Annotated in this window: 424 protein-coding genes, 2 tRNA genes and 22 pseudogenes (1 of these 448 only partly in view); 226 read left to right on the top strand and 222 right to left on the bottom strand. The window is 71.5% G+C overall.

Going from position 1 to position 454218, the window contains the following annotated elements:
• A protein-coding gene (locus tag IE295_RS16205) for an SMI1/KNR4 family protein (protein WP_190064307.1) crosses the window boundary here: on the bottom strand, nt 1–1444 show its 5' portion. It extends 125 nt beyond the left edge of the window; the window shows 1444 of its 1569 coding nt (coding positions 1–1444); its start codon is at nt 1442–1444; the stop codon falls past the left edge of the window.
• Nucleotides 1445–1908: 464 nt separating this feature from the next.
• Between IE295_RS16205 and otr(A) the strand changes: the two genes are divergently transcribed.
• Nucleotides 1909–3861, top strand: coding sequence for a tetracycline resistance ribosomal protection protein Otr(A) (gene otr(A), locus IE295_RS16200; RefSeq protein WP_190064306.1), 1953 nt, complete (start codon nt 1909–1911; stop codon nt 3859–3861).
• Between the two features lie 90 nt (nt 3862–3951).
• Here otr(A) and IE295_RS16195 read toward each other — a convergent pair whose 3' ends face one another.
• Nucleotides 3952–4425 carry a carboxymuconolactone decarboxylase family protein gene (locus IE295_RS16195; RefSeq protein WP_190064305.1) on the bottom strand — a complete coding sequence of 158 codons (474 nt, stop codon included), beginning with the start codon at nt 4423–4425 and terminating at the stop codon, nt 3952–3954.
• A gap of 233 nt (nt 4426–4658) precedes the next feature.
• Here IE295_RS16195 and IE295_RS16190 point away from each other — a divergent pair, with 233 nt between their 5' ends.
• Both IE295_RS16190 and IE295_RS16185 read left to right on the top strand, forming a co-directional pair.
• A complete protein-coding gene (locus IE295_RS16190) occupies nt 4659–5834 on the top strand; it encodes a serine hydrolase domain-containing protein (RefSeq protein WP_190064304.1) in 1176 nt (391 codons plus the stop codon).
• Between the two features lie 125 nt (nt 5835–5959).
• Nucleotides 5960–6799 carry an arylamine N-acetyltransferase family protein gene (locus IE295_RS16185; protein ID WP_190064303.1) on the top strand — a complete coding sequence of 280 codons (840 nt, stop codon included), beginning with the start codon at nt 5960–5962 and terminating at the stop codon, nt 6797–6799.
• 31 nt (nt 6800–6830) lie between these two features.
• Here the strand turns inward: IE295_RS16185 and IE295_RS16180 are convergent, their stop codons facing one another.
• Together IE295_RS16180 and IE295_RS16175 are read right to left on the bottom strand one after the other, a co-directional pair.
• Complete coding sequence (locus IE295_RS16180; protein ID WP_224323408.1) at nt 6831–7025, bottom strand: hypothetical protein; 195 nt, start codon at nt 7023–7025, stop codon at nt 6831–6833.
• Complete coding sequence (locus IE295_RS16175; protein ID WP_229922972.1) at nt 7022–7459, bottom strand: helix-turn-helix domain-containing protein; 438 nt, start codon at nt 7457–7459, stop codon at nt 7022–7024. Before IE295_RS16175 ends, IE295_RS16180 begins: the two co-directional genes overlap by 4 nt.
• 286 nt (nt 7460–7745) lie before the next feature.
• Here IE295_RS16175 and IE295_RS16170 point away from each other — a divergent pair, with 286 nt between their 5' ends.
• Nucleotides 7746–8765, top strand: coding sequence for an NADAR family protein (locus tag IE295_RS16170; RefSeq protein ID WP_190064302.1), 1020 nt, complete (start codon nt 7746–7748; stop codon nt 8763–8765).
• 22 nt (nt 8766–8787) lie between these two features.
• Here IE295_RS16170 and IE295_RS16165 read toward each other — a convergent pair whose 3' ends face one another.
• From IE295_RS16165 to IE295_RS33555, 3 genes and pseudogenes are all read right to left on the bottom strand, one after another.
• Nucleotides 8788–9099: a hypothetical protein gene (locus tag IE295_RS16165; protein ID WP_190064301.1), complete on the bottom strand. Its 312-nt coding sequence runs from the start codon at nt 9097–9099 to the stop codon at nt 8788–8790.
• A 47-nt stretch (nt 9100–9146) separates the two neighbouring features.
• Nucleotides 9147–9330 (bottom strand): annotated as a pseudogene (locus IE295_RS33560) (OmpA family protein); the annotation flags it as partial.
• Between the two features lie 66 nt (nt 9331–9396).
• Complete coding sequence (locus tag IE295_RS33555) at nt 9397–9567, bottom strand: hypothetical protein (RefSeq protein ID WP_224323410.1); 171 nt, start codon at nt 9565–9567, stop codon at nt 9397–9399.
• Nucleotides 9568–9688: 121 nt separating this feature from the next.
• On the opposite strand from IE295_RS33555, the pseudogene IE295_RS34435 reads away from it, so the two are divergent.
• From IE295_RS34435 to IE295_RS16155, 3 genes and pseudogenes are all read left to right on the top strand, one after another.
• Nucleotides 9689–9890 (top strand): annotated as a pseudogene (locus IE295_RS34435) (IS5/IS1182 family transposase); the annotation flags it as partial.
• Nucleotides 9891–10154: 264 nt separating this feature from the next.
• Nucleotides 10155–10379 carry a hypothetical protein gene (locus tag IE295_RS16160; RefSeq protein ID WP_190064300.1) on the top strand — a complete coding sequence of 75 codons (225 nt, stop codon included), beginning with the start codon at nt 10155–10157 and terminating at the stop codon, nt 10377–10379.
• A gap of 45 nt (nt 10380–10424) precedes the next feature.
• Nucleotides 10425–10790: a hypothetical protein gene (locus IE295_RS16155; protein ID WP_190064299.1), complete on the top strand. Its 366-nt coding sequence runs from the start codon at nt 10425–10427 to the stop codon at nt 10788–10790.
• 580 nt (nt 10791–11370) lie between these two features.
• On the opposite strand, the gene IE295_RS16150 is transcribed toward IE295_RS16155, so the two are convergent.
• Complete coding sequence (locus IE295_RS16150; RefSeq protein ID WP_190064298.1) at nt 11371–11928, bottom strand: DUF3291 domain-containing protein; 558 nt, start codon at nt 11926–11928, stop codon at nt 11371–11373.
• Nucleotides 11929–12290: 362 nt separating this feature from the next.
• Between IE295_RS16150 and IE295_RS33545 the strand changes: the two genes are divergently transcribed.
• Both IE295_RS33545 and IE295_RS16140 read left to right on the top strand, forming a co-directional pair.
• Nucleotides 12291–12731 (top strand): hypothetical protein, encoded by a 441-nt coding sequence (locus IE295_RS33545; RefSeq protein WP_224323411.1) that lies wholly within the window; start codon nt 12291–12293, stop codon nt 12729–12731.
• Nucleotides 12732–13090: 359 nt separating this feature from the next.
• Nucleotides 13091–13984, top strand: coding sequence for a methyltransferase domain-containing protein (locus tag IE295_RS16140; RefSeq protein WP_190064411.1), 894 nt, complete (start codon nt 13091–13093; stop codon nt 13982–13984).
• 245 nt (nt 13985–14229) lie between these two features.
• Here IE295_RS16140 and IE295_RS33540 read toward each other — a convergent pair whose 3' ends face one another.
• From IE295_RS33540 to IE295_RS16105, 8 genes and pseudogenes are all read right to left on the bottom strand, one after another.
• Nucleotides 14230–14448 (bottom strand): recombinase family protein, encoded by a 219-nt coding sequence (locus IE295_RS33540; RefSeq protein WP_229922971.1) that lies wholly within the window; start codon nt 14446–14448, stop codon nt 14230–14232.
• Between the two features lie 59 nt (nt 14449–14507).
• Nucleotides 14508–14672: pseudogene (locus tag IE295_RS16130) on the bottom strand (cupin domain-containing protein); the annotation flags it as partial.
• A 295-nt stretch (nt 14673–14967) separates the two neighbouring features.
• Nucleotides 14968–15801, bottom strand: coding sequence for an NAD(P)H-binding protein (locus tag IE295_RS16125; protein ID WP_190064297.1), 834 nt, complete (start codon nt 15799–15801; stop codon nt 14968–14970).
• A gap of 684 nt (nt 15802–16485) precedes the next feature.
• Nucleotides 16486–16611, bottom strand: coding sequence for a hypothetical protein (locus IE295_RS34135; protein ID WP_263453933.1), 126 nt, complete (start codon nt 16609–16611; stop codon nt 16486–16488).
• Nucleotides 16612–16803 carry a hypothetical protein gene (locus IE295_RS16120; RefSeq protein WP_190064423.1) on the bottom strand — a complete coding sequence of 64 codons (192 nt, stop codon included), beginning with the start codon at nt 16801–16803 and terminating at the stop codon, nt 16612–16614.
• 271 nt (nt 16804–17074) lie between these two features.
• Nucleotides 17075–17278 (bottom strand): annotated as a pseudogene (locus tag IE295_RS16115) (IS5/IS1182 family transposase); the annotation flags it as partial.
• Nucleotides 17279–17380: 102 nt separating this feature from the next.
• The gene (locus IE295_RS16110) at nt 17381–17788 is read right to left on the bottom strand and encodes a DUF6193 family natural product biosynthesis protein (RefSeq protein ID WP_224323412.1); all 408 of its coding nucleotides are present in this window, start codon (nt 17786–17788) and stop codon (nt 17381–17383) included.
• Nucleotides 17789–18363: 575 nt separating this feature from the next.
• A complete protein-coding gene (locus IE295_RS16105; RefSeq protein ID WP_224323413.1) occupies nt 18364–18912 on the bottom strand; it encodes a hypothetical protein in 549 nt (182 codons plus the stop codon).
• Between IE295_RS16105 and IE295_RS16100 the strand changes: the two are divergent.
• The 3 genes and pseudogenes from IE295_RS16100 to IE295_RS16085 all read left to right on the top strand — a co-directional run.
• Nucleotides 18891–19134 (top strand): annotated as a pseudogene (locus IE295_RS16100) (transposase); the annotation flags it as partial. The gene IE295_RS16105 and the pseudogene IE295_RS16100 sit on opposite strands and share 22 nt — an antisense overlap.
• 822 nt (nt 19135–19956) lie before the next feature.
• The gene (locus IE295_RS34630; protein WP_443732315.1) at nt 19957–21468 is read left to right on the top strand and encodes a DUF6192 family protein; all 1512 of its coding nucleotides are present in this window, start codon (nt 19957–19959) and stop codon (nt 21466–21468) included.
• A 97-nt stretch (nt 21469–21565) separates the two neighbouring features.
• Nucleotides 21566–22445: pseudogene (locus tag IE295_RS16085) on the top strand (IS5 family transposase); the annotation flags it as partial.
• A gap of 209 nt (nt 22446–22654) precedes the next feature.
• Here the strand turns inward: IE295_RS16085 and IE295_RS16080 are convergent.
• On the bottom strand, nt 22655–22888 hold the full coding sequence (locus tag IE295_RS16080; RefSeq protein WP_190064294.1) for a hypothetical protein: 234 nt from the start codon (nt 22886–22888) through the stop codon (nt 22655–22657).
• 602 nt (nt 22889–23490) lie between these two features.
• Between IE295_RS16080 and IE295_RS34130 the strand changes: the two genes are divergently transcribed.
• The 3 genes from IE295_RS34130 to IE295_RS16065 all read left to right on the top strand — a co-directional run bounded on the left by IE295_RS34130 (nt 23491) and on the right by IE295_RS16065 (nt 25469).
• Nucleotides 23491–23928 carry a hypothetical protein gene (locus tag IE295_RS34130; protein WP_190064293.1) on the top strand — a complete coding sequence of 146 codons (438 nt, stop codon included), beginning with the start codon at nt 23491–23493 and terminating at the stop codon, nt 23926–23928.
• Between the two features lie 182 nt (nt 23929–24110).
• Entirely contained in the window at nt 24111–24497 is a 387-nt protein-coding gene (locus IE295_RS16070; protein WP_190064292.1) for a hypothetical protein, read from the top strand.
• Between the two features lie 708 nt (nt 24498–25205).
• A complete protein-coding gene (locus tag IE295_RS16065; protein WP_190064291.1) occupies nt 25206–25469 on the top strand; it encodes a hypothetical protein in 264 nt (87 codons plus the stop codon).
• Nucleotides 25470–25654: 185 nt separating this feature from the next.
• On the opposite strand, the gene IE295_RS16060 is transcribed toward IE295_RS16065, so the two are convergent.
• From IE295_RS16060 to IE295_RS16035, 6 genes and pseudogenes are all read right to left on the bottom strand, one after another.
• Nucleotides 25655–25957, bottom strand: coding sequence for a hypothetical protein (locus IE295_RS16060; protein ID WP_190064290.1), 303 nt, complete (start codon nt 25955–25957; stop codon nt 25655–25657).
• A 9-nt stretch (nt 25958–25966) separates the two neighbouring features.
• Nucleotides 25967–26146 (bottom strand): hypothetical protein, encoded by a 180-nt coding sequence (locus IE295_RS16055; protein ID WP_190064289.1) that lies wholly within the window; start codon nt 26144–26146, stop codon nt 25967–25969.
• Nucleotides 26147–26491: 345 nt separating this feature from the next.
• The gene (locus tag IE295_RS16050) at nt 26492–27709 is read right to left on the bottom strand and encodes an RICIN domain-containing protein (RefSeq protein WP_224323414.1); all 1218 of its coding nucleotides are present in this window, start codon (nt 27707–27709) and stop codon (nt 26492–26494) included.
• Nucleotides 27710–28344: 635 nt separating this feature from the next.
• Nucleotides 28345–28533: pseudogene (locus IE295_RS34625) on the bottom strand (SAM-dependent methyltransferase); the annotation flags it as partial.
• A gap of 5 nt (nt 28534–28538) precedes the next feature.
• Nucleotides 28539–29273: a hypothetical protein gene (locus IE295_RS16040; protein WP_190064286.1), complete on the bottom strand. Its 735-nt coding sequence runs from the start codon at nt 29271–29273 to the stop codon at nt 28539–28541.
• 193 nt (nt 29274–29466) lie between these two features.
• Nucleotides 29467–29814 carry a hypothetical protein gene (locus IE295_RS16035; RefSeq protein WP_190064285.1) on the bottom strand — a complete coding sequence of 116 codons (348 nt, stop codon included), beginning with the start codon at nt 29812–29814 and terminating at the stop codon, nt 29467–29469.
• A 1305-nt stretch (nt 29815–31119) separates the two neighbouring features.
• Here IE295_RS16035 and IE295_RS16030 point away from each other — a divergent pair.
• The 3 genes and pseudogenes from IE295_RS16030 (at nt 31120) to IE295_RS34425 (ending at nt 32760) form a co-directional block, all read left to right on the top strand.
• Entirely contained in the window at nt 31120–31344 is a 225-nt protein-coding gene (locus IE295_RS16030) for a hypothetical protein (protein WP_190064284.1), read from the top strand.
• A 317-nt stretch (nt 31345–31661) separates the two neighbouring features.
• The gene (locus IE295_RS33525) at nt 31662–32159 is read left to right on the top strand and encodes a DUF5954 family protein (RefSeq protein WP_308437402.1); all 498 of its coding nucleotides are present in this window, start codon (nt 31662–31664) and stop codon (nt 32157–32159) included.
• Nucleotides 32044–32760, top strand: a pseudogene (locus IE295_RS34425) (DUF5954 family protein). The gene IE295_RS33525 and the pseudogene IE295_RS34425 overlap by 116 nt, the downstream one beginning before the upstream one ends.
• A gap of 116 nt (nt 32761–32876) precedes the next feature.
• Here the strand turns inward: IE295_RS34425 and IE295_RS16020 are convergent.
• The 3 genes from IE295_RS16020 to IE295_RS16010 all read right to left on the bottom strand — a co-directional run bounded on the left by IE295_RS16020 (nt 32877) and on the right by IE295_RS16010 (nt 34801).
• On the bottom strand, nt 32877–33146 hold the full coding sequence (locus IE295_RS16020) for a hypothetical protein (protein WP_190064283.1): 270 nt from the start codon (nt 33144–33146) through the stop codon (nt 32877–32879).
• Nucleotides 33147–33298: 152 nt separating this feature from the next.
• Nucleotides 33299–33658, bottom strand: a complete 360-nt coding sequence (locus tag IE295_RS16015; protein WP_190064282.1) for a hypothetical protein — start codon at nt 33656–33658, stop codon at nt 33299–33301.
• A gap of 279 nt (nt 33659–33937) precedes the next feature.
• The gene (locus IE295_RS16010) at nt 33938–34801 is read right to left on the bottom strand and encodes a hypothetical protein (protein WP_190064281.1); all 864 of its coding nucleotides are present in this window, start codon (nt 34799–34801) and stop codon (nt 33938–33940) included.
• A 39-nt stretch (nt 34802–34840) separates the two neighbouring features.
• Here IE295_RS16010 and IE295_RS16005 point away from each other — a divergent pair, with 39 nt between their 5' ends.
• Together IE295_RS16005 and IE295_RS16000 are read left to right on the top strand one after the other, a co-directional pair.
• On the top strand, nt 34841–35002 hold the full coding sequence (locus IE295_RS16005; RefSeq protein WP_190064280.1) for a hypothetical protein: 162 nt from the start codon (nt 34841–34843) through the stop codon (nt 35000–35002).
• A 636-nt stretch (nt 35003–35638) separates the two neighbouring features.
• Nucleotides 35639–36940, top strand: coding sequence for a GNAT family N-acetyltransferase (locus IE295_RS16000; protein ID WP_190064279.1), 1302 nt, complete (start codon nt 35639–35641; stop codon nt 36938–36940).
• A gap of 513 nt (nt 36941–37453) precedes the next feature.
• Here IE295_RS16000 and IE295_RS15995 read toward each other — a convergent pair.
• Together IE295_RS15995 and IE295_RS15990 are read right to left on the bottom strand one after the other, a co-directional pair.
• Nucleotides 37454–38047 carry a hypothetical protein gene (locus IE295_RS15995; RefSeq protein ID WP_190064422.1) on the bottom strand — a complete coding sequence of 198 codons (594 nt, stop codon included), beginning with the start codon at nt 38045–38047 and terminating at the stop codon, nt 37454–37456.
• Nucleotides 38048–38140: 93 nt separating this feature from the next.
• Entirely contained in the window at nt 38141–38572 is a 432-nt protein-coding gene (locus IE295_RS15990; RefSeq protein WP_190064278.1) for a winged helix-turn-helix transcriptional regulator, read from the bottom strand.
• Nucleotides 38573–38643: 71 nt separating this feature from the next.
• Between IE295_RS15990 and IE295_RS15985 the strand changes: the two genes are divergently transcribed.
• The 3 genes from IE295_RS15985 to IE295_RS15975 all read left to right on the top strand — a co-directional run bounded on the left by IE295_RS15985 (nt 38644) and on the right by IE295_RS15975 (nt 41730).
• Nucleotides 38644–39477, top strand: coding sequence for an NAD(P)H-binding protein (locus IE295_RS15985; protein WP_190064277.1), 834 nt, complete (start codon nt 38644–38646; stop codon nt 39475–39477).
• Between the two features lie 494 nt (nt 39478–39971).
• Nucleotides 39972–40199: a hypothetical protein gene (locus tag IE295_RS15980; protein ID WP_190064276.1), complete on the top strand. Its 228-nt coding sequence runs from the start codon at nt 39972–39974 to the stop codon at nt 40197–40199.
• A gap of 655 nt (nt 40200–40854) precedes the next feature.
• A complete protein-coding gene (locus IE295_RS15975; RefSeq protein WP_190064275.1) occupies nt 40855–41730 on the top strand; it encodes a hypothetical protein in 876 nt (291 codons plus the stop codon).
• A 218-nt stretch (nt 41731–41948) separates the two neighbouring features.
• Here the strand turns inward: IE295_RS15975 and IE295_RS15970 are convergent.
• From IE295_RS15970 to IE295_RS15960, 3 genes and pseudogenes are all read right to left on the bottom strand, one after another.
• Nucleotides 41949–42023 (bottom strand) — tRNA-Trp (locus tag IE295_RS15970).
• A 247-nt stretch (nt 42024–42270) separates the two neighbouring features.
• Nucleotides 42271–42630: pseudogene (locus IE295_RS34260) on the bottom strand (transposase); the annotation flags it as partial.
• Nucleotides 42631–42664: 34 nt separating this feature from the next.
• Entirely contained in the window at nt 42665–43264 is a 600-nt protein-coding gene (locus IE295_RS15960; RefSeq protein ID WP_190064274.1) for an ALF repeat-containing protein, read from the bottom strand.
• 375 nt (nt 43265–43639) lie between these two features.
• Here IE295_RS15960 and IE295_RS15955 point away from each other — a divergent pair, with 375 nt between their 5' ends.
• From IE295_RS15955 to IE295_RS34255, 4 genes are all read left to right on the top strand, one after another.
• Nucleotides 43640–44074 (top strand): hypothetical protein, encoded by a 435-nt coding sequence (locus IE295_RS15955; protein ID WP_190064273.1) that lies wholly within the window; start codon nt 43640–43642, stop codon nt 44072–44074.
• A gap of 88 nt (nt 44075–44162) precedes the next feature.
• Nucleotides 44163–44636 (top strand): hypothetical protein, encoded by a 474-nt coding sequence (locus IE295_RS15950; RefSeq protein ID WP_190064272.1) that lies wholly within the window; start codon nt 44163–44165, stop codon nt 44634–44636.
• A gap of 17 nt (nt 44637–44653) precedes the next feature.
• On the top strand, nt 44654–45661 hold the full coding sequence (locus IE295_RS15945; RefSeq protein WP_190064271.1) for a bifunctional 5,10-methylenetetrahydrofolate dehydrogenase/5,10-methenyltetrahydrofolate cyclohydrolase: 1008 nt from the start codon (nt 44654–44656) through the stop codon (nt 45659–45661).
• A 13-nt stretch (nt 45662–45674) separates the two neighbouring features.
• Nucleotides 45675–46907 (top strand): amidase family protein, encoded by a 1233-nt coding sequence (locus tag IE295_RS34255; RefSeq protein WP_308013147.1) that lies wholly within the window; start codon nt 45675–45677, stop codon nt 46905–46907.
• A 156-nt stretch (nt 46908–47063) separates the two neighbouring features.
• On the opposite strand, the gene IE295_RS15935 is transcribed toward IE295_RS34255, so the two are convergent.
• The gene (locus tag IE295_RS15935) at nt 47064–47969 is read right to left on the bottom strand and encodes a LysR family transcriptional regulator (RefSeq protein ID WP_190064270.1); all 906 of its coding nucleotides are present in this window, start codon (nt 47967–47969) and stop codon (nt 47064–47066) included.
• A gap of 137 nt (nt 47970–48106) precedes the next feature.
• Between IE295_RS15935 and IE295_RS15930 the strand changes: the two genes are divergently transcribed.
• From IE295_RS15930 to IE295_RS34415, 11 genes and pseudogenes are all read left to right on the top strand, one after another.
• Complete coding sequence (locus tag IE295_RS15930) at nt 48107–48925, top strand: 3'(2'),5'-bisphosphate nucleotidase CysQ (protein ID WP_190064269.1); 819 nt, start codon at nt 48107–48109, stop codon at nt 48923–48925.
• A gap of 41 nt (nt 48926–48966) precedes the next feature.
• Nucleotides 48967–49563: an NADPH-dependent F420 reductase gene (locus IE295_RS15925; RefSeq protein WP_190064268.1), complete on the top strand. Its 597-nt coding sequence runs from the start codon at nt 48967–48969 to the stop codon at nt 49561–49563.
• Between the two features lie 475 nt (nt 49564–50038).
• Nucleotides 50039–50350, top strand: coding sequence for a hypothetical protein (locus IE295_RS15920; protein WP_263453913.1), 312 nt, complete (start codon nt 50039–50041; stop codon nt 50348–50350).
• 681 nt (nt 50351–51031) lie between these two features.
• Complete coding sequence (locus IE295_RS15915; RefSeq protein ID WP_224323415.1) at nt 51032–51907, top strand: endo alpha-1,4 polygalactosaminidase; 876 nt, start codon at nt 51032–51034, stop codon at nt 51905–51907.
• Between the two features lie 536 nt (nt 51908–52443).
• Nucleotides 52444–53121: a hypothetical protein gene (locus IE295_RS15910; protein WP_190064267.1), complete on the top strand. Its 678-nt coding sequence runs from the start codon at nt 52444–52446 to the stop codon at nt 53119–53121.
• Entirely contained in the window at nt 53076–53354 is a 279-nt protein-coding gene (locus tag IE295_RS15905; RefSeq protein WP_190064266.1) for a hypothetical protein, read from the top strand. The genes IE295_RS15910 and IE295_RS15905 overlap by 46 nt, the downstream gene beginning before the upstream one ends.
• Nucleotides 53351–53533 carry a hypothetical protein gene (locus IE295_RS15900; protein WP_190064421.1) on the top strand — a complete coding sequence of 61 codons (183 nt, stop codon included), beginning with the start codon at nt 53351–53353 and terminating at the stop codon, nt 53531–53533. Before IE295_RS15905 ends, IE295_RS15900 begins: the two co-directional genes overlap by 4 nt.
• A 363-nt stretch (nt 53534–53896) precedes the next feature.
• Nucleotides 53897–54567 (top strand): annotated as a pseudogene (locus IE295_RS15895) (DUF4097 family beta strand repeat-containing protein).
• Nucleotides 54568–54708: 141 nt separating this feature from the next.
• Entirely contained in the window at nt 54709–55224 is a 516-nt protein-coding gene (locus IE295_RS15890) for a GtrA domain-containing protein (RefSeq protein ID WP_190064265.1), read from the top strand.
• Between the two features lie 754 nt (nt 55225–55978).
• A pseudogene (locus IE295_RS34420) lies at nt 55979–56215 on the top strand (pentapeptide repeat-containing protein); the annotation flags it as partial.
• A 32-nt stretch (nt 56216–56247) separates the two neighbouring features.
• Nucleotides 56248–56370, top strand: coding sequence for a pentapeptide repeat-containing protein (locus tag IE295_RS34415; RefSeq protein ID WP_373314163.1), 123 nt, complete (start codon nt 56248–56250; stop codon nt 56368–56370).
• Between the two features lie 304 nt (nt 56371–56674).
• Here IE295_RS34415 and IE295_RS34125 read toward each other — a convergent pair whose 3' ends face one another.
• The 4 genes from IE295_RS34125 to IE295_RS15865 all read right to left on the bottom strand — a co-directional run bounded on the left by IE295_RS34125 (nt 56675) and on the right by IE295_RS15865 (nt 58310).
• Nucleotides 56675–56806 carry a hypothetical protein gene (locus IE295_RS34125; protein WP_263453914.1) on the bottom strand — a complete coding sequence of 44 codons (132 nt, stop codon included), beginning with the start codon at nt 56804–56806 and terminating at the stop codon, nt 56675–56677.
• Nucleotides 56807–56926: 120 nt separating this feature from the next.
• Entirely contained in the window at nt 56927–57223 is a 297-nt protein-coding gene (locus IE295_RS15875) for a hypothetical protein (protein WP_190064264.1), read from the bottom strand.
• Between the two features lie 234 nt (nt 57224–57457).
• Nucleotides 57458–57664: a hypothetical protein gene (locus IE295_RS33495; protein ID WP_224323417.1), complete on the bottom strand. Its 207-nt coding sequence runs from the start codon at nt 57662–57664 to the stop codon at nt 57458–57460.
• A 16-nt stretch (nt 57665–57680) separates the two neighbouring features.
• The gene (locus IE295_RS15865; RefSeq protein ID WP_190064263.1) at nt 57681–58310 is read right to left on the bottom strand and encodes a hypothetical protein; all 630 of its coding nucleotides are present in this window, start codon (nt 58308–58310) and stop codon (nt 57681–57683) included.
• Nucleotides 58311–59279: 969 nt separating this feature from the next.
• Between IE295_RS15865 and IE295_RS15860 the strand changes: the two genes are divergently transcribed.
• Nucleotides 59280–59639: a hypothetical protein gene (locus IE295_RS15860; protein ID WP_190064262.1), complete on the top strand. Its 360-nt coding sequence runs from the start codon at nt 59280–59282 to the stop codon at nt 59637–59639.
• 364 nt (nt 59640–60003) lie between these two features.
• Here IE295_RS15860 and dnaB read toward each other — a convergent pair whose 3' ends face one another.
• The 3 genes from dnaB to IE295_RS15845 all read right to left on the bottom strand — a co-directional run bounded on the left by dnaB (nt 60004) and on the right by IE295_RS15845 (nt 63550).
• The gene (dnaB, locus tag IE295_RS15855) at nt 60004–61434 is read right to left on the bottom strand and encodes a replicative DNA helicase (RefSeq protein WP_372479398.1); all 1431 of its coding nucleotides are present in this window, start codon (nt 61432–61434) and stop codon (nt 60004–60006) included.
• A gap of 62 nt (nt 61435–61496) precedes the next feature.
• Complete coding sequence (locus IE295_RS34410) at nt 61497–62339, bottom strand: DciA family protein (RefSeq protein WP_190064261.1); 843 nt, start codon at nt 62337–62339, stop codon at nt 61497–61499.
• Nucleotides 62340–62929: 590 nt separating this feature from the next.
• Complete coding sequence (locus tag IE295_RS15845; protein WP_190064260.1) at nt 62930–63550, bottom strand: DUF7691 family protein; 621 nt, start codon at nt 63548–63550, stop codon at nt 62930–62932.
• Nucleotides 63551–63803: 253 nt separating this feature from the next.
• Here IE295_RS15845 and IE295_RS15840 point away from each other — a divergent pair.
• Both IE295_RS15840 and IE295_RS15835 read left to right on the top strand, forming a co-directional pair.
• Nucleotides 63804–63953 (top strand): annotated as a pseudogene (locus tag IE295_RS15840) (DUF4158 domain-containing protein); the annotation flags it as partial.
• 216 nt (nt 63954–64169) lie between these two features.
• Nucleotides 64170–64628, top strand: a complete 459-nt coding sequence (locus IE295_RS15835) for a hypothetical protein (protein WP_190064259.1) — start codon at nt 64170–64172, stop codon at nt 64626–64628.
• A gap of 487 nt (nt 64629–65115) precedes the next feature.
• Here the strand turns inward: IE295_RS15835 and IE295_RS33490 are convergent, their stop codons facing one another.
• Nucleotides 65116–65451: a GNAT family N-acetyltransferase gene (locus IE295_RS33490; RefSeq protein WP_224323418.1), complete on the bottom strand. Its 336-nt coding sequence runs from the start codon at nt 65449–65451 to the stop codon at nt 65116–65118.
• 386 nt (nt 65452–65837) lie between these two features.
• Entirely contained in the window at nt 65838–66200 is a 363-nt protein-coding gene (locus tag IE295_RS15825; RefSeq protein ID WP_190064258.1) for a DUF6166 domain-containing protein, read from the bottom strand.
• Between the two features lie 286 nt (nt 66201–66486).
• On the opposite strand from IE295_RS15825, the gene IE295_RS15820 reads away from it, so the two are divergent.
• Nucleotides 66487–66711, top strand: coding sequence for a hypothetical protein (locus tag IE295_RS15820; RefSeq protein ID WP_190064257.1), 225 nt, complete (start codon nt 66487–66489; stop codon nt 66709–66711).
• Nucleotides 66712–66918: 207 nt separating this feature from the next.
• Here IE295_RS15820 and IE295_RS15815 read toward each other — a convergent pair whose 3' ends face one another.
• Nucleotides 66919–67581 (bottom strand): response regulator, encoded by a 663-nt coding sequence (locus tag IE295_RS15815; RefSeq protein WP_190064256.1) that lies wholly within the window; start codon nt 67579–67581, stop codon nt 66919–66921.
• A complete protein-coding gene (locus IE295_RS15810) occupies nt 67578–68702 on the bottom strand; it encodes a sensor histidine kinase (RefSeq protein ID WP_190064255.1) in 1125 nt (374 codons plus the stop codon). The genes IE295_RS15815 and IE295_RS15810 overlap by 4 nt, the downstream gene beginning before the upstream one ends.
• Nucleotides 68703–68961: 259 nt before the next feature.
• Between IE295_RS15810 and IE295_RS15805 the strand changes: the two genes are divergently transcribed.
• Together IE295_RS15805 and IE295_RS15800 are read left to right on the top strand one after the other, a co-directional pair.
• Nucleotides 68962–69882: an ATP-binding cassette domain-containing protein gene (locus tag IE295_RS15805; protein ID WP_190064254.1), complete on the top strand. Its 921-nt coding sequence runs from the start codon at nt 68962–68964 to the stop codon at nt 69880–69882.
• Complete coding sequence (locus tag IE295_RS15800) at nt 69879–70703, top strand: ABC transporter permease (RefSeq protein WP_190064253.1); 825 nt, start codon at nt 69879–69881, stop codon at nt 70701–70703. Before IE295_RS15805 ends, IE295_RS15800 begins: the two co-directional genes overlap by 4 nt.
• Before the next feature lie 272 nt (nt 70704–70975).
• On the opposite strand, the gene IE295_RS15795 is transcribed toward IE295_RS15800, so the two are convergent.
• The 3 genes from IE295_RS15795 to IE295_RS15785 all read right to left on the bottom strand — a co-directional run bounded on the left by IE295_RS15795 (nt 70976) and on the right by IE295_RS15785 (nt 72407).
• Nucleotides 70976–71419, bottom strand: a complete 444-nt coding sequence (locus tag IE295_RS15795; RefSeq protein WP_190064252.1) for a DUF2267 domain-containing protein — start codon at nt 71417–71419, stop codon at nt 70976–70978.
• A gap of 58 nt (nt 71420–71477) precedes the next feature.
• The gene (locus IE295_RS15790; RefSeq protein ID WP_190064251.1) at nt 71478–71873 is read right to left on the bottom strand and encodes a DUF2267 domain-containing protein; all 396 of its coding nucleotides are present in this window, start codon (nt 71871–71873) and stop codon (nt 71478–71480) included.
• Between the two features lie 102 nt (nt 71874–71975).
• Nucleotides 71976–72407 (bottom strand): Hsp20/alpha crystallin family protein, encoded by a 432-nt coding sequence (locus IE295_RS15785; protein ID WP_190064250.1) that lies wholly within the window; start codon nt 72405–72407, stop codon nt 71976–71978.
• 128 nt (nt 72408–72535) lie between these two features.
• On the opposite strand from IE295_RS15785, the gene IE295_RS15780 reads away from it, so the two are divergent.
• Complete coding sequence (locus IE295_RS15780; RefSeq protein ID WP_190064249.1) at nt 72536–73168, top strand: type III effector protein; 633 nt, start codon at nt 72536–72538, stop codon at nt 73166–73168.
• 209 nt (nt 73169–73377) lie between these two features.
• Here IE295_RS15780 and IE295_RS15775 read toward each other — a convergent pair whose 3' ends face one another.
• Both IE295_RS15775 and IE295_RS15770 read right to left on the bottom strand, forming a co-directional pair.
• Entirely contained in the window at nt 73378–73542 is a 165-nt protein-coding gene (locus tag IE295_RS15775; protein ID WP_190064248.1) for a hypothetical protein, read from the bottom strand.
• Between the two features lie 212 nt (nt 73543–73754).
• Entirely contained in the window at nt 73755–75272 is a 1518-nt protein-coding gene (locus tag IE295_RS15770) for a serine/threonine-protein kinase (protein WP_190064247.1), read from the bottom strand.
• Between the two features lie 420 nt (nt 75273–75692).
• Here IE295_RS15770 and IE295_RS15765 point away from each other — a divergent pair, with 420 nt between their 5' ends.
• From IE295_RS15765 to IE295_RS15745, 5 genes are all read left to right on the top strand, one after another.
• Nucleotides 75693–76034: a hypothetical protein gene (locus IE295_RS15765; RefSeq protein WP_190064246.1), complete on the top strand. Its 342-nt coding sequence runs from the start codon at nt 75693–75695 to the stop codon at nt 76032–76034.
• A gap of 386 nt (nt 76035–76420) precedes the next feature.
• Nucleotides 76421–77413, top strand: coding sequence for a methyltransferase domain-containing protein (locus IE295_RS15760; protein WP_224323236.1), 993 nt, complete (start codon nt 76421–76423; stop codon nt 77411–77413).
• A gap of 183 nt (nt 77414–77596) precedes the next feature.
• A complete protein-coding gene (locus IE295_RS15755) occupies nt 77597–77836 on the top strand; it encodes a hypothetical protein (RefSeq protein ID WP_190064420.1) in 240 nt (79 codons plus the stop codon).
• A gap of 926 nt (nt 77837–78762) precedes the next feature.
• Nucleotides 78763–79833, top strand: coding sequence for a pentapeptide repeat-containing protein (locus IE295_RS15750; RefSeq protein ID WP_190064244.1), 1071 nt, complete (start codon nt 78763–78765; stop codon nt 79831–79833).
• A gap of 593 nt (nt 79834–80426) precedes the next feature.
• The gene (locus IE295_RS15745; protein ID WP_224323237.1) at nt 80427–80573 is read left to right on the top strand and encodes a hypothetical protein; all 147 of its coding nucleotides are present in this window, start codon (nt 80427–80429) and stop codon (nt 80571–80573) included.
• 686 nt (nt 80574–81259) lie between these two features.
• Here IE295_RS15745 and IE295_RS15740 read toward each other — a convergent pair.
• The 3 genes and pseudogenes from IE295_RS15740 to IE295_RS15730 form a co-directional block, all read right to left on the bottom strand.
• Nucleotides 81260–82050, bottom strand: a pseudogene (locus IE295_RS15740) (IS5 family transposase); the annotation flags it as partial.
• Nucleotides 82051–82507: 457 nt separating this feature from the next.
• Nucleotides 82508–82921 carry a nuclear transport factor 2-like protein gene (locus tag IE295_RS15735; protein ID WP_190064242.1) on the bottom strand — a complete coding sequence of 138 codons (414 nt, stop codon included), beginning with the start codon at nt 82919–82921 and terminating at the stop codon, nt 82508–82510.
• A gap of 22 nt (nt 82922–82943) precedes the next feature.
• Nucleotides 82944–83519: a MarR family winged helix-turn-helix transcriptional regulator gene (locus IE295_RS15730; protein WP_190064241.1), complete on the bottom strand. Its 576-nt coding sequence runs from the start codon at nt 83517–83519 to the stop codon at nt 82944–82946.
• Nucleotides 83520–83827: 308 nt separating this feature from the next.
• Between IE295_RS15730 and IE295_RS34405 the strand changes: the two genes are divergently transcribed.
• On the top strand, nt 83828–84139 hold the full coding sequence (locus IE295_RS34405) for a DUF6372 family protein (protein WP_373314156.1): 312 nt from the start codon (nt 83828–83830) through the stop codon (nt 84137–84139).
• Between the two features lie 35 nt (nt 84140–84174).
• Here IE295_RS34405 and IE295_RS15725 read toward each other — a convergent pair whose 3' ends face one another.
• The 5 genes and pseudogenes from IE295_RS15725 to IE295_RS15705 all read right to left on the bottom strand — a co-directional run.
• Entirely contained in the window at nt 84175–85395 is a 1221-nt protein-coding gene (locus tag IE295_RS15725; protein ID WP_190064240.1) for an MFS transporter, read from the bottom strand.
• Nucleotides 85396–85455: 60 nt separating this feature from the next.
• A complete protein-coding gene (locus tag IE295_RS15720; protein ID WP_190064239.1) occupies nt 85456–85986 on the bottom strand; it encodes a MaoC family dehydratase in 531 nt (176 codons plus the stop codon).
• Between the two features lie 20 nt (nt 85987–86006).
• Nucleotides 86007–87248 carry an 8-amino-7-oxononanoate synthase family protein gene (locus IE295_RS15715; protein WP_224323238.1) on the bottom strand — a complete coding sequence of 414 codons (1242 nt, stop codon included), beginning with the start codon at nt 87246–87248 and terminating at the stop codon, nt 86007–86009.
• On the bottom strand, nt 87245–88126 hold the full coding sequence (locus IE295_RS15710) for an HpcH/HpaI aldolase/citrate lyase family protein (protein ID WP_190064238.1): 882 nt from the start codon (nt 88124–88126) through the stop codon (nt 87245–87247). The genes IE295_RS15715 and IE295_RS15710 overlap by 4 nt, the downstream gene beginning before the upstream one ends.
• A gap of 349 nt (nt 88127–88475) precedes the next feature.
• Nucleotides 88476–88605 (bottom strand): annotated as a pseudogene (locus IE295_RS15705) (IS5/IS1182 family transposase); the annotation flags it as partial.
• Nucleotides 88606–88837: 232 nt separating this feature from the next.
• On the opposite strand from IE295_RS15705, the gene IE295_RS15700 reads away from it, so the two are divergent.
• Nucleotides 88838–89500 (top strand): DUF4232 domain-containing protein, encoded by a 663-nt coding sequence (locus tag IE295_RS15700; RefSeq protein WP_190064237.1) that lies wholly within the window; start codon nt 88838–88840, stop codon nt 89498–89500.
• A 326-nt stretch (nt 89501–89826) separates the two neighbouring features.
• Here the strand turns inward: IE295_RS15700 and IE295_RS15695 are convergent, their stop codons facing one another.
• Nucleotides 89827–92607: an AfsR/SARP family transcriptional regulator gene (locus IE295_RS15695; protein WP_190064404.1), complete on the bottom strand. Its 2781-nt coding sequence runs from the start codon at nt 92605–92607 to the stop codon at nt 89827–89829.
• 130 nt (nt 92608–92737) lie between these two features.
• On the opposite strand from IE295_RS15695, the gene IE295_RS15690 reads away from it, so the two are divergent.
• A complete protein-coding gene (locus tag IE295_RS15690) occupies nt 92738–93280 on the top strand; it encodes a GNAT family N-acetyltransferase (protein WP_190064236.1) in 543 nt (180 codons plus the stop codon).
• Here the strand turns inward: IE295_RS15690 and IE295_RS15685 are convergent.
• The 5 genes from IE295_RS15685 to IE295_RS15665 form a co-directional block, all read right to left on the bottom strand.
• Entirely contained in the window at nt 93264–94685 is a 1422-nt protein-coding gene (locus IE295_RS15685) for a tetratricopeptide repeat protein (RefSeq protein WP_224323239.1), read from the bottom strand. The two genes, IE295_RS15690 and IE295_RS15685, sit on opposite strands and share 17 nt — an antisense overlap.
• Nucleotides 94686–94770: 85 nt before the next feature.
• Entirely contained in the window at nt 94771–95301 is a 531-nt protein-coding gene (locus IE295_RS15680; RefSeq protein WP_190064235.1) for a GNAT family N-acetyltransferase, read from the bottom strand.
• A gap of 89 nt (nt 95302–95390) precedes the next feature.
• The gene (proP, locus tag IE295_RS15675; protein WP_224323283.1) at nt 95391–96896 is read right to left on the bottom strand and encodes a glycine betaine/L-proline transporter ProP; all 1506 of its coding nucleotides are present in this window, start codon (nt 96894–96896) and stop codon (nt 95391–95393) included.
• A gap of 282 nt (nt 96897–97178) precedes the next feature.
• On the bottom strand, nt 97179–100094 hold the full coding sequence (locus IE295_RS15670) for a hypothetical protein (protein WP_190064233.1): 2916 nt from the start codon (nt 100092–100094) through the stop codon (nt 97179–97181).
• A 361-nt stretch (nt 100095–100455) separates the two neighbouring features.
• Nucleotides 100456–100529: transfer RNA gene (locus IE295_RS15665), tRNA-Met, on the bottom strand.
• A 200-nt stretch (nt 100530–100729) separates the two neighbouring features.
• Between IE295_RS15665 and IE295_RS15660 the strand changes: the two genes are divergently transcribed.
• Entirely contained in the window at nt 100730–101038 is a 309-nt protein-coding gene (locus tag IE295_RS15660) for a hypothetical protein (RefSeq protein WP_190064232.1), read from the top strand.
• A gap of 173 nt (nt 101039–101211) precedes the next feature.
• Here IE295_RS15660 and IE295_RS15655 read toward each other — a convergent pair whose 3' ends face one another.
• Complete coding sequence (locus tag IE295_RS15655; protein ID WP_190064231.1) at nt 101212–101628, bottom strand: hypothetical protein; 417 nt, start codon at nt 101626–101628, stop codon at nt 101212–101214.
• A 434-nt stretch (nt 101629–102062) separates the two neighbouring features.
• Here IE295_RS15655 and IE295_RS15650 point away from each other — a divergent pair, with 434 nt between their 5' ends.
• The 4 genes from IE295_RS15650 to IE295_RS33485 all read left to right on the top strand — a co-directional run bounded on the left by IE295_RS15650 (nt 102063) and on the right by IE295_RS33485 (nt 104942).
• Nucleotides 102063–102779 carry a hypothetical protein gene (locus IE295_RS15650; RefSeq protein ID WP_190064230.1) on the top strand — a complete coding sequence of 239 codons (717 nt, stop codon included), beginning with the start codon at nt 102063–102065 and terminating at the stop codon, nt 102777–102779.
• 326 nt (nt 102780–103105) lie between these two features.
• Nucleotides 103106–103783 (top strand): DUF4232 domain-containing protein, encoded by a 678-nt coding sequence (locus IE295_RS15645; RefSeq protein ID WP_190064229.1) that lies wholly within the window; start codon nt 103106–103108, stop codon nt 103781–103783.
• 320 nt (nt 103784–104103) lie between these two features.
• Nucleotides 104104–104592 carry a hypothetical protein gene (locus IE295_RS15640; RefSeq protein WP_190064228.1) on the top strand — a complete coding sequence of 163 codons (489 nt, stop codon included), beginning with the start codon at nt 104104–104106 and terminating at the stop codon, nt 104590–104592.
• Between the two features lie 140 nt (nt 104593–104732).
• Nucleotides 104733–104942, top strand: a complete 210-nt coding sequence (locus IE295_RS33485; RefSeq protein WP_224323240.1) for a hypothetical protein — start codon at nt 104733–104735, stop codon at nt 104940–104942.
• A 172-nt stretch (nt 104943–105114) separates the two neighbouring features.
• On the opposite strand, the gene IE295_RS15630 is transcribed toward IE295_RS33485, so the two are convergent.
• The gene (locus tag IE295_RS15630) at nt 105115–106146 is read right to left on the bottom strand and encodes a hypothetical protein (protein ID WP_190064226.1); all 1032 of its coding nucleotides are present in this window, start codon (nt 106144–106146) and stop codon (nt 105115–105117) included.
• 169 nt (nt 106147–106315) lie between these two features.
• On the opposite strand from IE295_RS15630, the gene IE295_RS15625 reads away from it, so the two are divergent.
• A complete protein-coding gene (locus IE295_RS15625) occupies nt 106316–107353 on the top strand; it encodes a DUF4232 domain-containing protein (RefSeq protein WP_190064225.1) in 1038 nt (345 codons plus the stop codon).
• A 157-nt stretch (nt 107354–107510) separates the two neighbouring features.
• Here IE295_RS15625 and IE295_RS15620 read toward each other — a convergent pair.
• Both IE295_RS15620 and IE295_RS33480 read right to left on the bottom strand, forming a co-directional pair.
• Nucleotides 107511–107978, bottom strand: a pseudogene (locus IE295_RS15620) (DinB family protein); the annotation flags it as partial.
• An 89-nt stretch (nt 107979–108067) separates the two neighbouring features.
• Nucleotides 108068–108739: a hypothetical protein gene (locus tag IE295_RS33480; protein WP_224323241.1), complete on the bottom strand. Its 672-nt coding sequence runs from the start codon at nt 108737–108739 to the stop codon at nt 108068–108070.
• Between the two features lie 279 nt (nt 108740–109018).
• On the opposite strand from IE295_RS33480, the gene IE295_RS15610 reads away from it, so the two are divergent.
• Entirely contained in the window at nt 109019–109606 is a 588-nt protein-coding gene (locus IE295_RS15610; protein WP_190064224.1) for a hypothetical protein, read from the top strand.
• Between the two features lie 151 nt (nt 109607–109757).
• Here the strand turns inward: IE295_RS15610 and IE295_RS15605 are convergent, their stop codons facing one another.
• The gene (locus IE295_RS15605) at nt 109758–110216 is read right to left on the bottom strand and encodes an Lrp/AsnC family transcriptional regulator (protein ID WP_190064223.1); all 459 of its coding nucleotides are present in this window, start codon (nt 110214–110216) and stop codon (nt 109758–109760) included.
• Between the two features lie 167 nt (nt 110217–110383).
• Here IE295_RS15605 and IE295_RS15600 point away from each other — a divergent pair, with 167 nt between their 5' ends.
• The gene (locus IE295_RS15600) at nt 110384–111028 is read left to right on the top strand and encodes an AzlC family ABC transporter permease (RefSeq protein WP_224323284.1); all 645 of its coding nucleotides are present in this window, start codon (nt 110384–110386) and stop codon (nt 111026–111028) included.
• Nucleotides 111021–111350 (top strand): branched-chain amino acid transporter permease, encoded by a 330-nt coding sequence (locus IE295_RS15595; RefSeq protein WP_190064221.1) that lies wholly within the window; start codon nt 111021–111023, stop codon nt 111348–111350. Before IE295_RS15600 ends, IE295_RS15595 begins: the two co-directional genes overlap by 8 nt.
• Here the strand turns inward: IE295_RS15595 and IE295_RS15590 are convergent.
• Complete coding sequence (locus tag IE295_RS15590; protein ID WP_190064220.1) at nt 111313–112515, bottom strand: AAA family ATPase; 1203 nt, start codon at nt 112513–112515, stop codon at nt 111313–111315. The genes IE295_RS15595 and IE295_RS15590 overlap by 38 nt on opposite strands.
• 319 nt (nt 112516–112834) lie before the next feature.
• Here IE295_RS15590 and IE295_RS15585 point away from each other — a divergent pair, with 319 nt between their 5' ends.
• On the top strand, nt 112835–113074 hold the full coding sequence (locus IE295_RS15585) for a hypothetical protein (protein ID WP_190064219.1): 240 nt from the start codon (nt 112835–112837) through the stop codon (nt 113072–113074).
• A gap of 137 nt (nt 113075–113211) precedes the next feature.
• On the opposite strand, the gene IE295_RS15580 is transcribed toward IE295_RS15585, so the two are convergent.
• The gene (locus IE295_RS15580; RefSeq protein ID WP_190064218.1) at nt 113212–113844 is read right to left on the bottom strand and encodes a Holliday junction resolvase-like protein; all 633 of its coding nucleotides are present in this window, start codon (nt 113842–113844) and stop codon (nt 113212–113214) included.
• Nucleotides 113845–114196: 352 nt separating this feature from the next.
• Here IE295_RS15580 and IE295_RS15575 point away from each other — a divergent pair, with 352 nt between their 5' ends.
• The 4 genes from IE295_RS15575 (at nt 114197) to IE295_RS15565 (ending at nt 116553) form a co-directional block, all read left to right on the top strand.
• Nucleotides 114197–114508, top strand: coding sequence for an alpha/beta hydrolase family protein (locus tag IE295_RS15575; RefSeq protein WP_224323242.1), 312 nt, complete (start codon nt 114197–114199; stop codon nt 114506–114508).
• A complete protein-coding gene (locus IE295_RS34120; RefSeq protein ID WP_263453714.1) occupies nt 114505–114630 on the top strand; it encodes a hypothetical protein in 126 nt (41 codons plus the stop codon). Before IE295_RS15575 ends, IE295_RS34120 begins: the two co-directional genes overlap by 4 nt.
• Before the next feature lie 457 nt (nt 114631–115087).
• Nucleotides 115088–115915, top strand: coding sequence for a PLL family lectin (locus IE295_RS15570; RefSeq protein WP_190064217.1), 828 nt, complete (start codon nt 115088–115090; stop codon nt 115913–115915).
• 143 nt (nt 115916–116058) lie between these two features.
• Nucleotides 116059–116553, top strand: a complete 495-nt coding sequence (locus tag IE295_RS15565) for a hypothetical protein (protein WP_190064216.1) — start codon at nt 116059–116061, stop codon at nt 116551–116553.
• A gap of 232 nt (nt 116554–116785) precedes the next feature.
• On the opposite strand, the gene IE295_RS15560 is transcribed toward IE295_RS15565, so the two are convergent.
• The 5 genes from IE295_RS15560 to IE295_RS15540 form a co-directional block, all read right to left on the bottom strand.
• A complete protein-coding gene (locus tag IE295_RS15560; RefSeq protein WP_190064215.1) occupies nt 116786–117751 on the bottom strand; it encodes a LysR family transcriptional regulator in 966 nt (321 codons plus the stop codon).
• 223 nt (nt 117752–117974) lie between these two features.
• Nucleotides 117975–118535: a hypothetical protein gene (locus IE295_RS15555; protein WP_190064214.1), complete on the bottom strand. Its 561-nt coding sequence runs from the start codon at nt 118533–118535 to the stop codon at nt 117975–117977.
• A gap of 99 nt (nt 118536–118634) precedes the next feature.
• Nucleotides 118635–119723, bottom strand: coding sequence for a NucA/NucB deoxyribonuclease domain-containing protein (locus tag IE295_RS15550; protein ID WP_190064213.1), 1089 nt, complete (start codon nt 119721–119723; stop codon nt 118635–118637).
• 290 nt (nt 119724–120013) lie between these two features.
• Nucleotides 120014–120490 (bottom strand): P-loop NTPase family protein, encoded by a 477-nt coding sequence (locus tag IE295_RS15545; RefSeq protein ID WP_190064212.1) that lies wholly within the window; start codon nt 120488–120490, stop codon nt 120014–120016.
• 758 nt (nt 120491–121248) lie between these two features.
• Nucleotides 121249–122853: a serine hydrolase domain-containing protein gene (locus IE295_RS15540; RefSeq protein WP_190064211.1), complete on the bottom strand. Its 1605-nt coding sequence runs from the start codon at nt 122851–122853 to the stop codon at nt 121249–121251.
• A gap of 177 nt (nt 122854–123030) precedes the next feature.
• On the opposite strand from IE295_RS15540, the gene IE295_RS15535 reads away from it, so the two are divergent.
• The 7 genes from IE295_RS15535 (at nt 123031) to IE295_RS15510 (ending at nt 127486) form a co-directional block, all read left to right on the top strand.
• Complete coding sequence (locus tag IE295_RS15535; protein WP_190064210.1) at nt 123031–124266, top strand: sensor histidine kinase; 1236 nt, start codon at nt 123031–123033, stop codon at nt 124264–124266.
• A gap of 32 nt (nt 124267–124298) precedes the next feature.
• On the top strand, nt 124299–124946 hold the full coding sequence (locus IE295_RS15530; RefSeq protein ID WP_229922975.1) for a response regulator: 648 nt from the start codon (nt 124299–124301) through the stop codon (nt 124944–124946).
• 168 nt (nt 124947–125114) lie between these two features.
• Nucleotides 125115–125399, top strand: a complete 285-nt coding sequence (locus tag IE295_RS15525; protein WP_190064208.1) for a hypothetical protein — start codon at nt 125115–125117, stop codon at nt 125397–125399.
• The gene (locus tag IE295_RS15520) at nt 125396–125989 is read left to right on the top strand and encodes a hypothetical protein (protein WP_190064207.1); all 594 of its coding nucleotides are present in this window, start codon (nt 125396–125398) and stop codon (nt 125987–125989) included. Before IE295_RS15525 ends, IE295_RS15520 begins: the two co-directional genes overlap by 4 nt.
• A gap of 357 nt (nt 125990–126346) precedes the next feature.
• Nucleotides 126347–126646 (top strand): isoprenoid biosynthesis enzyme family protein, encoded by a 300-nt coding sequence (locus IE295_RS15515; protein WP_190064206.1) that lies wholly within the window; start codon nt 126347–126349, stop codon nt 126644–126646.
• A 235-nt stretch (nt 126647–126881) separates the two neighbouring features.
• Nucleotides 126882–127004 carry a hypothetical protein gene (locus IE295_RS34115; protein ID WP_263453716.1) on the top strand — a complete coding sequence of 41 codons (123 nt, stop codon included), beginning with the start codon at nt 126882–126884 and terminating at the stop codon, nt 127002–127004.
• Nucleotides 127001–127486 (top strand): B-box zinc finger protein, encoded by a 486-nt coding sequence (locus IE295_RS15510; RefSeq protein WP_190064205.1) that lies wholly within the window; start codon nt 127001–127003, stop codon nt 127484–127486. The genes IE295_RS34115 and IE295_RS15510 overlap by 4 nt, the downstream gene beginning before the upstream one ends.
• 252 nt (nt 127487–127738) lie before the next feature.
• Here the strand turns inward: IE295_RS15510 and IE295_RS15505 are convergent, their stop codons facing one another.
• Entirely contained in the window at nt 127739–128191 is a 453-nt protein-coding gene (locus IE295_RS15505) for a winged helix-turn-helix transcriptional regulator (RefSeq protein WP_190064204.1), read from the bottom strand.
• 174 nt (nt 128192–128365) lie between these two features.
• Between IE295_RS15505 and IE295_RS15500 the strand changes: the two are divergent.
• Nucleotides 128366–129265, top strand: a pseudogene (locus IE295_RS15500) (MFS transporter); the annotation flags it as partial.
• 47 nt (nt 129266–129312) lie between these two features.
• A complete protein-coding gene (locus IE295_RS15495; protein WP_190064419.1) occupies nt 129313–129825 on the top strand; it encodes an LLM class oxidoreductase in 513 nt (170 codons plus the stop codon).
• A gap of 210 nt (nt 129826–130035) precedes the next feature.
• Here the strand turns inward: IE295_RS15495 and IE295_RS15490 are convergent, their stop codons facing one another.
• The 3 genes from IE295_RS15490 to IE295_RS15480 form a co-directional block, all read right to left on the bottom strand.
• Nucleotides 130036–130428 (bottom strand): VOC family protein, encoded by a 393-nt coding sequence (locus IE295_RS15490; RefSeq protein ID WP_224323245.1) that lies wholly within the window; start codon nt 130426–130428, stop codon nt 130036–130038.
• Nucleotides 130429–130645: 217 nt separating this feature from the next.
• Nucleotides 130646–131716 (bottom strand): hypothetical protein, encoded by a 1071-nt coding sequence (locus tag IE295_RS15485; RefSeq protein ID WP_190064202.1) that lies wholly within the window; start codon nt 131714–131716, stop codon nt 130646–130648.
• A 208-nt stretch (nt 131717–131924) separates the two neighbouring features.
• Nucleotides 131925–133961: a S8 family serine peptidase gene (locus tag IE295_RS15480; RefSeq protein ID WP_190064201.1), complete on the bottom strand. Its 2037-nt coding sequence runs from the start codon at nt 133959–133961 to the stop codon at nt 131925–131927.
• Between the two features lie 280 nt (nt 133962–134241).
• Here IE295_RS15480 and IE295_RS15475 point away from each other — a divergent pair, with 280 nt between their 5' ends.
• The 3 genes from IE295_RS15475 to IE295_RS15465 all read left to right on the top strand — a co-directional run bounded on the left by IE295_RS15475 (nt 134242) and on the right by IE295_RS15465 (nt 135815).
• The gene (locus IE295_RS15475; protein ID WP_190064200.1) at nt 134242–134886 is read left to right on the top strand and encodes a GNAT family N-acetyltransferase; all 645 of its coding nucleotides are present in this window, start codon (nt 134242–134244) and stop codon (nt 134884–134886) included.
• A gap of 35 nt (nt 134887–134921) precedes the next feature.
• Nucleotides 134922–135236 carry a hypothetical protein gene (locus IE295_RS15470; RefSeq protein WP_224323246.1) on the top strand — a complete coding sequence of 105 codons (315 nt, stop codon included), beginning with the start codon at nt 134922–134924 and terminating at the stop codon, nt 135234–135236.
• A gap of 258 nt (nt 135237–135494) precedes the next feature.
• Nucleotides 135495–135815 carry a hypothetical protein gene (locus tag IE295_RS15465; RefSeq protein WP_190064400.1) on the top strand — a complete coding sequence of 107 codons (321 nt, stop codon included), beginning with the start codon at nt 135495–135497 and terminating at the stop codon, nt 135813–135815.
• A 182-nt stretch (nt 135816–135997) separates the two neighbouring features.
• Here IE295_RS15465 and IE295_RS15460 read toward each other — a convergent pair whose 3' ends face one another.
• Nucleotides 135998–136411 (bottom strand): hypothetical protein, encoded by a 414-nt coding sequence (locus IE295_RS15460; protein ID WP_190064199.1) that lies wholly within the window; start codon nt 136409–136411, stop codon nt 135998–136000.
• 61 nt (nt 136412–136472) lie between these two features.
• Entirely contained in the window at nt 136473–136790 is a 318-nt protein-coding gene (locus IE295_RS15455; protein ID WP_190064198.1) for an ArsR/SmtB family transcription factor, read from the bottom strand.
• Between the two features lie 101 nt (nt 136791–136891).
• On the opposite strand from IE295_RS15455, the gene IE295_RS15450 reads away from it, so the two are divergent.
• From IE295_RS15450 to IE295_RS15435, 4 genes and pseudogenes are all read left to right on the top strand, one after another.
• Entirely contained in the window at nt 136892–137218 is a 327-nt protein-coding gene (locus IE295_RS15450; protein ID WP_190064197.1) for a putative quinol monooxygenase, read from the top strand.
• A 13-nt stretch (nt 137219–137231) separates the two neighbouring features.
• Nucleotides 137232–137530 (top strand): annotated as a pseudogene (locus IE295_RS15445) (cytochrome P450); the annotation flags it as partial.
• Between the two features lie 12 nt (nt 137531–137542).
• Nucleotides 137543–140998 (top strand): LodA/GoxA family CTQ-dependent oxidase, encoded by a 3456-nt coding sequence (locus IE295_RS15440; RefSeq protein WP_190064196.1) that lies wholly within the window; start codon nt 137543–137545, stop codon nt 140996–140998.
• A gap of 51 nt (nt 140999–141049) precedes the next feature.
• Nucleotides 141050–142138 carry an NAD(P)/FAD-dependent oxidoreductase gene (locus tag IE295_RS15435; protein ID WP_190064195.1) on the top strand — a complete coding sequence of 363 codons (1089 nt, stop codon included), beginning with the start codon at nt 141050–141052 and terminating at the stop codon, nt 142136–142138.
• Here IE295_RS15435 and IE295_RS15430 read toward each other — a convergent pair.
• Nucleotides 142087–143061 (bottom strand): LysR family transcriptional regulator, encoded by a 975-nt coding sequence (locus IE295_RS15430; RefSeq protein ID WP_190064194.1) that lies wholly within the window; start codon nt 143059–143061, stop codon nt 142087–142089. The two genes, IE295_RS15435 and IE295_RS15430, sit on opposite strands and share 52 nt — an antisense overlap.
• 71 nt (nt 143062–143132) lie before the next feature.
• On the opposite strand from IE295_RS15430, the gene IE295_RS15425 reads away from it, so the two are divergent.
• Both IE295_RS15425 and IE295_RS15420 read left to right on the top strand, forming a co-directional pair.
• On the top strand, nt 143133–143795 hold the full coding sequence (locus tag IE295_RS15425) for a maleylpyruvate isomerase family mycothiol-dependent enzyme (RefSeq protein ID WP_190064193.1): 663 nt from the start codon (nt 143133–143135) through the stop codon (nt 143793–143795).
• A gap of 5 nt (nt 143796–143800) precedes the next feature.
• The gene (locus IE295_RS15420) at nt 143801–144361 is read left to right on the top strand and encodes an anthrone oxygenase family protein (protein ID WP_190064192.1); all 561 of its coding nucleotides are present in this window, start codon (nt 143801–143803) and stop codon (nt 144359–144361) included.
• Nucleotides 144362–144432: 71 nt separating this feature from the next.
• On the opposite strand, the gene IE295_RS15415 is transcribed toward IE295_RS15420, so the two are convergent.
• Nucleotides 144433–144822: an SH3 domain-containing protein gene (locus IE295_RS15415; protein ID WP_190064191.1), complete on the bottom strand. Its 390-nt coding sequence runs from the start codon at nt 144820–144822 to the stop codon at nt 144433–144435.
• A gap of 389 nt (nt 144823–145211) precedes the next feature.
• Here IE295_RS15415 and IE295_RS15410 point away from each other — a divergent pair, with 389 nt between their 5' ends.
• Nucleotides 145212–146069, top strand: a complete 858-nt coding sequence (locus IE295_RS15410) for a GbsR/MarR family transcriptional regulator (protein WP_190064190.1) — start codon at nt 145212–145214, stop codon at nt 146067–146069.
• A 127-nt stretch (nt 146070–146196) separates the two neighbouring features.
• Nucleotides 146197–147306: a hypothetical protein gene (locus IE295_RS15405; RefSeq protein WP_224323247.1), complete on the top strand. Its 1110-nt coding sequence runs from the start codon at nt 146197–146199 to the stop codon at nt 147304–147306.
• 377 nt (nt 147307–147683) lie between these two features.
• On the opposite strand, the gene IE295_RS15400 is transcribed toward IE295_RS15405, so the two are convergent.
• On the bottom strand, nt 147684–148916 hold the full coding sequence (locus IE295_RS15400) for a GNAT family N-acetyltransferase (protein ID WP_190064188.1): 1233 nt from the start codon (nt 148914–148916) through the stop codon (nt 147684–147686).
• A gap of 243 nt (nt 148917–149159) precedes the next feature.
• A complete protein-coding gene (def, locus tag IE295_RS15395; protein WP_190064187.1) occupies nt 149160–149822 on the bottom strand; it encodes a peptide deformylase in 663 nt (220 codons plus the stop codon).
• A 110-nt stretch (nt 149823–149932) separates the two neighbouring features.
• Here def and IE295_RS15390 point away from each other — a divergent pair, with 110 nt between their 5' ends.
• The 3 genes and pseudogenes from IE295_RS15390 to IE295_RS33475 all read left to right on the top strand — a co-directional run.
• Nucleotides 149933–150511: a helix-turn-helix domain-containing protein gene (locus tag IE295_RS15390; protein WP_190064186.1), complete on the top strand. Its 579-nt coding sequence runs from the start codon at nt 149933–149935 to the stop codon at nt 150509–150511.
• Nucleotides 150512–150638: 127 nt separating this feature from the next.
• A complete protein-coding gene (locus tag IE295_RS15385; RefSeq protein ID WP_190064185.1) occupies nt 150639–151055 on the top strand; it encodes a hypothetical protein in 417 nt (138 codons plus the stop codon).
• Between the two features lie 22 nt (nt 151056–151077).
• Nucleotides 151078–151372, top strand: a pseudogene (locus IE295_RS33475) (SAM-dependent methyltransferase); the annotation flags it as partial.
• A 57-nt stretch (nt 151373–151429) separates the two neighbouring features.
• Here IE295_RS33475 and IE295_RS15380 read toward each other — a convergent pair.
• A pseudogene (locus IE295_RS15380) lies at nt 151430–152361 on the bottom strand (IS5 family transposase).
• Nucleotides 152362–153075: 714 nt separating this feature from the next.
• Here IE295_RS15380 and IE295_RS15375 point away from each other — a divergent pair.
• The 4 genes from IE295_RS15375 to IE295_RS15360 all read left to right on the top strand — a co-directional run bounded on the left by IE295_RS15375 (nt 153076) and on the right by IE295_RS15360 (nt 154840).
• Nucleotides 153076–153309, top strand: coding sequence for a hypothetical protein (locus IE295_RS15375; RefSeq protein ID WP_190064184.1), 234 nt, complete (start codon nt 153076–153078; stop codon nt 153307–153309).
• A 41-nt stretch (nt 153310–153350) separates the two neighbouring features.
• Complete coding sequence (locus IE295_RS15370; protein WP_190064399.1) at nt 153351–153656, top strand: DUF6247 family protein; 306 nt, start codon at nt 153351–153353, stop codon at nt 153654–153656.
• Nucleotides 153653–153952, top strand: a complete 300-nt coding sequence (locus IE295_RS15365) for a hypothetical protein (RefSeq protein ID WP_190064183.1) — start codon at nt 153653–153655, stop codon at nt 153950–153952. Before IE295_RS15370 ends, IE295_RS15365 begins: the two co-directional genes overlap by 4 nt.
• Nucleotides 153953–154438: 486 nt before the next feature.
• Nucleotides 154439–154840 carry a hypothetical protein gene (locus IE295_RS15360; protein ID WP_190064398.1) on the top strand — a complete coding sequence of 134 codons (402 nt, stop codon included), beginning with the start codon at nt 154439–154441 and terminating at the stop codon, nt 154838–154840.
• Between the two features lie 398 nt (nt 154841–155238).
• Here IE295_RS15360 and IE295_RS15355 read toward each other — a convergent pair whose 3' ends face one another.
• Nucleotides 155239–155649, bottom strand: coding sequence for a S1 RNA-binding domain-containing protein (locus IE295_RS15355; protein WP_190064397.1), 411 nt, complete (start codon nt 155647–155649; stop codon nt 155239–155241).
• A 628-nt stretch (nt 155650–156277) separates the two neighbouring features.
• On the opposite strand from IE295_RS15355, the gene IE295_RS15350 reads away from it, so the two are divergent.
• The gene (locus tag IE295_RS15350; RefSeq protein ID WP_190064182.1) at nt 156278–156544 is read left to right on the top strand and encodes a YxzC family protein; all 267 of its coding nucleotides are present in this window, start codon (nt 156278–156280) and stop codon (nt 156542–156544) included.
• Nucleotides 156545–156592: 48 nt separating this feature from the next.
• Nucleotides 156593–157713: pseudogene (locus IE295_RS34250) on the top strand (IS630 family transposase).
• 306 nt (nt 157714–158019) lie between these two features.
• Here IE295_RS34250 and IE295_RS15340 read toward each other — a convergent pair.
• The 5 genes from IE295_RS15340 to IE295_RS15320 all read right to left on the bottom strand — a co-directional run bounded on the left by IE295_RS15340 (nt 158020) and on the right by IE295_RS15320 (nt 164243).
• Entirely contained in the window at nt 158020–158397 is a 378-nt protein-coding gene (locus IE295_RS15340) for a hypothetical protein (protein WP_190064181.1), read from the bottom strand.
• A 633-nt stretch (nt 158398–159030) separates the two neighbouring features.
• A complete protein-coding gene (locus IE295_RS15335) occupies nt 159031–160140 on the bottom strand; it encodes a serine hydrolase domain-containing protein (RefSeq protein WP_190064180.1) in 1110 nt (369 codons plus the stop codon).
• 187 nt (nt 160141–160327) lie between these two features.
• Nucleotides 160328–160489, bottom strand: a complete 162-nt coding sequence (locus IE295_RS15330) for a hypothetical protein (RefSeq protein ID WP_190064179.1) — start codon at nt 160487–160489, stop codon at nt 160328–160330.
• A gap of 996 nt (nt 160490–161485) precedes the next feature.
• A complete protein-coding gene (locus IE295_RS33460; RefSeq protein WP_224323249.1) occupies nt 161486–162484 on the bottom strand; it encodes a helix-turn-helix transcriptional regulator in 999 nt (332 codons plus the stop codon).
• 52 nt (nt 162485–162536) lie between these two features.
• The gene (locus IE295_RS15320) at nt 162537–164243 is read right to left on the bottom strand and encodes an amidohydrolase (RefSeq protein WP_190064178.1); all 1707 of its coding nucleotides are present in this window, start codon (nt 164241–164243) and stop codon (nt 162537–162539) included.
• 369 nt (nt 164244–164612) lie between these two features.
• Here IE295_RS15320 and IE295_RS15315 point away from each other — a divergent pair, with 369 nt between their 5' ends.
• Together IE295_RS15315 and IE295_RS15310 are read left to right on the top strand one after the other, a co-directional pair.
• Nucleotides 164613–165380 (top strand): MerR family transcriptional regulator, encoded by a 768-nt coding sequence (locus IE295_RS15315; protein ID WP_224323250.1) that lies wholly within the window; start codon nt 164613–164615, stop codon nt 165378–165380.
• Nucleotides 165381–165436: 56 nt separating this feature from the next.
• Nucleotides 165437–165652, top strand: a complete 216-nt coding sequence (locus IE295_RS15310) for a hypothetical protein (protein ID WP_190064177.1) — start codon at nt 165437–165439, stop codon at nt 165650–165652.
• Between the two features lie 162 nt (nt 165653–165814).
• Here the strand turns inward: IE295_RS15310 and IE295_RS15305 are convergent, their stop codons facing one another.
• Entirely contained in the window at nt 165815–166489 is a 675-nt protein-coding gene (locus IE295_RS15305; RefSeq protein WP_190064176.1) for a hypothetical protein, read from the bottom strand.
• A gap of 204 nt (nt 166490–166693) precedes the next feature.
• Between IE295_RS15305 and IE295_RS15300 the strand changes: the two genes are divergently transcribed.
• Nucleotides 166694–167416 carry a hypothetical protein gene (locus IE295_RS15300; RefSeq protein WP_190064175.1) on the top strand — a complete coding sequence of 241 codons (723 nt, stop codon included), beginning with the start codon at nt 166694–166696 and terminating at the stop codon, nt 167414–167416.
• A 175-nt stretch (nt 167417–167591) separates the two neighbouring features.
• On the opposite strand, the gene IE295_RS15295 is transcribed toward IE295_RS15300, so the two are convergent.
• Nucleotides 167592–168158, bottom strand: coding sequence for a hypothetical protein (locus IE295_RS15295; protein WP_190064174.1), 567 nt, complete (start codon nt 168156–168158; stop codon nt 167592–167594).
• Between the two features lie 305 nt (nt 168159–168463).
• Nucleotides 168464–169117: an HAD-IA family hydrolase gene (locus tag IE295_RS15290; RefSeq protein ID WP_190064173.1), complete on the bottom strand. Its 654-nt coding sequence runs from the start codon at nt 169115–169117 to the stop codon at nt 168464–168466.
• Nucleotides 169118–169317: 200 nt separating this feature from the next.
• On the opposite strand from IE295_RS15290, the gene IE295_RS15285 reads away from it, so the two are divergent.
• On the top strand, nt 169318–169755 hold the full coding sequence (locus tag IE295_RS15285; protein ID WP_224323251.1) for a hypothetical protein: 438 nt from the start codon (nt 169318–169320) through the stop codon (nt 169753–169755).
• Between the two features lie 108 nt (nt 169756–169863).
• On the opposite strand, the gene IE295_RS15280 is transcribed toward IE295_RS15285, so the two are convergent.
• The 4 genes from IE295_RS15280 to IE295_RS15265 all read right to left on the bottom strand — a co-directional run bounded on the left by IE295_RS15280 (nt 169864) and on the right by IE295_RS15265 (nt 173058).
• Nucleotides 169864–170304 (bottom strand): hypothetical protein, encoded by a 441-nt coding sequence (locus IE295_RS15280; protein WP_190064171.1) that lies wholly within the window; start codon nt 170302–170304, stop codon nt 169864–169866.
• 64 nt (nt 170305–170368) lie between these two features.
• Nucleotides 170369–171355: a hypothetical protein gene (locus tag IE295_RS15275; protein WP_190064170.1), complete on the bottom strand. Its 987-nt coding sequence runs from the start codon at nt 171353–171355 to the stop codon at nt 170369–170371.
• Nucleotides 171356–171441: 86 nt separating this feature from the next.
• Nucleotides 171442–171810: a peptidase inhibitor family I36 protein gene (locus IE295_RS15270; RefSeq protein ID WP_190064169.1), complete on the bottom strand. Its 369-nt coding sequence runs from the start codon at nt 171808–171810 to the stop codon at nt 171442–171444.
• 252 nt (nt 171811–172062) lie between these two features.
• Nucleotides 172063–173058 carry an ArsR/SmtB family transcription factor gene (locus IE295_RS15265; protein WP_190064168.1) on the bottom strand — a complete coding sequence of 332 codons (996 nt, stop codon included), beginning with the start codon at nt 173056–173058 and terminating at the stop codon, nt 172063–172065.
• 56 nt (nt 173059–173114) lie between these two features.
• Here IE295_RS15265 and IE295_RS15260 point away from each other — a divergent pair, with 56 nt between their 5' ends.
• Nucleotides 173115–174443 carry an MFS transporter gene (locus IE295_RS15260; protein WP_190064167.1) on the top strand — a complete coding sequence of 443 codons (1329 nt, stop codon included), beginning with the start codon at nt 173115–173117 and terminating at the stop codon, nt 174441–174443.
• Nucleotides 174444–174583: 140 nt separating this feature from the next.
• On the opposite strand, the gene IE295_RS15255 is transcribed toward IE295_RS15260, so the two are convergent.
• Nucleotides 174584–174997: an organic hydroperoxide resistance protein gene (locus IE295_RS15255; RefSeq protein WP_190064166.1), complete on the bottom strand. Its 414-nt coding sequence runs from the start codon at nt 174995–174997 to the stop codon at nt 174584–174586.
• A 117-nt stretch (nt 174998–175114) separates the two neighbouring features.
• Here IE295_RS15255 and IE295_RS15250 point away from each other — a divergent pair, with 117 nt between their 5' ends.
• Complete coding sequence (locus IE295_RS15250) at nt 175115–175642, top strand: MarR family winged helix-turn-helix transcriptional regulator (protein ID WP_190064165.1); 528 nt, start codon at nt 175115–175117, stop codon at nt 175640–175642.
• Between the two features lie 60 nt (nt 175643–175702).
• On the opposite strand, the gene IE295_RS15245 is transcribed toward IE295_RS15250, so the two are convergent.
• Both IE295_RS15245 and IE295_RS15240 read right to left on the bottom strand, forming a co-directional pair.
• Nucleotides 175703–177100, bottom strand: coding sequence for an alpha-amylase family protein (locus IE295_RS15245; protein ID WP_190064164.1), 1398 nt, complete (start codon nt 177098–177100; stop codon nt 175703–175705).
• A gap of 171 nt (nt 177101–177271) precedes the next feature.
• Nucleotides 177272–178816: a neocarzinostatin apoprotein domain-containing protein gene (locus IE295_RS15240; protein ID WP_190064163.1), complete on the bottom strand. Its 1545-nt coding sequence runs from the start codon at nt 178814–178816 to the stop codon at nt 177272–177274.
• Nucleotides 178817–179335: 519 nt separating this feature from the next.
• On the opposite strand from IE295_RS15240, the gene IE295_RS15235 reads away from it, so the two are divergent.
• Nucleotides 179336–182209 (top strand): M4 family metallopeptidase, encoded by a 2874-nt coding sequence (locus IE295_RS15235; RefSeq protein WP_190064162.1) that lies wholly within the window; start codon nt 179336–179338, stop codon nt 182207–182209.
• A 105-nt stretch (nt 182210–182314) separates the two neighbouring features.
• Here the strand turns inward: IE295_RS15235 and IE295_RS15230 are convergent, their stop codons facing one another.
• Together IE295_RS15230 and IE295_RS15225 are read right to left on the bottom strand one after the other, a co-directional pair.
• A complete protein-coding gene (locus IE295_RS15230; protein ID WP_190064161.1) occupies nt 182315–183772 on the bottom strand; it encodes an L-lactate permease in 1458 nt (485 codons plus the stop codon).
• Nucleotides 183773–183888: 116 nt separating this feature from the next.
• A complete protein-coding gene (locus IE295_RS15225; RefSeq protein ID WP_190064160.1) occupies nt 183889–184710 on the bottom strand; it encodes an AraC family transcriptional regulator in 822 nt (273 codons plus the stop codon).
• Nucleotides 184711–185758: 1048 nt separating this feature from the next.
• On the opposite strand from IE295_RS15225, the gene IE295_RS33455 reads away from it, so the two are divergent.
• From IE295_RS33455 to IE295_RS15210, 3 genes are all read left to right on the top strand, one after another.
• Nucleotides 185759–186589 carry a CAP domain-containing protein gene (locus IE295_RS33455; RefSeq protein WP_229922967.1) on the top strand — a complete coding sequence of 277 codons (831 nt, stop codon included), beginning with the start codon at nt 185759–185761 and terminating at the stop codon, nt 186587–186589.
• 208 nt (nt 186590–186797) lie between these two features.
• Entirely contained in the window at nt 186798–187019 is a 222-nt protein-coding gene (locus tag IE295_RS15215; RefSeq protein ID WP_190064394.1) for a bacteriocin immunity protein, read from the top strand.
• A 235-nt stretch (nt 187020–187254) separates the two neighbouring features.
• Nucleotides 187255–187866, top strand: coding sequence for a MepB family protein (locus tag IE295_RS15210; protein ID WP_308013130.1), 612 nt, complete (start codon nt 187255–187257; stop codon nt 187864–187866).
• Nucleotides 187867–187993: 127 nt separating this feature from the next.
• On the opposite strand, the gene IE295_RS15205 is transcribed toward IE295_RS15210, so the two are convergent.
• From IE295_RS15205 to IE295_RS15190, 4 genes are all read right to left on the bottom strand, one after another.
• Complete coding sequence (locus tag IE295_RS15205; RefSeq protein WP_190064159.1) at nt 187994–188212, bottom strand: hypothetical protein; 219 nt, start codon at nt 188210–188212, stop codon at nt 187994–187996.
• 146 nt (nt 188213–188358) lie between these two features.
• Entirely contained in the window at nt 188359–189003 is a 645-nt protein-coding gene (locus IE295_RS15200) for a hypothetical protein (protein ID WP_190064158.1), read from the bottom strand.
• A 233-nt stretch (nt 189004–189236) separates the two neighbouring features.
• On the bottom strand, nt 189237–190085 hold the full coding sequence (locus IE295_RS15195) for an SDR family oxidoreductase (RefSeq protein ID WP_190064157.1): 849 nt from the start codon (nt 190083–190085) through the stop codon (nt 189237–189239).
• A 93-nt stretch (nt 190086–190178) separates the two neighbouring features.
• On the bottom strand, nt 190179–191723 hold the full coding sequence (locus IE295_RS15190; RefSeq protein WP_190064156.1) for an MDR family MFS transporter: 1545 nt from the start codon (nt 191721–191723) through the stop codon (nt 190179–190181).
• 605 nt (nt 191724–192328) lie between these two features.
• On the opposite strand from IE295_RS15190, the gene IE295_RS15185 reads away from it, so the two are divergent.
• The 4 genes from IE295_RS15185 to IE295_RS15170 all read left to right on the top strand — a co-directional run bounded on the left by IE295_RS15185 (nt 192329) and on the right by IE295_RS15170 (nt 195772).
• Nucleotides 192329–193831: a carboxylesterase/lipase family protein gene (locus IE295_RS15185; RefSeq protein ID WP_190064155.1), complete on the top strand. Its 1503-nt coding sequence runs from the start codon at nt 192329–192331 to the stop codon at nt 193829–193831.
• 318 nt (nt 193832–194149) lie between these two features.
• On the top strand, nt 194150–194818 hold the full coding sequence (locus tag IE295_RS15180) for a L,D-transpeptidase family protein (RefSeq protein WP_190064154.1): 669 nt from the start codon (nt 194150–194152) through the stop codon (nt 194816–194818).
• Between the two features lie 78 nt (nt 194819–194896).
• Entirely contained in the window at nt 194897–195304 is a 408-nt protein-coding gene (locus IE295_RS15175; RefSeq protein ID WP_190064153.1) for a hypothetical protein, read from the top strand.
• A 120-nt stretch (nt 195305–195424) separates the two neighbouring features.
• On the top strand, nt 195425–195772 hold the full coding sequence (locus IE295_RS15170; protein WP_224323253.1) for a peptidoglycan-binding domain-containing protein: 348 nt from the start codon (nt 195425–195427) through the stop codon (nt 195770–195772).
• Between the two features lie 30 nt (nt 195773–195802).
• On the opposite strand, the gene IE295_RS15165 is transcribed toward IE295_RS15170, so the two are convergent.
• Nucleotides 195803–196444: a response regulator transcription factor gene (locus IE295_RS15165; RefSeq protein ID WP_190064392.1), complete on the bottom strand. Its 642-nt coding sequence runs from the start codon at nt 196442–196444 to the stop codon at nt 195803–195805.
• Complete coding sequence (locus IE295_RS15160; RefSeq protein WP_224323254.1) at nt 196441–198207, bottom strand: ATP-binding protein; 1767 nt, start codon at nt 198205–198207, stop codon at nt 196441–196443. Before IE295_RS15160 ends, IE295_RS15165 begins: the two co-directional genes overlap by 4 nt.
• Nucleotides 198208–198490: 283 nt before the next feature.
• On the opposite strand from IE295_RS15160, the gene IE295_RS15155 reads away from it, so the two are divergent.
• Nucleotides 198491–198802, top strand: a complete 312-nt coding sequence (locus tag IE295_RS15155; RefSeq protein ID WP_190064150.1) for a YkvA family protein — start codon at nt 198491–198493, stop codon at nt 198800–198802.
• Between the two features lie 79 nt (nt 198803–198881).
• Here IE295_RS15155 and IE295_RS15150 read toward each other — a convergent pair whose 3' ends face one another.
• On the bottom strand, nt 198882–199259 hold the full coding sequence (locus IE295_RS15150) for a hypothetical protein (RefSeq protein WP_190064149.1): 378 nt from the start codon (nt 199257–199259) through the stop codon (nt 198882–198884).
• Between the two features lie 235 nt (nt 199260–199494).
• Here IE295_RS15150 and IE295_RS15145 point away from each other — a divergent pair, with 235 nt between their 5' ends.
• On the top strand, nt 199495–200040 hold the full coding sequence (locus tag IE295_RS15145) for a hypothetical protein (RefSeq protein WP_190064148.1): 546 nt from the start codon (nt 199495–199497) through the stop codon (nt 200038–200040).
• Nucleotides 200041–200078: 38 nt separating this feature from the next.
• Here the strand turns inward: IE295_RS15145 and IE295_RS15140 are convergent, their stop codons facing one another.
• Nucleotides 200079–200603, bottom strand: a complete 525-nt coding sequence (locus tag IE295_RS15140) for a hypothetical protein (RefSeq protein WP_190064147.1) — start codon at nt 200601–200603, stop codon at nt 200079–200081.
• 309 nt (nt 200604–200912) lie between these two features.
• On the opposite strand from IE295_RS15140, the gene IE295_RS15135 reads away from it, so the two are divergent.
• A complete protein-coding gene (locus IE295_RS15135; RefSeq protein ID WP_190064146.1) occupies nt 200913–201689 on the top strand; it encodes a hypothetical protein in 777 nt (258 codons plus the stop codon).
• 83 nt (nt 201690–201772) lie between these two features.
• Complete coding sequence (locus IE295_RS15130) at nt 201773–202708, top strand: NAD-dependent epimerase/dehydratase family protein (RefSeq protein ID WP_190064145.1); 936 nt, start codon at nt 201773–201775, stop codon at nt 202706–202708.
• Nucleotides 202709–202795: 87 nt separating this feature from the next.
• Here the strand turns inward: IE295_RS15130 and IE295_RS15125 are convergent, their stop codons facing one another.
• The 3 genes from IE295_RS15125 to IE295_RS15115 all read right to left on the bottom strand — a co-directional run bounded on the left by IE295_RS15125 (nt 202796) and on the right by IE295_RS15115 (nt 205957).
• The gene (locus IE295_RS15125; protein ID WP_190064144.1) at nt 202796–203887 is read right to left on the bottom strand and encodes a diaminopropionate ammonia-lyase; all 1092 of its coding nucleotides are present in this window, start codon (nt 203885–203887) and stop codon (nt 202796–202798) included.
• A 60-nt stretch (nt 203888–203947) separates the two neighbouring features.
• Nucleotides 203948–204925, bottom strand: coding sequence for a LysR family transcriptional regulator (locus IE295_RS15120; RefSeq protein ID WP_190064143.1), 978 nt, complete (start codon nt 204923–204925; stop codon nt 203948–203950).
• A 276-nt stretch (nt 204926–205201) separates the two neighbouring features.
• Complete coding sequence (locus tag IE295_RS15115) at nt 205202–205957, bottom strand: dienelactone hydrolase family protein (protein ID WP_190064142.1); 756 nt, start codon at nt 205955–205957, stop codon at nt 205202–205204.
• Between the two features lie 191 nt (nt 205958–206148).
• On the opposite strand from IE295_RS15115, the gene IE295_RS33450 reads away from it, so the two are divergent.
• Nucleotides 206149–206430, top strand: coding sequence for a hypothetical protein (locus IE295_RS33450; RefSeq protein WP_224323255.1), 282 nt, complete (start codon nt 206149–206151; stop codon nt 206428–206430).
• 434 nt (nt 206431–206864) lie between these two features.
• A complete protein-coding gene (locus IE295_RS15105; protein WP_190064141.1) occupies nt 206865–209012 on the top strand; it encodes a hemopexin repeat-containing protein in 2148 nt (715 codons plus the stop codon).
• Nucleotides 209013–209407: 395 nt separating this feature from the next.
• On the opposite strand, the gene IE295_RS15100 is transcribed toward IE295_RS15105, so the two are convergent.
• Together IE295_RS15100 and IE295_RS15095 are read right to left on the bottom strand one after the other, a co-directional pair.
• Nucleotides 209408–210661 carry a M20 metallopeptidase family protein gene (locus IE295_RS15100; protein ID WP_190064140.1) on the bottom strand — a complete coding sequence of 418 codons (1254 nt, stop codon included), beginning with the start codon at nt 210659–210661 and terminating at the stop codon, nt 209408–209410.
• A gap of 470 nt (nt 210662–211131) precedes the next feature.
• Nucleotides 211132–211602, bottom strand: a complete 471-nt coding sequence (locus IE295_RS15095; RefSeq protein WP_190064139.1) for a DIP1984 family protein — start codon at nt 211600–211602, stop codon at nt 211132–211134.
• 152 nt (nt 211603–211754) lie between these two features.
• Between IE295_RS15095 and IE295_RS15090 the strand changes: the two genes are divergently transcribed.
• From IE295_RS15090 to IE295_RS15075, 4 genes are all read left to right on the top strand, one after another.
• Nucleotides 211755–212204: a 2-thiouracil desulfurase family protein gene (locus tag IE295_RS15090; RefSeq protein ID WP_190064138.1), complete on the top strand. Its 450-nt coding sequence runs from the start codon at nt 211755–211757 to the stop codon at nt 212202–212204.
• 55 nt (nt 212205–212259) lie between these two features.
• Nucleotides 212260–212943, top strand: a complete 684-nt coding sequence (locus tag IE295_RS15085) for a hypothetical protein (protein ID WP_190064137.1) — start codon at nt 212260–212262, stop codon at nt 212941–212943.
• An 18-nt stretch (nt 212944–212961) separates the two neighbouring features.
• A complete protein-coding gene (locus tag IE295_RS15080) occupies nt 212962–213348 on the top strand; it encodes a lasso peptide biosynthesis B2 protein (protein ID WP_190064136.1) in 387 nt (128 codons plus the stop codon).
• Between the two features lie 114 nt (nt 213349–213462).
• Complete coding sequence (locus tag IE295_RS15075) at nt 213463–214212, top strand: nucleotidyltransferase domain-containing protein (RefSeq protein ID WP_190064135.1); 750 nt, start codon at nt 213463–213465, stop codon at nt 214210–214212.
• Between the two features lie 64 nt (nt 214213–214276).
• Here IE295_RS15075 and IE295_RS15070 read toward each other — a convergent pair whose 3' ends face one another.
• Nucleotides 214277–214687: a MerR family transcriptional regulator gene (locus IE295_RS15070; RefSeq protein ID WP_190064134.1), complete on the bottom strand. Its 411-nt coding sequence runs from the start codon at nt 214685–214687 to the stop codon at nt 214277–214279.
• A gap of 82 nt (nt 214688–214769) precedes the next feature.
• Here IE295_RS15070 and IE295_RS15065 point away from each other — a divergent pair, with 82 nt between their 5' ends.
• Nucleotides 214770–215894, top strand: coding sequence for an alkene reductase (locus IE295_RS15065; RefSeq protein WP_190064133.1), 1125 nt, complete (start codon nt 214770–214772; stop codon nt 215892–215894).
• Nucleotides 215895–215949: 55 nt separating this feature from the next.
• On the opposite strand, the gene IE295_RS15060 is transcribed toward IE295_RS15065, so the two are convergent.
• A complete protein-coding gene (locus IE295_RS15060; protein WP_190064132.1) occupies nt 215950–216867 on the bottom strand; it encodes a DUF6891 domain-containing protein in 918 nt (305 codons plus the stop codon).
• Nucleotides 216868–216959: 92 nt separating this feature from the next.
• Here IE295_RS15060 and IE295_RS15055 point away from each other — a divergent pair, with 92 nt between their 5' ends.
• Both IE295_RS15055 and IE295_RS15050 read left to right on the top strand, forming a co-directional pair.
• A complete protein-coding gene (locus tag IE295_RS15055) occupies nt 216960–217607 on the top strand; it encodes a hypothetical protein (protein WP_190064131.1) in 648 nt (215 codons plus the stop codon).
• 53 nt (nt 217608–217660) lie between these two features.
• Nucleotides 217661–218110, top strand: coding sequence for a hypothetical protein (locus tag IE295_RS15050; RefSeq protein ID WP_224323256.1), 450 nt, complete (start codon nt 217661–217663; stop codon nt 218108–218110).
• 111 nt (nt 218111–218221) lie between these two features.
• Here the strand turns inward: IE295_RS15050 and IE295_RS15045 are convergent, their stop codons facing one another.
• Nucleotides 218222–218698 carry an RICIN domain-containing protein gene (locus IE295_RS15045; RefSeq protein ID WP_190064130.1) on the bottom strand — a complete coding sequence of 159 codons (477 nt, stop codon included), beginning with the start codon at nt 218696–218698 and terminating at the stop codon, nt 218222–218224.
• Between the two features lie 127 nt (nt 218699–218825).
• Here IE295_RS15045 and IE295_RS15040 point away from each other — a divergent pair, with 127 nt between their 5' ends.
• Nucleotides 218826–219830 (top strand): helix-turn-helix transcriptional regulator, encoded by a 1005-nt coding sequence (locus IE295_RS15040; protein WP_190064129.1) that lies wholly within the window; start codon nt 218826–218828, stop codon nt 219828–219830.
• Between the two features lie 43 nt (nt 219831–219873).
• Here the strand turns inward: IE295_RS15040 and IE295_RS15035 are convergent, their stop codons facing one another.
• Nucleotides 219874–220707 (bottom strand): MerR family transcriptional regulator, encoded by an 834-nt coding sequence (locus tag IE295_RS15035; protein WP_190064128.1) that lies wholly within the window; start codon nt 220705–220707, stop codon nt 219874–219876.
• 101 nt (nt 220708–220808) lie between these two features.
• Here IE295_RS15035 and IE295_RS15030 point away from each other — a divergent pair, with 101 nt between their 5' ends.
• The gene (locus tag IE295_RS15030) at nt 220809–222320 is read left to right on the top strand and encodes a hypothetical protein (protein WP_190064127.1); all 1512 of its coding nucleotides are present in this window, start codon (nt 220809–220811) and stop codon (nt 222318–222320) included.
• Between the two features lie 15 nt (nt 222321–222335).
• Here the strand turns inward: IE295_RS15030 and IE295_RS15025 are convergent, their stop codons facing one another.
• The 10 genes from IE295_RS15025 to IE295_RS14980 all read right to left on the bottom strand — a co-directional run bounded on the left by IE295_RS15025 (nt 222336) and on the right by IE295_RS14980 (nt 233715).
• On the bottom strand, nt 222336–223988 hold the full coding sequence (locus IE295_RS15025; protein ID WP_190064126.1) for a carboxylesterase/lipase family protein: 1653 nt from the start codon (nt 223986–223988) through the stop codon (nt 222336–222338).
• 81 nt (nt 223989–224069) lie between these two features.
• Complete coding sequence (locus IE295_RS15020; RefSeq protein ID WP_190064125.1) at nt 224070–226097, bottom strand: GAF domain-containing sensor histidine kinase; 2028 nt, start codon at nt 226095–226097, stop codon at nt 224070–224072.
• A gap of 14 nt (nt 226098–226111) precedes the next feature.
• Nucleotides 226112–226771, bottom strand: a complete 660-nt coding sequence (locus tag IE295_RS15015; protein ID WP_190064390.1) for a response regulator — start codon at nt 226769–226771, stop codon at nt 226112–226114.
• Nucleotides 226772–226950: 179 nt separating this feature from the next.
• A complete protein-coding gene (locus IE295_RS15010; RefSeq protein ID WP_190064124.1) occupies nt 226951–227874 on the bottom strand; it encodes a VOC family protein in 924 nt (307 codons plus the stop codon).
• A gap of 38 nt (nt 227875–227912) precedes the next feature.
• The gene (locus tag IE295_RS15005) at nt 227913–229469 is read right to left on the bottom strand and encodes a GMC oxidoreductase (protein WP_190064123.1); all 1557 of its coding nucleotides are present in this window, start codon (nt 229467–229469) and stop codon (nt 227913–227915) included.
• Nucleotides 229466–230122 (bottom strand): VOC family protein, encoded by a 657-nt coding sequence (locus tag IE295_RS15000; protein WP_190064122.1) that lies wholly within the window; start codon nt 230120–230122, stop codon nt 229466–229468. The genes IE295_RS15005 and IE295_RS15000 overlap by 4 nt, the downstream gene beginning before the upstream one ends.
• Nucleotides 230119–230520, bottom strand: a complete 402-nt coding sequence (locus IE295_RS14995; protein ID WP_190064121.1) for a cupin domain-containing protein — start codon at nt 230518–230520, stop codon at nt 230119–230121. The genes IE295_RS15000 and IE295_RS14995 overlap by 4 nt, the downstream gene beginning before the upstream one ends.
• A complete protein-coding gene (locus IE295_RS14990; protein ID WP_190064120.1) occupies nt 230517–231245 on the bottom strand; it encodes a cupin domain-containing protein in 729 nt (242 codons plus the stop codon). The genes IE295_RS14995 and IE295_RS14990 overlap by 4 nt, the downstream gene beginning before the upstream one ends.
• The gene (locus tag IE295_RS14985; RefSeq protein ID WP_224323257.1) at nt 231238–232452 is read right to left on the bottom strand and encodes a sedoheptulose 7-phosphate cyclase; all 1215 of its coding nucleotides are present in this window, start codon (nt 232450–232452) and stop codon (nt 231238–231240) included. Before IE295_RS14985 ends, IE295_RS14990 begins: the two co-directional genes overlap by 8 nt.
• A 57-nt stretch (nt 232453–232509) precedes the next feature.
• A complete protein-coding gene (locus IE295_RS14980) occupies nt 232510–233715 on the bottom strand; it encodes a 3-dehydroquinate synthase family protein (RefSeq protein ID WP_190064119.1) in 1206 nt (401 codons plus the stop codon).
• Nucleotides 233716–233963: 248 nt separating this feature from the next.
• Between IE295_RS14980 and IE295_RS14975 the strand changes: the two genes are divergently transcribed.
• Together IE295_RS14975 and IE295_RS14970 are read left to right on the top strand one after the other, a co-directional pair.
• Complete coding sequence (locus IE295_RS14975) at nt 233964–235208, top strand: MFS transporter (RefSeq protein WP_190064118.1); 1245 nt, start codon at nt 233964–233966, stop codon at nt 235206–235208.
• A gap of 90 nt (nt 235209–235298) precedes the next feature.
• On the top strand, nt 235299–235832 hold the full coding sequence (locus tag IE295_RS14970) for a secondary thiamine-phosphate synthase enzyme YjbQ (protein ID WP_190064117.1): 534 nt from the start codon (nt 235299–235301) through the stop codon (nt 235830–235832).
• A 75-nt stretch (nt 235833–235907) separates the two neighbouring features.
• Here the strand turns inward: IE295_RS14970 and IE295_RS14965 are convergent, their stop codons facing one another.
• Together IE295_RS14965 and IE295_RS14960 are read right to left on the bottom strand one after the other, a co-directional pair.
• Complete coding sequence (locus tag IE295_RS14965; protein ID WP_190064388.1) at nt 235908–236633, bottom strand: response regulator; 726 nt, start codon at nt 236631–236633, stop codon at nt 235908–235910.
• A gap of 8 nt (nt 236634–236641) precedes the next feature.
• Nucleotides 236642–237805 carry a sensor histidine kinase gene (locus IE295_RS14960; protein WP_224323259.1) on the bottom strand — a complete coding sequence of 388 codons (1164 nt, stop codon included), beginning with the start codon at nt 237803–237805 and terminating at the stop codon, nt 236642–236644.
• A gap of 360 nt (nt 237806–238165) precedes the next feature.
• On the opposite strand from IE295_RS14960, the gene IE295_RS14955 reads away from it, so the two are divergent.
• On the top strand, nt 238166–240382 hold the full coding sequence (locus IE295_RS14955) for an MMPL family transporter (RefSeq protein WP_190064115.1): 2217 nt from the start codon (nt 238166–238168) through the stop codon (nt 240380–240382).
• An 80-nt stretch (nt 240383–240462) separates the two neighbouring features.
• On the opposite strand, the gene IE295_RS14950 is transcribed toward IE295_RS14955, so the two are convergent.
• Nucleotides 240463–241761, bottom strand: a complete 1299-nt coding sequence (locus IE295_RS14950) for an MFS transporter (protein ID WP_372479047.1) — start codon at nt 241759–241761, stop codon at nt 240463–240465.
• 223 nt (nt 241762–241984) lie between these two features.
• Between IE295_RS14950 and IE295_RS14945 the strand changes: the two genes are divergently transcribed.
• On the top strand, nt 241985–242830 hold the full coding sequence (locus tag IE295_RS14945; RefSeq protein WP_190064114.1) for a YwqG family protein: 846 nt from the start codon (nt 241985–241987) through the stop codon (nt 242828–242830).
• Nucleotides 242831–243011: 181 nt separating this feature from the next.
• Complete coding sequence (locus IE295_RS14940) at nt 243012–243548, top strand: hypothetical protein (RefSeq protein WP_224323260.1); 537 nt, start codon at nt 243012–243014, stop codon at nt 243546–243548.
• 41 nt (nt 243549–243589) lie between these two features.
• On the opposite strand, the gene IE295_RS14935 is transcribed toward IE295_RS14940, so the two are convergent.
• Nucleotides 243590–244618, bottom strand: a complete 1029-nt coding sequence (locus IE295_RS14935) for a 3-oxoacyl-ACP synthase III family protein (RefSeq protein ID WP_224323261.1) — start codon at nt 244616–244618, stop codon at nt 243590–243592.
• Between the two features lie 232 nt (nt 244619–244850).
• Here IE295_RS14935 and IE295_RS14930 point away from each other — a divergent pair, with 232 nt between their 5' ends.
• Nucleotides 244851–252311, top strand: coding sequence for a type I polyketide synthase (locus IE295_RS14930; RefSeq protein WP_190064113.1), 7461 nt, complete (start codon nt 244851–244853; stop codon nt 252309–252311).
• Nucleotides 252312–252357: 46 nt separating this feature from the next.
• Here IE295_RS14930 and IE295_RS14925 read toward each other — a convergent pair whose 3' ends face one another.
• Nucleotides 252358–253209 (bottom strand): YwqG family protein, encoded by an 852-nt coding sequence (locus IE295_RS14925; RefSeq protein ID WP_190064112.1) that lies wholly within the window; start codon nt 253207–253209, stop codon nt 252358–252360.
• Between the two features lie 430 nt (nt 253210–253639).
• On the opposite strand from IE295_RS14925, the gene IE295_RS14920 reads away from it, so the two are divergent.
• Entirely contained in the window at nt 253640–255706 is a 2067-nt protein-coding gene (locus IE295_RS14920) for an ABC transporter ATP-binding protein (protein ID WP_190064111.1), read from the top strand.
• Nucleotides 255707–255847: 141 nt separating this feature from the next.
• Here the strand turns inward: IE295_RS14920 and IE295_RS14915 are convergent, their stop codons facing one another.
• Entirely contained in the window at nt 255848–257458 is a 1611-nt protein-coding gene (locus tag IE295_RS14915) for an AMP-binding protein (RefSeq protein ID WP_190064110.1), read from the bottom strand.
• Nucleotides 257459–257669: 211 nt separating this feature from the next.
• Between IE295_RS14915 and IE295_RS14910 the strand changes: the two genes are divergently transcribed.
• The 3 genes from IE295_RS14910 to IE295_RS14900 all read left to right on the top strand — a co-directional run bounded on the left by IE295_RS14910 (nt 257670) and on the right by IE295_RS14900 (nt 261693).
• Complete coding sequence (locus IE295_RS14910; protein ID WP_190064109.1) at nt 257670–258626, top strand: alpha/beta fold hydrolase; 957 nt, start codon at nt 257670–257672, stop codon at nt 258624–258626.
• On the top strand, nt 258623–259597 hold the full coding sequence (locus IE295_RS14905; RefSeq protein ID WP_190064108.1) for an NAD-dependent epimerase/dehydratase family protein: 975 nt from the start codon (nt 258623–258625) through the stop codon (nt 259595–259597). Before IE295_RS14910 ends, IE295_RS14905 begins: the two co-directional genes overlap by 4 nt.
• Before the next feature lie 110 nt (nt 259598–259707).
• A complete protein-coding gene (locus IE295_RS14900; protein ID WP_190064107.1) occupies nt 259708–261693 on the top strand; it encodes a SpoIIE family protein phosphatase in 1986 nt (661 codons plus the stop codon).
• Between the two features lie 38 nt (nt 261694–261731).
• On the opposite strand, the gene IE295_RS14895 is transcribed toward IE295_RS14900, so the two are convergent.
• Nucleotides 261732–262316, bottom strand: a complete 585-nt coding sequence (locus IE295_RS14895; protein ID WP_190064106.1) for a TetR/AcrR family transcriptional regulator — start codon at nt 262314–262316, stop codon at nt 261732–261734.
• 71 nt (nt 262317–262387) lie between these two features.
• Between IE295_RS14895 and IE295_RS14890 the strand changes: the two genes are divergently transcribed.
• The 5 genes from IE295_RS14890 (at nt 262388) to IE295_RS14870 (ending at nt 268822) form a co-directional block, all read left to right on the top strand.
• Nucleotides 262388–263242: a class I SAM-dependent methyltransferase gene (locus IE295_RS14890; protein WP_190064105.1), complete on the top strand. Its 855-nt coding sequence runs from the start codon at nt 262388–262390 to the stop codon at nt 263240–263242.
• 104 nt (nt 263243–263346) lie between these two features.
• A complete protein-coding gene (locus tag IE295_RS14885; RefSeq protein ID WP_190064104.1) occupies nt 263347–266349 on the top strand; it encodes a LodA/GoxA family CTQ-dependent oxidase in 3003 nt (1000 codons plus the stop codon).
• Nucleotides 266346–267482: an NAD(P)/FAD-dependent oxidoreductase gene (locus tag IE295_RS14880; RefSeq protein WP_224323262.1), complete on the top strand. Its 1137-nt coding sequence runs from the start codon at nt 266346–266348 to the stop codon at nt 267480–267482. The genes IE295_RS14885 and IE295_RS14880 overlap by 4 nt, the downstream gene beginning before the upstream one ends.
• A gap of 116 nt (nt 267483–267598) precedes the next feature.
• Nucleotides 267599–268030, top strand: coding sequence for a cupin domain-containing protein (locus IE295_RS14875; RefSeq protein WP_190064103.1), 432 nt, complete (start codon nt 267599–267601; stop codon nt 268028–268030).
• Between the two features lie 336 nt (nt 268031–268366).
• Entirely contained in the window at nt 268367–268822 is a 456-nt protein-coding gene (locus IE295_RS14870) for an LppU/SCO3897 family protein (protein ID WP_190064102.1), read from the top strand.
• A gap of 15 nt (nt 268823–268837) precedes the next feature.
• Here IE295_RS14870 and IE295_RS14865 read toward each other — a convergent pair whose 3' ends face one another.
• A complete protein-coding gene (locus IE295_RS14865; RefSeq protein ID WP_190064101.1) occupies nt 268838–271012 on the bottom strand; it encodes a hypothetical protein in 2175 nt (724 codons plus the stop codon).
• 909 nt (nt 271013–271921) lie between these two features.
• Between IE295_RS14865 and IE295_RS14860 the strand changes: the two genes are divergently transcribed.
• Nucleotides 271922–272356, top strand: a complete 435-nt coding sequence (locus IE295_RS14860) for a hypothetical protein (protein ID WP_190064100.1) — start codon at nt 271922–271924, stop codon at nt 272354–272356.
• On the top strand, nt 272353–272847 hold the full coding sequence (locus tag IE295_RS14855) for a hypothetical protein (RefSeq protein ID WP_190064099.1): 495 nt from the start codon (nt 272353–272355) through the stop codon (nt 272845–272847). The genes IE295_RS14860 and IE295_RS14855 overlap by 4 nt, the downstream gene beginning before the upstream one ends.
• A gap of 134 nt (nt 272848–272981) precedes the next feature.
• On the opposite strand, the gene IE295_RS14850 is transcribed toward IE295_RS14855, so the two are convergent.
• Nucleotides 272982–274991 (bottom strand): prolyl oligopeptidase family serine peptidase, encoded by a 2010-nt coding sequence (locus IE295_RS14850; protein ID WP_190064098.1) that lies wholly within the window; start codon nt 274989–274991, stop codon nt 272982–272984.
• Between the two features lie 140 nt (nt 274992–275131).
• The gene (locus IE295_RS14845; RefSeq protein WP_190064383.1) at nt 275132–275638 is read right to left on the bottom strand and encodes a hypothetical protein; all 507 of its coding nucleotides are present in this window, start codon (nt 275636–275638) and stop codon (nt 275132–275134) included.
• Nucleotides 275639–275872: 234 nt separating this feature from the next.
• On the opposite strand from IE295_RS14845, the gene IE295_RS14840 reads away from it, so the two are divergent.
• Nucleotides 275873–276430, top strand: a complete 558-nt coding sequence (locus IE295_RS14840; RefSeq protein ID WP_190064097.1) for a hypothetical protein — start codon at nt 275873–275875, stop codon at nt 276428–276430.
• An 80-nt stretch (nt 276431–276510) separates the two neighbouring features.
• Here IE295_RS14840 and IE295_RS14835 read toward each other — a convergent pair whose 3' ends face one another.
• Nucleotides 276511–277173: a maltokinase N-terminal cap-like domain-containing protein gene (locus IE295_RS14835; protein ID WP_190064096.1), complete on the bottom strand. Its 663-nt coding sequence runs from the start codon at nt 277171–277173 to the stop codon at nt 276511–276513.
• 572 nt (nt 277174–277745) lie between these two features.
• Between IE295_RS14835 and IE295_RS14830 the strand changes: the two genes are divergently transcribed.
• From IE295_RS14830 to IE295_RS14790, 9 genes are all read left to right on the top strand, one after another.
• Nucleotides 277746–281882 carry an amino acid adenylation domain-containing protein gene (locus IE295_RS14830; protein ID WP_224323263.1) on the top strand — a complete coding sequence of 1379 codons (4137 nt, stop codon included), beginning with the start codon at nt 277746–277748 and terminating at the stop codon, nt 281880–281882.
• A 36-nt stretch (nt 281883–281918) separates the two neighbouring features.
• Nucleotides 281919–282893: a pseudouridine-5'-phosphate glycosidase gene (locus IE295_RS14825; protein WP_190064095.1), complete on the top strand. Its 975-nt coding sequence runs from the start codon at nt 281919–281921 to the stop codon at nt 282891–282893.
• On the top strand, nt 282890–283561 hold the full coding sequence (locus IE295_RS14820) for an HAD family hydrolase (protein ID WP_190064094.1): 672 nt from the start codon (nt 282890–282892) through the stop codon (nt 283559–283561). Before IE295_RS14825 ends, IE295_RS14820 begins: the two co-directional genes overlap by 4 nt.
• Before the next feature lie 10 nt (nt 283562–283571).
• Complete coding sequence (locus tag IE295_RS14815) at nt 283572–284054, top strand: DMT family transporter (protein WP_224323264.1); 483 nt, start codon at nt 283572–283574, stop codon at nt 284052–284054.
• Nucleotides 284051–284491, top strand: coding sequence for a DMT family transporter (locus tag IE295_RS14810; protein WP_224323265.1), 441 nt, complete (start codon nt 284051–284053; stop codon nt 284489–284491). The genes IE295_RS14815 and IE295_RS14810 overlap by 4 nt, the downstream gene beginning before the upstream one ends.
• Nucleotides 284488–285735: a questin oxidase family protein gene (locus IE295_RS14805; protein WP_224323266.1), complete on the top strand. Its 1248-nt coding sequence runs from the start codon at nt 284488–284490 to the stop codon at nt 285733–285735. Before IE295_RS14810 ends, IE295_RS14805 begins: the two co-directional genes overlap by 4 nt.
• Before the next feature lie 109 nt (nt 285736–285844).
• Nucleotides 285845–286486, top strand: coding sequence for a uracil phosphoribosyltransferase (gene upp, locus IE295_RS14800; RefSeq protein ID WP_224323290.1), 642 nt, complete (start codon nt 285845–285847; stop codon nt 286484–286486).
• The gene (locus IE295_RS14795; RefSeq protein WP_190064092.1) at nt 286483–286872 is read left to right on the top strand and encodes an NUDIX hydrolase; all 390 of its coding nucleotides are present in this window, start codon (nt 286483–286485) and stop codon (nt 286870–286872) included. Before upp ends, IE295_RS14795 begins: the two co-directional genes overlap by 4 nt.
• An 82-nt stretch (nt 286873–286954) precedes the next feature.
• The gene (locus IE295_RS14790) at nt 286955–287917 is read left to right on the top strand and encodes a hypothetical protein (protein WP_190064091.1); all 963 of its coding nucleotides are present in this window, start codon (nt 286955–286957) and stop codon (nt 287915–287917) included.
• 14 nt (nt 287918–287931) lie between these two features.
• Here IE295_RS14790 and IE295_RS14785 read toward each other — a convergent pair whose 3' ends face one another.
• Nucleotides 287932–288894, bottom strand: a complete 963-nt coding sequence (locus IE295_RS14785; RefSeq protein ID WP_224323267.1) for a helix-turn-helix domain-containing protein — start codon at nt 288892–288894, stop codon at nt 287932–287934.
• Between the two features lie 525 nt (nt 288895–289419).
• On the opposite strand from IE295_RS14785, the gene IE295_RS14780 reads away from it, so the two are divergent.
• The 7 genes from IE295_RS14780 (at nt 289420) to IE295_RS14750 (ending at nt 299352) form a co-directional block, all read left to right on the top strand.
• Nucleotides 289420–289614, top strand: a complete 195-nt coding sequence (locus IE295_RS14780; RefSeq protein WP_190064089.1) for a thiazolylpeptide-type bacteriocin — start codon at nt 289420–289422, stop codon at nt 289612–289614.
• A gap of 84 nt (nt 289615–289698) precedes the next feature.
• The gene (locus tag IE295_RS14775) at nt 289699–289878 is read left to right on the top strand and encodes a thiazolylpeptide-type bacteriocin (RefSeq protein WP_190064088.1); all 180 of its coding nucleotides are present in this window, start codon (nt 289699–289701) and stop codon (nt 289876–289878) included.
• 129 nt (nt 289879–290007) lie between these two features.
• The gene (locus IE295_RS14770; protein ID WP_190064087.1) at nt 290008–292749 is read left to right on the top strand and encodes a lantibiotic dehydratase; all 2742 of its coding nucleotides are present in this window, start codon (nt 290008–290010) and stop codon (nt 292747–292749) included.
• A 29-nt stretch (nt 292750–292778) separates the two neighbouring features.
• Complete coding sequence (locus tag IE295_RS14765) at nt 292779–293927, top strand: lantibiotic dehydratase C-terminal domain-containing protein (protein WP_190064086.1); 1149 nt, start codon at nt 292779–292781, stop codon at nt 293925–293927.
• Nucleotides 293927–295717: a hypothetical protein gene (locus IE295_RS14760; protein ID WP_229922966.1), complete on the top strand. Its 1791-nt coding sequence runs from the start codon at nt 293927–293929 to the stop codon at nt 295715–295717. The genes IE295_RS14765 and IE295_RS14760 overlap by 1 nt, the downstream gene beginning before the upstream one ends.
• Nucleotides 295714–297630, top strand: coding sequence for a TOMM precursor leader peptide-binding protein (locus tag IE295_RS14755; RefSeq protein WP_190064084.1), 1917 nt, complete (start codon nt 295714–295716; stop codon nt 297628–297630). Before IE295_RS14760 ends, IE295_RS14755 begins: the two co-directional genes overlap by 4 nt.
• Before the next feature lie 48 nt (nt 297631–297678).
• Nucleotides 297679–299352, top strand: coding sequence for a thiopeptide-type bacteriocin biosynthesis protein (locus IE295_RS14750; protein WP_190064083.1), 1674 nt, complete (start codon nt 297679–297681; stop codon nt 299350–299352).
• A gap of 131 nt (nt 299353–299483) precedes the next feature.
• On the opposite strand, the gene IE295_RS14745 is transcribed toward IE295_RS14750, so the two are convergent.
• Nucleotides 299484–299876 carry a hypothetical protein gene (locus IE295_RS14745; protein WP_190064082.1) on the bottom strand — a complete coding sequence of 131 codons (393 nt, stop codon included), beginning with the start codon at nt 299874–299876 and terminating at the stop codon, nt 299484–299486.
• Between the two features lie 255 nt (nt 299877–300131).
• On the opposite strand from IE295_RS14745, the gene IE295_RS14740 reads away from it, so the two are divergent.
• Complete coding sequence (locus tag IE295_RS14740; protein WP_190064081.1) at nt 300132–300542, top strand: ATP-binding protein; 411 nt, start codon at nt 300132–300134, stop codon at nt 300540–300542.
• A 15-nt stretch (nt 300543–300557) separates the two neighbouring features.
• Here IE295_RS14740 and IE295_RS14735 read toward each other — a convergent pair whose 3' ends face one another.
• Together IE295_RS14735 and IE295_RS14730 are read right to left on the bottom strand one after the other, a co-directional pair.
• A complete protein-coding gene (locus IE295_RS14735) occupies nt 300558–301658 on the bottom strand; it encodes a tetratricopeptide repeat protein (protein WP_190064080.1) in 1101 nt (366 codons plus the stop codon).
• Complete coding sequence (locus IE295_RS14730) at nt 301655–303001, bottom strand: ATP-binding protein (protein ID WP_190064079.1); 1347 nt, start codon at nt 302999–303001, stop codon at nt 301655–301657. Before IE295_RS14730 ends, IE295_RS14735 begins: the two co-directional genes overlap by 4 nt.
• A gap of 263 nt (nt 303002–303264) precedes the next feature.
• Between IE295_RS14730 and IE295_RS14725 the strand changes: the two genes are divergently transcribed.
• Nucleotides 303265–304194, top strand: a complete 930-nt coding sequence (locus IE295_RS14725) for a zinc metalloprotease (RefSeq protein ID WP_224323269.1) — start codon at nt 303265–303267, stop codon at nt 304192–304194.
• Between the two features lie 52 nt (nt 304195–304246).
• On the opposite strand, the gene IE295_RS14720 is transcribed toward IE295_RS14725, so the two are convergent.
• Nucleotides 304247–304819 carry a TetR/AcrR family transcriptional regulator gene (locus IE295_RS14720; protein WP_190064078.1) on the bottom strand — a complete coding sequence of 191 codons (573 nt, stop codon included), beginning with the start codon at nt 304817–304819 and terminating at the stop codon, nt 304247–304249.
• 173 nt (nt 304820–304992) lie between these two features.
• On the opposite strand from IE295_RS14720, the gene IE295_RS14715 reads away from it, so the two are divergent.
• From IE295_RS14715 to IE295_RS14705, 3 genes are all read left to right on the top strand, one after another.
• Complete coding sequence (locus IE295_RS14715; RefSeq protein ID WP_190064077.1) at nt 304993–306183, top strand: cytochrome P450; 1191 nt, start codon at nt 304993–304995, stop codon at nt 306181–306183.
• Nucleotides 306184–306198: 15 nt separating this feature from the next.
• On the top strand, nt 306199–306402 hold the full coding sequence (locus tag IE295_RS14710) for a ferredoxin (protein ID WP_224323270.1): 204 nt from the start codon (nt 306199–306201) through the stop codon (nt 306400–306402).
• Between the two features lie 197 nt (nt 306403–306599).
• Nucleotides 306600–307016: a hypothetical protein gene (locus IE295_RS14705; protein WP_190064075.1), complete on the top strand. Its 417-nt coding sequence runs from the start codon at nt 306600–306602 to the stop codon at nt 307014–307016.
• A gap of 15 nt (nt 307017–307031) precedes the next feature.
• On the opposite strand, the gene yczR is transcribed toward IE295_RS14705, so the two are convergent.
• Complete coding sequence (yczR, locus tag IE295_RS14700) at nt 307032–308525, bottom strand: MocR-like transcription factor YczR (RefSeq protein ID WP_190064074.1); 1494 nt, start codon at nt 308523–308525, stop codon at nt 307032–307034.
• A gap of 103 nt (nt 308526–308628) precedes the next feature.
• Between yczR and yczE the strand changes: the two genes are divergently transcribed.
• Complete coding sequence (yczE, locus tag IE295_RS14695) at nt 308629–309345, top strand: membrane protein YczE (RefSeq protein WP_224323271.1); 717 nt, start codon at nt 308629–308631, stop codon at nt 309343–309345.
• On the opposite strand, the gene IE295_RS14690 is transcribed toward yczE, so the two are convergent.
• From IE295_RS14690 to IE295_RS14680, 3 genes are all read right to left on the bottom strand, one after another.
• On the bottom strand, nt 309266–310084 hold the full coding sequence (locus tag IE295_RS14690; protein ID WP_190064073.1) for an alpha/beta fold hydrolase: 819 nt from the start codon (nt 310082–310084) through the stop codon (nt 309266–309268). The two genes, yczE and IE295_RS14690, sit on opposite strands and share 80 nt — an antisense overlap.
• Nucleotides 310085–310161: 77 nt before the next feature.
• Nucleotides 310162–311130 (bottom strand): alpha/beta hydrolase, encoded by a 969-nt coding sequence (locus IE295_RS14685; RefSeq protein WP_190064072.1) that lies wholly within the window; start codon nt 311128–311130, stop codon nt 310162–310164.
• Between the two features lie 184 nt (nt 311131–311314).
• The gene (locus IE295_RS14680; protein WP_224323272.1) at nt 311315–312280 is read right to left on the bottom strand and encodes an alpha/beta hydrolase; all 966 of its coding nucleotides are present in this window, start codon (nt 312278–312280) and stop codon (nt 311315–311317) included.
• A 312-nt stretch (nt 312281–312592) separates the two neighbouring features.
• Here IE295_RS14680 and IE295_RS14675 point away from each other — a divergent pair, with 312 nt between their 5' ends.
• Nucleotides 312593–313630, top strand: coding sequence for an AraC-like ligand-binding domain-containing protein (locus tag IE295_RS14675; protein ID WP_224323273.1), 1038 nt, complete (start codon nt 312593–312595; stop codon nt 313628–313630).
• On the opposite strand, the gene IE295_RS14670 is transcribed toward IE295_RS14675, so the two are convergent.
• Nucleotides 313558–314541: a helix-turn-helix domain-containing protein gene (locus IE295_RS14670; RefSeq protein ID WP_190064069.1), complete on the bottom strand. Its 984-nt coding sequence runs from the start codon at nt 314539–314541 to the stop codon at nt 313558–313560. The genes IE295_RS14675 and IE295_RS14670 overlap by 73 nt on opposite strands.
• A gap of 373 nt (nt 314542–314914) precedes the next feature.
• Between IE295_RS14670 and IE295_RS34110 the strand changes: the two genes are divergently transcribed.
• Nucleotides 314915–317650 (top strand): BREX system ATP-binding domain-containing protein, encoded by a 2736-nt coding sequence (locus IE295_RS34110; RefSeq protein ID WP_308437401.1) that lies wholly within the window; start codon nt 314915–314917, stop codon nt 317648–317650.
• Between the two features lie 70 nt (nt 317651–317720).
• On the opposite strand, the gene IE295_RS14660 is transcribed toward IE295_RS34110, so the two are convergent.
• A complete protein-coding gene (locus tag IE295_RS14660) occupies nt 317721–318509 on the bottom strand; it encodes a hypothetical protein (RefSeq protein ID WP_190064068.1) in 789 nt (262 codons plus the stop codon).
• A 543-nt stretch (nt 318510–319052) separates the two neighbouring features.
• On the opposite strand from IE295_RS14660, the gene IE295_RS14655 reads away from it, so the two are divergent.
• Entirely contained in the window at nt 319053–319712 is a 660-nt protein-coding gene (locus IE295_RS14655; protein ID WP_190064067.1) for an NADPH-dependent FMN reductase, read from the top strand.
• A gap of 99 nt (nt 319713–319811) precedes the next feature.
• On the opposite strand, the gene IE295_RS14650 is transcribed toward IE295_RS14655, so the two are convergent.
• Complete coding sequence (locus tag IE295_RS14650; protein ID WP_190064066.1) at nt 319812–320201, bottom strand: DUF5997 family protein; 390 nt, start codon at nt 320199–320201, stop codon at nt 319812–319814.
• A gap of 59 nt (nt 320202–320260) precedes the next feature.
• Between IE295_RS14650 and IE295_RS14645 the strand changes: the two genes are divergently transcribed.
• The 4 genes from IE295_RS14645 to IE295_RS14630 all read left to right on the top strand — a co-directional run bounded on the left by IE295_RS14645 (nt 320261) and on the right by IE295_RS14630 (nt 325250).
• The gene (locus tag IE295_RS14645) at nt 320261–321055 is read left to right on the top strand and encodes a LysR family substrate-binding domain-containing protein (protein ID WP_190064065.1); all 795 of its coding nucleotides are present in this window, start codon (nt 320261–320263) and stop codon (nt 321053–321055) included.
• A gap of 141 nt (nt 321056–321196) precedes the next feature.
• Nucleotides 321197–322048 carry an arylamine N-acetyltransferase family protein gene (locus tag IE295_RS14640; RefSeq protein WP_190064064.1) on the top strand — a complete coding sequence of 284 codons (852 nt, stop codon included), beginning with the start codon at nt 321197–321199 and terminating at the stop codon, nt 322046–322048.
• Nucleotides 322049–322210: 162 nt separating this feature from the next.
• Nucleotides 322211–322597, top strand: coding sequence for a hypothetical protein (locus tag IE295_RS14635; RefSeq protein ID WP_190064063.1), 387 nt, complete (start codon nt 322211–322213; stop codon nt 322595–322597).
• A gap of 64 nt (nt 322598–322661) precedes the next feature.
• On the top strand, nt 322662–325250 hold the full coding sequence (locus tag IE295_RS14630; protein WP_190064062.1) for a DUF6185 family protein: 2589 nt from the start codon (nt 322662–322664) through the stop codon (nt 325248–325250).
• Between the two features lie 13 nt (nt 325251–325263).
• On the opposite strand, the gene IE295_RS14625 is transcribed toward IE295_RS14630, so the two are convergent.
• The gene (locus IE295_RS14625) at nt 325264–326145 is read right to left on the bottom strand and encodes a hypothetical protein (RefSeq protein WP_190064061.1); all 882 of its coding nucleotides are present in this window, start codon (nt 326143–326145) and stop codon (nt 325264–325266) included.
• A gap of 5 nt (nt 326146–326150) precedes the next feature.
• Complete coding sequence (locus tag IE295_RS14620; RefSeq protein ID WP_224323274.1) at nt 326151–326666, bottom strand: RNA polymerase sigma factor; 516 nt, start codon at nt 326664–326666, stop codon at nt 326151–326153.
• Nucleotides 326667–327110: 444 nt separating this feature from the next.
• On the opposite strand from IE295_RS14620, the gene IE295_RS14615 reads away from it, so the two are divergent.
• Complete coding sequence (locus IE295_RS14615; RefSeq protein WP_190064059.1) at nt 327111–329300, top strand: endonuclease; 2190 nt, start codon at nt 327111–327113, stop codon at nt 329298–329300.
• Nucleotides 329301–329333: 33 nt separating this feature from the next.
• On the opposite strand, the gene IE295_RS14610 is transcribed toward IE295_RS14615, so the two are convergent.
• Together IE295_RS14610 and IE295_RS14605 are read right to left on the bottom strand one after the other, a co-directional pair.
• Complete coding sequence (locus IE295_RS14610; protein ID WP_190064058.1) at nt 329334–330293, bottom strand: D-2-hydroxyacid dehydrogenase family protein; 960 nt, start codon at nt 330291–330293, stop codon at nt 329334–329336.
• 94 nt (nt 330294–330387) lie between these two features.
• Nucleotides 330388–331896, bottom strand: a complete 1509-nt coding sequence (locus IE295_RS14605) for an SDR family oxidoreductase (protein WP_190064057.1) — start codon at nt 331894–331896, stop codon at nt 330388–330390.
• A gap of 153 nt (nt 331897–332049) precedes the next feature.
• On the opposite strand from IE295_RS14605, the gene IE295_RS14600 reads away from it, so the two are divergent.
• The gene (locus tag IE295_RS14600; protein WP_190064056.1) at nt 332050–332544 is read left to right on the top strand and encodes a peptidylprolyl isomerase; all 495 of its coding nucleotides are present in this window, start codon (nt 332050–332052) and stop codon (nt 332542–332544) included.
• A gap of 63 nt (nt 332545–332607) precedes the next feature.
• Here the strand turns inward: IE295_RS14600 and IE295_RS14595 are convergent, their stop codons facing one another.
• A complete protein-coding gene (locus tag IE295_RS14595; protein ID WP_190064055.1) occupies nt 332608–334218 on the bottom strand; it encodes a trypsin-like peptidase domain-containing protein in 1611 nt (536 codons plus the stop codon).
• Nucleotides 334219–334618: 400 nt separating this feature from the next.
• Between IE295_RS14595 and IE295_RS14590 the strand changes: the two genes are divergently transcribed.
• The 9 genes from IE295_RS14590 to IE295_RS14550 all read left to right on the top strand — a co-directional run bounded on the left by IE295_RS14590 (nt 334619) and on the right by IE295_RS14550 (nt 343908).
• Nucleotides 334619–335890, top strand: a complete 1272-nt coding sequence (locus IE295_RS14590) for a cytochrome P450 family protein (RefSeq protein ID WP_190064054.1) — start codon at nt 334619–334621, stop codon at nt 335888–335890.
• Between the two features lie 82 nt (nt 335891–335972).
• Nucleotides 335973–336872 carry an SDR family oxidoreductase gene (locus tag IE295_RS14585; RefSeq protein ID WP_190064053.1) on the top strand — a complete coding sequence of 300 codons (900 nt, stop codon included), beginning with the start codon at nt 335973–335975 and terminating at the stop codon, nt 336870–336872.
• A 133-nt stretch (nt 336873–337005) separates the two neighbouring features.
• Nucleotides 337006–337206 (top strand): hypothetical protein, encoded by a 201-nt coding sequence (locus IE295_RS14580; RefSeq protein ID WP_190064052.1) that lies wholly within the window; start codon nt 337006–337008, stop codon nt 337204–337206.
• Nucleotides 337207–337343: 137 nt separating this feature from the next.
• Nucleotides 337344–337970, top strand: a complete 627-nt coding sequence (locus IE295_RS14575; RefSeq protein WP_190064051.1) for a hypothetical protein — start codon at nt 337344–337346, stop codon at nt 337968–337970.
• Between the two features lie 128 nt (nt 337971–338098).
• A complete protein-coding gene (locus tag IE295_RS14570; protein ID WP_190064050.1) occupies nt 338099–339268 on the top strand; it encodes an aminotransferase class I/II-fold pyridoxal phosphate-dependent enzyme in 1170 nt (389 codons plus the stop codon).
• A gap of 936 nt (nt 339269–340204) precedes the next feature.
• Nucleotides 340205–341563, top strand: a complete 1359-nt coding sequence (locus IE295_RS14565) for a hypothetical protein (protein ID WP_190064049.1) — start codon at nt 340205–340207, stop codon at nt 341561–341563.
• 104 nt (nt 341564–341667) lie between these two features.
• A complete protein-coding gene (locus IE295_RS14560) occupies nt 341668–342771 on the top strand; it encodes a glycosyltransferase family 2 protein (RefSeq protein WP_224323275.1) in 1104 nt (367 codons plus the stop codon).
• Nucleotides 342768–343034 (top strand): hypothetical protein, encoded by a 267-nt coding sequence (locus IE295_RS14555; protein WP_190064048.1) that lies wholly within the window; start codon nt 342768–342770, stop codon nt 343032–343034. Before IE295_RS14560 ends, IE295_RS14555 begins: the two co-directional genes overlap by 4 nt.
• 322 nt (nt 343035–343356) lie before the next feature.
• Nucleotides 343357–343908 carry an LppU/SCO3897 family protein gene (locus IE295_RS14550; protein WP_224323276.1) on the top strand — a complete coding sequence of 184 codons (552 nt, stop codon included), beginning with the start codon at nt 343357–343359 and terminating at the stop codon, nt 343906–343908.
• Between the two features lie 18 nt (nt 343909–343926).
• Here the strand turns inward: IE295_RS14550 and IE295_RS14545 are convergent, their stop codons facing one another.
• From IE295_RS14545 to IE295_RS14535, 3 genes are all read right to left on the bottom strand, one after another.
• On the bottom strand, nt 343927–345417 hold the full coding sequence (locus IE295_RS14545) for a serine/threonine-protein kinase (protein ID WP_229922965.1): 1491 nt from the start codon (nt 345415–345417) through the stop codon (nt 343927–343929).
• 184 nt (nt 345418–345601) lie between these two features.
• Complete coding sequence (locus tag IE295_RS14540) at nt 345602–348592, bottom strand: patatin-like protein (protein ID WP_190064045.1); 2991 nt, start codon at nt 348590–348592, stop codon at nt 345602–345604.
• 147 nt (nt 348593–348739) lie between these two features.
• Nucleotides 348740–349723 carry a helix-turn-helix domain-containing protein gene (locus IE295_RS14535; protein WP_190064044.1) on the bottom strand — a complete coding sequence of 328 codons (984 nt, stop codon included), beginning with the start codon at nt 349721–349723 and terminating at the stop codon, nt 348740–348742.
• Nucleotides 349724–349776: 53 nt separating this feature from the next.
• On the opposite strand from IE295_RS14535, the gene IE295_RS14530 reads away from it, so the two are divergent.
• On the top strand, nt 349777–350169 hold the full coding sequence (locus tag IE295_RS14530) for a cupin domain-containing protein (RefSeq protein ID WP_190064043.1): 393 nt from the start codon (nt 349777–349779) through the stop codon (nt 350167–350169).
• 21 nt (nt 350170–350190) lie between these two features.
• Here the strand turns inward: IE295_RS14530 and IE295_RS14525 are convergent, their stop codons facing one another.
• The 3 genes from IE295_RS14525 to IE295_RS14515 all read right to left on the bottom strand — a co-directional run bounded on the left by IE295_RS14525 (nt 350191) and on the right by IE295_RS14515 (nt 353725).
• Nucleotides 350191–352374, bottom strand: coding sequence for a tetratricopeptide repeat protein (locus tag IE295_RS14525; RefSeq protein WP_190064042.1), 2184 nt, complete (start codon nt 352372–352374; stop codon nt 350191–350193).
• A gap of 173 nt (nt 352375–352547) precedes the next feature.
• Nucleotides 352548–353021 (bottom strand): hypothetical protein, encoded by a 474-nt coding sequence (locus IE295_RS14520; RefSeq protein ID WP_190064041.1) that lies wholly within the window; start codon nt 353019–353021, stop codon nt 352548–352550.
• A 239-nt stretch (nt 353022–353260) separates the two neighbouring features.
• Complete coding sequence (locus IE295_RS14515; protein ID WP_190064040.1) at nt 353261–353725, bottom strand: hypothetical protein; 465 nt, start codon at nt 353723–353725, stop codon at nt 353261–353263.
• Between the two features lie 367 nt (nt 353726–354092).
• Here IE295_RS14515 and IE295_RS14510 point away from each other — a divergent pair, with 367 nt between their 5' ends.
• Both IE295_RS14510 and IE295_RS14505 read left to right on the top strand, forming a co-directional pair.
• Nucleotides 354093–355466 (top strand): TrkH family potassium uptake protein, encoded by a 1374-nt coding sequence (locus tag IE295_RS14510; protein ID WP_224323277.1) that lies wholly within the window; start codon nt 354093–354095, stop codon nt 355464–355466.
• Nucleotides 355459–356181, top strand: a complete 723-nt coding sequence (locus IE295_RS14505; protein WP_224323278.1) for a potassium channel family protein — start codon at nt 355459–355461, stop codon at nt 356179–356181. Before IE295_RS14510 ends, IE295_RS14505 begins: the two co-directional genes overlap by 8 nt.
• Nucleotides 356182–356248: 67 nt before the next feature.
• On the opposite strand, the gene IE295_RS14500 is transcribed toward IE295_RS14505, so the two are convergent.
• Nucleotides 356249–356440 carry a DUF5133 domain-containing protein gene (locus IE295_RS14500; RefSeq protein ID WP_190064039.1) on the bottom strand — a complete coding sequence of 64 codons (192 nt, stop codon included), beginning with the start codon at nt 356438–356440 and terminating at the stop codon, nt 356249–356251.
• A gap of 133 nt (nt 356441–356573) precedes the next feature.
• On the opposite strand from IE295_RS14500, the gene IE295_RS14495 reads away from it, so the two are divergent.
• Nucleotides 356574–356945 (top strand): arsenate reductase family protein, encoded by a 372-nt coding sequence (locus IE295_RS14495; RefSeq protein WP_190064038.1) that lies wholly within the window; start codon nt 356574–356576, stop codon nt 356943–356945.
• Between the two features lie 138 nt (nt 356946–357083).
• Here the strand turns inward: IE295_RS14495 and IE295_RS14490 are convergent, their stop codons facing one another.
• Entirely contained in the window at nt 357084–357524 is a 441-nt protein-coding gene (locus IE295_RS14490; RefSeq protein ID WP_190064037.1) for an enediyne antibiotic chromoprotein, read from the bottom strand.
• Nucleotides 357525–357740: 216 nt separating this feature from the next.
• Between IE295_RS14490 and IE295_RS14485 the strand changes: the two genes are divergently transcribed.
• Nucleotides 357741–358517, top strand: a complete 777-nt coding sequence (locus tag IE295_RS14485; protein WP_190064036.1) for a hypothetical protein — start codon at nt 357741–357743, stop codon at nt 358515–358517.
• Nucleotides 358518–358595: 78 nt separating this feature from the next.
• On the opposite strand, the gene IE295_RS14480 is transcribed toward IE295_RS14485, so the two are convergent.
• Nucleotides 358596–359366 (bottom strand): hypothetical protein, encoded by a 771-nt coding sequence (locus tag IE295_RS14480; protein WP_190064035.1) that lies wholly within the window; start codon nt 359364–359366, stop codon nt 358596–358598.
• A gap of 166 nt (nt 359367–359532) precedes the next feature.
• Nucleotides 359533–360126, bottom strand: coding sequence for a hypothetical protein (locus tag IE295_RS14475; protein WP_190064034.1), 594 nt, complete (start codon nt 360124–360126; stop codon nt 359533–359535).
• 182 nt (nt 360127–360308) lie between these two features.
• Here IE295_RS14475 and IE295_RS14470 point away from each other — a divergent pair, with 182 nt between their 5' ends.
• Nucleotides 360309–360671, top strand: a complete 363-nt coding sequence (locus tag IE295_RS14470; protein WP_190064033.1) for a cupin domain-containing protein — start codon at nt 360309–360311, stop codon at nt 360669–360671.
• Between the two features lie 171 nt (nt 360672–360842).
• Here IE295_RS14470 and IE295_RS14465 read toward each other — a convergent pair whose 3' ends face one another.
• Complete coding sequence (locus IE295_RS14465) at nt 360843–361274, bottom strand: phosphatase domain-containing protein (RefSeq protein WP_190064032.1); 432 nt, start codon at nt 361272–361274, stop codon at nt 360843–360845.
• A gap of 184 nt (nt 361275–361458) precedes the next feature.
• Between IE295_RS14465 and IE295_RS14460 the strand changes: the two genes are divergently transcribed.
• Entirely contained in the window at nt 361459–362526 is a 1068-nt protein-coding gene (locus IE295_RS14460; protein ID WP_308013131.1) for a PP2C family protein-serine/threonine phosphatase, read from the top strand.
• Nucleotides 362527–362669: 143 nt separating this feature from the next.
• Entirely contained in the window at nt 362670–362903 is a 234-nt protein-coding gene (locus IE295_RS14455; protein WP_190064371.1) for a metallothionein, read from the top strand.
• On the opposite strand, the gene IE295_RS14450 is transcribed toward IE295_RS14455, so the two are convergent.
• Nucleotides 362887–363477 (bottom strand): hypothetical protein, encoded by a 591-nt coding sequence (locus IE295_RS14450; RefSeq protein ID WP_190064372.1) that lies wholly within the window; start codon nt 363475–363477, stop codon nt 362887–362889. The two genes, IE295_RS14455 and IE295_RS14450, sit on opposite strands and share 17 nt — an antisense overlap.
• 169 nt (nt 363478–363646) lie before the next feature.
• On the opposite strand from IE295_RS14450, the gene IE295_RS14445 reads away from it, so the two are divergent.
• Nucleotides 363647–363946, top strand: coding sequence for a hypothetical protein (locus IE295_RS14445; RefSeq protein ID WP_190064030.1), 300 nt, complete (start codon nt 363647–363649; stop codon nt 363944–363946).
• 27 nt (nt 363947–363973) lie between these two features.
• On the opposite strand, the gene IE295_RS14440 is transcribed toward IE295_RS14445, so the two are convergent.
• The 4 genes from IE295_RS14440 to IE295_RS14425 all read right to left on the bottom strand — a co-directional run bounded on the left by IE295_RS14440 (nt 363974) and on the right by IE295_RS14425 (nt 366175).
• Complete coding sequence (locus tag IE295_RS14440) at nt 363974–364921, bottom strand: glycosyltransferase (protein WP_190064029.1); 948 nt, start codon at nt 364919–364921, stop codon at nt 363974–363976.
• A 204-nt stretch (nt 364922–365125) separates the two neighbouring features.
• A complete protein-coding gene (locus tag IE295_RS14435; protein WP_190064028.1) occupies nt 365126–365557 on the bottom strand; it encodes a GNAT family N-acetyltransferase in 432 nt (143 codons plus the stop codon).
• 62 nt (nt 365558–365619) lie between these two features.
• The gene (locus IE295_RS14430; protein WP_190064027.1) at nt 365620–365973 is read right to left on the bottom strand and encodes a DUF4190 domain-containing protein; all 354 of its coding nucleotides are present in this window, start codon (nt 365971–365973) and stop codon (nt 365620–365622) included.
• Between the two features lie 37 nt (nt 365974–366010).
• Complete coding sequence (locus tag IE295_RS14425) at nt 366011–366175, bottom strand: hypothetical protein (protein WP_190064026.1); 165 nt, start codon at nt 366173–366175, stop codon at nt 366011–366013.
• A gap of 179 nt (nt 366176–366354) precedes the next feature.
• Between IE295_RS14425 and IE295_RS14420 the strand changes: the two genes are divergently transcribed.
• The 5 genes from IE295_RS14420 (at nt 366355) to IE295_RS14400 (ending at nt 371371) form a co-directional block, all read left to right on the top strand.
• Nucleotides 366355–366804 carry an SRPBCC family protein gene (locus IE295_RS14420; protein ID WP_190064025.1) on the top strand — a complete coding sequence of 150 codons (450 nt, stop codon included), beginning with the start codon at nt 366355–366357 and terminating at the stop codon, nt 366802–366804.
• A 272-nt stretch (nt 366805–367076) separates the two neighbouring features.
• The gene (locus tag IE295_RS14415) at nt 367077–367967 is read left to right on the top strand and encodes an RNA polymerase sigma factor SigF (RefSeq protein ID WP_190064024.1); all 891 of its coding nucleotides are present in this window, start codon (nt 367077–367079) and stop codon (nt 367965–367967) included.
• A 128-nt stretch (nt 367968–368095) separates the two neighbouring features.
• A complete protein-coding gene (locus IE295_RS14410; RefSeq protein WP_229922964.1) occupies nt 368096–369034 on the top strand; it encodes an anti-sigma factor RsbA family regulatory protein in 939 nt (312 codons plus the stop codon).
• A gap of 185 nt (nt 369035–369219) precedes the next feature.
• Entirely contained in the window at nt 369220–370650 is a 1431-nt protein-coding gene (locus tag IE295_RS14405; protein ID WP_190064023.1) for an amino acid permease, read from the top strand.
• Nucleotides 370651–371104: 454 nt separating this feature from the next.
• A complete protein-coding gene (locus IE295_RS14400; RefSeq protein ID WP_190064022.1) occupies nt 371105–371371 on the top strand; it encodes a hypothetical protein in 267 nt (88 codons plus the stop codon).
• A gap of 44 nt (nt 371372–371415) precedes the next feature.
• Here IE295_RS14400 and IE295_RS14395 read toward each other — a convergent pair whose 3' ends face one another.
• From IE295_RS14395 to IE295_RS14365, 7 genes are all read right to left on the bottom strand, one after another.
• Nucleotides 371416–371907, bottom strand: a complete 492-nt coding sequence (locus IE295_RS14395; RefSeq protein WP_190064021.1) for an RICIN domain-containing protein — start codon at nt 371905–371907, stop codon at nt 371416–371418.
• Nucleotides 371908–372346: 439 nt separating this feature from the next.
• On the bottom strand, nt 372347–372562 hold the full coding sequence (locus tag IE295_RS14390) for a hypothetical protein (protein WP_190064020.1): 216 nt from the start codon (nt 372560–372562) through the stop codon (nt 372347–372349).
• Nucleotides 372563–372741: 179 nt separating this feature from the next.
• Entirely contained in the window at nt 372742–373578 is an 837-nt protein-coding gene (locus IE295_RS14385; RefSeq protein WP_190064019.1) for a hypothetical protein, read from the bottom strand.
• 45 nt (nt 373579–373623) lie between these two features.
• A complete protein-coding gene (locus IE295_RS14380) occupies nt 373624–374574 on the bottom strand; it encodes an alpha/beta fold hydrolase (protein ID WP_224323279.1) in 951 nt (316 codons plus the stop codon).
• A 158-nt stretch (nt 374575–374732) separates the two neighbouring features.
• Nucleotides 374733–377624: a helix-turn-helix transcriptional regulator gene (locus IE295_RS14375; protein WP_190064018.1), complete on the bottom strand. Its 2892-nt coding sequence runs from the start codon at nt 377622–377624 to the stop codon at nt 374733–374735.
• 128 nt (nt 377625–377752) lie between these two features.
• Nucleotides 377753–378256 (bottom strand): NUDIX domain-containing protein, encoded by a 504-nt coding sequence (locus IE295_RS14370; protein ID WP_190064017.1) that lies wholly within the window; start codon nt 378254–378256, stop codon nt 377753–377755.
• 167 nt (nt 378257–378423) lie between these two features.
• Complete coding sequence (locus IE295_RS14365; RefSeq protein ID WP_190064016.1) at nt 378424–379149, bottom strand: transglycosylase SLT domain-containing protein; 726 nt, start codon at nt 379147–379149, stop codon at nt 378424–378426.
• A gap of 351 nt (nt 379150–379500) precedes the next feature.
• On the opposite strand from IE295_RS14365, the gene IE295_RS14360 reads away from it, so the two are divergent.
• Together IE295_RS14360 and IE295_RS14355 are read left to right on the top strand one after the other, a co-directional pair.
• Nucleotides 379501–380013, top strand: a complete 513-nt coding sequence (locus IE295_RS14360) for a helix-turn-helix domain-containing protein (RefSeq protein WP_190064368.1) — start codon at nt 379501–379503, stop codon at nt 380011–380013.
• Entirely contained in the window at nt 380010–381098 is a 1089-nt protein-coding gene (locus IE295_RS14355) for an MFS transporter (RefSeq protein WP_190064015.1), read from the top strand. The genes IE295_RS14360 and IE295_RS14355 overlap by 4 nt, the downstream gene beginning before the upstream one ends.
• A gap of 111 nt (nt 381099–381209) precedes the next feature.
• Here the strand turns inward: IE295_RS14355 and IE295_RS14350 are convergent, their stop codons facing one another.
• Nucleotides 381210–382772, bottom strand: coding sequence for an MFS transporter (locus tag IE295_RS14350; RefSeq protein ID WP_224323586.1), 1563 nt, complete (start codon nt 382770–382772; stop codon nt 381210–381212).
• 212 nt (nt 382773–382984) lie between these two features.
• On the opposite strand from IE295_RS14350, the gene IE295_RS14345 reads away from it, so the two are divergent.
• Nucleotides 382985–384019: an Lrp/AsnC family transcriptional regulator gene (locus tag IE295_RS14345; RefSeq protein WP_372479893.1), complete on the top strand. Its 1035-nt coding sequence runs from the start codon at nt 382985–382987 to the stop codon at nt 384017–384019.
• 41 nt (nt 384020–384060) lie between these two features.
• Nucleotides 384061–384507 carry a GNAT family N-acetyltransferase gene (locus IE295_RS14340; protein ID WP_190064012.1) on the top strand — a complete coding sequence of 149 codons (447 nt, stop codon included), beginning with the start codon at nt 384061–384063 and terminating at the stop codon, nt 384505–384507.
• 35 nt (nt 384508–384542) lie between these two features.
• On the opposite strand, the gene IE295_RS14335 is transcribed toward IE295_RS14340, so the two are convergent.
• Nucleotides 384543–384917: an MmcQ/YjbR family DNA-binding protein gene (locus IE295_RS14335; RefSeq protein ID WP_190064011.1), complete on the bottom strand. Its 375-nt coding sequence runs from the start codon at nt 384915–384917 to the stop codon at nt 384543–384545.
• A 95-nt stretch (nt 384918–385012) separates the two neighbouring features.
• Here IE295_RS14335 and IE295_RS14330 point away from each other — a divergent pair, with 95 nt between their 5' ends.
• Entirely contained in the window at nt 385013–385594 is a 582-nt protein-coding gene (locus IE295_RS14330; protein WP_190064010.1) for an NUDIX domain-containing protein, read from the top strand.
• On the opposite strand, the gene IE295_RS14325 is transcribed toward IE295_RS14330, so the two are convergent.
• Nucleotides 385566–386024: a pyridoxamine 5'-phosphate oxidase family protein gene (locus IE295_RS14325; RefSeq protein WP_190064009.1), complete on the bottom strand. Its 459-nt coding sequence runs from the start codon at nt 386022–386024 to the stop codon at nt 385566–385568. The genes IE295_RS14330 and IE295_RS14325 overlap by 29 nt on opposite strands.
• A 90-nt stretch (nt 386025–386114) precedes the next feature.
• Between IE295_RS14325 and IE295_RS14320 the strand changes: the two genes are divergently transcribed.
• Complete coding sequence (locus tag IE295_RS14320; protein WP_190064008.1) at nt 386115–386843, top strand: hypothetical protein; 729 nt, start codon at nt 386115–386117, stop codon at nt 386841–386843.
• Nucleotides 386844–386853: 10 nt separating this feature from the next.
• Here IE295_RS14320 and IE295_RS14315 read toward each other — a convergent pair whose 3' ends face one another.
• From IE295_RS14315 to IE295_RS14225, 19 genes are all read right to left on the bottom strand, one after another.
• Nucleotides 386854–387924, bottom strand: a complete 1071-nt coding sequence (locus IE295_RS14315) for a chitinase (protein ID WP_190064007.1) — start codon at nt 387922–387924, stop codon at nt 386854–386856.
• A gap of 100 nt (nt 387925–388024) precedes the next feature.
• The gene (locus IE295_RS14310) at nt 388025–389380 is read right to left on the bottom strand and encodes a wax ester/triacylglycerol synthase domain-containing protein (RefSeq protein ID WP_263454168.1); all 1356 of its coding nucleotides are present in this window, start codon (nt 389378–389380) and stop codon (nt 388025–388027) included.
• A 46-nt stretch (nt 389381–389426) separates the two neighbouring features.
• Nucleotides 389427–390143 (bottom strand): DUF6766 family protein, encoded by a 717-nt coding sequence (locus IE295_RS14305; RefSeq protein WP_190064005.1) that lies wholly within the window; start codon nt 390141–390143, stop codon nt 389427–389429.
• 87 nt (nt 390144–390230) lie between these two features.
• Complete coding sequence (locus IE295_RS14300; RefSeq protein WP_190064004.1) at nt 390231–390632, bottom strand: hypothetical protein; 402 nt, start codon at nt 390630–390632, stop codon at nt 390231–390233.
• A gap of 131 nt (nt 390633–390763) precedes the next feature.
• Nucleotides 390764–391372, bottom strand: a complete 609-nt coding sequence (locus tag IE295_RS14295) for an antibiotic biosynthesis monooxygenase (protein ID WP_190064003.1) — start codon at nt 391370–391372, stop codon at nt 390764–390766.
• 55 nt (nt 391373–391427) lie between these two features.
• A complete protein-coding gene (fxsT, locus tag IE295_RS14290) occupies nt 391428–395306 on the bottom strand; it encodes an FxSxx-COOH system tetratricopeptide repeat protein (protein WP_224323588.1) in 3879 nt (1292 codons plus the stop codon).
• On the bottom strand, nt 395303–396265 hold the full coding sequence (locus tag IE295_RS14285; protein ID WP_190064002.1) for a hypothetical protein: 963 nt from the start codon (nt 396263–396265) through the stop codon (nt 395303–395305). Before IE295_RS14285 ends, fxsT begins: the two co-directional genes overlap by 4 nt.
• Nucleotides 396262–397278 carry an AAA family ATPase gene (locus tag IE295_RS14280; RefSeq protein ID WP_190064001.1) on the bottom strand — a complete coding sequence of 339 codons (1017 nt, stop codon included), beginning with the start codon at nt 397276–397278 and terminating at the stop codon, nt 396262–396264. The genes IE295_RS14285 and IE295_RS14280 overlap by 4 nt, the downstream gene beginning before the upstream one ends.
• Nucleotides 397275–398576, bottom strand: coding sequence for a toll/interleukin-1 receptor domain-containing protein (locus tag IE295_RS14275; RefSeq protein ID WP_190064000.1), 1302 nt, complete (start codon nt 398574–398576; stop codon nt 397275–397277). Before IE295_RS14275 ends, IE295_RS14280 begins: the two co-directional genes overlap by 4 nt.
• Nucleotides 398577–398693: 117 nt before the next feature.
• Nucleotides 398694–399350 carry a DUF4360 domain-containing protein gene (locus IE295_RS14270; protein ID WP_190063999.1) on the bottom strand — a complete coding sequence of 219 codons (657 nt, stop codon included), beginning with the start codon at nt 399348–399350 and terminating at the stop codon, nt 398694–398696.
• A gap of 75 nt (nt 399351–399425) precedes the next feature.
• The gene (locus tag IE295_RS14265) at nt 399426–400073 is read right to left on the bottom strand and encodes a DUF4360 domain-containing protein (protein WP_190063998.1); all 648 of its coding nucleotides are present in this window, start codon (nt 400071–400073) and stop codon (nt 399426–399428) included.
• A gap of 347 nt (nt 400074–400420) precedes the next feature.
• Entirely contained in the window at nt 400421–401305 is an 885-nt protein-coding gene (locus IE295_RS14260; RefSeq protein ID WP_190063997.1) for a DODA-type extradiol aromatic ring-opening family dioxygenase, read from the bottom strand.
• Nucleotides 401306–401329: 24 nt separating this feature from the next.
• Nucleotides 401330–402301 carry a quinone oxidoreductase family protein gene (locus IE295_RS14255; protein WP_190063996.1) on the bottom strand — a complete coding sequence of 324 codons (972 nt, stop codon included), beginning with the start codon at nt 402299–402301 and terminating at the stop codon, nt 401330–401332.
• Nucleotides 402301–404169 carry an asparagine synthase (glutamine-hydrolyzing) gene (gene asnB / locus IE295_RS14250; protein WP_190063995.1) on the bottom strand — a complete coding sequence of 623 codons (1869 nt, stop codon included), beginning with the start codon at nt 404167–404169 and terminating at the stop codon, nt 402301–402303. The genes IE295_RS14255 and asnB overlap by 1 nt, the downstream gene beginning before the upstream one ends.
• A gap of 38 nt (nt 404170–404207) precedes the next feature.
• The gene (locus IE295_RS14245; RefSeq protein ID WP_190063994.1) at nt 404208–405722 is read right to left on the bottom strand and encodes a 4-hydroxyphenylacetate 3-hydroxylase family protein; all 1515 of its coding nucleotides are present in this window, start codon (nt 405720–405722) and stop codon (nt 404208–404210) included.
• Entirely contained in the window at nt 405719–406579 is an 861-nt protein-coding gene (locus IE295_RS14240) for a TauD/TfdA dioxygenase family protein (RefSeq protein WP_190063993.1), read from the bottom strand. Before IE295_RS14240 ends, IE295_RS14245 begins: the two co-directional genes overlap by 4 nt.
• A 74-nt stretch (nt 406580–406653) precedes the next feature.
• Nucleotides 406654–407667, bottom strand: a complete 1014-nt coding sequence (locus IE295_RS14235) for an L-tyrosine/L-tryptophan isonitrile synthase family protein (RefSeq protein WP_224323589.1) — start codon at nt 407665–407667, stop codon at nt 406654–406656.
• Between the two features lie 77 nt (nt 407668–407744).
• Nucleotides 407745–410783, bottom strand: a complete 3039-nt coding sequence (locus IE295_RS14230) for an AfsR/SARP family transcriptional regulator (RefSeq protein WP_190063992.1) — start codon at nt 410781–410783, stop codon at nt 407745–407747.
• Nucleotides 410784–411061: 278 nt separating this feature from the next.
• Entirely contained in the window at nt 411062–411559 is a 498-nt protein-coding gene (locus IE295_RS14225) for a MarR family winged helix-turn-helix transcriptional regulator (RefSeq protein WP_190063991.1), read from the bottom strand.
• Between the two features lie 89 nt (nt 411560–411648).
• Here IE295_RS14225 and IE295_RS14220 point away from each other — a divergent pair, with 89 nt between their 5' ends.
• The 4 genes from IE295_RS14220 to IE295_RS14205 all read left to right on the top strand — a co-directional run bounded on the left by IE295_RS14220 (nt 411649) and on the right by IE295_RS14205 (nt 415625).
• Nucleotides 411649–412626 carry an EamA family transporter gene (locus tag IE295_RS14220; protein ID WP_190063990.1) on the top strand — a complete coding sequence of 326 codons (978 nt, stop codon included), beginning with the start codon at nt 411649–411651 and terminating at the stop codon, nt 412624–412626.
• A 6-nt stretch (nt 412627–412632) separates the two neighbouring features.
• Nucleotides 412633–413271 (top strand): NAD(P)-dependent oxidoreductase, encoded by a 639-nt coding sequence (locus tag IE295_RS14215; protein WP_190063989.1) that lies wholly within the window; start codon nt 412633–412635, stop codon nt 413269–413271.
• Nucleotides 413272–413428: 157 nt separating this feature from the next.
• Nucleotides 413429–415048 carry an FAD-binding oxidoreductase gene (locus tag IE295_RS14210; protein WP_190063988.1) on the top strand — a complete coding sequence of 540 codons (1620 nt, stop codon included), beginning with the start codon at nt 413429–413431 and terminating at the stop codon, nt 415046–415048.
• Nucleotides 415049–415238: 190 nt separating this feature from the next.
• Nucleotides 415239–415625 (top strand): cupredoxin domain-containing protein, encoded by a 387-nt coding sequence (locus IE295_RS14205; protein WP_224323590.1) that lies wholly within the window; start codon nt 415239–415241, stop codon nt 415623–415625.
• 88 nt (nt 415626–415713) lie between these two features.
• On the opposite strand, the gene IE295_RS14200 is transcribed toward IE295_RS14205, so the two are convergent.
• Together IE295_RS14200 and IE295_RS14195 are read right to left on the bottom strand one after the other, a co-directional pair.
• Nucleotides 415714–416376, bottom strand: a complete 663-nt coding sequence (locus IE295_RS14200; RefSeq protein ID WP_190063987.1) for a transglycosylase SLT domain-containing protein — start codon at nt 416374–416376, stop codon at nt 415714–415716.
• Nucleotides 416377–416685: 309 nt separating this feature from the next.
• Nucleotides 416686–417072: a VOC family protein gene (locus IE295_RS14195; protein WP_190063986.1), complete on the bottom strand. Its 387-nt coding sequence runs from the start codon at nt 417070–417072 to the stop codon at nt 416686–416688.
• A gap of 242 nt (nt 417073–417314) precedes the next feature.
• Here IE295_RS14195 and IE295_RS14190 point away from each other — a divergent pair, with 242 nt between their 5' ends.
• Nucleotides 417315–418196, top strand: coding sequence for an alpha/beta fold hydrolase (locus tag IE295_RS14190; protein WP_190063985.1), 882 nt, complete (start codon nt 417315–417317; stop codon nt 418194–418196).
• Nucleotides 418197–418251: 55 nt separating this feature from the next.
• Here the strand turns inward: IE295_RS14190 and IE295_RS14185 are convergent, their stop codons facing one another.
• Nucleotides 418252–419571, bottom strand: a complete 1320-nt coding sequence (locus IE295_RS14185; RefSeq protein WP_190063984.1) for an aminotransferase class I/II-fold pyridoxal phosphate-dependent enzyme — start codon at nt 419569–419571, stop codon at nt 418252–418254.
• 81 nt (nt 419572–419652) lie between these two features.
• Between IE295_RS14185 and IE295_RS14180 the strand changes: the two genes are divergently transcribed.
• Together IE295_RS14180 and IE295_RS14175 are read left to right on the top strand one after the other, a co-directional pair.
• The gene (locus IE295_RS14180) at nt 419653–420963 is read left to right on the top strand and encodes an MFS transporter (RefSeq protein WP_308013209.1); all 1311 of its coding nucleotides are present in this window, start codon (nt 419653–419655) and stop codon (nt 420961–420963) included.
• 52 nt (nt 420964–421015) lie between these two features.
• Nucleotides 421016–421486, top strand: coding sequence for a VOC family protein (locus IE295_RS14175; protein WP_190063983.1), 471 nt, complete (start codon nt 421016–421018; stop codon nt 421484–421486).
• Between the two features lie 25 nt (nt 421487–421511).
• Here IE295_RS14175 and IE295_RS14170 read toward each other — a convergent pair whose 3' ends face one another.
• Nucleotides 421512–422312 carry a maleylpyruvate isomerase family mycothiol-dependent enzyme gene (locus IE295_RS14170; RefSeq protein ID WP_190063982.1) on the bottom strand — a complete coding sequence of 267 codons (801 nt, stop codon included), beginning with the start codon at nt 422310–422312 and terminating at the stop codon, nt 421512–421514.
• Nucleotides 422313–422422: 110 nt separating this feature from the next.
• Nucleotides 422423–423004 carry a DUF6328 family protein gene (locus IE295_RS14165; protein ID WP_224323591.1) on the bottom strand — a complete coding sequence of 194 codons (582 nt, stop codon included), beginning with the start codon at nt 423002–423004 and terminating at the stop codon, nt 422423–422425.
• Between the two features lie 121 nt (nt 423005–423125).
• Here IE295_RS14165 and IE295_RS14160 point away from each other — a divergent pair, with 121 nt between their 5' ends.
• Nucleotides 423126–425879, top strand: coding sequence for a SpoIIE family protein phosphatase (locus IE295_RS14160; protein WP_190063981.1), 2754 nt, complete (start codon nt 423126–423128; stop codon nt 425877–425879).
• Nucleotides 425880–425909: 30 nt separating this feature from the next.
• Here IE295_RS14160 and IE295_RS14155 read toward each other — a convergent pair whose 3' ends face one another.
• Nucleotides 425910–426356, bottom strand: a complete 447-nt coding sequence (locus tag IE295_RS14155) for a MarR family winged helix-turn-helix transcriptional regulator (RefSeq protein ID WP_190063980.1) — start codon at nt 426354–426356, stop codon at nt 425910–425912.
• Between the two features lie 58 nt (nt 426357–426414).
• Here IE295_RS14155 and IE295_RS14150 point away from each other — a divergent pair, with 58 nt between their 5' ends.
• The 6 genes from IE295_RS14150 (at nt 426415) to IE295_RS14125 (ending at nt 432583) form a co-directional block, all read left to right on the top strand.
• The gene (locus IE295_RS14150) at nt 426415–426822 is read left to right on the top strand and encodes a VOC family protein (RefSeq protein WP_190063979.1); all 408 of its coding nucleotides are present in this window, start codon (nt 426415–426417) and stop codon (nt 426820–426822) included.
• 140 nt (nt 426823–426962) lie between these two features.
• Nucleotides 426963–427781, top strand: coding sequence for a lipase family protein (locus IE295_RS14145; RefSeq protein WP_190063978.1), 819 nt, complete (start codon nt 426963–426965; stop codon nt 427779–427781).
• 128 nt (nt 427782–427909) lie between these two features.
• Complete coding sequence (locus IE295_RS14140) at nt 427910–428899, top strand: hypothetical protein (protein ID WP_190063977.1); 990 nt, start codon at nt 427910–427912, stop codon at nt 428897–428899.
• A gap of 67 nt (nt 428900–428966) precedes the next feature.
• The gene (locus tag IE295_RS14135; protein ID WP_190063976.1) at nt 428967–429509 is read left to right on the top strand and encodes an RNA 2'-phosphotransferase; all 543 of its coding nucleotides are present in this window, start codon (nt 428967–428969) and stop codon (nt 429507–429509) included.
• Between the two features lie 168 nt (nt 429510–429677).
• Nucleotides 429678–431108 carry a glycoside hydrolase family 47 protein gene (locus IE295_RS14130; RefSeq protein WP_190063975.1) on the top strand — a complete coding sequence of 477 codons (1431 nt, stop codon included), beginning with the start codon at nt 429678–429680 and terminating at the stop codon, nt 431106–431108.
• Nucleotides 431109–431224: 116 nt separating this feature from the next.
• Nucleotides 431225–432583, top strand: coding sequence for a cytochrome P450 (locus IE295_RS14125; protein WP_224323593.1), 1359 nt, complete (start codon nt 431225–431227; stop codon nt 432581–432583).
• Nucleotides 432584–432604: 21 nt separating this feature from the next.
• Here the strand turns inward: IE295_RS14125 and IE295_RS14120 are convergent, their stop codons facing one another.
• The gene (locus IE295_RS14120) at nt 432605–433105 is read right to left on the bottom strand and encodes a GNAT family N-acetyltransferase (protein ID WP_190063973.1); all 501 of its coding nucleotides are present in this window, start codon (nt 433103–433105) and stop codon (nt 432605–432607) included.
• Between the two features lie 166 nt (nt 433106–433271).
• Here IE295_RS14120 and IE295_RS14115 point away from each other — a divergent pair, with 166 nt between their 5' ends.
• A complete protein-coding gene (locus IE295_RS14115) occupies nt 433272–434447 on the top strand; it encodes an alginate lyase family protein (RefSeq protein WP_190064363.1) in 1176 nt (391 codons plus the stop codon).
• A 61-nt stretch (nt 434448–434508) separates the two neighbouring features.
• Here IE295_RS14115 and IE295_RS14110 read toward each other — a convergent pair whose 3' ends face one another.
• Nucleotides 434509–435657 carry a baeRF3 domain-containing protein gene (locus IE295_RS14110; protein ID WP_190063972.1) on the bottom strand — a complete coding sequence of 383 codons (1149 nt, stop codon included), beginning with the start codon at nt 435655–435657 and terminating at the stop codon, nt 434509–434511.
• A 212-nt stretch (nt 435658–435869) separates the two neighbouring features.
• Here IE295_RS14110 and IE295_RS14105 point away from each other — a divergent pair, with 212 nt between their 5' ends.
• Nucleotides 435870–436499 carry an HAD-IA family hydrolase gene (locus IE295_RS14105; RefSeq protein ID WP_190063971.1) on the top strand — a complete coding sequence of 210 codons (630 nt, stop codon included), beginning with the start codon at nt 435870–435872 and terminating at the stop codon, nt 436497–436499.
• 3 nt (nt 436500–436502) lie between these two features.
• Here the strand turns inward: IE295_RS14105 and IE295_RS14100 are convergent, their stop codons facing one another.
• Entirely contained in the window at nt 436503–437771 is a 1269-nt protein-coding gene (locus IE295_RS14100) for an MFS transporter (RefSeq protein ID WP_190063970.1), read from the bottom strand.
• 132 nt (nt 437772–437903) lie between these two features.
• Nucleotides 437904–438380: a hypothetical protein gene (locus tag IE295_RS14095; protein WP_190063969.1), complete on the bottom strand. Its 477-nt coding sequence runs from the start codon at nt 438378–438380 to the stop codon at nt 437904–437906.
• A gap of 179 nt (nt 438381–438559) precedes the next feature.
• On the opposite strand from IE295_RS14095, the gene IE295_RS14090 reads away from it, so the two are divergent.
• Both IE295_RS14090 and IE295_RS14085 read left to right on the top strand, forming a co-directional pair.
• Nucleotides 438560–439486: a LysR family transcriptional regulator gene (locus IE295_RS14090; protein WP_190063968.1), complete on the top strand. Its 927-nt coding sequence runs from the start codon at nt 438560–438562 to the stop codon at nt 439484–439486.
• Nucleotides 439487–439614: 128 nt separating this feature from the next.
• Nucleotides 439615–441939 carry a family 2 encapsulin nanocompartment cargo protein terpene cyclase gene (locus IE295_RS14085; protein WP_224323595.1) on the top strand — a complete coding sequence of 775 codons (2325 nt, stop codon included), beginning with the start codon at nt 439615–439617 and terminating at the stop codon, nt 441937–441939.
• Here IE295_RS14085 and IE295_RS14080 read toward each other — a convergent pair.
• Nucleotides 441864–442649 carry a hypothetical protein gene (locus IE295_RS14080; protein ID WP_190063967.1) on the bottom strand — a complete coding sequence of 262 codons (786 nt, stop codon included), beginning with the start codon at nt 442647–442649 and terminating at the stop codon, nt 441864–441866. The two genes, IE295_RS14085 and IE295_RS14080, sit on opposite strands and share 76 nt — an antisense overlap.
• A gap of 211 nt (nt 442650–442860) precedes the next feature.
• Between IE295_RS14080 and IE295_RS14075 the strand changes: the two genes are divergently transcribed.
• Both IE295_RS14075 and IE295_RS14070 read left to right on the top strand, forming a co-directional pair.
• Entirely contained in the window at nt 442861–443391 is a 531-nt protein-coding gene (locus IE295_RS14075; RefSeq protein WP_190063966.1) for a TerD family protein, read from the top strand.
• Nucleotides 443392–443514: 123 nt separating this feature from the next.
• A complete protein-coding gene (locus tag IE295_RS14070; protein WP_224323596.1) occupies nt 443515–444222 on the top strand; it encodes a UdgX family uracil-DNA binding protein in 708 nt (235 codons plus the stop codon).
• Between the two features lie 27 nt (nt 444223–444249).
• Here IE295_RS14070 and IE295_RS14065 read toward each other — a convergent pair whose 3' ends face one another.
• Both IE295_RS14065 and IE295_RS14060 read right to left on the bottom strand, forming a co-directional pair.
• A complete protein-coding gene (locus IE295_RS14065) occupies nt 444250–445215 on the bottom strand; it encodes an LLM class F420-dependent oxidoreductase (protein WP_190063965.1) in 966 nt (321 codons plus the stop codon).
• A 38-nt stretch (nt 445216–445253) separates the two neighbouring features.
• Nucleotides 445254–445700, bottom strand: coding sequence for a RidA family protein (locus IE295_RS14060; RefSeq protein WP_224323597.1), 447 nt, complete (start codon nt 445698–445700; stop codon nt 445254–445256).
• Nucleotides 445701–445843: 143 nt separating this feature from the next.
• Between IE295_RS14060 and IE295_RS14055 the strand changes: the two genes are divergently transcribed.
• Nucleotides 445844–447388, top strand: coding sequence for an AMP-binding protein (locus tag IE295_RS14055; protein WP_190063964.1), 1545 nt, complete (start codon nt 445844–445846; stop codon nt 447386–447388).
• A 158-nt stretch (nt 447389–447546) separates the two neighbouring features.
• Here the strand turns inward: IE295_RS14055 and IE295_RS14050 are convergent.
• The 5 genes and pseudogenes from IE295_RS14050 to IE295_RS14030 all read right to left on the bottom strand — a co-directional run.
• A pseudogene (locus IE295_RS14050) lies at nt 447547–448443 on the bottom strand (endonuclease/exonuclease/phosphatase family protein); the annotation flags it as partial.
• Between the two features lie 69 nt (nt 448444–448512).
• Complete coding sequence (locus IE295_RS14045; protein WP_190063962.1) at nt 448513–450192, bottom strand: bifunctional 3'-5' exonuclease/DNA polymerase; 1680 nt, start codon at nt 450190–450192, stop codon at nt 448513–448515.
• A gap of 92 nt (nt 450193–450284) precedes the next feature.
• Entirely contained in the window at nt 450285–450656 is a 372-nt protein-coding gene (locus tag IE295_RS14040; protein ID WP_190063961.1) for a VOC family protein, read from the bottom strand.
• A gap of 98 nt (nt 450657–450754) precedes the next feature.
• A complete protein-coding gene (locus IE295_RS14035; RefSeq protein WP_190063960.1) occupies nt 450755–451675 on the bottom strand; it encodes a DMT family transporter in 921 nt (306 codons plus the stop codon).
• Between the two features lie 222 nt (nt 451676–451897).
• Nucleotides 451898–452290, bottom strand: a complete 393-nt coding sequence (locus IE295_RS14030; protein WP_190063959.1) for a VOC family protein — start codon at nt 452288–452290, stop codon at nt 451898–451900.
• A gap of 388 nt (nt 452291–452678) precedes the next feature.
• On the opposite strand from IE295_RS14030, the gene IE295_RS14025 reads away from it, so the two are divergent.
• Nucleotides 452679–453062 carry a hypothetical protein gene (locus IE295_RS14025; protein ID WP_190063958.1) on the top strand — a complete coding sequence of 128 codons (384 nt, stop codon included), beginning with the start codon at nt 452679–452681 and terminating at the stop codon, nt 453060–453062.
• Between the two features lie 64 nt (nt 453063–453126).
• Nucleotides 453127–453686: pseudogene (locus tag IE295_RS14020) on the top strand (IS5 family transposase); the annotation flags it as partial.
• Between the two features lie 27 nt (nt 453687–453713).
• Here the strand turns inward: IE295_RS14020 and IE295_RS14015 are convergent.
• The gene (locus tag IE295_RS14015; protein ID WP_190063957.1) at nt 453714–453920 is read right to left on the bottom strand and encodes a hypothetical protein; all 207 of its coding nucleotides are present in this window, start codon (nt 453918–453920) and stop codon (nt 453714–453716) included.
• Nucleotides 453921–454218 lie beyond the last annotated feature (298 nt).

Here is a 454218-nt window from a genome sequence, read left to right as displayed (position 1 = left end):
TGAGGGCGGGGGGCACTCCGCCCTTGTCGAGCAGGGCGGTCCACTGGCGTCCGGTCAGGGAGAGGTAGCGGAGGTCCGTCAGGTCGGCCAGAACGGCCGGATCGAGGACGGCGGCCCGGGAGAGGTCGAGACCGCGCAGGTGGGGGACGGTGCGCAACGGGGTGAGGTCGGCCGGGACGGTGGTGGTCAGATCGAGGGAGGCGAGGTGGGGGTGGCCGGCGAGCGGGGTCAGATCGCCGGTGCCGAGGGTGACGCGCAGGGATTCGACGGGCAGGTCGCGTACCGGCGTCAGGTCGGTGGTGGCGGAGCGGTTGAGGTGCAGTCGGCGAAGGCGGGGGGCCGCGGTGAGCGGGGCGAGGTCGACGTGGCCGGGGGCGTCGTTGATGTGGATCGCCTGGAGGGTGGCCGGGACCTCATCGGGGATCTCGCTGATGATCTCCCGGGGGGCGTGGTCGCAGGCGGGTTCGAGCAGGGCGATGTGGTCGCCGCGCTTCTCGTACGCGCCCTGGTCCAGCAGTTCCAGGTAGTGGCCCAGGAGTGAGGTGACCGAGTCGGCGACATGGCCGGGGCCGTCGTCGTAGTCGCGGCCGGTACGGATGATCTGCCCGGGACGGCCGTCGCGGGCCGGGGCCGTGTCGACGGCCAGGTAGTTGCCGTCCTCGCTGGTGGCGAAGCGCAGCCAGCCGGCGTGGCCTCCGCAGCGGCGGACGGTATCGGCGGGGGTGGCGTCGAGGACGACGGCGTCCCATTCGAGGTCCCAGCCGTACCAGGGCCGTTCGCCCGCGCTCTCGGCGTGCTCGGCGACGAGGCTCTCCAGCGACAGCCAGGCGTTGCCCTGGAACAGATAGCGGTGCTCGTGGTCGACACCGTCACCGTCGGCGATCGTGTAGAGCGCCCGCAGGTCGGGGGGCAGCCGGCGGCCGAGGCGGCGTTCGGCTTCGTCGATCGCGGCGGCGGTGGCGGGCGGGGGCAGTTCCTCGGGGTGTCCGAGGATCGCGGCGCGCCGCTCGAGGAAGGCGCGGAAGCGGGTCCTGGCCAGCTCGGGGTCACCGGCCGGCGCCGCGGTGCCGGGCTCCTGCAGCAGGCCGGGCTGGGGCAGCCGGTGGTCGGGGTCGAGGACCGCTTGGAAGCCGCTGCCCGTCCCGGTCACCCGGCTGATGGCGTCGTTGAAGGCGACGAGCCGGTACTCGCCGGACGGCCGGCACTGGATCTCGAGGCTGACGGGCTCCCAGCCGCGGTCTTCGCGCAGTGCCTCGGCCAGTGCCATGAGTTCCCTGTACGGATTGGGCAAGCCGCTGTTCCAGCGGTCCTTTCGCGGGGAGTAGCCGCCGGTCGCCGAGGTGCCGCCCCGCCCTGCCCGGCTGTGCAGCACCGCGTGCGTCCAACCGCTCGGCGCGCTCGCGGCGATCGCCTCGACTATCGGCCGTAGGGTCCGGTCCACCATGCTCTGCTCCCGTGCTGTCGCTGTTGCCAGGGCATCATGGCAGCGACCACTGACACACGGAGAACCCCGGACCCTCGGGCGCGCAACCGGAGAGGGGCCGGGAAGGGCATCCCCGTCGCATGCCGTTCCCGGCCTTCGGTGCCCGGCGGGGCCGCTCGGCCCCGCCTCGTACCCCGGCGGCCGCGAGCAGCAGGAGGCGCAGGCCGGCGAGCGGCAGCCGACGGCGCCGTCCGCGTCTCTTGTCCCATGCCCCCATCGCGGGTTCCTCCCGCCCCGTCGCCCAAGGTACGAGGCGTCTTCGGGCGCGGGAACCCGGCGGGCGCGCGGAAAACCGGTTGTCCGCGGGGGTGGCCGGTGCGCAAGCTGAAGGGCACTCGATCACCGATGGGAGCATGCGATGCGCCGATTCCTCGAAACACCCCAACGCCCTTACCGGACAGTGGATTTCGAGGACTTCGTCACCCATGCAGATCCAGCACACCCTGAACATCGGCATCGTCGCGCACGTGGACGCGGGTAAGACCAGCCTGACCGAGCGCCTGCTGTTCGACACCGGCACGATCGACCGGCTCGGCAGCGTCGACGGCGGGAGCACGCGGACGGACACCGGGTCCGTCGAGCGACGGCGCGGCACCACCGTCCGCTCCGCGGTCGTCTCCTTCGCCGTCGGCACGACGCAGGTCAATCTCATCGACACCCCCGGGCACGCCGATTTCGTGGCCGAGGTCGAGCGGGCCCTCGAGGTGCTCGACGGCGCGGTCCTGGTGCTCTCGGCCGTCGAGGGTGTCCAGGCACACACCCGCGTCCTGATGCGGACCCTGCGCGACATGGGGTTGCCGGTGCTCGTCTTCGTCAACAAGATCGACCGGCCGGGTGCCCGGCGGGACGGTCTGCTGACGGACATCCGGCGGAAGCTGACGCCGCATGTCCTCCCCATGACGGCGGTGCGCGACCTCGGTACGCGCGCCGCTCGCGCACTGCCCGAGTCGTTCGACGACCCGGACTTCCGTACGCGCACGGGCGAGGCGCTCGCCGAGACGGACGACGTGCTGCTCGCCCGGATCGTGGACGGTCCGCCGCCCTCCCGTGAGGAGCTGAGGGCCGCGCTCCGCGACCGCACGGCACGGGGGCTGGTGCACCCCGTGTACTTCGGTTCCGCGCTGAGCGGGCAGGGCGTCGGCGCTCTCGTCGAGGGGATCACAGGCCTGCTCCGGCCCCCGCGCGCCGACACCGCCGACACGGCACCGGCGGAGGCGGCCGCGCCGACGGGCACGGTCTTCGCGGTCGACCGCGATCCGTCCGGCCGGAAGACCGCTTACCTGCGGCTGTCCACCGGGGCGCTGACCGCGCGCCGGCGGGTCACGCTCCACCGCCGCGGACCGGACGGCACGCACGACGCGTACACCGGCCGGATCACCTCGCTCGACGTGGTCGGCCGCGCCGGCGACGGCGACGGCACGAGCCGTCTGACGGCGGGGAACATCGGGAAGCTCACCGGCCTGACCGAGGTCCGGGTGGGCGACCTGCTGGGAGAGCCCGACGGGCGGGCCGGCGGTCCGCGCCGCCCACGCTTCCCCGCGCCCACGCTGCGGACCGTCGTCCGGCCGCGCGACGCGGCGCCCGGGGCGGCGGCGCGCCTGCGCGCGGCCCTGCGGAGCCTCGCCGAGCAGGATCCGCTGATCCACGCGAGTGCCGAGCCCGACGGCGCCACGTCGGTGCTGCTGTACGGCGAGATCCAGAAGGAAATCATCGCGGCCGCTCTCACGGAGGAGTTCGGTATCGAGGCCGTCTTCGAACCCAGCCGCACCGCATGCGTCGAACGCCCCGTCGGCACCGGCGAGGCGTACGAGGAGATGGGGCGGCGCGCCCCGTCCCCCAGCGGCTTCTGGGCCACCGTCGGGCTGCGCGTCGAGCCGGCGGAGCGGGACACCGGTGTCGCCTTCCGGTACGAGACCGAGCTGGGTGCCCTCCCCCACGCCTTCCACTGCGCCGTCGAGGAGAGCGTGCACGCCGCGCTGCGACGGGGCCCGCACGGCTGGGCGGTCACCGACTGCACGGTCACCCTCGTCCGCTCGGGCTTCGCGGGCCCGGTCAGCACGGCCGGCGACTTCCGCGGGCTGACACCGGTGGTGCTGGGCAGGGCCCTGGAGCGCGCCGGCACACGGGTGTTCGAGCCCTGCCACCGCTTCGAGGCGGACATTCCCCCGGACGCGCTCGCGGCGGTCACCGGGTGTCTCGCCGAACTGGGCGCGGACATCGGCGAAACGGCGGGCGGCACGGAGTCGTGGCTCCTCAGGGGCCTGGTGCCGGCCCGCCGGGTCCGCGCCGTCGAACAGGGGCTCCCGGGCCTGACGCGCGGCGAGGGCGTGTGGTGGTCGCGACCGTGCGGCGACGGACCGCTGATCGGCTCGCCGTGATCGTCGCGGCACCGGCCACGCCCTCTTCCCGCCGGGCGGACGAACGGGTCCGGGGTGGACCCGTTCACGTCAGGCGCACGGCGCGCACGGTCATCCGAACTGACCGGGCTGGTAGTCGCCGGCGGGCATCCGGAGCATCACGTTCGCGCGGTTGAAGGCGTTGATGAGGGTGATGACGCCCACCAGGGCGCCGAGCTGCTCCTCGTCGTAGTGCTTGGCGGCGTTCGCCCACACCTCGTCCGGGACGCCGCCAGCCGCGTCGGCGATGCGGGTGGCCTCCTCCGCCAGCTCCAGCGCGGCGCGCTCTGCCTCGGTGAAGACCGTGGCCTCGCGCCAGACCGCGACCAGGTTGAGGCGCTCGGCGGACTCCCCGGCGTGTACGGCGTCCTTGAAGTGCATGTCGGTGCAGAAGCCGCAGCCGTTGATCTGGCTGGCGCGGAGCTTCACCAGCTCCTGCGTCGAGGCCGGCAGGGTCGAGTCCTCGAGCACCTTGCCCGCGGCGATGACGTGCTTGAAGACCTTGCCCAGGACCGGGTTGGTGAAGGCGTTGAGACGTGCTTCCATGATGCGCTCCATGCCGTTGTCCGACGGTTACACAACTTTGACGAGACAGCTCGGCGCGTTGTGACATGACCGCCTGTGACGTGCGTCTCGCCCGTCGCGCCGCGACGTCAGGATCCCGCGCCGACCTGGGCGGTCGGTCTTCGCCGGACACCCGCCCCCCCTGGGGAACGACCGCCCGCACAGGATGGTTGTGATCTTCGAACAGCATGTGATCGACAACGGGGGAACAGAGCATGGCGCACGACGACGACCAGGTGCACGGGACTGTGGCGGAGGGGTTCGAGGCCGTACGGGAGGCATTCGCCGCGGTGCTCGAGGAGGCACGGGACGCGCCCGAGGCGCAGCTCGTGGTCCATGTGGACGGCCGCCGGGTGGTCGACCTGTGGGGCGGCCCCGGCACGGCGGCGGACACGCTGACCGGCCTCTACTCCATCACCAAGGGTGCCGCCCACCTCGTGGTCGCGCTCCTGGTGCAGGACGGCGTCCTCGACCTGAACCGCGAAGTGGCAGCGTACTGGCCGGAGTTCGCGGCGGAGGGCAAGGACCGGCTCACCCTGCGCGAGCTGCTCGCGCACCGTTCCGGAGTCGTCGGCGTCGACGGCGGGTTCACCACCGGGGAGTTGGCCGACGACCGGCTGATGGCCGCGCGGCTCGCCGGGCAGCTGCCGTTCTGGGAGCCGGGAACGGCCTATGGCTACCACGGGTTCGTGATCGGCGCCCTGACGGGCGAGGTCGTGCGGCGGGTCACCGGCCGCTCGATCCAGGAGATCCACGAGGAGCGGATCCGGGCGCCGTACGGGCTCGACTTCCACCTGGGCCTGCCCGAGGCCCTCGAAGCGCGCTATGCCGACGTGCTGCCGATGCTGCCCACGCCGGAGGAGGCCAGGCGGCTCGCCGCCAGGGCGGCGGCCCCGGGCAGCGTCAGGAGCATCGCCTTCAACCAGAACGCGACCCCGCCGACCGACCTGGTGGCCCTCGCCAACACCCGTGCCGTCCGGGCACTCGGCCCCACATCGTCCGGCGGGATCGGCACCGCGCGGGGCGTGGCGGGCATGTACGCCGCGGCGATCAGCGAGGTGGACGGCCGGGCTCCGCTGCTGAAGCCGGAGACCGTCACCGAGTTCGCCCACGTCCACTACCGCGGGACCGACCTGGTCACCGGCAACAACGACGTCTTCGGGCTGGGCTTCGAGGAACTGAGCGGCCGCTACCCCTTCCTCGGCCCGGACGCCTTCGGCCACAGCGGCGCGACCGGCTCGCTCGGCTTCGCAGACCCCGACAGCGGCGTGGCCTACGCGTACACACGCCGCCGCTTCGGCTTCCCGTCGGGGTACGGCGCGGGCCCCGAGAACCACCGGCTGGCCGAGGCCGCGGTGCGGGCGGCCGCCGCCGGACGCCAGGCGTACTGATCGCGAGCGTCGCGGCCGGGGCGAGGCCCGGACCAACTCGTCGAGGAATGAGGAGATTTCTGACGCTGCCGGGCGGCGATACCGGTGACTATGCTGATCATCCGTTCGGACAGCGAGGGGGCAGCATGATCAACGTCGACGGATATCTGGCCGTATTAGGGGTGGCCCAGCCGGCGGCCCCGACCGCCGAGGCGCTGCGGGCACTGCACCGGGCGCAGGTGGAACGGGTCGCCTACGAGAACCTCGACATCCACCTGGGGAGACCGACCAGCATCGACGCCGCGGAATCCGTGGCCCGGATCATGCGCGGGCGCGGCGGCTACTGCTTCCACCTCAACGGGGCCTTCAGCGCGCTGCTGACGGCCCTGGGCTATGACGTCACCCTGCACCGGGCCGGCGTGCAGTCCACCCCCGAGGACCCCGCGGGCGCGACCGGCAACCACCTCGCGCTCACCGTACGGCTCGACGGCGAGCGGTGGCTGGTCGACACCGGGCTCGCCGACGCGATGCACGAGCCGCTGCCGCTGCGCGAAGGCAGCTACACCCAGGGGCCGTTCACCTGCGCTCTGACCTCGTCGGTGGCGGAGCCCGGCGGCTGGCGGCTCACCCATGACCCCCGCGGCGCGTTCACGGCGATGGACTTCGCCCCGGACCCCGTGGAGCTGTCCTCCTTCGCCACGGACCACACCTGGCTGTCCACCTCCCCCGAGTCCCCCTTCGTCCGGGTCTTCACCGCCTTTCTCCGCGACGCCAAGGGCGTGGACATGCTGCGGGGCTGTGTGCTGCAACGGATCGACGCCGGGGGCACGGACGAGCGGACCATCGACTCGGCCGACGACTGGTACGACGTACTGACCGACGTGTTCCGGCTGGACCTGACCGACATCGACGCCCCCGCGCGGGCAGAGCTGTGGCACCGCGTCCACACCGGGCACCAGGAGTGGGAGGCCGCGGGACGGCGGTGAGGGGTGCCCCCTGTCGGAATCTCCCCGCCCCTCACCAGCGGACCGACGTCATGGTGACCGTACGCCCGTCACGCACGCGCAGGGCCCCGTAGACCCAGGTTTTGTCAGGCCCGCGGCCGTAGTCGACCTCGGACTTGATGCGGTGCCCGTCCGGCGACCGGCCCGGCGCCGGCGGGAAGGTACGCGGGATCACCGGTCCCAGTTCGTCGGCGCACAGCACGGTCACGCCGTCCGGCGGGTTGGTGCAGAGACCGATGATCCGCGTCCTTTTGGGGCGAAGTCCGGATCCTTCGAGCGGGTCCAGGAGCGGGTCCAGGAGCGGGTGCGGCGCCATCGCACGCCTTCGGCCAGCAGGGTCCAGCGAACCTGACTGCGGCCCGCCACGACGCCCGCCCGGCGGGCCACTGCGGCCAGGCAGTCCGGCGTCCACTCCGGCGGACCGGCCTCATCCTCGGCTTCCAGCTCTCCGCAGGGCTGCCACGACAGCCTGCCCGGCGGCACCAACCTGACCAGCGCGACGATGCGGGACCGTTCTTCCTCAGTGATCCGCCGCTGGCGGCCCTGCCCGCCCAGGTCCTCGAGCCCTTCCAAACCCGAGCGGTTGAACCGGTGCAGCCAGCACCGCACCGTCTTCTGACTGCAGCCCACCTCGGCGACCATCGCCGGCACCCGCAGTCCGCACCAGCTCAGTCCGACCATCCGGGCCCGCATCACAGCATCCCGCGGTGCTTCCGAGCCTGTGCCAGCCTGTGGATCAGTGCCTGCTCGATCTCGTCACGGCCAGACCTTGCCAGCAACACCATCCCCCAACACCCGCCCCAGGCGCCCATAACCTCCCCGCCACCAGGACATCTACCCAGCGGAAGAGGAATCGAGCACTAGCGGAGTGGGTCCCGGAGCGCACACGCGCTTCGGGGATTCCCCGTGCCCGGCCTAGACTCCCCGCGTGAGCAAGCAGCCGACCTTCCGGATCGTCGACGGCGAGCGGATACCGGGGCTGTCCCGGCCCGCGTTCGTGCGCAACGGCGACCACCACTACCTCGTACAGCTCGGGATCTACGCCGACGGACTGATCGACTGCTGGGGGCTGCTCACGCTCGAGGAGTTCGCCGCCGACCTGCGCCGGGGCAGGATTGCGACCCGGTTCGAGGAGGGGGCGCGGGCGGCGGTCCACGAGACGGTCGAGTGGGAGTTCGGCAAGGTCAACGGCCACCTCACGCCGGAGTCGCTGTACGCCGAGATCCGCGACGACATCGACGACCTGAACGGTCGGCCCGACTCCACCGCCCGGGCCTGGCGCGCCCTGCACGAGTTCCGCGCAGACCCCACCGAGGAGCGGCGGGCCGTCCTGCGCGCCGCGTACGAGGAGATCCCCGAGCACGAGCGGCACGCGGCGCTCGCGGATCACTCTGTGGGGGACGGCCCTCTGTACGACCTGGCCGTGGGCCCGGGCGGAGACGTGACCCCGGAGGAGTACCAGGAGTCGCTGGACTACTTCGACGAGGAGTGGGGCGATCCGCTGGAGTGGCTCACCCGGCAGGACCAGGAGCCGGAGCCGGAGCCTGCGGACGAGACCGTCGTGCTCCACGAGTGGCACGTGCCGGAAGACTGGCCCGAGGACGCGAGCCCGTCGGCGGTGCTCCGCAACGAGTACCCGGCCCCGGTCCGCATCGGCGACGTCACCTACCGGAACGTTCACGAGGCGTGGCTGGCCGTCGATCCGGCCCCGGAGGCCCGGACCGCGGTGATGGCCGCGCTCCTACGGGCCAAGTACGACCAGCACCCCGCACTCGCCGACGTCCTGACCGGCACGGGACCGGCCCGCATCCTCTACCGGGCGAACTCCTTCGCCCTCTCCGAAATCGCCTTCTGGGGTCACGAGGGTGAGGGCCGCAACTGGATGGGACGCCTCCTGGAAGCGACCCGAGCCGAACTCCACGCCCGCCGCCTGGGCCTGCCGCACTGACCGGAACCACCAGGCCCCGCCCTCAGACGAGAGCAGTCACCTGAAGCGCGAGGCCGACGTGCAGCAGCAGGCACGTACCCCACCCCTTGGCGCCCCGCCGGCCATGGCGGACCACACTCACCCACCCCGCGACCGTCAGCACGGCGACGAGCGCCAGCAGAATCCACGCCGTGACCAGCCACGGCGTGGAGAGGTCGCTCAGGTACCTGATCAGCGGCACCGGTATGAGGAGGACCAGGGGCACGCCCCACGTACCCTCGCTCGCCTTGCCGTCGGAGGCAGGTTCAGGTGCCGGTTCAGGGACCGGCGCATCGGTTCTCGTGTCGTTGTCCACCCACAGAGCCTGCCCTCCCGACCACCCCCACGGGAAGGGCCCGCCCCCTACCTCCTCGAGAAACTGACCTCCACCCGGCGGTTCTTCCTGCGCCCGTCCTCCGTTCCGTTGTCGGAGATCGGGTACTGCTCGCCGTATCCGCGGATCCCATAGCGGATACGGCGACGAGCCCAGGTCCTTCGCGAGCTGCCTCTGCACCACGTTGGCGCGCTCCCTGGAGAGGGCCACGCCGACCAGGCCTTCGCGCAACTGTTCCTTTCGTGGGCGCAGGTGCAGCAAAAGCGCCACCCGGTTTGCCTACGTCCGGAAGGTCTCTACCGCCAACACCTGCGGACCCTGTGCGAGGCCACCGTCACCGCCGACCTCCAGCGCCTGCGCGCCTTCCTCGTCAGCTGCATCCCCGAGCCCGACGGAGCCATGGTCCTCGGCTGCGTCCTCCACTTCGCCGACCGCATCCGAGATGCTCACCACCCCAGCCCCCAACTGACCAGGCTCCTCCCACCGCCCCGGCCAGGGCCGAACCCGGCCCCGGACCCGGCCAGAGCCGGGCACGCGGCTCGAAGGCGATCCGCGACCGGCACCGCCAACGGGGATCACCCACGCCATTCCCGAGCGGGCTGACCAGGCTCGCACCGGCTCAGGTGCGACAGCTGCGGCGGCCGGCCGCCGACCTTCGACCGCGAGGTCTACAAGCAGCACACGTGGTGGAAAGCTGCTTCAACCGCCTTAAACAGTGGCGCGGCATCGCCGCCCGCTACGACAAGACCGCTCAGTCCTACGAAGCAGCAGTTGCCACGTGCCGAGGGCTCTCAGTTCAGCGGCGGCGCCGAGGTGGCCGACGGTGCTGAGGATGCCGGGCTGGGCGCCGCCCCTTGCCGGGCGCGTTCCATGTGCCGGTGGCGAGCAGCGGGACCTCGGTCCAGTAGGAGCGGATGGTGCCGATTCCGTCGGGTGCGATGAACGAGGATCACAGCGAGCCGTAGCGCGAACCGCACGCCAGCCTCGCCCTCTGCCTCGAGACGCTGCGGGCCCGGCTGCCGGAACAGCACTTCAACATGCTGGCCGACGCCGTACGCGAGACGGCGGCGGCGCCGCCGGCGGACGGCCGCGAAGGCATCATCGACGCCGGCGAGGAACTGCATCCGGACCTGCACCAGGAGTTCACCACGGTCCTGACCATCCTGGCCAACGACCGCATGGACCACCACAGGGTGGAGGTGGCCGAAAATGCTCTCCTCAAGCCCTTCACACAGGCCATTGAATGCCGTGACCAACACTGATCATCCATCAGCATCAGTGCACTCTTCACGCTTGGGAGACACCCCATGAGACGACTCCGCACCGCGGGTCTGGCACTTCTCGGCGCGACGCTCGTCGCCTCCGTCACGGCGAGCCCGGCCCAGGCCTCGCCGGGCGAGACCCGCACGGTGTGCGCCGACTCGATGACCCCGGACGGCTGGGTCGACGTGAACTGGGGCACCAGCGCCTCGTGCCGCGTGATGGGCGGCTCGAACATCAAGATGATCAAGCAACTGGACGGCCTCCCCGTCGGCACCCAGGTCAATGCCTGCGCCAGCGCGCTCCCGCCGAAGGGCTGGACCAAGGTCCAGACCTACTACAGTGGCGGCTGCGTGGTCTTCGTCAACTCCTCCTTCACGCCGAACGCTTGGCTGCTGCAGAAGACCTCCTGACCGGAGGTCGGCGAGGGTGTGGCACTCAGCCAAGCGGCCGTCACCGACGAGCTCACCTGATCCGGGGACGGGCGTGCGACCTGGCCGTACGGGACGGAGCGGATACGGGGCGCGCAGCACATCGTCTGGCGGTGCATCGGCGGGCACGACATCTTCACCGGCCCGTGACGCACCCACGAACGGCGACGGCCGGACCCCCGGGTGGGGTCCGGCCGTCGCTCGTCAGCCTGGGAAGTTCCGAGCCACTCCGCCTTCGGAAGGCTGAGCACCAAAACCCTGTCGAGGCTTAGTAGTCGGCTCCGTAAATCCTTCGAGGGTTGGCTGTGGAGCCTGTGTTGTGTGTGGTGCGGGGTCAGATGCTGGGGTCGGTGAGGTAGATGCCGCAGGCACAGTCGAGGGCGTCTTCGGGGGTGCCGGCGAAGCCGCTGGTGGGCAGGATGGCGTCTTAATACTCATCGGTGCTCGCGAGGTAGAGGGCGAAGCCCCAGATACTGGCGGATCCGCCGTAGCGCAGACGCATCTGTTCGCCGTCATTCAATCGCGGCGTTTGACAGCGAACCCAGTCGTTCAGGCTTCCTTGTCAGCGAGCCTGGCCGCTCTTCGGCCTGATGCCTTTGATGCTGCTCGGGGTTCCGTCCGGGGCGAACGAGTGGTGGAAGGTGAAGGCGTGCTGCGCGGAGCCGTGGTTGTGGAGGTGTTCCAGCCTGGAAACCCCGTCCTGCCAGGTGGGTATCACACCGTCGGAGACCCACCAGCACACGTAACTCGGGTGTCCTGTCCTCTCGAACCAGTCGTAACGCCTGTTCAGCGCCTCACGGTGCAGACCGGTGTAGATGGCGTCGAAGGCGGGGCTCAGGTCGGTCCACAGTGAGAGGGTCGCGTCCAGGGCGGCGGTTTCCACAGTGCGGCCCTTGCCGTACCAGGTCGGTACGGCGAACTCGCCCCATGCACCCCAGTCCAAGTCGAAATGTGTGCCCCGGCCGCGGTCTGCCGCTTCAGCACGAGCGAGGTATCCGGGGTGCTTGCTGATTTTCCCGTAGATGGCCTTGCCGCTGTCGTGGAGTTCGCGTGTGAGAGGTGTGGGATCGGCGAGAGGTGACTTCAGGACGCCGAATGTGTACAGCGCAAGTTGGGGCATGCGTCTCTTCCTGCTTGGGGGTGCCTGGTGTGGACCCGGTTCGGTGGCTTGGGCATGGGGGCGGGCGAGGGTTCGTGGGGCGTGACCGACTCATCCCGTCGCGGGTGGCTCAGCCTGAAGGAACTCCTGCGCGACCGTGGGTGATCGCCGGAGACCAGGTGAAGGTAGCTGCCTCTGCGGCCCATGTCGAAGTTGCGTTTTCCCTGTCCAAGTGGCCTCTTGTACCGGTCATTGCGGGGGCTGGGGCGGTGACGGGCGGGGCAGGCTGCGGGGTACGAGTGATCCACTTCGGCCGGTCGGCTCGCCCGCCATGCCCGTCCGCCCCCTGTCCGACAGCCCCGAGTGCCGCCGAGCGCGTGCGGTTGAAGAAGATGGCCTACGGCCACAGGACCGAGCACCGGCTGAGGGTGCGTGCACAGGTGGTGCTGGACGCCGCGCGTGGACACTCCAGTGCATGCATCGCCCGGGAGACGGGTCTGCATTTGGACACCGTGCGTCGCCGGCCAGCCCAGGAGGCGCTCAAGCACTGGCAACACCGCTCCTGGATCTTCATCACCAGCCTCGGCTTCCGGCTGAAGGCCGCCCGGGTGCTGGACCTGTACGCCCGCACCTGGCAGGGCGAACAGCTCGGCGATGACGAGTACGTGATCAGCGCGGACGAGAAGACCTCCATCCAGGCCCGGTGCCGCTGCCACCCCACCCTCGCCGCCCGGCAAGGCCAGGGCGATGCGCGTCAATCACACCTACGGACGCGGCGGTGCCCTGGCCTGCCTCGCCGCCTACGACGTCCACGCCGCGCGTAACAGCACTGCGACGTCGCCACCGGCGCCAAGCCCTGCGAGTGGCGCGCCCCGGATCCCGAACTGGAGAAGAGGTACCACCCGTCATGAACGGGGACGTGCATCTGCTGGATCCGCCGGCCCCGACCTCACGTCGTGATCGAGGGCGTCCAGTACGACGTCGAACCGGCCGTAGCCGACAGTCCGGTCAGCGCGCTGTCCCGCGCCTGGTGCGCTGACTGTGAGGGCCGAATACATGTACCCCTCCTGGCGCGTCACGGTGCAGAACCGTGCTGTAGGACGTACGGGGTTCGCTGGCTGTGTGAGACATCCCTCTCCCGTCGTCGTGGCGCTGGTGGCCTGGGACGGTTGACCATGTAGTCATGACCTCCTCGCCCCGCCCACCCCACGTCGGTAGCCGACCGGATCCGATAGACGGGACCACCGCGCTCGATGGAGAGTCCGCTCCCGCCCGCGGGTACCTGCTGGACAACGCGCGCGCCGAGGCGGGCGAGCGATTCGTTTGGCTGGCCGAGCTGTTCGACGGCGTGACACGCGGGCACTTCGATCGACTGGGGGTCAGGGCCGGCTCGCGCTGCTGGGAAGTGGGGGCCGGTGGCCCCGGTATCCCGGAGGCGCTCGCGGCGGCCGTCGGTCCGACCGGGCACGTGCTGGCCACGGACATCGACCCGTCGTGGCTGAAGACAGGCGACGGGTACGAGGTGCGCCGGCACGACGTCGCCGCTGACCCGCCCCCGGAGCCGGGGACGTTCGATCTGGTGCACGCCCGCCTCGTGCTGGTCCATGTACCCGACCGGGCCCGGGCGTTGGCCACGATGGTGGCAGCACTACGGCCCGGCGGCTGGCTGCTGGTCGAGGACGCCGATACCGCTCTGCAGCCACTGGCATGCCTGGACGACAGCGGCCCTGCGCAGCGGCGGGCCAACCGGCTGCGTGACGCGGTCCGGGAGCTGCTGACGCGCCGCGGCGCGGACCTGCGCTACGGCCGGACACTGCCGCGGGCATTGCGTGAGGCCGGCTTGGTAGACGTCGCCGCAGCGGGCGCTTTCCCGGTCGGCGGGCTGGCCTGCGACCGGCTGGAGGCGGCGACCATCCGGCACGTGCGCGGCGAGTTGCTCGCGGCCGGCCTGGCCGACGACGCCGAGATCGACGCGCACCTGGCCGCCATCCACGCGGGCGAACTCGACCTGACACTCGCGCCGCTGATCTCGGCCTGGGGACGCCGTCCAGCCGAGCACCCGCCGGCACTCGGTTAGGTGCGGATCCAGGCGTTGTCCGACCTGCCCGCAGCGCTGTTCGTCGAGGAAATTTTCGGGCCGCAGGAGTAGCCCCTTACTCCATGGTTGAACGCTGAGGATCGGGGCTATCCGGGTGCCTTCAGCGGCTGTGGCCGTCTGTTCGTCGTGCTCACGCAACATCCGCATGACGGTGGCGGGTGAGGCGTGCTGGCCCTTTTTCTTGCCGGTGGTGATGACGAGCCGCTTGGCGATGTCGCGCAGGCTCATCTCCTGCTCGAGCAGGTGGAGGGCCATGGACAGCATGGACTCGTCAATGACGCCCGCGCCGCCGATCGTCTCGCCGGGCCTGCGGGCGGACTCGTGGCCTTCAGGGTGCGGTCGCGGATGTACTCGCGTTCCATGCCAGACAGGGCGCCCAACACGGTAAACACGACTCCGGAGGGGTCGTGTGAGCCCTGGAGCTCACCGTCGAGGAACTCCAAGCCGACGTCGCTCGCCTTCAGTTCCTCGGCCAGAGTCGCCAGTTCGATGCCGGGCCGAGCCGCTTGTGCTCGAAGCGCTCCACCCCGGGCGTGATGATGACGAGCATGTCCGCAATCTCGCCGGGCGCGGCGGCAAAGGCATGCTGTGTGCCGGGCGGTACGACGACCATGTCTCCGCGCTCCGCGGTGACTACTTGATCGCCCGACAGCGTACGTCGTGTGCCAGGTTGAAGGCCCCGGAGGCTTCTGCCGGACAGTGATCGCCAGCCGGGCGGTCAGGACAGCACACCCCGGTTTCCCTAGCCGACAGCGCCATGAGTCCGAGGCCCGGAACGCTCAGGACGGAGGTCGGTGAGCTGCTGGCCCGCAAGCCGAAGATGACTCTCTCGGTCGAGAAGACCCGCATCACCCACATCGACGACAGCTTCGTCTTCCGGGGATTCCACATTCAGCGAAGGCCCTGGCCTCGACGGCCGCCCCGTCGTCGGGGCACGATGAACATGCTCGGAATCAGGCGGCTCAGTGGAAGGCGGCGGCATTCTCCGAGGCCCATTGCTGAAACGTCCTGGCCGGGTCACCGGTGATCTGGGAAGCAGTGTCGCGCACCGTGAGCAGCTCGTCGTTGACGTCGCCTCCTGTCACGTCGAGCACTGCGTCCGCGGCTTCGTCGCCCAGGAAGACGGCCATCTGACGATGGGCTTCCTGCCGGCTGATCTCGGCGAACGGCACTTCTCGCCCCAGTACCGCCGCGATGGTCCTGACCTGCTGCCGGGCCGTGATCCGCTCCGGACCGGTCAGCGCATATGTCTGCTGTTGGTGGCCGGACTCGGTCAGTGCCACCCGGGCCACCGATGCGATGTCTGCGGGATGGATCGTGGGAAGGCCAATGTCCGCATAAGGTACACGGACCGTTTCGCGCTCGCGGATCGTTCCCGCCCACCACAGGGCATTCGAGGCGAACTGTGTCGGCCGCAGGATCGTCCACGCCATGCCACTGTCCTTGAGCAGCTGCTCGACAGCCAGGTTCTCGCCGGCGGGGCCCAAGTGCGGATGGGTCTGGACGGTAATGGACGACACCAGCACTACGTGCTCCACGTCTGCCCGCCGAGCCGCCTCGATGATCTCGGCGTCCGGACCCATGCGTGACACAAGAAACAGCGATCGCACACCCTCCAACGCGGGCTTCAGCGAGGCTGTCCGAGCGAAGTCACCCGCAACGGCTTCGACCCCTTCCGGGAACGCGGCCCGCGCAATGTCACGAGTGAGCCCCCTCAGCGGCCCGGCGCCGAACGCCTGGAGCTCTCGCAGGAGGGCGCTTCCTATATTTCCCGTGGCTCCGGTTACAAGGATCATGAGGACTTCTCCTGTCATCAGGCGGTGATCAACATGCCATGACGTTAGGACCTCAACCAAACTTCAGGTCAAGAAGACTCAGCAGGCGCCATGAGCTGGGCACGTCAGCCAAGACGGCCTCGGCCCGGAAGAAAGAGCCACCTGGCGGCGGGCCAGGAACGACCGGTCCCCGCACCCAGACCGGCCGCACCCGCGGCAACCACCGCCGCCGGCCGGCTACCCATGAGAAGGCCGAAACCGGCTCCGCCCACCACCGCGCCCTCGACAAACGCGACAGCAGCACCGGGTTCCGCTCCGGCGAGCATGAACGCACCAAGGAGCGTGACAGTCTCCAGGACACCATCGTTGAACGACACAGCGGCGGCCGCCTCCGTGCGAACCCCGGGTCCACACGCACAGGACCCAGCCGCCGCACCCCGGAGCCCCAGCCGGTCTCATGCCTCCCGGCCGGCCCCCTCATCCGAACTCGCGCTGCGAACCCGGCGTTACGCGACTCCGGGCGGGACAGCCAGTGGCTGTCACCAGTACCCGGCAGGCCCAACGACGAGGCGAGCGTCTGGGTGATCGTCCGGCGTATGCGGCGGAGGTCCGAGGGTGCCCTCGTCGACCGTTGCTCGACCCGTCGCCGGTCCGGGCGGTGGGGCACTCAAAGTTCACGTACCGGTTCCGCAGCCCGGCGCTCGTCTAGAAGGCGTTGACGCTGAACCACGCCGTCGGCGGCTTCCACAGCATCAGCTCGATCGCCTGCCACGCCGCAGCCGCCAGCTCCCACACGCCGGTCACCATCGCGTCGAACGCCTCCGTGCGCACTCACCGGTCGTCGTCGACGCGGGCCTTGACTGACGTACAGGGCGGGCCAGCGGACCTCGGCTCCTGGCGGGCAGGCGCCCACCAGGCCTCGCTGGTGTCGGCGACGACGCGCAGCGCGTGCTCGCTCCACACGCGGCCGGAACGGTGCACGTCGCGCTGTACGAGCGTCTGTCCCGTCTCGAAGCTGCGCACCCGTTCCTCCTTCGCTGTGACCGGGCCGTTCGGCTCGCGGCCTCCAGCCCAGCGCCGACCAGGCGGCCTGGGCAAGCTCCCGTTGGGGGGAGCTTGCCCAGGCTCCCCCCACATGCTTGCCCAGCAGATCAGGCCGGCTCCCGCAGCGAGCGGGCAAGCCCGGTGCCGTCGCAGTGGAAACACCGGCTGCCCCCTGGTGCGCTGCGGGGGCCGATGGTGCTGGCGGCGCTCTGGAAGAGCCGGTGAGGCCGGCGGCATGGGCCGTGTGGATCGTATGCAGTACGTACAGGATCCCGCATAGCACCTGCCGGTCCGGCAACGGCTTGCGGCCCGGATGCCGGAACCGACGCTCCTTGCACAGCAGCAGCGGTCCGAGCCGTTCCCACAGCTCATCCGACACGACCCACGGCGATGCCCGCGCAGCGGAGCGAACGCTCAACTCCCGCTCCGGACACGGCCACCAGGACCCATCCACCTCATCGTGTTAGCCGTTGTAAGAGGGCATCTGATCTAGGGTCCCTTCTTCAAAGTCTCTTACGGTCCTGGATTCTGCTTCCGCCAAGCCATGATCCCGCTCTTATCTTCTGTCTCGCGCCTTCTCGTAAGCGGCCAGTTCCTCCGCACTGCCGATGAAGGCCGGCCCACAGAGTGGCGGAAGGCGATCGACAACCATCGCTACTGCGACCTGTGCGCTGACCGTCTCGGCGATCCGCGGGCTGCTCCGACCCGGTCCTTCGACGTAGTACCGGCCACCTCCCAGCGTGCCGATGTAGGGGATGTCCCACGTGTGGCGGATCTCCGTGCACCTGCTGAAGTGCAGCTCCCACATGCCAGTCCAGGGGTAGAGCTGACGAAGCAGCGGCTCGGCATGCGCCACCCGCACCAGCTCGGCAAACGGTTCCAGAAGCGGTGATCCTTCCGGCCCAGAAGGTTCACCCGTAGTGGCCAGGATCTTGTGCCAGGCTGCTTCAACGATGTCGGTCATACCGTGATTGTGCGGGAACCATTGTCCCGTCACCAAAGATCACCTGCTGACGGTCCTGGCCGGATGCACAGACATGAACTCACCGACCGGGAATTGGATTTACTCGCTCCGCTCATACCCTGGTGTGTCTGGGGTGATCTCGAAGACGAGGGTGGGGGTGTGCGGTTTTGTCTCCAAGATGTAGGTGCCGAGGTTGTGCGGGCGTAAGCCCGTGCTGAGGCCGAGCGGTGCCGCAGAATCACGGCCTGGATACCGCAACCGGACCCTACGATGCTGGGCCTTTACCACCACTCGATCAGCGAGCGCGTGGGCTGGGCAACGGAGCAGGGCACCCACAAGATGCACGAGTCCAATTCGAGCTTCGCAACGCTGGGGCCTCACGGCTGAGGAGCCCTTGGCGCTCGACGCCTTGGACAGGTCGACAACCAGGACCAGGACCAGGATCTGTCTGACAATTCGAGTCGGATCAGGCCAGGCTGTTCGGTGCGTGCGCCAAGAGAACCCCTCTTGTCTGACGGGGGCAAGGAGGGCTCATGCCAGGCGGCCCAGCCGCGGCGGGGATTGTCAGGCAGACCCTAATCCCAGCGGCTCGGATCGTGGACGGCCCGGGTCCACTGGGCCTCGAACTCTTCTTGGCCGATCACGAACGGCACCCACGCAGGGTCGTAGCGGTCCACCCACGGCGGGTTGAAGGGCCAGTCCTCCGGGGTGCTCCGGTAGGCCATCCCGTCCTCGGTCAGCTCGACCTGGCGGAGCCGACGGCCGTCAGGGCCGACCTCCATCAGGTAGACCATCGGATCGTCGTCCTCGTCCCAACGGCGGCTCAGGTACAGCAGGTCCCGGCCGGCCAAAGCGCCGAAGCCCGGCATGCCGCGCTGGGCGTCCCGTTCGGCTCTGGCCTCGGCCAAGCCGGGCGGTGTGGTCGGTCCGTCGACGTCGGCCTCGTCAAGCCCCCACGTCTCGGCCTCTGCGCGGGTGGCCTCGGTGTGCACGACCTCCACTTCGGCGAAGGTCTCCAGCACCTCCTGTTCGGACCGGGCGTGGACCCACCACCAGGTGCCGCCCATGCCGTAGTCGTGCAGGACCAGAAAACGTGTCTTCGATGCCGTGTCAGACGGGGCCACCCGTACACCCTAAGGCGTGCCTAGCACCCCTGTTGCCGCAGGTGAACGGGCGTGGCCGTCAGTGGCGGGACCACCGTCAGGTGGTCAACGGCGTGCTGCGTCATCTGCGGACCGGGGCTCCATGGCGTGACCTGCCTGAGCGATACGGGCCCTGGCAGACGGCGTACAAGCGGTTCTGCCAATGGGAATCGGACGGCACTTGGGCCCACCTGCTCGAACACATTGTGATCGATGCCTCCAGCATCAAGTTGCTGACCATCACTGTGGGTACGGCGGCGCGGGTGGCGGCGGAGGCCGGAAAGGCGGCATCGGCGGAGACGGCGCCGCGGGTGGTGCGGGCGCACGCGCCGGCGGTGTGACCAGGATCCAGGCTCCGGACGGAAGCGAGCTGGCTACCGCCGTCACCGGCGGTGTCGGCGGGGGCGGCAGCGGAGGCGCCCCAGGCGGCAACAGCACAGGGGGCGATGGTGGTGGCGCCGCCGCCGGTGCCGGTGCCGGCAGTCCGGGAACGAGCGGCGCTTCAGTGCCTGTTTCTCAACCTCCGGTATGGATCTTTGGGTGGGTCTAATCTGGTTTGGTGGCCGGGGGTGACGGGCCTGTACGCGGACGTCGTTGTCCGGGCTGCGGTGACTGGCTGAGGCCGGATGCCGGGCCCCGGGCGGTGTTCTGCTCGGGGGTGTGCCGGTCCAGGCAGTGGCGCCGGCTGCGGCGGGTGAGGCTGCGGGCGGCGGCGCTGGAGCGGGACGAGGGCCGGCGGGTCTGCCCGGTGTGCGGGGCGGTCTGGGTGGCCGGGTTGGATCACCGCAGCAACGCGGTGTACTGCTCGGCGAAGTGCCGTCGGAGGGCATGGGTAGCGCGGAAGGAACTGTTCGCCCAAGCGTCCAAATAAACGCTTCCGCGAACGGTTCATGTGTCCGATTTGTTTTCGAATGGTCAGTTGCTGTCATTGCCGGTGTTCGATCTCGAAACGGATTGACGCTGGCGGGAGTTGGGCCGGGGTGTCCTCTCCGGTGGTCCGGTCTGCCGGGCCCTTGCCCCTTGAGGATGGTGAGGCGTCATGCCCACCGCCGTGATCGGCCATATCACCCGCGACGCTACGAGGAGTTCATCGGCGCCGACCGGGAACTGGTCGAGCAGATGCAGCGCATCCAGTTCACCATCGGGGACCACGCGCTGGAGATCGAGCCGATGCAGCAGGTCGGCGGCGCACATCCGGCCCCCAGCGAGGATCTGTTCGGCGTCGATGCCTCGTTGCAGATCTATGCCGACGACCTGGGGCTGTCGCTGAGTACGGTCCGCAACTACCGGTTCGCCGCCCACCGCTGGCCCGAAGAGCAGCGTCGTCACGGCGTCTCCCACAAGGTCCACTACATCCTCGCGAGCATCGGGGACGACACCGAGCGCTTCGAGACGATCGGGGCGCCTCCGCTGGACGAGCGCGCCGGGGTACGGCGCTGGACGACGGGCCTGGCCAAGAAGCATGTCGGGCAGCGCCCGGACCGGCCCGAGACGGTGCCGCAGAAGGTGGCGGCCATCCATCGTCTGGCCGGCGACGACGAGGTCGCGGCCCAGGTGGCCGCGGACGTGCTGCGCCGTCCGGCGGTGGCGGCCAAAGTGGTCGCGGATGACACCGCCCGGCACATGGTCAACAAAGCGCAGACCACGCAGCACAAGACGGAGGTTGTGCACGACCTGATCGAGGATGACACGGTCGCGGCGCAGGTCGCCTCCGATGTGCTGCGCCGTCCGGAGGTCGCGGCCCGGGTGGTCGCCGACGACACCGCCCGGCACGCGGTCAACCGGGCTCAGACCGACAGTTCGCAGCAGCAGGCGGACACCTTCCGCCGCCAGACGCCGGCCGGGCGGGCGGGCGGGCGGGCGGGCGGGCGGGCGGGCGGTGAGGAAGATCGAGCGGACCGCCGAGTTCCTGGACCTGGTCGGCGCCTGCCATCATTTCGTGGCCGCCTGCGGGAAGACGGTGCCCCAGCTGCGCGGCCGGCAGCTGTCGGACGACGAACGGGCCGTCCTGGCGCAGAACGTCGCGCGCTGCCGGGCCGTTCTGGACTGGATCGAGACTGCCGCCGAGACCGGCGACGTCGACGTGGACGAGGAACTCGCCCGCCTTCTGCGGGGAGAGTAGCCGTGGCCAAGCGCTCTCCGGCCTCGGAGCGCCACGCCGACTTGATCCGCACTGCCTTGTTCGAGGTCGCGCCCGCTGGGATGGTGCTCATTCGGCTGATGGGCTCGTGCGAGCTCAGCCGCTGGCAGACCAGGCGGGGGCTGGCCACGCTGCGCGATCTGTGTGCCGAACGCGGCTGGCCGCCGGTGACCTGGACGCGTGACCTGGGCTATCACTTCTGTGCGAGCGAGGCCGAGCTGGAGGAGTGGGAGCGGGCCTGGCTCAGCGAGAAGCTCACCCAGTTCCGCCGGGTGATCACGGGCACGATCGGCCCGCACCTGGCCCTGTTCCCGAAGAGCACGTGGGCGGGCTACCTCAGCGACCAGATGAAGGCGATCGAGTCGAACCTCACGATGGCCGCCCGGCCACCGCACTGACGCCGACGCGGCCGGGGCGCTCGCCGAGAGATCAGGAGACCGGGGTCCGGTCCACGCGTCCGCCGTACTCCCCACACGGGCCGGGCCTCGTCCCCTGATGCGCGAGCCCCGCTACCCCTCCGACATGACCGACGCTGAATGGCACCTGATCGAGCCGCTTCTGCCCGTCCCGGCCTGCCAGAAACCGACCGGCGGGCACCCCGAAGCCCACCCCCGGCGGGAGATCATCGACGGCATCCGCTATCTGGTCGACAACGGCATCAAGTGGCGCGCCATGCCCGCCGACTTCGCGCCCTGGCGCACGATCTACGGGTTCGCGCGGCGCTGGGCCGCCGCCGGGGTCATCGGTGTCATCCGCGACCAGCTCCGCCGCAAGGTCCGTCTCGCCAGCGGGAAGACACCCCGCGCGGCCTCGGCGATCGTCGACTCCCAGAGCATCAAGGCCTCCGAGACGGTCGGCAAGGACACGAGGGGATGGGACGAAGCCAAGAAGATCAACGGGAGGAAAAGGCACCTGATCTGCGATAGCAGGGGCCTGGTGCTGCTGGTGATGGTCACCGCGGCCAACGTGACCGACCGTGACGCGGCCAAGGAGCTGTTATTCCGCCTCGCGCTCATTCACCCTGAGATCGCCATCGTCTGGGCCGACTCCGCATACGCCGGAAAGCTGGTGACCTGGGCCAGGACCTACCTCGACATCACCATCAAAACGGTACGGCGCCCGCCGGACGCGAAGGGCTTCGTCGTCCTCCCGCGCAGGTGGGTAGTCGAGCGATCATGGTCGTGGATCATGCGGGCCCGACGGCATTGCCGGGACCACGAACGGCTCCCCGAGAGCGAATCGTTGATCACCTGGGCGGCCATCACCCTGATGACGAGGCGCCTGACCCGCCGCAGGGCCCAGCCCGCCACCCGACGCGACGTCACCCCGTACTACCTGGCACAGGCCGCCTGATCACCCGGCGGACTCGGGGCCGTCACCCTTCCCGAATCACTGATGCCAGCGCAGGACCCCGAGGTTCTCTGTCACAGGACACCAAGCTCACTCTGCCCTGGACTGAGTCCGGTCTCGATCGCCCGGCCGATCTTGCCCGCCCACAGCTCTGCATCGACGAACGGCCGCCGTTTGTATTGCTCGACCAGCTCGCCCGGAAGGCATCCCTGGCGCCGGGGTGATCGGGCCGGATCAGCGATCGAACCCTGGGATCAGCGCGGCCAGGTCGAACTCGAGCTCTCCGACCTTGGCGATCAGGTCCCAGTCGGCGGCCTTGGTGCTGGAGCTGAGGGGCGCCTCGCCGGAGTCGCCGTCCGCCCATGCCGAAGGCGAGGCAAGCAGAGCGGCGGAGGCGGCAATGACGATGAAGGTGGCGGCGCGCGCCTTGGTAATCTTCACATCTGTCACAACGTAGTTCCGCTCCATCGGTTACGTTTCCCCGCGCCGTCCCACTCAGCGCGGCGCATCAGCGTCGCTTCTCAGACAGATCTACAGCGGCAGCCCACTTCGTCTTCACCGACCAGGCAGCCTGATCTTTGTGCTTAATCCCCTGGTCTGTGACGCTCGGTGAGCGCAGGCGGGGTTGCTCTGGAGGGACATGCGTGCGCTGAGGCGCTCGTCGAGAGCGCACTGGATCGCGTCACGGCGGTCAGAAGCAGTCATATCTCTTCGTAGTGGGGCTTGATCCTGTGAAAGCCTCGTTGACGCGAGGCCTGGCCTCCTGGAGTGCGTACGGGCCTGTCCGGCAGGTCGGGTGCCCTGTCCACCGAGCCGGCTGCGGCGGACCAGTCACCCATGGTCATCGACCGGCGCGCTCCGGTTTGCTGACGGTCGAACGCGGTGCCCAACGTGTTTGGGGGTCGACGTTCGTTCGGGTGGGTGCTCGTCGAGGATCGCCCGGGCAGGCCTGGTTGGGGCTTTCCTGTGTTTGTCCGTCATACGGCTGAACACAGGATGGAGTAGCGACTTGTTGAGGAATGCGGTGCGGGCCGTGGTGGTCTCGGCTCTGGTGGCCGGGTCGCTGTCCGTTGGGCGCGCTGGGGACCGCCGAGGCGGCCGACACGCGGTGCACAGCCGGCGTCTGCCGGGCGGAGTTCACCAAGACGCAGGACTGGATCGAGTTCGTGGTCCCTGAGGGCGTGCACAGCGTCACCGGCTACGTGTGGGGCGCGGGCGGTGGCGGTGGAGCCACCGGAGGCGGAGGCGGGGGCGGCGGTGGCACCCGCGTGGCGACCTCCGCCGCCAAGAACATCCGGAAGGGCGGGGGTGGCGGCGGTGCAGGTGGTGGCGGTGGTGCAGGTGGTGGCGGTGGTGCAGGTGGCGGCGGCGGCACCAGCGGCGGCTTCGTGTACGGCAAGTTCAAGGTCGCGCCTGGGCAGAAGCTGAAAGTGTTCGTCGGCCGCGGCGGGGAGGCCGGCGGCGCGGGCGGCGTCGGAAGTCCCGGCGGTGCCGGAGCGCAAGAGTAGAAGGGCGGGTCCGGCAAGGACGCATACAACGCGGCGCTCGGAGGCAGCGGCGGCGGCTCCAACATCAAGGACGGCAAGTACGGCACGTGGCTGCTGGACGCCCGCGGGGGCGTGGGCGGCGGCCACGGCAACGGCGGCAAGGGCGGGGCGGGAGGCTGCGGCGGCGGGAGCACCGGCTCAAAGTGCGCCTATCCCGAATCCGGGCGCCACCGCCAGGATCCCTACGCTCTGAACGGCGGGCACCCCGGTCAACCGGGCCAGGGCGGCCCGGCGGCGACGGCCCGCGGGGCGGTGGCGCGGGCCAGGTCGGCAGCGTCGGCACGCCCGGTACGAAGGGCGGCGACGGCGCCTGGCCCGTCGACCCCAACGGGCCCGACGCGGGCGGGCAGCCCGGCCTGCCCGGAACGGGCGGCGCGGGCGGCGACGGCGGCAAGGGAGCCCGCGGCGCCTCCAACGAGCGCCTGTCCGAGAACTGGGGCAGCGACGGGCAGCAAGGCCAGGTCGGCGCCCCCGGCCTCGCCGGCGGCGACGGCTACGTCGTGGTCGTCTGGGACCAGCCGACCACCTGACGCGGAACGCAGCGGGAGGCCGGCAGACCGACCTCCCGCTCGCACTGTTCAGCGTGCCGAAACCGCCCAATACCCCCATACCACATCAGATTCGGGAGTTAGGACAGCTTCTCAGCGTGGATTTCGGGGCTGTCAGGCGAGGGCGGTGGGCGCGGGGCGGACGGTGTGCGGCTGCTGCTGGGCCCGGATGCGGATCGGCCTGGGCTTGACGACGGCATCGGCCGTTCGACGGGGTAGGGCTCCGTGCGCGGAGGCCTGGGCGGGCGGGTGAGGCGGCGGACCATGAGCGTGATCCACGAACGGCCGCAAGAGCATCGCTTCGCATACGGACCATCCCAGCTCCGCCCGAACGCGAGTCCGGTTCCGGCGCATCCCCGGCCTTGGGACTGGTAAGCCCGCATGTCGTGGTGTCACGTATTCATGGGCGCGGCCTACACAGTTGTCACGATGAGTGGTGATGGAGCCCGCGTAGGTGTCGCCTTCGGGCTGGGGCGGTGCTGCTGAGGGGTCTGCCTTCGGCTATGCCCGGCACTCCCACTCACGTCAACCCGTCTGTGTGGGGTACGCCCGGTCGAGTTCAGGACGCCTGTGCACCCTGGAAATTCGGCTGGTCGTCGCCTCAACACCGCTGTCTGGGGGTCCGAGGTGTGTCAGAAAGCGGGAGGGGAATGCATGTCGCGATTCTGCTCCGGCTTATGGGAGAAAGTCATGTACCTGACCATCAACACCCCTTCCAACGTGGTGGAGGGCCAGTCCGTGAAGCTCATGTTCGGAGGTGGCGAGGGCCCGTACACCGTGCGCGTACTGCCGGGCAACAACCCCGGGGGTGAGCCGCTGACGGAGTTCCCGGCCACGGATAACACATCGACCGAGTGGGCCGTGGATCTGCCCGCCGGCACCTCCGTGGGGCTCACCGTCACCGATGCCACCGGGGCGATGGCTCAATCGGCGCCCTTCACGATCAACGCTTGACCACCGGTTTGAGCCGTTGGGACGCGGGAGCGTCTGACCGGCTGAAACCGGGCTTGGCCCACGGGTACAGGCGTTGTCACTGGGAGTGATCTTGAGCAGCGGAGGACTCCGGCAGGTGGCGGGGTCCTCCAGGGGCAACCGCGTTTCACCTGCGGTGCTCGTCGGTCTTTGCTGTCGGGTGCCGTTCAGTGCTTCAGCGTTCCAGGCGAAGTCGCAGTGATTCCTTCAGTTGTGGCGGCGGTGTGAGTGGCGTGGTGGAGCAGGCGGGCGATCTCTCCCAGGCACAGCTCCAGGCGCCAGGGGAGGTCGGGCGCGCTGGTCCCGGCCGGGTGCAGGGTCAGGTCGTCGCGTCCGGTCGCGCGGGCCGTGCGGGTGATGTCGCTGAGGGTGCGCTCGGTGTGCGGATTGCCGGAGATGATCAGGATGTGCGCCCCGGCGGCTGGGGGTATGGCGGGGTGGTCCCTGTGGGCGGTGCCGGGCGGCGGCATTCAGTGCGGTCAGTGCCAGGCCGTCCGCGGTGTGCAGCCTTTGCCACAGGACGGTGCGACGCGGTACCCCCGTGACGGTGGCCGGCCGGTGGCGGGGTGGTGGTCGGTGAGGATCAGGCGGGGGCCGAAGACGGTCAGGGCGGCGGCGATGACGAGTTCGTACTCGGTGGCGAACGGGCGCTGCCACATATCGCGAGCGGTTCACTCGATCGGCAGGACGTCAGCGCTCGCGGACGCGGCTCGGCCCGAGGTGCATGAATCCGGCAACGCCCAGCACTACCCCGAGCTTCCTGCACTGAGCTTCTTCGAGTTGTCCGCCGATCGAGCGACGGGCGGTGAGACGGAACGCGCGAGGCCCCCGTGCTGTTGATCGAGATGTCTGACGTCTCAATCTCGCTGCTCGGGGGCCTCGTTGGTCAACTACCCTGCCCTGCTTGATCTGCTCGCCGACCGCGCACCAGGCCTGCGGCAGGTCCTGCGCGAGCCCGACTCCTACTTCGGCCCGCTACGCCGACTCGGTGCTGAACGCCACGGTCAGCGCCACTGAAGCAGGAACTTCTGGTTCGGGGCTCCGCTGCACTTGTACAGGCCGAGCCAGGCACCGTTGCTCATCGCGTAGTTCAGTACGTCCATGCACAAGCCGGTGGCGAGATGCACGTACGAGTAGACGCCTACCTGGACAGGGTCAGGGACGGGTCGCCAGTCTTGGGACTTCTGTCCCTGGCAGTCCCATTCGTTGAGGTAAGTACCGCTTACGGCATCGGGCCCGCCATAAACGTCAATGCACTTGCCGGTCTGCTTGTTGACGAACTTCATCGACCTGGGTACTGAGCCCCCATTGGTTCGCCACTGCTGATTCCCGCCGTGATGGTCATCGTAGGTGATGATATGTGTTCCGTTGGTACTTGACTGGCCAGCCACGTCCAATACGCGTCCGTTATTACTGATGCTGGTCACAGCAACGGTGTCCGAGGACCTGCGAGCAGAAAACTGCACTGGATAATGGTCCGACCCCCTGCCGCCCATCCGTTCGGCGGAGTAATTACCTCCGATATCCTGCGATGAAACCAGGTAGTCCAGTTCGTTACCGCTTTGGTGCGTAGGGTTTCCGCTGCGATAGACATGCGCATGGAGGCCACGGAGCACTCTTTCGAACGAATCCGTATCCGGGCTCCGGTTGAAGTCGCCCATTGCATGCCACGCCGAGACATGAGCTATCGACGCCTCGGTCCGAATGCTGTCCAGCAACACCGCGACGTCCCCACCCCCGCTGGCGAGCGCGTGCAGGTTGAAGTAGGCGTTGTTACCGAAGACCAGGCCCAGCGCAGGACGACCCTCAGTGCCAGCGCCTGGAGCAACCAGGATGCTATCGGCAGCCTGATGCGTGACCATGGCCAAATTGACCCGACCGCGACCGTTTGAGGACGGATTCAGGTAGTAAACGTGCCGGTCCCCCCGCCCTGTCCGCCAGAGGTAATGTCTGACCGTGAATCCGCGGATCTGGTAGTCGTTTTGGTGCACCATCATCAGACGCGGATCGGCTCCGGCCTCCTGCACCGCGACTATGCTGTTTTCCCTGCTGAGTACCTCGACCTCGGTCCACCTGGCACCCTGAGAATTATAGGTGGCCATCTTGATCTGCTCTGGCTTCAGGTCTGCGGCGTACGCGGGAGAAGTCGGCAACCCCACAAACGCACCGATGATCATTGCGAACGCTGCCAATAGGGCAACAATTCTCGTATTTTTTTGCATGTAAAACAATCCAGTCGTTCTCAAATCCAGCCCCTCCAGAAATCCCGCACTAGACTATCCTTCACTGGGCGTGGAAACCGGATCCCCTTCGGCGTGCCAGGTTCGGCAATACGAGCAGGGGCCCGGAAAGGGCGAGCGAGAGCCCAGGGCCGTCTTCCCCCTGGCGGTTTTATACTTCACGCCTCCACCTTCAGATGCGTATCAATAGAACACGGGTCGGCATCGGAGGGCAGGCGCGGAAGGATTCCCGTCCCAGCTGTTCCTTGCGGCGTGCATGAGATTGGCAGGTACCGATGTGAGCTGCCAATCTGGCACAGAGAAATCAGACTCCCATTCCCCGCTAACGCTTCGCTCACGTCTTGCTGACGCGCCGCTCACGTTGCCGGTGCGTCGGGGATGCGGCGTAGCTGATGTCCACATCGGCGCCGTCCACCTGGAAACGGCGGGTGGCCGGGCACGTCGGCCCGCTGCACATCGTCGCGGGGCCAGCGCACCGGCGCGTCTGCGTCGATGAACCCGCCGAGCTTCTCGAACGTCTCCTGGCCGTACGGGGAGTGGGACAGGCGGGGGAAGTGCAGAGTGATCGTCCGCCCGCCCTCCAGGGCGAGCGTGGCCGGCTCCGGCGGCGGCTCAGCTTCGAAGATCTTGCCGTGGATGCGCAGCCAGTCCTCAGCGGCGGCGAGCTGGAACCGGGGGCTTTCCTCCGTACCGCCGACGGCGGGCGGGAAGTCGACGTGGTGGCGGCGCCAGTTGGCCACGGCGGCGCGGCCGACGCCGGCTAGCCGCGCGATCTGCGAGAGGCTGACCAGGTCCTCGTCCACGATGGTCCTCACCCGAAAGAGACACGTGCGACGACGGCCAGGAGCTCACCGGTGCGGGCCGCTTGCGTCAGAACCGTCTCGTCGGCGGCGTCCTTGACCGGTCCGGCGACCAGGACGTGCTGGGCGCGGTCGAGGAGGTCCCACCAGTTCTCCGGCGGGGACACGGTCTCGGCCGCGTCCCACAGGTGCGGCAGGACGTCGTCGCCCTCCTCGGTGACGTGGGTCAGACAGACCAGGGACCGGGAGGCGATGTCCACCCGCAGCCGCCAGGAGACGTCGAGCCCCGGCATCCGGCGCAGGTCCCAGGGCTGCCAGCCGGTACGGCGGCGCAGATCTTCGATCCCGGCACCTGTGGTCTCGCACTCCAGCGTGAGCATGGGCAACCACCCCTCCCCGCCGGGCGCGGCCGTACGGGTCAGCAGCACCCGGTACCGCGGAACGCCGTCGGGGTCGTCAAGCAGGAGACGGACAACCTTGAAGGGGCTTCCGGGGGCCTCGTCGACCCACGCGGTCGCACTGCCCTGGGAGTCCGTATCCAGCGCCTGGGCCGTCAGCGGCGCGCCGCCGGCAGCCCAGTGGTCGAGCACGTCCTCCAGGAGTTCGGCGGCCGCCGCTTCCGGCAGCTGCTCGAGCGCGGCGAACGCCGCGGTGCCGTCCCCGGATTCGGCGGCCGCCAGCGCCAGCCGCGCCCACAGGCGCGTCGTGGACGAGGCGAGCGGTGAGTGCGCGGCACCGCGGTTCAACGACAGCCCGTAGACCGTGCCGGCGACCGTACGTTGACCGGCGGCCGGGGCCTCGACTCACCTAGCTACCCCCGGGGGCCAAGGTGTTACGACCGTAACAGCTTCGGTGATGCGCTCGAACGAAGGTCCAGGAAGAGGTGCGATTGAACCGCTTCCTGGACATGTGAGCGATCCCCCACCGATACGTCGTGCCTTACGTGCCTAACTGCGGGCTACCTGTCTGACCTGCACAAAAAGTCAGCAGCACTAGATAACGAGCGTGGGGGTCGCGGGTGAGTTCGGAGCGTGCCCAGGGGTGGTGCAGCAGGCGCGGGTCGGTGCCGGCGAGGCGGCCGAGGATGTCGTCGATGCCGCCGTCGCGTGCGTTCCGCAGCCGCTGGCCACCCCAGAGGGTGACCGGGCCGGTCCGGCAGCCGTGTTCGTCCCGCAGTTGGCGCAGCAGGCGGAGTCTGCGCTCGTTGGCTGTCCACAGGCCCGCGACGATGCGCGTCTCGTCGAAGGCCATGCCCGCCGGGGGCCACGCCGCCTCGAGCAGTGCCATCTCACCGACCAGGCCCAGCGCCCGGGCCCTTTGTGTGGGCGTGCAGGTGAGGGTGTTTTTGGCCGTGTTCCGGTGCCAGCCAATGCCGGGCCGCAGCCGCCGCCAGTTCCCCGGCGTCCTCGAGCCAGGGCACACCTAAGAGGTCGAACAGAGCGCGCAGGCGGTGACGATGGTGTTCAGCGAACGTCTGAGCGATCAGTGTCCGCTCCGGCGGGTCCGTGATCATTCCTAGGGAGCGTAGTGCACCCAGTGCGGACGTGGCCGCCGTGCCGTGGACCTGATCGGCCCCCGCCTACAGCACCCCACGACCCGGCTCTCTCATGGCGATGGGAGGACCTGCTGCTGAAGGCGGGCAGTGCCTGTTTGCGATTTCGAGGGCCGAGCCGAGCGTCGTAACGCCCGGCGGGGTGGCTGAGCGGGGCGCATGGTCAGAACAGCGAAAGTCGTTATGTCTGCCTTTCTGCACTCCTTGGGTGACGTCCCGACGCCCCAGACCGACACCCTTCTGACATGGATGCTTCAGAAATAGACACTCAGGCAAAGGCGGTGAGGGGTACAGCGGCGGCGGGCATGGCGGCGCCGGAGAGGACGCCGGCGATGGCACCGCCGGTGGTGCCGGCGGCAAGGGCCGCGACCCCGACAGCTACGGGGCGAGGTGCGGCAAGAGCGGCAGTTCAAGTCCCTGGCCACAGGGGCGGCGACGGCAGGGGCCACAGGGGCGTCAACCGAGGCGGCGATGGCGCCAGCCCCGGCAGCTGCCATGCGCCGCCCATTCCGGCAAAGTGCAGGCACTCCGGCGGCGGTGGCGGCGGAGGCTCTGATGCTGCCGGCGGCAAGGGCGCCCACGGCGGCACCCACGGCCACGCGAGTTCCAATGCTCCCAGCGCCAAACAAACAGGTGGCGGCGCTGGCGGGGCAGGCGGCAACGGCTGCATCGTGCTGTCCTGGTGAACGCAACGCCAACCCGCTGTGGGCCAGCGGCTGGTCCCCAGCCCGACCAGCCGGTCGAGCCACCTTTGATGTGATCACCATGGCCTGACCTGCCCGTGTCCGGTGACGGCGGCCCGCTCCGGGGCTGCCGTCACCATGGCTGTGCTGCGGTACAAGGCGCTGCGGCGGGTTCACATGCGCTATCACTCTGATCTTGTGCCCTGGCGCCTACCAGCGTGCTGACCATTTTCGTGAACAGAACCACGGGGGCGTGGACACACCATGAGAGCGCGGTTGGCGAACGCGCGCCCCTCGGAGCACCGGTGTAGCCCCTGAGCATGCGTTTTGCGTACAGAGGGCCCGGAAAACCTCCCGGTGTTTCTGCAGGCGGCAGTCGCCGCCACAACTCTCAGGAGGCCCGCCATCAACAGCATCCGTCGTGCCGCCGCCGCAGCCACGGCAGGTATTCTCCTCGCCCTCGGAAGCGTGGTCGTGGCCACGCCCGCCCACGCTGACAACGAGGTAGCGAAGCTGGTCTGCTCGGTCCTCAAGACCGGCTACGACCAGGCACAGCTCGTCGGGTGCCAGGATCTGGAGTAAGAGCCTCGCCAGTGGCGCCGTGCAGTCCTCCGTGACCACGAGTGGTGCAAAGCTGGAGATCCGGGACGCATTGATGCGGAGGCTCACCGCTGTGCGAGCCGCCTGGTCACACGGGTGCAGGAGCGAGGCGGACGGTCCAGGGCCGGCGTTCCCCACTCGCCGCCTCCAGCCCCAGCCGGCCTGACCAGCATCGCCCGGAAGCGACGACTCCTCTTCCCCTCGGCTATTGCGCGGGGAAGAGGTGTCGCCATCCCGGACGGGCGTGTCGCAGCCCTAGGTATCAGGAAACCCCGTGAGCACAGCCTGGGGTCGACAGGATGAGCGTATGGGTCATGGGGAATGAGTCCGGACTGGATGCGGCCGATCTTAGTCAGGTATCCGGAGGATTCGGTGGAGGCGGCCGTGGAGGCCGACGCACTCGACGCCGCGCTGGATGTGAACACGGTGCTGATGCGGAGGGCGCTGTTCGGGGTAGCCGCACGGGACGCCGGCAAGGCACCACGTGGCGGGTAGTGGTCGCGGTGAAGGCCGGCTGTCCGCAGCAGGCACAGGGCAACCTCAACTCGCTGATGTGGTTCCGTGCGAAGGACGAGGCGCAGAACACAGCGGAGCGGCGTTCGGTGCTGGCAGCGGTAGCCCGGCTGGAGAGCGAACGCGTTGATGAGCTCACCGCGCTCGGCATCCGCTACCGGGTGGTGCGTGCCGAGGAGTACGCCGGGCTGGGGCAGGACGGCATCGAGCAACCCCGGCCCGACCCACCCCGAGCCCGCCGTCCCCAACTGGGACCGGGGGAAGCGGGAGGCGCGGATCGATGACGGTCTGATCCTGGACCCCGAAGCACCGGTCACGCCCGTCCAGGCCGCGGAACGGCTGGCGCTGCGCGATCTGGACTACGCCGGGGCCCGTTTCCCCGAGGACGTACGCAGGGACTCCCAAAAGGCGCTTACAGCCCATCCGGACGTGATGCTGCTGTCTCCGGTGTTCAGGGGCGTGGAAAGGGACGGTCCTGGGTCGAAGGTCGGCGGCGGTGTGCACGCCCGTGCCCACGACGCCCGCAAGGCCCTGGACTTCTCCCTGACCTGGTTCGAGCCCCGCCAGCGAGGCCTGATTCCCTGAGACACCGACGACAGGACGGTCGACGCCCGCGCGGTGGCCGCCGAAGGCACCGACCCCGCGGCCGGAGAGCTGGCCGAGTACGTCCAGGCTGCCGACCGGCTGCGGACCGAACGCGCGAACCAGCTCGAGGTCGGGGGCACCGTCTACCAGATCTGCCACGCCCGCCGACTACTGCGATGGGGCCCCGACGGTCCAGAAGGACCACGCCCCTCCGACACCAACAGCCACCCACCCGCACCACGCCACCCCCACCTCGACGAAGACGGCAATGTTCATTACGACGACAACGACGAAGCCTGAAATCACTCGCGTAGAAGCCATCGGCGTGGAGAGGACCGCGGCCAGAAGATCGCGGAGGTCCCCATCAGGTACAACGGGCGCACGGAAGCGCACTGACTGAGCGAGCCTGTCGAAGCTCAGGATTCGCGGTCCACTGCCTTGGCCAACCGCATGGCCAGTTCGGCCACGCAATTCCGGGTGGCCTCGTCCAGCGGCTCAGGCTGCGAGGCTGCTTCCAGAATCAGTGCCGCGGCATGGAGGAGAGCCGCAGGCAGCTGGACATCCTCAATAGTGGCGATCAGCGCGGCTGCCTGCTCAGCCGGCGAGGCAGACTCGGTACGGATGATCGCTCGCACGCCCTTGCCGAGAGAACGGGTACGAGATGGTGTTGCGGGCGCTGTGGTCATGAGAGGCAGCCTGCCGTGCGAAAGTCGTTCCTCAGCGGACAGCTACGCATAGGGGCGCCCGCCTGGTCAGCCAGCAGGACCTGCTATCGGGGCGAGCACGGGGCACCCGAATGAGACCGCCGGAATCCGGACACTGCTCCGCCTGTTGGCCTTCAACCACTGGTGTTGATCAGCTTGATCACTGCTGAGCCGAGACCGCCTAGCGAACCGAGCAGCACCAGGGACCATCCGATGAACTGGTTCCGCACCTCGGCAATCTCCTTACGATCTTCCTCATCGACTGGCGAGAACAGCAACCGCAGGAACATGAAGGTCAACACAGGGAACAAAATGATCAACAGCGCCCTGAAATGCCACTTCTCCTTGCGAGAGAGTGCCAGTCGATAACTAGGGCCGGGAAGCTGCTGGAACGTGAACCATGCGCGTGCCGATGATCCGACGAAGGCGAGGAACGCACCGCATACCGACATCCAGCTGCCGACGGTCGTCCATTCCTCGGGTTTGTAGGCCACGCAGCGACAAACGCAATTCCGAACCGGAGGTTACAAGGCACTCGCGGCCTGCCCGGCACGAGCCCGCTCATCCCCATCGCTTCCGCGAGCGTGACGCAGTCCGCCTCGCTGCGAGCCCCCGCTGCGACTCGCCCGTAGGCCACGCCGATCACGGGGGCGATGTCCCGCAGTAGCCCTCGAGCTGGGCGCGGCGGGAGTCTGTCAGCGAACATTCACACGATGCCTTTGGCCTTGGTGTCGAGCCCGGTCCGCCCATGCGGACGTGGAACAGCCGGGCTGTCACTGCTCGTGCGAGCGCCCGCGCACCTTTCGCACAATCTCCTCGCCCAGCAGTTTGCGATCCGCGTCCGGCCCGAAGCGCTGTGCCTCTACCGCTTCGGCCAGCCTCCTGGCCTGGTCCGCGTCGAGCATGTCGACCATTTGCGCCGCAAGCCGCAAGGCGTGGTACTGCTCAAAGGGGGTGTGCGAGTGCGTGATGGCGGCGAGGGTGGCCTCGAAGTTCCACAGTTCGGGGCTGGCCTGCATCATTGCCAAGGCGGTGATGCGCTCCTCGTCCGTGCCCTCCCGCAACCAGCGCGAGACCTCGGCCGGCTCGAAGGGCTGTTCTCGTGCCAAGCGGCGCGCACGAGCAACGACCTCTTCCAACGCCCAGAGACGTGAGGCACCGGGGCGCATAGAGCGGCGTACTGAGCCGTACTCGGTGGCGATGGGCCGTGCAGCGTCCATCAGGGTCCTCGCCTCTGCACGTAGCTCATGGGCCGTGGCGATGTCTCCCTGGCGCTCGGACTCCTCCGCCAAGGCGAACCTCTCCGCTGCATCGGCCCGCATTCTCAGCGTAGCCCCTCCGAACTCCAGGCTCTCGATGCGACTGCCGAGCAGAGCGAGGAGAACCAGGACGCCCCCCAATACGATCAGCGCCGCCGAGCCGGTCCCGTTTTGGGTCACGAAGACCGCAAGTGCCCCCGCGCAAAGTGACGCCGCACCCAGAAAGGCCGTGAGTGTGCGCAGGGCAGGCGTGAACCAGATGGACGCGGCTCTCCCCTTCACTGGCCTCTCCGCTTCTGCTCGGATGAGCGTGAAACTATCGGCAAACGACAGGAAATCGACCAATTGAGGCCTCGTGTCGATGTCCTCCAGGGGCACAGCACCTGCCTCTTGCCAGATTGAGGGAGGAGCACGTGAGTGGTGTTCAGCGCGGCCGCGACCGTGGCGTCGGCTGCCGTCAGCATCGTGATCAACTTCAGGCACCGGGTGCGCACGCAATTCAACGATCCGGGCTGTCCGTACCCGTACCCGTACCCGTACGTCTACGTTCTCCCTTCGGGTCCGGGCGCCGACACGTGATTGCCCTGCTGGCGCCGACGGGCCCAACTGGTTGTGACGCGCGACAGCGCTCACCCCCGCACCGCCGTGGGGTGAGCGCCGTTCTCGTTCGTGTGGTTCCAGCGGTGACCAGCGGACGCCGTAGGGGTTGGGCAAGCCGCCGTGCGCCGACACCGAAGGCACGCCGTACACACGTTCGTTCACTCTGGAGGACCTCGGACCCGGCCCCTACCGGCCGTACGGCAGGCTCCTGCCGCGACCACAGCGCAGCCGCGTCGCACCCTGAGCCGAGGACTCCGCACCTTCATCGCCCCCGCCCCGAACCGCCCGTCGCCGAGAAGGCAACGGATCTCTCCGCCGGTGCCGCACCGGAAGTCGAGGAACACGCCGATGCCACAGCGGAGGCGGCCTGCCGTCTCGTCGACTCCGCGCACCCCCACGGGCCGGCGCCGGACAGCGTCACCGCGGACCTCTACGCGACGGGCAGGCTCCTGCTGGAGTCTCCTTGGGTACTGGGCGCTGACGTCCTGGAGTGGTTCGCCTGGAACCCCGTCCTGAGCAAGCCGGACACCACTGCGTAGTCCTGCCCCGCGGTCTGTGTTCCTGCGGCGACGCCGTGTAGGTACCGGAAAGAGACAGCAGGACGAGGAGCAGCAGATGAGCGAGCGGACCATCCATCTTGATGCCGATCCGGGCGACTGGCGTTGCCGGAAGATCCGTGTCCGGCCGACTCGGTGGTACGCCACGGTCGAGCTCGACCGCGACGGGTACGTCGATGCCGCGTCCAGAAGGGGCCATGCGGCCGAGCTGCCGACTCTCTACAGCGACGCCGTCGAGAAGGTACGCGGTGCGGCCGCCGACCGTCTTTGGTACGACGGGTTCCCGGGCGGCTTCGTCTGGAGCAGCGGGTCACGCTGGGTCGCCTTGTCCGTTCCGTACGCGGAGGTCGAGGCTGCGGTCGAAGCCCTGCGCGTGGCCGAGCTCGACCACGACTACAGCGGGCTTGAGGCGCTGGCCTGCCGGCTGGCGCTGCCCGTGGACGACTGGCTCGCTCCTGGTGAGCGGGAGTTGGTGCGGGGCGTGGACTTCCACTCGCCTCCTGGTGTGTTCCTGAGGTTCCTGCGCGGCAAGGCCAAGAGAAGCGGCCTGCGTCTCAACGGCCGGGCGACGGCCGGAAGCGTGTGGGTGCGCCCGACACTGCCGCCGGCACAGAAGGAGCTGCGGGAGAAGCTCCCCGGGCGGTACCCCGGGTGGGTGGACCGGTGGAGCGGTCATGTCGCATCGGATGACGCGCCCTTTCGGCCCTGGGTGGGCGGCCGGGACCAGGACCTCAGTTGTCGCGCCACGCCCGTCCGGTTCCGGACCGTGCTGCCTCCCGTCGGCAGTGACTGCCGGTGCGGGATGAGCCTGAAGGAGGACTGGAACAGCGGTCGCGAGCACGCCGACCACCACGCGGCATGGACGTTCGGAGTGCGGGTGGCGAAGAACCTCGGCTGGCTGGGTGACCTGGCCGTAGTGACGACGCAGTCCCCCATCGCGTGGCGGAAGCTCGCCTACAAGGTGGCGCGGATGCCACAGAAGGAGAACCACTACGACTTCCGCTCCTGGTCCCACATCGGCGAGCCCGAGGAGACCGAGGACAATGTCCGAGCCTACCTGTTGAAGGCGAACGGGCATGTCATCGGCTACCTGGCGGCCCGTGACACCGGCCATCACCGGCCCTGGGATCTTGTCGACGACTCCCCGTACGGCGACGCGGACGACACCCTGCGGCCCCAAATCAGCCTGGTCTGGGTGGCCGGTGCCTACCGGCGTCAGAGGGTGGGCGCCACGCTCGTCAAGGCACTCGCTGACGACTTCGGCTCCTCAGTAGCCGAGGTGTCCTGGTCCACCCCGATCAGTGAGTCGGGCACGCAACTCGCGCGCCGGCTCTCACCCGAGGGCATCTGGGTGAGCTGAATCGCCTGCGGACTGGTGGCGCCGTGGGAGGCACAGGAACGGCCGCCTTGAGGTGCGTGTGGTGAGCGAAGCACGCGACCGTGACGGGTTCGTCGACAGCCCGCACCTTCCAGGTGCGGGTTCTCACGCACGCCGGCGTCGGCAGCGTGATCGGTCTGCCAGCCGGCGAACGGGGCGCGGGAGAGGCGGGGCTGTCCCGTCTGCCCGAGAACCGGTGTGGCGCCCCGTACCCCATTGCAGAGGCCGGGGCTAACGCGAAGGACGGGTGGATGTCGTGCGGCTACGGCGGAAGGTCCGTCTCCGTCAGGTTGGAGTGGTGCTTGACCTGCCGTTTCACCCGGTGAGGGCGAGGTTGTGCAGGGTGGCGACGGCCTGGACGGCGTGGTGGAGGCCGTCGCCCGATCCACCCGCATCACCACCGCACGAACGTCGCCGAGAACCTCCTCCAGCCCTGCCCGGCCGCGCCTTGAGACGGCGTCCGGTGGATCAGCTGCACGCCGACTGGCCCGCTCCTCAGAGAGGGTTGTATCCGTTTGTCCTGCGCTGTGACTCGATGGCGTCGCACCAGAGGTCGAGGTCGGGGGCGGCGCTCAGTTCGCGGGAACGGGCCTTCGCCCGGCGGGAGGCGCGCTTGCCGACCTGGCTGCGCGCCTGTTCCAGAAACTCGCCCTCACCGCGCGGCGGTATCCCGCCGTCGAGACGTTCGAGGGCTTTGCCCACCCGGCCGAGCTCGAGGGTGCCGCCGTGGGCGGGGGCGAGAGCATCGTCCCGGACACGCATCCGCGTCTGGGGGTACCGCGCGCGGTGCCCGCGCCGCGCGTCGTCCAGGAGCGATCGCAGGTCATCCGTGACACGGCCACCGCGGAGCACGTACCAGAAGTTGTTCAGCTCAAAGTGGTCCTCCAGGGGCGAGGTGTTCAGCGTGACGCAGCCCCGGGGGGGCCTCCGCGGCCGCCTGCTCCGCCTCGTATCTCCGTTTGCCGGCGCGCTGTCGTTCGATGTGGTCCAGTTCCCTGGCCCTGCCCCATTCTCGGCGAGCCGCTGTGTTGTGAGCCTCGACGCGAGCGTGCCGACGATGCCCAGGAACACGATCGGCAACGCCACCATGACCACTCCTCGCTTCCGCCGGACACACCCCGGGCAGCGGGGTCCACGGCTCGGGGACGCGCTCGCGCATCACCCGGTGGAGCCCGGGGCCGTTCATTCGCCGGCCGTCGGCTCCGAGTGAGCGGCGTCCCAGGCCGCCCGCGAGGCGGCAATGAACGGCCGGTGGGCGATCGACCAGTCCGCGAGGGCCTTGACGAGGTGGGTGAGACTGTGACCCATTTCCGTCAGCTCGTACTCGACCTGGGGCGGCACGGTGGGATACACGGTCCGCGTCACCACCCCGTCGCGCTCCAGACGCCGGACAGTAAGCGTGAGCATACGCTGCGAGATATTGCCCGGGATGGCGCGCTGCAGCTCCTTGAACCGCCGTATGCCCGAGGCGAGCTCGACCACCACGTAAACGGACCACTTGTCGCCGAGCCGGTCCAGCACATCCCTCACGCCGCACTCGTCCTGCGGCGTCTCGCAGACGATCACGGGCTCGTCCGGCACCGAGGTGGTTACCGCGGTGTGCCCTACTGACATCAAAGTGCCTCCTTATGCGATCGAAACTCGCTCCCCATGATGGAAACACACAGCTCAGGAGGGAGATCTCAATGATTCTGGTAACCGGTGCAGGCGGCGCTCTCGGACAGCTCGTCGCCGACGAACTGGCCGGGCGGGACGACGTCGTCCTCGGCACCCGCACCCCCCGCTCCGCCGCGGAGCGGCGCGTCGACTTCGACGACCCGTCCTCGCTCGACTTCACCGGCGTGGACACCCTGCTGCTCATCTCGGCCGGGTACGGCGAGGACGACGTCGTCATCGCCCGCCACGACGCGGCGATATCGGCGGCCGAGAGAGCGGGCGTGCGGCACATCGTCTACACCAGCCTCAGCGGCGACGGCGACCACCTGGCCTACGCCCTCGCCCACCGCTGGACCGAACGCCGCCTCGGGCGCAGCCCGCTGGCGTGGACGATCCTGCGCAACGGGCTCTACGCCGAGTTCCTCGCCGGTATCGCGGCCCCGGGACCCGACGGGACGATCGCGGCGCCGCTGGGCGAGGGCCGCCTGGCCGCGGTGGCCCGCGCCGACCTCGCGGCGGTGGCGGCCCGGGTGGCGGCCGAGCCGGATCGGCACGCGGGGCGGGTGTACGAGCTCGTCGGCGAGCGGGCCCTGGGCGGCGCCGAGCTGGCCGCCGCGATCGGCGGCTCGTACGAGCCCTCCTCGCTCGGCGCCGCCCGCGAGGCGATCACAGAGGCCGGCCAGGCGCTGCCCTACCAGGTGCCGATGCTGGTGGGCACGTACTCAGTGATCGCCGGGGGCTTCCTGGACGGCAGCGGGATCGAGGACAACGCCCTGCGCACGCTCCTGGGACGCGAGCCCCGGCCGGCACTGGAGGTGTACGAGGCCGTGGTCGCTGCGGCGCGGACGGCTGGAGAGGCATGACCGTGAAACTCTCCGTGACAGGTGAAACCGGGAGGACCGGCCCGCAGGTCGCGGAGGTTCCGAGGGTGCACCCCCGACGGCACCCGTGACATCGGCGAAGCCGTCGGCTGCACATCTGCATACCTGGCCCGGGCGCCCCACGGGCAGCAGGGCCGCGGGCCACGCGGCGACGGGAGCGGCGCAGGTCCATCCCGGCCGCGACCGGGCGTGCGACGGCCGAGAAGTATCGCGCTGGTGGCGTCGGTGGCAGCTTGGTGCGATGGACTGGACAGCACCGGCGAGCGCAGTGACCGGCGGCCTGGTCGCCGTCGCTGCTGCCTACCTGGCAGACCGCAGACGCTGGCGTCGAGAGGAACGGGCACGGGCGGCAGGAGCGTCAACGGGCCGCGTACGCACAGTTCCTGGCAGCCTTGTTCGTGGCGCGGGAACAGATCTTCGCGGCCAGCCGTTGGCCACGCAGGTCATCCGAGCGCAAGAGGTCAGCCGGGGCGGCGGTGCGTGAGCACGAGGTGTACGCCCGCCGCTACCAAATGGAGCTGACGACAAGCCAACAGGTCAGGCACTGCACGGAGGCGGCGCTGAACGCCCTGCTCGAATACCGCAACGAAGTCGCTGCCGGTAAACGCTGGAACGATCCCCGGTGCACGACCAAGCGCGAACACTTCCGTCAATGCCAGCAGCGCCTGCTCCGGGCCATGCGCACCGACCTCGAGCCAGGCTGACGCGAGGAACCACCACACCTGTAGCCCCGGCCCGCGGGGTGGCCGGCAACGGCGGCGGCTCCCCCTCGCCCCTGGCCGCGCGAGCGGTCAGCTCACGGTGGACAGCGGCAACGTTCCCCTTCCACAGCCCGAGCAGAGCCCGGATCTCGGGGGTGACCGTGAACCTCCCGTGGTACGGGGCACGCGCCCCCGGCGTCCGGGCTGCAGCCTTGTCCTTCTCAGCCCCGGCCAGCCACCGCCACACCGCCCGCTCCCGCACACCCAGCGCGTCCGCCGCCGACCTCACATGCCCAGTGGGGGGGCTTCCCCTCCCTGCGCAACGCCCGAACCGACACAGCCGGCAGAACCAGCGCCCGAACCGCCCCCCAACCCCTCCGAGACCGGGTGATGCTCTTCCGGATCCATCCATCGATCACACCAACCATCCACCGGCCAGTGGATCAGAACACACAAATCTGAAACTGCATCACCCCTCATGCGATCCCCCCCCCAGGACAGCGATCCCACCCCGATCTCTCACCCCAAGACAGTGAACCCACACCCCGAAACAGCCACCGACCAGCATCAGCACACCAATGCCCGCTGTCTCTCACACCACTGACCCGAAACCGGAAAATCGCAACCAGGCAACCGGTCCGTCGGCATCCTCGCCCGCGTGAAATTCACCCGGGCCCTGGACTACGTTCGCGAGTTCGACTCCGCCCTCGCCCCCTGGAAGCCGGCTGTCCGCGAGCTCGTCCGCCGAACCCGCGAAGACCTGGGCATCGCCGCCTCACAGTGCACCGTAAGCTTCCCGATCATGTGCGAGAACCGACTGGGTGCCTTGTTGGAGGCCGGATTCACCGACCGGCTGGGACAGCGGGACAGGAAGCTGCTGGCGCGCCGCGCCTTGCTCAAGGGCGTGGGCGAGAAGCCGCCGTTCTACCTTCCGACCAGTTGGTGGTACGTGGTACCGGGTGAGAACTACGAGGGCTTGTTCGCGGCGCTGGACCTCCACGACCGGGTCCCGGTCACCTTCCGCGAGGGACTCGACGTGGCTGACCTGCCGGCCAGGCCGGACGCCGACCCGGTCTTCGTCACGCCTGAAATCGACCGCTGGCGTCTGATATTCGGAAACCTCGACAGTGTCATCGGCTGGGACTGGGACGACATGATGGGGGCCGTGGAACGGCTGAGCGCCCAGTGCGGCCAGGCCCAGATGTTCTTCGAGGACATCGCGGGCGGAGCGGATATCTGGGTGGTCGCCGAAGCGGGTCGCATCCGGCGCCGGTACGCGCGGGAGAGCAACCCCGAGTGGGTGGGCGAGCCCCTGCCGTGGGAGACGCTGGCTGTCGACGACGAGGATTTCGACCCGGAGTTCGACGAGGCCGAGCCCAACGAGGGCACAGCCGATGCCATGACGGCGTGCGAGTACCTGTCCGTGCACCCGAGCCCGGTGGACGCCGACACCGAGATACGCGGCCACGGCTGGCTGGCCATGAGCGCCCCGGACGTAGGCCACGAGGGATTGGAAGAACTGGCTCGATCTTGAAGTGACACCAGAGAGAACTGCTCGGCCTGCGGGCTCACAGCACGCTACCCGGCGCCCCCTCGACGTACGCCTCAACAGCCGGGCGACCCAGTGGAATCTGCGCACCACACTGCGCGGTGCCCGGGAGTTCCTGCAGCGCACCGGCGTCACGGCCCGGCCCGTGGGCCCATGAGCAAGCGGCCAGGTCCCACGAGGACCTGGCCGCTGTGCCGTTCGCGCAGGGGCGACAGGATTCGAACCTGCGACTAGCGGGTTTGGAGTCCGCTGCTCTGGCCGGGCTGAGCTACGCCCCTTCGGTGGCTGAAGCCTGCCACAGGAGCAGTTCCTCCTGCCACCGGATTTCGGGCAGGGCATCGGCAATGGATCAGCGGCGGGGCGGCGGTGACCTGGAAGACCGGAGCCACCCACGATCACCTCGCCGCCAGGGCCGATGCCGGTGCCGACAGGCGCCCGGTACGCGGCATGTGCGGCACGGCCCACTCCGCCGGACGCAATGAGCATTTCATCCGCTGGTTTGTGTTTGGTCTTGGGATAGGTTCCGCGCCAGTTCGGGGTGGATTCGGCGGTGAGTCTGCGGCTCATCAGGTCGATCACCGCGAGGTGAATCACCGCTTCGGAGCGGTGCGGGTGGGTCTCGTAGTCGCGGGCGAGGCGGCGGTGGTGCATGAACCAGCCGAAGGTCCGCTCGATCGCCCACCTTCTTGGAATCACCTTGAATCCTCGGGTTCCCAAGGGCCGCTGGACGAGGTGGACGTCAAGGCCGAGGCGGGCGCCGTGGTCGATGGCGGTGGTGCGGTAGCCGCCGTCGGCCCAGACCTTGGTCACGCGCGGATGTGAGGTGGCGATGTGGTCGACGAGTTGCTTGCCGCCGACTGAGTCGTGGACCGAGGATGCCGCCAACGCACACGGCCAACCATGCACGAGCTCGTTAGATCTATGCCTTCTTGTCCTTCGCGCGCGCCTCGAACTGACCGGTCTGGAGGAAGGCGACCCGATCCTCCGGAGTGCCCTTCAACGCCGCCTTAGCCGCAGCCTTCACGAAGGGTCCCCCCTCATTGAAGATCCGCGAGATAAGGACATAGTTGTCCTCGTCCAGGGCCTTGAACTGACCGGCCTCCAGGAAGGCGACCCGGTCTTCCGGAGTGCCCTTCAGCGCGGCCTTGCCGGCCTCCTTCACCCCAGGACCACCGAAGTAGATGATCCGCGATATCAGGACCTCGTTGTCGGTGTCTCTTTCCTCGAACTGACCGTTCTCGAGGAACTTCCTCATGTCCGCGGCCGTGCCATCGAGCGCCGCCCTACCGGCAGCCTTCACCCCCGGGCCTCCAAGGCTGACGATGCGCAGGATCTCGTTCCGGTCCTTCTCCGCCTGCTGGTCCTTGCCGGCGGGCTCTTCGGCCTGCTGCCCGGCGGTCTTCGCCACTGAGCTCTGGGCCGACTGTGTAGACGAACCTGCGGCGGCGCCATCAGCGAAGGCCGACGAGGTCAGCAGGACGGCCGGAGCGACGGCGGCCACGGTGACCACCGCGGCCATACGAGATAACTTCAAGGCAGTACCCACCCTCTTCGTGACATCTGTGTGTCAGCCAACTATAGGAGCCAAACCCGGCGTGATCCACTGGTTAGATCCAGCGCTTGCCGACTCCTCCGATAGGCAGGCCCGTCATGGCTCCCCGTGCCCGCCGACCCTGTAGCCGACGGGCCAGAAGACCTGAGCCTGCAGTGGACGCCCCTAATCGCCGTGCGCTGCTTTCCGCGCGGGCGGGGATGGCGGCACAAGCCGGACACACGGCGACAATGTGCCATGGCTACCTCACGTCGATCCCTCGAATCCGCGTTGACCTTGCTTGGTCCAGTGCGGCAGGCTGTTGTTCATGTAGAACGAGGCAAGAATGCATCGGAGAGGCCTGTGAAGATCACCATTGAGGGTGCGTCACCCGCCTTCGAGGAGAAGCTGCTTCGACTTCTCGACGAGCATCGCCACGAGCTGGCCATCACCGCGGACACCGATTGGAGCGAGGACCGCGCCGAGTGGTTTCTGCGCAGCGTTACCCTCGCCGCCCGCACCTTCGTACGTCGAGTGGTCGACGGTGGCGGTTGGGCCGATGCCGGGGACTTGCGCGACGAGTTCGGCTCCTTGCGCGGGCCGACTGTTGCCCTGGCTCGGGGGCTGCAGCGCGGGGTGCGCCAGGGACGGTGGCCGCAGGGCACCGAAGCGCCGGTCGCCGTGGTCTACGACCCGGACAACCCGTCCTGGCAGCGGGCTGTCGGCTACCAGATGCCCACCGAGCACTTGCTCGTCTTCCAAGCCGCCTTCACCCGCCTTGACGAGGCGACCGGATGACCTCCGGCCGCCCCTCCATCGCGTTGCTTGAAGGCAGCCGCCCTACGGCGGCATCACTCTGTACCGGCCTTGGCAAAAGGAGATACCTATGGCTGACGACCTTCTGATCGACAACTCACCCCAGGCCCGGATCACCACCGGACTCGTCCACTGGCGCCACGCACTGGGCCGCGATGCACACTGCCTGGTGCGTTTGGTCCAGCCGACCTCGCCCGGGCGATCCTCCGTAATCCTCTCGGAGCTGGCCAGCAATCCCGATGCCTACGGTCTGATCAGCGACTTTCCCGCTGCCGCCACCGCCGCTCTGGCCCTGCTCCTGCCCCACGCGGCGCTCGACCCGCAAACCATCCGGTGGTTCGCTCACCACGGTGAATTCTCCACCTACGACCCGACAGGAGCCACAACTCTCATCGAGGTCACACTGACCTACACCGGCGACCGGTACCACGGGGACCTGCGTGGGCAACAGCTCCTGCCTCCGGAGCAGACCGCTGAGCTCTTCGAGTCCTGGCAGCTCGAACCCGTTCCCACTGCCACCGCACGCCTGGGCCACACCGGCTGAGAAACCGACGACCGCACATGACTACCCATCAGCTGTCCGGCACGGATCTTCTGCGCACGGTGCGAGGAGATCTCGAGCCCTACCGCCAGGCCATCCAGCCCAACGACCAGCGCGTCGCCGTCCTCCGTTTCCTTCCCGCGGACAACGATCCGCCACACTGGGCACGGCGCATGGAAGCATCCCGCGTCTCCGCAGACCAGAAGGTACGGGCCTTCACCCACCTCGGCTTCGACGTCGACCACGTAGCGCTACCAGGAACCGTCTCGACGAGCGAGTTCGCCGATCGACTCGACGCCTACAACGCTGATCCGCGTGTGCAGGCAATCATCGTGCAGATGCCCGCACCAGCCCACCTCACCCCGCTCGTGCAGCGCCTCGAACCGGCCAAGGACATCGACGGGCTGCTCCACGACAGGTCATTACAGCGGGCCTGCGCCACCGCGGACGGGATCGCACGCATCGTCACACCGTTCGCCGACAACGCCTCCATAGCCGTCGTGGGAGCGCGCGGGTTCGTCGGCTCCGGCGTAGTCCGGCTGCTCCAGGACCAAGGCATGCGTGTCATGCCGCTCGATATGGGGGACGACCTGCGCCGCGCAGCCCAGGCCGACATCGTCGTCTCCACGGCCGGCAACCCGCACCTGCTCACCACGGAGCACATCCGGCCCCACCACCGCCTGGTCGTCGACTCCGGCTTCACCCCCCTGGCGGATGGCACCGTCGCCGGTGACATCCATCCAGAAGCGGCTCGCCTCCCCCAGAACATCACCCCCGTCCCCGGCGGCGTAGGACCGGTCGAAATGGCCGTACTCATGGAGCGGGCCGTACGCCAGACCGCCGACCCCAACGTGCCGTCATGGACCTTCCCGGCCGCCCCGTACAAGAGCCGTGTCCAGTTCGCCGCGACCATGCACAGCCTCGGCAGGCCTCCGGCGCGCCCCACCTCCCATCCGGATTTCCGTATGCCGCCGCAACTCCGTGGACCGGGAACCAGTCGCGGCCACGACGGCGGCCGCGCCCGCTGAACGAAGGACCGCAGTGCTCACCATCACCGACTACACGCCTCTCTCCGCCGTCCGGATCGCCGCGGCCGTTCAGGCCGGTGAGCTGTCAGCGCTCGAGGTTGTCGACGCGGCCCTGGCCTGTGTCGAGGAACGCGACGTGACCGTCCGGGCATTCCGCGAAATCTGGCCCGGCCAGGCCCGCGAACGCGCCGCCGAAATCGACGCGCGCGTCCGCCAGGGGGATCAGCTCCCCCTGGCCGGGGTGCCGCTCGGCATCAAGGCCACCGAAGGCCTCAACGCCTTCCAGAGCGAACGCCTGATCGCCGCCGGCTGCGTCCCCATCGGTACCACCTCGGTACCGCACCGCGGCAGCGGCTGGCAGACCTACGGCCATACCGACCGGGGACCCACCACCAACCCCCTCAACCCCGCCCGCTCCCCCGGCGGCTCCTCAGCAGGATCGGCCGCCGCCGTGGCTGCCGGCATGGTCCCCCTGGCCACAGGCTCCGACGGCGCCGGCTCCGCCCGCATCCCTGCCGCGTGGTGCGCCATCCTCGGACTCAAGCCCACCAACGGCGCCTTTCCCGCACGCGACCGCGCCGGACTCAACACCCCCGGGCCCCTCGCACGCCACGCCCACGACGCTGCCGCCTACCTCCACGCCCTCGCCGGGCACCAGGACACCGCGCCTCCGGTGCCGTGGTCGCCGTGCACGGTGGCCTGGTCGCCGACGCTCGGCTTCGCCGACACCACCCCCGAGATCGCCACCACCGCACGTGCAGCCCTCGAGCGCCTCACCGACGCTGGCCTGCTCATGCTCACCGACACCACCGTGCTCCTGAACGACCCCGCTCCCGCATGGAGCAGCCTGCGCAGCACGCAACACGACCATCACTCAGACATCACCGAACTGATCAGTGGAAACGACCGCCACCTACAAGAGCTCTTCGACCAGGTCGACATCCTCGCCACCCCGACCACGCCCCACCCGCCCCACGGCCACGACGGACCCGGCCGGCGCATGAGCGTGGCCCTCACCTGGGCCTTCAACATCAGCGGCCACCCCCGCCATCACCATCCCCGCAGGAGCCACCCCCAGCGGCGAACCCGTCGGCCTTCAGCTCATCACCCGCCACGGCGGCGAACAGCTACTGCTCCGCCTCGCCATGGAAGCGAAGGGAGGGGGCAATACCGCACGGCTGGGAGAAGGCAGAGGCTGACCGGCAGTCCGCATGGGGGGGCCGGGGGACGTAAATCGTTCGATTGACAGGCCCCCGGATAGCGGGTCCCTTGAGCCTTGGTGGTCGCCCGGGTTGGCAAGTCGGTTCCGGTTTCACCCTGGCGGGGAAAGACAGGCTGTCACGCGGAGCTCCTCCCAAGGTGGCCGCATGGACGTATGGGTGAAGCGGCCGGACGGCGCCGGCTACGTCGCTCCGCGCATGGCCAGCGCGGTTCGCGCCAGCCCGCGCAGCCAGGCGTGGGCGTGGTCGGTGTCGTAGCGCTGATGCCACGACAGGTATATCGGTGCCGATGGCAGTTCGAGCGGGAGGGGGAGCACGACCAGGCCGAGGTCGGCGACCGCTGACCGCGTGGTGGCTTCGGGGACGCTGATCAGGAGATCGGAGTCGCGCGCGAACTCCAGCGCGGCCGCTTCCGTGGGCGCGGTCGCCACCACGCGGCGGGTGAGGCCGAGCCGCGCGAGGGCGTCGTCGAGGGCATTGCTGAGGTTTCCACGTCGCGAGACGGTGACGTGCTCAGCGGCGGCGTACTGCTTTGCGGTGACAGTCCTCACGCGGGTGAGGGGGTGTCCCTGCCTCACGACGATGACGAGGCGGGTCTCGCCCACGTTCTCGGCACGGATGTCCGGTGCGCTCGTGCGGTTGGCGTTCGCCTCCAGGTCGACCTCGCCGCGCCGCAACTCGGGGGTGTCGATGCTCGATTCCGCGACGAAGCGCAATCGCACGCCCGGCGCCTGTCCGCGTACGGCCGCGAGCAGTGCGGGGCCGCTCAAGGCGACCAGGGAATCGTGCCAGCGGAGTGTGAAGGTGCGCTCCAACGTTGCCAGATCGAGTTCACGGCTCGGTGCCAGCACCCCCTGGACCTGGTGCAGCAGCTCGTGCACCTGTTCCCGGACGGCGATCGCATACGGCGTCGGGGTCATCGTGCGGCCGGTGCGCACCAGGATCTGATCTCCGGTCGTGCGTCGGATTCGGCCCAGACTCCGGCTCATCGCGGGGGCGGTGACGTGCAGGCGCGCGGCCGCCCCGGCCACACTTCCCTCCTCCAGCAGCGCGTCGAGCGCGGCGAGCAGGTTCAAATCCAATTGCATGCGAGTAATCCTAGACGTGCTTGACATGCATTTGAAGTTAATTAAAGGGCTCTATACCTTCGATACGAGAGCGCAAGACGGAACACACAGCTTGGCCCGACCCGCCTCATCACCCCTCCTCACACGGGAGTACCACCATGTCCGAAACGCTTCAGACCACCGGCGTCGCCGTCTCCGACGCCGACCTGCTCGGCCGGACCGCGATCGCCGTGCGCGCGGCCGGTTCGGCGCTGCGCGAGCGCTTCGGCGAGATGGTCCGCTACCAGACCCGCGAAGAGCTGATGCGCGCGCTCGCCGCCAACGACGACACGGCCCTCGATATCCTGCGCCCCCGCCTCACGCGCCTGCGCCCGGACGCCGGCTGGGTGGAGGACGAACTGGACGGCGGGGCGCTGCCGCCCGGCGAATGGTGGGTCGTGGATCCGGCCGAAGGCAACGTCAACCACCTGCACGCCCTGCCGGAGTGGGCGGTGACCGCCACCCTCGTGCGTGAGAACCAGCCGGTGCTCACCGCAGTCCACCTGCCGTTGACCGGCGAGACCTACACCGCGCTCACCGGCGCGGGCGCCCATCTCGACGGCCGGCCGCTGCACGTCTCCCAGACCACGGACCTCGGCCTGAGCATCGTGGCCACCAGCCAGGCCCGGCCGGACGAGGACGAGAAGGTCGTGCGGCGCGTCGGCTCCTCGATCACCGCGATGCTCTTCGACGCGCTCGTCGTCCGCACCGCCGTGCCCGCGACCCTGCACCTGCTGAACGTGGCCGCCGGCCGGATCGACGCCTTCTGGCAGTTCGCCGGCGCCCGCGCGGACCTGCTGCCCGGGGCGCTGCTCGTCACCGAGGCCGGCGGACGGATCTCCGACGCCGAGGGCCGCCCCTGGACCCCGCAGAGCGAGAGCTTCCTGGCCGCCGCGCCCGGCGTCCACGCCGAGGCCGTCGCCACGCTCTCACGCTGACCGCGCACCACAACCTGCACCCACGGAAGGACCAGATCATCATGACCACGATCGCAGTTCTCGGAAACGGCCGCGTCGGCGGCAACCTGGCCACAGCCCTCACCCGGGCAGGGCATGAGGTGACCGTGGCGGACCGCGCGCCGGGCGCCGCCGCCGACGCTGCCCGGACAGCCCAGATCGTCATCAACGCCACCCCGGGTGCCGGCTCGCTGGACCGGCTCGTCGCCCTGCGCGAGGAACTGCGCGACAAGATCCTCGTCGACGTCTCCAACGCCACCGTCGACGGACCGGACGGACTGCCCGCCGACCTGATCTACCCCGGCTCAAGCCTCGCCGAGCAACTCCAGGAAGCGCTCCCCGAAACGCGCGTCGTCAAGACACTCAACACCATGCTCTTCCCGGTGATGACCGCGCCAGCCACGCTCACCCAGGCGCCCGACGCCTTCCTCTCCGGCGAGGACCCGCAGGCCAAGCAGACCGTCCGTGAACTGCTCATCGACCTCGGCTGGCGCAAGGAGTGGATCACTGATCTCGGCGGGATCCAGACCGCCCGCGCCACGGAGGCCGCGATACTGTTCGTACCGCACGTGATTCGGTCCAGCGGATTCGCGCCCTTCGCGATCTCGATCGCCCGCTGATCCGCACACAGTGCACCGCCCCCCGTCGGGCCCACATCCAGAACGGATACGACAGCGCAGCCAGGGCCAGCGATTCAGCGCCGGACGGCGACCCGTGGCCACCCTTCCCGGGGCCGTCGGCCTCGCACCGAGGAATCGGCCCATCTCACGGCGGACGCGCTTTCGGAGCTGGTCGCGAACTCTGCCGCCGATGCCCGCGGCGGCCGCCGGCACCGGCCTCACACTCGCCGATCCAAGTGCGGGTGCGGGTGCATGGCGCTGGCGCTGGTGCCGGACAGCATCACGCTGCCGCTGAAGCAGTGACCTGGCGTCGATGGTCAGGCTGCCTGGCCATAGCCGTCCGCGTCGGGGCCGTCGCCGCGCAGCGGGCTGAAGTCGACGTCCAGGTGCGGGTCGTACGCCTCGGGCTCAAGGCCGAGTTCGTTGGTGGCGTACTCGCCGAAGCGGCGGATGTGCTTCGGTCAGGTACGGCGAGATGGCGGGCAAGCCATCCCGGCGGCCTATAGGGCGCCCCCCCATCAGCAGCACCACCCGGCAGATCGGCGCGGTGCTCGGCGTGGCGGTACTCGGAGCCATCGTCCGCACCCGGCAATCCGGCGGCGCCTCCTTCGAGACCGGCCTCAACAGCGCCTTCCTCGCTGCCGGCACCGTCGCTTTGGCCACCGCCGTGTTCATCGGCCTGTGGCTGGCGAGGTCCAAGCCCGCGGAAGGCTCCGCGGCGCCGCAACGTTCCACCGATCCAGGTGCGGTCGCCACCTCGAACGAGGCATCCGTGACCAGCCGTTGACGGCAACACCGAGCTTGGCCGGGAGGCAGCGAACCGGAACCGCCGCTACCACCAACCACGGTTCCGTTGTTCCCCGAGGCTGTACACACAGCAGCAGGGCGTCCGTAGGAAACAAGCCTCACCGTCCAGCGCCGACCATGCCGCAACTGCACACCTCTCACGCTTTAATGCCAAGGCTGCCGATCTATGCCCAGGACGGCACCACGTTCAATGAATTCGACAACGAATCACCAGGGGAATAAACACGCGCATCACGCCAAAGGGGCGGCGCCGGGCCTTCTCTTTGAGGATCTGTACCTTGCGGATCTTGCGAGAAAGCCCCTTGATCGCGCGGGTATCGCAGGCATGTCGGCCAGCGTCCAGTTGCCGAGGGCGGGCAGGGCGCGGCTAGGTCGTGGTTGTAGCGGCGGCCTTGGCAGCGTTCCATTCCGTGCGGAACAGGCCGGGCAGTTCACCGCGCTCGATGACGCGGACTGCGAGAGGATCGACGCGGCTGCCTCCAGGCCCTCGCCCACGCGATCACCGGCGGCACCTGTGACGCTGTGCTGTCAGCCGTGCAGGGCGGCGTGGCGGCGCTGGTCACGGGCCTGGTACGGCCGATGTGACGTGCCGAGCGCGAGCGGCTGACGTGTCCTTCACAGCAGCCGCGGGCTTGTGTCAGTGTGAACATAGGGTGGCTTCGTGTTCCTTCTCCGCACCCGCGCCGCTTGCGCTGCCATGGTCCTGTCCACATTCTTTGTCTCAGCCTGTTCTGCCACGGGAACGGACCAGGGCGACGACCCCCAGGAAGCCATACACCCCACTACCGAGGGCCCGGACGCCGATGCCCCGGCGAACGTGCGGCGACCGAACCCAGATGCCGTCTTCGACTACCAACTCGGCGGCGCGTACCCGCCTGCCGGCAAGGTGCGGGCTGTCTCCCGTGACCGTGAGGCCAAACCTGCCGACGGGCTTTACAACATTTGCTACGTCAACGCCTTCCAGACGCAACCGGGCGAAGCCGTCAGTTGGTGGAAGAATAAGCATCCGGACCTGCTCCTGAAGAACGACAATGGCCAACTGATCGTCGACAAGGACTGGGACGAACCCCTCCTGGACATCTCGACCCCGGCCAAGCGCGAGGCCCTGATGAACATCATCGGCCCATGGATCGACGGCTGTGCCACGGCGCATTACGACGCGGTGGAACCGGACAACCTCGATTCCTACGAGCGCTCCGACGGCAAGCTCACCTCCCAGCACGCGGTCGCCTTCGCTCGTCTCCTGGCCGCCCGCGCACACAAGCGGAACCTGGCCATCGCCCAGAAGAACACCACTGACCTGCTTCCCCAGCACACGCGCATCGGGTTCGACTTCGCCGTTGTCGAAGAATGCGGACGCTACAAGGAATGTCCCGAATTCAGCCGCGCCTACGGTGCCAGGGTCTTCGACATCGAGTACGGGAGGAACGACTTCACCGCTGCTTGCCGAGCGTGGGGGAAGGAGTTGTCCATCACCCTGCGCGATCGGGAGGTCAGCCCTGCCGGTAAGCACGGCTACGTGTACGAGTCCTGCTGAACGCCTTCCGATGCGGTGCCCCGGGGATGCTGCCCCCGGTCATGTACTGAGCCACCCGGTCCCCCAATGACCAGCCGGCCGAGCTGTTCTCGCTGCTGCTCGGCCGTCGCACGGCGCTGCGCCAGAGCATGGGTGTAGGCGGCTTCGCGGGGCGCTGGACGCGGGTGGCCTCGATCGGGGTCGGATGACCGTCCGCAACGGCCTCCGTTTCCGGGAATGCTGCGGGCTCAGCTCGCGCAGCGCGCGGTTCTGCCGCTCGACTGCTTGGGCGATAGCCGGGTCCACACGGCTGTCCCGGGCGGTCGGCCCGGTGCGCGGCGAGCACGCCGCGGTAGCCCTCGCAGGCCCTCTCCCTTGTCTTCACCAACCGGGGCCATGGGGTGACGGTGGTCCTCGATCAGCAGAGGGAACCGTCCACCACATGGATCGAGTGATGTGGATCACGGGTCGGGTTTCAAGATTGTTTGCCGGAATGCGGTCGGCGCGCGGCCGAAGGGTGAAGCTGCTGAACAATCGCACTCCTAGGAGTACCGCACGTGACCGCTCTTCCGGCCCGGCCCGACGACACCGCCACCGGCCTGCCCCGGTGCCGAGGCAAGGCCCCGACGCTCTTGGACGCCCTGAGGATCCCTCACCCGGTCGCGCCGCCGCAGATGGAGGACGCCCAGGACGGCCTTCTCTCAGTGCTGCCCGACGGCACCGTGATCATCGGTCAAGTCTCTGCGGACTTCGCCCGGAAGGCAGCACCCAACAACACGGAGGGCTTCAGCCATCCCCTCCAGCAGTGCGTGCTCGATGGGCTGCTGACGCACGCGGCGATCCTCAGGGGAGACACCGGTCTGCAGGCGCGGCTCGACCAGTTCGCCACCCGGATCCTGCGGCTGCGTACCGGTGAACGATGGCGCGAAGCCCTCTCCACCGCGCTGCTGGGCGACTGGGTTGCCCCGCTGGCGCAGGAGCGCCGCCTGCTGCCCGATGCCATCGGCGTACTGCGGACGGAAGTGCGCACCATCCACCGGCAGCTGGTGCCGCTGTGGCGGCGCCGGGCCGGCGGCCTGTCCCGCGACGGCCACCGTGTGGAACGGCGCGTGCTCCTGCAGGAGACGCCCTGCGCGGAAGGCCTCACCTGCGGGACCTCCTCGCCGAAAGCACCTGCTCGGGCGACGCGATGCTGGACCTGGTCCCCGGCGATGCCCGCCTCGCCCGCATCCTGACCGCCCTTGCACCCGGCGAGCGGGCGGTGGTCCTGGCCCTCGGACTGCCCGGGGTGAGTACCTGGACCGAGGCCGCCGAGTACGCCGGCGCCGACGACCCGCCCGCCTTCGGCGAGCGAGTACGACGCAAGACCCGCCGCCTGGCGGCCGAATACAAGCGCCGCGACGGCCAGCGGCAGGACGCCACTGCCGGCAGGCTGTGGCAGCCCCAGCAGGAAGGCCGCGCGGCGTGAGCATGATCGTCCTGCTGCTGATCCTGCTGCTCGCCGTGGTCACGCTGCTCGTAGGCGTCGGCATGCTGGCCCTGTTGCTGTACCGCCCCAGCTGGTGTGCTCCCGTAGCCGGGACCGTCGCTGTCATGACGTTCATGGCCACCGCCGTCGGGCTGCTGGTGGCCGTCACCCGCATCTGACTTCCGCTGGCGGCGGACGCACAGGCCCGCCGCCGGCCTCCGCCTCCTTGCGCACGCGTTCCATGGCTCGTTTGACGGCCTGGGCGACGCCGGGGCTGCCCTCCTGGAAAAGGTCGACACCGATGGTCTCCCGGCATCGCGGTCTTCTTCGTGCGTACTCCTTGGCGCCTCCAGCATAGCGTTCACCCCCAATTCATTGCAACGCACAACACCGGTTTGTTGCATTAACCCTCAAGATCAGTGCAACGATTTACCGGCCTTGACCTGCACTTATGGCGATTCTGCGCAACGATTGCGTTGCTGTACCCATGAAGGCAACGTAGCGTTTCCATTGTCAGAAACGACGAAGCAAAGGAAAAGGCAATGCAGAAGTTCACCACCACCGCCCCGATCGCCACCGTCCTCGACATCCCCGCGGGACGCATCCGCTTCATCGCCGCCGACCGCGCCGACACCACGGTCGAGGTCCTCCCCGCCGACGCCTCCAAGAGCCGCGATGTGAAGGCGGCGGAGCAGATCGAGGTCGCGTACGCCGACGGCGTCCTGCGGATCGAAGCCGCACCGGCGAAGAACCGGATCCTGGGCAACTCCGGCTCCGTCGAGGTGACCGTCCAGCTGCCCGCCGGCTCCCACGTCGAGGCGAAGGCGGCCCTCGCCGAACTCCGCGGCGTCGGACGCCTCGGCGACGTCACCTTTGAGGGCGCACAGGCCACGGTCAAGCTCGACGAGACCGCCAGCGCTCGCCTCACCCTCGAGGCCGGCGGCATCTCCCTCGGCCGCCTGAACGGCCCCGCGCAGATCAGCACCCAGAAGGGCGACCTCCACATCGCCGAAGCCGTGCACGGCACGGTCGAACTGCGCACCGAGTACGGCGAGATCTCGGTCGACGCCGCCCACGGAGTCTCCGCCTCCCTGGACGCCGGTACCTCTACGGCCGCATCCACAACGCGCTCAACAACACCGACGGCAACGCCGCCCGCCTGAACATCACCGCCACCACCTCCTACGGCAACATCACCTCCTGCAGCCTCTAGAACGCCACCCGGCCCGAAGAGGCCGACGAGACCATCGACGTGCGCGGCCGCACCCCCTAAGGCGACATCGCGACGTCCACCGCGGCCTCGCAGGCCGAGCGGTGCGCCTTCCGCGGAGTGAGCCATCAAAGGGATCGGATCATGGAGACAGCACAGAGCCAGCAGCAGGCGGCACCCGGCGCCTTCACCGCCTTCGCCCGCTTCGTACTCTGCGGCGGCGGGGTGGGGCTCGCCTCCAGCTTCGCCGTAGCGGCCCTCGCCTCCTGGATTCCCTGGGCCCTGGCCAACGCCCTGATCACCGTGGTCTCCACGCTCCTCGCCACCGAGCTGCACGCCCGCTTCACCTTCGGCGCCCGCGGACGCGCGACCCGCCGCCAGCATGCACAGTCGGCCGGGTCCGCGGCTGCCGCGTACGCGGTGACCTGCCTGGCGATGTTTGTCCTACAGCAGTTGGTGGCGGCACCCGGTGCGGTACTCGAGCAGGTCGTTTACCTGTCCGCCTCCGCACTCGCCGGTGTGGCACGGTTCGCGGTGCTGCGCCTCGTCGTCTTCGCGCGCGGCCGCTCGCAGGCCACGACCACCGCCCTCCCCGTGCAGACGACCGTGGCCCGCGCCTCGGCACCGGCCGGCCCCGCAGAACTCTGCCGCGCCGCCTGACCGTTCCGCCGGGCGGCTCGCCGATTGCCTTCTACGTCGTCGAGCCGGGATGTCACGGAATCGCGGCCAGGACCATTTTCAAAGAGCGCCATCAGGGTCTGGGTGCGGCGGTCGGTGAGGAGGCGCAGGGCCGGTTCAGTGGCCGCGAGAAAGGCCGCGGCTCACCTCGTACGAGGGCCTCGACAGGCGGATCGGCCGCCTCCGATCGGGTGGCTCGACGACACACATCGTCAGGCCGCGTATCCGGCCAGGCACCAGCGCGCTGCGCTGAGCGGTATGGACAAGAAACGGTGGCTCCGGCCGAAGCGAACATGGGCATGGGGCCTCCTGGGCGGGCTTGGTGCGGTCGCCGTAGTGGGAACAGCGATGTGGCAAGTCCCCTGGTGGCTCGACGCCCAGTACCTCAACACGCATCTGACCCAGCCCCAGGCGATCACTGTCACAGGAATGCGCACTGCTCTGCTGGGGATCGGTGCTGGCGGTCGGGCCGCGGTCGGCATCCTCTACACCCACCGCACGCTCCACCAAAACCGTGAGGGACAGGTCACTGACCGGTACACCAAGGCCATCAGTCAGATTGCCTCCGACAAGCCAGTCGAACAGCTCGGCGGAATTTACGCGCTGGAGCGCATCATGCGCGACTCAGCGAAGGACCACGTCACCATCGTCGAAGTCCTCGCCGCATTCGTCCGTGAACATGCCCCCGCCCCAGCAGAACCCACCGTGGCGAACTGGTTCCGGTTCATAATCCGACGTGCCACAAGCATGTCCGCGGGGAGAGGTACCGGTTGTGCAGCGTACGGAACGGCGCCCGCCCGAACCGCTCCAGGCTGCGCTGACCGTCCTCGGCCGCCCGCCCCAGGACCGCGACGAGCCTTTCCGTATCAACCTGAGGCACACCGATCTACGCGGCGCGAACCTAGTCCTGGCCCACCTTGAGCGGGCAGACCTGCGCGAAGCCCACCTGGAGGGGGCGGATCTGAGCGGGTCCCACCTGGAGGGGGCCTTCCTGAACGGGGCCATCTGGAGAAGGCCCACCTGTTCGGGGCCCATCTGGAAGGGGCCGACCTTGAGGAGGCCTACCCGGAGGGGGCAGACCTGCCCGAGACCCGCCTGGAAAAGGCTCGTGGTCGGACGGTTGAGTAGTTTATGTTCGCCTGCCCCAGAATGTGGACTTCCCTGCCAGCGCACCTCGCTGCTGATGCCAGGGGCATTGGTTTCTCGGCGAACGCTGCCGGGACCCCACCAGGGCGCCGCGCCCCTGGCCGCCACGGGGCCAGCCGAGGCAGGAGGCGCTGTCTCCGCTCACGATCGAGGTACTGGTCACCCTCTGGCCAACGAACCCAACATGAAGAGGGCCCCGGGCGCCTCGTGCCCCAACTACTGCGATTCACCGCAGCGCCTGGGCCCGGCTCACGTCGGACACAGCGCGCGCTCGTAGCTGCCCGACTCAGGGGCCGGCGATCAGCCGGAGAATGAGGACGGCGTCGAGATCCTGGCTGTAGCGGTACACCACCGAGATCCCGCGTCCGCCGGTCTCCTCGGGCAGTAGATCGACCACCTGTAGATCACTGTCGGGCATGGGGTGGCCCTGCCGGGGGTTGCCCTCTAGGGCAGTCCGGGCGCTGTCGACGGGCGGCCTGCTCACCCCGGGTCAACTCGATCCGCACCTTCTCGGCGGCATCGGAGTAAAACGCGTGGGTCACCGGGCAGCCTCGGCGAGCTTGCGCCGCATCTCAGCCATGACGTCCTCGGTCGACCGCCCCACCGCGGCCGACCCCACGGAGTCGAGCCGCAACAGGACGCGGTGGCGGTAGTGCTGCGTGAGCTTGCGGACTGCCGTCAGATCGTCCAGATCGGCGGCGTCCAGGTCCTCCTCGAACTGCTCCATATCGCCGGGGAAGCCGTGGGTCCGCAGGGCGGCCCGGAGCTCGCGCGGTGCGCGCATGGGCGGGGTGAAGCCGGTCCGGCCGTCGTGATGGTCGGGCTGAACGGTCACGGTGGATACTTCCTCGTTGCTGGATCGACGCTACTCGGGGAACCCGTACTCTCGCGGTCTCCCCGCTGCATTCGGGCCACGAAACAGCGCAGCGTATCGTGCGGCTGTACGCTCCCGCCCACTTGCGTACTCGCGCCGTACGACGCAGCGGTCGGGTCAGAGATTTGCGACGAGCCCCGTTGAAAGCCAGCCGAGACAACACCCCCAGGGCTGCCTCAGGGCATGACGTCCTTCTCAGGCAGGCAGTACAACAGCCCCTATTGAGGGGATCGAGCGGCCGAGATCGGGGAAGAGGTCGCGGGCAACGCGGATGACTTCCTTGGTGGCGACGGTGGGGCGTCTGCCGACGCGGGCGCGGGCGGCGGCCAGGCCCTCGTTGGTGCCGATGACGATGAGTTCGCGGATGAACTCCGTGAGGGCGGTTCGTTCACAGCACCTCATGTTGGCTGTCGGTCTGTCAGGACAGCCGCCAGATGATGAAGTATCCGCGGCTCGTTCTCCCCTGCAATTCGGCCCGGACCTGCGCGATCAGTCCTATGGCGTCGTCCGTCAGCTGAGCACGGGCTTCCGCTCGTGCGGGCCAGGCGCTCCATGGTGATCCGGTTTCGATACTGACGTCGTCGACCTCGCCTTCCGACTCCGTCCAGGTCACCAGCTGTGGAAGCCGCGGGCCGTCCGTGGCGACAAGCCCGATGAGTGCACCGCGGAGGGCTGCGTACCGCACGTGGATGACGTCGGAGGCGTAGAGGTCGACAAGGCTGTCGACGTCTGGGGTGATGTTCCATTCCTCGACCGACAGGTATGGCTTGGCGACTTCGTCCAGTTCGTCGAGCGCTTCGAGCAGTCGGTCGGCCCACTTGATCAAGGCGAGATAGGGCTCGGCTCGCTTGTCGCGTAGGTCCTGAGCATGTGATCGCTTCTGAAGCGCACGTTCCTGCGCGGCGGAGAGCCGCTCTTGCGTCTCGAGAGCGTCGCGCGTGTTCTCCCGCTGTGCGCGCAGGGAGAGCACTGTCGTCACTAGGCTCGCGACGACCGCTAACCCTGCGACGCCTGTCGACGCCAGACTCACGATGATCTGGGAATCCACGAGCGCCAGCCTCCCCCATGTAACCAGCCGTCACCGAGTTGCCACGTATCGCTGTCGCGCTGTGCTTCTGCTGGATAGGCTGCCGCGCGATGACGACGTGACGTGCCGGTCCTTCCGGGGCGCCCGCACTGGTCAGCCACCCTATGTCGGGGGCTGTTTGGGGCGCGGCCACCCCGGGAGCCATCCGGGTGGCCGCGCCCACGGTTAGCCCTCCGTCGAGAGGGATGACCGGTGGGCGAATGCCCGCCCCGGGAGAAAGGCGCGACACGTGCGCCATCGCAAAAGGAAGGACTGGACTCTTCTGCGGGCCCGGCTCTACCGGATCTACCGCTGGGTGGCACCCTTGCTGGGCGCCACCGTCGTAGCGGCACTCCGGTGGTGGTTGGAGAGGTGAATTCCCAGCTGTAGCCCTCACCAGAAGTATTGGTGAGGGATCCAGCCGATGTTCCTTCAAGGAAGCCTGTCGCCGTGCCTGCGGCGGTGGGCTTCGCCACGCCCGCCGGCCGTGCCTGGCTGGCCCGGCCCCCGGCTGCCCCGCCGGGTGGACGTCGCGCTCACCACGGTACCGGCTCCGCCCCCGTCTGGCAGGGAAAATGCCCCGCAGGAGCTCCGGCAGACCGACCACGGGCCCGGCAACTCGCAGAGTGGGTGCTCGACAGCTTGTTCTCTGAGCCCGGTAGCAGAAGGCGACCGGGCAGGGATGGCAGCGCAGACACTGTTCTCGAGACGTCCCATCCCGCGTACGCACTGGCATCCCGTACCGGGGCAATGCAGACCCTGAGCCAAATCGGGGACACGGCGGTGACCCGCCGCGCGCCATTCGGTTGAAGGCCGTATGCCCACCTCACGCCCTCGCCGCCGCGCGCGACCGCCAGCCGTCACCCGCTCCCACGCCCCGTTGACCGACGAGTTCGCTGACCACCCGGCCACGTGCCGACAGGCGTTCCAGATCGCCATCGACTTCGGTTCGTGGCCGTCGACGCGATCGCGGACTTCCTCCCGCAGGAAGAGTCGATCGCCCTGGTCAAGCGCTTGGCGTTCTGCGACTGCGGCCGGCTCGCTCTGGACGACAACGAACTGACCCGCAAAGCTCTGAGCAGTGTTGCCGCCGAAAACCTGACCGCCCTCCGTGGTCTTGTACTGGCCGCGATCGACTACGCCCACCGCGCTTTCGGCTGCGTTGTCTTAGCGCCCTCGTCCACGAACTCACCGAGGGCAGCCGAGCGACGTTCGAAACCCCGGCACTTACCGCCCTTCTGGACCGTGTCCGCACGGCGCATGAGGCCGAGCACGGCCACGCCGGGCACAGCCGGGTCCCCGACGCGGTGACATGGCCAAAGACCGCGGCCTCCTCCATGCCGGAGCTCGTTCCGCACCACTGACCCGCCGCACGCAATACGGAGCGCACAGCGGGTGGGGTGTCTAGCGGCGTGGGAGCTCTGCCGGGTCCCGGCTGACTGCACGGCTTCCCCGGTGCCACAGCCGGGGCGGTCCTGCGGCGTGCTGTCCATCTCCCCTTCCCTCGGCACTATCACCCGGTCAGCCCAACGAGCTTGATTTCCACGAGCAACGGGGCATCAGCGACAGAGCAGAGTGGTCTTACCGAGGCTGGGCAGAGGCGACGGTCCGGTGACGAGGAGCTGCAGGCCGTAGGCATGCTGGCGAACCCGGCCCGCCAAAGCCGGCGGGCCGGTTACCCGCGGGTTGGCTGCTCCCTGTCTGAGCTGGAATCGTCAGGTCGCGTCGGCTGGGCCATGTCGACGAAGCGGCTGTAGTGGCCCTGGAAGGCGATGGTGATCGTGGCGGTGGGTCCGTTGCGGTGTTTCGCCACGATGAGGTCGGCCTCTCCTGCGCGAGGCGACTCCTTTTCGTAGGCGTCTTCACGGTGGAGCAGTATGACCATGTCCGCGTTGTCCTCCAGGGCTCCGGAGTCGCGCAGGTCACTGAGTTGAGGCTTCTTGTCGACGCGCTGCTCGGGACCCCGGTTGAGCTGGGAGATCGCGACGATGGGTACGCCGAGTTCCTTGGCCAGGAGTTTGAGGCAGCGGGATATCTCGGAGATCTCCTCGTAGCGGGAGGAGAAGGGACGGGTTCCGTAGGTGAGCATGTGCAGGGCATCGACGACGATGAGCCGAATGTCCTGCTGGCTGTGCAGCCGACGGCATTGGGCACGCAGGTCCGTCAGGGTGGAGTAGGCGCCGTCTTGGATGTACAGGGGGGCTGCGGCGATGTCGGGCATCCGGCGCGCCAGGCGGGTCCAGTCATCGTCGGTCATCGACCCGGAGCGCATGTGGTGCAGGGCGACGCGTGCTTCCGCGGAGAACAGCCGGATGGCGACCTCTTCCCGGCCGGCCTCGAGAGTGAACAGCGCCGCGGGCAGGTCGTTCCTGATACAGGCAGCACGCAGGAAGTCCAGAGCGAGGGTGGACTTGCCCATGGCGGGGCGGGCGGCAATCACGGTCAGGTGGCCGGGCTGCAGGCCGTTGGTCAGGGCATCGAGGTCCGCAAAGCCGGTGGGCACGCCGGTGACCTGGGTCCGGGCGGAGCCGATCGCTTCGATCGTGTCGAGCGCGTCTTCCAGTACGTCGCTGAGCGAGTACAGGGGCGGCAGCACGTTGCGGCGGTGGGTGGTGGCGGCGAAGATCTCGGCTTGGGCTGCCTCAATGATCTGGTCCGCGTTCTCCGCAGAGGCCTCGGCGATGAGGTTTTCGATGTGTACTGCGGCCACTTTGGCCCGACGCAGTCGGGCCAAGGCCTGTAGGCGAGCAGCATCCTTCGTCCAGGCTGCTCCTCGTTTTGAGGAACCGGCCAGGGAAGCCAGGTATGCAGCGCCGCCGGCCTTGTCGAGGTCCTTGTGCTTTGTGAGCCATGCGGCGACCGAGGCAGGGTCGGGTGTCTCCTCGTCGGCGTAGACGGCGAGGATGGCGTTGTAGATCAGCTCGTGGGCACGACGGTAGAAATCCTCGCCGCAGAGGACTTCCACAACGTCGGCGATGGCCTCCGCGGAGTGCAGCATCGCGCGCAAGACGGCCTTCTCGGCGTTCAGGTCGTGCGGAACGTGCTCTGGTTCGATGCTGTTCGGTGCCACCTGACGGTCCCCCCTCTTTCTCGCGCGGGGAGCCACCCCACGCCATGGTCACCGGGTCAGCCTAAAACCCGGTCGGTGCCGCCACGCAGTGGGCGGGATCATCTGTTCTCCCGGGCTCGCTGGGTGCGCGCCCGGAGTACGGCTCGGACATACATGTCGGCCGATGCCGCCTGGCGCTCTGTGGTGGCGAGCGTGGGCACGGGTTCACGAGGCAGACGCCGAGATTGCCGCTCGGCGGCGGCCTCGACTGCCTTATCGACAGGAGCGGTCTGGGTGATCTCGCACGACCGGCGTTGTTCGTGACTGTGGGAGTCAGTCCAGTGTGGGCCTCGCGCAGTCGACGGCGTCGTGGGCACGGGGGACTCTCCCGCCCCGTCACCGACACCCTCGAAATCCCCCGACATGGTGGGCTCGGGATGGCGCATCTCCTGTGCTGTGGGCTTGGTATCGCAGGCCTGTGAACTCGTGGCGGAAGAGCCGGCTGCCGCGGGGCGGTGCACAAGGCGTGTGGGGCGTGACAGCTCAGGACCGCGGATGCTGATGGTCCGTATGGTCTGCGCAGCCGTGTGGTCGTTGAGGCGCACGATGAGCATCGGCACGAGGAGCTGTAGCTGTGTCGCCCAGGCCCGAGAATCGGCCTGTACCGTCAGCCTTCCAGAGTCCAGGTCAAAATGGACTACCCGCACTCTTCGGGCCATTTCTGCCCCGACGGTGTCTTCCCACTGCCTCAGCACAGTGGAGCTGATGAGGAAACCCGCTGGCATCCGGGCAGCGAGGACTTCCTCGACGACCGAGGACAGGGCGACGGGCTGTGTCCGGCCCCTGCGACGGGTCGGTATCTTCCTTGCCTGAGCGGGCGAGAACCTACGGCGATGAGCGTCCTCCCGGGCGCGGCGCAAGGCGATGCGTGCCAGATCCGGCTTTTCCGCCCGCTCGCTCACCTCAGGCCTCCCTCGACATATCTAATATCCCCCGCGCCCGCGCCCGGCCACGCAGCCCTCACCGGCTTGATGGCCGCCCCTGGCCTACCGGCCGCAACGGCCACATGCCGGAGCTGGCCTCACGGATGCACAGTGCGGCAAAAGCTGCAAGCCTCACCTTGAGCCGGATCTTATGGGTGGCCCAGGCGCAGGAGGGCCAGCACAGGCACTGCGGGCACTGGGTATACGGAGCTTTGACAGGACGTCCGCAGGTGCCGCGTCGACCCGTGCACTCGCTCATCGGCGGCCTGTAGGCGATGGCCTCGAATGCTGTCCGTGCAGCAGCCGGTGCCGGCGCTGAATCGACCTCATCGGTCAAGGCATCGTCAGCGGCAACGCTGGAGCCGGTGCCTTGGCAGGCAGCGCAAGGCCAGTCAGGATTGTCCCGGCTGAACCCATCCTCACAGCCGTTCAGGACACGGCGATGGTACCGGTGTGGGAAGCGGGAGCGGCTATCGGAGCCAGGCGGGCCGGATCCGCGGTGAGCCGGCAGAACAACAGGAGAAAGATCATGAAGTTTTGGGCCCACTGGAGCGGGCGCTGGCCGGGGCTCAGGAGCGGAAGCCGATGACGCCGAAGCCGGGCCGGGCCTTCGCGTGCCGCATCCAGCCCAGGCACTGCATGACGGCCTCGACGACCTCGGGCTCCAGCAGCGGCGCCTGCCCCGACTCGTCGACTGCCCGCTTGGTGGCCTCGAACTGTTCCAGCGCCTGGGTGATGGCCTCGGGCGTCCACTCGCCGCAGCCCGGCGTGTGGGTGTACGGGAGGGGTTCGGGCAGACCGTTGTAGCTGAAGGCTGCCACGGACACGGCGGTGATTCCCAGGGCGGTCAGGCCCTCGTCGACTACGGACAGCCAGTCGCCCCGGTGCGGTGTGAAGCAGGAGTTGTCCAGGAACGAGCCGGTCAGTGAGCACAGCCGGTCGTAGGCGTAGCCGTACTGGAAGGCGTGGTCCTGGTCGTCGCTGAAGGGGCCGCCGTAGATGACGGCGCGCAGTGCCTCGTATGCCGTGGGGGCGCCTTCCTTGATCGAGTAGCTGAAGTAGTCGTCGTCGCGGGCCAGGCTGTCGCCGAATTGGGTGCGGATCACCTCAAGCAGCTGGTCGTCGCGGGATCCGACCAAGGCACGCGTAGCGGTCACGTCGAGCAGGTAGACGCTCAGGGAAGAACTCATGAGACGGGACTCTAAGGGGAGGCACTGACAGCGCTGCATGCGGCGGCTGACCGGTGCGCAGCCGTGGTCTGAGTACCTCGGCCCGTCCACCGTGAGCGCTGGTACGGATTCGGGGTCTGAGGAACATCCGTGTCAGATCGTGCGCTAAGTACTCTCCGGGCTGTCTGGTGCTTTGACCTGGGGTGATTGAGCATCAGAGCCTTCGACGGTCGTTGTTGTCGATCTTCGGAGAGCTGTTGTGGCGGTCGAGTTCCTGACGGATGAGCAGGCGGCCCGGTACGGGGCGTTTCATGCGGCGCCTTCGCGGGCGAAGCTGGAGCGGTACTTCTTCCTGGACGACGCGGACCGGGAGGCGGTGCAGGCCAAGCGCCGCTCGCACAACCAGCTCGGGTTCGCGGTCCAGCGCAGCCGGCGAGCTCCGTCTGGTGTACGAGCCGCTGGAGAGCAAGTGGAGCCGCTACCACGCCACCCACTGCCGGTGCGGTCACGACTGGCTCATCGCGCACGCCGTCTCCGCCGGGTTCACCGTGATCCCCCGGGGCAAGACCGGCTACTACGGGCTCGTAGGCCCCGGCCTGACGGAAGGCGTGAATGAGTCGGCATTGACCGCCAACGCCCTTTGGGAGGCCGTAACCGGCAAGCCCGGCACCCAGACCTGGTACGAGAGCGTGCAGATCACCTGCCGGTCGGCAGGCAGTACGCTCGCCTGGACCCCGAGCGCACCGACGCGATCTCTGCCGGTCTGGACACTACCCGTCATCCTGGGTCCGTCACCTACGAGGACGAACTGCGCGCCCGCGGGCAGCTCCTGCACGCCCGCCGCGAAGAGCTCCAGCGCGATGGCCGACGCCTACGCAAGGAATACGAGGGCTTCAAGGACCCGGCCGACCGCGACGGCTGGCTCCGGCTGGCCGCCAATCTGACCGCTTCAGCGAGCCTGGAGGACGCCGTCGCCGACGTCTACGACGAGCCGGCCCTCGCCGAGGAACACCGCGCCGCCGCCGACCGCCACTGTGAGTACGCCAGCAACTCCCGTACCTTCACCGACCTCTGCCTCAAGCGGGCCGGGGACCTGTAGAGAACGGGGTGGTAGAAGGACAGAGAGCGCCGCTGAGCGGCACAGCAGAGGATCTCAAGTGATGAGGCAGACGACCCTGTCCGCACCCCGGGTCCCGTCCTTTACCGTGCGGGCGACCTCATCCCCTCAGAGGTTAGCCCTCCGTGTGTTTGGCACTCCAGCCAGGGTTGGTTTCCGGGCCCAAGAAGAGCAGGACGTCATCTGAAGCTGGCGGAGCAGTCACGCCGCAACGCGAACCAGCCCGCCGTTCAGCAATGTCCCGAGCAGGAATGATCAACTCAGGCATCACACGAGGGAAAGACATGCCTGCACGAAACGGGATCTCCATAACCGACCAACTGGAGCCCTGGGCTGCTGTCCGTGGACCCGGCCATCAGGGTGACGCGCTGAACTGGCTGTCCAAGGGCGCGACCGGGGACTCGGCGAACGCGGTGAAGGCCCTGTTCTCGTATAACGCGACCGCCGGGGTCCTCCGCTGTTCTGATGGTCAGTGGCGGGGGCGCCAGCGGGTGAACATGCACTGGTCGTCACCCGCGCCGAGCATGAAGGGCAGGGCGACGCGGTCGAGGGAGAAGGCTTCGCCGGGGGCGTGGACGGTGTAGCCGCAACGGGAGTGGAAGGTGGCGAGGTCGCGGTCGGTCTCGTACGAGCCGTACAGCAGGTAGTAGCCGAGCTGCTGGTGGACCTGCCAGGCCCGTTTGAGCAGCGCGGCGGCGATGCCCTGGCCTCGGGCGTGCTCGGCGACGGCCAGGCCGTGGACCTTGGCTATGAACATGCTCAGGGCCATGGCCTTCTCGGTGCCGTAGCCGCTGTTCATGGCCATGTCGATGACGGTTGGGGGCGGTGGCGGACAGGACGCCGGTGGTGCGGTCGTGTTCGTCGGTGGCGACCAGGGTGAGGCAGACGGTGGTCAGGGCCTCGTTCATGGGCTGGTCGGTGAAGGCGGCGGAGGCGGCGTCGTAGTACGCGGCCGTGCCGCTGTGGCCCAGTCCGGCGAGCATGGCCGAGGCCGCCGTGCCGTCCTCGATGGCCGTGCGCAGGACCGGCATGAACCGGACGCCGTCCCCGGAGGTGGCCATCAGGGCGTCGGCCGCCTCGGCGTCCTTGGGGCGGGCCAGGCGGATGCGGGTGTCGGCCGGGCCCTGCCAGCCCGCTCGGAGGCGGTCGGCGGACAACGGGGACGTCTTCTTGGTCGTGTGCTTGGCCATGTCAGAGGTCGATGTCCACGAGCGGCGGCAGATGGCGCAGGGCGTCGGGCAGTTCGGCGATGCTGCGCTGTACGTACCAGCCGCGGGCCCAGCGCAGGACGGCGGCGCGGCCAAGGTGCCATTCGTCGCAGAACTGGGAGAGCACGTCGATGCAGAAGTCTTCGCGGAGCGCGACGAGAGTGTCGTCCTGGGGGTAGGCGATGATGGACATCCCGCACTCGTCGGGGTCGCCGAGGTCGAGGGCGTCGGCGAGGATCGCCGCGGCGGCCCGGCTGGTGCCGCCGCCGTTGTAGCCCCAGCCGAAGCCGCCGAGTTTCGTCTGCGTCCTTCGCGACGAGTTCGTGCAGCACGGTGACGTTCTCACACTGGGTGGGGCCGTCCTCAGGCTTCTCGACCAGGAGCCGGGCGGGCTGCCATTGGTCTTCGTCGCTGCCGGCTCACTGGATGCCGTGGCACGTACGGTCCTCGTACGCCATCGTGTCCCCTCCCGTTGATCGTTGTGACGGACGCTCCCACCCTGCCGGACGCGCGCACGCGCTGACAGGGCGCGGCTGGTCAGGTCACTGGCGGGAAGAGTTCGAGCAGGCGTTCCTCGTGCCGGGTCCGCAGGGGTCCCTCCGCCGAGGTCCGGCCGGTGCATGATCGTGGGCATGAGCAAGCCGCACTGGGTCGAGACCGGCGTCTACGGGCTCCAGGTCCGTCACGGTGACGATGGCCGCATCTACACGCGCACCGCCGGCGGCGTCCGCGCGGCCGAGCTTGCCGAGGTGCGGCGGCTGACGGCTCTGCGGCCTGCCGAGACCCCGCCGGGCGGTCCCTGGACGCCGGAGCCGGCCCGCACCGTCCTCTCGGTGCTCGGCCTGCCGACGGGGTGAGGACGCCTCGTGGGCCCGAGCCATGAGCTCTGGTGGCTTTCCGCAGGTCAGGCGGCAACCTCGACGACGGAGAGGACTGAGCCGGGAACGGCCAGTCCTGTCCACAGCCGCAGTGGGTGGCGTGGTCGCGGCTGCTCTTCAGTGGCTCGTACACGAGACGGGAGTGACAGGACATCTCCGACGTCACCATGGGGTCCAGGGACACCATCAGCGAGGCAGCGTGACGAGCCCCATTTCATAGGCGGTGATGACGAGCTGGACCCGGTCCCGGGCGCCCAGTTTGGTGAGCAGCCGTGACACGTGCGACTTGGCGGTGGCCACCGTGATGAAGAGGTCCTCCGCGATCTCGGTGTTCGACCGGCCGCGTCCGACCAGGGTCAGTACTTCCCGTTCCCGCTCGGTGATGCCCTCGACCGGTCGTGGGGAGCGCTCCGGGGCTGCCGCGGGGCGCCCGATGAAGTCGGCGATCAGACGGCGCGTCACACCCGGCGCGATCAGTGCGTCGCCGGCGGCGACCACGCGGACCGCCGCGAGGATGTCGTCCAGCGCCATGTCCTTGACCATGAAGCCGCTCGCGCCGGCCCGGAGCGCGCCGTAGACGTAGTCGTCCTCGTCAAATGTGGTCAGGACGAGGACGCGTGTGGTTGTCGGACCGGCTGTGATCCGGCGGGTGGCCTCGATCCCGTCCATGCCGGGCATCCGGATGTCCATCACCACGACATCGGGACTGACATCCCCGACCAGTTGGACCGCCTCAGCACCGGTGCAGGCCTCACCGACGACCTCCAGGTCGGGGTGATCGGCCATGAGTACGCGCAGACCGGACCGCACCAGCGGCTGATCATCGGCGAGCACCACCCGAACTGTCATCGGGCTTCCACCGAAACTCCGATGGGTGCGGGCAGCGGCAGCCGGGCCGCCACGCGGAAGCCGCCTTCGGGGCGCGGCCCGGCGCTGAGGTGGCCGTGCAGCAGGCCGGCCCGCTCCCGCATCCCGATGATGCCGAAGCCGTGGGCCGAGCGGTTCCCGGTAGCGCCGCGTCCGTCGTCGATGACCTCCACGGACAGTTCCTCGTTCCCGTAGTCGATGGCCACCCGGCAGCGCCCGGTGCCCGCGTGGCGGACCACGTTGGTCAGCGCCTCCTGCACGATCCGATAAGCGGACAGGTCGATGTCGGCCGGCAGAGGACGTTGCTCCCCGCTGCGGCGCACGTCGACGCGTACCCCCGCATCCGCGGTCGCTGCCGCCAGCCGTTCGACGTCCGCCAGCCCCGGCGAAGGTGCGAGCGGCGACTGCTCCGATGCGGTCGCGCCCAGGTCGGCCTGACGGAGCGACACCAGAGTACGCCGAAGGCCCGACAGGGTCTCTCTGCTGGTGGCCTCGATGGCGCGCAGGGCTTTTCGCGCCTCCGCCGGCTGGGTCTGGATGACCCGGCTGCCCACACCGGCCTGGATGGCGATGATGCCGATGCTGTGCGCGACCATGTCGTGCAGTTCCCGTGCGATCCGCAGCCGTTCGGCCGTCACGGCCTCGGCCACCTCCTGCGAATGCAGCGCCACCGCGTGCTCGCGGCGCTCGCGACTCAGCAGACCGACCGTGCAGGATGCGGCCATCGCCAAGAGGGCGATCACGACGTTGACGGTCAGGTTGTCCCCGTGCGCGAAGACGCCGATCACCAGGAGTTGCACGGCGAAGGACACGGCCACGGCGACGATCGAAGCCGGCCGTGCGCAGGTGGCGACGACGAAGCCCAGGACGAGGTCCGCCGCCAGATACGAAAGGAACTGTCCCTGATACGACGGTGCCAGGCCCTCATGGACGGAGTCCGGAGTGCCCACCACCACGGCCGTGGATCCGAGGAGTGCCATGGCCAGAGCCAGCTGCGGCTTGCGTCGCACCACGCCGATGAGCAGGCTCACGGCCAGCAGCGACCCGACAGCGTGGACCGTGCCCGACGCCCGCGTCGCGCCCCCCACCAGCAGACCCACCATGAGCAGGTAGGAGGCACCCCCGGCCCAGGCCAGCGCCTTGGTTCTCGTCATCGGCGGTGTGCCCTCTCGGGAACAGGACCTCGGTGCGCAAAGCGCGCAGGCAACGGAGTGATCGTTATGGGGTGCACGCCGCGAGACTAACCGGACACCGCCGGCGTGGCATCGGCCCGGGGACGTACGCCCACGGGCTAACCCGGTCGCGCGATTGCCGCCCACGGCCCCATGTCCGGACAGGGCTCCTCTCGGCACTGTGGGTGCCGTGATCGAAGTCAACGAACTCACCAAGCGTTACGGCAGCAAGACGGCTGTCGACCATCTGTCCTTCACCGTGCGGCCGGGCGAGGTCACCGGATTCCTCGGCCCCAACGGAGCCGGCAAGTCCACCACCCTGCGGATGATCCTCGGCCTGGATGCTCCCACCACCGGCACCGCCACCGTCAGCGGCGTCCCTTTCCGCCACCACCCGCGGGGACTGCGGCACGTCGGCGCCCTCCTCGACGCCGGCCAGGTCCACGGCGGACGCAGCGCCGCCGCCCACCTGTCCGCCCTGGCCCGCAGCAACGGCATCCCACGACGCCGGGTGGACGCGGTGCTTCAGGAAGTGGGGCTGGCCGAGGCGGCGAACCGCCGCATCGGCGGATTCTCCCTCGGTATGAAGCAGCGAATGGGGATCGCCACCGCCCTCCTCGGCGACCCGCCCGTGCTCATGTTCGACGAGCCGATCAACGGCATGGACCCGGAGGGCGTGCTCTGGGTACGCCGACTCTTCCGGCGCCTGGCCGCCGAGGGCCGCACGGTCTTCCTCTCCAGCCACCTGATGTCGGAAATGGAGAACACCGCCGACCAGCTGGTCGTCATAGGCCGGGGCCGCCTCATCGCCGCCGAGTCGGTAGGTGACTTCGCGGCCCGCGGCACCCGTCGCAGCGTCGTGGTGGGCACACCGCAGGCCGCCGAGCTGGCAGCAGTGCTGACCGCGGCGGGCGCCTCCGTCGAGCCGGAGGGCTCGGCGGGCGCCGAGAAGCTCGCCGTGACCGGGCTCCCGGCGGACCGGATCGGAGCACTCGCCTTCGAGAACCGTATCCGAGTGGACGAGCTGACCACCCGCACCGCCTCACTGGAGGCGGCCTTCATGGAACTCACCGCCGACAGCGTCGAATACCAGGCAGGACAGCCCCGATGACCACACTCGCCTCCGTCTCCCCGGCCACCGCCGTCACCGGGCCGCCCGTCCGCTTCCGCGACCTGCTCGCCGCCGAGTGGATCAAGATGCGGTCCCTGCGCTCCACCCCGTGGACGATCGCACTCACTGTCCTGTTCGTCGTCGGGTCCGCCGCCGTGGCCACGCTGGCGGACAAGGCCGCGCGCTCCGGCCCCGCTGATTTCCTGCCCTACGACGCCTACCCGCCGGCCGGCTACTGGACGCTGATGCTCGTCGCCAGCAGCATGGGCGCCCTCACCGTCGTGAGCGAGTACAGCAGCGGTCTGATCCGCACCACCACCGTGGCCGTCCCGGCCCGCGGCTCGGTGGTGCTGGCCAAGGCGGCCGTCACCGCCGCGCTGTGGACCGTGGTCGGCACGGCCGCCTCCACAGGTTCCTTCCTGGTCTCCCAGGCCATCCTGGACGGGCACCATGCCGGGGTTCCGATCACCCACCCCGGGGTGTTCCGGGCGCTGGTGGCATCCGTGTTGCTGGCTCCGGTCTGTGCTCTGGTCGGTCTGGGCCTCGGTGTTCTGCTCCGGCATGCCGCCGGGACCATGGTCACCAGCATCTTCACCCTGCTGATGCTGCCCACCATGTTCTCGGAGAGCAACCGGTGGTCGGCGGACATCAAACACGCGCTGGTGTCGGCCGCCTGGAATCGCCTGGTCCAAACCTGGGAGCCGGATCCCGGATCCCTGGGCTACACCGCCACGGTCCCCGGATCCTGGATCGTGTACGCGCTCTGGCCACTGATCACGGTCGCACTCGCCGTTCTCGTCGTGAGGCGCCGCGACGTGTGAGCGTGCCTCCAGGACGCGCAGCCCCTGGAGGCACGCTCCGGGGCAAGGCCCCGGTAGCTCGTCGCACCCTTGATGGCGGTCTCTCATAAATGACCTTTATGAGAATCACCGCCCGCGACGGTCGTCACCCACAGCTACACAACGGTTGGTCGGCAGTTGAGCGACAGGGCGGAAGTCCCCGATCACGCGGATCGGGGGCTTCCGCGTTTACGAGCCCGGCCGGAGGGGGTCTGGGCGGGTCCCTGTTGCGGCCCCGGGTGCCGGGTGCCCGTTTACGCGGCCGGGGTGAGTTCGGCGCGGCCGAACAGCAGCGCGTAGCCGGTGGGGAGCTGGTGGAGGATGCGGGTGATGAGGTCGGGGCCGGCGTGGGCGGCGACGGCGGAGAAGACGGAGCCGGTGTCCCACCGGGTGGTGGCCAGGGAGGCGCCGGAGCGGGCGGCGAGGTCCTTGACGAAGGCCCATCCGGTCAGCGGCTGGGTGTCGGGGATCTGCGCGGTCAGGACGCGTGCGGCCTCCAGGGGCAGGCAGGCGGCCAGGTCGACGCGTTCGTCGCCGGTCAGCTGGCGTCCCAGCCCCGAAAGGACCAGGCGGACGGCTTCCTCGGCTCTCTCACGGGTGGGGTAGGCGCCTTCGTAGCGGACCTTCTCCAGCATCTGCTCGTACGCCGTCCCGTACGGCTGCTGGTGCTCAGACGGTACGCGCACGTCGGTGATCACTGCGGTGCATGCCTTTCGTGAAGCCAGGGTGGAGCGGTGCCGGTGTGCGGCACCGGTGTCAGGTGGGCTGGGGGCGGCCGAAGAGGAGGTCGTAGCCGGCGGGGAGCTGGAGCAGGATCTGCCCCAGCAGGTCGTCGCCGGCGGTGTCGGCGACCGTGGACAGGACGGCACTGACGTCCCAGGCCGCGGTCTGCTCGGTGGCGCCCTCGATCCAGGCTGCGGTCGCCCGCACGAACCGCTCCGGGGACAGCGGTTCGGCGCTCTGCAGCGGGTTGAGCAGGATCAGGGCGAAGCCCTCCGGCAGGCGGGCTGCCAGCTGGGCGCGGACTTCGCCGACCAGGTGCGCGTCAAGCAGGGCGAGCACCACGCGGGCCGCGCGCTCGGCTTCCTCCACGGTGCCGTACTCGCCGCGTTCCTTCACGTGGTCGAGGAACGCTTCGCGTCGCAGAGTCATCTCAACCGCCACCCCTTACTTCTTCGGACTGCCCACAGGGGTGCGGAGGGCGGGGTGAGGGGGGAGATCAGGTGCCCGTCCTCCGCACCTGTCCGGCCGGTGTCAGCCGGAGATCTCCTTGTGGCCGGTCCCGACGCCGATGGAGATCTTGCGGGGCTTGGCGCGCTCGGCGATCGGGATGCGCAGCGTGAGCACGCCCGCGTCGTAGTCGGCCTGGATGTGCTCGGTGTCGAGGGTGTCGGCGAGCACGATCTGGCGGGAGAAGACGCCCAGCGGCCGCTCGGACAGCTCCATCTGCACGTCGTCGGCCTTCGCCACCGGCCGCCGCTCGGCCTTGACCGTCAGCATGTTCCGCTCGACGTCGATGTCGATCGCCTCGGCGCTGACGCCGGGGAGGTCGAAGGCCACCACGTACTCGTCGCCCTCGCGGTAGGCGTCCATCGGCATCGCCGACGGCCGCGACCAGGTACCCGGGCCCATCAGCTGCTGCGCCAGCCGGTCCAGCTCACGGAAGGGGTCGGTGCGCATCAACATCGTGAAAACACCTCCAGCAGGTTCAGGCAGTTACTGCCAATGCGCCTCACTGACACCGTTGTAACATGTCATCCAATGGATGACAAACATGATGTCGTCTGCCTGATGACAATCCGAGGGAGGTGCCCGTGAAACCGGCCGACCAGCCGACCCCGCCCAGCACCGACGCCCACAGCCCGGCGTCGTTCCTCGCCGCCGCGGCGGCCCTTGACGCCATAGACGACGCCCTACGCGTCGCCCGGCAAGAGTCCAGGGACATCCCCGATACCCCCGGTCCCGGACCGGAGCAGGCGCTGGCCTCCCTGTTGCTGCTGCGGCAGGTCCGCGAGCAGCTCGCCGGGTGGGAGACCGGTCTGATCGAAACGGCCCGCGACGCGGGCGCCAGCTGGGCCGACCTCGCCCACCCCCTCGGCGTCGCCAGCCGCCAGGCCGCCGAGCGCCGCTACCTGCGCGGCCGCCCCGGCCCCGCCGGGACCACCGGCGAACAGCGCGTCCAGGCCACCCGCCAGGCCCGGGCCGCCGACCGCACCACCGCCACCTGGGCCCGCCGCAACGCCGCAGATCTACGCCGGCTCGCCGGCCAGATCACCGCACTCACCGACCTTCCCCCCGCCGCCCGCCGCCCGCTCAGCGAGCTCCACGCGGCCCTCGCCCACGACGACCCCGCCGACCTCATCGCCCCCCTGGCCGCCGCCCGCCCCCACCTGACCACCGCCCACCCCGACCTCGCCGCCCGGCTCGACACCCTCACACCCCCCTGACCCCGCCCGGCGCACCGCAACAACAGCCCGGTCAGCCCCCGCCCCCAGGTGGGTGAACGAGCGGAGACCTGGAGACCGACGCGGCCGGCCTGCGAGCCCACCTGGCCCGCCCCCTCACCGGGCAGGGCCTGGGCGAAGGGTGGAACGCAGCGAGTGGCCAAGATGTCGAGGTGCCGGTTCGTGCCAGGCTGCGGACCGGCCCCGGCCTTTCAGGCGGCCTGACCGAAGCCGGCCGCGGCCGGGTCCGGCTCGCGCAGCGGGGTGAAGTCCACGTCCAGCTTCGGGTCGTACGCCTCGGGCTGGATGCCGAGCCCGTGGGGGCTGTAGGGGTCCCGCCGGTAATGCTGCTGGATTGATTCCCAATGGGTTGTCAAGCCGGCCGATCTTGATCCTGGGTGCCGTCAGGCCGCCGTGGCCACCGGGTATTCGGGAGGCTTCCTCCAGTGCCACGATCCGGTCAGCCGCCACAGCAACACACACTGCACCCTGTGGCCGATGTGCCGGACCGGATGCACCGCTGTGCTGGCCGCGCCGGGCTCCAACCGGGCGCCGCTGTGCTCTGCGAGCGGCTACGGGTCGGCCGGTCTCAGTCGTCGATCCATGCTTCCACGTGGAAGTCGACGGAGGCGTCGCGGATGTCGATGAGTGACATGCTCTTGATGGTGAGCAGACCGGCCCAGCCCTGCTGGTTACGCACGCAGATCTGCGATCCTTTGCTGAGTTTGTCCGTGTCGATGGAAGAGGTGAAGCCGGCCTTCTTACGGCAGGTTTCGCGTGACCCCTTCTCGCCTCTGCCCAGCCGGATGAGCTGGGACCTGTCAGCGCCGAGGTAGCAGCCCCCGGACTCCGCACAGTGCAGGAAGATGTCATCCGCGTAGCCCTGACGCGGCGTGAGCGACGTGTCGGCCAGCTCGAAGTGGCTGCCGGCGGGCAGGGTCATCTTCTGGTAATCCACCCGCGACTTTACCCGCGTCATGTCGTCGGGAGCCGTGCTGTCGCTGTTCGTCAGGGTGTATCCCGCCACGGCGCTGGCGGTCACGGCGAGTGCGCCCAGGGCCGTGAACAGGACGGTACGCGTGGTGCGTTTCCGTGGCGGCTTCGGAGCGTGCGAGGACGGCTTCGGGATGTACGAGGGCGGTGGGGCGGGCGGGGACGGCGGCACGACCACGGTGAGCGGGGCCGTGGGCGCCGGGCCGGGAGCCGGTGGCCGCTGCGCGATGCCCGCCGCGACCCCGGCCGGCAACCAGCCCTCGCCGCGCCGCAGCTGGGTGTCGTCGCCCGCGGCGCGGCACAGCTCGATGACCGTGGACAGCGCCGGGCGCTGCCCCGGGTCCTTGGCCAGGCACCGGGCTACGAGGTCCTGCAGCTCCGCAGGCACTGCGGACAGGTTCGGTTCCTGGTGGACGATGCGGTAGAGCACGGCATGGGAGGGTCCGTCCCCGTAGGCGGGCGCGGCTGTCGCGGCGAAGACGGCCACCTGGCCGAGGGCGAAGACATCCGTCGCCGCGGTGACCTCGGTACCGGATGCCTGTTCGGGCGCCATGAAGGACGGCGTCCCCACAGCCACCCCGGTCGCGGTCAGCGCCGTGGCGTCGGCGGCCCGCGCGATGCCGAAGTCGATGACGCGCGGGCCGTCGGGGGCGAGCAGCACGTTCGACGGCTTCAGGTCGCGGTGCACCAGGCCAGCGCCGTGGATCGCCTGCAGCGCCTCAGCGATACCGGCGACGAGCAGCAGCACGGTCGGCACCGGGAGCGGTCCGTGGGCGGCGACCGCGGAGGACAGAGTGGGGCCGGGCACGTATGCCGTGGCCAGCCACGGCCGCGGGCCGTCGGTGTCGCTGTCGAGTACCGGCGCCGTGCACAGCCCCTGGACGCGTCGGGCAGCCGCCACCTCGTCGGCGAACCGCCGCCGGAACTCCGGGTCCTCGGCGAATTCCGGCCGGATCACCTTGATCGCCACAGGGCGGCCGGCCGGGGTGTAGGAGAGGTAGACCTTGCCCATACCGCCGGAACCGAGCCGCGCGACGAGCCGGTAGTCCCCGACCACCGACGGAGCGTCGTCCTCCAGATCCTGGAAGACTCCGGCCGACCTGCTGTTTTCCATGATCTCCACACCCCCGGCCCGCACCCTAACCAAGCGCCTCTCCCACCTCAACTTCGGTGGCACCCTTTGGCCGGCGGGCGGCCTTGCGGGCCCCTGGATCACCGAGCCGTGTCCGATGGTGACAGGCCGAATCGGTGCGTTCTGTGGACCGCAGCGTTGGCCGGGGTTTGGAACGCAGTACTGGCTCCAGTCCGGGGGGGGAGGTGTGTGAGGCACCCCTGGTGACGTGCAGAAACTCGGCTCTGGGATGCTTGACCTGTACAGCTTTTGGCACGATTCGAGGGGGCCGGGATGCGTTGGCATGCGGTGGGGACGATATGCGCGCTGGTAGTAGCCACATCGATCACGAGCACCGGGTGCGCCCGCTACTTTGCGTGCGGCGACGAGGGCAGGCGGCCGGGCGGGCTCACCAGCCAGGACATGGTCGGCACCTACAAGGCTGACCCGTTCGGGACGGTCACCCTCCGCGCTGATGGAACGTTCAGCGCGAGTGACTGGCCCGAGTTCAACTATCCGGACGACCCGAAGCACACCGGCGGCGGCTCCGGCACCTGGAAGCTCACACCGGAAGACAAGGTCATCGGGATGGACGACGACATCACGCTGTCCTTCACAGGCGGCAAACAGGTCTGGAACCGGGACTTCGAGCAGCCGGACCGGAAATTCAGCTTCGGCGTCACCGGCAGCAGGGAGAAGCCCCGCATCTACCGATTCACCACAGACCCCGACATTTGTGAACTGCACACGCTACGCCACCAGTAACCCCTCGCCGTCTCCGGGGAGCGCCCCGGCCGATGTCAGTGCCCGCGCGCATCTGAAAAGTCAGCTGAAGCCGCCGGGGCCGGAGGAGGGCTTATCCGGAAGCTGGTGCGGATGCAGGGCGTTCCGGGCGGCTGCTCGATCCCACCTGTGCTGGCGCCCATCTCGGCCGCGCACACCTGGGGCCATCGGTCCGCGCAGGCCTCGCGGCCGCGCTGCTCGGCAGACGATTGCCCACCGACACGCACATGCGCCCCTGGTGCCGACCTCATGCCGGTACTGGGGGGGCTTTTGTCGTTGGAGGGAAAACAGCAGGTGCCCGTCGACACCGCACGCCGCGGCACACCCTCGTTCCGCGGTGGTGGGAGCGGGACGGGGCCGGCGGATGGGTGCTCCGGGACGGGCCGTCCGACGCGTCACGATGGCTCGACGCCGCGTACAGCGACACCACGCTCGTCACCAGTGTGGGCGCACTGCACGCGGACCTCGCCACCGAGGACGACCGGCCGCGCGGGCTGCCGACGTCGTCCTCGACCCTGCCGAGCCTCAATATCCAGATGTTCCAGCACGCCAAGATCGGCGACGCCGACAACGTGCTGCACATCGGGACCGGGCCCGGCGTCGCCGACTGCATGCTCGCCCACCGGCTCAGCGACAAGCAGATCACCAGCATCGACGTCGACCCCTACCTCGTCGAGGCAGCGCGCACCCGCCTCCACGAGATCGGCCTCAACCCGACGATCCTCGCCGCCGACGCCACCGGCGAGCTACCAGGCGGCGGCGACGCCCTGATCGCCACTGTCGGCGTGCGGCCGGTCCCCGAAAGCTGGATCGCTGCACTGCGGCCCGGCGGCCGGCTCGTGGCCACGATCGCCGGCACCTCGCTCATCATCACCGCGACCAAGGACGAGTCCGGCCGCGCCGCCGGCCGCATCTCCTGGGACCGGGCCGGCTTCATGCGCACCCGCCACGGCGCCGACTACCCGCCCCAGCTCGCAAGCCTGCTCGCCACCGCGCGCGAACAAGACGGCGAGGAGATCACCATCGGCCGGTACCCCGTCGTCCACGTCACCGACGCATGGGACCTCGCGTCAATGCTGGAAGTGACCGCCCCGGGTATCGAGCACGAATTCACCGAGAAGGGGGCGCAGCGCATCGCGCTCATGGCACACGCGGACGGCTCATGGGCCCGCGCCGTCGGCCGCGGAAAGAAGAACCCCGAAGTCCACCAGGGCGGCCCCCGCCGCCTCTGGGACCTCCTCGACGACATCCGCCTGGACTGGCTCAGCCGCGGCGAGCTACCCGTGCGCGGCACCCGCGTCTTCATCAGGCAGGACGGAACCACCTTCCTCGCTCGAGGAGACTGGCGCGTAAAGCTGTAAGAGCAACGCGAGGCCCCGGCCACCCACCACATACGGATGGTCGAGGCCTCTTCCCGTGCGCCCACGGCACCCCAGCTCATCCCGCACTGGGCACATTCGCCTCAACACCGTGACGCGATGAACGCGCCGACGAACTGATGCCAGGGTTCATACGGGCGGGAGTGGAGGCACACCGAAGGGCCGGTGGCGCTGTTCAACCCCGCGGTGACGTGGCTGCACAAGAACCGGGTGCTGCTGTCGAGTATCTCGGTGCTGGCCCGGCAGGTGTCGGAGGCCTGCACGGTGGCGGAGCGGCGGCTGTACGCGTCGGTGGCCAGGGCCGCGCACAAGGCGGACCGGACGCTGGCGCCGGCGCTGGTGGGCTGCTGGAGGTGCGTGGGGATTCACCAACTGAGACGGGTTCGGCGCCTGGTTGCGGGCTGATCTGGTGCACCGCGACGACCAGCTCTTCCTGCTGGGACGGGGTGGAGCCGGCAACGTGCACCACGTGATCCGCGCTGCGGATCAGGGATTTCAGCTCACGGTCTGGCCGGACGACATCACCGTCAGCCCCAACGCGCATCCCCAGGAGTACCCACCCACCCTCGGTAGGCCGAAGCTGGGTCTGTGGCTGAGACCGAGCAGAGGAGCCAGTCAAGGGAAACGGCTCTCTGCCCTGTTGCCATGCGGTGATCCCAGCGGCGGGCGGGGCGCGGTGAGCCGCTGCCTGGCCTGCTGCACTCCGACGCGTGCGTGGAGGTCATTGCCGCAGGGGCGGGGCAGTCTTGCGGCTGACCTGCGGTGGAGCGGGCAACCATTGATCGCCTACCTGAGCTGGGGTGATCGTTTCGCGGATACCCGGGCCTTCTATGCTCGGCTGCATATGCACGAGACGGGTGCTGGAAAGGGGGTCTCGTGCGGCGCCTTTGGCCTGGGCCATACTCCGCATGTGGATGCTGGCAGCGGGGTTGACGTTGTCAGCGACCGGATGCAGTGGCGGTGAGGCGGTTTCCCGCGAGGGGGCCAGTGCTGTGAGTGACGCGCGTGTTTTCGGCAGGATGATTCGGAGCCACCAGAGCGACGAGATGGAGAGCCACTCCTCGACGCTGAATCCTCCCGCCCAGAGGTCGTTCCAGCCGGCTTCTGGTCGTCACACACGTTGAGCTGGACGGCCGTCGGAGCGGAGCGGCTGTTCGCAGGACTCGGGGACGATTGGGCGGACTGGTGTCGCTCCGGCGGCAATTCTTTCCGACGCCATTCCTTGATCTTGATGCCGCTCCTAGGCTGACGGTGTGGCGGCCAGGGGCGAGCGTTCAGGTCCAGATCCTCGAAGCGTGATGCGTTGGTCGTTGAGCCTGCACGTTGCTGTTGTGCTGTTGCTGTCCGCCTTCACCGTCGGCATCGTCGCGGCAGTGCTCTGGCTGCTTCTGGGTACACCTCGGCTGCACGTGGCCGGACCACTCAAGCCCGGAGATATTTACGACGGCATCAAGATCGCACTGGCGATCGTCGCCGGAGCCGGCGGCGTGGTGGCTCTGGTCGTCGGCTACCGGCGCCAGCACCTCAATGAAGTGACTGAGGAGCGTGAGCGCGGCAGGGCCTTCACCGACCGGTTCGGGGCCGCAGCCGATCAGCTCGGCGCCGATCAACCAGCGGCTCGGATGGCAGGTGCATTTGCCATGGCCCGACTCGCCGACGAGTGGCGCCAGGAGCGTCAGACCTGTATCGACGTGCTATGCGGCTACCTGAGGATGCCCCATGCGCCTGATCCTCCAGCCGACGAGCCGGCCTTCGTCGCCTGGCAACGCGAACGTGAGATACGCAAGACCGTCCTCCGGCTCATCGCCGCCCATCTGCGAGACGACTCACCCGAATCCTGGCAGGGGTACGATCTCGACTTCACCGGCGCCGTGCTCGACGAGGCGTACTTCCGCGGCGCCCGCTTCACCGGCGGCGACATAATCTTCCTCAACGCGCTCTTCGTCGGCCACGATCGAGACCAGGTGGTCTTCGATGAGGTCGAATTCGCCAGCGGGAGTTGCATCTACTTCCGCCTCGCCGAGTTCCGCAGCGGCTCCGTACGCTTCGACCGGGCCGTCTTCAGTGGCGGCTGGGTCACCTTTGACAGCGCCCGCTTCACCGGCGCCCGTGTGAACTTCCGGGATGCCGCCTTCAGTGACGGAGAGATCCGCTTCGAGGACGCGGAGTTCTCCGACGGTCTCATCGACTTCGCCGGCTCCACCTTCACCGGCACCGTCATGGACTTCGGCGAGCACCGCCTCCAGAGGCTCCACGTCACAGTCCCGCCCGCCCGCTTCACCGGCGGCACCGTCGATTTCTCCCGTACCGCGACGTTCACCCATCCCCCACGCTTCGGCCTGCATACAGCGCCCGAAGGGCTCCTGCTACCACCCGGCACCAACATCTCCGACCTGCCCTGACAGTGCCAGGGAGCCGCGCTTTCCCTGTCCAGAGCTGTGGTCACTCGATGGAGGGAAGCGCTTGATGTTCATCAGCTCTCTGGGCGGGGATACCCGACCCGTATTCACAAGATCACAAATGGCTCCCGAACTCGCCGTCCCACTGGCTCTCATTCATCCCGCCGAAAACAACACGCGGGACGCAGGCCGCGCGAGCGGTACCGGCACAGTGCTCGACGCCGAGGCCCTGAGAAAGGCTCTTCCGGATCTGCAGAGCATGCTGGTGGGCTGGACGTCAGGACATGTGCAACTGAGAGCCCGGGAGGTACCCCGGAAAGAGCGGTGCCCGGATGGTGGTGGCCCTAAGGGCTGCAGGTTGCATTGGATCCTGGGCACCGTGCAGTACAGGGCCCCTGGCAACTCAGGCGGTGTGGGCTGGATCCTGGCTGCGTGTCCCGCCCGGGAGGTAGCGGGTACTGCCTTCGAGGAGAGAAGGGAATCCGTGGCGGGCGGGGCCTCCGAGATCTCCATGCCAAGGGTCGGTGAAGAAGAGCGTGGCCTACGCCGAGCCGCGGGCTGCCTACGCCGGACCAAGCATCAGAATGACCGTACGCGTGGGCACCGTCATCGCCATCATGACGTATTACGACTCGGACAAGGATCCGCACAGTGCCCAGGTCCTGCCGTCTCTGGCCCTGACGCAGGCGAAGTGTCTGATTCAGGCGGAGCTGAGCCAGGTGCCGACGGCTTCAGCTGGCTGAACTCCGAAACGACCCGCAAGAGAATTCGACGGGCCATCATGGAGCGGCGACGCTAGCACCTCCCGGGATTCCTCGAAGGACCGCCGTCTCCCTGTTCGATGTAGCCGCGCACACCAGTCGTGTTGTTGGTGATACGCCACCAGTACGTCTCCAGGGGGCCAGGGGTCCCACAGTGCACAGTAACGCTGTGGCTGCGGTACCCGAGCCCTCGGATGGTCGAGCCGGACCTCGGCGCGTTGCGGATGCTCACGCCGTCGGTGTAGAAGCGGCCAGACACCGCACGCTCGCCGGCGGGAGCAGCCAGGGCAGTGTCCGAGGCCGCGAGCATTGCGGGCGCGACAAGACTCACAGCCAGAAAGCCACGGATCGCACGGCGAGCCCAGGCTCTTCCGGATCGTCTGCTTGATCTCTCGCCTGTCATCATTCGACTCCCTGTCTCTGATGTTTCCATAGACCGATAACCCATAACCGGCAATCAAGGAACCGGTCGACCAGAGTCAAGACGGAAAGCCCGTCAAAACAATTTGGCGGAAACTCACTCTGGTTGTGATTTCAGAGACCATTCTGGATCAATGACACGGCTCCACTGGCATCGAGCCTGGCTGCCACACCGTGCGACTCAGCAGGTTCCTCGGCACGGCACGCACGCTGGACCCACCCACGCCCGAGGGGCCTGCCGGCCGTTGCAGCCGGATCGCGGCCACCAGCACACTGCCGTGAAACATAGGCGCGCTTCTCGTAGCGAGTGGCCACCGCCCGGAAGCCTTTGATCGCGTTCATGGTTCGCTCCGCTTCATTGCGGCGACGGTAGATCTCTTTGTCGAAGCCTGTGGGCCGGCTGCCCGCGCTGCCCCGGCGTTGGCGGTTGGACCGCTAGTTGGCCGGCTCGGGGATGGTGTGCTTGATCTGCCGACGGCGCAGATAGCGACGGATCCGGCGGGAACTGTAGGCCAGTCGGCACACAGGTCATCTGGACGGGTACGGGGATGCCCACCACCCATTCGGGCGACGCCGATGCGGTCCAGTACCTCGATCAGCTGCGGGGCGTCACCCCACTGCCCGGGGGTGATGACGAACGCGAGCGGACGCCGTCCGCCCTCGAACGCCAGATGAATCTTGCAGGTGAAGCCGCCTCGCGATCGGCCCAGCGCCTCATCATCCCGGTGCCGTGTCGGACAAGTCCGCTCCCCAGGGACATGGGGAGCACGCTTGCGGGCTCCGACGGCATGTTGATGGGCGCGACAGACAGTGGAGTCCGCGCTGACCAGCGATCAGTCGATACACCCCTCGTCTCCCATGTGCCGTCCGCCGACCATCGGCGGTGACGGTCGTACACCGTCTGCCACTTTCCGAACCGTGGCGGCAGATCGCGCCACGGAATCCTGGTGCGCAACTGGAACAAGACGCCGTTGATCACCCTCCGATAACACTGCCACCGCCCGCCCCGGCCAGCGTTCCTCGGCACGTACGGCTGCAACCGCGCCCACTCCGCGTCGCTGAGATCACCCCGCCCCGCATCACCACGAACGACGCACCCATCAGCACGTCACCGACCCATCAGACACGGCCTAGGACGGCGCGGGAGGGCTGATTCGGCGGTCCAGGTCGGGAGTGCTTGCCCACGGTCTCGAAAGTCTCGAGCGGCGACCGTAGCCGGGTGCTTTGTCGCGAGATCCGCTTCCCAGACGCTCCTCCACCGCGACGGTGCGGTACAAGCGGGCGGCAGCCCAGCAGGGTATTCAGGCGGGAGTCGAGGCGGGCGGCCTCCTCGAGAGCCTGTTGGGCTGCGGCAGCGCCCTGGCTGGCCTCCGCCCCGGCGCCATCATCCCCGAGCGGCGTGGGCACAGGTGGATCCGGCCCCGGGCCGGGCGCGGATGGACAGGGCAGACCGCCCACGTGACCACGACGTAGTCGGGCAGGACGAAGCAAGCCGGTCACGCCATGGGGACTGCCTCGTCGCGGGTCGGGCCAGCCGCGGACATGATGGCCTGCCAGGGGGCGGAGTCGAAGATGAGCGTGATGGAGGTAATCCGGCCGTCGTGGAGCTGGAAGTGCTCGGCCGTGTGCTGGGTGATGCCGACGGCCGGGATGGTGTGGACGTCGTAGAGCAGGGTGGCCTCGGTCTTGCCGTACAGCTCGCTGATCAGCTCTACGCCGGTGACGATGCCCAGAAGCCCGTCCAGGCCGTCGAGGTGGCCGGTCGGACTGTCGGAGGTGATGAACGGGCTGCGGAAGCTGAAGCCTTCGCCGATCTGGGCAGCGGCCGTGGTGACGTCTCCCCGGAAACGGGCCTCGTGGTAGGCCCTGACGGCGCGTCGGGCGGCCGTGTTGGCTGAGTCGGTGGTCATGCGATGCTCCGTCGGTGTCGGTTCAGGAAGTCGGCGGCTCGTCGCGCCGGGGTGCGTTCAGGTACTGCTCAATGCGTTGCTGGTTCTCGACCATGCGCAGGCACAGGTCGCGGAACCGGGCGAGTTCGTCTTCGGTGAAGTTCTGGAAGACGGCGGACATGGCGCGCTGCGTCGGCTGCCGGAAGTTGTCCAGCCAGTCGAGGCCGGCTGGTGTGATCGTGGCTCGTACCGACCTGCGGTCGTGCTGGTCCTGGACCCGCTGCGCCAGCCCGTCACGCTCGAGCGTGTCGACCAGGCCGGTGACGTTGCGGGAACTCACCCCTGCCGCGCGGGCCAGTTCGCCGATGCTCAGGCCCTGGTCCGTGGCCGTACTCAGTCGTGCGAGGACGTCGAGCGCCCCCGCGCTGAGCCCCCGTCCCCCCGCACCGTGCGAACGCAGCCGGTCGACCGCCTGTGAGGCCGACCGGACGGCTGCGGCCGTCTCCAGTGCCAGGGTGTCGTCCCCCGCCGCGAACGCCTGCATGGAGTCCCGGACGCCAGGGTCGTAGAGGAAGCCATCAGGGTCGCGGGCCAGGCCAGGTTTATGTACGTGCTTCATAATGAAGCCACACTCTACTTTGATCAGTGGCCGCATCGCCAGAGACCGCCGCCGCGCGATGCCCGAAGATCCCGCCCTCGCGGGGACGAAGCAGGCGATGTTGCCGCGTCGGCTCTGCGCACTGCTCTTGGTTCTGGCCGACATTTCCTCGGCCCCGGACTCGGCAGCTGCTCTCCCCATCGACGTACAGCCGCTCTCCGTCTCACCTACGCAGCCACTCCTGTCATGCGCGGCTCAGGGACAGGTACTGACCCCAACACCCCCACTTCACAGGCGCTGCCGCTCTGCCCTGCCGCGGGAGTCGGCCGGTGAGTGATCCCCTGCTCGTGCTGCACCTGGCCGCGCTGTTCCGGTGGGAGCAGCATGAGACCGGCGGGTGCCGGTGCCTGTGTGGCCCCTACCACCTCGAATCCCCTGGCCCAGCTGTCGCCGGCGGTTGTACGGCCGCTGGCGAGCCCGGGCTGCTCAAACGACGTGTGCTCAGCCGAGCCCCGCCGTCGGGTGTCCTTGCGGTGGACGAGCTTGGTCTTGTCGGGATGCAATCGCAGCCCGGCTTCCTCCATCCTCGCTTCGATCGCCGCCCAGACCGGGGGACTCGGTGTTCGCCTCCGCAGCTTTGACCTTGAGGGCCTGATCCACGGAGCCGAAGAACTTCTCACCCGGTCCGGGCGTGCTCACGCTCTCCGGCGGCCGGCGTGGCCCGCCGCAGTCGCCGGGCCGTCATCAGACCGGCGAGTGCCGCCGCCGCAGCCCAGCAGCCGGCCCACCCCAGGGCTGCCCTCGTGCCCCACAGGTCCACCACCTTGCCCGCCGTCGCGGAGCCGATGGAGATGCCGATGCCCATCGAGGTGGTCACCAGGGCCATGCCCTCGGTGAGCCGGTGCCGGGGCACATGGCGCTCGACCGCCGAGAACCCGGCGATCAGCGCCGGGGCCATGGTCAGCCCCAGCAGGACCGCCGCGGGGAACAGGAAAGCGACTCCGGGCGCAACGGCGAACACCAGAGTGCCGCCCGCGAACAGCGGCAGCGTGGCGGCCAGCCGACGCTCCGGCGGTGACGACCACGGGCGGGCGCCGTACCAGAGACCGGCCACGGCACTGCCCAGCGCGAGCAGCCCCAGGACCCAACCGCTCGCCGCCTTCGCACCGTGCTCCTCCGTGAACGCCACGACACCCAGGTCGATGATGCTCCCGGCCGTACCCACGGCGATGAACGTGACCATCAGCAGGGGGAGACCGGGCGCCGTCAGCGCGGTGCCGCGCCCGTGCCGGCCCGCGTCGGCGACCGGCGGCTCGGTGCCCGGCTGAAGGGCCAGCGCCGTCTGGCCGGCAACGGTGCAGACCAGGGCCAGTACCAGCCCCGCCATGGGGGCGACACCCGTGACCAGCACGGCCACCGCGATGGGGCCGACGACGAGGATCACCTCGTCCACCACCGACTCGAACGCCAGGGCGGCGTGCAGCAACGGCGAGCCGTGCAGCAAGTGACTCCAGCGCGCGCGGATCAGCGAACCGATCGCCGGCATGGTGCCGCCCGAGAGCGCGGAGAGCAGCACCAGGCTCCACGCCGGGCCACCCCACTGGACGGCGGCGAGGAACCCCGCCCGGCTCACCGCGTTGGCGAGCGTGGTGACGGCGAGCACCCTGCTCTGCCGCTGCCGGTCCACGCGGCGGCTGAGCAGGGGGCTGGCCACCGAGTACGTGAGCGCGTACGCGGCCGACACCAGGCCGGCCAGACCGTACGAGCCCGTGTCCGAGGAGACGAGGAACACGGTGCCCAGCACCGTCATCAGGTGCGCCAGCCGCGCCACGAACCCTGCCGCCACGAAGCCGGGTGCCCCGGGGACGGAGAGGATCTTGCCGTAGGGGTTGTCCATGGGTGTCCGCAGCCCGTCACTAGCCGGCCGGTGGCCCGTCCGTGGTTGATGAGTTGCCCGTCAGTAGCCTGTCAGGTCGCCGATGTCCTTGGCCCGTGTCGGCACGAGGAAGCTCCGCTCGAAGGTCAGCACCACTTCTCCGGTCGACTTGCTCCCGGTCGTACGACAGCCCACGATGCCCTCTCCGGGGCGGCTCCGGGAGAGGCGCCTGGAGAGGATCTCGCTCTCCGCGTAGAGCGTGTCGCCGGTGAAGACCGGGGCGGGCAGCCGGATGTGCTCCCACCCCAGGTTCGCGATGGCGCGGCCGCTCGTGCTGCGCGCCGCCATGCCGCCCACGATGCTCAGCGTCACCAGGCTGGAGACCAGCGGACGGCCCCACTGGGTATGGGCGCAGTACGCCGCGTCGATGTGCAGCGGCGCGGCGTTCATGCTGAGCATGCTCATCAGGACGTTGTCCATCTCGGTGACCGTGCGGCCCGGCCGGTGCTCGAAGACGTCGCCGACGGTGAAGTCCTCGAAATGGAAGCCGACCTGCTCCCGGTACCGCTGCTCCCCCACCCGCCGGTAGCCGGTGATCGCCGGTTCGTCCATGCCCGCCTTCTTTCCCTGTCTCAGTGGTCCGCGCCGGTGACGTCCTTGACGTCCTCCACGAAGGCGGCGATCTGTTCCCGGCCGAGGTCTGCCCGGAGCATGATCCGCAGGCCGGCCTCACCGCGCGGGACGATGGGGAAGAACACCGCGGAGCTGTAGTAGCCGCGCCGGTACAGTTCGGCCGAGAGCTTCACCGCGCGGTCGGCGTCCCCGACGTCGATCCGGCGTACGGGCAGGCCGTTGCCCGCGTGCGCGGTGGGGAACAGCTCGTCGAAGTAGTCGATGTTGCCCTGGTGGCGGCGCTGCAGCTCGCCGAGCTCGGGAGAGCGGTGCAGCGCGGCGGAGGCGAGGGCCGCGCCGACGATGGGGATCTCCATGTTCGACGACCAGCCGACCGGCCCCGCATGGCGCATGAGCAGGCTCTGGGCCCGCCGGTCGCCCAGCATCGCCACCGCCCCGCTGCCGCAGCCGAACCCCTTGCTCAGGGTCGCCACGATGATGGTCAGGGGATTGACGCCGAGATGGGAACGGACGTAGCCCTCGCCGTGCTCGCCGAAGATGGACAGCCCGTGGGAGTCGTCCAGGTAGAGGAAGAGCCCGTAGCGCTCCTGGAGTTCCCGCAGCCCGTCCAGGGCGGCCGCGCCGCCCATGGAGTACGCGCCGTCCGCGACGTAGGCGACGTTCGGATACCTGCGGCAGACGTCCTCGAGGTAGTCGAGGTCGTTGTGCGGGCTGGTCAGCACCAGCGTCTCGTCCGCGCAGATCGGCTTCACGTACGCCATGGAGAAGTGGCACATCCGGTCGAAGACCATCACCCGCGGGCCGCCCGGGGCCAGATGGCCGGAGGCCAGGAGCGGCAGGATGCCGGCGGTGAGCACGCTGCAGGTGACGCCGGGCAGGATGAACGCGCCGAACAGTTCGCCGAGTTCTTCCTCCAGGCGGAACAGCAGGTCGTGCCGGATGCGCGTGTTGGCCAGCGAGAGGCCCAGACTGCGGGCCTCCTCCAGTGCGTCGATCGCTCCCTGTACCACCTTGGGGTGGTAGTTCAGACCCAGGTAGGAGCACGAGCACATGTTGATGAATTCATGACCGGATTCGCGGACGAACAGCCGGTTGTTCGATTCGGCTTCGACGTGGATATCGATCAGACCGTGGTCCGCGGCGGCCTGCCAATAGGGGTCGGAGGAGGCCAGCAGTTTCTCGCTGTTGCGGTACTGCCGAGGCCCTTGCCAGTTCTGGATTTCGTGCGTTTCGATGCTCACTGCTGACTCCCGCTTACCGAAGGAAAGACGGATGGTTCGGTCGTGCCGAATTCTTCGACCAGCCGTCGGGCCGCCTCGAAGAACGGGGTCCCCACCATCGCGCCGTCCACGACGGCGATGCCGTCGCCGCTCGCCCGGCCCGCCGCGACGACCCTGCGGGCCTTCTCCAGCAGTTCGGCATCGGGCGAGAACGCTTCGTTGATGGCGGGCACTTGACGAGGGTGCACAGCGATCTTCCCGCTGAACCCGAGGTCCCGGGAGAGCGCTGCCTCGTATTTCAGTCCGGCGGCGTCGGCGAACGCGAAGAAGGGGGCGTCCACCACGTCGATGCCCGCGGCCCGGGCGCTGTTGACCAGCCGGGCGCGGGCATGGAGCAGAGGGTCCCAGGCGAGCCGGGCCCCTACGTCGAAGGAGTAGTCGGCAGCGCCGAAGACCAGTGCGCGCAGCCGAGGCGACGCGGCAGCGATCCGGCCGGCGTTCTCCAGTCCCCGTGGCGTCTCCACCACGGCGAAGAACTGGGTCTCGGGACAGGATCCATGCAGGACGCGCTCGACGATCTCGATGTCGCGCGCCGACTCCGCCTTGGGGATCACGACCACGGCCGGCTTGACGGCATAGTGCCGCAGGGCCAGCAGATCACGCAGCCCGTCCGGCTCTATCACGGAGTTGATACGTATCCCGCACCGGGTGGCCGCGGCCGAGGTGCCGGTGAAAAACAACTCGGCCCGCCTGCGCGCCTCCTCCTTGTCCCGGTGCGGAACGGAATCCTCTAGGTCTACGACACACATATCGGCGCCCGAGTGGTGGCTCTTCGGGTACCGGTCCACGTCCGACGCCGATGTGGACAACAGGGAACGGCAATAACGGGTGTACTTCATGAGCAGGTCTCCGACCCGGCTGATGACGCTGTCGAGGCACCGGTGCTGCCGCGTCGTGTCGGATCGCCGGAATTCATCCTCCGCTTTCCGGGGTGCGACGGTGCAGTGTGCGGCAATCGACGGTGGTGCCGGAAACGACAATAGCCTTCGCAGGGAGGATTTGTCGCTGCCTATTTTTGGAGCGGGGCCGCCCTGTTCCGGTGCATGTATATCGCCTGCCCCAAAAGTATTTCCGGGATATCAGGCGTCCCACATGCACCTGATGCAGCGCGTAAGGGAGCGCCGTGGCGCGGAGTTGAGCCCGGTCGTGAAATGCGGATGTTTCTCGAGAGACAGACCTGACTGGCGCCCTGTCACCGTGGAGCTGGTCGGGTCGGCGTCTCCGCCGGGCCTCGCCAGGACCGGATGGGCGGTATGCCCTGCACCGGCGGGATGAGGGCCTGGCTGTCGTGCAGGTCCGCACCGGAGTCGCCGATGGAGGGGTTCCGGGAACATGGCTGTTCTTCGCCGCCGTCCCGAGACCGTGCCCGGGCGAGGCGGTCTCGCGACGTGTCTCTTCGACGGGTCGGTCGGTGGACGCCAGCGGGACGTCAGCGCCACGGCAGCAGAACGTTAGCGGCGGTCCCCAGACTCATGAATTCCTTCAGTTCAGGCGCGGCTCGCCGGAGAGAACCAGGCGTTTGCCGCACGCTCAACCCCAAGGGAATTCCCATGCGCGCGTTTCACACCCGCACCACCACGGTCCTCGCCGCCACGGCCACCGCCGTGCTCGCTCTGACCCTCACCGCCTGCGGCGAGGACGGTTCCGGCACGAAGTCCTCCGGACCGGCGGCCGACACCGCCGCATCAGCGCCCTCGTCGGCGCAGTCCGCGCAGGGCACCGCCAGCGGGAAGAACGGCGGCACCGCGCGGGGCGCCGGGACCGCGAAGGCCTCCACCGGGCAGGCGGTCGCGAGCACGCCCGTCTGCACCGCCAAGAACGTCTCCATCAGTGCCGCCTACCAGGGCGGGCCGCCGTACACCCACATCGTCCTGACGGCGAAGAACACCTCGGGCCACAGCTGCAAGCTGAACGGCTTCCCGGAGATCCAGTTCCTCGAAAGCCACCGGGAGAACGTGCCGCCGGTCGCCAAGAGCAAGCCTGCCACGCCCGTCGTGCTCACCGCCGGTGCCCCCGCCTACGCAGTGGTGAAGGTGTCGGACGGTGGGCGCGAGGAGAACACCGAGCCCGTGACGGCCTTCTCGGTCACGCTCCAGGGAGGCGGCGGCATGGCCGCCGTGAAGGCTCCGGGCGGTGGCATCGCCGTCGACCCGGCGAAGTGGGCGACCGGCTACTGGACGCACGAGCTGCGCAACGGCGCCGACGATTTCTGAGCCGTCATCCCCACTCGCCTGCTCCCACCAGCATCGGCACAGCATTGCCCGAGTGGGCGGGACGTTCACGCTGTCGCCGAGCATGACGGATGGGTGTGACGTGACCCAGCACGGCTTGGCGTGGGCGTTCTTCGCGGGATGAGCACGTGCCCGCACCGCTCCCCCGGGAAGCGGTGCGGCACGGAGTCAGGGCATCTCCGTGCCGTCGCACTGGCGGACGCCGGGGGCTGCCTTGGCGGTGACGACCTTCGGGGCGCGAACGGTGAAGGCTGAGGAGCCCCCCGGTGTTCCGTTCACGCGCGTCCCACCGGCCCGCCGACGCACGGTCACGGGCGGGCCGTGAGCCGCCCCAGCGCCGCGTCGTACCGTGCCCGGAACCCCTCGTCCTCCGACACCCGCAGCAGTGCGCCGAGCGCCCGTACCGCGCCGTCCTCGTAGCCGGACGACTCCGCCTCCCGGGCCGCCAGGTCGAGCTGCCGGATGCCCTCGGCCTCGTCCCCGAGCCCCAGCAGCGCCTCTCCCCTCACCATGAGCAGCAGTATTCGGGGCACGTCGGCGGTGCCCGATCGATCGTCGAAGGCGAGGGCCTCGGTCGCCGTGTCGAGGGCCGGGCGCCATTCCCCGGCGTCGACCCGATGCCGGGCGAGGTGCTGCATGGCCAGTCTCTCGATGGTCCTGTCGCCGGCCTTGCGCGCCAGTTCCACCGCCCGCTCGCATATCTCCGCGGCCTCGTCCGGGTCGCCGAGCGCCGCTTGCGCCACGGCCAGGACGATCAGCGCGTTCGCCTCGGCGACCAGGTCGCCCGCCCGGGAGGCCAGTGTGGAGGCGGCCCCCAGGCGAGTCAGCGCCTCCGCGATGCGCCCTTCCTCGATCAGCACCCAGCCGAGCACGTTCAGCACCCGTGACTCTCCGTACGGATCGGCATCCGCCCGTGCCGCCTCGAGCGCGGTCTCCAGGAGCGGAACCCAGCCGTCCCGCACGCGCCAGACGATCAGCGGCCACAGCGTCAGGACGATCCGCCAGGTCCTGCCGTGCAGACCGGCGGCGCGCGCCGCGGCCACCGCCAGCGTGAGGTCGTCCCTCTCGGCCGCGTACCAGGCCACGGCGGCGGACCGGTCGCCGAACTCCCGCACGACGGCGGGCGGCAGGAAATCCACCGGCATCGGGAAGCACTCCTCGTTGCCGGGCTCGGCCGCCGCCACAGCCGCGAGGGCCGTGGCGATGTAGTGGTCGAGCACACGCCTGAGCGCATCGGGTCCGGAGTCCAGGCCACGCGCGTAGAGCCGTACGAGATCGTGCAGCGTCCAGCGGCCGGGCGCCGTCTCCGTGACGAGGTGCGCGACGGCCAGCCGCTCCAGGGCGGTCTCGGCGGCTGCCGGGTCCGTGCCCGCCAGGGCCGCCGCCGCATACCGGTCGATGTGCGTGCCGGGGTGGCGGCCGAGATGGGCGAACTGACGGGAGACGTGCCCGGGGAGCTGTTGCAGCGTCAGGCGCAGCGCCGCTCGCACGCCGGTGTCCTCCACGTCCAGCAGGCTCAGCCGACGTGTCTCGTCGGACAGCTCGGCGGTCATCCCGCCCAGCGACCGGCCGGGCCGTTGCGCCAGCCTGGCGGCGGCCACCCGGAGCGCGAGCGGCAGCCCGCCGCACAGCTCGGCCAGCCGTCGCGCGGCCACCGGCTCGGCGAGCACCCGTTCCCTGCCGAGCACCTTGGCGAGGAGCGCCGTGCCGTCCTCCGGCCCGAGCACGTCCACGGGCACGGGCCGGGCCGCGTCGGTGACTATCAGCCCCGGCAACTGGTGTCTGCTGGTGACGACGGTGACGCAACGGGCCCCGCCCGGCAGGAGCGGCCGGACCTGCTCGGAGTCCCGCGCGTTGTCCAGCACGACGAGCAGCCGGCGGTCGGCGGCGAGCGACCGGAACAACGCGGCCGCGCCGCTCGCCGACTCCGGTATCCGGCGCTGCGCGACACCGAGCGCCGGCAGGAACTCGCGCAGCACCTCGATGAGGGCCGGCTCGCCCGTGTCGCCGAAGCCGCGCAGGTCGGCGTAGAGCCGCCCGTCGGGGAAACCGGCACGGCCGTGGTGTGCCCACTGCAGCACGAGGGCCGTCTTCCCGACCCCGGCGGGGCCGGTGACCAGACAGACGGGCGCCTCGCCCGCGGCGGCCCGGGACAGGGCGGCGAGCTCCGCCGCCCGCCCGTGGAAGCCGCGCGGCGCGCGCGGCAGCAGATCGGGCGCACCGGTCCGGGGAACGGCATCCGGTACGGGGGCAGGAGGCGGGGCCTGCGTCGTGGTGGCCGAGCGCGGAACCGGAACCGCGGCGGCGGCCTCCGTCATGCCCCCCGCGGTGGCCTCCGCCATGTCTCCTTCACCGCCGCGCAAGGCCAGGGCATAGGCCTCCGCCAGTTCCCGGCCCGGGTCCACGCCCAGTTCATCGGCGAGCAACCGCCGGGTGCGATGGAACCAGTCGAGCGCCTCCGAGCGGCGGCCCGCCTTCTGGAGCGCTCCCATGAGGGCGGCGGACAGCGATTCGCGCAGCGGGTGGGCAACCGCCTCGGCGCGCAGGACAGTGGCGGCCCGGGCGTGCTCGCCCAACCGCGCGTACGCGGAGGCCAGCTGCTCCACCGAAGCCAGGCGGAGCTCTTCCAGCGCGTGCGCGGCGGCCTGGAGCGGCGGACTCGGATGCACGTCGGCCAGCGCGGGCCCCTGCCACAGCGACAGCGCCTCCTGGTACATCGCCACGGCATCGGCCGGGGCGCGCTGCCCCCGGGCCAGGGCCACCAGCTCCTCGAAGCGGTGCGCGTCCAGCAGCGTGTCCGGCATCCGCAGGACGTAGCCCGCGCCCTGGGTGATCAGCTCGACCCCGTACATCTCGGCGCCGGCGGCCGCCAGCAAGGTCCGCAGCTTCGACACATGGCCCTGGATGACCCCGCGGGCGTGGAGCGGCGGTTCAAGGTCCCACAGAGCCGCCGTCAGCTGCTCGACCGAGACCGGGTAGTTGGGCCTCAGCAGCAGCGCGGTGAGCAGGCTGCGCCGCTTGGCGGGGCCGAGAGGGACGTCGCCGGTATCGGTGGTGATCGCCACCGTGCCAAGCAGCCGGAATTCCACGGGTTCCATGCCTCCTAGTAAGAAAGAACCAGGATGCCGGAGCTCCGGGGCACCGCCGACCCGCTGGGGCGTGTATCGGAAGGGCCTGGTGACGACGACGGAGAGCCCATTTGTGATCCAGAATGATTGGATGGTCACGCTTGAGACTCCCCGTTTGATCCTGCGTCGCTGGCGCGAGGAAGACGTTGCGCCCATGGCTGCCGTCAATGCCGACCCCGAGGTCATGCGGTGGATCCGTGACGGCAGCGTCCGTGACGAACAGCAGACTCGCGGCGGGGTCCGGGCATGGGAGAGCGAGTGGGAGTCACAGGGCTTCGGCCTGTTCGCCGTGGAGATCCGGTCCACTGGCGAGCTGGCTGGGTTCACCGGCCTTTCGGTGCCCGACTTCTTGCCGGAGGTACTGCCGGCGGTTGAGGTCGGCTGGCGGCTGGGACGTTCCCACTGGGGGCAGGGCTTGGCCACCGAGGCCGCTGCGGCCGCTGTACGGTTCGCGTTCGAAGAGCGAGGGCTGGAGCGGATCGTCAGCATCATTCAAGTGGGCAACGACGCCTCCGAACGGATCACGACCAAGCTTGGGATGCATCCGGTCCGCGAGACCGTCAATCCCACCTGCGGTCGGCGAGTACGGGTGTTCGAGTTGTCGTCGGACCAGTACGTCACAACCACTCGTTGATGGCGGGCGCCGCCGCCCTCTGCTCGGCGGCGCGGCGGCGGCCGGCGGCCGCCCGGGCCGGGTCGCCGAGCTGATCCGCGAGCCGGGCCTGGGCGCCCCAGTTGTACGGGCACAGCGGGCGCAGGTTGATCCGCTCGCTCAGCAGCGTGCGCGCCAGGTCCCGGCGCCCCGCGTGGAGCGCCGCCTCCACCAAGGTCTTCTGTACGGCGTCCCGTTGGGCGTGGCTGCCGCCGAACGTCTGCAGACGGTGGCGGAGCGGGAGCAGCAGGTCGACCGCCTCGTCGTACCGTCGCCGCCCGTACGCGACGAGCGCCCGGCACACCGGCAGCCCGACCTCGGCGGTCATCGAGGCGTTGGACACCCGCGGGTCCGCGGTGCGGACCCAGGCCTCGCGGTCGCGGATGAGAGCGTCGGCGTCGGAGAGGCGGTCCGCTCCGACGTAGGCCATGACGGCGTGGGCGTCGTTGAAGGCGTAGTAGGGGCCGTCCTTCCGGCTCGCCCAGGCGTCGGCCAGGGCGGCCCAGCGGTCACCGGTGTCGGCACCGGCCAGGTACAGCCGCCACAGCAGCGAGGCCGCGTCCAGTAGTTCCATCGCGACGCCGGCCGAGCCCTCGTGGTGCAGGCCGGCGTCGTAGACGTCGAGCACCCGGTCGGTGCGTCCCGCCTCCAGGGCGTAGAGGGCGTAGTGCCACCAGTTGTGGACGTTGAGGTAGTTGCCGTCCGCCCAGTCGCCCGCGCGGTCGTCCAGGTAGCGGATGCCGTCGGCGAACCGACCCTGCATCTCGTAGGCGTGCACGACCGCGTGAATGCCCCATACGTCGCGGGGGTCGCGTTCCACCGCCTCCAGGGCCACCTGCTCCGACTGGCGGTAGTGGCCCGCTTCCTCCAGGCCGAACCCGTACATGCCGAGCAGGAAGCCGTAGTGCGGATCGTCCGTGTCCCAGGCGGACAGCGCCCCGCCGATGCGGTCGCGCAGCAGCACGGCGTTGCCGGTGAAGAAATCGATCTGGTGCCCCACCGCCAGGGCGAGCGCGTCGCGCGGATACGACACGCTGATCTCGCCGAGCAGACGACCGGCGCCGTGGATGTCGCCGTGCAGCCAGGCGGAGGCGGCCTCGATGTGCATCCGCTCCCGGGGCGTGACCTCCGGCATGTGCACGCTCCGGCGGAATTCCCCGAACCGCCTGCGGGCCGCGGCCGCGTCCTTCTCCTCTGTGCCCAGCAGGCCGAGATACGCCGTGAAGACGTTTCCCATGACGGAGCGGGGGGAGGCGGCGACGGCCGCCTCCGCTTCCGCGTTCACCTCTTCGCGGAAGTACAGCAGGCACTCCAGCGCGTTCTCGTAGTGCCGCACCGCCTCGGCGCCGGTGCCCGTCATCGCCTGTGCGTGCCGATCCTTTTCCACCCCGGTTCCTCTCGTCCCGCCGCCTGCGGCAGTACATCCCTGCCCGGTGGTGCGGGTCCGGATGCGCAAGGTGGGGCCGGTCGGCTCAGACGTACTCGGTCAGGTCGATGGCGTGGACCTGCAGCGCAAAGCCGTACTCGGGGTGGGTCGTCTCGCGCTCGGGTTCCATGCCGAGCTTGCGGATCACGTTCTCGGAGGCCTCGTTGCCCATCCGGTCGATGGCGATGACGCGGTCGAGCCCGCGGTCCTGGAGTGCGAACTCCAGCGTGGCCTGGGCGGCTTCGGAGGCGTAGCCCTGGCCCCAGAACGACTGGCCGAGCCGCCAGCAGATCTCCACGGCGGGCAGCACCTCGGGCAGGTACGTGGGGACGGTCAGCCCCACGAGGCCGGCCAGCTCGCCCGAGGCGAGGAGCTCGACGGCGAAGATGCCGAAGCCCTCGTCGTCCCACTCCTCCTCCCACCGCTCGATGGCCTCGGCCGTCTGGTCCAGGTCGAGGGTCGAGCCGTCGCCGATCCACTGCATGACCCGCGGGTCCGCGTTGATGTCCGCCAGGGGGGCGAGGTCGTCGTCGTGCCAGCGGCGCAGGAGGAGGCGGGGGGTGTGGATCTCGGTCATGGCCCCATCCTGCGCCACGCCGGGCCACAACAGAAATCGGTGCCCCGGCGGCGCGTGTTCCCCTCCGTCGGCTCCCGCACGGGGCGGGCCTACGACTCGTCGTGGTGCCGGTGCCCCGGGTGTCGCAGGTGCGTCCAGATGTGCCGCGCACGGCGGCCCGCTTCCGTCCGGCTGTGGGCGACCAGGCGCCGGGCCTGCTCCGGGGTCTCCACCATCGGGCCCGAGCCGCGCAGGGGCTTGCCCGCGGTCTCGTGGAGGAAGAAGGCGGAGACGACCCCGATCACGCCGGCGGCCATCAGGTAGTACGCGGGGATCATCTCGTCGTGGGTCGCCTCGAGCAGCGCCGAGACGGCCAGCGGGGTCGTGCCGCCGAAGAGCGAGACGGAGATGTTGTACGAGACGGACAGCGCCCCGTACCGCAGGCGGGTCGGGAAGAGGGCGGGCAGGGTCGCGGCGGCGGTGCCGGCGAAGCACACCAGCAGCAGGCCGAGGATGAGGCAGCCGAAGGCCGGGAGCAGGGCGCCGCCGGCCCGGATCAGCAGCATCGCCGGGGCGGCGAGGGCCACCAGGGCGGCGCTTCCCGCCATGAAGACGGGACGGCGCCCCCAGAGGTCGGAGGTGCGGCCCACGGTGGTGATGGTCAGGGCCACGAGGATCATGGTGCCGAGGATCAGCAACTGTGCCGTGGTGGGGTCCTCGCCGAGGGTTTCGGTCATGTACGTCGGCAGATAGGACGTCACGAGATAGCTGGTGACGTTGTAGACCACCACCAGGCCCATGCAGATGAGTACCGCGTGCCAGTGCTTGGTGAAGATCTCCTTCAGTCGCCCGTGCCCGGACTGGCGCGCCTCCTCGGCGTTCGCCAGTCGGGCGTCGGCCTCGGCGGCGGCCTCCGCCTCCGCGCGGAAGGCCGGCGTCTCCTCCAGGCGCATCCGCATGTACAGGCCGATCAGGCCCAGCGGGCCTGCCACGAGGAACGGCAGGCGCCATCCCCAGTCCGTCATGCCGTCGGTGCCCAGGGCCGCGGTGAGCACCGTGACCAGACCCGAACCGAGCGCGTAGCCGACGAACGTGCCGAAGTCGAGCCAACTGCCGAGGAAGCCGCGGCGCTTGTCGGGCGCGTATTCGGCGATGTACGTGGTGGCCCCGGCGTACTCGCCGCCGGTGGAGAAGCCCTGGACCAGCCGGCAGACGAGGAGCAGCACGGGCGCGCCGAAGCCGGCCGTCGCGTAGCTGGGGAGGAAGCCGACGGCGAAGGTGCTGACCGCCATCATGATCATGGTGGCGGCGAGGACCTTCTGACGCCCGATCCGGTCACCGAGGGGGCCGAAGACCAGGCCGCCGAGGGGGCGTACGAGGAAGGCGGCGGCGAAGGTGGCGAAGGCGGAGATCACCTGTGCGCCGGGGGAGCTGGAGGGGAAGAAGACCTTGCCCAGGGTGGCCGCCATGTAGGCGTACACGCCGAAGTCGAACCACTCCATCATGTTGCCCAGCGCGGCGGCGGACACCGCGCGGTGCACTTCGGGGCGGTCCGTGACCGTGACGTCGTCGATGGTCAGTGGCGTCTTGCGGCGCCGCAGCAGGGTGCGGAGCATCCGGTCCGTGGCCGAGCTGCCGCCGCGCTGCGGCGCCGTACGCCCGGTCGGGGACGTCCTCGGCACCTTCGGCGTCTTCGGCGTCTTCGGCTTTCTTTTGCGATCGGCGCTCATGCTCTCCTGCCAGGGGGTCGTGCGGCGGGTCGGCCGGTGCGGGTGGCTGCGTCAGGCGGCGGTGGATATTCCTCACTTATGAGCGGTTTGCCATAATTTATTCCTGACGTGTTGATCAGCCACGCGCGTGCCCGGACGAGCGCCGGTCAATCCCCCTGAGTCAAACGTTCACGGCTGTCGCCCTCCCGGCGGCCGCCACGGCGGCTCCTGACCGGCCCGGCCGTCCCGGCCGGCGTCCGGTCCCGTGCCGTGCGGGCCTCCCGGCCGCCCGAACGTGACGTCGCCGTGCACGTGCCCCGCCTGGATCACTTCCTCCGTACGTGCCTGTCCAGATACCTCGTTGTGGATATGGACGGTGCCCTGGCCTGCGTGCGGCACGCGGAAGTCCGGGGGCTCCTGCCAGCGGGACCCGGCGAAGTTCCGCAGGGCTGCGGCGACGTCCACCGGGACGGTGGCCCTCGTCGACAGGGGGAGGACGAAGAACCACCCGTCGGCGCCGCGGAAGTACCGCGCGGGCGCGGGCGCGCCGGGCCGGGGCAGCACGTGCAGGGCGTACACCTTGGTGTCGCGCTTGCGGTGGATGAGTTTGCGTACGGCGACGGATTGCACGTCCGCCCAGGCCAGCCGGCCGCGGTGGCGCCCCATCCTGAACTCGATGTGCGCCGGGGTCAGGCGCAGCGCCTGCGCCTGGGGCGGCAGGAGCCAGTGGACCAGCATGATCAGCACCCCGAAGCCGCACATGGCCAGGGACGCTCCGGCGGCCACCAGCCAGTTGCCCTGCACGCCCGAACGGATGAAGACCATGACCGCGAGGAAGAGAATCACCGGCCAGTGGGCGAGGGAGAGCCGGCGACTCCTGCCCTCGGCGCTGAATCCGTGCGTGTCGTGGCGGACGGTCCAGCCCTTGAGCGACCCCAGGGGGGACCTCTCGAATTCGGCCAGCGCGTCACGGAACCGGGGAAGGGGCGCGGAAGCCGAGGCGGACTCGGGAGGCCGGAGGTACGGAGAAGGCCGGGCATCGTGCGGATACGGCAGGGCATCCCGCGGATACGGCAGGGCCGCAGGGGCGTCGTCCCGCTCGGTGCCGGCCAGGTGCTCCTGGAGCCGCAGATGGCGGAACCGGTAGACGCCGCCGCTGCGCTGCAGCAACCCGCCGTGATGCGCGTCGCGCAGGAACTCCATCAGCGACCAGGGCACCCGCCCCGCGATCGCCAGACACCCCTTGGCCAGCAGCCAGCGGCTCCACAGACTCATCAGCAGGAGCATCGCGGCAGCCCCGAACCAGGCGGTGACGCCCCGCGCCAGGGCCGCGCCGACGGTTTCGTAGACGTACCAGCCGAACGCCCCCTGCCCGACGCCGATCAGCACGGCCACGGTGCCCACGGAGAGCCAGGCGGCCGTGCGCTCGCTGCCCAGCACCTCGTCGGGCGTGCTCGCGTCCTCGGTGTCCGAGGGGGCGGCGATCGTCACCATGACCAGCGGAGCCAGCACGGTGCTGCAGACGACCATCACCACGTACGGGCGGGCGTCGTGCGCCCCCACGACCATGGCGGTGAACAGTCCGGCGGGCAGAGCGACCACCGCCGACGCCTTCAGACCCCGCCCGAGGGAAGCGGCCCGGCCCGCCGAGCGCAGGGCGGCGCCGATGCGGAACGGATTGGCGCGTCGGCGGGGTCGCCCCAGCCGGAACCCGAACCACATGTCCACCGCGATCCAGACGGCCATGGCGTGGACCAGGCCGTTGGTCAGCGCCAGCTCCAGCCCCCAGCCGGCCATGGGATCCCCTGCCTGCGAGGAGACGAACCAGTCGCGGGTGACCGCGGCGACCTGGGACAGGGCGAGGCACACCAGGGCCAGCGCGGGCAGCAGCATGACGCGCACCAGGGCGGTGCGGTGCAGGTCCCACCAGGCGAACTCCGTGGTGCGGCGGCCGGTGAGGTGGCGGGCGAGATGGGCGAGCCAGTGCCGCGAGCGCCCCGGGTTCCACTGGTTCGGCGCGTGCAACCGGTCCGGGGAGTGGGGCTGCCGGGTGAACACCGCCGGAATGATCAGGTCGAGCAGGTACTTCTCGACCGCCTCCCGCGAGGGGAACGGCCGGCGCACCAGGTCCAGCGGGTCGGCGGGCGGTGCCTGAAAGCCTCGGCGGGCCAGCCAGATCATCAGCGGACTGGTCAGGGCCTGCGCGACGGGCCCCTCGGGCTCCCGGTCCACGGCGTCGAGCATCAGCTTCCAGCTCCGGCGTACCTGTGGCGCCGCCGACCGCAGCAGATAGGCGGTCGCGTCCCCCAGGCCGACCGGCTGGGCCTCGATCACCGCGGCCCGTGCGATGGCGGCCCCCGCCTCCTCTGCCGCGCGGTACTCCCGCGTGCGGGACGTGAGGACGACCGCGTCCTTCTCCCCCAGGGCCCGGTCGATCTCACGGACCACCAGGGAACGCCGGTGCGCGGGAAGCTCGTCGAGCCCGTCGAGCACGGGGAGGACCAGCCCGTCCTGGACCAGCCGCGCCGCTGGGTGGCCGCCGTCGACGCGCGGCAGGCCCGGATGGTCCTCGGCTATCCGCCGCGCCAGCCAGCCGCGAAAGTGCTCCCGCGACGGATCCCACGACTCCAGCGTCAGCACGACGGGCACGGGCGGCCGCACCTCGCCGCCTCCTACGTCGCCTCCTCCGTCGCGCGGAGCGCGCCGCGCCGTCAGGCAGCGTTCCGCCAGCTCCAGGGTCAGCAGCACCGCCAGCGTCGACTTGCCCGCGCCCGGGCCGCCCAGCACCACCAGACGACGGTGCCCCAGCCCGAGGAAGACGTCCGCCATCCTCGCCATCTGCCCGCCGGGCCCGCCGCCGCCCCGTAACTCGGGCCAATCCGCCCGCCAGCGCACCGCCAGAGGCTCGGCCGAGGCCAGGTCCCAGGCGTTCAGCTCCGCCGACCACTGCGTGCGGATGCTGCGCGCCAAGGCCCACGCGGCGCGTTCCACGGGATCGGCCGCGGGCGGCAGATGCACCGTGACGTCTCCGTGGACGTACCCGATCTGCAGCACGTACTCCGCCGTGCCCCGCATGACGTTGTGGGAGCGCAACTCATCTGCCATGACGGCATTGTGGGCCACAAGTGCGGCCGTACCGCTCCTCTTACGAAAGTGACGGAGGGGACTTGCGTCAGTGGCAGGGGGGTACGGGCACTGGGGCAGGGATGCGCTGAGGGACTGGCTGGGGTGGCTCGCGACCTCGGCATCGACGTCGCAGACGAGGCCGGCCCGTTCCCGTCCGTACCGCCGCCCGGCAGTGCATCCTCCCCTCCCGCCTCCCGGCGGTTCCGATCACGATCCACTGACCGCCCTCGCCGACATCCCGGCCGCAAACGCCGGGGCCATCGAATGACTGGCCCCGTTGACGAGAGTTCTGGTCAGAAAACACTGAAGGCCCGGCAAGTACCGGGCCTTCACGCGTGAGTAGCGGGGACAGGATTTGAACCTGCGACCTCTGGGTTATGAGCCCAGCGAGCTACCGAGCTGCTCCACCCCGCGTCGGTACGGTGAACACTACAGCAGTCTCCCGGCTGAGCCGAACCGTGATCCTCTGGATGCGTGCCATGTCAGCCGGTGCCGACCCGGCTGTCAAAGCCGTCCGCCCAGGCCTTCTCCACCGGGCCGGTCCTCGTGGAGAACGCGGCCTGACCTGCCAGGAAGGCTTGTCCGGGCAGGTCAGGAGCGCCGATGATTCGGAAATGAGACCAGAAGTACGAACCTTCGTCGCCGACGGCCCGCTGCCCGACTGGGACGCCGAGGAGGAAGAGATCGATCGGCGCGTCACCCAGCTCGAAGCCATCACCAAGCCGGTGACGGCAGAGGAAGCGGCCTCGCTCGCCACGTGCTTCGGCCCCGACGACTGCTATGGGGTCGCCTGGACGCTCCTCCACCTCATCGAGACCGGCCCCAACCTGGTCCTCAAGACCAAACCGGCTCCGGACGCCAACGAGTGGCACCACCGGCTCTACGACCGTGCCGCGTTCGAAGAGACCACTCCAACGACTTGACGCGTTGGACACGTGAGGCGTGCGTCTATGTGCTTGGTCGAGGCCGGAGACCAGTAGCTCGCGCAGCATCGCGCCGGCGCCGGGAGCTCCCTCGCGCGCTCGGTGACCAACGCGCCGATCGCGGCACCGAGGCCCATCGGCACGCGTCCGTGCCGCCTGAGCATCGGGCCGCGTCAGGCCGTGAAGGCGTTCAGCTTCGCGCCTGTCACCGGAGCCTTGGGCTTGAACGTGTAGTCGAACTTGTACGTCGTCTCGTGCGAGCTCGTGAAGTGCGGGCACACCAGCGGGCCGACCATCCCGCCCTGCGCGCCCATCTCGATCCACCAGCCCGCGCAGCGCCCGTCAGGCGTGCCGCCCCAGCCCTTGCCTGGCAGCAGGTCCTCGACCCAGCCGGTGACCCGCGTGGTGCCGTCGCTCTGCGGGCACATCGATATCTCGCCGCGCCCGAAGGACTTTGTCCCGGCAGCCGTGACGCACGCCGCCCCATCGGATGACGCGGCCTGGGCGCCGGGGGCGGCGGCCAGCAGCGTCAGGGCGCCGGCTGCAGCGGTCGCGCCGGTCAGGGCCAGGGTGCGGACAAAACGTCTCATGGTCGTTCCTTCTCTCCTAAAGGGCTGATCCCGAGACAACCACGAAGTAGATCAACAACGCCAGAGGGCGTTCAACCGCCAGTACCGGACCGCGAGCCACCGGTCAGCAAGGGCCGAGCAACAGCCCGGCGCCGCCTTGAAGTTCGTCTCGAACGCTTCGCTTCCTCGTGGTCCGTGTGCTGTCAGGATTGGGGTGGGTGAGTCACGTCGAAGCCGTCCTGAGCCCTGTCCGGCTGTTTCGCGCGCCATCTCGGAAAAGCCTGTTCCCTTCCCATGCCCGCCCCCACGGGATGCAGCTGCCAAGGTCCAGGCGCCCGAGCCGGGACAGGCGCTGCACGGTCGCAACGAACGCCCGGGTGAACAGGCGCTGTGAGGACTGCTCGCCGTCCGGAACCCGGTTGCGACAACCCCGTAGGAGCCGCGACGATCAGCGGATGTTCGAACTGCTGCCGAGGATCGGGATCGTCCTGCCGGACAGCGCAGGAACCCTCCGCTTCGGCATGGACGAGGACGCCGCACAGGCGACTCTGGCCCGCCTCGGCCAGGTCCGCGGTGACGACGTCCCCGGCGCACCGTGGGCCCTCACCGTCGCATGCGGCGACCTCGAGCTGACCGCCGGACCGGACGCCATCGCCCGGTCCGGACCACAGCAGACCGACCCACTCCTGACGAACGTCGTACTGCGCCGAACCGGGCACACGCGCCGACCGCACCCCCGCCTGCCCATGGCCGGACACGACACCCGCCCACCGGTGTGCTGGGGCCCGGCCGCGGTCCCGGTCGTCCTCGACGACATCGACCTGTTCGGCTACCCGGCGACCGAGGTACTGGAGGCACTCGGAGACGACCGAGACAGCGGCCTCCGGCTCCGGCCCGTCGTACCGGGCGGCTACGCCCACGAGGTCACCTTCCGACGTGAGCGCCTGCCCCGGGGCGGGGACCGTACCGGTACCGACGAGCCGGTCCTCGCCGACTACGAGCACATGTGGACGACCGGACGAAACGCATGGCAGCTGGAACGGACAGGCACCGGCTATCTCATCGTCCTGAAGGGCGATCAGCCCATGGATATGTTGATCTGCCACGACACGCTGGCCGATCAGATCATCGCCAGGATGATCGCAGCCGGCGTCGAGATCGTGGCCGGGTGAGGAGACGCCCAAGAAGGCACCGGAGCCTTTGACCAACGGCCACGCCGCCCGCCGGGGGCAAGTACCGGCCGCTGTCGATCGCACTGACCCCGGCTCAGGCCGTCGACAGCCGCAGTTCGTCCCGGTCAGGAGTTCACGGAGGTGCGGGCGGGGGGACCCGGTGGCGGTGCGCGTCGCGCCCGGCCGTGCATGTAACAGACATGCATTAGGGAGTGGTTGGGCGGAACGGTTCGCCGGGACGGGTGCATCCTGGTGATCAGAAACGTTCGCTCGCACCAACTAGTACCGAGCGGTCGGCACCCCCAACCGATATTGAGGCAGAAACGATGCGCGTTCAAAAGTTAACCTTCGCCGCCCTGGCCATCGCCGCGGGTCTCACGCTCACGGCCTGCCAGAGCGACGATGACGGCAAGGGACAGAGCGACCCGTCGTCTGCGTCCTCGGTGTCTTCCTCGGGCGGAGGTTCGGGCCCGGGCGCTTCGGATCAGGGCAGCGGAAAGGAATCCGGCGGGAAGGACTCCGCCGGGAAGAGCTCGGGCGGGCAGGGCGCGGCCGCCGGGACCGGCTCCAAGGAGAGCGGCAAGGCCGCCAAGTGCCGTACCGATGAGCTGCGGATCACGGCGAAGGACGGCACCATCGACGGTGACCCCGATGGCACCGTCGTGGTGGAACTGAAGAACCGCGGCGGCCACAGCTGCGCGATCTCCGGGTACGCGGGCGTCGATCTGAAGACCAACGCGGGGTCGCTGTCCGCGAAGCGCACGGGCGAGCAGGCCCCCTCGACCGTCCTCAAGGCCGGGCAGTCGACGTTCTTCGGCATCAACTACCCGTTCAACAAGTCGGGTGGCTCCGGCGTCCGCGTCACGGGGCTGCTGGTGACCCCGCCGAGCGAGACGAAGACGGTCTCCCTTCCTTGGCCGGGCGCCGCCACGTTGCCCGTCACCGATGGCTCCGGCTCCCCGGTGAAGGTCGGCCCGATCGGAAGCGCCGGTCAGGGCGGCTGATCCGCACGCCCTTCAGGGATGGCGTCACGTGACCCGGCCGAGCTGCGCAGTCGTGGGAGGTGGCGGTGGCCCCGGTCATCGCCGGGATGAGCCCTCGGCTGCTAGAGGGCATGTCGAGGCCGTGGGCTGCACCCACAGTGCGCGCGTCTGCACCTGCTCTCGTCGAGGAACTGCAGACGCGCCCGCCGATTGATGGGCCCGGCTCCCGTATCCCGGGGTCTCGACAAGGCCTCCTGATTTGTGGCGTGGGTCACTCTTTCGGCGGTTGCTACGCGCGTATACCGTGGACACCCGCTTAGGTTTGAACTAGCTTTGAAGTCATGGCTACCCCGGTGGAGGCGACGTTCTCCGAGCTCCTCCAGAGGCCGAAGGACACCGTCGCCAAGCTGTACCAGACCGTTCGCAAGGGCATCCGCCTGTACCGGCGGGGTGACGAGGACCTCTATCTGACGACGGCCGCGCGGGCCGAGGCCGCGGTCGAGGTCGTCGACTCCACCACTCGTGTCTTCGCTGCCCTCCTGCGCGAGGACTCCGACCAGATCAGTCGGCTCACCGACGGCTTCGCCGCAGCGTTCCCATGGCTGCGGTTCCTACCCGAGGAACAGCGTCACCAGTTCGTGCGGGATCTGATCGACACGGCGCGGGCGAGCACGGACCTCGGCATAATCAACCCGATCGCTCAGGTGATAACCGAGTGGAAGCACACGGCCGAGGTGTACGCCGATCCTGAGCTGCAAGCGGCGTTGATGGCCGAGTACGTGGACGAGGACTACGGTCCTGCGCCAGAACCAGGAGTAGCCGGCGAGTGAGCCTGGGCAAGGGAGATCCGGTACCGCCTCCGCCTGGGCCGGGTGAGTACGACGTCCGATTCGGTTCGCGGGATGCTGCCGAGGGCTGGCAACTGCTGTGCAAGCAGGCGAGCAGCAATGTCTTATGGGCGTGGGAGGAGATGCGGAAGCGACCCGCTCCGTACCCCCCGACGCCCCGGCACCATCAGCTGCGTGGGCCGCTCGCGAGCGCGGTCAGGAACGGCAAGGCGCTGTCGCAGTGGCAGATCGAGGTCACCGGCGCCGGCAGGCTCTGGTACCTGTTCGATGCGGAGAAGCGGGTCTGCTGGCTGGTGAAGGCCACGACTGGCCATCCCCGGGAGACCGACTAGGTTTTTGGATTTCGTCCGGCGCACCCGCCCGAACCAGGGACTTTCGTTTGAATCGTCGGGCGGGCCGGAAGAGGAAGATGCCGGCGATATGGTCGGCGGCTGTGGGCAAGCCCGTGCCGGTTGTGTGCGGGCCGGAATCGAGGCGGTGGCCGCAGGCCCCGGGAGCGGCCGGTCAGGTCAGCTGGACCACTGTCACCGCCGCTCCGGCGCCGCCCGGCTTCCAGACGCGCAGCAACAGTTGGTTGCGGTTGTTGACCCCTTCGATGGAGCTCACCGTGCCGCCGACGTCCTGGCCCTCCAAGAGTTCGTCGAGGCGGTGCACGTCGCCGTGCCCGTCCCAGACCGCGGGGGTCGTCGTGCGGCCCTTGTCCGTGAGCACGTACACCGTGCCGACGATCCAGCCACGATCATTGATGGCCGTGGCTTCTCCGCCGAGGCCGAAGTCGGAGAGGGCGTGGGGCTCCGTGGGGGTGTCCCAGCGGACCGGAGTGATCGTCATGAGGTCGGCGCGTTGCTGGGCGCCCACGACCACGTCGCGGTTGTTGATGCCCAGCGCCCATGCGGGCCTGGTCTCACCGGGCAGGGGTACCTGCGTGACCGTTGTGCCGTCGGGCTGCCACCTCACCGCCGAGGCGCTGGTTCTGCCCACGATCACGCCCTCGTCGTTGATCGCCTCCGCACGCGAGCGCTCACCGTTGACGGCCAGTCGCTGGAACCCCGCCTCCGGCTGCCAGCGGTAGTACGAGACGACCGGCTCCGGGCGTGGGCCCCGTGGGGTGTTGACCCAGACGATGTGATAGGCGGACAGCATCACCGTGCCGTCGTTGTTCATGCGCACCCGCTCGACCTTGTCGTCGACTGGGTGACCGATGGTCGTCGGCCTTCCGTCCCTGCCCCAGATGACGAGCTCGCCGTCTCCCGCACCCACGACCCGGCCGTCATCCGTGATGGCCTGCGGCACGGCGTTCGAGGCGCGCTCCAGGGCCCTCGTGCTGCCGGACGACGCGTCCCACACCGCGGGTCCGGTCGACGGGGCGGAGAAGGCGACTTCGCCGTGTTTGTTGATGGTGCGGGCGGTGATCCCGTCGTCCAGCGTGCCGATCACTCGGGCCCTGACGTCCTTCACGGGCGGCGCGGCCGTGGCGGTACCCGTCGGGATCAGCAGTGCGCCCAGCAGTATTACCGTGAGGGTAAGGCGTCTCATGGTTCCCCCTTGGATCGTTCGGAAGAAGGACTACCGTGCTCGCCGCCGCCCCCTCGCCGTCGCCGGAATCCGGCAGGTGGCACTTTTCCGCCACCCTGTGACACGACCGTGACCGGAAGCGTGGCTTCCGCCATAGCCTGCCGTGCCCCGGTCTGATCGACTCGGTGAAATGCGCAAAGCCCCCCTCACTCGACCCGCTCTGCTTGCCGGACTCCTGCTGCTCACGGCGTGCGGGTCACAGAAGGCCGAGGAACAGGGCGGCGGCCTGACGCAGACCCAGGTGCCCGGCGCCCAGGGCCTTCCCGGTGACTCCCCCTGCGGAGGTCAGCCCTCCGCAACGGCAGTCAAGCCCGGCGCGTCGCCCCTGCCCGGAGGCTCTTCCCATGAGGAGAAGGACGGAGTCACGATCACCGGCCTGAGTCGAGGCACACCTCACTGCGCGGAGTTCGCGGTCACCAACCACAAGACCGAACCCTTCAGCTACACGATCACCTTCACCTTCCTCTCGAGCACCGGCGAGGCGCTGGCGAGTCGGAAGGAGACCGTGCCGTCCGTCAAGCCCGGGCGGACGGCGAAGGGCACCGTCACTGCGAGCGGGCTGCCCTCCGGCGCGCCGAGCACAGCACGCGTACGGATCACCGAGGTGAGGAGCGTCCCCAGCGACGAAGCGCCTTCCCAAGGAGGCTCCTGCCCGACCTCGGGCATTCGCGTGTACGCCGATGACGGCGATGCCGCCATGGGACTCCGCGTCGTAAGTCTGCACCTGGAGAACTGCGGAACTCAGCTCTTCCGGCTCAACGGCTATCCGCGGCTGCAGCCCCTCGACAAGGACCACAAACCCGTCGCCAGCGTGAAGACCCTCCAGGGCGGCAGCTCCGTCGCCACCGGCACTGGAGCCGACGGCGTGCCTCAGCCGCTGGAACTGAAGCCCGGCGAGCGCGCCTACGCCACTCTGGTGTGGCGCAACACCGTGGAAGGCGGGACCGGCGGGACCGGCGATCCCGTGAACGCTCCCTATGCCAGGGTGTGGGCGAAACCCGGCGCCGCCCCGGTGATGGTGATCCCGGAGCTCGACCTGGGCACGACGGGGAAGCTCGGCGTCGGCCCCTGGAAGAAGGACGAGAAGCCCACGCCGGACACCGGCGGCGCATCCGGCGCCCGGCCGTCCGAACCGCCGGCCGCGTCCGCGGCACCCGTACAGCCGTAACGGGCACGGAACCGGTCCGGGGGATCCCAGCACACCACCCAACTCGAGAACATCAACCTGCGCTGCCAGGTCACCGCGGCCGACAACTTCCTCACTCGGCTCGCGGGGTCGGAGGACTCGCCCTGGGCGCCTGCACATCCGCGAGCCCCGAACGACCTCAGCCCTGTTTGGCCTGAGCCTCCTTGGCGGACGCCTCCAGTCGGTTCCGGTAATCCTGGTACCAGGCCTCGTCGTGGCCATCCATGTTGCTGTTGTCCTTCCGCAGACCGACCTTGCCGTCGATCAGTTCGCGGACGATGTCGGCGTGGCCGGCGTGCCGGTTCGTCTCGGCCGTCATGTGCAGCATGATCCGCTGAAGTGTCACTTCTCCGTTATCGCCCCACCACGGGACGTGGCCCATCGCGTCGAGCGGCAGCGCCTCGATCGTCGCGTCCGCGTGAGCCCAGGCGCGGTGGTAAAGGTTGAGAACATCCTCGCGCGACTCGTTGGCAGGGGCCCACATGTCCGAGTTGGGCTCGGCGCCCTCCTCGTGCCAGGGGAGGGCTTCGTTGTGTGGGCGGCCGAAGGTCGGGCCGAAGTACCCGAGCTCGACGCCGGCGAGGTGCTTGACGAGGCCGAGGAGGTTGCCCGGCGGGGCGCGAACTCCCTTTCCGGGTTCTGAGGGAGCGGGAGGAAAAGAACAGCGCGGCGATCAAACGGGCCCCGTCGGCGGCGTCACCAGTCGATGTGCGCGGTGATCCAGCCGGCCAGGCCGTCTTCGTCGTCTGCGGAGGGCAGGTCGGGGCCACAGGTGAGGGGGGTGCAGGACAACTGCAAGTGGGTGAGGTAGCCGTAGGGACCGTTGTCGGCTGTCGGCCCGAGTATCAGGGCGTGAGTGGGGGTGCGCCAGATGCGGTGCGTCAGTGCGGGCCCGGCAACCACGGTCACAGAGGACGAAAACGTTCGCTCGGGGGGCATGCCGAGGTGTTCGGTCACCGCCTGCGCGGCCTGCGCGAGTACGGCCTCACAGTCCTGGTCCGTGCACGGCCTGCGGCCGCTCCAGCCCGGCTGTTCCTGCCAGCGGTCCATGAGCCCGTACAACCATGATTCGTTGGCCATTCTTTCGTCGTGCGGGTCAACGGGGTACAGCTCTCCGAAGACCAGGAAAGTCCGCGCGTCCGGGTTCCCGAACGGGCTGGCATGGTCGGAACACAGCACATGCTGTTCCGCGGTGCGGAAGGAATCACAGACCAGGCTGTCCTCCCAGCACCACCCCCGCCGCTGCACTTCGGCATCGACCGCCTCGAAGCCGTCGGAGACGTCGGACTCGGCCGGCAGACCCACAAGTTCGGCAACGGCCCCGACTGTCAACGGACGGTGGGCAAGGGCATGTACAGGAAACAGCATGCGCAACACCCTAAAGGTGGCCCTATCGCTGCCGGACCCCGCGCTCCACTTCCACAGCAATCCTGCCCCGCATTCATGGGCGGCCGAGCCGAAGAGGGGAATTCGCAAAGTTCGGGGCAGCGGGAAAGCCGAGGTCGAGCATCGCGACGCCGGGCCCGGAGTCAGGGAGCCGGCGGAGCGGGCTCGGGGCGAGCAGCAGATGGCGGGATGGCCATGCCCATGCCATAAACTCCGGATCGTCCCGGCCGTCGGAGCCGGGCCGCACCACGGGGAATCACCATGGCTGTTCGCCACGTTTTCACATCCGCGCTCGTCATCGCCGGCGCACTCGCCCTGACCGCCTGCGGGCCCGATGAGGACACCGGCGCATCCGGATCGTCGGCGACTCCGCCGAACAGCGCCACGGCTCAGCCGTCGGCCAAGCCGTCGTCTGCCGGAGGCGGAGACACCCGGGGCAAGGGCGGCTGCCCCACGATCAAGCCCGGCCACAAGGTCATCTGGGTCAACAACGTCGAGGGCGCGATGAACAACGTCATCGCCAAGGACACCAAGACGGCCTGCAACCCGTCGTCAAAGGCAGGGGCCTCCTACCAGCCCGTGGGCGAACTCAAGACCTACGCCCTGGACCCGAACACCAAGTTCGTCCTCATCACCAAGGACGGCGGCGGCAAGATCCCCGGGCCCAAGGCGGGCCCCGGCAGTGGCGTCGCCCATGTGAAGACCTGCGCGGACCCGGACGGCAAGCAGTACGACGGCGGGCAGCAGAAGACGAAGGACGGGGAGTTCTGCTGGGGCAAGAACTTCTACGACGTCGCGGTGGGCTCCGACAACAAGATCACGGAGATGACCGAAGTCTTCTCGTCGTAGCCACACCCCTCATGGCCCGGCGCGACCGGGGCCGTCGCTCCGCATTGGTGCAGTGGCATCGGCGGCGACGCGACGATCTCGGTTCCCGCCATGGCCGGTTGCCCCACGCACGCCCGGCCGGACCGCACCACTCTTGCCCTGTCCTCAGTCGTCAGTCGTCTGTCTTGATCTTCTTCATGGTCAGGTGGGATTCGACGCGCAGGATGCCGGGGAGGCCGGTGAGCTTGCCGGTGAGGAAGGCGCTGTAGGCGGCGTGGTCGGCGACGGCGACCCGGAGGAAGTAGTCGGGGCGGCCGAACATCCGGCGGAACTCTATGACCTCCTCATAGGAGGCCAGGGTCTCCTCCAGCGTTTCGATGGTCTTGAGGTCGTTGGCGTAGACCTCGATGTCGATCATCACCTCCAGGCCGCGGCCGACGGCTTCCGGGTTGATGACCGCGCGGTAGCCGGTGATGGCGCCGACCTCCTCCAGCCGTTTGAGACGGCGCAGGCACGGCGGCGGGGTCAGACCGACCCGCTTGGCCAGTTCCACGTTGGTCAGCCGCCCGTCCTGACGCAGATGAAACAAAATTTCCCTGTCGACCGCATCCAGGCCGAGTTCATTGCTCACAGGTCCAGAATAGGGGAATTTTTAGCAACCATATGTGGTGGAAATCCGCCTAAAATTTCAACATGCCCGCGTTTCCGATCGCTATAAGCGATCCCCCTCGTCATGCCCCCGATCCCCCACCCCGACAGCCGTCCGAGGCGACGGCGGCCCTGAAGGACTCCGCCTCCGTGGGGCTGGGCCTGCTGCCGCTCGGACTCGCCCTCGGCGTGCTCATCACCCACGCCGGCCTGCCCTGGTGGTGCGCGAGCCTGTCCACCGCCGTCATCTACGCCGGCTCGTTCGAGTTCCTCCTCGTCGGCCTTGTGGTGGTGGCCGCGCCCCTGGTGACGGTCGCGCTGACCGCCTTCCTGGTCAACGTCCGGCACGTGTTCTACGCGCTGTCCTTCCCGCTCGACCGCGTCCACGGGCGCCTGGCCAGGGCTTACAGCACGTTCGCCCTGATCGACGAGGCATACGCCCTGGCCACCGGCCCACAGGCCCGGTCCTGGTCCGGCGCGCGCATTGTGTGGTTGCAGATGTACATGCAGCTGTACTGGGTCGGCGGCGCCACCGTCGGCGCCCTGCTCGGCTCAGTGATACCCGACAGTGTCACCGGCCTGGACTTCGCCCTGACCGCCCTGTTCACCGTGCTGGCCCTCGACGCCGTCAGGGAACGGCGCGGCGACCTGCCCACCCCCGTCCTCGCGCTGCTCAGCGCGCTGGCCGCCCGCCTGATCCTCCCCGGCCAGCTGTTGCCGGCGGCCTTCACCCTCTTCACCGCCGCGCTCCTGACCCGACACCTCACCACCCGCAGGAGGCCGGCCCATGCCTGACACCCGCTATCTGCTCATGGCCATCGCCGTCTCGGCCGCCATCACCTGGGCCCTGCGCGCCCTGCCCTTCACGTTCCTGGCCCCCTTGCGCGCCAGCGCGACCGTCAAGTACCTCGGCGCCCGCATGCCCGCCGGTGTCATGGTGATCCTTTTCGTCTACTGCCTGCGCGACCTTCCGCTGCCCGGACCACACGCCGCCGCACCCCTGGCGGCCCTGGCCGTCACCGTCGGGCTGCACCTTTGGCGCCGCAACGCCCTGCTGAGCATCCTCGGCGGCACCATCGTCAGCGTGGCCCTGGCCAGTACCCTCTTCGCCCACTGAGCCGTTCCAGCAGCGAGCGAGCCGCCCCGATATGACGCGGCGGCCGGGCCTGGACAAGCTCACCGGCGTCCAGTACGTGGATATGCGCGGCAACCAGCGACCTCGCCGGGGTCCCGGCCAGGTGGACCAGAGCCCAGCGCGCCCACGGCGCGCGTGGCGCCGCCGACCGGCACGGCTGCCCTCGACGACCGTTCCCGCTGCCCCGCCGCGTGCACTGATGCTCTAGAAGCGCCGTTCGTCGGCCTCCTACCGTCGTGTGGACGTGTTCCGGTGAGCCGCCGGGTGAGTGGTACGCCGCCGCTACGAGAGGAACGCCCGCTGTGCGTGTGCGCGAGGAACGGGAGCAAGCCGAGGCCGCCGGACACCTGATCCGGTCGCCCGGGAACAGCACGCCCGGGCACCGCTCGAAGCGGTGGACGAATTGCTCCTCCAACATGTCCACCACACTTGCGCGGAATCGCTGGGGGCCGGGCACACCGAACGGCTCCGCGTGGTGGGCGAACTCCAGCAGGGCCAGCGGGTTTCCGTGCGCCTCGGCCAGGATCCGGTCGATGACCTCGGCATCCGGCCCGACATGCGTCCCCGCTCTCAGCAGGGCCCGGGCGTCCTCGTCACCCAGGCCCGCGAGGGGCACGCGCGGAAGCTCGGCGAGTCCGGACGGCGAACGGACATCGCGCGCGGCGAACACCATCGCGATCCGCTCGGCGGGCACCCGCCGGGCCACGAACACCAGCACGCGCCGCGAAGCATCGTCGATCCAGTGGGCGTCGTCCACCACGCAGCAGACAGGTCCGTCCTGCGCCACCTCGCGCAGCAGCCCCAGGACGGCGAGACCGACCGTCAACGGATCGGGCGAGGTCTGCGCGCCGAGCCCGAACACCGCCTCCAACGCCCTCCGCTGCACCACGGGAAGTCTTTGCCGGTATTCGAGAACCGGAGCGCACAGCTGGTGCAGCGTCGCGTAGAGAAGGTCTCGCTCGAACTCCGTACCGGCGGCCCGCAACACCTCGAACCCGTCCAGTTCTTCCACCACGGCGTCGATGAGCGCCGACTTGCCGATCCCCGCCTCCCCCGCCACCACGACGGCCCCACCACGCCCGGCGGCCGCCGAGGTCATTAATCGATCGAACTCACGCCGCTCCGCATGTCGAGCCACGAGCTGCACCGGAATCGTCCTCCGAGTCAATTGCTAGAGGTTTCTCACGATCGCCTTCCTATGGAGTCAGGCCCCTCCCTCCTGCACGGCGGGCGCCCTGCACGGCGGGCGCCGGTTCAGGGAGGAGGAGAGACCGCGGGACACCTCTCCCGCACGGTCCCGGTGACGATCTGCCCGTCGGCACGACCGGGCGCCTGCCGAGCCGCTGTCCACGGCGCGGTGCGCCGGTGCAGCTCCTCAGCCGGTGCCTTCCTGACTGATCTCACGTCTGGGAGACGTCGGGCACGGCCGACAGGTTCTTGATCGCAAGCGACATTTCTCCGCCTCCGTGGCCGACACCGACGGCCTGGAGAGAGCGGTGGTCACCAACGCCGCCGACCGGGCATCAGCCCGTCGAGCGCCGTCCGGCGAGGCAGCCGAGTCCGACACGTCCCTGCCCCGCCGGCCGGGCAGCTCCGACGGCGACGTGGCCGAAGAGGTGCCTCGCGGACGGTCCGGCGAGCTGCCGGAGGGGCAGCGCGGCGGCGCTTCTTGCGAGGGGTCCTCACAGGAGTCGCTGGTGGTGTGACTGCCGGCTTGCCTGGTCGTCGGGCCGACTCGGCGGACGCCAGGGCCTGGCCGGGGGAGGCTGAAGGTCAGCGGTCCGGCGGGCTGCGTCGTCATCTTCACCCACCAGTCGGCCGAATGCTCCGGTTGCGGCTCGGTCTACAGGCCCGTGCCGTCCGTGTCCTGTACGGACTCGGCCTCTTCCAAGGATCCCTCGAGTGTGCCTGTGGCGAGCTTCCGGATCTCCAGGGGCTTTGCCGGCCGGCGGAGCACCACTTCGGTTCGGGGCTGATAGAGGAGCTGCCCGTCCTTGTCCCTGCTCGCCTTCCAGTACTCCCCGCGCGTACGGCCTTCGTTCACCGCCGCTATGACCGCGCGCTGTTCCAGGCTGAGTGCGCTGGACCGGTACTTCACGTCGGCCAGGACCACCGTCAGCTCTTCCGGGGCCCGGGTGCCCTGCCTGATCTCGAAGAGTCCGTCGAAGACCAGGAAGTCGATGACTCCGCCGACGTGGACGATGTCCTTGGGGTGGTAGCCGTGTTCCGCCGCGTGCGGGAAGGCGTTCTCCGCGACGTGGCCGTCGAACGTACTGCGCGAGCTGCGAGCCGCTATCCTGCCTCGTTCTTTCAGAGCCCTCTCGTGATTCTCCACGGCTAATCGGAGCTCGTCACGAGCCGTATCGGCGCGCTGCTGCGCTGCCTGGGCGTCGGCTCGGGCCGAGCGCACCAGGAGGACTGCCATGGCCATCACCACCACCAGGACGCCCGCCATGGCGATGAAGAGTGCTGTCACCTGTTCCCCCCTCACAACACGGAAACGGCCAGTCTTTCAACGTAACCGGCGAGCGGGACGAAAAATTGCCCATCCGGGCCCCAGCGGCCCGTCACATCGACTCCTGGCAGCACCCGAAGCGCTTCCCCATGCCCTCTGCATTCCCCTCCCGTTCGCACGGGCCGACCCGGCGTGGCGCGCTCGCCGTGGGACTGGCCGCCGGCACCGGAGCGGTCGTCGCGGCTGCCGCGCCCGCACGGGCCACGCCCACTCCCGAACCCGGCACCCGCACCGGCACCGGCACCGGGCCGTCACCCGTGTCGTCCCCGGCTCGCCCGTGCCGGAGCCTCCGAGCGCCATCAGAACACTGAAATTGAACGATTCGTCCGCGAAGAGCCTCATGGCTCCGGCCGCGCTGACGGACGTCGTGCGGTACGACAAGAAGACGTCCCTTCCGGTGTGGTTCTTCCGGCCCGACGGCTCCGGCAAGCCGCGCCCGACCGTCATCCTCACCAACGGCAGCGACGGCCAGAACGTCGACATGTGGACCTACGGTGTCTCCACCGCGCTGGACCGGGGCTGGAACGCCCTCGTCTACGACGGGCCAGGTCAGGGCCAGTTGCTCTCTACCCGGGGCAGCCGGCCGAGTTCTACGAGAAGCTGCGCTGCCCGAAGAAGTACGTGAAGCTGACGGCCGCAACCGGCGCCCAGTTGCACTGCTCCCCCATGGCGCCGCAGCAGCACTGCGAGGTCGTCTTCGACTGGCTGGAGGAGACGCTGGGCGGGCACGCCGGCCGGGCACGCTGACGGGGCGGCTCCGGCCGGGCGACCGTGCGGCAGCCCCACCGCGAGACACCCAGTATTCGCCGACTTTGCCATCAGGCTTGCGATGGGCTGTTTCCCACGCCAAGGTCGTCCGACGGATGGGACCGCGACCCTTTCAGTCAGGAAGCGCTGGGTTCTCCCTCCGGGAAGCTGTTCCCACCCACCCAGAGTTCTCGCCGCACGTCCTCGCCGCAGGTCGGGCTACCGCTGAGTCCGGATGGTCTGGGCCCGAGTTCCGATCTGATCGTGTACAGGCTTCTCCAGGGAGGCATCGATGCTCCATCTGCAACGGGTACCCCGGTCGCCCGCACGCGGACGCATACGCTTCGCGCTGTGTGCCGTCGTCGCACTGCTCGCCACGTTGACAGCCCACCCCCAGGCATCACACGCCACCGACAGGGCCGGAGCCAGGGCCACTCACGCCGCTGACCGACCGGTCATGGCGTGGCGGGGCATGGGGGCGGACAACCTGATCTGGTGGTCGTACTTCGACGGCACCAACTGGTCCTCCCAACAGGCGCTGACGGACCGACGCACCGAAGCCGCACCCGCCCTCACCCGCGGCACCAATGGACGACTCCTCATGGCCTGGCGCGGCGCAGCCGACAACCACATCTGGTGGTCCCAGTACGACGGCGCCAACTGGACCGCACCGCAGGCTCTGAACGACCGAAGAACCGACGGATCTCCGGCCCTGGGTACCGGAGCCGACGGCACGCCTGTAATGGCCTGGCGGGGCATGGGGGCGGACAACCTGATCTGGTGGTCGTACTTCGACGGCACCAACTGGTCCTCCCAGCAGGCGCTGACAGACCGACGCACCGAAGCCGCTCCCGCCCTCACCCGCGGCAGCAATGGACGACTCCTCATGACCTGGCGCGGCGCAAGCGACAACCACATCTGGTGGTCCCAGTACAACGGCTACAGCTGGTCCGCGCAGCAAGCGCTCAACGACCGCAGAACGGACGTTTCGCCGGCTCTGGGTACCGGAGCGGACGGTACGCCTGTGATGGCCTGGCGAGGCGCAGGCCCCGACACCCTCATCTGGTGGTCGTACTTCGACGGCACCAACTGGTCCTCCCAGCAGGCATTGACGGACCGACGCACTGAAGCCGCACCCGCCTTGTCGCGCGGCGCCGACGGACAGCTCCTCATGGCCTGGCGCGGCGCAAGCGACAACCACATCCTGTGGTCCCGGCACAACTGGTCCGCACCACAAGAGCTCTACGATCGAAGGACCGACGGCGCCCCCGCACTGGGGTTCTGACGGCTCCGGCTCTGCGCGGCCGGTAGCCGTCGGCGGGATGTCACCGCACGGCCGTGTCGGCCGGCCGGGCGACCGGGCGTGCGGTCCGCCTGCCCAGGGCGGTCCGCTTGCCCAGGGCGGTTCCGGGGCAGGATCATCACCGTATGTTCGAATTCCTGCCAGAGGTCGGCATCAGGCTGCCCGGCCGCGCGGGCACGCTCCGGCTGGGGATGGACGAGCGTGCGGCGCAATGGGCCGTCGCCACGGTGGCGGACGTCCACGAGAGGTGGGTCTGCGGCGCCGGCTGGGCTTTCACCGCTCAGTACGACGGCCTGACGCTCCACGCCCACGGCGACACCCGGAACCGTGACGGCGCGCACGAGGACGTTTCCGGACTGGCCGAGATCACCCTGACCCGCGCCCCGGACACGCTCGCCGCCGGGTCCGGCTGCCCTGTCGTCCTTCACGGCATCGACCTCTTCGGATATCCGGCCGCCGAGGTCCTCGACGCACTCGGCGGCGCGCCTCCCGCCACGTTTCGGCTTGCAGGGGATGGCGACGGCCGCTACCTGATCACCGCGTCGCTCCGTGCGGAAGCGGTCCGGGGCGCGGCCCAGTGGATCCGGCCGTGCCCGTCGGCGGTTGACGTCGACGGTTGAGCCGGCCGGCAACCGTGAGCTCCAGCTGCACCGTGCCGGCCGGTGGCCAAGCCCTCGCCACCAAGGGAAGCGTCCAGTCCGAGCAATGCGCCCCCACGAAGGTGCAGATTAAGACATGGCACTGGATGGGCAATTACGGTTCGGTCTACGCGGCCGCACACCACGGACGGGCTCCTGCGTTGCACTTCCGCGTTGCACTTCCGCGCCGCCCCGACGCCGGTCCCCCGTGGCCTCAGTCCACGACTCCCATCGCCTCCGCGTCAGCCGGTGGGAGCCATCCCGGGCCGGCGAGCCGCATCCACCGCTGTGACGCGCCGAGCTCCTGCGCTGCTGTCCGCAGCGCGTCGAGACCCGGGTGCCGCAGGCCGCGCCGCCACACCATCGACACCGGTGACAGGGGTACGGGCTTGACCAGAGGCCTCAGCACCATCCCCGGCACCTCGATGAACTCGACGCTCGCCAAAACCGACCATCCCCGCTTGCGTACCACCCGGACGAACTCCTCCGCCCCCTCGATCCCGGGGAACGGCTCGGCCATGACGATCCCGTGCCCGTCGAAGAGCCGGGCGGCGAGATCGGTCCACTCCGCGGTGGCGGGGTTCCCGGCACCGGCGTACACCGTCTCGCCCCGCAACGCCCCCACCGGCACGGCGTCGTGGCCGGCCAGCGGATGGTCCTCACGCAGCAGGACGGCCATCCGCTCCAGCCGGACGGGCAGGTGATCGAGTCGCTCCCGTACCTCCGGCGCCAGCCCGGCGATCCTGCCGAAGGAGACGTCGAGCCGCCCGGCGAGGATGTGCTCGGCCGCGCCGGTCAGGCCACTGCGGTAGCGGGCGACGAACTCGAGCCCGGGCGCCGCTTCCCGTGCCGCGGTCACCACGCGCCCCCCTGTGGACACAGGCCCTCCGACGTCGACGAGCAGCGGCCGGCTCTCTCCCTCCCGCGCCGCCGCCAGTTCGTCGTACGCGGCGAGGACGCGCCGAACGTACGGCAGGAGCCGGGCGCCCTCCGCCGTGAGCGAGACGGCCCGGGTGGTCCGGGTGAACAGCGTGGCACCGACGGCCTTCTCGAGCCGCTGGATGTCACGGCTGAGCGCCTGCTGGGCAATGTAAAGGCGCGCCGCGGCGCGCGTGAAATGAAGCTCCTCGGCAACGGCGGCGAAGGCTCGCAGCAAACGCGGTTCCAGGTCGTACGGCACGTGAAGCAGTCAACAACAGCAACGTAGTAAATGGCCAGTGATCAGGTGTTGGACCCTTCGGCGCCGACCGGCGACCGTTGTCTGCATGATTCTTTTCCTCGCCGCCCCGCCCCGCTGGACACCCGACGCGCGCCCCACGTTCCGCGCACGCTTCCGCTCCGCCGCCGGCGCCGTCCTCGCCACCGCCCGACGTGCGCGTTCCTGACCGTTCGGGGTACGGAGATCAGTGGCGTAGAGATGCTCCGCACTGGTCGGTTGCCCGGAACACCGTCTCCGTGCCGATGGGCGCGGCCCATACGAGGATCAGGTGTTCCTCCGCGCCCGTATCGCCGTCGCGGGAGGCGTCCCGGCCACGTGCGTGGACCCGTACCCGGTACGGTCCCGGGCCGGCCCCGGAAAAGCGCGGAAAGACGTCCCGGGCGGTCCTGGGGGGTTCCTGATCGCCGTCCTCGTCCGGCTCCCAGGGGTTGGTCTCCTCCGGCAGGGAGAACACCCCGGCGGCCCGGCCGTCCAGCGCGAGCGACACCTCGACGATCTCGCTGTACCGCTCGTGGTCGGCGGCCGAGGGCGGCAGTGGCGGAGCGTCCAGCACCTGGACGGTCAGTTTCAGAGAACCGGACCGCATCCCGGTGCTCACCACGCCCCACACCCCGCCGTCCGTGACCTGCCCGTCCGGGCCCACGGAGGCGACCAGGCCGTTGAACCCGGTGAAGGAGAAGTCGACCGGGCCCGCGTCGCCCTCCAGCAGGTACTGACCGTGGTCGATCTCGATCTGTGCTGTCACCGCCGCCATCTGCCGCCCTCTCACCTTCCTCTTCGGCTTCCTTCGTCAGGTTTGTTTGTCAGCTTTGTTTGCCGGCTTCCTTTGCCGGCCCGCTCCTCGTCAGCCGGCGTCGACCCAGAAGCGGTCGCCGTTGAGGATCCGGTTGTTGTCGTAGAACGTGCGGATCTGGTAGCCCTGCCGGTCGTTCTCGTTCTTCGGCACCCAGCGCCAGCCCCAGTCCGGCCACTGCGTCCGCGACGCCCCCTGAAGGGTAGAGGCGAAGGGGTATTCGTCACACGTCTGCCCCGGAGGGCGCGGACGGGAGGCCGGGCACGCGGCCTCGTTGTTGGCCTTCCGGATCCCCGCGTTCGAGGTGTACACCAGCGGGTTCGGGTTCGCGCCCGTCTTGCGGCCGTAGTGGTGCGGCCCGACCCGCTGGACCTTCCTGATGCCCTGGGAGATGTACGGGAACTGCTTCATCTCCGTCATCGTGGGCCAGTACTCGGGCAGGACACACCCGGCTCCCATTCCGCCACGGCCCATGTTGCGTATGGAGTCGCAGCGCACACTGGCCGAGGTCAGATCATGCTGGGCAACGCCGACCCAGCCGGGGTTGAAGAAGACGGCCGTGGCGCGGTTCTGGCCCTTGCCGCGTTCCTTGCCCTGTTTGTCGATCGTGGACCGCATCTTCCACTGGCCCTCGTTCGTACGCCCCTCACCCATGCGCTGCATGGGGAAGTTCGTGAACAGCGTCGTGCACTTGTCCGCGGACGCGCAGCGGCCCACCCCGTAGACACTGGTGCCGGCGATGCGGCCCCAGCCGCCGGTCTTCTTCATCGAAACCGTCTGGTCCCAGGTCAGGGAGTCGTTCTTGGCGACGATCATGCCGACGGACAGGTAGTAGAGCTGCCCGACGAGCCGGCCGGTGCGCACGTTCCGCACGTTGATCAGGCGGGACTCGGGGTTGCAGGCCCGGCCACGGCTGGTGAACTTCCAGCCCTTGTTGGGCGCGGTCGCGCAGGGACCGGCGGCCAGCAGTTCCTTGGCAGCGGGAGTTCTGAGCTGCGCCGCCGCCTCCTCCTCGGCTGCGGGCGCGTCGCACGCCGCCAGGGCTTCGTCCTCCGCGGCCGCCTTCGCGAGCGCCGGGAGGCGCTTGTCCAGCTCCGTACAGTCCGGGACCGCGGCGGCCGCGGACACGGTCGCGGGCATGGAAGCGCCCCCGGCCTGCGGCGTGGTGTCGGCCGCGGTGGATACGGGGGCGAGGAGGGTTCCCAGGATGGCTACCGCTCCGAGAGCGGGCACGGTTATTCGCTTTAACTGCATGGATTCCCTTCGAAGGTGATGGACATAGACATGGGCATGAACATGCCATGCGTCGCTTGCCGATCCTACGCAGTCAACCGTGATCATCTCCAACAACTCACCTATATCAGCGAGCAGTTGGACGCCCTGCATTGCCGTCGGCCGTCATCGTGCCGCCAAGCACCAAGGCACGGCCTTCAGGTGGATTCAGCCCGCGCCGCCTTGCCCCATCCCGGCCTGAAGCAGGCGCGGGGAGACGGCGAATCCGTGCCTCGATCGCCTGCTACGTCACCTACGCCCTCAACGACACCACGGCTGCGCAGCTGGTCCAGGTTGCCGGGGCCGCCTACGTCGAGGTGGCGGCGAGCTACGGTGACAGCTACATAGGCCAGGCGTGCCTCGCCTGTGGAGATCGGGCCTGGGCGGCCGAACGCGTCGGGCTCGGGTTCCGCGAAGTCCTCGCCAATCCGTACGGAGGACCACTCGCGACCTTCAGCCTTGTGGAGAGTGGCGACTCTTCCATCGCACGCGTTCTCGGCGCCAAGGCGGTCAACGGCTTCAAGGACCGCGTCGTCGGTGCCGAGGTCATCGACAAGCTCGACCCATGGCAGCAGGTCTTCGCCTGCCTGGTCGTTCTCGGCATGGTCCTGGAGCTCGCCCCAGGTTTTGGACAAGAACAGCTCCGGGGTGGCGCAGACGCGCTCGGGCCGTGCCGCGGAGCATACGTAAGTGGTGCAGGGCCGCCCTGGTCGTGCAGCCGGGCGGTGGGCCCAAGGCGGGGCGCCCGAAAGGTCAGTCGCCTCCACCGCCCCCACAGGACGAGCCGCCCCCACAGGACGAGCCACCTCCACAGGACCAGCTGCCGCCACAGGCGTAGCCGCCCTGTTCACCCCATGACCTGCTTCGCCTTGTCGGCCGGCTGTTACCCCTTCTGCTGACGCGCACTATCGCGACGAGCACCAAGGTAAGCATGATCCCCAGCACCACCAGGTATCCCACTCGTCCGCCCCCGTTCGGTCTCCTTGCGATCTCTGTGCGAGAGCAATGCCCCCGTGTTCAGCGCATCAAGCGCGCCTTGAGCAACTCCAGAGGTTCCGAACACTCGACGTCACACATCGTGGCGGACGGGAGCTGTGGGGCCCTCGTCATCGACGAGGGCCCCTTTCCTGGCTACCAAGTACCGCCGGGCGGGCGAAGCTCCCCAACAGCGTCAGCTCCATGGGGGGGTACTGGTTTCGGCACCAGCACCTACCGAAGGAGCACCACGCCTAGGGGCAAACAGGGCGAGATCGTCGGAAGGAATCGCGGCCGGCTTTTCGGGCAGAAGGGCCTGGGCGTCCCCGAGCGCGCGCCTGTTGAATTCGAAGAAGAGATCAAAGACGACGGGCGGCCGGTCCGACGGAGGTCGGACCGGCCGCCCCGCCGAGGGGGCTCAGGGCAGCTGGGCCGTGATCACCGCGGTCGTGCAGAGGAGGGCGGCCAGCGGGAGGGCGGGCATGGCGAAGGTGATGGCGCGCAGCCAGGGCCGGCGACCCCGGGTGGTCGGGAGGGTGGGCCAGCGGCGGACGGACTCGGCGGCCGTGGCGGCGAGCAGGCCGGCGCCGAGGGCGGAGACGACGCCCGGGACGTGGCCCCACTCGCCGACCCGCAGGGCGAGCAGCCAGCAGGTGGCGGCGGTCAGCGGCAGGGAGACGGCCTTGAGCCGGTCCAGCGGGCGGGAGAGGCGGGCCCGGCGGGGCCGCACGAGGCCGAGCAGAGCGAGTGCGGGTGCGCCGGCCGAGAGCAGGACGGTGAAGGCGAGCAGGATCGGGTGCGGGGTCGGCGGCTCGTCGAACTCGGGGGCGCTGATGCCGAGCAGCTCGAAGCCGATCTTCTCGGTCGGTGTGCGGGTGGAGTTGGCGAGCACGACCACCGCGCGCTGGTCGGAGGTGTAGGCGACGAACGCGCGTGAGCCGTTGGTCAGCCCGTTGTGCCAGCCGACCTTGGTGCCACCGGCGTTCCACAGCTGCCAGCCGAGCCCGATCCGTCCGTCCCGGTCGGCGTAGTCGGCGACCGCGGCCCGCGGGGTGTGGGTCAGGGCGAGCGCAGCGGGCGGGTTCGGGGCGGTGTTGGCGGCGAGGAAGGCGGCGAGGTCGGCGCTGGTGGTCCAGGTGCCGGTGCCGACCGCCGCCCACTGCGGGTTGGTCCACGGGACGACCGGGGTGCCGGCGGTGTGGAACGGCAGGATGGCGCCGTCCGGGGTGCCGGGGGCAGTGCGGACGGTGGTGTGCTCCATGCCGAGCGGGGCGAGGACCCGCTCGCGCAGGGCGGTCGGGTAGTCGCGCCCGTCGACCTTGGCCAGGGTCTTGCCGAGGACGGCGTAGCCGAGGTTGGAGTAGGAGAACCCGGTGTCGGGCTTCGGCCCGTAGCCGGAGAGGCCGGTGAGCGCACGGACCGGGTCGCCGAGTACGGAGTAGCCGTCGCCGCCCAGCAGGTAGCCGGCCATCGCCAGCGGGAACTGCGCGCCGTCGGGCGGGAAGGACGGCAGGCCGGCGGTGTGGGTGGCGAGCTGCTCGACGGTGATGCCGGCCACCGCCGGATCGGCGAAGGTGTACTCGGGCCAGAGCCCGCCGACGGTGTCGGTGAGCCTGATCTTCCCGGCGTCCAGCAGGCTGCCGAGGAGGCTCGCGGTGAGCACCTTCTGTGCCGAGCCGGTCTCGAAGACGGTGTCCGGGGTGACGGGGGTGGAGCCGTCGGTGGTGCCCAGCGCGGCCCGGGTCACCTTGCCGTGGTCGATCACCGCGACCGAGACACCCACCGAGCCGCCCGCGCCCTGCCCGTCCGGCAGCAGGCCGGCGACCCGCTCGGACAGTGCGGCGTCACCGCTGCGGTGAGCGGCGGCCGGCGCGCTGCGCGGACCGACGGCGAAGGCGGCCAGCGCGGCGAGGACGGCGGCGGCCGCCGTCCACCGGATGGTTCGCCGCCGACCCGCGTGCTGGGAGCGGGCGTTGGGTGAGGTGGAACCGGGTGGAGCGGTCTCGGACACGGGCACGGGCACGGGGCTTTCCTCCAACAGATGCGGACAGATGCGGGCGGCGGCCGCCGAATCCGGCCGCCGACTGATGACGCTTCACGTTCGCCCAGGTCAGAGCCGTCCCGCGGCGGCCGTCCGGCCCGTTGTGAAGTAGCCGATCGGCTACCTTGGCGCTGCTCGCCTCCCACGTACGGTGTCGCTATGCACAATCGGTCAGCAGTTCACCCGCCCACGCCGGCCGCCCGCGCGGGCACCGTCGGCCCGGCCCACCTGGTGCCGCTCGCCCTCGCCGCCGGGAGCCTGTTGCTGGCCGTGCTCGCCGACCTCGACCGCTGGTGGGGCATGCGCCCGGGGCCGGTCGCCGACGGCCTCTTCCTCGCCTCCGGCACGGCGATGTCCGCCCTCGCGCTCTGGGCGCTGCGTCCCGGCACCTCGCGGTCGGCAACCTCGGCCGCCGTCGCCGGGGCCCTGTCGGTGACCTTCGCCGCCTCCGCCGGGTACCGGCTGCTGGACGCCGAGCACCGGCCGAGCGGTGTCACCGAGGCGCTCGCCCTCGCGCTGCTGCTCTCCCTGGTCGCCTACCGCTGCCGGCCGCTGGTGATCGCGGGTACGGCCCTCGCCTCCTTCGCCGCGCTGCTGGCCGCCGCCGGGCGCGGTGGCGGGCCGTTCGACGTGGACAACGCGCTGCTGGTGCTGGTCCTGCTCGGGCCCGGCCTGCTGCTGCGCTGGCGCGCCGAGCGCCGCGCCTGGCACATCGAGCGCGCGGTGCGCGAGGAGCGCAACGCCCTGGCCCGGGACCTGCACGACGTCGTCGCCCATCAGGTCACCGGCATCGTCGTCCAGGCGCAGGCGCTGCAGCACGTCGCGGCCCGCGACCCCGAGTTGCTGCGTGCCGCGCTGGCCGACATCGAGCACGCGGGAGCGGACGCGCTGGCCGCCATGCGCCGGCTGGTCGGCGCGCTGCGCGAGGGCGAGCACCCGGACATGGACGGCGACTCGCCGGCCCGTCGGCTCGCCTCCCTCGCCCGGCCCGGCGACGGCCACCGGCCCGAGGTGGCGGTGCGCGGCGAGGCCGAACTGGACCGCGCCCCGACCGAGCTCGCCGCCGCGGTCCTCCGGATCGCCCAGGAGGCCGTGACCAACACCGACCGCCACGCCCGCGGCGCCACCCAGGTCACCGTCCTGGTCCGCGGCGAGGGCGGCCAACTTCACCTGGACGTGCACGACGACGGCCGCGGTCCGGTCCGCGCCCACACCGGGGACGGCTACCGGGACGGCTACGGGCTGATCGGCATGGCGGAGCGGGCCAAGCTGCTCGGAGGCACCTTCCACGCCGGCCCGGCCGAGTCCGGCACCGGCTGGCAGGTCGCCGCCCGGCTGCCGGGCCTGTCCGGCTCACCGACCCCGGCGGGCGGCGCGCGGACGGCGGCCCGGTGACCATCCGCGTCCTGCTCGCCGACGACCAGCGCATGGTCCGCACCGGCTTCCGCTACATCCTCGACGCCGAACCGGACATCGAGGTCGTCGCCGAGGCCGGCGACGGCATCGAGGCGCTCCGGCTCGCCGAACACCACCGCCCCGACGTCTGCCTGCTGGACATCCGGATGCCCGGCATCACCGGCCTCGACGTCACCCGCCGCCTGGCCGGCCCCGGCGTCGCCGACCCGCTGCGCGTCATCGTCGTCACCACCTTCGACCTCGACGAGTACGTGCACGAGGCCCTGCACGGCGGCGCGGCCGGGTTCCTCCTCAAGGACGCCGGCCCGGCCATGCTCATCGAGGCGGTCCGGGCCGCCGCCCGGGGCGAGGCCATGGTCTCCCCCCAGGTCACCGTCCGGCTGCTGCGGCACTTCACCGCCGACCGCGGGCGGCTGCCGCTGCCCGGCGCGGGCGGGCACCCGCTGTCCGAACGCGAGCTGGCGACCGTTCAGGCCGCCGCCGAGGGCCTCACCAACGCCGAGATCGCCGAACGCCTGCACATCTCGCTCGGCACGGTCAAGAAGCACCTCGCCGGCGCCCAGCTGAAACTCGACGTCCGCAACCGGGTCGAACTCGCTGCCTGGGCCTACCGCCACGGCCACATGGACGGCCCTTCACCGGTGCCGGAGCACCGGTAGCCGTCGAGTCGCGGCCTGCCGTTGACCGCAACCGAAGGCCGCGACGGGCCTCCGGGAGCTGGGGACGGGCGAGGTCCGGCACGCTGGCCAGAGCAATGCGGCGGCGGTCCGGGACCCGGGCGTCAAGGAATTCTTGACAAGTCGGCCGCGTCAAGGTTTCCTTGACGCATGTTGATCTTGAATTCGAGGTCCCGGCACCGGGATCTCTTCCCCGCCACCTCATCCATGGCCGCCGCTCTGCCCCTCGCCGTGAGTCTGCCGGCCGTGACGGTGATGTTCGGCGACCGGTTCGGCACCTCCGCCACCGTCGCCCTGATCGTCGTGGGCCTCGCACTCATCGCCTGCACGGCCGGCCTGGCCGCCCGGGCCGCGGCCCGCGACTCCGCCGGGCAGGCGCGCCGCGACGAGGCAGTCCTCGACGCCCTCGAGCCTCTTGCCGGACTGAGCCGATGAGTAACGAACCCCTGCTCCACCCCGCGGAGATGGACCGGATCCGCGAAGGCATCGCCGCAGCCGTCCTCGGCGCCCCCGAGGGTCTGGCCGACTCCCTCGAACACGACGCCCACGGTTACCTGCGCCTGGTCGACGCCTCGCGCGTCGGCGCCGAGGAGGCAAGCCGGCTGCTGCGCGAGGCCGTCCACGGCGCCAGGGCCGCCGGCCACAGCTGGGACACGGTGGGCCGCGTCCTGGGAGTGAGCCGCCAGGCCGCCCAGCAGCGCTTCGCGGACAAGGCCACAGACGCCAGCCCCTCGGCACCGCCCGCCGGGGGACCCAACGCCCCCAAGCGCCGCACCCTCAGCGGACTGTCCGCGTTCAACGAGATGGCCGCCCTGGAAGAAGCCGGCCGCGACGGCTGGCACATGGTCGGCTACGGCCCCTTCTTCCACGAGGTCGAGGCCTCCGGCCACCCCTGGGAACACTGCCGGGTCACGCTCCCCTCCATCGCGCGACACCGGCGCATGCAATCAGAAGGCTGGATCCCGGTCGGCGCAGGATGGTTCCCCTGGCGCTACTACAAGCGACCCGTCAACCCCGGCACCTAACGCCGAGCCGGCCACGTCGGCCGGCGGCGGATGATGGATCACCCCGGGCCGGTGGCACCGACTACTGCCCGGACCGGCTGCGGGCCCACTTCTTGAAGCCACCGACGTGGTGGAGCAGCTCAGCTCCACGTTTGTCGACCGAGCCCGGGAAGCCGGTGCCGCCGGCGCGGGCGCAGCGCAGGACGGCAGTGAAGTCCGGCAGCGTGGTTCTCGTGTGCCTCGCGCAGCCCGACCGCCTGGTCGTCGTGCCCGGGTGGGTTCGCCGGCAACGTTGACGCGGCGGGGGCGGCCGGAGAACGCCTCCGACATCCGCCACATCCCCGCCCTGCACGGCTAGCGGCGGAAACCCACAACCTTGTGCTGATCATCCAGCGCGAACAAGGCGTCAGCGAGCAGCGGGCCATCGGCCACATCACCGCGATGGCCCGCGAGCATGTCGAGCGCTTCCTCAACCTCGAGCACAGCATCCCCGCCCTGTGCCGGGAACTGCGCCTGAACCCCGGCCAGACAGGGCACGAACACCGGTACACCGAGGGCATGCGGCACTGGATGCGCGACTGCTACGACTGGGAGTCCGCCACGGCCCGCTACCGCGCCGACAGCCGGCTACCCGCCTCCGGCCCCGGACACCTGGAAGAACTCGCCAGCCCACGCTGACACGAACCCCGCCACGCGTCGACGCCCCGGACACCTTTCTCACTCATCGCATCCGCCCCCTGGCCATGGCGGACTGCCGCGGTGGCAGCGACACCCAGCGCGCCGTACTCCGCTTCGGCACGGCGGTCACCCCGGTCGCGGCCGCGCTGCGCTATGACGTGACGTACCGGCTGCCCGCCGGCGACCCGGGCGAGCACGATCGGTCCCGCTGGGTGCCGGTCACCTGGAACACCCGGTGGGCGCGGGCCTCGCCTTGGTCGACGCCGACGGCTACGACCACGCGCGCCGGCGGCGGCTCGAGCACCGCAACCGGCACCACGAACTGTTCCACCGCCCGGAGAAGGAGCCCCAGACGTGAGCACCAACGCCTACAAGCACTGGCAAGACCTCCAAGTCCACTGCCCCGGCGACGTCCCGCCGGCCACGCCGCTGACGTGGCTGGCCGAGAAGCACCAGGAACACGCCGACCGGCTGACCAACCGCCTGCTCCCCACTGACTCCCTGCACGAGGCCGAGCGGGCCACCACCGACGACGCCCTTGCCGTGCTCGCGCTGCGCGAGGCCGTCCGCCGCGAGATGGAGTACGGCCGCGGTGCCCATGTCCGCGACGCCCTGCAGCTCGGCGCCACCTGGAACGAGGTCGCCGCTGCCCTCGACCTGGCCCCCGACGAAGCCCGCGAGGTGCTGCGGGCCTGGGCTGACGGCCAGCGCCACCTGTACACCGCATCCGAGGAACGGGGCGAGCAGCCACTGGGCCTCAGCGCCGAGCAGCACGCCACCGTCCTGGCCCTGGCCGAGCTCGGTGACGACGAGCGGGTTCCGGCGGAGGGTGAGCGATGACGGGCACCACGCGGTTCGGGCTGTAGGAGCGGCCCCACCACGCCTACGCCGAGGCGGTCGCTGACGCGGTCGGACCCGCCGGCACCCAGGTCGGTTTCCGCTGGAACCGGCTCAGCCTGCTGGAGCCGGTTCTGGGCCTGGCGGAGTCGATGCCGTCGGAAATCGCCCGCTGGATGGAGCACCGCAGCCGCGCCCGGCTCTTCTGGCCCATGGTGCACTCCGGCCAGCCTTCTCTTGCCTGTCGGGCCCGGCTCAGACCCCGCCCATCGCCGTCTGCGCGCTCTCGGCCCCGGCCTCGCGCTGGTCGTACTCGGCGCGCGCGGTGGCGATCTCGTCCTGGTGGTCCTCGGTCCAGGTGACGAGCGCCTGGATGGTGTCGTGCAGCGTCGTGCCCAACGGGGTGAGCTGGTAGTCCACGCGCGGCGGGACGACCGGGTGCACCGTGCGGCGCACCAGTCCGTCGCGCTCCAGCTGGCGCAGTGTCACCGTCAGCATGCGCTGGCTGATCCCGTCGATCTCGCGCCGCAGTTCGGTGAAGCGCAGGGTGCGGCGGTCGAGCAGGGCGATGGCGAGCAGCGACCACTTGTCGGCCACGCGGTCGAGGATCTGACGGACCTCGCAGCCCTCTCGGGTGTCCCACTGGCGGGCCTGGTCGTCCTCGGTTCCCGTGCAGTAACTCGGTGACTTCAAAGTGCCTTCTTCCATGGTCGTTCAGGGTGCACCACGATCGAGGCAGTAACAAGAGGGAACTGACAGGAAGTTTAGTAACTGCCTGCGACGCCTTCGTTCTCTCCTTTCTCCTCTTTCCTTTTCGCTTGAAGGAGCCACCCTGTGTCCACGTCGTCCACGTCACCACCGCCGGAGCCCGGCGCCGCCCGTCTGGGCGGGCGCGCCTGGGGAGTGCTCTTCGTACTGTGTGGAGCGATCTTCCTGGAGGGCATCGATGTGGCCATGCTCAATGTGGCCCTGCCGTCGATCCGTGCCGACCTGGGGATGTCCACCGGTGAGCTGCAGTGGGTGATGAGCGCCTACGTCGTGGGTTACGGCGGGTTCATGCTGCTGGGCGGAAGAGCGGCGGACCTCTTCGGCCGCCGGCAGATGTTTCTGTTCTGGCTCACCGTGTTCCTGCTCTTCTCCGGCCTGGGCGGCTTCGCCGACGATGGACCGACGCTCATCGCCGCCCGCTTCGTGACGGGGGTCGCCGCCGCGTTCATGACTCCGGCCGGGCTGTCCATCATCACGACCGGCTTCGAGGAGGGGCCGCAGCGCGACAAGGCCCTTCTGGTCTACTCGGGCACCGCGGCCGGAGGCTTCTCCGTCGGCCTGGTCGTCGGGGGGCTGCTGACCTCGGCCGACTGGCGCTGGGTGTTCTTCGCGCCCGTAGTCCTGTCGTTCGTCATCCTGGTCGCCGCCCTCGTCCTCATCCCCAAGTCCGAGCGGCCCGACCGGGCCGGGCAGCGTGTCGATCTGATCGGGGCGCTCACCGTGACCGGCGCGATCGTGCTCCTCGTCCTCGCCGTCGAACGCGCCGCCCACACCAGCCTGGTCCAGACGCTGGGCACCCTCGCCGCGGGCTTCGCGCTCCTCACCGTCTTCGTACTGGCCGAACGCCGGGCGGCCGCCCCGCTCGTGCGGCTGGGGGTCTTCCGCAGTGGTTCCCTGGTGCGCGCCAACCTCGCCGCGCTGCTCTTCTCCGCCGGCTTCTTCGGCTTCCAGTTCATCGCCGTGCTGTATCTGCGGGAGCTACGCGGCTGGTCCACGGTCCAGACCAGCCTCGCCTGGCCGAGGACATCCGCGGCCACCGCTCCGGGCAGCCCCTTGCCACCATGCGCTCCTACCTCGACGCGCTGGACACCGCCCCGTTCGGGCCACCCGGCACGGCCGCCTCGCCGCACCGCGTACTCGCCGCCCTGGCCCCCGGCATGCTCGCCCTCGCCGCCGAACGAGCCCGGGGCGCAACGGTGCTGGGCATGCCCGTCGAGTACACCCGCACCGCCAGGACCGTTCTCGGAGACGACGGCCTGTTGGCCGTCACGCAGCTGTGCGTGCTCACCCACGACCGCGCCGACACCGCCGACCTGGCCCGCACCACGGCCGCGGCCGCCCTGCCGAACCGCCGCGACCTGCTGCGGGGGCTTGGATACGAGAACCCGGACGCGCGCGACGACCGGCTGGTCGACGCGCTGGTGGCCCACGGCCGTGCCGAGGACATCGCCCAGCGCGTCCACGAGCACTTCGACGCCGGAGCCGACCACGTCAGCCTCCACCTCATGACCACCACACCCGACTCCCCGTCCGTACGGCAGTGGGAGCAACTCGCCATGCACCTGCCCATCTGACCAGGGACACCCGCACAGGCACAACGACACGGCACGAGTGCGGATACCCTGAAAGCCGTCGCCGCCGGCTCCCGGGCTGCTGATGATGAGGCGAGCCTTATCTGTCGCTGCCGTCCTCGCCGCATCAACACACGCGCGCCCTACACACCGGGCCGGGTCGTGGCGTGGCCGGCACCGCGCGGCGTCGGCCACGGCAGGATCTACGGACGGTCAGCCATCGCCACGGCCCGCCCGGCTGCGCTGGCGCAGCGCGATCCGGTTGCCATCGGGATCCACTGCCTCGATGCGGACCCCGAACGGGTAGTCCTCCGGTTCGGGCTGGTCGAACGTCACACCGCGGTCGCGAAGCACCTCGAAGTCCTTCCTCAGGTCGTCCGATTCGAGGAAGAGCGGACCGGGCGTGATGCCCGGCTGCGCCTCGGCCGGCTGCCCCGGGACAGCAGCGCGCGGCCACAGCATGATCTCGAGCGAACTGCCGGGAACGCCCACCGTGAGGAAACGTCCATCAGGACCCGGATAGTCGACACGCTTCTCCAGGCCGAGCTGTTCCGTATAGAACCTCAGCGCGCGGTCTTGATCGGTGACATACAGCGTCACATACATGACGTTTACAAACATTGTGTCGTCCTCCCATGTGCCGGTCCGGCGACCTCCGCGCCCGCGGTGCCGATCAGCCTCGGAGTTCGAGTCGGTCGTCAGTCACCCGGGTGGGGTCGTGTTGCTTCGTCACTTCACTGACGAACCTCGATGGGAGAATGTGACGAACGGACGAAAAAATCTGCCGTCCGATGGCCGGGCCTGTCTCGGCCTGCGGAGGTGGTCAGTCGGTCGGTGCCACCGGGGCGCAGCCCGCCCGTTTGGCGGCGGCGTTGGCTCCGTTGGCGAAAACCCGTTCCGGGCCGGGACCGGCCGCTTTGCTCATCTTTTCGCTGAAGTACTGGAAGAAGACGGCCTTTTTGTCACCACAGTCGGCGCGTACGAGGGCGGTTGACTTCCCGAGTACTGCCTTGCCTCGCCAGCCGGTGGCGGGTACGCCTTCGTCGGTCATGCCGTCGAACAGCGCCTCCAGGCGGGGGAGCCCGTTCACTGCGATGAACTGCCCGGCGAGCTCCGCGTCGGCGCCGGGCACCGCGGTCGCGGAGCAGATCTGCAGCCGCTTGTCCGCACCGGTCTGGCTCCAGGCCAGGGATTCGCCGTCACCGGCGTGCAGGCCCTTGATGTCACAGACCCCCCACCTCATGGGGCTCTTCCTCTCGGTCCGGGCCTTCTCCGTCTCCTCGGGAGGGAAGGGGGAGGCCAGGCGCGGTGTCCTGGCGGGTGCACACCCCGCTTTCCGCATGCCGTGGTCGGCCGCGGCGAGGAGCATCTTCGCGATGTCCCTCTTGTCCAAGGTGGGGACGATGGTGTGAGAGGTGCCGGAGGCGGATACCCCGGTGCTGCGCGTGCGGAGGGTGACGGCTGCGGGACGCCCGTCCACGTCGCACTCCTTGGGCAGGACGAATACCCCCCGGTCGGCTCCGACCATGCCGGGGAGATCGTCGGGGAGCCGGTCCGACTCCCCCTGGAGGAACTCGCCCAGCCATTCCGTACGGGCTGCCGCGGGGCCGGGTATCACGCCGTAGCTGACGGTGACCCGGTCCTCGTAGCGGATCGTTTCCCTCGAGCCGGCGCTTTCGGCGTGGACCGTGACGGTGCAGGTACCGCGGGGGTCACGGCTGGAAGGCGCAGTCTCGGCGGCCGTGCGCGTACCACCGTCGTAGAACGCCTTCTCGCCGAGGAACATCGGTCCGCTGTCCTGCTCCCACGCACCCCAGCAGTAGCGGTCCTTGCTCTTGAAAGGCCCAATGCCGCCCGCCCAGCAGCCGGCCCCCGCGGCCAGCGCGAGGGCCACCCCACCGATGGTTGCCTTCCGGTACCGGCGGGCCCTTGTCCCGGCCCGGCCCGGCTCGCTCTCCGTCACTCTGCCCCCTCATCAGCTCCGCATCGGCTCCGCTGGGCCGCGCCGCCGCGAGCGCTCGCGCGGGCCACATGGGTGATCACCTTATGGGAGTAACGATCACCGTCCGGCCCGACCGACCGGGACTTTCCCCGTATACGCGTCAGAGAATGCGCCAGGCGACGGCGTAAGGCTGGGCGAACCGGGTGATGCGGTGGGCGCGGACGACGACCTCGGCCTCCCCGGCGGGGATGTCCCGCCACTGGACCTGCTCGACGTTGTTGAAACGGTCGAAACCGGGATCCGTGCCCATGTTGCCGTGGCGTTCCTGACCGCCTGCGCGGACGATCAGGTCGAGGTCGTTCTGCAGGGCCGGGCCAGGGGGGTCCGTCCACACGAGGGTGATCTTCAGGGTATGGCCCGCCCCCTCCGGAACCGGGATGCGGAACTCGCGTTCCTCTCCCTGGTCCAGCTCCTCGGCGTCGGTGAAGCCCGCCCGGTCGCCATCGGTCGGGAGGACGACGGCGCGCTGGAGGTTGACGATGCCGAAGCCGGAGTTGTTGTTCGGGGAAGGGCCAGCCTCGGTGGGGATGTACTGGCCCTTGAGCTCATCGGCACCGTTGATCAGCATGGCCTTGATGAGCGCGGCGCTCGGCTTCGGGGTGCCGTTCTTCATCAGCGTCTCGCGCAGCACCGCCACACAGCCGGCGACCAGCGGGGTGGCCATGCTGGTGCCGCTGTCGAACATGAACGCGGGGTCTGTGGAGACACCGAAGTTCTGGCGGTCGGGTGCCGCCCGCGAGCGCGTCGAGAGGATCGACGTGCCGGGGGCGACGACATCGGGCTTGAACCGGCCATCCGCGGTCGGACCGCGGCTGCTGAAGGCCGCCATCCCGGCGGGGTTGTCCGCCATCTTGTTCCCGTGGATCGGTGGGGCAGGGAACTTGATCGGTCCGTTGAACAGCCTGTCATCGTAGGTGAAGGGGATCTCGGGGCGGTTGCTTTCGCTGGCGCCCACGGTGATGACGTTCTTGGCTCCCGTCTCGTCGCTGACGGACCTCAGGTTGATGCGGCCGTCTCCGTCCCGGTCCGTGCCGTCGTTGCCGGCGGCGAAGCAGATGACGAAGTCCTTGTGGTCCCAGACCATCTGATCGGCCTCGCCCGCGGCCGGGCCGTACGGAAGCCCTGGGATGCCCGGGCCCCACGAGTTGGTGTGGATCCGTACCCCGTCCTCCAGGAAGGGCGGCTCGAACAGGTCGAGCAGGTTGTCCGGGATGCCGGCGAGAGATCCGTTCTTGGCCATCACCGACTGGAGGACCAGTCGCGCCTCGGGAGCCGTGCCGGTGATGGCGCCGCCCATGGACTCCGACGTCCCGTCGCCGAGGACCGAGCCCGCCACGTGGGTGCCGTGCCCGCTGGGGTCGTCCGTCCGCGCGGGGCTCGTGCGTCCCAGGGCGATCAGGCGCTTGACCCGGCCGGCGAAGGCAGGGTGCACATCGGTGGTCGAACCCTTGTCGAAGCCGGTGTCGGCGACGCACACGATCTGCCCCTCACCCCGGAACTTCGTGCCGTTGAGGGACACGTGGGCGTGCATCAGTGTCCCCGCGACGGTGTTGTACAGCACCCGCTCCGGGACTTCCTCGATCTCCTTCACCTCGTCGAGCGCGGCCAGTGCGGACAGGTCCTCCTTGCGGGCCGTCATCCGCACCTTGCCGCGGCTGGGCCGTACGTCGCCGGGGCTGACTCCGGCCGCCTCCGCGATCCGGTCCCGTACGCCGCCCACGCTCGCATCGACGTCCTCGTGCAGGACGACGTCGACGGTGCGGGTCCCGTCACCCGCCGCCTCCAGGGGATCGGCCAGCACGGCGACACTCGAACGCAGCCGGGCCGACTGCAGCGACCGGCCGATCTTGAAGCCGTTGAAGTACACGTCCGCCCAGGCCACGAACGGCAGTGCGCGCACGGCGTCCAGATCCGTGGCCCGGTAGCCGCACAGGTAGGTGTCCTCCGGAACGTACTCGTGGACCACCACCCCATGCGCCGCGAGCTGTTCCCTCTCCTCGGCCGTGGGCGGGTGCGTGGTCTGGACGAGCAGGTAGTTGGACGCGGAGGCGTCCGCGGACGTCAACGATGCGGTGGCCAGTTCGTCAGCCTGGACCAGCGGGTCCATCGTGACGCCGTTGATGGTGATACGGGCCATGCCGAACTCCCGGAGGGGGTGGGGAAGGCGCGCACCGGGCAGCCGTGGCGCCCCGGCACTGCCCGTGCCGACGCCCATATGGCCGAAGCCCGCCTGAACCGGTGGCACGCCGGGCTGCGTGGTTACTTCCGTACGGCCAACACGCTAGGCGGGCGACTGTCCACCTGCACGCCACTCCTGGTGGAGGCCCCCCATACGGGCTCGGCATTACTCCGGAGGGCGCTCGGCAGCAGCGTCGGCCTGCGCAAACATCGCCGGGCATCCGCGAGACAGTGACGGTATGACCACCTGGGCCATCACTGAACTCGGTCCACATGACCGGCGAGCCGTGGCGGACGCCGGCAGCCTGACCGAGGCCATCTTGGGGCGCGGCATGTTCACCGTCGAAAACGTCCTTGAGGGCCTCCGCGACGGGGCCCTGCTCTTCCTGACCGCATACGCGGGAAAGCCTCCCGTTCCGGTGGGCGCGGCGACCGCCCGTGTGCTGGACGACGACGGCTACCGCGACCTCATCGCCCCCATGCCACCCGGCACCCTCCCCGCCGCTCCGCCCTCAGCCGGCGGCCGCCGGATCGGCCGGCTGAACTCCTTGGCCGTGACCGAGCCGCTGCGCGGCCGCGGCCTCGGCAGCGCCCTCACCGCACACCGCACCGAGTGGCTGCGAGAGCGGTGCACCGAGGCGTACACGATTTCCTGGCTGCACAACCAGCACGGGCGCAGCGAAGGCCTGCTCCGGGCCCTCGGCTGGCAGCCGGTCGCCGTCCTCCACGACTACTGGTTGCAGGCCACAACGACCGGCGACCAGTCCTGCCCCCAGTGCGGCCGCCCCTGTCACTGCCCTGGCCTGCTGCTGCGCCTGCCCATCCCTTCGACGGTCGCGGCCCGGCTCGCCTCTCGCGGGAGTGCTCGGGGCCGCTTAGCCTGAGATCAGGGGTCCTCGAGTGGAAAGGGAGCCTTGAGATGCATTTCGTCCTGCTCGCGACCCACACGCCGGACATCTGTCCGACCGCCAACGCGACGACGCGCGACCTGATGCTGAAGACCGCTCCTGAGCTGCCGAACCTCGCCCAGAAGGCAGGCGTCGACATCGTGGCCGGTCCCTTCGTCAATCGCGAGCACACGGTTGTTGTGGTCGTGCAAGCCGACAAGGCCGAGAATGTCGACCGCTTCCTCGTGGAGGCTCGTCTCCCCCAGTGGAACAGCGTTCGTGTGCTGCCGTCGCTGACCATGGAAGAGGGTCTCACCGAGATCCGAGCGCAGACGCCGATCTTCTGACCCGCCTGCTCAGGCACGGGGCGGTGTCGGTGCGGGCGCCGGGGTACGCCATCGACCGCCGTTCTAGTGGCAGCCGCGAACACCATCTGATTGCTCCTAGCGCTCCGGTCCGACTTCGCGGTCTTGTCGGGGGTGCAGAGCCTCAGTTGGCAGTAAGTCCGGTGCTGCACATATACCGCGTTGTGGGTCCAGGGGCGCTGCCATAAGGTCGGCGGCATGTCTTTACGTCTTCGTATGCGTCAAGCACTGCCGGAAGCGATGCGCGCCCGTGACAAGGCCGCGGTGAGCGCCCTGCGCTCAACACTCGCTGCGCTGGACAACGCCGAGGCGGTGCCCGTGGACGAAGCCGAGCTTCGCGGCGTGGCCCTTGAGCAGTCGCCGGCTGGTGTAGGTGTCACCGAAGCAGCGCGCCGTGAGCTGAGCGAGCGCAGTGTGGTGGATGTCGTACGCGCCGAGGCCGCCGAGCGGCTGGAGGTTGCGGCGCAGTTGACTGCGCCCGCGCACGCTGACCGAGCCGCGCGGCTCCGCGCGGAGGCCGCCGTGCTGCTTCGCTTCCTCGACGGTCCCGCCACCGCATAGGACGCAGCCCCGCAGCGCACCGGAAGTGGCGCCGGACGCAGAAGTCAGGGCCGACGGCCGGGCACCGTGGCGGGCGGGACCATGGCGCGTACCAGCCGGCCGAGCCCCTCCGTTGCTTCGAGCCCGCGCCTGTCCCGTCTCACCGACACCTGATCGCAGCACCCGGCCTACGGGTTAGGGGCCTACGGGCCGACGGGCCCGGCGTCGCCGGCTCGTGCGGCGGCCGCCGCCTCCAGCAGGGGCCAGCCGTCGACCTCCACCGCCCGTCGCTCCCCCGGCTGCCACCCGCGGGCCGACGCCGCGTCGAGCAGGGCCCGGACGGCGCCCGGTTCGTGCAGGTTCAATGAGCCGCCCCGGACGTACCCCACGTCCCCGGAGCCCATGGGGAACCCGCCCGGGACGTACCGGCCCGGGCCGTCGGCGAAGACGATGCGCAGCGGGCCGCCGGTGCCGGCCGGCTGCGGGTGGAGCGTGAGGGTCTCGCGGCAGTCCGCGGACCGGCCGCTGTCCAGCACGCGGTGGCTGTGGCGGAGCGTCCATAGGTACGCGCGCCCGTCGGCGACCAGCCGGCGGGGCTTCTTCGGATGGCGGGGCACGGAGCCGAGGGTACGCGGCCTGATCCACGAGGCACCCGCCAGTCAGGCCAGACGCCGCAGCTCACTCCTCCGGCTCGGCTGCCACGATGTCCAGCAGTCCGGGAAACCGCTGCTCGATGTCGGCCCGGCGCAGGCTGGCCATCCGGCTGTTGCCCCGGTCGACCTGCCGGATCAACCCGGCCTCGCGCAGTGCACGGAAGTGGTGCGTGACGGTCGCCTTGGAGACCGGCAGCCCGAAGGAACTGCATGTCCGCGCCGCGCCGTCGGGTTCGGCTGCCAGCTCACGCACCACTCGGCGGCGCAGCGGATCCGCCAGCGCGGAGAGTACCGGGCCGAGCTCGATCTCCTCGACGCTCGGGTGTCCTTCGTCGTCGGGCATGCGGGACACCTCCCTTCAGGTATGGATTGCATCGTACCTACAAGTTCGGTAGCGTCCAGCAGGTACGAGATTGATCGTACCTATCGAGGAGAGAACCCCGCATGACTCAGCCCTTCGCACTCGTCGGCACCGCTCACCCCAAACCCGAACGCGCCGAGGAGTTGAAGCAGCTTCTGCTCTCGTTCGTCGAGCCGACCCGGCAGGAGGATGGCTGCCTGGAATACCACTTCCACGAAGATCGCAACGACCCCGGCGTCTTCGTCTTCTACGAGGCCTGGCGCTCCCAGGCCGATCTCGATGCCCACCTCGCCCTCCCCCACATGCAAGCCTTCTGGGAGCGGCGCATGGACTACCTGGAGACCGACCTCGACGTCCGCTTTCTCACCATGCACAGCCCCTACCAGCCGGCCGGCCGAACCGGAGCGTGACCTCCGGCACCCCCGTTTCGCCGATCCCGACGTGCTCGACCTCCGCAGGCAGGATGGCGGGCACCTGGCCTTCGGCCACGGCGTTCACCAGTGTCCGGGCCGGCAGCCGGCCCGCGTCGAGATGCGGGTCGCCTTCCCCGCGCCGGCAACCGTTTCCCCACGCTCCGCCTGGTCGTACCCGCTGAAGAGGTCGGCCGGACGCCCCGGCCGGCGATTCTCCAGGTCTTTCCGGCGCGGCGTATGACATCGAAGCGGTGCGGATGCATGACTATACGTATTTGCGGCGGATTCCTGCGCGGCCGAGCGAAATGACGAGCCGGACAGGTGCGGTTCCGGTTCGTTGGTGCTGAGTCTTGTGCGGAGGCTGCTGTGAACCTTGATGACGTTGCCTACTGCGAAATTCATCCGGCGCTGGGGATCGCGCGTGTCGGCAACAGCCCGGATGAATTCTTCGTAGGTCCGGAGGCGCCGGGGATCCCAGTCCACCCGATGGGGGGATTCAAGGACACCGAAGGACGGGTGAAGCGTCAGGCGGCGCGCTTCCGTATCTACGGATACGACAAGGAGCACAACGTCCTGGGAGAGGTGACCGCGGCCGACGCCGAGGTGACGTGGTCGGTCGAGCTGGCCAACAAGAAGGCGGCCTGGTTCAAGTTCCACGGGCGTTTTCACCAGTCGGATTCCGCGGACAACCTGCGCAACCAACAGGTGGATCCGGCCGACGCGCAAGCACGCGCGGCACTGATGATCACACCAGGACCCCGCAGTGTGAGCGGTCCGAATGCCGATGGCGGTGACGCGCGCTTCGATACGGGGACGTTCCTCGGCACACCGGTCCCGCTCGGGGAACTGCGTACGGACGAGGCGGGCCGCCTCCTTGTCCTGGGCGGGTTCGGGCACGCGGCGTCCGCGAAGCCGGACAACCCATTGGTGACCTACGCGAACAACGATTTCTGGCACGACGACATCTCCGACGGGCCGGTCACGGCGACGGTCGGCCTCGGTGGCGGGCGAACGATCCCGGTGACGCCCGCCTGGGTGATCGTCGCGCCGCCCGACTTCGCTCCGGACACCCAGAACCTGGTGACGCTCTACGACGTCGCCCGGGAGGTCGCCGAGGAGGCCGGCTGGGTGCCGCAGGCGGCGGAGGTTTCGTTCACCCGCGACGTCCACCCGGTGCTCGCCCGCATGTGCGGATACGCCTGGGTGAACGCGAACGCGCTGCGCGGGCACGGCGAGGACGGGCCGGGTGATTTCCTCGCTCCGGAGCGCCTGGCACACCTGGCATCGAACGCCCCCGAAAACACGGACTTCCGGATGACCGTGTTCAACCGGCTGCGCACCCCCGGTGCCGAGGACGTGACCCAGGCGAACTACGCGTTCATGCCCCAGCTCGCGGGGGACGACGGCGATCCGATCAACGGCAAGCCCCGAACGTGGTTCACGGTCACCCCCAGGCAGTACGAACGGCTGCGCCGGTGGGCCGCGGGTGACTTCATCGCCGACGGCACGAGCCCCGCCGCCCCCGTACCGTTGGCCGACCTGCCCGTCGCCGACCAGCCCCACGCACTCGTACGGGCCGCACTCGAAGCGTGTGTCGGGGGCCCGTTCTTCCCGGGCATCGAGATGACGTACATCGCCGACGAACCCGGCACCTGGGCCGGACCGTTCCGGCTGCGCGAGAACCTGACGCCGGGAGACGTCACCAAGTACATGGCCGTCCCATGGCATGCCGACTTCTATGAGTGCCACACCCACTGGTGGCCGGCTCAACGCCCGGACGACGTGCTGCCCGAAGAGCGGTACCGCAGTCTGATCCGGGCCGCACAGGGCAGGGCCAGGTCGACGGAGCTGAGCACCTGGCGCAGGCCCTGGGCGCGAGGCGTGGGAATCCAGCCGGTCTATCCGCCCGACCTCGATCCGTTGCCGGGTGAGAGCGGGCAGCATTATCAGGACCGCGTGGAAAATCTCTGGCGCGTGCTCCGCGAACACGCGGGCGACAACGACATGGTCAAGAAGTGGAGCAGTCTCGGCTTCGTCGTCGCCCGCACCGGCGTGACGGGCGAGACCGTACTGGTGGAGACCGAACGCGCCGAGAAGGTCGGACTCAGCGACCGCGAGTGGTTCTACGTTCTGCAGCACCCCGACCGCTTTCCCGAGCACGCCAAGGCCGCGCGGGACTACGCGAAGTCGGTCCTTGACGACGCGGTGGCGGCCCAGGACAATCCGGCGTTTCCCTTGACGCTGCGCCCGTTCCGCTATACGAGCGATGCGTTCGAAGCACGCCTGCAGCTCATCTACACACAGCTCGTGCAGGAATCGGAAGGTGCCGACCCGTCGGCGGACCCGACGTTCCCCAGCCGCCGTGACCTGGTCGAGCGGATCCGGCAGTTCGCGCCGTTCAACCTGCTCGACGGTGCCTGGTTGCGCAATGCGACCCCGGTCGGGCCGATCAGTGGGATCCACTCACTGCTGTTCTCCATCTGGATGGACGAGGTGGGCGGCGGGGATCCCGCTCTGAACCACTCGAACCTCTACTCCGACCTGCTGCACAGCGTGGGCCTGTACCTGCCGCCGGTGGACTCCTACGAGTTCGCGATGTTGCCCGAAATGCTCGACTCGGCGTACACCGTCGGCGCCTTCCAGCTGGCGATCTCCCAGCACTCGAAGCAGTTCTTCCCCGAGATTCTCGGGATGACGCTGCAGCTGGAATGGGAGGTGGTGGGGCTGACACCGGCCGTGAGACTCTTCGACTACCACGGCATCAGCTCGCAGTTCTACAAGATGCACATCGGTATCGACAACGCCGCCGCCGGGCACGGCGCCAAGGCCCGCGACGCGGTCATCCAGTATCTGGAAGAGGTCTACAACCGCGGCGGTGACGAGGCCGTCCAGCGTCAGTGGCAGCGCATCTGGAACGGCTACGTGGCCTTCGCCATCACCGGAACCCTGGGCAACGACCTCAGGGCGCTGGTGGACAACCCGCCCACGCCGGAAGACCGGCTGATCGACCTCATCAGCCGTAAGGCGCCGTTCGCCTCTCTCAACCACGACGGAAAACGACTGGGCGAGAACCAGCTCAACGACTGGTTCCTGGACCCGCCCGGTCTGCTCCAGGAACTCCAGGAGTCCGGGTTCATCCAGGCCGGCGACCCGGAGAACAGCCCCTTCTTCGCGCTGACCACCTACACCGGCCCCATGTACAAGGTCTTCGACGACAGCGAGCTGGAGTTGTGGCGCCAGTGGACGCGCTGGCTCGGGACCCCCTCGCCGCCGAGGCCGGAGCTCACGCCGCTCGAGGCGATGATCCTGCTGGTCGACTCCCTGCGTCCACGTCAGACAGGCGCCGCCCCGCATGCCCGTAACCTCATCACCGGCCCGGATCCCACGGACACCACCCGGACCAGGGAGGAGCCGGTGGCCTGGTGGTTCACCCAGCCGACCGCGTCGCTCCTGAGCGCCCTCGTCCATCCGGAGAACGCGCTCGTCTCGCCCGGCAACCCCGAACAGAGCTCCTTCGTCCGAGATCTGCTCGCCCCCACGAACCGGATGGGCCAGGCGTTCGCCGCGATGGTGCCGGGCACGGGCAGGACCGGGCGGGACATCACCGTCGCTTGGATCGCCGCGGGCTGCCCGCTTCCGGATCTGACGCCCCCGCAGGCGCGGGTCCTGCTCTCCTCACCGGTCGTGGCGGAGAAGGCGGTCGCGGCGGAGAAGGCGGTCGCGGCCGTCACCGCGGTCAGCCGACCCGACATCACCGGCATGGGCGCCGTCCACTGATGGGCCCCGTTCAACTGATGGGCTCGGTTCACTGATGGGCGCCGTCCGCTGATGAGCTCCCGCGTCCCTGACGTGACCTGTGACGTCGCGATCGCCGGTGGAGGACCGGCGGGCAACGCGGCCGCCATCACCCTTCGCCACCACGGTGCCTCCGTACTCGTCGTGGACCCCGGCCGCATGCCCCGGTGGAAGCCCGGGGAGAGCCTGGCACCGGCGGCCAGGGCCTTGCTCGCGCGCCTCGGTGTACTCGAGCGGATCAGCGCCGGACCGCACACGCCCTGTTTAGGCAACCAGTCGGCCTGGGGGCGGAACACGCTTGCCGAATCCGATTTCCTCTTCAGCCGTTACGGTGCGGGATGGCACCTCGACCGTGTCCTCTTCGACCGCACGCTCACCGATGCCGCCCGCCGGGCGGGAGCCCGCGAACTGACCGGCCGGGTCGGGGCGGCACGACGAGTGTGCGGGCAGTGGGAGCTCGCCGTCGGCGCCAGGACGATCCGCGCGCGGTATCTCCTCGACGCGACCGGCGCGGCCGCGCGCCTCGCCCGTCATGCGGGAGCCACCGTCACCCGGACCGATCGTCTGGTCGCGGTCGCTGCACTCCTGCCATCCGGCGCCTCGAACCGGGAGGTTCCCCGCACGTCGCTCGTCGAGTCGGCTGCCCTGGGCTGGTGGTACACCGCCCCGCTGTCCGCGGGCGCATCCGTCGTCATGGCAATGACAGACGCCGACCTCGTCGCGCGCCACGCGCTCCACACCCCCGAGCACTGGTGGAAGCACCTCATGGCGACCACACATGTCCGCGGACGCGTCCGCCGCGTCGTACCGCTTCAGGGCGGACTGCGCGTCGTGCGGGCGGCAACCTCCTGCACCCACCCCGCGGCCGGACCGGGCTGGGCGGCGATCGGCGATGCCGCCACCACATCGGATCCGATCGCGGCACGTGGCATTCTCACCGCCCTGGCCACCGGCATCACAGCCGCCGACGCCGTTCACGCCGACGCTGCCGGCTCCTCAGGAGCGCTGGAGGCCTACGCGGAACGGATCGTGTCCACCCACCAGGAGTACCTCCACGCGCGCCGCATCTGCTACGGAAGCGAGAAGCGCTGGGACACACCGTTCTGGAACAGGCGCCGCTGAGCGACGGGGATCTCGGGCGGCTTCGGAAGGGCTTCCCGCAGGCGGTCGAGGAGTACCCGGGCCGCGGGGCTCGAGGGACCGGTGGCCTGCCAGGCGAGCGCGATGCGGGCACGCATCTCGGGCCGGACGATCCGCAGGGTGCGGAGCTGCCCGGTGAGGGCGGACCCGTCCTCTCCGGCAGGTAGCACGGCGATGCCCAGGCCCCGCGCGGCGAGTTGCGCGAGCACGTGCGGGGCTGCCGCCTCGAAGGTGACCCGGGGCCGGAACCCTGCCTGCGCACAGCCGCGTTCGAGCGCCGCGCGCACCCCGGTGCCGCGCGGCAGGCAGATCAGCGGCCGATCGCGGAGATCGGCAAGCGGGACGCTCGTACCGTCGACGCGGTCGAGAAGCGGATCGCCGGGCGCGACAGCGGCAACCAGCGGGACGTCGATCACTATCTGGAAGGCCGCTCCGGGCGGAGGCACCTCCTCTGCCGTCCCGAGAACGGCGATGTCGAGCTCGCCGGCCAGGAGCGCGGCCTGCATCCGCTCCGTGGTGTCCTCGGTGAGAGCCACCTCCACTGAGGGGTGGGCGTCGTGGAAGTCCGCCAGCAAAGCGGCGATGTCGAAGGCGTGGCCGGTGGCGCCGGAGACCAGGCCGAGCGTGACCCGGCCGCGCAGCAGCCCCGTGTAGGCATCCACTGTCTGCTGCACCGCGTCCGCAGCGGCCAGTGCGGCGCGGGCGTAGGGGAGGACCGCCCGGCCCACCTCGGTCAGGGTCACCGACCGGCTGGAGCGGTCGAGCAGGGGCTGTCCCAGCTCCTTCTCCAACTGCCGGATCTGGGCGCTGAGGCCGGGCTGGGCCAGGTGCAGCCGGGCGGCGGCCCGGGTGAAGCCACCCTCCTCGACGACACAGACGAAGTAGCGCAGCTGACGAAGTTCCATAAGCAACGATTCTAGGTATCAGCAGAACTATCTACTGGCGCTATCGTTCGGCCGGCCGCAGGCTTGATCGCATGAAGAACGCGACAGCCCGCAAGGGGAGGAGCACCGAGGCCAGGGCCGCGATCGCGGCGGAACGCCGAGAACTGGCCGACCTGTTCGACACTCTGCGAACCGAGCAGTGGAACGAGCAGAGCCTCTGCGTGGGATGGCGCGTTCGCGAGGTCGCGGCGCACATGTCGATGGGGTTCCGGCTCTCCTTGCCCGTGACGCTCGGCGAGTTGGTCAAGGCGCGCGGGAACCTTCACCGTATGACCGACCGGGTCGCACGCAGGGATGCGGCCGCCCATTCCACCACCGCACTCACCGCCTTCCTGCGGGACAACGCCCACCACCCCTGGACACCACCGGTCGGCGGGTTCGCGGCGGCGCTCGGCCACGACGTGGTGCACGGGCTGGACATCACCGTCGCTCTCGGCCTCGACCGGCGCGTCCCCGAGGACCGGCTGCGCATCCTGCTCGACGAGATCCGGCCCAGCAGCCTGAAGTTCTTCGGCGCCGATCTCGACGGCGTACGGCTGTACGCCGAGGACCTCGACTGGTCGTACGGCTCCGGCTCGCCCGTGTTCGGCGCCGCCCAGGACCTCCTGCTGCTGGCCTACGGTCGCAGGCTTCCGGACGGCCGGCTCCGAGGAGAGCTGAGCAGCCGTTTCACCCGACCCGCCAACGAAGCGTGAACGATATGCGCACCCGGCTCCTCCTGGGCTTGTCCCTGCTGTCCACTGGTCTGCTCGCCGGAGCCTTCGGCTACGGCGCCGCCAACCTCGTCCCGACCTTCAACTCCGTGCCGATCGACATGAGACTCGACTTCCACACCGAGCTGATGAAGATGAACGGGATCACCATGCAGGGGGCGATGGCGGTCTCGGCTCTCAGTGCCCTCGCCCTGGCCGCCCTGACACGCGAACGGGCCCGGGTCCTCGCAGCCACGGCAGGGCTCCTGACCGTCGCGTCCTTCCTGATCACCCGGTTCGGGAATGTCCCGATCAACGGCCGCATCAAGCAGTGGGCCGCCACCACGCCGCCGGCCGGCCATGCGGAGATCCTGCGCCGCTGGGAGCTGTTCAACGATGCCCGTACCTGCACTGCCATAGCTGCCTTCGCCGTCCTGATCTCTCTTGCCCTGCGGCAGGCAGGCGGACAGGGGGCAGGCAGGCAGGCGAGCGACACCGGCAGTGTCGGGCTTGCGGTAGGAAAAACAATGCCCCCGCCGGAACGTACCGAGAGGTTCAGGCGCGCTTGAAAGGGGACGTGCGCAGTGGGTGGAGCCGACGTTCGCGTCAGCTCCACCCACTGCTGGTCATGGTGACAAGGTCAGCACTTGTTGGCCGGGTGCTTGGAACCGCCGTCGTCCAGACGGTCGTTGTAGACCCATCCGTTGATGTCCTTGCCATCGACGCGGACGTGGGTCCACTTGTGGCCGTGGTCGTTCTCCACCCAGCAGTGGTATTGCAGCACCGTGCCGCCGGAGACCTCCTTGACCACGGAGCAGTCCTCGCTGGGACCCGTGCGGATCTTGGCCCCGTCCCCCTTGGGCGTGCCGTTGCCCGGGGACTTGTTGGACCAGGTGGGGTGGGAGCAGGCGTTGGCCCCACTGGTATCGGCACTGGCCGAAGGCGCTGTGACCGCCACGGTCGCCGAGGCCATCAGCAGCGGCACCACGGCCGCGGCGACAAGCCCTGCCTTCCCTCTGTTCACACTCATGCGTTTCCCCTTTGGCTCGACGGGCAGCCGGTGCGGCTGCCCCTGGTCACGAGAACGCTGCGCGCAGGAGCGGGCGAACACGAATGACCAGGAAGGACCGGCGAGGATTTCGGCGAAAGCCTCGAGCGGCGCTGGTCATTGCCGGCTCACTGTGAAGGTTTCTGCGAATCCTTACGGCTTCACAGCCTTCGTCACGCAGGAAAAGCTACGTCGCGTTCACTCCAACGTCAATGAAATACGAGCGCAGTTCATACGAATCGGCAGGTCGGCGCGCAGAATCTATTGCAATGACCTTGATGGTTAATGCAAAGAAATCGCGGTGTCGTTGCAACGAGCCACTCGTGAACGCACACTGGTACCCGACTCCGGACCGCACGAGGTGACCACCGATGCCGGGAAGCAGACTGACGCAGCAGGAGCGCCGGCACATCGCCGCCGGACTGGCCGGCGGGCTCTCCTACGCCGACATCGCCAAACGCCTGGACCGGTCGACGTCGACCATCACCAGGGAAGTGATGCGCAACGGCGGTCCCATCGAGTACCGCGCAGACCGTGCGCACCACGCAACCGGGCTACGTGCGCGGCGGGGCAGACGCTCCGGTACGTGCGTCCCGCCGGCCACCACCTCCACCGCTGCCTCCGCCACCGCCACCTACGGGCGGGACGCGGGAGCGGTGCGCGACTACGACAAGCGGCTCACGCAGGTCCTGGTCGATCTGGGGTTGACGCGGATGGCGGCCGGCGTGCTCGTCTGCCTGTACACCACCGACTCGGGAAGTGTCACCGCCGCCGACCTCGTCCAGCGGCTGCGCGTCAGCCCGGCATCGATCTCCAAGGCTGTCGGCTACCTTGAGGGGCAGGCACTGATCCGGCGCGAGCGCGACGCCGGGCAGCGGCGCGACCGGTACGTCATCGATGAGGGCGTGTGGTACCGATCCATGCTGGTCAGTGCCCGGCTGACCGCCGTCCTCGCCGAGACCGCCCGTGACGGCGCAGGCCTCCTCGGGACCGAGACACCTGCCGGGGACCGGCTGAGAAACATGGGTGAGCTTCTCGAGCACGTGGGCCGCGACCTGCTCCGGTCGGTCGAGCACTGGCGACATGCCTCGTTCGCCCGGCAGCCCCCGCGAACCGGCGACGACAGCCTCACCGGAGTCGGCCCAGCAGCCCATGGCGTCTCCTCGGTGCCCGACATCGCCCGGCCACCGCTATTACCGGCGGTAGTGACACCGGCCGGACGTCCATGAGCCCTGCGACCACCCGTTCAACGCGGCGAAGGCCGTGTCCGCCTGTCGGCAGTCCCGTTCGCTGCGGTGTACTTCCGGTAATGGCTGATCGTCTCCCGAGTACCCTTGCCGGGTGCAGCTGACCCCCTTGGACCGCGTCGAGGAGACCGAGGCCATCGGCCTGGCCGGTCCCGACGCGGATACGTTCCCTGTATCCGGCGCCACTGTTGCCCTCGGGAGCTCATCAACGGTCGTCATTGCGGTGGCCGGCGACGACCCGTCGGCCAGCGGGGTGTGGAACGCCGAGGAGTTCCGTCTGATCGGACCTGCTCCCGCTCCGGTCACGTCGCGGCTCATGGGCCCCATGCCCTTCACCACAGCAGGGTCCCCGCCGGAGCTGCCCGTCCACCTCTTCGTACGCCTTCACGGCGCCTGCCTGTACCTCGGCGTCGTGCGCGTCTCGATGTGCGAGACCAGCGAGGACGTACTCGCCCGCTGCCACCTCACCATCAGCCCGCCGCTGAGCCGCGAGACCCTCGACTTGGTAAGGCCCCCGGCCACGCCGCCCCCTCCTCTCCCTGATCTGGGCTGGCTCGGTGACGTGGGAACGGCTCCCGGCAGGGCCCTGGAGCGCTTCGTCACCAGCTGGTACCCATCGACTCACCCACAGCCGCTGTCCGTCGACATGCCCGACTTCATGCCCAGGGAACTGGCCGACTTCTATCGGCTGGCTGCGCGGAGGCCGGCCATCATGGGGGGCTACAACCGGATCGTGCCGATCCACGAATTGCGTCCGGAGAGCGGCGCGGGGCTCCTTGTCTTCGGTGTTGAATGCCAGGGCGGCTGGACCTGGTCGATACCCCGGGCGGAGGACGACACCAACATCGATCCCCCCGTATGGCTTGAGGATCACCGCGGCGAGGACCACCGGCCCGTGGCCGAGCAGGAACCTCTGAGCAGTTTCCTCCTGCAGTTCACCTTGAAAGAGGCCGCGATCACCGCCCCCTACCGGGCCATTTCCTTCGACCTTCCCAGGCGTTTCCTGCCGCAGCTCGAGGACTGTCTGCAACGCGTTCCCCTGCGGTCATTCCTCTCGCCCGTAGCCCCGACGGACTTCTTCGTCGGCCCCGGGCTCGTCGCCACGGTTGCGGCCGGCTGGGACAAGGACAAGGCCGAGGTCTGCATAGGTGCCCATCACCGCAGCGCGCTGCACCCGCTTGGCCGGCTTGGCCTCCCGTGGCGGGCCTTCGACGGGTGACCTCCCCCGCAATGCAGAGCTGGCCGGCCTAGCAGCAGTGGGAAGACGGCATGGGCGCCGCCCGGCCGGCGTATCCCTCACTTCAGTGCCAGCAGCAGTGAGCCGTCTTCCGGGCCGACAAACCCTAGCCGCTCCTCCGGCCGAAGGGCCGCCCAGCGTGTGCTGTCGATCTACGTCGTACGGATCTTCCGCCCCGCGGGACGTGGAGCCGTGCCCGGACACGGTCACGGTCACGACTCCACTGGGCGAAGCGGTGGTACACGGTCTGCCGGCACGGCAAGCTCAACGCGCCGGCCAGCCGGCCGGCCGGCCAACCAGCCGACCGGCCAAAGAAAACGGCACCCAACGAGACGTGTGCAGGGTCGGCGAGGGCGCGGTCAGAACCAGTGCAGGCAGTGCGGGGAGCGCTCGGCGCGGAAGAGGGCGTCAGCGAGGGTGGCCGCGCCCGGGCGGTGGGCCCTGATGTGTCCGGCACGCACGAGCGTGCTCGGGGCGGTGCCGCCGAGGTAGACCGAGCCCAGGTCGCTCACGTCCAGGGACAGGTCGGGCTCCCGGTCCGTCGGGACGCAGTCGGCCTTGCCGTCCCGGACGGTCAGCAGGTAGCGGCCGTGCTCGCCGAGGAACGGGTCGTCGACGTCGAGGACGAGCTCGCCGTCCATCAACCAACCGCGCGCGGTCAGCGCACGCGGGACGTCCAGCAGCCGCACCCAGAGCCAGTCGGTGTCGCCGCTCACCTCGCCGGCGCGGAAGTCCGCAAGCTGCCAGCGCAGCGGGTGCTCGGGCGAAACGTGCTTGAACACGACCTGAGTGACCAGGTCGTGTCCGAGTACGAACCGGGCCAGGGCCGTGTAGGCGGCGTCGTCGGTGGCGATGGTCTCGTCGACCGTCAAGGTGTTGGCCTCGCCGATCGAGTAGCTGGCGTACCCGTCCGGGACGCCGTCGGCGTCACGGTGGACGGCGATGTAGCGCGGCGCCGGCGAGATCGGGGGCTGCCCTGCGCGCAAGGCCCACCAGCGGTGCGGCCGGGACAGCGCGCCGGGCTGTGCGCGGCGGTACCGGTCGTACACCTCTTCCAGGATCTCGCCGCACTCGGCACGACGCAGCAGCTCGACCGAGCCGCTGTCCGAACCGGTCGCCGGTGCGTCGGCCGTTCCGCGCGCCCGGGGAAAGGCGAAGGCGGCCTGGTGGCGCGGCACCGTCAGCCGCGCGGTGTAGGTCGCCGGTCCGTAGCCGGACCTGCCGTAGATCGGAGCCTCGGAGGCAAGCAGTACGGAGAGGAACTCCCCGCGGGCCCGCAGCTCGGTGAGCTGATGCCGCATCATCGCGCTGAGCACGCCCTGGCGCCGGTGCGAGGGCAGGACGCCGACGGCGGTCACCCCCGCGGCCGGGACGAGGGTCTCACCGGGCAGGGTGAGCTCGAAGGAGTGCGCGGCGGCGGTGCCGACGGGTCGCCCGTCCGCCGTCAGGGCGAGCAGACAGCGGTCCGTTTCGAGCGCCGACCACCAGAGCCCGCCGCCCTCGATCGGGGTTTCCGGGAAGCGCCCGAACGCGGCATGGAGCGTGTCGACGAATACGTCGAGGTCCTGGTCGGTCGTGGGGCGGATCTCCATTGCTGCTGCTGCCTCCCTGGGATACGGGCACCACGACTCGTGGTGCCCCGCCACAGTGCAGCGTTGACCCGTGGCCAGGGCAAGCGAATTACGGCCGGGCCCGCGGCAGGTCACAGCACAGCCCGGTCCCTGCCCAGCCCCAGGGACTGTTCGCCCTCCCGGACAGCCAAGTCGTAGCTCATGCCCGGACCTTCTCCCGCGGCACCGACAAGCCTGGGTCACCGGACCAATCCGCCCGGCACCTCACCCGGCCAGGCGGGCGGCCTTGACCTCGCGCTGCGCGAACACTTCCTCACGACGGTCCGCCATCTGCCGCAGCGCGTCCTTTCGGTCTCGCTTGGACAGGCGGTCGAGATAGGTGCGCCCGAAGAGATGGTCGGTCTCGTGCTGCAGGCACCGCGCGAAGTAGCCCGTTCCTTCAATGACAAGGGAGTTGCCGTCCTTGTCGAACCCGCGAACGACGGCACGATCAGTACGGGAAACAGTCATGGTGGCACCAGGCACGGACAGGCAGCCCTCGAATTCGTCAATGAGTCGGCGGCTATCTGGATCGGGCAGGTCCAGGACAGGGTTGATGACGTGACCGACATGCCGGACCCCATAGTCGTCCGGGCAGTCGTACACGAACAGGCGCAGGTCGACGCCCACCTGGTTGGCCGCCAGGCCGGCCCCGTCGGCCACATACATCGTCCGGAACATGTCGTCGATCAACGCCGACAGCTCGGGAGAGCCGAACTCGGTCACCTCCTGGCACGAACGACTCAGGATCTCCTCCCCCACCACCGTGACCCGTCGCACGGAACCCCGTTCCGCCTCCGGCGGCAAAGCGGGATACGAGTCGACGGGCTGGCCCTGCACACGGACTCGCCGGTCCACGGGACGGGACCGGCCGTGACGAACAGACATCGTTTTCTCCCCTTCTGCGCACGCCACACAGGCCGCGGACGACACCGCGGCCTGCACCTCGGCGCAAGATCCATTTGCCAAGCCCTTTGCAAAGTAGCAGACTTTGCAAAGTGACTGAAGATGACCTCAACTCCCAGCACGACCAGGCACGGGACACCGGCGACGAACTGCGCGAGCACGAGGTCCGCACGGCCCTGCTGGGCCTGCTGGCCGAAGTCGGCACCGCCACGGCGACAGAAGCCGCCGCCCGACTCGGCTACAGCTCCGGGCTCTGCTCATTTCACCTTCGGCAGCTCGCACGCCACGGACACATCGAAGAGGCCCCCCACAATGGGGGCCGCGCGCGCCCCTGGCGCCTGAGGCAGAACACCACCGCTGCCGGCGGGCCCGCGGAGCAGGAATTCGGCGACTTGGCCCGCGGGCTGGAGGACGAGAGCTGGCTGCGATGGCTCGCCCAACGCGATCAAGCACCGAGCGAATGGCGCCATGACGAGGCCTTCAGCGCTGTCACCTACCTGACGCCCGAAGAGATGAGCCGGGTCGCGGACGCCGTCCGACGAGCACTCGCCCCCTACCAAGACCGCGAACAACGCCCCCTGGCCCGACCTGACGGCGCCCGACCGGTGGCCCTCATCACCCGGCTGTTCCCCTTGCTCCCCCACGGGGCGGACGAGGAGGGCCAGGCCTGAGCGGTCGAGGAATGCGCGGCGTGAGACAACCTGAGGTCTGGGGTGTTCTGGGATGTCGCCCGCCGGCAGATCGCAGCCGGCCCCGCTGCCCTCTCGGCCCTGTGGGGGCTTCTGACATCATCTCGACATGACCCCAGCTCTCCCCCGCACCGTCCGAGCCGTCGATACCGACCAGCTCCTGGACCTGGAACAGGAGGCCGCCACAGGCCGCTTCAACCAGCGGCTCCCGGTCGCCTGGCTCCGAGAGCACCTCGCCGCAGAGGCGACGCACTACCTGCTCCCTACACTTGCGCAACGGCTCAACCACCGTCCCGAAGTGTCTCCGCAGTGGAGGTGCCAGCTGCTGATGACCGTCAGGACCGGCGAACAGATCTGGGGTCTGCTCGACATCCTTCCCGACACCTTCGACAAGCTTCCGGAAACCTTGGACGCAGCATCCAAGAAGGACATCGCCAGCCGCATGGAGCAAGCCGTAACCCAACGTGAGTGGGCAGAACGGATGACTGCTGACGCAGCAAGCACGCCCCTCCTTGCGAGGCGATGACCAGGACGAGGGATCTTATGGGCTGACTTCTCCAGCCGTCCCCGTGACCTTCACCGTCGCAGCCGCGCTCACCGGGATACCGCCCGGCTCCTACGACGTCATCACCTGCGTTGCCACCATTCATTACCTGCCGTTCGCTGACGCTCTCACCCAACAAAGGCCGTAACGCACCCCGGCCCACCTCCATGACCGCCCCCACCCAACAAGCGACCACGGCCTTCCCCGAAACCCTCCGCACCACCCGCTCCGCACTCCCCGGCGCACGGCTGCGCCGACGACAATTCTGGCGCTACACGCTGGTATGGCAGCAGCGCTGACGACAGCGTGAACGAAACGGGTGAAGGCCCCTTCCTTACTAGGCACTGTTTCTCGGATCATGTTCGGAGCCAGATGGCGAGGGCTGCGAGTGTGACGGTGCCGAGGTAGATGTAGGCGCGTTTGTCGTAGCGGGTGGCGACGGCGCGGAAGCCTTTGAGGCGGTTGATGGCGCGTTCGACAGTGTTGCGTTTCTTGTAGCGTTCGCTGTCGAAGCCGGTGGGCCGGCCGCCTCGGGATCCTCGGTTCTTCCGGTGTCTGCGCTGGTCGAGACGTTCGGGGATGGTGTGCCGGATTCCGCGTCGTCGCAGGTAGCGGCGGTTTCTCCGGGATGTGTAGGCCTTGTCCGCCAGGAGATGATCGGGCCGGGTGCGGGGTCGTCCGGCTCCGGCCCGGGGCACGCGGACCTGCTCCAGCACGCGCTCGAGCTGGGGGCCGTCACCGTAGTGTCCGGGTGTCAGGACGAGGGCGAGTGGCCGGCATCGTCCGTCGGCGACGAGGTGGATCTTGGTGGTGAATCCTCCGCGGGAACGTCCCAGGCACTCGCCGATCTGACCACCTCCTCCAGCCGGACGGCCAGTTTCCGCAGCACCGGATCGGCCTGGTTCGTCCCCCGCCCGGCCCCCTTTTGAGGAACCGCGGGTGCCGGCGCTTTCCTCGCGCCGGCGGCGTGCTGGTGGGCCCGCACCGCTGTCGAGTCCACCGACACCTCCCAGTCGATCCCGCCCGCGGCGTCCTCGGCTGCCTGGATACGAGACAGCAGCATTTTCCACGTTCCATCAGCTGACCAGCGGCGATGCCGTTTATAGACCGTCTCCCACGGCCCGAACCGCTCCGGCAGATCCCGCCACTACACACCAGTCCTCACCCGGTAGAGCACCCCGTTGATCACCCGGCGGTGATCGCTCCACCGGCCCCCACGCACACCACCAGGAGGTAAGAACGACTCCAGCCGATCCCACTCCGCATTCGTCAGATCCCCACGGCCCATACAACCAGCCTGACCCCAACACCCCACCCAGGTCAGGAGATCCGAGAAACAGTGCCTAGTCCCTTGTGTGGTCGATCTGCCGGCTGCGTGCACGGTCAGGGGCAATGGCCGGTAGTGGCTGTCGCGCTCAGGGCGGACCTGTGAGGTGCCTGCAGGCAGGATTACAAGGGCTGACACTGAACGGTACCGTGCGCGATCAGCCGAGCACGGCCACTCAGGCCGGTCTGAGCAGTACTCCCGATCAGCTCGGGGCACCGAGGGCGTTTGATGGCTCCTGCGGACGTGATCACCGATGCCTCGGATGAGGCCGCGGGCAGCCGAGCGTGCGGCCCGGGACCGCAGGTGGGCGGAGTCGGGCGGGGATCGCCCTGACTCTGCTGATCCCGGCCGCGGTCGTCTCGAGGATCTTGTACCTCTCCCCGGAGCATGGCGGCCGTTGCCTTACCTACGGCGAGCAATGTTCGTCGGTGTCCGAGGCATGGAGGGCTTTCCGGTGTCCGCAACGCTCGGGCTGCTGGCGGTCGGCGGATCCAGCCGCCGGCAATGGTTCCATGCGGTTCGCAGGGGGACGGTCCTCGCGCAGGTCCTGGCCCAAGTCGTGACGGCAGCGATGTTTCTCGGTTGAGCCCGAGACCGGGCCACGGCACGCATCTCCCCCTCCAGTTCCGAAGAGAAAAACGCAGAAAAGTACGGACCCTGATACGATTCAGGGCCATGATCAAGAAGAAGGGTGAGGACCTCACCCTCGATGCCGTGACCTCGGCGCGCCGCGCGTGGAAGAAGGCCGAGGCCGACTTCCACGCCGCCATCGTCCGCGCGTTCGAGGCCAAGCCCGTCCACGGCCGCAAGGCCGAGATCGCAGGCGCCGCCGGCTTCTCCGACTCCCGCGTTCGCCAGATCCTCAACGACGCCGCCAAGGCCGATCGGGACAAGGGGCAGGCCGCGTGAGCGCCCACTCCGCCACCCGGCGCCCGGCCGGCGTCCCGCCCATGCCCGAACGCACCCCGAAAGCACTTCGGGAAGCGATCGCCGCCCACGCGCCCCAGCTTCTCGCCGACTTCGACCGGCACTGGAAGCGGGACATCGCCGACACCTACGACCTCACTCCCGTACCGGCGTTCCTGGCTCGCTGGTGGACCGAGTACGCCCTCGCCCGCAACCCCGAGCTGGACGCCCGGGTGACCGACCTCGAGGACCGCGCCGCCGAAGCCGACGACACTGCCGAGGCCCGCGCCCTCCTCGAGCAGGCTGCACACCTGCGGCGGGAAGCCGGCCGTGTGGAGCCCGGTCAGTGACCGCAGGGTTCATGGGCCCGCCCTGGCAGATCGACTACGTCGAAGCCGCACGCGTGTACCGCGACTCACTGCCTGAAGAAGTGAGGAACAAGTTCCGGGACATCCTCATCGACATCCTCACCGCCAAAGACCCCTACCGCCCCGGGGAACACGTCCCGGTCGAACCCGCCCGGTCCACCCGCTTCCGCGGCCCCCACATCCTCACCTTCGACAGCGGCCGGGGATGGGCCCGCTTCGTCTTCATCCGCCGCACCGCAGACCCGCAGGTCATCATCGAAGAACTTTTCTGGCAATGACCACGCACCCAGAACTCCGCCGCCGCACTCGCTCCCGCGCCGCAGGGGCCGGGCCCTGACCCTCCTGGCTGCCCTCGCCGAACTCGCAGCCTCCGCATTGCGCCCCCGGCGGGACCGACCCTCCGACGGAGACGGCTGACCCGACCGCTCCAAGAGCCAGCAAGTCGCAGCACACCGAGAGACTTTCGCTACGCCCGCCTTACTCGTTGCCGCAGGCGGCTGGCTGACGGTCGCCGGGCGTGGGCCTCCTCGGCGCCGACGAGTTCGCGGCGACGTACATGCCGCAGGGCATGGGTGCGCAGATACGCCTCGGTGCCGACCGGGCTGCATGCACGCGCCAGGCTGCCCGGATGTTCCGCTCAGGGTCGACAGAGACAGCACGGGCCGAGACGGCGGCTCCAGGCTCGGGGGTGGTGGGTGCGTGTTCAGGGACGCGTCTGCCCCAGCAACGGCAGCCGGTCCGCCTCGGTGTCAGTGCCCTACGGCATGATGATCGCTGTGGACACCGAGATACTCATAAACGTCTGGCAGCGGCTTCTCACCGACCCTCGCAAGTCGTGGGTGCTATTCGAACACGGCACGTGTGTCGTGCTGACCGCTCCGGACGGAGACCTTGCTGAACAGGCCACCGAGATCCTGAAGGAATTCGGGCCTGTGCACGCCGGATCTTCGGCAGGAGACTTCGGAGTGATCGACCTCAGGGATGCTGAAGGATGGGCCGTCACCGGGCACCACCGCGACGTCCTCACCTATGTCGGCCCTGATGAGCCGGGTGATCAGTCCGAGCTCGCTGTCGGCCTCTGCGGACGCTCCAAGCGCGATCAGGACGGAACGGAGCTTCGCATCGTTCACGTCGAGGACAAGCGCGTCCCGGCAGACCTGGCGTAGGTATCAGGGTCTCACCCGTGGGGGCGCTGGCGACGTATCCGCTCCGGGCCCCGGCGGGGCCTCCGGCAATCCGGCTCGGCGACCAGGCGACTGGTCGTCGTGCCTGTGATGTGACCAAGTGCCTCGTAATGACGGGGCTGGACCTGCAGGACAAGTCGACGGACAGCGAAGAATCTGCCGCACTGCGGTGCGACGCCGAACCCGCAACAGGTGGATTTCCAGGCTGCCCCGTAGCCATCGCCGGAGGCCGCTGGCTTCGCTCGCTTCGGTCGACCGGTTCACCCTCGACGGCACCATCTTTGAGACCCGACGGACTCCTGCTCCGTGCCAACGCCCAGACCCGAGCCGAAGCTCAAGTCAGGAGACTCTCGCCCATGGCCGTCGGCCAGCTCACCGCCTCACGATGAGTTGGCCGGTAATCCCTCGGTGTGAAGCTCCGCCAACTCCTCGGAAGCCGGTAGCCCCGGGTCACGAACGGGACGGCCGGCCTCGGATACCCAGTTGGGCCGGAAGCGTTCGACGAAGTCCATGAAGTCATTCCGTAGATACCGAGCATCGGACGGCTTCAGCCGGATCTGCTGGCGGCTGTCAGCCCACCAGACCTCGAAGTCGGCAACCGTGCCTTCCAAAGGCCAATCACCACCCTCTTCAGGCAGCAGCAGGACGTCGACGAAGCCTTCGACGCCCAGGCCGATGTCCACGGTGATCCCGACCGCACCAGGGCGGGGTACCTTCACGACCGTGCCTTCGAAGACCTGCCCGAAGTGCAGGCCTCCCCGAATCCGAGCCCACTCCGCCTCTGTCACCACCAACGCATCATCGCACCTTCGTCCCGAGTCGCGGCAGCAGAGGCTCAGCGTGAACTCATGCTCAAAGCGGACTCCACACTCGCAACAGCATTCCCTCACGGATACGTACAGCCGGGCGGGCCCCGGGGGTCGTTGCGGTACAGACGAATGCTCGTACAGCGGTGATCTGCTGGTGGTCAGCCTTGCCAGGCGACAAGTGACTTCACCACCTGGCAAGACTGACCAGGGCGGGGCGAATCCTGAGCCGGTGAGACTTCACGACCCGTAGCGGGGATCTGGATCAACGCTGAGTAGAGCGCCGATATCGGAACCCAGAAACAGGGTGCCTCGCCCGGTGACCTCGGCATGACAACCTTGGTGAACAGACCGAGGAGCATTTCGAGAGCCGGTCCGGCCCCCGGCATGAAGATGGCCTTGTCGCCGACGCATCCGTGATGCTGAACGGGGTATCAATGACCGGTTCGCCTTCGAGGCAGATACACCCGTCAGGTGTATGGCACAAGCACCAACCAGCTCCGTGAGGACTTTCAGCACACGCCCAGTTGTGGATTTGTCGTGTGCCGACGGCTGGCCGATACAGCGCTAGCGCCGCATCGGCCAACGTTCGCCCTGCATATATGGTCAGGACATGGATGCCTGCCACCAACCGACGCTTGACGAGATTGAAGGGCGCTTCGTCGCGCTTGTCGATGGTCGTCTGACCCGGGACGAGGCCGACCGCTGGGCCGGGCGGTGGGTGGCCGACGACGGGCTTGTCTGGGACGACATCTCCTGGTGGGCACTGAGCCTCCTACACGGAATCGACCTACCCGCAGACGAGAGCGGCGCCTACCTGCACGACGACGAGCAGCTCCGTGCATGGCTCGCCGAGCTGAGGAAACGCCGGACGATGTGACGTGCCTATAGCTGCCGTCCCGGCGCCGGTCACTGCCAGGCTGTGCGCATGGCCGAACGGGTACGGGTGCGGGAGATCGATGACGACGAGGGTCGACGACTACTGCGGATCATCCGCAAAGACACCGGCTCAGTCGTGACATGGCGGCGTGCGCAGATGGTTCTGCTGTCCGCGCAGGGCATGCCAGTGGCGAAGATCGCCGAGGTGACGTTCACCAGCCCGGACCGGGTCCGCGATGTGATCCACGACTTCAACGCGGACGGCTTCGAGGCGCTCTACCCGAAGTACAAGGGCGGAGGGCCGCGGACCTTCACCCTGCCGGAGCGCCGTGAGATCAAGACGATCGCCAAGTCCAAGCCGGCCGAGCACGGCCTGCCGTTCTCGACCTGGAGTCTGGCCAAGCTGGCCGACTCCCTCGTCGCCGAGGGGGTGGTCGATGACATCAGCCACGAGGGCCTTCGGTCCTGCTCCGCGAGGAGGGCGTCTCCTTTGACCTGGAAGGCCTCCCGCGACCCCGACTACGAGGCCAAGAAGGCCCGGGACGAATACCTCTACGCCATCGCCGATGGCGAGGTCAGACCCGAGCCCGGGGAGCCTGAGGTCGTGTTCTGCATGGACGAGTTCGGCCCGCTCAACCTCCAGCCCCACCCCGGCGGCATTGGGCCGAACACGGCGGAAAGCACAAAGACCCGACGCGCGAGCCTAGGCCGCGGCGGCGTGTGACCTACACCCGACCGCACGGGGCGAGGCACCTGTTCGCCGCCTACGACCTGGGCAAGAACAAGCTCTACGGGCACATCAAGAAGACCAAGAACCGCTCGAAGTTCCTGGAGTTCTGCCACTACCTGTGCAGCCTCCGCCCGGCCGACGTGCGCATCGCCATCGTCTGCGACGACTTCTCCCCGCACGTGACCACCAAGCGCTGCCGTCGGGTTGTGGACTGGGCCGAGGCCAACAACGTCGAGATCGCCTATGCCCAGACCAACAGCTTCTGGCTCAACAGGATCGAGGCCCAGTTCGCGGCCCTGCGCTACTTCACCCTCGACGACACCGACCACGCCAGCCACAAGAAGCAGGGCAGCATGATCCGCCGCTACATCATGTGGCGGAACAAGCACGCCCAGGATGAGCGCCTACGCGAGGTCGTCAACAAGGCGAACGTTGCCTGATGCGGCACTAGAAGACCGGTGAAGAGGCGACGAGCGTGTCCAGCAGCTGGTTGCGGGCCTCTTCACCGTTGCAGGCGATCTGAGATCCACCCGGGTCGGCATAGTCATGGACCCGGCAGCATACGGCAGCGATCGCTCCGGTGCCGGGGACCTCACGGATCATTCGGCGGACGGCGACGGCCCCCGGCATGTGGCCCACGCATCAGGCTCGACCGGCTCACTCGACGACTGTCCCCTCATGCCTACAACTCTGGCCCTGGATCACGTGGTCCAGGGCCAGAACAACCCAACATCCTCACCGATCTTCTAGCTGACAGGCCGCAGGTAGAAGCGGAAGCTGACGTTACCGCCGCAGTCGGCGGGGCCCCCGGTACGGCCGATGGTCATATTGGATTTGAAGTAGACCTTCTTCCTGCCGTCCAGCTTGACGGTCTTGTTGATCTTGAAGGTCGCGGAGTGGTCCCGGGCATCGCCGGGAATGGGGTGAGGGTCCCACTGGGTGCGCCAAACGGTCCCGTCATTGCCCCGGACCATGAACTGACCCTGTGCGTTCGACTCGACGCCGGTGCGGTAGGTGAGGCGTATCGACTTCACGTAGATCTCTTCTTTGGTGACCTTGCCCAGGTCCCATTTGGCGAAGCCGATGATCCAGGCGTCCCGCTTGCAGCCGGAGAGGTCAGTCACGTCCTCCTCCACAGTGCCGCTGTGCACGACACGCGGACCTCCGACCTTGACCTTGTTCTCGAAAGCAGGGCGGTGTACCTCAGCGGAGGCCGTCCCGGTCCCGACTGTGGTGACCAGAGCGACAGCTCCGGCCGCCGCCATGATGGAAGTGCGCTTATTGATCAAGCTAGGCATGGAAGACCTTTCCAGGGAAATCCCTCATGACGCGAGTGGGCGGGCAGCGGACACCGATCCGGCACGGAGACTCCGCTCCGAGTCCGGCAGTTGAGCCGAAGCCGGGGAGCTGCCCTTGTTCTCCCTTCACTCTTCTGCCTGCCCGGCCCGCCCACACCGGCTGGCGGGAGGATCACCATCCGCCTTGCGGTGGAGGCAGCGCGGCTCTTCTTCATCCGCCAGGGGGACCAGCAGCCGTGTGACAATCCGCCGAAGTCGGCCAGCTGTTCAAGCCGGTTCATCCATGCGGCCGTTCCACCTTGAAGACAACGGCGCCAGGCCTACCGGCCTCGACCCGGCACGCTATGCCGCGGGAACGAATTCGAGTGGTTGATCAGCCGATTGAAGATCTACCGGGTCGTGGCCACGCGCTTTGACAAGAGGGGATACGACCGCCGGACAGACTCTGGGAGGCGCGGTTCAGCGGCACAGGGCCGTGTCCACGAGACGCTCCACGCGCTTCATGGTTGCCTTGTCGGTCGGCTGGATGGTCACCGCGATGTTGACGGCGCGGCCGCCGTCGGTGGCGCCGCCCCGGGTCTCGTATCCCGTAGTGCTACCGCCGTGACCCCAGTAGACACCGCGGCCGCACGACAGTGGCGTGCTCACGAGCCCCAGTCCGTAGCGGGCGCCGGAGGCGAAGGGGAATCCAGCGGGGACGGTGGTGCGCATCTGGGCGAGCTGGGCCTCCGGAAGGAGGCTGCCGGGGGTCAGGAGCGCGGTGAAGAAACGGTTGAGGTCGGAGTTGGTGGAGATCATCTGACCTGCCGCCCAGCCCCAGGAGGGGTCCAATTCCGTGCCGTCACGCAGAGGCGCGCCTGCCGAATCCTGGTAGTAGCCCTTGGGATGGGGTTCCCGGATGGTCACGTCGCCGGGGGCGGGGAAATAGGTGTGTCGCAGCCCGATGCGTTTGATGATGCGCTGGTCTATTTCTTCAGCGAGGGGGTGGTCGGTGACCTTCTGGATGATCAGGCCGGCCAGCACGTAGTTCGTGTTGCTGTACCCCCATTTCTCCCCAGGGGCGAAGTCGGCCTTGTGCTGGAGAGCGATGCCGAGGAGGTCGAGGGGGTCGTAAGTCCGGACGTCGTCACCGAGGTACTTGACGTAGTTGGGAAGTCCGCTGGTGTGCTGCAGGAGCTGACGGACGGTGATGTGGCGTCCGTCGATCCCCTCCCCGCGTACGAGGTCCGGCAGATAGGTGTCGACCTTGTCGTCGAGGCCGATCTTCCCTTCACCGACCAGTTGCAGCACGACCACCGCGGTGAACGTCTTGGTGTTGCTACCGATCCGCACCTGACCGTCCCTGGGCACCTTCGACCCGGTGGCCAGGTCACCAACGCCTGCGGTGTAGGTACGGGTGCGGCCGTCACGGTCCTTGACGCTCGCCAGCGCGGCGGGTACGCCGTCGGAGCGCACCAGCCGGCTCAGGCCCTGCTGAACGGCATCCGGCCTGGCTGTGGCAAATGCCGCGGGCGGCGCCAGGGCGCCCATCGCTATAACGCCGACAGCCACTGCGGCCGCGGCCGGCACGGCTCTGCGCCGACTACCCCGTCGCCCGGAAGAACGGAACCTCTGCCATGTCTGCTCACGCACGACCCAACTCCTACGGAATCACTGGAAACCAGCGGTATATGCCGGGCTCAGCATTTCCGGGTACGGCAGCCCGGGACGATCCTGCTACCCGCCGAGCTCCAGGTAGGGCTAACCCCCGGTGCGCTCAGTCGGCGAGGAACGGCGCGGGGACGCCCTGGCCGCGGTGGCGGATCGACTTGTCGAAGCCGGTGGGCCGGCTGCCGGCGCTGCCGCGGCAGCGTCCAGGCAGTGCGGAGTCTGTGCTGCGGGCCTCGGGAGAGAAGTGGCCGCCCGCCTCGCATGTCACTGAGGCTCACGGCTGATTACCGCGCGCCCCCATGCGCTTCGTCCGCCCCCTCGTCTGCCCCTCACCTACGTGTACTCCTGCGGTGGAATGGCTGGCACTTCCGCCACTGCTCGGCAATGAGCCGCCGCAGCTTCGTGCTGATGGGCAGCGTTTCGCCAGTCGTCCAGTGGTGTTGTGGCTGTTGCGGCTGTTGCGACTTCGAGTGGTCTCGAAGCTTGAGTCGGGGGGACGAAGCATGAGTGACGGGGCCGGTGGTGGAGCAGCAGGATCTCCTGCCCCCAGGTATGGGCCATCAGTAGTTACCGCTGTTGCGGCCATCTTGGCTGCAATAATCGGGGGGATATTCTTGTTGTACGCAAGATCCGATGGTCCGAGTGGCGGAGGGAATTCCGCGTCAGCAGGCCCTGATGGCGGAGGGTCTGATTCGGGAGGGGGCCGTGAGAGCCCAGCCATCGACACATCACCATCAACCGACGGATCTCCCACCCAGTCGACCCCTCGGTCGTCAGTAAGTGCACGGGGGAAAGCATCACCGCCTTCTTCCAAAGCCCGATGGACGGGCCCCGTAACCCTCCCGTTGACCCTCAATGGAAATTCTGACGTCGGTGCAGATTTTGACGGGAAAAGCCCAGGGCGGCTCGTGGGCGTGGACGATGATCTGCGCGGTGATTACAGCGCGTCGGCAGCGGTTATGGTGATGACCGGCCGTGCGGCAGAAGCGCCGGGGGATGTTGGTGACCTAAGTCGTGCCGACTGCGAGAAGCGACTGCCCCCAGGTGTTGCGCGGGGGCCGGCATGGGTCCCCCTCACGCGTAGCAACGCAGTCTCTGGAACGTACTGCTTCACCACCACGGAGGGGCATGTGGCGGCCTTCTCAATGGTATCCGCCAATCTCCCCCTCCCCGATTCGGTCACGGTCAAGGTGGTGCTATGGGAATAGCACGTTTCACCCGCGTGCTCGACCTCGTGGCTGGCTCGCTCCCCCGCCCGGGCTGGTCAGGGTGCCGGTTCGAGGCCCCAGGCGACGGCCCGTCCTGCGGCGGCCACGCGGTTGGGGACGTCGAGTTTGGCGAGGATGTGCTCGATGTGGGTGGCGACGGTGCGCGGGCTGACGTACAGGCGATCGGCTATCTCCCGGTTGGTCCGGCCCTGGGTGAGTTCCGCCAGCACCTCGAGCTCGCGCGGGGAGAGCGCCGCGGGGCGGGCGACCGTACGGCACAGGACGACTGTGCGGTTCCCCTGGCGGGTCAGGTGCAGTTCGAGCATCCGTTGCCGGTACGGAACCAGCACCGTGGTCGGCAGCGTCCGTCGTGCGGCCGTCTGCCGCAGCAGGACCACGAGCGGGGAGCCGGCCTCGGTGAGGCCGGGCAGCGGCTCCCCGCTCACTGCCACCGGAACCGGGCCCTCGGCGGCCTCGGTGTCCGGCAGGAGCACGACACAGGTGTGGCCGGAGCCGCCGGGCCCCGGGGAGCGGTGCCCGGCGAGCGGGTCGGCGACGGCCGCGAGGCACTCGCCCAGCAGGGTCATCACGGCCCGGACGGCCGGCTGGTCGCACCGTGTCCGTGTGGTGCTGATGTTGAGGATGCCCACGTACCGGCCGTCCGCGGAGAACAGGCACTGGGCCACGCCGTCCTGGACGCCCAGGGGTTCGAGGACCTCCTGGAATCCGGTGGAGGCCCCCCGCACCGGAACGGGCACGTCGTGCCACCAGCTCGTGGTGCCCGGCGCGTGCCGGATGAGCGCGAAGGCCGGATCGTCGTGCAGGCGGGTCTCGATGTAACGGGTGGTGCCCGCCGGGTAGCTGCCGGCCAACGTGACGTGGCGGCGGAGCAACGGGTCCCACCGGGACAACGACGCGTGGTCGTGGTCGATCACCGCGGACAGCGCCGTCAGGACGGCCTCGGCACCGCCCGTCCCTTGCACGGCGTGGCGCGCGGCCTCGCGTACGTCCAGGGCGGCGCTCAGGACGTCCGTCGTGCTCGGCTGCGCTGTCATGGGCGTCGGCTCGGCTTTCATCCGCTCAGAATGATCATCCGGTATGCGGACGTCAAACGGTGAGTTCGTCGTGCACGACGTCACCGCCGACGGCCGTGAACACCACGGGCATGGCGGGGATGTCGTGCGGGTCGGCGGTCAGCAGATCGCCCGCGAGCACGCACAGGTCGGCGACCTTGCCCACCTCCAGGGTGCCCTTCCAGTCCTCTGCGAAGTCCTGCCAGGCCGCGTCGGAGGTATAGGTGCGCAGGGCCTCGGCAAGCCGGATGCGCTGGTCGGGTCCGCTGACGCGGCCGCTGGCCCTGGATTCGCGCAGCATCATCGTGGCGACGCCCTGCCTCCAGTCGGGGAGGGTGACGGGGGCGTCGGAGCCGCTGGTGACGGTCACGCCGGCGTCGATCGCGTCCCGGTAGGGCCATTCGTACGCCGCCCGCTGCGGGCCGACGAACTCCTCCTCGAGGTCGGCGACGGTCCATTTGATGGTCGGGTTCATGTTGACGCCGAAGCCGTGCTGAGCCAGCGTGCGCATGCTGCGGGCGGTGAGGAAGTCGCCGTGGATGACGTAGTGGCGGGCGTCGGAGCGGGGGTGTGAGGCGGACGCCGCGGCGAAGGCGTCGACGACGGTGTCGATGGCCCGGTCGCCGGTGACGTGGACACCGGCCTGGTACCCGGCGGCGTGGGTGTACCGGATCATCTCCGTGATCTGGGCGACGCGCTCGTCGTCGGTCTCCCCGCCGATGCACAGCGAGCCGCAGCCGCCGCCGACGTACGGCTCGTGCATCCAGGCCGTCTTGTTGACCGGGATGCCGTCGGCGAACAGCTTGACACCGAGGACGGCGAGGCGGCGGGGGTCGGTGGACGGGGGCTCGTCCATGGCTGCCAGCGTACGCACGAACTCCTCGGCCGTGCCGGTCATCCCGGTCGGCAGCAGCAGTACGCCGACCCGCGCGGTCAGTTCGCCGTCGGCGAGCAGACGCCGGTAGACGTCGAGGGTGCTGTGGGCCATGGCGCCGCGCATCAGGGCGTCGCCGCCCGGGCCGAGGCCGGGCTCGGTGTAGCTGGTGATGCCGAGCCGGGCCAGGGTGCGCAGGGTGGCCCGGATCGCGTCGGCGCGCACCTCCGGGGAGAGGGCGGGCAGGGCCCGGTGGACGAGGTCCTGGGCGCCTTCCTGGAGGAGGCCGGTGGGCTCGCCCGCCGCGTCGGTGACGATGACCCCTCCGGGCGGGACGGGGGTGTTCCGGTCCACCACGGCCCGCGCGAGCGCCGCGGAGTTGACCCAGGTGGCGTGGCCCGTGGCGGAGTACAGCAGGACGGGGTGATCCGGGCTGACGGCGTCCAGGTCGTGCCGGCTGGGCAGCCGGGAGGGGTCGGCGACGCACTCGGCGAGGTATCCCGTGTCCCACCCGTGTCCGCTGATCCACTCCCCCGCGGGGGTCGTCTCGGCCGCCTTCCACACGGCTTCGGCCACGTCGGCCAGTGATCGCACGGCGGGGTGGGAGACGTCGACGGACAGCGGCGGCATGGTCAGCCCCAAGGCGCAGCCGTGCAGGTGCGAGTCGTTGATGCCGGGCAGGAGCGTTCCGCCGCCGAGGTCGACTGTCCGGGTGGCGGGGCCGGCGTGCGCCATCACCTCGTCCCGGTCGCCGACCGCGCTGACGAGGCCGTCGGTGACCGCAAGGGCGGAGGCCACGGTGAAGCGGGAGTCGACGGTGAGGACCGAACCGTTGACGAAGACGAGATCTGCCGGAGTGCCGGGCACCGGGATGTCCTATCTGTCGGGGGCTGATGGCGGGTGGGCTCCCATGGGGTCGGCCGGGAAGCTGACAGCACTGTGTCCTCGGGCGGGGTCCGCGCACATCGGTCATCCAACCGATGTCCGGCCGGTCCGGGCGGACGACTCGTCGGGGAGCGGGCCGCGTTGCCCGGCAACCAGGCAGCGTCGCCCGCGACGGCGTCACAGTCGCCATAGAGGGCTTGGGACCCGGTCCAACCAGGCGGCAGGACTGCGCCCGACCGACGCGCGCGCCATCGTCGCCCCCCCGACACCTGGGTCGAGCCCCCGCAGCGCGAAGTGGTAGCCACCATGACGACTTGAACCTCACGCGACGTGAGGATGCATCGTTGTCCTATGACTGCTTCTGCCACCTGGAAAGTCGGTCCGCTCGCCACGGCCAGCGGACTGACCGTGCGCACCCTGCACCACTGGGACACCATCGGTCTGCTCAGCCCCTCCCGGCGCACCGCGGGCGGGCACCGGGAGTACACCGAGGACGACCTCGTCCGCCTGTATCAGGTGCTGGCTCTGCGTGGTCTGGGGCTGAGCCTGGAGACCATCGCCGTCTGCCTGGATGCCGGAGTCGATCCTGAGCGCCTGGTCCGGGACCACCTGGCGGGCGTAGAGGCCTCCATCGCCGCCCTCGACACCCTGAGGCAACGGCTCCTGCGACTCGGCACCGAGCTGGCTGCTGACCGGGCCCCGGCGGCCACGGACTTGCTCGACGCGTTGCGGGCCATCGGCGGCACCGGTCCGGAGGGCGAGCAGACGCTGCGTCGCCACCTGGACGCCGACCAGATGGAAGTGCTGACGACCCGTGCCGCGGCCCTGGGGCCCGCGAAGCATTACCTGCTGGAGATCGAATGGCCGGAGCTGTACCGCAGAGCCGACCGGCTCCGCATGGCCGGAACCCCTCCCACCGATCCCAAGGTCCGGCGGCTGGTGGCCCGCATGGACGAGCTGGGCACGTTGTTCACCGGCGGTGACGCCGGCATCTCCGCCGGTGTACGCGACGCCTGGCATGACGACCCGGCCGCCATGTCCGGAAACCCGGCCGCTCCGGCTGACGACTGGCGCGAGCTGGCCGACTACCTGGACATCGCCCGCCACAGCACAACCTGAACAGCTTCCGCTGTCGTCAGCCTTTCATCCTCACGTACCGAAGGAGCCCGGCCGGCATGGACCGTCGCACCCGCATGCGTATCGCCCTGACCTCGACGTTCCCCACCCTCCTCACCCTTCCGCTCTGCTGCCTCCTCGCTGCGGTCGGCGCAGCCCCGTGGGACATACTCCTCGCCCTGCCGGTCGCGCTCACAGTGCACGCCGTCATCAACTTCATCCGTCTGGGACCGAGGCTGCCAGCCGCCGATGCCGGGCGCTCGAGAACCTTGTGAGCACAGGCGTCGGCCCAGTACTGGCGGTATTCAGGGGGCCTCTCGCGTGTCGGCACCTTCTGCTCGGTGGCGGCGACGCGGAAACGGGCGCGGCCGGCCGGGAGCTCGGCGCGGGTGCGGTGGGACGGCCGGTCAGCGGCCCGGGAAAGATCGACTGGCTGCTCAGCGGTCGCCGAGTACCGCGACTGCGAAGGCCAGCCTCCGGTCCAGCCAGGGTGCCTTGATGCTGAACGTGTAGTCGTTCGACTCCATCACCGTCTCGTCGCCTGCGGACCACAGCAATGTCCGGTCTCTTTGATCGCCGCCCTCGGGTTCGGACATGAACACGGCCATCGCCAACCCACCGAGAACCTTGCCCGCTGCGTGGGCGGCGGCACCCAACGGGTTGAGCGTGGACCACTTGTTGAGCCCTGTGATTTCGGGGTGGCCCGGTTGCTCGATACGCCAAGTGTGCCGAAGGAGCTGATTCGACGGCGGTACGCGCCGGATACCGCCGATGTCCCGGCCTTGACCGTCGTGCACCCGGTAGTGGCGCTCGTCCCCGACGGATACGGGATCGCCGATCGAGCAAAGGGTCCGCTGAGTCCCCTGGTCTTCGTACAGCACATGGCCGACGGTGCGGACGCCGGCTGGACGCGGTCCGAAGAACGCGCAAGGGGCATTGACACGCTCCTGGCCCTCACGCCGGGGAACACGCACGGCGTTCTGCCCGACCATGGGGCGCTTACGATTCGGGCCGATGTCCCGTTCCACGGTGTCTATTTTGAACCGCTCGACGTCCCGCCAGTCGACGGCGGGGACCGGGGGCTCGATGTTCCTGTTTCTTCCGAAAACCATGGGCCAACTCTAGGACGGCTCCTCCGAGCCCCGGCTGCAATGCTTGACCCTCCTTGATCAAGGTCCTGGCGGCCGAATTACGCTACGTATCAGCAGGAATGCCGAGGCGCGGCCTTCGGGGAGCGCGGCGAGCGGCGGACAAGGCAGCCGTACCGGAGGAGTACAAGAATTCTGCAACGACCCGCAAGCGCTCAAGGTGCCCAGGTGAGGGCCGTACGCGTCACGGCCGGCGTGTGCACGCTCCTGCTCGCCACGGGGTGCGGCACATTCGGAGGAGGTAGCGCAATTCCTCGGCCCTCCTCCGCCGCCCGGACCGAAGCGGCTCCCCCTCCCCCGCCGGACAAGGGTCCGCTGTGCGACGGGGACAAGGACCGGGGTCCGGGGATCGAAGGCATCCGCATCCTCAAGGGCGGCTTCGCACGGCTCCCCGGCGGTGCGACGGTCGCGTACGCGGAGGCTCGCTCGGACGGCGCGTCCCGCAAGGCCGTGCTGGCCGAGGGCGAGACGCCCGCCGACCTCAGGGACGGGCAGCACTGGACCGTGGCGCCCCGGGAGGACCTCACCGTCAAGGGCCATGCCTACACGGTCCGGCAGATCTGCACCTACCGGGTCGTGCTCACGCCCAAGAACGCGGATGAAGCCTCGCCAACACCGACTCCCACCCCGCAGGGAGGCGACATGAACACCTGGCCGGCCGTCGCCGACGGCCGCTGGCGGCTGGCGGCTGGCGGCTGGCGGCTGGCGGCTGGCGGCTGGCGGCTGCGCTGGCACGTACCGCACACCCAGTACGGGGGCGAGGGCTACAGCGTCGTCCTGTCAGGCACTCAAGACAACCCCAAGCGGGCCGACATCGGCGTCGGCAGTGGGGATGCGGAACCGTCACCGGATTTCAGGCCCGGATATGTGGATCTGCGCCTGGTGAGTTGAGGAACCGTGGGGCGTTGCGATCCATCGGACGCGGAGTGGGCTCGCACACCAACCCCGAATGCAAAGACCAGCGGGCCTACGTCTTCTACGGCACGGTAGCCGTTGCCGCCATGCGCCTCTGGCTCCGTCAGAAACCCACCGGACAGCCCCTAGTCGATCACGGCGTCCTACAGGCCTAAGGCGCCGGCATAGCCGACTCTCGGGTCGCGTAGATGTCCCGGAGCCGGGCGGAAAGGGCTTCATACGCGGCATTGGCCCGCGCGCCCAGGGCGCCGGAGTCGACCGGCTCGTCGAGCAGGACGCCCGCCGCGGCCAGCGTCAGGGCCTTCTCCGCGGCGTCGGCCAGCGCCCGGACGTCGTCCGCCAGGATGAAGCCGATCTGGGACCGCAGGGCGTCGAGAGCGGCGTCCGACGCAGCGGACGCGTCCAGCATCGGCTGCCGGTAGGTCTCCGGCGGAGCGGCCGGGTCCTCCCGGAGGCGCGACCGGTAGTGCCGCCTGGCCGAACCGAAGGCGTGGAGCGACATCATGGCGTTCCGTAGCAGGGTGTTCACCTCGACGAGCTGGGCCAGCTCGAACGTCTCACGGCGTTCCGCGGCCACCTTGTACCGCTCGGCCGCCCTGGCCTGCGCTTCCCGCCTGGACTGGGAGCGGTTGTTGATGAAGCCCATCGTCAGAACCGTGGCCTGGCCGATCAGGATCGACGCGACAGTTGAGAACCATCCCCAGCCCCCCGAAACCATGCCAGCAGTCTAGATATCCTGCGCGGGAACGCAGAAGCGCCGACCGCGCCCTTCCCGGGGCACCAGCGGTCCGGCCCAGCGCCTGCCACGGCCCGGTGCACGCCTCGACCACACCACCACCGCCCGCCGGTCCGGCAGCATCCGGCACACCGGTACGACGGTGATCCAACGCCTTGCCTGCGCACTCACCGGACACGCTCTAAGGCTCTCCCTCGGGCCGACGGCGACCGCGTCCGGCGACCCGGACCCACGCAGGAACCGTACGCAGTGGATGGCCGGCAGCTGCGCGGCGAGGTGTTGAACCGTCAGCCGGCTGTGATCTCGAGGTGTCCGTCCTGCAAGACGTGGGCGGAAACCGCGGTGAGATCCTTGACCGCCGCGTCTGCCTCGAGTTCCTCCGGCGCATGTGTGGTCGTGAGGGCGATGGTGGCCATGCCTGCCGCGCGCCCGGCGGCCAGTCCGGCCGGAGCGTCCTCGACGACGACGCAACGGGACGGGTCGACGCCGAGACGCTCGGCCGCCAGGAGGAATGGCTCCGGGTGGGGCTTGTGGTGAGTGGTGTCGTCGACGGTGATGAGGACCTTGGGGTGGATCCCCAGCTGGGCGAGGCGGGCCTCGGCCACGCGGCGGGCGCCGGAGGTCACTACTGCCCAGCGGTCCGCAGGCAGCGAAGTGATGAGCTCGACAGCTCCCGGCACCGGAGCCACGTTGCCGGCCAGGGCGTCAGCCACCTCAGCGCCCTCCAAGCGCTGGACCGCTTCGGCCACCTGGTCGGCGGGCATCAGATCCGCGATGATCGCGGAGGCGGGGCGGCCATGAACCGGGACTCGCGACATCACTTCTTGAATGGTCATTCCGTACGACTCCGCCCACTGCCTCCACGCGCCGCGGGCCACCAGACGCATGGAAACGATCGTGTCGTCGCTGTCGAACAGGAGAGCGTCAGCCGAAAAGCGCATGGCTGGGAGCGTACCTGGGGGCCCCGGATCCCGGCGCGTGGAGGGGCGGCAGACTTGACGGCCTGGACCATGGGCAGAGGGCCCGGGGCCGCAGAAGTTGTGGGGGTGCGTGGGTGGATCTCAGTTCAGTGATCATCGCGCTGGCAGGTGTCGCAGGGACCCTGGGAGGATCACTCCTCACTCAGCGAGGTTCCGAACGCGTGAAGCGCCGTGAGATAGAGCTCGTTCGCGCCCATGAGGAGAACCGCGAGAACCGTTCGCTCCGACGGACCTGTTATGTGGAACTCAACCGGGATGCACGGCAGTTCACCACGGCACTCAACCGCCACCTGCACGTCATGAGGGAACGCGGTGCGGAGGACTCCGACAGGGCCCTGCTCGAAGAGGCGAAGAACGCTCACCGCGATCGGTACTCCGAAGCGCAGATGATCGCCCCCGACGAAGTGCTCATGCGGGCGAGTGCCGTCAACCAGGCCCTGACCAAGGCCTACGGCCAGGTCAAACGCCTCGAACGAGATGCCCCCGGGCCGGGCGAGACGATGGAGACGGCCGCCCAGGCCCAGCACGCGGTCTGGGACTTGATCCGAGCCATGAGAACCGCCATGCGTCACGACCTCGGCGTGTCGCATGAAGGTTGACAGCCGCACTCAGCGCCGCACAGTCCCTGACCCAGCTGCTCCACCTGGCCGAGCACGCTCCCCGTGCCGTGCCTCCACTCCGGTTGCCTCGTCCTGCTCGCCCTCAGTTCAGCCCTCGTAGTCCTCGCTCTGCGAGGTGAAGGGCACCTCACGGGAGCGCAGCCACTGCACGAACCGAGCTTCGATCTCGGGCGAGCCGTGCGCTTCGGAGTTCTCGTCCTTGGTCACCACCGCATCGCGGACTGCTTCCAGCACCGTCGCGGGGTCGTCCACGAGCCGGGATACGTCTTCGGCGGCAACCGTGTGCCAGCGCCGGTGCTCCCTGACATGCTCACCGATCTGCATCATCACGGCATAGCCGCTGTCGGTGCAGTACAGCACCAGATCGCCGGCGCCGGACAGCTGTGCCGTCGCGATACTCACGCCCGATGAGCTCTTGACCTCACCCAGAACGAGCGAGCGCTCGATCGCGACCGGCTGACGACTCGTCTCGGACATTCCACTTTCCCCCAGTCCGTCCTGCGCTGCGACTTCCGGCAGCAGGATCATCCTATGACGGCTCTGACGTGGCCCGTTCTGCGGGAGAGCAGCGCCGGCACGCCGCGTGCCCAGGTCATGTCCGTGCCCTGCTCGCGGTACTTGTGCTGGTACGCGCCGGCCGGCTCGATAGGGCGCCAGGGCCGGCGGTGGCGGTCGTCAGCCGGGCTGCCGCTTCGGCGTTGAGGCGCCGGAAGTCCGCGGCTTCCGTGCGGTGGCGGTCGATCCAGTGGCGGGTGGCCTGCTCGTAGAGGCTGCGGTGGGTCTTGGAGCGGCCCACCTGGCGGTCGCATTCGGCCGTGGTGACGGCGAGCGCGATGGCCTGGTCGCGGGGCAGGGAGCTCGCCCGGGCGCGGGCGTCGTCCGGGGTGGCGAAGCGGTGGCCGCCTTCCCGGGCGCGTACGCAGGCGCTCCAACGGGCGGTGGCCTCCTTGTACTCCGTACTCTCCTCGACCTCCTTGTCCACGGGGCGGAAGCGTGTGTTCACGAAGGTGTCGGCGCGGATCCACTTCTCGTAGTCGCCGAAGAGTTCGGTGCGGGCCTTCGCCAAGCATCCGGCCGTGGGGTGCTTCATGGCGCCGACTCCGGGGACGTCGACCGTGATCCTGCGTTGTCCGTCCGGCCCCAACAGGGCCTTGCCCCAGGCGTCACGCCGTTGTGAGGACAGCCCCGCGAGGTACTCGCGTTCCTTCTGCTCCGCGCGTGAGGCGGGCTGGGCGGGGCTGTCGCCGGCCGGGCCGAAGCCTTCCCGCCGGGCGCGGGCCACGTCGTCCAGGGTCAGGTTCTCGTTCTGGGCGGCGGCCTCGGCGCGCAGGCCGGCGGGGTCCGCGGGGGCGTAGAAGAAGGAGAAGCCCTGGCGGTTCATGCAGTCCCGCACCAGGGACTGTTCGGCGTCCGCGAGTCGCGCTCTGGTCTCGGCGGGCAGGTCGAGGGCGTCGGTGCGCACGGCGGCCGGGGCGGGGGCGGGAACGCGGTCCGGTGGGGCGGAGCAGGCGGTGGCCGCGAGGGTGAGCGGGGCGCCGGCGAGGAGGACGAGGGCTCGGACGGTGTCACTGCGCGTCATGGAGTTCCTCCGGTACCGATGCGGACGTGCGTGGCGGTACGGGCCGGTCGGGAACCCGTACCCCCACGCGGACACGGCGACGGACGTCAGCAGCCGGCGGTGGTCATCTTGCCGAGGGACGCCAGCTTCCCGGCCGGACGGTGCTGGTACCAGATGACGCCGGCGCGGGCACAGGCGTAGTAGGACGAGCTGATCCGGTTGGGCTGGGAGTAGAGCTTCATGGCCTTCGACATGCGGTTGAAGGACGACTGGTCTTTCTGGAAGACGAGCGGCGGGACGAGGTTGGAGTGCCAGCTGAACGGCTCCCAGTTCCCTTCGTGGCCGGGCTTGTTCCATACGCAGTAGTTGCCGGGCGGACAGTCGTGCGGAGACGCCTGTGCGGGGGTGGCGGCGACGAGCCCGCCGACGAGGAGTGCGCCTGCGGCGAGCGCCGCGGATACCGTCTTCTTGATCACGGGGTCACCTCGGTCGTCGGAGGTACGGAGACGCCCGGCGGCGGTTGCGCCGGGCGGGGCCAATCCTCGTGAAGGGCTTCCCGGAAGGGAACGGATGCGGGTTGTCCCGGACACAGCAGCCGGCGTCTGCGCTGGTCGGACGCCTGTCCGGGACGCTGTCCCGGACACGGCGGGAGGCTTGAGAGGTAGCTGGGCGGTCGCCCATGGTTCCCGCTCCTCACACGGGGCGGTCCCGGGCCGGCTGTTGGCCCGTCACGCGCCCGAGCCTGCCCCTGCCGCCTCCACCAGCGCTTCTCCGGCGCGCGTGCGTGCGTACAGCACATGGCGGCCGGCACGGTGGGCGCTCACCAGGCCGGCCGTGCGCAGAGCCGCCAGGTGCTGGGAGACGCCGCCGGGGGTGAGGCCGGTGCGGCGGGCGAGGTCGGTGGTGGAGGCGGGGGTGGCCAGTTCGGCCAGGAGGGCGGCCCGGGAGCGGCCGACCACACCGGCCAGAGCCTCGGAGACCGTCGCGGGCCGGGCGTGCCACAGCGTGCCGATCCCCCGCGGCGGGTAGTACAGCGCGGGCTGCCACGGCTCGGTGAGCACCGAGAAGATCCGCGGCCAGACGAACGCGGAGGGCACCAGCAGCAGCCCACGGCCGTCGAGCCGGCGGGGTCCGCGGACGGTGCGGTGTTCCAGGTGCAGGGTGCCTTCCGCCCAGGTGACCTGGGGGTCGAGGTCCGCGAACACCTGCTGCGCGCCGCCCTCGACAAGACGGCCCGCCCGGTAACGGATGTCGCTCTCCAGGAAGGTGAGGACGCGTGACCAGTACGGGGCCAGGGCCAGCTCCCAGTACGCCTCGATCGTGTCCGCCAGCCGGGCGAGTTCCACCGCCGGGTCGGCGCGCAGCGCGGCCATGCGGTGGGGCGGGACCGCGGACGTGGTCCGCAGCAGTGCCGGCGGGGTGGCCCGTACCGCCGCCAGTTCCACCGACAGGGACGGCAGGGGCGTCGTGGGCGGCGGGCAGAGGAAGCCCGGAACACTGCCCGCCCACGGCGAGCGCCTCGGCACGGGGACGAGGTCGAACAGCGGGGCCAGATCGACGCCTGCCGCGGCCAGCCGCGGGCGCGCCTGGTCCGCCCACGGGCGGTGCAGGCCTTGCTCGTCCGCGCCCTTGAGCACGCGCACGCTCGCCATCACCTCCCACAGGGGGGACAGTGCGAAGCGCGTACGGGCCACGTCCGCTATGCCGAACTCGATCTCGATCATTTAGGTCAGGCTAAATCACTGGGTGGGGGCGGGTGAGGCCCCGCAGGGTGCACCGCATGACTCCCGCACTCGAATCCCCATGGCGCTCACGTGACTTCCGCACCCTCTTCGCCGCCGGCGCCTTCAGTCACCTCGGCACCAACATCGGTTACGTGGCGGTGCCGCTGCTCGCCGTCACCGCGCTCGACGCGAGTCCCGGGCAGGCGGGCGCGCTGGCCGCGTTGTCCACGGCCGCCTTCCTGCTGATCGGCCTGCCCGCGGGCGCGTGGGTGGACCGGATGCCGGGGCGGCGCGTGCTGGTGGCCGCCGATGCCGCCCGCGCCGCGCTGCTCGTCTCCGTCCCCGTGGCCTGGTGGCTGGACGTGCTGTCGCTGCCGCAGCTGTACGCGGTCGTGCTGCTCAACGGGTGCGCCACCGTGTTCTTCGACGTCGGCTCGCAGAGCATCCTGCCCGAACTCGTCGGCCGCGAGCGCCTCGTACCCGCGAACGCCGCGATCGTGACCCTGATGGCCGGTGCCGCCATCGCGGGCCGCGGCGCCGGCGGCTTCCTGGTGCAGCTGTGCACAGCCCCCGTGGCGCTCGCGGGCGGGGCCGTCGCCTATCTGGCCTCGGCCCTCGGCCTCACCGGCATCGGCCGCCGCGGCGCGCCCGCCGCGGTGCGTGGGGCGGCGGCGCCGGCCGCCGGGCGACGGTTGCGGACCGAGGTGGCGGAAGGGCTCCGACACGTCCTCGGCAGCCGTGAGCTGTGCGCCCTGGCGCTCACCGGGGCGCTCGGCAACCTCGGCGCGCAGATGGTCAACACCATGCTGCCGGTGTTGTTCGTCCGCGAGCTCGGCCTGTCCGCCGGGGCGCTCGGCCTGTACTGGGCGGCGGGCGGCCTGGGCCTCCTGCTCGGCGCGAGCTGTGCCCGCCGCCTCGCCGGGCGCTTCGGCCACGGCCGCGTCCTGGGCCTGGCCGGGCTGTGGTTCGCCCCGGCCGGGCTCGCGGTGGCGCTGGCCGGACGCGGGCCGTGGCTGTGGGTGGCCGCCGCCGGCTGGCTGATCACCATGACGAAGACGGGCATCGACAACGTGCTCGGAGTCAGCCTGCGTCAGCATCTGACGCCGGACTCCCTGCTCGGCCGCATGAATGCCACGTTCCGTTTCCTGCTGACCGGCGCCCTCGCCGTCGGCTCCGCGCTGGGCGGGCTCATCGGCGAGTTCGCGGGCGTGCGCACGGCGATGTGGGTGGGCGCGGTGTGCCTGACGGCCGCGTTCCTCCCCGTCTTCCGCTCCCCCATTCGTACGCTGCGGGAGCTCCCGGCGGCCGCGAGGACGACTCGTGAAGCGGATGCGGTTGCGGGTGCGGATGCCGATGCGGATCCGGACGCGCGGGTGAGACCGTAATCCGGATGCGGAGGTGAGACCGTGACCACCGGGCCCGGCACGGCTCACTCCGGGCCGCCCGGCCGGCGGACCCGGGGCGATGCGGCGCGGTCTGCCGGAGCGACCGCCCCTCACCCGCGCCCGCCGCCCCCTCTCCCCTGTTACTCGACGACGAGCTCGACCGGGACGTTGCCGCGGGTCGCGTTGGAGTACGGGCAGACCTGGTGCGCCTGCTCGACCAGCTTGCGGCCCGTCGCGGCGTCGACCGTGTCGGGCAGCTCCACGCGCAGCGTGACCGCCAGCCCGTAGCCCTCGCCCTCCTTGCCGATGCCGACCTCGGCGGTCACCGCGGCATCGCCGAGGTCGACCTTCGCGTGCCGGCCGACCAGGCCGAGGGCGCTGGCGAAGCACGCCGCGTAGCCGGCGGCGAACAGCTGCTCCGGGTTCGTCCCCTCACCATTGCCGCCCATCTCCACCGGGAGGGCGAGCCCGACGTCGAGGCGGCCGTCGGAGCTGACGGCGCGGCCTTCACGGCCGTGGGTGGCGGTGGCGACGGCGGTGTACAGGGTTTCCATGGAAACCATCCTTCTCGAAGATCGCGGCGGTCGCCTGTCCGGCCCGCCTGACGACCATCACGATAGTGCACGATTTAATTGTGCGCAATTAAATGCCTGCCGAGCTATCCTGGGCGCATGACGAAGCCGCCGACCGCCCCGCCCGGAACCACGCCCCACGAGGACTACCTCCGCCTGGACCGGCAGCTGTGCTTCTCCCTCAATGCCGCCTCCCGCGCGTTCGGCGCCGTCTACCGCACGCTCCTGAAGGACCTCGGCCTCACCTACCCCCAGTACCTGGTCATGCTGGCCCTCTGGGAGCACACCGAGCTGCCCGTGAAACGATTGGGCGAGCTTCTGCGCCTGGACTCGGGGACGCTCTCCCCACTCCTCAAGCGCCTGGAAGCGGCCGGCCTCGTGCACCGCGAACGCAGCACGCAGGACGAGCGCTCCGTGCTCGTCCGCCTCACCCCGGCCGGCACGGAGCTGCGCGAGGAGGCCGCGCTCGTACCGGTCCGGATCGCCGCCGCCACGGGGTTCAACGCCCAGGACGCCGCCGACCTGCGCACACTCCTCGAACGACTGACGCTCGCCCTCGACGGCGCGGCTCTCGGCGGCGCAGTCCTCGATGGCGCAGTCCTCGACAGCGCGCCGCCCTGCGACTGACGGCACCCCCGTCGTCGCCCGTCGCGGGCGTCATCACCGGCACCGCGGACCAGGTGCCGCTCAGCCGTCCAGCCAGCACACCTCGTACGGCGCCAGGGTCAGAACCCGGCCGTCCACACTGGCCACGACCCGCCGCCGCTCCGTGTTGACGACGAGCACGGCGCCCTCGTCGGCGAGGACCTGGATCCTGGCACCGGCTTCGGCGGAGGCGACGACCGGGCGGAAGGTGGCCCCCGGCGGGAACTCGCGGGCGAACCGGCCCAGCAGCCGTCCCATGGGCAACTCGTGCCCTCCCCCGTCCAGGTGGGTGCTCCGCCAAAGACAGCCCGGACAGTCGCTCCCGGCTGCCTGCTGCGGATTCCAGTAGAAGGCGGTGGCGGCACCGCTCAGGGCCAGCCACATCATCGCGGTGGCCTGTACGGCGGTGCGGCGCTGCTCGCTCCAGCCGTCCCGGCCGCACGCCCGGCCGTCTTCGGCGGGCGGCTCGACGTACCACTCGGCCCACCACACCGGGAGGTCGGTGACGCTCCTCAGCCAGCGGGTGACGTCGGCGAACTTCTCGGTGGCGGCGAACTCGTCGGGGATCGTCCGGTGACCCTCGCGGGTGTAACTGGCTCCGTCCACGACGACGAAGTCCGCTCCCGCCTTGTGCTCGTTCCAGTAGCGGATGGCCTCGACAGCGCGCCGGTCGAGTGCGCCCCAGGGGCCGCGTACGTCGGGTGAGCCGTCCTCGTCGCCGGGGGGCTCGTGGTCGACCACGACGTACGGGCCGCCGACGCGGTTCTCCGGGTTCTGCCGCTTCAGCTCCGCGTGGACGAGGTTGTACAGCTCCGTGTACCCCTCGTGGTTCCAGCGGCGCCTGTCCTCGTCGTAGAAGCCCTTCAGCTCGTTCCACACGAGGAAGTGCCGGATGTCCGGGTACCGCCGCGCCACCACACCCGCGAGCCGCGCGAAGTCCGCGTAGTGCCGCGGGGCTGGAGCCGCCTCCAGCCGGTTCCAGTCGGTACGTCCCTTCCGCCCGCCCTTCATCCAGTCGGGGGCGCCGCACAGGGTGAGGACGGGGGTCCCGCCCGTGGCCCGCATCAGCGCGACGCGCTCGTCGAGCGCCTCGAAGTCGTAGCGCCCGGGCGAGGGTTCGGGGTTCTCCGCACCCCACCCCATGAGGTGCTGGTTCTGCGGCATGGGCTGCGCGGAGAGCAGGGCGGCGGCTCGGCGGGTGGCGTCCGGCGCGCCATGGTCCGCGCTGTACTGGGTGTGGGTGAAGCCGAAGCCCAGGTGGAGCCCGGCCTGATCGCCGGGTGTCCCGGGCGACTCCCCCTGCTCGCCTCCGCTCGCGCCGAGCAGCCCGCCAAACCGTGAACCGATTCGTGAACCGAACCCTGAACCGAACCGTGCGCCGAAGCCCCACCGTTCCGTGCCGGACGGTGTCGACTTCGGCGCTTCATCGCGTGGCCCCACGATGTACAAGAGTATCCGTGATCGTCCGGATTTCCTGCGGTTGTCATCGCGCGCTCGGCGGAACGGCCGTCCGGGGCTGGGCAGTTGCCCCACCGGGGAACCCGCAACAGCAGCCTGAAGGGCGGCGCCGTCAACGGGGCAAGTCATCGGCCTCGTGAGGCGCCGGCGGTGTCAGCGGCGCGCCGGCCCGGCTGCCGGTGCGAAGCTGAGCGGGTGGCGGACCGACTCCGGGCCGCGGACGCGGGTGCCGAAGACCACCAGCTCGCAGGCGCCCTCGGTGCGGCAGTCGACAGTGCGGCCGTCGATGCTGGTGAAGCCGGCCGAGAGGGTGACCGTCTCGTCGACCCGGCCGTCGTCGTCGGTCGCGGGTGGCCTGGTGCGGGAGCGGCAGCCGAAGGTGTCGGCCGAGCCGGTGGCACACTCCATGATCAGCACGTGGTACTGGGGCTCGTAGCCCTTGCCCGTGGCGCGCACCGACTGGCCGTCCACCAGTCCCTTGTCCGGGTTCACGTCGAACGTGGGCGGCGGCTCCAGGCGGCCGTTCGGCCTGAACTGCAGCGGGACGGTGGTCAGCAGGGCGCCGGTGTTGTCGGTGAGGGCCAGGGAGCACGGGTTGCCGGATGAGGCCTTGCGGCAGTCGACGTTCCCCGTGGGGGTGGCGAGTTGGGCGTACAGCTTTTTCGGGGAGGCCCCGTACGTGCCGTCCGGGTACACACGGAACTGGCGGCCGGTGGCGTCGTCACAGGTGGTCGCGGATGCCGAGGGTCCGCACAGCTTGACCCAGACACGTTCCTTGGGCGGGCCGCCGGCGATCGTGAACGTGACGATGTCGCCGTCCAGGAGGCCGGTGGTGCGGTTCACCACCAGCCGGGGAGCGGTCGTGGCGGCGGCTCGTGGGGCCGATGCGGCCCCCGGGGACTGCAGCCGCCACGGGCCCCAGCCGGCGCCGGGTGCCGACTGGTAGATCTCCCACGTGCGGTCCCGGTTCCATTCACGTGCCGTCAGGTGGATTCGCCCGTCGGGAAGTTGCTCCACGGTGCTGGGTTGGCTCAGGCCTACGTTCTGCTCCGGGAGCCGGCCCAGGGACTGGACCGGGCCCCAGCCTTCGCCGGCGTTCTGCTGGTGCCGCACTTCCATCGCGTTGCCGCTCCGCGCCCCCGAGGCGAAGGCGTCGATGCTGCCGTCCCGCTCCTTGAACAGCACGACTGCGCCGTGGTACGGCGCCGGTGCGAGGCCGAACGCTTCGGGGGTGCTCCAGCCGTCGTTCTGCTCCACCGCGTGGCAGAAGGAGCCGTAGGTGGAGAACAGCAGCTCGAGATCGCCCGCCGAGTTCTCGATCGCCGCGACGGCGTAGCTCTTCGGGCCGACGGTTCCCGCGCTCACCCGCTGCCACTGCCCGTACGGGCCGCCCGGCGCGTCCTGTTCGCGGTGCCAAACGAAGGGCAGGCCCCCTGTCGCCGTGGCGTCGTAGAAGAGCTGGAACTGAGCAATCCGGCCATCCGCACGGTCCACGGACACCAGGCTGTCGGCCACCGGCCTGCTGGCCAGGCCCTTGGCACCGCTATCCGTCTGGCAGGCGCCCGCGGCACCGGTCGCGCCTGCGGCACCGGTCGCGGCCGTGGTACCCGTCGCGGCCGCGGCGGACTTCGCCGGGGCGGGTGCGGCCAAGGCCGCCGAGGGGGCCGCCACGGCTCCGCCGCAGGCGAGCGCCAGCACGACGGCACCATGCACCACTGCCCCGACTCGTCTGTCCCGCCACCCTCTTCGCCGTAAATCCATCGACTTCCCCACCTTCGAATCGTCCTCATCCGGCTCAACCGGCAGGGGAGCATCTTCGTGCCGCACTGCGGCCCCCACCAGCCCTCGATTTCGGCCAGCGTTCCCCGCGCCCTCGGAGGCGTGAAGTTGTTTGTGGGACGTGCCTGCGCCGACACCCTCATGCGCCACCGGCATGTCCGGGCGGCATGCTCATTCGGCATGTATCCGGCACGCGTATCCGGCATGCGTATCCGGCATGCACATCCAGCATGCGCATGCGGCATGATCTCGGTCCGAAATTCGCCTATGTAGTTTCGTCCTCCCCATTGATGCCGGTACGCATCACGGCTTGCATGGCTCTGCCCGGAATTGTTCCGGCCGCCGGAGAACTCCGGCCAGACGCCTCACGAGGGGGAACCCGTGCGGAGACCCAGCGCGCGTACGGCACGATCAGGAAGATTCAGAACAAGGCATGGCATGTCCGGTGCGGCGGCGCTGATCGGCGTCGCCGCACTCGTCGTTTCCGCGGTGCCCGCCGACGCGGCGGCGAAACCGGGCCCCGGCCCGGGCGACGCGGTGCCGGGCAAGCACACCGCGGCACCCGCGTGGGTGACCGGCATCCGGGAACAGGTGCCGGCGTCGGGAAGCGCGGCCGACGCGGCGCTCCGGCACCTCGCCGACAAGGAGAGCCGCTACCGGATCGCCCGCCCGGACCGGGACCTGAAGCCCCTGCGGACCACCACCACCGGCCATTCCGAGACCGTGCGCCTGCAGCAGAAGCACAACGGGGTGGACGTCCTCGGCGGGCAGTACGTCGTCCGGCTGGATGCGCAGGGCGGCAAACGTTTCGTCACGGGCACGTCAGGCCGGTACTTCACCGGTCTGACCGTCCCGACCGAGCCCGCCGTCGACGCGGCGACGGCCGTCGAGCAGGCGATCGACGCCGTGATGCTACAGCTCGGACCGCAACGGCCCGTCCGGGACGACGCGAAGGACGGTCCGGGCGCGGACGGGACCAAGGAGTCGCTGGCGGGCACGTCCCGCGGCCTCGTGGTGCTGCCCAGGGGCGCGGGCGTACTCACCCACCACGTGACGGTACGCGGCACCGACCCGGCCCACGGGGGCCCTGTGCTGCGCGAGGTGTACATCGAGGCGCGGACCGGCTACCCGGTCCTTCAGTACAGCGGGATCAAGACGTTCCGGACCCCGAAGGCTCCCCCGGGGCCCGGCGCGCCCTCCAGGCCCGGCGCGCCCTCCGGAGTCGGCACGCCTTCCGGGGCTGGGAAGCCGGCGGCCGCGGAACGGCCGGGCGCGGAACGGCCGGGCGCAGGCCGCAACTCCGCCTCCGCGCCGGGCGGTGGGACGCGGGGCTCCGGCGTCCGGCTCGGCGGCGAGAAGGTCGAGCTGCGGCTGGACCGGGACGAGGAGCGCAACGCGTACGTGATGCGCGACCGCTCGCGGGCGCAGAACGACGGCGACAGTAACTTGATCTCCACCTGGGACGCGCGCGGCCGTAGCTACTCCGAGGTGTGGCGCGAGTGGCCGGCCAACCTGAAGGAGTTCGCCTCACCCACGGCGGACTTCGGCGAGGAGGCGACCGGTACGGGTGCGGTCGACGCGCACTGGGCGGCGGGCCGGGTCCACGACTACTTCAGGGACGTCCACGGGCGGAGCGGCCTGGACGGCCGCGGCACGGCCGTGAATTCCCTAGTGGGTCTGGGGTTCGGGTACGCGGACGCCCTCTGGGACGGCCAGAAGGTGATCTACGGGGGTGGTGACGCGGACCTCTTCCCGTTCTCCGCCGCGCTCGACGTCGTAGGGCGCGAGCTGACGCACGGCGTCATCGAGAGCACCGCGAACCTCGTGCACGCGGGCCAGTCCGGCGCACTGGGCGAGGCGATCGCCGACTACTTCGGCAACGCCGTCGAGACCGACGCCCGCGGCATCCCCATGGACAGCCCCGACGCGGGTCTGCTCGGCGAGACGCTGTGCCGGGCGAAGACCCCCCGGGCGTGCGCCACGCGCGACCTGAACGACGGGAGGACCACGTCCAAGTCGTTCCTGGGCGTGGGCATCGGCACCGACAACGGCGGCGTCCACCTCAACTCGACCATCTTCTCCGGCGCCCTGTGGGACATCCGTGAGGACCTCGACCGCACCCTCGCCGACAGGATCGTCCACAAGGCGCTCACGGAGTACCTGAGCCCGCTGGACGGCTTCACCGAGGGCAGGGCCGCCGTGCTCGCCGCAGCCCGAGACCTCAAGGTCACCGACCGCGGCTACAAGACCGTCGAACGCGCCTTCAACGCCCACGGCATCGTCCCCGGCTGGGAACTCGCCCTCGGCGTCGATTCCGACCGGCTGCTCGGCCGGGTCAACACCGACGACCGCACCTCCGCGGGGGCGGGCGGCGGCTGGTGGGCCGCCTCCACGTCCAACGACGACGGCTCCGAGCCCTACTCGGTCTGGGCCGGACGCCTCGACGGCACCGGCGGGAAGAGGCTGATCAGCCCCAACGACGGGCGCTACCACGTGGATCCGGTCACCGACGGGAAGACCGTGGTGTGGGAGGCGCACCGGGGCCGGACCACGGAGATCCTCGCCCGGCCGCTCGCGGGAGGTCCCGTCACGAAGCTGTTCTCCTCGGCGAACCCCATCACGTCGCTGCGCGTCGAGGGGAAGACCGTGACGTTCCAGACCCACCGGCGCCATGCCGGCTCCCGAGTGGCGTACCTGCGGATGGGCGAGACCGAACCTACGTACGTGGCCCCGGGCAGCCCGGAGCGCCTCGCGAGCACCGCCGACCCCTCCCTCCGCAACGGCCGCATCGCCTTCACCACGTGGCACCGCGTGGACGGCGGCTGGCGGCACGACACGGAGGTCCTGGACGTCGCCACCGGCAAGCGGACGATGATGGGGCAGATCGGCACCGCCCCGCCCTCCCTCAGCGGAACGGCCATCACCGGCACGTACGTCTTCTGGCTGGTCCGCGGCTCCGACTCCGACGGCAGCACCTCGACCGCCGTACGCCGGTCGAACCTGGACGGTACGGGCACCGTCGACATCAGTCCCGGCACGGGCAAGGACGCCCTGGACGGGACCGGCCTGTCGGCCTCCGACGAAGCGGTGACGGTCTCCGTGCGGACGCCGGACCCGCAGCTGCGCAACGAGACACTGGCCAAGCTGTGGCAGTTGTCGCCGGACGGCTCGCACCGGGGCCGGGTCTCCTGCAACCGTGGTGAGCAGCTCTCGCACGCCTCCGCGGGCGGCAGGCAGGTGATCTGGGTGGACGCCACCACCGGCTACACCGACCTCGTCACCCGCACCCGCCCCGCCGGCACCTGCGCCTGATTCCGGCCGCACCCCCCGCACACGACCGCCGACAGCCCGCATCGCACCGCACCGCACCGCCTGGGGCTGTCGGCGGATCACGGGTCGCGGCTCACGGCTCACGGCTCACGCGCAGGAGACCAGGATCACCGCCGTCGTCGCCAGCGCGGCGTATATGGCGGCCGCCACCCGGAGGCCGAAGCGCAGGAGGGTGTGCTCCGAGACGTCCGCGGCCTTCGCGCGGTCTCCGGCCACCGCCAGGATCAGCATGATCATCGGCAGTGAGGTGAAGACGGCGTGACCCGCCGCGCTGTTCTGCAAGGCCGCGAACCACGTGCCGAGTCCGGCGCCGCTCGGCGCGAGGTGCTCCTGAAGCGTCATCATCATGGCGTTGCCGCCGACGTTCGAGCCGGTGATGAAGCCGCTGAGCATGCCGAGTGCGGGCGCTACCAGCGCGGTGACCAGCGGCGGCGCCCCGGCCGCCGCCGCGCCCAGCTCACCGATCATGCCGCTGTCCGCCATCAGCCGCCCGAGGGCGACGAACCCGGTCAGCGCGAGCAGCGGCCGACCGGCACGGGCCAGCGCGGCGCGGGCGTCCGGGCCGTGCGGGCGGCCGCGGTCCAGCAGCAGGGCGGCGGCCAGCAGGGGCAGACCCGGTGAAGACAGCAGCGTGAAGCTCGCGTTGCCCGCGTGCAGTTCCAGGGAAGGGACTCCGGCGGCCGTCGCCGCGCGGGTGAGGGCGATACCGCCGAGGACGAGGCCGTACGCCTGCAGGACCGCGCGCGGCGGCAGCAGCCGGCCGCCGGGCTCCGCGCCGGAGCGGGACCGGCGGACGGCGACGAGCGCCAGCCCGATGGCCGTGGTGACCAGCCCGGCCAGTACGCCCGCCGGCTGGACCACGCCCGCCAGGTTGAGCGCCAGCAACCCGAGCGAGAGCGCCCCGCCCGCGGCCGCGGCCATGACGGCGGTACGGAACCGGTGCTGAGGGCGCGCCAGCAGGGCCGCCCACACGGTCACCAGCGGGAAGACCAGGCCGCTGGTGACCGCGGTGGCGGTGCCCAGGGTGGCCGTCCCCGTGCCGGTGAGCGCGGCGCCGATGACGGTCGCGAGGCCGAGGGTGCCCCACGGCATGATGTTCATGCCGAGCATGGCCTGCCGCAGGGCGGTCGGAGGCGGCGCCAGGGCGAGCAGCACGGGCACGGTGACCAGCAGCGACACCCCGAAGCCGGTGAGCGCCTCCACCGTGGGCGCGATGCCCGCCACCACCAGGGCGATCTTCGCGGGGCCGGGAAGCGGCCATCCGCGCACCCACTCCTGCAGCGACCGGTGCACCTCGCGGCGGGTGAGCACCTGGCTGAGGTAGACCCCGGGCAGCATCACCGCGGCGGCGTTGAGCACCAGCAGACCGGCTCCCCCGGCCCCCGTTGCCAGCATCTTGCCCGACAGCGTGAAGTCCGGCAGCCACCAGATCAGTACCGCCGCCAGCGCGGCGCCCGAGACCGCCGCCCAGTGCGCCGGCCGGCGAAGCCCCGTGATCATTCCCAGCACCATGACGAGCGGGGACACCGCTATTGCCCACACCATTTGTTCCAGCCGCCTTTCATCTCTCGCTATACGGCTGCGGTACAGCCTGGCGGCGCGGCCGACGGCGGTCTTGAACGAAAGTCGCGGAACGATCCGCAGGTCACGGGGGGCAGAGTTCAGGGACGGATGGCCCCCGGGGTGACCCCGAAGTACCGCTTGCAGATGCGGGTCAGGTGCGCTTGGTCGGCGAAGCCCGTGGCGGCTGCCACCTCGGCCGGCCGCTGCCCGGCCAGCAGCAGGCGGCGCGCCCGGTTGGCGCGCAGCCGCAGCAGATAGGCGTGCGGCGGCAACCCGTACGCCCGGCGGAAGGCGGCGATGAGCGAGGCCCGAGGCATGCCCGCGGCGACGCTGAGCTCCGCAACAGTGACGGCCTCGGTCCACCGGTCGTGCAGCAGCTGCCGGGCCAGATCCGGGCCACGCCCCGCGCCGTGCGGAGCCCCGACGTCGGACACCCGGCCGGTACGGGCATGCCGACGCAGCACCGCCCCCAGGCCGTCGAGCAGCAGGGACTCGGCGGTGAGAGGATCGCCGGCGAGCTCCTGCTCGCGGTGGACACGCCGCAGCCTGGCGAACAGGGCGGCGTCCCGCACAGCCGTTTCCGGGAACCAGACATCCCGGACGCCCAACTGCTCGCGGGCCAGCTCGCCGACCATCGCGGTGTCGAAGTAGAACATCCGGTACCGCCAGCCGGACTCCGCGGCGGCGAAACCGGTGTGCACCTGCCCGGGATTGAGGATCACCAACTGTCCGGCCGGTATCACGACCCTGCCGCCTGCCATCTGCAGCCCCTCCGCGCCCTGCTCGATGACGCCGACGGAAAGCTGCTCGTGACTGTGCCGGTCAAAGGCGAAACGCTCGAAACGCGCGGCCAGCAACTCCACCTGCGGACTGCCGACCGCGGTCCACAACCGCGCATGCTCGCCTCCCGCACCACCCATCAGCGCATGATCGCAGAAGGGCACCCCGGGTCCTATGGCTCTGCTCACAGCAGCGGCAGTACGGCACGCCCGCTCACGGGCCGAGCCGCGCGTTCAGCCACAGTGCGACGGAGCGCGCGAGTCGACGGGTTTCGCCAGGCCCGACGCGCATTCCTGCGGCGACTGCGACTCACGTCCGACCTGCACGGAGAGCACGTCCTCGCCCAGCGGCACGCACACCCGTACCTCGTGCGCTCCACGCAGGCAGAGGTGAGCCGGGCCCAGAGTGTGATCGGTACCACCGTTTCCAGCTGTACAGCGACCGGGCGACGGCCGGCGCGTCGATCGGCTGTTGGCGGAGAGGGCAGGATTCGAACCTGCGTGGGCATAACCCGACCGTAAGCTGCTGCTCTGGTCCCCGATAAGCCACTCCGGGCACCTCTCCGTGACCTGAACCGGATATCCCGGCCCGCTCACAGAGACAACACTGCCAGCCCTCGCTGACGCAGCCCTGACACACAACTGACCAGCAACCCAGGGCAGGACGGCAGAGCGATCTCCATACTTGGCAAGCGGGTTGGGCGTGGTCCCGGCGCCAACCCAGCCCCCAGGAGGCGAGAGTCCCGCTCCGGCGGAGGTAAGCCAGGCGCAGCCGGTGGCTGAGTGGCTCCGTCACCCAGTCGCAGCAGGAGAACCTGCAGGCGACCGAGCCAGGGTGAGGCCGCAGAGCCAAAAACCGGTCAGCGCAGGCGGAGGTCAGCCGCGAGCACGCGTTCAGCGATCCGAAAGGCGAGGGCGGAGGCCACGACGTGCATCACGGCTCGGCGGACGCATCCACGAGCCCCGGTGGGGCCGGAGGGTTGGACGAGCGCGTTCGTGAATTTTTGTTATCGCGGTTGCGGCCGCGGGTCTCCTGAGTGTTGGACCAGCACTCAGTGACCCCGCACCGGAAGTGATCCGCGTGAATCGTGAACCCGAGACTCCGACGTTCGACCCTGCCTCCGACGGCACCCGGCGCTCGCGCCGCCGTGGCAGGCGCCCCCGGCGGGCGATGGCTATAGGCGGGACGGTGGGGCTGATAGCCGTCGTGGGCGGCGGGTACGGCGTGGCCCAGTCGCTGTCGGGCGGCGGGGAGAGCCGCACGTCCGCCTCCACGGTGTCCGAGCCGGCCACCGGCCGGCCCACCGGCCCGTCGCAGCAGCACCCCTACGTGGCGGCGGCCGCCTCGTCGGCTCCGAACTCCTCCGCACGCAGCGCGTCCCCGAGCGCGAGCGCGTCGGAGGCCGCGGGCAAGGAGCAGGGCAAGGACAAGAAGAAGGACCAGGCCGAGGCCGGTGCTGAGGCCGGTGCTGAGGCCGGTGCTGAGGCCGGTACCGAGGGCGGGGAGAAGTCCGGAGCCCGGACACCCGCCAAGACCAAGGAAGCGCCCTCCACGGGCAGCGGGGCCGGCAACGGCTTCAGCAGCGTACGCAAGCCGCCGGCCGGCGGTGGCGGCACCAAGGCCGGTGGCGCGAACGGCAAGCACGTGCAGCAGGTCGTCGACATGGTCAACGCGGAGCGTGCGAAGGTCGGCTGCTCACCGCTCACCATCAATAAGAAGCTGCAGGCGGCGGCCCAGGGCCACTCCGACGACATGGCAGCCCGGGACTACTACGCCCACACCAGCCCGGAGGGCAAGAGCCCTGGCGACCGGATGACCGCCGCCGGGTACCGCTGGAGCACGTACGGCGAGAACATCTTCAAGAGCCCCAAGGACGCCCGCACGGCGATGGACGGCTGGATGAAGAGCCCCGGCCACCGCGCCAACATCCTGAACTGCTCCTTCAAGGAGATCGGCGTGGGCGTCAACTTCAAGTCGAACGGTCCGTGGTGGACGCAGAACTTCGGCGCGTCCTTCTGACGTACTCGTGACCGCGTAGGCCTCTGGCAGCTACGTCCTGCCGGCGGCCTACGCGGTACCGTTCACACTCATGCGGCGATCCAGTCTGCCCTGGGGCGAAGTCGACGTATGCGCTGACGCCTCGGTGCCCATTTCTCGGCACACCGTCCGTCGCCCTGCTGCCCCGCAGTAGGCCAAGCTTCGTTTCGGGGGCAGTCTGATGGATCCGATGGCGATGAGTCGTGCCGAGGCTGTGGCCCTCGTACAGCGGATCATGGATGTGGACTACGTTTCCGAGCGTGAGGCCTACGGCTGGCTGGACGTGCTCGACAGAGCCCTGGCATGTCCGACTGGCCACGTCAGCGGACTGATCTTCTGGCCGCCGGAGCGGGATCTCTCGGCGGAAGAGGTGGTCGATCGGGCGCTGGCATACCGGCCGATCACCTTGTGAGGCCGGGATTCGGCTCCGGAGACAGATCTGCGGGGCCCGCGTTGGGGTGAGCACCGACTCCTGCCCGGAACACGGAAATCCGACTCACCGGCATCAGGCTGCTCGCGGTCGCGTCCATGGCCCGTGCTCGGCGTGAGCAGCGGTGAGTGTCCGGATTCGATCCATCAGCAGATCCGGGATCCTGGACGAGGACGCGACCGAGTGAGAGGGAGTCCGATGAATCGAATTCGCTCGCATGTTCGATCTCTGGCAGGATGCGGGAATGGCGATGGAACATGAAGTCCCTTCAGGATTCGGCGCCCGTGATCCTGGGCGGCCTTGGCTGCGCCGGCCGGGGATCCCTGGTGATCTACTGAGGGCGAAGGCGCTGGCGTACGACCCGAGTGGGTTCACATGCTCACAACCGACACCCGAAGCGGAGAGCGCCGAGTACGGGGCATGCGAGTTCACGCTGGACGGCCTCTCGGTCAGGTTCCGCGTGGCCAAGACGACCCCGACGAAGGTCGGCCAGTTCGTCACGGTGTGGAAGAGGTCCGCGAGCGGGCCGATCCAGCCCTTCGATGCCGCAGATCCCGTTGATCTTTTCGTCATCAGCACCTGCGAGGGCGAGCGGTTCGGGCAGTTCGTGATCCCCCGAGACGTGCTCCGCGAGCGGGGCATCGTGTCAACGAACGGTTCCGGCGGGAAACGGGCATTCCGCGTCTACCCGCCATGGGTGACAACCACCAACCGCCAAGCCCGCAGCACACAGACCTGGCAGGTGAAACACTTCCTCCAGTTGTCCGAAGACGAGCCCATCGACATTTCCCGCGCCCAGGAGCTCTATCACCCGGTGCAGGCGCCCTAGGCACCACTGCCACTGGCCCCACGCGACAATTCAGAGCGGGCTACTTCCCACCAGGCAGGAGAACCGCCCGCAATTGCGGCCCGTGCCCCCTCGCGCCACGGCGGCGCTACGTCCGGCTCCGGGGCGGTCACCCCGGCAGGCCCCACTCCTCGGGGCCGCCGCCACGCCACTCGATCATCGTCGGGTCCTCGATGTCGTAGCTGCCTGTCTCCAGACCGGCCCGGTGGAGGATTTCCTCCACCTCCTGGGCCGTGTACGCCATGCCGAGAATCTCACCGTCCGCGCGCACCCGCCGCCCGCCGGAATCATCTGGCGGGTACACGACGATCCGCGGCTCGGTCTCCATGCCACTACTGTGCGCGCCACCGTCCCGGAGGGCACGTAGAGCTACTCCGTCTTAGGGTCTGGTCGGCGGATCCATGCAGTGTTTCCAAGGTCCCGCCCCAAGATTCGGCGAAGCATCGCGTACGGGGAAGGTCCGCCAGTCATGGCCTACGCGTCGGATTTCGCTGCGTCTCGGGGTAGGGCTGCCAGCCAGCGTTCCACCCAGTGCCGCTGTGCGCTCTCCAGATACCCGGAGGAGGCGCGACGCCGCGCCTCCTCCCGAAGACCCGGGATGTTCCCGGGGCGGGTGACGACCGAGAGGCCGATGCCGACCTGGTAGTAACCGCTGTGCATGAGCACGTCCCCGTCGAGCGAGGCCATGATGAAGGCTGGGTTGCCCGCTCCGGCCCCCAGGACGGAGCTCGCACAACCGGCTCCGGCAACGTCCCACGTGGGTGCGATCTCCACCCGCACCCACCTGCACGCGATCTGCTCCGGCTCCGCCTCGTTCGGATCCGACCCCGAGATGTCCAGCCCGACCAGGAACTCCCGTCCGCCGTCCGTCCCGTCCGTCCCGTCCGTGAAGAGACCCCGCTCCAGCGCGAGACGCTCCCACTCTTCGTTGATGCGTGCGCAGAGATCGGCCTCGTCGTGGCGGATCAGCACGCCGGCACGGCCCTCCTCCTGGCCCAGGTAGCCCATGCCGGAGGCCGCCGACACCGGGATCAGCTCGTCCGTGATCGGGACGACCTCGCGGAACAGCAGCCCAGCAGCGGCCAGACCGGCGACGACCTTCGCGTCGGGTATTCGCATCACGCCATGATGATGCACGACGCCGGCCGCCCACCTTGTAGGCATCGGGACGGGCTACCGACCTGTACGGCGACACGGGCACCTGGCGACCCCGCGGGCTGCCGCTGCTTCTCTGCCACTCATGGCTTGAGCCACGTCATGGCTTGAGCCACGCTCGCAGGAGTGCGCAGGATCGGCAGGTGGCGGGCTGTGGCGCCGGCGCCAGGACCATCCCCCGCACTCCTGCGGTCGGCTCAGCCGAAGAGGTGGATGTTCTCGTCGACCCAGTCGCGCAGGGTCAGCGGGGCGCTTCCGGTGAGTTCCTCGACGGAGTCGGAGAGCTTCCAGTCCCAGGCGGCCGACTGGCGCTTGAGTTCCAGCAGGGCTTCGAGGCGGGGACCGCCCCAGCCCAGGCGGTCGAACTCCGCCTGCGTCTCGGCCTGAGTACGCTCGATGACCTGCACCTCCTCGCCGAGGGCCGCGCCGACGATCTCGCCCTGGCGCCGCGGGCTGAGCGCTTCGCCGCCGGTGAGGGTGTAGGTACGGCCTTCGTGACCGGGGGTGGTGAGGACCGTGGCGGCCACGGAGGCGATGTCCCGGGGGTGGATCATGGCGGAGACCGGGTCGCCCTCCGTGACGTACATGGTCCGCTCGGTGCGGATGGTGTGGGCGTAGCTGTAGAGGTAGACCATGAAGGTGCCGGGGCGCAGGATCGTCCACGCCAGGCCGGATTCCTGGACGACCTGCTCGCCGTGGCGGTGGCCGGAGCTCAGCGGGTCGGTGGCGTCGTGGGTGACGCCGCTGGTGGAGAGCTTGACGAGGTGCTGGACGCCGGCTGCGCGGGCGGCGGCGACGAGGGTGCGCTCCTGGACCGGGCCCTCGGGGCCGTAGCCCGGCGGGACGACGAAGACGCGGTCGATGCCGTCGAGCGCGGCGGGGAGCGTCTCGGGCTTGTCGAAGTCGCCGGCGACGACGTCGACACCGGACGGGAAGTCGGTCTTCTCGGGCGTACGGGTCATGGCCCGTACGGGTACGCCATCGGTGGCGAGCCGGGCGACGAGTTCGCTGCCGACGTTGCCGGTGGCACCGGTGATCAGAATCATGCGTGGGTCTCCTTGGAAAGGGGCACGGCGGAACGCGCCGTGCGGCGGGTCGGTCGTGGAGGGGGTGGGAAGGCCGTGGAGCGGAAGAGAAGGTCAGGACTCGCCGCGGTCGGCGGCGGCCGCAGGCGCGGTGGGCTGATCGGGCTCGGCGCTGCCGCGGCTCGGGCTCTGGCTCCGGCTCTGGCCCCGGCTCTGACTCTGGCCGTCGGAGAGCGGGGCGTCCTGGAGGAACAGCGCCGTCACCAGCCCGATCAGAACGATCGGGATCACCGCATAGAAGACGGCGTGAAGCGAATCCGCGTAAGCAGCGGCGAGTTCGGAGCGAAGGGAGTCGGAGAGGCGGCCCAGCGTCTCGGGCGAGAGCGAGCCGTTCCGATCGAGGCCGGCATCGGACTGACCGCCGAATCGCTGCTGGAGTCCGGCGCCGAGGCGAGCGGTCATCAGGGCGGCGAACGAGGAGACGCCGAGCCCGGTGCCCAGTTGCCGCATGAGGGTGGCGGTGCCCTGGACGGCCCCGATGTCCTGCCTGCTCGCGATGGAGCGGGCGGCGAGGCTCAGGGACTGGGAGTTGAGGCCGGCGGCGACCCCGAAGAGCAGGACGTACCCGACCGTGAGGGCGATGCCCGTTCGCGGGCCGGCGGTGGTGAACAGAGCGGCGGCGACGGCGAAGGCGGCCATGCTGAGGACCGGGAACCAGCGGTAGGAACCGGTGCGGCCGATGATCTTGGTGGTGAGCCAGGACGACAGCACGACACCGAGCATCATCGCGGTGAGGACGTAGCCGGACTGCTGGGCGTCGAGGCCGAGGACGGTCTGGAGCCACAGGACCAGGTAGTTGACCAGGCCGAGGCCGACGAAACCGGCGATGAAGCCGAGGGCGACCACGATGGTGAAGTTGCGGTTCGCGAAGAGCCGGAGCGGTACGACGGGGTCGGCCGCGCGGCGCTGCGACAGGACGAACAGCGCCACGGCGAGGACGGAGCCGGCGGCGAGGCCGAGGGTGACCGGCGAGTCCCAGGCGTAGGTGGCGCCGGCCCAGCCGGTGAGCAGGTTCAGGGCGACGATCGCGGCGACGAGCAGGACGATGCCGGCGTAGTCGATGTGGACCTTCCTGCGCTGGGCGGGCAGGTGCAGCGTTGAGGAGACGACGGCGAGGACCGCGACGCCGATGGGCAGGTTGACGAAGAACACCCAGCGCCAGCCGACGAGTTCGGTGAGGACTCCGCCGAGGGCGGGTCCGGCGAGCGAGGCGGCGCCGAAGGTGAGGGAGAACCAGCCGTAGTAGCGCGCGCCTTCGCGTGGGGAGAACATCTCGCCGAGGAGGGCGAGGACGCAGATGAACAGGCCGCCGCTGCCGATTCCCTGAACGATGCGGAAGGTGATGAGCCAAGCCATTGTCTGGGCGAGACCGCAGAGGGCCGATCCGGCCAGGAAGACGACGAGGGAGGCCATGAAGACGCGCTTGCGTCCGAACAGGTCGCCGAGCTTTCCGAATACGGGGACGGTGGCGCTGCCGCCGATGAGGTAACCGGTGGTGACCCAGGCGAACTGGTCGATTCCGCCGAGGTCGCCGACCATGCGGGGCAGCGCCGTGGCGACGATCTGGGAGTCGAGCAGCGACAGGAATACTGCTGCCATGAGGGTGAGTACGACCGTGTTGGTCGTGGTCGACGGAGTCGGCGAGGCCGGTGCGCCGACGGTGTCGATGGCAGGTTCGGATGAACGGGAAGCCATGAAAGGTCCTTGTAATCGACGAGCGACGCGGTGGAACACGGCATCGCCCGGAGTGGGAGTACGCAGAACGAACTCGTCGAAGAACGCCGCCTGTCATCGGCAGCGGAGATGGGGTGGTCGGATCTCGTCCGACTCCGGCCTTCCTCGGCCCTCTCAACCAGTGATCGCCAGTCAGCAGACTTGCTGATCACGGTCCTTCATTGTTCGTCTGTCTCTCGCCGCTCCTCTGCGTCGATTACGGATGCCCGGCACGCTAGCCGACGATCCGGGAACAGTGCAACCGCGAATCGTGCCGGCCCCCGGTCGTACGGCGTCATATGGCGACGTACGGCGTCGTACGGCGACGACTGTTGGCAGTGAGGGATTGACATCACCACGGCGCCAATCGTCATGATCTTGGTGTTGGTCCTGGCGCGCTGAGCGACGCAAAGCCGAAGCGCCGCCCCTCCCCCGGCGATCCGGCGTGTCGTGCCGTGTCGTGCCGTGCCGTGTCACGAGAGGCAGTCCCCATGGAAATCTTCACGACGAAGAACGGTGTGGTCCAAGGCTTTCGGGCGTCTGACGACGTCGTCGCCGTCCTCGGCATCCCGTACGCCGCCCCGCCGTTCGGCGTCAACCGCTTCCGGGAGCCTCTCCCGGCTCAGGCATGGACCGGAATACGAGACTGTACGGCCTTCGGCCCGATCGCCCCGCAGTCGGCGCAGCTGCCCGGCGCACCTGCGTGGTCTCCTGGCGACGAGGACATCCTCACCGTCAACGTCTGGACTCCGGCTCCCGATGGCGGCCGCCTGCCCGTCCTGGTCTGGATCCACGGCGGTGCCTACACCTTCGGGTCCTCCGCTCAGCCCGACTTCGACGGCACCGTGCTGGCACGCGCCGGTCTGGTCGTGGTCACGCTCAACTACCGGATCGGCTTCGAGGGTTTCGGCCACGTCCCGGCCGGTGAAGGCCTCGCCCACCCGGACAACCGGGGCCTGCTCGACCAGGTCGCGGCTCTGCGCTGGGTGCGTGAGAACATCGCCGCCTTCGGTGGCGATCCCGCCAACGTCACGGTCGCCGGCCATTCCTCCGGAGCCGCATCCGTCGCCTGCCTGATGGTGATGGACCGCGCCCGCGGTCTGTTCCGGCGTGCCATCGCCCACAGCGTCGCCAGCCCTTGCTACACGCTCGACATCGCTGCGGCGACCACCCGCGAGGTCGCTGCGGCGGCGGGCTGCCCCGCCACTCCCGAGGGCCTCACCTCGGCGACTCCGGAGGTCCTGGTCATCGCCTCCGACCAGGTGGTCGACGACTACCGGCGTGACCCCGCCTCCGGGTCCCGCCACTACGACCCCTCGCTCTACGCCCCGGTCCTTGACGGCGATGTCCTGCCCACCGATCCCCTCACGGGGATGGCCGCCGGTGCGACCCGGGAAGTGGACCTGCTGGTCTGCCACACCACGGAGGAGTACTGGCTGCTCGACGCCGTCGGCAGCAGCGCGAAGATCATCACCGATGAACAGCTCGCTCCCTTCGCCGAAGACTTCGGCCTCCCCGACGGCCTGGTGGCCGGCTATCGCGCTGCGATGCCCCATGCCCCGGTGCTCGACGTCTATCTCGCCGTCTTCGGTGATCTGCTGTTCGGCGAGTTCAGCAACCGACTCGCCGAGTCTCACGCCCAGGCCGGCGGCCGGGCGTTCCTGTCGCGTTTCGACCGGCGGCGCAGCGGTCCGCAGGGGGTCGTGCGGGCCTGGCACTGTGCGGACATTCCTTTCGCCTTCGGCAATCTGGACAGCGACTGCCTGGCGTTCCTCATCGGCGGCGCACCCACGTCTGCGGATCGTGAACTGGCACGCCGCATGGTGCGTGCCTGGGCCGATTTCGCTGCCACCGGAAACCCGGGCTGGCCATCGGTCAACGGCTCCTCCACCCAGGCCAAAATCTGGAATACCGACGGTGACGCCAACGACGACAAGCCCGCTGCCCTTCGCGCACTTTGGGCCGAGGCGGACTTTCCGGTGCTGCTTCCGTGAGCTGGAGGACGGTGTCGCTCTGCTGGTGAAGTTCTTCGCCGGGTCCTGATGCCGGAGTGCCGCCTCAGGGTTAGCCCCGATGTGCGCGGTGGCCTGGGCTTCTAGTTTTGGCAACACCGGCAGCCGGACACGGGGGCGGCTGCCGGGCACAGCGTACGCCGACCGTCTCCAGCCGACGGCAGGAGACGGCGGGCTCCACGTGTGAGTGGCGTGGCCACGGCGTCCCCCCGACGGTCCATTCGCGAATCGCCTCGGGCTCGGACTCGGACTCGGCCGTCTCGGGCTCGGCCTCGGACTCGCCGCACAAGGAGACACCGCATGAATCACGTCAAGCGCTTCACGTACGCCGTCACCATGGCGACGGCGGCCCTGATACTGCCGGGACCGGCCCTGAACGCCGTGGCTGCCGAAGCCCCCACGGCCCCCGCCGCGAACGTGAACACCGGCGCCGCGACGAACGCTTCCTCCGACGACGCCTCGTCGTCCGCCGCCAGGAGCTACACGTACCTGTCGTTCAAGAAGAACCCTCGGGACCCGTCGAATTCCCGTCTGAGCCTGGTCTTCGTGCAGCGGATCGACGCGGACCGCCAACGCACCTACACCGTCGACAGCTGGCGCGCCGGGTCGGGCAACGGCAGCAAGGACACGTGCGCCACCAACAAGGGCTGGCTGCCCGACGGCACCTACGACATCAAGACCTTCTACAACAACCACAACGGCGGCTCGCGTGGAGTGAACGGCATCTCCTGGCTTCTGAGCGACCACAAGTGCCACACCGGCAAGAAGCGCACGGAACTCTTCATCCACAGCGAGATGCGGCCCAACGGCACTCAGGGTCCCGCGAACGGCGGCGACAGCCCGTACCGCTGGGACGGCGACCGTGACTACAAGTCCAACGGCTGCATCAAGCTCAAGCCGTCCGACATCCGCGAGCTCCGGGGCTACCGGGACACCTACCCCAAGCCTGCCAAGCTCTACATCTCGTGAAGCGTGGACACAGCCGCTGCGACAACCAGGAACAGCAGGAGCCGCAAGAACAGCAGCACCGTCTCCAGGGAGGACATCGTGCCGATTCGTCTTCGCAACAAGGCCGTGCTGGCCTGCGTGGCCGCCACCGCCACCCTCATGGCGGGCACCGCTGCCAGTGCCGCTGAGGCCACACCCGCCTCGCCCGCCTCGTCCGCCGGCGTGAAGGTGGAAGACAGGTACAGCGTGGACCTGCACAGCAACATCCGCGGGGGCAAGACTCTCAAGAGCCGCGTCTACGGCACGGCCGGGCAGGGCGCCTACATCGACATCGACTGCTGGAGCCGCGGACAGACCGTCAGCTCCGGCGGCCAGCGCACCAATGTCTGGTACGAGGGCAGCGTCTGGATGGGCAAGCCCATGAAGCGCTACCTGGACGGCGTGTGGATCTGGGGCGGCAACGTCAACACCCCGAAGGACCCGCCGAAGGGCCTCGCCCACTGCTGACGCTCCTGCCCGGCCTGTCCGGGTGCCGGAGCCCGTACGGACGATCATGCGCAAGGCCACCGCGCGGCACCCCCTGGGGTGCCGCGCGGTTCATCCCGACCTCACCGAAGGAGCACCATCGTGAAAGCGCCTCGTGTCCTCTTCGCCGCGCTGATCGGCGTCACCGTCCTGACCTGCGCTTCCGTGACAGCGGAGGCGTCGGCGCTCCCGGGCGGAGCGGCGACCGCTCACCGGTGCGCGACGACCCGGCCGTTCCTCTCGCAGGGCGACCGCGGAACATGCGTGACGTTCCTGCAGCAGAAACTCACGAGCAGCGGGATCCCGACCGCTACTGACGGCGTGTTCGGCAGCGGCACGACCCGGTCGGTGAAGACCTTCCAACGGGCCTGCGGCTTCCGGGGCAAGCAGGTCGACGGCATGGTCGGCCCCGGCACCTGGGCCGGGCTGCTCGACCACTCCTGTGTGTAGCACGACCTGCCCCGGCCCGCGGCCCGGGCGTCACGCGCGGAGGTAGGTCAGCACGGCGAGGACACGACGGTTCGCGGCGAGGTCGGGCTCCAGCCCCAGCTTCGCGAACACGCTCCGGATGTGCGTCTCCAGCGTTTTGGCGCTGACCTGCAGGCGCCGGCTGATCGCCTCGTTCGACCGCCCTTCCGCCATCAGGGCCAGCACCTGGTGTTCGCGTGAGGTCAGTCCGTCCAGGGCGCTGTCGACGCGTCGGCGCCGCAGCAGCCGGGTGACGATATCCGGGTCGACGGCCGACTCCCCGGCGACGACCCTCCTCAAGGCGTCGAACAGCTCGTCTGCGTCGGCGACCCGGTCCTTGAGGAGGTATCCGAAACCGCGTGGACTGCGTGCGAGCACCTGGACGGCTGCGCTCGTCTCGACGTACTGGGACAGCAGCAGCACGCCTGTGCCCGGACAGCAGGCCAAGATCGCCTCGGCGGCGCGAACGCCTTCGTCGGTATGCGTCGGCGGCATGCGGATGTCGAGCAGCACCGCGTCCGGCCGTTCCGCCTCGACCAGGGCGAGCAGCGCGTCGTCCGCCTCGCCGCTCTCCCCGACCACGTCGACCCCGCAGTCCTCGAGGAGACGGACCAGCCCCTGACGCAGGAGCGCCGAGTCCTCCGCCACGATCACTCGCACGGCAGCTCCGCACGTATCCAGGTGCCCTTTCCCCGCGGGCTTTCCACCTCCAGCGTGCCGCCCACCGCGGAAACCCTGTCGGCGAGGCCGCGCAGTCCGGAGCCGGAGGACGAGGAGGAGGAGAAGGACGAGGAGGAGGACGACGTGGCCGACGACAGATCGTCCACACCGCCGACGCCGTCGTCCGCCACCTCGACGACGAGCCGGGTCCCGATGCGGCGCGAGCGCACCTCGATGCACCGGGCAGCGGCGTGCTTGACGGCGTTCGCCATGGCTTCACACACCACGAAGTAGGCGGTGGTCTCGACGAGCGGTTGGTATCGACCGGGCTCGGCCTCGACCGTGACCGGCACCGGGCACTGCTCGGCCAGTGCCGTCAGGGCCGGCCCGAGCCCGGATTGGCCGAGGACCGCGGGGTGGATGCCGCGAGCGAGGTCCCGTAGCTCCTCCAGCGCCTGGCGCAGGCTTTCCTCGGCCTCGGCGACGGTACGCCGCAGTGCCGGATCGGCACCGCTGGGCAGCCGGGGACCGAGGCGCCGCAGCGTCATGAGCGTGTACAGCAAGCGCGTTTGCGCGCCGTCGTGCAGGTCCCTCTCGAGCTGTCGGCGTTCTTCGTACGCGGCCTGGAGCAGACGGCGGGGAACCATCAGAGCCTTGTCCGCCCGCTCGTCCGCCTGCGCGCGGAGCCGGGCGTCGCGTAACCACATCCTGACGACGGCACCGGCCGCGGCCAGCAGGGCGGGGTCCTCCCCGAGCGCGCTGTCGTGCTCCAGGACGGCGTCGGCGCCCTGCCCGGTGTCCACGTGCGTCACACTGCTCCCCGCCCGAGCGGGTGGTGCCGTCAGCGGTCGGCCGTCCGGGTCGGCATAGCCGCCGTCGCCCGTACGCAGCCCCAGCACCAGCGACGAGTCACCGAGCGTTTGACGCAGTACCTCCTGGAGGTCACGTGCCGTGGGAGCGCGACCGGCCGTCACGAGAAGGTCGCCGACGGACGCCCGCCGAAGCCGCATCCTCAGCAGACTCACCAGAAAGACGACGGGCACCGCCACCTCGCTGATGTCCGACGGGACGGTCAGGACGGCGTCGGCCGAGCTCAGGGCCTCGGGCATCAGCAGGTACAGCACCTCCCACCCCACAAAGGTGAGGGTCAGCCCGACGGCCACCCAGGACGGCAGCAGGACGCGGCGCCGGGCTCGACTGGCCGTACGCCACCGTCGGACCATCGTCATGGCGACCAGGACCGTGAGGACCACGCCGGCCCACCGGTAGACCAGATCCACGGCATCGAAGAGGTCCGTGTCGTGAAGGACGAGGAACGCGTTCGGCCCGCACTCGGGACAGGAGAGGTAGCTCGTCGAGCTGTCCGCCGTCGGGTCGTACAGCAGCACACGGATCAGACCGCCTACGGCCACCAACAGGTATCCGGCGGCGATCACCCGCCGCTCGCGCGCGGTGCTGGCGCGTCCGTCCGGGAACACCAGCAGGAGATGGGCGAGGACGGCCATGTTGAGGGCTTCCCCCCAGGCGCTGATCGCGAAGAGCAGCGGCACGGGCAGCCCCTGGAGGTTGCCCAGGAACCACGCCAGCCCCTCGGCGAGCAGCAGCGGTCCCGTGCGGTTGGCCGGACGCCGCGCCCACGCCACCAGCCCCGAGGCGGCGAAGGCCCACCCCACCGACAGGTCCCGCACCAGATCGACCGGCTCCGCTCCGATCCGGGCGTACGCCCAGCAACCGCCCAGCCCCGCGACGAACGCCACGGCGCCCCACCCCACGAGCGCCCGCGAACCGACGGTCCCCGGCGGACGTTCCTCACACGGCCCTTTGCCGTACATGCTTCTCCTGAACTCCGGTCGACCGCGACGAGCGCGGAGCGTGTACACGACATTGTGGAAGACGCGGCGATCCCATACGCCGATCTCCGCCATACGCGACGCGTGGTCGAGGCAGCCCCCGGGCGTGGGCCTTCGGGCGGGCACCCGCGACAGCGCTCATGAGGTGAATGTGCGGGCCTGCGACCGCCGTCCCGGGTAGGCGGTAGGCATGAGCGACACACTGTGGATCGTCGTCGGTGCCCTGGCCGTGCTGTCCGCCGCGACGGCCGTCGTGGCGGTGGTCGTCGCGGTCCGGCTCTTCAGGGCCCGGCGGCTGCTGCGCGGCGCCGGGGTGCCGGACAGCAGCAAGGTGTTCTTCTGGGGCGCCCTGCTCTACCTCGTCTCCCCCGTGGACCTGCTGCCCGACCCCATCTACCTGGACGACATCGGGGTCCTGCTGCTGGCACTGCGGTCGCTGCACGAAGCCGCCGACGCGGCAGGCGTTCGGCACACGCGAGACGTGCGGAAGCCAACGCCGTGATGATGCGTTGGTGTGTCAGCTCGACGCTGGCGAGCCGCTGCCGGCCCGGTAGCCGACGGGGCCTGGTGTCTGTTGCGGCTCAGAGCCGGAGCGGGGTGCAGCGCAAGGCCTCGCGGGCAGCAAGATAGCCCGCGATCTTGAAAGCCAGTTCATGGGAGCCGAACGTGTGGGCACGGGCCTGCCGCAGCACCACCCGAGTGGCGATCACGACGCCGTGCTCGGGCAGGCTCAGCTGCTCCTCGATTCCCGCGGCGGCCGCCGCGAAGAAGCGCGGCAGGTCCTCGGCGGGTTCGTATTCCACTGCAAGGCCCTCGGTCACCTCAAAAGCGAAGCCCGAATCCGCAGGTTCGAAATCCACCGTAATCTCCGCGAAGTGCGGTGCGCAGCTCACCCTTTGATGCCGAATGCGCACGCCACGGATCGAATGCGGCGGAAACCTGGGCGGCACTGAGGTCATGCCCGGACGCTACACCCCTCGTCCGACCCCCACAGGAACCCTCCGCGCCACCCCCCGTAATTTTCTCCCCGGAAGCCGAGGGGATTGACGATGTCTCCTGAAGCACGGGTTCGGTGACCGAGGAAAGGAAGCGAGACCGGTGAAGACAGTCGCGAGTGGGCCCCAGGAGAAGGAGAGGGTTCGGGGGTTGAAAAGTCCCGAATCATCGCGCAGGTGGCCCACCACGTTGGGGCTCGTGATGCTCACGCCGTTGGCAGTGGCAGGGTGCGGTTGGCTCAACCAGAGCCGGGGAGTGCTTCTGCTCTTGGTCAGCGCCTTTCTTCTCCTGCTCGTGCTGGTGGTGGCCGGCGCGATGTGCGGGCCCGGGGCCGGCCCCGGCACATGTGTGGCGATCCTCGGCTTCGCCCTCGGCCTGTTCGTGGGGCCCGCCCTCGACGACTACGTGCTGGATCAGCGAGGCACCCGGTACGAGGCGGTGATAGCCGACGTCGAGACCTACCACAGGAAGCACGGCGAGGGCCGCACCTGCTCCGTGGCCCGGTCGGACTCCGGACGGACGCTGACCTACGAGGTGGGTGACTCGAGCGGCTGCGACAACACCGTGAAGCCGGCGCAACACGTGACCCTCGTGGTGGATCCGGAAGACTGGCTGCCTCCGCGGCTGGGCACTGACGTCAACGGCCTCTCGTCCGGCCATGCCTGGACCTGTGGAGGACTGCTCGCGGCGATGGAAGCGTGCATCCTGTACGGCAGGCTGCGCCGACGGCCCCGCTTCTTCTGACGCTCACTGCGCAGCCGGTTGCGGGTCGTCGCCCGCCTCTACCAAGCGGCTGCCTGGATTACTTGCGTGGCGATGTCCTGCACCGACCGGCCGTCCGTCGGGATACGGACCGTTCCCGCGGGGGCCTTGTCACCGAGACGGCGTGCCATCCGCAGACTCCTCTCGATGTGAGCGAAAAGCTCGGATCCGATTTCCCGTTGGGTGAGCCGCTCTCTCACGGTCACTTCCTCGGCCGTGAGCAGGACGCAGGTGACTCTGACCTCGCCGCCGCCCATGGCCCGGCTGATCATCGGCCCTTCCAGGACACTCACCGTGTTGGTATAGATCAGGCGATGCTGGCCAAGTGCGGCGTAGTTGGACCAGACGGCCGCGATGTTCCGTTCTGTGATCGCCGTGCGCCAAGGGTCACCGGCGGGGGCCGGGTGGATCTGATCCATGTAGTCCCCCTCGATCAGACAGTGCGCCGTTCCCCTCTCCCGCAGCGCCGCGGACACTTCCCATGCGACGGTCGTCTTCCCTACGCCCGCACCACCACCGATGAGCAACAATTCGTAAGCGGTCACGGCCTGTCAGCCTGGCAGAACCTGGACCGCCCGTATCTGGTTCGGCCGACAACGTCGGTGAGCTGCTGGGAGACGAAATCGTGCACGCTGCCGCCGACGTGTACCGGGCGACAGGGACGGCCGGGCTCGTGATCGCCGCAGTGACCGTGCTGTGGGCGGGGCTGGCTCTCTGGGCGTCCGACCGTAGGGAGTGAAGCCGAAGTTGGCGCAAAGTCTTCTACTTTGCTGGAACTTGACTTCTTTTTGACCGTCACTTGCCGGTAGCGTCCAGACCTGATCGAGATCCCATTGGATGTCACCGGAGGATGCATGCCCGCTCGTATCGCCACCGCGATCGCCACGTGCGCCCTGAGTCTCGGGGCCCTCGCCTCGGGCGCAGGCGTCGCCACAGCGGCTCAGTCGGCCCCCGCCGCCGGATCCGCCGCCGACGCGCCGTCGCGCCAGCAGCCGACGATCGACGCGCGCGCCGCGGCCGTGGACCGGTGCAGCTACCAGGTGGTCCGCTCCGACGACTCCCGCTACGTGTACTCCGTGAGCGGAATCATCGGCGGCGCCGCCCGCGAGCTGCCGGTCCAGAAGGAGGACTTCGTGAGGTTCTCCGGCGGCTGGCAGAAAGTAGTCCAGGTCGACGCGTGTGCGGGTGGGCAGGGTCAGGCCCCCACCGCGCTCCGGGTCACGGGGAAGCTGGACCACCCGGAACACTACGAACCGTCCGTGCCGCGCACGATCCACGGCGCCGACCTCAAGCCCGCCGCCTCCTCGGTGATCCCGAAGGCACCGGCGTTGACGTCCGTCGACCGCCTCGACGCGGCCACTGTCCGCGTCACGTGGAAGCCCGCGCAGGGCAACCCGGACCAGGTCATGCTGATGGAGCGCAAGCCCTTCTACAGCAGTGAGGTCGGCATCTGGCATCCCTACACGTTCCAGCGGGACGTCCCGGGCGGTGCCACGTCGATGGACCGCAAGCTGGAGCGTGACGCCGGCATCCCCCCGGCGGACCGCACGCACGCCTACTGGATGCGGGTGGTCAAGGACGGCTTCGTCAGCGACCTGCGCGCCGAGAAGCCGGTCACGGTCCAGCCCTGAGCAGTTCGCGCTGCGGCGCCGTACGCACGAGCAGGAGCGAGAGCGGAAGCAGAGGCATCGCACACTCGCGCTAGTGTGCGTGAGTGAGTCTTTATGTCGTTGTGGGATTCGGGCCCGCCGGGGCGGCCACTGCTCGGCTGCTGGCCGAGCAGGGTCACTCGGTTCGGGTCGTCACCAAGTCGGGCCGAAGCCCGGAGCCCGGGATCGAGCACGTCGCGCTGGACGCGACGGACAGCAAGCGGCTGATCGAGGCGTCGCAGGGCGCGGCCGCGATCTACAGCTGTGCCGCGCCGCCCTACCATCGCTGGGCCGGTGAATGGCCGCCGCTGGCCTCGTCGGTGTGCGCGGCGGCCGAGGCGACCGGGGCCGTCCTGGTCATGCTGGGCAACCTCTACGGCTACGGCCCGGTGGACGGTCCCATGACCGAGAAACTGCCGCTCGCGGCGACCGGCACCAAGGGGCGGGTACGCGCCGCCGTTTGGGAGCAGGCGCAGAACCTGCACGAGCAGGGGCGCATCAAGGCGGTCGAGGTGCGTGCCTCGGACTTCTTCGGGCCCGGCGTGACCGATGGCGGGCACCTGGCCGCGCGGGTCATGCCGCGGCTGCTGCGCGGCAAGCCGGTCTCCACGCTCGGGGATCCGGACGCTCCGCACAGCTGGAGCTACCTCCCTGATGTGGCCAGGGCCCTGGTCGAGGTCGCGGGCGAGGAGCGGGCCTGGGGGCGGGCCTGGCACGTCCCGACGGAGCCCGCGCTGTCCACGCGGGAGATGGTCGACCGCCTTGCCGCCCGGTCGGGAACGGGGCCGGTCGCGGTGCGCAGGCTTTCGCCGGCCGTGCTGGGGGTCGCGTCGGTCTTCTCCCCGCTGATCCGCGAGCTGAAGGAGATCCGTTACCAGTTCGACCGCCCGTTTGTCGTTGATTCAAGCGCTTACGAGGCTGAGTTCGCGGTACGAGCCACCCCCGTCGACGAGCAGGTCACGGCAACGGTGGAGTGGTGGCGTAAGCAACTGACGGCATGAGCGACTCGCCGCCGCGGGATGACGCCTGCGGCAGCGAAGGATTCCAGTCGGCCATCCTGCTGCACAGAGTGGCATCGCCCCTGACGGCTACTGCTCGTATGCCTCGTGGTGCGGGTTGGCCGCTGTGCCTTCGGTGCTGAGCAGCACGACCGTCGCGTCCGGGTGGAGCCCCAGGGCGGCCCGGCGGTCTTCGGTCCGTACGGCAGCCCGGACCCCGGCGAGTGAGGCCGCGCCGCACGGGCCGGACGAGACGCCGAGCGCGGCCAGGTCGCGGCCGGCTCGGGCGGTCTGCTCGTCCGTGACGGCCACGCCTGCCGTGAGCCCGTCGCGCAGCAACGGCCACGCGAGTGCGGACGGCGTACCGCAGTTGAGCCCCGCCATGGTGGTCCGGCCCGTGGCCGTGCTGAGGCGCTCGCCGCGCACCAGCGAGCTCAGTACGCAGGCGGCGGCCACGGGCTCCACCGCGAGCAGTGCGGAGTCCCGGCCAGCGGAGCCTCCGTAGTGCGTGACCGCCGCCTGGGCCAGCGAGCCGACGCCGACCGGTACGGCGACGAGGTCCGGGTGCGGCGCCCCGGCAGCGGCCAGTTGGTCGTCGATCTCATGGAAGAGGGTCGAGTAACCCTCGACGATCCAGCCGGGGACGCGTTCGTAGCCGGGCCAGGCGGTGTCCTGTACGAGCAAGGCGTCCGCGGTCTCGTCCGCGACGGTGGCGGCCCGGCGTACGGCGTCGTCGTACGGGCCGTCGACGCGTGTCACCCGGGCCCCCTCGCCGGCGATCGCGTCCGCGGCGGCGGGATGGACGCCGGCCGAGACGAAGACGTGCGCGTGCTGCCCGAGGAGGCGGGCCATTCGGGCCACGGCACGGCCGTGGTTTCCGTCGGTGGCGGTGACGAGCGTCACCGGGGTGGAGGTGTCGCGCTCGGAGAGCGCGCGGTGGATGGCCCAGGAGGCGCCCAGAGCCTTGAAGGCGGGCAGTCCGAGGCGGGCGGACTCGTCCTTCACGAAGACGCGCCCGACATTCAACTCCCTTGCAATGTCGGGCAGTTCTACCAATCGCGTCGGGCTGTATCCGGACAGGGAGGCGTGGAATTCCCGCACGGCGGCGGGGGCGGAGGGGTGGGCGATGGGGGTACGGGGAGCCGGCCTCGCGTACCACCGCGCAGAAGGTTCTTCGAACACCCCACCACCCTGCGGCGCCCTCGCCCATGCGGTCCAGCGAATGTTTCCGGCCAGTTCCGTTCACGGAATCCGAACGATTGGCGAGCGCTTCTTCGGCCGGCGGGCCGGGTCGGGTGCGCGCTCCGAGGTGTCGACGTCCGAGGTGTCGAGGTCCGCGACTGCTTGGCGCAGGGCCTTGCGGCAGGCCTCGATGGCGGGGTGGCGGCTGCTCCCCACCCGCACCGCCGTGATGATCGTGCGCGTGTCGAGGCCCTGAGGGAGCGGGTGGAGCGTGACGGCCGGGGTGCGGCCGCTCCAGACCAGGTCGGGGAGAAAGGCCATGGCGTGGCCTTCCTCGACGAGGCGCGCGTGGAAGAGGAGGTCGGCGGACTCGAACCGTACGTCGGGCTCGAAGCCGGCCGAGCGGCATACCCCCAGGGCCCAGCGCCGGGCGGCGCTTCCCTCCGGCTCCAGGACCCAGGGCCGGTCACGCAGGTCGGCCAGGCCGACCTCGCTCCCCTCGCCGGGCGGGGTGGCCAGGCGCAGCGGATCCTCGCGGAGGTCCTCGAATTCCAGGCCCGCCGGGCGGGGGCTGGGATTTCCGGGGTATTCCTCGGTCACGACCAGGTCGAAGTCGTGTGCGAGCAGGGCGGGGAGGGCCTGTTCGGGCTCGGCCTGGGTGAGGTGGACCCGTAGTCCGGGGTGGGAGTCGCGCAGCAAGGTCAGCGCGTTCGGCGCCAGGGCGAACGCGGCCGTCTGGTAGCAGGCGATGCGCAGGGTGCCGGTCAGTCCGGTCAGCGAGGCAGCGATGTCCGCCTCGGCCCGCTCCAGTTGCTCGAGAACGGCTTCGGTGTGCGCGACCAGGATCTCGGCCTGCGGCGTCAACCGCACTCGGCGCCCCACCGGTTCCAGGAGCGGGAGGCCGACCTGCGCCTCCAGCTGCGAGAGTTGCTGGGAGACGGATGAGGGGCTGTACGACAGCGCGGCTGCAACGGCCGAGAGCGTGCCGCGGTGCTTGAGTTCCCGCAGCAACCGCAGCTTGTGCAGATCGAACGTCATGCCATCCCCACTCACCAACCGTTCGGATTTCGTGACGAATATACGACGAAAACATTCACTGGACCGCACATGCGGGAACACCGCACAGTAGTGGCGTGCCCGATGATCTCTCGCTCAGGGGGTGCGCGAACGTGGCTCCTCGCAATGCCCCCGCCCGTCCCCCGCCCCTACGAACGCACGACGGCACTCCGGTGCCTCCTCACCCGGCTGCGCACCGAGATCTCTGCCGGAACGTCCCACACCCGTACGGGGGTTGGGTGTGGGACACAACCTCTATCAGCTACCGCTGAGGTTCCGTGCGAAGAGGTCCAGCAGGCGGTCCCAATGGCGGTCGAGTCCGGCCCGGTTGAAGACCGCCGTGTCCGCCATGGTGAAGCCGTGCAGCGTGTCCGGGTAAACCTCGCAGGTATTGCGGACGCCGGCCTCGTCCAGGGCCGCGCTCAGCCGCGCGACGACCTCTGGCGGCATCGAGTCGTCGTGTTCGGCGATCCCGAAGTGAACCTCCGCGCTCACCTTGGGAGCGAGCAGGTGCGGGCTGTCGGGCGCGTCCGTGGCCAGCCAGGAGGGGTGGAAGCCGGCCGCGGCAGCCACCTGCCCGGGGTGGGCCGCCGCGGTCCGCAGGGCCAGCGCCCCTCCCATGCAGTACCCGACGACCCCGACGGGGCCGGGGCGGACCTCGGGCCGTGCGGTCAGGAAGTCCAGGTAGGCCTGGGCGTCGGAGAGGGCGCGCTGCGGGGTGTGCTCGGCCAGGAGAGGCATGACGCGGGCGATGAAGGCCGCGCGGTTCTTCGCGTCCGTCAGGTCGGGGAGCTCGAGCACGGGCGCGCGACCGGTGCGGTAGAAGACGTTGGGCACCAGGACGCAGTAGCCGTGCGCCGCGAGCTGCTCGGCCATCTCGCGGATCACGGGCCGCAGTCCGATGGCGTCCATGTAGAGGAGTACGCCGGGGTGGCTGCCGCCGTCATCGGGGAAGGCGAGATAGGCGTCGGCCGTACCGTCGGGCGTGGGGACATCGAGTATCCGGCTGGGCATCGTGCACCGCTCTTTCCTGATCGACACTGCTGGAGTTCGCCACGCTAGCCCGAGCCGGTGGAGCCCGGCCCCCTTCCCGGGCCGCAGTTGCACTCTGCCCAAGGCAGCAGGACGCCCACACGGCACATCGACGTCCGCTCCCACGGCGCGCGTCCGGGGCGTTTCCCGCAGGGCGGTCTACCGTCGGACGCATGATGAAGATCATCACGGTGTACGAGCTCGACAAGGCGCCGACCGCGGCCGGCGGAGCGCCCGGCGGGGAGGAGGCCCCGGTCGTCCGCCGGGTGCATGCGGCGCCCACCGCCCCGGGCTCCTCGGCCCTGGGCCCGCGGACGTTCTGCGGCAAGGACACCTTCGCCATGGAGGCGGCCCCGTGGAAGCCGTCGGAACACCCCGGTTCCTCGTGGTACCCCCCGGAATGCGCCGACCGTCTCTGCAGTACCTGCGAGGCCGCGATGGAGGACGAGTTCTGACGTCCGGCCCGGCCGCCGGCGGTGGTCTTGCGGCGGTCACACGCACGTAGGAGCGCCGCCCGATTCGGCTGGACGCGTTCGGCCGTGAACCGCACCGGTCGGCGCTGTGTCGGGCGGGATTCGGGGTCGGCCGGGTCTGGTCTTCCGCCCGCGGTCGCGGGGGGCGTTCACTGAGGATGCCGGGTTTGCGACGGTGTGAGCGGGGGTGGGGGCGTCGCGCAAGCGTGGGTTGGTCGGGGACGGCAGGCCGGCCGGGCCTTTGTATTCGTGCACGGGCGGTGGTCCCGAAGCGTCGGCTCGGCGTGGTGGGGCCGGTTCGCGGCGCCCGCGGCCGTGTCGGGCGATGCCGGATGCGGTGCGTGGGCCGCCGGTGTGCGATCCCGACCGTGCGTGTGATCCGGCCTCATTCCGACGCTTTGAGACAGGAGATCGACATGCCTCCGCCCCTCGTGGCCACCCTGGACCTCGACGACCCCAACCGCACCGCCTACGCTGCGTGCATCAACGCCATCCGGGACCACGTCGCCACCGTCCAAGGCGACCGGATCCAGGTGTCCGCCGACCGGCAGGTCCGCATGTACCGGCTCCGGCAGAGTCACCGTCGCGACAGCTCCGAGAGCATGTTCGTGGTCCGCCTCCGCGCGGGAGGCGAGGACTTGGTCGACTGGTACATCCAGGACACCGACTTGTACGGGTGGGGCTTCACCCTCACCGGACAGACGGACTTCTACCACCTGTCGAACCCGACCGCCGGGGTCGGGGCGATGGCCGCGGAGGAGGGGTTCGCCCTCCACGACACGGGGATCAGGGAAGGCTACGGGACCGACGGTATACCGCAGGCCCGGCTCGGCTGGGCGAACTTGCACACCGCGCTCCTGCAGCTCAGGGAGCAGCCGGGAGTGCGCGACTACCAGCGGGCCGCGATGGGCTTCCTGGTCGAGATGGTCTGCGAAGCCACGCGCTTTCGTATGATCGCGGGAACCCTGGCGGGGATATGGGCAACGAGCGGTGAAATCTCCGATGGCCAGCGGAACGAGATCACCGAGGCCGAGACGAACTGGTCCTCGCTCTCGGGCCTGTTCGACCGGTACAACAACGCGCCGGGGGAACCCGTACCCGACACCACCACCCTCACCCAGGCCTACCGCGACCTCGCCGCGGTGGCCTTGGCGGTGACGATCCTGCACCGCCGGCCCGGCGGCCAACCGGGTCCCTCCACCTCCGGAGCCGGCACGGCGAGGCCGGGCGCGGTCGCCGACGTGTCGCGCCCAGGTCGTCGCCTCTATCCGGTGCTGGACGCCGGCGGGAACCTGCCGGACGGGCACGGGGCGTACTTCTTCCGCCCGGGTACCTCCCTGAACTACAACCTCAACACCGACGCGATCGACTCCGGCCCCCATCCCTTCGCGTCCGACTTCCCCCTCCTGAAGGACACCGACTTCGCGTTGCGCACCGACGCCCTCGTCGCCGTCCCCGGCAGCTCCACCGACGTGTGGATGTTCAGCGGACACCAGTACGTCCGCTACCAGGTCGGCACCAGGAACATCGTCGGCGGCCCCCGGGAGATCGCCGCGGGCTGGCCCGTCCTGGGCACCACCTCGTTCGTCGACTACATCGACGCCGCCGTCCAGGACCCCGGCGACCCCACCCGCGGCCTCTTCCTGTTCCGTGACTCCGAGGTCCTCTACTACCACCTGGACAACGACACGATCACCGGCCCCAACCCCATCGCACAGCACATGCCCGGCCTCGCGAACACTCCCTTCGCCCACGGCGTCAGCGTCGCCCTGACCGTGCCCGGGAGCACCGACCAACTGTGGCTCTTCCGAGGTGACGACTACGTCCGCTACAACATCCAGACCCACACGATCGAGGTGGGCCCCAAGCGTGTCCACGAGGGCTGGGCCTCGCTGCGGCGCAAGACGTTCGTCGACGGCGTCAGCGCCGTCCTGCCCTGCACGGGCGGCGTCACGCCCACGGAGGTCTGGATGTTCCACGACGACCTCTACCTCCGGTTCCACCTCGCGAACAACACCGTCACCAAGGAGGCGGCCACGGTCGCCTCGGGATGGCCCCACCTGGACACCAACGGCTTCGCCGACCGCGTCGACGCCACCATCCCCAGGCCTGAAGAGGTCGGCCAGCCTGCTGCCGCGTGGTTCTTCCACGACGACCAGTACCTGCGCTACGACCTCGAGAACAGCAGGGTCGACGTCGGCCCTCGCCCCATCGCGGACGGCTGGACCGGGCTGAAGGGCACCGGATTCGAGTACGGCATCGACGCCGCCCTCCCCGACCCCACGAACCCCAACACCGTGTGGATCTTCTCGGGCGATCAGTACGTCCACTACCACCTCAAGGAAGACGAACTCGTCATTGGCCCCACACCCATCGCCGAAAGGTGGAAAGGCCTGGTCGAGCCCTTCACCCGGCGCATCGACGCCGCGTGCGTGGCCCCCGGCAGCAACGACGCCTGGCTGTTCAGCGGCGACTCCTACATCCGCTACAACCCGCAAGAGGACAAGATCCACGTCGGCCCCCGACGCATCATCGACGGCTGGAACCTCGGCTTCCCCACCTGACGCGTACGGCGGGGTGCGCTGATGCCGGTGTCCGGGGAGGGAGCTGTCACTCTCTGCGCCCCGGGCACCAGCAGCGTACGGGCGGCGCCGGTCAGCCGGCGGGTGCGAATACAGCGGTGCGGCGGCGGCGCGGGACCGGGCGGAACCGGGCACCACGACGGTTGCGCCCGGGTACGTTGCCTTCCGGGGCCGCCCGGCCCGCAGGGAGTGGGGCGGCATGCGTTTCTGGAGCGCGAACGCGCCGATGTGGCACGGCTGTTACCGGGGTTGGACGAGGGGCTGCGGGGGGTGCCAGGGCGCTGGCCAGCTATGGAGCCACGAACTGGCCAGCTACAGACCCGCTTCACCGACCGACCTGCGGAGCTCAGAGACCGCTGGCCAGGTATCACTCAAAGTCACAGACCCGCATCGGGCGGACCGGACAGGAACGCCTCGGCGACCGCGGCGTGCACGGCGGTGCCGACCGCCATGGCGCTCTCCTCGTACACGACGTGGTTGGAGTGGTTGTCGGGAGCCGTCGCGGGCGAACGGTCCGGTGGGCAGGCCCCGAGGAAGGCCATCGCGCCGGGCACGCGCCGCAGGACGTACGAGAAGTCCTCGCCGCCCATGGTCGGGTGGGGCAATTCGTGGACGCGGGCTGGGCCGACCACCGTCGCGGCTGCCCTGCGCACGTGGGCGGTGAACCGGGGATCGTTGTGCACGGCCGGGTATCCGTCGATGAGCTCGACGTCCGCCACGGCGCCGTGGGCCGAGGCCACGCCGTGGGCGACCCGCATGATGCCGTCGCGCACCACCTGCCGGCTCGTGTCGGTGAAGGTGCGGTAGGTGCCGGAGAGCACGGCGGTCTCCGGCACGACGTTGGACGTGCTTCCCGCCGAGACGCTGGTGATCGTGAGGACGGCCGGGTCGAAGACGCTGACGGTCCTGGTCATCATGGTCTGCAGGGCTTGCACGATCTCGCAGGCGACGGGGACCGGGTCGAGGACCTTGTGGGGCGCGGCCGCGTGACCGGACCGGCCGCGTACGGTGATGCGCAGGACGTCGGCGGCGGCGAACTGCGGGCCCGGGCGCAGGTGCACCGTGCCCGCCTCGTAGCGGGCGGCGATGTGCAGGGCGAAGGCCCCGTCCACCGCCGGGGCCTCCTCCGCGTCGCCCAGTACTCCCTCTTCGAGCATGAGCTGGGCCCCGCCGCCGAACTCTTCCCCGGGCTGGAACATGAACACCACCCGCCCCGCGAGCCGCTGCCTGCGGGCCGCGAGCAGCCGGGCCGCCCCGACGAGCATGGCGGTGTGGGTGTCATGGCCGCAGGCGTGCATGACGCCTTCCCTTTGCGAGGCGAACTCCAGCCCGGTGTCCTCCTGCTGCGGCAGTGCGTCCATGTCGGCCCGCAGCAGAACGGTACGGCCCGGGGCCGCACCCTCGAGGACCGCGACGACCGAGCTGAGGCCCTCACCGACGGAGACGGTCAGCCCCAGGCCGGCGAGTGCGCGCAGTACGGTCTTCTGGGTCTGCGGAAGATGAATGCCGGTCTCCGGAGTGCGGTGGATCGCGCGGCGCACGGCGATGACGCCGGGCAGGAGCCTGTGTGCCTCGGCGAGCAGGTGCGACGGGGGTGTCGCGTGGTCGTCGCCAGGTGCCCGACTCTCCATGTCGCTCCTTTGCCGAAGAGACATTCCTGCGTGCTCGCGGTTCGGAACAACACCGAGTTGAGCGTTCCGGTTCGATTCGGTCGCTGGTGAAACACAGGATTGAATCCGGGCGCACGGGATCCCGCAAGGCATGCGAACCGTATTGACCGGAAAGCCGCAGAGTACGGCCGACTTCCGTGTGTTGCGGCGCGAGAACCGCCGTCCTCTGCGGCCTACGGCCTACGGCCCGGCCTGTCGCGATGTGGAAAACCCCGAACCCGCCCTCGCCGTCCCGGATCTGCACGCGGTGATGTGCTGTGCAATGTGCACCTTTACCTGTGCACGGTTCTGAGCTGCACTGTAGATGGGGAATCGAACCCCAAGCGTTGCTCTTCACGCGCCAGGTGGGGCCGGAAGACCGCCGGCCCTCGGTGTGTGCACGCCTCCGAGACGACTACCTGCTCCACATCGTCACGCCCTGCTGGAACTGCTCAGTCCAGCAGGTCGGCCTCCCAGTTCGCCCGCTGGATCCGCATGTCGATCTCGCGGATCTCCCGTGCGATGACATCTGCCTGACCGCGCAGTTCCGCGACCGGAAGCGCGGAGAGCATCATCAGCTCGGACCGGAGCTGCCGGCCGTATCCGCGCTCGCCCGTACCCGCTGCCGCATCCGCCGCCGCGGTGACCACCGAATGGCGCAGCCGCAGCACGTCCCGGCGCGCGAGCGCGTCGGTGAGTGTGCCGTCCTGACCCATCCGCACCGCGGCATTGGTTCGGTTGATCCGCCGGATCAATGTCTCGAGGGCGTCCAGCACCTCATTGACCTCGGCCAGCAACCGGGCCGCGTCCTCGGCGGGCGTCTCGCCTTCCTGATACCGCGCGCTGCCGACAACGCGCGCTCGCAGCTGCTCCACACGACGCGCCGCCTCCGCACGCTCTGCCAGCGCCTCAGCAAGCTTCATTGTCTCCACCTCCCGCCCGTCGTGAATTTCGCACAAGCATACGGATACAAACGGGCTCAAACGCATCAGGTTTTTCGATCCACCGGAGCCGGGCCCGAGCACTCGATGTCGGCCGGCCGCCGCCGGGAGCGGCGTATGGCTAGCCTGGCGGCATGGAAGCAGTCCTGGTCAGCGCATGTCTGCGGGGAGTCCCGTGCCGGTTCGACGGGCGTCACAAGGCGTCGTCGGAGCTCGAGGAGGCAGTGTCCGGCCGCGAAGTCGTCTCCTTCTGCCCAGAGGTCGCGGGCGGGCTCGCAACACCGCGGCGGCCCGCGGAGCTGGTGGGCGGCGACGGGTACGACGTACTCGACGGGACGGCGCGGGTCGTCGAGGACACCGGGCGTGACGTGACAGCGGAGTTCGTGGACGGTGCACGGCGCGCACTCGCGGCGGCGCGGCACGGAGGCTGCACGGAGGCGCTGTTGATGCCGCGCAGTCCGTCGTGCGGACGGGGTGTGGTGTACGACGGGTCGTTCGCCGGGGTGCTGGTGCCGGGAGACGGGGTGACGGCGGCGCTGCTCGAGCGGAACGGGATCGCCGTGCGGCCCGCACCCGGAGTGTGAAGTCGCCCGCCCCAACGGCCCATGGACATTCCAATGCCCCCTGGACAGACGTCGCGTGGGCCCGCCGGACGGCGGCCGGTCTGCGGGACGACGGCCACCCGGTGCTGCACGATGTCATCCCCGCCGAGGATGGCCGCTGGCGTACGCGGACACGCTCGACGCCGACGACGGCTTCGACGAGCCCTTCGCCCTGATGCTCTACCGCGGCCGCTTCCGTCACACCGTGGCGCGGGGCAACGCGCACGGCACCGCACTCCACCTGATGGGGCTGGGCGGCGACGAGATGTCGGCGCCCGGGCACGCCTGGCTGGGACAGCTCCTCAGGCAGCGGCCGTGGACCGGGATGAGCTACGTGAGAGCGGTCGCCGCGCAGAGCCGCCGGCCGCTGACAGCGGTCTGCCGCGATCTGCTGCGCTACCGGACCTACGAGGCGTGGCTGCTGGCCGCCGCGGCCGGCCTGGGCACGCCGCCCGGAACGAACGGCACGCCCCGTACGCCGGCCGGGCAGTTCGCGGAGGCCGGCTGGTGGGCACCCGTATTCCTGCCCGAATGGGCCGGCCCGGAGGCGGTGGAGCTGGTACGGAAGGAATTGCGCCGCGCGGCCGGGCAAGGGGCCGCGCCGGCCCCCGACCGCGGGCGGCACCGCGAGCTCGCGACGATTCACACCGGCGCCTGGCACGTGATGTCGAAGCAGTCATTGCGCACGTGCTCGCGTCCCACATCCTCGTTGTATCAGTGACGCGAAGAGCGGCCATGAGTGACGAGCAGACCATCGGCATCGCCCCCGGGACGTGCGGGGGCCCGGCCCGCGACCTACGACGAGGCCGGCCGGGCCCGCGCCGTCGTCACCAGCATCAGCTGGAAGTGCGCCGCGGCCCGCGGCTGTCTGCAGCGGTCCATCGCCACCGCGCTGCTGTGCCGGATGTCGGGAACCTTTCCCACGTGGTACGTCGGGGTGCGCATCGCTCCCCCGTTCGGCGCTCACGCCTGGGTGGCGGCCGAAGGCCGTGACGTGGACGAGCCCTATCCGGCCGGCTATCACCAACCACCGCTGACGGTGGCGCCCCGTTCCGGACCGGCACACCGGCTGATCGCGGATGAGGAGACCGGCGCCGCGGGCAGGGCGGTAGGGTCTGCTCCATGAAGTGCTGACACCGCCCCGGCGCACCGATCCGCATGACGCCGTCCGAGCCCCTGCTCCGGCGTTCCCCCGGTGTGCCCGCATCGCCCGTCATTCACTTCTCACGATCGGATACGTATGACCGACGACATCTTCCTCGACCATGTCGCCGACCGCCTCGCGGCCCTGCCCTCCGTACGCGCCGTCGCCCTCGGCGGCTCGCGGGCCGAGGGCACCCACACCCCTGACAGCGACTGGGACGTGGCCGTGTACTACCGGGGTGGTTTCGACCCGGCCGACCTGCGCGCCGTCGGCTGGGACGGCGAGGTCTCCGGCATCGGGGACTGGGGCGGCGGCGTCTTCAACGGTGGAGCCTGGCTCACGATCGACGGGCGGCACGTCGACGTCCACTACCGCGACCTCGACGTCGTCGACCACGAACTCGCCGAGGCCCGGCAGGGCCGCTTCCACTGGGAGCCGCTGATGTTCCACTTCGCGGGCATCCCCAGCTATCTGCTGGTCGCCGAACTCGCCGTCAACCAGGTGCTGCGCGGCACCCTGCCCCGTCCCGAGTACCCGCGGGCACTGCGCGAGGCGGCCCCGCCGGTGTGGCGTGACCGGGCGGCCGCGACGCTCCACTACGCCAAGAGCGCGTACGTGCGTCGTGGCCAGGCCACCGAGGTCGCGGGGGCGCTGGCCACCGCCGCCCTGCAGACGGCACATGCGGTGCTGGCCGAGCGCGGCGAGTGGACCACCAACGAGAAACGGCTTCTCCAGCGGGCCGGGCTACGGGGAATCGACACGATCATGAGCCGGCTGCGGTCGGATCCCGACACCCTGGCGCGGGCCGTCACCGCGGCCGAGGAGCTTTTCAAAGCTGCCGATTGAGGGGGGAAGTAGCGGGGCGAGACGGAAGAGACGTCTCGCCCCGCGCCTTTGGTCCGTCCAGCCGCTATCCGCGGTCCGCCCCGACGGGGCCGGCGCCGGGAGCGGCGGAGGCGTACGCACCGGCCGAGGCCGTGGCGATGGCCTCGTCCAGGACGTCGCGGGAGCCGATCAGGTCGGTGATCATGCGATTGATGCGGTCCCGTTCCGCGGTGAGGTCGGTGACCAGCCGCGCGGTGGCGATCTCGGACGGACCGCCGTCCGCGTCCCGCATGCAGGGAAGCAGCTCCGCGATCTTCTTGCTGTTGAGGCCCGCGGCGTAGAGCGCCTGGATGCGGACGACCCGGTCGACCGCCCAGTCACCGTAATACCGTTGGCCGCCCGGAGTACGCTCCGCCCTCAGGAGTCCCTGCGTCTCGTAGTAGCGCAACGAACGCTCGCTCACCCCGCTGCGCCGGGCCAGTTCGCCGATCCGCATTCCCCGCCTCTTCCCCGCCTCGCGTGCCGTCCTCGTCACCGGACTTGAACCTGACACTGATGTCAACTCCTACCGTAACGGCATGACGAACACACCCGCACCGTCCCGCCTCTTCGAGCCCACCCGCCTCGGCCCTCTGCACCTGCCCAACCGTCTGGTGATGGCGCCGCTGACCCGCAACCGCGCCGGCGCCGACGGCGTCCCGCAGCCGATCATGGCCACGTACTACGCGCAGCGCGCCTCCGCGGGGCTGATCATCGCCGAGGCCGCCACGCCGAACGCCGTGGGGCAGACCTACCCCAACATCCCCGCGATCCACAACGACGCGCACGTGACCGGCTGGCGGCGCGTCACCGATGCGGTACGGGCCGAGGGCGGCCGGATGTTCCTGCAACTGCAGCACGGCGGCCGGGTCGGCCACCCCGACAACAGCGGGCTGATGCCGGTCGCGCCTTCGCCGGTCCCGCTCCCCGAGACGATCCACACCCCTGGCGGACGCCAGGAATCCGTGGTGCCGCGGGAGATGACCCACGACGACATCCGGTCCACCGTGGCCGATTTCGCCGCCGCCGCCCGCAACGCCGTCGACGCCGGCTTCGCCGGGGTGGAGGTGCATGCCGCCAACGGCCACCTCCTGCACCAGTTCATGGCACGGAACACCAACCGTCGCACCGACGCCTACGGCGGCTCGGTCGCGGGCCGCATACGGTTCGTCGTCGAGGTGGTCCAGGCGGTCGCCGAAGCCATCGGGCCCGACCGGGTCGGCCTGCGCATCTCCCCCGGAAACGCCGTCAACGGCATCGACGAGGGTGACACCGAGAGCATCTACCCGGCGCTCATCGAGGCCCTGGCGGACACCGGCCTGGCTTACCTGCACATCGTCTTCGCCGACCCGGACCAGCCCCTCTTCCAGGACATCCGGAAGGCCTGGCCCGGCACGCTGATCGCCAACCCCGCACTGGGCTGGGGAGAACCGCTACCCGCCGACGGCGGCAAGCACGCGGGCGAGCGGCTGCTGGACGCCGGAGCCGACCTGATCTCCCTGGGCCGCGCGTTCCTGGCCAACCCCGACCTGGTCGAACGGCTGCGCGTCGGCGCGCCGCTCAACCAGGTGCGCGACAAGCACATGATGTACGTGGGCGGAGAGACCGGGTACACCGACTATCCCGTGCTGGCCGCCGCCCTCGCCGGGGCGAGCGCACGCTGATCCGTGACCGTGAACATCGCGGCGATCGCCGCCGGGGCCGGGGCCGCCGCGCGGCCTAGCCGACGAGCCGCTTGCGCCAGTCGAGCGGGGTGACTGTCAGGGCCCGGCTCGGGTCGCCGTTCCAGTCGACCTGAAGTCCGGCGGAGCGGAGGGCCGAGGCGACCTCTTCGCCGATGGCCGCCGTGGTGTCGGCCGAGCCGTCGAACCCGCCGTACAGCAGGGTCAGTCCGTACCCGGCGGCGGCGCTGTCGGTGCACTGGGTGTGGAAGTAGACGAAGCCGCGGGCGTCCGGGGCGGCTTCCGCCCCGATCTCGCTCTGGCCGCAGGTGCGGCAGCAGGTGAAGTTCTCCCGCGCCGTGATGCCCGCCGCGTCGAGCGCGGCGAAGACGAGGGACAGCCGCTCCGGGTCGGTGGTGCCCTCCCAGGACGCCTGCTCCTCGACGCGCTCCTGCCACATCAGGTCGGCCAGCTGTCGCGCCTGTGCGTGGGAGACCGGCCGGCGGTCACCGGAGACGAGGTAGTCCTCGGCGACTTCGGCGAGCTCGGCGCGGGTGGTGTAGCCGCCGACGAGCAGTTCGCGGAGGCGGTCCTCCAGCAGTTCGCGCTCCTCCTCGTCGAGTTCGAGCGGGGGGATGGGCGCGGGTGCCGGGAAGTCCATCGGCGTCCACTCCAGTCCGGCGTCCCAGCCGTTCTGCCGGCGTGCCCAGCCGGTCATGGCCGCGATCACCGGCTCGGGTCCGTCGAGTGCCACCTGGAAGTGCCGGTCGTGGGCGCCGTCGCGGTGCTCCAGCGTGTAGCCGCCGCCCGTCTCGTGCCAGACCTGGAGGAACACGTCGGGGAGGTCCGGTATCCGGCTGAGGACGAGGAAGTGGTCGTCGTCGGCGCCGATGCGGCGCACCAGTCCGGCCAGCTCCGCCTCGGTGGCCCGGACGTGCCGGCCTCCGGCTTCGGTGTTCACGGTGATCGCAAGCATGGCGCACACTCTGACACGCACCACTGACAATCGGAACCAGATCTTCCAAGGGGCGGGGGCCCTGGCAACGCATCGTGCGGCACCATGACCCCATGAGATCTGCCGCGCGCCTGTCGCGCCCCCTGTTACCCGTGACGGCCGCCGTGTCCCTTGCCCTGGTGGGCTGCGGAACCGAAACCGCCGGCGGCGGGGCCGGCCGCTCCGGAGCCGACCGGTCCGAGCTGGCGGCACGCGCGCGTGCCGCCCAGGTGGCGCTCGAGAACGTCTACGTCACCAAGGTGCCGGGCTATGAGGTCGCCAAGCAGTCGGTGGGCGTCCTCGGCTCCGACGGGTTCTCGGCGACGTACGTGAAGCAGGACACGGGAGCGCAGATACGTCTCGGTGTCGACCGGGGCTCCATGGACGCGGCCGGCTGCCCGAAGACCCCGCTCGGCGTCGGCAACGGTGGCACGGGCCGCGCCGTCGAGTGCGTGAAGGACGGCAAGAGCTGGTACCGCACGAGCGGCACGCAACACGAGTACGCGACCGAGACGGACGGGCGCCTGGTGCGGGTCAACGCCGAGACCGGGACAGTGGATCGCGCCACCCTGCGCAAGGCGGCCGACGCCGCGCACGCCGCGAGCGACGCGGAACTCGACGCCGTACTGCCTCCCCGGCAGGGCGACGGCGGGCAGCCCGTCCAGCGCGGCGATCTGCCGCCGGTCGGTGACGGGGCGCCGCGCAACGACGGGGAGGGGTGAGGGCGATCAGCGGTACGGCGGGTTTCGAGGTGGCGACCGGGGACACGGGCCCCGTGACCGCCGGTCCTCGCGAGCGCGCGGCCGCGGTTCAGCGCGCCCTCGACGGTCTCCTGCAGATCCGCCGGGTGATGAACGCCGGTGCCGCCGAGCCCGAGGCGGTCCCGGCCGAATGGGAACGTCTGCAGCCGGTACGCGCGGTCGCCTTGGTCCTGGAAGCGGCCGGCATCCCGCCCTCCGCCGTCGGCGACGACGGGCGGCGGCTGTGCACCGGGTACGTCGTCCGCCCGAGCGAGCCGACCGGAGCGCTCCCTCGAGGGCGTCAGCCGCAGACGGTGGCACGCGTCGAATGGCACGGACCGTCCGGGAGCCGGGCCGCCTACGAGCAGCACACCGGGTTGGGGCGGTGCGCCCAGGCCCTCGAGAAGCTGGGCTGGCTCGCGCTGGAGTACCGCGGTGAGCGACGGCTGCACTGGCTGGAAGTCGAACCCCTCACCCCCGAATGACCCCGCCCGGGACGGCCGGGGACCAGGGGTACGGCGATTTCAAGAACCGGCCTGACGAAGCGGGGCCCCGGAGCCTCCCCCTCGCTCCGGGGCCTCACCGCACGGCACCGGTCAGACGTGCGTGATCCGCCACGTCTGCCAGTTCGCACGCGTGCACTGGCGCATGTTGATTCCCGCGCCGTCTCTGTGCTCACCGTTGTTCTGGATGCTCAGGCACTGGGGATTCACATCCGAGATCAGCTCTCGGGTGCCGGGGTTGTACGTCCAGCGCTGGTTGGCGTTGCCGTGGCAGTCGCCGACCACCTGGGCAGGGGCGTTGATCTCCCCGTTCCGCACGTCGAGACAGTGGTTCTCGGCGGTGTTGACGAGGGCACGGCCGTTCCAGAACCAGAGCTGGTTGCCGCGCTGGCCGCAGGTCTGCATCTCGACGTTGTCGCCGTTGGACGCCAGGCACTTGTCGTGCATGTCGCTGCGCACCTCGATGAAGTCCCGTGCCGACGCGGCAGCCGGCATCGTCGGTTGCGTGGTGATCAGCGGCAGTGCCGCCGTACCCAGGGCGAGGGCGATCGTGGTGAGTCGACGTCGCATCGCTGCATCCGTTCTCCCGTGCGTCTCCGGTGCGGATCCGCTTGCCTTCGAGGATCACGTGGACGCCTGAGAGTGAACATCCCGCGATCCAGGGGGTTGACCCGGGCGCGGCCCCGATACTCGCCTCATGTTCACGGAGGCGACGGCCGAGGCCCGTACCGTTCCGGAGCTGGGACGCGAGCTGTCGCAGCGCATCGGGCGGCTCGTACCGCACGACGGGTACACGCTCGCCGGGAGCGACCCGGTCACCGGCGCGGGGTGCTTCGTGTGCAGGGAGCACGGCTACTGCGGCGAGCTGTTCCGTCGCACCCTGATCGACGACGTCCGGGGCCAGGACCTGTTCCCGTTCTCGGAACTCGCCGGCGGCCCGTCGAAGGTCGGGGTGCTCGGCTCGGGTGCTCCCGAGGAGCGGTCGAGCCGCCGCCTGCACGAGGTGCTCATCCCCCAGGGGTTCGGCAGCGAGTTGCGGGCGGCGCTGGTCGCCGGTGGCGTGCTGTGGGGAACGATGGTGTTGTTGCGCGAACGGGGCAGGCGTCCGTTCTCCTCCGACGACGCCGCTACGGTCCAGCGGCTCGTGCCGGACTTGTGCACGATTCTGCGAAGGTTTGTGACGGGTCTGACAACGCCTCGTCCGCTTCCGGGCGTACGGCCGCCCGGTGTGATCGTGGTGAGCGGGGACGACAGGATCAGGACGGCCTCCCCGACCGGCCGCGACTGGCTGCGCGCCTGCGCACCCGACCTGGTGCTCACCACCGAGGACGACCTCGCCCTCACCACGTGGAACATCGCCTTCTTCGCCCGTCACAGCCCGGGAGGTGCGCTGACCCGGGTGCCGACCGCGGACGGCTGGATCGGGGTGCACGCCCAACGCCTGGACGGCGGCGCGCCGGACGATGTCGTCATCACCATCCAGCCCGCCTCGGCCGGTCTCCTGCTCCCGGCGGTCGCCGCCTGGTACGGCGTCACCCGCAGGGAGCACGCGGTGATCGAACAGGCGCTGGAGGGCCTGTCGGGCAAACAGATCGCCCGCCGCCTGAGCGTGTCGCCGCACACCGTCAACGACCACTTCAAAGCCGTGTACCGCAAGACCGGCGTGTCCTGCCGCGAAGAACTCATCGCGGCCTTGTCGTGAGACGGGGGCGCACGGGGCCCGTCCCCCGGCGCCCCCGACGGCTCTATGCCATGGGCACGGCGATGTCGCAGACCTCGGTGGCGGGGCCGGACGCTGCCCAGTCGGCGAAGTAGACCTCCCGGGAGGGGCCGGTCTCACGGCCGCCGTTCGCCTCGATCCACTGGTAGACCGCTTCGTACGCGGAGAGGATCTGCGGGTACTCCACCTGGGCCTTGGTGATCGTGGTGTACGCCTCGCGATGGGCGGGCTCGGTCCGGACGGCCGTGGTGACGTCCGCGGCCCGGGCCGGATCGATGGGCACACAGACCTCGGCCGGCCCGTCGCTGTCCTCGTTGACCTGGCCGTGGTAGACCACGAACGGCGCCGCGAAGACGCCGCCGTAGGCCTTGGCCTCCTCCTCGAGGCGGTCGCAGGCCTGCGGGATCCACACGGGCAGGTCCTCCGGCCGGACGTGGCGCCGCTCGGTGAGCACCAACTGCTCCGGCACCTCGCGCTGCTTGATCTCGTACATGTCCATTCCCTCTCTTCCTCCCGACAGCTGGATACGGAGGTGGACGGCGAGCTCCCGCTGCGCGGCGACCCGCCGCTCGACGCCCTCCCAGTAGCCGGCCACCAGGGCGGCCGCCTCGGGTGCGGGCGCGGTCAGTACCTCCGCGATGCGGGCGAGCGGCATGTCCAGGCCGCGCAGCCGTACGATCAGCCGCGCGGTGGCCAGCCGGCTCTCCCGGTAGTACCGGTAGCCGGTCACCGCGTCGACCCGGTCCGGGGCCAGCAGGCCCTGCCGGTCGTACAGCCGCAGGGCCTTGGGCGAGAGCCGGGCGCGGCGCGCGAACGCACCGATGCTCAGCAGGGGGTCGTCGTCCTCCACGCCCGTCACACTCCTGTCTGACCCAAGGGCAAGGTCAAGCGATCGACTCTCTGTCCGGCCTCCGTCCGGCCCCTGTCCGACATGATCGTCTTTCGTGCGACGATCCTGGCATGGCCAACCTCGATGTTTCCCCGGCCGGACAGCGGCCTTCCGCGCTCGCCGTGCTGGGAGCGCTGCTGGATCTCTCGCTGGTGCGGATCGCCGAAGCGTCCGCGGACGCCCGCCGGTTCGACCGGGAGGCCATCCGCGCGGCGGCGGACGTGTGGGACAACACCACCCTTCCCCTGGTGCGGGCGGCGACGGCCGGCACGCACGGCGCGCGCGAACGTCGTGCACTAGCGGTGCTGGAGTGGATGGCCGGCTTCGGTGAGGAGAGGCGGGCCTGGATGGTGGAGCGGGCCTCGGCCGCCGGGCTCTCGCTGGACGGGTTGCTGTCGCCCGCGAAGCCGGACGAGCCTGGCCGTGACTACCAGGGGCGGGTCATGGCCCCGGTGATGGCGATGACGCCGCGGACCGTACAGAGCCTGGCCGTCGACTACGACCTGCCGTCGGCCGAGGTCCGCTACGTGCGGGTCGAGCGGGCCGGCAGCCGTCTGACCGGCTACCTCGAGCTGGCCGTCGCCCGCGCCTATCCCGTCGACGACGACACTTCTCTCGGGAGCGCGACGCTGAACATACGGCTGTGCGACATCACCGAGGTCCGCTTCGATTCCCGTGACGCCCGCGGCGTCACCTTCCGACCGGAAGCGGACGGGGTCGCGATCGGCATCGGAGCCCACGGCATGCTCCACGCGGCGACGGCCGACCTGCACCCCGACGACAGCTACTGGCACCTGTCCGCCGCCGGCCACCGGGCGGACGCGGCCACACCGCCCCGGGAGAGCCGGCCTGCCTACGCCGGTGTCCCGCAGGAAGGGCAGTTGGGCGCCTACGCGATGGCCGCCGCGACGCTCCTCCACCGCGCCATGCTGGAGATCCGCATGGTCCGCTACGCCCAGAGCGCGCCCCGGGTCCCGGTACGCGTCATCCACCAGGTCTTCGCCGGAGCGGGCCAGGCGATCCTCGCCGCGGGCGGGCACAGTCTGCCCCACCGCCGCGAAGCCGCCTTCCTACGGCTGATGGAGACCTGGGCCCGGCGCGGCGGACCCGCTCTCGCCAAGTGGTTCGCCGCGGTGCTGTCGGAGACCGCCTGCCCACCGGATGTCCTCGCCGGCCTCACCGACCGGGCCGCCCGGGCACACCGGACCGTCGACGCACCGCAGCGGTCCGCTCCGGCCCCCTCGGCGGCCCCTGGCCCGCTGGAGGCCGAGCTCCGGCTGGCCGCCTACACCTCGGCGCACACGCGCTACGGCACCCACCGCGACGCCTCCGCCCTCGTGCACCTGGCCGTACCGCCCTACCCCGACAGCGCCGAAGAGGCGCCGTGGCGACTGCGCGGCGTACACAGCACCGAGCCCACCCACGTCCAGCTGCGGACCGAGGCGTTCCAGGGCACCGGCCGCCCCCACCTGACCGTCGACGACGATGGGGCCCACCACTTCGCCCTGCACGACGGAGCACTCCGCATCACCAGCGGAAACGGCTGGAACGGCTGGGACGGCTGGAACCACAATCCGTCCTGAGCCCGACGGATCCCGTCAGCGCGGCTGCGGCAGGCGCACCTCCGCCGTCAACGGTCCCTGGGAGGTCGGGCGCGGGACCGTGGACCAGAAGTCGCATTGGTGGCCCGTGTCGAAGTCGGTCCGCGGTGTGATCGCGTCCGGGGCCAGGGACAGCGGGCGGTAGGGGTCCGGGGTGGTCGCGGGCCAGGTGCCGGGGGCCGGGGTCGCGGTGGCGGCGAAGCGGGACCAGAAGCTGGTCATGGACTGCGACAGGCGGGTCTGGGCCGGGTTCAGGTGGATCTCGCCCGCCGGCAAATAGTCGAACAGGTACGGGATCTCGGCGCCGTGGTAGGCGCCCAGCGGGAAGTCGGGGTGCACGTTGTAGAGGACGGGCGCGGAGCGGTCGGCGAACTCGTACGCGAAGACGCGGCCCGGCGTCGCCGTGGCCAGCTGTCGCGCCGACTCCCGGGTGGGGCAGGCGACGAGGTAGTCGCCGAACGCGGCCGCGAACGCCAGGCGGTAGTCGTCGCCGTACCGCGATGCCGGGTAGTGGGCGGCGACGCGCGGGCCGTCCAGCTTGAAGAGGGTGGTGAGTACGACGGGGTAGGTGACCGCGTTGAAGCGGATGCCGGAGGATTCGACGATGACGGTGCCGATGGTGCCCTCGTCCAGGCCGTTGCCGATGAGCACCGGCACCTTGGCGTGGTCGCCCGCCGCGATGGCCTCCGCGGGCGGCACGGGGAGGACGGGCGTGCCGGACACCGGCCACCAGGGGGCCGCGCCGCTTGTGGGCGCCTTCAGCAGGTCGGCGGCCGGCTTGCCCCGCAGACAGGTCAGCACGGCGGGGTCACCGCCCAGGCAGCCGGCTCCCCTGGCGAAGGCCGTGCCCGCCGATCCAGCCTCGGCCGCCGGGCGGGTCGCCACGCCGCAGGGGGCGCTGTGGATGACGGCACGCGCGAACAGGCCACGCGAGCCGGGCGACGTCAGGTGTCCGCAGACGCTCAGGCCGCCCGACGACTGGCCGGCCGCCGTGACGTTCGCGGGGTCTCCCCCGAAGGCGGCCGCGTTCGTCCTGGTCCAGCGGAGTGCGGCCTGCTGGTCCATGAGGCCGTAGTTGCCGGAGCCGGTGTCCGGGGCCTCGGCGGTCAGTCCCGGGTGGGCCAGGAAGCCGAAGGGGCCCAGCCGGTAGTTGGCCGTGACCACGACCACGTCGCCGGCGCGGGCCAGCCGGGAGGCGTCGTAGCTCGCGGCCGAGCCGGAGACGAACGAGCCGCCGTGGAACCAGACCAGGACGGGTTTGCCGCCACCGCCTCCCGGCGGGGTGAAGACGTTGAGGTAGAGGCAGTCCTCGTTGGTGATGTCGGACGTGCCGAGCACCGGCCGGGCCGGCTGGGCGCACGCGCCGGCGAAGCGGGTGGCGTCCCGGACCTCGGTCCACGGGGTGGCGGGCCGGGGTGGTCGCCACCGTCGCTCGCCCACCGGCGGCGCGGCGAACGGCACGCCGAGGAAGGCGCGGCCGCGCTCGGTGACCACGCCGCGTACGGGGCCCGTGTCCGTGGTGACCACCGCCGGGTCCTCCGGTGCCCTGGCGCCCTCCTGGGCCGAGACCGTGGCGGCGGGGGCGGCGAGGCCGATGAACCCGAGGAGCCCGAGGAGGAGGGGGACGAACAGCCTGCGCGTGGTGGCCATGAAGGATGTCTACCCGTGGGCGGGGAGGGTTTCCGCCACCCGGGCGGGGCACAGGTGAACGACCGTGCACCCTGGGCGCGGTCAGCCCGGGAAGGGGCCCGCCACCGGCGGGAACGACGCCCGTACGACCATGCCTCCGTCCTGGCCGCCCGCCAGGGTGAACCGGCCGCCCAGCTCGGTCGCCCGCTCCCGCATGGACCGGATGCCCACGCCGTCGCCCGTGCGGTGTTCCACGAGCCCGTGTCCGTCGTCGCTGACCTCGATCGTCACCTCGTCCGGCACCACGCGCACGTTCAGCGCGGCCGTGGTGGCACCGGAGTGCCGTACGACGTTGTTCAGCGCCTCGCCCCCGATGAGGTAGACGGCCACTTCCACGGCGGCCGGCAGCCCCGGGAGCGGGTCGGGGGTGAAGTGCACGTCCACCCGGAGCCGTTGCCCGAACCGGTCCGCCAGCTGCCGCAGCGCACCGCCCAGCCCGTTGCGGTCGAGGGCGGCGGGTGCGAGGCCGGCGGAGATGCGGCGGAGCTCGGCGATGGCCTGCCCGATGCCCTCGGACGCGGTCTCCAGCGGCTGGGCGGCCGTGGAGCCGTCCGGTACGACGTAGCGCGCGGCGTCGATCTGCAGCCGGGTGCCGGACAGGGCGGGGCCCAGGCTGTCGTGCAGGTCGTGGCGCAGGGTGCGGCGTGCCTCCTCGCGGGTCACCACCATGCGTTCGCGGGCCGCCCGCAGGTCCTCGTAGAGGCGTACGGAGGCGAGCGCGGGTGACGCCTGGTCGGCGAGGGACCGCAGGACCTCCTGGTCCTGGCGGTCCAGTGCCCGCTGGCCCGCCCTGGGGGCGACGTGCAGGTGGCCGACGACGTTGCCTTCGAACGTCAGGGGGAAGCCGTAGGAGTCGGGCACGGGCTCCCCGGCGGCGGCCAGGGTGCGGGGGCCGCCGCGGGTGTCGACCACCACCTTGGCTCCGGGCAGGTTGAGGGTGGTCACGACGGTGTCGCACAGCAGTCGTGGGGCCTGGGCGGGTGCGGCGGCCCGGCTGAGCCGCTGGGAGAGTTCGCGGACGACCTGGTAGGGGCGGGCGCGGTCGCCGTAGTAGATGCGGTCCACCGCGCGTACGGCCAGGCGTGCGCAGGGGTAGAGCAGGGCCCCGGAGGCCAGGCCCACGGCGCCCGACACGATGGCCTGGGTGCTCGGTCCGCCGGGGAGGGCGCGCAGGGCCAGCAGGGAGACGACGGTGTACACGGCGATCAGGACGGCGGTCAGCAGGAGGGACGCCAGCATCTTGCGCGTGGCCCGGTCGAGCTGGCCGGAGCGGTCGCGGCTGATCCCGTAGATCGCGCAGAACGGCCAGAGGAACGCCACGGCGTACCCGTAGGACCAGAGGGCCCCCTGGGGCGGGGCGAGGCGGTTGACGTAGAGGAGCACGAGCCACAGGACGTACGGCAGGACGGGGATGATCTGGCGGCGGTCGGGGGCGCGCCACCAGCGCACGGCCATGACGGTGAGGCCGGTCAGCAGGAGGGCGGTCATCAGGGGGACGACGGGGACATGGGTCAGGAGGACGGTCCTGAGCCGTTCCCACGCGCCCCGGCTCATCGGGTCGGGAACGGTGTAGCTGCGCGCGGGGACGGGGTCGGAGTAGGCGTGCACCAGGCTCCACGCGGCGAGGAGGGCGAGGTAGGGCCGCCAGAGCCAGTGGCGGGGCGGCTCGCCGCTCGGCAGGTACAGCGGCAGCGCGTAGAAGGTGAAGGCGGCCAGTGCGTAGGCCAGCCTGGAGACGACGATCAGGGTGGCGCCGACGCCGTGCGGGGCGTCGGTGACGACGGCGGCGATGAGGCCGGCGTCCGAGAGGACGTTGGCCGTCCCGGTCGCGACGAGGAGCGGGCCCAGGATGCTGCGGGGCCGGTGGGCCGTCATGAAGGCGCCCAGCAGGACGACTCCGGTGGAGGCCACGACGGGGACACCGCGGGGGACGATGTACGGGGTCAGCCGCGCGTCGTCCAGGTGGGCGAGGGCGAGGACGGCCCAGGTCACGGCGGAGGCGAGGGTCAGCCCGTACGCGGCGAAGGTCAGGACGGACCGTCCGCCCCGCGCTGTTCCCGCCTCGTCCACCGGAGCGCGCCCCTTCAGTCCTCGTCCCCGTTCCCGTCCCCCAGGCCCGCGTCCCGCGCCCTGGCCACGGCCTCGGCGCGGGTGGTCACCTGGAGCTTGTCGAAGATGTGCGTGACGTGGTTGCGGATCGTCTTCTCGGACAGCACCAGCTCCCGGGCGATGCGCCGGTTGTCCCGGCCCCGGGCGATGAGTTCCAGTACTTCCGCCTCACGCGCCGTGAGCGCCGGGAAGAGCTGCTCGGCGTCGTGGCGGCGTCCCTCGCACAGCAGTGCGGTGAGGCGGGCCGCGGTCTGCGGGCCGAAGACCGCGCCGCCGGCGGCCACCGTGCGGACCGCGTGCAGGACCTCCCCCGCGCCCGCGCCCTTGACCAGGTAGCCGCGGGCACCGGCCTGGAGGGCGGCCAGCAGGCTCCCGTCGTCGTCGGACATGGTCAGCATCAGCACCGGCAGCCCGGGATGGAGTCCCGCGAGCTGCCGGGTGACGTCGATGCCGGAGGCGTCGGGGAGGGCCAGGTCCATCACGACGACGTCGGGGCGCTGTCGCGCCACGGCCTCCAGCGCCTCGCCGGCGGTGGCGGCCTCGGCGACGACGCCGGCACCGCCGGTGCTCTCCAGCGCGGCCTTCAGGCCGTTGCGGAACAGCGGATGGTCGTCGACGATCAGGACACGGGGCATGGCTGTCTTCTCGCCGTTCTCGTCGTGCTCGCCGCTCTTGTCGTGCTCATCGTGCTCGTCGTCAGCGCCTTCTTCTCTCACAGGGCGACGCTAGCCGCCGCCCCGGGCGATCTCTCGTTTTGTTGCTCGCCCCGGCTTCGCGCGGCGTCCGGGACGGCGCGGGCGGGGCGAGGCGGGGGTCAGGCCGTGTGGGTGCCGGTCATCAGTGCGGCCAGGTCCTCCGGCGCGATCCACGAGGGCGGGGGCGGCTGCCCCCAGCTGAAGAAGCTCTCGTTGACGTCGAAGACCTCCGGGTCCCACAGCTGGTCGTCGACGATGCAGTCCATGTCGGAGTAGTACTCCGTGAAGTTGCCCGCCGGGTCCTTGAGGTACCAGAAGAAGTTGGAACCGATGTGGTGGCGGCCGAAGCCCCAGATGTGGCGTTCGGGGTGGTCCTCGAGCATGGCCATGGCGCCGCGCCCGATGTCGTCGACGTCGTCGACCTGCCAGGACGTGTGGTGCAGGAAGGGGACGGGGGCCGCCAGGACGAGGATGTTGTGGTGGTCGGTGGTGCAGCGCAGGAAGGCGCCCGCGTCGCCCAGCGAGTCGCTGACCTTGAAGCCGAGGCCGTCGCCGAAGAACGCCGCGGTCGTCCGGGGGTCGGGGGTACCGAGGACGGCGTGCCCCAGCTTGCTGGGCCGCACCCGGCCGGTGCGCAGGACGCCCGGGGCCCGGCCGGCGGTGCGTTCGTCGCGCCCCGGCCCGTTGTACGGGGTGGGGGGTGTCGTCGGCCGGGTGGGGCGCGGTTCCACCTGGAGTACGGCCCGGGCGCCGGTGACGGGGTCGGCGGCGCTCAGGCTCGGCCCGGCTCCGCGGACGGCGGCGACGCCCATGCGGCGCAGGCGGGCGACGGCGGCGTCCAGGTCGTCGGTGTCGTCGACGCCTATCCGCATCTCGACCAGCCTGCGGGTGGGCGCCGGCACGATCCGCAGCTGGCGGCCCCCGTCGCGGGTGGAGAACCAGCCGTCGTCCTGCGGTCGCAGGCCGAGTTCGGTGTAGTAGGGGGCTGTCGCGGCGGGGTCGGGAACCCCGATGGTGACGGAGGACAGTCGGTGCAGGGACATGGTGAACTCCTCGGTACATCAGGTGGGTTGTCACGGGGTCAGGGCAGGACGGCGTCGCTCCTGCCCGCGCGCAGGGCCTGCGCGATGATGGTCAGGGTCGGGTTGACGGCCGCGGACGAGGGGAAGAACCCGCCGTCGACGACGAACAGGTTGCGTACCTCGTGGCTGCGGCAGTAGGGGTCGAGGACCGAGCGGGCGGGGTCGTGGCCGGCGACGGTCGTGCCGCACTGGTGACCGGTGTGCTCGACGCCCATGCGATGGGTGAGGACGAGCGGGTAGCCGGCCCGGCGCATCATCCGTGCCCCCTGGCGCACCAGGCGCCGGTGCGCCCGGGCGTTGACCGGGTGCCAGTCGAGGGTGATGCCGCCGTCGGGCCCGGGCAGAACCCGGTTCTCCGGGCGGGGCAGGTCTTCCGAGATGAGCCACCAGTCGACGCTGTGGGCCGCCAGCCCGCCCAGGACGCGGCGGGGCACGCGCGGGTGCGCGGTCGCCATGGCCGCGGGGTGGACCTTGCCCATCAGCTGCAGGTTGCCCAGCGGGTCGGGGGTGAGGGCGCCCGCCCGGTAGAAGTCGTTGACGGCCAGGGTCTTCTGGAAGACGGCCGGGTTGCGGTGCCGGGGGGCGACGGCCATCAGCATGCTGTTGTGGTGCAGCATCAGGTTGCGCCCCACCAGGCCGCTGCCGTTGGCCAGCCCTCCGGGGTGGGCACCGCCGGCGGAGCGGAGCAGCAGTGCCGCGGAGTTGACCGCCCCGCAGGAGACGACGACGGTGCCGGCGGTGAGGGTGACCCGGTGGCCGTTCCTCGTGGCCTCGACGGCGGTGACCGTGCGCCCGGACGGGTCGGTGCGCAGCCGGGAGACGTACGTGTGGGTGAGCAGCCGGACCGACGGGGCGCGCAGTGCGGGGCGCAGGGCGCGGGTCTCGGCGTCGCTCTTGGCGCCGACACGGCAGGGGAAGCCGTCGCAGGTGCCGCAGCGTACGCACGTACCGCCGTCGGCCAGGTCGATGCCGAGTTCGAGGGGGTGGGGGTTGAGTCCCTGGGCGCGCAGGCGTTGTTCCAGCTCCGCGATGCGGGGCGCGTGCGGGACGGGCGGGTGGGGGTAGGGGCCGGAGCGGGCCGGCTCCGTGGGGTCGTGGCCGCACCGGCCGTGCACCCGGTAGAGGCGCTCGGCCTCGGCGTAGTACGGCTCCAGCTCGGCATAGCCGAAGGGCCAGGCCGGGGAGGTGCCGTCCAGGTGCTCGACGGCCTCGAAGTCGCTCTCGCGCAGCCGGGGCAGGCTCGCCCCGTAGACCTTGGTGGTGCCGCCGACGTAGTAGTGGGTGGCGGGGGTGAAGGCCGTGCCGCCGGTGGTGTGCCAGGTCTCGGCGTTGCGGTAGCGGCCGTCGCCGAAGACGGCCTCCGGCGACCAGTTGGCCTCTTCGCGGGGGAGGAAGCCGCCGCGCTCGACGACGAGGACGCGGGCGCCGGTCCCGGCGAGGGCCCAGGCCACGGTCGCTCCCCCGGCCCCGGAGCCGATCACGAGGACGTCGGCGTCGTAGCGGGTGGCGTCGCGCCGGACCACCGGCGGGGTGCCCGGCCCCCAGATGCCGGTCATGTCCTTCTCCTTTCGTGCGTGGTGTCCTGCGTCGTGCCGGGCGTCGTGTCGTGCCTTGTGCCGTGTCTCTTGCCGGACTCGGGGGCCTGCGGCTGGTAGAGGCGTACGGCGGTGTGGTCCTGGTAGGGCTGGTGGTCCGGGGCATGGACGAGTTCGAGGTGCTGGCCCCAGGGGGTGGTGAAGTACACCCACCGGGTGCCGCGGATGGGGCCTTCGCCGACCTGTTGCGGCTCGCCGAGCATCCGTACGCCCGGCGTGGCGGTGAGGTGACGGACGCAGGCGTCGAAGTCGTCCGTCCACAGCGCCAGGTGGTGGCCGCCCCAGTCGCTGTTGCGGGGCATCCGCCGGCGCCGGCCCGGGCCGCCGTACTCGAACAGCTCGAGGTTGAGGGTGGGGCCCAGGCGCAGCATCGCGATGTGTGCGGTGGCCCGCGGGTCGACGCCGAGCTGCCGGTGCATCCAGTCGCCGTCGGGGTCGGGGTCGGCGATGGGGCCGGTGCGGTAGGCCGTTTCGGCGCCCAGCACGTCGGTGAAGAAGGCGACCGCCTCGTCGAGGTCGGGCACGGTGAAGGCGACGTGATGGACGGCGCGCAGGCCGGGGGCGGAGGAAGAGGTGGCGGTGGCGGGGGCTGCGGCTGGGGCGTTGGTGGTCATGTCCGGTCCTTGGTCGTGTCGGGGGTACGGGGCGGAAGGTGCCGGGTCACGGCCGGCGGTGTCACGGTCAGGCACAGCAGTTCGGCGCCTTCCGGGCCGGCCCGCAGGGTGAGGTCCTCTGCGGTGCGGGCCAGGACCAGGTCGCGGTCGCCGAGCACGGCGGTGGTGGGCGGGGCGCCGGTCCACCGGGCGGTGAGCGGGCCGCGCAGGACGTACCAGGCCGCTTCGGTGCCGCCCCGGCCGACGAGGTCGTAGTGCGCGTGGGGCGCCAGGCTCACCCGGTCGACGGCCTCGCACTCGCTGTGCAGCATGCCGCGCCGGGCCAGGCAGCGGATGCGGAGGGGTTCCCGGCCGCCGGTGTGGAGGGCGGCCGTCCGGTGGCTCGCGTTGATGATCATTGGTGTTCCTCTCGGGGGACGTCCAGGACGGCGTGGAAGTACTCCAGGCCGTGGACGCCGGCCCGGACGTGGGCCTCGGTGCCCAGGGGCAGGGTCAGGGAGACGCCGGGGGCGAGGGGCACGCTCGTCGTTCCGGTCCGCGCCGTGCCGGCGCCGGCGGTGACGTACACGGTGTGCTCGACGCCCTCGGCGGTCAGTTCGGCCGAGCCGGCCGGGAGCAGGCGGGTCACTCTCACGGTGCGCAGGGGTCCGGTGAGCACGGTGGCCGCGTCCACCGGCCCGGCCTGGTGGAGGTCGGCGATGACGGCGTGGTCGGGGTCGGTGGTGCGGTGCATGTCGGTGTCCTTCGCGGAGGTTCGGGAGAGCGCGTCGGCCGGTGTTTCGATGACGAGCCAGGACAGCGGCTCCCGACCGGTGTTGCGCAGGCCGTGCCGGCGGCCGAGGGCGGTGAGGACGGCCGCGCCGGCGCGGACCGGGTACGGCCGGCCGTCGAGGGTGATTTCGCCCTGCCCGTCGAGGACGTAGTACAGCTCCTCGGTGCGGGAGTGCCGGTGCTCCCCGCTGACGCCGCCCGGTGGCAGCCACGCCCACTCGACCGCTTCCCACCGGCCGTGCAGCCCGGTGCGCCGGGCCAGGCACGTCCAGCGCGAGTGGCCCTGGGCGGCGTGCACGCCGTGGACGTCGGCCGGGTCGTGGACCGTCGCGACGACGACTGCCTCACGCATGACCGGCCTCCCCGGTCGCCGCGTGGTACGTCCTCAGGCGACGGGCCGCGCGGGCCAGTTCGCCGGGCGTCACGTCGTCGACGAAGACGGCGTCGCCGATGCCGGCGGGCAGCGGCAGCCGCTGGCTGCCGTCGCGGTGCCGGACCGTGTCGGCCAGCGCCTCGCCCAGCACACCCGGTTCGCACAGCCGGTGCCATACGGGCAGCCCCAGCCCGCGCATCACGTCCAGGATCCGCCGGCGCTCCGCCGGCCGGACCAGGCCTCGCCGTTCGGCGATCACTGTGGTCAGCGCCATGTCGAGGCAGACCGCCTCGCCGTGCAGCAGCTCGGGCAGGGCGCGCATCTCCAGCGTGGGGCTGAAGGAGTGGCCGTAGTCGACGACCCGTTCCAGTTCGCTCTCCCACAGGTTGCCCTGCAGTTCCTCCAGCATCCCGTGCACCGACCGGCCCAGCACTTCCCGTACGACCGGGCCAAGGCGCCGGCCGCCCTGGAAGTGCTCGCCGACCAGCCGGCCGCCGTGGGTCTCCAGCAGGGCGAACAGGTCGCGGTCCTTGATCAGCGCGATCTTGAGGATCTCGGCCATGCCGTTGCTCAGGTGCCGCCGGTCGAGGGTGGCCAGGAAGCGCGGGTCCAGGAGCGTCTGCGCGGCGGGGTGGTAGGTGCCGAGCCGGTTCTTGTGGGGCCCGAAGTTCACCCCGGTCTTCGCCCCGACGCCCGCGTCGACCAGCCCGACCAGGGTGGTGGGCACCCGTACGAAGGGGGTGCTGCGGCGGTAGAGGCTGCACGCCAGGCCGACGACGTCCAGCAGGACGCCGCCGCCGAGGGCGACGACCGGCTCGCTGCGCCGGGCGATGCCGAACCGGTCCATCGCCTCCACCACCGAGAAGACGGCGTCCATCGTCTTCAGCCGCTCGTGGGCGGTCAGCACATGGATCTCGTACTCCAGGCCGCGCGCCGCTCCGTAGGCGCGGACACGGTCGCCGTACAGCTCGTCGACCGTGGTCTCCACGACGAGGAGCCTGCGGGGCGGCGCGGGACCGTCGCCGGGGACTCCCGCGCCCGCGAGCGCGGGGTTGCGCGGATCCAGGACGTCCGGCGTGAAGCCCACCTCGTAGCGGACGGGCTTGGCGGTGCTCACGGTCCAGGAGCGGACCGGCTCGCCGGAGGTGAACAGGCCGTGGTGGGAACGGGGGGCCAGGGTGGTCACGGTGGTCTCCTCACAGAGGGTGCGACCCCGGTCGGGGCCGGAAATACGGAAGGTCCTTCACCACGCTGCGGGTCCCGGCGCCCCGGGCACATGAGGGGACGGTCCCGACCGTGTCCCGGCCGTGTCCCGGGCGCCGGGGCGGGCCACCGCGGCGTCCGTCGTCGCCTCGCCCGCCGCCAGGCCGGCCCGCAGGATGTCCTCGCCGACCGCGGTGACGGTGCGGCCACCGGACACATGCGGCTGTCCCAGTGCCTCGAGGAGCACCATGCCGACGGTGGTGTCCTGGTCGGCTGTGGCGTCCGTGCTGCCGGTGATGTTCTTGCTGCCGGCACCGGCGCCGGGCGGCGCGTGCCGCAGGGCGCGCAGGACGTCCTCCGCCGTGACGGGCGGAGGAAGGACGTCGGGCGCGCCCCAGCGTCCGATCAGCTCCCGGTGCGCGGCCTCCCCCTCCGCGTCGAGCAGTCCCATCCGGCGGGCGCACCGGGCGGCCACCAGCAGGCCCTGGGCGACGGCGTCGCCGTACCGCAGGGCGCCGACGCCGAGCACGCGCAGGGCGTCGGCCACCGCGTGCCCGTACCGGAACACCCCGGCGGGGCCGTCCTCGAGCGGGTCGTAGCAGGTCAGGACGGCGCGGGCGTCGGCGCACAGGGCGATGAACGAGGCCAGCGCGCTCCGGTCGTACCTGCCGTCCGGGCGCAGCCGGGCGCAGATCTGGTCGTAGGCGGCGGGACACACGGACAGGACATTCCTGACCAGGGCGTACAGCCCGGGCCGGACGGCGCCGGGGGCGAGCGTGTCGAAGAACTCCAGCTGTGCGCGGACCAGGACCGGTACGCGGCGCGGCCCGGCGGGGCCGGTCAGCGACAGCGCGGTGTCCAGGACGGCGGGCAGCGTGGTCGGCAGCAGGACGGGCCCCCGGTGGGTGCGTGCGGCCGGGCGGCCGGCGGCGTCGAGGACGCTCGTGCCGCCGAGAGCGACGACCACGGCACCGGGATCGGCTTCGTCGGTGCCGACGGCGGCCGGGCCGGCCGCCCACACCAGGCGGGTGGGGGCGGCCTTGCCGAGGTGGTGCAGGACGCGGTCGGTGTGGGCCGCCGGGATGCCGCGTTCGGAGACGAGCAGGAAGCGGTCGGCGTCCAGCCGCCGGGCGATGCCGGTCAGCTCGTCCCACGATGCGGCGCCGGCCCGTACCTGCAGGGGGAAGCGGGTGACGCCGGAACCGATGCTCCGGTCGAGGGTTGTGGACGGTTGAGAGGTGGACATGACGGGGCTCGCAGACCGGGCACTGCCCGAGGAGTGGTCGTTGTCCTCTCACCGTCGGCGTGCCCGGGCCCCGGACGCATGAGGCCGTGGTCCCGTAGCGGACTCATCGTCCGGTCCCGGGCCCTTCACGGATGCCGGCTCGCGCTGTCGCGCAGGTGGCGCGGCTTCGCCCAGCCGGTGAGTCGTGACCGCCGGCGCGCGCGGGGCGCGGGGCCGTCGCGGGGTGTTCCTGATAGTCAGTCGCGGTGATGAACCACGCATCCGTGCGACGAGGGGACGACGCCGGCCGCGGCCGCGCCACCGACACCGGCCGGCCGTTCGCCGTGGCCGCCTACGCGTTCGCCGTGGCGATGTGCGGCACGACGCTGCCCACCCCGCTCTACGGCTTGTACCAGCGGGAATTGGGCTTCTCCTCGTTCATGGTGACGCTGATCTTCGCGGTGTACGCCGTCGGTGTCATCGTGGCCCTGCTCCTGCTGGGGCAGTTGTCGGACTCCGTGGGCCGGCGGCCGGTGCTGCTGGCCGGGCTGGTGTTGTCGGCGATGAGCGCGATGTGCTTCCTCTTCCAGAGCGGGCTGCCCGAGCTGTTCGCGGGGCGGGTGCTGTCGGGGCTGTCCGCGGGGCTGTTCACGGGGACGGCGACGGCTGCCGTCGTGGAGCTCGCGCCCCGGCGGTGGGTCGCGTACGCCACACTGGTCGCCACCGCGGCCAACATGGGCGGGCTGGGCAGCGGGCCGCTGCTCGCGGGCCTGATGGCGCAGTACGTGCCGGACCCGCTCCGGCAGGTGTTCGTCGTGGACCTGGTGCTCGTGGCGGCGGCCGTCGTCGGCGTGCTGCTGATCCCGGAGACGGTGCGGGACCGGCGCGGTGCGTCGCGGGGCCCCCGGCGGCTGCGCGTGCCGCCGTCGGTGCGCCCCGCCTTCGTACCGGCGGCCATGGCCGGGTTCGCCGGGTTCGCCACCCTGGGTTTGTTCACGTCGGTGGCACCGAGCTTCCTGAGCGAGGTGGTGGGGGTGAGCGATCCGGCGGTGTCCGGCGCGGTGGTCTTCGCGGTCTTCGCCGCGTCGACGGCCGGTCAGCTGCTGATGGGACGCGTCGGTGTCCACCGTGCGCTGCCGTGGGGGTGCGTGGTCCTCGTGGCGGGCATGGCGATGATCTCCTCCGCGCTGATCACGGCCTCCCTGCCCCTGCTGGTGGCGGGGGCGGTCGTCGCGGGCGGTGGACAGGGCCTGTCGTTCCGGGCCGGGGTCACCATGGTGGGTGACCTCAGCCCGGCCGAGCGGCGGGCCGAGGTCACGTCCGCGCTGTTCGTGGTGCTGTACGTGGCGATCTCGATTCCCGTGGTGGGCGTGGGAATCATGGCCGTGACGCTGGGGCTGCGACAGGCGGGGCTGATCTTCAGCGGGTGCGTCGCGCTGCTGGCGGCCACCACGGCGGTGCTGTTGTGGCTGCGGCCGGTGCGGCAGGGAGGTGAGGAGGCACGGGCGAGATGACCGAGATTGGTCGTTGCCCTGTCCCGGTCGGCCTGCCAGCGTTCAGGGGGCGGTGTTCCCCGCACCGGCACAGGCCCTTCTGGAGGCGCCATGACGACCCTCTCGGACACCCGCGTCACCGTGACCTCCCGCGACAGGCTGCCGGCCGGCAGCCTGATCGCGGTATCGGCCCGTCTCTCCGTCACCCTCGGCGAGCCGGAAGACATCGTCGACCTGACCCCGGCGCTGCGGCAGTTGGTCGCCGAAGCGGCCGTGACCGAGGGCACCCTGCACGTCTACTGCGGCCACACCACCTGCGGCCTGATCGTCAACGAGCGGGATCCCGGGCTGGACTCGGACCTGCGCGGCGTGCTGGCACGCCTCGCCCCGCACAGCAGCACGCACTACTACGCCCACGACAAACTGCGCGGCCCCCACGAGCGGCTGGTCCACGGCGAGCGCGACAACGGCCACTCCCACGCCCGGGCCATCGTCGCCACCCACCCCGAGCTGAGCATCCCCGTCACCTCGGGCGCGCTCTACCTGGGGCGCTGGCAGGCGGTCCTGCTCGCCGAGTTCGACGGCCCCCGCACCCGCGAGCTACTGGTCAGGGTCCACACGGCCGTCGCACCGGCCGGGCGGTAGCCGGCGGGGGACGGGACGGCGGGGCGAGGGCGGGGTGACGGGACGTTCGCGGCCTCAGGGCGTCCGTCCGCCCCGCTACCCCTGCCCGCCCACCTCGACCAGCCCCGTCTCGTACGCGGCTATCACCGCCTGAGCCCGGTCACGGACGCCGAGCTTGGCGAACACGCTGGTGATGTGGTTCTTCACGGTCGACACACTGATGTCCATCTCCCCCGCGATCTCCGCGTTGTCGAACCCCGTGGCCATCAGCCGCCACACCTGGAGCTCGCGCGGCGTGAGCTCGCTCGCGTGCGCGACGGGCGGCGGCTGCGAACGGTGCGGGGCCCTGACGTACGTGGAGATCAGCCGGGTCAGCAGCCGGGGCGCGACCGCGGCCTCCCCGGTGTGCACCACCCGGACCGCCGCGACCAGTTCCTCGGGCGAGATGTCCTTGGGCAGGAACCCGCAGGCGCCCGCGCGCAGCGCGGCCACCACGTACTCGTCCATGTCGAAGGTGCTCAGCGCCAGCACCCGGCAGCCGGGCAGCTCCTGTGCGAGCCGACCGGTCGCGGCGACGCCGTCCAGCACCGGCATCCGGATGTCCATCACGACGACGTCCGGTCGCATCCGGTGGGCGAGGGCCACCGCCTCCGCGCCGTCACCCGCCTCGCCCACGACCTCGAAAGCCGGGTCGGGCGCGAGGATCAGTGCCAGCCCGCGCCGCACGAGCGGCTGATCGTCCGCGATCAGCACCCTGATCGTCCGCCCGCCCGTCACGGCGTCCGTCCCGTCGTTCGTCGTGTAGTTCAGCAGGTCGTTCATCGCGTCGTTCATCGCAGCGCCCCCTCCTCCGTCTTGCGCGGAAGCTGTCCATCGGCCGTCAGCGGCAGCCGGGCCGACACCCGGAACCCGCCCTCGTCCAGCGGCCCGGCCTCCAGCGTCCCGCCGTGCAGCACGACCCGCTCCCGCATCCCGACCAGGCCGTAACCGGACCCCGACCCGGACCTTGCGCTCGCGCCCGCTCCGTCGTCCGACACCTCCACCGTCACTCCGTCCGGCCCGTACGTCAGCCGTACGGACGCTCGCGCCGTGCCCGCGTACTTGCGCGTGTTCGTCAGCGCCTCCTGCACGATGCGGAACACGGTCAGGCCCACGCTCGGCGGCAGCGGGCGCTCCTCGCCCCGTACGTCGAGCGCGGTGGGCAGACCGGACCGGCACGACTCGGCGACGATCCGCTCCAGGTCCCCGACTCCGGGCTGCGGGGCGGTCGGCTCCTCCTCCGCCTCGTCGCCCGCGCGCAGGACGTCCAGCAGCTGACGCATCTCGCGCAGCGCCATCCGCCCGGACCCCTCCAGGGTGACCAGCGCCTCCCTGGCCACCTCGGGGTCACGGGCGAGGTTGGCCCGGGCGCCCCCGGCCATCAGCTGCATGGTGGTGATGTGGTGCGCCACGATGTCGTGCAGCTCGCGTGCGATGCGCCGCCGTTCGTCGGCCACCGCGCGATCGGCGAGCATGCGGCGGTTGGCTTCGATGTCCCGCTGCCAGTGGTTCATCACGATCGCGGCGATGACCACGAGCGCTCCGGCGGACCCGTTGCCCATCAGGTCCAGGAGCCTCGGCCGCGGCCACGACGTCTGCCCCACCAGCGGCATCGTCACGGCCACGAGGGTGGCCGGCACCGCCACGGCCGCGCCCCTGGACCGTACGACCGTGTAGAGCGCGACCACGACCGTGGCGTTGAAGTGCTGCGCCACCGGCACGCTCAGGTTCAGCACCAGGCCCAGGAGCAGGACGGCAGCGAGCGTCAGCACCGGGGCACGGCGCCGGGCCACCAGCGGCAGCGCGGACACCACCAGCAGCACGCACCCGAGCGCCGGGACGTACCCCAGGTCGAGCTGGCTGGTGAGCGTGAAGCCGATCAGGTCCACGACCGCCGCCCCGACCGCGACCAGCGCGTCGTTGCGCGTCCACGGCAGCGCGTCGCCGCTCGGCACGGCCCGAAAACCCCCGGATCCCCCCGAGCTTCCGGATCCCCCCGAGCCTCCGGAAGCTCCAGAGCCCCTGAGAGCAGGGTGCATCGTCGACATTACGGTCCTTCCCCCCAGCCGCCCCGCTGATCACTGCCGGTACGGCACGGCTGTCATTTGATGATCCATTCTGGCACCGCCCGCCGGGCCCGCCCCGGGCCCCTGAGCCGATCCCCGATCTGGGACCAGGGTCCTGGTCGGCGGCTCCGCCCGGCCCCCGCTCCCAGGAGCTTTCTCGTCCCGCGCTCGTACGATTCGCGCGATCCGCGCTGATGAGCTGGACACCGGCCGGGAGAACCCGGCGCTCCACCCATCGCCGGAGGACAAGTGATCCGCGCCCTGACCGGGTTCTCCACCCGCAACCCATGGAAGGTCATCGCCCTCTGGGCGGTGCTGGGCATCTTCCTGACCGCACTCAGCCAGGCGCTGATCTACCGCGTCACCCAGACCCAGAGCGGTGACTTCCTGCCCGCGAAGTACGACTCGGCCGCCGCACTGAGGATCGCCGAGAAGCGGTTCGGGGTGAAGCCCGACGCCAACGCGGTGACCGTGCTCGTCGCCCGCGCCGACGGCGCACCCCTCACGGAGGACGACCACCGCCGCGTCGGCGCCGTCGCCGAGCGGCTGGGCCGCCAGCGCGTCCAGATGCCCGCGCCCAAGGAGGACACCCCCTCCTTCCTGATCGAGGACCACTCCCAGACGCCCGCGGTCAGCCCCGCCATGGTCGCGCCCGACCGCGGCTTCGAGCTGCTCTCCGTACAGCTGACCGGCAACTCCGGGGACCCCGGCCTGCACGACCTCTACCGCGCCTTCCGTGACCGGGCGAAGGAGGAGTTCGCCGGGGCCGGGATGCGCACCGGCTTCACGGGGGGCCTGGCCGACGTCGCCGACACCGCGGAGGCCGAGAAGACCACCCAGACGGTCGTCGGCATCCTGATGGTCGGTCTGATCGTGCTGATCAACATCCTGGTGTTCCGCAGCGTGCTGGCCGCCTTCGTGCCCCTGCTGGCGGTCGTCATCGTCGGCGGCGCGGCGGCGGGAGCGGTGGTCGGCGCCGCGAAGCTCACCGGCATCAAGCTCGACGCCTCCACCCCGAGCATGATCAGCGTCGTGCTGATCGGCATCGGCGTCGACTACTTCCTCTTCCTCCTCTTCCGCTTCCGCGAACAGCTGCGGGCCCACCCCGACGTGCCGGCGCGCGCCGTGGCGGCCGACGTCAGCGCCCGGGTCGGCACCGCGATCACCTCGGCCGCCCTCACCATCGTGGCGGCCTTCGCCACCCTCGGCACCGCGACGTTCGGGCAGTTCCGCGTGCTCGGCCCCGCCATCGCCGTATCGGTGCTCGTCATGCTGCTGGCCAGCCAGACCCTGATGCCCGCGCTGCTCGCGGTCACCGGACGCAAGATGTTCTGGCCCTCCCGCGCCCTCAAGCGCGAGCCCCGCCCCGGCACGGCCGCGCGCATCGGCGACCTGGTCGCCCGCCGTCCGTTCACCCTCGTGCTGGCCTCCGTCGCCCTGCTCGGCGCGCTGGCCGCCGGACTGATCGGCATCCGGATGGACTTCGGCCAGGGCGCCGGCACCCACGACACCCCGGCCGCCGCCACCTCCGCCGAGATCTCCCGCGCCCTGCCCGCCGGAGTGTCCGACCCGGCCACCGTCTACGTCACCGCCAAGAACGGCCGCGCCCTCACCGCCGCAGAACTCGGCGACCTGCCCAAGGCCCTCGCCGGGGTCAAGGGCGTCGGGCAGGTCGGCAGCACCACCTTCAACGGCGACCTCACCGCCGCGCGCATCGACCTCTACCTCACCGCCGACGCCCAGAGCCAGCGGGCCCGCGACCTCGTCTCGGGTCCCGTCCGCGACACCGTCGCCCGCCACACCCCCGCCGGCCTGGAAGCCCATGTCGGAGGCACGGCCGCGATCTTCGCGGACATCTCCACCGCCGTCGACCACGACCTGAGGATCGTCTTCCCGGTCGCCGCCGTGCTGATCGCCCTCATCCTGCTCGTCCTGCTGCGCAGCCTGCTCGCCCCGGCCGTGCTCATGGCCGCCGTCGGCCTCGGCTTCGCCGCCACCCTCGGCGCCTCCGCGCTCTTCTTCCAGCACCTCCTCGACAAGCCGGGCGTCAACTTCGTCCTGCCGCTGGTGCTGTTCCTCTTCGTCGTCGCTCTCGGCACCGACTACAACATCCTGATCAGCGACCGCATCCGCGAGGAGATGGAGCGCCCCGGCCCGGCCCGCGCGGCCGTCGCCCGCGCGGTGCGCCACACCGCGCCCGCCATCGCCACGGCGGGCATCGTCCTCGCCGCGTCCTTCGGCAGCCTCGCCGTCAACGCGGCCCCCTCCACCCAGCAGATCGGCTTCGCGACGGCGCTCGGCATCCTGCTCTCCGCCTTCGTCCTCTCCATCGTGCTGGTGCCCGCGCTCGCCGCGATCCTGGGCCGGGGCACGTGGTGGCCGGTCCGTCCGGGCCGCCACCACGGCCGCCACCACGCCGGGCCCACGGCCCCCGAGCCGCACCACGACCGGGTCTCCGTGCACTGAACCGAGCTCCTGACCCGTCCGCGCGTGACGCCACGGGCACCCGCACCGGGCCGCTCCCCCATCCACCCGGGGGGCGGCCCCTACGGCTGCGGTGAACGCCCGTCGTAGCGGATGAAGTTGCGCCACTTCGCGGCGATCAGCGCGACGGCCACGACGCAGGCGGCTCCCCCGCCCGCGACCGCCCAGGAGGGCGAGGCCAGGTCCGCGGTGGTTCCCGCGACGAAGTCGCCGAGCCGCGGGCCGCCCGCGACCACCACGATGAAGACGCCCTGGAGACGGCCGCGCATGTCGTCCGGGGTGGCCGCCTGCATCATGGTCATGCGGAAGATCGCGGAGATGCTGTCGGCGCACCCGGCGAGCGCCAGGAAGAGCAGGCCCAGCCACAGATTGCGGGTCAGTCCGAAGACGGCGACGGCCGTTCCCCAGGCGGCGACGGAGAGCAGGATGGCCAGGCCGTGCCGGTGAATACGGCCGAGCCAGCCGGAGAACAGCCCGCCCAGCACCGCGCCGACCGCGGGGGCCGCGACCAGCAGGCCGACCGTCTTCGTGTCCCCGCCGTACCAGAGTCCGGCGACGGCCGGGAAGAGTGCCCTGGGCTGGGCGAGGATCATGGCCGCGAGGTCGGCGACGAACGTGACGCGCAGGTTGGGCCTCGTGACGAGGAAGCGCAGCCCGCCCCGGACGGAGGCGCGTCGCCGCACCGCCTGCCCGTCCGCCGGTTCGGGGCGCATCGACGGGAGCCGCCACATGGCGTACAGGGAGCCCGAGAACGCGACCACGTCGATCAGGTAGGCGGCCTGATAGCCCCACAGCCCGACGACGGCACCGCCGAGGGCCGGGCCGCCCATGAGGCCGAGGTTGGTCGTCAGGGACGTCAGGGCGTTGGCGGCGGGCAGTTGTTCCCTGGGCAGCAGCCTGGGGATCATCGAGGTGCGGGCGGGGCTGTTCATGGCGAAGCACACCGACTGCAGGGCGACGACCAGGTAGAGCAGCCACACCTGCCGCAGGTCCAGCAGTGCCGCCGTGGCCAGCACGACGGACAGCACCGTCGCGCCCGTCGCGGTCGCGAGCCCGAGGGTCCGGCGGTCGACCGTATCGGCGACCGCGCCGCCGTACAGGCCGGCGGCTATCAGCGGGAACAGCGAGAACAGGCCGACCAGGCCCACCGAGAACGTCGAGCCCGTGATCGCGTAGACCTGCAAGGAGACCGCGAGCGCGGTCATCTGCTGGCCGACCCACGACACCGTGTGCCCGCACCACAACCGGCGGAAGTCCGCCGAGGTGCGAAGGGGTGTCACATCGGCGAACAGGCGTAAGCGCCGGGCGGGAGGCTGCGGCGGGCCGGGTTCCTGACGAGGGTCAGCGGGGGCTGTGGTCACAGGACATCTCCGGTAGGCAAGAGCGGATGCCGTTTGCGGCAATGGAACCGGTGTACTACCTGCCGCTCGCGGGTGGTGACGTCCAGTGATCATTTTCACGTGAGGTGTTCACCGGTGGGCCCGGGCCTCGCGGGGCCACGAGCCGCTCCACCGCCGGGCCCCTGCGTGCCGGCCGGGAGCGACGGCGGCCGGATTGTCAGTGGTGCCGTGCATCATCAACGGCATGACCGCACTGCACGACATCGCCCGCACCCACCTGCCCGCCGACATCGCCGAACGGTGGCTCTCGCTGCTGCGACCCGGCGCGAACCTGGTGAAGGCCACGGCCGGAGAAGCGGTGGCCGGCCGGCTCGGCGGGCTGCCGGAACTGCCCGAGGGCGAGGCGTGGCCGGTGTGGGAGGGGCATGGTCCCCTCGCGTTCGTGGCCTCCGTCGACTGCGCCGCGCTGCCCGCCCACGCCCTGGACATCCCGCTGCCTTTCGACGGCACGCTGTCGTTCTTCTACTTCGACGGCCAGATCGACGGCGGCGAGGCCTACGTGGCTCCGGACGAGCCGGACACGTGGGCCGGGGCGCGGGTGCTGTACGTGCCCGCGGGCGTGGCGGTGACCGAACGCGCCGTACCGGAGGGCCTGGAGGCGTATCCCGAGGTGCCCCTGACCGTCCGTCTCGAGCCCACCGCGCCGACCATCTGGCATCCGGTCGTGCAGAAGACGTTCACCGAGTTCTCCACGCAGGATTCCGCCGACGGAGGATGGCCCGAGGCCTTCACCGACGCGCTGTACGACCACTCGGCGGGCCCCGGCCACCGGGTCGGCGGGCACGCCGACCCGGTGCAGAACCCGGTCGAGCTCGAGATCGCCCACGGCGCCCTCGGAGAGAACGTGCGCTGGGACGATCCCCGCATCGACGAGGAAGCCGAAGGCTGGGTCCTGCTGGCGCAGTTCGACACCGACGACGACGCCGACATGATGTGGGGCGACTGTGGTGCTCTCTACTGGCTCATACGTCCGCGGGATCTCGCCGAGCGCCGCTTCGACCGGGCGATGTTCACCATGCAGTGCTGCTGAAACGCGGGGACTGCTGAACCGCGGGGACTGCTGAACCGCGGGGCGGGGCCGGAATCCGGGTGGAGCCGGACGACGCACCACGGCGCGGTGTCCGGTTCTCCCCTAGGAGGTTGTGTGAAGGCCGGAGAGAATTCCCCACCGTAACGCCATGCGTCTCGTGTCACGTCAGTGAGGAGAAGCCATGCGCCCGGTGAAGACGGTTCTCGCTCTCGGTGTGGCGGCGCTCGCTGCCGCGGGAGGCATCATGACTCCCGCGGCGGCGGCCCCTTCCGCCACCGACTCCGGCGGCAAGGCCATGACCTGGACCCTGCTCGCGGACGGACCCGGCGGAACGGTCCAGGTGGGCGGCGGCGCCCTGAGCAACCCCTACCAGGGGGACACCTCCACCACCACGGCGCTTCCCGTGCTGTGCCTGAAGATCGACGGCCGCGCGGCCCCCGCCGGCATCACCCCCGACTTCTACGCGGGCTGGGCGCGGGGGGCCGTCGCCGCCACCCGTCCGATCCGCGGCACTCGCCTGACCAGCCGCGCGGTCGCCGACGGCGTGTGCGCGAACACCTTCGGCCCGGGTTGGCGCATGGCCGAGTTCCACGACGGCAGATACGGCCCGAACCTGGAGAGCTCCGGCGGTTGGAGCTACTGGGCCTACGGCGACGTCCCCGCCGGCACCCGCTTCTGGACGGCCATCAACGACCAGCCGGCCAACCCCTGGGACTGAAGGGGGGACAGTTCCTGGCGTAGCCCCGGGGCGGGTCTCGCTCACAGCCGGATCACGGCGAGCCCGATGCTGAAGCCGCTGGCCAGGCCGATGAGGGAGACGGTGTCGCCGGGCATGACGCGGTCGGAGCGCTGGGCCACGGTCAGTTGCAGCGGGAGGGAAGCGGACGCCGCGTTGCCGTAGCGGTCCACCGTGGCCTGGAAGCGGTTCGCCGGCAGGCCGAGGGCGTCGATCGCCTCGTGGAACTGCGGCATGGAGATCTGGTGGACGGCGATGAAGACGCTGTCGCGCACCAGCGCCATCTCCTCCTCGGCGTGCTCCAGCACGAAGCCGGCCATGCGGCGGCCGGTCCGGGTCAGTTCGTCGTCGTTGAGCCGGAGGCAGACGTGGTCGTCGTGGGTGGAGCGCGGGTGCATCGAGCCGCCGGCCGCGACGGTGCAGGCCTCCCAGGCGGTGGAGTCGGCCGCGAAGACCGTGCGGAGTACGCCGGGGTCGTCCGGTCCGGCCGGGCCGGCGGTCAGGACGAGGGCGGCGCCGGCGTCGGAGACGGTGTAGCCGGGCAGGTGGTGCATGAACGTCGCGTGGTCGGGCGCGTGCAGGCGGGCGGTCAGGGTCGCCGTCTCCCCGCAGGCGATCAGGACGGTGCGGTAGCGGCCGTTCTCGATGAAGGCCGCCGCCGTCTCCAGCGCGTTGAGCACGCTGTTGCAGGCGTTCTTCACGTCGAACACCGGGCAGAAGGCGCCGAGTTTGGCGGCCACGATGTGGGCGGTCGCGGGTTCGACGAGGTCCTGGCCACTGGAGGCGAACAGCAGCAGGTCGATCTCTCCGATTCCCGTTCCCGCCTCCTCCAGTGCCTTGACGGCGGCCGCGACCGCGAGGTCGGACGCCTGCTCGTCGTCGGCCCTGACGTGCACCCCGCGTACGCCGGTGAGGTCCTCCAGCAGGCCGGGCGGCGGGACGAAGGGGCTCTTCGCCGCGGCCATGGCCACCCGGGTCTGCTCCATGGTCCGGTAGCGGGGCGGCAGGTGCACAGCGGTCGACACCAGGCGGGCGCGGCGGGGTGGTGACACCCGGCCACGGTAGCGAGCACGGCCCCAAAACAGGCCATTCTTCACGGAATTCACGCACGGGGTGCACAGGACACCGTGCCGTTCTCCGTTGATTCCCCCAATACCTTGGCGAGTCAGCTGGAAAGCACTGAACAGCACTTATCGATCCCCGGGCCGGGTAGGAATATACGAACTCGTGCATACGAACCCGTGCATACCGACAGGCCACGTGTGACTCGGACGGGGGCTGAGGATGGAGTGCGACGACCACGCGGTGGCCATTGTGGGGGCCGGCTGCCGGCTGCCCGGAGGGATCTCGGATCTGGCGAGCCTGTGGGAGGCCCTGCGCGAGGGCCGCGACGCGGTCGGCGAGGTGCCGGCGGACCGGTTCGACAAGGCCCGTTTCGTGGACCCCGGCGCCCTCCGCCCGTGCCGGAGCTACACGGCGGCCGGGGGCTTCCTGGACGACGTGGCCGGCTTCGACGCCGCCTACTTCGGCATCGCGCCGAAGGAGGCCGAGGCCATGGATCCGCAGCAGCGGCTCCTGCTGGAGATGGCCGCCGAGGCGCTCGACGACGCCGGGATCCCCGCCGAATCGCTCGCCGGGTCGGAGACCGGCGTGTTCGTCGGCATCTCCGATCCGTTCTACGGCACGGTCCAGGGGACCGTGGCGGAGTACGCCAACCCCTACACGATGAGCGGGTCCACCCTCTCGATCGCGGCGAACCGGCTCTCGTACTGCTTCGACCTGCGCGGACCGAGCATGGCGATCGACACCGCCTGTTCCTCCGCGCTGGTGGCGCTCGACCGCGCCTGCCGGACCCTGCTGGACGGCACCGGCCGCGCCGCACTCGTGGGCGGCGTCAACGTGCTGGGCACCCCCTTCTCCTTCGCGGGGTTCTCCCACGCGGGCATGCTCTCGCCGCGCGGCCGGTGCGCGACCTTCTCCGCCGAGGCCGACGGCTTCGTACGGGCCGAGGGCGGGGGCGTGGTCGTCCTCAAGCGGCTGGCCGACGCGCTGGCCGACGGGGACCGGATCCACGCGGTGATCGCCGGTACCGCGAGCAACTGCGACGGCCGCACCCAGGGCCTGGCCCTGCCCAGCCCGCAGGCCCAGGAAGCGCTGTTGCACGCCGTGTACGGGCGGGCGGGGGTGGCACCGGACGAGTTGGTGTACTTCGAGGCGCACGGCACGGGCACCACCGCCGGGGACCCGGCCGAGGCACGGGCGATCGGACGGGCCCTCGGACGGCGCCGGACGGTGGGACCGTTGCCGATCGGTTCCGTCAAGTCCAACCTGGGCCATCTGGAACCGGCCTCCGGCATGGCGAGCCTGCTCAAGGCCCTCCTGGTCCTGCGCCACGGCGTGGCCCCGGCCACGCTCCACGCCCTGCCGCTCAGCCCGGCCATCGACTTCACCGGCCTGGGCCTGGCGCCGACCGTCGAACCCGTCGAGCTTCCGCGCGGGCCCCGGGCGGCGGTCGGGGTGAACTCCTTCGGGTTCGGCGGAGCCAACGCCCACGCCGTGGTCACCGCACCGCCGGCTCCGGCGCACCGCGAGGAGCCGGGCGGCGAGGAGCCGGGCACCCGCGGCCCGCTCCCCGTGGTCGTCTCCGCCCGCTCGGCGAAGGCGCTGCGGGAGCTCACCGCACGCGTCGCGGAACGCCTCCGGGTGGCGACGCCCGAGGAGTTCTACGACCTGGCCCACACCACCACCCGGCGCCGCACCGCCCACCCGCACCGCGCCGCCGTCCTGGCCGACGGACCGGGCGAGGCCGCCGACGCGCTGGACCGGCTCCTCGCGGATACGCCCGCCCGCGGCGCCCTGGCCCGCAAGGCCGACCGTCCCACGGTGGCGTACGTCTTCTCGGGCAATGCCTCCCAGTGGCCCGGCATGGCCGCAGACCTGCTGGCGGGCGATGCCGTCTTCCGTACGGCGGCCTTCCGTACGGCCGCCGAACAGGCCGACGCCGCGCTGGCGCCGCATCTGGGCTGGTCGGTGACCGAGGAGCTGGCCCGGCCCGACGCGCCCCGATGGCAGCGCACCGAGGTGGCCCAGCCCGCCCTGTTCGTCGTCCAGGTGGCTCTGACCGCGCTGCTCGCGGCCAACGGGCTGCGGCCGGCGGCCGTCGTCGGGCACAGCGTCGGCGAAGTGGCCGCGGCCCATGCGGCCGGGGCGCTGACCCTCGAGCAGGCCGCCCGGGTGGTCGCCGAACGCAGCCGCGCCCAGGGCACCACGGCGGGCGCCGGCCGGATGGCCGCCGTCGCGCTCCCCGAAGAAGCGATCCGGGAGGAACTGGCCCGCTACGCCGGCGCCCTGGAGGTCGCCGGGATCAACGGCGCCGACGGGGCCACCGTCGCCGGCGACGCGGAGGCCCTGGCCGACCTGGGCGCGCGACTGGAGGCCCGCGGCGTCTTCTTCCACGACCTCGGGCTCGACTACGCCTTCCACAGCCGTGCCATGGACCCGCTCGCGGACCCGCTGCGGGCGGCGCTGGCCGGGCTGGAGCCCGCCCGCGCCCGTATCCCCTTCGTCTCCACCGTCACCGGCACGGCCCTGACCGGCGAGGAGCTGACCGCCGACTACTGGTGGCGCAACGTCCGCGAACCGGTCCGCTTCCACGAAGCCGTCGCCCACGTCCTGGACGACCACGCCGGCATCCTCGTCGAGATCGGACCGCACCCCGTGCTGCGTCCCTACCTGCGACGCCCCGGCGCCCTGTACGTCCCCACCCTCCGGCGCGACGGCGACGGCCCCCGCGAGGCGGCCGCCGCCGTGGCGACCCTGCTCGCGGCCGGCGCCGAGACCGACTGGCGGGCCCACTTCCCCCGGCCCGGCCGGGTCACCGACCTGCCCGCCTACCCCTGGCAGCGCGAACGGCACTGGCTCGGCACCCCGCACGACCTCGTCCTGCGCACCAGCGGCACCGGCCGGCTCGACCACCCCCTGCTGGGCGAACGCCTCCCCGCCCCCCATCCGTCGTGGGACGGCGCCGTCGAGCCGCAGCTGGTGCCCTGGCTGGGCGACCACAAGATCGCCGGTTCGGTGCTGATGCCCGCCGCCGCGTACGTCGAGATGGCCCTGTCCGCCGGACGCCGCGCGCTGAACCGGCCGGTGGAAGTGCGCCACCTGGGCATCGCCCGTCCCCTCCCCCTCACCTGGCCCGACCCCGGCACCACCCGCCTGCAGACCGCCGTGACACTCGAGGACGGCGCGCTGGCCATCAGCAGCGGCGAAGGGCGCGGCGGCGACTGCCATACGGTCGTGCGCGCCCAGGTCCGCACCCTGCTCGGCACGCCGCCCGCGCCGCTCGACCCCGAAGCGCTGCGCGCCCGCTGCCCCCGTACCGTCAGCAGCGCGGACTTCTACGCGACCTGCCACAGCGTCGGCCTGGGCGTGGGGCCGCTGTTCCAGCTGCTGACCGAAGTGCGGGTCGGCGACGGCGAATTGCTCGCCTCCTACCGGCACGAGGAGCCCGGCGACGCCTACACCGTGCACCCGGTGCTGCTGGACGGCCCCTTCCAGGCCACCGTCGCGCTGGTGGAGCAGCGCATGCGCGCCGGCCACGCCTACCTGCCCTCCTCCTTCGACTCGGTGAAGGTCTGGCGCACCCCCGCGCCCACCGGCGTCATGCACCTGCGCCGGCGCAGCCACACCGAGACGGAGTACTGCTGGGACGTCGTCTACGCCGACGAGGACGGGACGGTCACCGCGGAGATCGCGGGGTTCCGTACGCGGCGTACGTACAACACCGACCACACCCCGCTGACCGTCCAGCACACGGTCCTGCGCGCCGCCCCGCACCCGGCCGTCCCGGCCGCCCCCTCGCCGCTGCCCCCGCCCGCCGGTCTGGCGGCCGCCGCGCGGGACCGGATCGCCCGGCTGCGCGACGCCCTGCGGGAGACGGGTCACGAGCGCTTCACGGCCGCGGTCAACGAGACGGCGGCCCATTGCTGGGCCGCGGCGGTGGCCGGGCTGCTCGCCGACCCGGCCGCCCCGTTCGGCCTTTCCGACCTCACGGCGGGGGGACTTCAGCCCCGGCACCGCCGGCTGGCGCGCCTGATGCTCCCGCTCGTCGCACAGTACGACCTGGCCCGCCTCGCCGACGACGGCCGGTGGCGACTGACCGGTCGACGACCGCGTTCCGAGGAGCTGCTGAGGGCGCTGGTGGAGGATCATCCGGCGTTCATCACCGAGACCACGCACCTCAACTCGCATCTGCGGCACCTGCCGGAGGTACTGCGCGACGACGCGGCGGAGGCGCGACCGCTCCTTCGGCCCGGTGACCCCGCGTACGAGCAGCTGCGCGAAGCGGCACCTCTCCACCGCTTCGCCCATCGCGTGGCCCAGGCCCTGCTCGGCGAGATCGTCCGCCGCTGGCCGGACGACCGCCCCCTGCGCGTACTGGAGCTCGGCGCCGGTGCCCACGCCCTCACCGCGGCGCTGCTCCCCCTACTGCCTGCGGACCGTACCCGCTACACGTGCACCGACCGTTCGGCAGCCGGCTTCGCCGCCGCCGGACACCGCTTCGCCGCCTATGACTTCGTCGAGTACCGGACGCTCGACCTGGACACCGATCCCCTCGCCCAGGACTTCCGCGACGGCGGGTTCGACGTGGTCGTGGCCGACGACGCCCTGCACACCGCGGCCGATCTGACCGAAGCGCTGGGCCGCGTCCGCACCCTGCTCGCCCCCGGCGGTCACCTGCTCGCCGCGGAGTCCCATGACGCGCGGCGGACGGCCCTCCTCTTCGGCGCGACCGATGCCTTCTGGCAGCGCCACGACCACACCCTGCGCCCCGAGACGTCGCTGCTGTCCCAGGACCGGTGGGTTGCTCTGCTCGGGGAGTGCGGCTTCGCGGGTACGGTGCGGACGGGGACCGACGACCGTTCCGTGCTGCTGGCCGCCGCGGTTCGCCCTCCGGCGGTCGGTCCCGTACCGCGCGCATCGTCCGTACGGGATCCGGGCGCAGCGGATTCGGGCGCACCGGACGACCCGCATGCACCGGAACCGGCCACCACCTGGGTCGTCGCCACCGAGACCCCCGACGAGGCACCGACGGCTCACGCCCTGTCCGGTCTACTGAGCGGTTGCGCGGTCGTCGGCGCCGGCGACGAGGCGTCCACCTGGGCCGCCGCGCTGTCCGCGAACCCCACGGGCCTCGTCCTCCTCCTGGGCGCGTCCCCGTACCCGGACGGCCCGGATGGCCCTCGCGAGACCGTCTCCCGTACGACACGCCGCGCCGCCGTCCTGCGCGCCCTCGCCGCCGTCTGCGCCGAACGGCCGGAGGGCACACGCCCCCACGTGTGGCTGGTCACCCGTCCCAGCGGACTGTTCCCCGCCCCGGAGCGCCCCGCCCACCCCGCCGACGCGGCCGTGTGGGGCACCGCCCGCACCCTCGCCAACGAACAGCCCGGACTCCGGATGCGCCGGATCTCCCTGGACCGCACGGGCGATCCGGCCGCCGATGCCCGCCGGCTGGCCGACGAGCTGCTCATGCCCACGGACGAGGACGAGGTCGTGCTCACCCGGGGCGGCCGGTTCGTACCGCGCCAGGTCCAGCGCCCGGCCGACCAGCCCGCCGCCGTCCCGGCCCGTACGCCGTACGTCCTCGAAGTGCGCAACCCCGGGCTCTCCCGCCGGCTCGTGTGGCGGGAGACGGAACCGCTCCGCCCGGGGCCCGGCGAGATCGTGGTGGAGATGCGCGCCGTCGCGCTGAACTACCGCGACCCGATGCGCGCCAACGGACTGCTGCCGCCCGAAGCCGTCGAGGGCACGCCGCTCAGCCGCGGGCTGGGCACCGACGGCGCGGGCGTCGTCAGTGCCGTCGGTGACGGGGTCATGGGCTTCGCGGTGGGCGACCGGGTCTGCGGGCTGATGTCCGCGGCGCTCGCCTCCCACGCCGTCATGCCCGCCCTCACCGCCTGCCCCGTCCTCGACGGCATGAGCTTCGCCGAGGCGGCGACCTTCCCGGTGGCCTTCTTCACCGTTCACCACACCCTCGTCGACGAGGCGCGGCCACTGCCCGGCGAGACCGTGCTGGTGCACGGCGGGGCCGGGGCCGTCGGCCTGGCCGTCGTCCAGTGCGCCCGGCACCTGGGCCTGCGCGTGATCGCCACGGCGGGCACCGAGGCCAAACGCGACCTCCTGCGCACCCTCGGCGTCGAGCACGCCCTGGACTCCCGCACCCTGGACTTCGCGCCCCGCGTGCGGGAACTGACCGACGGACGGGGCGTCGACATCGTCGTCAACTCCCTCAGCGGCGAGGCCATCGCCCAGAGCCTCGACCTGCTCCGCCCCAACGGCCGCTTCATCGAACTCGGCAAGCGCGACATCTTCTTCAACAACCCCCTCTTGCTGCGCCCCTTCCACCGCAGCATCACCTTCCTCGGATTCAACCTCGACAGCATCGTCTTCGACCCGGTGCGCGGCCGCCGGCTGATGCACGACACCACGACGAAGGTGGCCACCGGGGACTACCGTCCGCTTCCGCACACCGTCCATCCCGCCTCCCGCGTCGACGAGGCCTTCCGGCTGCTGCAGCACTCCCGCCACACCGGGAAGGTCGTCATCGCGTTCGACCCGCTGGACGAGCCCGTGCCCGTCGAACCCCTCACGGCCGTACCGGTGTTGGACGGGGACGGTACGTATCTGATCACCGGCGGGCTGGGAGGGTTCGGCGCGGCCACCGCCGGCTGGCTCGCCGACCGCGGCGCCCGCCACCTGGCGCTGGTCGGCCGTCGAGGGGCCGGGGCGCCCGAGGCCGGCGACGTGCTGGAGCGGCTCGCCCGGCGCGGCGTACGGGCCACGCCGTACGCCGCCGATGTCACCGACGAGGACGCCATGCGCCGGGTGATCGCCGCCGTGGACGCCACCGGGCATCCCCTGCGCGGGGTGGTCCACTGCGCCATGCACCTGGACGACGCGCCACTGTCCGACCTGAGCGACGACCGCTTCGCCGCCGTCCTCTCCCCCAAGGCCGCGGGGGCCGACGTCCTGGACCGGCTCACCGCGGGCCACGACCTCAGCCTGTTCTTGCTGTACTCATCGGTCACGGCGGCCACCGGCAATCTCGCGCAGGCGCCGTACGTCGCCGCGAACGCCTACCTGGAGGCCCTGGCACGGGCCCGCCGCTACGCCGGGCGGCCCGCCACCGCGATCGCCTGGGGCCCGATCGGCGACACCGGGTACGTCGCCCGCAGCGGCCTGACGGCCACGATGACCGGACTCGGATTCGAACCGATCGCCCCCGGCGAGGCCTTCGCGGCGGCCGACGACCTCCTGGCGACGGACACCGACGTCGCCGGCATCGGCCGCTACCGCTGGACCCGGGCCCGTCGTCTGCTCCCGCTCCTCGCCACCCCCCGCTACGCCGGCCTCGTCCCTTCCGGCGCTGCGGACACCGACGACACCCGTGAGGAACTGACCCGTACCCTGGCCGCGATGTCGCCCGAGGACGCCGTGCGGGCCATCATCGACATCCTGGGCCGGCACCTCGCCACCGTCCTGCACACCGATCCGTCCGAACTGGACCCCGACCGTCCCCTCGAGGACTTCGGCCTGGACTCGCTCATGGGCGCCGAATTCATCCTCCACGCCCGCGAATACTTCGACATCCACATTCCGCCCAGCGAACTCATGGGCAGCGGACGCACACTGACCCACTTCGCCCAGCTGATCCACGACCGCCTGGGCATCCACCCGTCTCCCTGACGCCCTTCCCCGGCGTCCGGGTGCGGGTCGGGAGCCCGCGCCGGATTCAGCTGCACTGCCAGGTGAACATGGCACGGTCGAAGCGGCGTGCGGCCAGGTCTTCGGGGCGTATGAGCCAGTACAGGGCTCCGCAGTCGCCCCACATCATGCCGGCGTCGTCGTCCGAGTCGATCTGGGCGAGCAGCACCCAGCGCAGGGCCTCCTCGCCGATGCGGGGGTCGTCGTTCGGCGGGTTGCCCAGGGCAGCGCCGGCGACCTCGGACTCCACATCGTCCTGCACCGGATCGGCGTGGCCTCCCACGCGGTGCCCCGCGCCCGGAAGGTCCCACAGGGCCTCCCGGAAGTCCTCGTCCCACAGCGGATGGTCGCCGGGCATCGGCGCGAACTCCCGGTAGACCACCGGATGCCAGGGATAGGGGGCCGTCGTCTCCACGCGCGCTGTCAGCCGCACCTCGCGGTAGGGCCGGATTCCCGCCGGCGCCGCCCGCTCGACGAGGGGAACGCCCGCCGGTACGTACAGCACGCGCGCCGCCGCCCGGCTGTCGGGCTCGTGGGGCGAGACCCTGGCACGGCCGTCGTCCAGCTGCCCGTCGAAGTGGAAGAAGGCCAGTGTGCCGTCCGTCGGCAGGGCGATGTCGAGGGCGGCGGAGGGCAGCGCGGCGCAGTCGAGGGAAGCGATGAAGGAGAGCGGACCGTGCCCCTCCCATGCCGGCCACTCCTCGTCCCCGGGAAGCTCCGGCAGGCCGCCGAGCCGGCCGACGACCGCATCCGCCCCCGGATCCGCGGCCTTCTCCAGCCCCAGGCCCGGCCGCAGCAACCCGATCCACCGCTCGGCGATCTCGTGCGGCAGGTGTTCGCGGGCGAGCGCGTGCAGCGCGTCGGTGGTGCTCTCAGTCATGGCTCGATGATGCACGGGACCACTGACAACGACATGGGGCTGCTGAGAATCGCTCCGTCACCCGGCCGGCTGCAAAGTCACCCCACGCGCCGCCCGGCAGCTCCCGGGCGGCGGGCGGCAGTCCGTCGTTTCCGTGCGCAACGCAATCCCCGAAACGAGTGAGCAGCCACGGCCGAGTGAATCGCACACAGCCCGCCCGAGCTCCTGCCCCGCGGTCACAGCCTCATTGACATCTCATCGAACTTAGGCGCGACGAAACGCCCTCAAGAGCCCGTGACTTGGCCCGATCGGGGGTCGTTTTCCGATCACTCGTCCGATCCACGCGTCAACGAGGAGGCGAAGTGCGTCACCGTCACACCTGCCGTACGAGCGACACGAGGGTGCCCTTGCTGTTCGAATGCCGGCCGACCACCCCCGCGGGAGGCACGGCATGAAGCTCAAGACGAAGAACCCGCACGAGCGGCCGGACTCCGTGGAAGGGTCGGCGTCCGAGCGGCTGCTGTTCGGCGGGCCGCTGCTGTACAACGCGCGGTGGGCCGACCACAGGGACGCGTACTTCCGGATGTCGCTGTGGGCGATGGCCCTGCAGCTCCCGCGCCTGGTGGCGTTCACCGTGCGCCTGGCGTGGCGTGCCGACCGCCGCGCGATGTGGACGGTCGGCGCCGGCGAGCTGACGCGCGGGATCAGCCAGGCCGTCGGCCTGGTCGCGGTCAACTCGGTCCTGGCCACCGTGCTGGCCACCGGCACCATCGAGCACCGCGTGCGGGCGGCGATCCCCGCCATGATCGGCGTCGCGATCACGGGCATCATCGGCGCGGTCGCGTCAGCGGCATCGACGTCCGGCACCGGGCGGCTGGAGCCGAAGGTCGAGCGGGTCGCCACCGAGATGTACCTCACCCGCGTGAGCAACGTCGAGCTGTCGGCGATCGAGGACGCCGGCTTCAACAGGCTCATGGACAGTGCCAGGATCGGCGCCAGTGAAGCCCGCCGCATGGTCGGCTCCTGCACCGGAGTCGTCGGCTCTCTCGTGTCATTCGTGGCCGCCGCCGGAGTCCTCACCGTCCTCCACCCGGCGCTTCTGCCCCTCCTGGTGCTGATGACCCTCCCCCGCTCATGGGCGTCTCTACGGAACTCGCGGGCCCGGTACGCCAGTTACCAGCAGTGGATGCAGCACTCGCGGGCAGGACGGCTGCTCGGCGATTCCCTGATGAGGACAGGCCCCGCGCCGGAGATCCGGGTCCACGGCGTGGGCCCGTTCCTGCTCCACCACTTCCGGCGGATGTCGGAGGCGTACGAGACCGAGCAGTCCCGCCTGGCCTCCAGCCGCGCCCGCGTCCGCCTGGTCGCCTCCGCCCTGACCGGCATCGCCGCCACCCTCACCTACATCGCCCTCGGCACGCTGCTGGCCACGGGCATGATGGCGCTGTCGGTCGCGGGAACCGCCGTCCTGGCCATCCGCACCGGCGGGCAGAGCCTGTCCACCCTGGTCCTCCAGGTCAACAACCTGTACGAGCAGGCGTGCTACGTGCAGGACCTCGAACGCCTCTTCCTGGAGGCGGCCCGCCAGGCGATCCCCGTCGGAGGCATGCCCGTGCCCGACGACCTGGCGCTGATCCGCTTCGAGAACGTCACCTTCCACTACCCCGCCGACAACGACCCGGCCGGCAACGACCCGGCCGACGAACCGGAGGACACCCGCAAGGCAGACCGGCCGGCCCTGAGGGACGTCACCCTCGACATTCCCATGGGCAAGATCGTGGCCCTGGTCGGCGAGAACGGCTCCGGCAAGACCACCGTCTCCAGGCTGCTGGCCGGCCTCTACCACCCGGACGACGGCGGCGTCATCCGCTGGAACGGCGTCGACGCCCGCGACCTGGACCGCGCCCAGCTGTGGGACCGGATCGCGGTGGTCGGCCAGGACTTTCACCGGTGGCCGTTCACCTGCCGCATGAACATCGCCATCGGCCGGGCGGAGCGGCCGATGGACGAACAGGCTCTGGAGGGGGCCGCCGCGTACGCGGGGGCCGACAAGGTCGTCGCCGAACTCCCCCGAGGCTGGGACACCCTGTTGACCAAGGGCTACAAGGGCGGCCGGGAGCTGTCGGGAGGCCAGTGGCAGAAGCTGGGCATCGCCCGTGCCCGCTACCGCGACGCCCAGATCCTCATCGTCGACGAGCCCACCTCAGCCCTCGACGCCAAAGCCGAGCTGGAGGTCTTCGACCAGATCCGCAAACTCGCCGACGGCGGCCAGACCGTCGTCCTGATCACCCACCGCCTCGCCTCCGTACGGCACGCCGACCTCATCCACGTGCTCGAGGACGGCGAACTGCGCGAGAGCGGCACCTTCGAGGAACTGCACCACCACCCGACCGCCGGGGTCTTCCGGGAGTTGTACGAGATGCAGCGCGCCCAGTTCCAGGACGCCGTCGTGCCCGGGCAGCGCCGACCGGGCGAGACGGCCGGGACGGGGAAGGGGAAGGGGAGTTGTGATGGATGACGCCGCACTGAACCGACGGGCATGGACGGCGTACGGGCAGCACCACCTCGGCCGGGGCACCCGCCCGCCGGAGCCGGAACGGCTGAACCGGGGAGGCCGAGCCCCGCGATGACGATCGCCCGTCCTCCGAGTGTGGTGCCGTCACTGCCAAGAAACCCGGGGGGCGGCCCAGCGGGCGAGCCGGGCGCGGTCGATTTTGGCTCCGTGCCGGTGGTCGACGGGCAGCGACCGGTGGAAGAGCACGGGTAGGTCCGCCGAGGCACCCCCGGCCCCGTCGGCGAGCGCCTTGCGCACGCCACGCCGCACCTCCGCGCGGCCGGGGCCGGACCGTTCGCACTCCACGACCACGACGGGGCGTCGGTCGCCGGACGACGCGACACCGACCAGCGCAACCCGGCGCACCCCGGGCACTTCCTCGAGCACCGGCTCGACCCGCTCGGTGAACAACTCCCCGTCCGTCGTGGGCACCCGGTGTGCCAGGCGGCCGTGGAACCAGATGCGCCCCTGCTCGTCGAGGTGCCCGGCGTCGCCGGTCCGGTGGACGACCTCGCCGTGCGCGCCCCGTTCCTTCGCCGCCCGGGTGGCCGCCGGGTCGAGGTAGCCGGAGCTGACGTACTCACCGGTGACGGCGAGTTCGCCGACGGCACCACACCGCAGCCCGGGCGCCCCCGGCCCGGCGGGGTGGTCCGGCGGGAGAACGCGGACCTCGACGCCGGGGAGGGGGCGGCCCAGGCAGACCCCGTGGCCGCCGACGGTGGCGGGGCGCAGTGCGAGCAGTTCATGATGGTCGATCGCGCTGACCGGCAGGGCCTCGGTGGCGCCGTAGACGCTGTGCACGGTCACGTCGGGCAGGCAGCCGCGCACCCGGTCGAGCACCGGATAGGGCAGTGTGGCGCCGAAGGAGAGGATGTGCCGCAGGGTGGGCAGCGCCGTGCCGGTGCGGTGGCAGTGCCGGGCCAGACGGTCCACCAGTGCGGGCGATCCCCACAGCGTCCCGGCGCCGGTGCGGAGCACGGCCTCCGCGAGCGCGTGGGCACGGACCCGGGCGGGCCGCCTGAGGTCGAGGCGGGGGACGACCATCGTGGTGCCGAGGAGCGGACCGAGGAACGCGGCCGGCGCGAAGGCGGCCACCGAGAGCTCCCGCGCAGGCGGCAGCCCCTCGGTGAACGCCCGGGCCACCGCGCGGAGAGCGGTGTGCCGGTGGACGACGCCCTTGGGCGGCCCCGTCGCGCCGGAGGTGAAGACAATAAGCGCCGTCGCGTCGTCGGGGGGATCGGTCAGCTCCCGTCGGGGCGTCACCCGCCGGCGCAGCCTGTCCAGGGACGGACCGGGCCAGACCACGGGCGCGCCGACGGCGAGGCGCCGACGCACCCCTCGCCCGCCCCAGCCGGTGAGCCGTCCGGCGAGATCCGCGAGCGGCTCGCCCAGCACCGCGTCAGGGGCCGCCGCGGCCAGGCATCGTCTCATCACCGCCAGCGGAAGGGAGCCGTCGACGAGGACCGGGACCGCTCCCGTGCCGATCAACGTGACGACGCCCACGGCGAGTTCGACGGGGTCTCGGGTCAGAACCGCCACCCGGTGACCCGGCCGGATGCCGGCCCGGTCGAGCGCGGCGGCGGTCGACAGGCTCAGCGCCGCCGCTTCGGCACGGGTGAGCGCCCCGAATTCCCCTCCGGACACGGGATACCGGAGACACACCTGCTCGGGGTGCCGCGCGAACTCCCCCAGCACGTCCGTCACCAGTGACGCCACCTCGGGGCACCTCCCGTCGTCCGCGAACGCACGGCCAGTGACCCCAGCATGCGGCCGCGAACAACACCGGGCATCACCCACAGGTGTGAATCAGGACCGCCATCGCGCGTCGGGGCCCGCGCCCGCACATGAAGACGGTCACGGCGGACGAGACATAGCGGTTGGAGCACACCGCACGCGTCGCCTCAGGCCCCGAGGAAAGGCCGACCGCATGCCCGCCCCGACCACCCGCACCACCACCGCCTGGCCCCGGTTCCCCTACGTCTCACAGTGGTTCGATCACCCCGCTGCCCGCATGCACTTCGTGGACGAGGGCACGGGCCCGCCGGTGCTCATGGTCCACGGGAACCCCGCCTGGAGCTACATCTGGCGCCACCTGGTGACGGAGATCGACGACGCCTACCGCTGCATCGCCCCGGACCTGATCGGCATGGGGCTCTCCCAGGACCACGCCCCTCTCCCGGCGTCGCTCCTCATCGGATCCCAAGTGGCCGCCCTGGACGACCTGGTGGACCATCTGATCGCCGAGCGGGGCGCCCCGGAGCACGGGTGGACGGTGATCGGCCACGACTGGGGCGGCCCCATCGCGCTGACCTGGGCCTGCCTCCACCCGGACCGGGTCGACCGGCTGGTCGCCCTCAACACGCTCGCCTTCCCCTTCCCCGCCGACGGCCTGCCGCCGCGCTGGTTCCGCCTGCTGCAACGCCCCCTGCCGAGCGCGGTGGCCGCGCACTACACCCCCGGCTGGGTACGGGGAGCCGCCCGCCTGGGCACCACGACGCCCCGGCCCGCCGAGGTGCGCCGCGCCTTCGCCGCCCCTCACCGGCACCGCCGGCACCGGACCGCCCAGACCCGGTTGCTCCGCGACGTCCCCCTCACGCGCAAAGTGCCGGGGTGGTCGATGATGACCCTCCTGCAGCACCTCACGCGTGCCCTGCGGCAGCATCCCCTGCTGGTCGGCTGGGGCATGCGGGATCCGGTGCTGCGGCCACCGCTGGCCGACGAGTGGCAGCGGCGCTTCCCCCACGCCCGCGTCCTGCGCTACCCCGACGCCGGCCACTACGTGCTGGAGGACGCGCGCGCCGAACTCGTCCCCGCCATCCGTCACTTCCTGGACACCTCTCCTCCCCCACCACGCCCGGCCGCACCCCGCCGGAGCCTGCCATGAGGGTCCTGGTCACCGGCGGCAGCGGCTTTCTCGGCCAGGCCCTGTGCCGGCGATTGCTCGCGGCGGGTCACACCGTGCGCACGTTCCACCGGCACCACAGCCCGGACCTCGCCGCTCTCGGCGTCGAGCAGCGGCTGGGCGACGTACGGGACGCCCAGGCGGTGCGCCGGGCGGTCGCCGGGCACGAGGCCGTCGTGCACACCGCCGCCCACGTCGCCCCCGGCGGGGCGCCGGTCCGCTTCCACGACGTCAACGTCACCGGCACCCGGCACGTGGTGGACGCCTGTCGCCGCCACGGCGTGGGCACCCTGATCCACACCTCCAGCCCCAGCGTGGTCCTCGGCGAGGACGACATCGACGGCGGCGACGAATCGCTCCCGTACGCCCCCGTCCCCCTGGGCCCCTACCCCGCCTCCAAGACCGCCGCGGAACGTCTGGTGCTCGCCGCCGACGGGCCCGTCCTCGCCACCGCCGCGCTCCGCCCCCACTGCGTCTGGGGCCCCGGCGACCCCCACTTCGTCCCCCGGCTGCTGCGCGCGGCCCGCTGGGGTGTCCTCCCCCTCCCCGGCGGCGGCCGGAAACGCATCGACACCGTGCACATCGACAACGCCGTCCACGCCCATCTGCTCGCCCTCGACCGGGTCACGCCGGGGAGCCCCGCCGCCGGCCGCCCCTACTTCGTCACCCAGGACGAACCCCGCACCCTCGCCCGGTGGCTGACCGGCCTCTTCCACGCCCTGGGGTACGCCCCCCGCCTGCTGCCCGTCCCCGTACCGCTCGCCCGCTCCGCCGGGGCGATCTGCGACGCGGGATGGCGGGTGCTGCACCTGCCGGGAGCACCGCCGGTGACCCGGCTCGTCGTGGCCGGAGCGGTGCGGGCCCACTGGTTCGACATCACCGCGGCCCGCACCCTCCTCGGCTACCGCCCCCTCGTCGGCACCGACGAAGGCCTCCGCCGCCTGCGCTGCTGACCGCCGCGGCCACGGTTCATGACATGCGCACCCCTTCTCGTCACGGCCCGGGGGCCGGTACCCGTGTCCTTCCGTACGCCGGGCCCGTTCAGAACGGCAGGATGCTGTGCATGGATGAACCCCCGTCTGCGGCTGGTCACACCGGCCTCGCCACCGTGCTCATCGACCCGGACGGGCGCGTACAGCAGTGGAGCACGGGGGCGCGGGAGCTCACCGGCTACGCGGACCGGGAGATCATCGGTCAGGACGCGGCTCTGCTCGGCGACAAGGTGACGCTGCGGGGCGCCGGGCTCGTCCGGGCGCTGTTGCGTACGCCCGGCGACGTGCGCACCGACTGGCTGCGTCGACGCGACGGCACGTGCCGCTGCGTCGCCTGGTACGCCGTCGCGGTTCCGCTCGCGGACGGCGACGGGGTGCTTGCCGTGGCACCTCTCGAGGCGCAGCCGGTCGGCGGGTGCGACCCGGCCGCGGTGGAGCGGCTTGTGCACGCCACGCCCGTCGGCCTGGCCGTACTCGACACCGAACTCCGCTTCCGGTTCGTCAACAGCGCCTGCGCCCGACTCAACGGCAAGTCCGTCGAGGAGCATCTGGGGCGCCGCGTGGCCGACGTGCTCACGCTGCCCGACCCGCAGGCGTACGAACAGGTGCTGCGCCGCGTCGTGGATCACGGTGAGACCGTCGACAGCCTGCGGGTCTCCGCGGTCAGACCGGATGGCGAGGCGATGGCGGTCGTCGGAACCCTGTTCCCTCTCCGGGAGGCCGACGGCACCATCCGGGGAGTGGGGGGCTTCGTCCACGAGTTGCTGGACTCCACGGGCGAGCTGCTGGACATGGCCCGCAGCCGGCGCAGACTCGACCTGCTGGGGCGGGTCGGGGCCCGGATCGGCCGGCAGCTGGATCCTCGTGCCGTCGCCGGCCAGGTGGCTGCGGCGTGCGTTCCGGAGTTCGCCGACTCGGTCGCCGTCGATCTGCTGCAGGGCTCCCCCGCGTCGGTCGCCGCCGGCTCCGAACCGCACGACGCGCTGAAGCCGGACGAGCGGCACGCCGGCTCTCACCCGCCGCTCTTCCACCCGCTCGCCCTCCCCTCGAGCGCCCGCGCTCCACGGCCGGAAGAGGAACTGCCGCCCCCGCGCCCGGCCGGCCCGGCCGTCGCCGAGTGCGTCGCTTCGATGACGCCCGTGGTGTTCGAGACGAAGGAAGGCGACGGCGATGCGGCCTCACGGCATGGCGTCGCAGTGCCCCTGATCACGACCGGCGAGGTCCTCGGAGCGGTCACCTTCCTCCGGCACGGCACTCCCTTCAGCAGTGAGGACGTTCTCCTGTCCCAGGGGATCGCCGCCCGTACCGCCACCGCCATCGACAACGCCCTGCTGTACCGGCGTGAACGGCTTGCCGCCCTCGCTCTCCAGCGCCACCTGCTGCCGGCGCGGCTACCGTCCGCCCGCTGGTTCGACCTGGCCTACCGCTACCGTCCCGCCGAGGACGATGCCCTGGCCGGAGGCGACTGGTACGACGCGATCCCGCTGCCCGGCGGCAGGGTCGGCCTGGGTGTGGGCGATGTGATGGGCCACGGCGTACAGGCCGCCGCCGCGATGGGCCGCTACCGCTCCAGCGCCCACGCACTCCTCTCGGTCGGCATGCCCCCCGGCCAACTGCTCACCCGCCTCGACCAGTTGTTCACCGGCGACCCCGGTGACCTCGCCGCGACATGCGCCTGCGCGGTCTACGACGGTGCCACCGGCCGGTGCCGCCTCGCGCTGGCCGGGCATCCGCCGCCCCTGGTGATCCGGCCGGACGGGGCAGCCGGCCCTCTGCGCATCGAGCCGGGACCGCCCCTGGGCATGGGCCTGCACCAGGTGTACACCGACACCGAGGTCGCCCTCCCGTCCGGCAGCCTGCTGGTGTTCTACACCGATGGGATGATCGAAGATCCAGGCGGCACGCTCGACCTCGACCACGGCATCGAGGTCCTGGGCCGCGCCGTGCACGACCCGAGGGCACCCCTGAACGAGGTGTGCGACGCTCTCGTGGCGGCCCGCCCGGCCAGTTCCACGGACGACGCCGCGATCCTCGTGGCGCGGCTGAACCGCCTTTGACCGGGCCGGCAGCCGTGGCCGGCAGGCCGCCGCGGTTCTCACACGACGGCGGCGATGACCGTGGTCACCGTCCTGCGGACGGCTTCCGTCTCCGGCGGAGTGCCCTTCCGGTCGGCGAACAGCATGTGCACCGCCCCGATCAGCGTGGGGGCGAGCGTATCGACGTCGGCGTCCGCCGTGATGCGGCCCAGCTCCCGCTCGGCGGTGAGGTAGGAGGCGATCATCGCGGTGGCTTCCGTCACCAGCGGGATGCCGGTCGGCGTGGTGCGGCGGAGCCGGGCGCGCAGGTCGTCCCGGGAGGTGACGAGGCCGACGATCGCCACGGCGACCGAGCCGAACAGGGCCGTCAGCGCGTCGGCGAGGTTGTCGGCGAGGGTGCCGGCCCCGGCACGGTCGCGCAGGGCCGCGGCCTGGTCGTCGAGCCGGCCGATGCGGTCCCGTACGAGCTCGGCGAGGAAGGCGTCGAAGTCGGTGAAGTGCCGGTGCAGGACCCCCTTGGCGCACCCCGCCTCCGTGGTGACCGCCCGGCTGGTCAGCGCGCTCGGCCCGTCCCGGAGCAGGACGCGCTCGGCGGCATCGAACAGCTGATCGCGCGCGTCGCGCATGGCCACCCCTGTCGGCATAGCGCCCGTTCCTCCTTCTCGCGCCGGGCCCACCCGTTGACGAGTGGGCATGCGCCCACCATAGTGGGCGCATGCCCACTTTACCCCCGGAGCTAGCTCACCGCTCCCGGAACGAGAGCCATCAACATCGGGACGTGGCCGAGTCGTTCGGCTCGGACGCCGAACGCTACGACCGGGCCCGGCCCCGCTATCCCCAAGCCCTGGTGGACCGGATCATCGCCGCCGGCCCGGGCACCCCCGGCCCCGACGTTCTCGACGTCGGATGCGGCACCGGGATTGCCGCCCGGCAGTTCCAGGCGGCCGGCTGCAGGGTGCTGGGAGTCGAGCCCGACGCGCGGATGGCCGGCCTGGCGCGGCGGCTCGGCGGCCGGGTCGACGTAGCGACGTTCGAGGCCTGGGATCCGGCCGGCCGGGAATTCGACGCGGTCGTCGCAGGCCAGGCCTGGCACTGGATAGACCCGGTGGCGGGAGCGGCCAAGGCCGCGCGGGTGCTGCGGCCCGGCGGCCGGCTGGCGGCGTTCTGGAACGTGTTCCGGCTTCCGCCCGAGGTGGCGGAAGCCTTCGCCACGGCGTACCGGCAGGCGATGCCCGACTCGTCCTTCGACCTCCGGGCGGTGCGGCACACCCTGGACGTGTACCAGGCACTGTTCGCCAAGGCCGCCGACGGGATCCGTGCGGTGGGCGGGTTCAGCGCCCCGGAGCAGTGGCGATTCGACTGGGAGTGGACCTACACCCGGGACGCGTGGCTGGACCAGATGCCCACCCAGGGTGCCCTCACCCGGCTCCCGCAGGACAAGCTGGCGGAAGTGCTGGCCGACGTCGGGGCCGCCATCGATGCGATGGGCGGCGGCTTCACGATGCGCTACACGACGGTCGCGGTCACCGCGACACTGTCGCCGCCGGCCGCGTCCCATCACCCCGATTAGTCCGATATTCGCATTGTGCGTTATGGCGGTCGCGCCGCGGGCAGGCATATGCCAGCCGGGCGCGAACGGCCCGCTGTCCGCTCCACCGACAGGAGGGTCAGGTCATGACCGGGATGCCCACCGCCTCCGGGGACTCCCCGGAGGCGCTGCCGGACTGTGCCACCGACCCCGTCGCGTCGCTGGTGGCCGAGTTCGTGGAGAAGCGGATGGGCGGCCGGATCTCGCAAGGGCAGGATCCGGTCCTGCGGCCGGTCTTCGTCAAGTACCACGGTGTCGCCCGCGGCGTGCTCACGGTCGCTCCCGGGCTCCCGCCGGAGCTGTGCGTCGGCTTCCTCAAGGCCGCCGGGGAGCAGGAAGGCGGCCTGACGGCCTGGGTGCGGTTCTCCAGCGACGTCCTGCCGGACCGGCCGGACCTGCGCAGGACCGTCGGCGTGGGCATCAAGCTGTTCGACGTGCCGGGGCCCAAGCTGCTCGAGCAGGAGAGCCGGGCGGACACCCAGGACCTGATCCTGCAGAACCACGACGTGTTCTTCGTCGACACGGCCCGGGATTTCTGCGAGTTCCAGCAGGACCCCGTGGCGTACCGGCGCGACCACCCGGTCACCGACCAGATTCTGCGGGACATGCGCAAGCTCGAGGAGAGCGTGCTGACCGCCACGTACTGGGGCGTGCTTCCGTACGCTTTCGGTCCCGGCCGGTACGTGAAGTACAAGCTCGTGCCGGCGGGCTGCTCGGCCGGTGACCCCCAGGCGGCTCCGCCGGAGGAGAACCCCTCGTTCCTCCGTGACGATCTACGGCACCGGCTGTCCGCGGGCGAGGCCGCGTTCGATCTGATGCTGCAGTTCCGGGCGGATCCGGCCCGCATGCCGCTGGACCGCGCGACCGTGCGCTGGGAGGAATCGGAGAGCGCCCCCGTGCGGGTGGCGCGGCTGACCCTGCACCGGCAGGACACCGCCGCCCGCGGCCAGGACGCTTACGGCGACAACCTCGCCTGGAACCCGTGGCACAGCCTGCCCGAGCACCAGCCGGTCGGCAGCCTCGCAGAGGCCCGTAAGGTCGTCTACCGGGCCTCCGCGACACGCCGCCGCGACGCGAACGGCGTCCCTACGGCCGAACCCGGTCCGGCGCGAGGGGTGTCCACCGAGCCGCACGGTCGTGACACCCGGATCGTCCGGGCCGCGGTGCACCCCGCGATCGGCGTGGCCCGGATCGGCGACAGCGCCGACGAGTTCTTCCTCGGCCCCGAGGTGGACGATTCCCCTCCTCTGCCCACCGGGAACTACAAGGACGCGACGGGGGCGCTCAAGCGGCAGGCCGCCCGCTTCCGCGTGTACGGCTACAACGCCGCCGGTGAGGCGGTCGCCGAGCTGACGTCGGACAACGCCGACCTCCGGTGGACCGTGCACGTGGCCAACAAGAAGGCCGCCTGGTACCAGTTCCAGCTGGCCCTGGACATCCCGGAGGCCGCCCAGGCCGCCGCGACCACGCCGCGCAATGCCGCGGTCGCCGACGACCAGCGGCACCGGCTGGTCATCGACCCCGGGCCCCGGTCCGTACGCGGCGCCAACCGCTCGGGGAAGCCCGAATACCGCTTCGACACGGGCACCTTCATGGACAAGCCCGTCTACCTCGGCGAGCTGCGCACGGACGCCGTCGGCCGGCTGGTCTTCCTGGGCGGCCGCGGAGTCTCCGCCTCCTTCGAGAACAAGCCGGCGGGGCACTTCGCCAACAACGACACCTGGCACGACGACGTCTCCGACGGCCCGGTGACCGCCGAGGCCCGCATCGACGGGCGCACCGTACCCGTCGATCCCGCCTGGGTGGTGGTCGCTCCGCCGAACTACGCGCCGGACCTGAAGTCGGTGCGCACGATGTACGACCTGATGCGCGACACCTTCGTGGCCGCGGGGACGCTCGCGCCGCCGCAGCGGGTCTCCTTCACCCGCGAGATCCTGCCGCTGCTGCGGCGCCTGTGCGATCTGCAGTGGGTCAACCGCGGTATCGCCGCCCACTTCGGACACGCCGGGCGTGAACACCTCCTCGCCCCCGACCGGCTCGCCCGGCTGGCCGACCCCCACCCGCGGAACGCCGAGCTGCGCCAGCAGATCTGGGCGACGATGCGCGAAACCGACCGCGACGGCCTCTCCCCCGTGCCGTGGCCGGCGATCTACGGGGACGCGATGAGCGTACGGCCCGTCTCGGCCCGGCAACACCTGACGCTCACTCCCCTGCAGTACCGGCTGCTCGCCCGATGGGCCGCCGGGGACTTCGACGCCGACTACGACCCGGCGGCCACCCCGCCCAGGACCCTCGACGAACTGCCACTGGCCGAACGCCCCGGGACGCTCGACCGGGCCGTCCTGTCCTACTGCGTGGCCGACGCCTTCCACCCGGGCTGCGAGTTCACCTGGCCGATGCGTCACCCCACCATGTACGCCGCGCCCTTCCGGCTGCGGCACCGCGATCCCGCCGCGCCCGAGCCCGCGTACGGCACGACGCTCACCCCGCAGACGGCGCTCGCGGTCGACGGCCCGGTGTACGCGCAGGGGCCGGGCGATCTGACCCGGTGGATGGCCGTGCCCTGGCAGACCGACACCGCACGCTGTCGTTCCGGCTACTACTTGGGCTTCGGGCCGCGGTACGACCCCTACCTCCCCACCTTCTGGCCGGCGCGGGTGCCCAACCACGTCCTGACGGAGGCGGACTACGAGACCGCCGTCGACACTGCGCTCACCGCCGAAGAACGCCGAACCGCGTTCGAGAACCGGGCCGTCTGGGACCGGTGGCTGCCCGCCACCAGCGCCGTCGCCCAGATGAACGCCATGGTCAAGGACTTCGGCAGGCTCGGCATCCTCGAGCGGCGCGACGGGGCGTCCGACGACCCCGAGCTCCCCCGGACGATGCTGGTGGAGTCCGAAGTGGGCTTCTCCCCCGACCACGCACCGTCCGACCGGCGCAATCTGGTGTGCCTGCACGTTCCGGGGGCCGCCGACCCCGCCCGGCGGGACGAGGCCGTGGACTCCGCCCTCGTCGGCACGGATCTGCCCGGTGAGGAAGTGCTGGCGGGATACTTCGAGAAGGTCGTGCGCTTCCCGGACGGACGGTGAGCGGCGGCACCGCCCGTGCCCCGGTGGCCGAGCGCTTCGAGGCGGTGGTGGCCGGTGCCGGCCCCGCGGGCGCGGTGGCGGCCCTGACCCTGGCCCGGGCCGGCCGCCGCGTGCTCCTCGTCGACGACCGCATTGGAGGGCCGGAGGCCGCACAGCTCAAGGTCGGGGAGACGCTGCCGCCCGCGGCTCGCCCCTTGCTGCACGACCTGGGGTTGTGGGCGGACTTCACGGCCGACGCGCACCTACGGTCCACCGGAACCCTCGCCTGCTGGGGGTCGCCGGAACTCCATGGCCGCAGCCATCTCTTCGACCCCAACGGCCACGGCTGGCACCTCGACAGGCGCCGGTTCGACGCCTCACTGCGCGATGCCGCGGTGGCCGCGGGCGCGGAACTCCGGCAGGCCACCGTCGTGAAGTACCTCGCCCACGGCACGGACCGACGGCTGTTCATCCGGCACGAAGGCCTGGTCGAAGAGCTGCACAGCCCCTGGGTCGTCGACGCGACCGGCCGTCGCGCCGTCATCGGCCGCGGACAGGCCGTACGCCGGCGACAGGACCGGCTCATGGCCGCCTTCGCCCTCTTCCCCCACCCGGCAGGAAGCGGCCGGGCAGCGGACGAGGAGCTGCGTACGCTCGTGGAAGCGGTGCCCCAGGGCTGGTGGTACACCGCCAGGATTCCCGCCGGGCGGCTCGTCGCCCACCTGACCGACGCCGACCTCACCGACCCCGCCCTGCGCACCCCCCAGGGCTTCCTGGCCCGGGCCGGGCGCACCCGTCACCTCCGCACCCGCCTGGCCGGATACGCCCCACCCGCCACCGCACCGCGCTGGACCCCCGCCCACGGGCTGCGCCTCACCCCTCCGGCAGGACCGGGATGGATCGCCGCGGGAGACGCTGCCCTCGCCTTCGACCCGCTCTCCTCCCAGGGAATCCTCACAGCCCTGCACACGGGAGCCCGCGCGGGCCACACCGTCGACCTGTGCCTGCGCGGCACCCCCGAGGCCCTCTCGGCGTACACCACGTTCCTCACCCGCATCGCGGACGCCTACCGCGACCACCACGCGCACGCCTACGCCCAGGAACACCGCTGGCAGGCACATCCCTTCTGGCGGCGCCGCAGCCGACTCGGCTGATCCGCACCCCGCCGGCACGAGCCCGTCATGCGGCAGCGGTGACGGGACGGTCTTGCGGACCTTGTCACCTGGCTCGAAGTGATCGAACGTCGTGTACAGGCTGTTGTACTGCGCGCATGACAGATCAGAAGCAGTGCGCGGTGGTCCGTACCGGGCAGTACGAAGGCATCCAGGGCGGCACGTTCGGCGCGGGGATCAGCGCCGAGTCGGCGGGGTCGGAGCGGCTGTGCCTCCACCGTCTGGTGATGCCCGCCGGCACCCGGGGGCGCCCTCACCTGCACGAGGGCCACGAATCAGCCATCTTCGTCCAGTCCGGCCTGGTCGAGGTGTGGCACGGTGAGGGTCTGGCCCAGCACGTGGTGCTGCACGCGGGCGACTACATCTACATCCCCGCCGACACCCCGCACATGCCGGTGAACACCGGCACGGAGGACATGGTGTGCCTGGTCGCGCGAACGGACCCGAACGAGCAGGAGGGCGTGCGGCTGCTGGACCTGCCGTCCTGGCTGGAATCACAGCTCGGTCCGCTGCTCGTCGGAGTCGGCTGAGCCGCACCGAGCGTGACGGCGGGCACGCTCCGTCCCAGGGGCTGGGCAAGGGCCTCAATTCCTAAGACAATCCGGGAAGCTCAAGGAGATGGTCGTTCCCCAGCCCCGGAGTAACAGGTGCCGACAGAAGTCACGTTGTATCTGACCCCGGAGGAGGCTGCATCCGGGGTCACCAGAACCGTCGGCTTACCGACGGGGACGGCCACCATTCGCATCCCCTCCGTCCGGGACGGGAGCCTCGTCAAGGCCGCCACCGAACACGGGACGGCGTACATCCGGATCCGCTTCAGAAGCGCGCCGCCGCCAGGGCCGAGGCCCTCCCCCAGCGGGCGCCAGGTGGCGAAGCCGTTGCTCGTCCTGGCCGTACTCGGCACGCTGGTCGCCGTCATCGTGGCGACACGGAACGACGACGCGTCACCCAAGGCATCCGGCCCGCCCAGTCCCAGCCCGCGCCCGGTCCACAGTGGCGGCATCCTCCGCTCCGCCCCTGCCGTCGGCCACGACGCGCATCCGACCCCTGACGACACCCCGTACCGGACCGGTACCTGCCTCGGCGGAACGATCCCCGACTCACGGACTCCGGTCAGCGTGAAGAACGTCAACGTGGTCGCCTGCGGCTCGTCCGACGCCCACTACCGGGTGATCGAGACCTTCCACGGCACGACCGACCTGAACAGGTGCAAGAGCAACACGGATACGCAGTACGCCTACTCGTCCGAGAGGACGCTGGGCGGGCGGACCATCAGCTCGATCGTCTACTGCCTGGTCGGCCTCGGCTCCTACGCACGGTGAGGTCTTCGGCCCGCCTCACGCCGGCCCTGTGGTGTCCGTCCCCGTCGGCATCAGCTCGAGCGCGCTGAAGGCCTCCGCGACCCGCGACCGTACGCCCGCGTCCAGGTCCAGGCTCCGCCTGTCGCCGCTGTCCAGCCTGCGCAGGCGGTCGACGGCCTCCTCGAGGTGGTGGGCCCCACCGCCGAGCACGACCCACTTGCCGACCTCCGGGTGCATGACCAGGGCGGCGTCCCGGTTCTCGGCGTCGGTCGTGGGGCGGTCCACCCAGATGTCGCAGGTGCCGGTCACCGCGACCGGCAGGCCACCGGCCGACCACGCGACCGTCACCGTCACGGTGTGCCGGCCCGGTCGTTCGAGCGGGAAGCCGTCGGAGCTCCAGAAGACGCGGTAGTCGGCGGACAGAGAGGCACCGGGCTCCAGCGGGGCCAGCTTCGCTTCCTCGCAGGTGATGACGAACGGGCGGACCGGCCTGTCCTCTCCGCTCTCGTCGACGCACGACATGGTGGTGAACAGCGCCTCCATGCGGACGTCGTTGGGAACCAGCAGGGGGGCACCGGAGGTGTTGGTCAGCTTCCACGAGACGGTGACGGGAGCGCCCAGGGGCGCGTGGCCTGTCTCGGCGCCGACCTCGAGCTTCAGCTCGTTCGGATGGAAGAGGTTGCGGTCGGACGCCTGCGGGGCGCCGACAAGGGTCCAGCCGCCGAACGGCCAGCCGCCGGGCCGCACCACCGGGTCGGGCATGTGCGCCAGGTGGTTGCGCACGGTGGTGTTGAAGCCGAGGTTGATCTGGTCGGGGAACACCCCGGGCGCGCCGGTGGTGGGTCCGCCCAGGACGTCGGCCACGCTCGGCGTGGTGGTCATGATCGAGTTGTCCGGCGCGGTCTCTTCCTCCTGATGGATCTGGTTGAAGGCGTGGGTCACCTCGTGCGTGGCCGAGCGGAGGTAGGCGCGCAGCACGTTGCGCTGCAGCTGATTCTCGGCGGTCCCGAAGTTCGAGGAGCTGGAGCCGGGGTAGCCGTCGTCGCTGAAGCTGGCGGACCCCTCGCGCGGCACGTCGATCTGGTCGTACATGACGCCGCGCGAGCAGCCCATGGTCGCCGGGACGACGACGAGGTGGGTGCGCCATTCGGCGTCGAGATCGGTGGTGGCCTTGCGCACGCCCGCCATGAGCGCGTGCAGGTCGCCGGGCGACCAGCAGGCGCTGGGATTGACGCCGGTGGGCGCCGGGATGTCGACCTGGTCCTCGGCGCGGTCGATGGTCAGCTGCCAGCCGGCCGTCGCGTAGACGGTGTCGAAGAATTCCGTGCCGGTGCCGGCCGCGTCGGGTACCGGCTGGGGGGCGACGGCTCCCCTGAGGGTGTCTATCTCGAGTACGGCGCGGCGCAGGAAACTCGAGGTCCAGGTCAGGCTGACCGAGCCCCGGTCGGTGCCGCCCTCGAGGACGCGGCCTTCGAACCTCGGTCCCGAGGGGAACGGCGTGGGGAAGGTGCTCGGCACCGGGTTGAGGACGAACGTCAGGGAACGGCTGGGCGAGAACGGGAAGGAGCCCTGGAACGAACCCGTCGCCGGCTGCGTGTAGTCGAACTCGTCGACGTCGACGGTGACCTGGCACGGCTGTCCCGGCGGGGCGACCCGGGGCACCACCAGGCGTGTGCCCTTGAGGTAGGAGCGGTACCGGTCGCGCGGGAAGACCGGGATCGGCCGCGGGAGGGGGAACGGCGAGGTCCCCCGGCTGGCCGCCGCGGCGGCGGACTCGCCGGGGGCGCCGGGGAGCACCGGGGCGTCCTGGTCGAGTACGGCGCCGACGGCCGCTCCCGGGCCGCCGCCGGCCGGGTTCACCACGGATGGAGGCTGCCGGTACAGGTCACCGCTGACGATCACCCCGTCGGGCCCGGCGGACGGTGCCGCCCGGTCGACGCGCAAGGTGCCGACGGTGCTCTGGAAGGAGGCCAGGTCCGGGCGGATCGTCACCTGGTAGCAGCCGTCGGGGAAGTCCAGGCGGCACGGTAGCGGCGACGGGAACGGCGGCACGGCGGGGTCGTCGGCGCTCCCGCGCTGCGTGCCCGGCGCGCCCGGCAGCTCGTCCTCGACCGTGATGGGGGCGGCGACCGGGGCTCCGGCCGGCGCCACGTCGGCGCTGTTCGGCAGCAGGCGGGGGTCGACGTAGGGCTGCGGTTCCCAGTCACACATGGTGCCCTCCTGGGGTCCGGTGCACGCGATGGTCCGCTGTACGGGATGGTCCGGTACCCGGGCTGGACAGGCCCCCCGCCTTTACGGATCCCCCTCAACCTCCCCCGGCCTCCCCCCGCCCCCTCGGCTCCGGGTACACCCGGGGGGTAATCGGGCCGGGTGCACCGGAGATCTCCCGACCGTCCCAGCCTGCGCCGGGCGAGGGAGCGCGGCAACATGGAGAGGCGGACCCCTGGCAGGGGCGCTCCGGCCGCCTGCCGGAACACCGACGTCTGCCCTGCCGGACACCACCGACGACCGGCCTCACCATGACGGATGCGGGCGCGTCCGAGCCGCGACTCATCTCGGGCCGCTGGCGCCGCGTCTCCGGCTCCGAGTGCGCCCGCGCATACCCGGCCGAGCTCACCATCGGCCCCGGGACCCGGTAGCTCGGGAGGTGCGACCCCGACCGGGGGTTGCCGGTGTGGGACGCGGGCACGGCCTGGATGCCGGACGGGACGACGCTGGTGATGAGCACGTCCAGCGACGAACTCGTCAGCTGCGCGATCGAGGTCACCGCCGACCGCTTCACAGTGACCGCGCCGGACGGCTGCGTGGTCATCTTCGAGCGGCAGGCCTGACCCCGGCTACCCACGGCGTTCCGTACGCGGAGTCCCGCAGGTGACCGGCAGTGCCATCGTCTCCTGGTCCCGGACAAGCCGGCCACTGTCCCGGACAGAGCTGTGACCAGCCCGAACGGTAACCGGCCTGTCCGGGACAGTGCTCCGCTGTTGCCACGCCCCGTATCGGCCGGAGCACACTCATGGGCGGCGTGGCGCTGACGATCCGGTCCACGTCGCAGGTGAGAACTGTGTTCGTTCCGTAGATCGGCGGAGACGAAGGGAGAACGGTGTGAAGCCAGGAATATCCGTGGCTGCCGCGGCGGCCCTGTTGGCCGGGCTGACCGCGGCACCCGCGGCGCAGGCCGCGCCTACGACCGCGGCGACCACTTACTCGATCAGCGGATCCATCGAAAACAGCGCTTACGCGTCAGGGACGTACAGCTACTCCAAGGACGGCGCAACCGGCGAAGTGCCTTCCTACCGCGCGAAGTTCAACGGCCATGTCGAGCTGGTCTGGCCGTCCGCCGTGGACTCGGCGTGGATCCGGGTCACCTACGACTATCTCGACTGGTTCGGGCAGTGGCATACCGACGGGCGTGTCGACGTCGAGCCGGTGGCCGCGTCGCCCAACCTGTCGGTGAGGGCCCAGTGGAGCGACGACAAGGTGGCCAACGTCCGCTTCAACCTCTGCTACCTCAAGGACCGTAACCAGCCGCCTACCTGCGTTCGGATGACGAAGTGAGGGGGGCAAGGAAGACCGCGGCCTCGGCACGTCGGCCTCGAACGGCGAAGCTGCGCGGAATCGTCATCACGGCGCTCCTGGCTCTGGTCCCGGTGCTCGCCACCCCGCACACTGCGCAGGCCGACACCATTTACCGGGTCCACGCGGGCGGCTACGAGGAGAAATCCAACGCGGAGGGGTTCTACCGTTACTACAAGGACGGATCGGTGGACGGCAAGACCACCTACACCGCGTCCTTCGACGGTGAAGTGGGTCTGTCGAACGACTGGACCATCACCGCGTGGGTGCGGGCGACATACGACTACGTGAACTTCTGGGGGAACTGGGCCTCCGACGGGCTGTCCGACGTGAACCCCAAGGCGGGGGAAGACGGAGTGCTCCGGGTCCACGTCAAATGGCGGAACACCAAGGTGGCCAACGTCCGTCTCTGGCTCTGCCGCCAAGGTCCCGTCACGCGGCTCGCCTGCTACCGGATGAATAGGTCCTATTAGGCGGCCGGGCGGCACGTCCCGAGCTGGACGAGCCGCCCGGAACTCCGCCGGTCCGACGCCGCCGCGAAGCGAGAGCTGTGGTGCACGACGGCGCACCGTGGCCGGCTCGTCCCCGTGTACGGTCTGCCCGGCCGTCAGGGGCCGGGGGCCAGCTCCTGCCAGAGGAAGGTGTACGTCAGGGCCTGGGTGAACGCGGCCTGTTCGTGGTCGGACGCGCCGCTGTGGCCGCCGCCGGGGTTCTCGTGGAAGAGCACGCGGTGGCCCATGTCCCGCAGGCGGGCGGCCATCTTGCGGGCGTGTGCGGGATGCACCCGGTCGTCCCTGGTGGACGTCAGGAGCAGGACCGGTGGGTAGAGGTGGTCCGCGCGGAGGTTGTGGTACGGCGAGAGGCGGGCCAGGTGCGCGTGGTCCTCGGGGTCGTCGGGGTCTCCGTATTCGGCGATCCAGCTGGCTCCGGCGAGCAGCCGGTGGAAGCGCAGGAGGTCCAGTATCGGGACGTGGGCGACGACGGCCCCGAACAGGTGGGGGTAGCGGGTCAGCATGGCGCCCATCAGCAGTCCGCCGTTGCTGCCGCCCGTGGCGCCCAGCTTCGAGGGGACGGTGATGCCTCGGTCGACGAGGTCCCGGGCGACGGCGGCGAAGTCCTGGAAGGATCGTTCCCTGCCGGCCTTGAGGGCGCTGCGGTGCCAGCGCGGCCCGTATTCTCCGCCGCCCCGGATGTTGGCGACGACGAAGGTGCCGCCCCGGGAGAGCCAGGCCCGCCCGGTGATGCCGCTGTAGTAGGGGGTCAGCGAGGTCTGGAAGCCGCCGTAGCCGGTGAGCAGCGTGGGGCCTTCGGAGGCGTCCTCGCCGATCACGAAGTACGGCACGCGGGTGCCGTCCCGTGAGGTCGCGAAGTGCTGGCGCACGGTCATTCCGGCGGTCTCGAACCACGCGGGGGCCCGCTTCACCGCTTCTGTGCCCCGCCCGATCTCGCCGCGGTAGAGGGTGGACGGCCGCAGGTGGCCGGCGACGTCCAGGAAGTACTCGTCGCCCGTGTCGGGATCGGTGTCGGTGACCGTCACGGATGCCAGGGGCGGTACGTCCGTGAGCGGTTCGTGGGACCAGCCGCCGTCGGGGTAGGGGGTGAACACCTCCACGCGGGTGGCCACGTCCGTGAGGGTTTCGACGATCAGGTGGTGGCGGGTCCAGGTGTAGCCGACGAGCGAGGTGCGGGAGTCCGGTGTGAACAGGACGGTCGCGGTCCGGTCGCCGGTCATGAAGGAGTCGAAGGGGAAGGCGAGGAGTGTCCCCGCCGGGTATTCGAGCCAGGGCGACTCGGGGGTGACCAGCAGCCACTCGCGGTGGACGTCCTTGCCCGCGTCGTCCGGTACGTCGATCTTCACCGGAACGCCGTGGTCCGTCAGCAGGAACATCTCGTGGTGCCAGAAGTCCGCGTAGCGGGCGGCGAAGTCGCGCTGGAACCCCTCGGTGGGGTCGTGCCAGGCCGCGGCGCACAGGTCCTGCTCCGCCACCTCGTGGACCGGTTCCGCGTCGGCCAGGGGAACGCCGCGCCGCCAGCGCCGGACCGTACGCGGGTACCCCGATTCCGTCATCGATCCCGGGCCGAAGTCCGTGCCGACGAAGACGTGATCGTGGTCGATCCAGCAGATCTGCGTCTTGGCCTCGGGCACGTGGAAGCCGTCGTCGACGAAGGCCTTGGCGTCCAGGTCGAACTCGCGCACCACGACGGCGTCCGCGCCGTCGCGCGAGAGCTTGACCAGGGCGCGGCGGAAACCGGGGTGGAGCAGCCGGCATCCGTCCCACACCCACGGCTCCCCCTCGGCCGCGGCCAGCGCGTCGAGGTCGAGCAGGACCTCCCACACCGGCTGGTCCTCGCGGTACTCCTCCAGCGTCGTGCGGCGCCATTGGCCCCGTACGGAGCCGGCGTCCTGCCAGAAGTTGTAGAGGTGGGGGCCGCAGCGGCCGACGTAGGGGATCCGGGAGGTGTCGTCCAGGACCTCCCGCAGCCGTGCCGTCAGGCGCGGGAATCCTGGGGCGCCGGTCAGCCGCGCGGTGGTCTCGGCGTTGCGCTCGCGCACCCAGGCGAGCGCGGCGTCGCCCGTGACGTCTTCCAGCCATGCGTAAGGATCGTCATCGATCATGTACCGCCCCTCCCCTGGTGGCGCCGGAGCGCGCCGAGCAGCATCACAGCAAACCGTGGTTCATCCAGAGGAGTTGGGCAAGGGAGCATCGGGAGCGGAGCCGAGGCACGCGTGGCGGCGACGAGCTCCGTGCGGCGCCGTCAGTACCGCAGGGCCCTGCCGACCTCGGCGCGGATGTCGCCCGAGACCTTGTGGGTGCCGTGGACGGTGGCCTTGCCGTCCTTGCCCGGGGCGACGTCGGAGAGGGTCACCACGGCGGCGTCGAGGAGGTTGCCGTCCGTGTCCTTGAACTGGACCAGGACGGCGAACGACTTGGCGGAGTCGGCGGTGTTGTGCGCGACCACTTCGACGGTGGCCCGTCCGTCGCTGCCCGTCGTCGGTGTGCCGAGTGTGACCTCGCCCTTGGCGTCGACGCCGTTGTGCACCTCGTCGAGCTTGCGCCGGGCCTCGGCGGTGGCCGACGCCAGGGCCGCCGCGCCCTGCGAGGCGAGGGAGGCGGCGGCGGACGATGCCGCCGACGCGATCTTGTGCCCGTCGCCGGGTTTCCCGGAGTCGTCCGAGCAGCCGGCCGTAGCCGTGAGCATGACGGCCGCCAGTGCCAGGCCCGCCGCGCTCCGCGTCCGTCGCGCCGAGCGCTCCTCCCGCATCCTCACGTGGCCTCCACCAAGCTCGCTGATCGTCACCGTCTTCCGGCTTCCAGTGAAGAGCCCTCGTGCCCTCGCCCGCGTCATCGCGGACGCGACAGGACGGCGGTTCACCCGGGCGGCCCAGCGGAGGGCCGGTTCGCCGATAGTCCCCCGCGCGGACGGACGGAGGGGAAGAATCGGCGGCGGGACCATCAGACGGGGCGGGCTTGAGGCCCACCGGACCGGGGAGGTGGCATGAGCGTCCCGGGCAGCGAGATCGTCGTGGCGGTGGTGGGCATCGCCGGCACCCTCCTGTCCGCGCTGCTCACTCAGCGCAGCGCGGACCGCAGCAGGCTGCGGGAGCTGGAGCAGGCGAACCGGCAGCGCGTGGAGGAGCGGGAACACGCCCTGCTGCAGGCGCGGTTGGAGGCGCGCCGCGCGTGCTACGCCTCGCTCAACGCGGCGGCCCTGGACTATCTGACCGTGCTGTCGAACTTCAGCTACGCCCTGGAGGCGGGGAACGTCTCGGACGAGATGCGGTCGGGGCTGGACCAGGCCCGCCGTGATCACCGGGCACGTCACGCCGACGCGCAGATGCTCCTTTCGGACACGGTGATGGCGGCGACGGACAAGGTGAGCAAGGCGGCGGGCCTGATCTACGGGGCGCTCAAGCGGCTGGACGGCGGCACCCCCGGGCCGGAGGACAGCATTCAGGCGATCCGGGAAGGCATCACGGCGCTGTGGGACCACCTGTGGGTGATGCGGCGCGACATGCGGCTGGACGTCGGCGTGGGGACACCGGGCGAGGACTGAGGGGAACGGGCCGGGCCAAGTGCGCTGCCGCCGGGCCTGTTCGGCGCCGGCGGCAGCCGCCGGACGGCAGCGGGTCCGGCTCAGCCTTCGGGACGGGTGAGCACGGCGGCGAACAGGCCTCGGGCGCGGGTGCCGTCCGGCAGGTCCCAGGAGCCGGCGACGTGGCCCGCCACGCCCTCGGGGAGGGGGGCCTCGCCGTCCGGGCCGGGGCTCAGAACGCGGTGCAGGCGGAGGGTGGCGCCGTGCCGGGCGGGCAGGTCGGTGCCCTCCGGGCCGTCGGTGACGAGGGCGACGTCCGCCGGGGTCAGGCCGTCGCCGGTGAAGGAGCGGGTGACGTCCCGGTCGGGGGTGTCGGTGGTGTTCTGGTCCTGCGCCTCGGCCCGGCCTTCGACCAGGGCGAACAACCGGTCCACCAGCACGGGGTCCTGGCATCCGTCGTAGACCCAGCGCTGCCCCAGCACCCCGTGCCGCATCGTTCCGATGAGGGCCCGGTCCGCCCCGTCCAGCGCTGCACCGCGGTAGGTGAGCGGAACCAGGTACGTGGCCGGGCGGGCGCCGGAGGTGTCGGTGACGACCATGAACTCGATCCCGACCTCGCCCTGCGGATCGTCCAGCCGGAAGCCGCCCGCCTTGGCCAGGCGCGGCTCGGCCGCGCCGCCGCCGTACCACGGGCGGGAGGGAAGCCAGGAGGTGAGCAGCTCGAGCTTGGTCGGCTCGAGGGTGGTGCGGTGGATGACGGCCATGCGGTGCGTTCTCCTTCGCGGGGCGGAGGGCTGATCCCTCCCACTCTTCCACTTCCACCCGTGCGTGCGCGCCGGTGGGGCACCGGAACGGAACCCGACAATCCGACGCATCACGCATGGCTGAAAAACATCTACCTGTTTTGGTCATTGAAATGCGGCGTGATGACCACCCCGTCACGCCCCTCCGGCCGTCGACGTATCCCGGAATCAGGGACACCACGTCTCAACACGCTTACGTCATAAGGGACTGGAGGTGACCGCGGCATGCGTCGCTCCGCATCAAAACTGATGGTCAGGGGGCGTTTCTCGAGGTAGGGGCGAACGCGGCACGGGCCGCGGCGCGGGGATCGACCCGTCCGTTGTTCAAACAGCGCGCTAACTTTCAGGTCATCCTCTCGGCCACCGTTGACCGGTTCATGGCCAGCCCCTACTGTCTCGATCACGTTCTCGATCTTGCACAGGGGGTGCAGGAGTCGAGGGGGTCCATGCCGCTATGCGCGGCAATGCCCTTGAGTCAGCGAATGATTCCGGACCTGACCGGTCACGGAATCCCATGGGTAACGGGGGGATAAATGTCGGCATTATTCATGGACGGCACCGACGGGACGCCGCACATCGCGCCTGACCACGCGACGCTGCCCGATCTGCTCCGGGAGCAGGCGCGGAACGACCCCGACGGCACCGCGGTCTCGTACGGCCGCGATCGCCTGAGCCACAGCGAGTTGCTGGAGGCGAGCGAGGGCCTGGCCGCCCACCTGCGGCGGCTGGGCGTCACGCGGGACGACCGCGTGGGCCTCTTCGTCGAGCCGTCGCTCGACCTCATGGTGGGCGCCTGGGGAATCCTCTGCTCCGGCGGAGCCTACCTTCCGCTGTCGCCGGAGTATCCGGAAGAACGACTGCGCTACATGATCGAGGATGCCAAGGTCGGGATCATCTTCTCCCAGGAGCACCTGAGAGAAGAATTGGCGGAACTGGCTCCGCCCGGCACGAAAATCTTCACTCTCCGGGAAGCCCAGGGTTCGCACGAGCCGGCCTCCGCGGAATACGCTCCGGCCGTCTCCGGAAGCGGGCCCCGCCCCGACGATCTGGCCTATGTCATCTACACCTCGGGAAGCACCGGAAAACCCAAGGGCGTGATGATCGAGCACCGAAGCATCGTCCATCAGATGCGTTGGCTGCGGACCGCGTACGCACTGGGCCCGGACAAGGTCGTTCTGCAGAAGACCCCGATGAGTTTCGACGCCGCGCAGTGGGAAATCCTCGCCCCCGCCTGCGGCAGCCGCGTGGTGGTGGGCAGCCCCGGCGTGTACCGGGATCCCGAAGGGCTGATCGAGACGGTCGTCGAGCACGGCGTCACCACGCTGCAGTGCGTGCCGACACTGCTCCAGGCGCTGGTGGAGACCGAGGAATTCGACCGCTGCACCTCTCTGCGCCAGGTCTTCAGCGGCGGCGAGGCCCTGTCGCGGAACCTCGCGGCGCAGGTGCTCAACACCCTGCCGGGCTGTGACCTGGTCAATCTCTACGGGCCGACCGAGTGCACCATCAACGCGTCCGCGTTCACCGTCGACCCCGGCCGGATCGGTGAGGGGCCGGGTGCGGTCTCCATCGGCTCGCCCGTGGACCACACCAGCTACCACATCCTGGACGCTTCGCTGTCTCCGGTCGGCGTCGGGGAGATCGGCGAGCTGTACATCGGCGGGGCCCAGCTGGCGCGGGGCTACCTCGACCGTCCGGAGCTGACGGCGGAACGGTTCGTCGACGGTTCGTTCGTAGGGGAGGCACGGCTCTACCGGACGGGTGACCTGGCCTCCTGGAACGACGACGGTACGGTCCAGTTCGCCGGCCGGGCCGACAGCCAGGTCAAGCTGCGCGGCTTCCGGGTGGAGCTGGACGAGATCAAGCTGGCGATCGAGGCCCACGACTGGGTCAAGAACGCGGCCGTTCTCGTCAAGGACGATCCGCGCACCGGCTTCCAGAACCTCATCGCGTGCGTCGAGTTGAGCCCGAAGGAAGCGGCGCTGATGGACCAGGGCAATCACGGCGCCCACCATCAGTCGAAGGAGAGCAAGCTCCAGGTCCGTGCCCAGCTGTCGAACGCCGGCGCCCGCGGGGACGAGGAGCTGGCGGGCAAGGACGTGGTCCCCCTTCCCGGCGCGGATCCGACGCCGGAGCAGCGGCGGCGCGTCTTCGCGCGCAAGACCTACCGCTTCTACGAGGGCGGCGACGTCTCCCGGGACGACGTCCTCGGCCTGCTCGGGCGCACGGCGCGCGGTACGTCGTCGCGGACGCCGGCCGAGCTGGGCATCGGGGAACTCGGCGAGATCCTGCGGTACTTCGGGCAGTACCGGAGCACCGAGCGGCTCCTGCCGAAGTACGGGTACGCCTCGCCCGGTTCGCTCTACGCGACGCAGCTGTACCTGGAGCTGAGCGGAATCGCCGGGCTGCGCGCGGGGCACTACTACTACCACCCGGCGCATCACCGTCTGGTGCTGATCCGGGAACTGCCGGATGCGGACGAACCGCGGATCAGGGCCCACTTCATGGGCCGGAAGAGTGCGATCGAGCCGGTCTACAAGAACAACATCCAGGAAGTCCTGGCCATCGAGACCGGTCACATGGTGGGTCTCTTCGACGAGGTCCTGCCCGGGTACGGGCTGGGCATCGGCGAGCTGGGGCTGTGCCCCGCCGTGCGCGGGGACCTGGAGTGCGCCGACGAGGACTACTACCTGGGCACGGCGGAGATCGTCGCCTTCGACCGGCGCCTGGCGGAGGAGCCGCTCGACGTCTGCGTACAGGCCCATCCGGGGAAGGTCGCCGGCCTCGAGGCCGGGCAGTACCGGTACACCGGCAGCGGCCTGGAGCGAATATCGGACGAGGTCGTCCGCAAGAAGGACGTCATCGCCATCAACCAGCGGGTCTACGACCGGTCGCAGTTCGGCATCACGGTGCTGAGCCGGCCCGAGCGCGGCTGGCTCGCCTACACCGACCTCGGCCGTGCCCTCCAGCGGCTGCAGATGAACGACCTGGGCCTCGGATTCATGGCCTCCGGCTACAGCTCCGAGACCGGCCACGACCTGCCCGCGGCCAAGCGCATCAGCGCCGTCCTGCGGGAGCGCGGCGACCGCGTCGGTCCTTCCTACTTCTTCCTCGGCGGCCGGGTGAGCCCCACGCAGGTCCGCAGCAAGGGGATGAAGGAGGACATCGTCCACATGCAGGGCCCGGCCGAAATGATCAAGGAGGACCTGGTCACCTTCCTTCCCGACTACATGGTGCCGAACAAGGTCGTCGTCCTGGACCGCCTGCCGCTCACCGCCAACGGGAAGATCGACGTCAACGCGCTGCGCGCCTCCGACCGCACCGACGTGGACTTCGCCGACCGCCCCTTCGTGCCGCCGGCGTCCCGGACCGAGAAGCGGATCGGGGACATCTGGAAGAAGCTGATGCGGCGGGACGCCGTCTCGATCCGGGACGACTTCTTCGCCTCCGGCGGCAACTCGCTCATCGCGGTCTCCCTCATCAACCGGATCAACAAGTCCTTCTCGAGCGCGCTGCCGCTCCAGGCCCTCTTCGAGTCCCCGACCGTCGAGCAGCTGGCGCGACGCGTCGACGAACTCGGCGCGGGAGCCCCGGGCGACGCCGGCTCGCGCCTGGTCCGGCTGCACGAGGAGGGGGCGGGGCATCCCGTCTTCTGCTGGCCCGGGCTCGGCGGCTACCCCATGAACCTGCGGCTGCTCGCGGGCCGGCTGGACGCCGACCGCCCCTTCTACGGCGTCCAGGCGCACGGCATCAACGAGGGCGAGGTGCCGTACGACACCATCGCCGAGATGGCCGCGGAGGACATCAAGGCCATCAAGCGGATCCAGCCCACCGGCCCGTACACCCTGTGGGGGTACTCCTTCGGTGCGCGGGTGGCCTTCGAGACGGCGCACCAGCTCGAGCGGGCGGGCGAGCGGGTGGAGAACCTCTTCCTCATCGCCCCGGGGTCGCCCAGGGTCAGGGCCGACGACGCGGTGGTGCACGGCGACGATCCGGACTACCGCAACCCGGCGTTCGTGACGATCCTCTTCTCCGTCTTCACGGGCGCGATCAGCGGTCCGCTGCTGGAGGAATGCCTGCGGCAGGCCATCGACGACGAGAGCTTCGCCGCCTTCATCGGCACCGCCTACAGCGGGCTCGACACCGAACTCGTGAAGAGGATCGTCCGCATCGTCCGGCGCACCTACGAGTTCAGCTACACCTTCCACGAACTGCGGGAGCGCCGGATCAAGGCCCCCGTCACCATCTTCAAGGCGCAGGGCGACGACTACTCGTTCATCGAGAACAGCGACGGTTTCTCCGCACAGGCCCCCACCGTGATCACGCTCCGGGCCGACCACTACAGCCTGCTGCGCGACCCGGACGTCGACGAACTGCTGCGGGCGGTCCGGCACGGGATGCGGGATGAGAACGAGGACCGCAACACGGACCGGATCAAGGAGCTGACCTTGCCTCATGTGAACATCAAGCACTTCCCCGTCGCGCTCAGCGAGGAACGGGAGTCCGAGCTGGTCGCCGCGGTGACCAAGGCCGTGCAGTCGGCCTTCGGATGCGACGAGGGAGTCGTGTCCATCGCGCTCGAACCCGTCGAGCAGAGTGCCTGGGACGACGACGTCTACCTCCCCGAGCTGGTGGGGCGCAGGGAACTGCTCCGTAAGACGCCCAACTACTGACAGCTCAGCAGAATCACAACAAAGATCGGAACACGCATGACCACGCGCCGCCCTCAGCCCGGCGACATTCCCCTGGTGTACAGCGAAGAGGTCGCGGAGGCAGTCCGCTCCGGTGCACCGGTGGTGGCACTGGAGTCCAATGTCATCACCCACGGCCTTCCTTACCCGGACAACGCCGCCACCGCGCGCAAGGTGGAGGCGGCCGTCCGGGCGGGCGGCGCCGTTCCGGCCACGATCGGCGTGGAGGACGGGCGGATCCTCGTCGGCATGACCGACGCGGACATCGAACGCTTCGCCTCGGCGTCCGGCATCCCCAAGGTCAGCAGCCGGGACCTGCCCGTCGTCCTGGCACGGGGCGGCATGGGCGCCACCACGGTGGCCTCCTCCCTGGTGGCGGCGGAGCTCGCGGGCATCCCGTTCTTCGCCTCCGCCGGCATCGGCGGAGTGCACCGCGGTGCCGAGACCACCATGGACATCTCCTCGGACCTCATCCAGTTCACGCGGTCCAAGGTGGCCGTCGTCTGCGCGGGTGCGAAGAGCATCCTGGACCTGGGTCTGACCATGGAGTTCCTCGAGACCCACTGCGTGCCCCTGGTCACCTACCGGTTCGACGAGTTCCCCGCCTTCTACTGCCGCACCAGCGGCATCCGCAGCCCGCACCGGCTGGACGACGAGACCGTGATCGCCCGCGCCGTCGAGGCGCACTGGGCCCTCGGCGGCAACGGCTCCTTCCTGGTGGCCACGCCGATCGGCGAGGAGGACGCGATCGACAGCGCCGAGGTCGACGCCGCGATCGCCGACGCGATCGTCGCCGCCGAGCGCGAGGGGGTGCGCGGTCAGGCCATCACCAAGTACCTGATGCGCGCGGTCGACAAGGTCACCGACGGACGCTCGGCCCGGGCCAACATGTCCGTCCTCATCAGCACGGCGGAACTGGCCGGCCGGCTGGCCGTGGCCCACGCCGCGGTCCGCGCCGAGGGCTCCGTGAGCACGTCGGGCGGTGCCCGATGAGCACCCTGGCTGTCTTCGACCTCGACGGCACGCTCGTCGACACCCCGCGCGGCATCGTCGAGACGTTCACCGCCGTCTTCGCCACCATGGACCTCGAGGCTCCCCGCCCCGAGGAGATACGGGCCACCATCGGCCTTCCCCTGGAGCGGGCCTTCGGCTCGCTCATGGGGGTGGCCGACGACGACGCGCGGGTGGACGAGGGCGTACGGCAGTACCTGTCCGCCTTCCGCGAGCTCGTCCTGCCCAAGGCGGCGGAGCTGCTCTTCCCGGGCGTGGCGGAGGGCCTCGCCGCCCTGCACGACCAGGGTGTCGTCCTGGCCGTGGCCACCAGCAAGTTCTACGCCAGCGCCGACGCGCTGCTCACCTCGGCGGGGCTCAAGCAGCACTTCCGCATGGTGATCGGCGCCGACCAGGTCGCCCACCCCAAGCCGCACCCCGAATCGGGACAGGTGATCCTGCGCGAGCTGGGCATGGACGCCGGGCGTGCCGTGATGGTCGGGGACACCACCCACGACCTGCTGATGGCCCGGGCCTGCGGCATGCGGTCGATCGGCGTGACGTACGGCGTGCACAGCGAAGAGGTGCTGCGTTCGGCGGAGCCCACCTGGCTGGTCGACACCTTCGACGACGTCCTCGCCCACATCACCGCCGCCTCCGTGCGCGACTAGGGCGGCGATCGTGTTCGGACGTTCCACCGACTGGGTCCTGGGCATCGCGGCCGGTGCCCTCCTCGCCCTCATGATCCACTACAACAGCCTGCTGGCAGAGCACACCACGCCCACCTTCGCCTCCTGGACCGCGCACGGTCTGGGGGCGGTGGTGGCGCTCCTCCTCGTCCTGCTGACGGGTGCGCGGCTGTCCCGGCGGCGACGCGCGGACCAGGAGGGGGGCGAGCGCACACCGGCGAGGCTGCCCCGCTGGGTCTACCTGGGCGGCATCCCCGGTGCCTTCACCGTCATCCTGGCCGCCGTCACCGTCAACGGAAGCCTGTCGCTGTCGGGCACGATCGCGATGATGCTCGTGGGCCAGATCGTCTTCGGGCTCGTCTCCGACCACTTCGGGCTCTTCAGCAGCCCGAAGAGGCGGATCGTGCCCATGGACGGCCTCGTGGCGCTGTGCGTGCTCGCGGGCAGTGCCCTCATCATCTTCGGCGGGTCGTGACCGTGCTCCTCTATGTGTTTCTCGCGTTCCTCAACGGCGCCGTGATCGGGACCAGCCGCGCCCTCAACGGCCGGCTCAGCTCCGCGATCGGCCCCTTCAAGGCGTCCCTGTGGAACCACGTCGTGGGGTTCGTCTTCCTCACCGTGGCCCTGGTCGTGCTCGGCCAGTGGGAATGGGGGGCGTCCGTCCCCTGGGCCGCGTACCTGGGCGGCTTCTTCGGCGCCCTGTTCGTGGCGGTCAACAGCTATGTGTTCCCCCGGCTGGGGGCGATGCACGCCGCGCTGCTGGTGATCAGCGGCCAGATGATCGCGGCCGTCCTCATCGACTGGCAGGCCGGGGGCGAGTCCCCCACCGGGCTGAGGTGCCTGGGGGTCGCGGTCGTGCTCCTCGGCATCTACCTGTCGCAGACCCGGCGCGGAAAGGAAGACCGGAAGTGATCTCGGAAGTGATCTCGCAAGCGAGCCCGGACGTGAGCTCGGAAGGGCACCACTCGTCCGTCGTCGAGCGGTTGCTCAACGACCGGAGCCACCACATCGAGTTCAACGGCCACCTCAGCAACCACGTCAAGCACGCCGTGGTCGCCCTGTCCCGTCTCGGAGCGGCTCCGGACCGCATCGAGGCCTACTACGACAACTACGCGACCCTGACCACCTACGGCTACGGCCTGGAGCCGGCAAGGCCCGCCAAGTCCGTGGTCACGGACGACAACTGGCAGGACTACCTCGGCCGGCGCACCGACTTCACCGCCCTCTGCGAGTTCTTCGACCGCAAGGAACGCGAGCTCGGCATGGACGAGGTGCTGCGGCGCTACGTGCCGACGCTGCTGCCCGGCTGGGTCGGGGCCTTCACCCACGCCACCATCCACCTGGGGTGGGCGCTGGACGCCGGCAACCGGTGGATGACCATCGAGGGCCTGGCGTACATGGTGTTCTCGTACGTCTCGTGCCACCCCGAGCGGGTCTCCGCGTCCGCGGGCGGCCCCGCGGACGCCTCGCCGCTGGACTCCCTGTTCCGCATCGCGGGCGCCTGGGACGACGACCGCGACGCGCTGCGCGACTGGGCACGGGAGATCGGCACCGTCCCCGAGGGGGAGCTGCCCGCCGGCATCCACCCCGAACTCGCCCGGTCGGGGCTTCAGTACCGCAACGCCCGGATGCTCGCCGAGGGGCACCCGCTGATCGACGACATCCCGGCGTGGATCGCCGGGCAGCCCGTCGCCACCAGCTGGGAACAGCTGTACTACGCGGTGACCCTGCTGTACCTGTCCCGGCCGGGGGATTTCGTCCTGCTCCACCTGCTCACGTCGCTGCACGCGATGGAGCAGATCGCCGACCGGCTGCCCGAGGAGCTGCGGCGGCACGCCGTCACCTGCTTCTGGACCGGCGTGCTCGGCGTGGTCTTCGCCCTGGCGGACTTCCCCGGGGAGGGCAAGCTCAAGGCCCTGCACTCCGCGTTCGGCGAGGCGGTCGACGCGGGCGGCCGCGACGTCTGGGCCGCCGACTGGCAACTGACCGTCGCCCGCTCCTTCGAAGAGGAGGAGGAGCACAACCCCAAGCTCGTGTACGTCATGCGGCTGCTGTGGGAGCGCACCTCGGGCCGGTCCGTCTACCGCCACGCGGCCGCCCAGTTCACGGCCACGCCCGCCCTGCCGCCGTCCTTCGAACAGCCGCCCACCGAGTGACCCTTCGCGTAGCCCCCTGAGCCCTGGGAGACCGGCCTCCATGCCAACCATCACACAACCGTCCACCGATACGCCGCCCGTCGACATCGACGCCTGCCTCGGCAGCTCCGTGCACCTGCTGCCCCAGACCCCGCACCTGCGGGCCCTGCACACCGTCATGCGGGACCGCGGGGCACGCCGCGACGCGTTCCTCCACGCCGCCGACCTCGTCATCCACAAGCTGATCGAAGCGGGCCTCGACCTCCTGCCGTACGAGAGGCACGACGTCACCACGCCCGTCGGGGCGACGTACGACGGCCTGCGCCCGGCCTCCCCGGTCTGCGGCGTGTCCGTGGTGCGGGCCGGCGAGAGCATGGAGGGGCCGTTGCGGACCGTCCTCCCGGACGTCCGCATCGGCAAGATCCTCATGCAGCGGGACAAGGAGACCAAGAAGCCCCACCTCTACTACACCTCGCTCCCGGCCGACATCACCGAGGGGCACGTGCTGCTGATGGAGCCGATGCTCGCCACCGGCGGCACGGCGATCGCCACGATCCGGCTCCTCCTCGACAAGGGCGTCGCCGAGGAGAACATCGTCTTCATCAACCTGATCACCGTTCCCGAGGGCGTCGACGCCGTCTGCCGGCGCTTCCCGAAGGTGCGCATCGTGACCTCCTCCATCGAGGAGCGGCTCAACGAGAACGCGTACATGATTCCGGGCATCGGCGACTTCGGCGACCGGTACTTCGGCACCGACATAGGGCTGCGGTGATCGAGAAGGTGGCGTGGATCCGGCTGGAGAACGGCCGGGTCCTCGCCGCACGCTCACGGGGCAAGGACGCCTACTACCTGCCGGGCGGCAAGCCCGAGCCGGGGGAAAGCGCCCACGAGGCCCTGATCCGGGAGATCCGCGAGGAACTCGGCGTCGACCTCCTCCCGGAGACGATCGCCCCGGCGTTCACCGTCCGGGCCCCCGCCCACGGTGCGCCGGCCGGCACGGAGGTCCGCATGACCTGCTTCACGGCCGACCACAGCGGCACCCCGGCCCCCCGGGGCGAAATCGCCGAGGTGGCCTGGCTGTCGCCGGCCGACCGCGCCCGCACGAGCCGGGCGACCCGGGCCGCGCTGGACCGGATCTGGCCCCACGGGGAGGAGTGACGCCCCGCACCGGCGCCGTGCGCGCCGCCGGTGCGGCCCGGCCGCCGGGAACCGCGCCGGGCCGGGCCGTGTCCTGTAGGTCATGATCAATACGACCGGCCCGGCCCCCGACCGCCTCGCCGACGCCTGGCAGCGCGTCCGCGACACCTCCCCCGCGGGCGAGGCGGACCCCCTCGTCCTGGACTGCGCCCGCCGGCTCGCCGCCGATCCCGGCGGGGAACAAGCGCATGTGTGGGTGGCCGGGCTGGTGGCGATGTCGGGCCACCTCGCCTGGCGTCCCGGGCGGGAGGCCGGACACGCCGCCCTCGACGCCCTGCGCGCCGCGGTGAAGGAGCTGGGAGGCCGGCCGTGCCCGCACGACGACCATCCGTACGAGGCCGCGATGGACGCGCTGAAGGACGAGGTCTGGCGGGGCGACACCGGACTGCTGACCGGCGAACCCGCGGCGGGGGACGGTGACGGCGACGCCGGGCGGGTGCTGTGCCCGGGCAACGTCGCGGGATGGGCCCGCCTCGCCGCTGACGTGATCGCCCCGTTCTCCGTCCGCCGCATCCCCGTGGGGGCGCCGAAGCACCACCGCAGCCGCCTCAGCATCCTCTCGGGGATCGTGAACGACTACCCCTACGGCGATCCGGGCGAGGACCTGATCGACGAGGCGGCCGGCCTCCCCGCCCGTCCGACCCGCGGGGTGCTGGCCGGCTACCTCGTGACCATGAACGCGACCTGCTGGTACGCGGCGTCGGAGCGGATCACGGACCGCGCGGTGCCGGACGCGATGATCAAGGGGATCGAGGCCGCCCTTCCGCTGCTGGACGACGGCCCGTGCGCCCACGCCCCCGGCGAGCATCCCTCCACCGACGATCCGGACTACGCGAACCGGATCGGCTACCTCCTGCGCAGCCCGGGCGGCCGGGCCGAGATCGCCGAGGACTACGGATGGGACGAGGAGGACGAGGAGGAGCACGAGGACGAGCCCCTGGACGCGTGGGTGTGCCCCGCCTTCCTCCACGACCTGGCGGAGGAGACCCTCACCGCCCTTGCCTGAGGCCTGACGTCGTTCTATCCGGCGGGAGGCGTGGCACCGCGCATGGCGGCGCGGTATTCGCTGGGGGACATTCCCGTGGCGGTGCGGAAGGCGCGGGAGAAGCCGTCGGGCTGGGGGTACCCCCAGCGCGCGGCGATGGTGTGGATCGTGAGGTGCGCGAGGGCGGGGTTCGCCAGGTCCTTGCGGCACCGGTCCAGTCTCTGCTGCCTGATGAAGGCCCGGGGCGTGGTGCCGTTCTGCTGGAAGATGCGGTGCAGGTAGCGCAGGGAGATGCGGTGGGCCGAGGCGATGGCCTCCGGTCCCAGGGCGGGATCCCGCAGGTGCTCGACGATGAAGGCGCTGATCCGCAGGAACATGACGTGCCGGCCGGCCTCGCCGGTCGCGGCGGAACCGTCGGGCAGGGCGGAGCCGCGCTCGAAGTGGTGCGCCAGCACGGTCGACAACAGATCGAGCGCGGTGCTGCCGAGGCGGGTGACGTCCTGCGGTGTGCAATGGACGTACTCCTCGGCCATCCCCACCAGATACTGACCGAAAAGGCGGCCGACGCCTTCCGTCCACGGCAGGGAGAGCCCGCACAGGCTGGTGAACTGTTCGTGCGGAATCCGCAGGAGCTTTTTGGGGAACTGGAAGAGGAGCGTTTTACCCGGGGTGTCGCCGGCGAAGGTGTCGAATGACCGGGAGCTGTCGAAGAAGCCCATGCTCCCGCGCTTGAGCAGGGAACTCTGCCGGTATTGCTCGATGCCTATCTCTCCGGCCGTGACGACGGCGACGTGGTACATCTCCGGGTCGGACTGCCTGATGAGCCGGGGTGTGCGCTGTGCGATCACCGATGCGTAGGAGAGGGCGGACACCTGTCCGGCGCCCAGGGGCATCATTTCTATCCGCGCCCCGAAGGTCGCCGTCTCGAGGAACTTGACGCGCTGGGTCACCTGCGCCAGCGCCATGGTCTCGGCCCATGCCTCGGGCCGCTCGTTCACGGGAAACTCCACGGTGTCGATGACTATTGAATGCATCCCTGCTCCCGGCTGTCGACATTGCTGATTCAAGACAGTTAGCAAAGTGCAGGGGCATCAGGGGCCGACAGTGCGTTCCACGCCAAGAAGTGTGCGCTGGGAGCCAACGACCCCCGCCGGTCCCTCCGACAGGATCGGTAGCGCACGCCGACGGGGGTCGCGTTGGTGCCGCTTCGGGGGGCGGCACCAACGCGAGGCGCCCCGCCACAAGGCCCTGCACGGCCAACTTCTGCGTTGAGGGCGGGTTTTATGCACCCGTCACATACAAGCCAACGCAATGATCCGGCCAATCACGAAATGATCCAACACGATCCACCTGGTCGCGGCCCTATAGTCATGCCCGCAACGTTGTGATCACTTTCGGTCACCGGGCATCACTGGCATGACTTCGGGCCATGTGACGCGCTCTCCGCGGACCGCCAGGTTCCACTCAGCACCACTCATCCAGTGCACTTTTCGGCCTTCGCCGCTACCCACAAGGGGATACGCATGTCCGACCTGGCTCGTACCACCGACTTCGCTCTCCAGGACCTGGAGCTTGACCTCAGCGACCTCACCGTCACCTCGATGCGCGACACCGCCGCGCTTCCCGAGGGCGGCGCGTCGTGGGGTTCCTGCTCCTGCCAGGGCTCCTCGTCCTGCGCACAGCCGCGCCTGGAGACCGGCCTGCCCGACGTGGGCTGACCCTCCCGGGCACACCGCGGACGGCGCCCCCTTGGGGCGCCGTCCGTCCCATCGTCAACCAGCAGACCGGCAAGGGAGAAGCTCATGTCCGACACCACCGGCACCCTCGGCTTCGAGCTCGAGGACCTCGACCTCGGTGAGCTCACCGTGACCTCGATGCGCGACACCGTCGCACTCCCCGAGGGCGGCGCCTCCAACGGTGGCAGCTCCTGTTCCTGCGGTTCGTCGTCGTGCGCGGTCCCGCAGCTGCCGCACCCGCAGTAGTCCCGGAACGCGTCCTGTGACGCGTACCCGGAGGCACTCGATTCCATGACGCCCGCCGCGGGCCGCACCCACCGCACCACGGGACGGCCCGCGGCAGGTACACGCCTTACGAAAGGGACGGCGACCCGAATGCCGTACTCCGCGGGCGCCGACCCCGTCGGCCACCCCGTGCGGTCCGCACCGCACGCGCTCGCGCGCGCGACCGTGCTCGCACATCCGGCGCAGAGCCCGGCCGCGGCGGAGTTCCGCGCGTCACTCGCCCGGCTGTCCGCGCTGGACGGCGAGCTGCTGCACCTCACCGGCCCGCTCTGCGACGACCTGTACGCCGGCCGGGACGGCCACCCGGCCGCCTTCCACCGGGACGTCGTCCTCCCCCTGCGCCGCGCCCTGCACAACGGTCGCGCCCCGCGCCCCGCCGTACTGGACCGCCTCGGCGACCTTCCCGCGCGCGTACCCCGCCTCGCGACCTGGCTCGCGCTGAGGGAGCGCCGCGACGCGCTCCTCGCCGAGCTGGACCGCGCCGCCGGCCCGGCCCTCGCCGCCGAGCGCACCGCCCTCGCCGCCCTGTGCCGGGAGCCCGCCCTCGCCCGGGCCGTCGCGCTCACCAGCACCGACCTGCTCCGGGCCGTACAACGCGCCGGCACCGGCGCGGACGACCGCAGAGCACGCAAGGAAGAGCCCAACGTGCTGCGCTACGCCTTGCGCGCCAGCACCAAGACCAGTCCGCTGTCCTGGTTCACCGCCGTCGGCTGGGGCCCGCTGCGACACGCCCCGGCCTCGCACCGTCGCGTGCCGTCATGGGGTGAAGCGGACCTGTTCGACGGCCCGTTGACGTCGACGGTCAAGGTCAACCGCACCCTGACGGCCGCCCTCACCGCCGCCCTCCTGGACGCTCCGCACCGCCGCGCCGCGCTCCCCCACCGCATCACCAGCACCGCACGGGTCGCCGACGGCCGGGCGGCGTACTCGCGCGGCCGGGTCGCCTTCGCCGGAGGCCGCTACCTCGTCGTCGACGAGGACGAGGCGGAGCTGGCCGCGAGCGGCCCCCTGCGACTGGTCACCGAACGCGCAGAGACCCCGGTCGGCCTCGACGAGCTGACGGACGCGCTCGCCTCCGCCTTGTCCGGCGCGGACAACGGCCGCGCGCCGGCCCGGGCCTTCCTCGACCGCCTCGTCCACGCGGGTCTGCTCGTCCCCGTCGATCCGGTCGGGCCGCAGGAGGACGACCCGCTGGGCCGGCTCGCCGCGTGGTTGCGCACGCTCGGCACGCCGCACGGCGAAGTCCACGCCGCCGAGCACGACCAGGAGCAGGAGCAGGAGCAGGAGCAGGACGAACACGACCACGACCACGACCACGATCGTGCGCTGGCCGGTCGCCTGGACGAGATCTCCCGCCTGACGGCCGGCTTCGGGGCCGCGCCCGCCGCGGAACGTCCCGCCCTCCTCGCCGGCCTCGCGCGCCGCTGGTCCGCGCTGCTCGCCGACGCCGGCCGCGCGGTCCCGGCCGGCTCCGCGCCGCTGAACGTCCTGTCCGAGGACGTCGTCGCGCCGGGGCCGCTGCGGCTCGACGGCTTCCTCGACGGCGCCGATCACGAGGCGCTCGGCGAGGTCACCGCACTGGCCGAACTCTTCGACCTCGGCCACCTCATGCGCCGTGTCGTCCGCGACCGCTTCGTCGAGCGGTACGGCCCCGGGGGCCGGTGTCGTCACCCGTGGGAGTTCGGCGCCGATGTCGCCGAGGCCTGGGAGACGGCCGGACGGCTCGCGGCCCTGGCACCCGCGGACCGGGCCCGATTCCCCACCGGCGCCGCGGAGCAGGCCGCCCTTCGCCAGGAGCTCGCCGACGCCGTCCGCGACGCGGTCACCGAGGACGGACCGGCCACCGGCGACAACGTCGTCCTGCCCCCGGACCTCGTCAAGGGCCTCGGCGAACGGCTGCCGCGCTGGGCCCTGGAACGCCCGGTCAGCTACGCGTACTTCCTCCAGCGCGACCCGGCCGCCGGCATGCTGTGCGTGAACCGCGTCTACGGCGGCTGGGGCCGGTTCACCAGCAGGTTCCTGGACGCCCTCGACCCGAGCGCGGCCGAGGCGGTGGCCGGGCAGATCCGCCGCGGCCTGGGCGAGGGGGCGCGGGCCGCGCAGATCCGTCCGGTCGGCGGGTTCAACGCGAACCTCCACCCGCTGCTCGTCCCGGACGAACTCGGACCCGACCGCCACGCCGCGTCGATCGGGGAAGCCGACGTGGAACTCGTCCACGACGAGGCCACCGACCAGGTGCGGCTGCGGCTGCTCTCCACCGGCGAGCTGCTCGACGTGCTGTACCCGGGTTTCCTCGCCCCCATCATGCTGCCGCGCCGGATCGGTGCGGCTCTCGGCGACCAGCCCCACGGGGTGGTCGACTTCGGCTCGCTGGTGCCCCGGTCCACCGTCCCGGCCCCGGGCGGCCAGGTGGTCCGTACGCCCCGGCTCCGTCACCGCCACGTCGTCCTGCGACGCCGCCGCTGGTTGCTGCCGCCCGGCGTGGCCGGCGCGCTGCGCGCCGAACTGGCCGCCGCCCAGGAAGTCCCGGCACAGGCCACGGCCCGCTGGCGAGCGCTGCTCGGCCTGCCCGAACAAGTCTTCCTGCACCCCGTCGCCACCGCCCCGACCGGGCGCGCGGCCGAGGACTTCCTGACCCATCTGCGCCGCCCCAAGCCGCAGTTCGTGGACCTCGGGAACGCCCTCCACCTGCGCTGTCTGGCCAAGTGGCTCGCCCGCCACCCCGACGGCGTGGTGCTCGAGGAGGCGCTGCCGGCCCCCGGCGGGCTCGCCGCTCCGGCCCGGGCGGTGGAGCTCGTCCTGGAGACCTACCGGGCCGGACGGCCCCGATGACCCGCGACCGGAGAGCCGAGGAAGCCACCGTGCCCGCAGTCCACCCCCACGACGCCACCGTCCGCGACGTGGTCGCGTACTACCACCAACCGGTCAAGGCTCCGCTGCTGCGCGAAGCCCTGCTGCCGCTCGCCGAGTCGTACGCGGCACAGGGCCTGCCCGCCCATGTCGAACGGCACTGGCTCCACGGCCCCCACCTGCGGCTCCGTCTCCAGGGCCCGGCGGAACGCCTGGAACCGGCCGCCGAGGAGGCCGCCCGCGCGCTGCGCGAGTGGATCCGCAGTCACCCTTCCGTCAGCGACCTCACCGAGGCCGAGCTGCTCGACCGGGCCGCCGAGGCCGGGCGCGCGGAGCTCATCGCCCCGCCCTACGGGCCGGTCGTGGCGGACAACACGGTACGGGTCGAGACGGCCGACCTCTCCTCGTCGCTCGGCCTCCTCGGTGCCGACGGCCTGGCCCTGCGCGACGACCTGTTGCGCGCGGGACTGCCCGCGCTGCGGGCGGGTGCCGGGTTCCTCGGCGCGCACGGCGACAGCGCCCAGGCGCGGATGCAGCTCGCGGTGGCCGCGCTCGCCGCACACGCCGCCGCCCACCCCGAGGGGCTCGCGGGCGGCCACTACTCGTACGTCTCGCACCTGGAGGACTTCCTGGTCCACGACGACCCGGACGGGCGGCTGCGCGAGGGCTTCGAACGCCGCTGGGAGAGCGCGGGCGAGGCGGTGACCGGCCTCGTCGGCCGGATCGCCGGCGGCGGTGCGCACGGCTGGGAACGGGAGTGGGCCCAGTGGTCGGCCGCCGCCTGGCGGCTCGCGCAGAGCCGCTACGACGCCGGGGCCGATCTGCACGGCCTCCCGCTCGAGTACCGGGTGCGGGCGACCGCCACCGGCGACGCGGACGCGATGGAGCGCTGGAACCAGGACGTCCGCACCCGCTACAGCGAGTTCCACCGGCTCCTGCGCCGCTCCGACCCGCAAGGCACGATGTGGAACCGCCCCGACTACCTGGTGTACCGCGCGTGCACCAACGCCCTGTACCGGCTCTTCGCGATCTGCGACATCCGGCCGCTGGAGCGCTATCTCGCCGCCCACCTGGTCGTGCGCACGGTCCCGCACCTGACCGGTTGCGACTGGCGGGCCCAGGTGGGCGCGGTCATCGACGCGGTGGAGGGGCGGTCATGATGGGGGATGCCACCGGGTCCGCGCACGCGACCGGGACGGCGGACGCCTGGCGGCTGCGGCCCGGAGTCGCCGTGACGCTCCTGCGCAACGGACTTCACCTGCGGGGCCGGCGCGGCAGCGTCACCCTCGAGGGCAGCACCGCGCTGCCCACCCTGTGGCGGCTGCTCGAAGAGCCGCTGCGCACGGGCGATGCCACGGAGCTGCTGCGGCGGGCGGAGCCGGGGTCCTCCGTACGGAAGGCGCTGGACACGCTGATCGCGCAACTGCGCGCGCACGACCTGCTGGTGGAGGCGCCCGTCGGCCCCGTCCCCCACTGGGTGGCGGCGACGGCCGAGCGTCCCGCCGAGGCGGCGTCCGCGATCGCGGCGGCGCGGGCCCGGGTCCTGGCCGACGCGGCGGCCAGCCCGCTGGCCGAGGCCGCCGGGCGGGCGCTGTCACAGGGCGGGGCCTCCGTCTCGTACGCGGTCGGAACACCACCGCACGAGGGCGCGGTCCTCCTGTGCGCCGGAGAGGGAGAGGAGCAGTGGGCGGTCGCCGCAGGTGTGTGCGGCGGCAGCGGATACGTGACGGCCCCGGGCAGTGCGGCGCAGGTCCGGGCGGACGCGGCGGCGTTGGCCGCCCGGCTGGTGCCCGCAGTGCCGGCGTCCTCCGCATCACCGTCCTCCGCGTCACCGTCCACCTCGGCCGCCTTCGTCTCGTTGCTCGCCGGGTCCGCGGCCCACAGGCTGTTGTGCGCGGTCGGCGGGCTGCCGGACCCCGCGAGCGAGGGGGACGACCAGCGGCTGCTGCCCGGGCTGCCTGCCGTGCTGGTGGCGGACGGACGGCCGCTGCGGGCGGATTACCGCACCTGGCTCGGACCCGACCGGCTCGACGCGGACCGCCGGGTGGCCCTCGCTCCCCCGGGCACCCTGGCCGAGGCGCTGGTTCGGGTGGCGGCTTTGGGCGACGAGCGGGCCGGGGTGCTCCCCGCGCCGCTCCCGGGAGGCCTGCGGCAGTTGCCCGTGCCGCTCGCCACCTGCGAGCTGCCCGGCGGCACCGTGCTCGCCGGTGCGCCGCGCCTTGATCTGGCACGCCTCGACGCGTTCTGCCGGGCGGCCGAGGTCCGGCTGGGCGGAGCGTGCCGCGCGGTGGGAGCGAACCCGTCGCACGCCTGGGGCCGGGCCCTGCGCCGGGCCGCCGCCGGTACGACCGCGCCCGCCCCCGGCGCCGCCCCGCTGCCCGCTGCGCACTGGTCGGAACACCCGCAGGCCCGCCACTGGTGGACGTCCCTGACGGAACGCCAGGGAGTCCGGGCCCGCCTGGAGGTGTTCCGGGCGCATCCGGACGAGGACGTCCACCACGCCGTCGTCTGCCGGCACCCCGCGGAAGGTGGCCCTGAGCGGGACCTCGGTCAGGTTCTCGGCCGGGCCGTCGAAGCGACGCCCGGGGACGCGGCCGCGTTCGCCGCGCTCTCGGCCGTCGCCGCCGTCAGCGCGGCGGGCGAGGAGCCGAACGTCCGGTATTTCTGCGGGTCGGACGGCTCCGCGGCCGCTCTGGCCGCCGTGAACGCACGCACGGCCGCCTGGGAGGACAGCGGCTGGACCACCGGCTGGCTGTCGGAAGTGGCCCGGCGCGAGCCCGCGCTGCACACCGCTCTGCACCGGCTGACCGGGCTGCGCGCCGAGGAATCAGCCGTGGCCGAGGAAACAGCCATGGCCGACGAAACGTCCGTGGCCGGGGAGCGGGAACTCGCGGCGCGGTTGCGCGCTTTCGGCTTCACCGTACTGACCGCCGAGGAGGGCGAACGATGACACCCGACATGCCACCTCTTCTCGGCTCCTTGCCCGTGCCGGTGCTCGATGCCGAGTCCGCGTCGACGGCCACGGCGGGCCCGGCCGTCGTCCTGCTGACGCGATGGACGCTGGGGCTCGCCGAGGAGCTGAGCCGCCATGCGCTCACGCACCCGGTAGCCCTGGTTCCGGTGCGTTTCGACGGGGCGCTGGCCGTGGTCGGGCCCGTGCTGCGGCCGGGCGCGGCCGCCTGTCTGTCCTGTACGGAGTACCAGCGCCTGGCCACGACGGGCGGCCGGGTGCCGTGGCAGAGCCCGGGGCTGGCGCTGGCCGGAGTGCCCTCCCCCGCGCTCGGCGAGGCGGTCGGCGCCCTCGCGCTGGACCTCCTGGAAGCCTCCGTGGAGGGCGCCCCGGCGGATTCAGGGGATGCGGCCACGGTGCACCTCGTGCACACCGCGCGCGCCACCTGGTCCACCCACAGCATCCGCCCGGTCGGCGGCTGTGCGGTGTGCCGCCCCTTGCCGCCGGACTCCGCGGCCTCGGTCGCGCCCCTGCCGTCCGGTCCCCGGCCGCTGCCCAACCCGACGCGGTTGCGCGGCGCCAACGCCCGTACCGGCAACGCGGAGATGCGCGCGGCCCTGCACGACGAGCGGTTCGGACCGGTGCGCGGGCTGTTCCGGTCGGAGGATTCGGCCTTCTGCCTGACGACGGCGCTGGTGACCGACGGGCGGCCGCTGGACGACGGCGGATACGGCCGCGCCGGCGACTTCGCCGACAGCGAGCGGGTGGCGCTCTTCGAGAGCGTCGAGCGGTACGCGGGCATGCGCCCCACCGGCCGGCGTACGGAACTGCGGGCGTCCTTCGCCGCGCTGGGGCCCGGGCGGGCGGTGGACCCGGAGCGGCTCGGCCTGCCCGACCCCGCCTACCACGGTCACCCGGCGTCGCGGACCGTGCCGTACACCCCGCAGCTGGAGCTGGACTGGGTGCACGGCTGGTCGCTCACCCGCGGCCGGGCGATCGCCGTGCCCGAGCACGTGGCGTACTGGGACGTGCCGGGTGACGGCCGGCCGCGCGTGGTGTACGAGTCCTCCAACGGGTGCGGGCTCGGCAACAGCCTCGAGGAGGCCGCGCTCTACGGCCTGTTCGAGGTCGCGGAGCGGGACGCGTTCCTGATGGCCTGGTACGCGGCCACCCCGCTGCCCCGCGTCGAACCGCCGCCCGAGGACCTCGACACGGCCCTGCTCGCCGACCGTGCGGCCATGGCCGGCTACCGGCTCGTCCTCCTCGACGCGACGAACGACTTCGGGATCCCGGCGGTCGTGGCCGTCTGCCGCTACGAGGGCTCCCACCCCGAGGCGCCCCGGATGTTCCTGGCCGCCGGGGCCCACCACGACCCGCGCACGGCGATCCGTTCGGCGGTCGCCGAGGTCGTCACCAACGTCCTGGAGTCCGCGCACCGCGCCTTCGCCGACGGCCGCCCGCGCGATCCCGAGCGGCTCCGCCCGATGCTGGACCGGCCGGAGCTCGTCCTGACGCTCGACGACCACGTGGGCCTGAGCACGCTCCCCGAGGCGGGCCCGCGGGTGGAGTTCCTGTTCGCCGACACGCCACGCCTGTCGGTCGCCGAGGCCTGGCCGGGCGCTCCGGAGCCCGTGACCGACCTCGCCGCCCTGCTCGAGGCGACCGTGAGCCGCCTGGCGGACGCGGAGCTCGAGGTGATCGCCGTCGATCAGACCGAGCCCGGTCTGCGGGACCGGCTCGGCCTCCACTGCGCGAAGGTCATCGTGCCCGGGTCGCTGCCGATGACCTTCGGGCATGTCAACCACCGCACCAGGGGCCTGCCCCGGCTGCTCGACGTCCCCCACCGGCTGGGCCGCACCGACCGGCCGCTGCGCTACGCGGACCTGGCGATCCACCCGCACCCCTTCCCCTGACGGCTCCCAGCCGACCCCGACCACCGATCCGACCAACAAGGGCCGCACGTGACGACGACCGACACCTGGCACAGCCACCACCTCTTCCTGCACTCGGGCACGGAGGACACCGACGCCTTCCTGACCGAGGACGCGGCTCCGCTCCTCGACGGGCTGGTGGCGTCCGGGGAAGCGGCGCGGTGGTTCTTCATCCGGTACGGGGAGGACGGCCCGCACCTGCGGATACGAGTCCGCGGGCTGAGCGCGGCGGCGGCCGCCGAACTGCCGGGGGCGCTGGCCCGGGCGGCGAAGGAGCGGACCGCGGTGGCGGGTTCGTGGCCGTCGCACCACGGCGAGGTCCGCGCGGTGGAGTACGTCCCGGAGACGGACCGCTACGGCGGGCCGCGCGCGCTGCCGACGGCCGAGCGGGTCTTCGCGGTCTCCTCGCGGGTGGCGGTGGAGGCACTGCGCGAGCTCCGGCGGACGCCCTCCGGCTCGGGACGCCTCACGCTCGCGGCGGACCTGGCCCATGCCACGGCGTACGCGCTCGGCATGGACCGGCTCGCAGCGGCGCGGTGGCTGCGGCGGCAGGCGGCGGGCTGGCGGTGGGTCACCGAGGTGCCGCTGCTGCCGGGTGCGGCGGTCCACATGCGGGTCAACACCGTGTACGCGGCGCAGCACGCGGCGCTGGAGCGGCGGGCGCGGGCCCTGCGGGAGGGGCTGGAGGCGGACGCCGGCGCAGCCTGGCTGGTGGAGTGGGTCCGCGGGGTGCGGGAGGCCGACGAGGCGCTGCGGGCCGAGTTCGGCGAGGCGAGGGCGGGGTGGGAGTGGGTCTGGGCGTCCCAGCTGCACATGCTCCTCAACCGGCTCGGCATCACCCCGGACGAGGAGCGCGCGGTGTGCCGGCTCGCCGCGCGGACGCTGCTGGACGCGGGCGAGCCGCCGTCGTTCTTCCCGGAGGGTCATGGCGCGCCCGACCTTCGGTATCTGGAGCGCAGCAAGTTCCAGATCGGGCGCAACGAGGACACGGCGCTGCGGCCGTTGCCGTCGCCGTCGGCTCCTGTGGTGGAGCGGTCACCGGAGGTTCCCCTTCCGGCGGAGCGCCTGCCCGAGGTGTCGTTGCGCACCGTGCTGGCGCGCCGGGCGTCCGTACGCGGCGCGCTCGGCGGGCCGCTGGACGCCGGTTCGCTCGGCACGCTGCTGTGGAACGCGCTGTCCGAGAGCAGCCGTTCCGAGCAGCGCCTCGCGGACGGCTCGGCCCGGTCCCTGGTCCACCGTCCGTACCCGAGCGCGGGCGCGCTCTACACGGCCCGCGTGCGCCTGCTCGCCCTCGACGTGGCCGGCGTTCCGGCGGGCACGTACGACTGCGTGCCCGAACGCCGGACTCTGCGTCCCGTGGGCCCGGTGCCTCCCGTCGCGGACATCAAGTCGCTCTCGACGTACTTCTCGCGCCCGGCGGAGGACCCCGACTGGATCGGCATCGACGAAGCACCGGTCGTGCTGGGGCTGTACGTCGACCTCGGCCTGCTGCGCCGCCGTTACGGCCTGCGTGCCCTGCGCCTGGCCCTCCTGGAAACGGGCCACCTGGCCCAGACCCTCCTCCTCACGGCCACGGCCCTGGGTCTGGCGGGCACCCCGCTCGGAGGCTTCCACGACGACCTGGCCCACGAGCTCTTCGGCCTGGAGGACCTGGATCAGCCTCTCCAGTACCTCCTGCCGCTCGGGCGCCGCGCAGAGGGCTGACGGCAGGCCGTGTCAATGGCCTCTGGTAGGCACCGATACGCCTGGCCGGGGCCGCGTTCCGGTGGACGCGGTCCCGGCGGTCGGAGGGTGCGGGCCCGCGGGTCAGGCCCCGGTGGATCTCAGGCGGGGGGTCACGGCCGGTCCAGGGTGATGGAGTTGACCGGGCCGAGGTCGGCCCAGACGCCGTTCTGGGCCGCCATGTCGTAGTTGCAGCCGGTGCCGTTGTAGCCGGTGCACAGGCGGGCGTGGGCTCCGCCGGACTGGTTGTTGAGGACCCAGTGCCAGCCGTACTGGTTGCTCAGGTTGTGGGGCCCGTAGCTCCAGAAGACGTGCGACGGGCTGACCGCCGGGCTCTGGTTCTGCGGGTAGATGCAGACCGCGCCGTACGGACATCCCGCCCACGGGTCGCCGGCGGGCCTGGCGTCGGCCGTGCCGACCGCCATGACGCTCGCCGTCGCGGCCGCGACGGACAGCGCCGCCACCCGGCGCACCGCCTTCTTCTTGATCGTCTCGCGCAGTGCCATGTGGGACTCCCCCTCACACATCACGGCTTGCCAGCCGACGAACGCTCACCATCCGGTCGCGGTGAGCACGACAGCCAGTCTCCTCAGGCCCGGCGCGCAACCCCAGCCCCTTCGCCGCTCCTCGAAACCGTGAGGTGAGCACCGCCCCAGGGGACGGTGCGCGGAGGAACATCACCACGGCCGACGTGTCCGGAGGCTTCCCCGGCTCGTTCTTGTCGCGAGAGCCCATCGCGCCGACGTTCTGAAGGAGTCCTGATGCGACGAGTCCTCGCGACAGCCGCCCTGGCGGCCGCGGCCCTGGGTGCGGGTGCCGGCGGGCCGGGTGCCGCCGCGTATGCGGCGGACCTGCCGACGGTTCTTGACCTGGGCGGCCTGCGCGCCGTCGATCCCGGCGATCTGGGCTCGACGGTCGACGGAGCCGCCCGGCAGACGACCGGGCTGGCCGGTGAGGCCGGGAGCCGGGCGGTCAAGAAGACCGTGCCCACGGTGGGCCGGACGGGCGGTACGGCGGTGAAGAAGACGACCACCGCCGTTCAGCAGGTCAGCGGCCACGCGGCGGGGTCGGCCGGCGAGGCCCTCGGCGAGACCGCGAAGGCGGCCACCCGGGACGGGCTGCCCGTCGGCGGCCTGCCGCCCCGGGGGCTGCGGCCCCTGAACCTGCCCTGACCGGCCCCGGAACGCTCACTTCTTCTCGCGGCGTTCCTTCTCCACCCGTCGCCAGGAGTTCCCGAACCACATGGCGAGCACCACCGGCACCGCGCCCACCAGGGCGATCGTCTGCTCGTACCCCCGGTCCGTCCACGGGACGAGCACCAGCACGACCGCGCACAGCGTGCCCCACAGCGCCTGCGCGACGGGCAGCCGCGAGGGCCAGTGGCGTCGCAGCAGCGACCACACGGTGTTCCGCGCGCCCCTCGGGAGCTTGCGGTACGCGAAGAACCAGGCGCCGAGGGCCCAGGTGACGCTCATCAGCACCAGGGACCACAACCGGATGCCGAGCGGCACGGGCAGCTCCGTGGGGGCGTTGCCCGTCGGGAAGGCCCGTGACGCCTGGGCGGCGATCACGAGGCAGATCAGGGCGAACCAGCGGGTGCGGCGCAGCAGCTGGAGGACGACCGCGTTGAGCCGGTGCTCGATGTAGGGGGAGTTCGGCTTGGTGCCGAGGGCGGCGCTGTACTCACCGGCCAGTTCGGGCAGCTTGATGCGCTGCGCGTCGCTGTGCAGTTCCGCGAGCTGGGCGCGCGCGTCGGCGTGGTCGGGGTCCAGGCGCAGGACGTTGCGGAGCGCCTGCTCCCGGACGTCGAGGCGGCCGATCAGCTCTGCGGGGTGGGCGAGGTTGAAGTGCGCCGTGGGGTTCTCGGGGTCGAGCTCGACCACCTTGCGGTGGGCCTCGTAGCAGCCCTGGTGGTCGCCGGTGAAGAGCAGGCACCTGGCGAGCACGCTGTGGGCGTCCGAGACCTCGGGGCCCAGCCGGACGGCCTCCCGGGCGGCCTCCAGCGCCTCGTCGACGCGCATGAAGAACGGCAGCAGGAAGGCCCGCCGCTCCCACGGGTACCAGCACTCGGGGTCGGCGGCTATGCCCTCGTCCGCCGCCTTCAGGGCGCCCTCGTGGTCGCCGGCGCGGAAGCGGCAGAACGCGAGGTGGGACCACGCCCAGGCGTCCCCGGGCGCGTCCACCAGGTACCGGGCCAGGAGCTCGGCGGCCTGCTGGTGGCGCCCGGCGTGCATGAGGGCGACGGCGCGTTCCTTCAGCTCCGTTCCGGTGCCCGTGTTCGTGTTCACAGCATCTTCCGCTTCTTGAGGTAGACCAGGAGTTCGTCGTACGCCCCGCCCTCGTTGGCGAACTGGGCGACGTTGCGGGCCGAGGCGAACCACGGGCCCGTGGAGGGCCGCACCTGACCGAGGGCGGCCGTGAAGTCTCCCATGCCGATCATCCGGGCCTCGCCGGTCCGTACCGAGTCCATCAGCGCGCGCTCGGCCGCAGACTCGCACAGGTGTTTGAGGTCCGCGCCGGAGAAGCCGTCGGTCCGCTTGGCCAGTTTGGCCAGGTCGATGCCGGCGACCGGGCGGTCCTTGAGGTGGTGGCGCAGGATCGCCTCGCGCGCGGGCTGGTCGGGCGGCAGCACGAGCAGCATCCGGTCCAGGCGGCCGGGGCGGCGCAGGGCGGTGTCCACGTCCCAGGGGTGGTTGGTGGCGGCGAGGACGAAGACGCCGTCGTCGGCCGAACCGCTCACGCCGTCGAGCTCGGTGAGGAGCTGGTTGACGGTCGTGCGCATGCCGGTGTGGCGGATCTGGCTGCGCTTGGCGCCCAGCGCGTCGAGCTCGTCGAGGAAGAGCACGCAGGGGGCGTTGCGGCGGGCGGTCTCGAAGAGCTGGCGGAGGTTGCGTTCGGAGTTGCCCATCCACATGTCGAGGACGTCGCTGATGCTGACGGACATGAAGCGGGCGCCTAGCTCGCCCGCCACGGCGCGGGCGATGTAGGTCTTGCCGCAGCCGGGCGGCCCGTACATCAGCAGTCCGCCGCCCAGGCTCTTGCCGTACAGCCTGCGCAGTTCGGGGTTGCGCATGGGGGCGAGGAACGCGGCCTCCAGGCGCTCCTTGACCTCGTGCATGCCGCCGACGTCGGCCAGGGCGAGGGTGCCGCTCTCGACGTCCCAGGGGGACGACGCGTCGTCGTCGTGCGGACCGGTGGGCAGGTCGTGGGCGGGGAGCGGGCCCTCCGGGCTCTGCTCCGCCCCGGCCGCGGCGGTCTCTTCCGGTGCCGACCGCACGAAGCGGGGCGGGACGACGGCCGACAGCTCGTCCTCGGCGCGCCGCCAGTCGTACGGGCCGGAACCGCCGGGCGCGGGGGCGTGGGCGGAGGCCGGGGCGGACTCCTGGGACACGGCGGGCGGAGGGACCGTGACCTGCGGGGCGACGGCGGGCGTGACGGCACGCCCCATCAGCGTCTGCGCCTCGGTGTTGCCCGGCTCGCGCTGCAGGGCGGCGGCGAGCTGGGCGATCGCCTCCTGTTGCCGCTCCTGCCCGAGCAGGAGTTCGGCGAAGTGCAGCCGCAGCGGCACGTCGTCGGGGGCGGCGTCGATGGCGGCGCGCAGGCTTTTGAGGAGGGGGGAGTCGTCGGGCATGCGCCACAGAATAGTTCGGCGGCCGGGGCCCGCCGTGGGCGGCTTCCGTGCCGGGCGGCCGCCCCGGCCCGGCCGTCCGGTGTCCGGGCCTTTTGCGCGCATGCATCTTTTGCCCCGGTTCGCAACGCACCTTAGCCTTTTAGTGAAAGGCCTTTTCGCAGCATGGCTTTCTCACGGCATGCCGGCCCTCACCGGCATCCGGCATACGGAAATTCCCCTCACCGGCCAGAGCCGCCTCGCGCGGCCGAATCCGGAGGTGCACTGTGAGTACTCCGACCCGCCGGGGCTGCGGCACGATGCCGGTTCACCACCGGCTGATGGCCGAAAGCCCGGCATACGCCAGCGCCCGCGTCGAGATCGAGAACCAGGCCTTCGCCTACGAGACGGGCGCCGCGGCGACGGCTCGCGTGGGCCCGACCAGGATCCCGGTCGTCGTGCACGTGGTCTTCCACACCGCGGCGCAGAACATCGACGACGACCAGATCACCGGCCAGATCGACGTGCTGAACAAGGACTACAGGGCGCAGAACGCGGACGTCGGCCAGGTCCCGCCGGTGTGGAAACCGCTCGTGGCCGACAGCCGCATCGAGTTCGAGCTCGCCACGACGGACCCGGACGGGCAGCCCACCGACGGCATCACCCGCACCGAGACGGCGAAGACGAAGTTCAACATCTTCACCGACGAGGTGAAATCCGCGTCCACCGGGGGCCACGATGCCTGGCCGGCCGACAAGTACCTCAACATCTGGGTCTGCCCGCGCATCTTCGACCCCAATGACCCCAGCGAGATACTCGGCTACGCCCAGTTCCCCGGCGGAGACCCCGAGACGGACGGAGTGGTCATCGGCCACAAGTTCTTCGGCACGTCGGGCACCGCGACGGCCCCCTTCAACCTCGGGCGCACGGCGACCCATGAGGTGGGGCACTGGCTCAACCTGTTCCACATCTGGGGCGACGACGACGGCGGCTGCAGCGGCAGCGATCTCGTCGCCGACACCCCGAACGCCGGCGGCCCCAACTTCGGCACCCCCACCTTCCCCTCGCTGACCTGCAACAACGGCCCGGACGGCGACATGTTCGTCAACTACATGGACTACACGGACGACAAGGGCATGTTCATGTTCACCAAGGGCCAGTCCGACCGCATGGCCGCCACGCTCGACTCCTTCCGGTCGTCGTTCGACGGCGGCTGACCAAGCGGACACCGGGCACCGGGCAGGAAGGCACCGCCTACGGGAGCGCCGCCTACGGCAGGCGCTCCAGGAGCGTCCGGGCCGCGTCCAGCATCAGCCGGCACACATCCTCCGGATCCGCGCCGGCGAGTGGTTCCTGGCGCACCACGACGCGGGTGAGCCCGATGCCGAGCAGCCAGGCGACGACGAGGGCGGCGCGCAGGTCGGCGTCGTCCGCGCGGGTGAGGCCGGCCAGCACCTCGGAGTACTCCTCGGTCAGGCGCCGGTTCGTCCGTGCCGCCTCGTCGTCCCCTCCGACGGAGCGCAGGAAGACCTCGAGGGTGCGGTCGCCGGACGCTCCGCCGGCGGGGTCGAGCAGGCCCCGCAGGGCGCTCTCCAGCAACTGCTCGGCCGGGGTGTCCCGCAGCTGTTTGTGGCCGTTCCGCGCCACGACCTCGCCGAAGAGGGCGGTCTTCGAGCCGAAGTAGCGGAAGAGCAGGGTCTGGTTGACGCCCGCGCGGGCCGCTATCGCGCGTACGGTCGTCCGGTCGTAGCCGCGTTCGGCGAACAGCCCGGCCGCCGCGTCGATCAGGGACCGGCGGGTCGCCTCGGCGTCGCGCCGGCGCACCGGCTTCTCTGTGGTCATCCCTCACTCCTCACCGGACCGGCCGGTCCTGTCAAGGTGGCCGATCACCGTGCGGACGGGCCCCGTTGACGCCCTGTCTACCCCGTCCTACGGTCGATGTAAGCAGCTGCTTACATCACTCGACCGCTGCGGCGCGCGATCCCGCCGCCCAGGCGAAGGGAACAGAGGTCCGGATGTCCACCTCCTCCAGCGAGCCCACCGCCTATCCCTTCAACGAAGCCACCGGACTGGCGCTGTCCGGCCAGTACGACGAAGTGCGCCGCAGCGAGGGGCTGACGCGCGTCCGGCTGCCCTACGGCGAACCGGCCTGGCTCGTCACCCGCTACGCGGACGCGAAGCTGGTCCTGGGCGACCGGCGGTTCAGCCGTGCGGCCGCCGCCGCGCACGACGAGCCCCGCCAGGCGCCCGGCCGGGCCGACAGCGGCATCCTCGCGATGGACCCGCCCGATCACACCCGGCTGCGCACCCTGGTGACGAAGGCGTTCACCGCACCGCGCGTGGAGCGGCTGCGGCCGGAGGTCCGCGCCCTGGCCGAGAGCCTGCTCGACGACATGGTGGCGGCGGGGCCGCCGGCCGACCTGGTCGAGGACTACGCCCTGCCGATCCCCGTCGCCGTGATCTGCCGTCTGCTCGGGGTGCCCGAGGCCGACCGGCCGCGCTTCCGCAAGTGGAGCGACGACGCGCTGTCCACCAGCTCCCTCACCGCCGAGGAGGCGGACGCCAGCCGGGAGGAGCTGCGCGCGTACATGGCGGAGCTGATCGCCGACCACCGGGCCAGGCCCGCGGCCGACCTGATGACGGCGCTGATCGAGGCCCGCGACAAGGACGACCGGCTGTCCGAGAAGGAGCTGATCGACCTGTGCGTGGCGGTCCTGGTCGCCGGCCACGAGACCACGGCCACGCAGGTCCCGAACTTCGTGTGCGTCCTCCTCGACCACCCCGGCGAGATCGCACGGCTCCACGACCGTCCGGACCTGATCCCCGGCGCGGTCGAGGAACTGCTGCGCTTCGTGCCGCTGGGCATGGCGGCGGGCATGGCCCGCTACGCCACGCAGGACGTCGAGGTGGGCGGCACGCTGGTGCGGTCGGGCGAGCCGGTCCTGGTGTCCATTGGGGCCGCCAACCGCGACGCGCTGCGCTTTCCGGCGCCCGACACGCTCGACCTCGGGCGGGAGGGCAACCAGCACGTGGGCTTCGGCCACGGCGTCCACCACTGCCTGGGGGCGCCCCTGGCCCGGCTGGAGCTCCAGGAGGCGCTCCGGGCGCTGGTCCTGCGGATGCCGGGCATCCATGTGGCCGGTGAGATCGCGTGGAAGACCCAGATGCTGGTCCGCGGGCCGCGTTCGATGCCGGTGGGGTGGTGAGCGGTGGCCTGGCGGGTGGCAGTGGACCGTTCGCGCTGCATGGGCTCGGGAATCTGCACGGCCCTGGCCCCCTCGTCGTTCGCGCTCGACGGCGAGCGATCCCGGCCGCTGACGGACGAGGCCGCTCCGGATGAGGCGCTGCTCGACGCCGCCGACTCCTGTCCGGCGGGGGCCGTCACGGTGACCGAGGACGGGCGGGTGCTCGGCCCCCGCGACTGACCGGGGCGCACGGATGGCGGCCTTCCGGTTCGTCCGTCCCACAGGCCCCCGGCGCCGCCTTCGCGTGCCTCGCCGGGGGCCCTCCGGGACTCCTCACGAATCGTCTTCACCCCATTGAGTCGTGTCGTTGTGCGAATTGGCTCAACAGGCGTGTTTCTTATATCGTTTGAGCCGCCATCACGAAAGGAATGCAACCAATGGCTGTCAAGTTTGAGCAGGTTGACGAATCGGTAAAGGACGAACCGGGGGTCGAGCCTGTTCTCGTTCCGCTGGGCGAGCAGGAAATCACAACGTATTGGCGGAAAATGCGCCATGACGACCTGAATCCTGAAGTCACCGAAGATGTGTTCACCGTTGAGATTCTGGTGCCGGTATTGAGCACCGAGGAGTACGAGACCGGGGAGGAGAACGAGGACGGCAGCCAGGAGATCGCCACCCGCCCCTGCGTGACCCACGAGCGGCGGGAAGTCGATCTCGGCAAGGAATCCCTGGAGAAGTACCTCGAGGCGATTCAGCCCTTCGCCGCCGTCGCGCGCGAGCCGCAGGCCGTTCCGCAGCAGGGCCGCAAGCGCCGTGCCAAGGCGGTCAAGCCGGCCACGGACGGCCCCGCGTAAGGGCCGGTCCGTCCGTCAGGCGATCCAGCGCGGTCGCCGGGCGGCGGGTGGCAGCGGCAGGCCGCCGGCGAGCGCGGTGGCCATGCGCTGCACGGCCTCGCGCAGCGCTTCGGGGGAGGCGGTGTAGGGGATGCGCATCCGCTGCTCGAGGATGCCGGGGTAGGCGCCGAAATGGCCACCGCCCTCGATGCGCACCCCGCACTCCCGCGCCTGCTCCGCCAGGGGCGAGGCGATGGGTTCGCCGAGGTCGACCCACAGGGACAGCCCGCCGGGCGGCACCCGCCAGGTCCACCGCGGCATGTGCTCGGTCAGGGCCTCGCCCAGGGCGGCGCGCTGCGCGCGCAGCTGTTCCAGGCGGGGCGGCAGCAGCTCCTCGGCCCGGGCCAGGAGCTCGAGGGCCAGGAGCTGGTCCACCACCGAGCCGCCCATGTCGTTGGCCAGTCGCTGGCCGGCCAGTTCGGTCACCACCTGCGCGGGGGCGCGCAGCCAGCCGATGCGCAGGCCGGCCCAGTGGGTCTTGCTCATCGAGCCGATCGTGACGACCTGGCCGCTGCCGCCGGGCCTGGCGTGCGAGGCGAAGGGCGGCGGGGCGGGGACGTCGAGGGCGAGGTCGGTCAGCGTCTCGTCGACGACCAGCCAGGTGCCGGTGCGTTCGGCGGCGCGCAGGACGCGTTCGCGTTCGGCGCCGGGCATGAGGCAGCCGGTCGGGTTGTGGAAGTCGGGGATCAGATAGGCCAGTTGGGGCACCACCTGGCCCAGCGTCGATTCGACGACCTCGATGTCCCAGCCGGTGTCGGTCACCGGGACGGACACCGGGCGGAGGCGGGCGCGGCGTACGGCTTCCAGTGCGTTGGGGTAGGACGGGTTCTCGACCATGACCCGGTCGCCCGGTCCGCACAGCAGTCCCATGGTCAGCGTGAGCGCGTGCTGGGCCCCGGAAGTCACCAGGATCTGTTCCGGCACGGTGGCCAGGCCCCGCCGGGTGAAGCGCTCGGCGATGGCCGCCCGCAGGTCCGGGAGCCCGTAGGGATGGTAGCCGGGTGTGTCCGCGTGCCCGGCCAGGTGGGGGGCGATGCGCACGAGCGCGTCGACGAGTACGTGCTCCGGCAGCCCGGGGGCGGCCCTGGCCAGGTCGATGGCGGCGTCCGGGGCTTCGAGGACCCGTGCGAGGCGACGGGGTGTGCGGCCTTCCGGCATGGCCGTCCAGGTGCCGGAGCCCTGGCGGCTGTACGCGTAGCCGCTCTCGCGCAGCAGGTCGTACACGGCGGTGACGGTGGCCCTGCTGGTGTTCAGAGCGGCTGCCAGTTCCCGCTCGGCGGGGAGCCGCACGTGCAGTGCGATCCGTCCGTCGAGGATCAGCGTGCCGATCTCCCGGGCCAGGTGGCGGAAGGCGGGCCTCGGCCTCGCCCCCGCCGGGTCGGGCAGCATGGCGGCCAGTTGGCGGCTGCCCAGCGTCCGGTCGGCGCGACCGGCCCTGTCCCCACGCCGCAGCGGGTCCACGGCATCCATTCCAACCACTCCCCCGGGATTGGCCATGTTTTCCAGGCCAATCACTGTACAGACTCGCCGCCAATGGCCCTTGAGGGCCCATCAGCACACAGAGGCGGTCAGGATGAAGCAGCAGGTCACGGTGGGTCACGAGCCTCCGCGGGGGCGTCCCCGGGAGGAACGGACGTCACTCCCGCCCCTGACCTACCTCCCCCTCGGCGAGCGTCCGCTCCGGCGCGTCACTCAGCTGTTCGCCGGACTCGTCCTCTTCGGGTTCAGCCTCGCGGTCATGCTCCGGGCCTCGCTGGGCGTCAGCCCCTGGAGCGTGCTGTACGAGGGCGTGGCACAGCGCACGTCCCTGAGTTTCGGCACGGTCAACGCCGTCGTCGGTGCCGTGGTGCTCCTGCTCTGGATTCCGCTCGGGCAGAGGCCCCGCTTCGGCACCGTCGCCAACATCGTCGTCCTGGCGTGCTCATCGGACCTCGGGCTTTCCCTCATCCCCGCGCACCTGGACCTCCTCACCCGGGCGGGCCTCCTCGCCGGCGGTGTCCTCCTCAACGGGCTGGCCGGCGCCGTCTACATCGGCGCGCGCCTCGGGCCCGGCCCCCGCGACGGGCTGATGACCGGTGCGGTCGCCGCGACCGGCCGCTCCATCCGGCTGGTCCGCACGCTGATCGAGATCACCGTGCTCGCGACCGGCTGGCTGCTCGGCGGGACGGTGGGCGTCGGCACGGTGCTGTACGCGGCCACGGTCGGCCCGGTCACCCAGGCGTTCCTTCCCCGGTTCGCGTATCGGGGCGCCGCTCCCGGTCGGCGCGGCGGTGGCCGGCGGCGGACCTGATGAGGTCGGCCACGGCGTCGGGGTGGCTGTGCAGGGGAAGGTGGGAGCTCGGCACCTCGACGCGGTGGGCACCCGCGCGGTCGGCCTGGAAGCGCTGCAGGTCCGGGGCGATGCCGCGGTCCTCGGTGGCGATCAGCGCCCAGGTGGGCAGGTGGCGCCAGGGCGCTGCGGTCGGTGCGTCGCCGAACGCGGTCGCGCTGACCGGCCGCTGTACGGTCGCGAGGGTACGGGCGGTCTCGTGCGGCACGTCGTGGGCGAAGACGTCGGGGAACCGGTCGGCCTCGATGTAGAGGTCGACCGCCTCGGTCGCGTCGGTGCCCGGCACGGTGACCGGTGTCAGCGCGGGCACCAGGTGCGAACCGGGGAAGCGCTCGGAGAGTTCGCCCAGCACCTCCCCCGCGTCCGGCATGAACGCGGCGACGTAGACGAGGGCGTGGACGTTGGGGGTGGACGCGGCCGCTTCGGTGATCACGGCGCCGCCGTAGGAGTGCCCGGCCAGCACGACCGGGCCTTCGACGGCCGCGAGGCGGGCGGCCAGGTGGGCGGCGTCGTGCCGCAGGCCGCGCAGCGGGTTCGCGGGGGCGATGACGGTGTACCCGTCCGCCTGCAGCCGCTCGATGACGGGCTGCCAGCTGGTGGCGTCGGCGAAGGCGCCGTGGACGAGCACGATCGTGGGCCGGCGGGCGGGGGCGGCGCTCAAGAAGGCGGCGCCTAAGGCTGCGGGGTTCTCGGTGGTCATCGGGCGGTGCTTTCTGCTCGGGGATTCGGGGCGGCAGGGGCAGCAGGGGGTGGTGGGGCCGGGGCGGACGCCCGCTGTCAGTGCGTGCGCAGGGCGCGGCGCAGGGTGCCGACGGCGAGCGTGATGGCGGAGTCGGCCGCCCGCGTGTCGCGCAGCGCGTTGAGCATGACGAAGTCGTGGATGATGCCCTGGTAGCGCACGGCGGTCACGGGCACGCCGGCGGCGCGCAGCTTGTTGGCGTACGCCTCGCCCTCGTCGCGCAGCACGTCGGCCTCGGCGGTGATGACGAGGGCCGGCGGAAGCCCGGCGAGCTGTTCGGTGCTCGCGCGCAGCGGCGAGGCCGTGATCTGCGCGCGCTGCTCCTCGTCCGTCGTGTACTGGTCCCAGAACCACCGCATGGCGTCGCGCCACAGGAAGTAGCCCTCCGCGTACCGGTGGTAGGAATCGGTGTCGAAGGACGCGTCGGTGACGGGGTAGAACAGCACCTGCAGGCGCAGCGGCAGCCCGCCACGTTCCTTGGCCATCAGGGTCAGGGCGGCGGTCATGTTGCCGCCGACGGAGTCGCCGGCCACCGCGATGCGGCCGGGGTCGAGGCCCTTGCCCGCGCCCTCCGTGACGATCCACCGGGCGACGGTCCAGTTCTGCTCGATGGCGACCGGGTAGCGGTGTTCGGGGGACAGGCCGTACTCGGGGAAGACCACCGCGGCGCCGACGCCGACGGCCAGTTCGCGCACCAGGCGGTCGTGGGTGTGGGCGTTGCCGAACACCCAGCCGGCCCCGTGGATGTAGAGGATCACCGGGAGGCTGCCGGTGCTGCCGGCGGGCCGGACGACGCGGGCCCTGACCCCACCCGTCGGCCCGCCGGGAACCGTGATCCACTCCTCGTCCACGGCGGGCATGTCCACGGGGCCGGACTGGGCGGCGTCGACGGCCTTGCGGCCGCCCTCCGGCGGCAGCTGGAAGAGGTACGGCGGCTGGGCGGTGGCCGCGGCGAAAGCCGCGGCGGCGGCCTCCAGGACGGGGGCGGTGGGCAAGCGGTCGGTCATGGCTCGGCCTGTTCGTCATGGGGGGCGGGGGGACGGGGCGTGCCGTGCCCGCGGCGGACCCGGAAGGGGGGTACGGGCGGCCGCGGGCACGAGCACGGGCACGACGTTAGGCGGGGACGCGGCATCCGATGCGACGTCGCGTGCACGGGACTTGCCCTCGGGCGCACAACGCGGGCCGGGGGCCTCAGGGTCGGGCGCTGTGCAGGGCGACGTGCAGGGTGTCCAGGACCTGGGTGCGGGCGGCCCGGGAGGCCGCACTGTCGCGCAGCATGTCGAACAGGGGGAAGGCGTGGATCGTGCCGTGGTACCGCACCGAGACGACGGGCACGCCGGCCTCCCTCAGGTTGGCGGCGTACGCCTCGCCCTCGTCGCACAGCACGTCGGCCTCGGCCGTGATGACCAGCGCCGGCGGCAGTCCCGCGAGGTCGTGGGGCGTCGCGCGCAGCGGCGATGCGGTGATCCACGCGCGGTGGGAGGGGTCGGGGACGTACGTCCGCCAGTAGTCGTGCATCGCCGGGCGGTCCAGGACGTAGCGGTCGGCGAACCTCCGGTGTGATCCGGTGTCCATGCCGGCGTCCGTGACGGGGCAGACCAGGACCTGGTGCAGGAAGCGCGGTCCGCCCCGCTTCCGGGCGAGCAGCGTCAGGGCGGCCGCGAGGTGGGCACCGGCGGAGACTCCGGCCACCGCCATCCTGCTGCCGTCCAGTCCCCGTTCGCCGCCGTGGCGGGCGAGCCACCGGGCCACGGCGTAGCTCTGTTCCACCGCTGCCGGATACCGCGCCGCGTGCGGCCGGTCGTCCTCGGGGACGACGACCGCCGCGTCCGCGCCGAGCGCGAGGTCGTTCGTGAATCGCGTGTGCGCGGCGGGGGCGGTGAGCGTCCCGTCCGGGCCGCGCGGGCAGAGGATCACCGGCAGGGGGTCCTCCCACCCGGCGGGCCGCAGGATCCGCACCGGGATCCGCTCGCCGTCGCGGCCCGGCAGCGCGAGCCACTCCTCCTCCACGTCGGGGTCGGGTACGGCGGCGGGGGTGCCGCCCGTCGGGCGGGGGGCCGGCCGGGAGGCGGGAGGGTGCCGGTGCCTGTCGACGAAGGCCTGGGCCGAGCGGTCGAGGACGGGTGGTGGCTGCGGGGCCTGAAGGTGATGTTCCACGGGGACTCCTGCCAGAGGCACGGCGCGGGCCGTCGGACGAACGGTCCCGCCGCGGCTCCGGTCGGGCCGGTGCCCGGAGCGGGAAGGGTCGTTCCGGGCACGGCTGTCCACCGTACGGATCCGCAGGGTTGCCAGGGGCCGGAGCGCGTACCGAAGCATGCCGCTGCGTGCACACTTCCGGACGCCATGGCCGGTCATTGGCCGGTGACCGAGCAGTCATTTGACCTAACGGCTCGTCATCCGCCGCGTCCACCCTGGTGGTGAGCCGGGCACAGGGCCCGAATGCAGCCGAAGCCCCGAGCAAGGAGCCGCGTGCACACCGACGCCGGAACGACCGCCCTTCCCGAGACCGGCCCGCTCGGGCCGTGGCAGCGGGAGCTCGACCGCGAACTGGCCGCCGTGCAGGTCAGATCGCGGCAGGAGCACGCCTTCGACGGCGCGCTCGGCACCCTGCGTCTCGGCTATCTGCGCCTGCTGTCGCTGGAGGCGGACCCGGTGTACCTGAGCCGCCCGCCCCGGCTCGTCGACCGCGCCCCCGCCGACGCGGTCGCCGTCGCGCTCCAGCAGAGCGGGACCGCGGCCCTGACCCAGGACGGGCGCGGCGCCGTGCTGCTCCCGGGGCACCTGGCCGTGATCGATCTGCGCCGTCCCTTCGCGCTGGAGCAGAAGGAGCGCTTCCGGCAGCGGCTGTTCCGCGTTCCCGCGCGGGCGCTGAACGTGCCCGCCGCGCACGTGCGGTGGACCACCGGGCGCGCTTTCGCGCCCGGGGACGGGGTGGTCGCGCTGCTGGCCCCCTTCCTGGACCGGCTGGCGGACGACGCGGGACGCATCCCCCCGGCGGTCGGCGACCGGCTGGCCGGGAACGTCACGGATCTCCTGGCCGCGCTGGTGGACGCGTGTGCGGAGGGCGGGGACGACCGTACGGGCGTGGCGGACGACGACCATCTGCCGGCCGCCGTACGCCGCTACATCGACCGGAACCTCTCCGATCCCGGCCTCACCCCGGAGTCCATCGCGACGGCGCATCGCATTTCCGTGCGCTACCTGCACCGCCTCTTCGAGGGTGAGGGGGTCACCGTGAGCAAGCTGATACAGCGGCGGCGTGTGGAGGAGTGCGGGAAGGAGCTCGCCCGGCGCGGCCGGGTCGCCCCGACGATATCGGCGGTCGCCCTGCGCTGGGGGTTCCACAGTCCGGCGCACTTCAGCCGGGCCTTCAAAGCGGTGTACGGGTGCTCCCCGCGCGACTGGCGCACGGCGGAGCCCGTCCCGGCCGCTCCTCACCCCTCCGGCGACTCGCCGGGGGCGCCGGGAGTGCGCAGGGCGCGCCAGGTGCTGGGCGACATGCCGTAGGCGGTGCGGAAGGCGCGGCTGAAGTGGGCGGCGTTGGCGAAGCCCCAGCGCTTCGCGACCGACGCGACGGCCGGCCGCGTCCGCCCGGTCCGGGCCAGTTCCCTGCGGCACTCCTCGAGCCGCCGCCGCTGGATCCACCGGCTGACCGTGCTGCCTTCGGCGGCGAACACCGCGTGCAGGTAGCGGACCGAGATGTGGTGGTGCTCGGCGATGCTCTCGGGTGTGAGGGCGCGGTCCCACAGATTCTCGTTGACGTGGGCGCGCAGTCGCAGCGCCAGGGCGTGGCGGCCCGATCCCGCGTCGGCGGCGGTGGACGCGCGTGCTTCGGCCGCCAGGGTCGCGAGCAGTTCGACCGCCGCGGCGGCGAGGTGTTCCGCCACCTTGGGCGAGTGGGCGGCGGCCGGGGCGGCGAGCTCCTGGAGGTAGGGCGCCAGCAGGGGCGCCACGCTGCCGCGCGTGAGCGGGTGAGGGCGGCACAGGGCCTCGACGTCCGCCGGTGGCAGGCCCAGGAGGTGGCGGGGGACGCCGAAGAGGTGCAGTTCGAAGTCTTCCGCCTCGTGGAAGGCGAACGGGGCGCGGGCGTCGAGGACGACGAGGTCTCCCGGTGCGCACGCGACGGCGCGGCCGTGCTGGACGAAGGTCGCGAGCCCCCGTCGGTGCACCGCGGCGACGACGCGGTCCGCGGAGCCCGTGCCGGACGGTCCCGGGGCGGAGGCGAGGGTCAGCGCCGGGCCCCGGACCGTGCTGACGCCCAGGCCGCCGAGCGCGTGGGTGGTGACGCGGCCGGCGGGGACGCCGTCGTGCCCGGGGGCCGGCAGGCACTCCAGGGGGACGCACGCGGCGGCGAACGGACCGCCGGTCGTCGTGCCGTCCCGGGCGGGCACGGCGAAGGTCGTGGGCGCGGGGCTCATGTGCTCTCCCTGCTGCGTCGTGGGGTGTCGGGGGCGCGGGGGAAGGGATGCGACGCGGCGCGCGGGCCGCGACGGCGCGGATTCGGGGTCTCGGCCGTCAGCCTGCCGGGGCGGCCGCGGGCGCATGTACGTCGTTTGACTGCCGTGTGTCCCGGGGCCGAGCGGGCGGGCGGGGCGCCGGGTGGCGTGATGCGCCAGAGGCCGCCGGTGGGCATCGCGCCCCCGTTGATGATCTTGAGCGGTGCCGGGCGATATTCTGAGCCGTGCGCCGGACCCACGGCGTGCGCCGACACGTCGGAGTGGTGCTGAGGTCCCGTGGCGGCCACTTCCTGAGGGGGTGCACAACACCCTGTGATGCCCGGGGACATGGGGAGTGGCCGTGGTGCCCTTATCCGGTGGCAAGGATCTCGTGGGACGACAGCGGGAGACGGCTCTGCTCGGCCGCGCGCTGGACGACGCGCGGTCCGGGGCGGGCGGCTCGGCGACGCTGCTGCGCGGTGAGGCGGGCATCGGCAAGACCGCCCTGCTCGAGTGGACGCGGACGCGGGCGCGCGCGAGCGGGTTCACCGTGGTGCACGCGGTGGGCGCGGAGGCCGAGACCGAGCTCGCGTTCGGCGCACTGCACCAGGTGCTGTGGCCGCTGCTGGAGCGTTCGCGGACGCTGCCGGCATCCCAGCGGGAGCCGCTGGAGTGCGCGCTGGGCCTGCGGCAGGGATTGCCGCCGGGCGGCTTCCTGGTCGGCGCGGCCGCGCTGGCGCTGCTCGCGGAGGCCGCGCGCCAGCGGCCCCTGCTGCTCCTGGTCGACGACCTGCACTGGGTCGACTCCTCCAGCGCGACGGTGTTCGCGTTCCTGCACCGGCGGATCACGGACCTGCCCGTGGTCATCGTCAGCGCGAGCCGCCCCGTCGCGGCGGTGGCGGAGGGCTGGCCCACGCATCCGGTGGACGTGGAGGCCCTCGCGCCCGCGGACGCCGGCGCCCTGCTGCGGCAGTGGCATCCGCAGCTGGCGGCCAGGACCGCCGAAAGAGTGCTGGAGGAGGCCGCGGGCAATCCGCTGGCGCTCGTGGAGCTGCCCCGGCAGCTGAACGAGGACCACCTCAAGGGCATCGTCCCCCTGCCGGAGCGGCTGCCCCTGGGACAGCGGCTTGAACGGCTCTTCGCCGACCGGCTGACGTCCCTGTCCGTACCCGCCGCGCAGATGCTCCTGCTGACCGCTCTCGGCGGCGGAGCCGCGGCCGGGAACACCGGCGCGTGGCTGCGCACGGTCGCCGGGGACGACGCCGAGGAGGTCCTCGGCCGCATCGAGGAGAGCGAGCTGGCACGGCTGGACCCCTCGGGCATGCTGGCGTTCCGCCACCCGCTGGTGCGCAGCGCCGTGATCTCCATGGCCTCGGGCCCCGAACTGCGCGGGGCCCACCGGATCCTGGCGGCGGGCCTGGGCCCGGAGGACCCCCGCCGCCTGGTGCACGAGGCGTCCGCGGCCCTCCTCCCCGACGAGGAACTCGCCGCCCGGCTCCAGGAGGCGGGCCGGCGGATAGCGGCGCGCGGCGGCGACGCGGAGGGCGCGCTGCTCCTGGACCGCGCGGCGGCGCTCAGCGCCGACCCCGCCTCCCGTGCCCGCCGGCTGACGTGGGCGGCCGTGATGGCGGCCCGGGGCGGGCGGCTCGCGTACACCGCGCGTCTGGTCGACGAGTTGCGGCGCGGGCCGGTGCCGCCCGACATCGCCCCGCTGTTCGCCTACGCCGTGGTGTACGCCGACCAGAGCCACCGGGTCGACTTCGAGTCGTCCTTCACCCTGCTGCCCCAGGCCCTCGACGCCCTGGCCGCCCCCGGCGCGGAGTCCTTCGGCGGGCTGGCCGAGCAGGCCTACTTCAAGCTGCTGCTCGCCGCCACCTACACCGGCGACCCGCGAGGCTGGCGGGCGCTGGAGGACCACCTGGGCAACGTGTCGCCGCTGGCCCGGCTGTGCCACCGCGCCTGGTCCGACCCGGCCCGTACCGCGCAGGGCGTCTGCGAGGAACTGTCGGCGCTGGCCGCGGGGATGAGCGAGGAGCAGGAGGCCGGCGGGGCCTGGCTGCTGCTGTGGACCGCGTCGGCGGTCGACCTCGACGACGGCGACATGTGGCGGCGCTTCACGGGGCAGCACGCCTACGCCACCCAGGGCTCGATCGCGAAGGCCCGGTGCTACCAGGACTTCCTGCACGGCCGCTGGGACGCGGCGGAGAACTGCCTGCGGGAGGCCGAGGCGGCCGAGGAGCTCGGCTACCACTGCAACGCCCTGCTGTTCCGGCACTACTACGCCCTCTTCGCCGCCGGGCGCGGCGAGGAGGAGAGCCTGCGGGAGATCGAGCGGCTGATCAGGCCGACGGCACAGCGCGCCCGCATGCGGTTCGTCACCGACCGCCTCACGCACCTGCACGCCCTCGTCGCGCTGGCGCACGGCCGCTACGAGGACGCGTACTGCGACCTGACGGCGCTCACCCCGCCCGGCGTCCTGCCGCGCGGGCTGCCCTGGTTCCACCTGCCGTTCTTCGACCTCGTGGACGCGGCCGTGCACACCGGGCGGCGGCGGGAGGCCCAGGCGCACCTGGCGGCCGGGCGCGAGGCGCGGATGGCGGAGATCTCCGCCCACCACGCCTTCCTGCTGGCCGCGGCCACCGCGCTGGCCGCGCCCGACGACGAGGCCGACGCCCGCTACCGGGAGGCGTACGCCGTACCGGGCTCCGGGCAGTGGGTCTTCGAGCTCGCCCGCCTGCGGCTGGCCCACGGCTCGTGGCTGCGCCGGCACCGCCGTACGGAGGCCCACGACGTCCTGCGCGAGGCGCACCGGGCGTTCCGCGGGCTGCGCGCGGCGCCCTGGGAGGAGCGCTGCGCGCAGGAACTGCGCGCAGCCGGACGCCCGGTCACCACGGCCACGGGCGCGCCCGCGCTGCTCACCGGGCAGGAGCTGCGCATCGCCCGGCTCGCCGCCACGGGCCTGACGAACAAGGACATCGGCAAGCAGCTGCGGCTGTCGCCGCGCACCGTGGCGGCCCACCTGTACAAGATCTTCCCCAAGCTCGGCATCACGTCGCGGGCGGCCCTCGCCCAGGCCCTGGACCGGGAGTGAACGGACGGGGCCCGGTGGCTCCCCCGCGCCGTGAGGCGGGGAGGGACCACCGGGCCCGGGCGGGTGGGGATCAGATCTCGCAGTTGCTCTCGGTGCCGAGGAAGGGGACGTCTTCCTGACAGGTGTCGTTGCCGGGGCCGCCGTCCACGGTGCCGGTGGCTTCGGCGCCTTCGTGGATGTTGTCGTTGCCGGCCCCGCCGGAGACGACGCAGGCGTTGGCGTCGGTGACGTCGATGGTGTCGTTGCCGTCCTCGCCGGCCACGGTGCTGGCGTTGCAGGTGAGGACGGTCAGGTTGTCGGCACCGTCACCGCCGTGCAGGCTGCCGCCGTCGACGCCGAGCGCGAGGACGTTGACGTTGGCGAAGTCGTTGCCGGTTCCGAGGAACGCGGCGTCGGCCAGCACCGTGCCGTGCACGATGAACCGGTCGGCGTTGGCCCCGGTGTCGACGAAGCCGGAGTTGTTGCCGGTGATCTCGACGGTGTCGTCGCCGTCGCCGGTGGTTATCGACTGGCCGGCGTGGTTGCCGAGGACGCGGACGGTGTCGTTGCCGGTCCCGGTGCTGAAGTCGGCCAGGGTGTCGAGGGCTCCTGCCGTGACGATGTCGTTGCCGGGGCCGGAGATCACGATGCCGCCGGCGTCGGCCAGGATGGTGATGGTGTCGTTGCCGCCGAGGCTGTTGATGGTCTGGCCGGGCAGCAGGAACGGGCAGACGATGTTGTCGGCGCCGCCGGTCTCCGCTCCCGTGCACTGTGCCGGCAGGGCGGAGGCGGTGGTGGCCGTCAAACCGACCACACCGAGGGACATGAGCGACACGGAGGCCAGCCAGGCCAGGCCACGGCGCAGGGGGATCGCGTGCATGACGGGTTCTCCTCTCCGCCCGTCCCCGCGGATGACGGGGCGGGCGAACCAGGGGTGGGTGCTCGGAGGGGTTCGCCCCGCGGACACCACAAGCCGGAGGACCTTGTGCGTTCGGCACGAGGGGAGGTCCTCGCGGGCCGGAGGCGCGCGGGGCGGATGAAGGCGCTTGCGCGAGAGCCGGGCGCTGGGAGCGGGATGTTCCGCCACTGTCGTGCTCCGGCGGCGCCCCCGCCGGAGCTTGAAGTGTGCGCGCCGACTGGCCGAAAACAGGAGGCGCGCACAGGGGCGTGCCGTGGTGCGGGTCCGCGCCCGAGCCATGTGTGAGCGCCGGCCATCACCCGGCCTGGCGTGACGTGCGATGCACGAGCAGGCCGTTCCGGGGGGCCGTCCATCAGGCCGGAAGGACCGGAGCCGCGGTGGCGCGCCCCGGAAGGCCCACGTCTCGTCGCGCGCCGAGCGGACCGCGACCAGACTGGCCGGTACCGCGCCCGGTCAGGCGCATGCCCCGGCACGGTCATGCCCGCACACGGTAAGGACTCGGTCATGCCCACGGAGGATCGTCCCCGCCCGCTGCGGGTGCTCGTCTTCGGCGCGGCGCTGCGGGCCGGGTCGGCCAACGCCCGCCTCGCCTCCCTGGTCGCCCGTCTGATCGCCGACGCCGGCGCCACCGTCGACCACGCCTCCCTGCGCGAATTCGACATGCCCTTGTACGACGGCGACATCGAGACCGCCGACGGGCTGCCCGAGGGCGCACTCGCGTTGCACGGCCGGCTGGAGACGAGCGACGCGTTCGTGATCTCCTCCCCCGAGTACAACGCCTCCGTACCCGGTGTGCTGAAGAACGCCGTCGACTGGGTCTCCCGCGTCCAGCCGCAGCCGTTCAAGACCAAGCACGCCCTCCTGGTCTCCGCCTCCCCCTCCCTCATGGGCGGCAACCGGGGACTGTGGGCCCTGCGCATCCCCCTGGAGCACCTCGGCACCCGCGTCTACCCCGACATGTTCAGCCTCGCCCGGGCCCACGAGGGCTTCACCGAGGCCGGCCTGCTGGCCGACCCCGCACTCCAGCGGCGCCTCACCGAGACGGTGGGAGCCTTCCTCGGTCTCGTCGAGGCGGACACCCGCTACGTCTGCCTGCGACGCCGCTGGTACGAGTTCCTGGGCGACGCCACCGGCGCCCCCGTCACCCAGCGGGCCGAGGGCTGACAGCGCCTCGGGGCCGGCGGGCGGGGCGAGGAACGCCGAAGGCCCGGCGCCTTCCACGGCGCCGGGCCTCAGCGGGTGTGCGGGGGGAGTCCGCGTCGCCTACTGCGCCGCGTCCTTCTTCTCCTTGTTCTCCTTGATGCGCGCCGCTTCCTTGCGGACCTCGGCCTGGGTGGCGCGCTCGCGGCGCAGCCACTCGGGCATCTCGTTCTTCAGCGCGTCGATCTGCTCCGTGGTGAGGGCGTCCGTGACACCGCCGCGGGCGAGGCCGGCGATGGAGACGCCCAGCTTCGCCGCGACCACGGGCCGGGGGTGCGGGCCGTTGCGTCGCAGTTCCTGCAGCCACTCGGGCGGATCGGCCTGCAGCGCGTTGAGCTCGTCGCGCGAGAGGACCCCCTCCTGGAACTCGGCGGGGGTGGCTTGGAGGTACACACCCAGCTTCTTCGCCGCGGTCGCGGGCTTCATCGTCTGGGTGGTCTTGTGCGACGTCATGGTGTCAAGGGTATTCGAGCATGTGCGCTACCTCTGACCACGACCGGTAATCTGGGCGGGTGACAGGCTCGGAAGTACACCCTTCGTTCCGGCTCGCCTACGTCCCGGGAGTGATGCCCACCAAGTGGGTGCGGATCTGGAACGAGCGGCTGCCCGACATCCCGCTGGACCTCGTCGCGGTGCCGGCCGCCGAAGCGGGTGACCTGCTGCGCGACGGCGGCGCCGACGCGGGTCTCGTGCGCCTGCCGGTCGACCGGACGGTTCTCAGCGCGATCCCCCTCTACACCGAGACGACCGTGGTCGTGATCCCCAAGGATCACCTCTTCGCGGCGGCCGACGAGGTGTCCGCGGCGGATCTGGCCGACGACGTCGTGTTCCACCCGCTCGACGACACCCTCGACTGGGAGCACCCGCCGGGACGGCCCGCGATCGAGCGCCCCGCCACGACGGGGGACGCCATCGAGCTGGTGGCCGCGGGAGTGGGACTGCTCGTCGTGCCGCAGTCGCTCGCCCGCCTGCACCACCGCAAGGACCTCACGTACCGGCCGGTCACGGACACTCCCCAGTCGAGCGTCGCCCTGTCCTGGCCCGAGGAGAAGACCACCGACCTGGTGGAGGACTTCATCGGGATCGTCCGAGGGCGGACCGTCAACAGCACCCGGGGCCGCTCCACCGCCCCGGCCGCCGCCCAGCCGAAGGGCAAGCGCCCCGACACCGGCGGTGCCCGGCGCAAGCCCGCGGCGGGCAAGACGGCCGGCAGGACGAGCGGTAAGACGGGCGGCAAGAGCGCCCGCGGCGGTTCCGGCGGCGCCCCCAAGGGCGCCAAGCGCGGCAAGCCCCGCCGCCGCTCGTAGCCCGGAGCCCCCCCGGGGGCCGGCCGACCGGGATCCGCCTAGGTCCAAGGGCCTAGGCGATTACCGACTCCGGGCAGAGGCCCGCGTACGGCCCCGTCGCATACGGTCGTGGCGAAACGATCGACAAACGGGGGAACCACGATGCACACGGGCCGTACGCACGACTGGAACGGCGACCTGCTGGATCTCGACGCCTACCTGGACCGCCTCGGGTACCGGGGCGAGCGGGCGCCGACGCTGGAGGTGCTGCGCGCGCTGCATCGCGCGCACGTCACCTCGATTCCGTTCGAGAACATCAACCCCGTCCTGGACATTCCGGTTGTCCTGGACGTCCCCGGCGTCCAGGACAAGCTGGTGCGCAGCCGCCGCGGCGGCTACTGCTACGAGCACGTCACCCTGTTCGCCGCGGCCCTGCAACGGCTGGGCTTCGAGTTCACCGCGCTGAGCGGGCGGGTGACGCTCGGCGCGGACAAGATCCTGCCGGCCACCCATGCGCTGCTGGCCGTGACCGCCGCCGACGACGAGCGGCTGTGGCTGTGCGACGTCGGATTCGGCTGCGGACCGCTGGAGCCGGTCGAGATCGCGGACGGCACCGAGGCCGACTTCGAGGGCTGGAGGTTCCGGCTGGAGCGGCGCGAGGGGCCGTTCGGCATCGACGACTGGTGGCTGCACCAGTACGGCGCGGACGGCTGGAGGGACCGCCACACCTTCACGCTGAACCCCCAGTACGCGATCGACTACGCGCTGGGCAGCTACTTCGTCGCCACCCACCATCGATCCCCCTTCTCCAACCGCCTGTTCGCCCAGCACTTCGGCGCCGACCACCACCACCGGCTCGACGCGACGACCTTGACCACCTTCCGCCCCGACGGCTCGTCCACCGAGCGGAAGATCGAACCGGCCGAACTCGGGCGGGTGCTGGAGGAGGACTTCGGGATCGTCGTGAGCGCCGAGAACCTCGCGCGGCTCCAGGAAGGGCTCGAGTCTGCCTGACCGCCGACGGGCCGCCTGACCGCCGACCGGCCGGGATCAGCCGGTTCTCCACCGCAATGTGAATATATGCAGAATTCCTTTCGAATTGCAGGCATATGTCCGCATATTTACTCTGCATGTGTCAGTGATGCACACCATCAGGGGGCATGCAGAGGAGAACGCATGGGAAACCAGACGATCACTTCCGGCAGGGCGCTTCCCCGGTTCGAGGAAGCCGAGGGCATCGGGCCCCAGGACAGCGCGTTCGTCCGGGACCTCGTGGCGGTCCTGGAGAAGCACGGGAACCTCGACCGGTTCGGACTGTGCCTGCTCCACGACCACTTCCCCGTCGCCTCCGACGAGGTCCTGGTCGAGACCCACGACCTCGAGGCCCGTACGCTCCGCATCGAGGTCGAAAAGGCCGCGACCACCGGCCACACCCAGCCCTCCCAGTGGCGGTTCGTGAAGACCGGCGGGGACGGTGGCGAGGCCGAGAGTCACGTGTGCCAGGTGATCCTGCAGTGCACTCCCGTCAGCGGCTGTCCGGGAAGCCCGAGCGCGACGTCGTGACGGTGCGCCGCGGGCCCTTCCGCGCCGCACCGGGCGGGGACCGCCGCGGCCGCCGTACGCCCTCGTGACGGGCGGCGCGCGGGCCCGGCGGCCCCGTCGCCGCTGGGCCGCACTCCTGTTCCTCGGCCTGGCGGCGTGGTGGGGCGCGTCGCCCGCCCCGGCGAACGCCGCCGGGCCGATGGCCGCCGACGACTGCCACACGGAGCGGCTGAGCGAGGCCCACACCGACGTCGAACTGCGGCTCGAGAACCACGGCCGCTCCGTGGCCGAGGCCTCGGGGGTCATGAAGGTCCGGGTGCCGACCAGCTGGCCGTACGCCAACGACCTGCTGCTGAGCGACAGTTCCGAGCCCCACCGGCGTGCGATGCGCTGCCTCCTGCGGGCCCCGGGCACCATGAGCCGGCCCGAGGAGTGGCGCACCCACAGCCCGCGGGTGAAGGCCGAGGCGTCCTGGGTCGAGATCCAGTACGAGACGCAGTTCCGGTTCAACAACGGCGGGCGGTTCAACGTCGGGCCGTGGGTCATGGAACTCCACACCAAGCAGTGGAGCCTGTCGCTCACCCCGCCACCGGCCCTCAAAGGCGCCCACTGGGATCGCGTACGGATCGACCCGGGAGGGCTCGACGCCTCCGAGGTGACGCCGAGGCCCTCGGCGGCGGAGAACGGGCAGCTGGTGTGGACCGGAGTCGGGCAGTCCGCGACGCCGGGCGGCCCCATGGTGACCGTGCGGGTCATCCCTCCCTGGCAACGGGCCTGGGCGGCGACCAGCGCCAGCAGCGAGCCGTGGCTGATCGCCAACGCGGCCGGCATGACCACCTGGTGGGTGGGGAGCTCGATCGTCATGGCACTGGCCGCCCTGCGCGCCCGGCGCCAGCCGGCCGGCCCCGAACTCACCGAGCTGGAGAAGAGCAGCAGCGGCGCCCTGTGGTGGTGGGCCGTGCTCAAGGCCGTCCTCGGCGTGATGGTCCTGCTGCTGTACAAGGCGATCCTCAACACCGCCGGGTTCGTCGCCGACGAGCCACCGGACTGGCTGGGCTACAGCATGCGCTGGCCCGTGCTCATCGGTGTCCTGGGCGGCTGGCTGCTGGTCGTCACCGCCCGGCCCAGGAGGTCCGTGACGGTGGCCGCCACCCTCGTCGCGGCCGCCGCGGCCCTGGTGGCCGCGGTGCCGTCCCTGTTCGGGCTCCCCGAGCCACTGGCCACGGCCGACCGCCCGGCGGACGCGGGATTCGCCGTGCTGGTGGCGGAGGTCGCGGCCCTGGAGTGGCTGTGGCTGGCGGGCGTCGTCCTGTGGGCCTGGACGCTCGCCCGCCAGGGCGGACTGCTCCGCCCCGCGGCCACCCCCTGGCGGCTGCGCCGCCTCGGCCCCGCGCTCGCCGCGCTCACCCTCCTGCTCCTGGGGTGGGGGGCATGGGCCATCGAACGCAAATGGCAGCGGGTCAGCTGGCTGTCCGACCGCGGCGTCGCCGCGTACCACACCCAGCACGTGGCCTCCCTGGCCCGCGACATGGCCTCGTTCGCCTCCCAGATCCCGGCGTGGTACTACACCCACACCTGGGTCCTGACCGGCATCGCGATCGTCGCCCTGCTACGGGCCAGGGACCTCGCCCCCACCGTGCCGTACGCGAGCCCCACGCCCCTGGACCGCCTCCTGCTGGCCGTGTTCTTCGCGGTCGTGGTCGCCTGGCGCCAGGGCTCGTACGCCGGCAGCCAGGCGCTCTCCGCCCTCTGGCTGGTGTTCGACGTCGCCGCCCTCTACGGGCTGCTGGCGGTCGGCCAGCGGCGGGCCGTCCTCACCCAGCACCTCGAGGGCTGCGAGGGCTGCGACGGCTCCCCGCAGCTGTGCGAGACCATCACCGAGGCCGAGCGCAACGACCTGATCGCCCGCGCCCGCCGCTACCGCGAGCTGACCGCGACCCTGCGCACCGTGGACCAGGCGGGAGGCGAGGCCGCGCTCAGCCGGCACGCGCTGGAGAAGGAACTGAGCCGGCTGCACCGCTGGCGCCCGGCACCCGGGACCGGCGGCGCGGCCCGGCCCTGGCTGCCGGCCCAGGTCACCGTCGTCGACGTGGCCCTCAGCTGGGGACCGCACGCCAAGTGGTGGGACAACGCACGCCGTGCCGCCGTACTGGCGGCCGCCTTCGGCATCCCCGGCAGCATCCTGATGGTCTGGATGGCCTACGCGCCCACGTCCGAATGGATGCGCCGGGGCCTGTACATGTTCGGCGCGCCCGAGATGGTGTGGATGTTCGTCTACTGGGAGCTGGTCTGGGCCGGGGCGGGCCTGGTGCTGGGGGCGCTGTGGCGCCTGCTGCCCGGCCGCCGCGGCCCGGCCCGCGCCCTGGGCCTGACCCTCGCCTACGCCCTCCTGATCGGCCTGGGCATCCTCGGCAACCTCATCACCGACCAGGAGATCGGCAACGTGGCCGTCGGCGTCTCCCTCATGCTGCTGGTCCTCACCCTGACCAGCCTCGCGATGGACGCCGACACCTTCCGCTCGGAACGGCGCTTCTGGCCCAACCGCATCGGACTGCTGCTGTCCATCTACCAGATCCGCAGCTTCTCGGCGCAGGTCGCCTACATCCTGATGCAGCTGGTCGCGGTGCTGACCATCCTCAAATTCTTCGCCGGCTCCGACGCGCGGTGGAAGTAGTTCCCGAAGGGGCTCATCCCGCCGTGCCGACGCAGCCCTCCAGTGCCGCGGCGAGGTCCGGGGCGGGGCGGGGGACGGTGCCGAAGTCGGCGTCGCTGTCGGTCTCCAGCCTCCGGACGACGTCGGTGAGCCGGGAGGTGAACATCCACCAGCGTTCCGGGGAGGAGACACCGGGGTCGGCGGCGGCGCTCTTCCGTCGCGACGACTCGCGCGACGCCTCCCGCGCCGGCTCCGCGAGCGGGCGCGCCCGGCATTCGGGGACGTGGAAGCGGCTGGAGGGCTCGTCGCCCGGGACGGGAGCGGGAGGGGCGTCCAGGATCCATTCGCCGCCCTGCTCGTGGAGGGCGGTGGCCTGGGCGTACCACCATCGGGCGGCCTGGCGCTCGCTGTGCTGGAGGTGGTGCAGGTACAGGCAGTGGGCGGCGGTGGCGGAGCCGGCGCCGGCGGCGAACTGCCACCAGAACTGGGCCGCCTCGTGCCGGTCGGCGAGGTAGAGCAGGCAGGCGAAGGTCAGCGCGCCGCCGGGGTCGATCGTCGCGGGGTCGTCGACCAGCAGGGCCATCGCGGCGACGGCGGAGCGGTCGCGCACGACCCGGGAGGAGAGCGCGCCGAGTTCCTCGGTGGCGCACTCGTGCAGGGCGGTGCGCCTGCGGGCGATCAGCCAGCCGTCCGCGAACGGTGGCCGGCCGGCTGCGTCGGGCCCGGTGCGGGGGGTGCTCCCGTACGGGTCGGCGTCGGGGTCCCGGCCCGCGATGCCCGCCCTGTTCCACAGGACGTGGCCGGCGATCCGGGCCAGGGCGCCCCGAGCGTCGTAGTCGTCGAAGGTCTCGGCCAGCACCGTGGCCCCGACCAGCGCCCGGTCGAGGGGGGTCGGCCGCTCGCTTCCCTGGCACATGTCGCTCACTCCTCCTCTTCCCCGGCCCAGTCGACGCCCACCTCGCGGGCCAGGCGCCGGCGTGCCCCGCGCACGTGGGAGCGGACCGTGGCCGGTGTGACGCCCATGATCCGGGCGACCCGGGGCACCGGGTAGCCCAGCACGAACCGCAGGACGACCACGTCGTGCTGACGGTCCGGCAGCCGTGTGATGGCCGTGTAGAGCCCCAGGCCGGATTCCAGCACCTCCATGCGGGCCCGTGTCGCCTCCCGGACGGCGGCGAACAGCGCCGTCTCCACCAGGGCGGGCTTGTCACGGCCCCTGACCACCAGCAGCTTGGCGATCTGGTCCTTGAGCGCGGCCAGGGCGTACCCCTCGACGCTCGGCTGGCGTAAGACCGCGTTCCAGTTCAGCGCGAGGTGGGAGAAGACCTCCTCCACGACCCATTCGGCATCGGCCCTGCCGCCGAGCTGGACGTAGGCGTACCGGAGGTAGGCCCGGTGGTGGTACGAGAAGAAGGCGGTGAAGTCGACCGGCAGCACGGCCGACGGATCCTCTCGTGGAACCGGACAGGCCCGGGGGCCACCTCGCCGCTCGTCACGCATGACGTCCCTCCCCCTGGCCGGGCGGCCGACAGCCGGTCACGTGCACGTCCCTTCACCGATGGGCAGTGCCGCCCCCGCCCGACACCGAAGGCCACGAAGCCCTCACTCCCCAGCCAAGCGAAGACGGGGCACGAATGTGCAGGCCGATATCCGCCACCGCGGCCGGGCGGATGCATCCGCCGCGGCGCGCGCCCCCCGGGGCGCGGAAGGCCGGTCCGCCGGCGCCGGCGCCGAAGGGGCGGCGCGTCAGCTCGCCGGTGACTGAGGACCGGGCCCCGGATTAGGCCATGTGGGTGATGCCCGGGAGGAGGATTCGACTGGCGCGTGCCCAGACTGGGAGGTAATGAGCGGTTCTGTCCGTGCCGAGTCAGGAGACAGCGCATGGCGACGATCGAATACCTCCCCCGGACGGAATTCCTGCGGCAGACCGAGCGGGCGGCCGAGCGGTACGAGGCACGGACACGGGAGCGCGAGGCGACCCGGAAGGTGCTCGACGACCGTGGGGTGCTGCACGCGGACGCACCCGACCGGGTGACCAAGCGACTGGCGCGCCTGGGGGCGAGCTGGTCGCTGGCCACCGCGCTGGAACACACTCCGCGCGAGGCAGGCACGGGGCGGAGCCTCGCGGCCCTGGCGCCGGACAGCTTCGGTGCGGACGTGCTCGGGCTCGAGCGCCTGATGGGGCGCAACGACCTGGTCGACGTGGGGTTCCTCGAGGCCGGCTCCCTGGCCGCGCGGTCCGTCGGGCGCGTGTTCGTACGGGGCCGGGAGGCGCACTACGGCACGGGATTCCTGGTGTCCGAGTCGTTGCTGCTGACCAACAACCACGTGCTCCGCGATCCCGAGGAGGCCGGGCGCGGTGTCGTCGGGTTCAACTACCAGGCGGGGGCCGACGGCCGGGCCCTGGTGCCGGTGGAGTTCGCCCTCGAGCCCGCCCGGTTCTTCGTCACCGACCGGCACCTGGACTTCACGCTGGTCGCCGTGGCCGACCGGAGCGACCACGGTGAGCCGCTCGGTTCCTTCGGCCGGCTCGGGCTGAGCGAAGCCCAGGGCAAGGTCATCCTCGGGGAACTGGTGAACATCATCCAGCACCCGGGCGGCGAGCCGAAGCAGCTCGCGCTGCGCGAGAACGAAGTGGTCGACCTGCTCGAGGACTTCGTGCAGTACGGAGCCGACACCCGGCAGGGGTCCTCGGGAGCCCCGGTCTGCAACGACCAGTGGGAGGTCGTCGCCCTGCACCACGCCGGCGCGCCCGCGAAGGACTCCGGCGGCCACTACCTCGCGGTGGACGGAAGCGTGTGGACCCCGGACCAGGGCGAGGAGCGGCTGGCCTGGAAGGCCAACGAGGGCGTACGGATCAGCCGGGTCCTCAAGGCCGTGCGCGAGGCCCCCGTATCGGGCAGCGCGCCGGAACTGCGCGCCCAGCTGTTCGAGACGCCCGCCGCCCGGCCCGGATCCGTCGGCTCGCCGCCGCAGGCCGGGGCGCCCACGCCGGAGACATCCGGCCGGAGCGGCTCCGACGACGTCGTCCACCTGACGCTGCCCCTGCGGATCACGGTCGGCATCGCGGATGCCGGCCCGGCGTCCGACGGCGATCGCAGTACGCCGCCGCCCCTGACGCCGGCATACGGGCCGTCGGCGTACGTGCCCCCGGCGTACAGCCCGCCGGCGTACGGCCCGCTGACGGACGGCCGTGTTCCGTCCGCCGACAGGGAGATCGAGGCCGCGCTGGTCGACCTCGAGGCAGGCCGCGCCCGCCCCTACTACGACGCCGAGGCCGACCGGGCCGCGCAGCAGGCGTACTACGCCGCTCTCCCCGGCGTCACCGGCGCCGCGCTGCGGCAAGCGCTGACCGGCCTCCTCGAGCAGACCCACCTGCGGCGTCCCCCGTACAAGCCGGTGCGGCTGCTGTACCCCTGGGTGGACCTGCACCCCGACCTCGAACTGCGCGGCATCTACTCCGGCCAGTCCTTCAGCCCGGAGGAGTTCATCCGGGCCGACGCCGAGGCCGAGGCCGCCCGCTTCGAGCGATGGCGGGAACTGCTCACGCGCGAGGCCGTGCTCGGGCCGGACGCGGTCGCCGCCGAGATGGAGGCCCTGGAGGATGCCGTGGTCTTCAACTGCGAGCACGTCGTGCCGCAGTCGTGGTTCGCCAAGCGTGAACCCATGCGCGGGGACCTCCACCATCTGTTCGCCTGCGGCGTGACGTGCAACAGCTTCCGCGGCAACTTCCCCTACTTCGACTACCCCGAGTTCCAGGAAGCCGTTCACACCCACTGCGGGCGCCGCGAGAGCCAGGGATTCGAGCCCTCGGCCGGCAAGGGGCCGGTGGCCAGGGCGACGTTCTACTTCCTCCTGCGCTATCCGGGGCTCATCGGGGACGCCGCGGGCGAGCTGCGACGCGAGCGGCTGGACATGCTGCTGACCTGGCACGAATCGGAAGCCGTCGGGGAGTACGAACGCCACCGCAACTCCGCCATCGCCGAGATCCAGGGCGACCGCAACCCCCTCGTCGACCACCCCGAGTGGGCGCGGGACCTGGACTTCGCGCACGCGTGGCCCGGCGCCTGAGCCCAGGGGCCGGGCACCCGCCCCGGCCCCGGTTCAGCCGAGCACGCGGACGGGTGAGCCCGCGAGGAACGCCTGGATGTCCTCGACGGCCTGGCCGTAGTACGTCCGGTAGTTCGCGTCGGTGACGTAGCCGAGGTGCGGGGTCGCCAGGAGGCGCGGCGCGGTGCGCATCGGGTGGCCGGCGGGGAGCGGCTCGATGTCGAAGACGTCGACGCCGGCGCCCGCGATGGTCCCGGCGTGCAGCGCGGCGAGGAGCGCGTCCTGGTCGACGATGGCGGCCCGGGAGGTGTTGATCAGGTAGGCGGTGGGCCGCATCAGACCGAGCTCGGCGGCGCCGAGGAGGCCCCGGGTGCGGTCGCCGAGCGCGAGGTGAACGGAGACGAAGTCGCTGGTGGCCAGCAGTTCCTCCTTGGAGCCGGCCAGGGTCGCGCCGACCTCGTCGGCGCGGTCCCGGGTGAGGTTCTCACTCCAGGCCACCACGTCCATGCCGAAGGCGAGGCCGACCCGGGCGACCCGGCCGCCGATCTTCCCGAGGCCGAGCAGGCCGAGTCGCCGCCCGTGCAGGTCGGCTCCGACGGTCGACTGCCAGGGGCCGCCGTCGCGCAGGGCGGTGGCCTCGGGCACGATGCCCCGGGCGAGGCCGAGCAGCAGGGCCCAGGTCAGTTCGACGGGCGGGGTGGAGGAGCTGGCGGTGCCGCACACGATGACGCCGTGCCGGCGGGCGGCCTCGAAGTCGATGACCGAATTCCGCATGCCGGAGGCCACCAGCAGCTTCAGGCGGGGCAGCCGGGCGAACAGGCCGGCCGGGAACGCGACGCGTTCGCGGAGGGTGACGACGATGTCGAAGCCGTCGAGCGCGGCGGCGAGTTCGTCCTCGGTGGCGAAGTGCTCGGGTATGGAGACGACGTCGACGTCACCCGCGACGGGCGACCAGTCGGCCACCGTCGTCGCGACCTGCTGGAAGTCGTCCAGAACGGCACAGCGAAGCTTCATTGTCGGCTCTCCAGGGGTCGTGCGGATGACGGACGCGGCGGAACCGGGGCTCCTGCCACCATGATCATCCCGCAGCCGGCCGGAGCCGCCGTGGTCAGGCCGCCGGGGCCGCGCAGGCGGCCTGGGTAATGTTCTTCGCCATTCCGCCGAAGACGACGGCGTGGAAGGGCGAGACGCTCCACCAGTAGGCGTGGCCGAGCAGTCCGTGCGGATGGAAGAGGGCGCGCTGCCGGTAGCGGGTACGGCCGTCGGGGTCGCGGTCGACGGACATCTCCAGCCAGGCCAGGCCGGGAAGCCGCATCTCGGCGCGCAGCCGCAGCAGCCGGCCCGGTTCGATCTCCTCCACCCGCCAGAAGTCCAGCGAGTCCCCCACCCTCAGCCGGTGCGCGTCACGACGGCCGCGCCGCAGGCCGACGCCGCCGACCAGGCGGTCCAGCCAGCCGCGGGCCGCCCAGGCCAGGGGGAAGGAGTACCAGCCGTTCTCGCCGCCGATCCCTTCGATCACCCGCCACAGCCGCTCGGGCGGGGCGTCCACCGTCCCCTCCCGGTGATCGGCGTAGAGGCTGCCCCCGGCCCAGTCGGGGTCGGTGGGCAGCGGGTCGCTGGGCGCGCCCGGCACGGCCGCCGACGACCAGCGCGTGACCACCTGGGCGTCCCGCACGCGCTGCTGGGCGAGCCTGAGGGCCTCCTCGACGCCGATGAGGCCGGCCGGCGGGTCGGGAACGTGGCGCGCGATGTCGTGTTCGCGGCAGACCACTTCGTGGCGCAGCGATTCGGCGAGGGGACGGGCGATGCTGCCGGGGACCGGGGTGACCAGGCCGATCCAGAGGCTGGACAGGCGCGGCGTCAGCACGGGTACGGGCAGGACGATCCGGCGCGGCAGGCCGGCGACCGCCGCGTAGGCCTGCATCATGTCGCGGTAGGTGAGGACGTCCGGGCCGCCGATGTCGAAGGCGCGGTTGACGTCGGCGGGCAGCCGGGCGCCGGCGACGAGGTAGCGCAGGACGTCGCGCACGGCGACCGGCTGGATCCGGGTGCGGACCCAGCTGGGGGTGACCATGAGCGGCAGGCGCTCGGTGAGGTAGCGCAGGATCTCGTAGGAGGCCGAGCCGGAGCCGATGATGACGGCGGCGCGCAGCACCGTGGTGGGCACTCCCGAGCCCAGCAGGATCCGGCCGACCTCGGCGCGTGAGCGCAGGTGGGGTGACAGGTTGCGCTCGTCGACGCCGGCCGGGGTGAGGCCGCCGAGGTAGACGAGGCGGCCGACGGCCGCGGCGCGGGCCTGCTCCGCGAAGAGCCGGGCGGCCCGCCGGTCGGTGTCCTCGAACGTCTTGCCGGTGCCGAGGGCGTGGACGAGGTAGTACGCCACGTCGACGCCCCGCATCGCCCCGGCCAGCGACTCCGCGTCCGTCACGTCCCCCCGCACCACCTCGACGCGGTCCGCCCACGGGTGGTCGCGCAGCTTCTCGGGCGTCCGCGCCAGGCAGCGGACCCGGTGTCCGGCGTCCAGGAGCTCCGGCACCAGCCGGCCCCCGATGTATCCGCTCGCGCCGGTGACCAGGCAGAGCGCTCCGGTGCCGGTGTCGTTGTCCTCGCTTCGCATGCGCGCCTCCGCCGTGGGCCTCCGTACAGGCCGACGGTCGTCGGCATGCTTATATTTGCGACAAAAAGGATCCCTATTGGCATATGGGGTGAAAAGTCAAGGAACACGGAGCTGGTTTGCGTCCAAAGGGGCAGGCCATGTCAACTTATCCTCATGAGCAACGTGTTCTTCGACATCACCATCAACGACGAGCCGGCGGGCCGGATCGTCTTCAAGCTGTACGACGACGTGGTCCCCAAGACCGCCAAGAACTTCCGTGAGCTCGCCACCGGCCAGCACGGCTTCGGTTACGAGGGCTCCAGCTTCCACCGGGTCATCCCCGCCTTCATGCTGCAGGGCGGCGACTTCACCCGCGGTGACGGCACCGGCGGCAAGAGCATCTACGGCGAGAAGTTCGCCGACGAGAACTTCAAGCTGAAGCACACCAAGCCCGGCCTGCTCTCCATGGCCAACGCGGGCCGCAACACCAACGGCTCGCAGTTCTTCATCACCACCATCGTCACCGACTGGCTGGACGGCAAGCACGTCGTCTTCGGCGAGGTCGTCGAGGGCATGGACCTCGTGAAGCAGATCGAGAGCCTCGGCTCCCGCAGCGGCGCCACCCAGGCCCGCATCACCATCGCCAAGTCCGGCGTCGTCGAGGCCTGACCCATCCGGTGACCGGCCGCCGGTGACGGCGGCCGGTCAGGTCCCGCACATGCCCACGGGGCGTCAGCGGGAGCCGGGCGACAGGGCGATGGCGACGGGCGGCGTCGCGTTGCCGGCGTTGTCGTAGCCGATCGCGCAGTACGTCCAGGGGCCCTCGGTGGCCTTCAGGGACGCGGGGATTCCCAGGTAGTCGCGGTATCCGGCGCCATCGGCGCAGTCCGTTGCCGCCCGCGGCCCGTATTTGACCTTGTAACCGGTGAGCTCCCACGGCGCGTACACCGGTTGGACCCAGTAGGCCGCGTCCTCTCCCTCGCCGAAGAGCTTGCTGTCGACCTTCGGGGCTACGGTGGGGGCGGTGTCGTCCACGCGGGCGTACGCGTACGCGGCGTGCTGGAGGGACGTGGTCCAGCCGGGCCCCCTGAGGGTGCCGTCCGGGCCGCCGGCGACGCACAGGACGTAGAGGTTGTCCTTCGCCGGAAGAGCCTCGTTGTAGTCGGCCCCCGCCGCGGTCAGCCGCCGGGGCTTGTCGTAGCCCTCGGGCCTCGCGCAGTCGACGGCCCCGAAGGGGCCGCTCTTGAAGGCGACGTGGGTGTGACGCCCCGTCGTGCCGGGTGTGACCCGGGCCTCCCAGCGGGCCGGTCCGCCGTCGGGCGTACGGCTGCGCGTGGACAGGCCGGGAGCACTGACCCGAACCTGTTCGCCGCGGTCCAGGCGGCAGCCCTTCTTCCCGAGTCGCAGGCCCTTGTCGTCGAGGCAGGAGGCGACGGCGTCGACGGGGGTGAGGTAGGCGGCGCTGTCCGGCGGCACGATCAGGCCTTTGTCGCCGCCGCCCTCGCAGGGACGGCCCGGGCCGCAGCCGAGGTAGCCGGGGGTGACGATGGTGTTCAGCAGCCCGATGAGCCGGCCCGGGTCCGTGGCGGTGGTGACGGCGCCGCCGGAGGAGCCGCCGCTGATGCCCAGGCAGTCGGTGCGGGTGGCGCCCTTCCACAGCCAGGTGTTCTCGTGCAGCGCGACGCCCGAGGCGATCGAGCCGCAGGTGGACAGGCGCAGGAACCGCCGGCCGTCCTCGATGCCGTCGGTCGGGGCGTGGGCGACGCGCAGGGCGGTGCCGGGCGCGGGGCGTCCGGCCGCGAGCGTTCTCGGCGTCACGCCCATCCCGGCGAGGTCCCGGTAGGTGGCGGAGAGCTGGAGCAGCGAGACGTCGATGTCCTTCATCGTCGCGTAGAGGACGCGTTCGACCGGGAACTTCTTGTGTTCGGCGACGTTGTCGTGGAAGAAGGCGGGGGTGTAGCTCCATTCGGCCGGCGCGGGCCGGCCGACGACGACGTCGTTGGTCCCCATGCCGTCGTCGACGCAGTGCCCGTTGCTCAGGACGAGGGCCTTGGCGCCGGGGTCCGGCTTGCCCGTGGCGTGGACGAGCGTGGCGGTGCAGGTCGTACCGCCGCCGCCGACCAGGCGCCCGGAGGCCCGGAACCGCTTCCCGTCGGGCGAGGTCGCGTCGAGCAGGGGCGCCACTTCCGCGGCGGTGGCCGAGGCGGCGGCCCGTGCCCCCTCGCCGCTCGGCGGCCGTACCGCCTGCGCCGGCGCGGCTCCCCATATCAGCCCTGCGGCGATGCTCCCTGACGCGCATGCCGCCAGTACGGCGCGTGCCCGGGTCCGGACGGCACTCCTCACAGCGCATCCCTCCTTGTCGGCCAGTGGTGTGGTGCGCGGGTGATGCCGCTTCGACCCTCGCAGAGGCCCACCGGGGCCGCGACGCCACTGATCACGTTCCGGACGATCACACGGCGTGACGAGTCCCGGAAGGGGGCTGCCGGGGCGCCTCCCCGCCCCGGTCCGGCGGAACCCAGGCCTCCGCCGAGGCGGCTGACCGGCCTTCAATATCGTCCGGAAAGAGCCCTGTGGCCTGTGAAGCGGGGTTGAACCGGCGTCAGTGCCAGGGAACGTCCGGTTCGCTCCTCAGCCGTCGGCGGCGGTGAGCGGCGTGCCACCATCGGTACGGCATGCACAGGACAGGTCGAGCCATCGCGGGCGTGCGCGCCCGTTCCCACCACGACCCCCGAGGAGCGTCGTCATGAGCGACCGCACACCGCTACCGCACCCCCTCGACCCCACCGGCGCCGGCGCGCACGCGGAGGCCGGCCGGTTGCGCGCCGCCGGCGCGGCGGTTCCCGTGGCGTTGCCCGGCGGGGTGGGAGCCGTCGCCGTCACGCGCTACCAGGAGCTGAAGGAGGTCCTCGCCCACCCCGACGTGGCCAAGAACGCCCGCCACTTCACCGCGCTCGCGCAGGGCGCGATACCGGACGGCTGGCCCCTGACAATCTTCGCCACCGTCGAGGGCATGACGACCGCCGACGGCGACGACCACCGCCGGCTGCGCTCCCTGGTGACCAGGGCGTTCACCGCGCGCAGGATCGAGGCGCTGCGCCCCCGCGTCGAGGAGCTGACCGCCGGCCTGCTGGACCGGCTCGGCGAGCGGGCGGACGCCACGGGCGTGGTCGACCTGCGCCGGCACTTCGCCTACCCGCTGCCCATGGCCGTCATCTGCGAACTGCTCGGCGTGGCACCCGGCATGCGGGACGACCTGCACCGGCTGTCACAGACCATCGTGCGCACCAGCGCCACCCCCGAGGAGACGCTGCAGGCCAACCGCGACATGGCCGCCGTCCTCCAGAGCGTCGTCGCCCAGCGGCGCGCCGCGCCCGGCGACGACCTCACCAGCGCGCTGATCGCCGCCCAGGAGGAGGACGGGGACCGGCTCAGCGACGGTGAACTGCTCGGCACCCTGCTGCTGTTGATCGTGGCGGGCCACGAGACGACGCTCAACCTCATCACCAATGCCGTACGGGCCCTGTGCGACCACCCGGACCAGCTCGCGCTCGTCAGGGCCGGGCGGGCCGGGTGGGACGACGTCGTGGAGGAGACCCTCCGCTACGACAGTCCGGTCGCCTTCTTCCCCTTCCGCTACCCGACGAAGGACCTGACCGTCGACGGCACGCTCATCGAGCGCGGCACCGCCGTCCTCGCCTCGTACACCGCCGCCGGCCGGGACGAGCGCGCGTACGGCCCGTCCGCCGCGCGCTTCGACGTGACCCGGCGCCCCGAGCCGCGCCATCTCTCCTTCGGGCACGGCCCGCACTACTGCCTCGGCGCCCCGCTCGCCCGGATGGAGGCGACGATCGCGCTGCGGGCCCTGTTCGAGCGCCATCCGGACCTCGCCCTCGCCGTGCCCGCCGGCGAGCTGCCCGCGCACCCGAGTTTCGTCGGCAACAGCACGGACACCCTGCCCGTCCGGCTCGGTACGTCCCTCCGCCTTGGTACGTATGGACGTATTTCCTCGCGATGACGCCCTGAGGGTGTGGTGACGTCCCCGGACTGACGGCCCGTATCCCAGAGTGGGAGCCGGGAACGCCGACGGGAGAGCAGAGATGTCGCGCAGTGTGGTGGTCACCGGGGCGAGCAGCGGGATCGGGCGGGCCACCGCCCTGCGGCTGGTCGGCGCCGGGTACGAGGTGTTCGCGACCGTCCGGAGCGAGGAGAAGGCCGACGAGCTGCGGGCCCGGGCCGAGGAGGAGGGTGCGCGGCTTCGGACCATGGTGCTCGACGTCGCCGACGGCGCGCGGTGCGCCGACGTCTTCGCCGACATCGCGGGGCTGACCGGCGGAGGCCCGTGGGCGGTGGTGAACAACGCGGGCACGGCGCTGCCGGGGGCGATCGAGGACGTGGACGAGGAACAGGCGCGCCGGCTGATGGAGGTCAACCTCCACGCGCCGGCGCGCATCGCCCGGCTGGTGCTGCCCGCCATGCGCCACCGCGGCGACGGCCGCATCGTCAACGTCTCCTCGGTCGCCGCCCGGGCGGTCATGCCGTTCGCGGGCTGGTACAGCGCCAGCAAGGCCGGGCTGAGCGCGCTGACCCACGCCCTGCGCATGGAAGCGGCGCCCTGGGGCGTACGGGTCGTGCTGGTCGAGCCGGGCTTCCACGCCAGCCCCATGCTGGAGAACGCGGCGGACTCCTTCGAGCGGCGCGGCTCGGTCTCGTCCCGTTACGCCGACTGCTACCGGGCGGCTGCCCGGTCGCTGCGGAACTCGTCCCGGTACCCGGGCCCCGAGCGGGTGGCCCAGGCCGTTCACCGCGTCCTGGTCAGCCCGCGCCCCAGGGCCCGCTACGCGCTGGGGACGGACGCGCGGGTGGGCGGGAGGCTCGACGCCCTGGTGCCCTACGCGGTCAGCGACCGCGTGAAGTCCACGGCCACGGGCCTGACGCCCGCCGCCGCCGGTCTCGAGGGGCTGCTGGCCCGGGTCAGCGGCGTCGACCGCCGTCCCTGACGTACGCGAGGATCACCGCCGAGGCGCCCCGCCCGGTCCGGATGCGGCGGGTCGTTCGCGTTTGTGCCGGGCCCGAGGGGCAAGCCGGTCACTGTCACGCCTCCGACTCGCGGCAGTGCCGGAAGGAGCCCCCGTGGTCGCCGTCGCCCTGCTCATGCCTCCTCTGCTCCTGTGCCTGGTGCTCGCCCTCGGGCGGTACGAGGAGTGTCTGCTGAAGGGTGGTTCCGCCGGGCAGCCGCCTCAGGGGCTGCCCGACCAGCCGCTGCGCGCCGTGCCCGATCTGCCCTCGCTCGAGCCGCCCCCCGTCCCGGGCGAGGGACGGCACGCCGCCTGAGCGGACCACGGGCCGCGGGACGTGGCCCGGACGGCACGAACGCGGCACGAACACGGCACGGCACCACGCCGGTTGCTCGACGTCTCCGGCACCACCATCGGCACCGGAGCCGGATGAAACGCACGGAAGGGGACTCCATGTCATCTCACGCACTGATCGCCGTAGCCGTCGCGACGGCCGTCGTCTTCATCGGTGTCTCCGTGGCCGTCTGGGCCGTCGGGCGCGGGGCGCGCACCGGCGGCGGCGTTCTGCGACGGCGCTTCGGGCCCGAGTACGACGCCGCCCTCGCCCGGCACGGCGGCGAGCGCAAGGCGGCGGAGCGGGAACTGTCCGAACGGCTGGGGCGCTACGAACACCTGCGGGTCTCGCCGCTTCCGGCGGCGGCCCGGGAACAGTACGTCGCGCGGTGGACCGGCATCCAGGAGCGGTTCGTGGACGCCCCGGCGCGGTCCGTGGCCGACGCGGAGCTGCTCGTCGGCGAACTCGCCCGCGACCGGGGGTTCCCGTCGACCACCTGGGACGACATGGCCGACGCGCTGTCGGTCCACGCCCCCCGCACCGTCCACGGCCTGCGGGAGCTGCACACCGCCTCGGCGGGGGCCCGCTCCCGGGAGGTCCCGACCGAGGAACTGCGCGAGGCGCTCGTACGGGCGCGTGACCTCTTCGAGGAGCTGGTGCGGGCCCGGCCCGAGGACCACCGCCCGCACCGGCACGCCCGGCGCGGCGGCCCCCGGCCGGCGGTGAACCGGCTGCGACGCCCGTGACCGTACGCACCACGGGAGGCGCGCACGACAGGCGCGTACGGGCGGGCCGCACACGCCCCCTCGCGCCGCTCCCCCGCTCCAGGGCACGATTCCGGCAGTGAACGTCGGCTTCGTCGAAGGAGGCCCGTGTGCCCGGTCGCGCGGAACGTCTGGAGCAGACGGAGAACTACCTGTTCTCCCTCGTCGACCGGGCCCGGGCCCTCGCCGAACAGGACGGCGTGCCGCCCGTCCCGCTCGGGGTGGGCGACTGCGACCTGCCGGCCCCCCTGCACATCGTGCGGGCCATGCGCCAGGCCGTCCGCGATCCGGGCACGCACCGCTACCCGCCCTCCGCCGGCACGCCGGCCCTGCGCGAGGCCGCCGCCCGGTACCTGGGCCGCCGGTTCGGGCTGCGCGTCGATCCCGCGACCGGCGTCGTGGTCACGCTGGGCAGCAAGGAGGCGATGGCGCACCTGACCATGGCGTACGCGGAGCCGGGCGACGTGGTGCTGGTCCCGGACCCGGCGTATCCGGTGTACGCCACCTGGGCGCGGTGGTGCGGGGCGGAGGTGGTCCGCGTCCCGCTGCGGGAGGGCAACGGCTTCCTGCCCGACCTGTCCGCCATACCCGCGGACGTGGCACGACGGGCGAAGCTGTTCTGGGTCTGCTACCCCAACAACCCCACGGCGGCCCTCGCCACCGAGGGGTTCTACGCGCGCCTGGCGGAGTTCGCGCTGCGGCACGACATCGTGGTCGCCTCCGACGCCGCGTACAGCGAGATCTACTACGACTGCGCGCCTCCGCCGTCCTTCCTCGGGGCGCCGGGCGCGATGGAGTGCGGCATCGAGTTCCACTCGCTGTCCAAGGCGTACAACATGCCCGGCTGGCGGGTGGGCTTCGCCGCGGGCAACGCGGCGGTCGTGGACGCGCTGCGCACCGTGAAGTCCCACACCGACTCCGGCACGTTCGGCGCGATCCAGCACGCCGCCGTGACCGCGCTCAACGACACCACGGGCTACCCGGACCACCTGCGCTCCGTCTACCGCGAGCGCATGCGGCTGCTGTGCGACGGCCTCGAGCAGGCCGGCCTGCGGGTCCTGCGGCCCCAAGCCACCTTCTCCTGCCTGGTGCGCTGCCCGGAGGGCCACGACAGCGAGGCGTTCTCCAAGCGGCTCCTGCAGGACGCGCGGGTGCTGTCCATCCCGGGCAGCGGATTCGGTCCCGGCGGTGAGGGGTACGTGCGCCTGACCGTGTGCGCCGGCACCGACCTGATCCGCGAGGCGGTGCGCCGCATCGCGGCCTGCCACTGGAGCGCCTGAACATCTCGTAAACGGGTGGCCGCGCGGGCGGCTCCGGAGCGGCTTTCGGTCGCGTCCGCCGGGTCCCCGGGCCGGCCCGCCGCACTCACTTCCGCGCACCTGTCGCACGGCCCCGGAACGCGGGACGGTAATTACCGGATGAATCCCCCGGCGGGCCTTCGGTGTTGTGGCCTGCTTCACGTACGGATCAGGACACGGTGCTCTCCTCGGCGTTTACCGGGACCGTGGGCGACGTCACGCCGTTGCGCTGTTGCGAAGCCGAAGGCGGCCGGGTGGCCGGCCGGGGCCCGTCGCACGTTCGCCCAGCTCGAACGGCGTTGCGCGGCACGGGAGACGGGGTGGCGGGCCGGGAACGCGCATGCGGCCTGCAAACGCTAAATGACGCGAAGCAAACGGAATGGCATTCCGTAGTCGGCCGACTCGAAATCCGGTGGGGGCGCGGCCGGCCGGCGAATACTTTCGTCGCACACCGACCGAACCGGCTCACCGGGCCGCGCGTCACCGGGCCATGCCTCCCCAGGACTGTCCCGCCCTGCGACGGCTTCAAGCCACTGCGATCCGCTCGTTCCCTCCGCGCCACCGCCAACCGCTTTACGGATGGTGCGGAGTTGGCCCACTGAGTCGAGTGAGGTAGTTGAAAACCCTCTTCGGGGCTCCCGCACGGCCGCGGTACCCGGCCGTGACCGGGCTCCGCCCGTGCGGCACGGCCCCTGGCCGATACCGCTTTACGACCAATTGACGTTCTGTAAGGAGCTGGATTGACTTGCCGCTCGCCACCCCAGCCGCGCCACACCCACGCCCATGCAACCGGGATGCCGCCATGCCCTCGCACCGACGGCCCGGCGGCCCGACGAGACGCGTCGCGTCCCCGCACGCGATCGCGTCGTGCACGGCACCACACCCTCAGCCAGACGTCGAGACGTGGAGAGACAACGCATGAGCACTGCCGAAACGCCCCGGGCCGGCGCGCCCCTCGCCCCCGAGACCACGGGAATCCGGACCCTTGGCTACGCCAACCGGTTCTCCACCTGGGACAGCGAATTCCGCTACGACGGCCGGATCAGGGTGCCGATGGGGGTGAAGATCAAGCAGGTCGCGTACTCGTACACCGGCAGCGGCACGGCGGACACGGGCGCCGGCGAGGTCAAGCGCGGGCAGGGCGGCACGGGCCAGGAGTACGAGGTCATCGACCTGACGTTCCTGGAGGACGCGGACCTGATCACCTTCACGCTCCGCGGCGACCTGAACGTCGACAAGGACGCCCGGCCCGCGTTCGCCCGCACGTACCCGATCCGGGTCGACGTCACGCTGGACAACGGCGACGTGCGGACGGCGACTCCCGAGGTCGAGGTGCTCAACGGGGCCTGGCAGAAGAGCGACCCCGAGAAGGTGGGCCGGCCCTTCGTCCGGCTTCCCTACGACAACAACTGGGGCGGCAAGCCCAACAGCCAGGCCGGCTTCGGCCACGTGTCGGACAACGGCCGGATCCCCGACGACAAATTCATCATCGACCTGGTCAACCTGCGCGAGGGCGAGCAGGGCGTCCCGAGCAACCACAGCGACCACGTCTACTACCAGCTCGTCCACGAGGACGGCACGCCGTCCCGCTACACCCCGACCCCGCAACTGCAGAAGGCCGAAGGGCACAAGGGCAGCGGCACCGACCGCAAGGTGACCCTGCCCGCCATCGACCTGCGCGCACTCGGCGACAAGCCGGGCTACTACCGCTTCCTGGTCTGGCCGCAGTCCGTGAACCCCGACGGTTCGCCGAGCAGCCTGCGCTGGGACCCGGCCAAGCCGGGCGACGCCTTCCAGATCGGCAGCGTCTACTACCGGTACCGGGCGACGGCCGCCGTCGACCCGGAGCTGCGGGCCACCGTCGAGGCGAGGCCGCTGCACGGCGGGGACCCGGTCGTGGGAAAGCAGTGGGTCTACCCGCCCTTCGTCCTGCACAACACCGGGCAGCGCAGGATCGGGACGGTGCCGGTCGTCTTCACGGCGCCGGAGGGCATGCGGTTCCGCGAGGACCAGGTGACGTTCACGCGCTGGACGGACGAGGGCCGCGAGGAGACCGCGGTCGGGGTCAGGTCGGCGGATCGCCGCACGCTGACCTGCCCGGCCGTCCCGCTCGACCTGGAGCCGAGCGGGCCCGGCAGGAACCCGTGGGTGTCGCTGTACCCGGCGATGGACGTCGAGACCACGGCGGTCCCCGGCCCGACGCAGGTCGGCATCCAGGTCGGCGACCCCATCTTCGCCACCGGCCACAACGCCTTCCGCATCCTGCCCCGGCCCTGACCCACGGCCGTCCCTGAGCGAGGAGCTGCCGCCCGGCCCGCACACCGCGGGCCGGGCGGCGGCCCCGCCACGCCCGTACAGTGAACGAGCACAGGAGCACACGTATGCGAAAGCCGGTCATGGGGGCCGCGCGACGACGCGCCCGCCAGCTCGCCCGGGCGCCCCGGATCGTGGCGCTGATCCCCGCCCACAACGAGGCCGAGCGCATCGCCGCGTCCGTCGCGGCCCTCCACCGCCAGGAACAACCGCCCCACCGCATCGTCGTCGTGGCCGACAACTGCACCGACGACACCGCGACGATCGCCGAGGCGAACGGCGCGACCGTCATGGAGTCGCAGGACAACCCCCACAAGAAGGCCGGTGCGCTCAACCAGGCGCTCGAGCGGATCCTGGGCGGACTGGACGAGACCGATCTCGTCCTGGTCCAGGACGCCGACACCATGCTCCAGCCCGCCTTCCTCGCCAGCGCCATCGAGGCGATGGACCGCAGGGTCGGAGCCGTCGGCGGCATCTTCTACGGGGAGCGGGGAGGCGGCCTGCTGGGAGCGCTCCAGCGGATCGAATTCCACCGCTACGCCCGCGAGATCGCCCGCCGCGGGTACCGGGCCGACGTCCTCACCGGCACCGCGACGCTGTTCCGCGTCTCGACCCTGCGCGAGGTCAGGAACGCCCGGCTCGCCGGCCGCATCGGCGGCGGCTCCTCCTATTACTCCCTGGCCTCGCTCACCGAGGACGACGAGATCACCAAGGCGGTGCGGACCCTCGGCTACCGCACCGTCTCGCCGCCGGGCTGCAGGGTCGTCACCGAGGTGATGACCAGCGTGCCCAAACTCTGGCACCAGCGCCTGCGCTGGCAGCGCGGGGCCCTGGAGAACCTGCGGGACTACGGCTGGACCCGGGTGACGGCCCCTTACATCGTCCGGCAGGTCTTCATGGGCCTGTCCGTCCTCTTCCTCGCCCTGTACCTCGTCTTCACCGCCTGGATGCTCACGCGCGGGCGCCCGGAGTTCACACCGTTCTGGATCGCCGTCGGCCTGGTGTTCGTCGCGGAGAAAGTGGTCACCGCCCACGGCGCCGGCTGGAAGTCCCAGCTCCTCGCGGGCACGCTCGCCGTCGAGCTGGCCTACGACATGTTCCAGCACGCCGTCTACCTCCGCTCCCTGTGGGACATGGCGCGCCGCCGGGAAGAACGCTGGTGCGCGACATGACCTACGGAGCACTCCCCCCGCTGGGCGCGCTGGGCGCCGGCGGCGCGTCGGCGCTGACGACCCGGTCCCCCGGTTCCGGTTTCCAGGCCCTCGCCACGGTCGTCGCGGCCACCACCCTGCTCATGGCCGGGGCGTCGGTCTGCAAGCTCCTGCCGCGACGGCGCATCGAGCGGGCGCTGAGCGGCGTGCCCCTGCTCCGCTGGGAGTACCGCGACCACTACGCGCACCCTGTCCCCGTACGGGACTGGGTGGCGGTCCCCTGACGCGCGGCCCCGGCACCGTCGTCGCCGCCGTCGCGGTTAGGGTGCACCTGCAAGATTGCCGATCGTCGAGGGATGTTCCGTGGTCAACCCGCCGGGGCCGCCGCACCCGTACGCCAGTCAGCCCTACGGGCAACCGTCCTACGGGCAACCGTCCCACGGGCAGCCGTCCTACGGGCAGCCGTATCCTCCGCCCGGCGCCCAGCCGACGGCGCCGGCCTGGGGGCAGCATCCGCCCGTCGGCGGGCCGCCGCGGTGCGAGATATGCGGCGGCATGCCGGCCGTCCGGGCCACCGTGCGGGGGCACCAGGGGATGGTCGTCCTCATGAGCTTCCTGAAGCGGTCGGGAACGTTCTGCCGCCCGTGCGGCACGGCTCTGCACCGCCGGATGACCGCCGACACCCTCGTGCAGGGGTGGTGGAGCCCGCTGTCCGTCGTGATCACCCCGTTCACCGTGCTGGCCAACGTGCTGGGGCCGCGCGGCTCGTTCCGTCGTCTCGGTCCCCCCTCCGGGGGGTGGCGGCCGCCGCTGGACCCCGGGAAGCGGGTGCTCCTGCGTCCGGCGGCCCTGCTGGTCACCCTCCCGCTCGCCCTGGTCGTCCTGGCGGTGCCGCTGCTGATCCTGATCGGCCTGCTGTTCGGTGACGCCAAGCCGGACCAGCTCTCCGTCGGCGACTGCGTCCGCAACAACGTCTCCTGGCCCCAGCAGGACCTGGAAGAGGTCGTCTGCGGCTCCTCCCCCGACGAGTACCGGGTCTCGCAGGAACTCACCGGCCCCGGCGACTCCTGCAAGGCGGTCGGCCCGGAGATCCCGTACATCGCCGATCCCAAGTACAACGCGAGCGGCCGCACGCTCTGCCTCGTCAGCGCACGCTGACCCGCGTCGCGGGTCCGGTCAGTCGCGCCGGCAGCGTCCGGCAGCGGACCCGTCCGGGCCGTGGGCGCAGATCAGGTCCCCGTCCGACGAACGGTGGCTCAGGTAACGGCCGATGCACTGGTCGTCGGCGGTCCGGCCGGCCGCGGCGCAGAAGGACAGGGCCGAGCGTCCGTCGGGGAACGCGCCGGGCGCGTACACCACCCAGTAGCCGGGGCGCAGCGAGGCGAAGTCGTCGCTGCGCAGCGTCCTGGCGGTCGGTATCCGCCGCTGCACGGCGGCCAGTTCGCGGTCGCGGCTCTGCGTCCCGTCGGAGACCTTCACCGAGGCGAGCTGGGCGATCCAGCTGTTCGCGCTCTCCTCGCCGGCGGCCTTCGCCTCCTCCGATTCCTCCGGCTTCGCCGATTTCGATGGTTTCGACGGTTCCGTCGTATTCGGCGACGAGGCGGGCGCGGAGGAGAGGGCCGGGTGGGGGGTGCTGCCGGCCGTGGCCGACGACTGCGCGGAGGCCGACAACGCCGACGGGTGCGGAGCGGCGGCCGGCGGGCTGTCCTCTCCCCCCTTGCGGAGGCCCAGGATCACCGCCGTCGCGCCGACGGCCACCAGGCACACCGCGAGGGCGGCCACGACGACGCCGCGCCGGGTGGCGCCCCTGCCGCCGCGCCGCGCGGTGACGGTGGAGCCGTCACCGGGCTGACGGGGCTCCGGCCATGAGAGAGCGGTCGGCGGGTGGGGTGCCGGCGTGGACACCGTCGTCGCGGCGGCCGACTCCACCGCCGCGGTCAGCATCACGGCCGCCCGGTCGGCCGTCGGCCGAGCAACGGGGTCCCGGGCGAGCAACGCCCGCAGGGCGGGCTCCAGGGGTCCGGCCCTGGTGGGGGCGGGTACGGCGCTCTCCCGTACGGCGGTGAGGGTCGACAGCGGGGTGTCCCTGCGCAGGGGCGAGATGCCCTCGACCGCCACGTACAGGAGCATGCCGAGCGACCACAGGTCGGCGGCCGGCCCGCCCGGTTCGCCCGCGGCCCGCTCCGGCGCCATGAATTCCGGCGACCCGATGACGCCGCCCGGCAGGGTGAGCCCGGACCGTCCGTCCAGCGCGGCGATGCCGAAGTCGGTGAGCACCGCCGACCCGTCCGGCCGGATGATCACGTTGGCCGGCTTCACGTCCCGGTGCTGGATGCCCGCCTCGTGCGCGGCCCGCAGGCCCGCCAGTACGTCGCGCCCCACGCCGGCGACGAACGCGGGAGGCAAGGGCCCCCGCGCCATCCGCTCTTCGAGCGAGACCCCGGCGACGAGTTCCATCACCAGCCAGGGGAAGGGGGCGTCGTCCACGACCTGATGAATCGTCACCACGTGCGGATGCTGGATCCGGGCCAGCGCCCTGGCCTCGCGGAGCACCCTCTCGCGCACCCGGGCCGCATCCTCGGGGCTGTCCGGGCCGAGCGTTCTGACCTCCTTGAGGGCCACGTCCCGGTGCAGCTCCATGTCGCGGGCCCGCCACACGGTCCCCATGCCGCCGCCACCCAGCCTGTGCAGCAACGAGAACCGGCCCGCCACGAGCCGTCCCCCGCCGTCTCCCGTACCGCCTCGCATGCGTATCCCCCGTTGTCATGGCCGTGGTGACGCCCCCCGGCACACCTCGGATGTCACCATGCCCCGCACCCGCACGCGGCTGTCAAGGGCGATGCCCCCACCGTCACCGGGCGCGCTTGCGCCTCACGACGGTCCGGATCAGGTCGACGGCCGTCCATAGGGGCGCCAGTAGCAGGAAGATGACGAGCGCCGCCCACAGCCACGGGTGATCGGCCAGGTACGGCACGGCGGTGTCGCCGAGCCAGGGGAAGAGGCGGCTGTTCAGCGCCGGGATGGCCGCGGCCAGCACGAGTGCGACGGTCACCAGGACGGCGAGGGCGGCGAAGAGCCACTTGACGCCACGGATGGCGAACGCCAGGACGAAGAGGCCTCCCACTACCGCCGCCGCGCCGAGGCCGGGGAGCCAATCGATTCTGCTGGTAAAAGCGATGATGCCCAGGACCACGAGCAGCAGGCCCGCGAGCCAGGGCCGGCCGCCGAACGACTTCGACCGCACCAGGTGGTGCGCGAGGCGCAGAGACCTGCTCACCGTGCCGAACACCGGCCGGAAGGACTTCAAGCGGGAGGTCCCCGCCTCGACGGCATTGGCGGCGACCGCGGCGCTCTGCACGATCGTGCGGGTCAACGCCTTGCTGCCGCGTTCGGCGGCGAATTTCTCCTCCGAGACGCGGCAGGTGGTGAGTAGGGCCTGGGCGTGTTCCGGCAAAACGGTCGCTTTGTCCGGCGAGTCTTGGAGCTTCTTGTACGCGGCGAGGAATCCGGCGGCGGTGTCCGCGTGACCGCCCCCTCTGTCGCGCTCGGCCTGCTCGGCCACGCACGGCAGTTCCTCCGCCGCGATGAGGCACTGGAGTCCCTTCGCGACCCATTGGGAGGTGATGGGAAGGCTGGTGGGCTCCGGTGCGTCGCTGCTCCAGAGAAAAGCCAGTTCGGCGGATTGCGATGACGCATCGCCGTCAAGCGGAAACACGCCCTTGGGTGGCGAGGTACCGGCGATCTCTTGCAGCTTGGCTTTGAGCTTCTCCTCTCCCAGGCCGCCTTTCGCCTCGTCCACGAGCCGCTTCAGATGGCGCGGGGACAGCAATACGTGGACGAGCCAGCCGGCACCGTCCAGGCGGCCCCACATCCAGTCGTTGGCGCGCCATGACCTCTTGTAGAACGCACCGAAGTGGTGGAGCTGAAGGCCGGTGAGCTTCTCGGCGGCCAGGCTGCGCGTGTCTAGGGCGGTCCTGGTGTCGGCGCTCATCTGGACGAGCTCCACGGCCTGCAAGGCGGCCGGCTCGTCGGGGAACATCACCTGTTGGACGGCCTGTAGCTCGAACAGCCGCCGAGCCACGTCGGCCTCGGAGGCGGCCTTCGGCTCGGCGGCGGTGGTCGTGCCGGTCAGGTACTCCAGGACGTTCCTGGCGTCCACCGAAGCCGTATCCTTCTTGCCTCGCAGCAGGCCCGCGAGCAGCGGTTCGGCCCCCAGGACCACCGCGGCGAGAGCGTGCCAGCCGGCGCTCAGGTCCTGCGGATCCTCCACGGTCAGCCGGCCGCGCACGACGTCTCGCCACGTGTCGGACGCCGCCAGGTCGGCGATCCCACCGGGCGGCAGAGGACCGGCGCCGGGCAGAACCTTCCCGAGCTCCTCCCGCAGGCTCACCGTCGTGCGCGTCGGGAGCGCGTTGTGCGCGTCCTTGAAGGAACTGTTCAACGTGTCACGGCCGTCCTGCGCGGGCCCCGCTGCGAATCCCCCGCGGAGGAGTCGCAGCACGGTGGCCTTCGCCCCGTCCAGTGCATCGGCGTCGGCGCGATTCTCAAGCGTCTGGTCAGCGAGTACCGCAGTCGCCGCAGCCGTAAGAGTGTCCAGGTCATTGCCGAAGCCGACCGGGCGGCCGTCGGCCGCGCGGCGGCCGTCCGAGATCAGCCATCGCAGCGTCTCCTCGGCGGCGGCGCGGGCCAGGGCCCGGACCCGTACGGCACGGTAGTCGGCATGCAGTCCCTCCCAGGCCAGGTCGCGTCCTGCCCCGGCGAGGAGGGCCAGGCGGCTCTCGAGGCTCCGTCGGCCGCGGGCCCGTTCGTTGTGGTCCGCGAGGGCGCGCAGCTCAGCGGTGATGGTCTGGGACTGGATGGCGTTCAGGTCGGCGAGCAGCGCGGGCCCGAGGCCCGGGAGGTCCTTCTGCCGGGGCTCCGCGCCGGCCTTCGCGGTGTCCTCGACTCCGGCGGAGGGCACGACGTAAGCCAGTACTCTGCGTACCTCCTTCTCCGCCGGCCGGTCGAAGATGGCCCGCAGGGCCGGGCCCAGCGGCCGGTTGGCCAGCAGTCCGCCGTCCGCGCAGAACTGCGTGCGGACTCCGGGGGCCATGTAGTCGGCCATGTCGGGGTGTTTCGCGTCGCCCGATGCGCCGATCGGCACGTACGCCGGTTCGAAGGCGCCCGGAAAGGAGGCGCTGCTGCGCGCCGCCAGTGCGAGCGTGGACAGAGCGGTGGGCTTTGTGAGGTGTTCAGCCGTGAACGTGTACAGACCCTGATGGGTCGTGTCCCGGATGGCGGTCCCGTAGTCGTCCTCGAAGGTGCTCTCGAGGCCGGAGAGAAGCGTGGTCGTGATGAAGACGCACGTCGGGTCGTCTTCGTCGGGCTCGGCTTCCGGTTCGCTTCTGCTGATGGACTCCAGCGCAGTGTGGAGTCCGTTGAGCAGGACTTCGTCACCGAGCAGCAACGACGGCGGATTCCGTACGGAGGGGTCGCGGAGCAGCTTGCCGAGCGAACCCTCGTCGAGCCAGAGGTCGCGCAGCTTGCCCAGATCGAGGCGGCGGGCGTTCGCCAGGCCCAGGAACGCCGCGTTGATGCCGCCCGCGCTGGTGCCGGACAGCACGTCGATGCTGACGTCCAGCCGCAGGAGCTCGCGCAGCTGCTGGTACTTCTCCACCTGGCGGCCCCGGACGGTATCCGTATCCCTCTCGAGTGACCAGCCGGCCGCCGCCAGGAGGTTCATCTCCCGGGCGATGCCCCCCATCCACACGGCCAGGCTCACGCCACCCGTGAACGTGGCGGCCAGCCGCACCTCGGACTGCACCGCCGGGCTCGCCTCTTCATCCGCTGCTTCCTGTGCCACCCCACCATCGGAACGTCGATCGACAAGGCCCGCATCTCGGGTCGCCTCGGCACGGACGGCCCGCCGGCCCCGCTTGCTCCGGATGGCGGGCACCCGAAGGTGGGCCGTCCGCGTCCTGGAGGATCGCGCCGGAGCGTCGTACGGGCGCTACCACCCGAACCGGCGCCGGTACGCCGACGGGGTGAGGCCCGTCTCGCGCCGCATCAGCGCGCGCAAGGTGGTGGCCGTGCCCAGGCCGCTGCGCCGTGCGACCACCTCGAGACGTGGCTCGCCCCGCTCGATCAACCGGCGGGCGAGGGTGAGCCGTTCGCCCGTGAGCCATGCCCAGGGCGTCGTACCCAACTGGGCCCGGAACCGGCGGTGCAGGGTCGCGGGGCTGACCGCCGCGCGGGCCGCGAGGTCGGACACCGTCAGGGGGGTGTCCAGCCGCTCCTGCGCCCAGGCCAGGACGGGGGCCAGGGACTCGTCGGGGAGGTCGGGCACGGGGCGTTCGACGAACTGCCGCTGTCCGCCGTCCCGGTGCGCCGCGAAGACCAGCCTCCGGCTCACCGAGTTGGCGATCTCGGCGCCGTGGTCGCGGCGGACCACGTGCAGCCCCAGGTCGAGCGCAGCCGCGCTGCCGGCGGCGGTGAGGATGTCGCCGTCGTCGACGAACAGCACGTCGGGCTCGAGCCGGACCGAGGGGAAGCGGACCCGGAACGCGTCCGCCCACTGCCAGTGCGCCGTGGCCCGCCGTCCGTCGAGCACCCCGGCCTCGGCCAGGGTGAAGGCGCCGCTGCAGAAGCCGATCAGGCGTGCACCGCGCGCGTGCGCCCGCCGTACCGCCTCGAGCACCGCCGCGCGGCGGGGGACGTCGACGTCGGGCCGGTTGGGGACGATCAGTGTGTCGGCCGTGTCGGCGGCTTCCAGGCCGGCGACTCCGGTGAGGGTGAAGAACCCGTCCCGCATCAGGGTGCCCGTGTCGGGCGAGCAGAGCCGGAAATCGTAGAGGTCGCGCCCGATCTCGGGCCTGCGCAGGCCGAATATCTCGGTCGCGCAGCCGAGCTCGAAGGGGTTCGAGTTCTCGTCCACGATCACCACGACCCGATGCGGGTCCGTGGCGTGGGGTGCGTGCGAGGATCTTTGCGTCATGTGCGATTCCTAGCACTCACGGCAGGCGCGTCACACGCACGACGATGAGCGGCATGAACAACGAACCCATCGCCCTGGCCGATGCCCTGGCCTCCTTCGACGCCCTGTGGAGTCCCCGCATCCTCACCCGGGTCAACGACTACGACGTCCGCGTCGCCAAGGTCCGGGGCGAACATCTCTGGCACGTCCACGACGACACCGACGAGTTCTTCCTGGTGCTCGACGGTGAACTCCGCATCGCCCTGCGCGAGGCGGAAGGGGAGCGCACGGTCGTGCTCCCCCGGGGCAGCGCCTTCACCGTTCCCCGGGGCACCGAGCACAAGCCGTCCGCGCCGTCCGGCGCCTCGATCCTGCTGTTCGAGCCGGCCGGAACGTCGACCGTCGGCGACCGCCACGACGAGGTCCCCGGCCATGTGGACGTGACGACCGGGCACGCGCTGCGGTGACGGCGGAGCGGGGCGAGGAGTTCACGGCGCCGCCTCACCCCGCCACCGCCGCAGGTCGGCGCGGACGCCGAGGGTCTCGATGTGGTCGGGCCCCAGCAACCGCAGGTAGTCGGCCAGGAGTTCCTCGAGGGCGGCGGCCGCGCCCGCCGGGTCCCCCGCGAGGCCCTGGCAGCGGGCCAGGCCACGGCGGGCGTAGAGGGTGTTGGGGTGGTCGGGGCCCAGCAGCCGGAGGTCGTCGGTGAGCAGTGCGCGGTACGCGGCGGCGGAACCCGCCGCGTCGCCGGCCTCGCCCCGCCAGTGGGCGAGGTCGGAGCGGCCGGTGAGCACGGTGGGGTGGTCGGGGCCCAGGATCCGTACATAGTCGGCCAGCAGGTGCTCGAAGGCGGTGGCGGCGCCTGCCGCGTCCCCGGCCGTGCCCCGCCACCAGGCCAGCCCGTGGCGGACGTTCAGGGTGTCGGGGTGGTCGGGCCCGAGCACCCTCAGGTGGTCGGCCAGGAGCCGCTCGAAGCCGGTGGCCGCTCCCGCCGCGTCGCCGGCCTCGCCCCGCCAGTGGGTCAGGTTGCCACGGGTGACCAGGGTGTCGAGGTGGTCGGGGCCCACCAGGCGCGCGTAGTCGGACAGCAGTGCCTCGAAGCCCGCGGCCGCGCCCGCCGGGTCTCCGGCCATCCCCCGCCACCACGCGAGGGCGTGGCGGGTGTCCAGGGTGTCGGTGTGGTCGGCGCCCAGCACCCGCAGTGTGTCGCCGAGCAGTTCCTCGTACGCCCGCACCGCGCCGGCCGCGTCTCCGGTCGTGCCCTGCCACCAGGCCAGCCGGCGGCGGGCGCGCAGGGTGCCGGGGTCGTCGGGGCCGAGGAGGCGGAGGGCGGTGGAGCCCAGGTCCTGGAAGTGGGTCACGGCGTCCGCGACGAGACCGGCTTGGCCGAGGCTGTCGCCGGCCCGGAAGAGGACGGCGTGCGCTCCGGTCCGCCACAGGGCGGCGGGGGCGTGGGCGGTCAGCGCGGCGGTGTTGGCCCGGAGGGCCTGGGCGAGGGCCGTGTCGCGTTCGATCCCGGGCCAGACCGCGTCGAGCGCGTCGGCGCAGGTGCGGGCCAGCGCGTCCCGTACGGCGTCATCCGGCACGGCCTCACGGGTGGCCCGTTGGACGAGCGCGTGGACGCGTGCCTCCTGGTGGGGCGTTCCGGGGGTGTGGTCGGCCAGGCTGAGCCGGTGCAGGCAGCGCAGCGCGGCCACCGCGTCCTCGGGGGTGACGCGGCGTCCGTCGCGGCCGAGGTGGGCCAGGGCCGGGGGTGCGGTCAGGACGGCGCCGGGAATGCCGTTGGGGTCGAGCATGGCGAGCAGTTCGAGCAGGGGCCGGGCCAGCCCGCGCGGGCGGAGCCGGTCGGCGTGTTCGACGGACAGGGACCAGGTGGCGGCCACGGTGGCACGGTGGGCGTCGGGCAGGCCGCTGTCCTCGGGGACCAGGTCGGGCAGGGTCCGTGCACGGTCGGCCAGCAGGGCGCGGTAGGCGGCGCAGTCGAGGTGGAGGTCGACGAGGTACGTGGCGGCCTGGGCGAGCGCCAGCGGCAGGTGGCCGAGGTCCCGGGCGAGCGCGTCGATCTGGTGCGGGTCGTCCTCCCGTCCCCGGGCGGCGAGTTTCGCGGTCAGGTAGGCGGCGGCCTCGGCGGGGGTGAAGAGACCGACGTCGATGCGGCGTCCGGGCAGGGCGGCGTCCCGGCGGCGGGTGGTGACCACGGTGCGGCCGTACGGGCGCAGCGGCGGCCACAGGCTCTGTCGGCCGCCCGCGCCGCCCAGGTCCGCGGGGTCGGCGACGTCGTCCAGCACGATCAGCCACCGTCGGCCGGTCGACTGCGCCCACGTCAGGAAGCGCGCGGCGGCGCGTTCGGGGTCCTCGAGGCCGGCGCCCTGGGCGCCGCCGGCGCCGGTCACGGTGGCGGCGGCCTCGGCGTAGGCGCCCAGGATCGCGTCCCTGCTGGTCGCGGTGACCCACACCAGCAGGTCCACGGCCCCGGCCTCCCACATCGCGCGGGCGTGGCGGGCGGCGAGCTGGGTCTTGCCGACTCCTCCCGTTCCGGACAGCGTCCGCGGCGGCAGGGCCGGGGAGTTCTCGGCTGCGGGCCCGTCCGGCGCGTGGCCGGTCTGCCGTGGCCCGTCCAGGGTGTCGGCGAGGCCGCGGTGCTGGAAGCAGTCCGCCTGAGGGGGAATCACCCCGACGGCGCGGGGCCAGGAGATGTCGGGCGGTGGCGGGGCGTGGTACTCGAGGCGGCCGATGGTGTGGGCCGCGATGCTGTGGTGGTCGGCCCTGACCGTCGCGGCGGCGGCGCCGGGGGCTGCGGAGACGGTGGGGGCTGTGGGCGGGAACGCCGTGGTGCCGGGTGCGGTCAGCCCTGGGCCGGGCCCGGCGGCGGAGGGTTTCCCAGCGTCACGTCCCCCATCACGCCGGCGGCGGCCGAGCCGTGGTCGGCGCGGATGTCCACGTTCCCGCCGACGGCCAGTCCGCCGTCGCCGGCCGACGGGCCGGGCGCCGCGCGCCGGGCCTCGGCGACGAGGTCGCGCAGTTGCCCGGCGATCTCCGCGCGCCCGGCCTCGTCCAGGTCTTCCAGCAGGTCCTCGAACCGGGCCTGCCAGGACGCGGCGAGCCGGATGCGCACCCGCTCGGTCTCCGGGGGCCCGGCGCCGTCGAGCGCGGCCGCCGTCCGGTCGAGCCGTTCCACGACCGCCCCGGTCTCCGTCCCCGCCGCCCGGCCGAAGAGACGGGCCACCCGCTCGCGGAGCCCGTTCCAGGCGTCGGTCCCGGCCGCCGAAGCGACCGCCGTGCCCGCTGCCGAGGCCAGATCGATCAATGCCTGGTCCACCGTGCCCCCTCGGCGTCGGCCCGCGCCCGGGCCGGGCGCGGCATGCGCGCCATCAGCGTAGCGGCGCCGCGCCGGAGTGCGCCCTGGAAAGCGGCCGGGTCAGCACGGCACGTATCCCGGCCGTCGGGTCGGTAAGGCCGGCCCGTCGCGATGACGGGCCGGCCTCGTTCCATCGCCCCGGCGCGTGGCTCGCGGGCGCCGGGGCCCGGTTCACCGGGTGACCGGTGAGGGCGGGTGGGTCAGTGGTTGGTGCCGGAGGCCCAGATCGCGCGGCTGCCGTCGTAGATGACGACGTTTCCGTCGTCCTGCACGACCAGCCGGGAGCCGGGGTGACCGTCGGTGTTGGAGGCCCACACGGCGCGGTTCGAGCGGGTGTAGACCACGAAGTTGCCGTCCGTCTGGAAGACGGCCCGCCACCCCTGGCCTACGGTTCCGGTGGCCCAGCGGGCCCTGTTGAACTCGTCGTAGATGACGAGGTTGCCGTCGGTCTGCATGACCAGCCGGGCGGTGTTGGAGCTCACCGACCGGCCTCTCTCCAGGGTGAACGGAGCGTGTAACGTCCGCGTCTGCTTGATCTTCTGCGTTGCTGTCGTGTCCTTGGCCGCCGTTACGGCGTGGCCGGAGGGCGTCGCGCTCGCCTGCCCGGCGAGCGTCATGGCCGCGAGTGCGGCGGCCGCGAGAATCGTGGCGGTCTTCTTCCCCACGAAAGTGTCCCTTCGTCGAGTTGTTCATCCACCGGCGCCCCCGGATGCGGGAGCGGCACCCCGGACTCTGGCAGCGTCACGGACCGGACGAACACACTCCGCCAAGGTGTGACGTGTTCGTGGCACTCTTTGGCCGGGGAATCGGCGGGCCGACGCCCGTTTTCGGGCAGGAGTGGCCTCAGAACGACCCCGGCGGGGCCGGCAGAGCCACATTGCGGGCGACACCCCTTGCCATAACCGTCGCACCGGCCGACGGCGGGGTGGCCGGGTCCCGAGCGGATCCACAGGTACCGTTTTGTCCGTTATCGATGGATCTTCGACGGACATCCGGCCGAGGCCGGCCCTGGCGGTGGCGGGAGGTCGGCGGGTGGCGGGGCACACGGCTCAACTCCTGCGGTGGCTGCTGACCATCCATCCCGCACGCACCCTCGTGGGCGCCTTCGCCCTGGTGATCACGGGCGGCGCGCTCCTGCTGATGCTGCCGGTCGCGACGGAGGGCCCCCACGCCGCCGGCTTCGTCACCGCCCTGTTCACCTCGACCTCGGCCGCCTGCGTGACCGGGCTGGTCGTCGTCGACACCGGAACGTACTGGAGCGGCTTCGGCGAGGGCGTGATCGTCGCCCTGATCCAGCTCGGCGGCTTCGGCATCATGACCATGGCCTCGCTGCTGGCGCTGCTGATCTCCGGAAAGCTGCGGCTGCGGATGCGGCTGACGGCGCAGGCGGAGACGAAGAGCCTGGACCTCGGCGACGTACGGCGCGTCCTGCTCGGCGTGGCCCTGATCACGCTGACCGTCGAGGCCACGGTGAGCGCACTGCTCGCGCTGCGGTTCTTCCTCGCCTACGGAAAGGGCCTGGGCGCCGCCGTCTACCTCGGCCTCTTCCACGCCGTCTCGGCGTTCAACAACGCCGGTTTCGGCCTGCGGCCCGACAACCTCGTCCCGTACGCCGAGGACCCGTGGGTGACCCTGCCGGTGGCGTTCACCGTGATCATCGGCGGCCTCGGCTTCCCCGTACTGCTCGAGCTGCTGCGCCACCGGCGCCGCAAGCGGACCCAGGGCAAGCGCAACTGGTCGCTGCACACCAAGCTCACGGTGCTCACCTCCGTGGTGCTGCTGGGGGCGGGAACCGCGCTGACGTGCCTGCTGGAGTGGACCAACCCCGGCACGCTGCGCCCCTTCGACTGGGACGAGAAGGTCCTCAACGGGTTCTTCCACTCGGCGGTGAGCCGTACGGCCGGGTTCAACACCCTCGACATCGGCGCCATGCGGCCGTCGACGCTCCTGGCGACCTGCGTGCTGATGTTCATCGGCGGCGGGAGCGCGGGCACCGCCGGCGGCATCAAGGTCACCACCTTCGCCGTCCTGGCCGCCGCCATGTTCGCCGAGGTGCGCGGCGAACCCGCCGCCGAAGTGATGCGGCGGCGCCTCGCGCCGTCCGTCCTGCGGCAGGCCCTCACCGTCGCCCTGCTGAGCATCGGCCTGGTGGTCGTCGCGACTCTCGTGCTGCTCACCGTCTCGGGCGAGACCCTCTCGGCGGTGCTGTTCGAAGTCGTCTCGGCCTTCGGCACGGTGGGCCTGTCCACCGGCATCACCCCGGGCCTGTCCACGCCCGGGAAGCTCATCCTCATCGCGCTGATGTTCGTCGGCCGGCTCGGGCCGGTCACGTTGGTGTCGGCGCTGGCACTGCGCGAACGCCTGCGCCGCTACGAGCTACCCAAGGAGCGACCCGTCATTGGCTGACTACCTCCACCCCCTCAGAGCGCGCCGCGAGAAGCGCACCACACGGCGTCCGCAACCTCCGGCCGGCCAGCAGGTCGTGGTGATCGGGCTCGGGCGGTTCGGCGATTCGCTGTGCCGTGAACTCATGCGCCGCGGCTGGGACGTCCTCGGCGTGGACCACGACCCGGTGCGGGTCCAGAAGCTGAGCGACTCGATCACCCACGCGGTGGCGGCCGACTGCACGGACCCGGTCGCGCTCCAGCAGCTCGGCGTGCACGACTTCACCAGCACGGTGGTCGCCATCGGCTCCGACGTCGAGGCGAGCATCATGGTCACCTCGAACCTGCTGGAGGCCGAGGTCCCCAACGTCTGGGCCAAGGCGGTCAGCCGGCAGCACGGCCGCATCCTGGAGCGGCTCGGCGCCCACCATGTGGTGCTTCCGGAACACGACATGGGCGAGCGGGTGGCGCACCTGGTGACCGGGCGGATGATGGACTTCATCCAGTTCGACGACGACTACGCGCTGGTGAAGACCGGCGCCCCCGGGGTCGTCACCGGGATGCCGCTGGGCGAGAGCCGGGTGCGCAGCAAGTACGGGGTGACGGTCGTCGGCATCAAGCGGCCCGGCCAGGACTTCACCCACGCCACCGCCGAGACGGTCGTCGCGCGGGGTGACATCATCGTCGTCACCGGCAGGACGGCGGCCGTGGAGCGGTTCACCGAGCTCGACCGGTGAACCGCTGTCCCTCCGGGACGCCCGCCCCGGCGGGGCGGGGGCCGTGGACGGCGTGGCGGCCGGTCCGTCAGGCCAGCTGCCGCCGGGCGACGACGACCGCGGCGTCGACGTCGCGGGTGCCGGTGGAGACGCACAGGGTGTAGGCGACGTCGTCCATGCGCTGCCGCACCCCTTCACCGCCCTCGCCCCTGTACAGCGCGCGGAGTTCCTCGTACTCCTCGATCAGTTTCGTCAGCACCGCAGGGTGAGCCTTCACCACGGGTTTTCTCCTCCCGCCCCGGCCACCGTGGCCGAGGCGTGGGCTCGGCTACCCAGGACGCATGCGGTCATGCGCATAGGTGAGCGGAAGGGGAGGCGGATGCGGATGCGCCGGCGGCCGTTACCGTAGGGCCATGGAGATCTGGATCAACCCCGCCTGTTCGAAGTGCCGCAGCGCCCTCTCGCTGCTCGACGCGGAGGGCGCCGGCTACACCGTCCGGCGTTACCTCGACGACGTCCCGAGTGCGGAGGAGATCCGCGCGGTGCTCGGCCGGCTCGGGCTGGAGCCCTGGGACATCACCCGGACCGGGGAGGCCGAGGCCAAGGAGCTCGGGGTGAAGGACTGGCCGCGCGAGGAGGGCTCCCGGGACCGGTGGGTGGAGGCCCTGGCGCGGCACCCGAAGCTGATCCAGCGGCCGATCATCACGGCGGACGACGGCTCGGCCGTGGTGGGGCGCACGGAGGAGGCCGTACGGGAGGCGCTGGCACGGTCGGAACGCGGCTAGGGCCTGCCCCCGGCGAGGAAGCCCGGCCTCCGATTCTCCTCTCACCGGGCGTTGTGGCGTGCGGTGCGGCCTCGCCGGGACCGGCGGTGGATACGCGGGCGCGGCCGGTACCCACCGGTGTCCCGGCGCGGTGGGGCGTTACCCGGCGAAGCCCAACTGCACCTGGCCTATGTGCTCGTTCGGGCCGCCCGAATCGATGTAGCACTGGATCGCGGCACAGTCGACGGGCCCCACGACCTCGCCAGTGGTGGGCGACTTGCCCTGGAACGCCTTGTTCACTACGAGTTGGAACGTGGCGGCGCCCTTGTCGTCGGTGCGATAGGGGGTGGCGCTGCCCCAGTTGCAGGCGTCGGCCCCGTTGACCTTGCCGCACTGCCCGACGAAGTACTCCGCACCGGGCTGCGCGCCGGTCACCGAGACGGTGACGCTCTGGCCGTCGTTGAGGTTCTGCGACGGGGTGACCGTGAGCTGTGCGGCCTGCACGGCGAGCGCAGGGGCCTGGGCCGCGACGGAGAGGCCGAGGGCCAGCGCGGCGGCCGCGCCGAGTCCGGGCAGCGCTCCGGTCCTGAAGTTCACCATCACTTCGTTGTCCCTTCCCATCCGAGTGGCCGGAAACGGGAACTCACGGGCGGCTGGCGGCACTTCCGCCATTCCGTCCGCTTTGGTTCCTCTGGAATGATCACATGCCGCTGAGCGGAAGGGCATCTTCGATATTGCTGCAAGGGCCGGAGGGCGGGCGCGGCGGCCCCGGATAAAATCCCCCGAGATCGATCTTCATCAGGGGAGGACGCCTTCATGGCGCTCAGAGACCAGACCGTGGGAATCGTGGGCGACCCCAAGTGGGGTTCCGCGCGACACGCCCGCGCCCGGGCACGCGCCATCTTCGCCGCCCCCAGCGCGGGCCGGGTGAGCGATCCCGTCATAGGCCGCGTCCAAAAGGCACGGGCCATCGCCGGCCTGCTGACGACGTTCCTGCTGATATCGGTCTACGGCGTGGACGGCGGCTGGAGCTCCGTGTTCGCGGACGGGCTCGCCAAGCTGTTCCTCGCCCCGCTGATCCTGATACTGGTGGGGCCGCTCGTCATCGCCGGCTTCATCTGGTACGCGCCGCCGCAGCACCGGGCGTTGCTGCGCTCCCGGCTGCGCTACCCGCTCAAGGCCATCGGCTGGTACCTGGGTGTTCCCGGAGCCGCCGTCGCCGGCTTCCTCGGCCTGGCCGGGCTGCTGAAACTGCTGCAGGACGTCCTCGTCGCACAGATGCTGATCGGGCTGTTCACCCTGGTCGTCGGGGTTCCGTACGTGATCTGGGCGACGGCCTTCCTCTTCTTCTCCTCGGGCGCCGCCGCCCGCTACGCCTTCAACACCGCCGACGTGCACGCCGCGCTGCCGGCCGTGCTCACCGCCGTGCTCGTGTGGGTGCTCAACCTCGTCCAGCTCGGCGACGGGCTGCCCAACGGGCCGCTGCCCGTGCAGATCGCGGCCTTCCTGGGCGGACCGCTGTCGGTCACCGCCGTCTCGTACTGGGAAGTGCGCGTCCTGCGCACCCGGTACGGGGTGCGCGTCCGCGGCTGAGGCGGAGCCCCGGGAACGCAGCGCGGCAGGCCGGGCCCCGTCGGGGCCCGGCCTGCCGTACGCGTTCGCCCGCCGGGCTCAGCCGAGCTTCTTGATCTGGGTGTCGACGACGTCCTTCGGCTGCTCCGCCTTGCCGGCCAGGCTCAGGGAGTAGAAGGACGCGACCGTACCGCCCTTGCGGGCCACGACCAGGTGGGTCGTGGCGGTCTCGCCGCCCTCCGCCTCCATGGAGAGGGTGAAGGCCACGGACTCGTCGCCCGCCGCGAGGGAGAGGGGCTCGACCTTGGTGAACTTCGACTTCTCACCCTCGGCCGTCATGACGAAGCCGCCGGCGCAGGCCGCGCCCGCCTTCTTCACCGCCGCCACGGCGTCCACGGCGCCCTGACCCTCGTACGAGCCCAGCGTGTCGGCCGTGATCGTCCCGCTCAGGGCGCCGAGGCCGGCCTTCATCTTCTCCTCGGGCGAAGCGTTCTCGGCCGGCTTCGCGGGCATCTTCATGACCTTGCGGGTCACGGTCGCACCGGGCTTGCCGGCGCCGCGCATCGCCATGACGTCGACCAGCGGCTTGCACTCGGCCTTGTCGGCGCTCATGGTCTTGGTCGACTCGGCGTCCGCCTTGCTGGAGTCGGCGGCCTTGTAGCCCTGGAGGTCGCCCTCGGTCACCACGAGCTTCTCCAGCTCCGCCTTCGACAGGGCCTTCGCGGCCGGGGCGGCGGGCGCGCCCGACGAGGCCTTGGCCTTGGGCTCGTCCTTCGCCTCGGAGTCCTTGGAGCCGCAAGCGCTGACGAGCAGGGCCAGCGAAACCGCGGACGCGGCGACGGCGGTACGACGGACGGTGATGCGACGCATGGAACAGCTTTCTTCCGAAATGATGAGAGACAACGTTCCCCCGCGCCGGATTCCCCCAGCGTTCACGCGGACCGTCGTGTGCGGATCAATGTACGTCCCATACCGGCCGACAGATCAACATAATTATGACCTCGCCCCCGATCGTGATGTCGGCGCAATCAGCCGTCTACCCGACCGAGACGCTTTCCGACGTCTCCTCTTCGCGCAACGCCTTGAGCTCGCCGTAGTAGTGACGTATTCGGGTGAGTTTCTCCGCGATCTCCTCGTCCGAGACCGGTGACATCTCGCCGAGGAACTCGAGGAGCCCCTCCCGCCCGGGACCGTCACCGGCGCGTACGTACTCCAGGGTCCGCGCCAGGCCGTTGGCGACGAGGAACACCTCGGGCAGCCCGCAATACGTGTCGAAGCTGACGGACTTCGCCTCCCACAGCAACCAGATGTCCTCCATCCGCCGCTGCTCGGCGACGAGCAGGGCCGCCATGCCGATCTGGTCGCTGTAACCCCAGGCATGATGGTGCCCCAGAATTTCCTGGCGCAGCAGATGGCGCGCGAAGTCCGCGGAGTACGGGCCGGGGCTCGCGACGAGCATCTCCAGCACTTCCTCGCGGTCCCCCCAGCCGGCGTCGTAGGGGAGGCCCTCCTTGTCGTACCGGCCGTCGAAGGACAGCAGTTCCCAGCTGTCGGGGTCCGCCTGCCACCAGGTCAGGTCGGGAACGGTGGGCCGGCCCATCGGGACCGCCTTCCTCTCGGGATCGGTCATCGGGCGCCATTTCACCTCAAGGTGATCCGATCGGTCCACCGGCGGCGTCCCCGCCGAGGACGTAGGGCGGCAGGAGGACGCGGCGGGCGGGAGCCGTCACCCGCCCGCCGCGCACGGCTCGCCGCCCGCCGGTCCGGCCACTACGTTCGAGTCAGCCGATCAGCGACCGAGGAGAGCACCCGATGGCCGGTCTCGTACGCAAGAGCCTCGATTCGCCCGAGGAAGTCCGCCCCTTCGAGGGCGGCAAGGGCAAGCTCGAGCTGGTGAACGCCGACACCGGCGCCGTCGGCAGGGGAACCTTCGAACCCGGCTGGCGGTGGTCCGAGCACGTCAAGCCGATCGCCAAGACCGACAGCTGCCAGGCCTCCCACACGTGCTACTTCGTCTCGGGCCGGATGCACGTCGTCATGGACGACGGCCAGGAGGACGACTTCGGGCCGGGCGACTACATGATCTGCCCGCCCGGCCACGACGCGTGGGTCGTCGGGGACGAGCCGTGTGTCCTCGTCGACTGGCAGGGCTTCGCGGACTACGCCAAGCGCTAGGGCGTGTCCGATGGGTCAGCACGAGCCCTGCGACGCCTGGCACGGCACCTCGCCGCGTTGTCGCATCACCCGAGTACGCCCAGTACGCGGGAGATGCTCCGCCTTGCGATGCACCGCACCAGACGCCGCAGGACCCGCACCGACCCATCGGACACGCCCTAGGGCGGCCGGTCAGCCGGCGAAGCGGCGGACGTAGCGCTTCTGCCAGGGGGTCTCGACGGCGCGCCGGTCGTAGTGGCGGCGTACGAACTCCACGGCCCGATCGGCGGGGACGCCGTCCAGGACGGCGAGGCACGCAAGGGCGGTGCCGGTGCGGCCGCGGCCGCCGCCGCAGGCGATCTCGACGCGCTCGGATCCGGCCCGCGCCCATGCCTCGCCGAGCACGGCCTGGGCCTCGGTGGGGCTCTCGGGCAGCCAGAAGTCCGGCCAGCGCAGCCAGCGGGCCTCCCAGGGCACTGCCGGGGGCCGCTTGCCGAGGAGATGGACGGCGAAGCCGGGGAGCGGGCCGGGCGGAAGGCCGCGGCGCAGCCCCCGGCCCCGGATCAGGCGCCCGGAGGGCAGCCGCAGTACACCCGCATCGTCGATCGCCCAGGTTCCCGCCACCCGTTCACCGTAGCCGCCGCGCCGCGAAACCGGGCGCCGGCGGGGAGAGCCGCCCCGGCGGCAACGGCTCGGAGCGGGTGACGACGATGGCCACGGTTGTGGCAGGTGAGCAGGGAGCGCGCCGAAGAGGTAAGCAGGAACCATGGCCCTTCAGCGGAGACGGTTCGGTTCCGGGCGGCGGCCCTTGAGCCGCTCGCTGGTCGCGGTGCCGATCGGGCTCATCGCCCTGGTCACCGTCGTCGATCTGCTGACGCCCCCGGACATCCATCTGGGGCCGCTCCTGGTCGCCGCGCCCGCGATCAGCGCCGCCATCGGCGGCACGGCGCTCACCGCCGTCATCGGGGCCCTCGCCGTGACCGCCCAGGTCGTCATCGGGGTCTTCCACGGCGGCCTGACGACGCCGAACCACCAGGCCCAGATCGCCGCCCTGCTCCTCATCTCCGTCCTCCTGGTCATCTTCCGGCACGCCCAGGAGGGGCACGAACGGCAGCTCAGCCAGGCGCGCCTGGTCGCCGAGGTGACCCAGCGCGTGTTCCTGCGGCCGATCCCCGCCCGCATCGGCCCCCTGGGGTGTGCGTCGGTCTACCTCGCCGCCGAGGCCGAGACCCGCATGGGCGGCGACCTCTACGCGGTCGCGCGGACCCGGCACGGGACCCGCGTCATGATCGGCGACGTGCGCGGCAAGGGGCTCTCGGCGATCGGGGACGCCGCCCTGCTGCTGGGTGCCTTCCGCGCGGCGGCGCACCGCAACCCCCCGCTGCCCCGGCTGGTGGCGCACCTGCAGAACGCCTCGTACTGGGAGATGACGGAGCCGGACGCGTCCGGGGAGCGGTTCGTGACCGCGGCCGTTCTGGACATCCCCGACGACCAGCCGCTGATCCACCTGATCAACTGCGGCCATCCTCCCCCGCTGCTGCTGAGCGGAGGCGCGGTCACCGCCCTGGCGGTGGCCGACCCCGCGCTGCCGCTCGGCATGAGCGGCGCCCTGACGGAGGACGACTACACGTCGGAGTCCTTCCCGTACGGGGTGGGCGATGTGCTCCTGCTGTACACGGACGGCGTCATCGAGACCCGTGATGCCGGCGGACGCTTCTATCCGCTCGTCGAACGGGTCGCCTCCTGGCAGGAGACCGACCCGCAGCGACTCGTCCAGCGCGTCCACCGCGACCTCCTCGCCCATGCCGGGGGATCCGTGAGCGACGACGTGGCCATCCTGGCCATCGAACGGCGTGAACCGCTCACGTCGGGATGAGGCCGGACGGGCGATGCCCGCGCCCCCGTACCCGCGTCGTCGTGGCGCCGACCGATCCGGGAACCCGGTGTGTTGCATCCTGGCGACCGAGCGCCGGACGGCGACAGCGCCCCGACCCCAGAGAGCGGCAAGGAATGAGCGACATGACGGTGTGCGAGGTCTGCGGCAACGACTACGAACTGGCCTTCGAAGTACGCGCCGCGGGGGCCGTGCACGTCTTCGACAGCTTCGAATGCGCGGCCCACAAACTCGCGCCGGTCTGCGACAACTGCGGATGCCGCATCCTGGGCCACGGCCTGGAGACGAACGGCATGTTCTTCTGCTGCGCCCACTGCGCACGGGCGAAGGGGTACACCCAGCTCACCGACCACGCCTGACCCGGCGCGCCCGCGCAGCGACGACGGTGGTGGTGACGCGCACGAGCGCGGGGGACGTGGGCGCCGAGGCGAAGCCGAAGCGGACCGGAGGGCGGACCGGCGCGAGAGGGCCGAGGTCCTCGCCCTCCCAGGCGGCCGTCACGGCGACGACCGGGTGGAGGTCGTGGGCGCCGTAGAACTCCCGGCGGCCCGCCCGTGCGGTGCCCCGGGTGCGGCTCCCCGTCAGGAGGCGGGCCGGCGGGCTCACCACGGTGATCCAGGCCGGGTGGGAGCCGACCGCCGGGGGCACGGCCCGCAGCAGCAGGCCCGTCGGGCCCCGCCGGCCGACGACGAAGCGCAGGTCCAGGGGGCCGGCGGCGACGGTCCAGACGGGTCCGGTCGTGTTCACGCCCACCGGTGCGACACGGACCCGGTCGAACGTGTAGGTGGCGGCGATGAACTCCGCCGTCTCCGCCGTCGGGGCGAGCAGCAGCCGGCTGCCGTCGGCGCGCTCGGCCATCACATCGCTGAACGGGCCGAAGGGCGACCGGGCCCAGTGCCCGAGCACCACGCGCGTGCCCGACGCCGTGCCCATCCCCGCGATCCAGCCGTCGAACCTCAGCCGGCGTCCGGTTCCCACACCGGCCCAGTCTGCCCCAGCGGCCCCTTCCCCGCCCGGCGCCCGGGCCGTGGATCCCGGCCGGGCCGCCTGGGCCCCCGCCATCCGCTACCGTGACAGGCGGCCGCGAAGCGTGGAGGACCCGATGAGCACCGGCAGGCAGTGGACCATCGACGGCATCAGTCACGCGCTCCCCCACCCCGAACTCCGCGCCACCTTCATGCGCGAGGTGTCGTTCACGGACGTCGACGCGCTCCCCCGCCTCCTGCACCACTGGGTCACCTTCGTTCAGCAGTTCGAATCGGAACGCCCGCGCATCGAACGCCTCCGGGGCCTCGTCGACGAGGACGGCCGCCTTCCCGCCACCCCCACGGCCGGCCCCGTCGAGGTGACCGCGGACGAGCTCCGCGCCGCGGCCGGCCGGGGCGGCCGCGGCGCCGCATGACGCCCGCGCCCGCGCAGAACGGACGGGTCACGAACCGAGACGCTCCCGCTCCCGGTCCGGCCAGCCCGGCAATGTCATGAGCGGCGGCAGCTCCGCCGTCCGGGCGGCGCGCCGGAGAACCTCGCCCGGCCGGTCGCCGGGCGTCATCACGACGCTGCCCCAGTGCTCCGGGAGCGGGCGGCCCTGCGCCCGGAACTCCGTCCGCATGGCGACGTAGAGCAGTTCGAATGCCTGCATCGAGATGTGCGCCCAGTCCCCCTTGACGTGCTCCTTGTACTGGAGGTCCACCTGGCCGATGGACGCGGCGCCGTGGCGGCGGCTGATCTGGTCGAGGATCCCGAATTCCGTGCCCCAGCCGACGGGGAACACCAGCTCGGCCAGCGTCGAACGCCGCGTGGCGTGCTCGCCGCTGAGGGGCTGGCGCATGCCGGCCAGCTCCGGGTGCAGCAGGGACAGCATCGGGCGGGCCATGGCCTCGGTGGTGCGCCCACCCTCGTAATGGTCGTAGAAGGCCCGCACGTGGTGGAGCGAGGAGTCGTCCAGCAGGGGGCCGATGAGCCGGGAGACCTTGGAGGAGTCGAACCTCAGGTGGTCGCCGTCGGTGAAGACGACGATGTCGCCGTCGCTGGCCCAGATGCCCTTCCACATGACCGAGCCCTTGCCGGAGCCCGGGATCTCGGTGATCGGGCCGGCCGCCGAGAAGTCGATGACGCGGGCTCCCGCGCGGGCCGCCCGGTCGGCGGTGTCGTCCGTGGAGTCGTGATTGACGACCAGGACCTCGTCGACGGCCCCGGCCGCCATGAGGTCCTCGACGACCGGCCGCACCACGCCCTCGATCGTCGGGCCGCAGTCGCGGGCCGGAATGACGACGGAGACCCGCGGGGGCGCGCCGGTGGGCGTCACGCAGGCCTGCTTGGCGGCGGCAAGCTCCTGGGGGCGGTCCGTGCCGGACCCGAGGAAGGTCTTGATCGTCACTGTGCTCAGTCCTTCGGCCCTCGGTCGGCCCCCCTTGCGGTCACCCCCTCGACGCGTGCGGCGCGCGTGGCCGCCGAGACCAGCATGAGGGATCGCGCACCGCGCCGCTCGGCCTCGTTCGGCCGGACGGGCCGCCGGGGGCGTCCCGGCGCCCGGCCGGCGCGGGCGCGGGGCCCGCGCCGGACGGCCTTCGGGGCGGCCGTGTCAGCCGACGTCCTTCTGGAAGTGGAAGGCGGAGATGGCCATCCGCTCCCGCAGGTAGAAGCGGTGGGCGTCGGTGCGGTGGGTGCCGGAGTCCAGGGTGAACAGATGGCAGCCGGCCTCGCGGGCGTGCTCCTCGAGGTGCGCGAGGAGCCGGCGGCCGACGCCGGTGGACCGCGCGTCGGAGGCGGTCACCAGGTCGTCCACGTACAGCGCCCGCAGCGCACTCGTGTTGACGAGGACGCGCCAGCCGGCCGCGCCCACGCACACGCCGTCGTCGCCGTACGCGGCCGTGAAGCGCAGGCCCTGGCCGTGGCCCTCCTCGTAGACCTGCCGGAAGAGGTCTTCCGTCAGGTGCGGGCGCAGCTGCCGCAGGACGGGCAGCAGGTCGGATATGAGCCGGTCGTCGCCGGGGGCAAGGTCGATGATCTTCATGCCGGGCACCCTAGTGGGTCCACCCGGTCCCGTCAGGCCCCGTCCGGTCGCGTCAGGTCGCGTCAGGCGCTCATGTGCCAGCTCGGCGTTCCCTGCACGAGGGAGAGCACGGCCAGCAGCACCAGGTCGGCGCAGCCCAGAGCGCAGCCCAGGAGGGCGCGGAAGCGGCGGTCCGTACCACGGGCGAGGGCGGTGGCGCCGAGGACGAGGGCGCAGGGGCCGAGGACGACGTTGAAGACGAGGAGTCCCACGAGTCCGGCGACGAAGGACGCGATCGCCATGAGGTCGGCGTCGCCACGCCGGGCGTCCGCGCGGTGGCGGCCGGTCCGCTCGGCGCCCGTCGTACGGGCCGGTGGCGTCGTACGGGACGTAGTGCGTTCGCCGTCGTACGTGGCGGTGGTGACAGGGGATTTCATCGGTCCTTCCTCTCGGGTCGGGCCGTGTGGCGTGCGGTCAGTGGTTCCGCCGGTGCGGGCGGCGCTCGCGCTCGCGCAGGGCGAAGACCAGGAGCCAGGCGGAGACGAGTCCCGCCGCGACGAGGCTCACCGCCGGCGGGATGTGGGCCACGGTGCCGGACAGGAGGCCCAGGACGAGGAGAGCTGCGACGAGGAACACCATGCCGTGCGTTTCCTCCTTTCGAATCGGCTCTTCCACGATCTCTTCCGCGATCTCTTCTCCGCGTCGGCTGCCCGGCGGCGCGGGACGGAAACAGCCGCCGCCCGATGTCTGACCGTACGGATCGAGGGCAGCCGCGAAGGTGACCGACCGTCCGTCACCGACGTCAAAGGAGAGGCATCATGGCGAAGATCGAGGAATCCATCGAGGTCGCCGTCCCCGTCACCACCGCGTACAACCAGTGGACGCAGTTCGAGGAGTTCCCCCGCTTCATGGAGGGCGTGGAACGCGTCGAACAGCGGACGCCGACGCTCACCCACTGGGTGACGAAGACGGACGGCGTCCGGCGGGAGTTCGACGCGGTGATCACCGAGCAGATCCCCGACGAGCGCGTGGCCTGGACGACCGTGGCCGGTGAGGTCAAGCAGGCGGGCGTCGTCACCTTCCACCGCCTGGACGTGGCGCGCACCAAGGTGATGCTGCAGTTCGACCACGACCCCGAGGGGTTCGTCGACACGCTCGGCGACAAGCTCGGATTCGTCCGCCGTCAGGCCAAGGGCGACCTGGAGCGCTTCAAGACCTTCATCGAGTCGCGGGGCTTCGAGACCGGCCAGTGGCGCGGCGCGGTCTGAGCGGCGCGCACGCGGGACACCGCGCTCCCAGGGAACGGCGCGCCCCGGGCGACGGGGCGCACGCCACACCGCCCCCGGCCCCTTCCGGCCGGGGGCGGCGGCATGTCCGCGCAAGTCCCGTCCCCCCTCCACGACATGACGCGTCGGCACCGCACGGAGGCGGTGTGCGTTGGTATGACGAACGGGACATCAAGAATTTTTCGCCCACAGCAGAATGAGGACGGGAGGGGAGGGCAGGCGCACGTCCGACAGCCGAGCGAAGGAGGGTGCGCGTGACCACCACACAGGCGACGCGGTCGACGACGGCCGGGGAGAGCGCCTCGCAGGAGTACGAGGGGCAGGCGGCAGGGCTGCCGGAGGTCAAGGACGCGGCCGGCGTCGACCCTCGGGACGCCCGGTCCCTGACCAAGGTGTTCCTCGACCGCCTGGCGGTTCTCGAGGAAGGCACGCACGACTACCAGTACGTGCGCAACACCCTCATAGAGATGAACCTCTCGCTGGTCCGCTTCGTCTCCGGCCGCTTCCGGGCGCGTTCGGAGCAGATGGAGGACATCGTCCAGGTCGGCACCATCGGCCTCATCAAGGCGATCGATCGCTTCGACCTCACCCGGGAGGTGGAGTTCACCACCTTCGCCATCCCCTACATCACCGGTGAGATCAAGCGTTTCTTCCGCGACACCAGCTGGGCGGTCCACGTGCCCCGGCGGCTGCAGGAGCTGAGGGTCGAGCTGGCGAAGGCCACCGACGAGCTCTCCAGCCGGCTCGGCCGCTCCCCCACCGTCAGGGAACTGGCCGAGCTGATGGACCTGACCGAGGACCAGGTCATCGAGGCCCAGATCGCCAGCAACGGCTACCGTGCCAACTCCCTCGACATGCCGGCGGACGACGAGGCCCCGCAGCGGTCCCGCGCGGTCTCGCGGGCCTGGGTCGAACGGTTCGGCACGACGGACGAGAACCTGGAGAAGGTCGAGAACATCCAGGTCCTCGGGCGGCTGCTGCCCGAGCTGGACGACCGGGAGCGGCAGATCCTGCGGATGCGCTTCGGGGAGGAGATGACGCAGTCCCAGATCGGGGAGCGGCTCGGCATCTCCCAGATGCACGTCTCCCGCCTGCTGAGCCGGACGCTGGCGCGGCTGCGGACGCACATGCTCGCCGAACAGTGAGGCCTCGTGGCGAGCGGAAGGCGTCGGCGCCGTGACGCCGAGTCCCACCGCCCCCACTTCCCCTCATCGTGCATCGCCGTATCGTGGAGGCATCGTCGTCCGGATTGTCGGCGATCGGGGGGTGACGGGTGGGGGACGTGACGGCCGTGGACGAGGCCTTCACACATCCGGCGTTGTTCTACCGGGACCGGTACGAGTACCTCGCCGCCAATGTGTCGTTCATCCGGGCCGGCCTGGAGGCCGGGGAGCCGGTGGCGGTGGCCGTGCCGCTGGACAACCTGAAGCAGTTGCGCGGAGAGCTGGGCAAGGACGGCGCGGCGGTGCGGTTCCTCGACATGGAACAGGCCGGGCGCAATCCGGGGCGGATCATCCCCCGGGTGCTGCTGGCCTTCGCCGACGCCCATCCCGGTGTGCACGTCCGCCTCATCGGTGAGCCGATCTGGGCCGGCCGTTCCTCGGTGGAGTACCCGGCGTGCGTCCAGCACGAGGCGCTGATCAATCACGCCTTCACCGGGCGGCGGGTCACCATACTGTGCCCGTACGACGTGGCGGGGCTGGCCCCGGAGGTGCTGGCGGACGCGTACGCCACCCACCCGGTGGTCATCGCGGACGGCAGGGAGTCGTCGAGCGGCTCCTACGCCCCCGACCGCGTCATCGCCGCGTACAACCAGCCGCTCACGCCGCCGCCCGGTGCCGCCGCCTTCGTGTTCGCCTTCGACAGCGACCTCCTCCCGGACGCCCGGCACCTCGTCCTCGAACGGGCCGTGGCGCTGGGCCTGTCGCCCTCGCGCCGGGACGACCTCGCCCTGGCCGTCGCCGAGCTGACGACCAACAGCGTGCTGCACGGCGGCGGCTCGGGGACCGTACGGATCTGGGCCGAGGACGAGCACGTGGTGTGGGAGGTGGAGGACCGCGGCCACATCGGCGACCCGCTGGCGGGCCGCTGCCCGCCGCCGCCGGACCGGCCGGGCGGCCGCGGTCTGCTGCTGGTCCACTACCTCAGCGACCTGGTCCGCATCCACACACTCCCGGGCGGCACCACTACGCGCTGTTACGTGCGGCGCTGAGGGGGCGGTCCCGCCCGGGGCCGGTGCCCGCACCGCGGAGGGGGCAGAGGGACGCGAGATCTTCGCCGCAGAGCGATCACGTTGCGTGAGCGGACCGTCCGCATATCGGACGTTCGAGCGCGCATTTCTCTTGCTTGTCCATACTCGAGCCTTCTTCAGTCTCGCATTATGGACAGGTTTCGACCATGACCCGGACACTCCCCTCTCCCCGCACGTCGGAGGAGAGCCCCCCGCAGCAGGGCTCCGCACTGTCGAACGGGCTCAAGCAGCGGCACCTGTCGATGATCGCCCTCGGCGGTGTCATCGGCGCGGGCCTCTTCGTGGGCTCCGGCGCCGGCATCGCCGCGGCGGGCCCGTCGATCGTGCTCGCGTACGCCGTGTCCGGCCTGCTCGTGATGTTCGTGATGCGGATGCTCGGCGAGATGTCCGCCGCCAACCCCGCCTCCGGCTCCTTCTCCGTCCACGCCGACCGCGCGATCGGCCCGTGGGCCGGCTTCACCGCCGGCTGGATGTTCTGGACCCTGCTGGTCGTGGGAGTGGCGGTCGAGGCGATCGGCGCGGCCCACATCATGCAGGGCTGGTTCCCCGGCACCCCGTCCTGGATGTGGGTGCTGGTCTTCATGGCGCTCTTCTGCGGCACCAACCTGGGCGCGGTCTCGAACTTCGGCGAGTTCGAGTTCTGGTTCGCCGCCCTGAAGATCGGCGCCATCGGCCTCTTCCTGGTCCTCGGCGCCCTCGCGATCCTGGGCCTCCTGCCCGGCAGCGACTCCCCCGGCACCGCGCACCTCCTCCACGACGGCGGCTTCCTGCCCACCGGCGCGGACGGCCTGCTCACCGGCCTGCTGGCCTCGGTCGTCGCCTACGGCGGCCTGGAGACCGTGACCATCGCGGCCGCCGAGTCGAAGGACCCGGTGCGCGGCGTGGCCAAGGCCGTGAAGACGACGATGTGGCGGATCGGCATCGTCTACGTCGGCTCGATGCTGGTGATCGTCACGCTCATCCCGTGGGACGACAAGACCGTCACGGAACTGGGCCCGTACGCCGCCGTCCTCGACCGCCTCGGCGTCCCCGCCGGCGGCCAGATCATGAACGTGGTCGTGCTCATCGCCCTGCTGTCCGCGATGAACGCCAACATCTACGGCTCCTCGCGCATGGCCTACTCGCTGGTCTCCCGCGGCCAGGGCCCCAAGGCCCTGGGCAAGGTCTCCGGCGGGGTGCCCCGCCGCGCGGTGCTCGCGTCGTGCGCGTTCGGCTTCGTCGCCGTGCTGCTGTCCTACTGGTGGCCCACCACCGTCTTCGCCTGGCTGCTCAACATGGTCGGCGCGGTCGTCCTGGTGGTGTGGGGCTTCATCGCCGCCTCCCAGCTGCTGCTGCGCCGCCGGCTGGAGCGCGAGGCGCCGGAGAAGCTCGTGGTGCGGATGTGGGGCTTCCCGTATCTGACCTGGGTGACGCTGGCCGGCGTGGCCGGAGTGCTCGTGCTCATGACCGTCGACACCGACACCCGCCTGCAGCTGTACTTCACCGGCGGCCTGGCACTGGCCCTCGCGGTGACCGGCTACGTGCGCCAGCGCGCCGCCGTCGCCACCGCCACCGCCACCGCCACGGACGGGCGCTGACCTCACGGCTTCGATCCGCCGCTTCCCGAAGGCCGGTCCCCCCACCCGGGGGGGACCGGCCTTCGGGCGTTGCGCCGTTGGGCTTCGACGGGCAGCATGTCGTGGTGTCCGTGGACGGGCGGGTCGTCCTGGACGAGCCGGCCCTGAGCACCCGGCTGCAGACCGGCTACGCCCGCCTCCTGCAGGTCCCCGCCTCGGGTCGCAGCCGCTCGCTGGAGGTCAGCGTCGACGGGACGAACCGGCTGAGCCTGGACGTCGATACGGATTCCGCCGGGGCGGTACGCGTCAACCGCGCTCCCGACGGCAGCCTGACCGCCGTGACCATCGCCTCGGCGGCTGGAAGATCGCGGAGCCGGGCGTCTACCGGATCTACGCGGCCCTGCGCACGGCCGCCGAGGGCGCCGCGAGCGGCTCCCCGGCCGGGCAGGTCCTGGCCGACCCGCTCGTCGTCCGGGTGGAGCGCCCGGCCGGCCGCGACCAGGAGCGGCTGGCGGACGACGTGTGCACCGACACCGTCGGACGCGTCCTGGCGCTGGGCGGCAGCCGGGTGCTGGACGACGCCAACGACGTGCTGCGCGAGGTCACCGAGCGGATCCCGGACCAGCCGGTGGCCCTGCACGCGGCCGCCTGCCTCGCCACGGCCTCGGCGACGGCACGGGCGACCGTCCGGCGTGATCGCGCAGCACGGCCACCGCGCGTTCCGGAACGGTCAGTGGAATGAGCCCGGCGAATTCGCCGGGCTCATTCGGGCGAGCGCGATCCTGCCTACTTCCGGTACAGGCCCCACTGCTGGGCCGCCCGGCCCGATCCCTTGGCCTCGAGCGTGACCGCCCTGTCCAGGCCGTGTGCCTGGATCACTTCGCCCTTGAATTTCTTGCTCTCGATCAGCGTGGTGTCAGCGGTGGTGTCCACAATCCAGCGCTGCGCCAGGTTTCCGCTGTTGCAGGGGCTCTGCGTCACCTTCTGGCCGCGACCGGTGGCGGCTATGCACTTGCCGAAGTGCTTGCCGCGGATCGTGTAGGAGCCGTCGTCCAGCTGGGTGAGCTGCCATTCCTGCCAGGAGTGGCGCGAATCCCGGGTCAGCACGTCCGTCCCGTAGTACTCGTCCAGGTTGGTGTCGTCGCTGTAGACCTGGATGGAGGTGGTGATGGGGGCCATCGAGGGGGCGGCCGCCGCCTCGGTCGCCGTGAGTGCGAGGGGTCCCGCGAGAAGACCCGTCGCCGCGACGCCGAGCGCGATCTTTCTGATTCCGGGCATGCCCGATTTCCTTTCGGTCGAGTTGCCGGCGGGAATTTTCGCAATGCACCGGGGCCTGTTGCCCCGCCCGGAAACCTAGGTGCTCGCGCCCCGCGCGAACCAGAGGGTTTCGGGTCAGCACTCCCGGTGAAAGGTCCCGCTTTCAACTCACCGCATTCCCGCGTGAGCAGGCCCGCGGCAAGTGCGCGAAACAGCCGGATGCGCGGTGGCGCCAACTCCTCTTCGGGCCCGGGCGGCACGCCGGGCGATTCCGCAGGCCGGACGGCACGGAAAAGGAACGCGCCACGGCCGTATGTCCCTCACGGGCGCGTCCCGGGCCTCCGCTTCCGGTCATCCGGGCCGTGGGAGCCGTGCGGTGCGGCGGCCTGTTCGCGGCACCGTGGGGCCTGGCTCGATAGCCGTGCGGCGGGCGCGGCTCGCCGGGTTCGCGGACGCGGCGTCAGTCCGGCGGCTCGCCGGTCGCCGGGTTCGCCGCGCCGGTCCCCTCGCCTCGGCGCCGGGTCGCCTTCCCGTCGGCGTCCTTGGTGCCGGCGTCCTCGGCCTCGCGCCGGTCGCCGGCTCCCTTTCCGCTCTTCGGGGCCCGGTCCCGCCGGGGGACGCTCGCCTGCTGGTCCTGCATGTCGCGGGGGATGCCACCGCGGCGCCGGTCCGTCATGACCGCCGCTCCTTTCCGGTCCCGCCCTCGCCCTTCCTGTGCTGGTCCCGGGCCATGCCACCCACCTCCGGCTCGTACGGCTCGTGCGTCGGCCCGCCGAGGAGACGGCGGGACCCGCCGAGTACCCGCTCGCCGGATACGCATGCGCCTGCTGTGACGCGTGGTGGAGTGAGGTGCGGTCAACGAGCGACGTCCTCCACGGGCCGTGAGTAGTGGTAGCGGGCGTAGTAGTAGCCCTCGGCCTCGTATCCGGCCGCGTCCATGCCGAGGGCCGTGAGGCGGTCCACCGTGCGCCGCTGTTCGGCGTCGTCGGTGAAGCGGCGCTGCGGATGGAGCTCGGCCGAGGTCTCGGTCACCAGCCCGTGGTCGCGCAGCACGGCGGCGATGGGCCCGTAGTCGACGGTCCGCAGGGCGAAGGCGGCCACCCGCACGTCCCGGGGCGCGTGGGCCAGGACGCGGCCGAAGGTGCGCGGTCCGATGTAGCTGAGGCCGCCGGTGACCGTGATCAGCCACGCGTTCCCCAGGGCGCGCGCCAGCCCGGGGCAGGCGTCGTCGGTCTCGAGGTCCACGGCGAAGGCGTCGTCCAGCAGGCCGACGTCACGGGCGTAGCCGACGGCCCGCGACGAGACGTCGACGCCGATGACCGGTACGGCGTCCGCGCGGCGGTGCGCGGCGTAGAACTCCTTGTCCCGCCGGGTGAGCTCCGCGGTCGTCAGCGTGGCCGCCTCGGGGCTCGTGTAGTGGGCGTAGAGGTCGGCCAGGGTCAGGTCGTGGTTGAGCAGCGCGGCGTTGACGCCGTAGGAGCAGCACAGGTCCACGACCGCGGCGGGCGGCCGGGAGCGGGCCCGGCGGGCCCGCTCCTCGACCAGGGCCCGGTAGACCGGCTGGGCGTGATGGGGGATCCGGTAGTCCAGCGGCCGCAGCCGGGTGAAATAGGCGCGCGGGTCGGGCCGGTCGTAGACGTCCTCGAAGCCGCTCTTGCCCCAGCCGTGTCCCTCACCGGCGTCCGCCGTCATGTTCCGCCTCCTTGCCCGTCCGGACCGAGGGCCGCCGCCCTGCCGTCACGCGCCACATCCTCCCGCCGAGGCCTCCAGGTGCGCCACGAGCGCGTTCGCCACCGGCTCCACGGCGTCCGGCGTCAGCATGTGTCCCATGCCGGGGACCATCACCAGCCGGGCTCCGGCGATCGCCTGCGCGATGAGCCTGCCGTGGCCCGGCTTGACCGGTTCGGCGGTGCCCTCGACGACGAGGGTGGGGGCGGTCACCCGCGCCAGCGCGCCCTGCGGCTCGAACTCCAGGTCGGCCATCCCGGCGAGCCGGTGGTTGGCGGCCGTCCGGGGGGCGCGCATCCGGTCGAAGAGCCGCTCCTCCAGACGGCGCTGGGCGTCCTCGTCGAAACCGGACGGCCACGCGCCGCCGTGCAGGACGCGGGCGAGCTCGATCTGGAAGTCGACGATCTCGGCCCGGGTCGCGGGCTGCGGGCCGGCGGCCGCCTTCTGGAAGAACTCCACGAACTCCACGGCGGGCTCGGGCAGGCTGCCCTCCGGCTGCGGCTGACCCATGAGGGCCCGTATGAGCACCTCTCCCTCGCGGGCGCCCAGGGGCGAGGAGCCGATCACGGTGAGGCTCTCGACCCGGCCGGGGTGATCGGCCGCGATCCACTGGGCGATCAGCCCGCCGGCCGAATGGCCCACCAGGTGGGCCGGGCCGATTCCCAGGGCGTCCATCAGGCCGACCGCGTCCTCCTTGAGGTCGGCCCAGGTGTAGGGGTGCTGCTCGAAGTCGCGGGCGGTCGAGCGGCCCACGTCCCGGTGGTCGTACCGGACGACCCGGTGGCCGGCCGCCGCCAGCCGCCCGACGAACTCGTCCGGCCACAGCAGCCCCTGGCTCATCGAGCCGCTGATGAGCAGCACCGGCGGGTGGGAGGGGTCCCCGAACTCCTCCGTCCACAGCTCGATGCCGCCCACCTCGACCATGCGTCCCACCGTTGCCGTCTCCGACATCGCAGCCATGCGTCGCTCCTGTTCTCCGCGGTCCGTTCGTCCTGCCGTCCGCTCGTTCCGCGGACAGGCAGAACTCTGCCGTGCCGGCCCGCCGGTGCCATCAGTAGGACTACTGGCCGCCTACTGGCGCTACTGGGTTGCCCGGACCGGTGGGGGCTGCGGGGCCGTCAGCGCAGCAGGCGGGCCAGCTCGGCCCGCGAGGTGATGCCGAGCTTGGGATACACCTTGTACAAGTGGTACTCGACGGTGCGCGGGCTGAGGAAAAGGCGGGCCGCGACATCCCGGTTGCTCACACCTTCGGCGACGAGCCGGGCGATGCGCAGCTCCTGGGCGGTGAGCGTCTCGAGGGCGGCGGGACGGGCGGGGCCGGCCGTCTCCCCGGCCGCCCGCAGCTCGCCCCGCGCCCGGCGCTCCCAGGGCACGGCGCCCATGCGGTGAAAGGCCTCCGCCGCCTGGCGCAGGTGGGGCCGTGCCTCGCCCGCCCGCCGGTCGCGGCGCAGCCGTTCGCCGAGCAGGAGCTCGGTACGGGCCCGGTCGTACGCGGTCGCGTCCTGGTCGCCGTCCTCGCCGAGGAGGTCGAGCGCCTGCCGCAGGAGGGCGGGTGCGTCGCCGTCGTCGGCGACCAGGGCACCGCATCGGGCGAGCAGCGCCCGGGAGCGGGGTGACGCGGCGTCGGCCGACCACCGGCCGAGGAAGTCCGTGGCGGCGCGGGCCGCCGCGAGGTCCCCCGCGGCGACGGCCGCCTCCACCCGGTCCGCGGTCGAACCCCACACCACGACGGGGTGGCCCGCGCCGGGGCCCGCCGAGGTGAGCGCGGTGAGCCGTTCGTGGGCCCGGTCGAAGCGGCCGAGTCCGAGGTCCAGCAGGCCGAGGGCGTAGGAGGCCACGCCGGCGCGCAGTCCCAGGCGGTGCGGAATGGCGATGGCCAGGGCCTCGTGCGCGAAGGCCCGGCAGTCGTCCTCGCGGCCGCGGACGGCGGCGCAGACCGCGAGGTTGGCGAGATGGGCCGCCACGGAGTTGTCGAGGCCGGCCTCCCGGGCGAGGGCCAGGCCCTCCTCGGACAGGGCGGCGCTGAGCGCGAATCCGCTGTTCATGCGCTCGGCCGTGGCGGCGTTCTCCAGGACGACGGGCAGGGTGCCGACCGTGCCGGAGACGCGGGCGACGCGGCCGGCGCGGGCACCGTAGCGGGCGGCGGCGTCGCTCTCGCCGAGGAGGCTGGCGGCGGCCGCCGCCCACAGCAGGCGGGCCGCGGCGTTCTCGCCGTCGCCGCTGTCGCTTTCGCTGCCGCCGCCGTCGTCCGGGAGAGCGGCCAGGGCCCGGCGCAGCAGTTGGACGCCGCGGCTCGTCTCTCCCTCGTAGAGTGCGCCCATTCCCGTCAGGACGTCGCACAGGAACGCGTCGAAGGGCCCCTCGGGCGATCCGGGCGATCCGGGTGACCTGGGCGGCCCGGGTTGCGTGGTCAGTTCCGCCGCCCGCCGTCCGATGCGCACGGCGGCCTCGGTGTCGCCGATGTAGGAGGCGGCCTCGGCCGCGTCGGCGAGCAGCGCGAGGACGACGCGCCGGGTTCCGTCGTCGGACTGCTCGTGCCGTCGGCCGTGCGCTTGCGTCCCGTGCGTTTCCGTCCCGTGCGCGGCGGCGCGTTCCGCCGCCGTGAGGAACGCCTGCAACGCCTCGGCGGCGTTCCCCGAGGACAGCTCGAACCTGCCGCCGATCTGCGCGAGTTCGGCGAGCAGTACGGGTTCCCGGGCGAGGTCGCGGGCCGCCGCGAGGGCCGACTGGGCCCGCCCGGGGTGGCCGCCCAGCCATGCGGCAGCGGCGGTGTCCTTGAGGCGGCGGGCCCTGGTCCCCGGGTCCGGGGTCAGTTCGGCGGCCCGGGCGAGGATGCGGGCGGCGTCCGCGTAGCCGCCCCGGGCGCGCGCTCGTTCGCCGGCGGCGGCGAGCCCGGCGGCTACGTCCTCGTCGGGGCCGGTGGCGGCCTCGGCGCGGTGCCGGGCCGCACGGTCGCGGTCACCGGCCTCCTCCAGGAGGGCGGCGAGGTGGCGGTGTGCCGCACGACGGGCCGCCGGGCTCGCGCCGGCGTGCACGGCGGCCCGTATCAGCGGATGCCGGAAGCGGACCTCGGCCGGCCGGAGGTCGACGATCCCGGCCGCCTCGGCGGCGTCCAGGGCGTCGGGGGCCGCCTCGAGCCTGGCGGCTGCGGCCCGTATCAGCCGGGGATCGCCGCGCCCTTCCAGCGCCGCGACGAGCAGGGTGAGCCGGGTGTCCTCGGGCAGCCGGGCGATCTGCTCGCCGTAGATCCCGGCGACGCCGTCCCCCACGGGCAGCGGGTCGGGCAGCGGCGCCCGGCCCGTCAACTGTTCGGCGGTCAGCAGGCCCGCGGCCTCGTGCAGGGCGAGCGGATTGCCACCCGTGGCGGCCGTGACGAGCTCGACGACCGCGGGGGCCGGCGTGGTCCCCGCCCGCGACGCCAGCACCTCGCGGGCGCCGTCGGCGTCCAGTCCGCCCAGTCCCAGAGAGGGCACCGCGCGAAGCGTCTGCCGGGCCGCGGCCACGTCGCGGGTGCCGATCAGCAGCCCCACGCCGTCGCCGGCGAAGCGGCGGGCGGCGAAGAGCAGGGCGTCGGCGGAGGCCTGGTCGACCCACTGGAAGTCGTCGACGACACAGAGCAGGCCGTCGGCGACGGCCGCTTCCGTCAGGAGGGACAGCACGCCCGCCGAGACCAGGAACCGGTCCTGGGCCGCCGCGGGCTCGGCCAGTCCCAGGGCGGCGCGGACGGCGTCGCGCTGGGCGTCGGGCAGCGCGTCGGCCAGGCCGACGACCGGACGCAGCAGCTGGTGCAGCGCGGCGAAGGCCATCCCCGACTCGGGCTCGGCACCCGTCGCCGTCAGCACTCGCGCGGGGGCCGCGTGCGCGGCGGCGTACCGCAGGAGCGTGGACTTGCCGGCCCCGGGCTCGCCCCGCAGCACCAGGGCCCGGCCCGAACGGGAGCGGACGTCCGTCAGGAAGCGTCCGAGCGCCTCGAGTTCGTCCCCGCGTCCGGTGATCCGGTCGACCGTCATGCTGTGCCCCCGTGAACGCCGGGGAACAGCCTTGTGCCGCCCCCTACGGCGGGGCCGACTGTACCTTTTCGATCTTCCCGGTCACGTCCCGCCCGCCAGGCCGCGCCTCACCGCGCTCCGCCGGCCGGTCACATGCACCCCTCGAACGTCGTCTCCAGGTACGCCGGCACCCCGGTCGCCCGGGCCGCGTTCACCGCCGCCAGCCGCTCCCACGTCGCCGTGCCGAGCGCCGGGGCCCAGCGCTCCATGGAACGCACCTGCCACTCACTGTGCTCGCCCGGGTCCAGGACGATGCGCGACAGCTCGTCGTCGGTGAGGGTGCCCCCGTCGAAGACGAAGCCGACCTTGCAGACGGTCCAGACGCCTCCCGGCGGGAGGAAGTGCGTGGCGAGGAGACGCGGCCGGCCCGTGAAGACGATGCCGGTCTCCTCCCTCGTCTCCCGCACCGCCGTCTGCCACGGCGTCTCCCCGGGGTCGGTGTTGCCACCGGGGAACTGCCACAGTCCCGCGTCGAAGGACGACCGGAGCTGCAGAGGACGGCCCTCGGTGTCGGTGAAGAACAGACAGCCGTACATGGTCGCCTTGGGCAGCGTCGCCACGTACTCCTCCGGCGGAAGCCACTCGCTCGTCACTGCGGGGCCCTCCCCTCTCCCCTCGATTCCTCGGTCGACGACTCCTTCAACTGCGCCACCCGGGTGAAGGACACGAGGGGAAGGCCGCCGCTGCCACAGCGCGAAGGGCGGCGGCATCCCGGTGTCGGGATGCCGCCGCCCTTGCGGTGTTCGTCCGCTCGATGCGATCAGTACGCGGAGTTGACGTTGTCCATCGAGCCGTACTTGTCGGCCGCGTAGTTGCAGGAAGCGGTGATGTTGGCGACCGGGTCATAGATGTCCCAGGACGTGCCCTCGACGTGATACGCCTTGAACGTCGGGTCGATGATCTGCAGCAGACCCTTCGACGGCACACCATTCACCGCATTGACGTCCCAGTCATTGATCGCACGGGGATTACCGGTCGACTCACGCATGATGTTGCGCTTGATGCCCTCGTACGAGGCAGGAATGCCCTTGGCACGCAGCACGTCCAGCGACTCGCTGATCCAGCCGTCCAGGTTGTCCGCGTAAGCCTTCTTCACCGGAGCAGCCGGCTTGGCAGCGGGCTTGGCCGGGGCCGGCTTGGCGGCAGGCTTGAGGGCCTTGCGGGCCTCGGAACGGCTCGCACGCTCGGCGTCCGCCTTGGCCTTCGCCTGGGCCTGCGCCTCCTGCTTCACGGCGGCACCGGCCTTGACCTGCGCCTGCGCGGCAGCAGCATCCACGGCCTTCGCCAGCTCAGCGTCCTGCGTCACACCGAACTCCTGCGCGCTCAGCGCCACCGGCTTCACACCCGCACTGTGAGCATCCGCGGCCGAGGCCTGCGGAACCAGGGCGAACGTCAGAGCGGCGGCACCAGCAGCGGTCACCAGACCAGCAGCGGAGAACTTGTGGGCCTTGGACAGAGCGGTATAACCGGAGACGGTGGAGCGCATAACGAGCTGAACCCTTCCAATCGCTTAGTCGCAATGGCCGTCAATGGCGCAAAGAAAGAGCGCCGTTTCTCGGTCGACGGCGCCGTGCGACTCCGCAATTGTTAGCGGCGCGAAAACCCGCTGGCAAAGGTGTGACCTACGGCGAAACGCCGTACCCGGCACCCGACAAGCGAGCCGAAATGCCGGAATTGGGCCTGCGTGCCAACTACCCGCTTTCGTATGTGACCCAGGCCCCATGAGGGGCCTCACATCCGACCCCCGTTCGCCTCACGGACGGTGAGCGCACCGGTACACGGGACGGGCCGCCGGGTCGATGCCCGCAGCCTGCGTGGGCTGGCCCATCCCCTGCGGATGCGGATCTTCGAGCTGCTCAGCCTCGACGGGCCCGCCACCGCCACGCTGCTCGCCGAGCGTCTCGGGGAGAACACCGGCACCGTCAGCTGGCACCTGCGCCACCTCGCCGAGCACGGCTTCATCGAGGAGGAGACCGGGCGCGGCACGAAGCGTGAGCGCTGGTGGCGGAGGGTCGGCGTCGCGAACGAGCTGAACATCGCCGAATTCCGGGACGACCCCGAGAGCCGGGGCGCACTGTCCGTCTATCTCCATGAACTGGTGCAGCAGTACTTCAGCCGGGTCGTGGACTACGTCAACGAGGACTGGGACGAGGAATGGCGCGCGGCGGGCACCGTCTCCGACTGGCGTGACCTGCGCCTGGCACCGGAGCAGCTCGCCGCCCTCAACGCGGAGCTGATGGCGGTCATCGCCCGTCACACACCCGCTCCGGACGCCGAGCCCGCCCCCGGCGCCCTGCCGGTCGTCGTCCAGCTGCAGTCCTTCCCGCGCAGGGAGCGTGGCGCCTCGTGACGCGGAGCGCCGGCGATGGTGGCCTCCTGCGCCGCCACCGCGATTTCCGGCTGCTGTGGTGCGGCGAGACGGCCGGGAAGTTCGGCGCCTCCGTCACCGGGGTCGCGATGCCGCTGATCGCCGTGTCCGACCTCGGGGCCTTCCAGACCGCCTACACCGCGTATCTTCCCGGTCTTCTGGAACCCGCCGACCAGGCCGAGGGCAATGCCAAGCTGCACGGCAGCGCGTCCGCCGCGCAGATCGCCGGGCTCGGCTCCGGCGGTCTGATCACGCAGCTGGCGGGCGCCGTGAACGGCATGTTCGTGAACGCCGCGACGTTCCTCGTGTCCCTTCTCTGTCTGGCGGGCATACGGCACCGCGAGCCCCGCCCGCCCAGGGCCGGGCGTCGCCGGGGTGCGCTGGCCGGCGAGGTCGGCGAGGGGCTGCGCCTCGTCGCGGGCGACCCCTGGCTGCGTACGCTGACGCTCTTCGGGGCCGCCTCCAACCTGGCTCTCATGGGGTACCAGTCGATACGGGTGGTCTTCCTGGTGCAGAGCGTCGGCCTGGCCCCCGGTCCGGTCGGGGCGCTCGTCGCGGCCGCCGGTGCCGGAGGGGTCGCCGGGGCCTTCGCGGCCCGCCGGGTCGCCGGCCGGTTCGGTACGGCCCGTGCGACGCTGCTGTTCGAGCTGGGGCTGGCCGTGTTCGCCCTGCTCATGCCGCTGACCGTGGGCGGTGCGGGGGTGCTGCTCTTCGTCGCGGGTGGCTTCTGCGTGTCGGCCGGTGTCGTGGGCGGCAACGTCATCAAGGCGGGTTTTCTGCAGCGTTACTGCCCGCCGGAGCTTCTCGCCCGGCTCACGGCGCCCACGGCGTTCGTCAATTACGGGACGATCCCGCTCGGGGCGCTGCTCGGCGGCGCGCTCGGTACGGTGCTCGGTCTGCGCGCGGCCATGTGGGTCACGACGGCGGGCATCCCGCTCGCCGCCCTGGTCCTGCTCTTCTCCCCCGTCGGCCGGGCCCGGGACCTGCCCGCATCGCGTCGCCCGACGGACGACGCGGGGCGTACGCGCGCCTCCGGCGGATCCCGCCGCGCCCGCTCCGGCGCCTGAACGGGCCACCCTCCGCCCGCTCAACGGGCCCGGCCATCCCGCCCGCGCCCCGGAAACGGCGAGTGGCCGGGGGATCCCCCGGCCACTCGCCTTCTGCCGTGCCCTTCGAGCCTAGGCCGTCGCGGGTTCGGCCTCGGTACGGGAGTCCTGGGCCGGGGTGCCGCCGGTTCGCGCGCCCGCCTCGGGGCGGGGCGTGGGGCGGACCAGGGCCAGGACGAGGAGGCCGCCGACGGCGGCCGCGACCGCCGCGCACAGGAAGACGCGGTCCAGGCCGGCGGCGAAGGCCTCGTGGACGAGCCGTGCGGTCTCGTCGCGCAGGCCGGCCGGGGCGCCCTCGATCATCTGGTGGGCCTGTCCGCCCGCCAGCGCCGACGCGGCGGCGTGCGGGTCGGTCGTCGTCCCCGACTCCTCGAGCACCTTCTCGACGCGGCTGGTGAAGACGGCACCCAGACCGGCGATCGCCAGGGTCATGCCCAGCTGCCGGAAGGTGCTGACGGCGCCGCCGGCCATGCCCATGCGCTGGGGCGGCACGCTGCCCATCGCCGCCGACACCAGGACGGGCATCGCCAGCCCGGCGCCGGCGCCGGTCACGCACAGCCCGGCGATCACGGCGGAGCGGCCGGCGTCCGCCGTCAGCCCGGCGTTCAGCAGGAGCATGCCGCCGGCCACCACGAGCAGTCCGAGGCCGATCGGCACCCGGGGCGCCAGGCGCTGCAGGTAGCGGCCGGCCACGAGGGAGACGACGAAGGAGACGACGGCCAGCGGGGTCAGGGACAGGCCGGCGTCGACCGGGCCCAGGCCGATGACGGACTGCAGCCACAGCGAGAGCAGCGCGAGGCCGCCGAAGGCGCCGCCCTGGAGCAGGAGCGCGCCGCCCATCAGCCCGCTGAAGGAGGGCCTGCGCAGGAGGGCCAGGTCCAGCATGGGCTGGCCGCCCTTGCGTTCGGCGCGTATCTCGGCCGTCACGAAGGCGGCGAGCGACACGACGGCCACGGCGAAGGCGGTCAGCGTGAGCGTGGAGGTCCAGCCGGACTCGCTGCCGCGGATGAGCCCGTAGGTGAGCGCGGCGGCGGCGAGGGTGAAGGTCACGGCGCCGGTGACGTCCAGGCGGCCGGAGTGCCCCGCGTGCTGCGCGGCGTCGCGCCGGTCGGGGGCGATGACGCGCAGCGTCATGAAGACGGCCACCGCCGCGATCGGCAGGTTGACCAGGAAGACGGCCTGCCAGCCGATGTGCTCGGTCAGCAGACCGCCGAGCAGCGGGCCGGCCGCGGCGGCCGCGCCGTTGACGGCTCCCCAGACGCCGAACGCGGTGCCCCGGTCACGGCCTTGGTAGGTGGCGCCGAGCAGTGCCGTGGTGGTGGCGAACATCGCGGCGCCGCCCACGCCCTGGACCGCGCGGGCGGCCACCAGGACGCCGGCGTTGGGTGCCAGGCCGCAGGCGAGGGAGGCCAGGGCGAACAGGATCAGCCCGGCCACGTACAGCCTGCGGTGGCCGAAGCGGTCGGCCAGCGAGCCCGCGGCCAGCAGGAGGGCGGCCAGGGCGAGGGCGTAGGCGTCGACCACCCACTGCAGGGAGGCGAAGCCGGCGTGCAGGTCCTCGGCCATCTGCGGCAGCGCCACGTTCACGATCGTGACGTCCACCAGCAGGATGAAGGCGCCCAGGGAGACAGCCATCAAGGGCCGCCACTTACGCATCCGAATCTCGTTTCGTGAAGTGTTCAGTGGAGTGTTGAGGGGGTGTTGGGGGGTGCTGGGGGTTGGCTCGAAGGTCCCCGTCCGGGTCCCGGTGAGCCGTCCTCGTCGAGCCTGCGACGATGCCACCGCAGGCCGCAGTCAATGGGCTTCCCGCGGCGGATTCCGACATCCCGTAGCCTTCAATGGTGGATATCGACACCGACTCCCGGGCTTTCCTTCCCGCCCTCGACGTACAGGACCAGCCCCTCGCCCACGCCCTCCAGATCGACGGGCGGGCGCCCTTCAGCCGGATCGCCGAGGTGTTGGGGGTGTCCGATCAGACCGTCGCCCGCCGCTACACCCGGCTGCGCACCACGAGCACGCTGCGCGTGGTGGGGCTGACCGATCCGCTGCGGGTCGGCGACACCTGGTTCGTACGGGTGCGCTGCACGCCGGATGCCGCCGGTTCGGTCGGCGAGGCGCTGGCGCGGCATCCGGACACCAGCTGGGTGAAGCTGACCTCGGGCGGTACGGAGATCATCTGCAACGTCCGCACCCACGAGCCGGGCCACCCGGGCGAGAGCGATGCCCTGCTGCTGCAGAAGCTGCCGCGCACGCCGCGGGTCGTGGACGTCTCGGCGCACAGCCTGCTGCACGTGTTCTTCGGCCGGAAGCGCAGCGCGGCCGGCAAGTCGGGGCCGCTCACCCCGGAGCAGGTCGCCGCCCTCACCCCCGCCGACGCTCCGGCGTGCCGCCCGGACGAGCCGGCCGCGCCGTATCCCCTGGATGCGCGGGACCACCGTCTCCTGGCCGTGCTGGCCCAGGACGGGCGTGCTCCGCTGGGCGAACTCGCCGCGGCCACGGGCTGGTCGCAGACCACCGTCCGCCGGCGGCTGGCGGAGCTGCGCGCGGCGGGCGTGCTCTACTTCGACCTCGACTACCACCCGCGGATCCTGCAGCACGGCTTCCGGGCCACGCTGTGGCTGCAGGTCGAGCCGGCACGGCTGGACGCGGTGGGCCGCGCGCTGGCCGAGCATCCCGAGGTGCCGTTCGCCGCGGCCACCACCGGTACGACCAATCTGTTCGCCAGCATCAGCACGCAGAGCGCCGGCTCGTTCTACCGCTATCTGACCGGCCCGGTGGCCTCCCTGCCCGGCGTCCAGCACGCCAGCACCGCCCCCACCCATCGCATCCTCAAGGGCCCGGGCCCGAGGTGGCCGCAGGCGGGCGCCGCCGCCAAGTCCTGATCAATGGTCATGTGACGGTCTCGGCCATAGGCTTTCGGTTCATGATCACTCGCACAGCAGGCGGCTCGCACGACGGATACGAGATCTCGACCGATCCCGGTCGCCTCGACACGAAGCTCGTCCACCACTGGTTGTCCACCGACGCGTTCTGGGCCATCGGCCGCAGCCTCGAGACCGTCGAGCGGTCCGTCGCGGCCTCCGTCAACTTCGGTGCGTACGACGCCGGCGGCCGTCAGGCCGGGTACGCGCGCGTGGTCACCGACCTGGCGACCTTCGCCTGGCTCTGCGACGTCTACGTCGCCCCGGAACATCGCGGCAGGGGCGTCGGTACGCTCCTGGCCACCGCCGTCCGCGATCACCTGGCTCCCCACCGCCTCAAGCGGGTGCTGTTGTCCACCCTCGACGCGCACGAGGTCTACGCCAGGGTCGGGTTCGCGCCCGTCGCCAATCCCGAGAAGCTGATGATGATGAGCTTCTCCGACTCCTGATCCCGGCCCCGGCGGACGGGCACGGACGGGCCCTGTCAGTGCCCGACGGGGCCCCCGCCGTCGCCGGGGTTCCGGCCGGGCAGGGCGTCCGCCAGGCGCTCCGGTGCCGCCTGTCTCCAGGAGTCGACGAGGATGTCGTGCAGCTCGTCGAGGTCCTCCAGAGCCGCGAGCCGTACGCGCACCCACGCGGAACTCGCCTCGTGCGGGGGCACCCAGAACTTCTCCGGCTCCGCCGCGATCAGCTCGGCCCGCTCGTGCCGGGGGCACCGGACGGCGAACGACGTCTGGTCGTCGGGGATCGTGATGTACATCTTCCCCGCGACCCGGAAGGTCGGCATGTTCCACGCCTCCTTCTCGGCCGTCTCCGGGAGGGAGAGCGCGATCCGGCGGACGTCGTCGGCATTGATCATGATCACTACATTAGCCAGGCGGATACGCCGGGTGGCACCGCGACGGCCGTCGCGGGGGCGCTTCCCGCGTGGCCGCGCCGGGCATGCTCACGGTCATGGGCGACGCGACGGCAGGGGAAGGCACGGCACCTGAGGAACGCGCGGAGACTCCCGCGGCGCGGCTGGCACGGTTCCTGCGGGGGCTGCCCGCGCCGTTGGTCGCCGTGGACGCGCTCGTACGCGACGACCGGCGGCGGCTGCTGATCGTCGACCCCGTCTACAAGCCCGGGTGGGACATCGTCGGCGGTTTCGTGGAGGCCGAGGAGGACCTTCCGACGGCGCTCGCCAGGGAGGCCGAGGAGGAGCTGGGCCTGCGCGGTCTGCGGACCGGCCGGCTGCTGGCGGTGGACAACCTGTCGGCGGCCGCGTACGGCAGGTCCCTGCTGGTGTTCATCTTCGCCGCCCATCCCGGCCGTCCCGTGCGGGCCGAGGAGCTGGTCCTGCAGAGCTCGGAGATCGCGGCGGCCGAGTTCGTCGGCGAGGAGACGGCGCTGGCGCGGTTTCCGGAACCGTTGCGGCGCCGCGTGGCCGCCTCGCTGGAGGCCGAGCGCGAGGACCGCACCGTCTACCTCCGCGACGGCCTGCCGCTGCCCCCGCACGGCACCGAGGTCACACGACCCACTCACCGTCGCGCATGAGGTGCCGGCCGGGCAGCTCGTGCTCCTCGTGCCAGGCCTGAACGGCACGCGGCAGCACCCTGAAGTACCCGTACGAGCCGCCGGCACGGCGCGGATCCCAGCCGTGGCGTTCCGCGAACGCGTCCGCCGCCGCGGCCGGCACCTCCCGCGCGGTGAAGCTCTCCACGTCACCGTCGACGATGACGACGTCCCGGGTGTGCCCGAGCGCGAGGCGGGCGCGCCGGCCGTCCCGCAGGTTGCGGCCGGTGGGGTTGGTGAACCGGGTGGACATCCATATCGCCTCGCCGTCCCACAGGAACCACAGCGGCACCAGGCACGGCAGCCCGTCGGCGTCGGCCGACGCCACCCAGATGTCCTGCTCCCTTCCCAGTCTCTCCAGCACGTCGCGCTTTCGCTGCTCAGGGGTGCGGGGCGAATCGGTGATCTTCATGTCCCGGCACGCTACCGCCCCGGATCACCGGCCGCCTCGGGCTCCGGCCGTAGGGCCGAGGTCGCATGACGCCCCGTAAGCTGCCCGCTCATGAATGACGACGTGCGCAACATCGTTCTGGGGCTGGCGGCCAGCGGGATCAGCGGTGCCGCGGGCTGGTTCGTCAGGACACTCCTGTGGCGGCGCCAACTCCGCCGCAAGCAGACCTTCTTCGGCCTCCCGGACGGATCCGAGTGCCTGCTCGTGGTCAACCAGGACCCGAGCGCCGGCGGCCGCAGCGTCTCGCGCCACGACACCTTCGCGCTGCTCGAGCTCTCCGCGCTGATCAAGGAGTGCGGGGCGAACGCGGACATCGTGGCGCACGACGCCGCACGGCAGGGATTCGGCACCCGGACCGAGTTCTGCGTGGGCGGCCCGGCGTCGAACCTGCGCACCGAGGCGCACCTGCGCGCGCTCCTGCCGGGAGTCGCGGTGAACACCGACTACGGAAACGTTCCCGACGGCGGCGCGTTCACCGTCGGCGGCCAGACCTACCGGATGGACAAGGGCAGGGTGGAGTACGTCCTGCTGGCCCGGCTCACCGCCCCGGCCGGCGGCCGCCCGGTCTTCCTCGCCTCGGGCCAGCGCGGGATCACCAACCAGGCGGCCATACGCTACCTGGCCCGCCACCACGCGCGGCTCGCCCGCGAACACGGCCTCGACGGCACGTTCTGCCTCCTGCTGAAGGTGATCGGCTCGGACGTCTACGGCCCGGACATGGTGGAATTGGTCGCGGACGTCACCACTGCCGCAACGACGGAGACCTCGCCCGGCCAGTGAGGAGGAGACCTCAACGGCCCTGCAGCTTCCTGACGTTGTCGCCGAAGGTCCAGCCCTTCGAGCCGTCCCAGTTGAGGGACCAGGTCATCAGCCCCTTGAGGGCGCCGCCGTAGGTGTTCCAGGCCTGCGACACCAGGTTCGGGGCCATGTATCCACCCCCGGCGCCCGGTTGCGCCGGCAGTCCCGGCACCTGCTTGTCGTAGGGGACGCGGATGGTCGTGCCCTGGACGACCAGCCCCTTGTTCAGGCAGTCCGTCTGCGCGGTGAACCCTTTCACCGTCCCCGCGGAGTACGAATCCCCGGAGCAGCCGTACATGCTGCCGTTGTAGTACTGCATGTTGAGCCACCACAGGCGGCCGTTGTCCGCGTACTTCTTCACGATCGGCAGGTACGCGCCCCAGATCGAGCCGTACGTCACGCTGCCTCCGGTGACGTAGGCCGTCTCGGGGGCCATCGTCAGGCCGAACTCCGGGGGCATCTGGCCGAGCACGCCGTCGATGATGCGGATGAGGTTGGCCTGGGACGTCGACAACTGGTTGATGTTCCCGCTGCCCGTGAGGCCCGTCTCGATGTCGATGTCGATGCCGTCGAAGTTGTAGGCCTTCAGGATCGGCACGAGGGTCCGCACGAAGCGGTCGGCGACGGCGCTGGAGCCGAGGTCGATCCCGGCGGTCGCGCCGCCGATGGACATCAGGATCGTGGCGCCCTCGGCCTTGGCCCGGCACATCTCGGCCGGGGTGGGGACCTTCACCGTGGCGTCCATCCCGTCCTCCCACAGGGCGGTGCCGTCGGAGCGGATGACGGGGAACGCGGCGTTGATCACGTTGTAGCCGTGGTCGCGGATGCGGGGGTCGGTGACCGGCGTCCACCCGAACGGCGGGTGGACGCCGTTCGCGGCGCCGTCCCAGTTCTCCCAGTACCCCTGGAGCACCTTCCCCGAGGGCTTCGGCTTCACCGCGCAGGTGTCCTCGCGGGGTGGCCCCGACGCGGCGGCGCCGGGGCCCTGCGCGGCGAACGCCATGGCCAGCGCCGCCGTCCCGGCTCCCAGGAGACGTATCAGGCGCGAGGTCCGACCGCTCATGTGCCGTCCCCTTCCGGCCGGTTCGGGGAATCTTTCACCGAACGTAGGCCGGGCAGGGACGACCGTCAATAGGTCCGGACCAATCCCGGGGCGCCCGGCGTCACCCGCCCGTCTCGTCCAGCGTCTCCTCCGGCGTCTCGTCCAGCGCCCGCCTCCAGTGGTGCGGCAGGGAGGCGGTGTGCGCCAGGCTCTCGTCGTACATCAGCGCGCAGCGCACGGTCGTCGGGGTGCGGGTGAAGGAGACGTAGGTGGGCAGGTTCTCCTGCACGTTGTAGAACATCGACGCGGCGGTGAGCCGGGCGCCGAAGCAGCTGAAGGCCGCGGGGAACGAGATGCTGCTGGCGCTGAGGGGGATGGTGCGCGGGTTGCCCATGGCGTGGACGGTCCAGTCCGCCAGCCCGGGCAGCAGGGGTTTGTCGAGGGCGGCGCGGGCGGCGTCGCGTCTGTGGCTGCGCCGGACCACGACGGTCTGGCGGTGTACGCGGGTCACGGCTTCCCGCAGGCGTTCCTCGGAGCACGGGAGCAGCAGGCGGTGGGCGACCACGCGGTTGCCGGGGGCGTGGCGCTCGTGGGCCTGCCGGGTCGACATGGGGACGAGCGTCGGCAGGTCGGGGCAGGCTCCCTCGCCGGCCGCCGCCGCGCGCTCGAGGCGCCAGGAACGGAGGGCCATCGCGAGGGCCGCGAGGCAGACGTCGTTGACGCTGGCGCCGTGGGCGTCGGCCAGGTCCCGCAGGCGCGGGGCGGCGACGTCCGCGTACGTCCAGCGGGAGCGCCCCACCGGCGCCGCCGCCTGGAGCTCGGGCCATCGCCGCTCGGGCCGCAGGGCGCGGACCACGTCCCAGCCGGCCCGGAGCATGCCGGACGGTGTGGGGCGGGAGGCCCGGTGCGGGTGCGGACCCTGGGTCGCGGTGTCGGCGAGGAGGGAGAGGACGGAGTGGGCGGCGCCGACGCCGTCCTGGATGGCGTGGTGGATCCGGAAGGCGAGCCGGAACCCGCCGGTCCCGGCAGCCGCGAGGAGCCAGACGTCCCACTGGGGACGCCCCTCGGGCGGCAGCGCGTGGTGGAGCAGGTCGTTGGTGGCGTCGTCGAGCTCCCCCGGCCCGCTCAGGCCGGTGCGGCAGCGGATGTGCACCGCCTCGTCGGGTACGCCCGCGCCCGCCCGCCAGCGGCTCCCGTCCGCCGACCGGATCAGGTCGGTGAGCGCGGGCAGCGCCTCCGCCCGTTTCACCACGCGCGCCGCCAGCTCCGCACGGGCGGGGGGCGGGCCGTCGAAGTCGAGGAAGAAGCCCGTCGTCGGGCGTTGTGTACTGGTCCGCGACAGAAACGTCCGGTCGGCAGGCCCGATGGGGTAGCCGGGCGCCCCCTTCGCGCGGAATGCCCGGGACGGGGCAGGTGCTCTGTGGCGTCCTGGCGCCCGTCCGGGTGCCGCGACGGTCTCGCTCGGTCTCACGGGCATGAGCTCTTCACCGCTCTTCCTTCGTCTTCGGGGTTCGGACGCCGCGTCAGCCTTCGACGCCGGTGGTGGAGTGGGACGCGCCGACGGGCTTCGATTCGGGTGAGCCGCGCTGGCGGAGGTAGATGGAGAGGACGGCCATGGAGGCGACGGCCAGCAGCTCGGACTGCCAGTTCTGCAGGGTCCGGCTCCAGAATTCCGCGCGGCCCAGGTACTCGGCCCAGCCGATGGGGTCCTGCAGCTGCCGCAGCTGCCTCTCGTTGTACGAGGCCACGCCGGTGACGGACTGGCTGAACCAGCACAGCAGGAAGACGGTGCCCATGACGAGGCCGAGCGAGTGGGAGTACACCGCCTGGCGCCAGTCGCGCGCGGCGGCCCAGCGGGGCGAGTCGGGCCGGGCGTGCTCGCCGGTCAGCTGGTCGTGGTCGGACTCGGGACCGGCCTTGTCCACCGGCTTGGACTCGGGTGAGCCGCGCTGGACGAGCCAGACCGTCACGGAGATGTAGAGGAAGAACTGCAGGTATTCCGACTGCCAGTTCTCGGTGACGTCGACCGCGAAGTCCGAGGACGTCAGATAGGCGAGGAAGCCCATCGGCTGCAGGCCGTCGGTGATGAGTTCGCTGTTGAACTCGGCGCGGCCCGCGATGGCCTGGCCGGTGATGGCGAGCACGAAGGCGGCGCCGAAGGCCAGGCCGAGGCCGTTGTCGTACAGGAAGCCCCGCGCCCGGCCCCTGCCCCTGTGGTCCGCCCCGCCGTCCCGGCTCATCGGTGCATCAGCCCCAGCGCCGTGAAATAGACCAGGCCCGCGAGGATCAGCACCAGGCACGATCCGAACATCGTTCTCACGGACGGGTCACCTGCCCTTGATCTCGCACTGGTAGGGCTCCTCGCCGTGCGGCTCGCATCCGGCGGCCGTGACCTTCCAGCCGTCGTCGAAGTGCGCCAGGAACACGGTGTCGTGCTCGAGGACCGCTTGCGCCTGGTCGCCGTAGACGTCGACGTGACGGACCGCGCCGCCGGCCGGGAGCTTGTCCCGCTCCACCGCCCGGTCGCAGGGCCCCTCGGCCGACTGCTCCACCTCCTCCCGGGTGCCGGGGGCGAGGGCGGCGCACAGCACCGCCGTCCGCCCGGCCCCCAGCGCCTGCTCGAAGCGGACGGCCGCCGCATGTGCGTCGTCGCGGCGCTCGTGCGGGCTGCCGCAGGCCGTGGCGGTGACGGCCAGGACCAGCCCGGTGAGCACGGCGGCCGGGCTCACGGGGCGGCGCGGCCGCCGTGGAGGCGGCCCGAGCCCATTCACGAGGACATCACATGATGAACGCTAAGTCACACAAGCACATATTCGGGATATTTGGTGCGGGGCGTCGTCGGCGGTCGCCCCCATCGAGGTCACCGGCTGACCGAGCCGTAGAAGCGGTAGCGGGTGAGGGGCAGTCCGGCCAGCCGGGCCGGCGCCTCCCCTTCCGCCCCGTCGGCCCACTCCGAGATCTCCACCACGCGCTTGCCGTCGACATCGAGGTGCAGGTGCGCGGCCAGCAGCCCCGGCGGCGGGCCGTAGCGCAGCGCGTCCACCCGCGCGTCGGCCCACGCCCGCGCGCCACCGGGTGCGCCGTCGGTCTCGTGGCAGGCGACGGCGAAGACGCCGGCCTCGCCGTCGGCGTCGAGGACCACGCCGCGGTAGGGGTGCGTACGGCTCAGACCGCTGCGCTCGATGCCGGGGACGCGCGCGTCGATGCGGCCGACCCGCGCCGCGCGGCCATCGTGGACGAACGCCTGGTGCTCCTCCGCGCTGGTCCATTGTCCGTGGATGAGGAGGCCGGAGCCGTCCACATCGGTGAAGACGTGGGTGGCCAGAAGGACGGCCGGGGCGTCCGCCGCCGACCACTGTTCGAGGAGCGCGTCCGCGGCGGCGCGCGTGCGCTCGGGGCTGCCGGTGCCCCAGCGGCTGATGAGGGTGATCCCGGCGTCGGGACGGCGGAGGTCGGTCAGGCGTGTCATGAACGGAACGATCACACCTCAAGCGGGCTTGAGGTCAAATTGCCCGGGGCCCGGTTCAGCCCAGGTACGGCTCGAAGTCCCAGGTGGGGCGGGTGCGCAGGCGTGCGGCGAGGGTCTGCGGGTGCTGGGCGCCCAGGGTGCGGACGAGGCGCTGGAGGGCGGCCTCCTCGGCCTTGCGGACCTCCTCGCGTGCGCCCAGGCCGCGCAGGTCCGCGGCGAGGGCGATCTCGCAGGAGAGGGTGAAGGGGTGGTCCGGCCCCAGGGCGTGGCGGGCGCGGCGCAGCGTGTCGCGGCTCAGGTCCAGCGCGTCCTCGAGCCGTCCGACGGCGTGCCGGCCGGCGGCGGCGTTGAGGGCGCAGCCGAGGACCCAGGGGTGGTCGGGGCCGAGGCCGGCGGTGAGGCCGGCGAGGGCGGCCTCGAACAAGGTGAGGGCTTCGGCGCGTTCGCCGGCGGCCTGCAGGACGAGGCCGGTGTTGGAGAGCATGCCCGTGCTGACCGGATGCGCGGGGCCCAGCAGCCCGCGCAGGCCGCTCTCGCCCTCGGCGATCAGGTCGCGGGCCAGGGCGAGGTCGCCCTGTTCGCGGGCGTGGTTGCCGTAGTCGACGACCAGGCCGAGGGTGACGTAGTGGTCGCGGCCGTGCACCTGTTCCATGGTCTCCAGCAGGCGGGTCATGTCCGCGCCCACCGCCTGCCCTCCGGTGGCACGAAGCTCGCACAGCAGGAGGTTGTGCCGGGCGCGCAGGGTCTGCGGGTGGCCGGTGCCGAGCACCTGGACGTGCAGCCGCATGCCCTGCTCCTGACGGCTCAGCGCCTCCCGGAAGCGGCCCATCAGACGCAGGTCGCGGGCGCAGGCGATGCCCGAGACCAGGGTGGCGGCGTGGCGGGCGCGCATCAGTGACTCCCGCCTGCGCAGGGTCTCCAGGTCGGCCTCGTACGCCTCGGCGTAGCGGCCCAGCAGCCGCAGGCCGGTGCCGAGGTTGTGCCGGGCGAGGAGGGTCAGGTAGTCGTCGGGGCCGCGCAGTGCGAGAGCGGTCCGCAGGACCTCGCGCTGGAGCCGGTGGGCCTCCTCGTACTGGCCGAGGAAGCGCTGGTCGGCGGCCAGGCAGCTGTTCGCGGACATCAGGGCGTCGCCCCCGTCCGTACCGGAGCCGGCGCGTAGCCTCCGCAGCATCGCGCGGTCGAGTTCATAGGCGGCCTGGAACCGGCCGTAGGCGCGGAGGATGTTCCCCTGCCGGACGGTGAGGTCGAGCATCTGGGGGTCGTCCGGCGGGAGCAGCTCCTCCCAGCGGGCCCGTACCCGGTCGGCCAGTTCGGCGCCCGCGCGGTACATGCCGCTGACGTAGGTGAACATCAGGCAGTTGAGCACCAGCGGCCGCGTGTCGGGCTCGGCGGTGGACAGCGCGCCGGAGGACTCGAGGTGCGGCAGCAGTTCGGCGTAGCGGGGCCACAGGGTGGCGTCCCTGGGGCTTCGGGGGTCGGCGGCGGCGAGCACGCCGCGTACCACCCGCTGGTAGGCGCACCGCTGGTCGGGCGGGGTGAGCCGGGCGACGATGTCGTGGACGAGCCGGTGCATGTGCACCGCGTCGTCGGTCTCCGGGCCGGCGCCCTCGCTGCTGGGGGCGTGGGGTTCGCGGGTGAGCACGGAGTAGTCGACGAGCGTGTCCAGGGCCCGGGTCCAGCGCTCCCTTCCGCGGACCACCCCGGCGAGGGGCTCGGGCAGATCGCCGGGCGGGAACCGGCGGACCAGGCCGACCGGGATCGAGCCGTGGCCGAAGCAGGTGCACAGGGAGAGCAGTTCCACGGCGTCGGGCCGGGACTCGCGGAGCCGGTTGATCAGGATCGTCCAGGAGGTGAGGGCGGAGCGCGGTACGTGGCCCAGGGAGTCGGGGCCGGCCGGTGCGGAGAGGTCGCCGTCGAGGACCATGCGCAGGTAGTCGGCGACGCTCATGCCCGATTCGCCGAGCCAGGCGGCGGCCTGGGCGAGGGCGAGGGGAATGTCGTCGAGTGCGGCGGCGACGGCGTCGGCCTCCTCGGGCGTCACCCGCGGCGCCCGCCGCGTCAGGTAGAGGACGCTCTCCTGCCGCTGGAAGCCGGTGACCTCGACGATGCCCGCGCCGGCCGCGTGCCAGCCCCGGTTGCGGGAGGTGATCAGCACATGGCCCGGACCCTGGGGCAGCAGTTCGCCGGCCTCCTCCATGTCGTCCCAGCCGTCGAAGACGAGCAGCCAGCGGCGGTGGGGCTCGCCGCGGCGCAGGGCCTCGCGGACCGCCCGGATGCGCCCGCCCGGTTCCGGGCCGCCGGCCAGGCCCAGCTCGGGGGCCAGTTCGCCCAGGCCTCCGCGCAGGGCGCCCCGGGTGTCGGAGTCCACCCACCACACGACGTCGTAGTCGCCGCTGAACCGGTGGGCGTACTCGGTTGCCAGGGCGGTCTTGCCGATGCCGGACATGCCGAGCAGGGCGCACACCGCAGCTCCCGTGGGGGCCTCCGTCAGCTGTCGGTGGATGTCGGGGAACAGCGTGTCCCGGCCGGTGAAGCGGGCGTTGCGCCGGGGCACCCCGCCCCACACCGCGGGCGGGTCGTCGGGGAAGCGGGGGGCCTGCCCGGGGGTCGTGGCGGCCGGGTCCCGGGTCGTGGCCGGCACGCCGAGCCGCCGGAGCACGCGGCGCTTCGCCTCGGCTTCGGGGACGCCCCACAGGTCGACGGGTTCCAGCAGGGTGGCTCCCACCGGCAGGGGTCCGGCGGTGACGCTGACGGCGGCCAGGCGGTCGCCGTGTCGCTCCGTCACCTCCGAGAAGGCCGCGCTCCATTCCTCGTCCGCGCGGTTCGCCGACTGGAAGTACCAGTCGCTGAGGACGAGCAGCACCCGTCCCCCGGCGGCCATCAGGTCCTCCAGCACCTCGCCGAGCGCGTCCTGCCGGTCCGCCTCCCAGCACAGTGTGCTCGCCCGGAAGCCCGCCCGCTCCAGGACGTGGGCGAGCCAGACGGCCCAGGCCCGCTGGTGGCCGGCGTAGTTGATCAGGACGTGCCCCGGCCCGGGGACGCGGTCGCCCGCCCCGGCGCGGCCGGCCGGGTGTGCGGAGGGTGCCGGGACCTCGTACACCGAGCCGTCGGCGACCGTCAGCCGCACCGTCCGCCCGTCCACCCGGCGGGTCGCGCTCTCGCCCCGGCCGACCAGCAGGGTCGAGGGCGGGCCGGAGGAGAGGGTGAGTTCCAGCACGAGGGGGTCGGTGTCGGGCAGGGAGAGGGTGAAGGCGCCGGAGACGGCGGCGTCCTGGCCCAGGACCAGGTGGCGGCCGTCGCGCAGCACGGGGAGCTCGGTGCGCGGCAACCGGGCGGCGATCAGGCCGACGTCGGCCAGGAGCAGCCCGTCGGGGGGCCGCCGCCGGATGGCGACGCCCTGGCCCGCCGCGCCCTCCAGCGCGGCCGTCACCGTCGCCAGCTGCCAGGCGGTCTTCGCCTTCCGCACGGCCTCGGGCAGCCGTCCCCAGGCGCCCGCGAACCAGCGGGCGACGCCGTCGCGGTGCTGGTCCACCAGGGCGCGCAGGGCGGGCAGCAGCGCCTCCTCGATGAGCCGTTCGCTGCGCGGGCCGCCCCGCACGGCGTGCCAGACGGCCCTCTCCTCGGCGTGCAGCGCGGGCGAGCCGGCCCGGTGGGCCTCGTCGACGAGGGCGCCGACGCGGTGCACGGGGGCGTCCTCGCGCGCGGTCGCCAGCAGCCGGCCCAGCTCCTGCCGCAGCTCGGGCAGCAGGTCGCGGCGCAGCACGATGTGGCCGGAGGCGCGTCGTTCGACGAGGTCGCCGAACCACAGCTCGGTCTCCGCCGCGACGTCCAGCCGGGGGGCGGCGGTCAGCCGCACGGCGCGCATCAGTTCGGGCTCGATCCGGGTGGCGGTGCTGAGCAGTACGGCCAGTTCGCGGTCGGCCGCGCCGCTCATCGCAGGGTTCCCAGCACCCGGCCGACGGTGGTGCCGCGGTCCCACACGACGGCGGGGAGCGTGGCGCGCAGCCAGCGCGGCCAGTGGCGTTCGGGCGCGGGCACCAGCGCCACGGGCCGGCAGCCGTGGGCGCGGATCGCCCGCACGCCGGCGATCCACTCCCCGGGGGTGGCCCGGTGGGGGTTGAAGACCGGGCCGGTCAGGCCGAGGGAGGAGAGGATCAGCACGGTGGTGCCGGCGGGCGGGGTGCGGTACGGGCGCCACCGCGCCCTGGGCCCCTCGCCGGCGCCGCGCAGGGGGGATTCGGAGAAGTACAGCGTGTGGGTGGCGGCGACGCCGGCCAGGGCCCGGACGCGGGCGACGACGTCCTCCACGTCGCGGGCGAGCGGTTCCATCGAGGGCGAGATGTCGGCGAGGATCTGGACGCCGTAGCGCAGGGTGAAGACGGGGCGGCGGGGCAGTTCGGTCAGCGGCCGCAGCCGCGAGACCCGGTCGACGGCGGCCTCCACGTCCAGCTCGCCCTCGAAGGCGCTGCGGGCCAGGGCGGCGTGCAGGACGGCGGCGGTGGTGCGGGGGGCGAGGAGGGGTTCGTGGGCGAGCGCGGTGCGGTGCGCGGCGGCGGCCGGGGCCGGCAGGGGGTCGACGGTCCAGCCGGTGGCCGCCGGCGGGCGGTGCTCAACGGCGGTGAGGGCGATGGTGCGCCCGGGGGGCGCGCTGTCCCGTGGCGGGGGCGGGGCGGCGGGCCGGGCGGGGTCGTCGTCACTCTCCCCGGCCGGCGGGGCCTGCGGGGCCGGGGGGTGGGCGTCGGGCCGGGCGTGCGGCTCGGGGCGGGCTCCGGTGGGGTGGGGCCCGCCGAGGCCCAGGCACCCGGCGATGTGCTGCCAGTCGGCGGCGGAGGAGGCGTTCAGGGCGACGGCGGCCCGCACGACGTCGCCGAGCCAGGCCTGGCCGTCCGTCACCACTCCTCCCCGGCGACCTGCTGGCGCTTGAGCAGGGCGCAGTGCTTGAGCCATTCCCATTCGGGGTCGGAGACGTCGATGCCGAGGGTGATGCAGGCCCGGAGCGCGTCGAGGTACTCGGCGGTGCTGGGCGGGCGCAGCCCGAACTGCCCGGCCTCGGCGCGGACCGTGCCCAGTTCGCGGGCCAGCGCCGAGGCGAGCGTGCGGTGTTCCGGGAGCACGGCTCCGTACCAGTGCCGCAGGTGGCGCACGGCGATGCGCACCAGGGTCTGCTCGTCGTGGTCGGGGAGGGTGAGCACGACGCAGCGCCTGAGGAAGGCCTGGGGCAGCTCGCGTTCCTCGTTGGTGGTGATGACCACGAGGTGGCGGAAGAGCCGGGCCTCGTCCTGCTCCTCCTCCGCGTGGATGCCGGCGCCGGTCTCGGTGACGGTGAAACGATGCGCGCCCAGGGGCACCAGCAGGCTGTTGGGCACGTCCGGGTCGGCCTTGTCGATCTCGTCGATCAGGACGACCGCGGGGCGGCCGCGGCGGTCCGCGTTGATCTCCTGGAACGGCTCGCGGCACGTCTCGTCCGGGCCGTGGCCCGCTTCCCTGCCCCGGCGCCGCGCCGATTCGGGGGCCAGGGCCCACCACAGGGCGCCGGGGCGGACGTAGGCGGCGTCGTCCAGCCGGGCGTTGCCGGGCCGGGTGCTCAGCAGCTGGGCGTCGGAGAGCCGGCGGACGCTGTCGTAGGTCCACAACGGGTCCTGGGGATGGGTCCGTTGGGTGACGACGTGTTCGTAGTAGCGCCAGCGGTTGGCCTGGGCGAGGTAGAGGGCCAGGGAGGACTTGCCGGATCCGGGGCGGCCGCGCAGCAGGAGCGGGCGCCCGGTCGCCCGTGCCACCTTCACCACCAGTTCGATCTCCTGGGACATGACGTAGACCGCTCCGTCGCCGCGGTCGGGCAGCGTGTGGCCGCCGCGGCCGCGAACGCCCGGGCCGCCCTCGTCCCTCTCCTTGTCGTGCGCGTTCATCCCCTCCGCCCCCAGTCCCTCATCCCTTGAACGGATCGATGCGCGAGCCGGACCATCTGGGCCGCGGCTCTGATCGACTCCTCCTCTTCCGCCTCGCCGAAGGGCGGGGCGATGTCCACGGCCGAGGCGAACGGCCCGTCGTCCGCCCGCTCCGCCGGGCGGGGCAGCACGAGGACGCAGAGCCAGGGCATCAGGTCGTGCAGCCAGCTCACCACGCGCTCGGCCTGCCGCAGGGAACAGGCCTGGGCGTCCAGTATCAGGAAGGTCAGGCAGCCCGGCGTCCCGAGCACCTCGTCCAGCCGCTTCCACGGCTGGACGTGCAGCGTCGCCCTGATCGTCTCCTCGCACGCCCGCTTCAGCTCCTCCTCCGGGTCCTCCTCGCCCCACGGCCCGGCGCCGGCGTACATGGAGATGTAGCGGGAGGCGTCCATGCAGAAGGCGCGGCCCAGGTAGTACGCGCCGGTGTCGGGGTGCGACGCCTTCAGCACGACCGTGTGCCGCAGCGCGTGGCGGCCGGCGGGCAGGACGTGGCGGGCCGAGGCGGCGTCGACCCACACCGGCAGCACCAGCCCGACGAGGTTGCCGAAGACCTCGGGGTCCATGAAGTCGCGCACCGTGCCGACGGCGTCCCGCAGTTGGGCGGCGGCGTGGGTGTGGAGCATCTGGGCGGCGAGCAGGCCGCAGCTCAGGTCGGCGCCGGGGGCGTCCCGGCCGTCGGGGTCGTCGCCGTGGTCGTCGTCGGGCAGGCACAGGGCCCGGCCGGCGTCGGTGAGGGCGCGGGCGTCCCAGACCCGGGTGAGGTGCGCCTCGATCCTGCCGGTCCACACGCTCACGGGGTCTTCGCGGTCGTAGGCGGGCAGTTCCCGGAAGCCGGCCAGGATCTCGGCGATGTCCGCCTCCCCGACCGGCCGGTCACCGGGCGCGTAGCGCACGCGCGCCGCCTGCAGGGCGGCCAGGTCCCCCATCCCCGCGTCCCGGACGTCCTGGGTGGTGACGTCGCCGACGAGCAGCGGCATCACGAACAGGGAGCGGTTGAAGCTCCTGCGCCACATGAGGATGTCGACCTCGCGGCGCACCCACCCCGACTTCAGGGCGTCGCGGTTGAGCAGGACGACGGCCGCGCGGCACTCCCGCAGCCAGGCGTAGAGCCTCGGCCGCCACTCCTCCCCCGGGCGCAGGTCCCGGGCGTCGAGCAGGACTTCGTACCGGTCGGCGTGCAGGCGCGCCGCGAGACGGTCGCGAAGGGCCCGGGCCTGCCGGTCACGGTTCGTGCAGTGACTGATGAATATTTTGCCCACCGACACCTGCCCCCACCCCGCGCCGCACCCCTTCCACTGTCCCCTGAACCGCACCGGTTCCGCAGCCGTACAGCCGAATCGGTGCGGGCCGGCGGGCGCGTGGCGGGGGCGTGCGGATCAGCTCTTGGGGCACTGCTTCCAGGAGAAGTGGTAGAGGGTGCTGATGTTGCCGTCCGTGGAGTCCATCGCCAGGAAGCTGGTGGTCTTGGTGGGGTCGGACGTGCCGGCGTCCACGCGGAGCTCGGTGTTGATGTTGAAGTAGCGCGTGGCTCCGCAGGGTGCGTAGATCACCTGGTCGATCGGCGTGGTGTCGGACGTCTGCCAGTTGTCGTTGAGCGGGCCCGTGAAGTGGTGGTTGACGAACGCCGTCTGCGACATGCCCTGGAAGTAGTAGTTGGCCCGCTCCAGGCCCGCGGCGCCCTTCTCCAGGTGGGCGAAGCCGCGGTAGTCGGCCTGGGCTATGGCGTAGGTGAAGCCTTGGGGGACGTGCACGTTCAGGCTGAGCTGGCAGTTCTTGCGGAAGTCGGTCGGCTTGGAGCCGACCCCCACCTGGGCGACGTAGTTGCTGTACGAGACGGTGAAGGCGGTGTTGTCCGGGGAGACGGTCACGATCGCCGTCCCGGCGGGACAGCCCGAGCCGTTGACGGCGACCACATCGATCACGATCTTGTCCGGCGGGGGCACGCCGTCCCCCGGCCACCCCGTCGCGGTGGCCGGGGACGAGGTGGCCAGAAGCGCCACGGCCGCGCCGGCGATCAACCCAGGTCTGAACATGGAGGTCCCTCCCACTGACTCGAGGCCCGCTACGGCGCGGCGCTTACGACGGAGTGTGCCGTGTGCGGCTCCCGGTCAGGGGCACTCTTTCCAGGCGAAGTGGTAGAGGGTGTTGACGTTGCCGTCCGTGGAGTCCATCGCCAGGAAGCTGGTGGTCGTCGACGGGTCGGAGCTGCCGGCGGCGACGCGCAGTTCGGTGTTGACGTTGAGGATGCGCTGCACGCCGCAGGGGGCGTAGACGAGGGCGCTGACGTCGGTGACGTCGGACGTCTGCCAGTTGTCGCTGACGGGACCGGCGAAGCGGTGGCTGACGGCCGTGGTGTTGGGCGAGCCCTGGAAGTAGTAGCTGGCCCGTTCCAGGCCTGTGGCGCCGCGCTCGAGGTGGGCGAAGCCGCGGTAGTCGGCCCGGGCGATGGCGTACGTCCAGCCCTGCGGGACGTGGACGTTCAGGCCGAGCTGGCAGTTCTTGCGGAAGTCGGTGGGCCTGGAGCCGACGCCCACCTGGGCGAGGTAGTTGCTGTACGAGACGGTGAAGGCGGTGTTGTCCGCCGCCACGGACACGGCGGCCGTCCCGGCGGGGCAGCCCGAGCCGTTGACGGACGCCACGTCGATGACGATCCTGTCCGGCGGCGGCGGCGCTCCGTCATCGGCGGCGGACGACGGCGACTGCGAGGCGGCGACGAGCACGAGCGCCGCGCCGGCGATCATGGCGGGTCTGAGCATCGGAAGCCCCTTCCACTGGAGTGCGGGCTCACTTCGTGCGGTCCATGCCACCACCGGCCTGAGGGCATGTACAGGTCAGGTTGAGCCGAGCCGGTATGCCCCCGTATACGACCCGGCCCCCCTGCGGAGCAGTACGTTCCGACGCGCCGGCGGCCCTCGTCACTCCCGAACGAGCGGCCAAGAAGCGGCCCTTCGGAGCGCTGCCCCTCGACACGGCGACGGCCGTTGTACCGGCCGGAGTCGGCCACCGCGCGGGGAGCGGGGCCGCACCGGCCCCGCGACGCGGAACCTCCCGCACTCCGCCACGACGGCCGGAATCCGTCTGTCCGCCCGGCGGTACCGGCCGCTCAGAGCCGCCCGCGCCCGGCGGCGGGCGGCTCGCCGAACCACAGGTGGACCTGCCCGGTGCCGATGCCGCTCTCGTACGCGCCGAAGCGCCGGCCGCGCGCCCGGCACGCCGCGCCGCCGAGCGCGCCCGCCAGCATCAGGTAGTGGCCGAAGCGTCCTTCGGGGGCGAAGCGCAGGTATTCCGGCATGGTCGCGATCACACGGTCGTGCCGGCCCTCCTCCAGCCACGCGATCCGCTGCTCGTCCGCCGCCCGGGCCGCGGGCGTGACGATGTTGGCCGGGTCCCCCGCCATGCGGTCGCGCAGCTCGGCCAGCGGCCGGAAGCGGTGGGACAGCCCGCCCGAGGCGAGCAGCAGGACCCTCCGGCCGACGGAGGCGACCGCCTCGGCGACCACCTCCCCCATCGCCAGGAAGTCCTCCGTGGTCGCCGTCTGGCACACCGAGACCGAGACCCACGGCGTGCCGGCCCGGCCGAGGTACGTCCAGAGGTTGAGCGTCGCGTAGTGGACCGGCAGGTACGGGTCGTCGTTGGCCTCCAGCCACACCGACCGCTTCCGGGCCACCGCGGCGACGGCGCGGGCCAGGTCCGGGTCGCCGGGAAGGTCGTAGGGCAGCCGGCTGATGGCCCCGGGCATCTCGTCCGAGGTGAACAGGCCCGCCCGGCGCGGGTGGGCGGTGATCACCGCCTCGGTGGTCGTCGCCCAGTGGCTGTCGAACACCACCACGGTGTCGTGGCCGGTCGTGTCGATCTCCTCGCGCCCCAGCCGGGCCAGCCCGGTCGCGAGGGTGAAGTCGCGGCCGCCGTTGGCCTCGGTCCGCTGCCGCTCGGGGAACATGATGACGGGTGCGTGCGAGAGCAGTCCCGCACCGGCGATGCCGCTCATCGGCGGTCTCCTTCGGGTTCGGGGCTACGGGATGAGGAGGAGCTTTCCGGAGGTGCGGCGGGAGGCCAGGTCGGTGTGCGCACGGTGCGCCTCGGCGAGGGGGTAGGTGCCCGCGACGGTGAACGTCAGCGTGCCGTCGGCGATCCCCCGGAACACCTCGCCCGCCCGCCGTTCGAACTCCTCGACGGTGGCCCGGAAGTGCTCCAGGTAGGGCCGGGTCAGGGTCAGCGAGCCGCCCCACAGCAGCCGCATCACGTCGACGGGCGGCACGGCGCCGCTGGCGCCCCCGAAGAGGACCAGCGTGCCGCGGGTGCGCAGCGAGGCGAGGCTCGCGTCGAAGGTGGCGGCGCCGACGCCGTCGTAGACCGCGTGGACGCCCTCCCCGCCGGTGAGCGCGCGGACCTCGGCGGCCAGGTCGTCGGTCTCGGCGTAACGGATGACCGCGTCGGCGCCGTTGGCGCGGGCGGTGCGTTCCTTGACCTCCGTGGACACCGTGCCGATGACGCGGACTCCGCGCCGCTTGAGCATCTGGGTGAGCAGCAGGCCGACACCGCCGGCGGCGGCGTGGACGAGGACCGTCTCGCCCTCCCGGGCCGGGTAGGAGTCGTGGGCGAGGAAGTGGGCGGTCATGCCGTGGACGAGCACGCCGCCGGCCGTCCGCAGGTCGATCGCGTCGGGCACGACGATGGCCTTGTCCTCGGGCACGACGACCCGGTCGGCGTAGCTGCCCAGGACGGTCGTCCAGGCGACCCGGTCGCCGGGCCGGAACCGGCTCACCCCGGGGCCGGTGGCCAGGACGACTCCCGACCCCTCTTCGCCGGGCACGCACGGCACGGGCAGCGGATAGCGGCCCTCGCGGCGGTAGAGGTCGATGAAGTTCACTCCCGCCGCCGCGAGTTCGACGAGGATCTGTCCCTCGCCCGGCTCGGGATCGGGCTTCTCCACGTAGAGCTGGACCTCGGGTCCGCCGGTCTCGCGGATCTCGATCGCACGCATCAGTCCGTTCCCTTCACTCCGGTCAGTTCCACCTGGTAGGCACGTGTCCAGTCGTCCAGCCGGACGGTGGACTCCACGAGGATCCGCTCGAACTCCGACAGGCTGCCCGTGGCGGTCCTGACGGCCGTCCGCCGCACCGCGTCCCCGTCGAGGAACGGGCTCAGCGGCGCTCTGGCGTCGGTGGCCGCCGCGGTGAGGCCCGTGATCAGGGCGCGGTCGTAGGCGGGATCCTGGATGGAGGGGTAGGCGGCCTTCTTGCGGCGCAGCACCGACTCCGGCAGCAGGTCGTCCGCGGCGGCGCGCAGCAGGGCCTTCTCCTGGCCACTGAAGGTCTTCATCTCCCAGGGGACGTTGAAGACGTATTCGACGAGGCGGTGGTCGCAGAACGGCACCCGGCCCTCCAGCCCGCTCGCCATGCCCATCCGGTCCTTCTTGTCGAGCAGGATGGGCAGCCACCGGGTCAGCGTCAGGTGGCCCAGTTCCCGCGTCCGCCGGGCCTCCGCGTCCTCGCCGTCGAGGCGGGGCACCTCGGCCAGGGCGGTGCGGTAGAGGTCGGCCTCGTACGTGCCGAGGTCGATGCCGTCGACGAACCAGGGGTGGAAGAGCGAGCGGGGGTCGAGGCCGCGGTGGGCGCCCAGCTTGAGCCAGGGGAAGGTCTCCGCGCGCCGCGCCTCGGGGTCGGAGAACCACAGGTAGCCGCCGAAGACCTCGTCGGCGCCCTCCCCGGACAGCGCGACGGTCGCGTGCTCGCGGACGGCGGCGAACAGCAGGTACAGGGAGACGTCCAGGTCCGCGAAGTTGAACGGCAGGTCCCAGGCGCCGAGGACGGTGCGGCGCACGGCCGGGTCGAGCAGGCCGGCGCGGTCCAGGACGATGGGGTGGTGGTCGCTGCCGACGTGCCGGGCGACTTCGAGGGCGTACGGGCCGTCCGGGGTGGGGCGGATGGCGTCGGCCCGGAAGTTCTCGGTGTGGCCGGCGAAGTCGACGGAGAAGGTGGCGAGCCGGCCGCCGTCGGCGGCTCGGGCGCGGGCCGCGAGGGCGGTGACCGTGCTGGAGTCCAGGCCGCCCGACAGCAGCGACACCAGCGGCACGTCGGCGACCATCTGGCGCGGGACGATGTCGTCGAGCAGGTCGCGAACGGTGGCGACGGTGGTCTTCAGGTCGTCGGTGTGCGGGCGGGACTCCAGGGCCCAGTAGCGCCGCTCGGTGATGCCCGCGCGGCTCACCCGCAGCAGGTGGCCCGGCTTGACCTCGCGCATGCCGCGGAAGGGCACGCGGCCGGGGGTGCGCAGGAACAGCAGGGCGTCGCAGAGCTCCTCCGCCCCGGCCTCGGCCCGCGCCAGGGGGTGGGCGAGGACGGCCTTGGGCTCGGAGCCGAAGAGCACGCCGCCGGGCGTGGGGTAGTAGAAGAGCGGCTTGACGCCCAGCCGGTCCCGGGCGAGCAGCAGTTCCTCGCGGGCGGTGTCCCAGATGGCGATGGAGTACATGCCGTTGAGCCGGCGGACGAAGTCCTCGCCCCACTGCAGGTAGGCGCGCAGCGCCACCTCGGTGTCGCTGCGGGTGGTGAACCGGTGCCCGAGCAGGACGAGTTCCTCACGCAGTTCACGGAAGTTGTAGACCTCGCCGCCGTACGAGATCACCGCCCGCGGCAGGTCCCCGCGGCCGGGTTCGGGGGTGCGCATCGGCTGCGTGCCGTGCTCGAGGTCGATGACGGACAGCCGCCGGTGTCCCAGCGCGGCATGGCTGTCCAGCCAGGTGCCGCGGGCGTCCGGCCCTCTGGCCGCGAGGGTGTCGGTCATGGCGTCGACGACCGTGGATTCGGCCGTGAGGTCGCGGGTGAAGTCGACCCATCCCGTGATGCCACACATGGCTTCTCGCTCTCTTTCGTCGTCAGGTCGTCAGGGCGTCAGTCGGTGAGCGCCGGGTCGCGCCATGGGCCCCTGCGCCAGCCGTCGAGGTCGTAGTCGTCGAGGCACTCCTGCACCAGGGCTTCGTAGCGGGCGAGGCTGCCGCGCCGGGTCGCCCACTTCAGGGCGTCCAGCCGGACCTGCTCGCCGTTGCCCGAGTAGTTGCGTTCGTACAGCTCGTGCCGGCCGCCGAACTCGGTGCCGATCGCGTCCCAGACCAGCTTGAGCAGCTTGATGCGGTCCACGGCGCCGGTGTCCGAGCCGCGGTAGAAGCGGTCGATCAGCGGGCGCAGCTCGGGGTTGGTCAGGTCGCGGGCGCTGGAGGGCACCGCCAGGGGCGAGCCGCCCAGTGTGGTCTCGAACAGTTCGTGGACGCGGTCCCACACCTGGGCGTTGTACATCCGCATCGCGGAGGCGTGTTCCAGGCGGGGGACGACCGTGCCGCCGCTGCCCGGCTCGGGGTCGTACGCCATCGCGGACGTCAGCGCCCACACCATGTCCCGCATGGTGATGATCTCGCCGACGGCGGCCTGGACCCCGCGGAACGCGTCGGTGCCGTTGGCCCTGGTGCCGCGGGAGAGCAGGCCGGCCATGAGTTCCAGCTTGACGCTCAGCCGGGTGCCGGACTGGAAGTTGTAGAGGTTGGGGAAGCCGGAGGTGGCGTAGAAGCCCGTCGCCCGTTCGATGTCCCGGTGGACGAGCACGTCCTCCCAGGGGATGAGCGCCTCGTCCAGCAGGAGCACGCTGTCGTTCTCGTCGAACCGGCTGCTCAGCGGGGCGTCGAAGGGGCCTGCGGCGGCCTGTGCGTAGGAGGTGCGGCTGATCAGTTTCACCCCGGGGTTGTCCATGCGGACGAAGAAGACCAGGGCGAACGCCTCCGCCTTGCCGGGTGCGAGGACCGCCGAGCCGACGGGGGCGACGAAGCCGGCGTTGGTGATGGCCGAGCCGGTCGCCAGCATCTTCGCTCCGCTGACCACCACGCCGGCGTCCGTCTCGCGCACGGCGCGCACGAAGACGTCCTCCATGTCGTGGATGGCGCGCTTGCGGTCGACCGGTGGATTGATGATGACGTGGTTGAGGTACAGCGCCCTGCTCGTGAACTCGCGGTACCAGGCGGTGGCGTTGGCGGCGTACGGGCCGTAGTAGTCGGCGTTGACGCCCAGGCCGGCCATGAAGGAGGCCTTGTACTCTGGCGTGCGCCCGAGGAAGCCGTAGCTCATCCGCGCCCAGGTGGCGATGGCCTCGCGGGCCTCGACCAGCTCCGCAGCCGAGCGGCTGGGCTTGAAGAACTTGTGGGTGCGGATGCCGGTGTCCTGGTCGACGCCGGTGAGGACGTCGGCGGTCGCCGGGTCGTGCAGGGCGTCGTAGAGCCGGGCGACCGACAGGGCGGAGTTGCGGAAGGCGGGGTGGCGGGTGACGTCCTTGACGCGCTCCCCGTCCAGGTACACCTGGCGGCCGTCGCGCAGGCTCTCCAGGTACTCCTCGCCGGTCATCAGGGTGTTGTCGGTGTTCATCGGACCAGCCCCGGGTTGTCCAGGGGCGGGGTGCCGAGCACCTGCACCCGGCGCAGGTGCCGCGGGGCGCCGCTGGTGAAGGCGTTGCGGCCGTGCAGCAGGGTGTAGTTGTCGGTGATCACCAGGTCGCCGGTCCGCCAGCTGTGGGCATACAGGTGCGCGGGGTCGTACAGGGCCGCGCGCAGGCTGCGGTGGACCTCGGCGAGCTCGTCGTCCGGGACGCCGGAGAACGTCAGGTCGGGGTGGTTGACGAAGTCGCTGTCGTCGGCGGCGGTGGGCTCGTTGTAGCGGATGACCGGGGCGCCGTGCGTGGGGTGGGCGGTCACGAGCGGGGAGACGGTGACGCTGTCGTAGTACTCCATCGCGCGGTGGTAGGTGCCGGTCACCTTCGACCAGCGCTCGACCGTGCGGGGGTCGGTGTGCTCGAGCACGGCGGTGGTGTGGGAGAAGGTGGTCTCGCCGCCTTCGCCCGCGCCGGGTGCGTGGACGCACTGGAACACCTGGAACTCCGGTATGTGGTCGCGGTACATGCCGTCCCAGTGCATCGGCATGTAGCTGGAGTCGAATATGTGGTCCTCGGGCCGTTCCTTCTCGACCAGTTCGAGGACCGTGCCGAAGGGCCAGACGCTGGGTTCGCCCCACAGCTCGCAGTAGGCGGACAGCTCGTCGGGGCCGTCGAAGGGCTCGAAGCCGCGCAGCAGCAGGACATGGTGCGCGCGGACGAGCGAGCGCAGGGCCGGGACGTCGAGGTCCGTGACGCGCGCCCCGGGTTCGGGGGCCCGGATCGCCACCCCGAAGGGTTCGACGGGTGTGACGTCGTACCGGCTCAGGGCCGGTACGTCGCGGTCATCGGTCATGGTGTTCTCCTGAGGGCGTGAGGGCGTACGGGCCCGGGCGGGCGACGCCGTGGGGACCGGGGACGGGGCGCGCGTCACGCGCAGGCCGCGTCCTCGAAGGACTCGCGGCGCGCGGGGGCGGGCGTGGCGAGGCCGGTGCCGGCGGGCTCCATGGCGTAGAAGCTGGGGCGCCCGGCCACGTAGGCGAGCCTGGCGCCCGCCTGTTCGGCGTCGGCGCGCTTCATGAGCGTGAAGCGTCCTCCGGACCGGACGGCGACGCTGTGCCAGGGAGTCAGCCAGGCGTCGGGAGTGTCCGCGAGCAGCATGCCGATCTTGTCCGTGGCGCACGGCTGGGGGTGGATCGACAGGCGGACGGCGTCCGGGAAGAGCTCGTCGAGCAGGTGGCCCCACGCCCGGCTGCGCTGGATGACGCGGTAGGCGAGCTCCCGGCACCTGCGCTGCAGGGCGGAGCGGGTGCCGGTGTAGTCGGGGGTGGAGAGGTCCTCCAGCATGAAGCGGGTGATGCCGCGGTACATCGCCAGCGGCGCGCCGCCGCCGCGTACCTCCTCGCGCAGTTCCTCCAGCGTCGGGGCGTGGCCGGCGGAGAGCATGGCGCGCATGTCCTCGTGCCCGGCGCCGCGGTGGACCTCGTCGAGGGTGAACTGCTCGAGGTGGGTGGCCCCGATCCGGGTGATCATGCGGTCGAGGGCCCGTACGTAGCCGGTGACGTCCTCGTCGGCGACGCCGAGCAGGTCGTTGAAGACCCGTCCGTCGGAGCAGATGAGGATGGCGGCGCCCGGGGGGTACACCTCGGCGATGCGCTCGCACAGCCCGTTGAGGAAGCGCAGCGCGAGTTCCTCGGCCAGGTCCGGCAGGGGGCCGAGCACCTTGGCGGGGTTGGGGGACTTCGTGGGGAACGCCGGCAGGACGAACTCGATGCGCCGGCCGCTCGCCATCGCCCCGCGCACCGCCTCCAGGTGGTGGCTCACGCACCGCGGGCAGACCTCCCCCGCACAGCCTCCGTCGCGCAGTCTGCGCTGGTGGGACAGGACCTCCCGCAGCACGTCGACGGCGGCCGGATCGATATCGGGTGCGGCAACGTCGGACACCGCGCCTCCCTTCGTGGACTGGGTACCACCGTGGTCGGCGAGCGCATGAGAAACGCACAAAGGCGCGCGGCGGCCCCTCAGCGCACGGCGAAGGGACACTCCGACGGGTCCTCGGGGCCGCGTCCCGGCGGGGTGGCGGCCCGTGCCAGGTCGCCGAGCTCCCGGCGTGCGGTCTCGGCCCAGAAGGGCATGCGCAGGACGCGGAAACCGGTCAGCGCCTCGGCGAGCCGGCTCGTCGCCCGGGCGGTCTCCCCCAGGGCGGCGTGGGCCTTGCCGAGCCAGTAGGAGGTGAGGGCCTCGCCCCGGCGTTCGCCGAGCTCGGTGAAGATCGACGCCGCCTCGGCGAGCGGGCCCAGCGCCCTCGGCGCCTGGTCGGAGCCGAGGCGGACGTGGATCCGCCCGAGCGTGACCAGCGCGTACGCCTCGCCCGGGCGGTGCCGCACCATCCGGTAGCCGGCGAGGGCCCGGTGGGTCTGCCGGGCGGCCCGGCCCAGGCGGCCGCGGCCGATCTCGGCGACGGCCAGCAGCTGCAGGACGTCGGCGAGCAGGAGCGGGTGGCCGAGCCGCTCGGCCGTCTCCAGGGCCGGTTCCAGGGCCAGGACGGCCTCGGCCTGGCGCCCCAGGCAGACGAGCGCGTAGCCGAGGCTGCGCAGGGCGAGGATGCGGCCGTGCGCGTCACCGAGCCGGCTCATGGCCTCGGCGGCCGACCGGGCGTCGTCGTGGGCGAGTTCGGCCATGCCCCGGTCGGCCACCGCGAAGCTCCGGTGGGTGCGCAGGCGGGCGGCGTGATGCGGCTCGCCCAGCGCGTCCAGCCGCTCGACGGCCTGCTCCCAGCGGGTCACGGCGTCGTCCACGTGGCCGCGCACGGCGCGGGCCCGGGCCAGGGAGCCCTGGGCGACCGCGACGGCGACGGGGTCGCCGTCGGCTTCGGCGCGGTCGAGCGCGGCCCGGGCCACCCGGTCCCACTCGTCCCACCAGTTCCGCAGGTGGCAGACGTCCTCGAGGGCGGAGGCGAGGGCGGCCACGTGCGGCCCGTGGCCGGTGGCGGCGGCGAACTCGACCAGGGTGACCAGGCCGTCCCGTTCGCTCTCCAGCCATCCGACGAGGTCGCCCGGGCCGCCCCGGACCAGGTCGCCCGGCTCGCCCCGGATGAGCTGGTCGCCGGCCGCCCGGACCCGGGTCAGGCAGGCGTCCAGGACCCGGGCCGTGGCCTCCCGCCGCCAGTGGGGCGGCTCCTCGGCCAGGGCCCGTTCCGCCGCGTAGGCGTGCAGCAGGTCGTGGGTGCGGTAGCGCGGCCGGCCCTGGGCGTCGGCGCCCTCGGCCTGGACGAGGTGCGCGTCGAGGAGCACGTCGAGCACGGCGGAGGGCGCGCCCCCGTGGGATCCGTCGTGGTCGTCGGCGTCCAGCAGGGCGGCCAGCGCCCAGCCGGGGAATCGCGGTGAGGGGAGCAGGCCGATGGCGCGGAAGGCCCTTGCCGCGTCGGCGGGCAGGCCGCGGTACGCGGTGGCGACGGCGGCGCGCACGGCGGGGTCGTCCGGGGCGGAGTCGTCCGGGGCGGGGTCCGCCGGCGTGTCGTGCGCGCCGGCGAGCCGGTCGGCGAGGCAGCTCACGCGCCAGTGCGGGCGGACGGCGAGCGCCGCTCCCGCGACCCTCAGGGCCAGGGGCAGGCCGGCGCAGCCGGCCACGACCCAGTCGGTGGCCTCGGGTTCGGCCTCGAGCCGGTGGGGTCCGGCCGTGCGCCGCAGCAGCAGGCGCGACTCCGCGTCGTCGAGGGGGGCGACGTCGACGATGTGGGCGCCCGCCGCGACGGCCGGCCGGGTTCTGCCGGTGACCAGGACCGCGCAGCCGGGGATGCCGGAGAGCAGCGGGCGTATCTGGTCCTCGTCGCGCGCGTCGTCGAGCACCACCAGCACCTTGCGGCCGGACAGCAGCAACCGGAGCATCGCGGCCCGGTCCACCGTCACCTCGGGCAGGGAGGAGGCGGCGACGCCGAGGCTGCGCAGCAGCTCCGCCAGGACGGCGCCGGCCGGGCGCCGAGGGCCGCGGGTGCCGTCCAGGCGCAGGAAGAGGCGGCCGTCGGGGAAGGCGTGGCGCAGGAGGTGGGCGAGCCGGACGGCCAGGGCGGTCTTGCCGACGCCGGGCGGGCCGGTGAGGATCACCACCGGGGCGGCGGGTGAGGGCACGCCGGGGGCCGGGGCGGCCACGGGCGGCGCGGCGGTGGGTTCCAGGAGCGCGGCGGCCCGGGACATCACCAGGTCGCGTCCGACGAAGTCGGCGATGTCGGCCGGGAGTTGGCTGACGGTGCGCCAGGCGGGCAGGGGCCGGGCGGGCCGTACGGGGGCGGGCGCGGTGCCCAGCGCGGGGTCGCGGACGAGCACCGCGCGGTGCAGCCGGCGGAGTTCGTCGCCCGGTTCGAGCCCGAGCTCCTCGCGCAGGGCGGCGCGGGCGAGCGCGTAGGACCTGAGCGCGTCGCCGGGGCGGTGGCTGCGGTACTGGGCGAGCATCAGCTTGGCCCACAGCGACTCGCGCAGCGGGTGCAGGGCCGTCTGCTCGCGCAACATCGCCGCCGCCTCGCGGTGTTCGCCCAGCGCCAGGCGCGCCTCGGCGTAGTCCTCGACGACGGTCAGCCGTGCCTCCTCGAGGCGGACGGCCTCGATGTGCAGGGCTTCGTTGTGCGCCACGCCGTCGAAGGCGTCGCCGCGCCAGAGGTCGAGCGCCTCCCGCAGGTGGCAGGCCGCCCTGTTGTGGTCGGCGGCGGCGAGTGCCTTGCGGCCGCGCGCGGCGAGGTCCTCGAACCGGTGGAGGTCCAGTTCGTCCGGCCGTACGCGCAGCTGGTAGCCGCGGTGGCCGAGGCCGAGGCGGTCCTCGCCGGAGCCGGGGCCGAGCGTCTTGCGGAGCGCGGCGACGTAACTGCGGACGTTGGCCTGGGCGGACGCGGGCGGCGCCTGGCCCCAGATCGCGTCGCACAGGCGGTCCGCGGTCACCGGGATGTCGGCGTTGACCAGCAGGGTGGCGAGGAGGGTCCGCTGCCTGGGGCCGCCCAGCGGCAGGGTTCGGCCGTCGGCGACGGCTTCCAGGGGCCCCAGCACCTTGAACTCGACGCGCGGAAGCTCCACCGCCCGGACCGCCCCTTCTCGTCGGCTGCACGGCGCGGGGCGCGCGTGAGTGCCCCGTCGCCCGTGTTCGTCGCACAGCGAACAATGTCCGACAACCCTATGGGCTATGCGGTGCCCCGACTTCCACTTGCGGCACGCCCGGCACTCGCGACACCGCGGCCGTGACGCCTCGGCGCGGCGGTCGTTCATCATGGCGGGTGCACGAAAGCCTGCCGGGCCGCCGGACGTCGTCCCGGCGGTCCGGCAGGCGCACCGTCTCCGTCGAGGCCGAGAGGCCGTCAGCTCCGCGTGTCCCCGAGGGACTCCAGGAGGTCCCGGAGCACCTCGGCGAGGTCGTCGCACCGCTCGGGGGCGACGGCGGCCAGGAGCCGGTTCTCGGTGTCGATGTGGTCGGGCAGGGCCCGGTCGATGAGGGCGCGCCCCTCGTCCGTCAGGGAGACGACCACGCTGCGGCCGTCCGACGCGCTGGGTGTGCGCGTCACGAGCCCGCGCCCCTCGAGCCGGTCGAGGCGCTGGGTGATGGCCCCCGAGGTGACCATGGACTCCCGCATCAGCTCGGCGGGGGTCAGCCGGTGGGGCCGGTCGCTGCGGCGCAGGGTGGCGAGGACGTCGAAGGACGCGGCGTCGAGGTCGTGCGCGGCGAAGGTGCGGCGCAGCTCGGTGTTGATCAGCAGCGAGAGCCGCTTCAGCCGCCCGATGACCGCCATCGGCGATACGTCCAGGTCGGGGCGCTGACGGGCCCACTGCTCGAGTACATGGTCGACGTGATCTGCCACGCCGCCATCGTAAGTCAATGTCTTAGCGGTGAGGTACATCACGGGGAGATCGGGCGCCGACTTGCTTAGCGCTGAGATACATTTGCTTAGTGCTAAGCAATCAACTCAAGGTCGTCTCCGCGACCGCACTGGCCCCTGCCGTCTGGGGCAGCACCTACCTCGTCACCACCGAACTCCTGCCGCCGGGCCGCCCCTTGCTGGCCGCGACGGTCCGGGCGCTGCCGGCCGGCCTCGTCCTGGTCGCCCTCACGCGGCGGCTGCCGCACGGGGACTGGTGGTGGCGGGCGCTGGTGCTCGGCGCCCTCAACATCGGCGGATTCTTCGCCCTGCTGTTCGTCGCCGCGTACCGGCTGCCCGGTGGCGTCGCGGCCACCGTCGGCGCCGTACAGCCCCTGCTGGCGGCCGGCCTGGCGGCCGCGCTGCTCGGCGAGCGGCTGACCGCGCGCACGGCGGCGGCCGGCATCGCCGGTGTGGCCGGCATCGCCCTGCTCGTCCTGCGGGCGGACGCCCGGCTGGACGCCACGGGAGTGGCGGCCGCGGCCGGGGGCGCGGTCGTCATGGCCACCGGAGTCGTGCTCAGCAAGCGGTGGACGTCGCCCGCGCCCCTGCTGGCGACGACGGGCTGGCAGCTCACCGCGGGCGGCCTGCTGCTCCTGCCCGTCGCCCTCCTCGTCGAGGGCCGGCCGCCCACGCCGACCGGCGCGAACCTGGCGGGCTACGGCTACCTCGCCGTCATCGGCACCGCCGTGGCCTACGCCCTGTGGTTCCGGGGCATACGGGCCCTGCCCCCGACCAAGGTGGCCTTCCTCGGCCTGCTCAGCCCCATGGTCGCCACCGCGCTCGGCTGGCTGGCGCTCGGCCAGGACCTCAGCGCACCGCAGATCCTGGGCGGCCTCGTCGTCCTGGCCGCCCTCGTCGCCGCGCAGACCTCCGCGCCCGCGACCGCCCGCCGGTCCAGCGACCCGTCCGACGACCGGTCCGGCACCCACCGCCTTTCCTCTCCCTCTCCCTCTCCCTCTCCCTCTCCCTCTCCCTCTCCCTCTCCCTCTTCCTCTGCAAGGAGCTGATCCGTCATGCGCATCACCGTCTTCGGAGCCACCGGAAACGTCGGCGGCCGCACCGTGGCCGAGGCACTGTCCCGCGGCCATGAGGTCACCGCCGTCGTACGCGACCCCGCCCGCTCCGGCGGGCTTCCCCCCGCCGTGACGGTCCGCACGGGCGACGCCCGCGACGCCGACGCCGTGGCGGCGCTCAGCGCCGGGCAGGACCTCGTCATCAGCGCCACCCGCCCGGCATCCGGCAGCGAGGACCAACTCGCCGCCGCCACCCGGGGGCTGCTGTCCGGGCTCGCCCGGACCGGCGTCCGCCTGCTGCTCGTCGGCGGCGCCGGCAGCCTGACCGTACCCGGAGGCACCGGCACCGTGATCGACGATCCCGCGCTCGTCCCGCCCTCCGTGCGGCCCATCGCCCTGGCCTGCGGCGAGCAACTCGCCCTCTGCCGCGCCGAGACCGTCGTCGACTGGGCCTACCTGAGCCCGTCCGCCCTGCTGGAGCCGGGGCAGCGCACCGGCGCGTACCGGCTGGGAGCCGACGAGTTGCTCGTCGACGACCGGGGTGTCTCACAGATCTCGATGGAGGACCTCGCCGTGGCCCTCCTGGACGAGGCCGAAAGCCCCCGCCACCACCGCACGCGGTTCACCGTCGGGTATTAGGGCCCGCCGGGGCGCAACCTCCTCCAGGAGGGCACCGGTCAGCCGAACGATCTAGGGGCCACATGGTCATCGCGGACGATGCCCGTCCGCACTCCCGGCGCCGAGGATGCCGAGGGGCGGGATCGTCCCGGCAACCGGCGTCAACGGGAGTGGAAACATGGCAGACATGACGCGTCGCGGCGTTCTGGCGGGCGCGGCGTTATGGGGCGGCAGCACGGCCGCCGGACTCGTGGCGCAGGGCGTCGCGGCGCCGCAGGCGGCCGCCGCACCAGGGGCCGCTCCGGCTCCGGCGACGGACCCGGTCACCGTCGCTCCCGGCGACCCGCGCTATCCGTCCCTCACCCACCGCGGCTGCAACGCCCGCTTCGTCGGCCGACCCGACTACGTCCGCGTGGTGAGCACCACCGAACAGGTCGTCGACGCGGTGCGGCAGGCGGTCCGGGAGGGCAGGCGCATCGCCGTGCGCAGCGGCGGGCACTGCTTCGAGAACTTCGTCGACGACCCGGCCGTACGGGTCGTGATCGACCTCTCCCCCATGTCGGCCGTGTACTACGACGCGCGGCGCAAGGCGTTCGCGGTCGAGCCCGGCGCGCTCCTCGGCGAGGTGTACCGCAAGCTCTTCCTGGGCTGGGGCGTGACCATCCCGGCGGGCGCCACCGCCGAGGTCGGGGTCGGCGGGCACGTCCTGGGCGGCGGGTACGGCGCGCTGTCGCGCCGGTACGGGCTGTCGGTCGACCATCTCCACGCCGTCGAGGTCGTGGTGGTGGACAAGGCGGGGAACGTCGGGAGCGTGGTGGCCACCCGGGACCCCGCGGACCCGAACCACGATCTGTGGTGGGCGCACACCGGCGGCGGGGGCGGCAACTTCGGCGTGGTGACCCGCTACTGGTTCCGCGACCCGGCGGCCGGTGGCAGCGACCCCGCGCATCTGCTGCCGAGGGCCCCGGAGGCCGTGACCAGCTTCTACGCCTCCTGGTCATGGAAGGACCTGGACCAGCGCGCGTTCACACGGCTGGTGCGCAATCACGGCAGCTGGCACGAGCGGAACAGCGCGCCCGGCTCGCCCTCCGCGGGGCTGTTCAGCGTGCTGATGCTCAACACGCGCAAGGCCGGCTCCGTCACCCTGGCCGGGCTCCTGGACTCCACCGGCCCCGGCGCGCAGCGGCTGCTGGACGACTATGTGGCGGCGGTCGGCCGGGCAGTGGACGCGAAGCCGGCCCGGGACCACGAGAGCGTGCCGTGGCTGCAGGCCGCGGGCGCGGTGCAGGAGAGCGCCCCCGCGCGCTTCAAGGCCAAGGCCGCCTATCTGCGCCGGCGCTTCACCGACCGTCAGATCGACGTCGTCCACGACCGGTTGTCCGGCACGGCGGGCGCCGGCCTCGACGGGTCGCTGTGGCTGGTCTCCTACGGCGGCCGGGTCAACACCGTCGCATCGGACGCGACGGCCGTCGCGCAGCGCGACTCGGTCCTCAAGGCGATCTACATGGCCGGCTGGGAGGCCGGGCAGGACGACGGGCCGCGCCTGGCGTGGGTGCGCGACTTCTACCGGTCCGTGTACGCGGACAGCGGCGGCGTGCCCGTGCCGGGCGGGATGAGCGACGGCTCCTTCGTCAACTACCCGGACACCGACCTGGCCGATGCCGCCCTGAACACCTCGGGCGTCCCCTGGCACACGCTCTACTACAAGGGCAACTACCCCCGGCTGCAGCGGATCAAGGCCCGGTGGGATCCGAAGGACGTGTTCCACCACGCGCTGTCCATCCGTCCTCCCCGATGACCGCGCGGCGCCGGGCGGGTGGCCCGTGTCCCCCACCGGCGCCTCGGCAGTGCCCTCGCGCCACCGCGACGTAGCACATTCGGATGAAGAGCGGTTGTTGTGTTGATTGGGGGGCATTGTCCCGGCATGCGCCCAGGGGCCCGGACCCGACCGCGGGCCGGGACCCGGCGAGATCCAGGAGGCACCGCCCATGTCCCGCTCGATGTCCCACCCGACGTCCCGCTCGTCCTTCCGCCTCGCCCTCCGTGTCCTCACCGCACTGCTGGCGGCTCTGTTCGCCGGCGCCCTCGCGGCCGGCCCGGTGGCCGCCGCGCCCCGCGCGGCCGCCACGACCACCGTGGTGATCGAGGGCTCGCCGGCCGTGTTCGTCCCCCGGACGGTCACGGTCAGGGCGGGTGACACGGTCCGCTGGATCAACAACGACAACGACACCCACACCACGACGTCCGACACGGACCTGTGGGACGCGGTGCTCGACCCCGGCCAGAGCTTCTCGCGGACGTTCCCGGCCGCGGGGACCTTCAGCTATCACTGCGCCATCCACCCGGAGATGACGGGCACCGTCATCGTGCAGTAGCGGGAGGTTCCGGCGGAGCGACCGAAGGGCGGCGGCATCCCGGTGTCGGGATGCCGCCGCCCTTGCGGTATTCGTCCGCTCGGTGCGCTTAGTAAGCGGAGTTGACGTTGTCCATCGAGCCGTACTTGTCGGCCGCGTAGTTACAGGAAGCGGTGATGTTGGCGACCGGGTCGTAGATGTCCCAGGACGTGCCCTCGACGTGATACGCCTTGAAGGTGGGGTCGATGATCTGCAGCAGACCCTTCGACGGCACACCGTTCACCGCGTTGATGTCCCAGTCGTTGATCGCACGGGGATTACCGGTGGACTCACGCATGATGTTGCGCTTGATGCCCTCGTACGAGGCCGGGATGCCCTTGGAGCGCAGGACGTCCAGCGACTCGCTGATCCAGCCGTCCAGGTTGTCGGCGTAGGCCTTCTTCGCCGGAGCGGCGGCCTTAATGGGCTTGCGCTCGGTGGAACGGCTCGCACGGTCCTCGTCGGCCTTCGCCTTCACGGCGGCACCGGCCTTGGCCTTGGCCTGGCCGGCGGCCGCGTCGGCGGCCTTGGCCAGCTCGGCGTCGTGCGTCTCACCGAAGGCCTGGGCGTTCTGCGCGACGGGCTTCACGGCAACCGACTGGGCGTCCGCGGCCGAGGCCTGCGGGACCAGGGCGAACGTCAGAGCGGCGGCGCCGGCAACGGTCACCAGACCGGTGACGGAGACCTTGTGAGCCTTGGACAGAGCGGTATAGCCGGAGATGGTGGAGCGCATAACGTGCTGAACCCTTCCAATCGCTTACGTCGCAATGGCCGTCAATGGCGCAAAAAGAGCGCCGTTTCTCGGTCGACGGCGCCGTGCGACTCGGCAATTGTTAGCGGCGCGAAAACCCGCTGGCAAAGGTGTGACCTACTATGCGCAATCGGAAAGGCAGGGGCGCGAACGGCGGGGAATTCCCATTTCGCACCCCGAGGGGGATCACTATTCGCTTTCGTAAGTGATCTGGCCCCTATGGGCGGCCTCACATCCGGGGCCCCCGCGGCGCACCGCGCGCGAGGGTGCGCGCACGGCGTGTGAGGGGCCTCAGCCGCGGTTGGCGCTGATGCAGAAGGGCTGGCCGGAGGGGTCCAGCAGCACCGTCCAGTGCTTGCCGCCGGGCTGGTGCTCGGGCTTGGTGGCGCCCAGGGAGACCAGGCGGTCCTCGGCGGCCTCGACGTCGTCGAAGCTCAGGTCGAGGTGGAAGACGAGCTCGTCCTGGGGCCAGTTCGGGGCCTCGAATCGCTCGGCCGTGTAGAAGACGTAACGCGTCGTGCCGTCGCTGATCATCGCTGCGGCATCGCCGTAGGTTTCGGTGACCTTCCACCCCAGGGCGGCGGCGTAGAACTCGGCGAGCGCCTTGCCGTCGTGGCCCCAGAAGGCCGCGCACTTCACCCGGGCCCCGTTGGCGGCCGTACCGGACGTATTGCTCATGGGGATCGCTGCTCCTCTTCGCAAGGGAAAACCAAGGGGTGACGGACATCCTCACGCCGAAGCGGGGCCCGTTCCGGTTGCGACACTAGGAGCGCTGCAGGACGGAGAGCGTCCTATATAGAGCGGGGCCCGCCCTCGGTGCGCCCGGGAGATGTCCGCCCGGATGACGGGCTCGATCTTGACTGCGAGACGAGACGTCTCGTATCTTCAAGGGGTCTTCACCGGCCACGGGAGGGAAACCCATGGAGCACTTCATCGACGCGGCACCCGGCATTCGCCTGTGGGCGGAGGAGCGCGGCGCCGCCGACGCCCCGCCGCTGCTGCTGATCATGGGGGCGCAGGCCTCCGGCACGGGCTGGCCGGAGGAGCTGGTGGACGCGCTCGCCGTCCACCACCGCGTGATCCGCTACGACCACCGCGACACGGGCCGTTCCACCTGGCCCTTCGAGCGGCAGCCGTACGCCATCGCCGACCTCGCGCGGGACGCCGTCGCGGTCCTGGACGGCCTGGGCATCGAACGCGCCCACGTCGCCGGCCTGTCGCTGGGCGGGATGCTGGCGCAGCTGCTGATCGCCGACCACCCCGGCCGCCTGCTCAGCGCCACGCTGATGGGTACGTGCGCGCTCAGCACCGCCCCCTACGCCCGCCCGGACGGCACCCTGGTCCCGGTCGCGGAGCTGCCCGGCATCGCGCCCGAGGTGCTGGAGATGTGGGCCCGGCCCGTCGAGGACCGGGGACTGGACGCCGAGCTGGAGCGGCGCGTCGAACACTGGAGGGTGCTGAGCGGCGGGCAACTGCCCTTCGATGCGGAGTACTTCCGCGCCCTCGAGCGCCGGGTCATCGAGCACACCGGGCACTACACCGTCAGCACCGCGCACGGCCGCGCCGACGACTCGGGGCTGCTGCGCACCGACGAGCTGGCCGCGAACCGCGTGCCCACCCTCGTCGTCGCCGCCCCCGCCGAACCGGTCTTCCCGCCGCCGCACCCGCAGCACCTCGCCCAGGCGGTCCGCGGGGCGCGCGTCGTGGAGATCCCGGGCATGGGCCACGCCCTGCCCCAAGAGGTCCTCGCCCCGCTCACGGCCGCGATCATCGGCCACACGACCGGGCGGCTCGCGGCCTGAGCCCGGCCTGAGCCCGCCCGGCGGACGGCCGCCCGAGGCCGCCCGGGCGGCGGCCTCACCCCCCGTACGTGGCCTGGGACTCACCCAGGACGGCCGCGAAGTCCCGGGCCAGGCGCGCCCCGTCGGACGGCGGCAGCTCGGCCGTGGTGATCCGCACTCCCGGCGCGGTGCCGATGCGGAAGCGGGCCCCGGCGGCGACCCACCAGCCGTGCGTGCGCAGCCCGTTGACGACGGCCGACTCGTCCCGCACCGGCACCCACACGTTCATGCCGCTCGCGCCGTGGGCCGCGATGCCGTGCCGCCCGAGTTCGGTGATCAGGGTCCGGCGCCGGCGCGCGTACTCCTCCCGTGCCCGCCCGACGAGCGCGTCCGTCGCGGCGTCCCCCATCAGGCCGAGCACCGTCTCCTGGAGCAGGTGGCTCACCCAGCCGGAGGTGAGCAGCAGCCGCCCGTCGTGCCGGGCCAGTGTGGTCGCGTCGCACGCGGCGGCCGCCCACCGCAGGTCCGTGCCCAGGTACTTCGTCACGGTCCGCACGTGCGCCCAGCGTGCGAGGCCGCCCCCGGTCACCGTGTGGAGGGGGGCTCCGGCGATCTCGGTGGCGAAGTCGTTCTCGATCACGAGCACGTCGGGGGCCTCGCGCAGGATGCCGGCGAGCGCGTCACGGCGTCCCGGCGAGAAGCACCCGCCGTACGGGTTCTGGGCGCGGGGGCTGCACACGACGGCCCGTACGCCCGCCCGGAGCGCGGCGCGCAGCGCCTCGGGGCGCATGCCCTCGTCGTCGACGGTGACCGCGACCGTGCGCAGGCCCATGGCCGTGACGAGGTCGAGCAGGTGGTGGTAGCCGGGGTCCTCCACGGCCACGGCGTCTCCCGGCCGGAGCTCGACGGACAGCAGCCGTCCGATCATGTCCAGCGCTCCGTGCGCGAAGGTGACGTGCCCGGCCGGGACGCCGTCGGCCGCGAGCCACTCGCGGACCGTCTCCTCCAGGCGCGGCAGCCGTGGCACCGAGCGGTGCGAGCGGGTGCCGGGCGAGAGGCGTACGGGCGGCACCAGGTCGGGCAGGAGGGCGGGGTTGGGGTGTCCTCCGGCCAGGTCGCGCAGGCCCTCGGGCACCTTCGGCGGCCGCCGCGACGCCACGCCGGGGCCCTGGGCGACGACCGTGCCGGCGCGGCCGCGGGTGACGACGATGCCGCGCTGCCGCAATTCCTTGTAGGCGGTCGCGACGGTGCCGGGGCTGACGCCGAGGTCGTCCGCAAGCCGGCGCACCGGCGGGAGGGCGGTGCCGGGGCCCAGGGCGCCTTCGGTCACGGCGCGTTCGACCGAGGCGGAAATGGCCTTGGCCGTACCGCCGGTGATCCCATATCGTATTGTCACGTAACTGATTATGTATCAATACATAGCCGACGGCAAGCGCTTCAGGCGTCTGACGTCGGACGAGGGATCAGGGGGGACGACGTGAGCCCGACACAGCGATGGGCCGCACTCACCGCGCGCATACCGGGAGGCCGGGACGGGCGGCGCATGCTCGCGGTCGCGCTGGTCGACCGCACCGGCAACGGCCTGTGGGCCGCGACCTCGGTGCTGTACTTCACCTATGTCACCCACCTGAGCGTGGCCCAGGTGGGCACGCTGGCGGCCGCCGCCGGGGTCGTCGGCGTCGCGGGTGCGCCGGTCGGCGGCCGGCTGGCGGACCGCCTGCCGCTCACCCGGGTGCTCGCCGCGTGCCAGGTGCTGCGCGCGGCGGCCGCCCTCGGGCTGCTGGTGACGACCGACTTCACGTCGCTGCTGGTGTGTTCGGCGCTCGCCGGGTTCGGCGACAGGGCGGCGAGCGTGCTCACCAAGCTGTACGGCACCCGCGTCGCGGGGGCCGAGCGCGTTCGCTACCAGGCGGTCAACCGCACGGTCGCCAACGTCGGCTGGGCCCTCGGCGGCCTCGGCGCGGCCGCCGCCCTCGCCGCCGGCACCACCACCGTCTACCGGATCCTGCTCCTCGGGGACTCCCTCTCCTTCGTCGCGGCCGCGCTGATCACCCTGAGCTGCGCCGAGGCCGCCGCCCCGGCCCGCATCGTCGCCGGCGGCAGCCGGCCCGCTCCCGGCGCCCGCACCACCAACCCCTGGCGCGACCGGACCTACCTGGCGTACGTGGCCACGGACACCGTGCTCTTCCTCGACGACGCGATCTTCAAGGTCGGCCTGTCCCTGTGGGCCGTCCACGCCACCGACGCCCCGCACGGCCTCGTCCCCCTGCTGATGGTCCTCAACAACGTGCTGGTCGTGGGGCTCCAGGTCCCGCTGGCCCGCTTCGGCGCCACGACGAGCGCGGCCCGCGGCCTCCTGCTGCCACTCTCCCTCACCTTCCTGGCCTCCGGCGTCGCCATGGCGGCCTCCGCCGTGGACGGGGCCGTGCCCGCGAGCATCGCCCTCACCGTGGCGGCCGCCGGCTTCACCCTCGCCGAAATGCTGCACGCCACCGTCTCCTGGGAACTGTCGGTCGCCCTCGCCCCCGAGGAGTCCCAGGGCTCCTACCTCGGCGTCCACGGCCTGGCCCAGGCGAGCCAGCGCGCCGTCGGCCCGCTGGCCGTCACCGCCGCCATCGCCACCGGCCCCCTGGGCTGGACCGCCTTCGGCACGGTCATCGCCGCCGCCTGCCTGGCCCAGCACCGCCTCGTCCGCCCCCGTCCCGAACCCTCCGCCCCGTCGCCGGCCGGACCGGCGGGCGGGGAGCCGCTCACCACCGGGCGAGCCCGGTCGGGTGACCTTGGGTGACGCGGGGCCGCTTTCGGCGGGACGGCCGGGCCCGGTCCGGTATGACGACGTCATGCAGAAGATCACGCCGTTTCTGTGGTTCGACGACCAGGCCGAGGAGGCGGTGCGCCACTACATGTCCGTCTTCGGCGATTCCCGGATCGTGGACGTGCAGCGCTACGGCGAGGCCGGGCCGGGGAAGGCCGGGACGGTCATGACCGTCACCTTCGAGCTCGCGGGCCAGCAGTTCATCGCGCTCAACGGCGGGCCGCACTTCACCTTCAACGAGGCCGTCTCGCTGTCCGTCGACTGCGTCACCCAGGAGGAGGTCGACGAGCTCTGGGAGAAGCTCGGCGCCGGCGGCGAGGAGGGCCAGTGCGGCTGGCTGAAGGACCGGTTCGGGCTGTGGTGGCAGGTCAACCCGAGGAAGCTGAACGAGCTGCTGAGCGACCCCGACCCGGTCAAGGCGGGCCGGGTCATGAAGGCCATGCTCCAGATGAAGAAGATCGACATTCAGGCGCTGGTGGACGCCTACGAGCAGTGAGCGCGGGCGCGTACGCGTACGCCGCTCACTCGTGGAGCCAGTAGCTGACACAGTCCAGCCACCGCTCGAACAGCCGCGCGTCGCCGAGGATCTCGACGTCCGTGCCGGGGTACGGGCGCCGGCCGTAGACGGCCAGCAACAGGCCGGTCAGCGGGCCGCGTACGGTCACGGCGGCCGCCTCGTGCGCCCGGCGCCAGGTGATCGTGTCGCCGGTGAGGTCGACCAGCCACCCGGCCCCGTCTCCGGGTGCGGTGTCGGTGGCGTGGAACTGCAGGGTGGCGCCGGGGCCGAGCAGCTCGCGCGTCGCGGGCGCCTCCTCGAAGACCTGCGGCAGCGAGCCGAACGCCATCCACTCGTCGAGGCCGTCGGCGGCCACGCGCTCGTCGACGGTGAAGTCCGCGCCCACCGCCTGCGCGGCGTCGGCCCGGTGGACGACCGTCTCGTGCGTCATCCGGCGGGCCCAGAACCCGATGGACTCGCCCGGGACCACCGTCCAGACCTCCGCGTGGGGCCCGGCGGCGCGCAGCGCGTCCGCCAGCCGCCCGGCCCCCTCCTCGAGCCGGCCGGCGAGGACGGCGGCCCCCTGGCCGATGTCGCCGGAGACGTCGTTGACCAGGTCGTCGGGGACGGGTTCCGTCGCCCGGGTCCGTACGATCGACTCGACCCAGCGATGGGCACCGGCGACGTGGAGCAGCAGTTGGCCGAGGTTCCAGCCCGGGCAGGACGGCACGGGGACCGTGAGGTCGGCGTCCTTGACGGTGGACGCCAAGTGGCGGGTCTGGGCGACGATTTCGGAGCAGTGGGCCTCGTACCGCGCGGGAGTCATGACCTCACGGTAGACCGGGGGAAGCCGGTGGCGCCCGGGCTTTACGGCCGGCCGGTCGGCGACCGCACGGGATGCGAGGGGCGGCACGCGACGCGGGCGGCCTGTTCCGGCTATTCCGGCTGTCTCCCGCGCGCGTAGCGGTGCCGGGCCCAGGCCGGCAGCCCGAACCAGCACAGCAGGAACCACGTGCTGAGCCCCGCGACGATCCAGGGCACCGCCGAGGAGTGCAGGGCGATGCGCAGGACGAGCAGGAGTGCCGAGACGATCGTGGCCAGGAGCAGCACGACGCCCACGAGCGTCAGCCGGGAGGCCCAGGTGACGGTCTGGGGCTTGAGGCGGTGCCCCGTGACGAGCCGGTGGAAGGAGACGGGCCCGATGAGGGCTCCCATGGTGGCCGCGCCGAGCACGACGGTGACGATGTAGATGGTCCGGTCCGTGGCCGTGAGGGTCGTGAACTTGGGCGTGAAGACGACGGTCAGCAGGAAGCCGAAGAGGATCTGGACGCCGGTCTGGGCGACGCGGACCTCCTGGAGCAGTTCGTTCCAGCGGCGGTCGGCGCGTTCCTCGGGCGACTCGTGACGCCCGGTCCGCGGCTGCCGGCCCGCCGGTGCGTCCCGGGCGTCGTCCGCGCCCCGGCCCCGCCGGGCGCCGGGGCGGTCCGGGGTGTTGTCGTGTGCTCCGTTCCGCGGCATGCCGGCCCGTCCTTTTCGTCCTGCCCACGCTGCCCTCGCCGGGCGGGGTCCGCATCCGGAGAGGGCCACAGGGTGGCGCGTACCGTTCGCGCGGCGGAAGAGGGCGGGGTAGACATGGGGTATGGCCCGAATCCGGGGCCGCTCCTGGAGGCCATCGGGTCGCTGGTTCGCCGGTCGGCGCCGAGGTAGCCGGCGTGAGCGGCGACAGTGGCGCGCGGGCGCACGGCTGCCGTGGGCTCGGCGCCTGCGGTCGGTCGCCGACCGCAGCGTCGCCGGGCAGATGTTCGTGCTGCAGGTCCTGATCGTGCTGCTGCTCATCGTGGCGGCGGTGGTGACGCTGCTGCTGCAGGCGCGCAGCGACAGGTTCCAGGCGGCGCGCGACCGCTCGCTGGCGGCCGCCGAGGCCTTCTCCCACTCACCGGGCCTGGTGGAGACCATGCGCGGCCCCAACCCGTCCGCCAAGCTCCAGCCGCTGACCGAGGCCGCCCGCCGCCAGGGCGGCGTCGACTTCCTCGTGGTGATGAACCGCGACGGCATCCGCTACACCCACCCCTCACCGCAGGAGATCGGCAAGAAGTTCGTCGGCACGATCGCGCCATCGTTGCAGGGCCATGTCACGGTCGAGGACGTCCATGGCCCCCTGGGCGAGGAACTGCAGGTCGTGGTGCCGGTGACGGACCGCGGCAAGGTCGTCGGCATGGTCTCGTCCGGGCTCAAGGTCAGCTCGGTGAGCAGCGCGGTCGACCGGCAGCTGCCGGTCGTCCTGGGCACCGGCGCCGTCACCCTCGCGCTCGCGACGGGCGGCACGGCGCTGGTGACCCGCCGGCTGCGGCGGCAGACCCACGGTCTCGGCCCGGTCGAGATGACCCGGATGTACGAGCACCACGACGCGGTTCTGCACGCGGTGCGCGAGGGCGTGGTCATCGTCAGCGGCGACGGCCACGTCCTGCTCGCCAACGACGAGGCGCGCCGGCTCCTGGACCTGCCCCCGGACGTGGAGGGGCAGAGCGTCGGCGCCCTGGGCCTCGACCCCCGGATGGCCGAGCTCCTCGCGTCCCGCCGGGTGGCCACCGACGAGGTGCTGCCCGTCGGGGACCGGCTGCTGGCGGTGAACCAGCGGCCGACCGACCGCCGGGGCGGGCCGCCGGGCAGCGTGGCCACCCTGCGGGACTCCACCGAGCTGCGCGCGCTCGCGGGCAAGGCGGAGGTGGCGCGTGGCCGGCTGCGGCTGCTGTACGAGGCGAGCGTGGCCATCGGTACCACCCTGGACGTGCAGCGCACCGCCGAGGAACTCGCCGAGGTGGCCTCCCCCCGGTTCGCCGACTACGTCTCCGTCGACCTGGCCGAGCCGGTGCTGCGCGGCGAGGAGCCCCGGACCGGGCTGGGCCACGAGGCCCCGGAGCTGCGCCGGGTGGCGCTGAGCGGCACCCCGGACGACCATCCCCTGTACCGGGCGGGAGAGGTGCACAGCTTCGCCGCGACCACCCCGCAGGCGACGGGCTTCGTCACCGGACAGGCCGTGATCGTGCCCGACCTGCGGGTCTCCGCGGGCTGGCGCACCCAGGACCCCGCCCGCACGCAGGAGATCCTCGACTACGGCTTCCACTCGCTCATCACCGTTCCGCTCAAGGCGCGCGGGGTCCTGATGGGCATCGTGAACTTCTGGCGGGCGCAGAGCAGCGAGACGTTCGAGGAGGACGACCTGTCCCTGGCCGAGGAGCTGTCGGCCAGGGCGGCGGTGTGCATCGACAACGCCCGCCGCTTCACCCGCGAGCACACCATGGCCGTGACCCTGCAGCACAGCCTGCTGCCGCGCGGCGTGCCCGAGCAGAGCGCCCTCGACATCGCCTACCGCTATCTGCCGGCCCAGGCCGGGGTGGGCGGCGACTGGTTCGACGTGATCCCGCTGCCCGGCGCCCGGGTGGCCCTGGTCGTGGGTGACGTGGTCGGCCACGGGCTGCACGCCGCCGCGACGATGGGCCGGCTGCGCACGGCCGTGCAGAACTTCTCCTCCCTGGACCTGCCGCCGGACGAGCTCCTGAGCCACCTCGACGAGCTGATCGGCCGGATCGACCAGGAGGCGGCGGACGTGGACGGGGAGGCGGCGATCGCCGGCGCCACGTGCCTGTACGCGATCTACGACCCGTCCAGCGGCATGTGCAGCATGGCCCGGGCCGGCCATCCGCTGCCGGCGCTGGTGCGTCCCGACGGCACGGTGGAGTTCCCGGAGCTGCCCGCGGGGCCGCCGCTCGGCCTGGGCGGGCTGCCCTTCGAGGCCGTGGAGCTGCAGCTGCCCGAGGGCAGCAGCCTGGCCCTGTACACCGACGGGCTCATCGAGGACCGCACGCGGGACATCGACGTCGGCCTGGAGATCCTCGCCACCACGCTGGCGCAGCCCGGCCGGTCGCCGCAGGAGATCTGCGACGCGGTGCTCGGTGCGCTGCTGCCCGCGCGCCAGGCCGACGACATCGCCCTGGTCATCGCCCGTACCCGGGTCCTGGAGGCCGACCGGATCGCCACCTGGGAGCTGCCCGCCGACCCGGCGGTGGTGGCGGCCGCGCGGGCGGACGTCACCCGGCAGCTGGGCGAGTGGGGCCTGGAGGAGGCGGGGTTCACCACCGAGCTGATCCTCAGCGAGCTGATCACCAATGCCATCCGGCACGCCACCGGCCCGATCGGCGTCCGGCTGCTCCATGACCGGGCCCTGATCTGCGAGGTGTCCGACACCAGCAGCACCTCGCCGCACCTGCGCTACGCGGCGGCCGAGGACGAGGGCGGCCGCGGCCTGTTCCTGGTGGCACAGCTGGCCGAGCGCTGGGGCACCCGGTACACGGCCGAGGGCAAGGTGATCTGGGCCGAGCAGCTGCTGCCGTGAGGTGGCGCGCGACGGCGGCGTACGGCCGGGTCAGTGGCTCCCGGGCGCGTGGAGCCCGTCGAAGACGCGGTGCAGCATCCGCGACAGCTCCGCGCGCTCGGACGGGTTCAGCGGGGCGAGGATCCCGTCCCGGACCGTGCCGGCCTCGTGCTCGAGCTCGCCCAGCAGGGACCGGCCGGCGGGGGTGATGTCGACGCGCACCCGGCGGCGGTCGGCCGGGTCCTGGCGGCGCTCGACGGCGCCGCCGGCGACGAGCGTGTCGATCACCTTCGCCACGTCACTGGGGTGCAGGTCCAGCCGGGACGCCAGCTCCCGCTGGATGTGCGGGCCGAAGTCCGCGAGGGCGGCCAGCACCGCCATGTGCCACAGCCGCAGGCCGCGGGTGGCCAGGCGCTCGGAGAGCCGGGCGCGGGCCGTCTTGCCGATCTTCGACAGGACGTAGGTGTCGAGCCGCAGGAGGCTGGGGGGAAGGTCCATACCGACATCATAGGTCAGCACCTATAGTAGGTGCGTACCTACGAATGGAGCCGCCACCGTGGACGCCCTGTACTGCCGCCTGCTCACCACCCGTTTCGCCGACTGCTTCGCCTTCTACGCCGCCGTCCTGCCGGAGCTGACCGGCGCCGTCCTGCAGAAGGGCACCGCGGCGGGCCCGTACGCCAACTGGGACGTCGACGGCCAGGCCGCCCTCGCGCTCTTCGACCGCGCCGCGATGGCGGCGGTCGCCGGCACCACGGTCCTGCCCGCCGGGCCGTCCGCCGCCCAGGACCGGGTGATGTTCGTCTGCCGGGTCCGGGACGTGGACGCCGCACTGGCGCTGTGCCTGCGCCACGGCGCCTCCCCGGTCGCCCCCGCCACCGACCGGCCCGACTGGGGCCCGGACCTGCGCACCGCCCATCTCCGCGACCCCGAGGGCCATCTGATAGAGCTTCAGTCCTACTGAGGGCGCGGAAGCCACCCATCGGTGTGGCGGACCTCCGTGTCGGCGCCGGTACGGGTGTCCGGGGCCGCCGCCGGCCGCTATCGTCCCGGCGAGGTCGCCGCCAGGCCGTCATCCGAGGCCGCCACCCGAAGGAGCCCGCCGTGCCCGCACCGGCCATCGATCACCACGCCACCGACTACAGCCTCGCGCACGCCTACTGGCTGGCGCGGGCCGCCGAGCTCGCCTACCACGACGAGGGTGCCATCGAACGGGAGGCGAAGAGCTGGGGGTTCGGCCGGGTGCGCCACCACCACACGCGGTTCACCCCGCCGTTCCCCCTGGAGGACACCCAGGCGTACACGATCGCCGGGGACCACATGATCATCACTGCGTTCCGGGGCACCGAGCCGGCGCAGATCCGCGACTGGCTGTCGGACGCCACCACCCCGCCGTGGCCCGGCCCGGCGCGTACGGGCTACGTCCACTACGGCTTCGGCCAGGCGCTGGAGTCCGTCTTCCCCGGCGTCCGGGACGCGCTCGCGGAGTTCCGCGACAACGGCCAGACCGTGTGGTTCACCGGCCACAGCCTGGGCGGCGCGCTGGCGATGCTCGCCGGGTGCCGCATGCACCTGGAGGAACCGAGGCTGCAGGCGGACGGGATCTACACCTTCGGGCAGCCCCGCACCTGCGACCGTGTCCTCGCCGACGCCCACAACAGGGGCTTCAAGAAGCGGATGTACCGCTTCGTCAACAACAACGACATCGTGCCGCAGCTGCCGCCCGAGCCCGCCTACACCCACGTCGACGCGCTGCGCTACATCGACTCCTCCGGGAAGGTGCGCGAGTCCGTCACCCTGCTGGGCGGCGTGACCGACCGCCTCAAGGGCGCCACCGCGGACCCCTTCGCCCCGGCCTCCGACGGGATCAGGGACCACTCGATGAAGAAGTACCTCGCGGCCCTGGAGAAGAACCTCGCCTGAGCCCTTCCGCGGCCCCGCCCCGCCGCCTTCTTCCGGCGTGCTGAATCCCCGCCCGGCAGATCCCCGGCGGGGCGGACCGCGAGTAGTTTCCGGGCCGACGGCAAGCCGCCCCCGGGAAAGGCCAGCAGATGACCCAGGCACCCGACAGACCCGACGCCCGACGTCCCCTCATACCCGGGCGGAGCGGGACGGCCCCGGCGACGTCCCTCTTCGTCAACGGATTCTTCCCCGGCCGCCGGACCCTGGTCATCGCCCTGGCCGCGCTCTTCGGATTCGCGCTGACGGTGGTGTGGTCGGCCGAGTTCGTCGACCGGACCATCGGCGGCAACGTCGCCGACACGCTGCTGGGCCACGACTCGCGCGAGACCCCCATCACCGGAGCCCTGGGCGGGATCGCCTTCGCCCTCGCCACCGGGGTGGCGGGCACGTTCACCGCCTGCAATGTGGCCGCCTTCAGCGCCATCGCCCCGCTGGCCGGGTGCGTGCCGACCCGGCGCGGGCGGATGGCCCACATGATCAGGCCGCTGGGCCTGCTGGCCGCGGGATCGGTCGCGGTGTCGGCGGTCTACGGCGTGATCGTCGCGCTGGCCGGCACCCGCATGCCCCAGTTCCAGGCCTCCACCACGGCGGGCGGCTTCTCGCCCCGGCTGATCCAGGCCATGGTGGTGTTCGGCCTGGTCGGCCTGTTCATGGCCTATCTCGGCCTCGCCTCGCTGGGCCTGGTCCGCGATCCGCTGGCCCGCCTCTCGGCACGCTTCCCCAACGCCCCGATGGTCGTCATGGGCGCGCTGACCGGCTCGTTCCTCATAGGCCGCCCCTATCCGCTGTTCCGTCAGCTCTTCCGCGACGCGGCGGAGAGCCACAACGTCCTCTACGGCGCCGCGGCGTTCAGCCTGCAGGCCCTCGGCAACATCCTGATCATGGCCGTGCTCTTCCTGCTCGTCGCCGGGCTGGCGGGCGAGCGGCTGTACGGCTGGTTCGCCGCGAAGCCCAGCCGCGCGTCCGCGCTGACGGCGGCGGCCTTCATCGCCGCGGGCGTGTTCATGGTCCTGTACTGGGACGTGAGGATCCTCGCCCGCCGGGACCTCATCTGGTACCCGCTGGCCCCCTGGGCCTGACCTTCCGGGCCGCCGCACGCGGAAAAACCGGCTGACCCCGCCCCGTCCGGCGAGGCAGGCTGGGGGCATGGACGAACGACGGACCGTACGGGTCTCGAAGTACCTCTCGCAGCACCTGCGCCACCGGCCCGGACACATCGGCATCAGCCTCGACCCGCAGGGCTGGGTGGACGTCGACGTCCTGCTGGCCGCCGCGGCGGCCCACGGCTTCCCCATCAGCCGCCGGGAGCTGGAGCACGTGGTGGCCACGAACGACAAGCAGCGGTTCGCGCTGGAGGAGGACCGGATCCGGGCACGGCAGGGGCATTCGGTCGCGGTGGACCTCGGGCTGCCGGCGGCCGAGCCCCCGCCGTACCTCTTCCACGGCACCGTCTCCCGCACCGTGGCGGCGATACGGGCCGAGGGACTGTCGCCCATGGGCCGCCACCACGTGCACCTGTCGGCCGACCGGGAGACCGCCGAGCGCGTCGGCGCCCGGCGCGGCAAGCCCGTGGTGCTGGCGGTGGACGCCGCGGCGATGCGCGCGGCGGGGCACGTCTTCCGGGTGACGGAGAACGGGGTGTGGCTGACGGAGACCGTGCCGCCGCGGTTCCTCCGCTTCCCCGGCTGACCCGCACGCCTTCGGCCCCGGGCGGGGTCAACCTCCGGGCGACGCCCGTCACGCCGAGGGGCGGTCCCGGCGCCGCGCCTGCCGGGGAGAGCGGCGGCGGCGCCCCATACTGCGATCACCGCTCACCCCACCGGGCCCGGCGCGCGTGGTCAGGAGGACCCTCCCGAAATGATCGACACTTCGTCCGGGGCGTACGCGTCCCGTCGCGGCATGCTGTACGCGCTCGCGGCCGCGAGCGGCCTCGCCCTGGGCGGCGGGCCCGGCACCACCGCCGCGGCGGGCGCCCGGCGGGCGACGCCCGGCACGCGGCCGGACGCCGCGAAGGCCCGGGAGATCCGCGACGAATTCCTCCACGCCTGGGAGGGGTACAAGCGGTACGCCTGGGGCCACGACGAGGTCCTGCCGGTCTCGGGCGGCCACCGCGAGTTCTTCGCCCGGGGGTACCCGGTCGGCCTGTCGATCGTCGAGGCGCTCGACACCCACCATCTGATGGGGCTCGACGACGAGACCGACCGGTGCGTTCGGTGGATCCTCGACCACCTGGACTTCGACATCGACGCCGACTTCCAGGTCTTCGAGACGACCATCCGCCTGGTCGGCGGCCTGCTCGCGGGCTATCTCGCCACCGGCAGGCGGGCCCTGCTCGACCTCTGCGCCGACCTCACCGACCGGCTGCTGCCGGCCTTCACCAAGTCGCCGACCGGCATGCCCTACCGGTACGTCAACCTCCGCACCGGCCGCGTCTCGGGCGCCGTCTCGCCGGTGGCCGAGATCGGCACCAACATCCTGGAGTTCGGCGTCCTGTCCGAGCTCACCGGCGACCCCCGCTACCGCCGGGCCGCCAAGCGCGCCATGCGCGCGGTGGTGGAACGCCGTTCGCGGCTGGACCTGCTCGCCACCACCATGAACGTCGAGACCGGCCGGTGGGCCGACCAGCAGGCCATCGCCGTCGACCCACCCGCGGATTCGTTCTACGAGTACCTGTGGGGCGCGTGGGAGATGTTCGGCGACGAGGACTGCCGGGACTGGTTCCGCACGCTCGACGACGCGCTGCGCCGGCACCAGACCGAGCGGACCGACGGGCTGCTCTGGTTCCGGCACGTCGACTTCCGCACCGGGGCGACCACGAGCCGGCGCCAGTCCTCCCTGGCCGTCGCCATCCTGCCCGTGGGCGGCGACAACGACCTCGCGGCCGACTACTACCGGTCGTGGACGGCCGTCCTCGACAAGTACTCCGTCATCCCGGAACAGATCGACTGCACCCGTCTGCAGGCCGTCGACCCCAGGAACGAGCTGCGCCCCGAGTACGCCAACTGCGCCTTCCAGCTCTACTGGCAGACGGGCGATCCGTACTACCGCACGACGGCCTGGCGCTACTTCCAGAACCTCAGGAAGCACCACCGCGTCCCGGGCGGCTACACGGTCGTCACCGATGTCACCCGGCGGCCCATGCCCAAGGGCGACCACTGCCCCGCCTACGTCTTCGCCGAGAACTTCAAGTGGCTCTACCTCACCTTCGCCGACACCCCCCGCTTCGACTACGCCCACGGCTACCTCAGCACCGAGGGCAAGGTGCTCCGCGGCCTGCGCCGCGCATGAGGGCGTGAGGCCCCGCATGAGGCCGCCCGAGCGTTCGTTCATCCATGCGCACACACCCCGATATCACCCGTAAGCCGTATTTCATGTTCGGCCGGGAAAGCGGAAAAATGTCCCTCATGGTCGCGTCCGAAGCACCCGCACGCCCCGTCCCCGGGCCGCGCGGCCTGCCCCTGCTCGGCAATCTCCTCGCCTTCGGCAGGGATCCGCTGGCCTTCTTCAGCCGGCTGCGCGACGACTACGGCGACGTCGTCACCTGGCGGCTCGGCCCGCGCAGGAGCCTCTTCCTCTCCCGCCCCGACCACATCGCCGAACTCCTCGCGGCGGTCGAGCAGACCTACGAGCCCCTCGAGATCGGCTGGGCCCTCAAACAGCTGCTCGGCGACAGCGTCCTGCTGAGCAAGGGCGCCGACTGGCGCCGCAAGCGGGCCCTGGTCCAGCCGACCGTCCGCCCCCGCCACGTGCGCACGTACGCCGCCACCATGGTCGACTGCTCGACCGCGCTGGCCGGCACCTGGCGCGACGGGCAACGCCTCGACGTGCGCCGCGAGATGACGCGGCTCACGCAGCGGATCGTGGTCCGCACCCTCTTCGGGAACGACCTCGAGGACGACGGCGGCCGCCTCGGCGACGCGATGGCCGTGATCCAGCGCGAGCTGGCGACGGAGCTGCGGGGCGGCGTCAATCTGTTCCTGCCGTCCTGGGCGCGGCCGCCCTGGCGGCGCCGCCTGCTGGCCGCCGTGGCGGTGGTCGACGCGGAGATCCGGCGGCTGATCGACGCACGGCGGTCCGCGGACCCCGCCGACGCCCGCCAGGACGACCTGCTGGGCCGCCTCCTCGCCGCCCGCGACGAGGACGGCCGCGCCCTGACGGCCCGTGAGGTGCGCGACGAGGCCGTGACGCTGTGGGCAGCGGGCCACGAGACCACCTCCACGACCCTGACCTGGACCTGGCTGCTGCTCGCGCGCTCCCCCGACGCCCGCGCCCGGCTCACCGAGGAGCTGGACCGGGTGCTCGGCGGCCGGCCGCCCGCGTACGAGGACTACGAACGGCTCCCCTGGACCCGGCAGGTCGTCAAGGAGGCGCTGCGCCTGTACCCGCCCGCGTGGGTCATCACCGCCGTGGCCGGGAAGGAGGCCGCGCTGGACGGGGCCCCCGTCCGGGCGGGCACGGTCATGTGGTGCAGCCAGTGGGCCACCCACCGCGACCCCCGGTGGTTCCGCGACCCGGCGGCCTTCCGGCCCGAGCGCTGGGACGCCGGCGCCCCGGACGTCGTGCCGGACCACGCGTGGTTCCCCTTCGGCGGGGGACAACGCACCTGCCTCGGCGCGCGCTTCGCGCTCGTCGAGGCGACGCTGGTGCTGGCCGCGCTGGCCCAGCGCTTCCACCTCGAGGCCGACCCCCACGACGGCGTGCCCGCCGTGGGCCTCCTCCTCCTGCCGGCCGTCCCGGTCCGGGCGACCGTGCGGGCGCGGTAGGCGCGGCAGAGGTCCGGGCCCTCAGGGCTCCCGGCGCGCGAGCCGCTTGGCCATGACGTGTTCCCTCCGGCCGTCGGGCCGCGCCTCGCCGCGCCGGCCGGTGTCCTCGAGCCCGTGGCGCCGGTAGAGCGCGATCGCCCGGGCGTTGTCGGGTGCCACCTCGAGCCGCAGGACCTCCGCTCCCCCGCGCCGGGCCCAGTCCTCCACCGCCCGTACGAGGCGGTCCCCCACGCCCCGGCCCCGCGCGCCGGGTCCGACCCACAGCGAGATCAGCTCGACGACGCCGGCCCCGGGACCGGGGACGCCGCTGGCCATGCCGGCTGACTCCCCGTCGACCACGGCGACCAGGTCGAGCGAGCCGGGGATGCTCAGGCGCGCCCGCCACCGTTCCTCCGTGTCGCCGTCGCCCTGCCAGTCCGCGAGCCGCGAGCCGAAGGCGTCCGGCGCGTCCGCGAGCGCCGCCAGGCGCAGGCGCCGCCACACCGGCCAGTCGTCCGCTGTCAGTTCCCTCGTTTCGATCACTCGGGGAGGGTGGCGCGTGGCGGCCGATCGGCGCAACTCACCCGGCGGCTCCCGCCGCGGGGCGTGAGGCTTGCGGATAGTCGCACCGGAGGTGGCCGTGCCCCTGCCCTTCTCACGAGGCGTACTGCCGCGCACTTCCGTCGCCGCAGCACTCGCCGCCGTACTCATGCCGCTGGCGTCTCTGGCGCCCCTGACGCCTTCTGACGCGTCGGCAGCTCCGGCCGCGCCCGCGCGCAGGGACGATTCCGGGCACGCCTTCCGGCACCCCGGCGTCCTGCTGACCCGGACTCAGCTGAACCGGGTCCGCGCGCGGGTCCGCGACGGCGCCGAGCCGTGGGCGTCGGCGTTCGAGGCCATGCGGTCCAGCGCGTACGGATCGCTCGACTACACGGCGGCGCCGGTCGAGGTCGTACGGTGCCCGCCCGGTTCCCGCCCCGGCCGGGGGTGCGTGGAGGAGAGGCGGGACGCGATCGCCGCCTACACCCACGCCCTGCTGTGGTCCGTCACCCGCGACCGCGCGCACGCCCGGAAGGCCGTCGAGATCATGGACGCCTGGTCGGCGGTGGTGGAGGAGCACACCGAGGGCAACGCGCCGCTGCAGGCCGCCTGGTCCGGCAGCTCCTGGGCACGGGCCGGGGAGATCATGCGCTACACCTACGACGGCTGGCCCGGCGCCCGGGTGCGGCGGTTCGCCACGATGCTGCGCACCGCCTACCTGCCCCTGACCGCGCCCGGCGCCCCGGACTACAACGGCAACTGGGACCTGACCATGGCCGACGCGAGCATGGGCATCGCGGTCTTCCTCGACGACACCGAGGCCTTCGAGACGGCTCTGCGCCGCTTCCGCGACCGCGTTCCCGCCTACTTCTACCTGCGCTCGGACGGGCCGCTGCCGCAGCGGCCGCGGGGCAGCCGCGTCACGTCGGCGGACGAGGTCAGGGAGTACTGGTTCGGCCAGCGCAGGTTCGTGGACGGCCTCGCGCAGGAGACCTGCCGCAACTTCACGCACGTCGGCTACGCCCTCGCGGCCACCGCCCACGTAGCGGAGACCGCCTGGCACCAGGGCGTCGACCTCTACGACGAGGTCGCCGAGCGGCTGCGCGCGGCGCTGGACTTCCACGCCCGCTACCAGCTGGGCGACCCGGTCCCCCCGTGGCTGTGCGAGGGGAAGCTGAAGGTGAGGATGGGGCCCGACACCGAGGTGCTCCTCAACCACCTGGGCAACCGCCGGGGATGGGCGCTCCGGGACCCCGAGGAGGCCGCCCTGCCGGCGCGCCGCCGCGGGACGGACAACCTGTTCGTGGCGTGGGAGACCCTGACCCACACGGACAACCCCGGCTGAGAGGGTCCTCCCGGCCGGGGGCGTCCGCCGTGGCGTTCCCCGCCGTCGGCGGTTCGTTCCGTCAGTAGCGCAGGACGGCCGCCAGGCGGTCCTCGGAGGCGAGGGTGTCGTCCGGGACGAACTCGATGTCCGCGCCGCTCTGGAGCGCGTTCTCCACGATCTCGTCCACGACGTCCTCGTGGATGGAGGGGTCCGCCAGCAGGGGCTCGGTGGGCGTCTCCACCCGCTGGGGGTGGCCGCCGTTCCCGTCGAGCTTCGCGGTCACCTGGTAGTGGTCCTCGATCGCGAGGAGGGCCACCCGGCCCTGGCGTACGGTCTGCCAGATCTCGTCCAGGCCCGAGGTGTAGCGCTTCTGGCCGCGGGCGTCGCTGAGGCGGCGCAGCACCTCGCCCTGGCGCGACGAGCGGCGCGCGTCGAAGGCGGGGTGCAGCAGCTCGAAGAGCTCGTGCGCGGACTTCGAGCTCGCCCCGCCGTTCTCGACGCGGGCCGTGATGGCGCCGGTGCCGGGGAGCAGCTTCTCGAACAGGGCGATCTGTTCCCGCAGGCCGACGACGTACAGCGGCCGGGGCGTGCGGTCCACCACGGGCGCCAGGGCGCCCGCGACGGTGCGCATGTACTGGCGCTCGCGCTCGAGGTGGGCCTCCTCGCGGGGCGTCAGCGCGTGCTTGCCGACCTTGTCGAAGTGGCGGCCGGGGAGTGCGTCCTCGTGGTCGGGGAGCGCGGGGCGGACCGGGAAGCCGTCGCCGGTGACCTCGGTGAGGTTCTCGCCCGCGCCGTCCCACAGGCGGCTCTCGCTCTCGGAGAGGACCAGAGCCCAGTAGGGCTCCTCGACGATGCGGGCGGCGACCAGGTTGCGGGTCAGGAAGGTGTCCGAGACGACCACCCGCTGGGGTACCGAACGCGGCAGGTACCAGACCTGGTGCTCGCCCGGTGCGGCCAGGATCAGCAGGCCGTCGGTGGTGTGGGTGAGGTCGACCTCCGCGGCCGCGGCGTCGAGACGGTTCTCGACGTCGGTCCGGGCGGCCCGGGTCACCCGGGGATCCTCGGCGAGCCGCCGCTTGGCCTCCGCGACCGTGTTGCGCAGCCGCACCCCGTCCTCGGTGCTGTACGGCGAGCGCCGGGTGGTGGGGAGCAGCAGTGACACGGCCGGGTAGTCGCGCGGACGGCGCAGGTCACGGAGTGTCTCGTCGGTCAGTGCGCCGATGTCCATCGGTCATCCTCCTCGGGCCCACAGGATGCCTCCAGGTGACCAGAGTCGCGGCCGGGCGGCCAGTCGGGCGCGGCCGCCCGGAGCATCGCCGCACGTCGGCGCGCCCGGCCGTGGACAGGTGTGCGTCGTTGACGCCGGGGAAAGGAATCAGCCACGATCGGAAGTGTCCGGACGCTCCGGCGTCACGGCCCGCCCACGGTGAGGAGCCGCCGATGTCCCACCCGCGGCGACAGGGCTTGATCCTCGACTTCGGCGGGGTGCTGACCACCCCGGTGTCGGAGAGCGCCCGCGCCTTCTGCCTGAGCGAGGGCCTGGCCCCCGATGCCTTCGCGGACGTCGTCTCGGCCGATCCGGTGGGCCGGGAGCTGTTCGCGGACCTGGAGCGCGGGGTGCTCCCCCAGGCGGAGTGGAACGCGCGCACGGCCGACCTGCTGGGCGTCGGCGCCACGAACCTCCTCGGCCGCGTCCTGGCCGAGGTACGGCCCGAGCCCGTGCTGGTCGGCGCCGCGCGGGCGGCCCGCGCCGCCGGGGTGAGGGTGGGCGTGCTGTCGAACAGCCTCGGCTCCGGGCCGTACGACCCGTACGAGGGCCACGAGCTCGGCACGCGGTACGACGTCGTGGTGCTGTCCGGCGACCACGGCCTGCGCAAGCCCGAGCCCGGGCTGTACGCCATCATGCTGGAGCGGATGGACCTGCCGGCCGCCGCGTGCGTCTACGTGGACGACTCCGCCCGCAATCTCACGCCCGCCCAGGACCTGGGGATGGCCGTCGTGCGGCACACCGCCCCCGCCGACACCGTCGTCCGGCTCGAGGAGCTGCTCGGCGTCCCGCTGGGCGGTTAGGGCCTAATCCGGCTCCTGGCCGCGGGCCGCCGCGGTGACGGCGGTGTGGATGGCGTCCTCGCGCAGCACGGTGAGGAAGGGGATCAGGAGCAGGGCGCAGGCCAGGGCGCCGAGGGCGAAGACCGTGCGCGGACCGGAGACCTGGGCCAGCACGCCGGCCAGGGCCGCGCCCACGGGCATGCCGCCCCAGCCGATCATGCGGCTGGCGCTGGAGACCCGGCCCAGGAGGGCGTCGGGGATCAGGCGCTGCCGGAGGGTGACGACGGTGACGTTCCACAGTCCGCTGCCGATCCCGCCCAGGAGGGTGGCCGCGCCGACGGCCCACACCCGGTCGGTCAGGGCCGGCGTGGCCAGCATGATCACGCTGGTGATCACGTCGATGGCCAGCAGGTTGCGGACGCCGATGGCGCGCTGGACGCGCCCGGCGACGAGCGAGCCCAGCACGCCGCCGACGGCGAGGGTGGTCAGCAGCAGGCCGTAGCCGGTGCCGCTGAGGCCCATGGGCCCGGGCGCGACCGCGTACAGGACCAGGACGGCCGTCCAGGCGCTCCACGCCCCCGCCATCACGCACACCATGCCGGCCAGGCCGCGCAGCAGCCGGTGGCGCCAGAGGAAGCGCAGCCCCTCGGCGAGCTCGGCCCGCAGCGAGCGCAGGGCGGGCCCGTCGCCGGCGGCCCGGGGCGGCGGGTAGGGGCCCCGGAAGAGGAGCAGCAGGGCGCCGGCCGCCACGAGGTAGGCGCCGGCCGTCCCCAGGACGGCGACGGTGGCCCCGGCCGCGACGAGCAGGCCGCCCAGCGGCGGCCCGGCGAATTCGTTCAGCGACGAGCGGGTGCTCTCCAGCCGGGAATTGGCGGTGTCGAGCCGGTCCCGCCCGACGACCATGGGCAGGACGGAGGAGGTGCACAGGTCGGCCGCGATCTCGGCCGTGCCCAGCAGGAAGGCCGTGGCGTACAGGGCCGGCAGCGGTGCCGCGTCGCCGGTGATGGCGAGGGCCAGCAGCGCCAGGGCGGCCACCCGCAGCACATGGGCGGCGAGGATCAGCCGGCCGCGCTCGACGCGGTCGATGAGGACGCCGATGAGGAGGGTGCACAGCACGTACGGCAGGGTCTGCGCCCACTTCACCCCGGCCACCAGCCCGGGCGACGACGTCAGGGTGAGGGCGATCAGCGGAAACGTGATCACGACCAGGCCGTCCGCCAGATTGCTCACCGCGTAGGCGGTCCACAGTCCGGCGAAGTCACGTGCGCCGGCCTCTCGCGCCGGTGCGGTCACCGCGGCTCCTGTTCGTCGGGGTTCAGTGGGGTTCCATGGGGTTCGTGGCGGGTTTCCTGGGGTCGGGGAGGCAGTGAACGACCGCCTCCGGCCTGTCGGAGGCGGTCGTCCAGGGGTGCGTCGCGGCCCGGGTCAGCAGAGCAGCGCGCAGGTGGCGCGCGTGAACGTGTCCTTGCCGTGGTCGCGTACGGTGTGCGCGAAGGCCGCCCGCGGGTTGGCCGGTGCGGGGACGGTCGCCTGTTCGGTCATGCCGAGCGGGGCGAGGAGGGCGCGGGTCTGCTCGCCGACGCAGTGCACTCCCTTGTTCTTCAGGATGGTGTCGGCCAGCCGGCCGCCGAGCCCGTCCAGCGAGCCGCCCGACCAGGTCGAGACCTTGTAGTCGCCTCCCTCTGCCTGCTCGAAGAAGCGTACGTCCGCGCTCCCCTGACTCTCCGTGAGAAGAACGAAGATCCGGCGGCTCGAGAGCTCCATGTCCACGTTGTCCATTTTGTGAAGTATGGCCTCGGGGTCACCGTAGAAGTCGTGGACCTCCGGTGTCCAGGAGTAGGAGACGCAGCCCGCGGCCATCTCCTGCCGTGTCTCGCCTTTCGCGTGGGCCTGGGTGGTCAAGAGGAAAACCCCCAATCGTCGGACGCCGGTCTCCCGGCATGGATGGGCGAGTTCGCTTGCCCATCCTGCTCGGGGGGCCGCCCGAAGAGAACACCCGAGCCTTGTGGACCTTTGCGTTCCGGGAATGGTGGCCATGCGCGGCCTGACCGGCGGCGCCCGGGCGGTGCCATGCTGGGCCCATGCTGGATGTCCCCCACTTACGGGTTCTCCTCGCGGTGGCGCAGCACCGCTCGATCTCGGCCGCCGCGCACGCCCTGTCGTACAGCCAGTCGGCCGTCTCCCGGCGCATCACCGCGCTGGAGCACGACGTGGGGACGCCCCTGCTGCTGCGCGGCAGCCGCGGCGTCCGGCCGACCCCGGCCGGGGAGGCGCTGATCGAGCACGCCAGGGTCGTCATGCGCCAGCTGGCGCTGGCCGAGGAGCGCATCCGGGCACTGGCCGGGGCGGCCGGCGGGCAGCTGCGGCTGGGCGCGTTCGCCAGCGCCAACGCGGGCATCGTTCCCGAGCTGTTCAGGCGCTTCTCCCGGCGGCATCCCGCCGTCCGGCTGTCGTTGTGCGCGGGCGGGCCGGCCGATCACCTGGCCGCGCTGCGGGCCGGCGAGCTGGACCTGGCGCTGGTGACCGAGTGGGACCTGGCCGGCGAGCGGTTCGATGGCCTGTCCCTGCTGCGGCTGATGACCGACGAGCAGTACGTCGCCCTGCCCGCCGGCCACCGCCTGGCCGGGCCGGGGCCGATCGGCCTGCCCGAGCTGCGGGAGGAGACGTGGATCGAGGGGGCACACCCCGACTGCCTGGGCCCGCTGCGCGAGCTGTGCCTGGGGCTGGGCTTCGAGCCGCGGGTGGGGCTGCACTGCGACGACTGGTACGGCAAGCAGCGCCTGGTGGCCGCGGGGGTGGGCATCGGGCTGTTCCCCGCGCTCGCCGTGCCGGGCCTCGCTCCCGGCCTCGCGCTGCGCTCGCTGGGTGGCCACTTCCCGCCGCGCGACGTCTACCTCGTACTGCCGGACGAGGACAGCCGGGCCCCGGCCACCGGCCCGCTCACCGCCGTGCTGATGGAGCTGGTGGCGGAGGAGCCCGCGGCGCCCACCCCACTTCAAGATCGTTAACCGGAAGGGCTCCCCCCTTCACCATATTGAGGGGAAATCCGACTACCGGGCCCGGTTTCCGCGGGTCCGGCCCCTAGCGTGCCCGGTGACCGCCCGCCCGGCTCCGTCCCCGAAAGGCCGCGCACGCGATGCCGAACCCCTTTGAACTTCCCGACTTCTACGTGCCGTACCCGGCCCGGCTGAACCCCCACCTGGAAGGCGCCCGGGAGCATTCCAAGGCGTGGGCCCGCGCGTTCGGCATGGTCGAGGGCTCGGGCATCTGGGACGAGAGCGACGTCGACTCCCACGACTACGCCCTGCTCTGCTCCTACACCCACCCCGACGCCACGGGGCCCCAGCTGGACCTGGTCACCGACTGGTACGTATGGGTGTTCTTCTTCGACGACCACTTCCTGCACCTGTTCAAGCGCACCGGCGACATGGCCGGCGCGAAGGCCTACCTCGACCGGCTGCCCGCCTTCATGCCGCTGAGCGGGGACCCCGCTCCCCCCGAGCCCACGAACCAGGTCGAGGCGGGCCTGGCGGACCTGTGGGCCCGGACCGTCCCGTCGATGTCGGACGCCTGGCGCCGGCGCTTCCGCGAGAGCACCTGGCACCTGCTCGAGGAATCCCTGTGGGAGCTGTCGAACATCAACGACGGGCGGGTCGCCAACCCCGTCGAGTACATCGAGATGCGCCGCAAGGTGGGCGGGGCCCCGTGGTCCGCCAATCTCGTGGAGTACGCGGCCGGGGCCGAGGTGCCCGACGCCATCGCGGCGAGCCGCCCGATGCGGGTGCTCAAGGACACGTTCGCCGACGGGGTGCACCTGCGCAACGACCTCTTCTCCTACCAGCGCGAGACGGAGACCGAGGGCGAGCTGGCCAACGCCGTGCTGGTGCTCGAGCGGTTCCTGGGCTGCGACACCCAGCAGGCCGCCGACTCCGTCAACGACCTGCTCACCTCCCGGCTCCAGCAGTTCGAGCACACCGCCCTCACCGAGGTGGGGCCGCTGCTCCTCGAGCACGGCCTGGGCCCCTCGGAGTGCGCCGACGTCTTCGCCTATGTCAAGGGCCTGCAGGACTGGCAGTCGGGCGGCCACGAGTGGCACATGCGCTCCAGCCGGTACATGAACGGCGCCGCCGGCGGCGCACCCGCGGTGACGGGCCGGCTGCTGGGCGGCCCGCTCGGGCTCGGCACCTCGGCGGCCCGGGTGCTGCCCTCGATCGCGGCGAGCCTGCCCGCGCGGGCGCGCCGCCACGGTCACGAGCCGTTCAAGAAGGTCGGGCCGCTGCCGCTGCCGGACTTCCGGCTGCCCTACCCGACCACGCTGAGCCCCCACCTGGACGACTCCCGCCGGAACAACATCGCCTGGAGCCACCGGATGGGCATGCTGACCCCCTCCCCTGACGTCCCCTTCTCGGGGATCTGGGACGAGGGCAAGCTCAGGGACTACGACTTCGGGCTGTGCGCGGCCGGGATCCACCCGGAGGCCACCCTCGAGGAGCTCGACATCGCCACGGACTGGCTCACCTGGGGCACGTACGGGGACGACCTGTACCCGTACGTCTTCGGCCGCAACCACGACATGGTGGCCGCGAAGGCCTGCACCGACCGCCTTCCGGCGTTCATGCCGCTCGACGTCGGCGGCATGCCGCAGCCGCTCAATCCGCTCGAGCGCGGCCTCGCGGACCTGTGGACCCGTACGGCGACGCCGATGTCGCCGGACGCCCGCCGCACGTTCCGGGCCGCTGTCGAGGCCATGGTGGAGAGCTGGCTGTGGGAGCTGGCGAACCAGAAGGAGAACCGCGTCCCCGAACCGGTCGACTACATCGAGATGCGCCGCAAGACCTTCGGCTCGGACCTCACCATGGCCCTCGCCCGGATCGGCCACGACCGGACCGTGCCGCCCGAGGTCTACCGCACCCGGCCGGTCCAGGCCATGGAGAACGCCGCCGCCGACTACGCGTGCCTGATCAACGACGTGTTCTCCTACCAGAAGGAGATCGAGTTCGAGGGCGAGGTGCACAACGCCGTCCTCGTCGTCGAGGACTTCTTCGACTGCGGGCGCACCGAGGCCCTGGGCATCGTCGACGACCTGATGAATTCCCGCCTGCGGGAGTTCGAGCACGTGATCGCCACCCAGCTGCCGCTGGTCTGCGAGGAATTCGGCCTCGACGAGGACGCGAGCGCCGCGCTCATGGGATACGCGCAGGAGCTCAAGAACTGGCTGTCGGCGATCCTCACCTGGCACCGGCAATGCCACCGCTACCCCGAGGCGGACCTGCTGCGGCACGCCGCGCCGCCGGCGGCGCCCTCGTGGGGCGTCCCCGGCGGCCTGGGCACCTCCGCGGCCCGGATCGCCGGCCTGCTGGGCGCCCCGTACGGGCCCGGGCGCGGTCAGCCCGTGGGCACCCCGCCGGGGACGTCCAGCGCGCGGGTCAGCCTGCCGACGTCGGCGCACGCCCTGCCGTAGGCGGTGCCCTCGGGGTGCAGCGTGAGGACGACGACGATGCTGCGGTCGGCGGCGCCGACGGTGCCGGTGGTGTGCACGGCACCGCGGACGAGATCCACGCCGTCGGCCGTCACCGGCCGCCGTTCGGGGCCGGCAGGGGAGCGGCCCTGGGCGTCGAAGCCGGACCAGCCCTGTTTGACCGCCCACGGGCGGCTGAAGGCCGCCGGGATGCCGAAGGACTGGTCGAAGCCATCGGTCCCCCGGGGCGTGGCGCGGCGCAGCGGGTCCATGACGCTCTCGCGGGCCGGCGCGGGCGCGGCCTCGAGGAGGTACCGGTAGACGGTGACGGTGTCCGCGGCCGACAGGCCCGTGTAGCCCCAGAAGCCGGGGTGTTCCCCGGGAGGAGGAACGGTGTCGGCCAGCCCGAGCCGCGTCACCATGCGCTCGACGATCGCGCCGTCCCCGTTGCGCGTCCAGAAGTGGCTCGCCGCGTCGTCGTCGCTGCTGCGCAGCATGATGTCGAGGCGCTCGCGGTCGCCGGTGGTCAGGGCGTTGCGGGGCCCGCGGGACCACAGGTGGTCGAGGGCTATCAGCAGCTTGACCACGGACGCCGACCTGAAGCGCGCGTGGGCGTCGGCCCGCGCGGTGTACGCGCCGGTCCGCCGGTCGAACACCGCGATGCCGGCGCGTACGCCGGGCGGCACCTCGAGGTGTGCACGGGCCTTGGACAACGTTCCCCTCCCACGGTTTCGCGCGGCATGTCTGCGCGATGATGGGGCGCCGTCGCACGGCGGGTCACCGGTGTTCGGCCCACGTCGAAACCGTTCGGTACCGCCCGCCTGTCCGTTGTGCCCATGGCGGGAGAGAGCACGTGGCATGATGCGCTGACATACCGGCGGTGTCCGGTGTGCGGCCGGAGCGGTTCAGCGGAAGGGGAGTCCGATGAGCAGTCCCAACAAGGGGATCGGCACCGTGGTGGTGGCCCTCAGGTGGGATCCGAGCCCGGGTGGGGAGCCCGCTCACGACCTCGACATCATCGCCGCCACGTACCACGCGGACGACCCGTACGGCGAGCCCGCCTACCTGGTGCACTTCGACAGCCGCTCGCCCGACGGCACCATCACCCTCAACCGCGACAGCCGCACGGGGCAGGGCTTCGGCGACGACGAGGTCATGACCCTGGAGCTCGAGCGCTTGTCGTCCGGCTACGTCCGGGTCGTCGTGGGCGTGGCCATCCAGCAGCGCTGGGGGCGCAGGGTCTTCGCCGACGTGGCGAACGCCGGGGTGCGGATAAGCGAGGGGCGCACCGCGCTGCGGGTGGACGACTTCAGCTCGGTCGCGGACGCCACGGCGGCGACCGTCGCGGAGTTCGCCCGGGACTCCTCGGGCGCCTGGGGGTTCCGGGGCTCCGTCAACGGCTTCGACGCCGATCCGGCGATGTTCGCCAGGGTGATGGGCGCCGACCTGGGGTGACGGGCCCCCGCGTTCCGTAGCCGCGGCCCAGGGCCGTCCGGCGCCCCGGCGCGTGGGGGGCGACACTGGTGGTGAGCGGGCGGTGGAGGCCGCCGGCACCGGTGGTGACACGGAGGTGGTTCCGTGGGGGACGCGGTGAGCGGCGGTGCGCGCGGCACCGGCTCGGCCTACGACGCAGGCCCGTTCGTCCCTTCGGGGGCCGGGCTCGGGGCGCTGCGGGAGGCCGCGGCGGGCTGCCGGGGCTGTCCGCTGTTCCGCGAGGCGACGCAGACGGTGTTCGGCGCGGGAGAGCCGTCGGCCCGTGTGGTGCTCGTGGGCGAACAGCCGGGCGACCAGGAGGACCGGCAGGGCCGGCCGTTCGTGGGTCCCGCCGGGGGTGTGCTGATGCGGGCGCTCGACGAGGCGGGCATCGATCCGGCCGACGCGTACATCACCAATGCCGTCAAGCACTTCAAGTTCGAGCAGGCCGCGCGCGGCAAGCGCCGCATCCACAAGGCGCCGGGTCTGCGGGAGATCGGCGCGTGCCGGCCCTGGCTGGCCGCCGAGCTGCGGCTGCTGGACCCGGAGGTGGTGGTCGCGCTGGGTGCCACGGCCGGCAAGTCGCTGATGGGACCGTCGTTCCGGGTGACCCGTGAGCGGGGCGTGGCGCTGCCGATGCCCTCGCTGGACGGCGGCGGGAACGGGGAGGCGGACGGGGACGGCGGGGGCGAGGGGCTGCTGGTGGCGACCATTCACCCCTCGGCCGTGCTGCGGTCGGATCCCGCGGCGCGGGAGGAGGCGTACGCGGGGCTGGTGTCCGATCTGCGGGTCGCGGCGGGCCTGCTCGGCTGAGGGCGCCGGCCGGCGGGCGGAGCGGCTTCACAGTTCGCGCAGTGCGGGCAGGAGCTCCTCCTGGGCCCAGCGCAGATAGCCGGCCTGGTGGTCGCCGCCGATCTGGACGAGGGCGATCTCGGTGAATCCGGCGTCGGCGTACTCGCGTACGGCCTCGACGAACTCCTCCACCTTCGCTCCGCAGGGGATGGACTCGGCCACCTGCTCCTTGGTGACGTGCCGGGTCGCGGCCTCGAAGGAGGCGTCGTTGGGCAGCTCGGCGTTGACCGGCCAGCCCAGTCCGGACCAGCGGAACTGGTCGTGGGCGCGGTCGAGCGCGGCGTCGCGGTCGGGGTCGTAGCAGACGGGCAGCTGGCCGACGCGGGGCTTGCCCGCTCCCCCGTGCCGGTCGAAGGACTCCAGCAGCTCCTTCTTGGGCTCGACGGCGATGACCAGGTCGGCCAGCCGGCCCGCGAGCCGGCAGGAGTCCTCGCCGGAGACGGCGATGCCGATGGGCGGGGGCTCGTCGGGCAGGTCCCAGAGCCTGGCGTGCTCGACGTCGTAGTGGGGGCCGCGGTGGTTGAGCGTACGGCCCTCGAAGAGGGCCTGGATGATGCCGACGGCCTCGGCGAGCATCTCGTGGCGGACGCTGACGGCGGGCCAGCCGCCGCCGACGACGTGTTCGTTGAGGTTCTCGCCCGAGCCCAGCCCGAGCCGGAACCTGCCGCCCGACAGCAGCTGGACCGTGGCCGCCTGCTGGGCGACGAGGACCGGGTGGTAGCGGACGGTCGGGCAGGTCACGTAGGTCATGAGCGGGATCCGCGACGTCGCCTGCGCGGCGGCGCCCAGGACGGCCCACGCGTTCGGGGCGTGGCCCTGGGACGCCAGCCAGGGGAAGTAGTGGTCCGAGGTGACGGAGAAGTCGAAGCCCGCCTGCTCCGCGCCCACCACGTGCTCGACGAGGTCCCGGGGGCCCGCCTGCTCGGTCATCATCGTGTAGCCGATTCGCACCATACGAACCGGTTTCCCCGGCCGGCGGAGGGAAACCCGGCTCAGGGCGCGAGACCACCCGCTTCGACGAGCGCGAACGCCTCGACCTCCAGGAGCAGTTCGGGGCGGAAGAGGGCCACCACCTGGACGGCGGAGCTGGCGGGCGGGCGTGCGGCGTCGATGTATTCGTCCCGCACCACGCGGATGGCGGGCAGCTGGGCGATGTCGGTGACGTAGTAGGTGAGCTTGACGACGTCGGCGAAGGAGGCGCCGGCCGCGGCGAGGCAGCGCCGGAGGTTCTCGAAGACCTGCCGGGCCTGCGCCGTCACGTCCCCCGTGCCGACGATCTCGCCGTGCTCGTCGAGGGGCACCTGGCCGGAGATCGCCACCATGCGGCCGGTGCCCGTCACGACGTGGGTGTATCCCGTGGCGGGGGCGACGCCCTCGGGGGCCGGTATGTGCGTGATCCGCGTGCGCTGCGTCTGCATGTGCTGTGTCTGCTGGTGCATTGACACATCCTCACCCGTCGGGGGTCGCCCTGACCAGGGAGGAAGTCCCCGAGCCGGAGGGGACCGGACGGAGCGTTGATCGATGGCCCGCACACCCATATGCTTGCCTAAGGTAACCATATGACCGTCGCCTGGAGCCGCACATGCACGCCGCCCGACCCGCCTTCCGCAGCTACGCCGAGGAGATCCTCGAGCATCTGAACGACGCCCCCGAGCGGGAGGTGTTACTCCACCAGGGCCGGCGCGTCACCGGAGGCGAGCTGCGCGCGCTGGTCCACCGTCTGGCCCGCGCCCTGAAGGACCGGGGCCTCGGCCGCGGCACGACGGTGACCCTGCTGGGCGGGAACCTGCCGGAGGTCATCGCCGTCCGCTACGCCGCCCACCTCCTCGGCTGCCGCGTCAACCACCTCTACAACAAGCTCTCGGCCGAGGCCCAGGCCGCCATCGTGCGGGACGTCGAGACGCGCGCCCTGATCGTCGACCCCCGGTACGCCGGCCGCGCCGCCGAGGTGACGGCGCAGGCACCGGTCGGCGCCGTCCTCACGCTCGGCCCCGCGCCGGAGGGCGAGGACCTGCTGGCGGCGGCCGCCGGGCTGCCGGACGGGCCCGTGCCCGGCGAGGCGCGGCCGGGCGACGTGTGCACCATCCGTCACACCGGTGGGACGACCGGGCACCCCAAGGGCATCTGCACCACGTTCGACCAGGTCAACGACCTCGGGGCGCTGCAGGGGGAGCACGTGCGCCGGCAGCTGGTGTGCACCACGCTCGCCCACGTCGCGGGCATGTTCACCGACATCACCCTGCGGGCGGGCGGCAGCGTGGTGCTGCAGGAGGACTTCGACCCCGCCGCCGTGCTCGCCGCCGTCGAGCGGGAGCGCGTCACGGACCTCTTCCTCCTCCCTCCCCTGCTGTACCAGCTCATGGACCACCCGGACGCGGACGCCACCGACACCTCCAGCCTGCGCTCGCTGGTCTACGGCGGCTGCCAGGCCTCCCCCGCCCGGCTGGCCGACGCGGTACGGCGCTTCGGGCCCGTGCTCACGCAGTTCTACGGGCAGAGCGAGGTGGGCGGCATCAGCCTGCTGATGCCCGGTCAGCACGACCCGGAGCGGCGGCCGGAGCTGCTGCGGACCGCCGGTCAGGTGCTGCCCGGGGTCGAGGTGGAGATCCGCGACGAGGCCGGGCGGGCGCTGCCGCGCGGGGAGCACGGCGAGATCTGCGTGCGCTCGCCCCACATCATGCAGGGGTACTGGAAGCAGCCGGAGCTGACCGCCGAGGTGCTGCGCGACGGCTGGCTGCACACCGGTGACGTGGGCCTGCTGGACGACGAGGGCTTCCTGACGGTCGTCGACCGGCTCAAGGACATGATCATCGTGGTGGGCGGGCACGTCTACACCTCCGAGCTCGAGGACCTCCTCAACTCGCACCCCCGCGTCCGGCAGAGCGCCGTCTTCGGCGTCCGGGACGCCGACCGCATGGAGCAGGTGCACGCGGTGGTCGTGGCCGGCCCGGACGCCGGCGTCGACGAGGCGGAGCTGCGGGAGCTGGTGCGCAGGGAGCGCGGGGCGATGTACGAGCCGGCGTCCATCACCTTCGCCGCCGCGCTGCCGCTCACCGATGCCGGCAAGCCGGACAAGACCGCGCTGCGCCGGGACGCGGCGAATCGTTACGCCTTGGCCTCCGCGTAACGCTCCACGACCGCCGTCGTGAACGGGAACCGCACGGGCGTGTCGCCGAAGGCGATGCGCCCGGCGCGGTCCCCCGCCGTGCGGAGAGCGGTGGGGGACGCCGGCGCGTCGTCGACCGAGACCGTGACGGAGCCGACCAGGACGCGGTGGTCGGAGCAGAGCGCGCCACCGCACTGGGTACTCGGGGCGAGGGAGTCGGCCGAGTAGGCGCCGGCGATCCTGTCCTCGCGGGCGAAGATGAAGTCGATCTTCGCGCCGGTGCCGCAGGGGCCGGCGTCCTGGGGATCGGGCGTGCTGACGGTCGGCTCCCCGTAGCCGGCGCAGTGCGCCGGGTCGTTGTCGTCGAGCTCGTGATAATGCCCGGCGTTGCGGTCGTTGTGGGGCGTGTTCACGCCCGCCGAGTAGAAGTCGTCCATCCGGCCCCAGTCCGGCTGCATGTTGAAGTCGCCGGCGAGGATGACCGTGTCGCCCCTGCGGTGGTATTCCTCCAGCTGCGCGCGCACGGCGTCGACCTGGCTCTTCCGGTACGCGTCCACGAAGGTCAGGTGCGTGGCGCAGAACCTCGCGTGCGGCCTGTCCTTCAAGGCCGCGCACAGGAGCTTGCGCTTCTCCCGCTTGCCGTCGTCGGGCAGCGTGAACCGGTCCGCGGGGCCCAGGGGCCGCTTGCTGAAGATCGCGACGCCCTGCTCCTCGCCGCCGCACACGGCGTGCCCCGCGGGGTACGCCCCTTCGAAGCGCGCGAAGTTGGCGCCGTCCACCGGCCAGCCGGCGTCACGGAGCCTGGTCACCAGCGCCCGGAACTGGCTCGCGCACACTTCGTTGAGCGCGACGAAGTCGGCGTCACGCCCGCGGATCGACGCGGCCGCCGCGTCGACCATGCCGTTCGTGGTCGAGTTGTGGTTCATGGCGTCGCCGGCCACGTTCCACTCCCAGACGGTGTAGGTGGCCGTGCTCTTCGGGCTTTCCGGCGTTTCCGGTCCCGCCGCCGCGAAGGACGGCGAGGACAGGCTCGCCCAGGCCAGGAGGGACGCCGCCAGGACCCTTAAGACACGCATGAAGTCTCCACTCGGATCGAAGTTGATCAAGGCCTTCATGTTCCCTCACGCGCCGGTCGGGGTGAATCGTTACGCCTTGGCTTCCGCGTAACACTCCACGACCGCCGTCGTGAACGGGAACCGCACGGGCGTGTCGCCGAAGGCGATGCGCCCGGCGCGGTCCCCCGCCGTGCGGATCGCCTCGGCCACCGCCGGCGCCTCCTCGCGGGGACAGTGGACGATCACCTCGTCGTGCTGGAAGAACACAAGCTCGGCGCGCAGACCGGCGATGGACTGCCGCAGCGAGGCGAGCACGATCAGCGCCCAGTCGGCCGCGCTGCCCTGGACCACGAAGTTGCGCGTGAAGCGGCCCCGGGCCCGGGTGCCGGCCGTGCCGCCGTGGGCGGGCGCGTCCCGGTCGTCCTCCTGCGGGATGCCGGCCTCGTCGTGGAGGGCGGTGGACGAGGGCGGGCAGGTGCGGCCCAGCCAGGTGCGGACGAGCCGGCCCTCCTCCCCCGCCCGCGCCGCGTCGTCGACGTGGGCCACGGCGCGCGGGAAGCGGCGGCGCAGGTCCGCCATGTGCTTGAGGCCGTCGCCCGAGGTCTGGCCGTAGATCGCCCCCAGCATGGCGAGCTTGGCCCGCTCGCGGTCCCCGGAGAAGGCGCGCTCGGCGAGGTCGGCGTACAGGTCGCGGCCGCTGCCCGCGACGTCCATCAGCCCGGGATCGCGCGAGACGGCGGCCAGGACGCGCGGCTCCATCTGGTCGGCGTCGGCGACGACCAGCATCCAGCCCGGATCGGCGACGACCGCCCGCCGGATCACCCGGGGGATCTGCAGCGCGCCCCCGCCGTTGGTGGTCCACCGCCCCGACACCGTGCCGGCCGGAAGATACTCGGGCCGGAAGCGGCCGTCGCGCACCCAGGTCTGCAGCCAGGACCAGCCGTGGGCGGTGTGGAGGCGGTAGAGCTTCTTGTACTCCAGCAGCGGCGGGACGGCCGGGTGGTCGATCCGGCGCAGCTCCCCGGCGCGGGTGGAGGACAGGGCGATGCCCTCGCGGGCGAAGGCCCGCACGACCTCGGCGGGCAGGTCGGGGCGTACGCGCACGCCCTCGCCGAAGGCGCGCGAGACCTCGTCGGCGAGCTCGGCCAGCCGCCGGGTCTCCTGGCCGCCGGGGTAGCGCTCGCCCAGCAGGGCGTGCAGCAGGTCCCGGTGCACGTCGGCCCGCCACGGCAGCCCCGCCCGGCCCATCTCGGCCGCGACCAGCATGCCCGCCGACTCGGCGGCGGTCAGCAGCCGCATCCTGCCGGGGTGGGCGGTCCGGTCCGTACGGGCGAGCTGGCCCGCGTACACCTCCAGCAGCGCCTCGAGGCCGTCGGTCCCCGGCGGCAGCGGCACCGGCCCCGGCTCGAAGAGCGACGGCTGGGCGTCGGCCGCCCGCACCGGCGGGTCCTCCGGCACCGGCAGCCCGCGCAGCCGGGCCCAGGCCGCGGCGAGCGAGCGCGGCTGGCCCGACTGGCCCTCCTCGTGCCCGATGAGCAGGGCCTCGGCGGCCTCGACGTCGTAGCACCGCTCGACGCGCACACCGGCCGCGAGCAGCCGGCCGTACGTCCGCGCCGTGGACCGCCACACCCAGCGCTCGACGCCGGGCCGCGCCCGCACCGCCCCGGCCAGGTCCGGCGCCGTCTCCACGAGCCCGGCGGCCCGCCCCTCGCCGTCGACCGGGCAGAGCCGCACGCCCTCGTCACCCGCATCCGCCACTGCCCATCTCACGTACGGGAGTGTCGCACCAGGGTCTGACAACGCGGCGCGAGCGGGCCGGCCGGTCTCTGCGCGGGGCCGGTCAAATCCTCCCGCCGGGCCGGTCAGTCCTCCTGCAGGACGGACAGGATGTTGCCGTCGGGGTCGGTGAACCAGGCGATCAGCGGGCCGCCGCCCCGGAAGATGCCCTTCTCGTCGGCCACCATGCCGGGGTAGCGCTCGAAGGTCACCCCGCGCCGCCCGAGCTCGTCGACGGCGGCCTCGATGTCGGGCACGGGGAAGTTGAGGATCGTGTAGGTGGCGGGGGTGTGGTCGGGCTTGGGGTAGATCAGCACTTTGGTGTCGCCGGCGAGGTTCAGCCACAGCAGGCTGTCCTGCCCGGACACCTCCACCCCGAGCGTCTCGGCGTAGAAGCTCCTGGCCATCCCGAGGTCCTTCACGGCGAACCCGCTGAACGCCTTGGTGTTCTCGAACATGCCCTCCTACCTTCCGCGCGGCCGGACAGCCGAAGCACCCCGCCGCCCGGACGGGCGAACCGTCCGGGCGGCAGGGTGGGGCAGAGATGCGGGGCGGGTCAGACGGACACCGGCGTACGGTCCTTCGTCGTCTCGTCGGCCACGACCGGTTCCGGTTCGGGGGACGGCTCCGGGGCCGGGCGGGCCGGGGGGCGGCGGACGGCGGCTATGCCCACGCCCGCCAGCACGGTCAGGCCGCCCAGGCCGGCCAGCGGGGCCGGCAGCGCGCCCAGCAGCAGGGCGTCCAGGGCCAGCGCGGCGACCGGCACGGCGTACAGGACGAGGGAGCTCGTCGACGCGGTGGCCGCGCCGAGCACGCGCGACCAGGTGCAGAAGGCGAGGACGGTGCAGCCGAGCCCGAGCCAGATCACGGCGGCGCTCTGCTGCCAGCCGGCGGTCACCAGGTGCCCGGCCGCCTCGGGGGCGAAGGCGAGCAGCGGGAGGAGGCCGAAGAGGCTGCCGTAGAAGATGCAGTCCATGCCCGAGTAGCGGCGCAGCAGGGGCTTTTGGAGGATGAAGGACGTCGCCTGGGCGGCGGCCGCCAGGACGATCATGCCCATGCCCGTCCACGAGCCGCCCCCGTCGCCGCTCGCCGTCGCGACGACCAGGGCGCCGCACAGGGCCACCAGGAGGCCGGTGACGCCCCAGGCTCCGGGGCGTTCGCGCAGGACGAGCATGCCCAGGGCGGTGGCGAAGACGGGCGAAGTGGCGACGAGCATGGCGGCCGTGCCGCCCTCGACGTGCCGTTCGCCCGCGTAGAGCAGCAGCTGATAGGCCGTCATTCCGGACAGGCCGAAGGCGGCCATGCGCGGGATGTCGCCCCGGCCGAGGCGGCTGATGCGGCCGGTGAACAGGGCCGGGAGCAGGAAGAGGACGGCGAAGGCCAGGCGCAGGACGGCCATGGCCGTCGGCGGGTAGTCCTCCAGTGCGATGCGGATCGCGGGAAACGCGGAGCCCCACAGGATCGCTGTGGCGGCCATGAACTTCCAGGGAGCCGCCGTTCGGCGTTCGGCCACCAACGCAACACACCGCCTTCGGTATCGGATGCGGAAGAGGGCGGGAATCGCCACCTCTTCGGACGTCGCCGAAGCTACCGAGAATCGCGCTATAAGTCGAATAATGAATTCCGTCAAGACCTCAAAGAAATCCTTTGAGGTCTTGACGGAGGGCGGTGCCGGAGGGCGGCCGGGGCCCGGTTCCGGCTAGCTCGCGCCGCCGTCGAACGGCCGGGTCAGCACTTCCAGGTAATGACCGCCGGGGTCGGTGAAGTACACGCCGCGGCCCCCGGCATTGTGGTTGATCTGGCGCGGGATCTTCCGGGCCGGATCGGCCCAGTAGTCGGCCCCGGCCCGCCGGATCCGTTCGAAGATCCCGTCGAACTCCTCCTCCGGCACCAGGAACGCGTAGTGCTGGGGGGTGATCTCCTCCCCCTCGCCGACGGTCATGAAGTCGAGGGTGACTCCATTGCCGGTGGCGACGGGGACGAACGGCCCGAAGGGGGCTCCGGCCTCCAGGCCCAGGATGTCCGCCAGGAAACGGGCCGACTCGTGCTTGTCACGGGAGAGAACGATGGTGTGGTTCAGCTCGATCGACACAGGGGTGCCTCCAAGAGCGTCTCGCGGCACCTCGGGCGCCTCACCGGGCCGGTGAGGACGTTCGATGCCTCATCGAAAAATCATAGTCCGGCCCCGCTCAACTCCCCCGCCGGTGCGAGCCGTCGGCGGGCGAGCCGGAGCAAGGCCCGCACGATGAACGGGTGCACATGCCGGACGACGGCGAAACCGAGCCGTCCGGCGAGGCGGTGGGTCCTGACTGCCGTACCGGGCGTCATGAGGTCGCACGGCCGTACGGTGCCGTACGGTCGCCCGGCGACGCACCCCCGCCGCCCGTCCGCGCGCCGCACGGATGGCCGCACCGCCGCGCCGGTGCGGGCGGCTGCTCGTAGGGTCGGGAAGGGAGACCCGACGGCAGAGGAGCACGGTGATGAGCGGTGCCGAGAGCGCGGACCACGTCAGCGTTCACCTGACCGGATGCGCGGACGACGACGCGGGCGTGGTCTTCGGCGTCCTGGAGGACGCGTTCCCCGAGGGCACCGGCCCGCCCCGCCCGGAGAGCCGCCCCGCCCGCCCGGGAGCCGCCGCCCCCACCGTCTGGTGCATGGTCGTCGACGCGCGCACCCGCCGCGCTCCGCGGGCCGCGGGGCAGGCCCTGGGCGGGCCGGTCACCGTCGACCTCTTCGGCGCCGCCGACCCCGTGCGCCAGGTCAAGGAGGAGCTGGCGGAGGCCTTCGCCGTCGAGGACCACGGCACCGTCCCCGGCGAGCACGAGCTGGAGGCCCGCCTCCGGCTGACGGCCCGGCCCGCCTAGGTTCTGTCCGGCGGATCATGTGACTTCTCCATGCCGGGCTCGTTGTGCCCGGCATGGTGTGGGGCGATCTCACCAGCACGCCGCCGGAGCCCGAAAGAAGCCGCCCCGTGTCCCGGGAAAAGATCGACGCCTCGGCAGCACCTCCCCGACGAAGGACTCGGGCGTTCCCGGGGCGGGCTGACGACGAAGATCCACCTGGTCGGCGAGGGCGGGCGCCGCCCACTGGGCCTGCTGATCACCCCGGGCCAGTGGGGCGACGCCCCTCAGCTCATACCGGTCATGGAGCGCATCCGCGTCCCGCGCCCGGGCGGCGGACACCCGCGCACACGACCCGACCGGGTCGGCGGCGACAAGGCCTACAGCTCCCGCCGCAACCGCTGCTACCTGCGCAGACGCCAGATCAAACACACGATCCCGGAGCCTCGGGACCAGCGGGCCAACCGCCGCCGTCGCGGCAGCAGCGGCGGCCGCCCACCCGCGTTCGACAAGGAGGCCTACAAGCGCCGCCACGCGGTCGAGCGCACGATCAATCGACTCAAGACCTTCCGGGCCGTCGCGACCCGCTACGACAAGCGGGCCTACATCTTCCACGGCACAGTCGCCGTCGCAGCGATCCGTCTCTGACTACGACCATGATCCGCCTGACAGAACCTAACTCAGGTAGAAGACGTCGAAGTTTCCGTCGGGCCGGGGGGCGATGGTCGCCTCGCCCGGGCCCTGGGGCGGGTTGATGTTGAGGAAGTGTGCTGCGAGCTCCGCGTTCGGCTGGATGCTGACGCGCCAGATCTTCGTCCCCGCATCGCCCTCCATCGCCAACGACTTCTTGAGCTCCGCGTCAGCCGCGCTGATCTCGGGCATGGCCTGCTCCTTCGCTTGGTGGCCGAGAGCGCCGCCCCGACCGGGCGGCAGCTGGAAGCTAGCACCGGAAACGGCCGAAACGCGGCACACAAGCGGCGGTTCGATACCGAACCAGGTGGCGTTCCGCCGGGCGGCCTACAGCGGGGACGGGCCGGGCGCGCGGGCCCGCCGCCGGCCTCCGCCCGCACGCGCCCCGCCGGTGGTCGATCCACCAAGATCCACCGGACAGGCCCTAGGGCGTGTCCGCAAAGTCGGTGAGCGCGTTGTCTGGTCGTGGTGCGTCGTCATGAGCTGACTG

Origin of the sequence: Streptomyces griseocarneus (assembly GCF_014655595.1) — a bacterium.
Lineage (GTDB): Bacteria > Actinomycetota > Actinomycetes > Streptomycetales > Streptomycetaceae > Streptomyces > Streptomyces griseocarneus.
The sequence above is the reverse complement of the archived record's forward strand: the minus strand, read 5'-3'. Positions and strand labels throughout refer to the sequence as shown.

Bases quoted from the DNA above. Each gene is read 5' to 3' on its own strand.
- IE295_RS16195 (WP_190064305.1), bottom strand. From the start codon at position 4,425: ATGGAAGCACGTCTCAACGCCTTCACCAACCCGGTCCTGGGCAAGGTC.
- IE295_RS16190 (WP_190064304.1), top strand. From the start codon at position 4,659: ATGGCGCACGACGACGACCAGGTGCACGGGACTGTGGCGGAGGGGTTC.
- IE295_RS16185 (WP_190064303.1), top strand. From the start codon at position 5,960: ATGATCAACGTCGACGGATATCTGGCCGTATTAGGGGTGGCCCAGCCG.
- IE295_RS16175 (WP_229922972.1), bottom strand. From the start codon at position 7,459: ATGGTCGCCGAGGTGGGCTGCAGTCAGAAGACGGTGCGGTGCTGGCTG.
- IE295_RS16160 (WP_190064300.1), top strand. From the start codon at position 10,155: ATGCTGGCCGACGCCGTACGCGAGACGGCGGCGGCGCCGCCGGCGGAC.
- IE295_RS16155 (WP_190064299.1), top strand. From the start codon at position 10,425: ATGAGACGACTCCGCACCGCGGGTCTGGCACTTCTCGGCGCGACGCTC.
- IE295_RS16150 (WP_190064298.1), bottom strand. From the start codon at position 11,928: ATGCCCCAACTTGCGCTGTACACATTCGGCGTCCTGAAGTCACCTCTC.
- IE295_RS16140 (WP_190064411.1), top strand. From the start codon at position 13,091: ATGACCTCCTCGCCCCGCCCACCCCACGTCGGTAGCCGACCGGATCCG.
- IE295_RS16125 (WP_190064297.1), bottom strand. From the start codon at position 15,801: ATGATCCTTGTAACCGGAGCCACGGGAAATATAGGAAGCGCCCTCCTG.
- IE295_RS16110 (WP_224323412.1), bottom strand. From the start codon at position 17,788: ATGACCGACATCGTTGAAGCAGCCTGGCACAAGATCCTGGCCACTACG.
- IE295_RS34630 (WP_443732315.1), top strand. From the start codon at position 19,957: ATGGTGAGGCGTCATGCCCACCGCCGTGATCGGCCATATCACCCGCGA.
- IE295_RS16080 (WP_190064294.1), bottom strand. From the start codon at position 22,888: ATGGAGCGGAACTACGTTGTGACAGATGTGAAGATTACCAAGGCGCGC.
- IE295_RS16065 (WP_190064291.1), top strand. From the start codon at position 25,206: ATGTACCTGACCATCAACACCCCTTCCAACGTGGTGGAGGGCCAGTCC.
- IE295_RS16060 (WP_190064290.1), bottom strand. From the start codon at position 25,957: ATGCCGCCGCCCGGCACCGCCCACAGGGACCACCCCGCCATACCCCCA.
- IE295_RS16055 (WP_190064289.1), bottom strand. From the start codon at position 26,146: ATGTGGCAGCGCCCGTTCGCCACCGAGTACGAACTCGTCATCGCCGCC.
- IE295_RS16050 (WP_224323414.1), bottom strand. From the start codon at position 27,709: ATGCAAAAAAATACGAGAATTGTTGCCCTATTGGCAGCGTTCGCAATG.
- IE295_RS16035 (WP_190064285.1), bottom strand. From the start codon at position 29,814: ATGGCACTGCTCGAGGCGGCGTGGCCCCCGGCGGGCATGGCCTTCGAC.
- IE295_RS33525 (WP_308437402.1), top strand. From the start codon at position 31,662: ATGAGCGTATGGGTCATGGGGAATGAGTCCGGACTGGATGCGGCCGAT.
- IE295_RS16020 (WP_190064283.1), bottom strand. From the start codon at position 33,146: ATGACCACAGCGCCCGCAACACCATCTCGTACCCGTTCTCTCGGCAAG.
- IE295_RS16000 (WP_190064279.1), top strand. From the start codon at position 35,639: ATGAGCGAGCGGACCATCCATCTTGATGCCGATCCGGGCGACTGGCGT.
- IE295_RS15995 (WP_190064422.1), bottom strand. From the start codon at position 38,047: ATGGTGGCGTTGCCGATCGTGTTCCTGGGCATCGTCGGCACGCTCGCG.
- IE295_RS15990 (WP_190064278.1), bottom strand. From the start codon at position 38,572: ATGTCAGTAGGGCACACCGCGGTAACCACCTCGGTGCCGGACGAGCCC.
- IE295_RS15985 (WP_190064277.1), top strand. From the start codon at position 38,644: ATGATTCTGGTAACCGGTGCAGGCGGCGCTCTCGGACAGCTCGTCGCC.
- IE295_RS15960 (WP_190064274.1), bottom strand. From the start codon at position 43,264: ATGGCCGCGGTGGTCACCGTGGCCGCCGTCGCTCCGGCCGTCCTGCTG.
- IE295_RS15950 (WP_190064272.1), top strand. From the start codon at position 44,163: ATGGCTGACGACCTTCTGATCGACAACTCACCCCAGGCCCGGATCACC.
- IE295_RS15945 (WP_190064271.1), top strand. From the start codon at position 44,654: ATGACTACCCATCAGCTGTCCGGCACGGATCTTCTGCGCACGGTGCGA.
- IE295_RS15935 (WP_190064270.1), bottom strand. From the start codon at position 47,969: ATGCAATTGGATTTGAACCTGCTCGCCGCGCTCGACGCGCTGCTGGAG.
- IE295_RS15930 (WP_190064269.1), top strand. From the start codon at position 48,107: ATGTCCGAAACGCTTCAGACCACCGGCGTCGCCGTCTCCGACGCCGAC.
- IE295_RS15925 (WP_190064268.1), top strand. From the start codon at position 48,967: ATGACCACGATCGCAGTTCTCGGAAACGGCCGCGTCGGCGGCAACCTG.
- IE295_RS15920 (WP_263453913.1), top strand. From the start codon at position 50,039: ATGGCGGGCAAGCCATCCCGGCGGCCTATAGGGCGCCCCCCCATCAGC.
- IE295_RS15905 (WP_190064266.1), top strand. From the start codon at position 53,076: ATGCTGGACCTGGTCCCCGGCGATGCCCGCCTCGCCCGCATCCTGACC.
- IE295_RS15890 (WP_190064265.1), top strand. From the start codon at position 54,709: ATGGAGACAGCACAGAGCCAGCAGCAGGCGGCACCCGGCGCCTTCACC.
- IE295_RS34125 (WP_263453914.1), bottom strand. From the start codon at position 56,806: ATGCCCGACAGTGATCTACAGGTGGTCGATCTACTGCCCGAGGAGACC.
- IE295_RS33495 (WP_224323417.1), bottom strand. From the start codon at position 57,664: ATGAGGTGCTGTGAACGAACCGCCCTCACGGAGTTCATCCGCGAACTC.
- IE295_RS15845 (WP_190064260.1), bottom strand. From the start codon at position 63,550: ATGAGTTCTTCCCTGAGCGTCTACCTGCTCGACGTGACCGCTACGCGT.
- IE295_RS33490 (WP_224323418.1), bottom strand. From the start codon at position 65,451: ATGGCCATGAACAGCGGCTACGGCACCGAGAAGGCCATGGCCCTGAGC.
- IE295_RS15820 (WP_190064257.1), top strand. From the start codon at position 66,487: ATGAGCAAGCCGCACTGGGTCGAGACCGGCGTCTACGGGCTCCAGGTC.
- IE295_RS15815 (WP_190064256.1), bottom strand. From the start codon at position 67,581: ATGACAGTTCGGGTGGTGCTCGCCGATGATCAGCCGCTGGTGCGGTCC.
- IE295_RS15810 (WP_190064255.1), bottom strand. From the start codon at position 68,702: ATGGTGGGTCTGCTGGTGGGGGGCGCGACGCGGGCGTCGGGCACGGTC.
- IE295_RS15800 (WP_190064253.1), top strand. From the start codon at position 69,879: ATGACCACACTCGCCTCCGTCTCCCCGGCCACCGCCGTCACCGGGCCG.
- IE295_RS15790 (WP_190064251.1), bottom strand. From the start codon at position 71,873: ATGACTCTGCGACGCGAAGCGTTCCTCGACCACGTGAAGGAACGCGGC.
- IE295_RS15785 (WP_190064250.1), bottom strand. From the start codon at position 72,407: ATGTTGATGCGCACCGACCCCTTCCGTGAGCTGGACCGGCTGGCGCAG.
- IE295_RS15770 (WP_190064247.1), bottom strand. From the start codon at position 75,272: ATGGAAAACAGCAGGTCGGCCGGAGTCTTCCAGGATCTGGAGGACGAC.
- IE295_RS15765 (WP_190064246.1), top strand. From the start codon at position 75,693: ATGGTCGGCACCTACAAGGCTGACCCGTTCGGGACGGTCACCCTCCGC.
- IE295_RS15735 (WP_190064242.1), bottom strand. From the start codon at position 82,921: ATGACCACCGACTCAGCCAACACGGCCGCCCGACGCGCCGTCAGGGCC.
- IE295_RS15730 (WP_190064241.1), bottom strand. From the start codon at position 83,519: ATGAAGCACGTACATAAACCTGGCCTGGCCCGCGACCCTGATGGCTTC.
- IE295_RS15725 (WP_190064240.1), bottom strand. From the start codon at position 85,395: ATGGACAACCCCTACGGCAAGATCCTCTCCGTCCCCGGGGCACCCGGC.
- IE295_RS15720 (WP_190064239.1), bottom strand. From the start codon at position 85,986: ATGGACGAACCGGCGATCACCGGCTACCGGCGGGTGGGGGAGCAGCGG.
- IE295_RS15710 (WP_190064238.1), bottom strand. From the start codon at position 88,126: ATGAAGTACACCCGTTATTGCCGTTCCCTGTTGTCCACATCGGCGTCG.
- IE295_RS15700 (WP_190064237.1), top strand. From the start codon at position 88,838: ATGCGCGCGTTTCACACCCGCACCACCACGGTCCTCGCCGCCACGGCC.
- IE295_RS15690 (WP_190064236.1), top strand. From the start codon at position 92,738: ATGGTCACGCTTGAGACTCCCCGTTTGATCCTGCGTCGCTGGCGCGAG.
- IE295_RS15680 (WP_190064235.1), bottom strand. From the start codon at position 95,301: ATGACCGAGATCCACACCCCCCGCCTCCTCCTGCGCCGCTGGCACGAC.
- proP (WP_224323283.1), bottom strand. From the start codon at position 96,896: ATGCTCCGCACCCTGCTGCGGCGCCGCAAGACGCCACTGACCATCGAC.
- IE295_RS15670 (WP_190064233.1), bottom strand. From the start codon at position 100,094: ATGGCAGATGAGTTGCGCTCCCACAACGTCATGCGGGGCACGGCGGAG.
- IE295_RS15660 (WP_190064232.1), top strand. From the start codon at position 100,730: ATGAGACCAGAAGTACGAACCTTCGTCGCCGACGGCCCGCTGCCCGAC.
- IE295_RS15655 (WP_190064231.1), bottom strand. From the start codon at position 101,628: ATGAGACGTTTTGTCCGCACCCTGGCCCTGACCGGCGCGACCGCTGCA.
- IE295_RS15650 (WP_190064230.1), top strand. From the start codon at position 102,063: ATGTTCGAACTGCTGCCGAGGATCGGGATCGTCCTGCCGGACAGCGCA.
- IE295_RS15645 (WP_190064229.1), top strand. From the start codon at position 103,106: ATGCGCGTTCAAAAGTTAACCTTCGCCGCCCTGGCCATCGCCGCGGGT.
- IE295_RS15640 (WP_190064228.1), top strand. From the start codon at position 104,104: ATGGCTACCCCGGTGGAGGCGACGTTCTCCGAGCTCCTCCAGAGGCCG.
- IE295_RS33485 (WP_224323240.1), top strand. From the start codon at position 104,733: ATGCGGAAGCGACCCGCTCCGTACCCCCCGACGCCCCGGCACCATCAG.
- IE295_RS15630 (WP_190064226.1), bottom strand. From the start codon at position 106,146: ATGAGACGCCTTACCCTCACGGTAATACTGCTGGGCGCACTGCTGATC.
- IE295_RS15625 (WP_190064225.1), top strand. From the start codon at position 106,316: ATGCGCAAAGCCCCCCTCACTCGACCCGCTCTGCTTGCCGGACTCCTG.
- IE295_RS33480 (WP_224323241.1), bottom strand. From the start codon at position 108,739: ATGCTGTTTCCTGTACATGCCCTTGCCCACCGTCCGTTGACAGTCGGG.
- IE295_RS15610 (WP_190064224.1), top strand. From the start codon at position 109,019: ATGGCTGTTCGCCACGTTTTCACATCCGCGCTCGTCATCGCCGGCGCA.
- IE295_RS15595 (WP_190064221.1), top strand. From the start codon at position 111,021: ATGCCTGACACCCGCTATCTGCTCATGGCCATCGCCGTCTCGGCCGCC.
- IE295_RS15570 (WP_190064217.1), top strand. From the start codon at position 115,088: ATGGCGTGGCGGGGCATGGGGGCGGACAACCTGATCTGGTGGTCGTAC.
- IE295_RS15565 (WP_190064216.1), top strand. From the start codon at position 116,059: ATGTTCGAATTCCTGCCAGAGGTCGGCATCAGGCTGCCCGGCCGCGCG.
- IE295_RS15550 (WP_190064213.1), bottom strand. From the start codon at position 119,723: ATGCCCGCGACCGTGTCCGCGGCCGCCGCGGTCCCGGACTGTACGGAG.
- IE295_RS15535 (WP_190064210.1), top strand. From the start codon at position 123,031: ATGCACAATCGGTCAGCAGTTCACCCGCCCACGCCGGCCGCCCGCGCG.
- IE295_RS15530 (WP_229922975.1), top strand. From the start codon at position 124,299: ATGGTCCGCACCGGCTTCCGCTACATCCTCGACGCCGAACCGGACATC.
- IE295_RS15525 (WP_190064208.1), top strand. From the start codon at position 125,115: ATGTTGATCTTGAATTCGAGGTCCCGGCACCGGGATCTCTTCCCCGCC.
- IE295_RS15520 (WP_190064207.1), top strand. From the start codon at position 125,396: ATGAGTAACGAACCCCTGCTCCACCCCGCGGAGATGGACCGGATCCGC.
- IE295_RS15505 (WP_190064204.1), bottom strand. From the start codon at position 128,191: ATGGAAGAAGGCACTTTGAAGTCACCGAGTTACTGCACGGGAACCGAG.
- IE295_RS15495 (WP_190064419.1), top strand. From the start codon at position 129,313: ATGCGCTCCTACCTCGACGCGCTGGACACCGCCCCGTTCGGGCCACCC.
- IE295_RS15490 (WP_224323245.1), bottom strand. From the start codon at position 130,428: ATGTATGTGACGCTGTATGTCACCGATCAAGACCGCGCGCTGAGGTTC.
- IE295_RS15480 (WP_190064201.1), bottom strand. From the start codon at position 133,961: ATGGCCCGTATCACCATCAACGGCGTCACGATGGACCCGCTGGTCCAG.
- IE295_RS15475 (WP_190064200.1), top strand. From the start codon at position 134,242: ATGACCACCTGGGCCATCACTGAACTCGGTCCACATGACCGGCGAGCC.
- IE295_RS15470 (WP_224323246.1), top strand. From the start codon at position 134,922: ATGCATTTCGTCCTGCTCGCGACCCACACGCCGGACATCTGTCCGACC.
- IE295_RS15465 (WP_190064400.1), top strand. From the start codon at position 135,495: ATGCGCGCCCGTGACAAGGCCGCGGTGAGCGCCCTGCGCTCAACACTC.
- IE295_RS15455 (WP_190064198.1), bottom strand. From the start codon at position 136,790: ATGCCCGACGACGAAGGACACCCGAGCGTCGAGGAGATCGAGCTCGGC.
- IE295_RS15450 (WP_190064197.1), top strand. From the start codon at position 136,892: ATGACTCAGCCCTTCGCACTCGTCGGCACCGCTCACCCCAAACCCGAA.
- IE295_RS15435 (WP_190064195.1), top strand. From the start codon at position 141,050: ATGAGCTCCCGCGTCCCTGACGTGACCTGTGACGTCGCGATCGCCGGT.
- IE295_RS15430 (WP_190064194.1), bottom strand. From the start codon at position 143,061: ATGGAACTTCGTCAGCTGCGCTACTTCGTCTGTGTCGTCGAGGAGGGT.
- IE295_RS15425 (WP_190064193.1), top strand. From the start codon at position 143,133: ATGAAGAACGCGACAGCCCGCAAGGGGAGGAGCACCGAGGCCAGGGCC.
- IE295_RS15420 (WP_190064192.1), top strand. From the start codon at position 143,801: ATGCGCACCCGGCTCCTCCTGGGCTTGTCCCTGCTGTCCACTGGTCTG.
- IE295_RS15415 (WP_190064191.1), bottom strand. From the start codon at position 144,822: ATGAGTGTGAACAGAGGGAAGGCAGGGCTTGTCGCCGCGGCCGTGGTG.
- IE295_RS15410 (WP_190064190.1), top strand. From the start codon at position 145,212: ATGCCGGGAAGCAGACTGACGCAGCAGGAGCGCCGGCACATCGCCGCC.
- IE295_RS15400 (WP_190064188.1), bottom strand. From the start codon at position 148,916: ATGGAGATCCGCCCCACGACCGACCAGGACCTCGACGTATTCGTCGAC.
- def (WP_190064187.1), bottom strand. From the start codon at position 149,822: ATGTCTGTTCGTCACGGCCGGTCCCGTCCCGTGGACCGGCGAGTCCGT.
- IE295_RS15385 (WP_190064185.1), top strand. From the start codon at position 150,639: ATGACCCCAGCTCTCCCCCGCACCGTCCGAGCCGTCGATACCGACCAG.
- IE295_RS15375 (WP_190064184.1), top strand. From the start codon at position 153,076: ATGATCAAGAAGAAGGGTGAGGACCTCACCCTCGATGCCGTGACCTCG.
- IE295_RS15370 (WP_190064399.1), top strand. From the start codon at position 153,351: ATGCCCGAACGCACCCCGAAAGCACTTCGGGAAGCGATCGCCGCCCAC.
- IE295_RS15360 (WP_190064398.1), top strand. From the start codon at position 154,439: ATGATGATCGCTGTGGACACCGAGATACTCATAAACGTCTGGCAGCGG.
- IE295_RS15350 (WP_190064182.1), top strand. From the start codon at position 156,278: ATGGATGCCTGCCACCAACCGACGCTTGACGAGATTGAAGGGCGCTTC.
- IE295_RS33460 (WP_224323249.1), bottom strand. From the start codon at position 162,484: ATGACAGCGCAGCCGAGCACGACGGACGTCCTGAGCGCCGCCCTGGAC.
- IE295_RS15315 (WP_224323250.1), top strand. From the start codon at position 164,613: ATGACTGCTTCTGCCACCTGGAAAGTCGGTCCGCTCGCCACGGCCAGC.
- IE295_RS15310 (WP_190064177.1), top strand. From the start codon at position 165,437: ATGGACCGTCGCACCCGCATGCGTATCGCCCTGACCTCGACGTTCCCC.
- IE295_RS15305 (WP_190064176.1), bottom strand. From the start codon at position 166,489: ATGGTTTTCGGAAGAAACAGGAACATCGAGCCCCCGGTCCCCGCCGTC.
- IE295_RS15295 (WP_190064174.1), bottom strand. From the start codon at position 168,158: ATGGTTTCGGGGGGCTGGGGATGGTTCTCAACTGTCGCGTCGATCCTG.
- IE295_RS15290 (WP_190064173.1), bottom strand. From the start codon at position 169,117: ATGCGCTTTTCGGCTGACGCTCTCCTGTTCGACAGCGACGACACGATC.
- IE295_RS15280 (WP_190064171.1), bottom strand. From the start codon at position 170,304: ATGATCCTGCTGCCGGAAGTCGCAGCGCAGGACGGACTGGGGGAAAGT.
- IE295_RS15275 (WP_190064170.1), bottom strand. From the start codon at position 171,355: ATGACGCGCAGTGACACCGTCCGAGCCCTCGTCCTCCTCGCCGGCGCC.
- IE295_RS15265 (WP_190064168.1), bottom strand. From the start codon at position 173,058: ATGATCGAGATCGAGTTCGGCATAGCGGACGTGGCCCGTACGCGCTTC.
- IE295_RS15260 (WP_190064167.1), top strand. From the start codon at position 173,115: ATGACTCCCGCACTCGAATCCCCATGGCGCTCACGTGACTTCCGCACC.
- IE295_RS15255 (WP_190064166.1), bottom strand. From the start codon at position 174,997: ATGGAAACCCTGTACACCGCCGTCGCCACCGCCACCCACGGCCGTGAA.
- IE295_RS15250 (WP_190064165.1), top strand. From the start codon at position 175,115: ATGACGAAGCCGCCGACCGCCCCGCCCGGAACCACGCCCCACGAGGAC.
- IE295_RS15235 (WP_190064162.1), top strand. From the start codon at position 179,336: ATGTCCGGTGCGGCGGCGCTGATCGGCGTCGCCGCACTCGTCGTTTCC.
- IE295_RS15230 (WP_190064161.1), bottom strand. From the start codon at position 183,772: ATGGTGTGGGCAATAGCGGTGTCCCCGCTCGTCATGGTGCTGGGAATG.
- IE295_RS15225 (WP_190064160.1), bottom strand. From the start codon at position 184,710: ATGGGTGGTGCGGGAGGCGAGCATGCGCGGTTGTGGACCGCGGTCGGC.
- IE295_RS15215 (WP_190064394.1), top strand. From the start codon at position 186,798: ATGGCGATGAGTCGTGCCGAGGCTGTGGCCCTCGTACAGCGGATCATG.
- IE295_RS15210 (WP_308013130.1), top strand. From the start codon at position 187,255: ATGTTCGATCTCTGGCAGGATGCGGGAATGGCGATGGAACATGAAGTC.
- IE295_RS15205 (WP_190064159.1), bottom strand. From the start codon at position 188,212: ATGGAGACCGAGCCGCGGATCGTCGTGTACCCGCCAGATGATTCCGGC.
- IE295_RS15200 (WP_190064158.1), bottom strand. From the start codon at position 189,003: ATGCGAATACCCGACGCGAAGGTCGTCGCCGGTCTGGCCGCTGCTGGG.
- IE295_RS15195 (WP_190064157.1), bottom strand. From the start codon at position 190,085: ATGATTCTGATCACCGGTGCCACCGGCAACGTCGGCAGCGAACTCGTC.
- IE295_RS15190 (WP_190064156.1), bottom strand. From the start codon at position 191,723: ATGGCAGCAGTATTCCTGTCGCTGCTCGACTCCCAGATCGTCGCCACG.
- IE295_RS15185 (WP_190064155.1), top strand. From the start codon at position 192,329: ATGGAAATCTTCACGACGAAGAACGGTGTGGTCCAAGGCTTTCGGGCG.
- IE295_RS15180 (WP_190064154.1), top strand. From the start codon at position 194,150: ATGAATCACGTCAAGCGCTTCACGTACGCCGTCACCATGGCGACGGCG.
- IE295_RS15155 (WP_190064150.1), top strand. From the start codon at position 198,491: ATGAGCGACACACTGTGGATCGTCGTCGGTGCCCTGGCCGTGCTGTCC.
- IE295_RS15150 (WP_190064149.1), bottom strand. From the start codon at position 199,259: ATGACCTCAGTGCCGCCCAGGTTTCCGCCGCATTCGATCCGTGGCGTG.
- IE295_RS15135 (WP_190064146.1), top strand. From the start codon at position 200,913: ATGCCCGCTCGTATCGCCACCGCGATCGCCACGTGCGCCCTGAGTCTC.
- IE295_RS15120 (WP_190064143.1), bottom strand. From the start codon at position 204,925: ATGACGTTCGATCTGCACAAGCTGCGGTTGCTGCGGGAACTCAAGCAC.
- IE295_RS15115 (WP_190064142.1), bottom strand. From the start codon at position 205,957: ATGCCCAGCCGGATACTCGATGTCCCCACGCCCGACGGTACGGCCGAC.
- IE295_RS33450 (WP_224323255.1), top strand. From the start codon at position 206,149: ATGATGAAGATCATCACGGTGTACGAGCTCGACAAGGCGCCGACCGCG.
- IE295_RS15105 (WP_190064141.1), top strand. From the start codon at position 206,865: ATGCCTCCGCCCCTCGTGGCCACCCTGGACCTCGACGACCCCAACCGC.
- IE295_RS15100 (WP_190064140.1), bottom strand. From the start codon at position 210,661: ATGGAGAGTCGGGCACCTGGCGACGACCACGCGACACCCCCGTCGCAC.
- IE295_RS15095 (WP_190064139.1), bottom strand. From the start codon at position 211,602: ATGAAGCTTGCTGAGGCGCTGGCAGAGCGTGCGGAGGCGGCGCGTCGT.
- IE295_RS15090 (WP_190064138.1), top strand. From the start codon at position 211,755: ATGGAAGCAGTCCTGGTCAGCGCATGTCTGCGGGGAGTCCCGTGCCGG.
- IE295_RS15075 (WP_190064135.1), top strand. From the start codon at position 213,463: ATGACCGACGACATCTTCCTCGACCATGTCGCCGACCGCCTCGCGGCC.
- IE295_RS15070 (WP_190064134.1), bottom strand. From the start codon at position 214,687: ATGCGGATCGGCGAACTGGCCCGGCGCAGCGGGGTGAGCGAGCGTTCG.
- IE295_RS15065 (WP_190064133.1), top strand. From the start codon at position 214,770: ATGACGAACACACCCGCACCGTCCCGCCTCTTCGAGCCCACCCGCCTC.
- IE295_RS15060 (WP_190064132.1), bottom strand. From the start codon at position 216,867: ATGCTTGCGATCACCGTGAACACCGAAGCCGGAGGCCGGCACGTCCGG.
- IE295_RS15055 (WP_190064131.1), top strand. From the start codon at position 216,960: ATGAGATCTGCCGCGCGCCTGTCGCGCCCCCTGTTACCCGTGACGGCC.
- IE295_RS15045 (WP_190064130.1), bottom strand. From the start codon at position 218,698: ATGCGACGTCGACTCACCACGATCGCCCTCGCCCTGGGTACGGCGGCA.
- IE295_RS15040 (WP_190064129.1), top strand. From the start codon at position 218,826: ATGTTCACGGAGGCGACGGCCGAGGCCCGTACCGTTCCGGAGCTGGGA.
- IE295_RS15030 (WP_190064127.1), top strand. From the start codon at position 220,809: ATGGCCAACCTCGATGTTTCCCCGGCCGGACAGCGGCCTTCCGCGCTC.
- IE295_RS15025 (WP_190064126.1), bottom strand. From the start codon at position 223,988: ATGGCCACCACGCGCAGGCTGTTCGTCCCCCTCCTCCTCGGGCTCCTC.
- IE295_RS15015 (WP_190064390.1), bottom strand. From the start codon at position 226,771: ATGCCCCGTGTCCTGATCGTCGACGACCATCCGCTGTTCCGCAACGGC.
- IE295_RS15010 (WP_190064124.1), bottom strand. From the start codon at position 227,874: ATGTCCCTGCACCGACTGTCCTCCGTCACCATCGGGGTTCCCGACCCC.
- IE295_RS15005 (WP_190064123.1), bottom strand. From the start codon at position 229,469: ATGACCGGCATCTGGGGGCCGGGCACCCCGCCGGTGGTCCGGCGCGAC.
- IE295_RS15000 (WP_190064122.1), bottom strand. From the start codon at position 230,122: ATGACCACCAACGCCCCAGCCGCAGCCCCCGCCACCGCCACCTCTTCC.
- IE295_RS14995 (WP_190064121.1), bottom strand. From the start codon at position 230,520: ATGATCATCAACGCGAGCCACCGGACGGCCGCCCTCCACACCGGCGGC.
- IE295_RS14990 (WP_190064120.1), bottom strand. From the start codon at position 231,245: ATGCGTGAGGCAGTCGTCGTCGCGACGGTCCACGACCCGGCCGACGTC.
- IE295_RS14980 (WP_190064119.1), bottom strand. From the start codon at position 233,715: ATGTCCACCTCTCAACCGTCCACAACCCTCGACCGGAGCATCGGTTCC.
- IE295_RS14975 (WP_190064118.1), top strand. From the start codon at position 233,964: ATGAACCACGCATCCGTGCGACGAGGGGACGACGCCGGCCGCGGCCGC.
- IE295_RS14970 (WP_190064117.1), top strand. From the start codon at position 235,299: ATGACGACCCTCTCGGACACCCGCGTCACCGTGACCTCCCGCGACAGG.
- IE295_RS14965 (WP_190064388.1), bottom strand. From the start codon at position 236,633: ATGAACGACCTGCTGAACTACACGACGAACGACGGGACGGACGCCGTG.
- IE295_RS14945 (WP_190064114.1), top strand. From the start codon at position 241,985: ATGACCGCACTGCACGACATCGCCCGCACCCACCTGCCCGCCGACATC.
- IE295_RS14940 (WP_224323260.1), top strand. From the start codon at position 243,012: ATGCGCCCGGTGAAGACGGTTCTCGCTCTCGGTGTGGCGGCGCTCGCT.
- IE295_RS14930 (WP_190064113.1), top strand. From the start codon at position 244,851: ATGGAGTGCGACGACCACGCGGTGGCCATTGTGGGGGCCGGCTGCCGG.
- IE295_RS14925 (WP_190064112.1), bottom strand. From the start codon at position 253,209: ATGACTGAGAGCACCACCGACGCGCTGCACGCGCTCGCCCGCGAACAC.
- IE295_RS14920 (WP_190064111.1), top strand. From the start codon at position 253,640: ATGAAGCTCAAGACGAAGAACCCGCACGAGCGGCCGGACTCCGTGGAA.
- IE295_RS14910 (WP_190064109.1), top strand. From the start codon at position 257,670: ATGCCCGCCCCGACCACCCGCACCACCACCGCCTGGCCCCGGTTCCCC.
- IE295_RS14905 (WP_190064108.1), top strand. From the start codon at position 258,623: ATGAGGGTCCTGGTCACCGGCGGCAGCGGCTTTCTCGGCCAGGCCCTG.
- IE295_RS14900 (WP_190064107.1), top strand. From the start codon at position 259,708: ATGGATGAACCCCCGTCTGCGGCTGGTCACACCGGCCTCGCCACCGTG.
- IE295_RS14895 (WP_190064106.1), bottom strand. From the start codon at position 262,316: ATGCCGACAGGGGTGGCCATGCGCGACGCGCGCGATCAGCTGTTCGAT.
- IE295_RS14890 (WP_190064105.1), top strand. From the start codon at position 262,388: ATGCCCACTTTACCCCCGGAGCTAGCTCACCGCTCCCGGAACGAGAGC.
- IE295_RS14885 (WP_190064104.1), top strand. From the start codon at position 263,347: ATGACCGGGATGCCCACCGCCTCCGGGGACTCCCCGGAGGCGCTGCCG.
- IE295_RS14875 (WP_190064103.1), top strand. From the start codon at position 267,599: ATGACAGATCAGAAGCAGTGCGCGGTGGTCCGTACCGGGCAGTACGAA.
- IE295_RS14865 (WP_190064101.1), bottom strand. From the start codon at position 271,012: ATGTGTGACTGGGAACCGCAGCCCTACGTCGACCCCCGCCTGCTGCCG.
- IE295_RS14850 (WP_190064098.1), bottom strand. From the start codon at position 274,991: ATGATCGATGACGATCCTTACGCATGGCTGGAAGACGTCACGGGCGAC.
- IE295_RS14845 (WP_190064383.1), bottom strand. From the start codon at position 275,638: ATGCGGGAGGAGCGCTCGGCGCGACGGACGCGGAGCGCGGCGGGCCTG.
- IE295_RS14840 (WP_190064097.1), top strand. From the start codon at position 275,873: ATGAGCGTCCCGGGCAGCGAGATCGTCGTGGCGGTGGTGGGCATCGCC.
- IE295_RS14835 (WP_190064096.1), bottom strand. From the start codon at position 277,173: ATGGCCGTCATCCACCGCACCACCCTCGAGCCGACCAAGCTCGAGCTG.
- IE295_RS14830 (WP_224323263.1), top strand. From the start codon at position 277,746: ATGTCGGCATTATTCATGGACGGCACCGACGGGACGCCGCACATCGCG.
- IE295_RS14825 (WP_190064095.1), top strand. From the start codon at position 281,919: ATGACCACGCGCCGCCCTCAGCCCGGCGACATTCCCCTGGTGTACAGC.
- IE295_RS14820 (WP_190064094.1), top strand. From the start codon at position 282,890: ATGAGCACCCTGGCTGTCTTCGACCTCGACGGCACGCTCGTCGACACC.
- IE295_RS14790 (WP_190064091.1), top strand. From the start codon at position 286,955: ATGATCAATACGACCGGCCCGGCCCCCGACCGCCTCGCCGACGCCTGG.
- IE295_RS14780 (WP_190064089.1), top strand. From the start codon at position 289,420: ATGTCCGACCTGGCTCGTACCACCGACTTCGCTCTCCAGGACCTGGAG.
- IE295_RS14775 (WP_190064088.1), top strand. From the start codon at position 289,699: ATGTCCGACACCACCGGCACCCTCGGCTTCGAGCTCGAGGACCTCGAC.
- IE295_RS14770 (WP_190064087.1), top strand. From the start codon at position 290,008: ATGCCGTACTCCGCGGGCGCCGACCCCGTCGGCCACCCCGTGCGGTCC.
- IE295_RS14760 (WP_229922966.1), top strand. From the start codon at position 293,927: ATGGGGGATGCCACCGGGTCCGCGCACGCGACCGGGACGGCGGACGCC.
- IE295_RS14755 (WP_190064084.1), top strand. From the start codon at position 295,714: ATGACACCCGACATGCCACCTCTTCTCGGCTCCTTGCCCGTGCCGGTG.
- IE295_RS14745 (WP_190064082.1), bottom strand. From the start codon at position 299,876: ATGGCACTGCGCGAGACGATCAAGAAGAAGGCGGTGCGCCGGGTGGCG.
- IE295_RS14740 (WP_190064081.1), top strand. From the start codon at position 300,132: ATGCGACGAGTCCTCGCGACAGCCGCCCTGGCGGCCGCGGCCCTGGGT.
- IE295_RS14730 (WP_190064079.1), bottom strand. From the start codon at position 303,001: ATGCCCGACGACTCCCCCCTCCTCAAAAGCCTGCGCGCCGCCATCGAC.
- IE295_RS14720 (WP_190064078.1), bottom strand. From the start codon at position 304,819: ATGACCACAGAGAAGCCGGTGCGCCGGCGCGACGCCGAGGCGACCCGC.
- IE295_RS14715 (WP_190064077.1), top strand. From the start codon at position 304,993: ATGTCCACCTCCTCCAGCGAGCCCACCGCCTATCCCTTCAACGAAGCC.
- IE295_RS14705 (WP_190064075.1), top strand. From the start codon at position 306,600: ATGGCTGTCAAGTTTGAGCAGGTTGACGAATCGGTAAAGGACGAACCG.
- yczR (WP_190064074.1), bottom strand. From the start codon at position 308,525: ATGGATGCCGTGGACCCGCTGCGGCGTGGGGACAGGGCCGGTCGCGCC.
- yczE (WP_224323271.1), top strand. From the start codon at position 308,629: ATGAAGCAGCAGGTCACGGTGGGTCACGAGCCTCCGCGGGGGCGTCCC.
- IE295_RS14690 (WP_190064073.1), bottom strand. From the start codon at position 310,084: ATGACCACCGAGAACCCCGCAGCCTTAGGCGCCGCCTTCTTGAGCGCC.
- IE295_RS14685 (WP_190064072.1), bottom strand. From the start codon at position 311,130: ATGACCGACCGCTTGCCCACCGCCCCCGTCCTGGAGGCCGCCGCCGCG.
- IE295_RS14670 (WP_190064069.1), bottom strand. From the start codon at position 314,541: ATGAGCCCCGCGCCCACGACCTTCGCCGTGCCCGCCCGGGACGGCACG.
- IE295_RS14660 (WP_190064068.1), bottom strand. From the start codon at position 318,509: ATGCACGCGATCCCCCTGCGCCGTGGCCTGGCCTGGCTGGCCTCCGTG.
- IE295_RS14655 (WP_190064067.1), top strand. From the start codon at position 319,053: ATGCCCACGGAGGATCGTCCCCGCCCGCTGCGGGTGCTCGTCTTCGGC.
- IE295_RS14650 (WP_190064066.1), bottom strand. From the start codon at position 320,201: ATGACGTCGCACAAGACCACCCAGACGATGAAGCCCGCGACCGCGGCG.
- IE295_RS14640 (WP_190064064.1), top strand. From the start codon at position 321,197: ATGCACACGGGCCGTACGCACGACTGGAACGGCGACCTGCTGGATCTC.
- IE295_RS14635 (WP_190064063.1), top strand. From the start codon at position 322,211: ATGGGAAACCAGACGATCACTTCCGGCAGGGCGCTTCCCCGGTTCGAG.
- IE295_RS14625 (WP_190064061.1), bottom strand. From the start codon at position 326,145: ATGTGCCAGGGAAGCGAGCGGCCGACCCCCCTCGACCGGGCGCTGGTC.
- IE295_RS14615 (WP_190064059.1), top strand. From the start codon at position 327,111: ATGGCGACGATCGAATACCTCCCCCGGACGGAATTCCTGCGGCAGACC.
- IE295_RS14610 (WP_190064058.1), bottom strand. From the start codon at position 330,293: ATGAAGCTTCGCTGTGCCGTTCTGGACGACTTCCAGCAGGTCGCGACG.
- IE295_RS14605 (WP_190064057.1), bottom strand. From the start codon at position 331,896: ATGCGAAGCGAGGACAACGACACCGGCACCGGAGCGCTCTGCCTGGTC.
- IE295_RS14600 (WP_190064056.1), top strand. From the start codon at position 332,050: ATGAGCAACGTGTTCTTCGACATCACCATCAACGACGAGCCGGCGGGC.
- IE295_RS14590 (WP_190064054.1), top strand. From the start codon at position 334,619: ATGAGCGACCGCACACCGCTACCGCACCCCCTCGACCCCACCGGCGCC.
- IE295_RS14585 (WP_190064053.1), top strand. From the start codon at position 335,973: ATGTCGCGCAGTGTGGTGGTCACCGGGGCGAGCAGCGGGATCGGGCGG.
- IE295_RS14575 (WP_190064051.1), top strand. From the start codon at position 337,344: ATGTCATCTCACGCACTGATCGCCGTAGCCGTCGCGACGGCCGTCGTC.
- IE295_RS14565 (WP_190064049.1), top strand. From the start codon at position 340,205: ATGAGCACTGCCGAAACGCCCCGGGCCGGCGCGCCCCTCGCCCCCGAG.
- IE295_RS14560 (WP_224323275.1), top strand. From the start codon at position 341,668: ATGCGAAAGCCGGTCATGGGGGCCGCGCGACGACGCGCCCGCCAGCTC.
- IE295_RS14555 (WP_190064048.1), top strand. From the start codon at position 342,768: ATGACCTACGGAGCACTCCCCCCGCTGGGCGCGCTGGGCGCCGGCGGC.
- IE295_RS14550 (WP_224323276.1), top strand. From the start codon at position 343,357: ATGAGCTTCCTGAAGCGGTCGGGAACGTTCTGCCGCCCGTGCGGCACG.
- IE295_RS14545 (WP_229922965.1), bottom strand. From the start codon at position 345,417: ATGGGGACCGTGTGGCGGGCCCGCGACATGGAGCTGCACCGGGACGTG.
- IE295_RS14535 (WP_190064044.1), bottom strand. From the start codon at position 349,723: ATGACGCAAAGATCCTCGCACGCACCCCACGCCACGGACCCGCATCGG.
- IE295_RS14530 (WP_190064043.1), top strand. From the start codon at position 349,777: ATGAACAACGAACCCATCGCCCTGGCCGATGCCCTGGCCTCCTTCGAC.
- IE295_RS14495 (WP_190064038.1), top strand. From the start codon at position 356,574: ATGGAGATCTGGATCAACCCCGCCTGTTCGAAGTGCCGCAGCGCCCTC.
- IE295_RS14490 (WP_190064037.1), bottom strand. From the start codon at position 357,524: ATGGTGAACTTCAGGACCGGAGCGCTGCCCGGACTCGGCGCGGCCGCC.
- IE295_RS14485 (WP_190064036.1), top strand. From the start codon at position 357,741: ATGGCGCTCAGAGACCAGACCGTGGGAATCGTGGGCGACCCCAAGTGG.
- IE295_RS14480 (WP_190064035.1), bottom strand. From the start codon at position 359,366: ATGCGTCGCATCACCGTCCGTCGTACCGCCGTCGCCGCGTCCGCGGTT.
- IE295_RS14475 (WP_190064034.1), bottom strand. From the start codon at position 360,126: ATGACCGATCCCGAGAGGAAGGCGGTCCCGATGGGCCGGCCCACCGTT.
- IE295_RS14470 (WP_190064033.1), top strand. From the start codon at position 360,309: ATGGCCGGTCTCGTACGCAAGAGCCTCGATTCGCCCGAGGAAGTCCGC.
- IE295_RS14455 (WP_190064371.1), top strand. From the start codon at position 362,670: ATGACGGTGTGCGAGGTCTGCGGCAACGACTACGAACTGGCCTTCGAA.
- IE295_RS14450 (WP_190064372.1), bottom strand. From the start codon at position 363,477: ATGGGCACGGCGTCGGGCACGCGCGTGGTGCTCGGGCACTGGGCCCGG.
- IE295_RS14445 (WP_190064030.1), top strand. From the start codon at position 363,647: ATGAGCACCGGCAGGCAGTGGACCATCGACGGCATCAGTCACGCGCTC.
- IE295_RS14435 (WP_190064028.1), bottom strand. From the start codon at position 365,557: ATGAAGATCATCGACCTTGCCCCCGGCGACGACCGGCTCATATCCGAC.
- IE295_RS14430 (WP_190064027.1), bottom strand. From the start codon at position 365,973: ATGAAATCCCCTGTCACCACCGCCACGTACGACGGCGAACGCACTACG.
- IE295_RS14425 (WP_190064026.1), bottom strand. From the start codon at position 366,175: ATGGTGTTCCTCGTCGCAGCTCTCCTCGTCCTGGGCCTCCTGTCCGGC.
- IE295_RS14420 (WP_190064025.1), top strand. From the start codon at position 366,355: ATGGCGAAGATCGAGGAATCCATCGAGGTCGCCGTCCCCGTCACCACC.
- IE295_RS14405 (WP_190064023.1), top strand. From the start codon at position 369,220: ATGACCCGGACACTCCCCTCTCCCCGCACGTCGGAGGAGAGCCCCCCG.
- IE295_RS14395 (WP_190064021.1), bottom strand. From the start codon at position 371,907: ATGCCCGGAATCAGAAAGATCGCGCTCGGCGTCGCGGCGACGGGTCTT.
- IE295_RS14390 (WP_190064020.1), bottom strand. From the start codon at position 372,562: ATGACGGACCGGCGCCGCGGTGGCATCCCCCGCGACATGCAGGACCAG.
- IE295_RS14385 (WP_190064019.1), bottom strand. From the start codon at position 373,578: ATGACGGCGGACGCCGGTGAGGGACACGGCTGGGGCAAGAGCGGCTTC.
- IE295_RS14380 (WP_224323279.1), bottom strand. From the start codon at position 374,574: ATGGCTGCGATGTCGGAGACGGCAACGGTGGGACGCATGGTCGAGGTG.
- IE295_RS14375 (WP_190064018.1), bottom strand. From the start codon at position 377,624: ATGACGGTCGACCGGATCACCGGACGCGGGGACGAACTCGAGGCGCTC.
- IE295_RS14365 (WP_190064016.1), bottom strand. From the start codon at position 379,149: ATGCGCTCCACCGTCTCCGGTTATACCGCTCTGTCCAAGGCCCACAAG.
- IE295_RS14360 (WP_190064368.1), top strand. From the start codon at position 379,501: ATGCGGATCTTCGAGCTGCTCAGCCTCGACGGGCCCGCCACCGCCACG.
- IE295_RS14350 (WP_224323586.1), bottom strand. From the start codon at position 382,772: ATGGCTGTCTCCCTGGGCGCCTTCATCCTGCTGGTGGACGTCACGATC.
- IE295_RS14340 (WP_190064012.1), top strand. From the start codon at position 384,061: ATGATCACTCGCACAGCAGGCGGCTCGCACGACGGATACGAGATCTCG.
- IE295_RS14335 (WP_190064011.1), bottom strand. From the start codon at position 384,917: ATGATCAATGCCGACGACGTCCGCCGGATCGCGCTCTCCCTCCCGGAG.
- IE295_RS14330 (WP_190064010.1), top strand. From the start codon at position 385,013: ATGGGCGACGCGACGGCAGGGGAAGGCACGGCACCTGAGGAACGCGCG.
- IE295_RS14325 (WP_190064009.1), bottom strand. From the start codon at position 386,024: ATGAAGATCACCGATTCGCCCCGCACCCCTGAGCAGCGAAAGCGCGAC.
- IE295_RS14320 (WP_190064008.1), top strand. From the start codon at position 386,115: ATGAATGACGACGTGCGCAACATCGTTCTGGGGCTGGCGGCCAGCGGG.
- IE295_RS14315 (WP_190064007.1), bottom strand. From the start codon at position 387,924: ATGAGCGGTCGGACCTCGCGCCTGATACGTCTCCTGGGAGCCGGGACG.
- IE295_RS14310 (WP_263454168.1), bottom strand. From the start codon at position 389,380: ATGCCCGTGAGACCGAGCGAGACCGTCGCGGCACCCGGACGGGCGCCA.
- IE295_RS14305 (WP_190064005.1), bottom strand. From the start codon at position 390,143: ATGAGCCGGGACGGCGGGGCGGACCACAGGGGCAGGGGCCGGGCGCGG.
- IE295_RS14295 (WP_190064003.1), bottom strand. From the start codon at position 391,372: ATGACACGCCTGACCGACCTCCGCCGTCCCGACGCCGGGATCACCCTC.
- fxsT (WP_224323588.1), bottom strand. From the start codon at position 395,306: ATGAGCGGCGCGGCCGACCGCGAACTGGCCGTACTGCTCAGCACCGCC.
- IE295_RS14280 (WP_190064001.1), bottom strand. From the start codon at position 397,278: ATGAACGCGCACGACAAGGAGAGGGACGAGGGCGGCCCGGGCGTTCGC.
- IE295_RS14270 (WP_190063999.1), bottom strand. From the start codon at position 399,350: ATGTTCAGACCTGGGTTGATCGCCGGCGCGGCCGTGGCGCTTCTGGCC.
- IE295_RS14265 (WP_190063998.1), bottom strand. From the start codon at position 400,073: ATGCTCAGACCCGCCATGATCGCCGGCGCGGCGCTCGTGCTCGTCGCC.
- IE295_RS14260 (WP_190063997.1), bottom strand. From the start codon at position 401,305: ATGAGCGGCATCGCCGGTGCGGGACTGCTCTCGCACGCACCCGTCATC.
- IE295_RS14255 (WP_190063996.1), bottom strand. From the start codon at position 402,301: ATGCGTGCGATCGAGATCCGCGAGACCGGCGGACCCGAGGTCCAGCTC.
- asnB (WP_190063995.1), bottom strand. From the start codon at position 404,169: ATGTGTGGCATCACGGGATGGGTCGACTTCACCCGCGACCTCACGGCC.
- IE295_RS14245 (WP_190063994.1), bottom strand. From the start codon at position 405,722: ATGAACACCGACAACACCCTGATGACCGGCGAGGAGTACCTGGAGAGC.
- IE295_RS14240 (WP_190063993.1), bottom strand. From the start codon at position 406,579: ATGACCGATGACCGCGACGTACCGGCCCTGAGCCGGTACGACGTCACA.
- IE295_RS14215 (WP_190063989.1), top strand. From the start codon at position 412,633: ATGCGCATCACCGTCTTCGGAGCCACCGGAAACGTCGGCGGCCGCACC.
- IE295_RS14210 (WP_190063988.1), top strand. From the start codon at position 413,429: ATGGCAGACATGACGCGTCGCGGCGTTCTGGCGGGCGCGGCGTTATGG.
- IE295_RS14205 (WP_224323590.1), top strand. From the start codon at position 415,239: ATGTCCCGCTCGATGTCCCACCCGACGTCCCGCTCGTCCTTCCGCCTC.
- IE295_RS14200 (WP_190063987.1), bottom strand. From the start codon at position 416,376: ATGCGCTCCACCATCTCCGGCTATACCGCTCTGTCCAAGGCTCACAAG.
- IE295_RS14195 (WP_190063986.1), bottom strand. From the start codon at position 417,072: ATGAGCAATACGTCCGGTACGGCCGCCAACGGGGCCCGGGTGAAGTGC.
- IE295_RS14190 (WP_190063985.1), top strand. From the start codon at position 417,315: ATGGAGCACTTCATCGACGCGGCACCCGGCATTCGCCTGTGGGCGGAG.
- IE295_RS14175 (WP_190063983.1), top strand. From the start codon at position 421,016: ATGCAGAAGATCACGCCGTTTCTGTGGTTCGACGACCAGGCCGAGGAG.
- IE295_RS14170 (WP_190063982.1), bottom strand. From the start codon at position 422,312: ATGACTCCCGCGCGGTACGAGGCCCACTGCTCCGAAATCGTCGCCCAG.
- IE295_RS14165 (WP_224323591.1), bottom strand. From the start codon at position 423,004: ATGCCGCGGAACGGAGCACACGACAACACCCCGGACCGCCCCGGCGCC.
- IE295_RS14160 (WP_190063981.1), top strand. From the start codon at position 423,126: ATGGCCCGAATCCGGGGCCGCTCCTGGAGGCCATCGGGTCGCTGGTTC.
- IE295_RS14155 (WP_190063980.1), bottom strand. From the start codon at position 426,356: ATGGACCTTCCCCCCAGCCTCCTGCGGCTCGACACCTACGTCCTGTCG.
- IE295_RS14140 (WP_190063977.1), top strand. From the start codon at position 427,910: ATGACCCAGGCACCCGACAGACCCGACGCCCGACGTCCCCTCATACCC.
- IE295_RS14135 (WP_190063976.1), top strand. From the start codon at position 428,967: ATGGACGAACGACGGACCGTACGGGTCTCGAAGTACCTCTCGCAGCAC.
- IE295_RS14130 (WP_190063975.1), top strand. From the start codon at position 429,678: ATGATCGACACTTCGTCCGGGGCGTACGCGTCCCGTCGCGGCATGCTG.
- IE295_RS14125 (WP_224323593.1), top strand. From the start codon at position 431,225: ATGGTCGCGTCCGAAGCACCCGCACGCCCCGTCCCCGGGCCGCGCGGC.
- IE295_RS14115 (WP_190064363.1), top strand. From the start codon at position 433,272: ATGCCGCTGGCGTCTCTGGCGCCCCTGACGCCTTCTGACGCGTCGGCA.
- IE295_RS14110 (WP_190063972.1), bottom strand. From the start codon at position 435,657: ATGGACATCGGCGCACTGACCGACGAGACACTCCGTGACCTGCGCCGT.
- IE295_RS14105 (WP_190063971.1), top strand. From the start codon at position 435,870: ATGTCCCACCCGCGGCGACAGGGCTTGATCCTCGACTTCGGCGGGGTG.
- IE295_RS14090 (WP_190063968.1), top strand. From the start codon at position 438,560: ATGCTGGATGTCCCCCACTTACGGGTTCTCCTCGCGGTGGCGCAGCAC.
- IE295_RS14085 (WP_224323595.1), top strand. From the start codon at position 439,615: ATGCCGAACCCCTTTGAACTTCCCGACTTCTACGTGCCGTACCCGGCC.
- IE295_RS14075 (WP_190063966.1), top strand. From the start codon at position 442,861: ATGAGCAGTCCCAACAAGGGGATCGGCACCGTGGTGGTGGCCCTCAGG.
- IE295_RS14065 (WP_190063965.1), bottom strand. From the start codon at position 445,215: ATGGTGCGAATCGGCTACACGATGATGACCGAGCAGGCGGGCCCCCGG.
- IE295_RS14060 (WP_224323597.1), bottom strand. From the start codon at position 445,700: ATGCACCAGCAGACACAGCACATGCAGACGCAGCGCACGCGGATCACG.
- IE295_RS14055 (WP_190063964.1), top strand. From the start codon at position 445,844: ATGCACGCCGCCCGACCCGCCTTCCGCAGCTACGCCGAGGAGATCCTC.
- IE295_RS14040 (WP_190063961.1), bottom strand. From the start codon at position 450,656: ATGTTCGAGAACACCAAGGCGTTCAGCGGGTTCGCCGTGAAGGACCTC.
- IE295_RS14035 (WP_190063960.1), bottom strand. From the start codon at position 451,675: ATGGCCGCCACAGCGATCCTGTGGGGCTCCGCGTTTCCCGCGATCCGC.
- IE295_RS14025 (WP_190063958.1), top strand. From the start codon at position 452,679: ATGAGCGGTGCCGAGAGCGCGGACCACGTCAGCGTTCACCTGACCGGA.
- IE295_RS14015 (WP_190063957.1), bottom strand. From the start codon at position 453,920: ATGCCCGAGATCAGCGCGGCTGACGCGGAGCTCAAGAAGTCGTTGGCG.